The organism is Nocardia sp. NBC_01327 (genome assembly GCF_035958815.1).
Taxonomy (GTDB): Bacteria; Actinomycetota; Actinomycetes; order Mycobacteriales; family Mycobacteriaceae; genus Nocardia.
In genome coordinates, this window is the sequence record NZ_CP108383.1 from 6,944,745 (window position 1) to 7,406,117 (window position 461,373).

424 protein-coding genes, 3 rRNA genes, 1 other RNA gene and 1 riboswitch (2 of these 429 running past the window's edge) are annotated in these 461,373 nt (G+C 66.2%); of the genes, 187 read left to right on the forward strand and 241 right to left on the reverse strand.

Features of this window, described 5'->3' with window-relative positions; translation table 11 throughout:
* The 6 genes from OG326_RS32100 to OG326_RS32125 all read right to left on the reverse strand — a co-directional run.
* Positions 1-306: the 5' end (the start) of a histidinol-phosphate transaminase gene (locus OG326_RS32100; protein ID WP_327140870.1), read on the reverse strand. The gene continues 825 nt to the left of window position 1, outside the view; 306 of the gene's 1,131 nt are visible here — the first part of the coding sequence; the start codon lies at positions 304-306; its stop codon lies beyond the left edge, outside the window.
* Positions 303-1,640 carry a histidinol dehydrogenase gene (gene hisD, locus OG326_RS32105; RefSeq protein ID WP_327140871.1) on the reverse strand — a complete coding sequence of 446 codons (1,338 nt, stop codon included), beginning with the start codon at positions 1,638-1,640 and terminating at the stop codon, positions 303-305. The genes OG326_RS32100 and hisD overlap by 4 nt, the downstream gene beginning before the upstream one ends.
* A 160-nt stretch (positions 1,641-1,800) precedes the next feature.
* On the reverse strand, positions 1,801-2,589 hold the full coding sequence (gene yidC, locus OG326_RS32110; protein WP_327140872.1) for a membrane protein insertase YidC: 789 nt from the start codon (positions 2,587-2,589) through the stop codon (positions 1,801-1,803).
* Between the two features lie 87 nt (positions 2,590-2,676).
* Positions 2,677-2,988 (reverse strand): DUF6412 domain-containing protein, encoded by a 312-nt coding sequence (locus tag OG326_RS32115; RefSeq protein WP_327140873.1) that lies wholly within the window; start codon positions 2,986-2,988, stop codon positions 2,677-2,679.
* Between the two features lie 189 nt (positions 2,989-3,177).
* Positions 3,178-3,465 (reverse strand): putative quinol monooxygenase, encoded by a 288-nt coding sequence (locus OG326_RS32120; RefSeq protein WP_327140874.1) that lies wholly within the window; start codon positions 3,463-3,465, stop codon positions 3,178-3,180.
* A gap of 84 nt (positions 3,466-3,549) precedes the next feature.
* Positions 3,550-4,584, reverse strand: a complete 1,035-nt coding sequence (locus tag OG326_RS32125) for an aldo/keto reductase (RefSeq protein ID WP_327140875.1) — start codon at positions 4,582-4,584, stop codon at positions 3,550-3,552.
* A gap of 216 nt (positions 4,585-4,800) precedes the next feature.
* Here OG326_RS32125 and OG326_RS32130 point away from each other — a divergent pair, with 216 nt between their 5' ends.
* Together OG326_RS32130 and OG326_RS32135 are read left to right on the forward strand one after the other, a co-directional pair.
* Positions 4,801-6,270 (forward strand): alpha/beta hydrolase, encoded by a 1,470-nt coding sequence (locus OG326_RS32130; RefSeq protein WP_327140876.1) that lies wholly within the window; start codon positions 4,801-4,803, stop codon positions 6,268-6,270.
* Positions 6,271-6,353: 83 nt separating this feature from the next.
* Positions 6,354-7,202, forward strand: coding sequence for a helix-turn-helix transcriptional regulator (locus OG326_RS32135; RefSeq protein WP_327140877.1), 849 nt, complete (start codon positions 6,354-6,356; stop codon positions 7,200-7,202).
* A 40-nt stretch (positions 7,203-7,242) separates the two neighbouring features.
* Here the strand turns inward: OG326_RS32135 and OG326_RS32140 are convergent, their stop codons facing one another.
* The 3 genes from OG326_RS32140 to OG326_RS32150 all read right to left on the reverse strand — a co-directional run bounded on the left by OG326_RS32140 (position 7,243) and on the right by OG326_RS32150 (position 10,730).
* Positions 7,243-7,845, reverse strand: coding sequence for a maleylpyruvate isomerase family mycothiol-dependent enzyme (locus tag OG326_RS32140; protein ID WP_327140878.1), 603 nt, complete (start codon positions 7,843-7,845; stop codon positions 7,243-7,245).
* A 104-nt stretch (positions 7,846-7,949) separates the two neighbouring features.
* On the reverse strand, positions 7,950-9,542 hold the full coding sequence (locus tag OG326_RS32145) for a serine/threonine-protein kinase (RefSeq protein ID WP_327140879.1): 1,593 nt from the start codon (positions 9,540-9,542) through the stop codon (positions 7,950-7,952).
* Positions 9,543-9,812: 270 nt separating this feature from the next.
* Positions 9,813-10,730, reverse strand: coding sequence for an arylamine N-acetyltransferase family protein (locus OG326_RS32150; RefSeq protein ID WP_327140880.1), 918 nt, complete (start codon positions 10,728-10,730; stop codon positions 9,813-9,815).
* Positions 10,731-10,899: 169 nt separating this feature from the next.
* Between OG326_RS32150 and OG326_RS32155 the strand changes: the two genes are divergently transcribed.
* The gene (locus OG326_RS32155) at positions 10,900-13,389 is read left to right on the forward strand and encodes an ABC transporter permease (RefSeq protein WP_327140881.1); all 2,490 of its coding nucleotides are present in this window, start codon (positions 10,900-10,902) and stop codon (positions 13,387-13,389) included.
* Between the two features lie 9 nt (positions 13,390-13,398).
* On the opposite strand, the gene OG326_RS32160 is transcribed toward OG326_RS32155, so the two are convergent.
* Entirely contained in the window at positions 13,399-14,385 is a 987-nt protein-coding gene (locus OG326_RS32160; protein WP_327140882.1) for an alpha/beta hydrolase family protein, read from the reverse strand.
* 218 nt (positions 14,386-14,603) lie between these two features.
* On the opposite strand from OG326_RS32160, the gene OG326_RS32165 reads away from it, so the two are divergent.
* The 3 genes from OG326_RS32165 (at position 14,604) to OG326_RS32175 (ending at position 16,650) form a co-directional block, all read left to right on the forward strand.
* Positions 14,604-15,785 (forward strand): winged helix DNA-binding domain-containing protein, encoded by a 1,182-nt coding sequence (locus OG326_RS32165; RefSeq protein ID WP_327140883.1) that lies wholly within the window; start codon positions 14,604-14,606, stop codon positions 15,783-15,785.
* 146 nt (positions 15,786-15,931) lie between these two features.
* Complete coding sequence (locus OG326_RS32170) at positions 15,932-16,384, forward strand: tellurite resistance TerB family protein (protein WP_327140884.1); 453 nt, start codon at positions 15,932-15,934, stop codon at positions 16,382-16,384.
* A gap of 86 nt (positions 16,385-16,470) precedes the next feature.
* A complete protein-coding gene (locus tag OG326_RS32175; protein ID WP_297613829.1) occupies positions 16,471-16,650 on the forward strand; it encodes a hypothetical protein in 180 nt (59 codons plus the stop codon).
* Between the two features lie 46 nt (positions 16,651-16,696).
* Here the strand turns inward: OG326_RS32175 and nadC are convergent, their stop codons facing one another.
* Genes nadC through nadA form a run of 3 tightly spaced genes read right to left on the reverse strand, consistent with a single transcriptional unit; the run spans position 16,697 to position 20,275 of the window.
* The gene (gene nadC / locus OG326_RS32180) at positions 16,697-17,557 is read right to left on the reverse strand and encodes a carboxylating nicotinate-nucleotide diphosphorylase (protein ID WP_327140885.1); all 861 of its coding nucleotides are present in this window, start codon (positions 17,555-17,557) and stop codon (positions 16,697-16,699) included.
* The gene (locus OG326_RS32185; protein WP_327140886.1) at positions 17,554-19,209 is read right to left on the reverse strand and encodes an L-aspartate oxidase; all 1,656 of its coding nucleotides are present in this window, start codon (positions 19,207-19,209) and stop codon (positions 17,554-17,556) included. Before OG326_RS32185 ends, nadC begins: the two co-directional genes overlap by 4 nt.
* A gap of 28 nt (positions 19,210-19,237) precedes the next feature.
* Entirely contained in the window at positions 19,238-20,275 is a 1,038-nt protein-coding gene (nadA, locus tag OG326_RS32190) for a quinolinate synthase NadA (protein WP_327140887.1), read from the reverse strand.
* A gap of 76 nt (positions 20,276-20,351) precedes the next feature.
* Between nadA and OG326_RS32195 the strand changes: the two genes are divergently transcribed.
* Entirely contained in the window at positions 20,352-21,110 is a 759-nt protein-coding gene (locus tag OG326_RS32195; RefSeq protein ID WP_327140888.1) for an NUDIX hydrolase, read from the forward strand.
* A gap of 76 nt (positions 21,111-21,186) precedes the next feature.
* On the opposite strand, the gene OG326_RS32200 is transcribed toward OG326_RS32195, so the two are convergent.
* The 4 genes from OG326_RS32200 to bioB all read right to left on the reverse strand — a co-directional run bounded on the left by OG326_RS32200 (position 21,187) and on the right by bioB (position 23,497).
* The gene (locus tag OG326_RS32200; protein WP_327140889.1) at positions 21,187-21,363 is read right to left on the reverse strand and encodes a hypothetical protein; all 177 of its coding nucleotides are present in this window, start codon (positions 21,361-21,363) and stop codon (positions 21,187-21,189) included.
* 73 nt (positions 21,364-21,436) lie between these two features.
* Complete coding sequence (locus tag OG326_RS32205; RefSeq protein WP_327140890.1) at positions 21,437-22,150, reverse strand: DUF2567 domain-containing protein; 714 nt, start codon at positions 22,148-22,150, stop codon at positions 21,437-21,439.
* A complete protein-coding gene (gene bsaP, locus OG326_RS32210; protein ID WP_327140891.1) occupies positions 22,150-22,365 on the reverse strand; it encodes a biotin synthase auxiliary protein BsaP in 216 nt (71 codons plus the stop codon). The genes OG326_RS32205 and bsaP overlap by 1 nt, the downstream gene beginning before the upstream one ends.
* 94 nt (positions 22,366-22,459) lie before the next feature.
* Positions 22,460-23,497, reverse strand: a complete 1,038-nt coding sequence (gene bioB / locus OG326_RS32215; protein WP_327140892.1) for a biotin synthase BioB — start codon at positions 23,495-23,497, stop codon at positions 22,460-22,462.
* Between the two features lie 108 nt (positions 23,498-23,605).
* On the opposite strand from bioB, the gene OG326_RS32220 reads away from it, so the two are divergent.
* The 4 genes from OG326_RS32220 to OG326_RS32235 all read left to right on the forward strand — a co-directional run bounded on the left by OG326_RS32220 (position 23,606) and on the right by OG326_RS32235 (position 28,014).
* Positions 23,606-24,190 carry a TetR/AcrR family transcriptional regulator C-terminal domain-containing protein gene (locus OG326_RS32220; protein ID WP_327140893.1) on the forward strand — a complete coding sequence of 195 codons (585 nt, stop codon included), beginning with the start codon at positions 23,606-23,608 and terminating at the stop codon, positions 24,188-24,190.
* Positions 24,191-24,665: 475 nt separating this feature from the next.
* Positions 24,666-24,805: riboswitch (cobalamin riboswitch) on the forward strand.
* Positions 24,806-24,839: 34 nt separating this feature from the next.
* The gene (locus OG326_RS32225) at positions 24,840-25,871 is read left to right on the forward strand and encodes a FecCD family ABC transporter permease (RefSeq protein WP_327140894.1); all 1,032 of its coding nucleotides are present in this window, start codon (positions 24,840-24,842) and stop codon (positions 25,869-25,871) included.
* Between the two features lie 410 nt (positions 25,872-26,281).
* A complete protein-coding gene (locus OG326_RS32230) occupies positions 26,282-26,998 on the forward strand; it encodes an ABC transporter ATP-binding protein (RefSeq protein ID WP_327140895.1) in 717 nt (238 codons plus the stop codon).
* Positions 26,995-28,014, forward strand: coding sequence for an ABC transporter substrate-binding protein (locus tag OG326_RS32235; RefSeq protein ID WP_327140896.1), 1,020 nt, complete (start codon positions 26,995-26,997; stop codon positions 28,012-28,014). The genes OG326_RS32230 and OG326_RS32235 overlap by 4 nt, the downstream gene beginning before the upstream one ends.
* Before the next feature lie 26 nt (positions 28,015-28,040).
* Here OG326_RS32235 and OG326_RS32240 read toward each other — a convergent pair whose 3' ends face one another.
* The 6 genes from OG326_RS32240 to OG326_RS32265 all read right to left on the reverse strand — a co-directional run bounded on the left by OG326_RS32240 (position 28,041) and on the right by OG326_RS32265 (position 33,880).
* A complete protein-coding gene (locus tag OG326_RS32240; RefSeq protein WP_327140897.1) occupies positions 28,041-29,195 on the reverse strand; it encodes an alpha/beta hydrolase in 1,155 nt (384 codons plus the stop codon).
* Between the two features lie 56 nt (positions 29,196-29,251).
* Positions 29,252-29,725 (reverse strand): SRPBCC family protein, encoded by a 474-nt coding sequence (locus OG326_RS32245; RefSeq protein WP_327140898.1) that lies wholly within the window; start codon positions 29,723-29,725, stop codon positions 29,252-29,254.
* Between the two features lie 61 nt (positions 29,726-29,786).
* On the reverse strand, positions 29,787-31,064 hold the full coding sequence (locus OG326_RS32250; protein WP_327140899.1) for a sensor histidine kinase: 1,278 nt from the start codon (positions 31,062-31,064) through the stop codon (positions 29,787-29,789).
* Positions 31,061-31,735: a response regulator transcription factor gene (locus OG326_RS32255; RefSeq protein ID WP_327140900.1), complete on the reverse strand. Its 675-nt coding sequence runs from the start codon at positions 31,733-31,735 to the stop codon at positions 31,061-31,063. The genes OG326_RS32250 and OG326_RS32255 overlap by 4 nt, the downstream gene beginning before the upstream one ends.
* A gap of 304 nt (positions 31,736-32,039) precedes the next feature.
* Positions 32,040-32,729 carry a dethiobiotin synthase gene (gene bioD, locus OG326_RS32260; RefSeq protein WP_327140901.1) on the reverse strand — a complete coding sequence of 230 codons (690 nt, stop codon included), beginning with the start codon at positions 32,727-32,729 and terminating at the stop codon, positions 32,040-32,042.
* Positions 32,726-33,880, reverse strand: a complete 1,155-nt coding sequence (locus OG326_RS32265; RefSeq protein ID WP_327140902.1) for an 8-amino-7-oxononanoate synthase — start codon at positions 33,878-33,880, stop codon at positions 32,726-32,728. The genes bioD and OG326_RS32265 overlap by 4 nt, the downstream gene beginning before the upstream one ends.
* Positions 33,881-33,955: 75 nt before the next feature.
* Here OG326_RS32265 and OG326_RS32270 point away from each other — a divergent pair, with 75 nt between their 5' ends.
* Positions 33,956-34,267, forward strand: coding sequence for a hypothetical protein (locus OG326_RS32270; RefSeq protein WP_297613850.1), 312 nt, complete (start codon positions 33,956-33,958; stop codon positions 34,265-34,267).
* Between the two features lie 339 nt (positions 34,268-34,606).
* On the opposite strand, the gene OG326_RS32275 is transcribed toward OG326_RS32270, so the two are convergent.
* Positions 34,607-35,869 (reverse strand): adenosylmethionine--8-amino-7-oxononanoate transaminase, encoded by a 1,263-nt coding sequence (locus OG326_RS32275; protein ID WP_327140903.1) that lies wholly within the window; start codon positions 35,867-35,869, stop codon positions 34,607-34,609.
* A gap of 113 nt (positions 35,870-35,982) precedes the next feature.
* Between OG326_RS32275 and glgX the strand changes: the two genes are divergently transcribed.
* The 6 genes from glgX (at position 35,983) to OG326_RS32300 (ending at position 45,152) form a co-directional block, all read left to right on the forward strand.
* Positions 35,983-38,097 carry a glycogen debranching protein GlgX gene (gene glgX, locus OG326_RS32280; RefSeq protein ID WP_327140904.1) on the forward strand — a complete coding sequence of 705 codons (2,115 nt, stop codon included), beginning with the start codon at positions 35,983-35,985 and terminating at the stop codon, positions 38,095-38,097.
* A gap of 11 nt (positions 38,098-38,108) precedes the next feature.
* Positions 38,109-40,517 carry a malto-oligosyltrehalose synthase gene (gene treY, locus OG326_RS32285; RefSeq protein WP_327140905.1) on the forward strand — a complete coding sequence of 803 codons (2,409 nt, stop codon included), beginning with the start codon at positions 38,109-38,111 and terminating at the stop codon, positions 40,515-40,517.
* A gap of 73 nt (positions 40,518-40,590) precedes the next feature.
* Positions 40,591-40,884, forward strand: coding sequence for a transposase (locus OG326_RS43085; RefSeq protein WP_442790851.1), 294 nt, complete (start codon positions 40,591-40,593; stop codon positions 40,882-40,884).
* Positions 40,851-41,765, forward strand: a complete 915-nt coding sequence (locus tag OG326_RS32290) for an IS3 family transposase (protein ID WP_442791068.1) — start codon at positions 40,851-40,853, stop codon at positions 41,763-41,765. The genes OG326_RS43085 and OG326_RS32290 overlap by 34 nt, the downstream gene beginning before the upstream one ends.
* A 191-nt stretch (positions 41,766-41,956) precedes the next feature.
* Positions 41,957-43,128 (forward strand): IS3 family transposase gene (locus OG326_RS32295; RefSeq protein WP_442790852.1). Its coding sequence is split into 2 segments (ribosomal slippage): positions 41,957-42,209 and positions 42,209-43,128, totalling 1,173 coding nucleotides; the frame shifts between segments, so codons are not numbered across the junction.
* Between the two features lie 140 nt (positions 43,129-43,268).
* Positions 43,269-45,152: an HNH endonuclease signature motif containing protein gene (locus tag OG326_RS32300; protein ID WP_327140908.1), complete on the forward strand. Its 1,884-nt coding sequence runs from the start codon at positions 43,269-43,271 to the stop codon at positions 45,150-45,152.
* A 722-nt stretch (positions 45,153-45,874) separates the two neighbouring features.
* Here OG326_RS32300 and OG326_RS32305 read toward each other — a convergent pair.
* Positions 45,875-46,999 (reverse strand): DUF2235 domain-containing protein, encoded by a 1,125-nt coding sequence (locus OG326_RS32305; RefSeq protein ID WP_327140909.1) that lies wholly within the window; start codon positions 46,997-46,999, stop codon positions 45,875-45,877.
* A gap of 110 nt (positions 47,000-47,109) precedes the next feature.
* Here OG326_RS32305 and OG326_RS32310 point away from each other — a divergent pair, with 110 nt between their 5' ends.
* The gene (locus OG326_RS32310; protein ID WP_327140910.1) at positions 47,110-47,787 is read left to right on the forward strand and encodes a response regulator transcription factor; all 678 of its coding nucleotides are present in this window, start codon (positions 47,110-47,112) and stop codon (positions 47,785-47,787) included.
* 95 nt (positions 47,788-47,882) lie between these two features.
* Here OG326_RS32310 and ilvA read toward each other — a convergent pair whose 3' ends face one another.
* Both ilvA and OG326_RS32320 read right to left on the reverse strand, forming a co-directional pair.
* The gene (gene ilvA / locus OG326_RS32315; RefSeq protein WP_327140911.1) at positions 47,883-49,247 is read right to left on the reverse strand and encodes a threonine ammonia-lyase IlvA; all 1,365 of its coding nucleotides are present in this window, start codon (positions 49,245-49,247) and stop codon (positions 47,883-47,885) included.
* 73 nt (positions 49,248-49,320) lie between these two features.
* A complete protein-coding gene (locus tag OG326_RS32320) occupies positions 49,321-49,758 on the reverse strand; it encodes a nitroreductase family deazaflavin-dependent oxidoreductase (protein WP_327140912.1) in 438 nt (145 codons plus the stop codon).
* Positions 49,759-49,899: 141 nt separating this feature from the next.
* Here OG326_RS32320 and OG326_RS32325 point away from each other — a divergent pair, with 141 nt between their 5' ends.
* The 6 genes from OG326_RS32325 (at position 49,900) to OG326_RS32350 (ending at position 57,455) form a co-directional block, all read left to right on the forward strand.
* A complete protein-coding gene (locus tag OG326_RS32325) occupies positions 49,900-50,085 on the forward strand; it encodes a hypothetical protein (RefSeq protein ID WP_442790853.1) in 186 nt (61 codons plus the stop codon).
* A 64-nt stretch (positions 50,086-50,149) separates the two neighbouring features.
* Positions 50,150-50,782: an MspA family porin gene (locus OG326_RS32330; protein WP_327140914.1), complete on the forward strand. Its 633-nt coding sequence runs from the start codon at positions 50,150-50,152 to the stop codon at positions 50,780-50,782.
* Between the two features lie 29 nt (positions 50,783-50,811).
* Complete coding sequence (locus OG326_RS32335) at positions 50,812-52,746, forward strand: hypothetical protein (RefSeq protein ID WP_327140915.1); 1,935 nt, start codon at positions 50,812-50,814, stop codon at positions 52,744-52,746.
* Between the two features lie 7 nt (positions 52,747-52,753).
* On the forward strand, positions 52,754-54,259 hold the full coding sequence (locus OG326_RS32340; protein WP_327140916.1) for a hypothetical protein: 1,506 nt from the start codon (positions 52,754-52,756) through the stop codon (positions 54,257-54,259).
* Entirely contained in the window at positions 54,256-55,725 is a 1,470-nt protein-coding gene (locus OG326_RS32345; RefSeq protein WP_327140917.1) for a glycosyltransferase, read from the forward strand. Before OG326_RS32340 ends, OG326_RS32345 begins: the two co-directional genes overlap by 4 nt.
* Positions 55,726-55,763: 38 nt before the next feature.
* Complete coding sequence (locus OG326_RS32350; protein WP_442791069.1) at positions 55,764-57,455, forward strand: ArnT family glycosyltransferase; 1,692 nt, start codon at positions 55,764-55,766, stop codon at positions 57,453-57,455.
* A gap of 4 nt (positions 57,456-57,459) precedes the next feature.
* On the opposite strand, the gene OG326_RS32355 is transcribed toward OG326_RS32350, so the two are convergent.
* The 4 genes from OG326_RS32355 to OG326_RS32370 form a co-directional block, all read right to left on the reverse strand.
* Entirely contained in the window at positions 57,460-58,614 is a 1,155-nt protein-coding gene (locus OG326_RS32355; RefSeq protein ID WP_442790854.1) for a beta-mannosidase, read from the reverse strand.
* 112 nt (positions 58,615-58,726) lie between these two features.
* Entirely contained in the window at positions 58,727-62,266 is a 3,540-nt protein-coding gene (gene dnaE, locus OG326_RS32360; RefSeq protein WP_327140918.1) for a DNA polymerase III subunit alpha, read from the reverse strand.
* A gap of 76 nt (positions 62,267-62,342) precedes the next feature.
* Positions 62,343-63,233: a DMT family transporter gene (locus OG326_RS32365; RefSeq protein WP_327140919.1), complete on the reverse strand. Its 891-nt coding sequence runs from the start codon at positions 63,231-63,233 to the stop codon at positions 62,343-62,345.
* A gap of 25 nt (positions 63,234-63,258) precedes the next feature.
* Positions 63,259-64,509 (reverse strand): serine hydrolase domain-containing protein, encoded by a 1,251-nt coding sequence (locus tag OG326_RS32370; protein ID WP_327140920.1) that lies wholly within the window; start codon positions 64,507-64,509, stop codon positions 63,259-63,261.
* Between the two features lie 129 nt (positions 64,510-64,638).
* Here OG326_RS32370 and OG326_RS32375 point away from each other — a divergent pair, with 129 nt between their 5' ends.
* On the forward strand, positions 64,639-66,021 hold the full coding sequence (locus OG326_RS32375) for an alpha/beta hydrolase family protein (protein WP_327140921.1): 1,383 nt from the start codon (positions 64,639-64,641) through the stop codon (positions 66,019-66,021).
* Between the two features lie 39 nt (positions 66,022-66,060).
* A complete protein-coding gene (locus tag OG326_RS32380) occupies positions 66,061-66,678 on the forward strand; it encodes a class I SAM-dependent methyltransferase (RefSeq protein ID WP_327140922.1) in 618 nt (205 codons plus the stop codon).
* Between the two features lie 30 nt (positions 66,679-66,708).
* Here OG326_RS32380 and OG326_RS32385 read toward each other — a convergent pair whose 3' ends face one another.
* From OG326_RS32385 to OG326_RS32395, 3 genes are all read right to left on the reverse strand, one after another.
* The gene (locus OG326_RS32385) at positions 66,709-67,116 is read right to left on the reverse strand and encodes a VOC family protein (protein ID WP_442791070.1); all 408 of its coding nucleotides are present in this window, start codon (positions 67,114-67,116) and stop codon (positions 66,709-66,711) included.
* Positions 67,117-67,272: 156 nt separating this feature from the next.
* Positions 67,273-67,953 (reverse strand): response regulator, encoded by a 681-nt coding sequence (locus OG326_RS32390; RefSeq protein ID WP_327140923.1) that lies wholly within the window; start codon positions 67,951-67,953, stop codon positions 67,273-67,275.
* Complete coding sequence (locus tag OG326_RS32395) at positions 67,935-69,857, reverse strand: sensor histidine kinase (RefSeq protein ID WP_327140924.1); 1,923 nt, start codon at positions 69,855-69,857, stop codon at positions 67,935-67,937. The genes OG326_RS32390 and OG326_RS32395 overlap by 19 nt, the downstream gene beginning before the upstream one ends.
* 171 nt (positions 69,858-70,028) lie before the next feature.
* Here OG326_RS32395 and OG326_RS32400 point away from each other — a divergent pair, with 171 nt between their 5' ends.
* From OG326_RS32400 to OG326_RS32425, 6 genes are all read left to right on the forward strand, one after another.
* Positions 70,029-70,856 (forward strand): ABC transporter ATP-binding protein, encoded by an 828-nt coding sequence (locus OG326_RS32400; RefSeq protein WP_327140925.1) that lies wholly within the window; start codon positions 70,029-70,031, stop codon positions 70,854-70,856.
* On the forward strand, positions 70,846-71,727 hold the full coding sequence (locus tag OG326_RS32405; RefSeq protein WP_327140926.1) for an ABC transporter permease: 882 nt from the start codon (positions 70,846-70,848) through the stop codon (positions 71,725-71,727). The genes OG326_RS32400 and OG326_RS32405 overlap by 11 nt, the downstream gene beginning before the upstream one ends.
* Positions 71,728-71,729: 2 nt before the next feature.
* Positions 71,730-72,782, forward strand: coding sequence for an ABC transporter substrate-binding protein (locus OG326_RS32410; RefSeq protein ID WP_327140927.1), 1,053 nt, complete (start codon positions 71,730-71,732; stop codon positions 72,780-72,782).
* Between the two features lie 139 nt (positions 72,783-72,921).
* Entirely contained in the window at positions 72,922-73,878 is a 957-nt protein-coding gene (locus OG326_RS32415; RefSeq protein ID WP_327140928.1) for a glycoside hydrolase family 43 protein, read from the forward strand.
* Positions 73,879-73,888: 10 nt separating this feature from the next.
* Complete coding sequence (ligA, locus tag OG326_RS32420) at positions 73,889-75,880, forward strand: NAD-dependent DNA ligase LigA (RefSeq protein ID WP_327140929.1); 1,992 nt, start codon at positions 73,889-73,891, stop codon at positions 75,878-75,880.
* A 319-nt stretch (positions 75,881-76,199) separates the two neighbouring features.
* Positions 76,200-77,321, forward strand: coding sequence for a hypothetical protein (locus OG326_RS32425; RefSeq protein WP_327140930.1), 1,122 nt, complete (start codon positions 76,200-76,202; stop codon positions 77,319-77,321).
* Positions 77,322-77,644: 323 nt separating this feature from the next.
* On the opposite strand, the gene OG326_RS32430 is transcribed toward OG326_RS32425, so the two are convergent.
* Positions 77,645-77,788 (reverse strand): hypothetical protein, encoded by a 144-nt coding sequence (locus OG326_RS32430; protein ID WP_327140931.1) that lies wholly within the window; start codon positions 77,786-77,788, stop codon positions 77,645-77,647.
* A 140-nt stretch (positions 77,789-77,928) separates the two neighbouring features.
* A complete protein-coding gene (gene rarD, locus OG326_RS32435) occupies positions 77,929-78,828 on the reverse strand; it encodes an EamA family transporter RarD (protein ID WP_327146644.1) in 900 nt (299 codons plus the stop codon).
* A gap of 155 nt (positions 78,829-78,983) precedes the next feature.
* Here rarD and OG326_RS32440 point away from each other — a divergent pair, with 155 nt between their 5' ends.
* Complete coding sequence (locus OG326_RS32440; protein ID WP_327140932.1) at positions 78,984-81,419, forward strand: cation-translocating P-type ATPase; 2,436 nt, start codon at positions 78,984-78,986, stop codon at positions 81,417-81,419.
* A gap of 146 nt (positions 81,420-81,565) precedes the next feature.
* On the forward strand, positions 81,566-82,393 hold the full coding sequence (locus OG326_RS32445) for a PhzF family phenazine biosynthesis protein (RefSeq protein ID WP_327140933.1): 828 nt from the start codon (positions 81,566-81,568) through the stop codon (positions 82,391-82,393).
* A gap of 25 nt (positions 82,394-82,418) precedes the next feature.
* Here the strand turns inward: OG326_RS32445 and OG326_RS32450 are convergent, their stop codons facing one another.
* The 8 genes from OG326_RS32450 to lspA form a co-directional block, all read right to left on the reverse strand.
* Positions 82,419-83,330, reverse strand: coding sequence for an ADP-ribosylglycohydrolase family protein (locus OG326_RS32450; protein WP_327140934.1), 912 nt, complete (start codon positions 83,328-83,330; stop codon positions 82,419-82,421).
* A 116-nt stretch (positions 83,331-83,446) separates the two neighbouring features.
* A complete protein-coding gene (locus tag OG326_RS32455; RefSeq protein ID WP_327140935.1) occupies positions 83,447-83,818 on the reverse strand; it encodes a hypothetical protein in 372 nt (123 codons plus the stop codon).
* An 11-nt stretch (positions 83,819-83,829) separates the two neighbouring features.
* A complete protein-coding gene (locus OG326_RS32460; protein WP_327140936.1) occupies positions 83,830-84,252 on the reverse strand; it encodes a roadblock/LC7 domain-containing protein in 423 nt (140 codons plus the stop codon).
* Positions 84,253-84,399: 147 nt separating this feature from the next.
* Positions 84,400-85,260, reverse strand: coding sequence for a hypothetical protein (locus OG326_RS32465; RefSeq protein ID WP_327140937.1), 861 nt, complete (start codon positions 85,258-85,260; stop codon positions 84,400-84,402).
* Positions 85,250-85,642, reverse strand: a complete 393-nt coding sequence (locus tag OG326_RS32470) for a hypothetical protein (protein ID WP_327140938.1) — start codon at positions 85,640-85,642, stop codon at positions 85,250-85,252. The genes OG326_RS32465 and OG326_RS32470 overlap by 11 nt, the downstream gene beginning before the upstream one ends.
* A gap of 253 nt (positions 85,643-85,895) precedes the next feature.
* On the reverse strand, positions 85,896-86,639 hold the full coding sequence (locus tag OG326_RS32475; protein WP_327140939.1) for a hypothetical protein: 744 nt from the start codon (positions 86,637-86,639) through the stop codon (positions 85,896-85,898).
* Positions 86,640-86,927: 288 nt separating this feature from the next.
* Positions 86,928-87,851: an RluA family pseudouridine synthase gene (locus OG326_RS32480; RefSeq protein ID WP_327140940.1), complete on the reverse strand. Its 924-nt coding sequence runs from the start codon at positions 87,849-87,851 to the stop codon at positions 86,928-86,930.
* Positions 87,848-88,507 (reverse strand): signal peptidase II, encoded by a 660-nt coding sequence (lspA, locus tag OG326_RS32485; protein WP_327140941.1) that lies wholly within the window; start codon positions 88,505-88,507, stop codon positions 87,848-87,850. The genes OG326_RS32480 and lspA overlap by 4 nt, the downstream gene beginning before the upstream one ends.
* Positions 88,508-88,605: 98 nt before the next feature.
* Here lspA and OG326_RS32490 point away from each other — a divergent pair, with 98 nt between their 5' ends.
* The gene (locus tag OG326_RS32490; RefSeq protein ID WP_327140942.1) at positions 88,606-89,607 is read left to right on the forward strand and encodes a hypothetical protein; all 1,002 of its coding nucleotides are present in this window, start codon (positions 88,606-88,608) and stop codon (positions 89,605-89,607) included.
* 50 nt (positions 89,608-89,657) lie between these two features.
* Complete coding sequence (locus tag OG326_RS32495) at positions 89,658-90,392, forward strand: hypothetical protein (RefSeq protein WP_327140943.1); 735 nt, start codon at positions 89,658-89,660, stop codon at positions 90,390-90,392.
* A gap of 137 nt (positions 90,393-90,529) precedes the next feature.
* Here OG326_RS32495 and OG326_RS32500 read toward each other — a convergent pair whose 3' ends face one another.
* The 3 genes from OG326_RS32500 to OG326_RS32510 form a co-directional block, all read right to left on the reverse strand.
* Positions 90,530-93,823: an arabinosyltransferase domain-containing protein gene (locus OG326_RS32500; RefSeq protein ID WP_442791071.1), complete on the reverse strand. Its 3,294-nt coding sequence runs from the start codon at positions 93,821-93,823 to the stop codon at positions 90,530-90,532.
* 159 nt (positions 93,824-93,982) lie between these two features.
* The gene (locus OG326_RS32505; protein WP_327140945.1) at positions 93,983-94,483 is read right to left on the reverse strand and encodes a hypothetical protein; all 501 of its coding nucleotides are present in this window, start codon (positions 94,481-94,483) and stop codon (positions 93,983-93,985) included.
* Between the two features lie 202 nt (positions 94,484-94,685).
* Positions 94,686-96,014, reverse strand: coding sequence for a DNA polymerase IV (locus OG326_RS32510; protein WP_442791072.1), 1,329 nt, complete (start codon positions 96,012-96,014; stop codon positions 94,686-94,688).
* Between the two features lie 293 nt (positions 96,015-96,307).
* Here OG326_RS32510 and OG326_RS32515 point away from each other — a divergent pair, with 293 nt between their 5' ends.
* Together OG326_RS32515 and OG326_RS32520 are read left to right on the forward strand one after the other, a co-directional pair.
* On the forward strand, positions 96,308-97,186 hold the full coding sequence (locus tag OG326_RS32515) for a UTP--glucose-1-phosphate uridylyltransferase (RefSeq protein WP_327140947.1): 879 nt from the start codon (positions 96,308-96,310) through the stop codon (positions 97,184-97,186).
* 182 nt (positions 97,187-97,368) lie between these two features.
* Positions 97,369-98,409 (forward strand): alpha/beta hydrolase, encoded by a 1,041-nt coding sequence (locus OG326_RS32520; protein ID WP_327140948.1) that lies wholly within the window; start codon positions 97,369-97,371, stop codon positions 98,407-98,409.
* Between the two features lie 4 nt (positions 98,410-98,413).
* On the opposite strand, the gene OG326_RS32525 is transcribed toward OG326_RS32520, so the two are convergent.
* Positions 98,414-99,403, reverse strand: coding sequence for an SMP-30/gluconolactonase/LRE family protein (locus OG326_RS32525; protein WP_327140949.1), 990 nt, complete (start codon positions 99,401-99,403; stop codon positions 98,414-98,416).
* A gap of 118 nt (positions 99,404-99,521) precedes the next feature.
* Complete coding sequence (locus OG326_RS32530) at positions 99,522-99,965, reverse strand: MarR family winged helix-turn-helix transcriptional regulator (protein ID WP_327140950.1); 444 nt, start codon at positions 99,963-99,965, stop codon at positions 99,522-99,524.
* Positions 99,966-100,019: 54 nt separating this feature from the next.
* Here OG326_RS32530 and OG326_RS32535 point away from each other — a divergent pair, with 54 nt between their 5' ends.
* Entirely contained in the window at positions 100,020-101,057 is a 1,038-nt protein-coding gene (locus tag OG326_RS32535) for a hypothetical protein (protein WP_327140951.1), read from the forward strand.
* A 4-nt stretch (positions 101,058-101,061) separates the two neighbouring features.
* Here OG326_RS32535 and OG326_RS32540 read toward each other — a convergent pair whose 3' ends face one another.
* Positions 101,062-101,604 (reverse strand): TetR/AcrR family transcriptional regulator, encoded by a 543-nt coding sequence (locus OG326_RS32540; protein ID WP_327140952.1) that lies wholly within the window; start codon positions 101,602-101,604, stop codon positions 101,062-101,064.
* A gap of 73 nt (positions 101,605-101,677) precedes the next feature.
* Here OG326_RS32540 and OG326_RS32545 point away from each other — a divergent pair, with 73 nt between their 5' ends.
* A complete protein-coding gene (locus OG326_RS32545) occupies positions 101,678-102,091 on the forward strand; it encodes an organic hydroperoxide resistance protein (RefSeq protein WP_297621796.1) in 414 nt (137 codons plus the stop codon).
* Between the two features lie 6 nt (positions 102,092-102,097).
* Here OG326_RS32545 and OG326_RS32550 read toward each other — a convergent pair whose 3' ends face one another.
* Both OG326_RS32550 and OG326_RS32555 read right to left on the reverse strand, forming a co-directional pair.
* Positions 102,098-102,637, reverse strand: coding sequence for an NlpC/P60 family protein (locus OG326_RS32550; protein ID WP_327140953.1), 540 nt, complete (start codon positions 102,635-102,637; stop codon positions 102,098-102,100).
* A gap of 295 nt (positions 102,638-102,932) precedes the next feature.
* Positions 102,933-103,748, reverse strand: a complete 816-nt coding sequence (locus tag OG326_RS32555; RefSeq protein ID WP_327140954.1) for a carboxymuconolactone decarboxylase family protein — start codon at positions 103,746-103,748, stop codon at positions 102,933-102,935.
* 118 nt (positions 103,749-103,866) lie between these two features.
* Between OG326_RS32555 and OG326_RS32560 the strand changes: the two genes are divergently transcribed.
* Entirely contained in the window at positions 103,867-104,445 is a 579-nt protein-coding gene (locus OG326_RS32560) for a TetR/AcrR family transcriptional regulator (RefSeq protein WP_327140955.1), read from the forward strand.
* A 56-nt stretch (positions 104,446-104,501) separates the two neighbouring features.
* Here OG326_RS32560 and ileS read toward each other — a convergent pair whose 3' ends face one another.
* From ileS to OG326_RS32670, 22 genes are all read right to left on the reverse strand, one after another.
* Positions 104,502-107,657: an isoleucine--tRNA ligase gene (gene ileS / locus OG326_RS32565; RefSeq protein WP_327140956.1), complete on the reverse strand. Its 3,156-nt coding sequence runs from the start codon at positions 107,655-107,657 to the stop codon at positions 104,502-104,504.
* Positions 107,658-107,962: 305 nt separating this feature from the next.
* Positions 107,963-108,166, reverse strand: coding sequence for a hypothetical protein (locus OG326_RS32570; protein WP_327146645.1), 204 nt, complete (start codon positions 108,164-108,166; stop codon positions 107,963-107,965).
* An 87-nt stretch (positions 108,167-108,253) separates the two neighbouring features.
* Positions 108,254-109,072: a DivIVA-like cell division protein Wag31 gene (gene wag31, locus OG326_RS32575; protein ID WP_327140957.1), complete on the reverse strand. Its 819-nt coding sequence runs from the start codon at positions 109,070-109,072 to the stop codon at positions 108,254-108,256.
* 73 nt (positions 109,073-109,145) lie between these two features.
* Complete coding sequence (locus OG326_RS32580) at positions 109,146-109,448, reverse strand: YggT family protein (RefSeq protein ID WP_327140958.1); 303 nt, start codon at positions 109,446-109,448, stop codon at positions 109,146-109,148.
* Positions 109,449-109,744: 296 nt separating this feature from the next.
* On the reverse strand, positions 109,745-110,554 hold the full coding sequence (locus OG326_RS32585; protein WP_327140959.1) for a cell division protein SepF: 810 nt from the start codon (positions 110,552-110,554) through the stop codon (positions 109,745-109,747).
* 104 nt (positions 110,555-110,658) lie between these two features.
* A complete protein-coding gene (locus tag OG326_RS32590) occupies positions 110,659-111,453 on the reverse strand; it encodes a YggS family pyridoxal phosphate-dependent enzyme (RefSeq protein ID WP_327140960.1) in 795 nt (264 codons plus the stop codon).
* Positions 111,450-112,190, reverse strand: a complete 741-nt coding sequence (pgeF, locus tag OG326_RS32595; RefSeq protein WP_327140961.1) for a peptidoglycan editing factor PgeF — start codon at positions 112,188-112,190, stop codon at positions 111,450-111,452. Before pgeF ends, OG326_RS32590 begins: the two co-directional genes overlap by 4 nt.
* Positions 112,191-112,483: 293 nt before the next feature.
* Positions 112,484-113,758, reverse strand: coding sequence for a cell division protein FtsZ (gene ftsZ, locus OG326_RS32600; protein WP_327140962.1), 1,275 nt, complete (start codon positions 113,756-113,758; stop codon positions 112,484-112,486).
* A 321-nt stretch (positions 113,759-114,079) separates the two neighbouring features.
* On the reverse strand, positions 114,080-114,919 hold the full coding sequence (locus OG326_RS32605; protein WP_327140963.1) for a cell division protein FtsQ/DivIB: 840 nt from the start codon (positions 114,917-114,919) through the stop codon (positions 114,080-114,082).
* Positions 114,920-114,923: 4 nt separating this feature from the next.
* A complete protein-coding gene (murC, locus tag OG326_RS32610; RefSeq protein ID WP_327146646.1) occupies positions 114,924-116,369 on the reverse strand; it encodes a UDP-N-acetylmuramate--L-alanine ligase in 1,446 nt (481 codons plus the stop codon).
* Between the two features lie 70 nt (positions 116,370-116,439).
* Entirely contained in the window at positions 116,440-117,570 is a 1,131-nt protein-coding gene (murG, locus tag OG326_RS32615) for an undecaprenyldiphospho-muramoylpentapeptide beta-N-acetylglucosaminyltransferase (protein WP_327140964.1), read from the reverse strand.
* Positions 117,567-119,108 carry a putative lipid II flippase FtsW gene (gene ftsW / locus OG326_RS32620; RefSeq protein WP_327140965.1) on the reverse strand — a complete coding sequence of 514 codons (1,542 nt, stop codon included), beginning with the start codon at positions 119,106-119,108 and terminating at the stop codon, positions 117,567-117,569. Before ftsW ends, murG begins: the two co-directional genes overlap by 4 nt.
* Complete coding sequence (gene murD / locus OG326_RS32625; protein ID WP_327146647.1) at positions 119,105-120,547, reverse strand: UDP-N-acetylmuramoyl-L-alanine--D-glutamate ligase; 1,443 nt, start codon at positions 120,545-120,547, stop codon at positions 119,105-119,107. The genes ftsW and murD overlap by 4 nt, the downstream gene beginning before the upstream one ends.
* Before the next feature lie 46 nt (positions 120,548-120,593).
* A complete protein-coding gene (mraY, locus tag OG326_RS32630; protein ID WP_297610214.1) occupies positions 120,594-121,670 on the reverse strand; it encodes a phospho-N-acetylmuramoyl-pentapeptide-transferase in 1,077 nt (358 codons plus the stop codon).
* Positions 121,667-123,196 carry a UDP-N-acetylmuramoyl-tripeptide--D-alanyl-D-alanine ligase gene (locus tag OG326_RS32635; RefSeq protein ID WP_327140966.1) on the reverse strand — a complete coding sequence of 510 codons (1,530 nt, stop codon included), beginning with the start codon at positions 123,194-123,196 and terminating at the stop codon, positions 121,667-121,669. Before OG326_RS32635 ends, mraY begins: the two co-directional genes overlap by 4 nt.
* Entirely contained in the window at positions 123,193-124,812 is a 1,620-nt protein-coding gene (locus tag OG326_RS32640) for a UDP-N-acetylmuramoyl-L-alanyl-D-glutamate--2,6-diaminopimelate ligase (protein WP_327140967.1), read from the reverse strand. The genes OG326_RS32635 and OG326_RS32640 overlap by 4 nt, the downstream gene beginning before the upstream one ends.
* Positions 124,813-124,978: 166 nt before the next feature.
* Positions 124,979-126,781, reverse strand: coding sequence for a peptidoglycan D,D-transpeptidase FtsI family protein (locus tag OG326_RS32645; RefSeq protein WP_327146648.1), 1,803 nt, complete (start codon positions 126,779-126,781; stop codon positions 124,979-124,981).
* 131 nt (positions 126,782-126,912) lie between these two features.
* The gene (locus OG326_RS32650) at positions 126,913-127,575 is read right to left on the reverse strand and encodes a hypothetical protein (RefSeq protein WP_442790856.1); all 663 of its coding nucleotides are present in this window, start codon (positions 127,573-127,575) and stop codon (positions 126,913-126,915) included.
* A 124-nt stretch (positions 127,576-127,699) separates the two neighbouring features.
* Positions 127,700-128,680 carry a 16S rRNA (cytosine(1402)-N(4))-methyltransferase RsmH gene (gene rsmH, locus OG326_RS32655; RefSeq protein ID WP_327140968.1) on the reverse strand — a complete coding sequence of 327 codons (981 nt, stop codon included), beginning with the start codon at positions 128,678-128,680 and terminating at the stop codon, positions 127,700-127,702.
* A gap of 226 nt (positions 128,681-128,906) precedes the next feature.
* On the reverse strand, positions 128,907-129,338 hold the full coding sequence (mraZ, locus tag OG326_RS32660) for a division/cell wall cluster transcriptional repressor MraZ (protein WP_327140969.1): 432 nt from the start codon (positions 129,336-129,338) through the stop codon (positions 128,907-128,909).
* A gap of 436 nt (positions 129,339-129,774) precedes the next feature.
* Entirely contained in the window at positions 129,775-130,197 is a 423-nt protein-coding gene (locus OG326_RS32665; RefSeq protein WP_327140970.1) for a DUF3040 domain-containing protein, read from the reverse strand.
* A 125-nt stretch (positions 130,198-130,322) separates the two neighbouring features.
* Positions 130,323-130,763 carry an SAV_6107 family HEPN domain-containing protein gene (locus OG326_RS32670; protein WP_327140971.1) on the reverse strand — a complete coding sequence of 147 codons (441 nt, stop codon included), beginning with the start codon at positions 130,761-130,763 and terminating at the stop codon, positions 130,323-130,325.
* A gap of 187 nt (positions 130,764-130,950) precedes the next feature.
* Here OG326_RS32670 and OG326_RS32675 point away from each other — a divergent pair, with 187 nt between their 5' ends.
* The 6 genes from OG326_RS32675 to OG326_RS32700 all read left to right on the forward strand — a co-directional run bounded on the left by OG326_RS32675 (position 130,951) and on the right by OG326_RS32700 (position 136,138).
* Entirely contained in the window at positions 130,951-131,562 is a 612-nt protein-coding gene (locus tag OG326_RS32675) for a GNAT family N-acetyltransferase (RefSeq protein ID WP_327146650.1), read from the forward strand.
* Entirely contained in the window at positions 131,559-133,127 is a 1,569-nt protein-coding gene (locus tag OG326_RS32680) for a phytoene desaturase family protein (RefSeq protein ID WP_327140972.1), read from the forward strand. The genes OG326_RS32675 and OG326_RS32680 overlap by 4 nt, the downstream gene beginning before the upstream one ends.
* A complete protein-coding gene (locus tag OG326_RS32685) occupies positions 133,124-133,366 on the forward strand; it encodes a hypothetical protein (protein WP_327140973.1) in 243 nt (80 codons plus the stop codon). The genes OG326_RS32680 and OG326_RS32685 overlap by 4 nt, the downstream gene beginning before the upstream one ends.
* Complete coding sequence (locus tag OG326_RS32690; protein WP_327140974.1) at positions 133,363-134,199, forward strand: carotenoid biosynthesis protein; 837 nt, start codon at positions 133,363-133,365, stop codon at positions 134,197-134,199. Before OG326_RS32685 ends, OG326_RS32690 begins: the two co-directional genes overlap by 4 nt.
* Before the next feature lie 131 nt (positions 134,200-134,330).
* Positions 134,331-134,978 carry an LppM family (lipo)protein gene (locus OG326_RS32695; protein ID WP_327146651.1) on the forward strand — a complete coding sequence of 216 codons (648 nt, stop codon included), beginning with the start codon at positions 134,331-134,333 and terminating at the stop codon, positions 134,976-134,978.
* Positions 134,978-136,138 (forward strand): glycosyltransferase, encoded by a 1,161-nt coding sequence (locus tag OG326_RS32700; RefSeq protein WP_442791073.1) that lies wholly within the window; start codon positions 134,978-134,980, stop codon positions 136,136-136,138. Before OG326_RS32695 ends, OG326_RS32700 begins: the two co-directional genes overlap by 1 nt.
* Here the strand turns inward: OG326_RS32700 and OG326_RS32705 are convergent, their stop codons facing one another.
* Together OG326_RS32705 and OG326_RS32710 are read right to left on the reverse strand one after the other, a co-directional pair.
* Complete coding sequence (locus OG326_RS32705) at positions 136,139-136,963, reverse strand: hypothetical protein (RefSeq protein ID WP_327140976.1); 825 nt, start codon at positions 136,961-136,963, stop codon at positions 136,139-136,141.
* A 112-nt stretch (positions 136,964-137,075) separates the two neighbouring features.
* Complete coding sequence (locus OG326_RS32710; protein WP_327140977.1) at positions 137,076-138,074, reverse strand: methylenetetrahydrofolate reductase; 999 nt, start codon at positions 138,072-138,074, stop codon at positions 137,076-137,078.
* A 424-nt stretch (positions 138,075-138,498) separates the two neighbouring features.
* Between OG326_RS32710 and OG326_RS32715 the strand changes: the two genes are divergently transcribed.
* The 4 genes from OG326_RS32715 (at position 138,499) to OG326_RS32730 (ending at position 144,052) form a co-directional block, all read left to right on the forward strand.
* The gene (locus OG326_RS32715; RefSeq protein ID WP_442790857.1) at positions 138,499-139,635 is read left to right on the forward strand and encodes a polyprenyl synthetase family protein; all 1,137 of its coding nucleotides are present in this window, start codon (positions 138,499-138,501) and stop codon (positions 139,633-139,635) included.
* 198 nt (positions 139,636-139,833) lie between these two features.
* The gene (gene crtI / locus OG326_RS32720; protein ID WP_327140978.1) at positions 139,834-141,471 is read left to right on the forward strand and encodes a phytoene desaturase family protein; all 1,638 of its coding nucleotides are present in this window, start codon (positions 139,834-139,836) and stop codon (positions 141,469-141,471) included.
* A gap of 146 nt (positions 141,472-141,617) precedes the next feature.
* A complete protein-coding gene (locus tag OG326_RS32725) occupies positions 141,618-143,141 on the forward strand; it encodes an alpha-(1->6)-mannopyranosyltransferase A (protein WP_327146653.1) in 1,524 nt (507 codons plus the stop codon).
* Positions 143,138-144,052, forward strand: coding sequence for a phytoene/squalene synthase family protein (locus OG326_RS32730; RefSeq protein WP_327140979.1), 915 nt, complete (start codon positions 143,138-143,140; stop codon positions 144,050-144,052). The genes OG326_RS32725 and OG326_RS32730 overlap by 4 nt, the downstream gene beginning before the upstream one ends.
* Before the next feature lie 55 nt (positions 144,053-144,107).
* On the opposite strand, the gene OG326_RS32735 is transcribed toward OG326_RS32730, so the two are convergent.
* Complete coding sequence (locus tag OG326_RS32735; RefSeq protein ID WP_327140982.1) at positions 144,108-144,476, reverse strand: Rv2175c family DNA-binding protein; 369 nt, start codon at positions 144,474-144,476, stop codon at positions 144,108-144,110.
* Between the two features lie 104 nt (positions 144,477-144,580).
* On the opposite strand from OG326_RS32735, the gene pknB reads away from it, so the two are divergent.
* Positions 144,581-146,584 carry a Stk1 family PASTA domain-containing Ser/Thr kinase gene (gene pknB / locus OG326_RS32740; protein WP_327140983.1) on the forward strand — a complete coding sequence of 668 codons (2,004 nt, stop codon included), beginning with the start codon at positions 144,581-144,583 and terminating at the stop codon, positions 146,582-146,584.
* Positions 146,585-146,662: 78 nt separating this feature from the next.
* On the opposite strand, the gene OG326_RS32745 is transcribed toward pknB, so the two are convergent.
* Entirely contained in the window at positions 146,663-148,051 is a 1,389-nt protein-coding gene (locus tag OG326_RS32745; RefSeq protein ID WP_327140984.1) for a class II 3-deoxy-7-phosphoheptulonate synthase, read from the reverse strand.
* A 214-nt stretch (positions 148,052-148,265) separates the two neighbouring features.
* On the opposite strand from OG326_RS32745, the gene OG326_RS32750 reads away from it, so the two are divergent.
* The gene (locus tag OG326_RS32750) at positions 148,266-148,763 is read left to right on the forward strand and encodes a polyadenylate-specific 3'-exoribonuclease AS (RefSeq protein WP_327140985.1); all 498 of its coding nucleotides are present in this window, start codon (positions 148,266-148,268) and stop codon (positions 148,761-148,763) included.
* Between the two features lie 89 nt (positions 148,764-148,852).
* Here the strand turns inward: OG326_RS32750 and OG326_RS32755 are convergent, their stop codons facing one another.
* From OG326_RS32755 to OG326_RS32800, 10 genes are all read right to left on the reverse strand, one after another.
* Positions 148,853-149,578, reverse strand: a complete 726-nt coding sequence (locus OG326_RS32755) for a lysophospholipid acyltransferase family protein (RefSeq protein ID WP_327140986.1) — start codon at positions 149,576-149,578, stop codon at positions 148,853-148,855.
* 131 nt (positions 149,579-149,709) lie between these two features.
* A complete protein-coding gene (locus OG326_RS32760; protein ID WP_297609056.1) occupies positions 149,710-150,702 on the reverse strand; it encodes an ROK family protein in 993 nt (330 codons plus the stop codon).
* Entirely contained in the window at positions 150,699-151,727 is a 1,029-nt protein-coding gene (locus OG326_RS32765; RefSeq protein ID WP_327140987.1) for a hypothetical protein, read from the reverse strand. Before OG326_RS32765 ends, OG326_RS32760 begins: the two co-directional genes overlap by 4 nt.
* A complete protein-coding gene (locus OG326_RS32770) occupies positions 151,724-152,986 on the reverse strand; it encodes an ArsA family ATPase (RefSeq protein WP_327140989.1) in 1,263 nt (420 codons plus the stop codon). Before OG326_RS32770 ends, OG326_RS32765 begins: the two co-directional genes overlap by 4 nt.
* A 29-nt stretch (positions 152,987-153,015) precedes the next feature.
* A complete protein-coding gene (locus OG326_RS32775; RefSeq protein ID WP_327140990.1) occupies positions 153,016-153,453 on the reverse strand; it encodes an SRPBCC family protein in 438 nt (145 codons plus the stop codon).
* A gap of 71 nt (positions 153,454-153,524) precedes the next feature.
* Entirely contained in the window at positions 153,525-153,914 is a 390-nt protein-coding gene (locus OG326_RS32780) for a polyketide cyclase / dehydrase and lipid transport (protein WP_327140991.1), read from the reverse strand.
* Positions 153,915-154,160: 246 nt separating this feature from the next.
* Positions 154,161-155,324 carry a glycosyltransferase family 4 protein gene (locus OG326_RS32785; RefSeq protein WP_327140992.1) on the reverse strand — a complete coding sequence of 388 codons (1,164 nt, stop codon included), beginning with the start codon at positions 155,322-155,324 and terminating at the stop codon, positions 154,161-154,163.
* 78 nt (positions 155,325-155,402) lie between these two features.
* Positions 155,403-156,407, reverse strand: coding sequence for a hypothetical protein (locus OG326_RS32790; protein ID WP_327140993.1), 1,005 nt, complete (start codon positions 156,405-156,407; stop codon positions 155,403-155,405).
* 21 nt (positions 156,408-156,428) lie between these two features.
* Positions 156,429-157,508, reverse strand: a complete 1,080-nt coding sequence (locus OG326_RS32795) for an NlpC/P60 family protein (RefSeq protein ID WP_327140994.1) — start codon at positions 157,506-157,508, stop codon at positions 156,429-156,431.
* A 157-nt stretch (positions 157,509-157,665) separates the two neighbouring features.
* Positions 157,666-158,262 carry a C40 family peptidase gene (locus OG326_RS32800; protein ID WP_327140995.1) on the reverse strand — a complete coding sequence of 199 codons (597 nt, stop codon included), beginning with the start codon at positions 158,260-158,262 and terminating at the stop codon, positions 157,666-157,668.
* A gap of 579 nt (positions 158,263-158,841) precedes the next feature.
* On the opposite strand from OG326_RS32800, the gene OG326_RS32805 reads away from it, so the two are divergent.
* A complete protein-coding gene (locus OG326_RS32805; protein WP_442791074.1) occupies positions 158,842-160,710 on the forward strand; it encodes a DEDD exonuclease domain-containing protein in 1,869 nt (622 codons plus the stop codon).
* 417 nt (positions 160,711-161,127) lie between these two features.
* Here the strand turns inward: OG326_RS32805 and qcrB are convergent, their stop codons facing one another.
* The 4 genes from qcrB to ctaE all read right to left on the reverse strand — a co-directional run bounded on the left by qcrB (position 161,128) and on the right by ctaE (position 165,443).
* The gene (gene qcrB / locus OG326_RS32810) at positions 161,128-162,735 is read right to left on the reverse strand and encodes a cytochrome bc1 complex cytochrome b subunit (protein WP_327140997.1); all 1,608 of its coding nucleotides are present in this window, start codon (positions 162,733-162,735) and stop codon (positions 161,128-161,130) included.
* Positions 162,732-163,883 (reverse strand): cytochrome bc1 complex Rieske iron-sulfur subunit, encoded by a 1,152-nt coding sequence (gene qcrA / locus OG326_RS32815; RefSeq protein ID WP_327140998.1) that lies wholly within the window; start codon positions 163,881-163,883, stop codon positions 162,732-162,734. Before qcrA ends, qcrB begins: the two co-directional genes overlap by 4 nt.
* A complete protein-coding gene (gene qcrC, locus OG326_RS32820; protein WP_327140999.1) occupies positions 163,880-164,749 on the reverse strand; it encodes a cytochrome bc1 complex diheme cytochrome c subunit in 870 nt (289 codons plus the stop codon). The genes qcrA and qcrC overlap by 4 nt, the downstream gene beginning before the upstream one ends.
* Before the next feature lie 82 nt (positions 164,750-164,831).
* On the reverse strand, positions 164,832-165,443 hold the full coding sequence (ctaE, locus tag OG326_RS32825; RefSeq protein WP_327141000.1) for an aa3-type cytochrome oxidase subunit III: 612 nt from the start codon (positions 165,441-165,443) through the stop codon (positions 164,832-164,834).
* Between the two features lie 169 nt (positions 165,444-165,612).
* Between ctaE and OG326_RS32830 the strand changes: the two genes are divergently transcribed.
* The 3 genes from OG326_RS32830 (at position 165,613) to OG326_RS32840 (ending at position 167,801) form a co-directional block, all read left to right on the forward strand.
* The gene (locus tag OG326_RS32830; RefSeq protein ID WP_327146654.1) at positions 165,613-166,020 is read left to right on the forward strand and encodes a hypothetical protein; all 408 of its coding nucleotides are present in this window, start codon (positions 165,613-165,615) and stop codon (positions 166,018-166,020) included.
* 25 nt (positions 166,021-166,045) lie between these two features.
* Complete coding sequence (trpD, locus tag OG326_RS32835) at positions 166,046-167,101, forward strand: anthranilate phosphoribosyltransferase (RefSeq protein WP_327141001.1); 1,056 nt, start codon at positions 166,046-166,048, stop codon at positions 167,099-167,101.
* Positions 167,102-167,297: 196 nt separating this feature from the next.
* A complete protein-coding gene (locus OG326_RS32840; RefSeq protein ID WP_327141002.1) occupies positions 167,298-167,801 on the forward strand; it encodes a hypothetical protein in 504 nt (167 codons plus the stop codon).
* Positions 167,802-167,868: 67 nt separating this feature from the next.
* On the opposite strand, the gene OG326_RS32845 is transcribed toward OG326_RS32840, so the two are convergent.
* Together OG326_RS32845 and OG326_RS32850 are read right to left on the reverse strand one after the other, a co-directional pair.
* Positions 167,869-168,144, reverse strand: a complete 276-nt coding sequence (locus OG326_RS32845; protein ID WP_297609004.1) for an Lrp/AsnC family transcriptional regulator — start codon at positions 168,142-168,144, stop codon at positions 167,869-167,871.
* A 234-nt stretch (positions 168,145-168,378) separates the two neighbouring features.
* Positions 168,379-168,831 (reverse strand): MarR family winged helix-turn-helix transcriptional regulator, encoded by a 453-nt coding sequence (locus OG326_RS32850; RefSeq protein WP_327141004.1) that lies wholly within the window; start codon positions 168,829-168,831, stop codon positions 168,379-168,381.
* Positions 168,832-168,920: 89 nt separating this feature from the next.
* Here OG326_RS32850 and OG326_RS32855 point away from each other — a divergent pair, with 89 nt between their 5' ends.
* Both OG326_RS32855 and OG326_RS32860 read left to right on the forward strand, forming a co-directional pair.
* The gene (locus OG326_RS32855) at positions 168,921-169,769 is read left to right on the forward strand and encodes an NAD(P)H-binding protein (protein ID WP_327141005.1); all 849 of its coding nucleotides are present in this window, start codon (positions 168,921-168,923) and stop codon (positions 169,767-169,769) included.
* 145 nt (positions 169,770-169,914) lie between these two features.
* A complete protein-coding gene (locus tag OG326_RS32860) occupies positions 169,915-170,607 on the forward strand; it encodes a YdcF family protein (protein ID WP_327141006.1) in 693 nt (230 codons plus the stop codon).
* Positions 170,608-170,625: 18 nt separating this feature from the next.
* On the opposite strand, the gene OG326_RS32865 is transcribed toward OG326_RS32860, so the two are convergent.
* From OG326_RS32865 to OG326_RS32885, 5 genes are read right to left on the reverse strand one after another with little or no spacing between them, the layout of a single operon-like run.
* Positions 170,626-171,078, reverse strand: a complete 453-nt coding sequence (locus OG326_RS32865) for a MaoC family dehydratase (RefSeq protein ID WP_327141007.1) — start codon at positions 171,076-171,078, stop codon at positions 170,626-170,628.
* Positions 171,075-172,559, reverse strand: a complete 1,485-nt coding sequence (locus OG326_RS32870) for a long-chain-fatty-acid--CoA ligase (RefSeq protein ID WP_327141008.1) — start codon at positions 172,557-172,559, stop codon at positions 171,075-171,077. The genes OG326_RS32865 and OG326_RS32870 overlap by 4 nt, the downstream gene beginning before the upstream one ends.
* 29 nt (positions 172,560-172,588) lie before the next feature.
* Complete coding sequence (locus OG326_RS32875; protein ID WP_327141009.1) at positions 172,589-173,746, reverse strand: acyl-CoA dehydrogenase family protein; 1,158 nt, start codon at positions 173,744-173,746, stop codon at positions 172,589-172,591.
* A gap of 48 nt (positions 173,747-173,794) precedes the next feature.
* Positions 173,795-174,547, reverse strand: a complete 753-nt coding sequence (fabG, locus tag OG326_RS32880; protein WP_327141010.1) for a 3-oxoacyl-ACP reductase FabG — start codon at positions 174,545-174,547, stop codon at positions 173,795-173,797.
* Positions 174,548-174,579: 32 nt separating this feature from the next.
* Complete coding sequence (locus tag OG326_RS32885; protein WP_327141011.1) at positions 174,580-175,731, reverse strand: acyl-CoA dehydrogenase family protein; 1,152 nt, start codon at positions 175,729-175,731, stop codon at positions 174,580-174,582.
* Between the two features lie 128 nt (positions 175,732-175,859).
* Between OG326_RS32885 and OG326_RS32890 the strand changes: the two genes are divergently transcribed.
* A complete protein-coding gene (locus OG326_RS32890; protein ID WP_327141012.1) occupies positions 175,860-176,492 on the forward strand; it encodes a TetR/AcrR family transcriptional regulator in 633 nt (210 codons plus the stop codon).
* Positions 176,493-176,506: 14 nt separating this feature from the next.
* On the opposite strand, the gene OG326_RS32895 is transcribed toward OG326_RS32890, so the two are convergent.
* Positions 176,507-177,763, reverse strand: a complete 1,257-nt coding sequence (locus OG326_RS32895; RefSeq protein WP_327141013.1) for a PucR family transcriptional regulator — start codon at positions 177,761-177,763, stop codon at positions 176,507-176,509.
* A gap of 240 nt (positions 177,764-178,003) precedes the next feature.
* Between OG326_RS32895 and OG326_RS32900 the strand changes: the two genes are divergently transcribed.
* Both OG326_RS32900 and OG326_RS32905 read left to right on the forward strand, forming a co-directional pair.
* Positions 178,004-179,359, forward strand: a complete 1,356-nt coding sequence (locus tag OG326_RS32900) for a cytochrome P450 (RefSeq protein ID WP_327141015.1) — start codon at positions 178,004-178,006, stop codon at positions 179,357-179,359.
* Between the two features lie 18 nt (positions 179,360-179,377).
* Positions 179,378-180,784, forward strand: a complete 1,407-nt coding sequence (locus OG326_RS32905; RefSeq protein WP_327141016.1) for a wax ester/triacylglycerol synthase family O-acyltransferase — start codon at positions 179,378-179,380, stop codon at positions 180,782-180,784.
* A gap of 63 nt (positions 180,785-180,847) precedes the next feature.
* Here OG326_RS32905 and OG326_RS32910 read toward each other — a convergent pair whose 3' ends face one another.
* From OG326_RS32910 to OG326_RS32925, 4 genes are read right to left on the reverse strand one after another with little or no spacing between them, the layout of a single operon-like run.
* Complete coding sequence (locus tag OG326_RS32910) at positions 180,848-181,870, reverse strand: NAD-dependent epimerase/dehydratase family protein (RefSeq protein WP_327141017.1); 1,023 nt, start codon at positions 181,868-181,870, stop codon at positions 180,848-180,850.
* A complete protein-coding gene (locus tag OG326_RS32915) occupies positions 181,867-183,558 on the reverse strand; it encodes a fatty acid CoA ligase family protein (RefSeq protein ID WP_327141018.1) in 1,692 nt (563 codons plus the stop codon). Before OG326_RS32915 ends, OG326_RS32910 begins: the two co-directional genes overlap by 4 nt.
* On the reverse strand, positions 183,555-184,475 hold the full coding sequence (locus OG326_RS32920) for a hypothetical protein (RefSeq protein ID WP_327141019.1): 921 nt from the start codon (positions 184,473-184,475) through the stop codon (positions 183,555-183,557). The genes OG326_RS32915 and OG326_RS32920 overlap by 4 nt, the downstream gene beginning before the upstream one ends.
* Positions 184,472-185,512, reverse strand: a complete 1,041-nt coding sequence (locus OG326_RS32925; protein WP_327141020.1) for a 3-oxoacyl-ACP synthase III family protein — start codon at positions 185,510-185,512, stop codon at positions 184,472-184,474. The genes OG326_RS32920 and OG326_RS32925 overlap by 4 nt, the downstream gene beginning before the upstream one ends.
* A 401-nt stretch (positions 185,513-185,913) precedes the next feature.
* On the opposite strand from OG326_RS32925, the gene OG326_RS32930 reads away from it, so the two are divergent.
* The 3 genes from OG326_RS32930 to OG326_RS32940 are packed head-to-tail and all read left to right on the forward strand — an operon-like array spanning position 185,914 to position 191,200.
* Positions 185,914-187,476 carry a cytochrome P450 gene (locus tag OG326_RS32930; protein WP_327141021.1) on the forward strand — a complete coding sequence of 521 codons (1,563 nt, stop codon included), beginning with the start codon at positions 185,914-185,916 and terminating at the stop codon, positions 187,474-187,476.
* A gap of 2 nt (positions 187,477-187,478) precedes the next feature.
* On the forward strand, positions 187,479-189,668 hold the full coding sequence (locus tag OG326_RS32935; protein WP_327141022.1) for an MMPL family transporter: 2,190 nt from the start codon (positions 187,479-187,481) through the stop codon (positions 189,666-189,668).
* Positions 189,669-189,715: 47 nt separating this feature from the next.
* Positions 189,716-191,200 carry a flavin-containing monooxygenase gene (locus OG326_RS32940; protein WP_327141023.1) on the forward strand — a complete coding sequence of 495 codons (1,485 nt, stop codon included), beginning with the start codon at positions 189,716-189,718 and terminating at the stop codon, positions 191,198-191,200.
* Between the two features lie 7 nt (positions 191,201-191,207).
* On the opposite strand, the gene OG326_RS32945 is transcribed toward OG326_RS32940, so the two are convergent.
* Positions 191,208-192,521 carry a lipase family protein gene (locus OG326_RS32945; protein ID WP_327141024.1) on the reverse strand — a complete coding sequence of 438 codons (1,314 nt, stop codon included), beginning with the start codon at positions 192,519-192,521 and terminating at the stop codon, positions 191,208-191,210.
* Between the two features lie 202 nt (positions 192,522-192,723).
* Between OG326_RS32945 and OG326_RS32950 the strand changes: the two genes are divergently transcribed.
* Together OG326_RS32950 and OG326_RS32955 are read left to right on the forward strand one after the other, a co-directional pair.
* Positions 192,724-193,761 carry a peptidoglycan recognition protein family protein gene (locus OG326_RS32950; protein ID WP_327141025.1) on the forward strand — a complete coding sequence of 346 codons (1,038 nt, stop codon included), beginning with the start codon at positions 192,724-192,726 and terminating at the stop codon, positions 193,759-193,761.
* Positions 193,762-193,850: 89 nt separating this feature from the next.
* Positions 193,851-194,387 carry a hypothetical protein gene (locus OG326_RS32955; protein WP_327141026.1) on the forward strand — a complete coding sequence of 179 codons (537 nt, stop codon included), beginning with the start codon at positions 193,851-193,853 and terminating at the stop codon, positions 194,385-194,387.
* A gap of 73 nt (positions 194,388-194,460) precedes the next feature.
* On the opposite strand, the gene OG326_RS32960 is transcribed toward OG326_RS32955, so the two are convergent.
* From OG326_RS32960 to OG326_RS32975, 4 genes are all read right to left on the reverse strand, one after another.
* Entirely contained in the window at positions 194,461-194,916 is a 456-nt protein-coding gene (locus tag OG326_RS32960; RefSeq protein ID WP_327141027.1) for an SRPBCC family protein, read from the reverse strand.
* Positions 194,913-195,308 (reverse strand): nuclear transport factor 2 family protein, encoded by a 396-nt coding sequence (locus OG326_RS32965; protein ID WP_327141028.1) that lies wholly within the window; start codon positions 195,306-195,308, stop codon positions 194,913-194,915. Before OG326_RS32965 ends, OG326_RS32960 begins: the two co-directional genes overlap by 4 nt.
* 94 nt (positions 195,309-195,402) lie before the next feature.
* A complete protein-coding gene (locus OG326_RS32970; protein ID WP_327141029.1) occupies positions 195,403-198,228 on the reverse strand; it encodes an ATP-binding protein in 2,826 nt (941 codons plus the stop codon).
* A gap of 53 nt (positions 198,229-198,281) precedes the next feature.
* The gene (locus tag OG326_RS32975) at positions 198,282-199,175 is read right to left on the reverse strand and encodes an RNA polymerase sigma-70 factor (RefSeq protein WP_327141030.1); all 894 of its coding nucleotides are present in this window, start codon (positions 199,173-199,175) and stop codon (positions 198,282-198,284) included.
* 197 nt (positions 199,176-199,372) lie between these two features.
* Here OG326_RS32975 and OG326_RS32980 point away from each other — a divergent pair, with 197 nt between their 5' ends.
* Positions 199,373-199,750, forward strand: a complete 378-nt coding sequence (locus OG326_RS32980) for a DoxX family protein (RefSeq protein ID WP_327141031.1) — start codon at positions 199,373-199,375, stop codon at positions 199,748-199,750.
* Positions 199,751-199,762: 12 nt separating this feature from the next.
* On the opposite strand, the gene OG326_RS32985 is transcribed toward OG326_RS32980, so the two are convergent.
* A complete protein-coding gene (locus OG326_RS32985; RefSeq protein ID WP_327141032.1) occupies positions 199,763-200,479 on the reverse strand; it encodes a PP2C family protein-serine/threonine phosphatase in 717 nt (238 codons plus the stop codon).
* Between the two features lie 351 nt (positions 200,480-200,830).
* Here OG326_RS32985 and OG326_RS32990 point away from each other — a divergent pair, with 351 nt between their 5' ends.
* A complete protein-coding gene (locus OG326_RS32990; protein WP_327141033.1) occupies positions 200,831-201,061 on the forward strand; it encodes a hypothetical protein in 231 nt (76 codons plus the stop codon).
* Between the two features lie 554 nt (positions 201,062-201,615).
* Here OG326_RS32990 and OG326_RS32995 read toward each other — a convergent pair.
* Positions 201,616-202,089: a DUF7691 family protein gene (locus OG326_RS32995; protein WP_442791075.1), complete on the reverse strand. Its 474-nt coding sequence runs from the start codon at positions 202,087-202,089 to the stop codon at positions 201,616-201,618.
* A 49-nt stretch (positions 202,090-202,138) separates the two neighbouring features.
* On the opposite strand from OG326_RS32995, the gene OG326_RS33000 reads away from it, so the two are divergent.
* Positions 202,139-203,008, forward strand: a complete 870-nt coding sequence (locus OG326_RS33000) for a hypothetical protein (protein ID WP_327141035.1) — start codon at positions 202,139-202,141, stop codon at positions 203,006-203,008.
* Between the two features lie 294 nt (positions 203,009-203,302).
* Here OG326_RS33000 and OG326_RS33005 read toward each other — a convergent pair whose 3' ends face one another.
* From OG326_RS33005 to OG326_RS33015, 3 genes are all read right to left on the reverse strand, one after another.
* On the reverse strand, positions 203,303-203,716 hold the full coding sequence (locus OG326_RS33005) for a hypothetical protein (RefSeq protein WP_327141036.1): 414 nt from the start codon (positions 203,714-203,716) through the stop codon (positions 203,303-203,305).
* Positions 203,717-204,270: 554 nt separating this feature from the next.
* Positions 204,271-204,477 carry a hypothetical protein gene (locus tag OG326_RS33010; protein ID WP_327141037.1) on the reverse strand — a complete coding sequence of 69 codons (207 nt, stop codon included), beginning with the start codon at positions 204,475-204,477 and terminating at the stop codon, positions 204,271-204,273.
* Positions 204,478-204,863: 386 nt separating this feature from the next.
* The gene (locus OG326_RS33015; RefSeq protein WP_327141038.1) at positions 204,864-205,505 is read right to left on the reverse strand and encodes a DUF7919 family protein; all 642 of its coding nucleotides are present in this window, start codon (positions 205,503-205,505) and stop codon (positions 204,864-204,866) included.
* Positions 205,506-206,110: 605 nt separating this feature from the next.
* Between OG326_RS33015 and OG326_RS33020 the strand changes: the two genes are divergently transcribed.
* On the forward strand, positions 206,111-206,497 hold the full coding sequence (locus OG326_RS33020; protein ID WP_327141040.1) for a hypothetical protein: 387 nt from the start codon (positions 206,111-206,113) through the stop codon (positions 206,495-206,497).
* Between the two features lie 295 nt (positions 206,498-206,792).
* Here OG326_RS33020 and OG326_RS33025 read toward each other — a convergent pair whose 3' ends face one another.
* Positions 206,793-207,332, reverse strand: a complete 540-nt coding sequence (locus OG326_RS33025; RefSeq protein ID WP_327141041.1) for a TetR/AcrR family transcriptional regulator — start codon at positions 207,330-207,332, stop codon at positions 206,793-206,795.
* 167 nt (positions 207,333-207,499) lie between these two features.
* Here OG326_RS33025 and OG326_RS33030 point away from each other — a divergent pair, with 167 nt between their 5' ends.
* Positions 207,500-208,579: a Gfo/Idh/MocA family protein gene (locus OG326_RS33030; RefSeq protein WP_327141042.1), complete on the forward strand. Its 1,080-nt coding sequence runs from the start codon at positions 207,500-207,502 to the stop codon at positions 208,577-208,579.
* A gap of 125 nt (positions 208,580-208,704) precedes the next feature.
* Here OG326_RS33030 and OG326_RS33035 read toward each other — a convergent pair whose 3' ends face one another.
* Entirely contained in the window at positions 208,705-209,601 is an 897-nt protein-coding gene (locus OG326_RS33035; protein WP_327141043.1) for a LysR family transcriptional regulator, read from the reverse strand.
* A gap of 48 nt (positions 209,602-209,649) precedes the next feature.
* Between OG326_RS33035 and OG326_RS33040 the strand changes: the two genes are divergently transcribed.
* Complete coding sequence (locus OG326_RS33040) at positions 209,650-210,375, forward strand: SDR family oxidoreductase (RefSeq protein WP_327141044.1); 726 nt, start codon at positions 209,650-209,652, stop codon at positions 210,373-210,375.
* Positions 210,376-210,439: 64 nt separating this feature from the next.
* The gene (locus OG326_RS33045; RefSeq protein ID WP_327141045.1) at positions 210,440-211,363 is read left to right on the forward strand and encodes an NADP-dependent oxidoreductase; all 924 of its coding nucleotides are present in this window, start codon (positions 210,440-210,442) and stop codon (positions 211,361-211,363) included.
* Between the two features lie 153 nt (positions 211,364-211,516).
* Here OG326_RS33045 and OG326_RS33050 read toward each other — a convergent pair whose 3' ends face one another.
* Positions 211,517-211,720, reverse strand: coding sequence for a hypothetical protein (locus tag OG326_RS33050; protein WP_327141046.1), 204 nt, complete (start codon positions 211,718-211,720; stop codon positions 211,517-211,519).
* A gap of 94 nt (positions 211,721-211,814) precedes the next feature.
* Complete coding sequence (locus OG326_RS33055; protein ID WP_327141047.1) at positions 211,815-212,363, reverse strand: hypothetical protein; 549 nt, start codon at positions 212,361-212,363, stop codon at positions 211,815-211,817.
* Positions 212,364-212,813: 450 nt separating this feature from the next.
* Here OG326_RS33055 and OG326_RS33060 point away from each other — a divergent pair, with 450 nt between their 5' ends.
* Both OG326_RS33060 and OG326_RS33065 read left to right on the forward strand, forming a co-directional pair.
* A complete protein-coding gene (locus tag OG326_RS33060) occupies positions 212,814-213,317 on the forward strand; it encodes a hypothetical protein (RefSeq protein WP_327141048.1) in 504 nt (167 codons plus the stop codon).
* Positions 213,318-213,455: 138 nt separating this feature from the next.
* A complete protein-coding gene (locus tag OG326_RS33065; protein WP_327141049.1) occupies positions 213,456-214,106 on the forward strand; it encodes a TMEM175 family protein in 651 nt (216 codons plus the stop codon).
* A 156-nt stretch (positions 214,107-214,262) separates the two neighbouring features.
* Here the strand turns inward: OG326_RS33065 and OG326_RS33070 are convergent, their stop codons facing one another.
* Entirely contained in the window at positions 214,263-214,763 is a 501-nt protein-coding gene (locus tag OG326_RS33070) for a macro domain-containing protein (protein WP_327141050.1), read from the reverse strand.
* Between the two features lie 265 nt (positions 214,764-215,028).
* Here OG326_RS33070 and OG326_RS33075 point away from each other — a divergent pair, with 265 nt between their 5' ends.
* Positions 215,029-215,838: a hypothetical protein gene (locus OG326_RS33075; protein ID WP_327141051.1), complete on the forward strand. Its 810-nt coding sequence runs from the start codon at positions 215,029-215,031 to the stop codon at positions 215,836-215,838.
* A gap of 218 nt (positions 215,839-216,056) precedes the next feature.
* Here OG326_RS33075 and OG326_RS33080 read toward each other — a convergent pair whose 3' ends face one another.
* The 5 genes from OG326_RS33080 to OG326_RS33100 all read right to left on the reverse strand — a co-directional run bounded on the left by OG326_RS33080 (position 216,057) and on the right by OG326_RS33100 (position 220,561).
* A complete protein-coding gene (locus OG326_RS33080; protein ID WP_327141052.1) occupies positions 216,057-216,515 on the reverse strand; it encodes a hypothetical protein in 459 nt (152 codons plus the stop codon).
* Positions 216,516-216,528: 13 nt separating this feature from the next.
* Positions 216,529-217,536 (reverse strand): hypothetical protein, encoded by a 1,008-nt coding sequence (locus tag OG326_RS33085; RefSeq protein WP_327141053.1) that lies wholly within the window; start codon positions 217,534-217,536, stop codon positions 216,529-216,531.
* A 1,026-nt stretch (positions 217,537-218,562) separates the two neighbouring features.
* On the reverse strand, positions 218,563-218,976 hold the full coding sequence (locus OG326_RS33090) for a VOC family protein (protein ID WP_327141054.1): 414 nt from the start codon (positions 218,974-218,976) through the stop codon (positions 218,563-218,565).
* Positions 218,977-219,418: 442 nt separating this feature from the next.
* Entirely contained in the window at positions 219,419-219,925 is a 507-nt protein-coding gene (locus OG326_RS33095; RefSeq protein WP_327141055.1) for a GNAT family N-acetyltransferase, read from the reverse strand.
* Between the two features lie 219 nt (positions 219,926-220,144).
* Complete coding sequence (locus OG326_RS33100) at positions 220,145-220,561, reverse strand: winged helix-turn-helix transcriptional regulator (RefSeq protein WP_327141056.1); 417 nt, start codon at positions 220,559-220,561, stop codon at positions 220,145-220,147.
* Between the two features lie 97 nt (positions 220,562-220,658).
* Between OG326_RS33100 and OG326_RS33105 the strand changes: the two genes are divergently transcribed.
* Positions 220,659-221,585: an alpha/beta fold hydrolase gene (locus OG326_RS33105; RefSeq protein WP_327141057.1), complete on the forward strand. Its 927-nt coding sequence runs from the start codon at positions 220,659-220,661 to the stop codon at positions 221,583-221,585.
* Positions 221,586-222,247: 662 nt separating this feature from the next.
* Here the strand turns inward: OG326_RS33105 and OG326_RS33110 are convergent.
* Positions 222,248-223,477, reverse strand: coding sequence for a hypothetical protein (locus OG326_RS33110; protein ID WP_327141058.1), 1,230 nt, complete (start codon positions 223,475-223,477; stop codon positions 222,248-222,250).
* 351 nt (positions 223,478-223,828) lie between these two features.
* On the opposite strand from OG326_RS33110, the gene OG326_RS33115 reads away from it, so the two are divergent.
* From OG326_RS33115 to OG326_RS33125, 3 genes are all read left to right on the forward strand, one after another.
* Positions 223,829-224,125 (forward strand): DUF6412 domain-containing protein, encoded by a 297-nt coding sequence (locus tag OG326_RS33115; protein WP_327141059.1) that lies wholly within the window; start codon positions 223,829-223,831, stop codon positions 224,123-224,125.
* A gap of 124 nt (positions 224,126-224,249) precedes the next feature.
* Positions 224,250-224,549, forward strand: a complete 300-nt coding sequence (locus tag OG326_RS33120) for a hypothetical protein (RefSeq protein ID WP_327141060.1) — start codon at positions 224,250-224,252, stop codon at positions 224,547-224,549.
* Between the two features lie 635 nt (positions 224,550-225,184).
* A complete protein-coding gene (locus tag OG326_RS33125; protein WP_327141061.1) occupies positions 225,185-226,132 on the forward strand; it encodes a decaprenyl-phosphate phosphoribosyltransferase in 948 nt (315 codons plus the stop codon).
* A gap of 46 nt (positions 226,133-226,178) precedes the next feature.
* On the opposite strand, the gene OG326_RS33130 is transcribed toward OG326_RS33125, so the two are convergent.
* Positions 226,179-227,219: an epoxide hydrolase family protein gene (locus tag OG326_RS33130; RefSeq protein WP_327141062.1), complete on the reverse strand. Its 1,041-nt coding sequence runs from the start codon at positions 227,217-227,219 to the stop codon at positions 226,179-226,181.
* 38 nt (positions 227,220-227,257) lie between these two features.
* Here OG326_RS33130 and OG326_RS33135 point away from each other — a divergent pair, with 38 nt between their 5' ends.
* A complete protein-coding gene (locus OG326_RS33135; RefSeq protein WP_327141063.1) occupies positions 227,258-227,818 on the forward strand; it encodes a TetR/AcrR family transcriptional regulator in 561 nt (186 codons plus the stop codon).
* Positions 227,819-228,112: 294 nt separating this feature from the next.
* Here the strand turns inward: OG326_RS33135 and OG326_RS33140 are convergent, their stop codons facing one another.
* A complete protein-coding gene (locus OG326_RS33140) occupies positions 228,113-228,715 on the reverse strand; it encodes a TetR/AcrR family transcriptional regulator (RefSeq protein WP_327141064.1) in 603 nt (200 codons plus the stop codon).
* Between the two features lie 199 nt (positions 228,716-228,914).
* Between OG326_RS33140 and OG326_RS33145 the strand changes: the two genes are divergently transcribed.
* Positions 228,915-230,330 carry an FAD-binding oxidoreductase gene (locus tag OG326_RS33145; protein ID WP_327141065.1) on the forward strand — a complete coding sequence of 472 codons (1,416 nt, stop codon included), beginning with the start codon at positions 228,915-228,917 and terminating at the stop codon, positions 230,328-230,330.
* 239 nt (positions 230,331-230,569) lie between these two features.
* Positions 230,570-231,004 (forward strand): hypothetical protein, encoded by a 435-nt coding sequence (locus tag OG326_RS33150; RefSeq protein ID WP_327141066.1) that lies wholly within the window; start codon positions 230,570-230,572, stop codon positions 231,002-231,004.
* A 96-nt stretch (positions 231,005-231,100) separates the two neighbouring features.
* Here the strand turns inward: OG326_RS33150 and OG326_RS33155 are convergent, their stop codons facing one another.
* Together OG326_RS33155 and OG326_RS33160 are read right to left on the reverse strand one after the other, a co-directional pair.
* Positions 231,101-232,045 carry a DUF6301 family protein gene (locus OG326_RS33155; RefSeq protein ID WP_327141067.1) on the reverse strand — a complete coding sequence of 315 codons (945 nt, stop codon included), beginning with the start codon at positions 232,043-232,045 and terminating at the stop codon, positions 231,101-231,103.
* 396 nt (positions 232,046-232,441) lie between these two features.
* Positions 232,442-232,576 carry a hypothetical protein gene (locus OG326_RS33160; protein ID WP_327141068.1) on the reverse strand — a complete coding sequence of 45 codons (135 nt, stop codon included), beginning with the start codon at positions 232,574-232,576 and terminating at the stop codon, positions 232,442-232,444.
* A gap of 173 nt (positions 232,577-232,749) precedes the next feature.
* On the opposite strand from OG326_RS33160, the gene OG326_RS33165 reads away from it, so the two are divergent.
* Positions 232,750-233,103, forward strand: a complete 354-nt coding sequence (locus OG326_RS33165; RefSeq protein WP_327141069.1) for a hypothetical protein — start codon at positions 232,750-232,752, stop codon at positions 233,101-233,103.
* A 552-nt stretch (positions 233,104-233,655) separates the two neighbouring features.
* Here the strand turns inward: OG326_RS33165 and OG326_RS33170 are convergent.
* Entirely contained in the window at positions 233,656-233,859 is a 204-nt protein-coding gene (locus tag OG326_RS33170) for a hypothetical protein (protein ID WP_327141070.1), read from the reverse strand.
* Between the two features lie 97 nt (positions 233,860-233,956).
* Positions 233,957-234,556, reverse strand: a complete 600-nt coding sequence (locus tag OG326_RS33175; RefSeq protein WP_327141071.1) for a TetR/AcrR family transcriptional regulator — start codon at positions 234,554-234,556, stop codon at positions 233,957-233,959.
* A 79-nt stretch (positions 234,557-234,635) separates the two neighbouring features.
* Between OG326_RS33175 and OG326_RS33180 the strand changes: the two genes are divergently transcribed.
* Entirely contained in the window at positions 234,636-236,183 is a 1,548-nt protein-coding gene (locus OG326_RS33180; RefSeq protein WP_327141072.1) for an FAD-dependent oxidoreductase, read from the forward strand.
* A gap of 50 nt (positions 236,184-236,233) precedes the next feature.
* Positions 236,234-237,079: a TIGR03621 family F420-dependent LLM class oxidoreductase gene (locus OG326_RS33185; protein ID WP_327141073.1), complete on the forward strand. Its 846-nt coding sequence runs from the start codon at positions 236,234-236,236 to the stop codon at positions 237,077-237,079.
* 196 nt (positions 237,080-237,275) lie between these two features.
* On the opposite strand, the gene OG326_RS33190 is transcribed toward OG326_RS33185, so the two are convergent.
* From OG326_RS33190 to OG326_RS33200, 3 genes are all read right to left on the reverse strand, one after another.
* Positions 237,276-237,824 (reverse strand): hypothetical protein, encoded by a 549-nt coding sequence (locus OG326_RS33190; RefSeq protein ID WP_327141074.1) that lies wholly within the window; start codon positions 237,822-237,824, stop codon positions 237,276-237,278.
* A gap of 283 nt (positions 237,825-238,107) precedes the next feature.
* On the reverse strand, positions 238,108-238,509 hold the full coding sequence (locus tag OG326_RS33195; protein WP_327141075.1) for a hypothetical protein: 402 nt from the start codon (positions 238,507-238,509) through the stop codon (positions 238,108-238,110).
* A 374-nt stretch (positions 238,510-238,883) separates the two neighbouring features.
* The gene (locus tag OG326_RS33200) at positions 238,884-240,353 is read right to left on the reverse strand and encodes a TY-Chap domain-containing protein (RefSeq protein WP_327141076.1); all 1,470 of its coding nucleotides are present in this window, start codon (positions 240,351-240,353) and stop codon (positions 238,884-238,886) included.
* Between the two features lie 433 nt (positions 240,354-240,786).
* On the opposite strand from OG326_RS33200, the gene OG326_RS33205 reads away from it, so the two are divergent.
* Positions 240,787-241,839 (forward strand): DUF6630 family protein, encoded by a 1,053-nt coding sequence (locus tag OG326_RS33205; RefSeq protein ID WP_327141077.1) that lies wholly within the window; start codon positions 240,787-240,789, stop codon positions 241,837-241,839.
* Between the two features lie 55 nt (positions 241,840-241,894).
* On the opposite strand, the gene OG326_RS33210 is transcribed toward OG326_RS33205, so the two are convergent.
* A complete protein-coding gene (locus OG326_RS33210) occupies positions 241,895-242,668 on the reverse strand; it encodes a class I SAM-dependent methyltransferase (RefSeq protein WP_327141078.1) in 774 nt (257 codons plus the stop codon).
* 228 nt (positions 242,669-242,896) lie between these two features.
* On the opposite strand from OG326_RS33210, the gene OG326_RS33215 reads away from it, so the two are divergent.
* The 3 genes from OG326_RS33215 (at position 242,897) to OG326_RS33225 (ending at position 245,252) form a co-directional block, all read left to right on the forward strand.
* Entirely contained in the window at positions 242,897-243,382 is a 486-nt protein-coding gene (locus OG326_RS33215; protein WP_327141079.1) for a hypothetical protein, read from the forward strand.
* 88 nt (positions 243,383-243,470) lie between these two features.
* On the forward strand, positions 243,471-244,379 hold the full coding sequence (locus OG326_RS33220; protein WP_327141080.1) for a transglutaminase domain-containing protein: 909 nt from the start codon (positions 243,471-243,473) through the stop codon (positions 244,377-244,379).
* A gap of 402 nt (positions 244,380-244,781) precedes the next feature.
* On the forward strand, positions 244,782-245,252 hold the full coding sequence (locus OG326_RS33225; protein ID WP_327141081.1) for a hypothetical protein: 471 nt from the start codon (positions 244,782-244,784) through the stop codon (positions 245,250-245,252).
* Positions 245,253-245,412: 160 nt separating this feature from the next.
* Here OG326_RS33225 and OG326_RS33230 read toward each other — a convergent pair whose 3' ends face one another.
* Entirely contained in the window at positions 245,413-245,958 is a 546-nt protein-coding gene (locus OG326_RS33230; RefSeq protein ID WP_327141082.1) for a hypothetical protein, read from the reverse strand.
* 397 nt (positions 245,959-246,355) lie between these two features.
* Between OG326_RS33230 and OG326_RS33235 the strand changes: the two genes are divergently transcribed.
* On the forward strand, positions 246,356-247,348 hold the full coding sequence (locus OG326_RS33235) for a DUF6301 family protein (protein WP_327141083.1): 993 nt from the start codon (positions 246,356-246,358) through the stop codon (positions 247,346-247,348).
* Positions 247,349-248,391: 1,043 nt separating this feature from the next.
* On the forward strand, positions 248,392-248,955 hold the full coding sequence (locus OG326_RS33240; RefSeq protein WP_327141084.1) for a GNAT family N-acetyltransferase: 564 nt from the start codon (positions 248,392-248,394) through the stop codon (positions 248,953-248,955).
* A gap of 62 nt (positions 248,956-249,017) precedes the next feature.
* Here OG326_RS33240 and OG326_RS33245 read toward each other — a convergent pair whose 3' ends face one another.
* The 3 genes from OG326_RS33245 to OG326_RS33255 form a co-directional block, all read right to left on the reverse strand.
* Positions 249,018-249,191, reverse strand: coding sequence for a hypothetical protein (locus OG326_RS33245; RefSeq protein ID WP_327141085.1), 174 nt, complete (start codon positions 249,189-249,191; stop codon positions 249,018-249,020).
* A gap of 146 nt (positions 249,192-249,337) precedes the next feature.
* Positions 249,338-249,817: a hypothetical protein gene (locus OG326_RS33250; protein ID WP_327141086.1), complete on the reverse strand. Its 480-nt coding sequence runs from the start codon at positions 249,815-249,817 to the stop codon at positions 249,338-249,340.
* A 668-nt stretch (positions 249,818-250,485) separates the two neighbouring features.
* The gene (locus tag OG326_RS33255) at positions 250,486-251,010 is read right to left on the reverse strand and encodes a YbhB/YbcL family Raf kinase inhibitor-like protein (RefSeq protein ID WP_327141087.1); all 525 of its coding nucleotides are present in this window, start codon (positions 251,008-251,010) and stop codon (positions 250,486-250,488) included.
* Positions 251,011-251,109: 99 nt separating this feature from the next.
* Between OG326_RS33255 and OG326_RS33260 the strand changes: the two genes are divergently transcribed.
* The gene (locus OG326_RS33260; protein ID WP_327141088.1) at positions 251,110-251,520 is read left to right on the forward strand and encodes a MarR family winged helix-turn-helix transcriptional regulator; all 411 of its coding nucleotides are present in this window, start codon (positions 251,110-251,112) and stop codon (positions 251,518-251,520) included.
* Positions 251,521-251,567: 47 nt separating this feature from the next.
* On the opposite strand, the gene OG326_RS33265 is transcribed toward OG326_RS33260, so the two are convergent.
* The gene (locus OG326_RS33265) at positions 251,568-252,197 is read right to left on the reverse strand and encodes a glyoxalase (protein WP_327141089.1); all 630 of its coding nucleotides are present in this window, start codon (positions 252,195-252,197) and stop codon (positions 251,568-251,570) included.
* A gap of 704 nt (positions 252,198-252,901) precedes the next feature.
* On the opposite strand from OG326_RS33265, the gene OG326_RS33270 reads away from it, so the two are divergent.
* Together OG326_RS33270 and OG326_RS33275 are read left to right on the forward strand one after the other, a co-directional pair.
* Complete coding sequence (locus tag OG326_RS33270; RefSeq protein ID WP_327141090.1) at positions 252,902-253,789, forward strand: helix-turn-helix domain-containing protein; 888 nt, start codon at positions 252,902-252,904, stop codon at positions 253,787-253,789.
* Positions 253,786-253,995, forward strand: a complete 210-nt coding sequence (locus OG326_RS33275) for a DUF397 domain-containing protein (RefSeq protein WP_327141091.1) — start codon at positions 253,786-253,788, stop codon at positions 253,993-253,995. The genes OG326_RS33270 and OG326_RS33275 overlap by 4 nt, the downstream gene beginning before the upstream one ends.
* A 63-nt stretch (positions 253,996-254,058) precedes the next feature.
* Here OG326_RS33275 and OG326_RS33280 read toward each other — a convergent pair whose 3' ends face one another.
* The 6 genes from OG326_RS33280 to cysD form a co-directional block, all read right to left on the reverse strand.
* The gene (locus OG326_RS33280; protein ID WP_327141092.1) at positions 254,059-255,411 is read right to left on the reverse strand and encodes a TIGR03118 family protein; all 1,353 of its coding nucleotides are present in this window, start codon (positions 255,409-255,411) and stop codon (positions 254,059-254,061) included.
* A gap of 106 nt (positions 255,412-255,517) precedes the next feature.
* The gene (locus tag OG326_RS33285; protein WP_327141093.1) at positions 255,518-256,651 is read right to left on the reverse strand and encodes a sulfotransferase family protein; all 1,134 of its coding nucleotides are present in this window, start codon (positions 256,649-256,651) and stop codon (positions 255,518-255,520) included.
* 61 nt (positions 256,652-256,712) lie between these two features.
* A complete protein-coding gene (locus OG326_RS33290; protein WP_327141094.1) occupies positions 256,713-257,507 on the reverse strand; it encodes an SDR family oxidoreductase in 795 nt (264 codons plus the stop codon).
* On the reverse strand, positions 257,504-258,703 hold the full coding sequence (locus tag OG326_RS33295) for a hypothetical protein (RefSeq protein ID WP_327141095.1): 1,200 nt from the start codon (positions 258,701-258,703) through the stop codon (positions 257,504-257,506). Before OG326_RS33295 ends, OG326_RS33290 begins: the two co-directional genes overlap by 4 nt.
* 33 nt (positions 258,704-258,736) lie before the next feature.
* Positions 258,737-260,623: an adenylyl-sulfate kinase gene (gene cysC / locus OG326_RS33300; RefSeq protein WP_327141096.1), complete on the reverse strand. Its 1,887-nt coding sequence runs from the start codon at positions 260,621-260,623 to the stop codon at positions 258,737-258,739.
* On the reverse strand, positions 260,623-261,528 hold the full coding sequence (gene cysD, locus OG326_RS33305) for a sulfate adenylyltransferase subunit CysD (RefSeq protein ID WP_327146655.1): 906 nt from the start codon (positions 261,526-261,528) through the stop codon (positions 260,623-260,625). The genes cysC and cysD overlap by 1 nt, the downstream gene beginning before the upstream one ends.
* A gap of 218 nt (positions 261,529-261,746) precedes the next feature.
* Between cysD and OG326_RS33310 the strand changes: the two genes are divergently transcribed.
* Together OG326_RS33310 and OG326_RS33315 are read left to right on the forward strand one after the other, a co-directional pair.
* A complete protein-coding gene (locus OG326_RS33310) occupies positions 261,747-262,652 on the forward strand; it encodes a helix-turn-helix domain-containing protein (RefSeq protein ID WP_327141097.1) in 906 nt (301 codons plus the stop codon).
* Complete coding sequence (locus tag OG326_RS33315) at positions 262,649-263,239, forward strand: NUDIX hydrolase (RefSeq protein WP_327141098.1); 591 nt, start codon at positions 262,649-262,651, stop codon at positions 263,237-263,239. The genes OG326_RS33310 and OG326_RS33315 overlap by 4 nt, the downstream gene beginning before the upstream one ends.
* Before the next feature lies 1 nt (position 263,240).
* Here OG326_RS33315 and OG326_RS33320 read toward each other — a convergent pair whose 3' ends face one another.
* The gene (locus OG326_RS33320; RefSeq protein ID WP_327141099.1) at positions 263,241-263,681 is read right to left on the reverse strand and encodes an SRPBCC family protein; all 441 of its coding nucleotides are present in this window, start codon (positions 263,679-263,681) and stop codon (positions 263,241-263,243) included.
* A gap of 158 nt (positions 263,682-263,839) precedes the next feature.
* On the opposite strand from OG326_RS33320, the gene OG326_RS33325 reads away from it, so the two are divergent.
* A complete protein-coding gene (locus tag OG326_RS33325) occupies positions 263,840-264,361 on the forward strand; it encodes a L,D-transpeptidase (RefSeq protein WP_327141100.1) in 522 nt (173 codons plus the stop codon).
* A 93-nt stretch (positions 264,362-264,454) separates the two neighbouring features.
* Here OG326_RS33325 and OG326_RS33330 read toward each other — a convergent pair whose 3' ends face one another.
* Positions 264,455-265,201 (reverse strand): SDR family oxidoreductase, encoded by a 747-nt coding sequence (locus OG326_RS33330; RefSeq protein ID WP_327141101.1) that lies wholly within the window; start codon positions 265,199-265,201, stop codon positions 264,455-264,457.
* An 86-nt stretch (positions 265,202-265,287) separates the two neighbouring features.
* Here OG326_RS33330 and OG326_RS33335 point away from each other — a divergent pair, with 86 nt between their 5' ends.
* Together OG326_RS33335 and OG326_RS33340 are read left to right on the forward strand one after the other, a co-directional pair.
* Positions 265,288-266,121 carry a helix-turn-helix transcriptional regulator gene (locus OG326_RS33335; RefSeq protein ID WP_327141102.1) on the forward strand — a complete coding sequence of 278 codons (834 nt, stop codon included), beginning with the start codon at positions 265,288-265,290 and terminating at the stop codon, positions 266,119-266,121.
* Between the two features lie 265 nt (positions 266,122-266,386).
* Positions 266,387-266,869, forward strand: coding sequence for a hypothetical protein (locus tag OG326_RS33340; RefSeq protein WP_327141103.1), 483 nt, complete (start codon positions 266,387-266,389; stop codon positions 266,867-266,869).
* Between the two features lie 475 nt (positions 266,870-267,344).
* On the opposite strand, the gene OG326_RS33345 is transcribed toward OG326_RS33340, so the two are convergent.
* Positions 267,345-267,923: a TetR/AcrR family transcriptional regulator gene (locus OG326_RS33345; protein ID WP_327141104.1), complete on the reverse strand. Its 579-nt coding sequence runs from the start codon at positions 267,921-267,923 to the stop codon at positions 267,345-267,347.
* A gap of 106 nt (positions 267,924-268,029) precedes the next feature.
* On the opposite strand from OG326_RS33345, the gene OG326_RS33350 reads away from it, so the two are divergent.
* Positions 268,030-269,196 carry an FAD-dependent monooxygenase gene (locus OG326_RS33350; RefSeq protein ID WP_327141105.1) on the forward strand — a complete coding sequence of 389 codons (1,167 nt, stop codon included), beginning with the start codon at positions 268,030-268,032 and terminating at the stop codon, positions 269,194-269,196.
* 185 nt (positions 269,197-269,381) lie between these two features.
* On the opposite strand, the gene OG326_RS33355 is transcribed toward OG326_RS33350, so the two are convergent.
* Both OG326_RS33355 and OG326_RS33360 read right to left on the reverse strand, forming a co-directional pair.
* Positions 269,382-269,930 (reverse strand): NADAR family protein, encoded by a 549-nt coding sequence (locus tag OG326_RS33355; RefSeq protein ID WP_327141106.1) that lies wholly within the window; start codon positions 269,928-269,930, stop codon positions 269,382-269,384.
* Between the two features lie 191 nt (positions 269,931-270,121).
* On the reverse strand, positions 270,122-271,330 hold the full coding sequence (locus OG326_RS33360) for a hypothetical protein (protein WP_327141107.1): 1,209 nt from the start codon (positions 271,328-271,330) through the stop codon (positions 270,122-270,124).
* A 191-nt stretch (positions 271,331-271,521) separates the two neighbouring features.
* Between OG326_RS33360 and OG326_RS33365 the strand changes: the two genes are divergently transcribed.
* Positions 271,522-272,781 (forward strand): FAD-binding oxidoreductase, encoded by a 1,260-nt coding sequence (locus tag OG326_RS33365; RefSeq protein WP_327141108.1) that lies wholly within the window; start codon positions 271,522-271,524, stop codon positions 272,779-272,781.
* A 163-nt stretch (positions 272,782-272,944) separates the two neighbouring features.
* Entirely contained in the window at positions 272,945-273,748 is an 804-nt protein-coding gene (locus tag OG326_RS33370) for an SDR family NAD(P)-dependent oxidoreductase (RefSeq protein ID WP_327141109.1), read from the forward strand.
* A gap of 164 nt (positions 273,749-273,912) precedes the next feature.
* Here OG326_RS33370 and OG326_RS33375 read toward each other — a convergent pair whose 3' ends face one another.
* Positions 273,913-274,329 (reverse strand): cytochrome c oxidase subunit 4, encoded by a 417-nt coding sequence (locus OG326_RS33375; RefSeq protein WP_327141110.1) that lies wholly within the window; start codon positions 274,327-274,329, stop codon positions 273,913-273,915.
* A 13-nt stretch (positions 274,330-274,342) separates the two neighbouring features.
* A complete protein-coding gene (gene ctaC / locus OG326_RS33380; protein ID WP_327146656.1) occupies positions 274,343-275,335 on the reverse strand; it encodes an aa3-type cytochrome oxidase subunit II in 993 nt (330 codons plus the stop codon).
* A 554-nt stretch (positions 275,336-275,889) separates the two neighbouring features.
* Between ctaC and asnB the strand changes: the two genes are divergently transcribed.
* Together asnB and OG326_RS33390 are read left to right on the forward strand one after the other, a co-directional pair.
* A complete protein-coding gene (asnB, locus tag OG326_RS33385; protein WP_327141111.1) occupies positions 275,890-277,917 on the forward strand; it encodes an asparagine synthase (glutamine-hydrolyzing) in 2,028 nt (675 codons plus the stop codon).
* 511 nt (positions 277,918-278,428) lie between these two features.
* The gene (locus tag OG326_RS33390) at positions 278,429-279,556 is read left to right on the forward strand and encodes an SLC13 family permease (protein WP_327141112.1); all 1,128 of its coding nucleotides are present in this window, start codon (positions 278,429-278,431) and stop codon (positions 279,554-279,556) included.
* 138 nt (positions 279,557-279,694) lie between these two features.
* Here OG326_RS33390 and OG326_RS33395 read toward each other — a convergent pair whose 3' ends face one another.
* Positions 279,695-279,931, reverse strand: coding sequence for a hypothetical protein (locus tag OG326_RS33395; protein WP_327141113.1), 237 nt, complete (start codon positions 279,929-279,931; stop codon positions 279,695-279,697).
* 377 nt (positions 279,932-280,308) lie between these two features.
* Here OG326_RS33395 and OG326_RS33400 point away from each other — a divergent pair, with 377 nt between their 5' ends.
* Positions 280,309-281,208, forward strand: a complete 900-nt coding sequence (locus tag OG326_RS33400) for a DMT family transporter (RefSeq protein ID WP_327141114.1) — start codon at positions 280,309-280,311, stop codon at positions 281,206-281,208.
* Positions 281,209-281,272: 64 nt separating this feature from the next.
* Here OG326_RS33400 and OG326_RS33405 read toward each other — a convergent pair whose 3' ends face one another.
* Complete coding sequence (locus tag OG326_RS33405) at positions 281,273-281,872, reverse strand: TetR/AcrR family transcriptional regulator (protein ID WP_327141115.1); 600 nt, start codon at positions 281,870-281,872, stop codon at positions 281,273-281,275.
* A gap of 53 nt (positions 281,873-281,925) precedes the next feature.
* Here OG326_RS33405 and OG326_RS33410 point away from each other — a divergent pair, with 53 nt between their 5' ends.
* Positions 281,926-282,801 carry an alpha/beta fold hydrolase gene (locus OG326_RS33410; RefSeq protein WP_327141116.1) on the forward strand — a complete coding sequence of 292 codons (876 nt, stop codon included), beginning with the start codon at positions 281,926-281,928 and terminating at the stop codon, positions 282,799-282,801.
* Here OG326_RS33410 and OG326_RS33415 read toward each other — a convergent pair.
* From OG326_RS33415 to OG326_RS33425, 3 genes are read right to left on the reverse strand one after another with little or no spacing between them, the layout of a single operon-like run.
* Positions 282,775-283,167 (reverse strand): ankyrin repeat domain-containing protein, encoded by a 393-nt coding sequence (locus tag OG326_RS33415; protein ID WP_327141117.1) that lies wholly within the window; start codon positions 283,165-283,167, stop codon positions 282,775-282,777. The genes OG326_RS33410 and OG326_RS33415 overlap by 27 nt on opposite strands.
* A 29-nt stretch (positions 283,168-283,196) precedes the next feature.
* Positions 283,197-283,925: an IclR family transcriptional regulator gene (locus OG326_RS33420; protein ID WP_327141118.1), complete on the reverse strand. Its 729-nt coding sequence runs from the start codon at positions 283,923-283,925 to the stop codon at positions 283,197-283,199.
* A gap of 6 nt (positions 283,926-283,931) precedes the next feature.
* Positions 283,932-285,401: an APC family permease gene (locus OG326_RS33425; protein WP_327141119.1), complete on the reverse strand. Its 1,470-nt coding sequence runs from the start codon at positions 285,399-285,401 to the stop codon at positions 283,932-283,934.
* 251 nt (positions 285,402-285,652) lie between these two features.
* On the opposite strand from OG326_RS33425, the gene OG326_RS33430 reads away from it, so the two are divergent.
* From OG326_RS33430 to OG326_RS33440, 3 genes are read left to right on the forward strand one after another with little or no spacing between them, the layout of a single operon-like run.
* Positions 285,653-287,209 (forward strand): amidase, encoded by a 1,557-nt coding sequence (locus OG326_RS33430; protein WP_327141120.1) that lies wholly within the window; start codon positions 285,653-285,655, stop codon positions 287,207-287,209.
* 41 nt (positions 287,210-287,250) lie between these two features.
* The gene (locus OG326_RS33435) at positions 287,251-288,771 is read left to right on the forward strand and encodes an APC family permease (RefSeq protein ID WP_327141121.1); all 1,521 of its coding nucleotides are present in this window, start codon (positions 287,251-287,253) and stop codon (positions 288,769-288,771) included.
* A gap of 46 nt (positions 288,772-288,817) precedes the next feature.
* On the forward strand, positions 288,818-290,191 hold the full coding sequence (locus OG326_RS33440; protein ID WP_327141122.1) for an FAD-dependent oxidoreductase: 1,374 nt from the start codon (positions 288,818-288,820) through the stop codon (positions 290,189-290,191).
* 6 nt (positions 290,192-290,197) lie between these two features.
* Here OG326_RS33440 and OG326_RS33445 read toward each other — a convergent pair whose 3' ends face one another.
* From OG326_RS33445 to OG326_RS33465, 5 genes are all read right to left on the reverse strand, one after another.
* Positions 290,198-291,076 carry a hypothetical protein gene (locus tag OG326_RS33445; RefSeq protein ID WP_327141123.1) on the reverse strand — a complete coding sequence of 293 codons (879 nt, stop codon included), beginning with the start codon at positions 291,074-291,076 and terminating at the stop codon, positions 290,198-290,200.
* A 64-nt stretch (positions 291,077-291,140) separates the two neighbouring features.
* Entirely contained in the window at positions 291,141-291,935 is a 795-nt protein-coding gene (locus OG326_RS33450) for a bestrophin-like domain (protein ID WP_327141124.1), read from the reverse strand.
* Positions 291,936-292,012: 77 nt separating this feature from the next.
* Positions 292,013-292,759: an adenosylcobinamide-GDP ribazoletransferase gene (locus tag OG326_RS33455; protein ID WP_327141125.1), complete on the reverse strand. Its 747-nt coding sequence runs from the start codon at positions 292,757-292,759 to the stop codon at positions 292,013-292,015.
* A gap of 129 nt (positions 292,760-292,888) precedes the next feature.
* Positions 292,889-294,967 carry a nicotinate-nucleotide--dimethylbenzimidazole phosphoribosyltransferase gene (gene cobT, locus OG326_RS33460; RefSeq protein ID WP_327141126.1) on the reverse strand — a complete coding sequence of 693 codons (2,079 nt, stop codon included), beginning with the start codon at positions 294,965-294,967 and terminating at the stop codon, positions 292,889-292,891.
* Between the two features lie 62 nt (positions 294,968-295,029).
* The gene (locus OG326_RS33465) at positions 295,030-295,995 is read right to left on the reverse strand and encodes a helix-turn-helix domain-containing protein (RefSeq protein WP_327141127.1); all 966 of its coding nucleotides are present in this window, start codon (positions 295,993-295,995) and stop codon (positions 295,030-295,032) included.
* Positions 295,996-296,197: 202 nt separating this feature from the next.
* Between OG326_RS33465 and OG326_RS33470 the strand changes: the two genes are divergently transcribed.
* On the forward strand, positions 296,198-296,431 hold the full coding sequence (locus OG326_RS33470; protein WP_327141128.1) for a hypothetical protein: 234 nt from the start codon (positions 296,198-296,200) through the stop codon (positions 296,429-296,431).
* Between the two features lie 156 nt (positions 296,432-296,587).
* On the opposite strand, the gene OG326_RS33475 is transcribed toward OG326_RS33470, so the two are convergent.
* A complete protein-coding gene (locus OG326_RS33475; RefSeq protein ID WP_327146657.1) occupies positions 296,588-297,241 on the reverse strand; it encodes a DUF3043 domain-containing protein in 654 nt (217 codons plus the stop codon).
* A gap of 206 nt (positions 297,242-297,447) precedes the next feature.
* On the opposite strand from OG326_RS33475, the gene OG326_RS33480 reads away from it, so the two are divergent.
* The 3 genes from OG326_RS33480 (at position 297,448) to OG326_RS33490 (ending at position 300,217) form a co-directional block, all read left to right on the forward strand.
* Entirely contained in the window at positions 297,448-297,798 is a 351-nt protein-coding gene (locus OG326_RS33480) for a HesB/IscA family protein (protein WP_327141129.1), read from the forward strand.
* A gap of 201 nt (positions 297,799-297,999) precedes the next feature.
* A complete protein-coding gene (locus tag OG326_RS33485) occupies positions 298,000-298,971 on the forward strand; it encodes a carbohydrate kinase family protein (protein ID WP_327141130.1) in 972 nt (323 codons plus the stop codon).
* Between the two features lie 121 nt (positions 298,972-299,092).
* Positions 299,093-300,217 carry a homoserine O-acetyltransferase/O-succinyltransferase family protein gene (locus OG326_RS33490; RefSeq protein ID WP_327141131.1) on the forward strand — a complete coding sequence of 375 codons (1,125 nt, stop codon included), beginning with the start codon at positions 299,093-299,095 and terminating at the stop codon, positions 300,215-300,217.
* 154 nt (positions 300,218-300,371) lie between these two features.
* On the opposite strand, the gene OG326_RS33495 is transcribed toward OG326_RS33490, so the two are convergent.
* Positions 300,372-300,806, reverse strand: coding sequence for an SRPBCC family protein (locus tag OG326_RS33495; RefSeq protein ID WP_327141132.1), 435 nt, complete (start codon positions 300,804-300,806; stop codon positions 300,372-300,374).
* A gap of 230 nt (positions 300,807-301,036) precedes the next feature.
* Between OG326_RS33495 and OG326_RS33500 the strand changes: the two genes are divergently transcribed.
* Complete coding sequence (locus OG326_RS33500) at positions 301,037-301,750, forward strand: MBL fold metallo-hydrolase (protein ID WP_327146658.1); 714 nt, start codon at positions 301,037-301,039, stop codon at positions 301,748-301,750.
* A 23-nt stretch (positions 301,751-301,773) separates the two neighbouring features.
* On the opposite strand, the gene OG326_RS33505 is transcribed toward OG326_RS33500, so the two are convergent.
* Positions 301,774-302,127, reverse strand: coding sequence for a hypothetical protein (locus OG326_RS33505; RefSeq protein WP_327141133.1), 354 nt, complete (start codon positions 302,125-302,127; stop codon positions 301,774-301,776).
* Positions 302,128-302,465: 338 nt separating this feature from the next.
* On the reverse strand, positions 302,466-303,566 hold the full coding sequence (locus tag OG326_RS33510) for a branched-chain amino acid aminotransferase (protein WP_327141134.1): 1,101 nt from the start codon (positions 303,564-303,566) through the stop codon (positions 302,466-302,468).
* Positions 303,567-303,664: 98 nt separating this feature from the next.
* Here OG326_RS33510 and OG326_RS33515 point away from each other — a divergent pair, with 98 nt between their 5' ends.
* On the forward strand, positions 303,665-304,489 hold the full coding sequence (locus tag OG326_RS33515; protein ID WP_327141135.1) for a hypothetical protein: 825 nt from the start codon (positions 303,665-303,667) through the stop codon (positions 304,487-304,489).
* 294 nt (positions 304,490-304,783) lie between these two features.
* On the opposite strand, the gene gcvT is transcribed toward OG326_RS33515, so the two are convergent.
* Positions 304,784-305,884 carry a glycine cleavage system aminomethyltransferase GcvT gene (gcvT, locus tag OG326_RS33520; protein WP_327141136.1) on the reverse strand — a complete coding sequence of 367 codons (1,101 nt, stop codon included), beginning with the start codon at positions 305,882-305,884 and terminating at the stop codon, positions 304,784-304,786.
* Positions 305,885-306,065: 181 nt separating this feature from the next.
* Here gcvT and OG326_RS33525 point away from each other — a divergent pair, with 181 nt between their 5' ends.
* From OG326_RS33525 to OG326_RS33540, 4 genes are read left to right on the forward strand one after another with little or no spacing between them, the layout of a single operon-like run.
* Positions 306,066-306,416 carry a WXG100 family type VII secretion target gene (locus tag OG326_RS33525; protein WP_327141137.1) on the forward strand — a complete coding sequence of 117 codons (351 nt, stop codon included), beginning with the start codon at positions 306,066-306,068 and terminating at the stop codon, positions 306,414-306,416.
* Position 306,417: 1 nt separating this feature from the next.
* Positions 306,418-306,705 (forward strand): WXG100 family type VII secretion target, encoded by a 288-nt coding sequence (locus OG326_RS33530; protein WP_327141138.1) that lies wholly within the window; start codon positions 306,418-306,420, stop codon positions 306,703-306,705.
* Positions 306,702-308,177, forward strand: a complete 1,476-nt coding sequence (locus OG326_RS33535; protein WP_327141139.1) for an ADP-ribosyltransferase domain-containing protein — start codon at positions 306,702-306,704, stop codon at positions 308,175-308,177. Before OG326_RS33530 ends, OG326_RS33535 begins: the two co-directional genes overlap by 4 nt.
* A gap of 10 nt (positions 308,178-308,187) precedes the next feature.
* A complete protein-coding gene (locus OG326_RS33540; protein ID WP_327141140.1) occupies positions 308,188-308,406 on the forward strand; it encodes a hypothetical protein in 219 nt (72 codons plus the stop codon).
* Between the two features lie 63 nt (positions 308,407-308,469).
* Here the strand turns inward: OG326_RS33540 and OG326_RS33545 are convergent, their stop codons facing one another.
* Together OG326_RS33545 and OG326_RS33550 are read right to left on the reverse strand one after the other, a co-directional pair.
* Complete coding sequence (locus OG326_RS33545; protein ID WP_327141141.1) at positions 308,470-309,414, reverse strand: exonuclease domain-containing protein; 945 nt, start codon at positions 309,412-309,414, stop codon at positions 308,470-308,472.
* Positions 309,415-309,425: 11 nt separating this feature from the next.
* Positions 309,426-309,968 carry a hypothetical protein gene (locus tag OG326_RS33550; protein WP_327141142.1) on the reverse strand — a complete coding sequence of 181 codons (543 nt, stop codon included), beginning with the start codon at positions 309,966-309,968 and terminating at the stop codon, positions 309,426-309,428.
* Positions 309,969-310,272: 304 nt separating this feature from the next.
* On the opposite strand from OG326_RS33550, the gene OG326_RS33555 reads away from it, so the two are divergent.
* Together OG326_RS33555 and OG326_RS33560 are read left to right on the forward strand one after the other, a co-directional pair.
* Positions 310,273-311,687 (forward strand): IS3 family transposase gene (locus tag OG326_RS33555; RefSeq protein WP_327146491.1). Its coding sequence is split into 2 segments (ribosomal slippage): positions 310,273-310,639 and positions 310,639-311,687, totalling 1,416 coding nucleotides; the frame shifts between segments, so codons are not numbered across the junction.
* A gap of 659 nt (positions 311,688-312,346) precedes the next feature.
* Positions 312,347-313,012: a plasmid pRiA4b ORF-3 family protein gene (locus tag OG326_RS33560; protein ID WP_327146659.1), complete on the forward strand. Its 666-nt coding sequence runs from the start codon at positions 312,347-312,349 to the stop codon at positions 313,010-313,012.
* A gap of 237 nt (positions 313,013-313,249) precedes the next feature.
* Here the strand turns inward: OG326_RS33560 and OG326_RS33565 are convergent, their stop codons facing one another.
* The gene (locus OG326_RS33565) at positions 313,250-313,876 is read right to left on the reverse strand and encodes a hypothetical protein (protein WP_327141143.1); all 627 of its coding nucleotides are present in this window, start codon (positions 313,874-313,876) and stop codon (positions 313,250-313,252) included.
* 296 nt (positions 313,877-314,172) lie between these two features.
* Between OG326_RS33565 and OG326_RS33570 the strand changes: the two genes are divergently transcribed.
* From OG326_RS33570 to OG326_RS33580, 3 genes are all read left to right on the forward strand, one after another.
* Complete coding sequence (locus tag OG326_RS33570; RefSeq protein WP_327141144.1) at positions 314,173-315,105, forward strand: HNH endonuclease; 933 nt, start codon at positions 314,173-314,175, stop codon at positions 315,103-315,105.
* A gap of 136 nt (positions 315,106-315,241) precedes the next feature.
* Positions 315,242-315,721 carry an SHOCT domain-containing protein gene (locus OG326_RS33575; RefSeq protein ID WP_327141145.1) on the forward strand — a complete coding sequence of 160 codons (480 nt, stop codon included), beginning with the start codon at positions 315,242-315,244 and terminating at the stop codon, positions 315,719-315,721.
* 150 nt (positions 315,722-315,871) lie between these two features.
* Positions 315,872-316,225, forward strand: coding sequence for a nucleotide pyrophosphohydrolase (locus OG326_RS33580; protein WP_327141146.1), 354 nt, complete (start codon positions 315,872-315,874; stop codon positions 316,223-316,225).
* A gap of 24 nt (positions 316,226-316,249) precedes the next feature.
* Here OG326_RS33580 and OG326_RS33585 read toward each other — a convergent pair whose 3' ends face one another.
* Complete coding sequence (locus OG326_RS33585) at positions 316,250-317,887, reverse strand: DUF2075 domain-containing protein (protein ID WP_327141147.1); 1,638 nt, start codon at positions 317,885-317,887, stop codon at positions 316,250-316,252.
* A 69-nt stretch (positions 317,888-317,956) separates the two neighbouring features.
* Between OG326_RS33585 and OG326_RS33590 the strand changes: the two genes are divergently transcribed.
* Positions 317,957-318,280, forward strand: coding sequence for a transposase (locus OG326_RS33590; protein WP_327141148.1), 324 nt, complete (start codon positions 317,957-317,959; stop codon positions 318,278-318,280).
* Positions 318,280-319,179 (forward strand): IS3 family transposase, encoded by a 900-nt coding sequence (locus OG326_RS33595; protein ID WP_327141149.1) that lies wholly within the window; start codon positions 318,280-318,282, stop codon positions 319,177-319,179. The genes OG326_RS33590 and OG326_RS33595 overlap by 1 nt, the downstream gene beginning before the upstream one ends.
* Here OG326_RS33595 and OG326_RS33600 read toward each other — a convergent pair.
* Complete coding sequence (locus OG326_RS33600) at positions 319,137-319,463, reverse strand: hypothetical protein (RefSeq protein ID WP_327141150.1); 327 nt, start codon at positions 319,461-319,463, stop codon at positions 319,137-319,139. The two genes, OG326_RS33595 and OG326_RS33600, sit on opposite strands and share 43 nt — an antisense overlap.
* A gap of 294 nt (positions 319,464-319,757) precedes the next feature.
* Positions 319,758-321,401 (reverse strand): DNA/RNA helicase domain-containing protein, encoded by a 1,644-nt coding sequence (locus OG326_RS33605; RefSeq protein ID WP_327141151.1) that lies wholly within the window; start codon positions 321,399-321,401, stop codon positions 319,758-319,760.
* A gap of 91 nt (positions 321,402-321,492) precedes the next feature.
* On the opposite strand from OG326_RS33605, the gene OG326_RS33610 reads away from it, so the two are divergent.
* Both OG326_RS33610 and OG326_RS33615 read left to right on the forward strand, forming a co-directional pair.
* On the forward strand, positions 321,493-321,816 hold the full coding sequence (locus OG326_RS33610) for a transposase (RefSeq protein WP_327141148.1): 324 nt from the start codon (positions 321,493-321,495) through the stop codon (positions 321,814-321,816).
* Positions 321,816-322,715 carry an IS3 family transposase gene (locus tag OG326_RS33615; RefSeq protein WP_327141149.1) on the forward strand — a complete coding sequence of 300 codons (900 nt, stop codon included), beginning with the start codon at positions 321,816-321,818 and terminating at the stop codon, positions 322,713-322,715. Before OG326_RS33610 ends, OG326_RS33615 begins: the two co-directional genes overlap by 1 nt.
* A 28-nt stretch (positions 322,716-322,743) precedes the next feature.
* Here OG326_RS33615 and OG326_RS33620 read toward each other — a convergent pair whose 3' ends face one another.
* From OG326_RS33620 to OG326_RS33630, 3 genes are all read right to left on the reverse strand, one after another.
* Positions 322,744-322,956, reverse strand: a complete 213-nt coding sequence (locus OG326_RS33620; protein ID WP_327141152.1) for a hypothetical protein — start codon at positions 322,954-322,956, stop codon at positions 322,744-322,746.
* Between the two features lie 507 nt (positions 322,957-323,463).
* Positions 323,464-323,658, reverse strand: coding sequence for a DUF397 domain-containing protein (locus OG326_RS33625; RefSeq protein ID WP_327141153.1), 195 nt, complete (start codon positions 323,656-323,658; stop codon positions 323,464-323,466).
* The gene (locus OG326_RS33630) at positions 323,655-324,563 is read right to left on the reverse strand and encodes a DUF5753 domain-containing protein (protein WP_327141154.1); all 909 of its coding nucleotides are present in this window, start codon (positions 324,561-324,563) and stop codon (positions 323,655-323,657) included. Before OG326_RS33630 ends, OG326_RS33625 begins: the two co-directional genes overlap by 4 nt.
* 107 nt (positions 324,564-324,670) lie before the next feature.
* Here OG326_RS33630 and OG326_RS33635 point away from each other — a divergent pair, with 107 nt between their 5' ends.
* A complete protein-coding gene (locus OG326_RS33635) occupies positions 324,671-325,180 on the forward strand; it encodes a DUF4254 domain-containing protein (RefSeq protein WP_327141155.1) in 510 nt (169 codons plus the stop codon).
* A 448-nt stretch (positions 325,181-325,628) separates the two neighbouring features.
* Here the strand turns inward: OG326_RS33635 and OG326_RS33640 are convergent, their stop codons facing one another.
* The 8 genes from OG326_RS33640 to OG326_RS33675 form a co-directional block, all read right to left on the reverse strand.
* Positions 325,629-325,937 carry an immunity protein TriTu family protein gene (locus OG326_RS33640; RefSeq protein WP_327141156.1) on the reverse strand — a complete coding sequence of 103 codons (309 nt, stop codon included), beginning with the start codon at positions 325,935-325,937 and terminating at the stop codon, positions 325,629-325,631.
* Positions 325,934-331,600 carry a putative T7SS-secreted protein gene (locus OG326_RS33645; RefSeq protein WP_327141157.1) on the reverse strand — a complete coding sequence of 1,889 codons (5,667 nt, stop codon included), beginning with the start codon at positions 331,598-331,600 and terminating at the stop codon, positions 325,934-325,936. Before OG326_RS33645 ends, OG326_RS33640 begins: the two co-directional genes overlap by 4 nt.
* Entirely contained in the window at positions 331,600-332,244 is a 645-nt protein-coding gene (locus tag OG326_RS33650; RefSeq protein ID WP_327141158.1) for a hypothetical protein, read from the reverse strand. The genes OG326_RS33645 and OG326_RS33650 overlap by 1 nt, the downstream gene beginning before the upstream one ends.
* On the reverse strand, positions 332,241-332,615 hold the full coding sequence (locus tag OG326_RS33655) for a hypothetical protein (protein WP_327141159.1): 375 nt from the start codon (positions 332,613-332,615) through the stop codon (positions 332,241-332,243). The genes OG326_RS33650 and OG326_RS33655 overlap by 4 nt, the downstream gene beginning before the upstream one ends.
* A gap of 1,417 nt (positions 332,616-334,032) precedes the next feature.
* Positions 334,033-334,149, reverse strand: a 5S ribosomal RNA gene (gene rrf, locus OG326_RS33660).
* 195 nt (positions 334,150-334,344) lie between these two features.
* Positions 334,345-337,463, reverse strand: a 23S ribosomal RNA gene (locus OG326_RS33665).
* A 332-nt stretch (positions 337,464-337,795) separates the two neighbouring features.
* Positions 337,796-339,312: ribosomal RNA gene (locus OG326_RS33670) — 16S ribosomal RNA — on the reverse strand.
* The 16S, 23S and 5S rRNA genes sit together here, the layout of an rRNA operon.
* Positions 339,313-339,770: 458 nt before the next feature.
* Entirely contained in the window at positions 339,771-340,805 is a 1,035-nt protein-coding gene (locus OG326_RS33675; RefSeq protein WP_327141160.1) for a ParA family protein, read from the reverse strand.
* 183 nt (positions 340,806-340,988) lie between these two features.
* On the opposite strand from OG326_RS33675, the gene OG326_RS33680 reads away from it, so the two are divergent.
* Both OG326_RS33680 and OG326_RS33685 read left to right on the forward strand, forming a co-directional pair.
* Positions 340,989-342,329 (forward strand): IS1096 element passenger TnpR family protein, encoded by a 1,341-nt coding sequence (locus tag OG326_RS33680; RefSeq protein WP_327141161.1) that lies wholly within the window; start codon positions 340,989-340,991, stop codon positions 342,327-342,329.
* Positions 342,330-342,475: 146 nt separating this feature from the next.
* The gene (locus OG326_RS33685) at positions 342,476-343,897 is read left to right on the forward strand and encodes a sugar porter family MFS transporter (RefSeq protein ID WP_327141162.1); all 1,422 of its coding nucleotides are present in this window, start codon (positions 342,476-342,478) and stop codon (positions 343,895-343,897) included.
* A gap of 24 nt (positions 343,898-343,921) precedes the next feature.
* On the opposite strand, the gene OG326_RS33690 is transcribed toward OG326_RS33685, so the two are convergent.
* The 3 genes from OG326_RS33690 to OG326_RS33700 form a co-directional block, all read right to left on the reverse strand.
* Positions 343,922-344,791: an alpha/beta fold hydrolase gene (locus OG326_RS33690; RefSeq protein ID WP_327141163.1), complete on the reverse strand. Its 870-nt coding sequence runs from the start codon at positions 344,789-344,791 to the stop codon at positions 343,922-343,924.
* A gap of 81 nt (positions 344,792-344,872) precedes the next feature.
* On the reverse strand, positions 344,873-346,069 hold the full coding sequence (gene tuf, locus OG326_RS33695) for an elongation factor Tu (RefSeq protein WP_327141164.1): 1,197 nt from the start codon (positions 346,067-346,069) through the stop codon (positions 344,873-344,875).
* 160 nt (positions 346,070-346,229) lie between these two features.
* Positions 346,230-346,784: an RNA 2'-phosphotransferase gene (locus OG326_RS33700; RefSeq protein WP_327141165.1), complete on the reverse strand. Its 555-nt coding sequence runs from the start codon at positions 346,782-346,784 to the stop codon at positions 346,230-346,232.
* A gap of 194 nt (positions 346,785-346,978) precedes the next feature.
* Here OG326_RS33700 and OG326_RS33705 point away from each other — a divergent pair, with 194 nt between their 5' ends.
* Positions 346,979-348,484 (forward strand): leucyl aminopeptidase, encoded by a 1,506-nt coding sequence (locus tag OG326_RS33705; protein WP_327141166.1) that lies wholly within the window; start codon positions 346,979-346,981, stop codon positions 348,482-348,484.
* 86 nt (positions 348,485-348,570) lie between these two features.
* Here the strand turns inward: OG326_RS33705 and OG326_RS33710 are convergent, their stop codons facing one another.
* Positions 348,571-348,903 carry an oxidoreductase gene (locus OG326_RS33710; RefSeq protein WP_327141167.1) on the reverse strand — a complete coding sequence of 111 codons (333 nt, stop codon included), beginning with the start codon at positions 348,901-348,903 and terminating at the stop codon, positions 348,571-348,573.
* Positions 348,904-349,391: 488 nt separating this feature from the next.
* Between OG326_RS33710 and OG326_RS33715 the strand changes: the two genes are divergently transcribed.
* From OG326_RS33715 to OG326_RS33765, 11 genes are all read left to right on the forward strand, one after another.
* Positions 349,392-349,718: a WXG100 family type VII secretion target gene (locus OG326_RS33715; protein ID WP_327141168.1), complete on the forward strand. Its 327-nt coding sequence runs from the start codon at positions 349,392-349,394 to the stop codon at positions 349,716-349,718.
* 3 nt (positions 349,719-349,721) lie between these two features.
* Positions 349,722-350,009, forward strand: coding sequence for a WXG100 family type VII secretion target (locus tag OG326_RS33720; RefSeq protein WP_327141169.1), 288 nt, complete (start codon positions 349,722-349,724; stop codon positions 350,007-350,009).
* On the forward strand, positions 350,006-351,403 hold the full coding sequence (locus tag OG326_RS33725) for a toxin glutamine deamidase domain-containing protein (RefSeq protein WP_327141170.1): 1,398 nt from the start codon (positions 350,006-350,008) through the stop codon (positions 351,401-351,403). The genes OG326_RS33720 and OG326_RS33725 overlap by 4 nt, the downstream gene beginning before the upstream one ends.
* Positions 351,404-351,408: 5 nt before the next feature.
* Positions 351,409-351,648 carry a YrhB domain-containing protein gene (locus OG326_RS33730; RefSeq protein ID WP_327141171.1) on the forward strand — a complete coding sequence of 80 codons (240 nt, stop codon included), beginning with the start codon at positions 351,409-351,411 and terminating at the stop codon, positions 351,646-351,648.
* A 343-nt stretch (positions 351,649-351,991) separates the two neighbouring features.
* Entirely contained in the window at positions 351,992-353,767 is a 1,776-nt protein-coding gene (gene sucB / locus OG326_RS33735) for a 2-oxoglutarate dehydrogenase, E2 component, dihydrolipoamide succinyltransferase (RefSeq protein ID WP_327141172.1), read from the forward strand.
* Positions 353,768-353,776: 9 nt separating this feature from the next.
* Positions 353,777-354,673, forward strand: coding sequence for a TIGR01777 family oxidoreductase (locus tag OG326_RS33740; RefSeq protein WP_327141173.1), 897 nt, complete (start codon positions 353,777-353,779; stop codon positions 354,671-354,673).
* A gap of 102 nt (positions 354,674-354,775) precedes the next feature.
* Complete coding sequence (locus OG326_RS33745; protein WP_327146660.1) at positions 354,776-355,288, forward strand: GNAT family N-acetyltransferase; 513 nt, start codon at positions 354,776-354,778, stop codon at positions 355,286-355,288.
* Positions 355,285-356,046 carry a lipoyl(octanoyl) transferase LipB gene (gene lipB / locus OG326_RS33750; RefSeq protein WP_327141174.1) on the forward strand — a complete coding sequence of 254 codons (762 nt, stop codon included), beginning with the start codon at positions 355,285-355,287 and terminating at the stop codon, positions 356,044-356,046. The genes OG326_RS33745 and lipB overlap by 4 nt, the downstream gene beginning before the upstream one ends.
* A gap of 118 nt (positions 356,047-356,164) precedes the next feature.
* Positions 356,165-357,148 carry a lipoyl synthase gene (gene lipA, locus OG326_RS33755; protein ID WP_327146661.1) on the forward strand — a complete coding sequence of 328 codons (984 nt, stop codon included), beginning with the start codon at positions 356,165-356,167 and terminating at the stop codon, positions 357,146-357,148.
* A gap of 203 nt (positions 357,149-357,351) precedes the next feature.
* A complete protein-coding gene (locus OG326_RS33760) occupies positions 357,352-359,547 on the forward strand; it encodes an elongation factor G-like protein EF-G2 (protein ID WP_327141175.1) in 2,196 nt (731 codons plus the stop codon).
* 122 nt (positions 359,548-359,669) lie between these two features.
* Entirely contained in the window at positions 359,670-360,416 is a 747-nt protein-coding gene (locus tag OG326_RS33765; protein ID WP_327141176.1) for a DUF4191 domain-containing protein, read from the forward strand.
* Between the two features lie 298 nt (positions 360,417-360,714).
* Here OG326_RS33765 and OG326_RS33770 read toward each other — a convergent pair whose 3' ends face one another.
* From OG326_RS33770 to OG326_RS33790, 5 genes are all read right to left on the reverse strand, one after another.
* Positions 360,715-361,008, reverse strand: a complete 294-nt coding sequence (locus tag OG326_RS33770) for a DUF6510 family protein (RefSeq protein ID WP_327141177.1) — start codon at positions 361,006-361,008, stop codon at positions 360,715-360,717.
* Positions 361,009-361,010: 2 nt separating this feature from the next.
* Entirely contained in the window at positions 361,011-361,904 is an 894-nt protein-coding gene (locus tag OG326_RS33775) for an FAD-binding oxidoreductase (protein ID WP_327141178.1), read from the reverse strand.
* Entirely contained in the window at positions 361,904-362,503 is a 600-nt protein-coding gene (locus OG326_RS33780) for a sulfite oxidase-like oxidoreductase (RefSeq protein ID WP_327141179.1), read from the reverse strand. The genes OG326_RS33775 and OG326_RS33780 overlap by 1 nt, the downstream gene beginning before the upstream one ends.
* 156 nt (positions 362,504-362,659) lie before the next feature.
* On the reverse strand, positions 362,660-363,574 hold the full coding sequence (locus OG326_RS33785; protein ID WP_327141180.1) for an alpha/beta hydrolase: 915 nt from the start codon (positions 363,572-363,574) through the stop codon (positions 362,660-362,662).
* Positions 363,575-363,853: 279 nt separating this feature from the next.
* Positions 363,854-364,384, reverse strand: coding sequence for an RDD family protein (locus tag OG326_RS33790; protein ID WP_327141181.1), 531 nt, complete (start codon positions 364,382-364,384; stop codon positions 363,854-363,856).
* Positions 364,385-364,797: 413 nt separating this feature from the next.
* On the opposite strand from OG326_RS33790, the gene glnA reads away from it, so the two are divergent.
* Positions 364,798-366,234, forward strand: coding sequence for a type I glutamate--ammonia ligase (gene glnA, locus OG326_RS33795; RefSeq protein ID WP_327141182.1), 1,437 nt, complete (start codon positions 364,798-364,800; stop codon positions 366,232-366,234).
* Between the two features lie 134 nt (positions 366,235-366,368).
* Positions 366,369-368,798, forward strand: a complete 2,430-nt coding sequence (locus tag OG326_RS33800) for a hypothetical protein (protein ID WP_327141183.1) — start codon at positions 366,369-366,371, stop codon at positions 368,796-368,798.
* Between the two features lie 189 nt (positions 368,799-368,987).
* Here OG326_RS33800 and OG326_RS33805 read toward each other — a convergent pair whose 3' ends face one another.
* Positions 368,988-369,806, reverse strand: a complete 819-nt coding sequence (locus tag OG326_RS33805) for a hypothetical protein (protein WP_327141184.1) — start codon at positions 369,804-369,806, stop codon at positions 368,988-368,990.
* A 190-nt stretch (positions 369,807-369,996) separates the two neighbouring features.
* Here OG326_RS33805 and OG326_RS33810 point away from each other — a divergent pair, with 190 nt between their 5' ends.
* Positions 369,997-370,296: a hypothetical protein gene (locus OG326_RS33810; RefSeq protein ID WP_327141185.1), complete on the forward strand. Its 300-nt coding sequence runs from the start codon at positions 369,997-369,999 to the stop codon at positions 370,294-370,296.
* 48 nt (positions 370,297-370,344) lie between these two features.
* Positions 370,345-370,737, forward strand: a complete 393-nt coding sequence (locus tag OG326_RS33815; RefSeq protein ID WP_327141186.1) for a PPOX class F420-dependent oxidoreductase — start codon at positions 370,345-370,347, stop codon at positions 370,735-370,737.
* Between the two features lie 15 nt (positions 370,738-370,752).
* Here the strand turns inward: OG326_RS33815 and kstD are convergent, their stop codons facing one another.
* The 4 genes from kstD to OG326_RS33835 form a co-directional block, all read right to left on the reverse strand.
* Complete coding sequence (gene kstD / locus OG326_RS33820; RefSeq protein WP_327141187.1) at positions 370,753-372,429, reverse strand: 3-oxosteroid 1-dehydrogenase; 1,677 nt, start codon at positions 372,427-372,429, stop codon at positions 370,753-370,755.
* 34 nt (positions 372,430-372,463) lie between these two features.
* Positions 372,464-373,057, reverse strand: a complete 594-nt coding sequence (locus OG326_RS33825; protein WP_327141188.1) for a TetR/AcrR family transcriptional regulator — start codon at positions 373,055-373,057, stop codon at positions 372,464-372,466.
* 159 nt (positions 373,058-373,216) lie between these two features.
* Positions 373,217-373,684, reverse strand: coding sequence for a TY-Chap domain-containing protein (locus OG326_RS33830; protein ID WP_327141189.1), 468 nt, complete (start codon positions 373,682-373,684; stop codon positions 373,217-373,219).
* Between the two features lie 119 nt (positions 373,685-373,803).
* Positions 373,804-373,980: a hypothetical protein gene (locus tag OG326_RS33835; RefSeq protein ID WP_327141190.1), complete on the reverse strand. Its 177-nt coding sequence runs from the start codon at positions 373,978-373,980 to the stop codon at positions 373,804-373,806.
* A gap of 303 nt (positions 373,981-374,283) precedes the next feature.
* Here OG326_RS33835 and OG326_RS33840 point away from each other — a divergent pair, with 303 nt between their 5' ends.
* From OG326_RS33840 to OG326_RS33870, 7 genes are all read left to right on the forward strand, one after another.
* On the forward strand, positions 374,284-375,198 hold the full coding sequence (locus OG326_RS33840) for an oxygenase MpaB family protein (protein WP_327141191.1): 915 nt from the start codon (positions 374,284-374,286) through the stop codon (positions 375,196-375,198).
* Positions 375,199-375,332: 134 nt separating this feature from the next.
* Positions 375,333-376,979 (forward strand): CocE/NonD family hydrolase, encoded by a 1,647-nt coding sequence (locus OG326_RS33845; RefSeq protein WP_327141192.1) that lies wholly within the window; start codon positions 375,333-375,335, stop codon positions 376,977-376,979.
* 7 nt (positions 376,980-376,986) lie between these two features.
* Complete coding sequence (locus tag OG326_RS33850) at positions 376,987-378,363, forward strand: M20/M25/M40 family metallo-hydrolase (protein ID WP_327141193.1); 1,377 nt, start codon at positions 376,987-376,989, stop codon at positions 378,361-378,363.
* A gap of 156 nt (positions 378,364-378,519) precedes the next feature.
* Entirely contained in the window at positions 378,520-379,356 is an 837-nt protein-coding gene (locus tag OG326_RS33855) for an alpha/beta hydrolase (protein ID WP_327141194.1), read from the forward strand.
* A 56-nt stretch (positions 379,357-379,412) separates the two neighbouring features.
* The gene (locus OG326_RS33860) at positions 379,413-380,240 is read left to right on the forward strand and encodes a class I SAM-dependent methyltransferase (RefSeq protein ID WP_327141195.1); all 828 of its coding nucleotides are present in this window, start codon (positions 379,413-379,415) and stop codon (positions 380,238-380,240) included.
* On the forward strand, positions 380,237-380,569 hold the full coding sequence (locus OG326_RS33865) for a glyoxalase superfamily protein (RefSeq protein WP_327141196.1): 333 nt from the start codon (positions 380,237-380,239) through the stop codon (positions 380,567-380,569). The genes OG326_RS33860 and OG326_RS33865 overlap by 4 nt, the downstream gene beginning before the upstream one ends.
* Before the next feature lie 167 nt (positions 380,570-380,736).
* Positions 380,737-382,170: a hypothetical protein gene (locus OG326_RS33870; RefSeq protein WP_327141197.1), complete on the forward strand. Its 1,434-nt coding sequence runs from the start codon at positions 380,737-380,739 to the stop codon at positions 382,168-382,170.
* Between the two features lie 205 nt (positions 382,171-382,375).
* On the opposite strand, the gene OG326_RS33875 is transcribed toward OG326_RS33870, so the two are convergent.
* The 3 genes from OG326_RS33875 to OG326_RS33885 form a co-directional block, all read right to left on the reverse strand.
* Entirely contained in the window at positions 382,376-385,372 is a 2,997-nt protein-coding gene (locus OG326_RS33875; RefSeq protein WP_327141198.1) for a bifunctional [glutamine synthetase] adenylyltransferase/[glutamine synthetase]-adenylyl-L-tyrosine phosphorylase, read from the reverse strand.
* A gap of 243 nt (positions 385,373-385,615) precedes the next feature.
* Positions 385,616-386,956 carry a glutamine synthetase family protein gene (locus tag OG326_RS33880; RefSeq protein WP_327141199.1) on the reverse strand — a complete coding sequence of 447 codons (1,341 nt, stop codon included), beginning with the start codon at positions 386,954-386,956 and terminating at the stop codon, positions 385,616-385,618.
* A gap of 235 nt (positions 386,957-387,191) precedes the next feature.
* Entirely contained in the window at positions 387,192-388,712 is a 1,521-nt protein-coding gene (locus OG326_RS33885; RefSeq protein WP_442790859.1) for an alpha/beta hydrolase, read from the reverse strand.
* A 303-nt stretch (positions 388,713-389,015) separates the two neighbouring features.
* Between OG326_RS33885 and panB the strand changes: the two genes are divergently transcribed.
* The 4 genes from panB (at position 389,016) to OG326_RS33905 (ending at position 392,437) form a co-directional block, all read left to right on the forward strand.
* On the forward strand, positions 389,016-389,873 hold the full coding sequence (panB, locus tag OG326_RS33890) for a 3-methyl-2-oxobutanoate hydroxymethyltransferase (RefSeq protein WP_327141200.1): 858 nt from the start codon (positions 389,016-389,018) through the stop codon (positions 389,871-389,873).
* A 165-nt stretch (positions 389,874-390,038) separates the two neighbouring features.
* Complete coding sequence (locus OG326_RS33895) at positions 390,039-390,515, forward strand: hypothetical protein (RefSeq protein WP_327141201.1); 477 nt, start codon at positions 390,039-390,041, stop codon at positions 390,513-390,515.
* On the forward strand, positions 390,515-391,471 hold the full coding sequence (gene pip, locus OG326_RS33900) for a prolyl aminopeptidase (protein ID WP_327141202.1): 957 nt from the start codon (positions 390,515-390,517) through the stop codon (positions 391,469-391,471). The genes OG326_RS33895 and pip overlap by 1 nt, the downstream gene beginning before the upstream one ends.
* Complete coding sequence (locus OG326_RS33905) at positions 391,472-392,437, forward strand: CHAD domain-containing protein (protein WP_327141203.1); 966 nt, start codon at positions 391,472-391,474, stop codon at positions 392,435-392,437.
* Positions 392,438-392,447: 10 nt separating this feature from the next.
* Here the strand turns inward: OG326_RS33905 and OG326_RS33910 are convergent, their stop codons facing one another.
* The 5 genes from OG326_RS33910 to rnpB all read right to left on the reverse strand — a co-directional run bounded on the left by OG326_RS33910 (position 392,448) and on the right by rnpB (position 396,680).
* A complete protein-coding gene (locus OG326_RS33910) occupies positions 392,448-393,026 on the reverse strand; it encodes a Uma2 family endonuclease (RefSeq protein WP_327141204.1) in 579 nt (192 codons plus the stop codon).
* The gene (locus OG326_RS33915) at positions 393,023-394,495 is read right to left on the reverse strand and encodes an RNB domain-containing ribonuclease (RefSeq protein WP_327141205.1); all 1,473 of its coding nucleotides are present in this window, start codon (positions 394,493-394,495) and stop codon (positions 393,023-393,025) included. The genes OG326_RS33910 and OG326_RS33915 overlap by 4 nt, the downstream gene beginning before the upstream one ends.
* Positions 394,496-394,525: 30 nt before the next feature.
* Positions 394,526-394,858: a hypothetical protein gene (locus tag OG326_RS33920; protein WP_297619372.1), complete on the reverse strand. Its 333-nt coding sequence runs from the start codon at positions 394,856-394,858 to the stop codon at positions 394,526-394,528.
* A 419-nt stretch (positions 394,859-395,277) separates the two neighbouring features.
* The gene (locus OG326_RS33925; RefSeq protein WP_327141206.1) at positions 395,278-396,171 is read right to left on the reverse strand and encodes a slipin family protein; all 894 of its coding nucleotides are present in this window, start codon (positions 396,169-396,171) and stop codon (positions 395,278-395,280) included.
* An 84-nt stretch (positions 396,172-396,255) separates the two neighbouring features.
* Positions 396,256-396,680, reverse strand: an RNA gene (gene rnpB, locus OG326_RS33930) — RNase P RNA component class A.
* A 30-nt stretch (positions 396,681-396,710) separates the two neighbouring features.
* Between rnpB and OG326_RS33935 the strand changes: the two genes are divergently transcribed.
* Entirely contained in the window at positions 396,711-397,598 is an 888-nt protein-coding gene (locus OG326_RS33935; protein ID WP_327141207.1) for an alpha/beta hydrolase, read from the forward strand.
* An 83-nt stretch (positions 397,599-397,681) separates the two neighbouring features.
* On the opposite strand, the gene OG326_RS33940 is transcribed toward OG326_RS33935, so the two are convergent.
* Positions 397,682-399,127, reverse strand: a complete 1,446-nt coding sequence (locus tag OG326_RS33940) for a bifunctional RNase H/acid phosphatase (protein WP_442791076.1) — start codon at positions 399,125-399,127, stop codon at positions 397,682-397,684.
* Positions 399,128-399,575: 448 nt separating this feature from the next.
* Positions 399,576-400,313, reverse strand: a complete 738-nt coding sequence (locus tag OG326_RS33950; RefSeq protein ID WP_327141208.1) for a zinc ribbon domain-containing protein — start codon at positions 400,311-400,313, stop codon at positions 399,576-399,578.
* A 156-nt stretch (positions 400,314-400,469) separates the two neighbouring features.
* Between OG326_RS33950 and OG326_RS33955 the strand changes: the two genes are divergently transcribed.
* The gene (locus tag OG326_RS33955) at positions 400,470-400,913 is read left to right on the forward strand and encodes an OsmC family protein (RefSeq protein ID WP_327141209.1); all 444 of its coding nucleotides are present in this window, start codon (positions 400,470-400,472) and stop codon (positions 400,911-400,913) included.
* 103 nt (positions 400,914-401,016) lie between these two features.
* Here OG326_RS33955 and OG326_RS33960 read toward each other — a convergent pair whose 3' ends face one another.
* Positions 401,017-402,156 carry a Nif3-like dinuclear metal center hexameric protein gene (locus tag OG326_RS33960; RefSeq protein ID WP_327141210.1) on the reverse strand — a complete coding sequence of 380 codons (1,140 nt, stop codon included), beginning with the start codon at positions 402,154-402,156 and terminating at the stop codon, positions 401,017-401,019.
* 56 nt (positions 402,157-402,212) lie between these two features.
* The gene (cobC, locus tag OG326_RS33965; protein WP_327146664.1) at positions 402,213-403,262 is read right to left on the reverse strand and encodes an Rv2231c family pyridoxal phosphate-dependent protein CobC; all 1,050 of its coding nucleotides are present in this window, start codon (positions 403,260-403,262) and stop codon (positions 402,213-402,215) included.
* A 415-nt stretch (positions 403,263-403,677) separates the two neighbouring features.
* Between cobC and OG326_RS33970 the strand changes: the two genes are divergently transcribed.
* The 4 genes from OG326_RS33970 (at position 403,678) to sigJ (ending at position 407,423) form a co-directional block, all read left to right on the forward strand.
* Positions 403,678-404,169 carry a low molecular weight protein-tyrosine-phosphatase gene (locus tag OG326_RS33970; RefSeq protein WP_327141211.1) on the forward strand — a complete coding sequence of 164 codons (492 nt, stop codon included), beginning with the start codon at positions 403,678-403,680 and terminating at the stop codon, positions 404,167-404,169.
* Positions 404,170-404,186: 17 nt separating this feature from the next.
* The gene (locus OG326_RS33975) at positions 404,187-405,083 is read left to right on the forward strand and encodes an SURF1 family cytochrome oxidase biogenesis protein (RefSeq protein WP_442791077.1); all 897 of its coding nucleotides are present in this window, start codon (positions 404,187-404,189) and stop codon (positions 405,081-405,083) included.
* Between the two features lie 255 nt (positions 405,084-405,338).
* Positions 405,339-406,358, forward strand: a complete 1,020-nt coding sequence (locus OG326_RS33980; RefSeq protein ID WP_327141213.1) for a cobalamin biosynthesis protein — start codon at positions 405,339-405,341, stop codon at positions 406,356-406,358.
* Between the two features lie 114 nt (positions 406,359-406,472).
* A complete protein-coding gene (gene sigJ, locus OG326_RS33985) occupies positions 406,473-407,423 on the forward strand; it encodes an RNA polymerase sigma factor SigJ (RefSeq protein WP_327141214.1) in 951 nt (316 codons plus the stop codon).
* Between the two features lie 73 nt (positions 407,424-407,496).
* Here the strand turns inward: sigJ and ald are convergent, their stop codons facing one another.
* Positions 407,497-408,606: an alanine dehydrogenase gene (gene ald, locus OG326_RS33990; protein ID WP_327141215.1), complete on the reverse strand. Its 1,110-nt coding sequence runs from the start codon at positions 408,604-408,606 to the stop codon at positions 407,497-407,499.
* 173 nt (positions 408,607-408,779) lie between these two features.
* A complete protein-coding gene (locus OG326_RS33995) occupies positions 408,780-409,568 on the reverse strand; it encodes an MBL fold metallo-hydrolase (RefSeq protein ID WP_327141216.1) in 789 nt (262 codons plus the stop codon).
* Positions 409,569-409,639: 71 nt separating this feature from the next.
* Between OG326_RS33995 and OG326_RS34000 the strand changes: the two genes are divergently transcribed.
* The 4 genes from OG326_RS34000 to OG326_RS34015 all read left to right on the forward strand — a co-directional run bounded on the left by OG326_RS34000 (position 409,640) and on the right by OG326_RS34015 (position 412,331).
* Entirely contained in the window at positions 409,640-410,608 is a 969-nt protein-coding gene (locus OG326_RS34000) for a GlxA family transcriptional regulator (protein ID WP_327141217.1), read from the forward strand.
* Between the two features lie 154 nt (positions 410,609-410,762).
* Complete coding sequence (locus OG326_RS34005) at positions 410,763-411,278, forward strand: gamma carbonic anhydrase family protein (RefSeq protein WP_327141218.1); 516 nt, start codon at positions 410,763-410,765, stop codon at positions 411,276-411,278.
* A 142-nt stretch (positions 411,279-411,420) separates the two neighbouring features.
* On the forward strand, positions 411,421-411,594 hold the full coding sequence (locus tag OG326_RS34010) for a hypothetical protein (RefSeq protein WP_297619411.1): 174 nt from the start codon (positions 411,421-411,423) through the stop codon (positions 411,592-411,594).
* A 104-nt stretch (positions 411,595-411,698) separates the two neighbouring features.
* Complete coding sequence (locus OG326_RS34015; RefSeq protein ID WP_327141219.1) at positions 411,699-412,331, forward strand: TetR/AcrR family transcriptional regulator; 633 nt, start codon at positions 411,699-411,701, stop codon at positions 412,329-412,331.
* Between the two features lie 4 nt (positions 412,332-412,335).
* On the opposite strand, the gene OG326_RS34020 is transcribed toward OG326_RS34015, so the two are convergent.
* From OG326_RS34020 to OG326_RS34060, 9 genes are all read right to left on the reverse strand, one after another.
* Positions 412,336-413,238 carry an SGNH/GDSL hydrolase family protein gene (locus tag OG326_RS34020; protein ID WP_327141220.1) on the reverse strand — a complete coding sequence of 301 codons (903 nt, stop codon included), beginning with the start codon at positions 413,236-413,238 and terminating at the stop codon, positions 412,336-412,338.
* Positions 413,239-413,395: 157 nt separating this feature from the next.
* The gene (locus OG326_RS34025; protein ID WP_327141221.1) at positions 413,396-414,025 is read right to left on the reverse strand and encodes a DedA family protein; all 630 of its coding nucleotides are present in this window, start codon (positions 414,023-414,025) and stop codon (positions 413,396-413,398) included.
* A gap of 579 nt (positions 414,026-414,604) precedes the next feature.
* On the reverse strand, positions 414,605-416,050 hold the full coding sequence (gene gndA, locus OG326_RS34030) for an NADP-dependent phosphogluconate dehydrogenase (RefSeq protein ID WP_327141222.1): 1,446 nt from the start codon (positions 416,048-416,050) through the stop codon (positions 414,605-414,607).
* A gap of 158 nt (positions 416,051-416,208) precedes the next feature.
* Positions 416,209-417,516, reverse strand: a complete 1,308-nt coding sequence (locus tag OG326_RS34035; RefSeq protein ID WP_327141223.1) for a HAMP domain-containing sensor histidine kinase — start codon at positions 417,514-417,516, stop codon at positions 416,209-416,211.
* On the reverse strand, positions 417,513-418,232 hold the full coding sequence (locus OG326_RS34040; protein ID WP_442790860.1) for a response regulator transcription factor: 720 nt from the start codon (positions 418,230-418,232) through the stop codon (positions 417,513-417,515). Before OG326_RS34040 ends, OG326_RS34035 begins: the two co-directional genes overlap by 4 nt.
* Positions 418,233-418,245: 13 nt before the next feature.
* Positions 418,246-419,751: an alpha/beta fold hydrolase gene (locus OG326_RS34045; RefSeq protein WP_327141225.1), complete on the reverse strand. Its 1,506-nt coding sequence runs from the start codon at positions 419,749-419,751 to the stop codon at positions 418,246-418,248.
* A 151-nt stretch (positions 419,752-419,902) separates the two neighbouring features.
* The gene (locus tag OG326_RS34050; protein WP_327141226.1) at positions 419,903-420,262 is read right to left on the reverse strand and encodes a hypothetical protein; all 360 of its coding nucleotides are present in this window, start codon (positions 420,260-420,262) and stop codon (positions 419,903-419,905) included.
* Between the two features lie 313 nt (positions 420,263-420,575).
* Positions 420,576-421,064, reverse strand: coding sequence for a MarR family winged helix-turn-helix transcriptional regulator (locus OG326_RS34055; RefSeq protein WP_327141227.1), 489 nt, complete (start codon positions 421,062-421,064; stop codon positions 420,576-420,578).
* The gene (locus OG326_RS34060; protein WP_327141228.1) at positions 421,061-421,774 is read right to left on the reverse strand and encodes an SDR family oxidoreductase; all 714 of its coding nucleotides are present in this window, start codon (positions 421,772-421,774) and stop codon (positions 421,061-421,063) included. The genes OG326_RS34055 and OG326_RS34060 overlap by 4 nt, the downstream gene beginning before the upstream one ends.
* A 98-nt stretch (positions 421,775-421,872) precedes the next feature.
* Between OG326_RS34060 and OG326_RS34065 the strand changes: the two genes are divergently transcribed.
* Positions 421,873-422,880, forward strand: a complete 1,008-nt coding sequence (locus tag OG326_RS34065) for a PHP domain-containing protein (RefSeq protein WP_327141229.1) — start codon at positions 421,873-421,875, stop codon at positions 422,878-422,880.
* A gap of 196 nt (positions 422,881-423,076) precedes the next feature.
* A complete protein-coding gene (locus tag OG326_RS34070) occupies positions 423,077-423,874 on the forward strand; it encodes a HugZ family pyridoxamine 5'-phosphate oxidase (RefSeq protein WP_327141230.1) in 798 nt (265 codons plus the stop codon).
* 218 nt (positions 423,875-424,092) lie between these two features.
* Here OG326_RS34070 and OG326_RS34075 read toward each other — a convergent pair whose 3' ends face one another.
* Entirely contained in the window at positions 424,093-424,824 is a 732-nt protein-coding gene (locus OG326_RS34075) for a VIT1/CCC1 transporter family protein (protein ID WP_327141231.1), read from the reverse strand.
* 253 nt (positions 424,825-425,077) lie between these two features.
* On the opposite strand from OG326_RS34075, the gene OG326_RS34080 reads away from it, so the two are divergent.
* From OG326_RS34080 to OG326_RS34100, 5 genes are all read left to right on the forward strand, one after another.
* Positions 425,078-425,785 carry an MgtC/SapB family protein gene (locus tag OG326_RS34080; protein ID WP_327141232.1) on the forward strand — a complete coding sequence of 236 codons (708 nt, stop codon included), beginning with the start codon at positions 425,078-425,080 and terminating at the stop codon, positions 425,783-425,785.
* A gap of 43 nt (positions 425,786-425,828) precedes the next feature.
* The gene (locus tag OG326_RS34085; RefSeq protein ID WP_327141233.1) at positions 425,829-426,560 is read left to right on the forward strand and encodes a DUF7873 family protein; all 732 of its coding nucleotides are present in this window, start codon (positions 425,829-425,831) and stop codon (positions 426,558-426,560) included.
* Between the two features lie 605 nt (positions 426,561-427,165).
* The gene (locus OG326_RS34090) at positions 427,166-427,870 is read left to right on the forward strand and encodes a hypothetical protein (RefSeq protein ID WP_327141234.1); all 705 of its coding nucleotides are present in this window, start codon (positions 427,166-427,168) and stop codon (positions 427,868-427,870) included.
* Between the two features lie 103 nt (positions 427,871-427,973).
* Entirely contained in the window at positions 427,974-428,984 is a 1,011-nt protein-coding gene (locus OG326_RS34095) for an alpha/beta hydrolase (protein WP_327141235.1), read from the forward strand.
* A 312-nt stretch (positions 428,985-429,296) separates the two neighbouring features.
* Complete coding sequence (locus OG326_RS34100) at positions 429,297-430,175, forward strand: cutinase family protein (protein ID WP_327141236.1); 879 nt, start codon at positions 429,297-429,299, stop codon at positions 430,173-430,175.
* 69 nt (positions 430,176-430,244) lie between these two features.
* On the opposite strand, the gene OG326_RS34105 is transcribed toward OG326_RS34100, so the two are convergent.
* The 4 genes from OG326_RS34105 to OG326_RS34120 all read right to left on the reverse strand — a co-directional run bounded on the left by OG326_RS34105 (position 430,245) and on the right by OG326_RS34120 (position 435,083).
* Positions 430,245-431,066, reverse strand: a complete 822-nt coding sequence (locus OG326_RS34105; RefSeq protein WP_327141237.1) for a YceI family protein — start codon at positions 431,064-431,066, stop codon at positions 430,245-430,247.
* Positions 431,063-433,714 (reverse strand): MFS transporter, encoded by a 2,652-nt coding sequence (locus OG326_RS34110; RefSeq protein ID WP_327141238.1) that lies wholly within the window; start codon positions 433,712-433,714, stop codon positions 431,063-431,065. Before OG326_RS34110 ends, OG326_RS34105 begins: the two co-directional genes overlap by 4 nt.
* 11 nt (positions 433,715-433,725) lie before the next feature.
* Positions 433,726-434,217 (reverse strand): MarR family winged helix-turn-helix transcriptional regulator, encoded by a 492-nt coding sequence (locus OG326_RS34115; protein WP_327141239.1) that lies wholly within the window; start codon positions 434,215-434,217, stop codon positions 433,726-433,728.
* A gap of 122 nt (positions 434,218-434,339) precedes the next feature.
* The gene (locus OG326_RS34120) at positions 434,340-435,083 is read right to left on the reverse strand and encodes a helix-turn-helix domain-containing protein (RefSeq protein ID WP_327141240.1); all 744 of its coding nucleotides are present in this window, start codon (positions 435,081-435,083) and stop codon (positions 434,340-434,342) included.
* A gap of 65 nt (positions 435,084-435,148) precedes the next feature.
* Between OG326_RS34120 and OG326_RS34125 the strand changes: the two genes are divergently transcribed.
* Complete coding sequence (locus tag OG326_RS34125) at positions 435,149-436,111, forward strand: alpha/beta hydrolase (RefSeq protein ID WP_327141241.1); 963 nt, start codon at positions 435,149-435,151, stop codon at positions 436,109-436,111.
* 177 nt (positions 436,112-436,288) lie between these two features.
* On the forward strand, positions 436,289-436,774 hold the full coding sequence (locus tag OG326_RS34130; RefSeq protein ID WP_327141242.1) for an FAD-dependent oxidoreductase: 486 nt from the start codon (positions 436,289-436,291) through the stop codon (positions 436,772-436,774).
* A gap of 11 nt (positions 436,775-436,785) precedes the next feature.
* Here the strand turns inward: OG326_RS34130 and OG326_RS34135 are convergent, their stop codons facing one another.
* Complete coding sequence (locus tag OG326_RS34135; protein WP_327141243.1) at positions 436,786-437,400, reverse strand: TetR/AcrR family transcriptional regulator; 615 nt, start codon at positions 437,398-437,400, stop codon at positions 436,786-436,788.
* A gap of 241 nt (positions 437,401-437,641) precedes the next feature.
* Positions 437,642-438,088 carry a MarR family winged helix-turn-helix transcriptional regulator gene (locus OG326_RS34140; protein WP_327141244.1) on the reverse strand — a complete coding sequence of 149 codons (447 nt, stop codon included), beginning with the start codon at positions 438,086-438,088 and terminating at the stop codon, positions 437,642-437,644.
* A gap of 119 nt (positions 438,089-438,207) precedes the next feature.
* On the opposite strand from OG326_RS34140, the gene OG326_RS34145 reads away from it, so the two are divergent.
* From OG326_RS34145 to OG326_RS34160, 4 genes are all read left to right on the forward strand, one after another.
* Complete coding sequence (locus OG326_RS34145) at positions 438,208-439,110, forward strand: VOC family protein (RefSeq protein WP_327141245.1); 903 nt, start codon at positions 438,208-438,210, stop codon at positions 439,108-439,110.
* A 198-nt stretch (positions 439,111-439,308) separates the two neighbouring features.
* A complete protein-coding gene (locus tag OG326_RS34150; RefSeq protein ID WP_327141246.1) occupies positions 439,309-440,586 on the forward strand; it encodes a styrene monooxygenase/indole monooxygenase family protein in 1,278 nt (425 codons plus the stop codon).
* An 18-nt stretch (positions 440,587-440,604) separates the two neighbouring features.
* Positions 440,605-441,798 (forward strand): acyl-CoA dehydrogenase family protein, encoded by a 1,194-nt coding sequence (locus tag OG326_RS34155; protein ID WP_327141247.1) that lies wholly within the window; start codon positions 440,605-440,607, stop codon positions 441,796-441,798.
* Positions 441,799-441,836: 38 nt separating this feature from the next.
* A complete protein-coding gene (locus OG326_RS34160) occupies positions 441,837-442,670 on the forward strand; it encodes an acyl-CoA thioesterase domain-containing protein (protein ID WP_327141248.1) in 834 nt (277 codons plus the stop codon).
* On the opposite strand, the gene OG326_RS34165 is transcribed toward OG326_RS34160, so the two are convergent.
* Both OG326_RS34165 and OG326_RS34170 read right to left on the reverse strand, forming a co-directional pair.
* Entirely contained in the window at positions 442,671-444,146 is a 1,476-nt protein-coding gene (locus OG326_RS34165; protein ID WP_327146665.1) for a glyceraldehyde-3-phosphate dehydrogenase, read from the reverse strand. It lies immediately after the preceding gene.
* Positions 444,147-444,296: 150 nt separating this feature from the next.
* On the reverse strand, positions 444,297-444,893 hold the full coding sequence (locus tag OG326_RS34170) for a helix-turn-helix domain-containing protein (protein ID WP_327141249.1): 597 nt from the start codon (positions 444,891-444,893) through the stop codon (positions 444,297-444,299).
* A gap of 88 nt (positions 444,894-444,981) precedes the next feature.
* On the opposite strand from OG326_RS34170, the gene OG326_RS34175 reads away from it, so the two are divergent.
* Both OG326_RS34175 and OG326_RS34180 read left to right on the forward strand, forming a co-directional pair.
* Complete coding sequence (locus OG326_RS34175; protein WP_327141250.1) at positions 444,982-445,992, forward strand: NAD(P)/FAD-dependent oxidoreductase; 1,011 nt, start codon at positions 444,982-444,984, stop codon at positions 445,990-445,992.
* A 187-nt stretch (positions 445,993-446,179) separates the two neighbouring features.
* Complete coding sequence (locus tag OG326_RS34180; protein ID WP_327141251.1) at positions 446,180-447,712, forward strand: MFS transporter; 1,533 nt, start codon at positions 446,180-446,182, stop codon at positions 447,710-447,712.
* Positions 447,713-447,721: 9 nt separating this feature from the next.
* On the opposite strand, the gene OG326_RS34185 is transcribed toward OG326_RS34180, so the two are convergent.
* The 4 genes from OG326_RS34185 to OG326_RS34200 all read right to left on the reverse strand — a co-directional run bounded on the left by OG326_RS34185 (position 447,722) and on the right by OG326_RS34200 (position 451,295).
* Entirely contained in the window at positions 447,722-448,798 is a 1,077-nt protein-coding gene (locus OG326_RS34185) for a HoxN/HupN/NixA family nickel/cobalt transporter (RefSeq protein ID WP_442791078.1), read from the reverse strand.
* A gap of 260 nt (positions 448,799-449,058) precedes the next feature.
* Positions 449,059-449,307, reverse strand: coding sequence for a hypothetical protein (locus OG326_RS34190; RefSeq protein ID WP_327141253.1), 249 nt, complete (start codon positions 449,305-449,307; stop codon positions 449,059-449,061).
* Between the two features lie 69 nt (positions 449,308-449,376).
* A complete protein-coding gene (locus OG326_RS34195) occupies positions 449,377-450,414 on the reverse strand; it encodes a GlxA family transcriptional regulator (RefSeq protein ID WP_327141254.1) in 1,038 nt (345 codons plus the stop codon).
* Between the two features lie 2 nt (positions 450,415-450,416).
* A complete protein-coding gene (locus OG326_RS34200; RefSeq protein ID WP_327141255.1) occupies positions 450,417-451,295 on the reverse strand; it encodes an alpha/beta fold hydrolase in 879 nt (292 codons plus the stop codon).
* Positions 451,296-451,633: 338 nt separating this feature from the next.
* On the opposite strand from OG326_RS34200, the gene OG326_RS34205 reads away from it, so the two are divergent.
* The gene (locus tag OG326_RS34205) at positions 451,634-452,449 is read left to right on the forward strand and encodes a hypothetical protein (protein WP_327141256.1); all 816 of its coding nucleotides are present in this window, start codon (positions 451,634-451,636) and stop codon (positions 452,447-452,449) included.
* A gap of 1 nt (position 452,450) precedes the next feature.
* Here OG326_RS34205 and OG326_RS34210 read toward each other — a convergent pair whose 3' ends face one another.
* From OG326_RS34210 to OG326_RS34235, 6 genes are all read right to left on the reverse strand, one after another.
* Positions 452,451-454,181: a hypothetical protein gene (locus OG326_RS34210; protein WP_327141257.1), complete on the reverse strand. Its 1,731-nt coding sequence runs from the start codon at positions 454,179-454,181 to the stop codon at positions 452,451-452,453.
* 59 nt (positions 454,182-454,240) lie between these two features.
* Entirely contained in the window at positions 454,241-456,061 is a 1,821-nt protein-coding gene (locus tag OG326_RS34215; protein WP_327141258.1) for a hypothetical protein, read from the reverse strand.
* Entirely contained in the window at positions 456,058-457,866 is a 1,809-nt protein-coding gene (locus OG326_RS34220) for a hypothetical protein (RefSeq protein WP_327141259.1), read from the reverse strand. Before OG326_RS34220 ends, OG326_RS34215 begins: the two co-directional genes overlap by 4 nt.
* Before the next feature lie 60 nt (positions 457,867-457,926).
* Positions 457,927-459,546 carry an FAD-dependent monooxygenase gene (locus OG326_RS34225; protein ID WP_327141260.1) on the reverse strand — a complete coding sequence of 540 codons (1,620 nt, stop codon included), beginning with the start codon at positions 459,544-459,546 and terminating at the stop codon, positions 457,927-457,929.
* The gene (locus tag OG326_RS34230) at positions 459,543-460,805 is read right to left on the reverse strand and encodes a serine hydrolase domain-containing protein (protein WP_327141261.1); all 1,263 of its coding nucleotides are present in this window, start codon (positions 460,803-460,805) and stop codon (positions 459,543-459,545) included. Before OG326_RS34230 ends, OG326_RS34225 begins: the two co-directional genes overlap by 4 nt.
* A 183-nt stretch (positions 460,806-460,988) precedes the next feature.
* Positions 460,989-461,373: the final stretch of a lipid-transfer protein gene (locus OG326_RS34235; protein WP_327141262.1), read on the reverse strand. Its footprint extends 815 nt past the window's final position; the window shows 385 of its 1,200 coding nt (coding positions 816-1,200); its start codon lies off the right edge, out of view; the stop codon is at positions 460,989-460,991.

The following is a 461,373-nucleotide window of genomic DNA, read 5'->3' on the forward strand; positions in this document are numbered from 1 at the left end:
GGCGGCCCACACATTCGACACATCCAGCGCGATGCCGGTCTGCCGGGTCAGGTAGGCGGCCAGATCGGTGCGCAGCGCCACCGCATCGCGGTCCGGATAACGGTGCAGCTCGGCGGCGGCGACGCGCACGGATTCGGCGACATCGTCGATCAGCGCCTTACTCGGCGGGTGCGGGTTCTCATTGGTATTGAGCTGAACGGGCACCGTCAATTGCGGTGCGCCGTACGGACTCTTGCCGCGCAGATTGTCCCGCAGCGGCAGATCATCCAGGGAGACAGCGGATCCGGGCACGGTCACGGCACTCATGACAGTTCTCCGAAGCGCACCTGGACGGCCTGACCGTGCGCGGGCAGATCCTCGGCATTGGCCAGCGCGACCACATGTCCGGCGACGTCCTTCAACGCCGCCTCCGAGTAGTCCACGACGTGGATGCCGCGCAGGAAGGTCTGCACGCTCAAACCCGAAGAGTGCCGGGCACATCCGGCCGTCGGCAGCACGTGGTTGGAGCCCGCGCAGTAGTCGCCGAGGCTGACCGGCGACCAGGCGCCGACGAATACCGCTCCGGCGCTGCGTACCTGGGCAGCCACGGCGGGGGCGTCCACGGTCTGGATCTCCAGGTGCTCGGCCGCATAGGCGTTGACCACGCGCAGGCCCTGGGTGATGTCATCGACGAGCACGGTGCCGGACTGCTTGCCCGACAAGGCTTCCGCCACCCGCTCGTGGTGCTTGACCACGCTCATCTGCGCGGTCAGCGCGGCGTCCACCGCATCGGCCAGTTCCACACTGTCGGTGACGAGCACGCTCGCGGCCAGCACATCGTGCTCGGCCTGTGAAATCAGGTCCGCGGCAACATGGACCGGATCGGCGGTGCCGTCGGCCAGAATCGCGATCTCGGTGGGCCCGGCCTCGGCATCGATGCCGACCAGCCCGCGGCACAGCCGCTTGGCGGCGGTCACGTAGATATTGCCCGGTCCGGTGATCATGTCGACCGGATCCAGCTGTGCGCCATCGGTATCGGTGCCGCCGTAGGTCAGCAGCGCGACGGCCTGCGCACCGCCGACCGCCCACACCTCCTCGACGCCGAGCAGCTTGGCGGCCGCCAGAATCGTCGGGTGCGGCAGGCCGTCGAACTGCGCCTGCGGCGGGGAGGCCACCACCAGCGAATCGACGCCCGCGGTCTGCGCGGGAACCACATTCATGACCACGCTCGACGGGTAGACGGCATTGCCGCCCGGCACGTACAGGCCGACCCGCTCGACCGGCACCCAGCGTTCGGTGACGGTGCCGCCGGGCACCACCTGGGTGACCTTATCGGTGCGCCGCTGATCGGCATGCACCTTGCGGGTGCGCTCGATCGCGACTTCGAGGGCGGCGCGCACCGCGGGGTCGAGTTCTGCGAGCGCTCGGTCCAGCTCCGCGGCGGGCACGCGCACGGACGCGGGCTGCACACCGTCGAACTTCTGGCTGAACTCCAGCGCGGCCTCGACGCCCCGATCGCGGATGGCCTCCACGACCGGCCGCACATGATGCAGCACCGAGTCCACGTCGACGCCTCCACGCGGCAGTGCCGCGCGCAGTTCACCAGCAGTGGGAGTACGTCCGCGCAAATCGACGCGGGCGAGCTCGATGCGGCTTGTCATAGCGCTCTGCAATCCTTGTCTGTGCTGATCGTCAAAGGGGTGCACCGGGCAGCCGAAACTGCCCGCGACCAGGTACCAGACTATCGGGTCTATGCCATCGCTCCTCCGCCGCACCGCGCTGACCGGCAGGGCAGAGCAATCGGTGCGGCGGATTCAGCGGCTATTCGGTGCGCGTCGCGGGCAGTGCCGGGACGGCCTCCTCGGCATCGAACCGGCGGTAGACCAGGTGTTGCTGTACAAACGTCCAGGCATTCTGGGTGACGAAGTACAGCAGGATGGCCACCGGCCACAGGGCGCCGGTCACCAGTGTGCCGAGCGGGAACGCCCACATCGACAGGGTATTCATCACCCGCACCTGAGCCGTCTGCTCGGGAGCGGTCTCACGCTGGCGCGCCACCGAGAACCGGGCCGTGAAGTGGGTCGCGACCGTGGCGATGAGCAGCAGGGGAACCACCACCACGGCGACCGAACCGAACGCGCCGCCCGCATGGGACAGACTCGTCGACAGCGGCGCGCCGAACAGGCTCGCCGACAGGAACGACTGCACCTGCGCCGTCGAGAACACATAGTTGGCAACACCGGCGTGGAACGAATTCAGCACGTGGAACAGGCCGACGAACACCATGATCTGACCGATCATCGGCAGGAACCCGAGCAGCGGATTGAAGCCGTGCTGCTGCTGCAGCTTCCGCACCTCGACGGCCTGCTTCTCCTTGTCATCGGCGTGCTTGCGCTGAATCTCCTTCAGCTCCGGCCCGATCAGGGCCAGCTTGCGCTGGAATTGCAGCTGCGCCAGGAACGGGCGGATGAGCAGTGCCCGCAGCGTCATGACCAGGAAGATGATGGCCAGCACCCAGGCCGGACCACTGGGAATGCCGAGAATCGAAGCGAAGAGCGTGTGCCACAGCCACAGGACCGCGGACACGGGGTAGTAGATGAAATCGAGCATAAGAGTGGGACCTCACTGCGAGGCACCCGCGGAATGCCGCGGGTGGAGCGAATCGGGGCAGCGGAAGGTCTGATCGCGCGGGCACGATCAGGCCGCGAGGGCCCCCGGTGCGCGCGGGCGCGGACGCCCCGCGGCATCTGGATTGCTCTGTCGCAGAAAGGCTCCCCGGCGACGACGGCCCGCCGACTCCGGCGGACCCGCGCTCACCGTGACCCGCAGTCGCGGCCCGCGCGCCGCCAGCATGGTGGCGGTCAGCGCGACCAGCGCCGCCGCACCCAGCACCAGCAGCGAATTCGGCTCGGCCGAGGTCAAGAACAGCACAGCCCATGCGGCGACGACGAGCGTGCACACCAGCACCACCGTCGTCCGAATCCGCATCATGCGCTCGACACTACCCACCGATCCGCCTTTCAGCGCTGCCGAGCGAGGGATCTGTGACCCGATCACCACATCCGGGCAAGGGCATCGGCCGCGACGAAGGTACCCGCGAACAGGCGCTATCGAGCCCCTGCGGTCAGGTCCGGGCAGTCGGCTCGACATGCCTGTGCGACCGGACTCGGGGTCCGGCCGCATCGGCGAGGGGTCAGGTCATTCGGCGACGAGGCGGTTGATGGTGACGGGTTCGGCGAGGATCTCCTCGAAGACTCCGGCGAGGTGCACGAAGTGGGGGGCGAGGAAGTGCTCTTCGAGGGCTTCGGCGGACTTCCACTCTTCGACGAGGACCATGTGGGCGGCGTCATTGGGATCGACGAAGGGCTGGTAGACGTGGCAGCCGGATTCGTTCAGCGTCGGTTCGATCATGGCCTCCAGTGCGGTGCGGAGGCGATCCTCCTGGCCGGCCTTGACCCGGATTTCGGCGACAACATGCAGCGTCATGAGAGTTTCTCCTAGTGATTCGATCAATGTTCGGCGAGTGACCGAGGGTGCGGCCCGAAACAGACGGGCCGCGATACAGCTGGTTCAGGGGCGAGCGGGGCCGGAGCCCGCGCCGGTGACGGTGATGGCCGTGGCGATTTCTTCGAGGTCGGCCGGGCTCAGTTCGAGGGTGAGAGCGCCTGTCCAGCCGTCGATTTGGGCGATGGTGCGCGCGCCGACAATCGCGGCGGTCACCCCGGGCCAGGAATTGACCCAGGCGAGAGCCACTTCGGCGACAGAGACGCCGTGGCGGGCGGCAATGGGTCGCAGGGCGTCGACCAGTGCCAGGTTGGCGGGCAGTCCGGTGGTGAAATCGGCGCTGCCAGAACGCCAGTCGTCGGCGGCGAGCTCGCGGTCCGCGGTGAAGGCGCCCGTGAGCAGGCCGGACTGGAGCGGCGAGTAGACGATCACACCGGCGGAATGCGCCTGCGCCCAGGCAATTTCGGGAGCAGCGGTGCGGTTGACGGCCGAGAACGGCGGCTGGACGGCATCCACGTGGGCGATGGCTTCGGCGCGATCCAGTTCCGCCACCTCATGATTGGACAGGCCGATGGCGCGAACCTTGCCCTCCTTCTTGAGGTCGGCCATGACCTGCCAGTACTCCTCCAGCGGAGTGGGCGCCGCCAGGCTCGCTCCCTCGCCGCCGTAGACGAATACCGCACCGGTATCGGGCCAGTGCACCTGGTAGAGATCGATGTGCTCGACCCGCAGGCGGCGCAGCGACGCCTCCAGTTCCGCCCGAATGGTTTCCGGCCGCATAATGCGGCGCGGCGGTCCGGTGCGGTCGTCACCCTCCTCCCAGATGAGGCCGGTCTTGGTGAAAAGATACGGCCGGTCGGCCTCCGGAATATCGGCCAAGGCTTTGCCGACGAGCGTTTCGGCGTGGCCGAGTCCGTAAGCCGGGGCGGTGTCGAGCCAATTGAGACCGCGCTCGACCGCATGCCGCACGGCGGCAATGGATTCGGCGTCATCGGTGGCGCCCCACGAGTACTGCCATCCGGATCCGGCGATCACCCAGGTGCCGAAACCGAGCGGGGTGATATCGATCCCCGTATCGCCGAAGGGACGAGTCGTAGTCATTCGGATCTCCGTTCGAAACCATGTCGCGGCGAGCCGCGCCGCCGGATCGGTTCCGGCTGTGAGCACTACTTTCGTATGCCGCGAGCGCGGTAAACAGTGCGGCGCGAGCCTGGGCACGGCATGACCAGGCTGGGGTCGGCCGGTACCGCAGGGTGACCCGCGTGCAGCACCGGGGAGTGACGCGCAGCAGGGCTCGGCACTCCTAACGTCGGCGAGGTGAAGAGCAGCCCGCGCCTCGGAATCCTGTTGGCCCTCACCGCCCTTGCCACCCTCACGGCCTGCACCTCGGCGAATGCGCCGAGCACGGCGGGCCTGACATGGACGCACTGTCCGGGCAGCGGACTCGACCCCCGGCAGGAATGTACGAATATTCAGGTGCCCCTGGACTACGACCGGCCCGACGGTGACCGAATCACCCTGGCCGTCTCCCGCATTCGCAGTGCGCATCCGGAGACCCGGCACGGCGCACTACTGCTGGTTCCGGGCGGCCCCGGCAATACGGGCCTCGACAGGCCGACCCAGGTCGGCGCGAAACTCCCTGCCGCCGTGCGCGATACCTACGATCTGATCGGCTTCGACCCGCGCGGCATGGGCTCGAGCACTACGGCCGACTGCGGTATCGCACGCGAGGACCTGGTCACCGAACGCTTCCGCGGCTGGCCGGGCGGGGACGGCGATATCTCGGCGAATATCGCGGTGAGCCGGCGGATCGCGCAGGCGTGCACCGACAATGGCGGCGCGCTGGTGCGCAGCATCAGCACCCGCACCGAGGCGCGGGACATCGACAGCATTCGAGAAGCGCTGGGCGAGAACACCATCTCCGCCTGGGGCGAGTCCTACGGCACCTACGCCACCTCGGTCTACGCGACGCTGTTCCCGCAGCGCACCGATCGCCTCCTGCTCGACAGCAGCGATGATCCGAATCCGGATCGGGTCGAGCGCGGCTGGAACGCCAATTACGCAGTCGGCGTGGAGGATCGATTCCCCGACTTCGCGACGTGGGCGGCCGATCCGGGCAATCCCGACCGCACCGCCGAGACCCCCGACGCGGTACGCAGCCGATTCCTCACGCTCGCAGCAAGACTCGATCAGAGCCCGCTGCCCTGGCCGGGTTCGGAACTGGGGCAGCTGACCGGCAACGGTCTGCGGCAACGACTGCTCGACAGCCTCTACAGCGATCAGGCATTCCCGGCACTGGCCCGGCTGATCACGGCGGCCGAGACGTCCGCGCCCCTGCCGAATCCAGCGCCCCTCCCGCCGGAGCAGATCGTCCAGCAGCGCACCGCGGTCGCAGTCGCCACCATATGCAATGACTCCGCCTGGCCCACAGCGGTTTCCGACTACGCCGCCGCCGTCACCGCCGGCCGGAGCGCACACCCGCTGACCGCCGGTATGCCGGAAAACCTGTCCCCCTGCACCTTCTGGCAGTTGCCGGTCGCACCCCGGACCGTGGTCACCGCCGACGGCCCGTCGAACATTCTGATGATTCAGAACCTGCGCGATCCGGCCACGCCGTACAGCGGCGCACTGAACCTGCGTCATGCCCTCGGCGACCGCGCCCGACTGGTCACAGTCGACAGCGGCGGCCACGGCGTCTACCCCTCCCCGATCGGCTGCGCGAACAACGCCGTCGAACGTTTTCTCAGCGATGGCACCCGGCCTGATCAGGACCTGACCTGCCGATGACCTACCGCCGGTCGCGGGCGCAGACCCAGCCTGGTCACGGCAGGACCAGGAATACCCCGGCACATTCCCGCGATACTGGTCGCATGACTCTCGACCGGCGTGCCGAACTCGGCGAATTCCTGCGCTCCCGCCGCGCCCGGCTGCGGCCCGAAGAAGTCGGGTTGATCGATCACGGCGCCCGCCGCCGCGTCCCGGGCCTGCGGCGCGAGGAGCTGGCGCTGCTGGCCGGGGTGAGCGTCGATCATTACGTCCGGCTGGAACAGGGCCGCACCCTGCACTTCTCGGAGTCGGTCCTGGATGCGGTGGCCCGCGCGCTGCGCTTGAATCCGGTGGAGCGCGATCACCTCTACCGGCTGGCGCGGCCGTGGTCGGGTGAGGAGCCGCCCGCCGAACAGCAGGTGCGGCCGGGACTGCGGCGACTGCTCGACTCCGCGGGCGATATGCCCGCCTACGTCCTGGGCCGCGGCACCGCTGTCCTGGCCTGGAATCGGCAGGCGGCGGCGCTCATCACCGATTTCTCCGCATTGGCGCCGCGTGATCGCAATAAGGCCCGCATGGTCTTCCTCGACGAAGGCATGCGCGAGCTCTACGAGGACTGGCCCGGCAAAGCCGCCGATGTGGTGGCCTACCTGCGGCTGGATGCCGCCCGCAATCCGGGCGACGCCGAGATCGCCGACCTGATAGACGAACTGCACCAGGCGGATCCGGAGTTCCGCCGCCTGTGGGACAACCACGAACTCCGGGACAAGACCCACGGCCGGTACGTCTACCGGCATCCGGTCGTGGGCCGTGTCGAGCTCGACTTCGAAACCTTCCGGCTCCCCGACGATCCGGACCAGGCCCTGGTCGCCTACACGGTCGAGGCCGACTCCCCCAGCGCCACCGCACTGCGACTGCTCGCCGGGCTCGCCGCCGAATCCCAGCGCGTCTGATACGTCGAAAGCTCTGCGCTGCCGCGGTTTTCGCGCAGCCCTACGCCTCGACGCGGCTGCGCAGTTCGGGCACGCCGTCACCGTCGAGATCGTCGAGGGCGGCGGCGCGGCCGGCCATGGCCACAACGAGCGCTTCGCCGGGACCGCGCACCACCGGACCGGCGCCCCGCGACCAGTCGGCATCGGTGGCCTCCCAGCGCAAACCCTTCAGGAAACGTCCGGGCCGCACGAAGGGATCGGGATTGCTCAGCAGTACGACCAGGCGATCCGCCGCGACCTTGCGCTCACGGCCGAGCGGCCGGCGAATGTCATGCTGATGGATGAAGGTATCGGCGAACGCCAACTTCGGTGAGTAGCGGGAGAACCAGCCGCCCGGCTGCGCCAGCCGATCCACCAGTTCCGCGGTGGGCAGCGGCTGGAACCGCGCGACGAGGGCCCCGTTGAGCCGATCGACGGAGCGATTCCGCACGGCCGTCAGCAGATAGTCGGGCAGGGAAACGGTATCGGTCTGCAGGTGGCAGACGACATCACGCACCCGCCACCCGGCGCACAGCGACGCCGCCTCCCATTCCTCGGTGGTCAGCGAACGGAGCAGTTCGACCAGCTCCCCGCGCTCTTCTGTGAGCATCTGGCGCACGTTCATATCGGAAGGCTAACCGCGACACCGGTTCTGCGACAGCCCCCGATAACAACGCTGCGCCGCACCGGATTTCCGGTGCGGCGCAGCATGTCGAGTGTGCCGAAGGACTAGCGGGTATCGCTGTCGATCTTCAAAGTGCCACCGCCGATATCGATCACACGCAGCGTGAGCGATTTCGTCTGGCCGCCGGAGGTCAGGTTGGCCAGCGCGATATCCACCGAACCGTCGGCATTCGCACTGTCACTGCCCCGGGCTCCGGAGATGGAGGCGTAGCGGGTGACGCGATTGTCGTTCCAGTAGGACTGGAACGCCGTCTGGCCCCCGTAGACCTGCTGGGCCGCCGGGGTCAGCTTGCTCCACGCGTCGGCGAAGCTCATATTGACCAGCGAGTCATAGAACTTGTCTACCGTATCGGCGCCATTGAGCACCGATACCGTTCCGGCGCTCTTGGTTTGCCCGAGGGTTCCTGCCGTGCCCGCACCCGTGGTGGTGGAGGTGGACACCTTCGAGGCGCTGGTACTGCCCGAGGCCGTGCCCGGGCTGTCCGAACCGGACGAACTGATGATGCCGAAGACGACGGCAGCGACCACGACAACCGCCGCGACCACACCGGCCCACACCAGTTTCCCGCGACCGCCGGACTCCAGCTGCGGAGCCGGATTGGAACGCGTGGGCGGACCCGCCGACACCGGATGCCGCGGCGGCGGGGTCTCGAGCAATTGCGCCTGAGCCATGGCCCCGGTCGGGATATCGGCATTGGCGGCCGAGCGGCGATCCATCTGCCGGGTGTTGCCGCGCTGCGGCGCCGTCCGGGGTGCGCCGATCGGCTTGGCCGGTGACGGCGTATTTCCGTTCTGCCGGCGGGCCGCCATGACGCGGGTGGCCTCGGCTTCGGGTCCGAGCTCCGCGAAGTCCGCCATGATGTCGCGGACCTCGGTCATGCTCGGCCGGTCCTCCGGCTCGAAGCTGAGCAGCGAGAGCAGCAGATCACTGAGCGGGCCGGCATTGCGCGGCTCGCTGATCTGGCCGTTCGCCGCCGCGTACAGCAGTGCGAGCGGATTCGGATTGGTGCCGTAGGGCGGTTCGCCCTCGAGCGCGTGGAAGAGCGTGGCGCCCAGTGCGAAGACATCGGCGGCCGGGCTCGGCTCGGCGCCGCGCGCGACCTCGGGTGCGAGGTAGGCGGCGGTGCCGGAGATGAGTCCGGTGGCGGTGAGCGTGACATCGCCCTTGGCCTTGGAGATGCCGAAGTCGGTGATCTTCACCGCCCCGTTGTCGCCGAGCAGGATATTGCCGGGCTTCACATCGCGGTGCACGATGCCGACCCGGTGCGCGGCAATCAGAGCCGACGCGACCTGCTCACCGATGCGCGCGACCTGAGGCAGCGGCAGGGTGCCCTGCGAGGAGAGCACCACCGCCAGAGACTGCGACGGCAGGTACTCCATGACGAGGCATGGATCGCCCTCGTGCTCGGTAATGTCGAACACCACAATGGCATTGGGATGCTGAAAGCGTGCGGCATTGCGGGCCTCTCGGGCCGCGCGCTGACGCACGATGTCTTTGTCCGCCTCGGACAGACTGGGCTGGGTGATGATCTGCTTGATCGCCACCGAGCGTTCCAGCCGTTGGTCGACGGCTCGCCAGACGACGCCTGTGCCGCCGCTACCAATCCGTTCGACCAGGCGGTAATGCCCTGCGATCACTTGGCCGGTTTCGATGGCACTACTCCGAAATTCTCCGCGATGGTGACTGTGACGACGCGGTTGCCCGCGTGTTTCCCCGCATGAGTGTAGCGGTCCGCAGGCAGCACGCCGACGTCAGCGTGAGATATGAGCGAGATCTCGGTGAGATCTGGACCGCACTCAGGTGACGACCGTATGACAGGTCACGCAAACATGCAGCTCAGAGTACTTCCATGACGTGACAGCAAATTCTGCGCCGGCATGTCCGATCCCACCGCGTGGGAACGGATTTCAGTCCTTTCGTGTCGCCGCCACCTGATTTCGGGTCGATTCGGGCGGGTTTTTCGCCGCCGCCGGCCATTCGGCACGAGTGAGCAGCGCCGCATCGGCGTCGCCGAGTTCGATATCGAACACCTCGGCCAGCACCTTGGGAAGTTCGGCCGCCTCGAGCTCCCGGCGCTCGGCGGTGCCGTCCGGATACGTCGTCGTCCACGTGGTGCCGTCGATCTCGTGATGCGCCTCGGGCCGGAACCGTTGCAGGAACGGGCGCATGGTGAACGGTGATCGGGGTGAGGTGGAGACGAAGTGATTGCCGACCGCGAAGTCGGTCCGGTACTGCGGATTCGGGCTGAAGGTGTACCGATCGACCCAGCCGTCGCGACCGAACTGATGCAGGGTCCACAGCTGTCCCCCGAGTGCGTCCGCGCCCAGCTCGAGCCGGTAACGCCAAGCGCCGAGCGAGATTTCGCCCCGATCGGGCGCGAGCTCGACCGGTTCGAGCGGACCGGCGCCGAAACCCACATCGCAGAGCCAGACCCGGTCGTCATCGGCCGCGACGACACGCAGCAGCGCGTGCGTGGCGGGGCGTAATCCCGAGGCCCCCATGGTGACTCGCCCCGAGATACCGGTGAATTCGAATCCGATCCGCTCCAGCGCGGCGGCGAACAGCAGCACATTCTCGTAGCAGTAGCCGCCGCGCCGGCGCCGGATCAGCTTGTCCTGCAAGGCCTCCAGATCGAGCGGGATTCCGCGACCGAGAATGATCTCCAGATTCTCGAACGGAATGGTGGTGGTGTGCGCCCGCACCAGCCCGCGCAGGGTGGCCAGCGTGGGAGTGCGCGCGCCCGCGTATCCGATGCGATCCAGATACGCGTCCAGATCCAGCTCGTCGCCGCCCCATCGATAGGACGGGTCCACGGGTGCCGTCATCACTGCCTCCTGTCGGTCTGCTTCCCCTCGGGCAACCTCGGTCGGCGCGAACCTGTTCCCGGAAGCCGCGACCTGCCGCCGCACCGCGGACCGCCGGACGGGTTCGGCGTCTGGGACGGAGTCGCCGAATCGTCGGCGGGGTGGTCCACGGGCACCTAGCCTTGATTTCATGATCGCTCTGCTGGATCGGTTGCGGCTGCTCACAATTCGAGAGTTCGCCACCCACTGGGGGCGGACCGTGGCCTCGATATTCGTGATGGCGGTGTCGGCCGCGTTCCTGGTGGCGGTGATCGGTATTTCCGGATCGCTGACCGGATCGGTCGCGCGGCTCGCGACCGGACTGGCGGGCAATGCGAGCCTGGAGATCTCGGGGGTCAGTGATGCCGGATTCCCGCAGGCCGTGCGCAATGACGTGGCCGCCGTACCCGGAGTGGCCGCTGCCGTGCCCATGCTGCGCGCGAGCGTGGGGCCGCAGGACGATCAATTGCTGGTACTGGGGGTCGACGCCTCCAGCGCGGCCCTGGACAGCACCGTGAAGGACGCCGTCCAGGGTGACCGGCTGGGCTCGCTGCTGAGCGTGCCGAACGGGGTGCTTGCCGGTCCGTCCGCCGGATACGCGAAAGGTGATGTGGTGCACCTGGGTTCGGGGCAGGTCACCATTGCCTCGGTCCTCTCCGGTGCGCAGCAGCAGCGACTGAACAGCGGCCACTTCCTCATCGCCCCGCTGCCGCTGGCTCAGCGAATCACCGGGCGCACCGGGGAATTGGATTCGGTGCTCATCGTCGCCGCACCCGGCGCCGATGCGGCACAGCTGAATTCGGCCGTGACCGCGGCGGTGGCGGGACGGGCGCTGGTCGGGCCGCCGAGCCTGCGGGCGGCGCAGACCGGCAATGGCATGGTGATGCTGCAGTTCATTGCCGCCATGGGCGCGGGCATCGCCCTGGTGGTGTCGGCGTTCTTCATCTACAACACCATGAGCATGGCCCTGGCGGGCCGGCGGCCGGTCATCTCCATGCTGCGCGCGATCGGCGGGCGCAGACAGACGATTGTGCGGGATGTGCTGGTGGAGGCCGCGGCACTGGGTCTGCTCGGCGGCCTGATCGGTTCGGGGCTGGGCGTGCTGGCCGGGCGCTATGCGATCGGGCTGCTGCCGGGTGCGTTCACCCAGATGATGGAGGCGCGGCTGGAGTATCTGCTGCCCTGGTATGCCGTACCGGCGGCGATCACCGCCGCGGTACTGACCAATGTGGCGGCGACGGCGGTCGCGGCGCGGCAGGTCTATCGGGTGTCGCCGGTGGAGGCGCTCGCTCCGGTCGGGGCGTCACCGGCGGATGTGGTGTCCTCCCGACTGCGGGCCTTCGCGGCCGTCGCGGCCGTCGTACTGGGGGTGGCGATGATCCTCGTCATGCGTGCGCACCTCGGGCTCTTCGCCTCGGTAGCACTGGGTTTGGCGTTCGGCAGCGAGATCGCGCTGGCCTTCGCGCTCGCGGGGCCGATTGTCGCCGTCGCCGGTGCGGCTGCCCGGCGACTGGGTTCGGCGGGTGTGCTGGCCGGAGTGAATATCGATCGCGCACCACGGCGGGTATGGGCGACGCTCATGACGGTGGCGATTGCCGTCGGCATGACCATCACCATTACCGGCGCGAATACCGATGTGGTGCGGTCGGCCCGCGATACCTTCGCCTCGCTCGCCGACAATGACGTCTGGGTGAGCGTCACGCCGGAGGATGCGGTGCCGACACCGCTCCTGCCCGCGGATTTGGCCCGGCGGGTCGCGGCTGTGCCCGGGGTGACGCGAGTTACCGAGGGGCAGTTGGCATTCGCCTCCTTCGCCGGGACCAAGGCCCTGCTCTACGGCGTCGACCGGGGCAGCAATTACGCCATGTACCGATCGCTGGATGCCGATACCCAGCGTCGACTGCTGGCGGGAGAGGGTGTTGCGCTCTCCCGGGATCTAGCACGCGCACTGCATGTTTCGGCCGGCGACGAGTTGACGGTGCAGACGCCCAGCGGCGAGAAGCGCACGCGGGTGCTGGCATCGGTGTCGTACTTCTCCGCGCTCTCCGGCACCGCGTCCATCAGCCTGACCCTCGTGCGCGACTGGTTCCAGCGGCCGGGCGCCAGCACCCTGCAGATCGACGGGGCGCCCGGCACGGATCGCAATCGATTGGCCGCGGCCATCAGGGAGGTCACGCCACCCGATATGCACGTCTACACCGGCCCGGCCGCGCTCGACGGCATCAGCAAGGCCATGCGGCAGGGGCTGGTGCTCTCGCACATCATGCTGGTCATCGTCGCCGTCATCGCGGCCATGGCACTGCTCAATACCCTCACGCTGGCACTGCTGGAACGCCGCCGGGAACTGGGCATCCTGCGCGCGGTGGGGTCCAGTCGCCGTTTCGCCCTGCGCATGGTGCTGGCGGAGGCGGCGGGCATCGGCATTGCCGGGGCCGCCCTCGGCGTGCTCTTCGGACTCTCCGATCAATTTCTCTATTCGCGACTGGCCGCCGACATGATGGGCATCGACGTCACCTTCCGGCCCGGACCGCTCTTGATCGTATTCACCGCCGCCGCACTGGCTTTGAGCCTGCTGGGCTCCATACCTCCGGCCCTGCGCGCCGCCCGCCTGAATATCGTCGATGCGGTCAGCGCCGACTAGATCTCCGATTCAGGAGGCGCACTTGGTGTTCGGCGGCGCAGGCGGAGCGGTATTGACGCCGTGCGCGATATCGATCAGGTAGTCGCTCGCGCCCACGGGTTCGGTATCGAGCAGCAGTCGCTCGACCGCACAACCGGATTCGAAGAACACCGGTCCGAGGCCGTGCTCGCCGGGCACCACATTCCCGCCGAGATCGCGGCCGCTGGCAATGGTGTACATGGTGACCGGCTTTCCGGTGGCCATCAGCGCGGCGCGCATTTCCACACTCGAGCTGTACGGCACCAGCGGATCCGAGGTGCCGTGCAGCAGAATGGCGCGGCGCACCGCGATGCGCCCGGCCAGCAGCGAGGGTGAGCGCGCGGCGTACGCGGCCGCGCACGCCACCGGCGTACAGCCACCGGCATCGCGTTCGATCTCCGGCCGCAGACCGGGCCCGGCCAGGTCCGCCTCCAGCCAGGACACGAAATCGCTTGCCTGGCCGAAGGTGTCGACCCAGTAGTCGTAGGTGCCGGGCGGCGCGTAGGCGGCGGCGAGGCCGCTGGTCAATCCGCCCTGGCTCCAGCCCCACAGCACGGTGCGCCCGATGGTGGGATGCGCACCCCGATACCACTGGGTGGCGGCCACGGTGTCCTGCCATCCGGCCCATACGTTCCACTCGCCGGTCCGCCACTGGCTCGCAGCAGAGCGCTGGTCCATGGTCAGCAGCGGCGCCATGGTCTGCCGCACGATGGAACCCATGTACTCCGGGAAGTCGGCCGCGCTCCCGGCATGTCCGTGCACGGCAACGATCAGATCGCGCGGGTCGATATCGCCCGGCGTCTCCCGATACGGCTCGTATACCCGCCCGGTGGCCTGTTCGCCGTCGACCGTCAGCGTCACATCGTGCACGGCGACCCGCACATCGTCCGCCGTCTCGGCGGAAACCGCAGGCGCCGCAACGATCACGGCCGCGAGCACACCGAGGACTGCGCCGTAGCTCCGATACCGACCTCGCATCGCCGAATCATGACACGTCTCGGGTGCGGTTCCGGGTACCCGCGACGGGTGTCCGGCGGATCAGTCGGCAGCTGTGCTGTCGCCGAGCTTCCAGCTCCGGTCGAAGTACGGTTCGAGCGGGCCGTAGCAGCGTCACACGTTTCGGGTGGAGCGACCGCATGCCGGACATGCGCCGCGATCATGCGGCCGGTGTCGTACTCGGCGGCTAGGATTCGCCCATGCGTTCGATGGATGCGGCCGAGCGGCGCGCTCGCCTGGGAGTACGGCATCGGCTGGCGGCCGCGGTCCGCACCGATGATGTGAACGAGGTGGCGCGGTCGCTGGTCGTGCTGCATGCCACCGATCCGGCCACGGTCTATCTCTCGGTCGCCGCGCGGGGGCGGGCCTGCGAGCCGGGGCATGTGGAGAAGGCGCTGTACGAGGATCGGACGCTGCTGCGCATGCTGGCCATGCGGCGCACCATGTTCGTCGCACCCATCGAATTGGTGCCCGCGCTCCAGGCCTCGTGCGCGGATGCGCTGGCGCACAAGCAGCGCAAGACGTATGCGCGGTACCTCGAGCAGGCCGGCGTGGTCGAGGACGGAAAGGTGCTGCCCTGGCTCAGCGAGGTCGAGGCGGAAACACACAGCACGCTGCTGGCGCGCGGGAGCGCCACCGGCGCGCAGTTGGGCAGGGAGGTGCCCCGGCTGCGCACCCAGGTGAACACCGCGCCGGGCAAGTCGTACTCGAAGCCGACCAGTATCACCACCTGGGTGCTGGTGATTCTCGGTGCGGAGGGCCGGATCGTGCGCGGCCGGCCCAATGGGAGTTGGAGCAGCAGCCAATACACCTGGGCGCCCATCGAATCCTGGCTGCCGGAGGGGATTCCGGCGCTCCCGGCCGATGCGGCGCGCGTGGAGCTGGTGCGAAAGTGGCTGCGGGCCTTCGGACCCGCACCCGTGAGCGATATCAAGTGGTGGACGGGGTGGACGCTGGGCGAGGTCCGCAAAACTCTCGCGCAGCTCGATACCGCCGAGGTGGATCTGGGTGGTGAGACCGGCCTGGTGCTCGCCGATGATCTGGAGCCGACGCCCGCGCCCGCGCCGTGGGCCGCACTGCTCCCGGCGCTCGACCCGACTCCGATGGGCTGGCAGTCCCGCGAGTGGTATCTCGGCCCGCACGCACCCAGCCTGTTCGACACCAATGGCAATGTCGGGCCCACCGTGTGGTGGGACGGACGCATTGTGGGCGGCTGGGCGCAACGCCCCGACGGTGAAATCGTCTGGCGCCTACTGGAAGACGTCGGTTCCGATGCCCAGGCGCTGATCGAGGCCGAGGCCGCGCGCCTCACCGCCTTCTACGGTGAGGTGCGGCCCATCCCCCGCTTCCGCACACCACTCGAGCGCGAGCTCACGTCCTGACGGTTTCCGGTGGCGCTGCTACCCGGTCGCCGGAAACTTCCCAGCCGCTACCTGTCGATCGACTGTTAAGGTCGGATCGATACATCAGCACAGTCCGGGCACCGACGCGGGGTTTGCGAGTCCGGTAGATCATTTCGGAGTGTGTCATGGTTTTCCACAGCCGCTTGGAGCAGGCCCCGCAGTGGCGGCAGCAGCTGCTCGCACAGCGAAATGAATTGCGCGGCGGATCTTTCCGAGATGCCACCATGGGTATTTGCGCATTGATAGCGGCCGCGGACGGCGATATCGATCCGGCCGATCGCACCCGGGTCGCGCAGCTCATCGGCGCGGACACTGCGCTGCAGCACTTTCCCACCGACGAGTTGCGAAATCTGTTCGAGGACAACTGCACTCGCATCACCCTGGATCCGGCTTTCGGCCGCGCCTATGTGATGGCACAAATCGCCGAGGCCACCGGAAACGCCGTCGAAGCCCGTGCCGCAGTGCAATTGGGAATCATGATCGGCAAGGTCAGCGGCGAGCTCGACGCACAGGAGATCGCCGCCGTCCGGGATGCCTGCCGGGCCCTACGCCTGGACCCGCAGGAGTTCGGCTTGTAAAGCCTGCTGGATACCGCTGGACATTCGCCAGCCCGATACCGCACGCTTGCTGCGTTTGGATTCCCAGCGCGAGGAGTGCAATCTGCATGGCGATTCAAGGGTTCCTGAATATCTTCTTCGACACCGTTGCCCCGAACAGAGGCTGGCGGTACTGCGGGATGTGCGAGGGCCGAGGTGACTACGGGCTGGTGAACGGCTCGGTCAACTGGTGCTCGGTCTGCGGCGGTACCGGCTGGATCGCCGAGGCGCCCACCTTCCGCCGCTGAGCCGCCGCGAATATCGCTGAGCCGCCTCGGATCCCGCTGGTCCGCCTCACATATCCAGGCCCAGGTCCAGTACCCGGACCGAGTGGGTCAGCGCCCCGACCGAGAGGTAGTCCACGCCGGTCCCCGCGTAATTCGCCGCATCCTCCAGCGAAAGCCCGCCCGAGGATTCCAGTTTCGTCCGCGGCGACCGATCGTTGCGGCGCTGCACGGCGGCCTGGGTCGCCCACAGCGGGAAATTGTCCAGCAGCACCAGCTGCACGTCTTCGGCGAGCACCGCATCGAGCTGTTCGAGGTTGTCCACCTCGACCTCGCACTCGATATCCGGATTCAGCTCGCGGACCGCGCGCAGGGCATCGACCACCGATCCGGCCGCCGCCACGTGGTTGTCCTTGATGAGGGCCGCATCGCCCAGACCCATGCGGTGATTGACGCCGCCGCCGGTTCGCACCGCGTACTTCTGTAAAGCCCGCAGGCCGGGCAGGGTCTTACGACTGTCCCGAATGCGGCACTCGGTACCGGCGACCGCATCCACCCATGCCGAAGTGGCACTGGCGATTCCGGACAAATGGCACACCAGATTGAGCATGGTGCGTTCGGCGGTGAGCAGCCCGCGGGTCGGCGCGATCAGGCTGAGCACGGTATCGCCCGGCTGCACCCGGGTGCCGTCGGCGACCCGGTCGGTGATCTCGTACGCGCCCGCGCCGATCACCTCGTCGAGCACCAGCAGACCGACATCGAGTCCGGCCACGGTGCCGGACTGGCGGGACACCATGGCCGCCTTGGCCACCGCATCCGCGGGAACCGTTGCGGCCGTGGTGATATCGGGGCCGTAGCGCAGATCTTCGTCCAGCGCCCGGCGAATGAGCGCGAGTACTTCGTCGCGATCGAGTCCGGCGTCGAGAGTCATTGGTGCACTCCTTCTTTCATACGGTGCCACGACGGCGTGGTCTCGGAGCCGTCGGTGACCAATTGCGGACGACCGTCCTGGCCCAGGCGCACCGCCGTGCTGCGGCGGAGCTCCTCGCGCGGGTCCGGATAATCGGAACGGGTGTGGCAGCCCCGGCTTTCGGTGCGGGCGGAGGCGGTGAGCAGCAGCGTCCGTGCGGTGAGTGTGAGCGCGGAGTCTTCGAGATCCTGGATGATGGCGGCCGCCGAATTCCCCTGCACCGCTTCGCTGGTCTCGTCGGCCTCGCCGCCGGACAGCATGCCCATCAGCCGCAGGACCGCACCACGCAGGCCGTCACCGTCGCGGACGACCGCGGCATTCTCGGTCATCAACTCCTGCAGCAGCTTCCGATCCGCCCGAGGCAGCGCCGCGACGCCCGCGAAGTACGCTCCGGAGTCGATGCGCCCGGCCGCGCCCAGCCGTTCGGCCGCCGCCGCCCCGGCGCGTTCGCCGACCACGAGGCCCTCGAGCAGGCTGTTGGAGGCGAGCCGGTTGGCCCCGTGCAGGCCGGTGCGGGCCACCTCACCGGCGGCGTACAGGCCGGGAACGATGGTGCGCCCGTAGGTATCGGTGACCACGCCACCGCACTGGAAGTGGGCGGCGGGCGCGACCGGGATGAGATCGGCGCTCGGTTCGATACCCGCGGCCCGGCAGGACGCGGTGATGGTCGGGAACCGCTGCTCGAACCCGTCGAGCGCCCGGGCGTCGAGGTAGACGCGGTCGGTGCCCAGCGCACGCATGCGGGCCTCGATGGCGCGCGACACCACATCGCGCGGGGCGAGGTCGCCGCGCGGATGCACGCCCGCGGTCACCGAATCCCCTTGGGAATCCACCAGAACCGCGCCCTCACCGCGCACCGCCTCACTGATGAGCGGCCGCCGCCCCAGCCCACCCGGCGTGAAGAGCACGGTGGGATGGAACTGCAGGAACTCCAGATCCGAGACCACGGCCCCGGCCCGCAGCGCCAGCGCGATACCGTCGGCGGTGGCCCCCGGCGGATTGGTGCTGCACGCATACAACTGTCCGAGTCCGCCGGTCGCCAGCAGGACGGCGGGCGCATGTACGATCCCGAATCCCTTGTCGGATACGGCGATCACACCGCGCACCCCGTCGGGACCGGTCACGATCTCGACCGCGGCGGCCCCGAACAGCACCGGCAGTCCGGCCGTGTTCAAGGCCCGCTGCACCTCGGCGCCGGTGGCATCACCACCGGCGTGAATAATCCGCCGGGTGCTGTGGCCGCCTTCCCGGGTCCGCGAAACCTCGCCGTCCCGGCCGAGATCGAAGACCGCACCCAGATCGGTCAGCGCGGCGACCGCGTCCACGCCACCCTCGACAATGCAGCGCACCGCCTCCGGATCGCAGAGCCCGGCCCCGGCCACCACGGTGTCGTGCACATGGGATTCCACCGAATCCCCGTGCGGCGCAACCACGGCGATACCACCCTGCGCGTACTGCGTGGAGGTATCAGTGGCACCGCCCTTACTCAATGTCAGCACCCGCAGTCCTCGCAGCGAGGCGGTGCGGGCCGCGGTCAAACCCGCGACCCCGCCGCCGATCACCACGAGATCCGCTTCGGTCTCCCATGCGATGGAAATACTCACGGCTGTCACTCTTTCCGGCGAACGCCCGAGCCCGCGGCTATTCCCCGCCGCCGGGATTGCCGATTTCGATCATGCGCTGGACCGAATTGCGGGCCAGGGCAGCGGTTTCGAGATCGACGTGCACCTCGTCGCGGTTCTCCACCAGGCAGCGGAGCAGGGCGGCGGGGGTGATCATCTTCATGTACTGGCAGGAGGCGCGGTCATTGACGGCCTGGAAGTCGATGCCGGGGGCGGCCTTTCGCAGCTGGTGCAGCATGCCGACCTCGGTGGCCACCAGGACCTGCTTCGATTTGGCCGCCTTGGCGGCGTCGATCATGCCGCCGGTCGACAGGATGTGCACCCGGTCGGCCGGGAACTCACCCGCGCCCGCGAGGTAGAGCGCCGAAGTGGCGCAACCGCATTCGGGGTGCACGAAGAGTTCGGCATCCGGGTGGGTGCGGGCCTGCTCATTGAGCTCATCGCCGTTGATGCCGGCGTGCACATGGCATTCGCCCATCCAGATGTGCATATTCTCGCGGCCGGTGATGCGCTTGACGTGCGCGCCCAGGAACTGGTCCGGCAGGAACAGCACCTCGCGGTCCGGATCGATGGAGGCGACCACATCGACGGCATTGGACGAGGTGCAGCAGATATCGGTGAGCGCCTTCACCGCGGCGGTGGTGTTCACGTACGAGACCACCATGGCGTCGGGGTGCTCGTCCTTCCACTCCCGCAGCTGCTCGGCGGTGATGGAGTCGGCCAGCGAGCAGCCGGCCCGCTGGTCCGGAATCAGCACGGTCTTCTCGGGGCTCAGGATCTTCGCGGTCTCGGCCATGAAGTGCACACCGCAGAACACGATGGTGCCCTCGGTCGCCTCGGCGGCGATTCGGGACAGCGCGAGGGAGTCGCCGACATGGTCGGCAATGTCCTGGATCTCGGGGAGCTGATAGTTGTGCGCCAGGATCGTCGCGTTGCGCTCGCGCGCCAATCGCTTGATCTCCTGTGCCCACTCGGGAGTGGCGTCGACGCCGGTGAATCCCGCGGGCCCGTCCACAATGCGCTCGGTGAGCGTCATCGTCGCACCTACTGCAGCCATGGCTGGCTCCTTCTCTCATGCGCTCGGCCACATCGCCGATTCGCATACAACCGGTTTTCGACTTAGAATCGAAAACGTGGCCCATCGTAGCACTATCCACGAAACGCTCACCGCCGTGTTCCAGGTTCGTCGCTTTCCGGACACCATCAGTGCAGGTGAGCGTGTTTCGACTGCCGCAGGAGTCGATGCGGGGCGCTGTCCGCCCGGCCAGCGCACGGAATTGGCGGTACTGCTCTGGGAACGCGCCCTCGACCCCGCCAAGGGCACCTGGTCACTACCGGGCGGCAAGCTGCGCGACGGGGAGGATCTCGACGCCTCGGCCGCACGGCAATTGGCGGAGAAGGTCGATGTGCGGGAACTGACCCATCTGGAACAGGTCTGGGTCTTCAGCGATCCGAATCGGGTCCCCGGCGACCGGCGCATCGCCTCGGCGTATCTGGGGCTGGTGCCGCTCACCGCCGAACCGGTACTGCCGCCGGACACCCGGTGGCATCCGGTGTCGGCACTGCCGGACATGTCCTTCGACCACGGCGGCATTGTCGAACACGCGCGAAATCGACTGGCGGCGAAGATGTCCTATACGAATATCGCGTTCGCCCTGGCGCCGGAGCGGTTCACCATGTCGACACTGCGGGAAACCTATTGCGCGGCACTGGGATACGAGGTGGACACCACGAATCTGCAACGGGTGCTTACCCGCCGGGGTGTGATCACGCCGACGGGCGCGACAACCTCTCCCGGTCGCGCGGGCGGTCGACCGGCGGCGGTCTACCGTTTCGCCGAGTCCGAGATCCGGGTCACCGATGAATTCGCGGCACTGCGGCCGCCGAGCTGACCTGTCGCACCGCGTGCGGGCGCTGCCACTCCCCCAGCACTACGGCCGAGCCGAGAGGTCGCACAGATGCGTGGAGCTACCACTCCCGCTTGCGATGCTTGGCGGTGCGACGGTAGGTGCGCGCACTCGGAATCGGTTGTGCGGCATTGGATTGCCGTAGTGCGTGGCGCTGGCGCCAGGCGCTGAGATCCGGTCGTTCCGCCGGCGCTTCGGGAGCCTGCGGGGCACGATCGGCGTGCGAAGCGGCTTTCATGGCCGATCCCCCTGCGGTGTCGTGAACTCGATGCCTCAGGGTAGGGAGAATCGCGGGGAAGCTCCAGCGATTTTCACTGCGTGCGATCGGTCTCCGGGACGGAGTCGGAGGATTCGAACGGCACCACCGGATCACGCGGGCCGTAGGGCTGGGTGCCGCCGTAGGGCCCGTAGGTGATGTCGGAGCCGAACTGGCCGGGCGCGAAGGCGGGCGGCTGCGGCGGGTTCCCGCGGAACGGCAGATAGTGTCCGGTGCCCAGATCGTCGGTGGTGCTCAGCGCGGCCAGAATCAGCACGACCAGCCCTGCGACCAGGGGTTGGACCAGCAGGGCGGACCAGCCCTCGACCGTGGGCGCGAACTCCACGATGGTGTGCACGGCGGGATGCGGCGGCCGGGTATGCCGCTGCTGCGCCACGGCCTCGCCGACCCAGCGCATGACCGAGGACCCCAGCGCCGAACCGGCAAGCAGTCCGAGCAGCAGCACCGGTCCGCGGGCCCGGCGCCAGCGCCAGGCGGCGGCCGCGGTGAGCACCCCCGTCACCACTCCGATGAGCACGAAGACGGCGACCGCGTCGAAACGGTGGGTGCTCTCCCCCGTCAGCGCGGCGCCGCGGTCGGGATCGATCACCAGCAATTGTTCGGCGGGCGCCAGAAAACCCCAGATCACGCCCGCGAGCGCGCTCGCCGCCGCGATGGCGGCGAAGACCACCGCTGCCGCGCGGGCCTCGCGCATCAGAAATCCGACGCGCACTCCGGGCTGCTCGGCAGCGGTGAATGTGGTTGCCACTAGCGGTGTTCCAGGCTGCTGGAGTCGAGCACGCCGTGGCGCGAGCACTTGGCCCACCACCCGTCCGGGCTCACCTGCACGACCATGCGGCGGCCGCAGTTCTCACAGAACCGCGGCGGCTCCAAACCCAGGGCGGCAGCGGCGGGGACGGCGTCTTCCAGACCCGGCACCACCCGCTTGCCCGTGAAGGGGTTGTAGCGCTCCTCTATATCCACGACCACCTCAGTGCTCAGCTTCTGTGAAGTGCAGCCTCGACGAGCTGCGCCGGTACCTGTATGTACGGTACCGGCTTCCGATGGCCCGCTGCGCTCAGAAGGATTCGTTGAGCGCCTTGATCGGCATCTTGAGCTCGCCGAGCAGATCGATATCGGCCTCGGCGGGTCGGCCCAGGGTGGTCAGGTAATTGCCGACGATGACGGCATTGATGCCGCCGAGGATGCCCTGCTTGGCGCCGAGATCGCCGAGGGTGATCTCACGACCGCCCGCGAAGCGCAGGATGGTGCGCGGCAGGGCGAGGCGGAAGGCCGCGACGGCGCGCAGCGCGTCGGAGGCGGGCAGCACCTCGAGGTCGCCGAAGGGGGTGCCGGGGCGCGGGTTGAGGAAGTTCAGCGGGACCTCGTCCGGCTCCAATTCGGCGAGCTGGACGGCGAATTCGGCACGCTGCTCCAGGGATTCGCCCATGCCGAGGATGCCGCCGGAGCAGACCTCCATACCGGCCTCACGCACCATGCGCAGGGTGTCCCAGCGCTCCTCGTAGGAGTGCGTGGTGACCACGTTCGGGAAGTGCGACTTGGCGGTCTCGAGGTTGTGGTTGTAGCGGTGCACGCCCATGGCGGCGAGCTGATCGACCTGCTCCTGGTTGAGCATGCCGAGCGAGCAGGCGACCTGGATGTCGACTTCGTTGCGAATGGCCTCGACGCCCGCGGCGACCTGCGCCATGAGCCGGGCATCCGGGCCGCGCACGGCGGCGACGATGCAGAATTCGGTGGCGCCGGATTTGGCGGTCTGCTTGGCGGCCTCGACCAGGCTCGGGATATCGAGCCAGGCGGCGCGCACCGGCGACTGGAAAAGGCCGGACTGCGAACAGAAGTGGCAGTCCTCGGGGCAGCCGCCGGTCTTGAGGGAGATGATGCCCTCGACCTCGACCTCGGGGCCGCACCACTTCATGCGCACGTCGTGGGCGAGAGCGAGCAGCTCCTCGAGCCGATCGTCGCCGAGGCGCAATACCTCGAGGGTCTGCTCCTGATTGAGTGCGACGCCGCGCTCGAGCACCTGCTCGCGCGCGATCGTCAGAATGTCTTCCCCTGCCGCGCTTGCGGCTTCGGTCCTGACGGCTGCCTGGGTCATGCGCGCGAATCCCTTCATCCGGCCGGTGTGGCCGAGCAACTTGAACGGTGTTCAGGGTAGGCTAGCAGTCCGGAACGTGAGCCGGAACACGAAGGGGTCGGAATCTCAGTGCAACTGCACCGCACGGACGTGGTCGACGGGGCCATCGCCATCCTCGATCAGTACGGACTCGCCGATCTGACCATGCGGCGGCTCGCGAGTTCCCTGCATGTGCAGCCCGGCGCGCTGTACTGGCACTTCCCGAACAAGCAGGCGCTGCTCGGCGCCGTCGCCGACCGCGTGCTGGCGCCCATGGACGAACCTGTCGAATCCGGCGAATGGTCCGGCCAGATCACCGAATTGGCGCACCGCCTCCGCTCCTGCCTGCTCGCCTACCGCGACGGCGCCGAATTGGTCTCGGCCACATACGCTTCCAGGCTCACCACCAGCAAGGGCCGGGAACGCCTGGCAGGGGCGGCGATTCGCGCCGGCATGACCCGCGAGGAAGCCGACCTCGCCGCCTACACCCTGCTCTACTACGTCCTCGGCCAGACGGTTGACGAGCAATCCCGCATGCAAATGGACTCCGTAGGCGCCCTCGCCGAAGAATCCTCCCCCCTCTACGACAGCCCCGACGCCACCGCCCGCTTCGACTTCGGCCTGCAACTCTTCATCAGCGGCGTCCGCCACCTCCTCGGCACCCGAGTCCGCTGACCGGCTCCATCACCGCCCTCATACAGAACAGCTCTCACCAGAGCTGTTCGGCTGCGACAAATCCGGTGCTGTCGGTACATCCACGGACTGATCCGAATGGGCGCCAAACCAGCCCACCCAGAGCCAACCGCCTCACGGCGCATCGGAAAACACGTCTTCGGATCGAACAGCACGCGGCCGCACCGAACAACGCCAGCACTATCTGTTTGCCTCCGACATAGGCTGCGCCGCCGAAGAGAGCACCGCGGGGCAGCGCTGCTTCGTACCGAACAGCGCGCCTCTGGCCGAACAGCGCGCCTCTGGCCGAACAGCGCGCCTCTGGCCGAACAGCACGTCTCTGGCCGAACAGCACGTCTTTGGATCTCACAGCGCGTCTCTGGATCTCACAGCGTGTGCAAGCGTTGTGCGGCCAGAGATGTGTTGTCGACGGGGGCGCTCGTGGTTCGGGGGTGGCGATTGGGTAGCAAATCGGACTTATCGGGCGGCGGGGTAGGGTTCGGGGCTGTTGTTGTCGGCAGGTGTGGGAATCCGGTGTGAGTCCGGAGCGGTCGCGCCACTGTGAGTGTCCGGACCTGTTCGGATGCGAGTCAGACCTCCCCTGCCACGGAGTTCTCTGGAGAGGCCGCGGGTTGCCGATGGAGTTTCAGCGATGAGTCGTGCGCGGCTTTCGATCGCTCTGCCCCTGCTGGGGGTGCTGCTGGTGGTCGCCATGGTGATCGCGACCGGGTTCGGGGCCGAGAACATTCCGGTGTCTTCGGTCGTCGAGGTAGTGCGGCGGCGGATCGGTGGGCTCGCGCCCGAGGATCTGGGGCTGGACACGATTGTGTGGCAGTTGCGGGTGCCGCGGACGGTGCTCGCGGCCATTGTCGGTGCGGGGCTCGCGGTGGCGGGGGCGGCTATGCAGACACTTGTGCGCAACCCGCTGGCCGATCCGTATCTGCTGGGCGTCTCCTCCGGGGCCGGGGTCGGTGCGGCGGCGGTCATCACCTCGGGGATGTTCGCGGGAGCGGGGATGTGGGCGCTGTCGACCGGGGCGCTGGCGGGGGCGCTGGTCGCCGCCGCAGCGGTATTCCTGATCGCCATGGCGCAGGGCGGGCTAACTCCACTGCGATTGGTGCTCACCGGGACTGTGCTGGGCTCCGCCTTCGCGGCGCTCAGCAGTTATCTCATCTTCCGCAGCAGTGAGCCGGCCGCCGCACAATCGGTGCTGTTCTGGCTGCTGGGCAGTCTCTCAGGGGCGGATTGGACGCGAATCCTGTTGCCCGCCTGCGTGGTCGGAGCGAGCCTGCTGGCGCTGCTGATCGCCGCCAATTGGCTGGACGCGCTCAATCTGGGCGCGGATGCCGCCGCCTCGGTGGGAGTTCCCGTGCGCGAGCTGCGAATCGCGCTCTTCGTCCTGCTGGCGGTGCTCGTCGGCGTGCTGGTGGCCGTCTCCGGCGGCATCGGCTTCGTCGGCCTGGTGGTCCCCCACGCCGCGCGCCTGCTGGTCGGCCCCCGCCACCGCGCACTCCTCCCCGCCGCCGCCCTCTGCGGTGCGTTCTTCCTGGTGGTCGCGGACGCCGCCACCCGGGTCCTGGTGCGCCCCACCGAAATCCCGGTCGGCGTCCTCACGGGCCTGATCGGCGCACCGGCCTTCCTCATCCTCATGGGCCGTCGCCGTTACCGATTCGGTGCGGCATGACCGACAACGGCACTGGGTCGGAGCCGGTTTCGGAGGACATCACCGCGGCGGCGGGAGTCGACGACGCTGCCGCCACGAAAGGCCACGACGCCGCGGTAAAGGACGCTGCGGTAAAGGACGCCGCGGTAAAGGCAGGGGCGACAACTGGATCCCTGGCAGACAACGGCGATGCGGGAGCCGCACCCCGACATCCCGGCATGCCTGTGGCCGGGATCCACCGGGATCGGCTGAGCGGCAGCAGGTTTGGATCCCGGCCACAAGCGCGCCGGGATAACGGGGGGATGCTCGCAGGCAGGAGCACGCCAGCCGACGAAGGCACGCCAGCCGACGGAAGCACGCCAGCCGATGAGTATGCGTTGGTGGTGCGGGAGTTGGGGTGTGCGGCTGGGCGGCGGAATGTGTTGGAGGGGGTGGGGTTTGCGGTTCGAGCCGGGGAGACGGTGGGGATTGTCGGGCCCAATGGGAGTGGGAAGACGACGCTGTTGCGGACGCTTGCCGGGCTGGTGAAGCCGGTGCGGGGGCAGGTTGTGGTGGAGGGGCGGGAGCTGCACCGGCTTTCGGCCCGGGAGCGGGCTCGGCGGGTGGGGTTCGTGGCGCAGGATCAGTCGGCGTCGGAGGATTTGCTGGTCGGGGAATTGGTGGCGCTCGGGCGGACGCCGTATCTGCCGCCGTGGGGTGGGGGCGGTCCCGAGGAGCGGCAGACCATCGAAGATGCCTTGCGGAGTGTGGATTTGGCGGGGTTCGCGGGGCGGGCGGTGAGCAGGCTGTCCGGGGGTGAGCGGCAGCGGGTGCTGCTGGCGCGGGCGCTGGCGCAGGAGACGCCGCTGCTGCTGCTCGATGAGCCGACCAATCATCTCGACGTCACCCATCAGCTGCAATTGCTGGAATTGGCACGGGGATTGGATCGCACGGTGGTCACCAGCCTGCATGATCTGGCGCTGGCCGATCAGCACTGCGATCGGGTGCTGGTGCTGCACGAGGGCCGGGCGCATCCGCTCGAACCGCCCGATATCGCTTTGCGGACCGAGGTTCTCGACACCGTGTTCGGTGTGCATGCCATTCGGGTTCCGCATCCGGATACCGGTCGACCACATCTGCTGATCAGCGCGCGAAAGGCACAGTCGTGAAACAACTCTCCCGGATCGTCGCGGCCACGGCACTGGCGGGCGCGCTGGCGGCCTGCAGCACTCCGCACACCGCGACCGGCAATCTGACCGTCCGCAATTGCGGTGTGGACGCGGCATTCCCGTCGCCCGCGCAGCGCATGTTCGTCAATGACGGCAATCTGATCTCCACGGTGCTGGCACTGGGCGCACAGGATCAGGTGGTCGCGGTATCGAGTCTGAAGCGTGATGCCGATACGCTGCGCCGCCACTACGGCGATGCCGTGGACACGCTCAATTCCGTTGCGCCCGACTATCCGTCGCGCGAGACGGTGCTCGCGCAGCGGCCCGATGTCATGGTCGCCGGGTGGAACTACGGCTACTCCGAGGCCGCCAATCTCACCCCTGATTCCCTGCGCGCCGCCGGTGTCGCCCCCTATGTGCTCACCGAGAGCTGCCGCCGTCCCGACGGCGAACGCGGCATCACCGATGCCTGGACCGCCCTGCACACCGACCTCACCGATCTCGGCGCGATCACCGGCCGCACCGATCGCGCCACCGAACTCACCGCAGATCTCGATCGGCGCCTCACCGCCCTGCGCGCGGCGCCGCAACCGGAACACCGTCCCACCGTCTTCCTCTTCGACAGCGCCTCCGACACCGTCTTCTCCAGTGGCAAATACGGTGCGCCCCAGGCGATTCTGGATTCGGCCGGCGCTCGCAATGCCCTCGACGATGTTGCCGACACCTGGACCGCCGTCTCCTGGGAGCGTCTTGTCGCGGCCGATCCGGACGCCATCGTCTTCGTCGACTATCCCCCGCAGTCCTTCCAGCAGAAGGTGGATCTGCTGCGGTCCAAGCCCGGTATCCAAAATCTGCGGGCGGTCACGCAAGCCCGCTTCCTGAATCTGCCCTACGCCCTGTGGACCAGCGGACCGTTGAATATCGATGCCGCAGAACAGGTCCGGGCGCAGCTGGAACGCTGGAATCTCGTACCAGCCTCGGCCATCCGCCCGGCATCCGACGATACGGTGCGCTGAGATCGACCCGATCACTCAATGCCCGCTCAATGCCCGCTCAATGCCGCGGCAGTGAGCGATTCCCGCTGCACCAGCCGGATGAACGGCACCACCTGCTGCTCGATCAGCGCGTTGTACTCCTGCGGCCGCTGAATCGGATTGGCATGCTCGGTATTTCGGGTGAACGCCACCATCAGCGTGCCGTCCACCCCGCCGACCTGGTCGACGAGCACCCGATGGGAGTACTCCACATCCACGATCGGATCGCGCCAGCCCTCGTGCGGGCGAATATAGACAATGGCCGGGCGCGGTTTGCTCCCCGCGGGTTTCGCCAGCGCCCGCAGATCATCGATGGCGCCGCCCGCGACAATGGCCTTGAACTGCGCTTCGATCAGACCGTTGCTGGCGGCGTCGGTATTGAAGATCTTGTCGCGCAGCACCTGCGCCACCGCCGACCGGAACCGGTCCCAGCGAATGCCGTACTGCCCGCCCCCGGTGTAACTCTCGTGGCGCGCATAGGTTTCGACGATCAGGCGCAGTAGGCGGCTCTCGCGGGCGCCCGGAATCCAGCCCATCCAGCGTTCCATTTCTTCGCCCTGGTCACGGCTTTCCGGCCGCACGGCGTGCAGATCGACCGGCGTGCAATCGAGAATCACGCCGAGCACTCGCCGTGAGCTCCCGGTGTGCAGATGTTTGGCGACCTCGAGCGCGATCACTCCGCCCATGCTGTGCCCGACCAGCACCACATTGCGCATCCTGCCCGCCTCGGTGACCTTCACGATGAGGTCGGCGATGACCTTGGTATCGATACCGGCATTGTCGTAGCGCACCGCCCACACCGATCCGAGCGCGGTCAGCGAGGGCAGCGCTCGCGCGGTATCGGTGGCATCGAGCACGCCCAGCCCGACCAGATCGAAGACGGCGGTATCGGCGGACTGCGGGTTGGAAGGCCCGGCAATCGGCATGACGGCCGGTTCGGTGCGCGCCAGCCGGGCCCGCTCCGGAGCGACGTCGAGCATCATGTACTGGCCGAAGATTCCCAGCAGGAGCAGCGGAATCAAGCTCAGGCGAAGCAGTACCAAACGGCTGCGCCGCCGGTAGGTCCAGTCCTGCCCCAGTCTGGTTTCGTGCAGGCGGGCACGCCGCCGCCGATCGTCGTACTCGGCGGCCGTGGACGGGTAGGGATAGCCCGGCAACGCCATACCAATCCACCATAGGCACCCGAGGGCCGATCGCGCCGCCGGGCCGGGCAGCCGGTTCAGGCTTTCGGCGATCCCGCCTGTTCGGCGAGGGTGGCGAGCTTGGCGAGGGACATGCGGAAACCGAGCTCATTGTCCTGCGGGGACAGCCCGGGCGGCAGATTGTCGTGCCGGGCGATCACCCGGGTGCCGCCGGGCTCGGCGATGAGCGAGTAGGTGATGGTCATTTCGCCGCTCAGGCTCGGATTATCGGTCTCGAACTCGACGTTCTGCACGACCTCGGCATCGGATACCAGGCGCACGAAGGTGCCGTGGAAGGTATCGGTGTGCGCGGAGGTCTTACCGGCGGCGGTCGGCACGTCATAGGTGAGGGAGATGCGGAAGCGGCCGCCGACGCGCGGATCGAATTCGTGGATGCGGCTGGTCATTCCGTCGGGGACCATCCAGGTTCGTACCGAACGCGCATCCAGGAGCGCCCGGAAGACATTCGGGCGAGGCGCACTCACGAACCACTCGACGCGGGTGGAGTTCACGCGCGCCACCATACGCCGCAGGGGTGGCTTTCGAAGCGGGTTGAAAAGGAACACCGGCAGGTCAGAGCGGCGGTGGCGCGGGCAGTACAAGGGTCGCGAGAGTGCCGCCGTCCGGTGCGGATCCGATGGCCACCGAACCCGAATGCGCGCGAGCCACCCACTGCACGAGCGACAGTCCGATGCCGTGCCGCCCGCCCTCGCCGGTGGCGCCGCGCTCGAACGGATCGGCCAGCGCCGGATCCAATCCCGGACCGTGATCGCGCACGGTGACCGCGTGATCCTCCACGGTGATCTCCACCGGAGTTCCGCCGTGCACCAGCGCGTTGTCGATGAGATTGCGCACCGCCAGCGCCAGCAGATCCGGATCCGCCTGCACCACAGTCGGTTCGGTGCGCAGCTCGATACCGGGCACACCGATTTCGGCGACCACGCCCTCGACGAGTTGATCGAGCCGCAGCCGCTCCGCATCGAGCTCACTGAGCCCGGTTTCGGTGCGGGTGCGCGCCAGCAGCCCCGCGACCAGGCGGCCCATCCGATCGGTGAGGTCGCGAGCATCCGTCACCGCACGCCGGGTGTCGTCCGGATCACGCAGGGCCGCATCGAGATACAGCCGCAGGGTCGCCAGCGGCGTCCGCAATTCGTGCGAGGCGTCGGACAGGAACCGCTCCTGCTCATCGAGCATGCGCACCGCCGGGCGGGTGCTCACCGCGGACAGCAGATGCCCGGCCAGCGCCGCCAGCGCAATGAGCGCCAGCCCCCCGAGTTCGAGCGCCAGCACCAGGCGGCGATGATCGGCCAGGGATACGGACGGGTCGGCGCCCGCGAAAACGACTGCGCTGATGACGGATTCGTTATCCCACACCGGCGCCCCCGCCACCCGGGTGCGCTGCCCGGTGCTATCGGTCAGCGTGCTCAGCACGGTGTCCTCCGCCGCGGCCGCCACCGTCGCGGCTGCGGTCAGATCCTGCGGCAGCCCCGCACGCCGATGCCCGAACCGCTCGCGCCAGTGCCCGTCCGCATCCCGCACCAAGACCACGACGCTGTAGGTGCCCTGCGCGAGATCGTCCTGCTGCAGGGTTTCCAGATCGACGGAGCCGTCATCGTTCCACGCCACCACGCGCGCCAGTCCGGTGACTACCCGATCGACCCGGTCGTCCAGTGACCTGTCGCGCGAATGGGAATCGATGGAGGCCGCGACCGTGCCGAGCACCAGCAGACTGACCGCGGTGAGCGCCGTGAACAGCCCGGTCAACAGCCAGCGCATGCGGCGCAGCCGCGCGAGCGTGGTCGGACTCGTACTGCGGGTCCGGCGACGGGTGCGCGGGCGCGGAAGCTTCACGGGGGCGAGGCGATCGTGAAACCGACACCCCGGACCGTGTCGATGATCGGCGGATCGCCGAGCTTGCGGCGCAGCTGGGTCATCACCACATCGACCACATTGGACGCCGGTTCGGCCATTTCGTCCCAGCAGCATTCGATGAGTTCGGTGCGGGTGACCACCGATCCGGCGCGCGCCGCGAGCATTTCCAGGACGCCGAACTCCTTGGGCGTCAAGGTGAGCAGCACCCCGGCGCGATGCACGCGCCGGCGCGGCCGGTCCACCACCAGATCGCCGATCTCGGTGCGCGTGGACGCGGGCAATTCCTGGCGGCGGCACAGCGCCCGCACCCGCGCGGTGAGCTCATCCATGGCGAAGGGCTTGACCACATAGTCGTCGGCCCCGTTCGCGAACCCGTCGAGCCGATCGGCCAGCGCATCACGGGCGGTGAGCATGAGCACCGGCGTGCGGCGGCCCGACTCCCGCTGCGCGCGCACCAGATCCAGCCCGTCCCCGTCGGGCAGGCCCCGATCGACGACCAGGCAGTCGTAGCGATTCACCGCGATCTTGAGATCGGCCTCGGCGTAGTCCCGGGCCAGATCGACCGCGAACCCGGCGGCCCGCAGCCCGGCGGCGACCTCGTCGCCCAGGGGGAGATCGTCCTCGCACACCAGTACTCGCACTTGTCCCATTACATCACCGAACCGATCCAGGGCGGCTCAGGTGGCCACGATCTCCGGCAGCGGGCGCAGGGCGGCATCCCCGGAACCAAGGGTGGCAGCGGTGCGGCAACGATGAACCCGTGCGCTCCGAATCCCGCTCCGATACCTGCGGGAACGGCCCGAAGGTGGTGCGCCTCAGCACATGCCCCCGGCTCGCCCGTTCATCCATACCCGCACCATGTCAGCCGGTGCGTGAGGAAATCGTGAGCGTGCGGTGCCGGGCTATTCACGTGAGCGTGCAGTGCGGGCTATCCACATGAGCGTGCGGTGCGGGCTATTCGGCGGGGTGCAGGTGGCGCGCGATCCAAGCGGGGTCGAACCAGGTGGGGGCGGCTGCGGTGAAACGGGGGGCGGGCCAGGAACCGGTTCCGGCGGGAACACTGCCGACCAGGTCCATGCCGGTGACGGCAGGCAGATCGGTGCGGTTGCATTCGGCGGCCAGGTCCGGGGAGCCGGGCCAGGAGCCGATGACGATGCCCGCGCAGCGCACGCCCGCGGATTGCAGGGTGCGGGTGGTCAATTCGGTGTGGTTGAGGGTGCCGAGGCCCGCGGCGGCCACCACCAGGACGGGGGCGTCGAGCTTCTGGGCCAGGTCGAGCAGGGTGAATTCGCCGATGCGGACCAGGAGGCCGCCCGCGCCCTCGACCAGGGTGAGGTCGGCGTCGGCGCAGGATTCGATGGCCGCGGCGGTCTCGGCGAGCGAGAGCAGCGGGCGGCCGCAGCGGCGGGCGGCGGTATCCGGGGCCAGTGGATCCGGATAGCGGGCCAGTTCGACGGTGCGGGTGACGCCGCTGAGGCGGGTGATCTCGGCCAGGTCGCCGGGTTCGCCTGGCGCGACACCGGTTTGGGCGGGTTTCACCACGGCGACCTCGGCCCCGCCCGCACGAGCGGTGGCGGCCAGCGCGGCGGTGACAATGGTCTTGCCGACATCGGTGGAGGTGCCGGTGATGAAGAGCAGCGTCACTGCGAAACCGCCTCACGTGCACGCGCTTCGGCGAGCACCTCACTGAGAATCGTTGTGATGGTGGCAATCTCGGATTCGGTGAGATTGGCGCGCGCGGTCAGCCGCAGACGCGAGGTGCCCTCGGGGACCGACGGCGGGCGGAAGCAGCCGACCGTGAGACCGCGCGCCAGACATGCCTGCGAGGCGTCGTAGGCGATCTGCGCCTCGCCGAGCACCACCGAGACCACGGCCGAATCCGGTTCCGGCACACCGGCGATACGAGCCAGATCGGCGGCTCGGGCCAGTACGCGACCGGCCATTCCGGGATCACGGCGCAGCACGCGCAGCGCCGCGCGGGCCGCGCCGACCGCCGCCGGAGCCAGGCCGGTATCGAAGATGAAGGTCCGCGCCGAATCGATGAGGTGCGCCCGGACCCGGCCACTGGCCAGCACCGCACCGCCCTGGGCGGCAAGGGCTTTCGACAGGGTCGCGGTGATCACCAGATCGGGTTCACCGGCGAGGCCGACCTCGTGCACCAGCCCGCGGCCGCCGTCGCCGCGCACACCGATGCCGTGCGCCTCGTCCACGATCAGCACCGCACCATTGGCACGGGTCACCCGGTGCAATTCCGCGAGCGGCGCGAGATCGCCGTCGGCGCTGAAGACCGAATCGGTGAGCACCAGCGCGCGCTCCTCGGTGCGCTCGGCCAGCACCCGGTCCACGGCGGCGGGATCACGATGCGCCGCGATCTCCACCCGGGCCCGGGACAATCGGCAGGCATCGACCAGCGAGGCGTGGCTGCCCGCATCCGATACCACCAGCGTGCCCCGCCCGGCCAGTGCGGTGACCGCACCGAGATTGGCGGCGTATCCGGAGGCGAAGACCAAACCGGCTTCGGCGCCCACGAATTCGGCGAGTTCGGCCTCGAGCAGTTCGTGCTCGGCGGTGGTTCCGGTGACCAGGCGCGAACCGGTGGCCCCGGCGCCCCACTTGCAGACCGCGTCGATAGCCCCGTCGATGACCTCGGGATGGCGGACCAGCCCGAGATAGTCGTTGGAGGCCAGGTCGATGGTCCCGGTCTCCGGTGCACGCGGGCGTAGTTCCCGGCGCAGTCCGGCGTCGACGCGCTCGGCGGCCCGCTCGTCCAGCCAACTCAAAGGATCGGCACTCACAGCTCGGCAGCATACTTGAACACCGTTCAGGAGGCATAGCGCGGGCTATGCTGGGAGTCCTAAGGAGGCTGCGCGATGCCACGATGGGCAATAGTGGTCGAGCAGACGACCGGCTTCGGAGAGAGCAAGACCTGGTCCCCGAAGATCCTCACCGAGGTGGTGGGCACCCGCGAACAAGCCCTCGCGAAAGTTCCCGACCTCGTCTCGAAGTTCATCCCCGATCATCCGAAGTTGATCAGCCGCCGCACGATCCTGCGCGACGGCGACTCCTTCATGCTGATCGCCCGCGGCTGGTCCGACGACTGCCACTGCATTTTCCGCGTCTGGGAGGTCCTGTCGGACAGCGACAATCCCGATCGAGTCCGGGAGAAACGCGCCCGCAGCTGAGGCGCGCACCGAGTTACCGCCGGCTGGAGCACAAGGGCACAGCTCCGAAAACCGGCAACCTCATCCGGCGCTGAGTCATGCCTGTGCCGACCTGTGCAGGCACTGGACCAGGCCCGCGCTGAGCCATGCCGTTCAATTCGCGCGCTCGCACCCGTCTGCTCGTATCCGTCCGCTCGCATCCCTGGCTCGCACTGCGGCATCGGCCCGCGGCAGCGCACGACACCCGGCGAACAGCGAAACCCCGGCCGGGGCAGCGGCGTCCACCATCGGCTGCAACAGCTCGGCCAGGCGCACCCCCACACCGCGCGCCTCACACGCGGCGCTCAGACCGCCGCCTTCTCACACCGCAGCCGCCGCGACCATTGCCGCGGTGATGCGCTGTACGTCGTCGGTGGTGCTGATGAAGGGCGGCATGCAGTAGATGAGGTTGCGGAACGGGCGGAGCCAGACGCCGGATTCGACTGCCGCATGGGTGGCTTTACGCATATCTACGGGGTGGTCGAGTTCGATCACGCCGATGGCGCCGAAGATTCGGACATCTGCGACACCGGGCAGTGCGCGGGCCGGGGCCAGGCCGGTGCCGAGTTCGGATTCGATGCGGCGGACTTCCGAGTGCCAGTCGCGGGACAGGAGTAGCTCTACCGAGGCGACCGCGACCGCGCAGGCGAGCGGGTTGCCCATGAAGGTCGGCCCGTGCATGAGGCCGCCGTGCGAGCGGCTGATGGTCTCCGCGATCTCGGTGGTGCACAGTGCGGCGGCGAGGGTCATATAGCCGCCGGTGAGCGCCTTGCCGACACACATGACATCCGGCCGGACACCGGCGTGATCGGCGGCGAAAAGCGTTCCGGTGCGGCCGAATCCGGTGGCGATCTCATCGAAGACCAGCAGCACGCCATGCTCGTCGCAGAGGCGGCGCAGATCGGACAGATAGCGCGGATCGTGGAAGCGCATTCCGCCCGCGCCCTGCACCACGGGTTCGACGATGACGGCGGCCAATTCGCCCGCGTGCGTGGAGATCAACCGCTGCAGCTCCGAAACGTACTCGGGCTCATAGTCTCTGGGCGGTTCGGGCGCGAAGATCTGCTCGACCAGGACATCGGTCCAGAGGGCGTGCATGCCGCCCTCGGGATCGCAGACGCTCATGGGCGTGAAGGTGTCCCCGTGATACCCGCCGCGCCAGGTCAGCAGCCGGTGCTTCTCCGGGCGGCCCAGCGCGCGCTGGTACTGCAGGCACATCTTGATCGCGACCTCGACCGACACCGAGCCGGAGTCGCAGAGGAACACCTTCTCCAGTCCGGCCGGCGTGAGTTCGACCAGCAACTGCGTGAGCCGCGCCGCCGGTTCGTGGGTCAGCCCGCCGAACATGACATGACTCATGCGCCGCGACTGCGCGAGCAGTGCGGCATCGAGCACCGGGTGCTGATACCCGTGCACCGCGGCCCACCACGAACTCATCCCGTCGACGAGTTCGCGCCCGTCGGCCAGCGTGAGCCGGGTGCCCGCGGCGGAAGCGACCACCAGCGGCTCGGTGGTGGCCGGAAATCCGCCGTAGGGATGCCACACGTGGGCGGCGTCGATGGCGGTGATCTCTTCTGGCGTCACGGAATGTCCTTCATGAGCCGATGGCTTGAACGCCGTTCAAGTTACCAGTGGGCGGCCGGATCCGGCGGAGGGCACCTGATTCGGGGGCCGATCCGGACCGATAGGGTCTGGGCATGGCTCGCGCGACTACCGAAACGGCACCGCTCGGTGTCTGGCCGGGAACCGCCTATCCGCTCGGCGCCACCTATGACGGAGTCGGCACCAATTTTTCGGTGTTCTCCGAGGTCGCCAAGCGGGTCGAGCTGTGCCTGATCGGTGCGGGCACCGAAACGCGCATACCCCTCGACGAGGTCGACGGCTATGTCTGGCATGCGTACCTGCCGGGCATCGGGCCCGGGCAGCAGTACGGATTCCGCGTGCACGGACCCTTCGATCCGGCCCTCGGCCAGCGCTGCGATCCGAGCAAACTGCTGCTCGACCCCTACGGCAAGGCCTTCGAGGGCGATTTCGGGTCCGATGCCGGGCCCTACAACTACGGGCAGAACACCCTCGGGCACACCATGACCGGGGTGGTCATCAACCCGTTCTTCGACTGGGCCGACGACCGCGCGCCCAAGCGGCCGTATCACGAGACGGTCATCTACGAGACCCACGTCAAGGGCATGACCATCACTCACCCGGACGTGCCGCCGGAATTGCGCGGCACCTATGCGGGCATGGCGCATCCGGCGATCGTGGCGCATCTGAAGAGCCTGGGCATCACCGCCGTCGAGCTGATGCCCGTGCACCAGTTCCTGCACGATCGCATCCTGCTCGATCGTGGACTGCGAAACTACTGGGGCTACAACAGTTTCGGCTATTTCGCACCGCATCTCGAATATGCCGCGAGCAAGACTCCCGGCGCGGCGGTCACCGAATTCAAGGCCATGGTGCGGTCACTGCACGCGGCGGATATCGAGGTGATTCTCGATGTGGTCTACAACCATACGGCCGAGGGCAATGAATTCGGGCCGACGCTGTCGTTCCGCGGTATCGACAATGCCGCGTATTACCGTCTGGTGGACGATGATCCGCAGCATTACATGGACTACACCGGCACCGGCAACAGCCTGAACGTGCGGCATCCGCACACACTGCAGCTGATCATGGATTCGCTGCGATACTGGGTGCTGGAGATGCACGTGGACGGTTTCCGCTTCGATCTGGCCGCCACGCTGGCGCGCGAATTGCATGATGTGGACCGGCTTTCCACGTTCTTCGATCTGGTGCACCAGGATCCGGTGGTGAGTCAGGTCAAGCTGATCGCCGAACCGTGGGATGTCGGCGAGGGCGGTTATCAGGTCGGCAATTTCCCGGTGGCCTGGACGGAGTGGAACGGCAAATACCGTGACACCGTGCGCGATTACTGGCGCGGGCAGCCGGCGACGCTGGGCGAGTTCGCCTCTCGGCTCACCGGTTCGTCGGATCTGTACGAGGCCACCGGGCGCAGGCCGAGCGCGAGCATCAATTTCGTCACCGCGCACGACGGCTTCACCCTCGCGGATCTGGTGTCCTACAACGAGAAACACAATGCCGCCAATGGTGAGGGCGATCGCGACGGCGAAACCTACAATCGCTCGTGCAACTACGGCGTCGAAGGCCCCACCGACGATGCCGAGATCCGCGCGGTGCGCGCCCGCCAGCAACGCAATCTGCTCGCCACCCTGCTGCTGTCGCAGGGCACCCCGATGCTGCTGCACGGCGACGAGCTCGGCCGCACCCAGGGCGGCAACAACAATGCCTATTGTCAGGATTCACCGCTGTCGTGGATGGACTGGTCACTCATGCACACCAATAATGATCTCCTCGAATTCACCCGCCGCGCGGTCGCGGTGCGCACCGCGCATCCGGTGTTCCGGCGCAGGCGCTTCTTCGACGGAAGACCCGCGACCACCCACGACCATCCCGATGACATCGCCTGGTTCACCCCCGCCGGGGCGGAGATGACGGACGCGGACTGGGAGACCGGCTTCGGCCGCTCGCTCACGGTGTTCCTCAATGGCGACGGGATTCGCGAGCCCGGCCCGTACGGCGAACGCATCAGCGACGATTCGTTCCTACTGTGTTTCAACGCTCACGATGCGGCCATCGACTTCACCCTGCCGCCCACCGAACACGGAATCGCCTGGTCGATGGAGTTGGACTGCTCGACCCCGACCGGAAGACCGGCCGCCGACACCGCCCATTCCGCCTCCGCGACCCTGCCCGTCCCCGCACGCTGCCTACTCGTGCTCCGCCGTACGGCATGATCGATCACGCCATGACCAGCACGCCCGAACATCACACCGGCCCCATTGCCCGGCAGACACCCGTCCGCAGCACCTATCGGTTGCAGCTGCGTCCCGACGCGCTCACCTTCGCCGACGCCCGCACCATTGCGGAATACCTGCAGCAACTCGGTATTTCGCATCTGTACCTGTCGCCGGTCTTCACCGCGACGCGCGGTTCCACGCACGGCTACGACATCACCGACCCCACCACCGTGTCCGCGGCCCTCGGCGGCCCCGGCGGCTTCAAGGCGCTCTCCGACGAGGTGCGCAGCCGCGGTATGGGATTGATCGTCGATCTGGTGCCCAACCATGTCGGCGTCGCCGATCCGCGGCAGAACCCGTGGTGGTGGGATGTGCTGCAGAACGGCAAGGAGTCGAAGTACGCGCACTACTTCGATATCGACTGGAGTCCCGCCAATGGCGCGGGCGGACGGCTCGCACTGCCGGTGCTCGCCAACGAGAACGATCCGGCGGCGCTGTCGGTGGACCGCAGCGGCCTCGAACCCATGCTGGCGCTGCACGATATGCGCTTCCCGATCTCGCCCGGCACCGATGGCGAGAATGCGCTGCGGATCCATGACAAGCAGCACTATCGCCTGGTCAACTGGAAATCCGGACTGTGCGGCTACCGCCGCTACTTCACCGTCGGCGGACTGGCCGCGCTGCGGCAGGAGGATCCCGCGGTCTTCGAGGCCACGCATCGCGAGCTGACCGCATGGTGCGAGCACGATCTCATCGACGGTGTGCGCGTGGATCATCCGGATGGGTTATCGCATCCAGCCGACTACCTGGCGCGGCTGCGCAAGATCATCGGACCGCAGCGGTTGCTCCTGGTGGAGAAGGTGCTCGCGCGCAGCGAACCCCTCGACGCCGGACTGCCCATCGACGGGACCACCGGGTACGACGCGCTCTCCGATATCGGCAGCGTGCTCATCGATCCGGACGGCGAGAAGATCCTCACCGACCTGTCCCGCCAGTTCACCGGCCACGGCAGCGACCGCGCCTGGTTCAGCGAGAACGAACACCGGATCAAGCGGGCCGTCGCCGAAACCATGCTGGTTCCGGAGGTCCGCCGCCTGGTCGCCGCCATCAAACGCGATGCGCGCGCCGATGCCTTCGACACCATGGCGCTGACCAATGCCACCATCGAAGTGCTCTCGTACATGCCGGTGGCCCGCACGGACTACGCGCCGCTGGCCGGAACGATCGGGCCTGTCGTCGCCGAAGTGACAAGGCGCAACAGCGAACTCACCGCACCGCTGCAGGTGCTGGCGACCGCGCTGGCCATCGGCGGCGAGGCCGCCACGCGCTTCCATCAGGTCGGCGGAGCGATCACCGCGAAGGCCGTGGAGGACACCATGTTCTACCGCGCCGCGCGACTGATATCCCTGCAGGAGATGGGATCCGACCCGACCCGGTTCGGCAGTTCGGTCATAGAATTCCATCTGGCCAATGCCGAACGCGCCGCACGCTGGCCCGCCACCATGACCACGCTCTCCACCCACGACACCAAACGCGGTGAGGACACCCGGGCCCGGATCAGCATGCTGTCGCAGGTGCCGGATATCTGGGCGCGGTCGGTCGGCGCATGGAACGAGATCGCGCCCGGACCCGACGGTGCGACGACTCTCTTTCTCCTGCAGAACATCTACGGCATCTGGCCCGCCGACGGCCGGCCCGCCTCCGCGGTCCCCAAGTTCCGCGAACGGGTACATCAGTTCGCGGAGAAGGCTGTTCGCGAAGCCGGTACCCAATCCTCCTGGGAGGAACCGGATACCGAGTTCGAGAAGGCCGTGCACCGGTGGATCGACACCGTGATCGACGGGCCGATCGGCGTGGAATTGGGAGAGTTCGTCAACGATCTCGCCACACATGCCTGGACCGATGCGCTGGCGCAGAAGCTGCTGCAGCTGTGCGGTCCGGGAATTCCGGATATCTATCAGGGCTGCGAACTGTGGGAAGACTCGCTGGTCGATCCGGATAATCGGCGGCCGGTCGACTTCACCCACCGTTCGCTGCTGCTGCAATCGCTGACCGGGACACCGGATCTCGATGCGACCGGGGCTGTGAAGATGTGGATCGTGGCATACGCGCTGTGGTTGCGGCGCGAGCGGCCGGAATGCTTCGTCGGGGGAACCTACGCTCCCCTGTTCGCCAGCGGTGACCACGCCAAGCATCTGGTGTCGTACGCGCGCGGACGGAACGGCGAGACTCCCGAGGTGATCGTCGCCGTTACACGGCACAGCATTCGGCTGGACGAAGCCGGTGGATGGGGCGACACCGTCCTGGACCTGCCCCAGGGACATTGGACGGATCGGCTTACCGGACATACGTTCTCGGGACGGTCGCGGTTGGAGAAGTTGTTCGCCCGGCTGCCCGTAGCGCTTCTTGTTCGGTAGGGCGGAAGAGAGGTGCCTGAAGTTCTTCGGACAGTGGCCCAATCTAGAATTGGGTGACTGAACGGAGTGGCTTGTGGCGCAGAGGAAATCGCGGAAATTCAGCCCGGAGTTTCGAGAGGCGGCGGCTCGGGAAGTGTTGGTCGGGGGGCGGTCGTTCACCGATGTAGCGCGCGATTGCGGAGTCACCGAGCAGACGATCCGAAATTGGGTTCATGCGTGCCGGACCGAGAGCGGCGAGGCCGCCTCGGACCTGTCGACCGATGAACGTGTGCGGTTGCGGGCCTTGGAGGAGGAGAACCGGAAACTCCGGGAGGAGAACGAGTTCCTGGGAAAATCGGTGGCCTTCTTCGCGAAGAAGTACCTGTAGCGGCGAAATATGCGTTCGTTGCCTCCGAAGAAGGCCGCCACACGATCGTCGACATGTGCCGTTGGGCCGGGGTATCACAGTCGGGCTATTACGCGTGGCGTGGTCGGGAACCCTCGGCCACCGACCGCTGTCGAGATAGGTTGAAGACCGAGGTCCGGTCTTGTTTCAGCCATTCCGACGGCACCTACGGGTACCGGCGTATCCATGCGGCGCTGGCCCGCCGCAAAGTGCTGGCCGATCCGGGCACGGTCCGAAAAGTTATGCGTGAGCTGGGGTTGGTGGCCTGCCAGCCGCGCCCGTTCCGGCCTCCACCACCATTTGCGGCCGACTGTGCCGACCGGCCGGACCTGGTTCGGCGCGATTTCACCGCTACCGCGCCGGCAGTCAAACTCGTCGGCGACATCACCTACATCCGCACCCGCCAGGGCTGGCTGTATTTGGCGACCGTGCTCGATTGCTTCTCCAAGAAAGTCGTCGGGTATGCCATGGCCGAACACATGCAGACCGAACTGGTCGTGGAGGCGTTGACCATGGCGGCACGCAATCTCCCGATCCGCGCCGGAGAAACAATATTTCACAGCGACCGCGGTACCCAGTATCTGTCTGCCGAATTCCTCAGGGCCGTCCGTAAACTCGGCATCCGGCACTCCGTGGGGCGCACCGGAACCTGCTTCGACAACGCCTGGGCGGAATCGTTCAACGCCACTCTGAAGAACGAACGTGTCCACCGCACCCGATACCGGACCCGCGAACATGCTCGCCGCGATATCACCGCCTATATCGAATTGCGGTACAACCAGATTCGACTCCACTCCGCGATTGACTACCACACACCGAACGAAGTAGAGTCCGCCTGGTTCGAACGGAGCAGAACAGCCTGAGAGATCAAACCCTCACTGTCCGAGAACATTCCAGCCCCTCAGAAGAGATAAAGAACAAAAGATTAAAGACGCCTGGACGAGAAGAAAGAAACGACAAAAGCACAAAACAAGAAAAGAACAAAGCTGAGGCGCTGGAAGGTTCTCGGACAGTGGCCCCGAAGTAGAGTCGGGGTTCACCGAACGGAGTTATTGTGGCACGGAAGAATACGCGGTATTCGCCGGAGTTTCGTGAGGCGGCGGCCAGAGAAGTGGTCGAGCGGTCACGGACGGTGGCCGAGGTTGCGCGCGAGTTGGGGTTGATCGAGCAGACCTTGAACTACTGGGTGAAGAACTATCGGCAAACCCATGTGGTCGTGGAGCCGGAGTTGTCGATACCTGATAAGGCGCGGTTGGCCGAACTCGAGCGCCGGGTGCGAGAGTTGGAGGCGGAGAACGAGTTCCTGGGAAAATCGGCGGCCTTCTTCGCGAAGAGGTTCCGGTGACCGCGAAGTACGCGTTCATCGAATCCGAAGAAGGAAACTACCCGGTCTCCAGGATGTGCAGGTGGTCGAAAGTATCCAGGTCCGGCTATTATGACTGGAAGAGCAGATCGGTCTCGGTGACCACTGTTCGGCGCGAGATCCTTTCTGCTGAAGTTCAATTCGCGTTCGAACATTCCGACGGCACGTATGGGTATCGTCGCGTCCACGCTCAGCTCGCCCGGTGGGGCACCATCGCCGATCCGGAGACGGTGCGGTCGATCATGCGTGAGTTGGGTTTGGTGGCCTGCCAGCCGCGCCCGTTCCGGCCGGTCACGACCCTCGCCGGCGACGCAGGCGTGTTGCTGGACCTGGTACGGCGTGACTTCACCGCCGACCGGCCCGGCCTCAAGCTGGTCGGCGACATCACCTACGTTCGCATTGCGGAGGGCTGGCTCTATCTCGCGACTGTGCTGGATTGTTTTTCCAAGAAGGTAGTCGGCTACGCGATGGCCGAACACATGCGTGCCGAACTCGTCACAGACGCGTTGCGAATGGCCTGCCGCACAGTTAGTTTCGTGCCAGGGGTCACGGTATTCCATTCCGACCGCGGTACTCAATATCTGTCCGCGGCGTTCGCCGGTGTCGCGAAGGAATTGAACATTCTCCGGTCGGTGGGGCGGACCGGGGTCTGCTACGACAACGCCTGGGCCGAATCATTCAACGGGACCTTGAAGAATGAACGTGTCTACCGGACGCACTATCGGACCAGGGCAGCTGCCGAGGAAGACATCACTCGTTATATCGAGTTGCGGTACAACCAGATTCGGCTGCACTCAGCGATTGGCTACCGCACACCCAACGAGGTAGAGTCCGAATGGTCCGAACAGAACCAGGCAGCCTGACAGACCAAACCCTCACTGTCCGAATTCCTTCCGGCTCCTCAAAGCCGCGAAAGAGGCTGGTCGGTCCGCCAGTCTGAATATCCTTATATCACACCACAATTCACCTTTCCGTGCCCATCTCACGGCGGTAGAATAGTGGTATGAATCCAGGGGGAGAAACCGTGAACACCGAGAGTGCGCACGCACTGTCGGTAGCGGTCGGTCACCTCCTGAACGCGTCCCTGGTTCCGTTGCACGATGACGAATTCATCGCACTCATGCGGGAAGTCGAAACCTGCACCCGCAAACTCGAAGCAGTCAAAACCCGTTTCGTCGTGGAAACCACCAGTCGTGGCCTGGCCCAGCGGGGTGGGGTCGCGTCCCCGAAGGTGTTCCTGCGTCAAACCTTGGGTATCTCCCGCGCCGACGCCGCGTCCCGGGTCAGCGTCGCGGTGGAAACCGGTCCGCGCATCGTCTCCGGTGTGGAGCTGGAACCGACCCTGGCGCACGTGGCTGCCGCGCACCGTGAAGGGGTGATCGGTGTCGATCATGTGCGGCGGATCATGACGGTGATGAACCGGTTGCCCGGCAGTCTCGACATGGACGTTCGTGAGGCCACCGAGTTGCAGTTGACCGAGTTCGCGCCCACCGGGTACCCGGAAGGGTTGCCGGTGATGGGTGAAGTGTTGCTCGCGGGTTTGGATCCGGATGGCTCGTTGAGTTCCGATGCCGATCGTGAACGCATGCGCGGTCTCACCCTGGGTGCCGAGCGTGCGGATGGGATGTCTCCGTGGAACGGGGAGATCAACCGCAAGCTGCGCTCGGTCCTCGAGCCGGTGTTCGCGAAGCTGGCCCGCCCGGGTATGTGCAATCCGAAGGATCCGCAGAGCCCGTGGGTGTCCGAGCACAAGCTCGATGCCAAGGCGATGGCGGCGTGTGTCGAGCGTGATACCCGTACTCCGGCGCAGCGTAATCATGATGCGCTGCTGGCGTTCTTGCGCCCGGAGTTCGGTGGCCCGGCGAAGTTGGGTAGGCATCGTGGTCTGCCGGTGTCGGTGATCGTCACGATGAGCGTGACGGATCTGGAAGCCGACGCCGGTGTCGCCACGACCGCGTCCGGTGGGATCGTGTCGATCCCGGAAGCTTTGGAGTTGGCGGCGAAGTCGAACAAGTATCTGGCGGTGCTGAACCCGGTGGGGTTGCCGCTGTATCTGGGTCGCGGTACCCGCTCGGTGAACCTGGACCACACCCGCAACTCCTCGAGCATCGAGTGCGAGTCCCGTACGGCGGGCCTCGATTTCGGTGCTCACCCGGCCGGTTTCGAGCCCGGTTCGCAGACAGGTGATGCCGATCGCGAGTGCGGGTCGGCCGATCTCGGGCACCGTGCCCGGCCTACCGGCGACCAGGGCGTTCCGGGTGCGGCCGGTCCCGACCATGCCCCTGGCTCGTCGGGCACCGAATGTGACTGTCAGTCGGGAGGCTGTGGTACCGGTGCGTGCACTGCCAGCGCCGAGAACGGTGCGCGGGCAGCAGGTTCCGGCCACGACCTGCGTGCAGCTGGCACCGAGCGTGGTTCAGGATCGGCGAGCACCGGCCACGGCACACGGCCCGCGTGTCTGGTATTCGGGCCGCGGTCCTTCGGGACCGAGCGGGTACCTCGGTTGGCCAGTGCCGCACAACGACTGGCGCTCATCGCCTCGGAGAAGGGCTGCACGCGGCCCGGGTGTGACGCCCCGGCCACGATGTGCGCGGTGCATCACATCACCGAGTGGAGCAACGGTGGGCGCACCGATATCGACAACCTCACCCTCGCCTGCGATCACTGCCACGCCCAGGTCCACGACGGGCCCGGAGGATGGAAAACCGTGGTCATGGGACCGGAGTCAGAGTTTCCGGGGCGGACCGGGTGGATCGGGCCTGCGCACATCAACCCGACCGGGGTACCGCAGGTCAATCACCTGCACCATCCGCTGGAGTTGAAGGCTGCTGCGGTGGCGCGGATCCGGGCCCGTAACGAGCGGGAACTACAGCGCTACCGGCAGTAGGTTCCACACCCACCTGCTGACACCCGTTTGCCCCTGTTCCACCGCCGGGCTGGTCCCGGCGGTGCTACAGGTCGTTGCACGGGTGGGGGTTTCGGGGTCTTGGTTCTTGGGTCTGGGTGCTTCGGGTTCTTGGTCTTTCGGGTTCTGTCTTTTCGTCTTGTGTCTCCGAAACCGGACCACAGCCGGTCGACCCCGCCGGTACCGCAGGTACCTCGGTACTGCGGAAGGTAAGCCGGGTACCCCACCTGACGTCACCAGCACGGCCATCTCGGGCCCTGCCCGCACCCCGAGACCCACCACCGCCTCTCGACGCACACAACCCAGGTGCACCGGCCTCATCTCGGCCTCGAAACCCCCTGAAGCGGGCACCACACAACGCTTCTCCCCGACCGCACAGCAGGTGTCCGCACGGCACAGACCCGATAACCGTTGTGCCGCTGAGACACCCGCTGTTCCATCCCCCGGGACCGACGGTTTCTATGCCGAAACGGTCGGTGCACCTGGGTTTCTTGCCTCCTGGGAAGGGTTGGTCAGCAGGGGGTGCGGGCAAAGCCCGAGATGGCTGTGCTGGGCACGTTGGGAGAGGTACCCGGTTTACCTTCCGCAGTTGGGAGAGGTACCTGCGGTACCGGCGGGGTCGACCGGCTGTGGTTGCGTTCTCGAGACAGAACACAAAAGCCGAAGGCCGCTGGGGGTCGAGCGCTGAACGTCTCCACTGCTGTCTAGCAATAGTTCCCTTCCGTGGGTTCGATTAGGGCGGGAGAGGTTGGGCCGTTGTGGGATTCGGTCCAGCGGGTGAGGTTGGTGGGGGTGTAGTCGGCGGATTGGGCTGAGGAGGCTAGGTAGCTTGCTTGGTCGTAGGGCTCTAGTAGGCGGCGCCAGGAGTCCCAGTAGAAGCGGGGGCTGCGGGGGTTGTGGAGTAGGCGGAGGAAGTTCAGGATTCGGAAGCCTGGGCTGAGGGAATTGTGGAGGGTTTCGGGTGGGTCGGGGCAGCATTGCTGCAGGGTGGTGAGGCGGGTTCGGTCGAAGGCTAGGCCTTCGGCTTCGGCTTCGCGGATCATCCAGGCGAGGGTGATGTCGGAGAGGCCGCAGTCGGGGTAGCCGCCGCCGATATCGCTGTGCACGCCTTCGAACCACACCTGCTTGACTCTGTCTGTGCGGCGGTACTTTTCGTCGATCTCGACGGGGACTTCCCAGAGGCAGGGCTCGAATGCGCGGCGGCGTTCGTTGATGGCCAGGGCCTGGCGGGCGCAGTGCACGATGGAGGACAGGCGGACATCGTGGAAGCGGTGCCGGCGCGCGGTGATGCCGGGGATGCCCATGGCGCCGACGGTGTCGAAGACACCGAGGAAGTTGATGGTGACCGGATCGGGATAGCAATGGGCACTGCGGAATTCGGCCCATTCGGGCGGATCCGGATCATCGGGATGGGCCTTGCGGGTCTGGTAGATCTTCAGGGCGTCGGGGTATTTGCCATCGATCATGGCGGTGTAGGTGAGGATGCCCAGCCGGTTGATCATCCCGGCCAGGCTGCGGGCGGTGAACGCGCCGCGGCTGAAGCCGAAGATGTAGATCTCGTCACCGGGCTCCCAGTTCAGGGCCAGCTGCCAGTAGGCGGCGGAGAGGTTGGCCTCCAGACCGGTTCCGAAGGCGCCGCCCAGCAGGCGATCGGAGGCGAAGCCGCGGGCTCCGGGCCCGGAGACGTAGTAGACGCGCTGGCCGATATGGTTCCCGGCCGCGTCGGCGTCTGCCAGCGATACCGTCTGCGCGATCTTCACGATATTCGACACCGTGGTGGAAGACTCCGCCTTCCAGGTGCCGTCACAGCACACCACCAGTCTTTTCATGAACAGATTCTCCCGCCGCAACCGTTCGGTTTCCCGCGTAGTGGACTACTCGACTCGTCGTACGACTATCGCTCATGATTCGTTCACAATTGTCGTGACACCGTGGGCGAATGCCCGACGATCGGATGAACCCCCGCAGCGTATGGGTACTGGTCTGCGAGGACGACGACGAGTTGGGCGAACGGGTCGCCGCCGGTCTGCGGGCCGCCGGATTCATTGTCGATCTGACCCGGAATCTCGCCGACGCCGGCCGTAGTTGCGGCAACCGCCGCTACGACTGCCTGATCGTCGATCGGGGGCTGCCCGACGGGGACGGGCTGGATCTAATTCGGCGGCAACGGGAATCGGGGCTGCACATGCCCGCCCTGGTCATCACCGCGCGCGACAGCCCGGCCGATCGCACCGAGGGTTATGCCAGCGGCGCGGACGACTATCTGACCAAACCGTTCTCGCTCGGCGAGCTGGCCGGACGGGTACGGGCGCTGTGCGCACGGCATCTGCGACCACCCGCCCAGGTGCTGACCATCGGTGATCTGGTGGTGGATCGGCTGCGTCGGCGGGTGCAGCGCAACGGCGTGCTGCTCATTATGACGGCCCGGGAGTTCTGCGCGCTGGAACTGCTGGCGGCGCGGGCGGGAACCCAGGTCAGTCATGCCGAGCTCGCCGAATACTGCACCGAGACAACAACTGTCGCGACCATCGAGGACGTGGTGCACCGGCTGGATCGGAAGCTGGGCGAACCGCAGCTCATCTACGCCACGGGCGCGGGATTTCTGCTGCACATGTGAACCACACCGGCCCGCGGTCCCCTGTGGGGGTGGATCGCGTACGACCGTCCCGGGCAGGGCACTTCCCCGCTCTGCCCGGGATCGAGTCGCTCAGGTCAGGTCAGGTACCGGTAGGCCGGTGAACCCGGATCCAGGCGTTCGCCGCGGATCGGGGATTCGTCCATTCGCTTCTGCAGCGATTCCAGACCGTCCGGCGACCCCAGTTCGATGCCGACCAGCGCCGCCCCGGTCTCCCGGTTATTGCGCTTGACGTACTCGAAGAGGGTGATGTCGTCGTCGGGACCGAGGATCTCGTCGAGGAAGCGGCGCAGTGCGCCCGGCTCCTGCGGAAAGTCCACCAGGAAATAGTGTTTCAGGCCCTGATGCACCAGCGACCGCTCGATGACCTCGCCGTAGCGGGAGACATCGTTATTGCCGCCCGAGAGCAGGCACACCACGATCGCCCCGGGCGTGAGCTCGACCTCCCGCAGCGCCGCCACCGAGAGCGCGCCCGCCGGCTCGGCGACAATGCCCTCGTTCTGGTACAGCTCCAGCATGGCCGTGCAGATGGCACCCTCGTCGACGGTCATCATGCGGAAAGCGCCTGCGCCACTACCGGATTCGGTGGTGGTCAATAAAGGCAGCGAAGCGTGCGAACGTACCGCGCCACCCAGCCGCGATACCGCGGTGTAGGGCACCGCGCCGATGCGGCGCACGGCGGCACCGTCGACGAACGGGTCGATCTCGGGCAGGGTGACCGGTCCCCCGGCGACCAGGGCCGCCGTCATGGACGCGGCGCCCGCCGGCTCGACACCGAGAATCGCGGTGCGCGGCGAGCGTTCCCGCAGGTAGGTGCTGACACCGGCCAGGCAGCCACCGCCGCCCACCGGCACCACCACCAGGTCGGGGGCGCGATCGAGCTGATCCAGAATCTCGGCGGCAATGGTGCCCTGTCCGGCCGCGGTGCGCGGATCGTCGAAGGGCGGGACCATGGTCGCGCCGGTGCGCGCCACATCGTCGACGGCGGCCGCGGCGGCCGCATCGTAGGTATCGCCGGTGGCGATGAGCTCCACGAATTCACCGCCGTGCACGCGAATCCGGTCGCGCTTCTGCTTGGGAGTGGTGGTCGGAACGTAGATACGGCCCTTGATCCCCATGGCCTTGCACGCGAAAGCCACACCCTGCGCATGGTTTCCGGCGCTGGCGGCGACCACGCCCGCGGCGCGTTCGCCGGCGGTGAGCTGGACGATGAGGTTGTAGGCGCCGCGCAGCTTGTAGGAGCGCACAGCGGTGAGGTCTTCCCGCTTGAGGTAGACCTCGGCACCGGTCAGTTCCGACAGCCGCGCGATTCGCTGCAGCGGCGTCGGATCGATAATGCAAGAAATTCGCTTGGCGGCAGCATCGATTTCGTCCGCGCTCAATGGGGGCAGCGGACCTGGCGCTTTCTCTGCAACTACAAGCGGATCTGACACCCGACACATGCTACTGAGCCGGAAAACGCGACACTCCGCCGACCGGCAAAGCCAGTTCGGCGGAGTGCGCTCGGGAGTGTCGTCAGTTGCGGGGAGTGAGGACGAAAACCGGGATCTCGCGAGTGGTCTTCTTGGTGTAGTTGTCGTAGTCGGGCCACGCCTCGACCGCGCGCTCCCACCAGACCTTCTTCTCATCGCCGGTGACCTCGCGGGCGTCGTAGTCCTTGACCACATCGCGATCGCGCAGTTCGACGTGCGGGTCGGCCTTGACGTTCCAGTACCAGACGGGGTTCTTCGGGGCGCCGCCGAGCGAGGCCACAACGGCGTATTCACCATTGTGCTCGACACGCATGAGCGGGGTTTTACGGAGTTTGCCGGACTTGGCGCCAACGGTGGTCAGCACAATGACAGCTTTGCCTTCATGGCTGCTGGCCTTCGCGCCGTTGGATGCCTCGTACTCTTCGACCTGTGTGCGCGCCCAGTCCGTGGGGCTGGGTTCGTATTCTCCGGAAAGTGGCATGACCCAGCTAACACACCAGAATCTTGTTATGTTCCCGACAGCAGAGTTCGGTGGACCGAACTTTAGGTTGTCGTATACCCTGAACAGATGGCAGTTGTTCACCCAACACAGGGAGCGCGTACCCGGTCGCACGTGCCGACCGTGAGCATCGCGGGTACCGCCTGGCCGGTGTACAAGCTCGAGGCGCTCGCCGCCGGGCTGATCATTGCGCTGGTATTGCTGCTGATCACCGGATCCCCGCAGATCGCCGTGCTGGCGGCGGCGACCGTGGTGGCACTGCGCTGGATTGTGGCGGTCATGCGGCACAGCGCAGGCGGCGTTATCTGAATCGCGACCACTCGGTCCGTGTCATGCGGGCCAGTTATGCGATTCCTCTATTACCTTGATCATCATGCGGTCGAAACCGTTCGGAGTGCTCGTACTGTCCGTCGGAACCGCGCTGTGCGCTCTGCCGAGCGCCCATGCCGACATCACCGAACTGGCAGGGCACGAGCAGACCTACACCTCCACCTTCGGCACCTTCACCGTCGGAGACCGCTCGGAATTCATCAATCGGATCGCGCCGCTGAACGAAGTGGGCACCTCGCGTGAGGCGCTGGTCAGCAATATCGCCTACGGCAGGGTCAACGGTTTGGCCGGCGGTCAGCTCAAGACCGGATATCACGTCGGATGCGCGGTCACCCTGCTGAACGGCAATGCCGGGGCGATCCCCCAGGTCTATGTGCCCAGCGGCAATATCCCCCTTCCTCCGGGACCGGGCGCGCTGCCGTCGACAACGCTGATCGGGCCCAATATTCAGGTGCCGCTGAGCATCAACCTCGCTCCGGGCGAGGTCAAGGACGTTCCGGTCGCGGACAAGGACCTCATTCCGGGCAAGGAGGTCCAGATCATCATTCGGGACTTCCATATCGCGGTGAACCAGTGCACCGGACCCGTGGCGATTCGCCAGTACACCTATCTCTACGCCAAATCCGCCGAAGTCGACGACAGCGGCGCGGTCTTCGGCGACCCGACCTGGTTGTAAGGGCGACTCGATTCCCCAGGAGACCATTCATGAGTTCGCGTGCGGCAACCGCTGTATTCGCTCTGCTCACCGCCGCTGTCACCGTGACAGCGGCGCCAACGGTGTCCAGGGCCACACCTTCCGATCATCCGATTCCGCTGGCGAGCCTCGGCCTGGGCAAGACGCTGGAGTTTCCGGGGCGCGCGCACGAGGTCTCGCTCACGCTGCCGATCCTGCCGGGTCTCGCACCCGTCGCGATCATGGGGACGGTGCAGTTGCCGCCGAATGTGGCGCGGGCGAGCATCGATGCGCGCTCATCGGAGCATTTTCTCGATCGTGTCCCGCTGCCCGCGGATCCCCATGCGCCCGTGCGTATTTCGCTGCCCGGGGCCGATGTGGAGAACAATACGATCAGCCTCCGGCTGACCTCCTCGCTGGTTCCGGAGCCGGGCATCTGCATCGACGATTGGCTGGGGCAACCGGCGACGATGTCGGATGTCGTGGTGATCTACAACGGCGAGGAGGCGCAGCCCACGACGGTCGCGGAATTCCTGCCGCCGGCGTTGCAGCGCGTGACCATCTACGCACCCGCCACACCCTCGCAGGTCGAGAGCGCCGCGGTGCTGGCGCTCAGCACGGCGGTGACCGCGCGCTACACCCGGCAGCCGGTCGCCGTGGATATTCGCCGAATCGATTCGGGCACAGCGATTCCCGATCACACACCCGCGTTCCTGGAGCGCCAGATCGTGATCCGGGACGAGTCGAATGCGGGACTGCGGGTGACGGGCGGTCCGGCGCCGGTGCTGACGATCTCCGGCGATGAGAAGACGCTGCCGACCCAGATCCGGCTGCTCACCACCGATCTGGCCAAGGCGGCCCTGGCCCCCGACGCGACCGCGCTCGGATTGCCTGCCGCGCCCCAACTGGCTCCCGACAGCACCACACTGTCCGCGCTCGGCCAGAATCAGCTCAGCGCCACCGCGATCGGGTATGTGCGGGTGGACTTCGCCATCGATCAGACCCGGCTCGGCCGGCCCTCGCACAATGTGCGAGTTGCGCTGCGCGGCAATCACACTCCCCTGCCGAATACCTTGAACGGCCAGCTCGCCGTGACGGTGGGCGGCCGGCAGATCGCGGCCTGGCCGGTGCAGCCGTCGGGCGCCTTCAATCAGTTGATCACCCTCCCGGACGAGCTCCTCGGCCGGTTCACCACGGTATCGGTGACGCTGCAGCAGGCGGGCCTGACCAATGGCTGTGGTTTCGAACAGCCGGTCACGCTGACCATCGATCCCGACGGTGAGGTGCGCGGCGACCTCGCGACTCCGCCGCTGCCCGCGGGACTGGGCGCGGTGCCGCAGGCCCTGCTGCCGCGGGTGCAGGTCGGATTGCAGACCCCGGGCTTCGCCGATACCGTCCGGGCCGCACAGGTTCTCATCGCGGCGCAGCGGCTGACCGCGGTACCGCTGCGGCCGGAACTGGTGTCCTTCGACGATGCCGTGCGCGGCACCGTGCCCGCCGTGCTGGTGGCCGCGAACGGCGGTGTGCCGGACTCGATCACGCTGCCGCTGGATCGCCGCGGCGAGACGCTCACCGTCTACGGCGACGATGCCTACCTGAGGACGAAAATCGATCTGACGCCGCCGATTTCGTTCGGATCGCTGCAGGCCACGTGGACCGGTAAGCGCACCGTCGTGGTCGCGACCTCCACAGAGTCGCCCGAGCACCTCGATCGCCTGCTGAACTGGCTTGTCGCAGACCAGGATCGGTCGTTCCAGCTGACAGGTCCGGTGCTGCTGCAGGCGGGCGACCGGGATCCGGAGTTCTTCGATCCGGCCGGCAAGCTGGCGGCCGAGGCGGCAGCCGGTCGTTCCGGTGACTCCGGCACCCCGCTGGGACATAAGCTCGCGCTCGCGGGCGGCGTGATCCTGGCGGTGGGCGTGCTGGGCGGCATAGCAATTCTGGTGCAGCGCCGGCGTACTCGCTGATTCGCCGATGACGGCCACGATCGAATCACCGGCACCGCAGCGGCCCGTGCGGCGCACCGTGCCGTGGTTCACCCTGCTGCGGTTCGCCGTTGTCCTCGGCTGCACCGTGGTGGCGTTCTGGAGTCTGTGGTTCGAGCTGATCGAGGATCTGGAGCAGGGCTCGGATATCGGTTACGTGATCGCCCTGCCGGTGCTGGCGCTGTTCGCGGCCATCGGCATCGCCCTGCGCCATCATGATGAGCTGCCCATCTACGACCGGCAGTCCGACATCATCATCGGACTGCTCGGGCTCGGTTTCGCGGCGGTTCCCATGGGCCTGCTGGTGCTGCGCTACCGCTACGAGTACGAGGTGCTGCACCTGGATCTTGTTGCGGCGCCGATGTTCCTGATGAGCGTGAGCGTGCTCATGTTCGGGCTGCGGCCGGTATTCCGATTCTGGCCGGCCTGGTTGCTGATGCTCGCGGCCTTCCCGCCGTTCTATCGCGGGTGGGTGGTCGCACTGAACGGAAGCACACTCGCGAACGGCGCGGTCATCGTGGTGTTCGCCGCCATCGCCGCCGCCATCGGGGCGGGACGCACCCGCCGGCGTGCGCTCGCCGCCGCCGCCATCGCGCTCGCGGTGGGAATGGTCGCGCTGGTCGTGCTCGCCGTGTGGTTCCCGGACGCGACGGTGCTGGTCTATCAGCTCATTCCGCCCATCCTGGCCGTGTACGTCTCCACGACGATCATGTACTTGCACCATCGCGACTGGTCGACGGTGCGACCGCTGAACCGGCCGGTGCGACCGCTGACCGCGGCACAGTCACGCAGTGCGGCGGTGACGGCGGTCGTCGCGGCGGGATTGTTCGCCCTCATCCCGACGCCGTCGGAGTACAAGACCCCGAGCCCGCACATTCCGGGACTCGTCATTGCCGATACGCTCGCCGCTCCACCCGGCTGGCAGCTCCTCGACGAACGGCATTTCCCCTGGGTCACCAGATATTTCGGCCCGGACACCACCTGGACCCGGCAGAAGATACGGGCGGTGCGCGGAAACCCGGAGTGGGACAAGGAATCCCGACGCCGGCGGCTCGTGGTCGATATCGTGCGATCCGACAGCCCGCACAATGTCGACCGGTATCCGGAATTCACCATGTACCACCTGACGCAGCCGCGCGTCACCGCCGGTGTCCGAGTCGATCTGGGGCACGGGGTGTCCGCGCGGCTCAATACCGTGCTGGACGACCGGCGACTGCTGAGCTGGACCTGGTTGAGCTGGAACTGGCAGGGCACAGGTGGTGCGCAGCGAGTCAGCCTCATTGCCGCGGACAATCATCTGCCCGGTGCCGAATTCCCGGAGCCGGAACCGTGGGCGATCAGCAATCTGGACAATCTGCTACACCAGTTCCTGCGCGGCAATGCGGTGACCCTCGACCCCGAAAACAGCTCGGGCGATATCGAATACGACGTCAAGGACAGCGCCATGCTGACCGCGGTGGCCACCGAGATGGTGCGGATCGGAGCCGGGGGATGACGGGCGAACTGCCGGGCCTGGCCACCGAATCCGAGCGCACGCGGGCGCTGCACACGGCGGTGCACGGATTGCGCGAGAACGATCCGATGGCCTCCGCCTCGGTGGCTTTCCTGCCGTGGCAACGCAATACACTGCTGGCGGCGGCGCTGGTCGTCGTGGTGTGCGTGCTGCTCGCGCCGATGGCGACGGTGATCGTACTGGTCGCGGCCTGCACCCTGGGTTATCTGGCCGTCATCGTGGACCGGGTGCTGATCTTCACCCGGGGCATGGCCCGCGATGCCATTCTGACGGTGGACGACGAGCGGGCCCGCGCGCTCCCCGATGATCGGCTGCCGCCGTACACGATTCTGGTTCCGGCATACGGGGAACCCGAGGTGGTCGGTGATCTCATCGCGGCGCTGAACGGGATCGACTATCCGCGTGATCGATTGCAGGCGCTGCTGCTGCTGGAGGAGGACGACTCCCCCACCATCGAGGCCGCCCACCGTGCCGGAATCGGTTCCGCCGGAAGCGAACACATCACCATCGTGCTGGTACCGGCCGCCGATCCGCGCACCAAGCCCAAGGCGTGCAACTACGGACTGCACGCGGCGACCGGCGATATCGTCACCATCTACGACGCCGAGGATATTCCGGAACCACTGCAATTGCGCCGTGTCGTCGCGGCTTTCGGCGAGCTGCCGCGCTCGGTCGTGTGCATTCAGGCCAAGCTGGCCTTCCACAATGCCCGCCAGAATCTGCTGACCGCCTGGTTCACCATGGATTACGGGCTGTGGTTCGGGTTCCTGCTGCCGGGGCTCATGCGCAGCAGTTCGCCGATTCCCCTGGGCGGCACCTCGAATCACTTCCGGCGCAATGTGCTCATCGATATCGGTGCGTGGGATCCGTACAACGTGACCGAGGACGCCGATCTCGGCGTGCGCATCGCGGCGCGCGGATACTCCACCGCCGTCATCGATTCCACCACGCTGGAGGAGGCGAATCCGGATCCGATCAATTGGATCAGGCAGCGCTCACGCTGGTACAAGGGCTATCTGCAGAGCTGGCTGGTGCACGCCCGACGACCGGTGCAGCTGTGGCGCAAGATCGGTCCCGTCGGGTTCCTGCGGTTCACGCTCATTCTCGCGGGCACGCCGATTATCGCCTGCCTCAATCTGCTGTTCTGGTTCATTACGCTGACCTGGATTTTCGGCCAGCCCGGAATCATCGAGAAGGTGTTCCCGGCCGCCGTCTACTTCCCGGCGCTGCTGGTGCTCGTGCTCGGCAATGCCGCGACGGTGTACATGAATCTGGTCGCCTGCCGGGAGAACGATCGGCCCGATCTGCTGCTGGCCTGTCTGACCTCACCGGCGTACTGGCTGCTCATGGCGGTGGCCTCGACCAAGGGGTGCTGGCAGCTGGTACGCAATCCGTCGTACTGGGAGAAGACCTTCCACGGGCTCGGCACCACGAAGGAGGTCGAGTGAGCGCCGCCGGGGTCTCGATCAGCCCGGCCAGGTGGTCGGTGAACACCGCCAGGTTCTCGCTGAGCGCCGTCCGGGCGCCCCGGCTGATCTTCGCCGGATCCGCGCTGCTGTACCTGCTCACCGGCGCGTTCGTGACCGCCGGGCGCGGATATCTGATGGGTGATGCCCTGAGCCGGGTATCGGCCACGCAGTCGGCGCTGTTCAGCCGGGATCCGCACCTGTCGGCCATCGGCTTCGTCTTCACACCGCTCACCTCGCTGGCGCAGCTGCCCTTCGTGGCGTTCTCGCCGTGGTTTCCGGGGATCACCCGCTGGGGGCTGTCCGGGGTGCTGATGACGGCGCTGTTCATGGCGGGCGCGGTGGTGATGGTCTGGGGCATCGGCACCGATCGCGGTGCGCCGCAGTGGCTCTGCGTCCTCGTCACCGCGGTGTTCGCGCTCAATCCGATGGTGGTGTTCTACGGCGGCAATGGCATGAGCGAGGCGCTGTTCCTGTTCTGCCTGTGCTGGGCGGTGCGGCGGCTCATGCGCTGGGTCCGCACCGACGGTGTGCACGATCTGGTCGCCTGCGGTATCGCGCTCGGGCTCGGATATCTGACGCGGTACGACGCCTTGGCTCCGGCGGCCGCCGCCGCGGTGGTGGTGTTCGCGGTGAGCTACTACCGGCGGCGGCACGACGACTACCGATTCTCCGGTGCGGCAATGGATCTGACGCTGGTCATCGCGCCGGTGGTGCTGGCGTTCGTGGTGTGGGCGGCCACCAGCTGGCTGATCACCGGGGAGGCGTTTCAGCAGTTCACCTCGCAGTACGGCAATACCGCCATTCTCGCCCAGTCGGGTGCGGCGGCGCCGGAGCATCCCTTTGCGGCGCTGCAGTATTCGCTCGGGGCCATGCTGATTCTCTCCCCCGTACTGCCCCTGCTGCTGCCGGTGACGGCCGCGCTGGCGGTATGGCGGCGCGATCTGCAGGCGGCGGTGCCGATGCTGCTGTGCGGAGCGGTGCTGGCCTTCCAGATACTCAGTTACGCAACCGGTTCCACCTTCGCCTTCCTGCGGTTCTATGTGGCGGTCATTCCCCTGGCCGCAATGCTGGTGCTGCTCCTACCGCCCGCGCGCGGGTTCCCGCCGAGTCGCCGGCTCGGGCGGTACGCGGACAAGCCGGGTATCGCGGCGCCCACGGCACCGTCACGGTCGGCACGGGGCTCGGTCGGCGCGGCGGTGGCGGCAGCCGCACTGGTCGCCTCGCTCCCGGTCACCACATTGGGAATGAGTAACCAGCTCATGGCCGTTCAGGAGTACGCGCTCGGTGCGGTGCTCTTTCCGGATCCGGACAATGCCTCCGCCCGGTACGCCGACCAGGCCCGCATTGCCGCGACCTTCAGCACCGGCCGGAAGCTGGCGGACTATATCGACGCGCTGCATCTGCCACCCGGTTCGGTGGTGATGGATACCGTGTACGGCTTCGCGGTGCTGGTCGCCTCCGATCAGCCCGACCGCTACGTCATTCCGTCGGACCGCGATTTTGTGCGGGTGCTCAACCGTCCCGCCGAACGCAAGGTCACATACATTCTGGCGGTGCCCAATTCGGGGCGCGGAACCTCCGATGCGGTGAATCGGCGGTACCCCAGCATGTACGAGAACGGTGCGCAGATCGCGACGCTGGAGCTGGAGATCCCCAATGACGGTGCCGGATCGCCCGATTGGCGGCTCTACCGGGTGATCGGCAGCTGAGCGCTCAGCCGAGCGTGGTGGTATCGGCGACCAGTGACCACAGCGGGTCCTCGGGGCCGACATCGTAGGTGCACTGATCCTGGCGCGGGTCGGGGACGAACGCCCAGATGAGCGCGCCCGCGGTACCGGCCCGGCGCTGACCGGAGATGCGGCGGCCCATGATCTCGCGGCGATTGTCCAGGCTGTCGCAGGAACCGGCGTATTCGCCGATCTCGGCCACCAGCAGGGGTTTTCCGAGCTGACGGGCTTGGTCCAGGCGGCGCGCCAGACCATTGGCGGCGTCGCCGGGCAGCGGATTGCCGTCCTCGGTGTAGTCGTGGAACTCCACCGCGTCGATGAGCGGCGAGGCGCTCACCTGCGCGAAATTATCTCCGGCGATGCCGCACTGACTGCCGCCGACATATCCGGCGAAGATCAGGCGCCGCGGATCCTCTTCGCGCACCAGCTTTCCGGCCTGCTCCATGAAGGTGCGCAGTACGGTCGCGGCATCGCTGGGGCAGGTGCGGTGCCGCAGATCGCAACGGCTGCCGTCACAATTGCTCGGCTCGGGCTCGCCGACGAGTTCCCAGCCGGCCAGCGACGGCGAACCGCGCCAGTGGCCGACCGCCGTGCGCACCCAGTCGCGGAAGCTCATGATCGAGCGACCGGGGACGTGGTTCACCTTCGTCCAGCCGTCCACGTACCACTGGCGCTGTTTGAACATCTCGTCACCGCAGTCGCCGGTCTGTGCGGCCAGTACGGGCAGCACCATCCGGCCGTATTTCTCGGCCGCCGCGAAGACCGCGTCCGCGGGCTTGAAGTTGACCGCCTCGGTGTCCTTGTTCACGACGAAGGCTTGGAACAGCGAGAACCGGGTGAGGGAGTTCGCGGGCAGCTTCCGGAAGAAGGCGTCCAGATCGACTTCCGCACCACAGCCGAAATTCACCGCGTAATCGGTGGCCAGCTGGGGTGCGTTGAATCCGCCGGGCCACCACGGCTGCCCGTGCAGTCGCAGACCGGCCGGCCCGGCGGTGACGGCGGCCGGAGCGGACGGAGCGCCCATGACCACCTGCGGCAGCGAAGTCGTCGCGACCGAATGCGGGCCGCTGTGCGCACAGGCGGCGAGGAGAGCGGTGGCCGCCAGCGCGGCCAGGATACGCACGCGCGGCAAGGCCACCATGGACAATCCTCTCCGGTCCCGAACACGGTGGATCCCGGCCACGAACACGCCGGGATGACGAAGGGCGTCTATCGGCAAACCCTACCGCTGGGACCGGCGAACGTCGGGCAGGCTAGCCCGCGAGGCAGCCGGGGCCGAGCAACGCCTTGAGGTCGCCCATCAAGGCCGAGGACGGCGACACTCGCAGGTTGTCCGCGACCTTCAGGAGGGTGGTGCGCTCGCGGGAGCCGACGTGCCGGATGTGGACGTCGGCGGTGCCGGGATGGCTACTCAGGACCCGCTTGAGCGCGCCGATCTTGTCCGGGGTGCACAGCCGGGTCGGGATGATCACCGACATCGGCTTGTCCACGCCGATGGACGAAAGATCCGGCACGATAAGGTCGTTCGCGATCAGCGAGATGCGGTCGTCGCGCGCGGAGACGCGGGCCTTGACCAGGACGATGGCGTCCTCGGTGACATCCATGCCGTAGACCGAATAGGACTGCGGGAAGAACAGCACCTCGATACCACCGCTGAGGTCCTCGAGCTGCGCCGAGGCCCACGCCAGGCCGTTCTTGTTGACGCGGCGGGTGACGCTGGCGAAGATGCCGCCGATGGTGACCTGCTGGCCGTCCTTGACGTCACCTTCCAGAATGGTCGGGATCTGTGTATCCGACTGTGCCGCAAGCACATGCTCGACGCCGTTGAGCGGATGCCCGGAGACGTACAGGCCCAGCATTTCCCGCTCGAGGGCCAGCTTGTGCTTGGTCTCCCACTCCTCGTCGGGCACCTTCACATTGAAGACGCTCGCCATCGAGTCATCGTCGTCCAAGCCGCCGAAGAGGTCGAACTGGCCGATGGCCTCGGCCTTCTTGGTGGACATGACCGCGTCGATGGCATCGGAGTGGATCAGCAGCAGGCCCTTGCGCGGATGCCCGAGCGAGTCGAAAGCGCCTGCCTTGATGAGAGATTCGATGACCTTCTTGGAGCAGGCGGCGGCATCGACCTTGTTCAGGTAGTCGGAGAAATCGGTGAACTTCGACTTCTCCTTGCGCGCGGTGATGATCGAACCCACCACGGCCGCGCCCACATTGCGGACCGCGCCCATACCGAAGCGGATATCGCCGCCGACGGAAGCGAATTCGACCTCGGACTCGTTGACATCGGGCGGCAGCACCTGGATGCCGAGGCGGCGGCAGTCGGCCAGATAGATGGCGGCCTTGTCCTTGTCGTCACCGACGGAGGTGAGCAGACCGGCCATGTACTCGGCCGGATAGTTGGCCTTGAGGTACGCGGTCCAGAAGGAGACCAGGCCGTAGCCGGCGGCATGCGATTTATTGAACGCGTAACCGGCGAACGGAAGAATGGTGTCCCACAGCGCCTTGATGGCCGGCTTGGAGAAGCCATTGGCCAGCATGCCCGCTTCGAAGCCCTCGAATTCGGCCTCCAGGACCGAGGCCTTCTTCTTACCCATGGCGCGGCGCAGAATATCGGCTCGGCCGAGGGAGTACCCGGCGACCTTCTGCGCGATCTGCATGATCTGTTCCTGATAGACGATCAGGCCGTAGGTATCGCCCAGAATGACCTTCAGGGGCTCTTCGAGCTCCGGATGGATGGGCTTGACCTCTTGCCGCCCATTCTTACGGTCGGCGTAGTCGTTGTGGGCGTTCATGCCCATGGGGCCGGGGCGGTACAGCGCGAGCACGGCGACGATATCGTCGAAGCCGGTGGGCTGCATGCGGCGCAGCAGATCGCGCATGGCGCCGCCGTCGAGCTGGAAGACACCGAGAGTGTCACCGCGCGCGAGCAATTCGTAGGTCGGCGCATCTTCCAGCGGCAGCGTGTCCAGGTCGAGATCGATGCCGCGGTTGTTCTTCATATTGACCAGCGCGTCACCGATGACGGTGAGGTTGCGCAGGCCCAGGAAGTCCATCTTCAACAGGCCGATGGCCTCACACGACGGGTAATCCCAGCCGGTGATGATGGCGCCGTCCTGCGCGCGCTTCCAGACCGGGATCGCGTCGGTGAGCGGCTCGCTGGACATGATGACCGCGCAGGCGTGCACGCCGGCATTGCGGATCAGGCCCTCGAGGCCGCGGGCGGTCTCGTAGATCTTGTTGACATCCGGGTTGGTATTGATGAGCTCCCGGACCTCGGCGGCCTCTTTGTACCGCTCGTGCTCGGGATCCATGATGCCCGAGAGCGGAATGTCCTTGGCCATGATCGGCGGCGGCAGCGCCTTCGAAATCTGGTCCGCGATGGCGAAACCCGGCTGGCCGAACTGCACGCGGGCCGAATCCTTCAGCGCCGCTTTGGTTTTAATGGTACCGAAGGTGATGACCTGCGCGACCCGGTCGCTGCCCCACTTATCGGTGGCGTAGCGGACCATTTCACCGCGGCGGCGATCATCGAAGTCGATATCGATATCGGGCATGGATACGCGCTCGGGATTGAGGAAGCGCTCGAAGAGCAGCCCGTGCGGAATCGGGTCGATATTGGTGATGCCCATGGAGTAGGCGACCAGCGAACCGGCGGCCGAACCACGGCCCGGTCCGACGTGGATGCCGACCGAGCGGGCATAGGTGATGAGGTCGGCGACGATGAGGAAGTAGGCCGGGAAGCCCATTTCGATAATGACGTCGAGCTCGAAGTCGGCACGCGGAATGTACTCCGGCGGAATACCTCTCGGGAACCGGCGATCCAGGCCCTTCATGACCTCGTGCCGCAGCCAGCTGCCCTGGGTCTCGCCCTCGGGCACCGGGAAGATGGGCATGCGGTCGCGGTGCTCCCACACCTCGTCGTAGGACTGCACGCGCTCACCGATGAGGACCGTATTGTCGCAGGCCCCAGGGACTTCCGCGTCCCAGATGGCGCGCATCTCCGCGGCGGACTTGAGGTAGTAGCCGCTGCCGTCGAACTTGAACCGGGTGGGATCGGAGAGCGTCTTACCGGTCTGGATGCACAGCAGCGCTTCATGGTTGGCGGAGTCTGTTTCGTGCACGTAGTGGCAGTCGTTGGTGGCCAGCGGCGGGATGCCCAGCTCGCGGCCGACCATGAGCAGACCCTCGCGGACCCGGGTCTCGATGGACAGGCCGTGGTCCATGACCTCGAGGAAGAAGTTCTCCGGGCCGAAGATCTCCTGCCACTTCGCCGCAGCCTCCAGCGCCTCGCGCTCCTGGCCCAGGCGCAGACGCGTCTGCACCTCGCCGGAGGGGCAGCCGGTGGTGGCGATGATGCCCGCCGCGTGCTCGGCGATGATGTCGGCGTCCATACGCGCCCACTTGCCGAGCTGGCCCTCGATCGAGGCCAGCGAGGACAGTTTGAAGAGGTTCCGCAGACCGGTCGCGTTCTCCGCGACCATGGTCATATGGGTGTAGGCGCCCGAACCGGAGATGTCATCGCTCTTCTGCGACGGGTCGCCCCAGCGCACACGCTTGGTGTTGAAGCGGGACTCGGGCGCGATGTAGGCCTCGATGCCGATGATCGGCTTGATGCCCTGCTTCTTGGCGGAGTTGTAGAACTCCGAAGCGCCGTACATGTTTCCGTGGTCGGTCATGCCGACGGCGGTCATGTCCAGCCGTTGCGCCTCTTTGAACAGTGGCGTGATCTTCGCCGCGCCATCGAGCATCGAGTACTCGGTGTGGTTATGGAGGTGAACGAATGATCCCGACACGAAGACACATGTTAGGTCCTGGCACCGACAACAGCTTCCGCGGGCGGCGTGGCGACTTTGCGTGTCGTGGTGGAGTTCACTGCGAGCGCTGGGAAACCGGCTCCGGATCGAGGTTTTCGAGCGGGTCGCCCACTTGAGCGCGGGACAGTACCACGGCGGCGACACACATGGTGACCACGGCAATCAGGACAAACACCGTGCCGATCGGTCCGCTTCGCAGCCGCTCATCGAGCACGGTGATGCCGACGAAAGCCGCGACCAGCGGTTCGGCGACTGTAAAGGCGGGGAGGCAGGCCGCCAGCGAACCGGCCTGATAGCCGACCTGCTGGAGATAGACGCCGCAGAGTCCGGTGGCGATCAGCAGGTACAGCTCCCAGCTGGTGAGGGCGTGGCCGACGCTCCGCTCGAACAGCTGGGTCACGTACTCGGTCAGCGCCGCCGAGACGCCCACCAGGGTGCCGCCCGCCGCACCGAGCATAAGTGCGCGCAGCGCAGAGGTTTTCGCCATGCGGGAGACCACCAGCGCCGCCGCGACCAGCAGGAAGATCACCAGCAGCGGCAGCACCCAGCGGTGCAGCCGGGCATGGGTGAGGCCCGGGGTGGGATCGCCCACAATGAGGAAGACGGCCAGCGCCATCGACAGCGCCAGTGCCGTCAGCCACATGGCCGGGGTGGTCTTGCGGCCGCTGTAGCGCGCGGCCAGCGGCAGCGCGAAAACCAGGGCGCTCACCAGGATCGGCTGCACGATGAGCACCGACCCCATGGCCAGCGCCGCGACCTGGAAGGCGAATCCGCCTCCGTCGCCGATCATTCCGGCCCACCACCGCGGGCTGCGGATGAGCGAGCGCAGGAGGGCATCGCCGTCGGGCACTTCGGAGGCGGCCTGCTGCTGCGCCACGGCGGAGACCGCGAACAGCAGGGCCGCCACGAAGGCACAGATCACAGCACCGAGAGGTAGTCCAGACACGACCCCAGTCTGCCGCGCCCCCGGCTCAGGCCGCGCGGCGGCTCGGTACTGCGGTGGTGCGGCGTGTCGCGCGGGCGCCCCGGATCGCCAGCGGCAGCACCCAGGCCGAGGCGATCTGATCGGAGGTGAGGGCGGCCAGCGACAGCCGATTATGGACGAATCCGATGGAAAGTCCCTGCTGCGGGTCGGCCCAGCCGAAGGAACCGCCCAGGCCGATATGGCCGAAACCGGCGCGGGCGCCCGGCATCGGCAGCGAGTGGTAGCCCATATGCCAGAGCATGGGGAAATAGAAGAGCGCGTGATCGAGTCGGTAGGTCTCGATATGCCGCATGGTCTTGATGGTCTGCGGCGACAGGAAGCGGTGGCCGTTGCTCATACCGCCATTGGCCAGCGCGCCGTAGAGGGTGGCCAGACCGCTGGCGGTGCAGACGCCATTGCCCGCGGGGAGTTCGGTCTCCAGGATCGGCGGGTTGTCACCGTCGACGAACTCCTCGAGGCCCGGCAGGAACAGGGCGCGGGTCGCCGCGCCCAGCGCGCCGGGCAGACCGTAGGCCCGGCCCAGGAACAGGGAGACGTAGGTGGTGCCCACGGCGGCCAGGCGACTGCCCTGCAATTCGGCCGCGGTGGTGGCGGCTCCGGCCGGCGGGCGGCCCAGGTGGATGCCGTCGGTGCCGAGCGGTTCGGCGATCTCGGTGCGGAACAGCTCCGCCATGCCCCGGCCGGTGACGGCGCGGGCCAGACCGGCCAGCAGCCAGCCGAAGGTCAGGGCGTGATAGGTCGGAATGTTCAGCAGGTGATCGGGTTTCGCGGCGGCGAGGCGCTGCTCCATCAGGCGGTGGTCGAGAATATCGTCCAGGCCGCGGGCGATCTCCGGCAGGCCGGACAGGCCCGCGCGGTGGGACAGCAGCTGCCGCACCGTGATTCGCTCCTTGCCATTGGCCGCGAATTCGGGCCAGTAGGCGGCGACCGGGGTGTCGTAGTCGAGCAGACCGCGGTCGGCGAGACGGTGAATCACCGTGGCCGCAATGCCTTTGGTGGCGGAGAAGACCACGGCGCCGGTATCGGCGCCCCACGCGGTGGCGGGCGCGGCGTCACCGATCCAGGCATCGACCAGCGGCACGCCGTGCAGGTGCACCGAGAGCGCACCGCCGGCGCCCGGGTGACCGCCCATCATTCGCGCGAAAGTACGTACCAGGGGCCCGAATTCGGGGGTCGCGAACCCGCCCACACCGGTGGGTAGATCCGCGAGCGCCGGGGCGGTAGCGACATTGCTCACGGATCCAAGGTACGAGGCGCGCATCACCGAGGGCAATGGGATGACCACGAGAGTTACCGGCCAGGGTCCAGTGGTTATTTACGGTGTCGAATCGGTAATGCCGGTGTTACCCGCGCGTACGCTCGGAAGATGCGCGTACTGCGGTCGCTTTCGCTGGGCCTGTTCGTTGTGGTCGTGCTCGCGGTCGCGGGCTGCTCGAGTACCGCGCCGGCGCCGACGTACGTGACCGGAGATTGGCACGGAAATATCGAAGTGCCCGGTCAGCCGCTGGCGATCGGCGTCAACTTCACCACCGACGGCAAGGGCTCGATCGAGGTTCCGGCGCAGAACGTCTCGCACAAACAGCTGAGCGCGGTACGCAATGACGTGGATCAGGTCGAGTTCTCGATCCCGGAATTTCCCGGGCAGCCGGTGTTCAAGGGGAAGTACGACAAGGCCTCGGACAGTATCAAGGGCGACTTCACGCAGTCCGGGAAAACCTTGCCGCTGACGCTGACCCGGGGGCAGGTGGCCGGGTTGGCACGGCCGCAGGAGCCGAAGCCGCCGTGGCCGTACAAGTCCGAGGATGTCAGCTACCGCAGCGGGAGCATCACCATCGCGGGCACGCTGACCGAGCCGCAGACCGGCGGGCCGCATCCGGCGGTGCTGCTCATCACCGGCAGCGGGGCGCAGGATCGCAATGAGGAAATCCTGGGGCACAAGCCGTTCCTGCTGTGGGCGGACACCCTGACCCGGGCCGGATATGCGGTGCTGCGCACCGACGATCGCGGGGTCGGCGGCACCGGCGGGGATCTCGCCGCCTCCAGCTATCAGGATCTGACCGACGATATCGGCGCGGGTGTGGCATTCCTGCACGGGCGTTCGGATATCGACGGCACACGCATCGGTTTGCTGGGGCACAGCGAGGGCGGATATCTCGCGCCGCTGTATGCCTCGCGGCCCGACAGCGGTGTGGCCTTCGCGATTCTGCAGGCCGGACCGGCGGTGTCCGGTGCGGATGTGCTGCTGGAACAGAATCGGCTGATCCTGACCGCATCGGGCGCCTCGCCCGAAGCCGTGGCCGCGCAGGTCGGCTATATCTCGGGGCTGACCAGCATTATTCGCAATGGCGACCTGGGCGCCGCGAAAATCTATGCGCAGCAGCACAATGACAGCCTGCCCGCCGATCAGCGGGCTTCGGGCGAGACCATCGACACCCTGGTGACGCCGTATATGGCGGCGCTCATCAATTACGATCCGGCGCCGGCGCTTTCGGCGCTGCGCATTCCGGTGCTGGCCATGTACGGGACCAAGGATCTACAGGTTCCGGCGGGGCAGAGCGAGGGGCCGATGCGCAGTCTGCTGGGCGCCGATCCGGATGCCACCGTGCAGGTCTTCGACGGGCTCAATCACCTGATGCAGCCCGCGAATACGGGGCTGCCCAGCGAGTACGCCACCATCGAGACGACCATCGACCCGCAGGTGCTGAGTTATGTCACCGCGTGGCTGACCAAGCGTTTCCCGCCGCGGTAGTCGCTGGCGCACCCGGTAATTCATTGAAAGAGTGGTGACGTGGGAATCTACGAGAATCAGGTGCTGCCCCGGATCATCGATCTGTCCTGCGGCGCGAAGTTCCTGGATCCGGTGCGCAAACGCGTCTGCGCCGGGCTCAGCGGGCGCGTGGTCGAGATCGGCTTCGGATCCGGGCGCAATGTGCCGTTCTATCCCGCCGTGGTGAAGTCGGTGAGCGCGGTCGAACCGGTGGGACTGGGCTGGACAATGGCGAGCGAGCGGATCGCGGCGTCCGCCGTTCCGGTCGAGCGGGCGGGATTGGACGGGCAGGCATTGCCGTTCGAGGACAATAGTTTCGATTCGGCGCTGTCCACCTGGACACTGTGCACCATTCCCGATGTGCAGGCGGCCCTGTCCGAGATTCGCCGAGTACTGGCGCCGGGCGGGACATTTCATTTCGTCGAGCACGGGCTGGCGCCGGATCCCGGGGTGCAGGTGTGGCAGCGCCGGTTGAATCCGGTGCAGAAGACGCTGTTCGGCGGCTGTCATCTGGATCGCGATATTCGCGGGCTGATCGAGGACGCGGGCTTCGAGGTGCGCGCGGTCGATCGGTTCTATGAGAAGGGGACGCCGAAATTCATGGGTGCGCTGTCACTGGGCGTGGTCACTTCGGCGTGACAAGCGCACGCCCAGTGCAGCATCGGGCGTCTACCGCTGCGGCCAGCCACCGTACGGGACGGTGATCAGCTCCATATAGTGGCCGTTGGGATCCTGGAAGTAGATGCCGCGGCCACCGTCATTGTGGTTGATCTCGCCTTCGGCCCGGCCGTGCGGATCGGCCCAATAGGTGATCCGGTAGTCCATGATCTTCTTATAGGACGCATCGAATTCGTCCTCGGAGACCAGGAAGGCGTAGTGCGTGGGGTGTATGCCACCGGGGAGATCCGGCGGAACATTCGCGAAATCGAAGGTGACACCGTTCCCGACGTGCAGCGGTATGAACGGTCCCCACTCGGCCCCCACCTCCAATCCGAGGATCTCCGCCCAGAATTCGGCGGTCTCCCGATTGGCCTTGCATCCGACAATGGTGTGGTTGAACTGAATAGTTATGGGAATTCTCCTGTGTGAGTGACGATCCCGACCCTGGACCGGTGCAAGTCGGCCGACAGGAGCATCGCCACCCCTTCGACGCTAGCCACATATCCGCCGATTCGCCAATATCCTAGTGGCGGGGGTCACAGTGCCCGGCACGGCGATCACCGGCGGCGACGCTCAGCGGGTGGGTCCGGCGGAGTACTCCTGTTCGGGGCGGCCGGTGCTGCCGTAGCGCAATTGCATGCGCAGGCCGCCGGCGCCCACCAGCGCGGCGAGGTAGCGCTGGGCGGTGGCGCGGGAGATGCCGATGGCGAGGGCCACCTGGGCGGCGGACATGGGGGCGTCGGCGCGGCGAACAGCCTGCAGCACCAGATCTTTCGTGGGCGAGGCGAGCGCGGCGGGCTGCGCCGCCGCGCCGGTGGCGGTCGTCTGGCGCAGTGCCAGTAGGGCGGCGTCCACGTCCGCGGAGGCGATCTCCGGCGCCGACAGGATTCGCCGGTAGCGGGCGTATCCGGCCAGGCGGGCCGCCAGGGCGGCGTGATCGAAGGGCTTCACCAGGTAGCCGAGGGCGCCCGCGGACAGCGCGGCCCGGACGGTCTCGGATTCGATTGCGGCGGTGAGCATCATGGCGTCGAAGCGGATCTCGCGGACCAGATCGACCCCGGAGCCGTCGGGGAGATAGACATCGACCAGCGCCAGATCGAAGGTCGTCGCGGCAATGGCCGCGCGTGCGGCGGCGAGCGTATTCGCGACCGTGCCGACGGTGAAACCCGGTAGCGCCGAGACGATTCCGGCATGCAGATTGGCCACCCGGAAGTCGTCGTCGACCACCAGCACATTCAGCTCTCCAGCGCCCACGCGGGCTCTCCCTCTGTCAGCACACCCGGCAACCGGGCAATGAATTCCGCTCCCCGCAAAGCCTTCTCGGGCGCCAAGTCCCGATCCGCCGCACCGCCCGGATCGCCCAGCAGGACATCACCGCCGCGCGCCCTCGCCACCTGCCGCGACAATGCCAGTCCCACCCCGCGCCCGCCCGGCACACCCTCCCCGGCACGGGTCGAAACCCCTTCCGCGAACACCGAATCCACCAGTTCGGCCGCCACCCCGCCCCCACTGTCGGCGACCGCGATATGCAGCGTCTCCCCCTCCTGCACCAACTCCAGCTCCACCACAGCGGGGGCAGCATCGCCGCCAGTAGCGGACTCAAACCCACCGCGCGCGGGCTCGGCATCTCCGCCCACAGCGGGCTCAGCATCACGACGTGCAGCGGGCTCGGCATCACGGTGTGCAGCGGGCTCGGCATCACGGTGTGCAGCGGGCTCGGCATTACCGGGTGCAACGGGCTCTACGCTCGCGGCAATCGTGGGGTTCGCGCCCCCGGCGGCGACATGCTCGGCCGCGCCGAGGCGGGCGGCTTCGATGGCGTTGTCGAGGAGGTTGCCGAGGACGGTCGTGACATCCACGGGGGCTGCGAGATTCGCGTGTACCCAGGTGTTGGGGCCGAGGCGGAGGCGGACGCCCTGTTCGCGGGCGTGGGCGGCCTTGGCGGCGAGGAAGGCTTGCAGGTAGGGGTCGGTCACGGCATCGATGCCGGGCAGGACGGCGCCGAGGGGGCCGGAGCCCAGGAGCTCGGCGAGCAGGTGGGAGGCCTCGTCGGGACGGCCGGTGTGCAGCAGTCCGTTCAGCAGGTGCAGGCGATTGGCGAATTCGTGGCGCTGGGCGCGCAGTACGGCGCTCAGCGAGCGGACCGCATCCAGTTGGCGGGTCAGGGATTCCACGTCGGTGCGGTCGCGGACGCTCAGTACCGCACCGAGGGGGCGGCCGTCGCGGAGCACGCTGCGGGCGGTCACCACCACGATGCGCTCGCCCACCGCCGCCTGCACCAGCCGGCCGTCGGCGGCGCGGAACGCCTCCAGCACACGCGGAGTCAGTCCGAGGTCGTCGATATCGCGGCCGGGGGCGGCCTCGATGCCGAGCAGCCGGCGGGCTTCGTCATTGATGACGGTGACGCGCCAGGCGGTATCGGCGGCGACCACGCCCTCGCCGATGCCGTGCAGGACGGCATCCTGTTCGCGTACCAGTTCCGCCAATTCAGCGGGTTCCAGACCCAATGTCAGACCATGCCAGCGACGTGCCAGCAATACCGATCCGGCAATGCCCGCACACAGCGCCCCGGCGATCAGCAGCCCGGATCGGCGGAGGTCGCGCAGCAGCTGTTCGCGCACCGCCGCGGTCGAGATGCCGACACTGACCTCACCGACCACGCGGCCGGTACCGGGTTGCAGCACCGGCACTTTGGCGCGCACCGATTCGCCGAGGGTGCCGTGTTCGCGAATGACCACCTCGCCGCCCGCCAGCGCTTTGGAAGGGTCGGTGCTGACCATTTCGCCGAGCCGGGCACGCTCCGGATGCGCCAGGCGCAGACCCGCGTCATCGGTGATGACCACGAACAATGCACTGGTGCGCAGCCGGGCGTCCGCGGCGATGCGCTGCAGCGGGCCGTCGGCGAGATCGCTCCGCAGCCGCGGCCCGGGTTGCAGCGAGAAGTCGGCGTAGTGCTCGACCTCGGCGCGCACATCGGGTTCGGAGGCGACGGTGCGGGCGATCGCGAGGGCGCGCTCACCGTATTCGCCGGACAATCGCTGATTGCCGATATAGGCGAACACGCCGAAGGCCAGGCCGACGGTCACACCGACCACCGCGACCTGCAACAGCACGATCTGGGTCCGGAGGCGAACCGAGCGGGGGCCGAGCGAGAACACGGGCCACAGTGTAGAGAACGGCCCGCAAACGCCTGAGCAGAATGCGCAAAACGGGCGAATCGCCGCTTGTGCGGGTAGCGCGCACAACCACATGGGGTGTGACCGCCGCCACGTAGCTTCTCTCCAATGCCGCAGCACACACCTCGAGCGGCACGAAAGCAGGAGCAAGCGATGACCCCACCGCCCCTCGACCGCGGCGAGCCATTGATCGAACTGAGAGGCGCGACCAAGCGCTTTCCGGGCGCCAACGGCGGCATTCACACCGCGGTGCGCGATCTGAACTTCACGGTCGCCCCCGGCGAGTTCGTCGCCGTGGTCGGACCGACCGGCTGCGGCAAATCGACCACCCTCTCCCTGGTCTCCGGACTCGAACCCGCCTCGGCCGGACGCACCCTGGTGCGCGGCGCGGATGTGCGCGGCATTCCGGACGGCGTCGGCTACATGTTCCAGCAGGACGCCGTGCTGCCGTGGAAGAGCGTGCTCGACAATGTCGCTCTGGGACCGCACTTCCGGGGCGTGCCGAAGAAGCAGGCGCGGGCGCGGGCCGCCGAATGGGTGCGCACGGTCGGCCTCGGCGGGTTCGAGGGTTACTACCCGTATCAGCTCTCCGGCGGTATGCGCAAACGGGTTTCGCTGGCGCAGACGCTGGTCAACAACCCCGAGATCATCCTCATGGACGAGCCGTTCAGCGCGCTCGATGTGCAGACCCGGCAGCTCATGCAGGACGAGCTGCTGCGGGTGTGGTCCGGGACCGATGCGGCGGTCATCTTCGTAACTCACGATCTGGAAGAGGCGATTTCGCTCGCCGATCGGGTGGTCGTCATGACGGCCTCCCCCGCCACCGTGTGCGGCGACTTCGCGGTCACTCTCGAACGGCCGCGCAATGTCGAGGAGGTTCGTCTCACCGAGGAATTCCGCGACCTCTACAAGGAAATCTGGGAAACGCTGCGCGATGAGGTCGAGGCAGCTCGTAGTAAGGGAGCCTCCCGTGTCGCTTGATGTCGTATCGCACACCGCCACCTTCACACCGGAATTCGAGACCGAGGCGCAGATTCTCGCGCGGGTCCGCACACAGGCGCGCAGGGAGAAGATCCGCACCTGGGGGCTTCGGGTGCTGCTGATCGCGCTGTGGCTGGGTTCATGGGAGTTGACCGCTTCGCTGTGGATCGATCCGTTCTTCTACTCCAAGCCCTCGCTCATCTGGGATCGGCTCTACGAATGGTTCACCGACGGAACACAATTCGGGTCCATCTGGCTTCAGCTTTTCACCACCGTGCAGGAGGCGGTGCTCGGCTTCGTCATCGGCACCGTAGCCGGTGTGGTGCTGGGTGTACTGCTGGGTCGTAGCCGATACTGGGCCGAGGTGCTCGCGCCGTTCATCAAGGCGCTCAATGCCGTTCCGCGCATTGTGCTGGCATCGCTGTTCATCATCTGGTTCGGGCTGGGGCTCAGTTCCAAGGTGGCGACCGTCGTGGTGCTGGTGTTCTTCGCGGTGTTCTTCAATGCCTTCACCGGCGCGCGTGAGGTGGACGGCAATGTCATCAACAATGCGCGCATCCTGGGCGCGTCCAAGCGTCAGGTGCTGACCTCCATCGTGCTGCCGAGCGCCACCACCTGGATTCTGTCCAGCCTGCACACGGCCTTCGGTTTCGCGCTCATCGGTGCGGTGGTCGGTGAATACGCCGGCGCCAGCAAGGGTTTGGGCCTGCTCATCTCCAATGCGCAGGGCACCTTCGACGCGGCCGGGATCTATGCGGGCATGATCGTCATCACCGTGGTGGCGCTGGTGGCCGAATGGCTGATCGGGCTGGCCGAGAACCGGCTGCTGAAATGGCGTCCGTCGCAGGCTGCTTCGGGTCACGGGGTGTGAGCATGAGACATCGCAGAACCCTCGCGCTCGTACTGCTCGCCGTCGCCTCGCTCCTGCTGGTGACCGGCTGTCGCGACTCCCGGTCCATTCCCGTCGCGAACGGGCGGCCGCAGCTGACGATTATGGTCGGCGGGCTGGAGAAGGTGATCTACCTGCCCGCCATGCTCACTCAGAAGCTGGGCAATTTCGAACGCAATGACATCGATGTGCAGCTGCTGGGCGAACAGTCCGGTGCGACGGCCGAAACCGCGCTGCTCACCGGCGATGTGCAGGCCGTGGTCGGTTTCTACGACCACACCATCGATCTGCAGGCCAAGGATCAATGCCTGCGGACGGTCGTGCAATTCGCCGATGTGCCCGGCGAAGTGGAGTTGGTCTCCACCTCGGATGCGGCAACCATCCGCTCCCCCAAGGACTTCCGGGGCCGCAATCTCGGCGTCACCTCACTGGGGTCGTCCACCGATTTCCTCACCCAGGCCCTGGCCGGACAGGAAGGGCTGGGCACCTCCGACTACACCCGAGTGAAAGTCGGTGCGGGACAGACCTTCATCGCCGGAATGAATCACAATGGCATCGATGCGGGCATGACCACCGATCCGACCGTCGCCAAGATGGTCAGCTCGGGCGATGCCCGGGTACTCGTCGATATGCGCAATGAAGAGGGCACCCGCGCAGCCCTGGGCGGCCTGTATCCCGCTGCCTCCCTGTACATGCGGTGCGAGACCGTGGACAGCCACCCGGAGATCGTGCAGAAGCTGGTCACCTCGTTCGTGCAGACCCTGCAGTGGATCAAAACCCACACCCCCGAGGAGATCGCGGCGAAAATGCCCTCGCAGTACGCGGGCGGCGACCCGAAGCTCTACGTCCAATCTGTGCGCGATTCCATCAGCATGTTCAACGGCGACGGACTCATGAAACAGGAAGGCGCCGAGAATGTCCTGCGCATCCTGGGCCGGTACTCGCGCAATGTGCAGCCGGTACGCGACCGCATCGACCTGAACGCGACCTATACGAATCAGTTCGTCGAACAGGCCCTGAAGCCCCGAACCCAGTAATCCTCGGCTCGCCGACGACGCCCCGCCGGCATTCCGCATTCGATGAGGGGATGCGGAATGCCGTGCGTGACATCACCGACCGGTACACCGATCGGTGTGTCGGCTACTTTGCGGCGAATGAGCAGGGATAATTCGGCGGATGGCGGTAAGTCGAAGATTTGTGCTGGCTCTGGCCGGGAGTGCGCCGCTGTTGGGGCTGGCTGCCGGGCGGGCGATGGGCGATCCGGGGCTGACGCAGCCGGGGCGGGCAACTGTGCGGTACACGATGACGGCGTTCACCAATGCCAGTGAATCCGATCTGTATGTGTACGAATCCACCGATGCGACCAACTTTCAGCTGCTGCGGGGATCCGCGTACCAGCCGCCGAGCGGACTGCTGCGGGATCCGAGCCTGATCCTGCATACCGACGGGCGCTACTACCTCACCTATACGACGGGGTGGGAGGGGCAGACCATCGGATTCGCGCGCAGTGATGATCGGGTCACCTGGACGCACCTGGACGAGTATCAGGTCGATGTGCCGGGCGTGACCTCGACGTGGGCGCCGGAATGGTTCGTCGACTCGAATGGTGAAGTCAATGTGCTGGTCTCGCTGTCGGACGGGGTTCGCTTCACTCCGCATCTGATGACCGCCACCGATCCCGGGCTGCGATCGTGGACGCCGCTGACCCCGATGGTGGGACTCGGGCCGAAGTCCGATACCGGATACGGCTATATCGATACGACCGTGGTGCTGCATCGTGGGCAGTACTACGCCTTCACCAAGGACGAGCAGACCAAGTTCGTCGAACTCGCCGTTTCGGATCAGCTGCGCGGGCGGTATTCCTTTGTGCAGACCGGGGATTGGGCCGGGTGGGGATCACCGCGGGAGGGCCAGTGCGTCATACCGCTGCCCGGTGGCGGGTGGCGGATCTACTTCGACGCCTATGACGACGGCGAGTATCTCTACAGCGACAGCCACGACAATTTCCGCACCTGGACGCCGACCGCCGAACTTCCCGGGCTCTCGGGCACGGTCCGGCATTTCACGGTGCTGCCCGAACACAGCCGACCGGCAGCAGCGTCAGTCCACACGGGTGTCAGTGGGTATCGGTAGCGTCGGTGCTGTGGAAACTGGGGAACACATCCAAGAGCTCGCGGACCGCATCGTGGCGCTGCGCGACGGCTACTACCAGGGCGCGCCGCTGGTCGCGGACGCCGAGTACGACGCGATCGAGGACGAGCTACGCGGTCTGATCGAGGCGCACCCGGAGCTCGCACCGGATCCTAATCCGCTGGAGCAGGTCGGCGCGCCCGCGGTGCTGCACGCCCCGATCCGGCACTCGCGCCCGATGCTGTCGCTCGAGAAGTCGACCAAGCCGGAGCAGGTCGCGGCGTTCTTCGGCCGCTTCCCCGGCCAGTCGGTGGTGGTGATGCCGAAGCTCGACGGCCTGTCCCTGGCCCTGGTCTACGAGGACGGGCGGCTGGTGCGCGCCATCACCCGGGGTGACGGCACCACCGGTGACGATGTGACCATGCTGGTGCGCGCCCTGGTGGACGGCGTCCCCGAGCGGATCGACGTCCCGGGGCGGGTGGAGGTGCGCGGCGAGGCGGTCATGCTGCGTTCGACCTTCGTCGCCTACAACACGGCGCATCCGGACAAGCCGCTGATCAATCCGCGCAATGCCGCGGCGGGCACGCTGCGGGCCAAGGATCCGGCCACGGTCTCCGAGCGGCGGCTGCAATTCTTCGGCTTCGATCTCGATACCTCGGACGGCGGTGCGGCGGTCGATCTCGGCGAGGGTCTGCGGGCGCTGGGGGTCGCGGGCGCGCAGATGCGGCTGTGCGCCGATGCCGAGCAGGCGCAGGCGGCGATCACCGCGATCGAGCAGGGTCGCAATGATCTGGACTACGACCTCGACGGCGCGGTGCTGCGGCTGGCCGATCGAGATGCCTACGCGGCGGCCGGAATTCGGTCGAACTCCCCGCGTGGCGCGCTGGCGTTCAAATTCGCCGCCGAGGAGAAGACCACGCTGCTGGCCGATGTGGTCTGGGATGTCGGCAAGACGGGCAAGATCGTCCCGGTCGCCTGGCTGGAGCCGGTGTTCGTGGGCGGCACCACGGTCACGAAGGCGACACTGGCCAATCAGGAGGTGATCCGCGCCCGCGATGTCCGGGTCGGTGACACCGTGCTGGTGCGCCGCGCGGGCGATGTGATCCCGTTCGTCGCGGGTGTGCTGGATGCCTCCAAGCGCACCGGCGAGGAGCGCGAGATCGTGCCGCCCACCGTCTGCCCCTCCTGCGGGCAGCCGGTCACCGAGCAGGGCAATAGCCGAGAACTGTTCTGCACCAACGTCTCCTGCCCCGCGCAGACGGTGCGCAGGCTGATCCACTGGGCCTCGCGCGCGGCGGCGGATATCGATGCCATCGGCGGGGTGTGGATCGAGCGCCTGGCCGAGGCGGGGATTCTGGAGAACCCGTCGGACTTCTACACGCTGACCAAGGACCGCCTGCTCGAATTCGACCGCATGGGCGAGGTCTCGGCCACGCGCATGATCGATTCGATCGATGCCAGCCGCGAGGTCGGCCTGCGCCGCGCGCTGATCGGCCTGGCGATCCCGATGGCCTCCGACGGCACCGCCGCCCGCCTGGCCCGCGCCGGATTCGGCTCCCTCGAGGAGGTCGCCGACGCCGGCGAGGAAAAGCTGGTGGCCGTGGAGGATATCGGCCCGAAGGTCGCCGCCTCCCTGGTCGCCCACCTCACCCGCCTGCGCCCGGAACTCGAGCGCCTGCGCGAGGCGGGCGTCTCCCTGGACGTGCGCGAGGAGGATCTCCCCCCGGTCATCGCGGCCGGCGCACCCCTGGAGGGCAAGTCGGTGGTGATCACCGGCGCCATCAGCGACCCCCGCTCCGGCGAAAAGGTGGCCCGCCCGACCTTCCAGCGCCTGTGCGAAAAGGCCGGCGCCACAGCAGCATCCTCGGTCTCGGCGAACACCGACCTGCTCATCACCGGCGCGGGAGTCGGCGAAAGCAAACTGACCAAAGCCGAAAAGCTCGGCGTAACAGTCGTCGACCAGGGCGAGATCTGGACCCTCCTGATCGCCGCCAACATCATCTAGACCTGGCAGCCTCGAGGCTCCCCCGCACCGACCGGGCTCTGATGGTGGCTTTCTCGGCGTGTCGCCACGATCAGAGCCCGGTCGAGGCCAATTCACCGGTGCGCGAGGGGGATTCGGGTAGAGGGGCGTTCGAGGTGGGGCGGATTTGTTCTTGTTGATGTGAAAACTCCTTCTGCGCAGGGTATTCAGGGTGCGCAGCTGGGGGGCGAGGGGTGGGGGCGGTTCTCTCAAGGTGCGGGGTGGGGTGGGGAGGTACGTTCGGGGGATGGGGAGTTCGAACGGCGTGGGGCGCCGATCAGGTGGGGTTCGGCGGTTTTTCGTGATCTTGGCTGGGGTGGTGGTGGCGGGGCTGGTTGTGGGGTTGTTGCCGAGGTGGTGGTGTGGGCGGGAGGCCGAGGGGTGGTTCGAGGGGGATTCGGGGCGGGTGCGGGGGCTTGCCGAGGAAATGGTGGCGTTCGAGGCGGAGGACGATCGTAAGAGGGCCACGGGGGCGGGGGCGGAATTCGACGGGATGTGGGGGTTGCTCGCGCATCAGATGACGGCGCTGGGGCTGGCGCAGGTGTGTTTGGCGCATCCGGAGTGGCGGGACCGGTACGCGCCCATCGTGACTCGGGCGGCGGCGAAGAGTCTGCTGCCGGAGATGCGCGCCGAATTCACCGCGGCTTGGCACGGCGAGGACGGGTCGGCCGATCTGAGTAATCCGCGTGCGCACGCTTATCTCTCGTATCCCGCGCTCGCGCTCGGGATGGCCCGGCTGGTCGATCCGGCCTTTCCGCCCGGCCTGGCAGCACAGCAGGACGCGATCGTCGCCGCCTTCGAGCGGCAGTTGCTCGCCTCGCCGACCGGATTGCTGGAAACCCTTCCCGGAGAGGCTTATCCGACCGATGTGGCCGCCGTCGCCGCGGCGATAGCGGTGCACGGACGCTCGACCGGCATCGATCACTCGGCGGTGCTCGCGCACTGGGCGCAGCAGGTGCGCGCGGTACAGATCGATCCGGGCACGGGGCTGGTGGTGCAGCGCATGGGCACCGACGCGCACGCACACGACGCACCACGCGCCTCGGGAACCGGACTCGCGGCCTACTTCGCCGGATTCGCGGACCGGGCGCTCGCCGGCGAGCTGGCGACCGGATTGTTCCACCAGGAGCGCGGCATCCTCGGCTTCAGCGCGATCCACGAGTACGGCGGCGGCCACAACGGCGCCGGAGATATCGACAGCGGCCCCGTAATCCTCGGAATATCCGTCTCCGCCACCAGCTTCGCACTCGCCCCGGCCCGCGCCTTCGGCCACCGCGACCTCTTCACCCGCCTGTTCCGCACCGCCGACCTCGTCGGCCTGCCCCTGCGCAGCGGAGCCCGGCTGCGGTTCGCCACCGGCGGGGTGATCGGAAACGCGCTACTGCTCGCCTTTCTCACATCGGGACCGGAGCTGGCGCGATGAAACGACCTGACACCGCGCAACTGCTCGCCGGATGGCGGCTGATGCGCATACCGGTGGTACTGGTCGTGCTGTACCTGGTCCTGCGTGCGATCTTGGCGGCATTGTCGGAGCGACACGGGTTCGGTTCGCCCGGCGGCATGGGCCCGGGCTACCTGGCCGTCGCCGGTGCGGTGGTAGCGCTGCGCGTGCTGCTGCTGATCATCCTGCCCGCCGTTATCGCCTATCGCACTGCGGCACGGTCGAGCGCATGCTGCACCGAATCGAGCACGGAGGTCTACGACGGCCGGGCGCGGACTCGAAGTTGTCGGACCACAGTGGATTCACTACTTGATCGACTTCATGGCCAGTTGGAGGGTGGCCAGGACGCCTACTGCGACTACGAGGGGGTAGTGGCCCGCGGATCTGGCGTAGTCGTAGGTCGAGGCGATGACGAGGATCGCCAGGATCAGGAACAGAAAGTGTTTCACCGGTCGCTCCCTTGGCTGGACTCAAGGGTACGAGGGGCTGATTCTCCTGTGCCACAGCTGAACTCGGCGAAGGGCAGTGCGACGCCGACGGAGAGGCAGGGGTTGGGCGGCGACCGTCGATCCCGGCCCTTTCGGCGGGCCTAAGCGCCCGGCTTCGGGCGAGAGCGGCGGAGGGCGTCGAGGGTGAAGATGGCCAGGGCGAGCCAGATCAGGGCGAAGCCTGCCCAGCGGGAGGCGGGCATGGGTTCGTGGACAACCGCCACGCCCCAGGTGAGCTGGAGGGCGGGGGTGAGGTATTGCAGGATTCCCATGGTGGACAGGGGGACTCGGGGGGCCGCGAGGGCGAAGAAGAGCAGCGGGACGAGGGTTACCGGGCCGGTGATCATGAGCAGGGCGGAGTGCGCGGGGGTGGAGCCGAAGGTGGCGTGACCGGTCAGAGCCAGGACGACTACCGCGATGGCCGCGAAGGGGGCGGCGGAGATGCCTTCGGCGGCCAGGCCGGGGAGGGCGTCGAGGCGGATGACCTTTTTGATCAGGCCGTAAGTCGCGAAGGAGCACGCCAGGATGAGGGCGATCCACGGTGGGCGGCCGTAGTCGATAGTGAGGACGATGACGGCGGTGGCGCCCAAAGCCAGTGCGAGCCACTGCACTCGGCGCAGTCGCTCGCGAAAGATGAGGACGCCGAACGCGACTGTCACCAGCGGGTTGATGAAGTAGCCCAGGGCGCACTGCACCACCTGCTCGGACATGACGCCGTAGACGTAGACGCCCCAGTTGATCGACAGCGCCAGCGAGGCCGCCGCGGCCAGCCGCCAGGTGCGGGCGTCGATACCGCGCAATTCGCGGATCCTGCCGGTCACCAGCAGCAGCGCCAGCGAGACGACCAGGGTCCAGAGAATTCGCTCGGCCAGCACCTCGGCCGGGGTGGCGAAGGTCAGCAGTCCGAAGAAGGCCGGGAACATGCCCCAGACGAAGAAGGCGCTCGCACCGAATGCCACACCCACCTCCCGGCCGGAGCGCCGCCCGGTTCGCGAAGTCACGGTGGCGGCGGGTGAGTCTGACACCGTTCAACGTTAGCCCGCGCAACGACCAGGCGACTATCGGATATTGGCCTTATAACTCACCCTCTCCGACGCGCGCGGTGCCCACCTGGGAAAACCGGGCTACCGGATAGCAAACATCTAGGCTGTGAACCATGTCGATCACCGCGCAGGATGAGAAACCCGCGACCGGACTCACCTCGGCAGAGGTCGAGCAGCGTCGCCGCGACGGACTCACCAATGATGTGCCGGAGCGGGCCAGCCGTTCGGTGCGAGACATCGTCAAGGCCAATATCTTCACGCGCATCAACGCCCTGCTCGGCGTGCTGTTCGTTCTGGTGATCGCCACCGGATCGCTCATCGACGGCATGTTCGGCCTGCTGATCATCGCCAACAGCGGGATCGGCATCATTCAGGAGCTGCGCGCCAAGAAGACGCTCGACGAACTCGCGATCGTCGGACAGGCGCAGCCGGTGGTGCGCCGCGAGGGCAGAACGCAGGCGGTCGCCCCGCAGGAGATCGTGCTCGACGACATTATCGAGCTCGGACCCGGCGATCAGATCGTGGTGGACGGCGAGGCGGTGGAGTGCGAGCTGCTCGAGGTCGACGAGTCGCTGCTCACCGGCGAGGCCGACCCCATCGACAAAACTGTTGGCGCACAGATCATGTCGGGCAGCTTCGTGGTCTCCGGCAGCGGCGCGTACCGGGCCACCAAGGTCGGCAAGGACGCCTATGCCGCCAAGCTCGCCGATGAGGCCAGCAAGTTCACCCTGGTGAAATCCGAACTGCGCAGCGGTATCGACACCATTCTGCGAGTCATCACCTACCTGCTGATTCCGGCGGGACTGCTGTCCATCTACAACCAGCTGGTCTCCAGCAAGGAGTCCTGGCGGCCCGCCGTCAACGGCATGGTGGCGGCGCTGGTGCCCATGGTGCCCGAGGGCCTGGTGCTGATGACCTCCATCGCCTTCGCGGTCGGCGTGGTCCGGCTCGGGCGGCGGCAGTGCCTGGTGCAGGAGCTGCCCGCCATCGAGGGACTGGCCCGGGTGGATGTGGTGTGCGCCGACAAGACCGGCACGCTCACCGAAAACGGTATGCGGCTGAGCGAGATTCGCGCCGTCGGTGACGAATCCGCCGACCGCGAAGCGGAATTGAAGCAGGTCCTGGCAGCCCTGGCGGGCGGCGATCCGCGGCCGAATGCCAGCGTCGCGGCCATTGCCGAGGCGCTGCCGGACACCCCGGGCTGGAAGCAGACCGGGCTCGCACCGTTCTCCTCCGCCAAGAAGTGGAGCGGCGCGTCCTACGGCGAGCACGGCAACTGGCTGCTCGGCGCGCCCGATGTCCTGCTGGACCCGGAATCCGAAACCGCCGCTGTCGCACAGGAAATCGGCGCGAAAGGCCTGCGGGTGCTGCTGCTGGCCAGCAGTGACCGGCCGGTGGACGCCGCCGATGCGCCCGGTGAGGTGACGCCCGCGGCACTGGTGGTGCTGGAGCAGCGGGTACGTCCCGATGCCAAGGAAACCATCGAGTACTTCGAATCCCAGCATGTCGCCACCAAGGTCATCTCCGGTGACAATGCCGTCTCCGTCGGCGCGGTGGCCGCGTCTCTCGGGCTGGCCGGCGGTGACGATGCCGTGGATGCCCGCACGCTGCCCACCGATCAGAACGAGCTCGCCGATGTGCTGGAGAGCAAGACCGTCTTCGGCCGCGTGCGCCCGGATCAGAAGCGCGCCATGGTCTCCGCTCTGCAATCGCGCGGGCACACCGTCGCCATGACCGGTGACGGCGTGAACGATGTGCTCGCGCTCAAGGATGCCGATATCGGCGTCGCCATGGGCTCGGGCAGCCCGGCCACCCGTTCGGTGGCGCAGATCGTGCTGCTGGACAACAGGTTCGCGACCCTGCCGTATGTGGTCGGCGAGGGCCGGCGGGTGATCGGCAATATCGAGCGGGTCTCCAATCTGTTCCTGACCAAGACCGTGTACTCGGTGGTGCTGGCCTTCCTGGTCGGCATCGCGGGCATCGGCTCGCAGATCTTCCACTACAAGGCGATCGGATATCCGTTCCTGCCACGGCATGTGACGATCGCGGCCTGGTTCACCATCGGCATTCCGGCGTTCATCCTGTCGCTGGCGCCGAACAATGAACGCGCGCGCACCGGATTCGTCGGGCGCGTCATGCGATTGGCGATTCCGTCCGGTCTGGTGATCGGCGTGATGACCTTCATCTCGTACCTGATCGCCTACAAGGGACCGGATGCCGGAGACACCGCGAAGGTGCAGGCGGGCACCACCGCGCTCATCACCCTGCTGATCATCGCGGTGTGGGTGCTGGCCATTGTGGCGCGGCCGTGGAACTGGTGGAAGCTGCTGCTGGTCGCGGGTTCCGTTGCCGGCTACCTGATTCTGTTCGCGGTGCCGTTCACACGGCACTTCTTCAAGCTCGATCCGAGCAATATCGCGCTCACCACCTCGGCCGTCGTCTGCGGTGCGATCGGTGTGGTATTGGTGGAGGTGGCGTGGTGGCTCAGCGCCAAGTTCTACGGCGGTGAGGCGCATCTGCTGCCCACCCCCTCCCGCGAAAACGACTGATCTCAGCGGTATTCCGCACTTCGGCGGCGGCGCACCCCTCCGGTGCGCCGCCGCCGCTGTCAAATCCAAACTGGTCGCATGGTTTGGCTCGCCGGTGAACTGCCTTGTCCCGGACGTTCTTTGACCGAAGGGGTACCTTGGCCCCCATGGAGGTCCTGCTGCACCAGATCGACGCGTTCGCCGACGCACCGTTCTCGGGCAATCCGGCGGCCGTGATGCCGCTGCTGTCATGGCTGCCGGATGAGCTGCTGCAACACCTGGCCGAGGAGAACAATCTCGCCGAGACCGCCTTCTACACCTCCGCGCTACCGCCGGACGCCGGTGCGCCGCCGGACAACTCGCCCGCCTTCCATCTGCGCTGGTTCACCCCGGCCACCGAGGTGGCGCTGTGCGGGCATGCCACCCTCGCCGCCGCCGCGCAGATTCTGGACGATATGCATCCGGGCGCGGATCGTGTGCACTTCTTCACCCGCAGTGGCTGGTTGCGCGTCGACCGGGATCGCGATGATCTGGTGCTGGATCTGCCGACCGTCGCCTCGGTGGAGATCGATGTGCACGGCGAGGTATCGCGCGCACTCGCCGCGGCCCTGGGTGTGCGGCCGCTGCGCGCCTTCGAGGGAACCGATGTGGTGCTGGTGCTCACCTCGGAAGCGGAAGTGCGAGAAGTACATCCGAACTTCTCGGCCTTCCCGAAGCTCAATAGAGCCGCCATCGTCACCGCGACGGGTGACGAGGTCGACTTCGTCTCCCGCGTCTTCGCGCCGGGTGTGGGCATTCCCGAGGACCCCGTAACCGGTTCCGCCCATGCGCAACTGACACCGCTGTGGAGTCGTGAGCTCGGGCGCAATGCTATGTCGGCCCGGCAGCTGTCCGCACGGGGCGGTGCGCTCAGATGCACCCTGGCGGGCAGCCGCGTCCGGCTGGCCGGACGCTGCCGCCGCTATCTCGACGGTGTAGTTCGCCTGCCCGACTGAGGGTTTCAGCGAATCACAGTGCCTCTCAGCGAGTGACGATGCGCTCGGTGAGAGCCATCAGATCATCGGCCCGGTATCCGGGATACCCGTGCAGCATGGTCCGCCACTGCTCCGGAACGGCCGAGGCGCCCCAGCGCGCGCCCAGCAGCCCGCCGGCGATGGCGGCCGTGGTATCGGTATCACCGCCGGCGCGCACCGCCAGTTCCAGTGCGGCGGGCAGGGAATCGGTGTGGGTGATGGCCCACCAGGCCGTCTGCAGGGCGTGCACCACCCAGCCGTTCTTGGGGAAGTCCTCGGGCGTACCAGTTTCGGCCTTGTCCAGCAGCGGTCCCCAGAATCCGGCGTCCACCATCGAAAGTGATTGCCGCACACCGTCATAGTTGCCGTAGAGGACCGCGTGCCGGATGGCGAGGGTCCACAGTTTGCAGGCCTGCATGGCCTGCATGTCGTAATGGGTCAGGGAGCTGACCACCGCCGCGGCCTTACCGCAGTGCGCCTCGTCGTCGAGATAGGCCAGCGCCACCGGGGCGGTGCGCATGAGCGACCCGTTACCGGCCTTGAGGCCACCGAGTTCGTGCGCGTGGATCTGCATCTGGCGGCCGGTCGGGCTGCGCCACTGCAGCACCTGACCGGTCTGCGCGCCGACATCGGCGGGCTTGGAATCCCACCAGGTGATGAATTCGGCGGCAACCGCATCGAGTCCGGGCTCCTCGTGCAGGTTCACCGATTCGGCCGCCGCACGCGCCACCGCGACGGCCATGGAGGTGTCATCGGTCCACTCCCCCGGCGCCCAGTCGAAGGCCCCGCCGCCCTTCATCTCGATCACGACATTCGGACCGGGCCGGGTGAACTCGTAGCCCGCGCCGAGCGCATCGCCCGCCGCCGTGCCCAGCAGCACCCCCGCCGCTCGATCCGCCTGCTCCGCCGTCAGTTCCATCCGAGCTCAGCCCCTCTCGATCCGCACGCCTGAAGACCATCCTCCACGACGTTACGACAGCGCGTAGGAGCCTGCCGCTGGCCCCCGGTGTGTCCGGAGGCCGCCGGCCGCGCTGGTTAGACCTCCAGCTCCTCCTCGATGCCCTTGAGGCGGTGCCGGGCCATGGCGAGATTGGCGCGGCCGCGATCGAGGGCGAGATAGAGGAACAGGCCCTTCGATTTGCGACCGGTCATGGGGCGGATGATGTGGTACTGGCTGGAGAGCGTGATGAGGATGTCCTCGACCTCCTCATTGAGGCCCAGCTGCTCGATGGTGCGCATCTTGGCGCGCACCACCTCGGTATTGCCCGCGGCGGCGACCTGCAGATCCAAGGCCTTGGAGCTGCCGAGCATGCCGAGCGCCATACCGCTGTTGTAGTCGACCACGGCGGCGCCGAGCGCACCGTCGACAACCATCATGTCCTTCAGCGCAATATCCATGTTGGACATGGCCGTTCCTTTCAATCGGTGTTCTTCTTCGGGGCTTTCCTGGCCTCGTCGGCCAGGGCCGTCAATTGGTCCGCGATGGCGCGCGCCACCGGACGCGACTCCAGGTGCAGGCGGCCCACATTCACCTCCGGGCCCGCCAGCACCGTCAGCGAGGCCGTCCACCCGGCCGCGTAGATCACCACGTATCCGCCGGAGCCGTGCACCACGACCTCGTGGAAGCCGCCGCCGTGCGCCGTGGTTGCCAGCCGGTGCGACAGCGACAGTTGTGACGCGGTGAGCGCGGCCATGCCACTGGGCTCTATGTGCGCCGGTAGATCGTGCGCGATCAGCAGCCCGTCGGTGGATGCGATCAGCGCGCCGGTCAGTCGGGGGACGCTGTCCCGCAACGATTTCAGCTGCGCCAGTAGCATCGTGTTCGGTTCCGGTCCGGACATCGCCACCTTTGTCGACCTTCTTCCCATCAGTTCGCCGAGCCGCTTCTTTCGCGCGCTCACACCAGCTCCTCCAAGGCCGCCTCCCACTTCGTCCGCCGAGCCGTCTCTTTCGAGAAAACGGCCTTCGTGAAATCGGCTTTCGCACGTTCACGCCAGCTCCTCCAGTGCCGTCCGGACCCGGACGAGCACTTCACGGTCGATGGGTTTCCAGCGGTCCGGGGCGGATGTCATGGCAGCCGAACGCACCCGGCGGCGCGGCAGCGGCGCCGGGGGAAGTACCACCCGGCGCTCGGTCTGCACCTCGGTGGACGGCTGAGATTGCGCTAGCTGCCCCTGCGGCGGCTGGATCTGCAGGCGGACAGGCCGTTCGGGTGGGGCCTGCGGTGCGGCGGGGGCTTCGATGAGCCCGGCCGCGGTGAGTTCGCGTACCGCCGTGAGACAGCCGAAAGTGGTGCGGCCCAACTCACGTGCGATACCGGTGATGCTGCGCTGCGCATCGGCGGCGGCCAGCACCTCGGCCTGACCGCCGGTGAGCACCACGCGCTGCCGCCGGATCCGGCGGGCCGGGATCACCGGCGCGCGGTCGATGAGCGTGATGGGCCACGGGCCCGCCTGCGGATCGCCGCGGCGGGCGCACTCGTCCACCAGGGCGCGCGGGGCGATCCGGCAGACGGGGGCCAGCCAGTGCGCCGGGGCGGGCCGGAATTCGAGGACCTCGGGTGCGGACAGCAGGAAGTAGGCGGCATCGAAAACGGCGATCGCGGCGAGGGTTTCGAGTTGGGGGCAGGCCAGCAGCGGACTCGGGTCACCGGCGGCGGCGAGCCGCCACTGTTCGGCGGTCGCCACACCCGCCTCGACCACCAGCAGATCGAGTCCAGTAGTCCGGTGGCAATCGGCGCAGGCGATGGCGCCTTCGGTGAAGTGAAACGCGCCATCCCCTGCGCGCAGTACTCCGGTCGAGCCTTCGTCTTCCAATCTCCGCAATTCACTTGCGACTTCAGCGTTCATGCCCGCCCTCGCCCAATTCTGCGAGTATTCCCCGCAGTCGGAATCGGGCCATACCGAGATTGCCGGTCTCATCATCGAAGAGCACGTGCACGAACAGCCGGCCCTCGAAGTCGCCCTTGATCAAATTCAGCAGGTGGTACCCGCCGGTCCCGCAGACGATGATCTCGGAGATGTCATCGTCCTCGCGGCCACTGGCCAGCGCCGGGCATCCGAGCACCGCGCGCACCACATCGGTGCTAGCTGCGGCGTCTTCATGTTGGTCGAGTGGATCCTGCCGTCCCGCACCGGCAATCGCCAAGCCGCTCGCACCGTCCACCAGCGTCACACTGCGCGCACCGGGGATATCCATGATGCGCTGCAGGCAGCCGTCAATACCGATCACCGCGCCACCGCTTTATCTAATAAGCCTTTACGAATTCAAGACGCTACACACGCCCGCGACCCGGCGTACAGCGAATGCGCGAGAATTCAGACGGCACACAGCATTTCCCCCGGCTACCGGCCAATAATACCTTTCGGTATTCAATACCTTTTGGTACAAACAACTTTCGGAATGCAATACTCACCGGCAAAAGATAGCCAGAATGGTCATCTCAGCAAACATGATGCGGGCCGATAGCCGAGACCCCGCGGACTCAGTTGTCCGGCACCGGACCGTCATCCGGGCCGAAGTCGGCGAGGTCCTGCTGCTCGGGCAGCAGCGGGGACAGCGCGAAGACGCCGGCGGACGCATCGGCGGGCAGGGCCTCGATCGCCCGAACTCCGGGCAGGGCGGCCAGGTTTCGCAGCTGCGGCAGGGTGGCCTGCGCCACGAGGCCGACCAGGCAGGGGCAATCGGCGGACAGCCGCGCGTACGTCACCCGCCGAACACGCTCGGCCCGATCGCTATCGGCGCTCATGGCCCACACCGTGCCCGCCGCCGCGCGCTGCGAGGCCACGGCGACCGGACCGCCCGCCGGTAGCGGGATCTGCACGATCGGCGTCGCCACCCGATCGATCGGCACATGGTAGAGCGCCTCGGAAACGCGCAGCTCCCCGGCGAATTCGGGAATGCGATCGGCGCCGATGCCCGCGGTGAAGGAGAGCAACGCCCAATGCGCATCGGTATCGCTGCCCGCCAGCGTATTTCGCGCACGCGCCAGGTACTCGGCAACGGGCTCACTGTTCTCCGGGCCGAGGCGATCGGAGGAAATGATCGCGGGGCGGGGCGGAATCGCCCAGCCGAGCAGCACAATCAAGATCACGAAAGCCGCTGCGGCAAGCCCGATTCCGAGCCGCCGCCGAGTGGTGTCGCGCGTCGAAATGGCTTCGCACGTCGGAATGGAGCCAGCCGCACCCTCCACCTCGCGCTTCGGTGCGGCGTCCGGTCCGTTGTCCACCTCGGTGGCCGACCCAGGGTCCGTTGCGGAGTCCGGCCCGGGCACAGCCCCAGCGACCGGCCCGAGCGCAGGTTCCGACCCCGGATCCGTTGCGGAGTCCGGCCCGGGCGCAGCCCCAGCGACCGGCCCGGGCACAGGTTCCGACCCCGGATCCGCTGCGGAGTCCAGCCCGGGCGCAGCCCCAGCGTCCGGCCCGTGCGCAGGTTCCGGCCCGCGGTCCGCGGCACTGTCCTGCACGCGCTCCTCCTCGAACGGCGGGCGATGCCGCACTGTATTGCCGCCGGCGAGCTAGGCGCGCAGGACTTCCAGGGCGTGGGCGAGGTCGGCGGGGTATTCGCTGGTGATCTCGATCCAGCGGCCGTCGGCGGGGTGGTTGAAGCCGAGTTGTTTGGCGTGCAGCCACTGACGTTCCAGGCCCAGGCGTTCGGCGATGCGCGGGTCGGCGCCGTAGGTGAGGTCACCGCAGCAGGGGTGGCGGACGGCGGAGAAGTGCACGCGAATCTGGTGTGTGCGACCGGTTTCCAGATGGACGTCCAGCAGGCTCGCGGACTGGAAGGCCTCGATGGTGTCGTAGTGCGTGACGCTCGGGCGGCCGTCCGCGGTGACCGCGAACTTCCAGGCATTGCCGCGGGCCCGGCCGATCGGGGCGTCGATGGTGCCGCTGCTCGGATCCGGATGTCCCTGCACCAGAGCGTGATAGCGCTTGTCCACGGTGCGCTCCTTGAAGGCGCGCTTGAGCACCGTGTACGCGCGCTCGGACTGCGCGACCACCATGACCCCGGAGGTGCCGACATCCAGGCGGTGCACAATGCCCTGGCGCTCGTGCGCGCCGGAGGTGGAGATGCGGTAGCCCATGGCGACGAGCCCGCCGACCACGGTCGGGCCGGTCCAGCCGACGCCGGTGTGCGCGGCCACGCCGACCGGCTTGTCCACGGCCACGATGTCGTCATCGGCGTAGAGGATCTTCATCCCGTCGACGGGAGTCGCCTCGATGGCGAGTTCCCGCTTGGGCTCGGGGAATTCGACCTCGAGCCAGGAGCCCGCGTTCAGCCGGTCGGATTTGCCTGCCGCCACCCCGTCGAGCTGTACCGAGCCGTCCTCGGTCATGGCGACCACCGCCGTGCGCGACAGGCCGAGCAGCCGGGACAGTCCGGAATCGACTCGCATTCCGTCCAGTCCGTCCGGCACCGGCATACTGCGGGTTTCCCTCATACGCTCTTCTCCTCCGCATTGTCGTCCGCCATGTGCCGGTGCATGCGCGTCCCGTCCGGTTCGAAACCGAACACGGTCAGCGCCACCAGCAGGACCGCGCCGCAGACGATCGCCGAATCGGCGACATTGAACACCGGCCACCAGCCGACCGCCACAAAATCCACCACATGCCCCTGCAGCGGCCCCGGCGCCCGGAACAACCGGTCGATCAGATTGCCCAGCGCACCGCCGAGCACCAGACCCAGGCCGACGGCCCACGGCAGCGAGCGCATGGTGCGGCCGATCCGGACCACGCCGATCACCACCGCGGCGGCCACCAGCGTGAGCAACCAGGTCATACCGGTCGCCATCGAGAATGCGGCGCCCGGATTGCGCACCAGCGCGAAGCGCACCGACTGGCCGATCAGATAGACCGGATCGCCCGGGGTCAGCTTCGCGACCACGATCGTCTTGGTCAGCAGATCCAGGCCGAGCGCCACCACGGCGACAAGCAGCAGGATGCGCAGACGCAGCGGTCGCGCGGACGTCTCCGGCTCGGCTGAGGGGTCCGGATCAGCGGCGGAAGCCGGCTCCGGCGGGGCGCCGACGGGTGCGCTGTCGGCGGGCGACTCGTCTGGTTCCTCAATGCCGGATTCGCGCGGCCGGTCGGTACTCACGGGTCACATCATTCCCTATGACTATCCAGCGCCCGATGGCCGGACGGCGCGGCCGCTTCCCAAGCTGATTATCAGGAAGTGGTCGTAACCTGTTCGACGTGACGGTGTTGTCTTCATCCCCCAGCTCGGCGAACGCCACCGCACCCTGTTCCGGCTCACCCGGCCGGCCTCGACCGGGACTGCGCAGCACCCGATCCGGTGTCCTGCTGCTAGTGCTCGCGGTGACGCTTTCCGCCTTCGGAGTCGGCTGCAGCGACCACACCGAGGGCGCCGCCGAATCCGACAGTGCGGAACCGCTCGGCATCGGCAAAGAGGTCACCATGCCCATCGCGGCGGTGACCACCACCATTGTCGATCCGGGCGCCGAACCGCGCTCCGCACTGCGGCCCGCGCTCGAACAGGGCACCACCCAGCAGGTGACGCTGCGCACCGACCACCACATCGAACAGCAGATCAATGCGCAGGCGGTGCGTGATTTCTCCCCGCCCGCCGTGACCATTCCGCTCACCGCGCAGGCGGGCAGCGACGGTGTGGAGCTGACTCTCGGCACCGTCACCTCGCCCGATCCGGCGCTGGCCAAGGCCCTGCTGCCCGCGGACGGCTCGCACGCCGGCTTCGATATCAGCGATGTGGGTGCGATCACCGCGCTGCGGATGGCGCCCAAGCCCGCCACCTCCGATGCCGCCCGCGCGGCGCTGGAGCAGGCGTTCTATCAGGCGGTGTACCAGTCCATCGCGTTCCCGGACGATCCGGTCGGGGTGGGCGCGGTGTGGACGGTGCGCCAGCAGGTTTCCGGCAGCGTGCCGCTCGAGCAGGTGACCACCGCGACGCTCACCCGCCGCGACGGCAATCTGCTCACCATCGAGCTCGATGTGGTGCAGACCCCGGAGACCACCGTGTGGCGGCTGCCCAATCAGGCCGGGCAGCTGGAGATCGTGGACTACCTCATGCACGGCACCGGGACCATCGATGTGGATCTCGGTCTGCCGCTGCCCGTTTCGGGGCAGGTCGAAGTCGGCGGCAATCAGACCTACCGCGATCCCAGCAGTTCGGTGACGCTGAGCCAGACGCTGCGCACCCAGGTGCAGTGGGGTTCCTGACCCGCGTGGCGGCGCCGACCACCGCACGGCCTGCCGGGCATGATGGCGCGGTGACCGCATCCACCACCACACCCCGGCGGCGGCGCGGGCGGACCGCGCTCGTGCTGCTGCTGAGTACCGCTGCCGTATCCGCCTGTGGTTCCCACGATTCCGCCGCGCCCGCACTGCCGACGCTGGGGCCGACCGTGCAGCCCAAGGCCACGGTCGCCCCGGCGATACCCGATGTGATCACGCTGCGCGCCCAGCTGCTCGATGTGCCGCAGCTGCCCAGCGGGTACTCCTCGCTCGGTGATCCGGCGCCGGGCAGCACCACCGGCGCGGGTGCGCGCACCACACCCGCACAGTGCGCGAAAGTGCTGGCGCCCATTGCCGAACAGGCGCCGAACGCCGTCACCCGGGCGGCCGCGCAGTACGGCGGACCGGACTTCGACAGCATCGATATCGATTCCGCGGCCTATGCGAACGACGGAGCGGCGCAGGCGTTCTCGGCGGCGCAGACGCTGCTGCGGCAGTGCGAAACGTATTCCAGCACCGATACCGACGGGTCGAAGGTGCAATTCCAGGTCGGCGGACTGGATCAGCCGACCGCCGGGGACGGATCGTTCGGGTTCCGGGTGCACACCACCAGCCAGGGGCTCACGCTGTACACGGCGGTGAGCATCACCGTGGTGGGTTCCACCGTCGTGCAGCTGGCCATGTCCAGCACGAAAGAGCCTGATCCGCAACAGCTCAGCGCGCTGACCGACGCGCAGGTGCACAAGCTGCGCGGCGACGCCGGGCCGTAGCCTCGATGACGGACGCGCCCGCCGCGAGCCGTCCACAGACGACCGCGCCTCCCTCGGCCGGATATGACCGCGCACCGCCGTCCGGATATGACTGCGCCCCCGCCTCGAATTCGAAGCGGGGGCGTGGTGTTTCCGGACTACTGCCAGCCGGTCACATTGATCGGACCGGGACTCGACAGGGCCGAGTGCGTCTCCGGGGTGACCCTCGGGAGCGCGCGGATGGCGGTGTCGTCGATGCGCGAGAACTGTTGCAGCTCACCCCAATCCCGGCGCCAGTCCTGGTTCAGGTAGGTCGCGAGGGTGTGCGGGCGCAGCAGCATGGAGCTCCAGCCCAGCGGACCGCCGCCCTCATGGCTCTCCCAGGCGTTCGTATCCTTCGCGCCGCCGCGATCGGGCAGGATCCGGTAGCCCGGCACCTCGGCGATGCCGACCTTGTGATCGAACGGGCGCTGGCACGGGAATTGCAGGCCGACAGCCCAATCCAGCAGCACCGGCTGCGTGGAGCCGATCAGATCCTGCAGGATGCGGGTCTGCGGGACGCGCGGCGGGGTCAGGGCGACCCACTGCTTCGGATCACGGTCGCGATCGGTGGCGACCAGGCGGACCACGGTGGCATCGGCCGGGATATCGGTGAACGGCACCCGCAGATTGCGCCAGGTCGGCGACGGGCCGATATCGATCGGCGTGACCCGGCCCTGCGGCTGCGCCTCGCCCGCGGGATCGGCTGTACCGTATTCGATTTCGACGGACTGGCCGGGGGTGACGATGCCGTCCTTGTCGACGGAGCGAATGCGGCCGGCGGCGGCGATGGAGATGATGCCGCCGCGGTGGGCGGTATCGGGGAGCCGGTACCAGCCGGTGGTGAGGGAGGCGATGGATTCGGTGGTCCCGCTGGAACCCAGCACCGGCACCCGGGCGGGGTCCAGGCCGAACGGCAGTGCGGCCGTGGTGGTTCCGGTTTCTCCGGCGGTGGACTTATTGTTCAGCGCCGTGGTGATGGCACTGGTGTCGACCTCGTCGTCGGCGGTCATATCGCCGGCGACACCGGTGGGGGTGAAACCCTTGGCGTCGGCAGAGAAGGTGCTGAAGGCGTCACCGGTCAGCGGCGCTAGCAGGCCCGCGTTCGGATCGGTTTCCACCAGGACATCGCGGGCCAGACCGCACGGTTCACCCATTGCCGCAGCCACATTCGAGCGGGCCAGGGAGAACGCCGGGCCCTGCGCGGCCGCGGCCTTGGCGAACGAGGCGACCTCGAACAGCACCATGAACGCGGCGACCACGGTCAGGGGCGGGATGGAGGTCAGTCGCCAGGCCTGCCGGGAAATGCGGTGCGGGGCGGTCGCCGGATCGGGCGCGCGCACATGCCACCAGCCGGCCAGCGCGAGCAGCGCCAGCGCGGCGAGCAGGAAGACCTTGTTCAGGCCGATACCGGCGATCACCACCGGCTTGTCGTTCCACGGAATGCCGTAGTTGGAGACGTACCACCAGCCGTTGATGCTGGAGAAGGTGATGGCCAGCGCGAAGGCGACAACAGAGGCGAAGAGCGCGCGATTGCGGGGCGAGCGCATGACCTTCGGGCCCAGCGCCACCGCCGCCAGCACCGCGACCACACCGGCCAGTCCGGCGTAGATGCCGTTGTGGTGCGTCCACTTGGTCGGCGTGGTCATCATCAGCAGGATCACGCCGACGGTGCTGCCGAGCACGCGTCGTGCCGGACCGGAGGCCACGGTGGGAATCCGGCCGCCCTTGCGCAGCAACACCAGTGCGACGGCCGCGATGCCCAGCCAGAGCATGAACATGCCGAAGCGGCGGGCCACCGAACCGTCGATGGTGTCCATGAACAGGTACTGGTAGCGCAGGTATTCGTCCGGCCACTTCACATCCGGGCCGACGATGGAGTGCACGCGCTGCATCTGGAGCATGGACGAGAGCGGCTGCACGCCGAACATGGCGACCAGCACCACGGTTCCGGCGGCGACCAGCGGCGCCGACAGGGTGAGGTACGCGAGGAAGCGGGCGCGCACCACGGTGAGCACCCCGGCGTTCGCGGCGGTCGGCTTGCTCAGCGCGGCGGCCCGGGTATCGAGCACCCGCCACACCGGGCGGATACCGGCCAGCAGCGGTGCGAAACAGATCACGCCCGACGGGCCGACCGTACAGGCGAAAGCGCCGATGGCGATGGCGACACCGTAGGGCAGCAGACGCCGGGTCGCGATCGAGCGCTCCACCGAGACCCAGGTCAGCAGGACGGCCAGGCCCACCATGGCCTCGGGGCGCAGGCCGTTGTTGTACGGCATCCAGACCGCCAGGAAGCCCAGCGCACCCGTCCACACCGCGACCCGATTGCGGCTGATGCGCGCACCCAGGCGGGGAATGACCTCTTTGCTGATCGCCAGCCAGCAGACGAATCCGGCCAGCAGGGCGGGTAGTCGGACGAACGGGCTCGCGACGCTGATCTCGGCCAGACGGCCGATCAGGTCGTAATACGGTGTGCCGACCGGGTTCTCGGGGACGCCGAAGTAGGCGAAGTAGTTGGCCATATAGCCGGCGCCTATGGAGGTGCGGGCCATGCCGAACTGGTAGCCGTCATCGGAGGTGGTGGAACCGATGAAATGCCACAGCACCAGGGTGCCCAGCACCGTGGCGTCCACGGCGGTGAAGCTCCACCAGCGCTGCGGCAGGAAGCGCCGGGCGCGGCGGCCGTCGCGGCGGTCCAGGCGGTAGAGGGCGAACAGTGCGAGCAGCGTGCCCAGCACCGCCGTCCACATGGCCAGGCGCTTCACCAGGGTCGGGTGCGCGGAGAAGCGACTGTCGACCTGGGCGGTGACCGTGGTGCCGTCCGGTGCGGTCAGATCGCTGAAAATGCCGACCAGCTGCGGGCGGTAGTCACCGGTGAGAGTGACCGGGGTCACGCTGGAGCCGGTGAGAGCCAGTGTGGCCTTGGCCATTTCGGTGTGCACGGTGAGCGCGCAGCCGGGCGGGAGCTCATCCACCGGGACGCTCAGCAGGGACTGATTGTGCAGTACCGCTTCGAGTTTGCTGGGCGTGGTCGTTCCGTCGGCAGCGGTGGTGACCGCGGTCACTCGCGCGACAAAACCGTATCGCTCCAGATTGGGGGCGCCGTTGGGACCGGTCGCGATCAAGGTCCCGCCGTGCGAACCGAGCTGCGCCACAGCCGAACACGGAATGGTGGCGTCGAAAGTCAAGGGCGCGTACGAGACCAGCGGAGCCTCCACGCTGCGCGCCGAATCACCTTGTGGCCAAGAGAGTGTCGCGGCATCCACCCGCACCGGCAACAGCGGCACCGCCACCGCGCACACCACTGCGATCAGACCTGCGATCAGGGCAAGCGGCCGTTCCCATCCCCCGGGTCTGCCTCGCACGGTTTCGGGTCCAGCTCGTCCGGCGGAATCCTGCCCCGCCTTCTCCATCACGTCGGTCACGATCGCCGATCCTAAGCGGCGCTCCGCACCTTCCGCGCCACGGTCACCGAACCACTCAAATCGCCCAGGTCACGGCGAGGGTCCCGGGGCCCGCACACGCGAACGGGCCCGGCACTCCAGTGGAGCGCCGGGCCCGTTCGGGAAGATTTAGGTGCAGGCCGGGGAGGTCTGGTTCGCGAGCGACAGCGTGTTGCAGATCCACTCCTTCTGGACCTTCCACTTGCCGTCTTCGGCCACGAAGGGCACAACCATCTGCTGCGGCGCGCCGCCATTGATCGACGCCTGGGCGTCGGCGGTGATGGTGCCGTTGCCGAGGTCGGTCACATTGGTGACCGTGATGGTGGCGTTGTTCTGCTTGTAGGCGTCGGCCAGCCGGTTCGGGAGGCTCGGGTCCGCCTGCACGCCCTGCATCATGTCCAGCTTCTCGGAATCCGGGATGGACGGATCGAGGGCCTTCTGCAGCTGGGTGTTGAGGTCCGCCGCGGTCGGGGCCGGCGGGAAGTTCTGGGCGGCCGAGGTGCTCGCGGCGCTGGTGGTGTGGGTGACCTTGGTGCCCGGCTTGTCACCGCTGCCACACGCCGACAGCCCGAGTACGGTAACGACGGCCAGTGCGGCGACCGTGATGCGTCCAGTCTTCTGAAGCTTCAACTGCTCGTCCTTTGCGTTCGAGTAGGTCCGTTCGACAACGTGACAGCTACACCCGACCGGCGACGCTGCACGACGACACAGAGGCTACCAACGACATCCGCGAGAAGCCGCCTCCGAACACGCTGCGAAGGCACTTTCAGTCCGAATCCTCATAATCGCCGCATTCGTCCCTTACTTCCGGACCGAAAAGCCTTGGCGGGCCTCAGCGCAGACTCTCGAGCGGATCGGCGCGGGTCAGCGCGGTATCGGTAGCCGCGAAGGTACGCGCCGGACCCGTTCCGGTGGAGCGGGTCTCGAATCGGACCGTCACCACCCCGTGCCCGGCGCCCTGCACCCAGCCGTGCCCGAATTCGGTGTGCGCCACATCCAAGCCGGGATACCAGCTCGCGGTGCCGTAGGAGCGGGCGGCGGGCGGCACCACCGGATCCGGCGCGACGGCCAGTCCGAGCGTGGGCTCCTCGGACACCGATTCGGCAATGGGGTCGACGGCCTGGTCCAGCTCCGGGAACAGCGATTCCTGCCGAATCTCCGACAGTCCGGCGAAACCCACACCCACCAGGCGGATGGACCCCAATTCCGCCGGATCGATGGCCGAGCGCTGCGCGGCCGCGGTGAGCGTGGCCAGCTCCTCGGTGGCATAGGGCAGCGTGGAGGAGCGGGTCACAATGCTCATATCGGCCCTTTTCAGCTTGAGCACCACCGTGCGGGCCGCGCGGCCGTCCGCGATGAGGCGCCGGTGCGCGGACACCGCCATGGCCTCGATCGCCGGGCGGAGCTGAGCCAGCGTGACGATATCGGTCTCGTAGGTGGTCTCGGCGCTGATCTGTTTGGCCTCCGCGCGCTCGGCGACGGGCCGATCGTCGATGCCGCGCGCCAGCCGATGCAGCGCAATGCCCACGGCGCTACCGAGAATCGAGGCCGCCTCGGTCTCGGGCAGCGCCGCGAATGCCCCGACTGTCTCGATTCCCATTGAGCGCAAACGACTTTCGGCGACCGGGCCGATGCCCCAGAGCCGCCGCACGGGCAGCGCGGCGAGAAACTGCAGCTGCTCGGCGGGCGAGACCACCCGCACCCCATCGGGTTTCGCCATATCGGAGGCGATCTTGGCGAGCTGCTTCCCGCTGCCCGCACCCACCGAGGCCACCAGACCGGTGCGTTCGCGCACCAGGGCGCGCAACTGCTCGCAGAATTCGAGCACCTCGGCGGAGGTGGCCCCGGCCAATTCGGCGGGCTCGCCGAACGCCTCGTCGAACGAGAGCGTCTCCAGCACCGGAATACGTGAGCGCAACGCCTCGAACACCTGCCCGCTGAGTTCGGCGTAGACGACACCGCGCGGGGGCACCACCACCCCGTTCGCACCCACCAGCCGGCGGGCCTGATGCATGGGCATGGCCGAGCGCGCCCCGAACACGCGCGCTTCATAACTCGCGCCCGCCACCACCCCGCGGCCGCCCATTCCGCCGACGAGCACCGGCCGTCCACGCAGAGTCGGCCTGGTCAGCTGTTCGACCGAGGCGTAGAACGCGTCCATATCGATGTGCAGCACCCAGCGCCGGCCCCGGCGGGCATCGGCATTCGCCCGGTCATCGGCCCGGTTTGCCACTGGCACAGCCGGACGCTGACCGTTGACTGGGAGGCTGCTGCCGGTCTGCTGCGAATTCGGCTCCCCCGCCGAGCGCCCCGAATCGACCCCGCGCACCCCCGACGGCCCACTGTGACCAGGCACAATTCGCTCGTCTGCGGAATAGGCAGCGGTGTTCACGATCCGGAATCTACGCGTCACTACCGACAGGCCGGGACATCGCCGTGTGTGATGATCGGACCATGACGATTCGCAAGGCCGTGATTCCCGCCGCCGGCATCGGTTCCCGCCTGCTGCCACTGACCAAAGCGATTCCGAAGGAGATGCTCCCGGTCGGCGACAAGCCGGTCATCGAGCACACCGTCCGCGAACTGGTGGCCTCCGGCATCACCGATATCACGATCGTGGTGAGCAGCGGAAAGTCCTTGATCCAGGACCACTTCCGGCCCAACCCGCAGCTGGTGGCGCAATTGCGCGCCGACGGCAAGGCCGCCTACGCCGATGTGGTCGAGGAGGTCGGCGAGCTGAGCCGCCGCGGCCACATCACCTATCTGGACCAGCACGGCCCCTACGGCAACGGCACCCCCGTGCTGAATGCCGCCCGCACCCTCGGCGACGAACCGATGCTGGTGCTGTGGCCCGACGATGTTTTCGTCGCCGCCGTGCCGCGCGCACAGCAGCTGATCAACGCCTATGAGAAGACCGGCGCCCCGGTGCTGGCGCTCATGCCCATGGACCCGTCCGATTCGCAGCGCTACGGCGTCCCGGTGGTCGAGGAGACCGCGGGCGACGGGCTCATGCGCATCAGCGGATTGAAGGAGAAGCCGAAGCCCGCGGATGCGCCGTCGAGTTTCGCCGCCGTCGGCGGCTATGTGGTGACGCCGGGCATCATCGCGGAACTGCGCTCGCAGGTGGACAACTGGTACACCCACCGCACCGGCGAGGTGTACCTGACCGATGCCATCAATATCTTCGCCGCCTCGAACCCGGTGTACGGCCAGGTGATTCAGGGGCACTGGTACGACACCGGCAACCCGGCGGACTACCTGGTGGCCCAGTTCGCCTCGGCGCTGGCGCATCCCGAGTACGGCCCGCTGCTGCGCCAGCTCGTCGCGGAGTAGGCCTCACCAGCGAAAAGTCACAAATGCGTCAAACAGGCTCCAGCACGCCACCACCTTTTTCGTCAAAACCCGAAACATAGGGGCAACATTTGGCGATCATCCGTGCGGGAGATACTGGCTAGTACGGGAGTTCGGTTTTGCTTTGCGACAGTGCCATTTTTCACCGATGTGGCACACGGGCGATGGCGCTCGCAGCCACGGCCACCCTCTTCATCGGTTCACTCACCACCCTGGCGGCCACGGGGACGGCGCTCGCAGCGCCACCCGACCCCATCACCAGCACCGCAACCCTCGCCGGCACACCGGTTTCCGATGACGGATCGAAGATCTCCGCCTTCGAGGTGCGCGATAAGCACAATCTCACCCTGCACGTGCACTCCGCGGCCATGAAGGACGATGTCACCGTGGACGTACAGCGCCCGGCCGACGCCTCGGTGGCCCGGCCGGTGCTGTATCTGCTCAACGGCGCGGGCGGCGGTGAGGATACGGCCACCTGGAAGCGCAATACCAATGCCACGCAGTTCTTCTCCGATAAGAACGTGAACGTGGTCATGCCCATCGGCGGCGCCTTCAGCTACTACACCGACTGGCGCGCAGTCGATCCCAAACTGGGTCTCAATATGTGGAAGACGTTCCTCACCGAGGAGCTGCCCCCGCTCATCGACGGCGCCTTGAACACCAATGGATTACGCGCCATCGTGGGCATGTCCATGTCGGGCACCTCGGTCCTGCAGTTGCCGATCGCCAAGCCGGGGCTGTACAAAGCGGTCGCCGCGTACAGCGGCTGCGCACAGATCAGTGATCCGATCGGGCGCAATTTCGCCCAGCTGGTGGTCTCCATCGGCGGCGGCAATCCGGTCAATATGTATGGGCCGGTGGATGATCCGGAGTGGGCCGAGAACGACCCGTATCTGCACGCCGACGCACTGCGCGGCCTCGATCTCTACATCTCCAACGGCAGCGGGCTGCCCGGGCGGCACGACAATGTCGCCGATACCCGCAGTCTGGGCCCGGCCGACGGCGGGATCATGCAGCAGTTGCTGGTCGGCGGCATTCTGGAGGCGGCCAGCGACTGGTGCGCCCGGAATCTGCAGACCAAGTTGGCGCAGTTGAACATTCCCGCCACCTTCGATATCAATCAGGCGGGCACCCATTCGTGGGGTTACTGGGAGGACGCGCTGCGCGCCTCGTGGCCGGTGCTGGCCAAGGGCCTGCAGCTGTAATCCGCTACGGCAGTGGGACTATCACCACGCGATCGTCCCGCAGGGCGGGGATCCAGAGATTGCGCCCGGCCGGATCGACCGCGAAATCGGCCGGGCCGTGCAGACTCTCGGGCAGGTTCACGGCGGTGACCTCGACGCCGTCCGGCCGGTAGATCGTCATCCGGCCGGGCTGATCACCCTGGCCGGACACCCAATCGGAGACGATCAGATTTCCGCCGGGCAGTACCGAGACCCCGTCGAGCACCCCCTGCACGGCGCCGATCCGCTGCGGCGTGACCGGATGCTGTGTCAGATCTATCCGCCAGAGATCGCCGCCGGTGAAGGACACACCCTCACCGACCACGTAGGCGAACCGGCCCGTCCGGTCGAGCGTGATGCCGGTGGCGCCCGGAATTCCGGTGGCCACCGGATCGAACGTCCCGGTGGCCAGGTCGAGCCGGTACACCGCACCGCGCAGCGTATCGGTGATCAGCAGCGTGTGCGGATCCCGCAGCGCCAGATCGTCGAACAGCGCGGGTGCGTTGTCGCCGAGCCGGGCTTCGAAGACCTGAGCGTGACTGTCGGTATCGAAGCCGACCACCCGATCGACATCGGTGACGAAGACCCGATTGTCGGTGTACGCCAGCCCTTTCGGTGCGTTCAGCGGTGGATCGCCGGGGCGGGGCATGGCATGGCGGGCCGTCACCGTGCCCACCGAGTTCAGTTCGGTGAGATAGCCGTCGCCGTCCTGGGCGGGCTCCCGGGCGGCCCCGATATTGGAGATGAACCACCGGTCGCCCGCGAACAGCACGCTCTCGGGAGAGGAGAAGCCCTCGAGGGAACCGGGTTTCGGGGCGGCGCCGGGCGCGTGCGCCGCGGCGGGGCCCGCGGTTCTGATGGTGCCGCCGTCCCAGGTGCCGCATCCGGTGGCGGCCACCAGCAGTAGGACGCCGACGCAGGTCGCTACTATCGCGCGACCGCTCTCGACTGCGAAACCGTTCGACCTCTGGGGCATGGCGCCCACCCTCCGACGGGAGATCCCGCCGACTCGCGGGACCGGTTCAGTGTATCCAGCAACCGGCGCGCGACTGACCGAAATCGATTGAACTCCAGCCTGTTTCAGTACACGTCAACTACTGGTCGGCGGCGTTGTACCGGACCAAATAGTCCGCCATGCGAGCAATGTCCGCATCATCCCAGTCGCGCAGACGATCCGCGAAGGCCTCGGCCCGGCGGCGCGCGGCATCGCCAGCAACCTGCCGGCCCGCCGCGGTCGCCCGCAGCACATGGTTGCGCCGATTGGCCGGATCCACCTCCCGGGTGAGATAGCCGAGATGTTCCAGGGCCGCCACCTGGCGGCTCACCGTGGACTTGTCGAGGTGGAAGTGCCCGGCCAGATCGCTGGCCAGACAGCCGTCACGTTCGATGACCAGATCCAGAATGCTCGACGCCACCAGCGACAGCTCCGGATGCAGTTCGGCGGCCCGGCCGCGCGCGCGGCGCGAGAAGGCGGTGAGCTCGCGCTGTATGACCTCGATCGCGTCCGCACGACCCGGGAATGCCGATTCACTCTTCATAGTTGTATAGTACAACCTAGATAGTTGCATTTACCAACCATTTGGAGAGAGATCATGATCTCGGCCCAGATCCGGCATATCGCCACCCACCTGCTGACCCCGCTGCTCATGTGCCTGGGCATGGGGCTGGCCTATCTGGGCGCCTTCCACCAGCCCGCGCCCAACCATCTGGCGATTGCGGTGGTCGGCGATTCGGCGCAGGTCAAGGTGCTGGCGCAGACGCTCAAGGACACCGGCGGCAACGCACTCGACGTGATCACCCTGCCCAGCCGCGATGCCGCCGTCACCCAGCTGCGCAATCGCGATCTCGCGGGCGCCTACGTCCCCGACGCCCAGCATCCCGAGGCGCTGGTCGCCAAGGCCGGATCCGACACCACGGCCATGGCCGCCGAGGCGGTCTTCGGACAGGTCGCCGCCGAACAGGGCGCGGTGATGACCACCACCGATATCACCACCGCCGCCTCCGGCGATCCCACCGGGCAGGGCATCTTCTTCCTGCTGGTAGCACTGAGCATCGGCTCCTACGGCAGTGTGGCGGCCATCGGCGCGGCCGGCGCGGGCATGTCCATGTGGGCCAAAGGCCTTATCGGACTGGTCACTTCGCTGCTGGTCAGCCTCATCGGCCTGGCGCTCGCGGGCCCGGTCTTCCATATCGTCGACCATGACAATGCCGCCGTCTGGGCCATGTCCTGGCTCTACTCCGCGGGCATTCTGGCGGTGGGCATCGGCGCGCACACCTTCCTGAAGCGCTGGACCACACTCGCCATGATGGTGCTGTTCGTCATGCTCAACTTCACCAGTTCCGGCGGCGTGTACACCCCGTGGCTGCAGAACGATTTCTTCGGCGCCCTGCACTCCTTCTGGAACGGCGCGGGATTCGTCGAGGGCGCGCGCAGCCTGCTCTACTTCGACAGCGCGGGCTTCGGTCCCCGGCTCACCAGCCTGTTCGCCTGGTTCGGCGCGGGTCTGCTGGTCATGGTCGCCGCCGCCGTCGCCGAGAAGCGCCGGGCAGCGAGCGCACCCCGGCACGCGGCGGTCGCCGAACCGGCCGCCGAGGCCGAGGAGGAAATGGAGGAGACGGTCGGCGTCTGAGCGGTCAGGGGTGGGTCACCAACTGCGCCAGCGCAATTCGAATCCCCGCCTGTACCGTCTCGTCATCGCCCAGTCCCCCGCTGAGGGCGACACCATCCCGAGTCAGCAGTAGTGCGCGCGCCGCCCGGTCCGGATCATCGTGACCGGCGGCGCGCAGCCGTATGGCCATGAGTTCGCGGAACCAGCCGCGATAATCGTCGACGACCTTGCGCACCGCATGCTCGGGGTTCGGAAACTCCACGGCCGCATTGAGAAACGGGCAGCCTCGGAAGCCGGGACCACAGCTGAGCTCGCCGAGCCGTTCGAAAATGGTGACGATACCCTCGGCGCCCGCGCCGGGCACCGACTCCAAAACGTCGCGCTGCCGGTCGTATTCGCGCACCAGATAGGCCACGACCAGGTCTTCCTTGGTCTTGAAGTGGCGGTAGAAGGTGGCCTTGGCAATGCCGGCCTCCGCGATGATCCGGTCGATGCCCACGGTGTGAATGCCCTCGGCATAGAACAGCCGAGTGGCCGTATCGAGGAGTCGTTCACGGGCTTCGCTCATATCCTTGACTCTAGCAGACAGATCTGTCTACTCTTGATCGGGAAGCACAGACAAGTCTGTCTAGGAGGACGCAATGCCCGCTCTTTACACCGCAGTAGCCACCTCGGTCGGCCGCGACGGCCGTTCGCTCAGCGATGACGGCGTGCTCGACCTGAAGCTCGCCCGGCCGAAGGCCATGGGCGGCGTCGGCGACGGCACCAATCCCGAGCAGCTCTTCGCCGCCGGTTACTCCGCCTGCTTCGCCAGCGCGCTCCAGGTGGTCGCCAAGCGCAAGAACATCGAGGCCAGCGAGGCCGCGGTCACCGCCGAGGTCACCCTGAACACCCAGGAGGGCGGCGGTTTCGGGCTCTCGGTCGTGCTGCGCGTCGAACTCCCCGAGCACCTGCAGAACGAGCAGGGCCGTGAGCTCGTCGAGGCCGCACACCAGGTGTGCCCGTACTCCAATGCCACCCGGGGCAATATCCCGGTGGAACTGGTTGTGGAGTAACAGGATTCAGTAGAACCGGCGGATGGTGTAGATGTCGAACTGCGCCAGCGGGGTCAGGCCGACCGGCACGCCCCAGTCGTAGGCATTGAGCACATTGCCGCCGCCGGCATAGATGCCCACATGCGAGGCATCGTCGTTCAGAATGATCACATCGCCGGGCTGCAGCGCGCCGAAGGGGACCTCCAGGCCCACTTCGGCCTGCTGCCAGGTGGTGCGCGGCATATCGATGCCGACACTGCGGAAGGCCCACTGCACCAGGCCGGAGCAATCCCAGGCATCCGGGCCGACCCCGCCCCACAGGTAGGGCTTGCCGGTCTGGGTCTGCGCCAGACTCAGCGCGATCATGGCACGGGGGCTGGCCATGGGCATTTGCGCGGAGCCGCTGGCACTTCCGGAGGCGGAGCCGCTCGCGCTGCCGGAGGCCGAACCCGAGGCCGCGGACCCGGTATCGGCGTGGACGGTTCCCGCCCAGAGCGCTCCCGCCAGCAGCAAAGCCGCCGCTGTTGTCAGAGACGACGCGAACCGTCGTCGCAGCCTTCGTGTCATGCACTCGCCCTTCAGCTCAACGGCGCTGACCGGGTGTGGACACATAGCTCTAGCAACCATTCCGCATTCAGAACGATCACCAGGGAGACTGCACAAAAGCTCCGTAGCCGGTACTACATGTCGTGACGTTCAGCGCTTTTCGTCTGGAACTAGCGAAACAACTCGAAATGGCCGTAAAGCTATACGTTATCTCTACAGTTGCTGTTCTATCCCATTCGAAACACGCTTCACAAGGGGTTCGCCACGGGCGAGTCGCGAGACCCACGTCACTCCGCCCTGCTACGAGGGCCCGGAATCAGTGCTCGTCGCGAGCCGCGAAAACCTCCCGGGCGGCGGTGACGGCATTGAGCGCGGCCGGAAATCCGCCGTAGCCCGCCATCTGGGTGATGACCTCCACGGCCTCCTCGCGGGTGCCGCCGACATTCAGCAGCCCGTGCAGGTGCACCCGCAGCTGCGGAGCGGCATTGCCCATGACGGTGCAGGCCGCGACGGTCGCGAGTTCGCGGGTCTTCAGATCCAGCCCACGGCGCGAATAGACATCGGCGAAGGCGAATTCGACCAGGTAGCGGGCCAGGTCGGGGGCGATGTCCGACAGCGTTTCGAAGATGTGATCGGCGGCGTCGCCGTCGACCTCGGCGAGTTTCGCCAGTCCGCGCTCATAGCGCTGCCGCGTGGTCTCGTCGGGGCGAATCTCGCTGTCGCCCAGCGGACTTCCGGCCTCGGGGCGATCGGCGAAGGCAGCGCGGGCGACGGTCAGCCCGTTCAGCGTCGCCGGGAAGCCGGCGTACAGGCCGATATGAACGATGGTCTCCACCACCTCGGCCGGGGTGACGCCGACGGTGAGTGCGCCGTCGATGTGGAAGCGCAGCTGCGGGGCGGCCGTGCCCAGTGCGGTCAGGGCGGCGATATTGATGATCTGCCGCTGCGGCAGGGTCAGACCCGGGCGCGAGTAGATATCGCCGTAGCCGAATTCGACGACATAGCGGCCCAGATCGGGGGCGATATCGGCGAGGCTGTTCACCACTGCCCGGCCGTTCGGGCCGCCGACCTGATCCAGCACCGCGAGGCCACGGTCGTAGCGGATGTCGGAGGTCTCGGGAGAGGCGTTCATGCGAGGCTTCTTTCAGGCGGCGGTGGCGAGACGGTCCGTCTCGTCTCAGTACGCTAGGCGGCCGCTACACCCCTGTCAAGACGAGACGTACCGTCTCGTTGTGCGCTACGCTGGGCGCGTGACTCCACCGAATCCGGAACTCCGCAATCCGCGCTCACACCGGGCGATCCTGGATTCGACCTTCGAACTGGCCGTCAGCAAGGGCTACGGCAAGCTCACCGTCGAGGCCATCGCCACTGCGGCCGGGGTGGGCAAGCAGACCATCTACCGGTGGTGGCCGTCCAAGGGCGCCATCGCGCTGGACGCGATCAACGAGCGCATGGGCCACCTCACCGACTTCCCCGATACCGGGGATATCGAGGCGGATCTGCGCAGTCAGACCACCGCGCTGGCCGGACTGCTCAGCAGCGATATCGGCATCGTCTACCGCGGGGTCATCGCCGAGGCGCAGAGCGATCCGCACCTGGCGGCCAATGTGCGCGACGCGATCGTCGGGCCGCGGTCGAAGCTGTGCCGGGACCGGCTCGAAAGAGCCGTCACCGCAGGACAACTGCGCGGTGACATCCCCACGCGCGCCATGGTGCAGCTGCTGTACGGGCCGCTGTACTACCGGTTCCTGCTCGGCACCGACGACGTCCAGGACGCACCGGAGCTGGTGGGCTACATCCTGGCCGGACTGCGGACGCACGACAGCTGAGATGACGAAGGGGCGAGGCCGCTGTGGCCCCGCCCCTTCGCGTTCGGATCGGTCGGTCAGGCCTTGGTCACGGAAACCTTGACGCCGCCGACGATTTCGGCGGCGTCCGCGCCCGCATCCCCGAAAGTCAGGGTGGTGGCGAGGATTTCACCGGCGATCAGCTCGCGGTGGGTCTGCGCCCACTCCTGACGGTCGGCCGGAACGTCGAGGACCACGGTGATGCGGTCGGAGACATCCAGGCCATTGGACTTGCGGGTCTCCTGCAGATCGCGGATGAGGTCGCGGGCCCAGCCCTCGGCCTCCAGCTCCTCGGTGACCACCGAATTGAGCACCACCAGACCGGCATTGCCGGGCAGGGCGGCGGTGGATTCGGGTTCGGCGGCGACCAGGCGCTGGGTGTACTCCTCCGGCAGCAGCGTGATGCCGGCGGCGGTGACGGTGCCGTCGGCGGCCTCGCTCCACTCCCCCGCCTTGACCGCCTTGATGACCGCCTGCACCTGCTTGCCGATGCGCGGACCGGCGGCACGGGCGTTCACCACGAGTTCGAAGCGGCCGTGCGCGGCCACATCGGTGGTGAGGTCGACCTTCTTGACGTTCACCTCATCGGCGATCAGCTCGGCGAAGGGGCGCAGGCGTTCGGCGTCCTCGGCGGCGACCGTCAGCTCCGAAAGCGGCAGGCGCACACGCAGATTCTGCGCCTTGCGCTGGCCGAGCACCGTCGAGCAGACCGTACGCACCTCGTCCATGGCCGAGACCAGCTCGGGATCGGCGGGCAGATCGCTCGCACTCGGCCAATCGGTCAGGTGCACCGAACGCTCACCGGTGAGGCCACGCCAGATGACCTCGGTGAGCAGCGGCAGCAGCGGAGCGGCCAGACGCGTGGCGACCTCCAGCACGGTGTGCAGGGTGTCGATGGCGTCGCGGTCCTCCTCCCAGAAGCGCGAACGCGACCGGCGCACATACCAATTCGTCAGCGCATCGGCGAAGGAGCGGAATTCCTCTGCCGCGGTCGAGATGTCGTAGACCTCGAACGCATCGGTCATGACATCGCGGGTGTGCGCCAGCTTGGCCAGGATGTAGCGATCGAGCACATTCGCCGAATCCGTGCGCCACACACCGGGAGTCGAGGCGTACAGCTGCAGGAAGGTCCACGCGTTCCACAGCGGCCGCAGCGCATGGCTGACACCCTCGCGGATACCCCGCTCGGTGACGATGAGATTGCCGCCGCGCAGGATCGGCGAGGCCATCAGGAACCAGCGCATGGCATCGGCGCCGTCGCGGTCGAAGACCTCGTTGACGTCCGGATAGTTGCCCTTGGACTTGGACATCTTCAGGCCGTCGTCGCCGAGCACGATGCCGTGCGCCACTACCGATTTGACCGCCGGGCGATCGAAGAGCGCGGTCGAGAGCACGTGCAGGTTGTAGAACCAGCCCTTGGTCTGACCGTTGTACTCGACGACGAAATCGCCGGGGCTGTGCGCGGCTGCCGCGGCGGTGCCCTCGAACCACTCCTTGTTCTCGAACGGGTAGTGCACCTGCGCGTACGGCATGGAACCGGATTCGAACCAGCAGTCGAGCACCTCGGGCACCCGCCGCATCATCGACTTCCCGGTCGGGTCATCGGGATTCGGGCGGACCAGCTCATCGATGTTCGGCCGGTGCAGATCGGCCGGGCGCGCACCGAAGTCGCGCTCGAGCGCATCCAGCGAACCGTACACATCGACGCGCGGGTACTCCGGATCGTCCGACATCCACACCGGGATCGGCGCGCCCCAGTAGCGATTACGGCTGATGTTCCAGTCGCGCGCGTTCTCCAGCCACTTGCCGAACTGGCCGTCGCGCAGGTGCTCGGGAGTCCAGCTGATCTCCTTGTTGAGCTCGAGCATGCGGTCGCGGAACTTGGTGACCGCCACGAACCAGGACGGCACCGCCATATAGATCAGCGGCTGACCGGAGCGCCAGCTGTGCGGGTAGGAGTGCTCGATGGTCTCGTGCCGCAACAGCTTTCCGGCGGCCTTGAGGTCCTTGATGATGACCGGGTTGGCGTCGAAGACCATGAGGCCCTGGTACGGCGGCACCATGGAGGTGAACTTGCCGCCCGCATCGAGGGGCTGCACGATCTGGATGCCGTTGGCGGTGGCGACATCCATATCCTCCTCACCGAAGGCCGGCGCGAGATGCACGATGCCGGTGCCGGAGTCGGTGGTGACGTAGTCGGCATTGAGCACGCGGTGCGCGTTCGGATGACCGGCGAAGAAGTCGAACGGCGGGTGGTAGTGCAGATCCGCCAGCGCCGCGCCGGAGTGCTCGGACAGCACCTCGGGCTCCTCGCCGAATTCGCGGGTGTAGTGCGAGACCCGTTCGGCGGCAAGCAGGTACCGCTTCCCGTCCTGCGCGCGCAGGTGCACGTAGGTGACGTCCGGATGCACGGCGATGGCGAGGTTGGACGGCAGCGTCCACGGCGTGGTGGTCCAGATCAGCGCGTTCGCGCCGTCCAGCACGTGCAGCGGGTGCTCCGCGGGCACCGACAGCAGCATGTCGACGGTGACCGCCGGGTCCTGGCGCATGCGATACGAATCATCGAGGCGCGCCTCCTGATTCGACAGCGGCGTCTGCTCGTACCAGCTGTAGGGCAGCACCCGGAAGCCCTGATAGATCAAACCCTTGTCGTGCAAGGACTTGAACGCCCACATGACCGATTCCATGAAGTCGAGGTCGAGGGTTTTGTAGTCGTTGTCGAAGTCGACCCAACGTGCCTGACGCGTCACATAGGAGCGCCACTCGTTCGTGTAGCGAAGAACCGAAGTTTTGCACGCGGCATTGAATTCCGCGAGACCCATGGCATCGATCTGTGATTTGTCCGTGATACCGAGCTGCTTCTCCGCTTCGATTTCCGCGGGCAAACCATGAGTGTCCCAGCCGAAACGCCGTTCGACCTTCTTCCCGCGCATGGTCTGAAAGCGCGGGATCAAATCCTTGACATATCCGGTCAGCAGATGACCGTAATGCGGCAACCCATTGGCGAAGGGCGGACCGTCGTAGAAGACGAATTCCTCTGCATCGGAACGATTCTCGATGCTGGCCCGGAAGGTGTCATCGGCGGCCCAGTAGTCCAGCACGCGCTGCTCGAGCTCGGGGAAGGACACCTGACCCGAGGAAGCGCCCAGGTCGGCGCGGGGGTAGGCGTTGGGTGTGGGATTCTCGCCGGACATCTCGGCGTCAGCTCCTCCGTGCCAGTGGGCCTGCGTGCAGACCCCGGTGGGCACGGGGGCGACGCCGGCGCTGGTGCGCCGATACCGCGGTACCACCCCGCTTGCCCGGCTGCTGCCCGATATCGCGGCAGGGCCGAACCACTCATTGCGAGCTGTGACGGGCTCACCCGTTCGGTTCTACTGAGCGCGAACGCCGTTCTTCCGAAGACTCCCCGGTGATGGCCGGATCGACGCCGTGAAACTACTTCGAGTCTAACCGGGTCGGTCCAGCGGATATTTCTGGGCTCGACCACCGGCTCTGCCCGTCAATGCCGGGCGTGGCGCCCACCGGGCCGCGATTGCGCGTCGTCGGGATCCTCACGGAAGGAAAGCGCGCTGACCAGCAGCAGCACCGCACCGAGCACGCACACGATAATGCAGGCCCACGCCCAGACCACCGAACCGGTGGTCAGTGCGGTCACCAGCAGGCCGAAACCGACGGCTGCCAGGGCCAATGTCATCACGAGCATGGTCACCACCCCCTCGTATGGAAACGGTGGCGGCGCCGCACAACCCGATCGACGGGTAGCGCAGCACCAGTGGCCGTGCCGACGACTCTACTTGCCGCCCTTGAGGAGTGCTCCGTTGCCGGAGGCGTTGTCGCTGAACTCGCCACCATCGACCGGGACCGCGGAACCACGGTTCTCGAGCTCCTCCAGCTGCGATTCCAGGTAGGACTTCAGGCGCACACGGTATTCGCGCTCGAAGGTCTTGAGCTGCTCGATCCGGCTCTCCAGCACGCTGCGCTGCTGCGTGATGGTGGCCATGATCTCGGTGTGCTTGCGCTCGGCATCGGCCTGCAGGGCGTCGGCCTTCTCCTTGGCCTGGCGCAGCTGGCTGTCCGAACGGGTCTGCGCGTCCGAGAGCATGGCTTCAGCCTTCTGACGGGCGTCGGCGACCATGGCCTCGGAACGGGTGCGGGCATCGCCGACCAGTCGCTCCGAATTCGCTCTGGCATTGGCGAGCAGCTGCTCTGCCTCGGTCTTCGCGTCCGAGGTGAGGCGATCGGCCATCTCCTGTGCGAGCGAGAGCACCTTGGCTGCCTGCAGATTCGCGTCCGCACTGGGCGCGACCGGCGGGGCTACCGGCGCGGCGACCGGCATGGGGGCGGGCGGCGGCGGAGCGGCCTTGACCGGCTCGGGCACGACCGGCGCCTTCACGGCATTGACCGGACCGCGATTCTTCTTGGCGTCAGCCAATTCCGCGTCCAACTCAGCAACACGCTGGCGAAGGTCCGCGTTCTCCTCGATGAGGCGTGAGAGCTCCTGCTCGATCAGGTCGAGGAAGGCATCAACTTCATCCTCGTTGTAGCCGCGCTTCCCGATCGGTGGTTTGCTGAACGCGACGTTGTGCACATCGGCAGGGGTCAGCGGCATGGAACGATCCCTTCACGCTTCGTTGGAGATCTAGCGGTAGATCTGGCAAGCATTACTTCTTCCGGCCATTCTGTCACACCTGAGCTAACGACTGCCCCTGCTGGCCCGTGATCGTCATCAAGATGAAGACGATGAAAAGCAGGACCATTATCGACAGATCGAGCCTAATTCCCCCAAGATTCACTGGGGGTATCAAACGCCTCAGGAGTTTCACCGGAGGGTCTGTGATCGTGAAGATCGCCTCGAGGACGATCACGACGAACCCGGTGGGCCGCCAGTCCCGCGCGAAACTGCGAATGAACTCGACGATGACTCGGCTGATCAGCAGGAGCCAGAAGAGGAACAGCAGGAGGTTCAACACCTGGAACAGGGCCACGACGTTCACTCTGCCTCAGAAACGGTGACGCGCAAAATAGGAACACCGGTCGGACCGGTCACAGTGTGGTTGTGGCGCAAGTGCGGCGAGCACCCTGATTCCGGTCGCGCCACCCGGCCCCCGAGAGTCAAGCCCCGTGAATATCAGGGCGACACAGCTCAACTCACATGTACGCGGGCCGCCCGGAGTGGGACCGGGTGGAGCAGCAGAGCGACGCGGAGGAGCAAGCGGTAGGACCGGGTCATCAAGGCCGCGAACCGCCACGAGGGGGCGGAGGCGGGTCGAACAGGAGCTACTTACTTCTGGTTGTAGTAGCCGTTTTCGGCCAGCTTGCGGCGCTCCTCGGCGGAAACATCCACGTCGGCGGGGGAAAGCAGGAAGACCTTGGTGGCGACCTTGTCGAAGGAGCCACGCAGCGCGAAGGCCAGACCGGCCGCGAAATCCACCAGGCGGCGGGCATCGCTGTTGCTCATCTCCACCAGATCCATGATCACCGGGGTCCCGTCGCGGAAACGCTCGCCGATGATGGCGGCTTCGGCGTAGGTGCGCGGGCGCAATGTGGTGATCTTGGACAAGGGGCCTCCGTCATTGAAGATCGCGGACGGACGCGGCGGCTGCTGTTCCAGCCGGCGCTCTTCCATTCGCAGCTCTTCCATGCGCCGCTCGGCCTCCGGGTCCACGGCGAGGGCGCCGCGGGTGGTGCCGCGCACCATGGACGCACCGCCGCCGCCACCCATGGATCCGCCCATGGACCGGGTGCGGCTGGACGGGGCGGTGTCGATGCGGGTGGGGCGGCGCGGCGCCTCGTAGCGGTCGCGGTCGCGGTCGTCCGCGTATTCGTCGGAGTACTCGTCACGGCGCGAGGTGGCGCTGTAGGCGGGCTTGTACGGCGCCTTGTAGGGCGGCGGCTCCGAGGCGTACCCGGGCTCGTCGTCGTAGCGCTCGTGCTCGTACCGGTCGTAATCGCGCTCGGTGTAAGGCCGGGGCCGGCGCGGGGCACGTTCGTCGGTGGCGCCGCGGGGACCGCGGTCCTCGACGTAGTCGTCTTCGTAGTCCTCGAGCGGAACCATGCCGAAGTACGCCTTGAACTTGTGCAGCGTGCTCATCTGGTCGACCTTCCTTCGGCCCCGGTTGGCCTGGGGTGTTGTCCTGCTCAGTCCTCGTCCGACACCAAGCATATGTTTCATATGTGACTGATGAGGTTTCTTTGCTACGCCGAGGTTATCGGTCGAGCGCCCATCAAAGCGGTACCGACACGCACGCAGGTGGATCCGTGGCGGATTGCAGCCTCCAAATCACTTGACATGCCCGCCGACAGCTCGCTGGCCTGGGGATGTGCCGACAAAAGTGAAGCGTGCATACGGGCGAGTCGCTCGAACGCGTCGTCCGGATCGGCGTCCAGCGGCGGGATCGCCATCAGGCCTGCCAGCTGCAGTGATGCCGATTTTTCGAGCTGATCGGCGAGGTCGAGCATGGCAGTGTCCGAGACACCTCCGCGGGTGGGGTCGGCATCCAGGCTGACCTGAATCAGCACGCGCAGCGGGGCACTGCGCTCCCCCGTTTCCAGGGCCGCGCGGACCCCGGCGTCAAGGGTGGTGACCAAGCGGTCGCTATCGACCGAATAGACCGTATTTGCCCAGGTGGCAACGGATTTCGCCTTGTTCCGCTGCAGTCTGCCGATGAATTCCCAGCGCACTTGCGACAGATGGCGCAGTTGCGCCACCTTGTCCGAAGCCTCTTGTTCGCGCGATTCACCGAACTCGCGCAGTCCCAGACCATAGAGGATCTCGATATCCGAGGCCGGGTGAAACTTGGTGACCGGGAGCAGCCGCACGGTGTCGCGGGCACGTCCGCAGGCCTCGCACGCTGCATCGATGCGTGTATTCAGCGCGGCGAGCGCCGCCGACAATTGCGCGACCCGATCAGGTGCGGATGTGAGTCCGGCCGCACCCGCGGCGACGGCGGACCCCGCAGAATTGCTTGCCGCGCCCAGGTTTTCGGTCATTCTTCGATTCCCTCCGATGACATCCAAATCACACCGGCGAGTCGTCCCGTCGGCGCGCCGCGCCGGTGGCTGAACAGTGCTTTGTCCTCGATGGTGCAGCGCGGGTCCATGGCGACACCGCTCACGCCCGCCTCCAGCAATTGCCGCCGGAGCCCGGCACGCAGATCCAGGCCGGGGGTGCCCCGGACAGTTGTGGTGGCGCTGCCGGGCAGATGCTTCTCCACATCGGCGCGCATGGCCGCGGGCACCTCGTACTGGCGACCGCTTGCGGCCGGACCCAGGAAGGCGCCGATCCGTTCCACGCGCGCGCCCACCGACACCATCGCCTCGAGCACCTTCGGCACGATCCCGATGCGCGCGCCGATACGCCCCGCGTGCACGGCGGCGATCACCCCCGCCTCGTCATCGGACAGCAGCACCGGCACACAGTCGGCGCTCAGTGTCACCAGCGCCAGATCGCGCCGAGTCGTCACCAGCGCATCCGTGGCAGGCACCGCCTCCGGGCGCGGCCCGTCCACGATCTCGACAGTGCGGGAGTGGATCTGTTCCATCCAGACGAGGTTCTCCGGCGGCAGCCCGAGACTCTTCGCGAGCCGAACCCGATTGCGCCGCACCGCCTCCGGATCGTCCCCCACATGATCACCGAGATTGAACGAGTCGTACGGCGCCTGTGAGAACCCGCCCGCCCTCGACGTCACCACCCGCCTGGTCCGAAAAGTCTGCGCAGTCGAAGTCATGAACCCCAGGGTAGTAGCCACCAACAGGCAACCAGCCCGCCTCCCCGAACCTTCAGCGCCCGGCCGGGTGCCGTTCGGAATCATGCACGCGTGGCGCCGGTTATGTGCGACACCGATTTTGGGGGTACCCCGGGAGTTACCCAGATCTCACGAGATCAGTAGTTGCGTCACTGACGATGTGGGTGCAATCACCGGAGAAGGCTCGAACGTGCCCCGGTTCGGGAGCCCGCACAGCCGAAAGCCCGCAACGCGGAGTCGCGTTGCGGGCTTTCGATGGCAGTCGCGGAGGGTATCTACCTGCGCATGAAGGAGGGGACGTCGACGTCATCGTCGTCGGCATCCGGGGGCTGGATGTGGGTGCGGTTGTTGTGCGCGACCGTGGGATCGACCGAGGGGCGCGGGGATTCGTAGGAGGGGGCGGGGCCGCGGCCCGAGGAGGGCGGGGTCTGGGCGACGGGGACCGGGGCCGGCTCCTGGCGCACCGGGGCCGCCGGTTCGGGGGCGCGCGCGCTGGTGAATTCGCTGGCGCGAGTCACCTCTCCCGCGGAGGCACGGGCCGTGCCGAAGGAGGAAGAGGTGGTGCCGGTGCGACCTACCGCGGGCTCGATGCGGCGGGCGGGGCCGCTACCGTCAAAACCCGCGGCGATCACCGTCACTCGTACCTCGTCGCCGAGGGAGTCGTCGATGACCGTTCCGAAAATAATATTGGCCTCGATGTGCGCGGCCTCCTGCACCAGCGAGGCGGCCTCGTTGATCTCGAACAGTCCGAGATCGGAGCCGCCCGCGATCGAGAGCAGCACACCGTGCGCGCCGTCCATGGATGCCTCGAGCAGTGGCGAATTGATCGCCGACTCGGCGGCCTTCACCGAGCGGCCCTCACCGCGGGCCGAGCCGATGCCCATGAGGGCACTGCCCGCACCGGACATGACGGACTTGACGTCCGCGAAGTCGACATTGATCAGACCCGGGGTGGTGATCAGATCGGTAATGCCCTGAACACCGTTGAGCAGCACCTCATCCGCCGAGCGGAAGGCGTCCATGAGGCTCACCGCCGCATCGCCCAGCTGCAGCAGCCGGTCGTTGGGGATGACGATGAGGGTGTCGCAGGATTCGCGCAGCGCCTGGATGCCCGCCTCGGCCTGATTGCTGCGGCGCTTGCCCTCGAACGAGAAGGGCCGCGTCACAACGCCGATGGTGAGCGCGCCCAGCTTGCGGGCGATCCCGGCCACGACGGGTGCGCCACCGGTTCCGGTGCCACCACCTTCACCGGCGGTGACGAAGACCATGTCGGCGCCCTTGAGCACCTCTTCGATCTCGTCCTTGTGGTCCTCGGCGGCCTTGCGGCCGACCTCGGGATCGGCGCCGGCGCCCAGACCGCGGGTGAGTTCGCGGCCGACATCGAGTTTGACGTCCGCATCACTCATCAGCAGCGCCTGCGCGTCGGTGTTGACCGCGATGAACTCGACTCCCTTGAGTCCCTGTTCGATCATCCGGTTGACGGCATTCACGCCGCCGCCGCCGATACCGACGACCTTGATCACCGCAAGGTAGTTGTGCGGGGGCGTCATGGGCTCTCGCCTTCCTTAGATCCAAAAAGCTTGTCGTCTAACAGATGCTCGCCGTACGCCGGGCCGGTGATCTCGGGTTGATAAACCCTCAACCATAGCTTTAGCCTTATGTCAAGTATCCGACTGGGCCGAAACGGTATTCGCAGCCACCGCAATACGTGCGCAGGCGCGCCGAAACGAGGATCAGAATCTTGTGTGATCCACCTCGTTCGACCCACCAGGCATCGTATCTTGGACGGTTGCCCTCCGGAGCCAGGATGGGCTCCGACGGTGACACTCCGGCAAGCCACCCGAAAATTCCGGCGGCCCAATGGGTGTCGCTCACTTTACCGTGGCCAGATTCGGACTCGAAACATCGAACACGTTGCCGGGCTGGGTGAGCAGCGGGACGGCCACCGCCGCCTTCCGCTGCGAATCGCCCGCCCCTCCCCACAGCACGGTACGCCCATCCCGCAACTGGAGAGCAATATCCGAAACCGAGCGGGCCACAACCTGTCCCACGCCGAGGCTCGGCGGGACGGCGGACATGACCTCCACTGCCGCCTTGGTCACCGGATCGTTACCGCCCGGATGGTCGGTCACCAGTTTGGGCGCGGTGTCCGGAGGCGGTTCGATCGCGAATTCCACACTGTCGGAATCGAGCAGGTGCGGTCCGTCCGGAGCGTCGAAGAACAGCACGGGAACCCGCTCGACCACGGTCACCTGCACGCTGGACGGGAATTCGCGCTGCACCCGCACGCTGCGCACCTTGGGCAGCTGCGCCACCCGCTGGGCCATGGCGGTGGTGTCGAGCCGCATCATGGACAACCCGTCGGGCACCTGGAGTGCGTCCAGCACTTGGGCTTCCGGCACCGCGTGCAGACCGTCGATCTTGACCGAGCGCACCGAGAAGATCGGTGAGAACCAGGCCGTGAGGGCCAGTGCGATCAGCAGGACGACACCCGCCGCCGCGCCGATGCGGACCCGCCGGGACTGCCAGGCCTGCCGCAGCCGGGAATCACCGTCGTGGCCGGCGAACCGGCTGCCGCGGGTCCGGCCGCGCCGCAGTCGAGCGCGCCGGGCAGCGGCCCGCGCGGCCGAATCATCGTCGGCTGGAGCGTTATCGGAGCGGTCGTCGCCGGTCCGATCGGTGACGCTGCCCTCTCCCCCACCCGAACGCATACGCTCACCGCCCGTGCGAGGGTCGTGCGCGCAGCCCGTCGAGAATCTGGCCGCCCAGCATGGTCACATCGCCCGCGCCCATGGTGATCACCACATCGCCGGGCCGCGCGAGGGCTGCCACCTGGCGGCCCACCCGCGACATATCCGGCTGGTAGTGCACGGGTTTGGTGACGGCATTGGCCACCAGCGCACCGTTCACCCCGGGTAGCGGCTCTTCCCGCGCACCGTACACATCGAGCACCACGACCTCGTCCGCGAGCGACAGCGCGGTGCCGAACTCGGTCGCGAAAGTGGCGGTGCGGCTGTACAAGTGCGGCTGGAAGACCACGATGACCCGGCCCGGGCGCGAGCGGGCGCCGTCGCGGGCCTCCTGCGCCACCAGCTCCGCGGCGGCGCTCAGCACCGCGCGCACCTCGGTCGGATGGTGGGCGTAGTCGTCGAAGACGCGCACGCCGTTCTCCCGGCCCGTGAGCTGGAAGCGCCGGTGCACACCGCCGAAACCCTCCAGGCCCTGGATGATTTCGCCCATATCGGCGCCGGCGGCGCGGGCGGCCAGCAGCGCGCCCAGCGCGTTCAGCGCCATATGGCGACCGGGCACCGAGAGCCGCAGGGTGCGGGCGGCCGGTTCGTCGGAGAGCTGGAAGACCGCGACACCGCCGATATCGCGCGGCTCCCAGGACAGCAGCTGTGCGCCGATGGTCAGTCCGGGGGCGGTGAAATCGCCCGAGCCGTAACCGATCACCTCGATACCGCGCGGATTGTCGCCGAGCCGCGCGAGGGTGCGCTGGGCCAGGCCGAGCGAACCCGCGTCGTCGAGGCAGACGATCAGCTGGCCGCCGGGCTGCAGGCGGTCCGCGAAATCGTCGAAGACCTGGGTGTAGGCCTCATCGGTGCCGAAGTAGTCCAGGTGGTCGGATTCGATATTGGTGACCACCGCGACATCCGGTGCGTACTGCAGCAGCGAGGCGTCGCTCTCATCGGCCTCGGCCACGAAGATGCCGCCGGTGCCGTGGTGGGCATTGGTGCCCGATTCGTTCAGTTCGCCGCCGACCGCGAAGGACGGGTCCGCGCCGGTGTGCTGCAGCGCCACCACCAGCATGGACGTGGTGGAGGTCTTACCGTGGGTGCCGGAGACCAGCAGGGTCTTGTGGCCCTGCATGAGCTCGGCCAGCACCGCCGGGCGCAGCAGCACCGGCAGACCGCGCCGATGTGCTTCCACCAGTTCGGGATTGGTCTTGGGAATGGCGGCGTAGGTGGTCACCACGGCGGTCGGGCCGCCGGGCAGCAGGTCCAGGGCTCCGGCGTCGTGGCCGATGCGCACCTGGGCGCCGCGGGCCCGCAGCGCGAGCACGCCCCGGCTCTCCTTGGCGTCCGAACCGGACACCATGCCGCCGCGCGAGAGCAGGATCCGCGCGATGCCGGACATCCCGGCGCCGCCGATGCCGATCATGTGCACCCGCTGCAGCAGTTCGGGTAGGTCCGTCTCCTGTTCGACGATCACGTTTCGGTTGTCCGCTGCTTCACTCACGACCTGCCACCTCCCACACAATGCGCGCAACCTCGTCCGCGGCGTCCCGATGCCCGGCGCCGGCCGCCGCGCGGCCCATGGCCGTCAGCCGATCGGAATCCAGCAGCAGCGGTATCACCTCGTCGATCACGTATTTCGGAGTCAGCTCCGCGTCCGCCACGATTCTGCCACCGCCCGCGGCGACCACCGGCCGCGCATTGAGTTCCTGCTCCCCATTGCCGTGCGGCAGCGGCACATAGAAGGCGGGCAGGCCGACCGCGGACACCTCGGCGACCGTCATGGCGCCGGAGCGGCAGACGACGGCGTCGGCGGCCGCGTAGGCCAGGGCCATCTGCGACAGGTACGGCACCGCAACGTATTTCGCGGGTTCGTGCAGTCCGGCGAGGGTCAGGGTGTTCTTGGGGCCGTGCGCGTGCAGCACCGAGATACCGGCGGCGGTCAGCTGCGGCGCGGCGGCCGAGACCGCCTCGTTCAGGCTGCGCGCACCCTGTGAACCGCCGAATACCAGCAGCACCGGTCCGTCGGCGGGCAGCCCGAAGTGCGTGCGCGCCTCGGCCCGCAGCGCCGCCCGGTTCAGCAGGGTGATGGCCGAGCGCACCGGAATGCCCACCACCTCGGCATCGGCGCGACCGCGCGAGCGCACACCCGAGTTCGGCGCCGCCGCCAGCACTCTCGCCGCCACCCGGGCGCCGATCTTATTGGCGATCCCGGCCATGACATTGGCCTCGTGCACCACCACCGGAACCTTGCGGCGACGCGTGATCCCGCGTCCGGCGGCCAGATACGCGGGCAGCGCCACATACCCGCCGAAGCCGACGATCACATCCGCCTGCACCGTGTCGATGACCTCGCGGGTGCGGCGCACCGAGGCCAGTACCCGGCCGGGCAGTCGCAGCAGATCGGCGGTGGGCTTGCGCGGCAGGGGAACCGGCGGAATCAACTCCAGCGGATAACCGCGCTCGGGGACCAGCTCGGTCTCCAGGCCGCGGTGGGTGCCCAGCGCCGTCACCCGGATGGCCGGATCCCGTCGCCGCAGCGCGTCGGCCACCGCCAGTGCGGGTTCGATATGCCCTGCGGTGCCACCGCCCGCCACGATCACCGAGAGCGGCCGCTCCACTGTCACCTCGAATGTCCCCTGTCCCTATCGTGTTTCGTCGGATAGCTGGGCTCCCAGGCCCGTGTGCTGCGCCACGATTCGGTGGAGCGGCTGGTGCGCCTGGCGGTATCGGAATCTACGGACCGCCGCGCCGCCGCATCACCGCCACCCCGGCCGCGGCCGCTCGGAGGCAGAGCGCGGCGCTGCGGGGCGGCCTTGACGCCCGCCTTGGGCTTGGGTTTCGGTTTGGGCTTCTTGCGCGCCCGGGCGGCCTGCGCCCGTGCGGGCGAATACATTTCGGGCACCGGCAACCGCAGCAGCCGGCTGAAGCGCCCGTCCTGTCCGGCCTGCAGCGCCGCCACCGCCTCCGGTTCGTGCCGGGCGGCATTGGCGATGATGCCGAACATGAGCAGTGTGATGGCCAGTGAGGAACCACCCGCCGAGACCAGCGGCAGCTGCAGACCGGTCACCGGCAGCAGGCCCACCACATAGCCGACATTGATGAACGCCTGCCCGGTGATCCAGGTGGTGGCCGAACCGGTCAGCAGCCGGATGAACGGGTCCGCCGATCGGGTCGCGATGCGCAGACCGGCGTACACGAACAGCGCGAAAAGGCCCAGCACCAAGGCACATCCGAGGAATCCGAGCTCCTCGCCGATGATCGCGAAGATGAAGTCGTTGTGCGCGTTGGGCAGATAGCTCCACTTGGCGCGGGACTGGCCGAGGCCGCGGCCCCAGATACCGCCGTCCGCAAGGGAGTACTTGGCCTGGCGGGCCTGATAGCCGATGCCCTGCGGATCACTGCCGGGGCTGAAGAACGCGCGCATGCGGTCCGAGCGGTAACCCGCCGACAGCGCCAGCACGCCGGCGGCCACACCGCCCGACACCGCGATGGTGACGAACATGCGCAGCGGCAGCCCGCCGAACCACAGCAGCGAGGTGAGCACGATGCCCAGCGCGATGGTGGTGGACAGGTTCGGCTCCAGCACGACCAGGAAACACACCAGCAGGCCCGCGGGGACCAGCGGCATGAGCAGGTCCTTGTATCCGGCCTTCTCGGTCTGCCGTGAGGCCAGCAGATGCGAACCCCACACCACCAGTGTCACCTTGGCGATCTCGGACGGCTGCACCGAGACCACGCCGAGGTCGAACCAGCGCTGCGAACCCTGCACCTTGGTGCCGATGCCGGGAATCAGCACCAGCACCAGCAGCAGCACCGACAGCGCGAAGACCGGGAACGACAGCCGCCGCATCACCCGCATCGGAATCCGCAGCGCGATATAGAACAGCACCGCGCCGAACGCCGCCATCGCCACCTGCAGCATGAACAGCGAATACGCGGACTTACCGTCGGCATAGGACTCCACGCTGGAGGCGGAGAGCACCATGACGAGGCCGAGCAGGGTGAGCAGTATCGCGATCGCGACCACCAGGTGGAACGAGGCGAGCGGGCGGGCCAGCCAGGCCACGAACCACGCGGCCCGAGGTGCGTCCTTGGCCTGCCGCGGCGCCTCTTTCGCGACCGACCGCGATGCTTCCTTCGCGGCCCGCCGCGGTGCCGTCATTCCGTTCTCCCGATGTCCTTTTCGTCCAGGGCCTGCACCGCTGCCGCGAAACTTCGCCCACGATGCGTGTAGTCGGCGAACATATCCAGAGAAGCCGCCGCCGGAGCCAGCAGCACGGTGTCGCCGCGGGTGGCATACCCTGCGGCCACGCGAACCGCGCGGGCCATCACCGCTTCGGGTTCGACTTCGGCGAAGGGGTCACCCATCCCTGCATCGTCCCCCGAATTCAGCTCCACCACGGGGACATCCGGGGCGTGTCGCGCCAGTGCGGCGGCGATCACCGCGGCGTCCGCGCCGAAAACCACGGCGGCGACAAGCAGTTCACGCACCTCTTCGACGAGGTCCTCGACGCTGGCGCCCTTGAGCTGACCGCCCGCCACCCAGATCACCGACTGGTGCGCCATGATCGAGGAGCGCGCGGCATGCGGGTTGGTGGCCTTGGAATCGTCGACGAATTCGACACCGCACAGTTCCCGCACGAAGGCGGCGCGATGCGGGCCCACCTTGTGCTCCTGCAGGCCCTCCTTCACGAACTGCGGAGCCACATCGATGGATCGGGTGAGCGCGGCCGCCGCGAGCGCGTCGGCCACACCGGCCGGGCCCTGCGGGCTGATATCGCCCACCTCGGCCAGGATGGCGGCCTTGGTGAAGGCGCGATCGAGGAGTTTGCCGTCCACCACACCGAGTTCACCGTCGGCGGGAACACCGATGCGGAAGCCGACGGTGCGGCGCGCCTTGGACTTTCGCGCCAGCGCGGCGGCGACCTGATCATCCAGGCCGACCACGCCGACCCGTCCGGTGAGCGCGCGCGCCTTGGCCGCCGCGTAGGCGTCCAGGCCGCCGTGCCAATCCAGGTGATCCTCGGCCACATTCAGCACCACACCGGCCTCGGGTCGCACCGACGGCGCCCAGTGCAGTTGGAACGAGGACAGTTCCACCGCGAGCACCTGCGGACCGGGACTGCGCCGCAGCGCATCCAGAATGGGCAGGCCGATATTGCCGCACGCCACACTGGGAATGCCCGCGGCGCGCAGAATCGAATGCGTCATCTGCGTGGTGGTGGTCTTGCCGTTGGTGCCGGTCACCACCAGCCACTTGCGCACCGGGCCGTAGATGCGGGCCTGATCGACCCACCAGGCGAACTCGACATCGCCCCACACCGGAATGCCCTCGGTGACAGCCGAAGCCAGCACCGGGGAATCCGGCCGCCAGCCCGGGCTGGTGATCACCAGCGCGAACCGCTGCAGCGCATCGGGTTCCAGGAGATCGGCGGACGTGGCTGTCGCCACACCGAGTTCGGCGGCCTCGGCCAGCGCCTTGGCGCCGCCGTCGGTGACGACCGGCCGGGCGCCGATGTCCTGGAGCGGCTCGACCAGCGAGCGCCCCGACACCCCCCAGCCGGCGACGAGAACGTCACGACCACGCAGGAATTCGAGCATGGGGCCCGGCGAGCGCAGGACCCTCGGAGAATGTTCGACCATCAGTTCACCCGACCGCAGAGAGGTAATCGCTGTAGAACAGGCCCAGACCGATCGCCGACGCCATGCCGGCCAGCAACCAGAACCGTATGATCACCGTCGTTTCCGCCCACCCGCTCAATTCGAAGTGGTGATGGAACGGCGCCATCTTGAACAATCGGTTCCGCGTGGTGCGGAACACCGCCACCTGCAGGATCACCGAGGCCGCCTCGGCGACGAAGAGCGCGCCGATGACGATCATCAGCAGTTCGGTGCGGGTGGTGATGGACAGGCCCGCGAGCAGACCGCCCAGCGCCAGCGAACCGGTATCACCCATGAAGATCTTGGCGGGCGCGGCATTCCACCACAGGAACCCGATGCAGGCCGCACCACCGGCGGCACACACCAGGGCTAGATCCAGTGGGTCACGCACGTTGTAGCAGCCCGCCTCCGGATGGGTGGAGCAGGCATTGCGCCACTGCCAGAAGGTGATGATCATGTACGCGCCCAGCACCAGGCTGATGGAACCGGCCGCGAGACCGTCCAGGCCGTCGGTCAGGTTCACCGCATTGGACCAGGCCACCACGATCAGCGAGACGAACGCCAGGAAGATCACCACGCCCATGGACACCGTGGTGATGTCGCGGGTGTAGGACAGGTGCCGGCTGGCGGGCGTCAAACCGTTGGCGCCCTTGAACTGCAGCGCCAGCACACCGAAGATGATCGCCGAGGCCAGCTGGCCGATGTACTTGCCCGCGGCGGTGAGGCCGAGGTTGCGCTGCTTGCGCAGTTTGATCATGTCGTCCAGGAAGCCGACCGCGCCGAGCGCGGTCGCCAGGCCCATGACGAGCAGACCGGACGCGGACGGTCCGGGTTCGCCGTAGCTCATCGAGATCAGGTGCGAGCCCAGGTAACCGGCCCACATGCCGATGATGATGGCGACGCCGCCCATGGTGGGGGTGCCGCGCTTGGCCTTGTGGCTCTCCGGGCCGTCGACCCGGATCTCCTGGCCGAAGCCCTGTTTGGCGAACCAGCTGATCACCGCGGGCGTCAGCAGAATGGAGACGGCGAGGGCGATGGCCGCCGACAGCAGAATCTGGGTCATTGCGCGGCCTCCTGCTGTGTCTGCGAAGGCTGCTCCGCGGCGGCGAGCAGATGCTCTGCCACCGTCCAGAGCCCCACCGACTTCGAGGCCTTCACCAGCACCACATCACCCGATTCGAGTTCGGCATCGAGGATTTCGATGGCGGTCTCGAGATCGGGAACCAGGATCGACTCCGCACCCCACGAACCTTCCATCACCGCTCCCTGATGCATGCCGTGCGAGGGCCGCCCGGTGCCGACCACTATGAGCCGGTCCACGTCCAACCGCACCACGAGCCGGCCGATGCGGTCGTGCTCGATCACCGAATCATCGCCCAGCTCGCCCATTTCGCCGAGCACGGCCCAGCTGCGGCGGCGGCCGACCTCGCGGCCCTGCCCGTCGGCGCCGGCCGAGCGCGCCATGGTGACGAGCGCCTTGAGGGCCGCGCGCACCGAATCCGGGTTGGCGTTGTAGGAGTCGTTGATGACGGTCACGCCGTCGGGCCGGGTGCGCACATCCATGCGGCGGACCGAGGCCGCGTTCGCACCTTCGAGCGCGCGGGCCACGGTCGCCAGATCGGCGCCGTGATTGAGCGCCACCGCGGCGGCCGAAAGGGCATTGCCGACCTGATGCTCACCGTGCACCGCGAGCCGCACCGGAACGCTGTCGCCGTTGTGGTGCAACGTGAATCGCGCCCGCGCCTGCTCGTCCATGGTGACGTCGGTGGCGCGCACATCGGCATTCGAATTCGCGCCGACGGTCACCACCCGGGCCTGCGTGCGCCCGGCCATCGCGGCGACCAGGCGGTCGTCGAGGTTCAGCACCGCCAGGCCGGAGGCCGGAAGCGCTTCCACGAGTTCGCCTTTGGTCTGGGCGATGACTTCCTGGCTGCCGAATTCGCCGAGGTGCGCGGTGCCGATATTGAGCACCACACCGACATTCGGCGGGGCGATCTCGGTGAGCGCCTTGATATGTCCGGGTCCGCGCGCGGAGAGCTCGAGGACCAGGAAGCGGGTGTTCGCGTCGGCGCGCAGAGCCGTCCAGGGATGGCCGAGTTCGTTGTTGAAGGAACCGGGGGGCGCCACGACCTCGCCCAGCGGGGCCAGCACCGCCGCGAGCAGATCCTTGGTGGAGGTCTTGCCGGAGGAGCCGGTCACACCCACCACGGTGAGGTTGCCGGTGGCCGCCAGCCGGTCCACGCTCGCGCGGGCCAGCTTGGCGAGGGCCTCGAGTACGGCGGCGCCGGAACCGTCGGTGTCGTACGCCAGCGCGATGGCACGGCTGGCGTGCGGCTGGGGCGCGACCACAATGGCCGGAACTCCCACCGGTCGCGCGGCCAGTACGGCGACCGCACCCGCGGCCACCGCCCGGGCCGCAAAGTCGTGTCCGTCGGTGTGCTCTCCCGGCAGCGCCAGGAACAGATCACCGGAAGAGATTCGGCGCGAATCGAATTCGGCCGCTCCGGTGACCGATACGTCGGGGTCGGGGATATCGTGCAGCGTTCCGCCCACGATCTCCGCGATCTCCCGCAAAGTCATCTCGATCATGAATGCGTCAGGTCCCTCGTCCTTCGCGACAAGGCCGCCGCGAGCACCTCGCGGTCGTCGAACGGATACTTCACTCCCGAAATCTCCTGCCCTGTCTCATGTCCCTTGCCCGCGATCAGCACCACGTCGCCGGGGTTCGCCCAGTCGACGGCGGCGGCGATGGCGTCGGCCCGGTCCCCGACCTCCCGGACCTGTCCGCGTTCACCCGGCGGAACCTCATCGGCTCCCGCGCGGACAGCGGCGCGGATGGCCGCCGGATCCTCACTGCGTGGATTGTCGTCGGTAATGATCAGCAGATCGGCGCCGCGCGCCCCGGCCGCACCCATGAGCGGGCGCTTGCCGGCGTCGCGATCACCGCCGGCCCCGACCACCACCGCCAGTCGGCCCCCGTCCTGCTCGGCGAGCAGCGCACGCAGTGTCGCCACCACCGATTCGATGGCCGCGGGCTTGTGCGCGTAGTCGACCACGGCCAGGAAATCCTGGCCGCGTTCCACCCGCTGCATACGCCCGGGCACATCCACCTCGCCCAAAGCCGCTGCGGCACTGGCCACATCGGCGCCCGCCGCCGCGCACACCGCGAGCGCGAGCAGGCCGTTGGCGATGTTGTACGCGCCCGGAAGTCGCAGGCGCACCTCCAGATTCACACCGGGACCGGTGGCCTCGAACTGCTGTGAGGCCGCCGCCTGGGTGGCCGCACCGGCGATCCAGTCCGCGCCCACGCCGGGGCGGGTGGTCACGGTCACGATCTGCGGCTGCCCGTTCGCCATGGCCGCGACGGTGACATCGCCCGCCAGCCGGGTGCCCCATTCGTCATCGATGCAGAGCACCGCGGTGGCGGCGGGCACCACGGCCGAATCAGCGGGAACGAACAGGCGGCGCTTGGCCGCGTAGTAGTCCTCGAAATCGGCGTGGAAATCCAGGTGGTCCTGCGAAAGATTGGTGAACGCCCCGACCGCGAACCGCACCCCGTCCACCCGGCCCAGCGCGAGCGCATGGCTGGAGACCTCCATGACCACCGCCTGTACACCCTGCTCCACCATGACGGCGAACATGGCATGCAGCTGCGGGGCCTCGGGGGTGGTGAGCGCCGACGGCACCCGGACGCCGCCGATGCGGGTCTCGATGGTGCCGAGCAGCGCGGTCCGGAAACCGGCGGCCGCGAGACCCGCCTCCACCAGATACGCGGTGGTGGTTTTGCCCGAGGTGCCGGTGATGCCGATGATGCGCAGCGTGCGCGAGGGATCACCGTAGAGCGCCGAGGACAGCGCGCCGAGCACCGAACGCGGCGCCTCGTGCACGAGCACCGGAACATCGATCGCGCCGATGAGCTCCGCGCCCGCCGGATCGGTGAAGATGGCGACCGCGCCGCGCTCCACCGCCGCCCGGGCGAACCGAGCGCCGTGCGCATGCGTACCGGCCAGACCCGCGAACAGATCACCCGGCAGCACCGCATTCGAGCGCTGCTCGATACCGGTCAGCTGGACCTGCGACTCGGCGCCGGTGAGCATTCCGGCCGAACCTGCCGAGCGCGCGCCCGTCAATTCCGCCACCGTGCGCAGGGTGGTCACCGGCGGTGCGGCGGGCCGAATTACCTGCGGGCTGGACTGCGCGGGCACGAAGCTCCTCTCCGGGATGTGGTCATAGTGAAATCCGACGGTGGGACTCGGATCGACGAGTCAGGTTACCTGTGTTCGAAAGCCGCGCGATCGGCACGGCGCAGTTCGGTCACCCGCCCGTGCACGCGCCGGGAGCGGTCTGCGTCACTGCCATCGTCTACCTGCTCTAACTCGCCTGCAGAATCAGTGGTTTGGCCGGTGGTGACGGCGGCACCCGATCACGCTGCAGGGCCCAGGACGCAATGCTGTGGAACAGCGGCGCGGCCGATCCGCCGCCGCTGCCGTCGGAGCTGCGGACGGGTGCGTCCAGCATCATCCCGATCACATAGCGCGGGTTGTCCGCGGGCGCCATACCGGCGAAGGTGATCCAGTAGCGGTCGTTCGAATAGCAGTGGCACTTCTGGTCGATCTGCTGCGCGGTACCGGTCTTGCCCGCCACCTGATACCCCTCGATGGCCGCCTGGGTTCCGGTGCCGGTCTGGTTGCCGCCCTGCGGATCCTTCTGCACGATCGCCTCGAACATCTGCCGCAGCGTCTGCGCCGTCTGCGGGCTGACCACCTTGACGCTGTCGGGCTGATCCTCTTCGGTGCGGGTGCCGTCCGGCGCGATCTTGGCCTTCACAATGCGCGGCGGAATCCGCACGCCGTCATTGGCGATGGCCTGGTACATCGAGGTCATCTGCAGGGTCGTCATCGAAAGTCCCTGGCCGATGGGCAGGTTCGCGAAGGTCGCGCCCGACCACTGATCCCGCGCGGGCAGCACGCCGGCGCTCTCACCGGGCAGGCCCACACCGGTGCGCTGGCCGATGCCGAACTTCTTGACCATGTCGTACCAGCGGTCCTCGCCGACCCGCTGCGCCAGCATGAGCGTGCCCACATTCGAGGACTTACCGAAGATTCCGGTGGTGGTGTACGGCGCGACGCCGTGCACCCAGGCGTCGTTCACGGTGACACCGCCGAGGCTGATGCTGCCCGGAACCTGATGCACCTCATCGGGAGTGGTGAGACCGTATTCGATGGCGGCGGCCGCGGTGACGATCTTGTTGACCGAACCCGGCTCGTACACCGACTGCACCGAGGGATTGCCCAGATCGGACTGCGACCAATACTGCGGGCCCAGTGCGGGATTGAAGGTGGCGTCATTGGCCATGGCCAGCACCTGGCCGGTGTGCGCGTCCAGCACGACCGCCGAGGCGGACTGCGCGCCCGACATATCCTTGGCCTGCTGCACCTGCTGCTGCACGTAGTACTGCAGATCCGAATCCAGGGTCAGCTCAACGCCGTAACCGTTCACGGCGGGCAGCCGGTCACGCCAGCTGCCGGGGATCACCGCGCCGTCGGAACCGCGGTCATAGGTCATGGAACCGTCCGAGCCCGCGAGGATCGCATCCATCGCCGACTCCAGGCCGATCTGCCCGTGCCCGTCCCAGCCGGTCGCGCCGATCATATTGGCGGCCAGCGAACCGCCCGGATACTCGCGCATGTCCTGGCGCTCGGTGCCGACCTCGGGGAACTGCAGACTGATATCGGCCGCCACCTGCGGGTCCACATTGCGCACCAGATAGGAGAACGGATCATCGCTGCGCAGCTTGGTCAGCAGATCCTTCTCCGGCGCGTCATTGCCCAGCTTCTGGTGAATGTATTTGGCAATGGCCTGCAGTCGGTCATCCGGATCCGGCGCCGACGGGTTCTTGGTATGCGCATCGGACAGCTCTTTGCGCACCTTCACGGGCTGGAACGTGAGCGCCTTCGCGGCAATGGTGAAGGCCAGCGATTTGCCGTAGCGGTCGGTGATCGGACCGCGGGTCGCGGGATCGGGCAGCTTCACCGTGCGCTGACTGGCCGCCTCCGCCGACAGGGTCGGCGCGGACCAGCTCTGAATCCACAGCAGTTGGGCGGCGGCCACCAGCAGCGCCAGCAGCATGACGAAACGGCCCACCCCGAACCGGAAGCGCGTCGAGGCGTCCATTCCGGGAGCGGCACGCGGCCGGGACGTGCGCCCCGGCCCGGAACCCGCACGGCCGGAGGCGGTTCGGCTCCGGCCGGTGGCCGCACGTCCCCGGCCGGAGTCACGACCGCCGCGTACCGCGCGGGAAAAACTCATCGAGGCGTTCCGTTCGGCGCGGCCTGCAGTGCAGGTGACTGCGGCGCCTGCGCCGTCGTCGGCGCGGTAGTGGTGGTGGGCGGATTGGGCGTCGTGGTGACCGGTACCAGCCGCTCACCCTGCGCCTGCACCAGCTTCGGCGGCTGCGCCACCGGCACCTGCGGCGTGGTGTTCAGCGGCGGGGCCGGGGAGCCCTGTGCGGGAATCGGATTGCCGATCACCGTCACCGAACCGTCCGGGGCCACCAGCAGGCGGGCCGGATCCTTGGCCGGGATCATGCCCAATTCCGCTGCGCGCGCGGCCAGTTCGGGCGCCGAATCGGCCGACTCGACCTCACGCTGCAGCGCCGCCCGCTCATCCGAGAGCTGCTGATTGACACGCCGGGCGTCACCGAGCTGGTAGCTGTCCTCGGTGGAACGGGTGGTCAGCAGCAGCGTGACGGCCAGACCGCAGCCCAGCAGCGCGATAATGGTGGCCACGAACGACATCCGGCCGCGCGGTACGGATTCGCCCGTGCGCCGCAGCAATTGCGGCAGCTCGGTGCGCTCGCGACTGCGACGGCGCGCGTAAGCGCGTTGCGCCGCACCCGATTTCACCTGCTCCGCCGCCTGCGCCCGCCGAGCCCCCCGGCCCGTCGCCTGCGCCCTGATCGTCGTCATAGGGCGGCCCCTTCGCACGCCGGGCGCACGTGTGACCTCCGAGCCTGAAACTTCGCTGTATATATGCGGGCGTGCGCGGAGCCCTCCGTGGTTACGCTCCGCTGCCGCCTCCGGGCTTGACCGCTCACGCCTGCTCCTCCCCAACGATCCGTTCGGCTGCCCGCATGCGCACCGGAGTGGCCCGCGGATTGTCTTCGATCTCCTGCTCGGTCGCCTTCTCCGCACCGCGGGTCAGGATCTTGAATTCCGGTCCCATGCCGGGCAATTCCACGGGCAGGTCCAGCGGGGTCTTCGAAGCGGCACGCTTCGCCAACTCCGACTTGACCACCCGGTCCTCGAGAGATTGATAGCTCATGAACACGATCCGGCCGCCGGGCGCCAGCGCGTCCAGCGCGGCCGGCACCGCCGCCTCGAGGGATTCGAGCTCCCGATTCACCTCCACCCGCAGCGCCTGGAAGGTGCGCTTGGCCGGATGCCCACCGGTACGGCGGGCCGCGGCCGGGATGGCGTCGTAGAGCAGCTCCACCAGCTGCGCGCTGGTGACGAAGGGGGTTTTCTGCCTGCGGCGCAACACTTCCGAGGCGATCTTGCCCGCGAAGCGCTCCTCGCCGTAGACCTTCAGCACCCGGGCCAGATCGCCGTGCCCATAGGTATTGAGCACATCGGCGGCCGTGGGGCCGGTGCTGGAGTCCATCCGCATATCGAGCGGGGCGTCGATGGAGTAGGCGAAGCCGCGTTCGGCCTCGTCGAGCTGCATGGAGGAGACACCGAGGTCCATCAGAATCGCCTGCACACTGCCGCGGGGCGGCAGACCGGCCTGCTCGAGTGCGGCGGCGATGCCGTCATACGTGGTGTGTACCAGCGTGATCCGGTTTTCGTAGGGGCGTAGTCGCTCCCCCGCCAGCTTCAGGGCCTCGGTATCGCGATCCAACCCGACCAGGCGAATATTCGGGTAGGTACGCAAGAAGTGTTCGGCATGGCCACCGAGTCCGAGTGTGCAGTCGAGATAGACGGCCCCGTCGGAACCCAGTGCGGGACCGAGGATTTCGTCTGCGCGATCGAGGAGAACCGGGACATGGCGGGGACCGTCACTGCCTGGGTGCACCTTCGACCTCCCGGACCTCACATTTCGTCGCACGGCCACTGACGGGTCGCTTGCGATCGGACTCTGCACTGACAGTGAACTCTGCACTGAACGGTCGTATCTGCACTGATCAGTGGGTGGCCAATGCCCCAGGGTCTCTGACCGAAGCACGGCACCTGGCGTTGGGGAAGTACGTCAGGGTCCGCGTCGGGCAGAGGCCGCAGGGCACTCGCCTCGCTGTGGGCGCTTAGAAGATCTCGCCCAGCGACTCGTCTCCAGCCTGCGAGTAATCCTCCTCATGCTCGGCGAGGTAGGAATCCCACGCCGCCTTGTCCCATATTTCGAGGAAGTCGACCGAGCCGATCACCACGCAGTCCTTGGAAAGGTTTGCGTAGCGGCGATGCTCAGCCGACAACACGATGCGGCCCTGCGCGTCCGGACGCTGTTCGTCCGAGGAGGCAGCCAGGGCACGGACGAATGCGCGAGCCTGCGGATTGCTTCGAGACGCGGACGCCGCCCGCCGCGCAAGCGCGGTGAACTCGTCCTTCGGATATACGGCAAGGCTGTGGTCTTGACCCTTCGTGACCATCAACCCTCCCGCCAGCTCGTCCCGGAACTTCGCAGGCAACGTGAGTCGCCCTTTGTCGTCCAGTCGAGGGGTATAGGTACCGAGGAACAAGCCGCGACACCTCCTACCGAATCACCCTTCGACTGTTCGGTCTCCTGTAGTGCGCGCTCCACATTACCCCACTTTCCCCCACTTTCAATCGAAAGCGGCGGTGATCTCAGTCCCCGCTTGGCGAACTTCGCAGGTCACACCAGCTATCACCGTGGTGGGGAACTTTCGCCCCAGTTCCCCCGACACGCACGGCTCGCGGCGGAGGGCACCCGACAACAGTTAGCAAACACGCAGATAGCGCCCATTTCCGACGAAAGTGGGCGGGTGTGGGGGAACCGTGTGGGTGATGGTGGGGAGGGCCGGCGGGGCATGGACACGCCGCAGAACTTCCACGAGAAACGCCGTGACGCCACACCTCAAGTCGGTGTGGCGCCACGGCGTGTCGCGCTTGTTTCAGTTAGCCGATACAGCTGTCCGCCGGAGCGGAGCAGACCGATCAGTTGTCCTGCTCGAACCGGCGGCGGAACCGGTCCTCCATACGAGATGAGAACCCGCCCGACTTCTTCTGTCGACCCCGGCCGCCGGGGTTGGCGCCCGCCGCGGGATGCGCTTCACTGCCACGGCCGCCCTGGGAGGTCATCCCACGGCCACCGGACAGCAACAGCACACCTGCGCCGAACATGACAATGAATCCGATCAAGCTGATGATCGGGAAGTCGCCCAGCTTTATGGGCGCGGCGATGCCTGCCACGAGCAGAAACAGACCGAGGACGAACAAAGCCGCCGACTGTAATCTGCGCCGGCCGGTGGCGGAACGCAGGCGTCCGCCCCGAACCGTCGAGGCGAACTTGGGGTCCTCAGCGTAGAGCGCGCTCTCGATTTGTTCGAGCATGCGCTGCTCGTGCTCGGAGAGTGGCACGGTACCTCCCCCGGCACTAGGTGGTGGCGGTCGCCTCCGGGTAAGCGACAGATAGCCGACGTTGGCGGCTGTCTGCCATTAATAATACGAGTTCGATCAGAGAGCTACCACCTACTCGCCGATACTCAGGCCAGCATTCCGTCAACCCACCCCGTTCCGGGACGCAATCGTGACGCTGCGGCCAGCAGATCTTCGACGTCATGCAGGAATGCGCCTACCCGCGAAGAGAACTCGTCGGCGCGTTGATCATCGATCGGCCGGGGCAGACCGGCCTCCAGTGCGGCCCGGGTTTCGGACTGGCCGGTGAAGTAGTCGGCCCACATCACGAATTCGGGGGCGGCGGCCTGCATCAGCACCCAGGCGTTGCGAGAACGCGCACGTGGCGCGCGGTCCGCGCCGGTCAGGGCGAGCACGGCGCCGGCGCCGCGCAAGGCCGCCAGATAGGCCGTGCGGAACCGCTCGGGCGGGTCCTGCTCCCCCGCCGCCTGCATGAGCAGACCGTCGGCGCGCCGCAGGAGTTCACCGGCACGCCCCGGATGGGCCGGACGTTGGTTGCTACCGGACATCGGGTACCTCCCCACTCGCATACCCGGACCACCGTCAAGATCGAACAGGTATTCGAAGGTTTCAATTAAGTTGAATATAAAGACAGCCACCGACAAGTTCCGACGCTCGACCGTGAAAGCAACGCGGGACGGGATCGGCGCTATCGTCGGACCCACCGCCCGCGCTAACGAGAGCTGCGCCTGCCCGATGACCGCCGTCACCCCCAACACCACGCCCGCGCCCGTCGTCGTCGATCTCTCGGCGGCGACCATGCGCGCCCGGCTGCACGACGCCCTCGCGGTGTACGTCGCGGCCATGGACTACCCGCGCGGCACCGAACACCAGCGCGCACCCATGTGGGCCGAGCACACCACCCGGCCCGGCTGGCAGTCCGTGGCCGCGGTCCTACCCGATGACGACGGGCGGCTCGACCTGCGCACCGCGCCCATCGTCGCCATCGCCTACGGGTATCACGGTGCGCCGCACCAGTGGTGGCATCAGCAGGTGTACAGCGGTATGCGGCGCACCGGCTGGCCGGAACACGCTGCGCGCGAACTGCTCTCCGATTACTTCGAATTGACCGAACTGCATGTGCATCCCGCCGCGCAGGGGCGCGGCATCGGCGAGATCCTGCTCACCCGGCTGCTGCAGAATCGGCCCGAGCGCAGTGTGCTGCTGTCCACACCGGAGGTCGACGCCGAGTCCAATCGCGCCTGGCGGCTCTACCGCCGGCAGGGATTCGGTGATGTGGTGCGGCATTTCATCTTCTCCGGCGACACCCGCAAGTTCGCGGTGCTGGGGCGGCGGCTGCCGCTGTGACGGTCGTGATCATCGGATCCGGTCACAATGCGCTGGTCGCGGCCTGTTATCTGGCGCGGGACGGGCATGCGGTCGAGGTGCTGGAACGCGATACCGTGCTCGGCGGGGCGGTGTCGACGGTGGAGCGGTTTCCGGGACATCAGGTCGATCGCGGGTCCTCGGCGCACATCATGATCCGGCACACGGGGATCATCGAGGAGCTCGAGCTGGAACGCTTCGGGCTGCGGTATATCGACTGTGATCCCTGGGCTTTCGCGCCCGCGCCGCCCGGCGCCGACGTGCCGCCGATCGTTTTCCACCGTGATGTGGAACGCACCTGCGAGTCCATCGCCGCGGCCTGCGGCGCCCGTGATGCCGCCGCGTATCGGAGGTTCGTGCAGGTGTGGGGGCCGCGGACCGCGCGCGTCATGCGGTCGTTCGCCGGGGCGCCGACGCCCGGGCGATTGCTGCGGTCGTTCTGGGGGCTCGACGCACAGGGCGGCGGGAGCGCGCTCTCGCGAGAGTTCCTGCAGAGCGGAGACGCGCTGCTGGACAGCTACTTCGACAGTGAGCGGCTGAAGGCGGCGCTGGCCTGGTGGGGTGCGCAATCCGGGCCGCCCATGTCCGAGCCCGGGTCCGCGCCCATGGTCGGGTTCGCGGCGCTCATGCATACGCTGCCGCCCGGCCGGGCCGTCGGCGGCAGCGGCGCGCTGGCCACGGCGCTGGTGGCGCGGCTGCGGGCGGACGGTGGTGTGGTCAGTCCCGGCGACGCGGCCACCTCGCTGACCCGGTCCGGGCAGGGCTGGCGGGTCGGTACGGCGAGTGGGCGAGAACTGCACGCGGACACCGTGATCGCGGGCTCGCACATTCTCACCACACTGGATCTGCTCGCGCAGGGCGGGTTCGACGCGGACACCCTGGAGGATTGGCGCCGCCGCATCCGGGTCGGGCCCGGCATCGGCATGGTCGTGCGCGCCGCCACCACCGCGCTGCCGGAGTATCCCGGTGCCAAGGCCGCCGAATCCGCCACGGGGCTGCAACTTCTCGTCACCGATCGCGCTCAGCTGCGCCGCGCGCACGGGGCCGCGCTCGCCGGTGATCTTCCGCCGCGGCCTGTGGTGCTGGCCATGAGCTTCAGCGCCCTGGACCCGAGCATCGCCCCGCCCGGCGAACATCAGCTTTCGCTGTGGGCGCAGTGGCATCCGTACCGGCTCGCCGACGGCAGCTCCTGGACCGAGCACGCCGATCGTGAGGGCGATCGCATCATCGCCGAAGTCGACGCGCACGCACCGGGTTTCGCCGCCACCGTCCGCGACCGCTTCGTCCAGACCCCCGCCGATCTGGAACGCGAGATGGGCCTGCTCGGCGGCAATGTCATGCATATAGAAATGTCCCTCGACCAGATGTTCCTCTGGCGCCCCCTCCCCGAACTCTCGAATCACCGCGTCCCCGGCGCCCCCGGCCTCTACCTCACCGGCGCCTCCACCCATCCCGGCGGCGGCGTCTCCGGGGCCAGCGGCCGCAGCGTCGCCCACCTCGTCCACCGCGACCTCCGCCGCCCCCGCCTCCGACTCCCCCGCCGATGAGCAGCGATCCAGCACTCGCGAAACGACCCACCGCACCGGCGTGGAAACCCCCCACTCGCCCCGCGCCGAAAACCCCGGTGACACCGGGATCCACCTCGACGGCAATGGCATTCATCGTTCGAGCGGGGACGACCCCCGTCGAATCGGCGGCCATGACCCGCGTCATCCCGGCGCGCCTGTGGCCGGGATCCACCGCCGATTCCCAGCGGCTGCATGCCGGAACGGCGAAATCGGAATGACCGAGACTGTGAATCCGGTGCTGGGCACGCACAAGCGGGGTGCGCAGCGGGCGTTGATTATCAGCGCGACACCTGCGGTGTTGTTGGTGCTGGTGCAGATCGCCTATCCGCTGACACACGGGGTGGCGCGGGATCGGGTGACGGTGGCCGTTGTGCTGTTGTCCGCCGCCACGGCGCTGGTGCATGCGGGGTTGACCCGTGGGGTGCGGTGGGCGGCCGGGCTGTTGGTGATTGTTTCGGGGATCGGGCTGGTAGCCGAGATCGTGGGGACCACCACGGGTGTGCCGTTCGGGTGCTACGAGTACGCGGATGGGCGGCTGGGGGCGGCAGTGGCGGGGGTGCCGCTGGTGGTGCCGCTGGCGTGGACCGGTGGGGTGTATCCGGTGTGGGTGGCGGTGCGGCTGGTGAGTTCGCGTGCGGGGGTGCGGGTTTCGCTGACCGCGCTGGGGGTTGTCGGGTGGGATCTGTTTCTGGATCCGCAGATGGTGGCCGATGGACAGTGGCGGTGGAGTTCGGGGCTTCCGGGACTGCCGGGGCTGGGGCAGATTCCGTATACGAATTATCTGGGGTGGTTCGCGGTGGCACTGGTGATGGCGGGGCTGCTGGAACTGTGGGATCGGACAGCGCCGGACAGCGGTGCGGCGCGGGTGGTCCCGGTGGCGGTATTCCTGTGGACCTGGCTCGGTTCGACACTGGCGCACGCGGTGTTCCTGGGGTTGCCGGTGTCGGCGGCGTACGGGTTCGCGGGGCTCGGTGTGGTGGGATTTCCGCTGGTTCGGGGGCTCAGGGCCCGTCGAATCACACTGCGGCCCCTGGGCCATGGCACGATGTGACCGTGCCGAGTCCGATCACCCCCACAGCAGACGACACGCTCGAGTCCGCGGCACCGCCGCCGTCGCCGGTCCGGCGATCGCGTCGGTGGGTGCGCGTATCGGCAGTCCTGATCTTCGCGGCCCTGGCCGTCATGCTGACCGGATGCCTGCGCGTGCAGGTGTCGATGGGCGTCTCCTCCAACGACCGGGTGTCCGGCCGCATTGTGGCCGCCGCCGTCCCGCAGAACGACAAGGACAAGGGCCCGCAGCTCAAGGCCCCCGACGCGCTCGCCTCCAAGGTGCGGGTGGACCCGTACTCGCAGGACGGATATGTCGGCAGCCAGGTCTATTTCGACGATCTCACCTTCGGTGAGGTGCAGCAGCTCGGCGGGCTCTCCGACCAGACCCAGGGCATGTTCAATCTGCAGTTCAACCGGGTCGGCGATCTTGTCACCCTCACCGGGCGGGTGGATCTGAAGAGTCTGCCGCCGCAGGGCTCCGATGTGCAGTTGACCGTCGCCTTCCCCGCGCGCATCGCCACCACCAACGGCACGCGCGAGAGCGACTCCGAGGTGAGCTGGAAGCTGCCCGCCGGTGATGTCACCTCGCTGCACGCCGAAGTCGGCTACGCGGACCCGAATACGCGCTCCTTCGCGGGCTGGGCCGGGATCGTCGGCGGTCTCACCCTCGCGGTGGCGGCCGTGGTGGCCGTGCTCGCGTACATGACCCGCAATCCCGATCCGCCGGCGTATGTGCGCGCGGCACGCTGGATTCGCAACAGCCGCAATACCCGCGTGTGATCCCCCACTCCGGGGAGTTCGCGGTCCGAGCCGGAACCGCGATCGCCGGACTGGGTGCGGTGACCGCGCTGCTCAATCGAATCACACTGCGGCAGTTGCACGGTGGGGGTACGACGGTGACCGAGGCGGTCACCGTCTGCGTCCCCGCCCGCGACGAGGCCGATCGACTGCCCGGATTGATTGCGGATCTTCGTGCGCAGCAGGGCATTCCACACCTGAGGGTGCTCATCCTCGACGACGATTCCACCGATGACACCTATGGTGCAGCGCTCAAGGCCGTAGGTACGGACGAGCGATTCACGGTGCAGCGCAATGACATAGCGCCCGCTCCCGGCTGGACCGGGAAGAATGCCGCCTGTGCGCGCCTGGCCGAGCTCGCGACCGTCGAGGGCGCGCCCGGTGCGCTGGTTTTCCTCGACGCGGATGTGCGGTTGACCCCGGGGGCGCTGGGCGCGGCGGTCGTCGAATTGCGGCGGGCACAGGCGAGTTCGCTGTGCGCATGGCCGCGACAGCGCGCGGAGACCACGGCCGAGCGCCTGGTGCAGCCGCTGCTGTGCTGGTCCTGGGCCAGCACCCTGCCGCTGGTCCTCGGCAATCGGAGTCTGCGGCCGTCGACGGCGGTGGCGTGTGGGCAGTTCCTGGTCTTCGACGCCGCCGACTATCGCGCGCTCGGCGGGCATGCGGTGGTCGCGGACCGGATCACCGAGGATCTGGCCATCACTCGGGCCCTGCGACGGTCTGGGCGGCGCACCGTGCTGGTCGCCGGTGGGCGGCTCGCCGAGACCCGGATGTACCGGGACGCAAGGGAACTCGAACAGGGCTACAGCCGGTGGCTCTGGACCGCCTACGGCGGGCCCGCGGGCAGCCTCGCCGTCGCGGGCTTCCTGGCACTGGGCTACTGGGTGCCGCCCCTCGCGGCGCTGGCGGGACGGGGACGGACGCGCCGACTGGGGCTGCTGGGCTACACCGCCGCCGTCACCGGCCGCCTGCTGGCCCGTTCGACGGAGAGCGGCGGCGGTCTCACACGTGCGGATGCCCTTGCGGCCCTGGCACATCCGGCCGCCATAGCCGCCTATCTGCGACTGTCGGCGAAGTCACATCTCGCCCATCACAGCGGCGCCCTGTCCTGGAAAGACCGGGCCCTCACCGGCATTCGCTGATCAGGGAACGGGTGTGACACCCACGGTCGGGAAGAAGAAGCAGGACCGGCTGCCATTGTTCACCACACCGAACACGGCGGCCAGCACGGTGCCGGAGCCGGTGTTCACCGGGACCGCGCGCACGCCCCCCGTCGGGAGCGAGCCCGCGAAGAAGTCGTGCACCGCCTGCGCCACCATGGGCCGCAGCTCGCCCGGAACCTGCGGCGGGATCATGGCATTGAGCACATCCGACAGCGAGCCCATGGGCGTGAAACCGCCGTGGCCGGTGGTGAGATTGAGCCAGGCCACCTGCATGCCCGAGGTGTCCGTGCCGTCCTGGTTCAGGCCGTAGGGGACGAAGGCGAACATGGTCTGGCCCGCCTTGACGGCCGAAAGATCCAGTCCCGGAATGGAGAACGCGAGCTTCGGCCAGGGACCGGGGATGGCGCCGGCAATGGCGGGGGCGAGTCCAAGGGTGGTGCCGCCCACGCAGAACGGCGCCGCGGTCGGGTACATGAAGGGCTCGACGCCCAATTGCTGTAGCCCGTCCAGGGTTTGGCTGTAGGCGGCGAACCAGTCCGAGGGTGCGGCAGCCTGTCCGGCGCGGGCGAGGGCGGAGACGACCGCGGCCGTGGCGTGCGGGTCGAGGCCGTTGGCCATGGCGGCCGCGGCGCCCTTGGCCAGCGCGACATTCATGGCGTTCGCCGGTGCGTTCCCGTCGGCGGTCGCGGCTGCCGGAGGATTGCCGGGGAGGTCGGGGGCGGCGTGGGCCGGGCCTGCCGCGGCCAGCACCGCGCAGGCGCCGACTGCGCCTGCCATGCGTACGAGGTTGTGCAACACGGGCATGAGCGTCTCCTCAACATCGCGGTCGAGGTCGCACATTACTCCGCTGACCAGCACATTCCGGACATTTAACCCGGCAAGCCGGACCTGGCTCGCGGGCCCGGCCGACCGTGGATCAGGCGTGTGCCGGAGCCGCGGAGACGGTGTAGCCGAGGTTCGCCAGCACTTCGCTGGTGGTCTTGGCGAAGTTCAGGGTGATGAAGTGCAGGCAGGGCGCGCCCTCGTCGATGAGGCGCTGGGCCATCTCGGTGGCGATCTCGATACCGGCGGCGCGCACGGCGGCGCGGTTCTCCTCCGGACCGTCACCGGCGGCCAGGTGCAGCCGCCGCAGCACCGATTCGGGCAGTTCGCGGCCCGAGAGTTCGACGGCGCGCTCCACCGTGCGCAGTGAGGTGATGGGCATGAGCTCCGGAATGATCGGCTTGGCGCCGGCGACCGGATCGATCCGGGCCACGCGATCGCGCAGCCGGAGGTAGTGCTCCGGATCGAAGAACATCTGGGTGATCGAATACTCCGCGCCCGCACGCAGTTTCGCCACCAGATGCGCGGTGTCCTGATCCAGATCGGTGGAGCGCGGATGGCCCTGCGGGAACGAGGCCACACCCACGTGGAAGTCGCCGAGATCGCGCACCATGCGCACCAGCTCCTCGGCGTACTCGACGCCCTCGGGATGCTGGATCCAGTCACCGAGCGGATCGCCCGGCGGATCACCGCGCAGCACCAGCAGATTGCGAATACCCGCATCCGCGTAGGCGCCCACGATCGAACGCAATTCGGCAATGCTGTGATCCACGGCGGTCAGATGCGCCACCGTCAGCAGCGTCGTCTCCTGCGCCAGCTGACCGGTCACCCGCACCGTGCGATCGCGGGTGGACCCGCCCGCACCGTAGGTCATGGAGACGAACGCCGGATGCAGCCGCTCGAACTCCCGGGCCGCCCGCCACAGCCGCGCCTCGGCCATCGCATCCCGCGGCGGATTGAACTCCACCGAGAACGGCACCGACCCGTCCGGACGCGGCCCGAGCTGCTGAACTATGGAGCGAGTTCCGGACACATGCGGTGTGCGGGAAACTCGGCCAGGGGTCGAATATCCCCGTACATTGTCGAAACTCACGCCCCCAGTTTAAGGGCACAACCCCCACCACCTCCCCGGACCCGACCCACCCCGCCGCGCCGGGCGTCCTATTCCCCGCTCTGCCACGGAAAATACGACAAGCGAAAACCCGAATGGCCGCAGCGCTACGGCCCACTCGAGTCTCCCGACGCAATAACTGATTTCGCGACCTTCGGGATAACTCGTCTGGCAGCGCCGAACCCGTCCCCCGCCCGATCTCGCCACGGGTGCACGGCCCGTCGGGCACCCCGCTTGCCCGCCGGATTCCAGAGAGGCGGCACAGCGCACGGCCGGTCAGGCAGCCTGCCGCCCGCCACAGTTCCGGAGAGGCGGCACAGGCTAGAGTCGTTGCCGAACCCCTGGCCCCGCGTTTGATCGTGGTTTCGCGGCGCCGGCTGTTCCCGCGAACGCGTCGCGCCCGAGAGTGCGGCACACACCTCAGGAGGATCCCCTGTCCGCCGGACCCGGTACCCCGACGCGCCACCCGGTCGGCGCGGGATCAATCGTCGCCGCTGTCGAGGAGCGACTCGCTCACTTCTTCGTCACGCGCCGCGAGTACATCGCGCCGCTGGGGCCGGTGGTCATCGACGCCGCGCGGGCGCTCGAGGATTTTGTGCTGCGGGGCGGTAAGCGCACCCGGCCCGCCTTCGCCTGGACCGGCTGGCTCGGCGCGGGGCACAGTGCCGACGATCCGGAGGCCGATGCGGTGCTGACCGCCTGTGCGGCACTGGAATTGGTGCAGGCGGCGGCGCTCATCCATGACGACATCATCGACTCCTCGCGGACGCGGCGCGGATTCCCCACGGTGCATGTGGATTACGAGACCCGGCACCGTGATGGACAGTGGGCGGGCGATTCCGCGCACTACGGGGCGAGCATTGCCACCCTCATCGGCGATCTCGCGCTGGCCTGGGCCGATGATATGACCCGCGATGCGGGACTCGACCCGGCGGCGCTGCACCGGTTCGGACCGGTGTGGGCGGCCATGCGCACCGAGGTGCTCGGCGGGCAGATGCTCGATATCCACGGCGAGGCCGGCGGTGACGAATCCGTCGAGGCGGCGCTGCGGATCAATCGCTTCAAAACCGCGGCGTACACCATCGAGCGCCCGCTGCACCTGGGCGCGGCGCTCGCCGACGCCGATCCGGAACTGATTGCCGCCTACCGCGAATTCGGCACCGATATCGGCATCGCCTTCCAGCTGCGCGACGATCTGCTGGGCGTGTTCGGCGACCCGGCGGTCACCGGCAAACCCTCCGGCGACGACCTGCGCGAGGGTAAGCGCACCGTCCTCATCGCCGAGGCACTGCACCGCGCCGACCAGACCGATCCGGCCGCCGCGGCACTGATCCGCAGCAGCCTCGGCACGGACGTCACGCCGGACGAGGTCACCGAATTGCGCCGCATCCTCACCGATCTCGGTGCGGTGGACGCGGTCGAACAGCGTATCGCCGGCCTCACCGATCAGGCCCTCGCGGCGCTGGACGCCAGCACGGCCACCGCGGACGCCAAGCGCCAACTGCGCGCCATGGCACTCGCAGCCACCGCACGGTCTTACTGACCACATGGCGGGATGCGATCTGAGCACGGGATCGACAGTGCCGCTCGACATCTCGCCGCGACCAGTGCCATTCGCCATCTCGCCGCGTTTTTCGCCCAGACGCACTGTTCTTCCCGGCCAAAAGCATGCCGGGACGACGAGGAGCGGTCACGACGAGAAGACAACGGGGCGCTGTACCGACCAGGAAGTTGTTGTGGCATGAAAACGGTTGCGGGGCAGACCGATCAGGTTGTGGTTGTGGGCGCGGGGCTGTCCGGGCTGGCGGCGGCGCTGCATCTGGTGGGGGCCGGGCGGCGGGTGACGGTGCTGGAGCGGGCCGATCATCCGGGTGGGCGGGTCGGGTTGTACCGCGGGGACGATTACGAGATCGATTCCGGGGCAACGATTCTGACCATGCCGGAGTTGATCGACGAGGCATTGGGCGCGGTCGGGCATACGCGCGCATCGGTGGGGCTGGAGATTCTCGCGATGGCTCCGGCCTATCGGGCGCGGTTCGCCGACGGGTCCGTCGTCGGGGTGTACTCGGATCCGGACGAGATGACCGCCGAGGTCACCCGGGTGCGGGATGCGGCTGCGGGACAACGGTATCGGCGACTGCGCGGGTGGTTGCAGGGCGTCTACGACTCCGAGTTCGGGCAGTTCATGGACACCAACTTCGATTCACCGCTCGATATGGTGCGGTATCCGCAGAAGCGCACCGCGCTCGTGAAACTGGTGCGGCTGGGCGGTTTCGGGCGGCTCGGGCCTCGGGTGCGCACGCTCATGGGCGATGAGCGACTGGCACGGCTGTTCAGCTTCCAGGCGCTCTTCGCGGGCACGGCCCCGGATCAGGCGCTGGCCGTGTACGGCGCGATTCCGTATATGGACACCTGCCTGGGCGTGTACTACCCGGTCGGCGGCATGCGCGCCATCGCCGACGCCCTCGCGCGCGCCTTCACCGCGGCGGGCGGCACCCTCGAATTGCGTACCGAGGTCACCGGAATCGACTACCGCGGCCGCCGCGCCACCGGTGTGCGCACCGCCGACGGCCGTACCCTGCCCTGCGATGCCGTGGTGGTCACCGCCGATATCGGCAGCCTGCAGCGCTTCGGCCTGCGCCGCCGCCGCGGCCTGCGCGCCTCCCCCTCCGCCGTGGTCGCACACGGCACGGTTCCGGCCGAGATCGCCGCGACCTGGCCGGTGCAGGCGCACCACACCATCGAGTTCGGCGAGGAGTGGGACCGCACCTTCACCGAGATCGCGGCGCGGCCGGGGTGGCGGGGTGGGAGCAGACACGGCAGCGGCACGCTGATGAGCGATCCGTCACTGCTGCTCACCCGCCCCGCGCTCACCGACCCGGGCCTCTACATCGACCGCGCACAGCAGCACATCGACGCCGCCGGGCACCTCACCGGCACCGTCCGCCACGAACCGCTGTCGCTGCTGGCCCCCTGCCCCAACCTCGATGCCGCACCGCTCGATTGGGACCGGCTCGGCCCGTTCTACCTGCGCGAACTCCTGCAGGTCCTGGAAGATCGCGGCTACCACGGCATTTCGGAGCACTTCCGCATCGACCACCTGGACACGCCGCGAACATGGGAGAGCCGGGGCATGCTCGCGGGCACCCCGTTCTCGGCCGCGCACCTGTTCCGGCAGACCGGTCCCTTCCGCACCCGGAACCTGGTGCGCGACCGGGATAATGTGGTTCTCGCGGGTTCCGGTACCGTGCCTGGCGTAGGCGTACCCACGGTGCTGCTGTCCGGGAAACTGGCCGCGACACGCATCACAGGTGATCTGCGACATGCCCGGGCCGGAAGCCCACCCGCCGGGGCGGTAGCAGTGCCACACAAGCACTAGACTGACCGGCGTCCTGACTCCAATGCGGCGGGCGCCGCCGACCTTTCCGGGGGGAACGACCACCGATGCCAACCCCCGATATGGACGTCACCACGACTCTCGACCCGCTCCCCATCGTTTCCGCCGACGCAGTGGCACACCGCCACATGCGCAATGCCGGCGATTTCGCGCGCAGCCCCGAGGGCAAGGCCGCACTGCTCGGCTTCTTCGGTGCGCTCATGATCACCTTCGGCGGTTTCGGCGCGGGCAGTGTGCGCCGCAACGATCCGCTGCTGGAGACCGCGCATCTGTCCTGGCTGCGCTTCGGCCACGGCTACGCGCTCTCGACGGTGTTCGTGTGGATCGGCGTGCTGGCCATGATCACCGCGTGGGTTCGGCTGGGACGGGCCACCATCGGCACCGTCCCCCATGCCTCGGTGACGCTGAACGAACTGCGCGCCATTGTCGGCATCTGGATCTTCCCGCTGCTGTTCGCGGTGCCGATGTTCTCCCGCGACGCCTATTCGTATCTGGCGCAGGGCGCGCTGCTGCGCGACGGATTCAACCCGTACCAGGTCGGGCCGGTGGTGAATCCCGGTGTGCTGCTGGACAATGTGAGCCCGGTGTGGACCACCACCACCGCGCCGTACGGGCCGATCTTCCTGCTGCTGGCGCGCGGCATCACCTCCATCACCGGAGACAATGTGGTGGCCGGGACCATCGCGCTGCGACTGGTCATGCTGCCGGGGCTGGCGCTGATGATGTGGTCGGTACCGCATCTCACCAAACATCTGGGCGGTAAGCCCACCACCGCGCTGTGGCTGGCGGTGCTCAATCCGCTGGTGCTGATTCATCTCATCGGCGGCGTGCACAACGAGATGCTCATGGTCGGGCTCATGGCCGCCGGTATCGCCCTGGTGCTCGAACACCATCACGTGGGCGGGATCGTGGTCGTCGCCATCGGCGTGGGCGTGAAAGCGACAGCGGGCATAGCCCTGCCATTCCTGGTGTGGATCTGGATGATTCACGAACGCGAACGACGCGCCGCCCAGGGCGAGGCCGAACTGCCGCATCCCGCGGTCATGTTCGCCAAGATCGCCGGGCTCGGCGTGGCGGTGTTCTGCGCCGTATTCGTGGCGGCGTCGGCACTGGCCAATGTGGGCATCGGCTGGCTGACCGCGCTGTCCGGCTCGAAGAAGATCATCAACTGGCTGTCGCTGCCGACGATCATGGCGCACATGGTCACCTGGGTGACGCCGCTGCGCATGGAATCGGTGCTGTCGGTGACCCGCATGATGTGCGCCGGTGCGCTGGTCGTGGTGCTGGCGTGGACCTGGTGGCGCTTCCGGAACACCGAACGCGAAGCGGTCCTGGGCATTCTGATCGCCTTCGTGGCGATCGTGATCCTGTCCCCCGCCGCGCTGCCCTGGTACTACTCGTGGCCGCTGGCCCTGGCCGCCGGATTCGCGCTGTCCACCACCACCTTGCAGTGGCTGGTGGGGCTGTGCACCTGGCTCATGCTGGTATTCCAGCCGGACGGGTCCATCGGGCTCTACAACTTCTGGCATGTCGCGCTGGCCACCTTCGCCGCCGTGGTCGCGGCGGTGTCGCTGCGGACCGTCGATCCGCTCAAGCTCAGCGCGCACGTGCCGCAGCCGGCGAGTATCGGCGCGCCGCCCACCCCGGCATGAGTTCGGTGGAACTCGCACTCGCCTACCGGGACTGCCGCCGCATTGCCGCCGAGCACGGGCGCACGTACTTCCTCGCCACCCGGCTGCTGGAGTCCGAGCGAAGACCGGCCGTGCACGCGCTGTACGCGTTCGCGCGCATGGTGGACGACATCGTCGACGACAGCGCCGCGGTGACGCGCGCCGAATATTCGGCGGCGCACCTGGATCGGATCGAGCACGAACTGCGCGGGCGGCTCGCGCAGGCGCCCGCGCAGTCCCTTGCGATCGACGAGGACCGCGTCCTGCTCGCCGTCTCCGACACCATCCGGCGGTATGACATTGCGGCCGAACACTTCTGGGTGTTCCTGGACTCCATGCGCATGGACATCCCCAGCAGCCCGCAGTACCGCGACCGGTACCCCACCATGGACGCCCTGCGCGCCTACATGCGCGGCAGCGCCGCCGCCATCGGCCTGCAACTGCTGCCGGTGCTGGGCACCGTCGTCCCGATCGCCGAGGCCGAACCCGCCGCCGCGGCACTCGGAGAAGCCTTCCAGCTCACCAATTTCCTGCGCGATATCGCCGAAGACCTCGACCGCGGCCGCCGCTACCTGCCCGCCGACGAACTCGCCGCCTTCGGCGTCACCGACGACCTCCTGCAGCACTGCCGCAAAACCGGCCGCACCGACCAGCGCGTACGCCGCGCCCTGGCCCACCTGATCGCCGTCAACCGCGACATCTACCGCACCGCGGTCCCCGGCATCGACCTACTGACCCCCCGCGTGCGCCCCGCCATCCGCACCGCCGCCACCCTCTACAGCGGCATCCTCGACGAAATCGAACGCACCGACTACGCCGTCTTCACCCGCCGCGCCGCAGTCCCCCGCCACCGCCGACTACGCGTCGCCGCAAGGGAATTCGCCCTCGCCTAGGCAGTGCTCTCAACCGTGCCCGGTGCTGAGCGCCGGGCACGGCCGTTATTCAGAATCAAAACGGATCTGCGGCCGCTCGCCGGATTACTTCGCGGGCGAGGTCGCCGTGCAGGGCGTCGATGGGACGGCCGGGGAGGGAATCGTCCTCGGTGTAGATCCACTCGAGGATTTCCTCGTTGGTGTAGCGGCTGTCGCGCATGACCGTGATCAGGGGGGTGACATGTTTGGCGATCGCGCCGGTGGAGTCGAAGAACTCCTCGGGTATGCCGATCACACCGTCGCGGCGGACCGCGATGAGCTGGTGCTCACGCAGCAGTGCGTGCACCCGGGTCACGGCCATCCCCATCAGCTCGGCCACATCGGGCAGAGCGAGCAGGGTCACCGAATCGGGCAGGACATCATCGCTGTAGGGAATGGCACTCACGCCCGTAACGGTAGTCGGTCGGGTCGCTACGGACGCATCACACCCCGACCCGACTACCATCGGGTGAGCCGCACAGGGCGGATCGGAAGTCGGAAGGGTTGCTGTTGATCGGCCAGATGCTGGAAGGGCGCTACCGCATCGACGCGCCGATCGCGCGCGGCGGCATGTCCATGGTCTTCCGGGGAGTGGACACTCGCCTGGATCGACCGGTCGCCATCAAGGTGATGGACCCCAAGTTCGCCCATGATCCGCAGTTCCTCCAGCGTTTCGAACTGGAGGCCCGCGCGGTCGCCAAGCTCAAGCATCCGGGTCTGGTCGCCGTGTACGACCAGGGTGTGGACGGGGATCACCCCTTCCTCATCATGGAGCTCGTCGAGGGCGGCACGCTGCGCGAGCTACTACGCGAACGCGGACCCATGCCCCCGCACGCGGTCCGCGCGGTTGCCGAACCGGTGCTGGCCGCCGTCGGCGTCGCGCACGCGGCCGGGCTGGTGCACCGCGATATCAAACCGGAGAACGTGCTCATCTCCGACTCCGGAGAGGTCAAGATCGCCGATTTCGGCCTGGTGCGCGCCGTGGCCTCGGCGAATATCACCTCGGCCAGCGTGATTCTCGGTACCGCGGCCTATCTGTCCCCCGAACAGGTCACCAGCGGCAGCGCCGACGCGCGCAGCGATGTGTACTCCGCGGGCATCCTCATCTTCGAGATGCTCACCGGGCGCACCCCGTTCAACGGCGACACCTCCATTTCGATCGCACTGCAGCGGGTCGAGAAGGATGTGCCCAGCCCCAGCCGGCTCATCGGCGGCGTCCCACCGGAATTCGATGAACTGGTCGCACACGCCACCGCGCGCGAACCGTCGCACCGATTCGCGAACGCCACCGAGATGGCGGGCGAATTGCGGCGCATCGCACGGGAACTGCAGCTGCCGGACTACCGCGTGCCCGCGCCGACCGAATCCGCCGAACATGTGAGCGCCCGCTACAAGGTCGCGCCCGCAACACCCCCGCCCCCCCGGCAGGCGCCCGCGCGGCACACACCCGCCGCACACGCCGCGACCGAGGCGACCACCTGGATTCCCGCCGATCCGCCCACGCAGCACATGGGGCAGCAGCATCAGCAGCACACCCGGGTCATGACCGCCGCGCGCGAACTGCCGCCCGAGTACGCCCCACCCCCGGGACCGCCGGGCAGAGAACGCACTCCGCGGTCGGATCTCATCGAGAACCGCGGCAAATCCCGGCGCACCGTCTTCATCTGGCTCGGCATCGTCATCACCCTCGCGCTCCTGCTCGGCATCGGCGGCTGGTGGCTGGGGGTGGGCAGATACTCGGCGGTGCCGTCGATCGCCGGGCTCGACAGCCAGCGGGCGGTCACCACACTGCAGGATGCCGGATTCAAGACCGAGACCAGACAGAAAGCGTCCGACATCATTCCGGTCGGCAATGTGGTCGGCACCGATCCGGCCGCCGGAACGAAGGTCGTCAAAGGCTCGACGGTCGCGGTGCTGGTCTCGAGCGGTAAACCGAAAGTCCCGGAAATCACTGCGGGACAGGACGTCGCCAGTGTCGAGAAGGCGATCAGAGACGCCGGGCTGGTCCCGGTCGAATCCGGGGACGTGGGCAGTACCGCCCCCAAAGGCACTGTCGCCAAAGTGGATCCGGCCCCCGGCACCGTCCTGCCCGCCGGGGGCAGCGTGAAGGTGTACCGCAGCAAGGGCGTCGTCTCGGCGAAGGTCCCCGACGTGAGCGGTAAGACCGAGGACGAGGCCAAGGCGGTACTGCAGAAGGCCGGAATTACCGTGCAGGACACCAGATCCGAGTACAACGGGAAGGTCAAGGCCGGGCAGGTGATCGGCACCGACCCGGCCGCCGGCTCCACCGTCGACTCCGGCACCGTCACCCTGATCGTGAACAATGCGGTCGAAGTACCGAATCTGCTCGGCTCCAGCGTCGCCAGCGCCCGCAGCAAACTCCAAGCCCTGGGCTTGCAGGTCACGGTGCGTCAGCTGGCCAATAACGACGGTTCGATCGTCATCTCCCAATCCACCGCTCCCGGCGGGAATGTGGAATCAGGATCCACCATTACGATCGTCGCACTGCCTTAGCAATCTTGAAGCGAATAGCGCCGAAAGAGATGGGCCCGGAACTGCTTTCGCAGTCCGGGCCCCTCGCGTCCGGTAGGTTCAGCGCAGCATCTCGGCGACGAGGAACGCCAGCTCGAGCGATTGCTGAGTATTCAGTCGCGGATCGCACGCGGTCTCGTACCGGTTCTCCAGATCCAGATCCGAGATGTCCTGTGCGCCACCGAGACATTCGGTGACGTTCTCACCGGTGAGCTCGATGTGCAGACCACCCGGATGGGTGCCGAGCGCGTGGTGCACCTCGAAGAAGCCCTGCACCTCATCGACGATGCGGTCGAAGTGCCGGGTCTTGTAGCCGTTCGAGGTCTCGTGCGTATTGCCGTGCATGGGATCGCACTGCCAGATCACCTGATGTCCGGTGGCCTGCACCTTCTCGATGATCGCGGGCAGCACATCGCGCACCTTGTTATTGCCCATGCGCGCGACCAGGGTCAGGCGGCCCGGCTCATTGTTCGGATCCAGGCGCTCCACGTACTCCACCGCCAGCTCGGGGCTGGTGGTCGGGCCGATCTTCAATCCGATGGGATTGGCCAGCAGTTCGGCGAAGGCGATATGCGCGCCGTCGAGCTGACGGGTGCGCTCACCGATCCACAGGAAGTGCGCGGACAGGTCGTAGAGCAGCGGTTCCCCCGTGGTGGGGTGCTCGCTCAGGCGCAGCATGGCGCGCTCGTAATCGAGCACCAGCGCCTCGTGCGAGGCGTAGAGCCGGGCGGTCGACAGGTTCGGGTCGTTGACGCGGCAGGCCTTCATGAACGACAGCGCGCGGTCGATCTCGGTGGCCACGGTGTTGTAGCGGGCCCCGGCCGGGGACTGTGCGACGAACTCCCGATTCCACTCGTGCAGATTGTGCAGATCGGCGGTGCCCGCCGAGGTGAGCGCGCGCACCAGGTTCATGGCCGCCGACGCATTGGCGTACGCCCGCACCAGGCGGGACGGATCGTGTTCCCGCACGGCCGGATCCGCGACCAGCGAGTTCACCATGTCACCGCGGTAGGAGACGAGGCCCAGCGCATCGGTGTCGGAGGAACGCGGCTTGGCGTACTGGCCCGCGATGCGCGCCACCTTCACCACCGGCAGGCTCGCCCCGTAGGTGAGCACCACGGCCATCTGCAGCAGGGTGCGGATATTGCCGCGAATATGCGGCTCGGTGTTGTCGGCGAAGGTCTCCGCGCAGTCGCCGCCCTGCATGAGGAAGGCCTCACCGCGGGCCACCTCGGCCAGGCGTAGCTTCAGCTCCTCGACCTCGGCGGGCACGCAGATGGGCGGCACGCTCTCGAGCACGGTGCGCATCTTGGCGGCCTGCTCGGGGTCCCACGAGGGCTGCTGCAGGGCGGTGCGGGACAGTGCGTCGTCGAGGCGTCGACGCAGCTCTGCGGGCAACGGCGGAAGTTCCGGCAAGCGATCGATCGGTACGTCGACGGTCCAGTTCACTCGTTCAGAATACGGACCGGTACAAACCGTGTGGACTACACCCAGGGATGGAATCGCCGACACCGCGTGAACCCGATCTCACCCCGGCCCTCCGGCCGCGGCCGGACACGCGGAACATAGGCTGGACGCCCGGAGGATCCACCCGGATCGTCCCCCGACCACCGACGTCGACGGCACAGGCCCGTGGCGGCGCACCGAGGAGAGACCGATCTCGTTGAGATATTTTTACGATTCGGAATTCATCGAGGACGGTTCGACCATCGATCTCGTCTCCATCGCGGTGGTGTGCGAGGACGGCCGCGAATACTACGCGGTCTCAACGGAATTCGATGCCGGCAAGGCCGGCCCGTTCGTGCGCCGCAATGTGCTGCCGAAGCTGCCGCCGCCCGCCTCCCCGCTGTGGCGCAGCCGCGAGAAGATCCGCGAGGACCTCTACCGCTTCTTCCTCCCCCGCCCCGGCATCGAACCGGAGCTGTGGGCCTGGGTCGGCGCCTACGACCATGTGGCCCTGTGCCAGCTGTGGGGTTCGATGGTCGATCTGCCCAATGCCCTGCCCCGCTACACCAATGAGCTTCGGCAGCACTGGGTTCAGCACGGCAGCCCGGCGCTGCCGCCGATTCCCAAGGATGCGCACGACGCGCTCGCGGACGCCCGGCACAATCTGGCGAAGTTCGAGGCCATCGAATCGCATCGGCGCATGCACGCCTCCTGATCACGGGCAGAGCCTCCTGATCACGGGCGGAAACGACTCGGGCCCCGAGAGACAGTGTCTCTCGGGGCCCGTGTTCCGGCTGAGGTGTCTCAGCCCGCCATGGTCTGGGGAATGCGATCGGCCTCGGGGCGCGCGTCCGCGGGGGCGCGCTTCTTGAGGCTCGAAGCGTAGACGTCCACGTACTCCTGATCGCCCATCCGCATGAGCTCGTACATGATCTCGTCGGTGACGGCACGCTCGACGAAGCGGTTGCCGCCCATGCCCTCGTAGCGCGAGAAGTCGATGGGCTTACCGAATTTCACGGTGACCTTGCGCGGGCGCCAGCGGAACGGTCCGGGCGGGCAGACCCCGTCGGTGCCGATCAGCGCGACCGGGATGACCGGAACACCGGTCTCCAGCGCGAGGCGGGCGACACCGGTCTTGCCCTTGTACAGGCGGCCGTCCGGGGAGCGCGTGCCCTCCGGGTACAGCCCGACCAGACGGCCCTCGTTCAGCAGCTTGCGCGCGGAGTCGAGCGCGCCCTCGGCGGCGGTCGCACTGGAACGATCGATGGGGTACTGGCCGGCGCCGGAGAAGAAGAACTTCTGCAGGCGGCCCTTCAGGCCCGGGGTGGTGAAGTACTCGGCCTTGGCCAGGTACGTAATGCGACGCGGACTCGCCAGGGGGGTGAACAGCCAATCGGTGAACGAGAGGTGGTTACCGGCCAGAATTGCGGCGCCATCGGGTGGGATATTCTCCACGCCCTCGACCTTGGGCCGGTTGACGAGAGAGATAAAAGGCCCCACCAAGACGAACTTCAGCAGCCAGTAGAACATTGCGTCCTTTCCCCTGTTTCGATACCCGGGACCGGCCTCGTTGCGGGCACCACACTCACCAAGCCACCCTACCGCTGAGACCTGGTAGTGACCAACCGCACCCCGCCCGATGTGTCCGGTTCATCCAGGATTTACGTCGCAGGAACCGCATCTCGCGACGCTTCGAGCGCGGCCCGCGCCAATTCCGCCGCGCCGATCATGCCCGCCGCCTCACCCAATTGGGCGGTCCGGATCCGCGCCAGCCGCCGATGCCGGGCGCCGGTGATGGAGGCCGCGTAATGCTCCCGGGCCGCATCGAGGAACAGCGGCGCCGAACTGCTCACGCCACCGGCCACCACGATCAGATCCGGATCGAACAGATCGCTGACAAAGGCCAGACCGAGCCCGAGCCAGCGCGCGAAATCGGCCATCACCTCCTGCGCGAGGGGATCGCCGTCCTGCGCCGCGCCCGCCACCCGGCGACCGGTGAGCGAACCCGGATCGCGGCCCGCCTCCCGTGCCAGCACCGTGGAGCGCCCCGGATCGGTCGCCAGCATCTCCAGCGCGGTATCCACCAGAGCCGTTCCGCTGCAGTACCTTTCCCAGCAGCCGCGCTTTCCGCAGGCACAGGCCCGGCCATTGGGCACCACCGTCAGATGGCCCAGTTCCGGTGCGACGCCGTAACTGCCGCGATAGAGCTGACCACCGGTCAGCAGTGCCGCACCGATGCCGGTGCCGATGGCCACCAGCACCACATTGCGCCCGCCGGCCGCCGCACCGAACCGGTACTCGGCCCACAGCGCGGCATTGGCATCGTGCTCGAGAATCACCGGCAGGCCCAGCCGATCGGTGAGCCGCTGCGCCACCGGCGCGTCCTCCCACGGCAGATGCGGGGCGAACCGCACCGTCGCGCGATCCTCGTCGACGAATCCGGCCACGGCCAGACCCACCGCGCCGATGGCGTGCCTGCCGCACAATTCGCGCACCACCCGCGCCAGGCCGTCCTCCAGGGACCGCGCCGACTGCGGTGTGGACGCGGTCACCGTATCGAGGACCTCGCCCGCACCGTCGACCACCGACGCGCGAATATTGGTGCCGCCCACATCGATTCCGACAGTCAACGGCACCTGTGCACCGCCCCTCATGCCTTGATGGTCACATTGATCGGCACATACCCGGCTCGTGTCGCCCCCCGTCCGCTGCGGGCGGCCTGATCGCCGCCGTCAGCGCCCGGTGGGCCACCGGCCCGCGTCGAAGCCTTGTCGCCCGGCCGCCGCGCAGTGCCCGGACCGCGGCCGAGTGGATCGGCCGCCTCCGGACCAGATGCGGTGCCATGCACCTGCGCACCGGATTCGTCGTCAGTGCCGGGAGTTCCACCGGAACGACTGCTCGCGGGCGGCGCGCCACGACCGCTCGCACCCTGCACACCGGCGCCGGCGCGGACATCCGCGCCGTACTGGGCACCGGCCCGACCACGCGCATCGGCACTGCGCTGGGCGCCCGCCTCCGCGCCGGGAGCAGCACTGTCCGCAGCACCGCTGTGCCGGGTTTCGCCGGTATCCGCAGCGGCCGGTTCGCCCGCGGTACGGGCGCGGCGCTCGGCGGCGACACCCGCGGCGCCCGCGGCGAAACGGGCGATCAACCCGGCGAGCGCGACGCTCGGGCGAGTATGTCCGCCCGGTGCATCCGGACCGGGCGCATCGGACTTCGCCGCGGGATCGCCGGAATCACTCCGGGAGAAGTCCTCGGGCGCATCCGGGCCGCCGGACGAATCGCCCTGCCTGCCACGGGCATCGGAGTAATCGCCGTGGCCGAACGAATCATGAAGCCAGGCTTGGTATTCCGGCGATTCCGGATCCAGATCCGGCGGCAGCACCGGTTCCACGGGCACACCGGCGAGCGCCTCGCGCAGCACGGTCACAATGGCGGTGCCGTGATCGGCGATGGCCGCGACCACATCGTGGTGCTCACCGCGCACCACCGCAGCGGCGGCGCATACCGGGCACCAGGCGCAGCTGGACCACTGGGTCCGGCCGTCTGCGGCGGTCCGCCGCAGGACCGGTTCGACCCGCTCGAGCACGGCTTCGGCCAGCAGCCGCAGTTCCTCGGCGAATTCGCTGAAACTATCGTCCGGATGGCCGGCGCGCGGATGATCGTGCGGGGCGGTCATTTCGGCCAGACCTGCGGGTCGGGCCGGAATCGGATCACCAATTGGTCGCCGTCGAGTTCGGCGGCATCGACCGTGCACCGCCGCAATACCGGCGCCAGTCGCAATCGGCGCCTGACCCCGTCCGCTCCCACGATCAAATCGTCCTCCACTCGTCCCAGCTGCAGGGTCGACGGATCGACCACGGGTAGATGCATACGCATGGCGAACACCGAATGCACGCCCGCGCCCGCCTCGAGCCGCACCACGGGCCCGGCTGAGACAGACAGCACACCATCCACATCTGTGCCAAGCATAGGGACAGGACCCGATCCGACCCAGTTACCACTCGCATCGACCGCGTAGGACAGCGCGGTCAATGAGCTCAGGCCCACCGGTTCGGCCCCGGCATGCGCCACGACCTGCACCTGGACCCCGCCCATGCGCTCACGCAGGTCGGCCACCACATCTGTTTGCTCACCACGGCGGTTGAAGTACCACTGCACGGCGGGATGAATCGGACCGCCGTAATCGGGCGGCGGAACCTCGGGGAGGACCTTGTTGACGAGTACCGCGTCCAGGCGCAGGCCGAGCAGCGCCGCCGCCGAACGGACTCGGGCGGATTCGGCCACGGCGACCTGCTCGGCCGCGGTGACCAGGCGCGCACCGGTGCGGGCGCGATCGGCGATGAGGTCGCGGGCGGCGGTGACAGAGGCGACGATCTGCTCGACGGTCACCGCGAGGACCGCACGGCGCAGATCGCCGCCCACCGCGGTCAGGGTGCGGGAATGCACAGGCCAGACCCGCTCGAGATAACCGAGCAATGTGTCTGGGGCAGTGAGGATGCGGAGCATATCGGCCGACGGCGGGCAGTCGAGAATGATCACATCCCACCGCTCGGTCTTGGCGAATTCGGTGATCTCCAGCAGGGCCAGCAGTTCCTGGACACCGGGCAGACCGGTCAGCTCGGCGGGATCGAGCGCGCTCAGATCGACGCCGTGATCGTGCCCGGCGCCGGAGAGCAGCAGCAGTACCGTGCGGAAGCGATCCTCCAGCAGCGCAAGGGAATCCACCTCGATCACATCGAGGCCCGGCTGCACCGCCGCCACCCCGGGCACACTGCCGGGCTGATGCTGGAATCGGAATCCCAGTGCGTCACCGAGGGAATGCGCCTGATCGAGCGAAGCCAGCAGCACCCGCTGCCCGGACCGCGCATAGGACAGCGCGGTCGCGCACGCCAGCGTCGTCTTGCCTACCCCACCCTTGCCGACGAACAGTTCCACACGGGTGGGTCGTTCGGACCTGCTCGCGGTCAGCCTTCGACCCGTTTCTTGAGTTCTTTCAAGGCGGTATCGGTGATGACCTTCTCCGCCTTGCGTTTGAACATGCCGATCATCGGGATGTTCAGATCGACCGTCAGCTCGTACACCACCTCGGTGGTGCCGTCGGGCTGCGCGATCAGCTCATAGGTGCCGTCCTGCGCCTTCTGCAGTTCACCGCTGGCCAGGGTCCAGCTGACCGCGCGGCCGTCGGGACGCCAGGTGTAGGACAGCGTGTAGGTGTCCTTGACAACGCCGGCATCGAGGACGAAGCGCGCGGTGCGGGCCCGGCCGTCGGGGTATTTGTCGAGCACCTCGACCGAGCGGGCCGCGGCGACCCATTCCGGATACGACTCCAGATCGGCGATGACGGCCATTACGCGATCCGAGGGGGCGTCGATCACGATCGACCGTTGAGTTCGATCGGCCATGGGTGACAACGCTTCCTTTCGAAGGGCTGAATACGTCTACTGCGAGAGGTCTACTGCGGAGCGAACGATGTCTAGTGCGCGGCGGCGGGCGCGACCCCGGCCTTGCGACCGGCTTCCAAGCGGGCCTTGACCTCGAAGGACATCTTCTTTCCGGCGACCCGGTGGGTGCGATTGACGGCCAGCAGATCACGCGCCGACAGGCCTTCGACGCTGCGCGGCTCGGCATGCATGAAGTAGTGCAGGATGACGCCGTCCAGCATGGGCTCCAGCCAGACCTCCATGGTGCCGGTCGCCGCGCCGCTCACCGTCCAGCGAATCCCCTTGTCGCCCCGGTCTTCCCGCACCTGCAACTGCAGGTCCGGCCACCAGCGGCGCCAGCGGGCACGATCTGCCAGCACCTCGCCCACGGCCACGCCGGGCGCGGCGACGAAGGTCTGGTCGGCAACCTGGATACTGCTCACGCGCTGAGCCTAACCCAGAGGATGCGCGCGACCGCTTTCGGCGGGGAGTACCGGCGCCATGCCCGTGCGGCATGGTCGTGGCCGGAATCCGGGCGGCGACCGTAGATCTCCGGACGCGAGCACGCCGGGACGACGGGCCGGCTGCGCCAGGACGACGCGGGTGACGAGGTTGGACAACGGTGCGACAGGGGTTCGGACAACGGTGCGACCAGGGCTCGGACAGCGGGGTGGGGCGACGGGGGCGACTCAGTTCAGGCCGGCGGCGGGCATCGAATGCACTGGTGGATCCAGCAATTCGCGTAGGCGGGCGCCCATTCGATCCCAGCGCCACTGCTGCTGCACCCAGGCGCGCCCGGCCGCGCCCATGCGGGCGGCGGCTTCGGGATCGGACAGGATCTCGACAATGGCGTCGGCGATGGAGTCGGTGGAGCGGCCGTCGACCACCCGGCCGGTCTCGCCCTCGCGCACCGTCTCCGGCGCACCGCCGGAATTGCCCGCGACCACCGGCACGCCGGTGGCGGAGGCCTCCAGGAACACGATGCCGAGGCCCTCCACATCCAGACCGAGACCGCGGGTGCGGCACGGCATGGCGAAGACATCGGCAATGGTGTGGTGCGCGGCCAGTTCCGCGGCGGGAACCCGGCCGGTGAACACCACATCGCCGGAGACGCCCAGGCCTTCGGCGAGGGCGTGCAGCTTCTCCTCGTAGGGGCCGCCGCCCGCGATGACCAGCACCGCACCGTCGATGCGATCGCGAATGTTCTTCATGGCCACGATGAGTGCGTCCTGCCCCTTGCGCGGAACCAGCCGCGACAGGCACAGAATGGTGGGCCGCTCGCCCAGGCCGTAGCGGGCGCGCAATTCGGCGCGGGCGGCCGGATCGGGCTTGAACACCTCGGAGTCGACGGCGGGCGGCAGATATTCGAGTGCGGCCCGCGGGCCGAACGCCGCGGAGAACCGGCGGCGGGTGTACTTGCTGACATAGGTGATGACATCGGTGTTCTCGCCGATGGCCCGCAGCGCCTGCCGCGCGCCGGGCAGCATGGACCAGCCGACCTCGTGCCCGTGTGTGGAAGCCACAATCCGCTCGGCGCCGGCCCGGCGCAGTACCGGTGACATGAGCGCCAGCGGCGCCGCCGCCCCGAACCACACCCGATCGCACTGTTCATCACGCATCAGCTTGGCCGCGCGACGGGCCACCAGGGGGGTGGGCAGCATCAGCGTGGTGGGATGGCGCACCACCTGAAAAGGCTGATCCGCATCGAACTTCCAGTGACTGTCGCCCTTCCAGCGGGGGGCGTAGACCACCAGTTCATCGGGGGGCAGCTGCATGGCCAGCGCATGCACGTAGGACTGGATACCTCCCGGTCGTGGCGGGAAATCATTGGTAACCAGCAGCGTTCGCCCCATGCCCTCAACCTACTGCACCGGCGCGCGGCGCTCCCCCCAGCCCGAAACCTCGCACCCCCGACGCATGCGCGCGAGAAATCACGCGCCTTCGGTGGTCCGCGTGGTGATCCAGGAGTGCCAGCGTGCGAGGAAATCCGGGTAGGCGGTGGCCAGCGTGCCCTGGACGATCGCCGCCACGGCGGCATGATCCTTCGGCCCGCTCGCCAATTGCCGGTAGAGCGAGAGCAATTGGGGCTCACCGTACTGATCGGCAATGAAAGCGCAGGCGGACCAGGCCTGTTCGTAGGCCACGGCCGCATCGGCGCTGGTGGGTGCGAAGATCGCATCCGAGGGCAGATCGGCGGGGATATTGCCGGAGCGGGCGCGCGCGGTCAGCGTGGGCGCGATCTCGGCGACGGGAGTGTGCATCCCGCGATGCGCGGAGTATTCGGCGAATCCCTCGAGCATCCACAGCGGGGAACCGTCGATCGTCACCGCGCGGGTGGCCACATGCGTGAGCTCGTGCCGCAGCACCGAGCGCAGCCCGTCGGCCCCGAGCCGGGCGGCGGCCTCCGGGCCGAAAACCACGCGCTGACCGGTGGGCGCGGTACCCGGGCGGAAGACATCGGACACCGTGGAGGCGGCAACGGAGGCCGGTACGTCGCCGACGGCATGCGTGAGCGCCGCGAATTCGGCTGGGCTGGAAGCGACTACGACAACCGGGGCCTGTGACCAGTCCGAACCCCACAGCGAGCTGACCGCGGCCGTCGCCGCGGCGAGTTCACCGGAGAGCACATCCATATCGCCGCTGTGCGCCGGATGACCGAGCACCACCGCGACCTTGCCGGACCCGGTTGTCACCGGTGCGGCGATCACGCTGCCGTAGGAGTCCATGATCCGCTTCACCCCCGGCACCTGCGGATCCGACGCCACCAGGGTGTCGGCGCCCGGAACCACCGCGCGCAGCGTGGGGAGCACCGAATTGGGCAGCATGAGCAGCGCGCCGCAGGCGGCGGTCAATCCGGTCACCATCACCAGGGTCAGGCAGAACTGGAAACGGCGCTTGGCCGACAGCCAGCCGCGAACCTGCCGCAGTGCGCTCATAACCACCTCGGGGTGAGTGTGTCAGAACCGGCGCGCCGAATGGAATGGCGATGATGCCATCGGCGCCACCGCTACCGGGACACCGAATGTGGAGGCGTGCAGCATCAGGCCGTTGCCCGCGTAGATGCCGACATGCGAGATATCAGAGTAGAAGAAGACGACATCGCCGGGCTGCAGGTCCTTCTCGTCGACGGGCGTGCCGTACGTGGACTGCTGCTGGCTGGTGCGCGGGACATCCTTGCCGACCTGATGGAACGCCCACTGCACGAGTCCGGAGCAGTCGAACTGCTCGGGACCGGTTGCGCCCCAGACATAAGGAAAGCCGATGCGGGTGAGCCCGGCGGCGAGCGCACTGGTGCCGCTGCCGGGAACGAGCCCGCGCAGCAGGCTGTCCCGATCGAATCCGGGCGGGAACGCGGATCCGGCGAGCGCGGAGCGATCACTGGCCGAGAGCTGACCCCAGGCGGCGATGACGCTGGCCATGGAACCTTGCAGCGACGCCCGCTTCGACTCCAGGTCGGTGCGTACCGCATCGGCCTGGGCGCTGGCGGCGCGCGCGATATCGGCGGCGCCGCGGGCGGCGGTCTCGGCGACCTTGGCCGCATCGCTGACCTTCTGGAATTGGCCCAGTTGATCATTCGTGCGCGCGCCGACCAGATCCACGATGGACATCTGGTCCAGAAGCTGCTGCGGTGAACTGCTGACGAGCATGGCCGTGAGCCGGTTGGTGCGGCTGCCGAGCAGGGCCGAACTGGCAGCACGGTCGATCACCGGCTGATAGCTCTGGATCTCGATACGCGCGGCGTTCAGTGCGCCCTCGGCGATATCGGCCTTGGCATCGGCGTCATTGGCGGCCGCGACCTTGGCGTCGAGATCGGACTGTGCGTTGAGCGCCTGCTGATTGAGCTGTTCGGACTGATGCGACAGGTCGATCAGGCGCTGCACCGCTTCCCCGGCTGATGCCGGTGCAGCGACCGGATCGGCCGTCGCGGGTCCTATGCCGCAGGTACAGACCAGGAGTGCGCCCGCCGTGAGCGTCGCACCCACCAGTTGCTTCGTTCTGAGAATCGTCGTGCCCTGATTCCACTGCTGCACTGCCACCGTCGGCCGTTTCCCGTTCTCTTACCCCGAGCTGGAAAGGAAGGTCTCGATAAGGTTACGAAACGGCGACCGCTCGTGTCCAGCAGGCCACGAATTCATTACGGTCGCCGTCTCGCGCGCAGGTCGGTGACCTGCGGTTGTATCGCTCAGATCCGTTTCAGATTCGTCGGGCGCCCGCGAACGGCATCGAGGAGATCGGCGCGACCTTGACGGGCTGGCCGGCGGTGGAGGCGTGCACGACATTGCCGTCGCCGACGTAGATGCCGGAGTGGCTGCCGCCGTAGAAGGACACCACGTCGCCGGGCTGCAGGTCGTCCTCCGAGATCGGGGCGCCGGTGTTGAGCTGCTCGTAGCTGGTGCGCGGCACATCGATGCCGGCCTGCGCGTACGACCACTGCACCAGACCGGAGCAGTCGAAGGCGTTCGGGCCGGCGGCGCCGTACACGTACGGATCGCCCAGGCGGCTCATAGCGGCGTCCACGACCTGCTGACGCGGGCTGGCCTGCGGGCCGGCGGGAGCGGGCGCGCCCGGCATCACGACGCCGGGGATGGGCGGCAGCTGCACCGGGATGGACTCCGGGACGCCGGGAATGCCGGCGGGGAGCTGAATCTGGTCCGGCACCTCGAAGTTGCCGATACCGGGGATGGACACCGGCTGGGCCGATGCGGGAGTGGCGGGCAGCAGCAGCGCACTCAGCGTGGCAGCGCCGACGGCACCGGCCGTGAGGGCCCGCTTGACGGTCTTGGTCGCCATGGTGAGGTACTTCCAATCTGCCCCGCGACGCCGCACCGGTTTGGTGGGTCGGACTCCGCGAGGTCTCAGGAAGATTACGAGCCGATAACGGTGCTTTGTAAAGTCCGGCCCAACGGCGGATGGCTCGAAATTGTTACGCGGCAGCATTTCGCTGCGACGAATGTCACAGCAATCACGAAACGATAACAGCGCCGCTTTTGCCGGGAGCGTCCGGATAGCTACCGGCCAGTAGGAAGCAGCCGGGAACAGCCCCCTCTTCCAGGGGCGATTCGATATAACACCAGTTCAGAGGCATCTTGTCCGACCAGGCCCTGACCGGCGGACTTGCATTTGGCCACAAGGCGACACCTGCTTCGGCAGCACGCCCGGGATGGCGACCCGAGATGATCTTGTCCGTCGTCCGAATTGATCCACTTTATGAATCAATGTGACCCTGACCACATTTTGACATATTCGTGCAATTCGGAGATTTCATCTCGAGAATCTCGATCAGATCTCGGTCCATTCTTCCTCGAATCGCGGCGCTACCGGTTGCGCGACACGCCACCGATTCGCCCGGCGGCCCGGGAGTGGCCCAACCTGTCGGACCCACGCTCTACGCTGCGGATCGTGTCCGGACAGCTGGCCTTCGATGAGCTCGAAACACCGCTCTATGACACGACGTTCGTGGTGGTCGATCTGGAAACCACCGGGACCAGCCCCGAGGGTGATGCGATCACCGAGATCGGGGCGGTGAAGATTCGCGGTGGGGAGGTCCTGGGCGAGTTCGCCACGCTGGTGAACCCCGGCTACGCGATTCCGCCGCAGATCGTGCAGATCACCGGGATCACCACCGCGATGGTGGTGGATGCGCCGCGTATCGAGTCGGTGCTGCCCGGATTCCTGGAGTTCGCGCGCGGGACTGTCCTGGTCGCGCACAATGCCCGTTTCGATACCGGGTTCCTGCGGGCGGCGGCGGCCCGCAGTGACATCCCCTGGCCCGCGTTCCAGGTGCTGTGCACGGTGCAGCTGGCCCGGCGGGTGCTCGGGCGTGACGAAGCGCCCTCCGTGCGGCTGTCGCTGCTCGCGGAACTGCTCGGGGCGCAGACCCGGCCGACCCACCGCGCCCTGGACGATGCACGCGCCACGGTGGATGTGCTGCACGCGCTCATCGCCCGCGTCGGCAATCAGGGCGTGCACAGTCTCACCGAGCTGCTCGACTATCTGCCGGAGGTGACGCGCCGCCAGCGCTCCAAACGGACACTCGCCACGGATCTTCCGGACACCCCCGGTGTCTATCTGTTCCGCGGCCCGTCGGATGAAGTCCTCTATATAGGAACCGCGGTGAATCTTCGCCGCCGCGTCCGCAACTACTTCACCGGTTCCGACACCCGTCCGCGGATGCGCGAGATGGTCCAATTGGCCACGCGCGTCGACCATGTCGAGTGCGCGCACGGGCTGGAGGCCGGTGTGCGCGAGCTCCGCCTGCTGCTCGCGCACACCCCGCCCTACAACCGCCGGTCCAAATTCCCGCAGCGCGCGTGGTGGCTCACCCTGACCGAGGAGCCCTTCCCCCGCTTCGCCGTCTCCCGCACCCCTACGCGGGACGCCCTGGGCCCGTTCACCTCTCGCGCCGACGCGGTCGAGGTCGGTGTCACGGTCGCGGAGAATTCCGGCCTGCGCACCTGTACCACCCGCATCCCGCGCTCGGGCCACCACGATTGCCCGCCCGCCGTCGTCGGCGGCTGCCCCGCGACCGCCGAAAACAGACCCCTATATATAGAGGAGTACGCGCAAGCCCCAGAGGCGGTCCGCGCACTCTTCTCCGGGCACAGCGACGCCATCCTCCGCGCGATCGAATCCAAGATCGAAACCCACTCCGCCGCAGAACATTTCGAAGCCGCCGCCCGCCTCCGCGACCGCACGGTCACCGTGGTCCGAGCCCTCCGCCGCACCCAGCGCCTCTCCGCCCTCACCCGCATCCCCGAACTGATCGCCGCCCACCCCGACGGCGCCGGCGGCTGGCAATTCGCCGTCATCCGCCACGGCCGCCTGGCCTCCGCCGGCAACGCCCCCCGCGGCGTCTCCCCCATGCTCACCGTCGACCACCTCGCCGCGGCCGCCGAAACCGTCCTCCCGCCCCGCCTGAATCCCCCACCCCGAACCCCCACCCCCACTCCAACTCCCAGCCCCCCACGGACCGCCCATCCGGACGCCGACGCGACCACCATGCCGGCCGACTCCGCCGAGCCCGTCTATCCCCCACTGCACGGTGCTCTCCCCGAGGAGGTCGGCCTCCTCGTCCGCTGGCTCGAACAACCCGGCACCCGCATAGTCCGCACCACCGACGGCTACCACGAGCCCCGCCTCGGCGCAGGCGCCTGGCTCACCTGGATGGAGCGCGCCGAAGCCGCCGCATGCCTCGCGACTACCGAAGCACGATCGCCAGATACACCTCACCGAGAGTGACGGCATAAGCAGCCAGGAAGCACCGGCCGGCCAACTCGAACCCACCCGCGCGGCCCGTGTGCACGTCCCATCAACCGCAGCAGCGGAATGATCACGTCCTGGCCATCGGTGTCCAGCCGGGCGAGCAACGCCGCGACGAGCAGCGCGTCGGCAGCCGCCAAGCACGGCCAAATTACCGGCGGCGCAAGATTATCCGGCGACGACAAGCGGCACCAGCAGCACAGGAAACGAGCGCAGCCTCCGCATCCGGATACGTCAGTCCTGCCGCCCATCGCGAGAATAGGTCGGCCGGGTCTCCGAATACCGCGGCATACCAGGCGCTTCGGCCGAGCGGCCACGCCGCGTTTCATTGCCCCGGGAACGAGGAAGGCCCCGAGTCGAATTCGACTCGGGGCCTTCCCTTTACAGCGGTTTGTCTCAGTGGCTGTCGTGCACGCCGCTGTCGACGTTCTCCTGATGGCTCGCGAGGGCCTTGAGCATCTCGTGCTCTTCCTTGTGCGCGTTCGCGACATTGTCCAGCTGCTGCTGGTGCGGGTCGGCGAACAGGAAGGAGCCGGTGCCGGGCTTGCCGGCGGAGCCGAGCTTGACCATCTTCTTGGGCACCGTGGCGCCCTGGTACTCCAGCGGGATGGCGTGGCCGTGCGAATCGACCGGTCCGAGCGGCTGGTGCACCTCGATGTACTCACCGTGCGGTAGGCGCTTGATGACACCGGTTTCGATGCCGTGCTCGAGCACGTCGCGATCGCTGCGCTGCAGGCCGAGGCACAGGCGGTAGGCCGCGAAGTACGCCAGCGGCGGGGCCACCAGCAGGCCGATGCGGAAGATCCACGTCGTCGCGTTCAGCGAGATGTTGAACTTCAGCGCGATGATGTCATTGACACACGCCAGGGTCAGCACCAGGTAGAAGGCGATGGACATGGCGCCGATGGCGGTGCGGACCGGCACATCGCGCGGACGCTGCAGCAGGTTGTGGCGCACGGTGTCGCCGGTGAGCCGCTTCTCGATCCACGGGTACATGACCAGGACGGTGAAGACCAGGCCCATGATCAGCGCGACCCAGAATGCGGCCGGCACGGTGTGGCCCCAGAAGTACAGCTCCCACGGCGGCATGAGACGCGCCATGCCGTCGGTCCACATCATGTAGAAGTCCGGCTGCGAACCCGCGGAGACCTGAGACGGGTTGTAGGGACCCAGGTTCCAGATCGGGTTGATCTGGAAGATGCCCGCCATGATGGCGACGATGCCTAGGGTGAAGGCGAAGAACGCACCCTGGTCCGCGGCGAACACCGGCACGATGCGCGCGCCGACGACATTGGTTTCCTTGCGGCCCGGCCCGGGGAACTGCGTGTGCTTCTGGTACCAGACCAGCGCGACGTGCGCCGCGATGAGCGCCAGCAGAATGCCCGGAATCAGCAGCACGTGCGCGATGTACAGGCGCGGGATGATGATGTCGCCCGGGAAGTCGCCGCCGAAGATCAGCCAGTGCATCCAGGTGCCGATGACCGGAACACCCATGGTGATGCCACCGAACGCCGCACGCAGACCGGTTCCGGAGAGCAGGTCGTCGGGAAGCGAGTAGCCGAAGAAGCCTTCGAACATGGCCAGGATGAGCAGCAGCGAGCCGATGACCCAGTTGGCCTCACGCGGCTTGCGGAAAGCGCCGGTGAAGAAGATGCGGAACAGGTGGATGATGATCGACGCCGCGAACAGCAGCGCCGCCCAGTGGTGCACCTGGCGCACGAACAGACCGCCGCGCACCTCGAAGGAGATGTTCAGCGCGGTCTCGTAGGCCCGCGACATGGAGACACCGCGCAGCGGCTGGTAAGAGCCGTTGTAGACGGTCTCGCTCATGGACGGGTCGAAGTACAGCGTCAGGTAGATACCCGACAGCAGCAGGATGATGAAGGCGTACAGCGCGATCTCACCGAGCAGGAACGACCAGTGGGTCGGGAAGACCTTGTTGATCGATCGCTTTACGAACGCGGCAGCGTGGTACCGCTCGTCGAGTTCATCAACTTGGCTCATGAACGACGCTCCCAGTAGGCCGGTCCGAGGGGCTCGATGAAGTCGTGCGCGGCGACCAGGTAGCCCTCGGAGTTGACGGTGATCGCCAGCTGCGGCAGCGCGCGGGCGGCGGGACCGAAGATCGGCTTACCCCATTCGACCGCAGAGAACTGCGACTGGTGGCAGGGGCACAGGATCTTGTTGTCCTGCTGCTCGAAAAGCGAGGTGGGGCAACCGAGGTGGGTGCAGATCTTCGAGTAGGCCCAGTAGTCGCCGTAGTTGAAGCTCTCCTGGCCCTTGCGCTTGATGGCGGTCTCGGAGTCCTTGGTGCGCAGGCGAATCAGCATGACCGCATTGCGGATGCCACGCAGCGACTGCAGCGTCTCCTCCTCGTCGCCACGCCATTCTTCCTTCCAGGGGAAGACGGTTTCCATGGCGCCGGCATCGAGATCTTCCGGCTTCACCAGCACGATGTCGCTGGGGCGGCCGGTGTCGCGACGCAGGTAGACGGTCTGGCCCGGGTAGTCCGGGGTCCAGCCGGAGACCCACAGCGGCGACTTGTCGCCCTTGGCCCACGGGTTCTTGATCATGCCGCCGGCGAAGACGAACAGCGCGCCGATGCCGAGCAGGCCCGCGCCCGCACCCGCGGTGCGGGTGATGAGCTTGCGGCGGCCGAGCGTGGAGGTCTCCACCGCATCGGACAGCTGCGCGCCCAGGGTGCGGCGGTTGACCTCGGAGGAGCGGCCGTCGTGGCGGTCCTGGATCGAGATCTCGGCCGGGATGAACTTCTTGCGGATGAGTACCACGGCGACACCGATGGCCAGCACCGAGATGCCCAGGGTGAGGCCGTACAGCGGGGTGGTCAGCGTGTAGGCGGCATTGCCGTCTTCGCCGCGGCCCTTGTACTGCCAGGGCCAGAAGAGGAATACGCCGATGAGCGCGGCCGCCGCGATGCCGGAGATGGCGAACCACAGCGCCACCTGGCGCTCGGCGCGCTTCTCGGCGCGGGTGCCGGGGACGGGCCAGCGCGGTGCGCGGTAGGCCACGTCGACGCCGTCGAGCTTGGTACCGAGTTCGACGAGCTCGTCGCGCGACATCGCGTCGAGCTGCTCATCCGTCGGTTCCCCGGTGGGGTTGTCCCCCATGCTGTTTCGCTCCTGTTCGCTCATGATCGGGATCCGATCCACATCGCCGATCCGACCAGCGCCACGATGCCGACGATCCACATGACCAGACCCTCGGTCGCGGGACCGAAGCCGCCGAGGCCGTATCCGGCCTCCGACGGGGTCCGCATGCGATCGGTGATGTACCCGACGATGTCCTTCTTCTCCTCCGGCGTCAGCTGCCGGTCGGAGAACTTGGGCATGTTCTGCGGGCCGGTGAGCATGGCCAGGTAGATCTGCTGATTGGTCGCCTTGTCCAGCGGCGGCGCGAACTTACCGGAGGACAGCGCGCCGCCCTTGCCGGTGAAGTTGTGGCAGGAGGCGCAGTTCATGCGGAAGAGCTCGCCACCGCGGCCGAGATCGGCTCCGGCGGTGAGGGAATCCTGTGCGACCTCGCCGTTGGCGTCGCGCACCACGGTCGGACCGCCGCCATTGGCCTGGATGTAGGCGCCGAGGGCGTCGGTCTGGTGTGCGTCGAACTTCTCGGGCTTGCGCACGATCTGCGCTTCGTTGCGGGCCGCGGGCATACGTCCGGAGGAGACCTGGAAGTACACCGCTGCTTCGCCGACGCCGATCAGGGCGGGGCCGCGATCCTGGACACCCTGCAGATTGGCACCGTGGCAGGTGACGCAGGAGGTGTCGTAGATCTGCTTGCCCTCGCGGATCAGCGCGGACTGGTCTTCGTTCGCCGTGGCGACCTGAGCCGTCGGCGTCAGGGCCGATGCCGCGAAGCCGGCTCCGACGAGGCCCATCAGAAGAACCAGACCGCCGGCGATACGCCGGCGCAAGCGGCGCTGCTTACGCGTCTTGGTGGCCTCGCCCGAACCCGATGCGAGGCTCGGATCTGGCGCTGACGGGGGAGATGAACTCATCTGTGTCCCTTTGGAGTAGACGGAACCGACTTGTACAGAAGTTTCTTGCCTACGGCGGGCGTTGCCGTGGAGCTCAACCGCGCTAGCGGATGAAGTAGATCGTGGCGAAGAGGCCGATCCAGACGATGTCGACGAAGTGCCAGTAGTACGAGACAACGATCGCTGCCGTGGCCTGCGCCGGGGTGAACTTACTCAGCGAGGTACGGATCAGCAGGAAGACGAAGGCGATGAGACCGCCGATGACGTGCAGGCCGTGGAAGCCGGTCGTGATGTAGAAGACCGAGCCGTACACGGTGCTGGAGATGGTGGTGCCTTCACGAACCAGGTTGGTGTACTCGTAACCCTGGCCGGCGACGAACATCGCGCCCATGATCAGGGTGACGGTGTACCAGCGGCGCAGGCCGAACACGTCGCCGCGCTCAGCCGCGAAGACGCCCATCTGGCAGGTGAAGGACGAGGCGACCAGGACGGCGGTCACCGGCACGGCGAGCTTGAGGTTCAGCTCGGTCGGCTCCATCGGCCATTTGCCGTGTGCCTGCGCGCGGGCGACAAAGTACATAGCGAACAGGCCGGCGAAGAACATCAACTCGCTCGACAGCCAGATGATGGTACCGACGCTGACCATGTTGGGCCGGTTCAGCGAATGCACTCGCTGGGTAATGGCCGATCCTGGGGTCCCTACTGCGGTCGTCACGCCGGTAAGTATGACTTGTCGTAGTACGACAGGAGTAGCGGGGTACGAAACTTCGTCGTACGTGTCGGAAACCGCAGGGCGAGCGACCCTCTCGACAGGGGCTCGGCGTGTCATGGAGCAGCCTAGATTGTGCAGGTAAGAGGAAGCTGAGCCACTTTTGGAAGGCGATATGAACGCGAAGTCACGGTGGCTGCGGCGCTTTCGGCGCGCCGGGCCCGCACATCTCGATACCGGGCGCGGCGACCTGGTGGTGGTGGCGTCGAGTTTCGATGACGCGGAAGCATGTTCGGCTGTTTTGGGCCGCGCGGAGAACTGGACCGCCGACCAACCTGCGGTTTTACGGCACCACCTGCGGGTTCCCGCGCAGCAGCGGAATGCGGTGCAAATCATTGCCGAGCAGGAAGGCTATGAAACCGTTTCGCAGGCCGATGCCGAGACGCTGATCCTGCAGCGCGTCCGGGTCATCGATGCCATGCACTGCGCCCAGGACCACTCCCGCATGGTCGCGCTCGCGCACCGCCACGACGGCGTGGCGCTGGGCTGGGATGCCCTGCAGCCACCGGGAGAAAAGAAATAGCCCCCGCGCACTAGGCTTGGCAGCCATGAGCGCGCGCAGCTGGCGAGAAATCCTCGGCATCCTCACCGACGGCAATGATCTCTCCGCCGAGGAGGCCACCTGGGCGCTGAACGAGATCTTCACCGATAGCGCCACCTCCGCGCAGATCGCCGCCTTCGGCGTGGCCCTGAAGATGAAGGGCCCCACCTCCGCCGAGCTGGGCGGCCTGGCCGCGGGCATGCTCGCGCATGCGCGCCGGGTGCCGTTCGAGGGCACGGCGGTCGATATCGTCGGCACCGGCGGCGACCGCTCCGGCACGGTGAATATCTCCACCATGTCCTCGATCGTGGTGGCGGCCACCGGAATTCCCGTGGTGAAGCACGGCAATCGCGCGGCCTCGTCCAAGAGCGGCGGCGCGGATGTGCTGGAGGCGCTGGGCGTCAAGATCGCGCTGGGTCCGGCGTCGGTGGCGGCCTCGGTGCGCGAGGCCGGTATCGGCTTCTGCTTCGCGCCGGTCTTCCATCCGGCGCTGCGCTACGCCAGTCAGGCGCGCGGTGAGATCGGCATTCCGACGGTCTTCAATATCCTGGGCCCGCTGACCAATCCGGCACAGCCGACGGCCGGTCTCATCGGCTGCGCCTTCGCGGATCTGCTGCCGGTCATCGCGGGCGTGTTCGCCGATCGCGGCGCCTCGGCGCTGGTGGTGCGCGGCAATGACGGGCTGGACGAGATCACCACGGCCGATACCACCGATGTGTGGGTCGTCGCGGGCGGTCAGCGCTACGAAACCACCATCGACCCAACAAAACTCGGCATCGAGCGGGTCGACCCGGCCGCCCTCAAGGGTGGCGACGCGACCATGAACGCGGTGATCGCCCGCAATATGTTCGCCGGTGATCTCGGCCCGGTTCGTGATGCGGTGCTGGTGAATTCGGCCGCCGCGGTGGTCGCCTACGAGCTCACCGCGGCGAATGCCGAGGACGATCTGCACGCCCGGCTGGCCGTTGCGCTGGAGCGGGTTTCCGCAGCTGTCGACAGCGGTGCCGCGGCGGCGCTGCTCGATCGCTGGGTGGCCGTGACCAACGAGCTCGGTTCCGACTGATCACCGCCGGACGAATCGGCCGCCTTCGGCCCGTTCGTCCGAAAAAAGACCGAATTGTCGCTTTTCACGCGAGTTCGCAGGCGCCAAAGGTGTGTTGTTTGCTGGTGATACACCAGCGGCGGCGTTACAGTTTCGGCGTTGAGCAGGCGGTTCTCCGCTAGGGTGCGGGCGATCGCCGGACGGACCCAGTGAGGATGTGCGGCATGAAGCGGTACGGATATGCGATATCCGGGCTCGCGGCTGCGGTGCTCGTGACGGCCGCGCCGAGGAACACAGCCCCGGCGAGAGCGCCGAAAAGCCTGCCCTGCTCCTCGACCCCCACGCCCTGATGGCGGGCCCCGCGCATGCGCTTGGAGTCCGGCAGAAGCACGGAATCTCTTGGCGCCGAGGCATTCTCGCGGTCACGGTGGCCGCGCTCGGCGGCGCCCTCCTCGGCGGTGTGCCGGTGAGCGCCGCGCATCCGGTCACGCCGATCGCCCACACCTCGGCACAGGGCATACTGACCGTGGACGACCGCGATTACGGCGACCTCACCGGATGCCTCACCGTCCGCAAGGTGCCCCGCCGACTAGCGGTCACCAACAACACCGACCAAGCGGTCCGCGTCTATCTGCTGCCTGGTTGCCGAGGCGGCGTCACCCGCGTCATCGAGCCCGGCCGCCACGCCTCCCCCCTCGGCGCGGCAGTCCTCGCCAACTGACCGCACGCCTCGGAGGAACTCTCCGGGCGCATCGTTCAGACGAGATTGCCGGGCACGCTACCGGCCGCTATTCGCCGATGGAGAAGCCCTGCTCCACATCCGCGCGCGAGTAGGACTTGAAGGCGATGTGCGTGGTGGTGCGCTCGACCCCGGCCGTCTTGTTGATCCGCCCGGTCACCACCTCCGCGATCTGCTCATGGTCGCGCACCCGCACCACCGCGATCAGATCCACATCCCCGGCGCACGAGTACACCTCGGCAACCCCGTCGATATCGGCCAGTTCCTGCGCGGTCTCCGGAATCCGATCGGACTCGGCAAAGATCAGCACGATCGCGGTAATCATGCGCCCAACTCTAGGTGATCACCCCCGAATCCCCCCGACCCCCGACCGCACACCCCCGCATCAGCACCCCACAGCGCCACTGAGCACTGTCCAGCAGAGACACGCGCTGTTCGGTGCCCAGCACCCGCAGTCGCGTGCCAAACCATCGCCTGCGCCGACCGCACAGCCCGTCTCGATGCCACACAGCGCCGACAGGGGCTGCGCGGCACGACATGCACTGTTCGGTGCGGGCGGTCAGTCCGGCAGAGAAGCGTGGTCGACGGGGGTGCCGAGGAGGTCGGCGGCGGTGTGGTGGATTTTGGCGAGGGCGGACATGAGGTGTTTGCGTTCGGCGGGGGTGAGGGCGGCGGTGACTTTGTCCTCCAGGGCTTTTCGGTCGGCTTCGACGGGTTTCTGGAGGTCGCGGCCCTTATCGGTGAGCCAGAGGCGGACGAGGCGGTTGTCGCGGTCGTCGGGGCGGCGGACGAGCAGGCCGGCGGCGGTCATGCGGGTGGCGGCTTTGACGACGGTCGGGGTGCTGACGTTCAGCGCGGCGGCCATCTCCCCCGGTGTGCGCCCGTCCTGCTCCCAGAGTGCGGCCAGCAGGTGGTTCTGCCCGAGGTGCAGCCCGAGGCGGCGCATATCGCGATCGGCCAAGGCGCGCAGGACTTTCGAGGTGCTGCCATGGAGATCGAGGAAGTCGGACATCAGGCCTCCGGGGTCGGCGGACAACTATTGACCATCGATCGTTAGCCGTCTAGCGTTATTCGATAGACGGCTAACGACTTGGAGCGTTCATGATACTTCTGACAGGTGCGACCGGAAACATCGGCCGCGAACTCACCCGCCAACTAGCCACCGCCGGAGTCGAATACCGAATCCTGGTGCGCGATCCGGCCCGCGCGAGCGACCTTCCGGCACAGGCGCAGCGATACGTCGGCGATCTCGACGATCCGGCCGCCCTCACCACCGCCCTCGACGGCGTCACCGCCCTGTTCCTGCTGGTCCCCGGAGTGGGCATCGACCACACCCGCCACGCGGTGAAGTCCGCACGGGAAGCGGGCGTCGGCCGCATCGTGCTGCTGTCCTCGTTCCACGCCGCCGGCGATCCCGTCCCCGCCATGGGCCGCTGGCATCGCGAACGCGAGCAACTGGTGCAGGCCGGCGGCATTCCGGCCACCATCCTGCGACCGGGCAGCCTGATGAGCAATGCCCTCGAATGGGCCCCCGCGGTCCGCACGGGCGCACCGATTCTCGACCCCTCCGGTCCGGGCCGCTTCGCCCCCGTCGACCCGGCCGATATCGCCGCTGTGGCCGCCCGCATCCTGACCGAACCGCAGCACCGGCCCGCCACCCACGCCCTGACCGGCGCCGAATCCCTCACCTGCGCAGAGCAGGTCGCGATCCTGGCGCGAATCCTCGGCCGCACACTCGAGATTCGCGACGCCGGCACCCCGGAGGAGGCCGTCCGGGCGCGCTTCCCGAACGGCGCCCCGCCCGCCCTCGCCGCCGCGATCGTGCAGTCGTTCACCCAAATGCGCTCCGACACAGTCGGACTGCGCACCGATACCGTCACCGAACTACTCGGCCGCCCGCCCCGCACCTTCGCGCAGTGGTGCGAGGCACACCGCGACGCCTTCGCCTGACCGGACAACCCGGGTCGTCCCAGGTCACGGCCGTGCGGATCTTGATTTCGCCGAATCGTGTACCGGACAGTCATTTTCGGGTGATCATGGATCGAAACTGTGAACCGACTAGTAGCTGCTAGCGTGGCTAACCAGGGGGTTTCCGATGTTCGATCTGCTACCGGCCGTTCCGGTTCTGCGCCACCTCTCCCGAAATACCGCGCGCCTCGCCGTGCGCACCCTGCTCGCGGGCGCCGCGGTCGTCGCGGTGGCCGCCGCCACTGCCACCGCGCACGCCGAACCTGCCGCCGCACCGGCGGATCCAGCGGCATCCATCTCGCAGGGCGCACTGTCCGTCCTGCATTCGGTCACCACGATGATGCCCGGCGTGGACCTCCCGGGCCTCGACCTGCCCGCCATGTTCAGTCCGGCCACCGCCATCGTGGTGCTCGGATACGGTCTGCTGCCGGATGGTTCGATGCGCCCGGAGCTGGTGAACCGCCTCTACGCCGGGTACGTATCGGCATTGCTGTCCCCCGACGCCCCGGTGATCGTCACCGGCGGCAATCCGCAGAACGGCGTCACCGAGGCACAGGCCATGGCGGACTGGCTGACGCAGCGCGGCATCACCCCGCAGCGCATTCACAGTGAGACCCATGCGAATTCGACCGTGCAGAACGCGGCGTTCTCGGCCCAGCTCATGGAGGCGATCGGCGCACACGCCGCCATTCTGATCACCTCGGCCGACCATATCGCCCGGGCCCTCAGCAACTTCCGGTCCGCGGGCATCGCGGTGGTCGCGACCATGACCCCGGACGACTCACCCCTGTCCGCCCAGCCGTTCGGGATAGGCAAATAGCTTCGAGCGTCGATGCCGTCACGCCAGGTAGCGGGCAATGCTTTCCGCTACGCAGGCGGGTTTGGGCTCGCCCTCGATCTCGATGGTGACCGTGCGTTCGCCCTGAACGCCGCCCGGTATATCGGTGATGGAGTTCAGGGTGAAGCGCCCGCGGATGCGGCTGCCCACCGGGACCGGGGTGATGAAGCGAACCTTGTTGAGCCCGTAGTTGATTGCCATGCGCACGAAGCTGGCCTGCATGACCTGCGCGCTCATGGGGACCACCAGCGACAGCGTCAGGAACCCGTGGGCGATGGTGCGCCCGTAGGGTCCGGCGGCGGCCCGTTCCGGATCGACGTGGATCCACTGGTGGTCGCCGGTGGCCTCGGCGAACCGGTCGATGCGCTCCTGGTCGATGAGAATCCAGTCACTGACACCGATTTCGGTCCCGACCGCCGCACGCAATTCGTCGAACGAAGTGAAGTCGATCATGCGAACCGCTCCTTGAGTTCTCGCTTCAAAATCTTATGGGTGGGTCCGAGGGGTAGTTCGGACAGGAATTCGACCCGCCGCGGGTACTTGTAGCGCGCCACATGCTCGCGAGCGAACTCGATGATCTCCTCGGCGGTGACGGGCTCCGCAGGCACCACCACCGCCAGGATCTCCTCGCCGTAATTGTCGTCCGGCACCCCGATCACCGCGACCTGCGCGATCTTGGGATGCCGCAGCAGCGCGGCCTCGACCTCGGTCGGGTAGACGTTGAATCCGCCGCGAATGATCATTTCCTTGATGCGGTCCACAATGCGCAGGTAGTCGCCCTCATCCTTGAAGCCGAGGTCACCGGTGCGGAACCAGCCGTCCACCACGGCTTCCGCCGTCGCTTCGGGCCGCCCGGTGTACCCGCTGAACACATTGTGCCCGCGCACCACGACCTCGCCGACGCTCCCGGTCGGCAGCAGTTCGATGCGATCGTGCACGGCCGGGTCGGCGATCTCGACATCCACACCCCACACCGCATGCCCCACGGTGCCGGCGACCGGTCCGAGCAGTGGCTGATTGACGGTGGCGGTCGGCGAGGTCTCCGAAAGCCCGTAACCCTCCAGCACCTGCGCACCGAACACCCGCTCGAAGTCCTCGAGCACCGAGGGCGGCATGGCCGCACCGCCGCTGATGCACAGCCGCAGCGTCGGCAGTCGTTCCGCCTCGCGCGCGGCTTCCAGCAGGCCGACGTACATGGTCGGCACACCGTGGAAGGTATTGATGTTCTCGGCGTTCATGAGCCGAATCGCCTCGGCCGCCTCGAATCTCGGCAGCAGCACCAGCGTCGCGCCCAGCCGCCAGTGCGAATTCATGGACACCGTCTGCCCGAACACATGGAACAGCGGGAGCGCGCCGAGGGCGATGTCCTCGCGCTTGACCTCATTGGCGTCGAAGGCGTTCACCGTGGCGCACATGACCATATTGAGGTGGCTGAGCTCCGCGCCCTTCGGCCGACCGGTGGTCCCACTGGTGTAGAACACCACCGCGATATCGAGCGGACTGCGCGAGACGAATGTCGGAATCGCTTCGGCGGCCAGCTCTTTCGGATTCACGCAGGGAATCCCCGCGCGCTCGGCGGCCGCCTTGCCCACCGCAGCCACCATGTCGTGACAGATGAGCAATGACGCTCCGCTGTCCCGCAGCACATATTCGGCCTCGTCCGCGGTGAGCAGCAGATGCACCGGCACCACCGTCGCCCCCGCCGCCAGAATGGCGTAGTAGGCACGCGGGAAGTCGGCGGTATTGGGCCCCATGAGCGCGACGCGATCCCCCGGCCGCACACCGAGTTCGATGAGCGCCGCGGCCTGTTCGCGGGCCTGCCGCCACAGGTCGGCGAAGGTGATCCGTTGTGCGCCTTCGATGAGGGCGAGGTGGTCGGGCCGCCGCCGCGCCGGTTCGGCGAGAATGCTGGCCAGGGAGAGCGTCGCGTTCATAGGGACCTCTTGCTGTTCGTAGCGTTGGCCTACAGGCCCATATCCTTGGCGATGATCATCTTCATGACTTCGCTGGTGCCGCCGTAGATCCGGTTGACGCGGTTGTCCGCGTAGAGCCGCGCGATCGGGTACTCGTTGATGAATCCGTAGCCGCCGTGCAGCTGCAGGCAGCGGTCGATAACCCGGGCCGCGACCTCGGTGCAGAACAGCTTGGCGGAGGCGGCATCCGCCGGTGTCAGCGTCCCGGCGTCGAGCGCCTCGAGCCCGCGATCCACCACGGCTTCGGCGGCATCGACTTCGGCCTGGCAGGCGGCCAGCTCGAATTTGGTGTTCTGGAAGCTGGCGACCGGCTGCCCGAACACATTGCGCTGCTGCGTGTATTCCTTGGCGAACTGCACCGCCGCCCGCGCCTGCGCGTACGCGCCGACGGCAATGGACAGCCGCTCCTGCGGCAGGTTGAGCCCGAGGTAGGAGAACCCCTTGTTCTCCTCGCCGAGCAGATCCGCCACCGGCACTTCGACATTCGTGAAGCTGAGTTCGGCGGTGTCGGAGACCTTCAGGCCCAGCTTGTCGAGCTTGCGCCCGACGGTGTAGCCCGGCGACTTGGTGTCCACCATGAACAGCGAGATCCCGTGGCGGCGATCCTCCGCACGAGGCGCGTCGGTGCGCGCGCAGACGATCACCCGGTCGGCAAGCACACCGCCGGTGATGAAGGTCTTGGACCCGTTCAGCACATAGTGCGTGCCGTCCTCGGAAAGCTTTGCGGTGGTGCGCATTCCGGCCAGATCCGAACCGGTGCCGGGCTCGGTCATGGCGATGGCGAACATGGTCTCGCCGCTCACGAAGCCCGGCAGCAGGCGTTCCTTCTGCTCCTGTGTGGCCAGCATCTTCAGATACGGCAGGCACAGACCCACATGCACGCTGGAGCCGCCGAAGGACACCGCGGCGCGCGCGGCCTCCTCGATGATGACGGCCTGGAACTTGAACGATTCGATGCCCGCGCCACCGAATTCCTCGGGCACCTCGATGCCGAAGATGCCGAGTTCGGCCAGCTTGTAATAGAACTCGCGCGGCACGATGCCGGCGTCGAACCATTCGTCGTAGACGGGCGCGACCTCGGATTCGATGAAGGCGCGCACCGTCTTGCGGAAGGATTCATGGTCGGCGTCGAAAACTGTTCTCTGCATTGCACTTTCTCTCTTCGAATCACGATCCGGGGCAGCCCCGGGAGCTGCCTAGAGCTTGCGGCCACCGTCGACGTAGATGGTCTGCCCGGTGACGAAGGAGGCGTCCTCGGAGACGAGGAACGAGACCACATTGGCGATATCCGCGGGCTGCCCGACACGGCGCAGCGGCGTGATCGCGGCGGCCTGGGTCCGGAACTCCTCCGGATCGACGCCGACCCGCGCCGCGGTGGCATCGGTCATATCGGTGACGATGAACCCGGGCGCAACGGCATTCACATTGATGCCGTACGGGCCGAGTTCGATGGCGAGCGTGCGGGTGAAGCCCTGGATGCCCATCTTGGCGGCCGAGTAGTTGGCCTGCCCGCGGCTGCCGAGCGCGGACACGCTGGAGGTGTTCACGATCTTGCCCGACTTCTGCTTGACCATGTACCGCTGCGCGGCCCGGCTGCACAGGAACGCCCCGCGCAGATGCACCGACATCACGGTGTCCCAGTCCTCGACGGACATCTTGAACAGCAGGTTGTCCCGCAGCACCCCGGCATTGTTGACCAGCACGTCGACCGAACCCAGCTCAGCCACAACACGTTCGAACGCGGCGTCGACCGAGGCCTCCTCGGTCACATTGCAGGCCACCGCGATTGCCTTGCCGCCGTCGGCGACGATCGCGTCGACCGCCGTCTTACAGGCGGTTTCGTCGAGGTCGGCAATGACGACGGTGAATCCGTCGGCGGCCAGCCGGGCCGCGGTGGCGGCGCCGATTCCGCGGGCGGCGCCGGTCACGAAGGCAACCTTCGAGGTCATGTGAATCTCCTTGTCCGAGAATGTGATCAGGATCAGACGATGGCGTTCACGCCGGTGAGGGCGCGGCCGATGAGCAGCTTCTGAATCTGGCTGGTGCCCTCGTACAGCGTGAGCACGCGCGCATCACGCAGGTACTTGGCGACCGGGTACTCGTCGATATAGCCGTAGCCGCCGAAGACCTGAATGGCATTGTTGGCGGCCTTGACCGCGGCCTCGCTGGCGAACAGCTTGGCCACCGACGCTTCGGTGCCGAACGGCTTACCGCGCTCCACCAGGTCGGCCACCCGCCAGGCGAGCAGCCGCGCCGCCTCGACCTCGACGGCGATATAGGCGAGCAGCTCCTGCACCAGCTGATACGAGGCGATGGGCTTGCCGAACTGCTCGCGCTCCCGAGCGTATTTCACCGAGGCTTCCAGGCAGCCGCGCGCGACGCCGACACAGCCGGCGGCAACACCCATGCGCCCCTTGTCGAGCGCGCCCATGGCGATCTTGAAGCCCTGGCCCTCGTCGCCGAGCCGGGCCGAATCGGGCACCCGCACCTGCTCCAGCACCAGTTCGGCGGTGGCCTGTCCGCGCAGGCCCAGCTTGCCCTTGATCTCAGTACGGGTGAATCCCGGCGCATCGGTCGGTACCAGGAAGGCGGTGACGCCCCGGGGCCCCGGCCCGCCGGTCCGCGCGAAGAAGATCGCGACATCGGCCCAGGTGCCATTGGTGATGAACATCTTGGTGCCCGACAGCAGCCAATCATCGCCGTCCCGCACGGCTGTGGAGATCAGGCTGCCCGCATCCGATCCGGTACCGGGCTCGGTGAGCGCGAAGCACCCCAGCGCCTCCCCGGAACACAAGCGCGGCAACCATTCTCGCCGCTGCGCCTCGGTCCCGTAGGTCTTGATCGATTTGCCGACCAGCCCGAGCGATACCGAGACGATGCCGCGCACCGAACTGTCCCCGCGCCCGAGTTCCTCGAGCAGCAGGCAGTAATCGAGTGCGGTGCCGCCGGATCCGCCGTACTCCTCGGGAATCTCGATGCCGAGAAATCCCATGGCGCCGAGCTTGCCGACAATGGCCAGGTCCACCGATTCGGCGCGATCCCAGGCGGCGGCGTACGGGACGACCTCTTTGTCCACCCAGGCGCGGGCGACCTCGCGCAGTTCGCGCTGCGATTCGTCGAGCTCGAAGTCCATCGGTCATAGCTCCTAACCGAACGTTGTTAGGTTAATGACCCCGAAGTTATCCTAACGGTGTTCGGTTTTTCAAGGATCAAGTGATAACTTCGAGGTCAGCGGGGTGATCAATCAGGGAGGTGAGTCGAATGGCGCGACCGAAGGTGCCACTGCTGAGCCGGGACCGCATTCGTGACGCCGCCCTGACCCTCATCGACCGCGACGGCCTGGCCGAGCTGTCCATGCGCAAACTCGCCGCCGAACTGGGCGTGCAGGCCGCCTCCCTCTACGGCCACTACCCCACCAAGGACGATGTGCTGGACGAGATCGCCGGCGGCATCATGGCCCGCGTCGACACCTCCGCCTTCGAACACGGCGACTGGCAGCACGGCCTCATGTCCTGGGCCCGCTCCTACCGCCAGGAGTTGGTCGCGCACCCCAACTTCGTCCCCTACCTCGCCGCGGGTCCCGGTAAGCGCGCGGAGAATCTCCGTCACGCCGACGCCGTCCACGGCGGCCTGGTGGGCGCGGGCTGGCCCCCGCGCGATGCCACCATGATCGGCGCCGCCACCCGCTACCTGGTCATGGGCGCGACCATCGGCTCCTTCTCCCAGGGTTTCGTGGACGACGTGCAGGTCTACCGCGATCGCTACCCCCACCTGGAACAGGCCCATCTACTGCGCGCCCGGGCCGACGAAATCGACTCCGAGAGTTTCGAATTGGCCTTGACCGCCTTCGTCGACGGACTCACCGCCCGCTTCCCGGCCCGCACGCCGGAATAGGCGGCTCGCGGCGGTCAGACGCCTTCGCCGAGTTCCGGCGGTTCCGGAGCGGGGTAGAGGCTGTGGATGGTGAGAGCGGCTGCGAGCAAACGGGAATCGTGCGGATCGCTCGGGTCGAGGCCGGTCAGTTCGGCCACCCGGCGCAGGCGGTAGCTGAAGGTATTGGGGTGCACGTGCACCACCGCGGCGGCGGCCTTGCGGTCGGAGCCGTGCCGGATATGGGCGTCCAGGGTGTCGAACAGGTGGGCGTGCCCCAGGATCGGGGCAATGCGTTCGGCCAGTCGGTCCCGGGCGGGCCCGGGGCGGGTGAGCTGATATTCGAGCAGTAGGTCGTCGAGACGGTAGACGCCGGTGCGGCGGCCCAGCAGGCGGGCGAGTTCGGCGAGATCGGTGGTCTGCTGTGCCGCCCTGGGCAGATCGGCGCGGGTGCTGCCCGGGCATTCGGCAATGAAGACATCGACTCCGAACTGTTCGGCGAGGCTGGTCGCCAGGCGCTCGAAGGGAGCCACCCCGATCACGGAGGTGGGACGGGATCGGCTGGGCAGCAGGATGATTCCGTCCGAGCCGTCGAAGGTGTTGAGAGCCGTCGTGCCGATGAGCGAGTACAGGGTCTGCTGGAACTGCCGGATCCGGCGGCGGGTGACCATGGCGTCGGCCACCATGATCAGCGGGCCCGGACGCAGATGCAGGGTGAGGACGTCATAGCGGTCCTCCAGCGCGATATCGGCCCGGGCGGCCAGCTCATCGACGGGTGCGCCGCGCAGCAGGGCCGCGCACAAGGCCCGGCGCGCTTCACGTTCCACGGTGTAGATGGACTGCTCCACGCCGGAGTGAACCTCCGAGATGATGATCGTGATGTGCATGAGCGCCTCGAGGATCCCCTGGCCGACCGCGGCGACGTCGGGCATCTCGTACGGTGCGGCGGTTCGGGCGATCTCGCCCCAGAGGTAGCTGGTGCCGCTGAACAATCCGGTCATGAGCTGGCGCAGCGGAATCCGGTCCTCGGCGTGCCGCTCCACCACCGGCGTGACGTACTGCGCGACCTCCTCGGCCGTGACCATGCGCCCGTCCTCGACGGCACGGATGAACGCCATCGCACCCCCCAGCAGACTGGGCATGACATCGGCGAAATGATCCTCGGGCAGATCCTCCAGGCCGGGAACCGCCGCCAGCGCGGCGTCGAACATGCCCGCGGCGATCTCGGGGAGCCGCGGCGACAGTCGGTCGAAGATGGGCGAGGAATCACCCGAGCGGGCAGCGAGGGCGAACATCTGCCGATTGTTACCGAGAACAGACTCGAGCACCACCGATTGTGTTCGAGATACCAATGCACATGCCCGTGCCTATCTCGCCACGTCGATTTCCGATTTTCCAAGGGGTGCAGTATCTTTCGGTCACATTCCCGAAACATTACTCTCGCGAGACCATATCGGGCAGCCGCGATTGTCACCGAATACAAAGCGATACTTCATCTTTCGCGGTCCACGCCATTCGCGGTTAAGCTCCGATTCGTGCCCCTATCGACATCTCGAATGCTGTCCGTGGACGATCTGCCGGGGCCCAAAGGATGGCCGCTGCTGGGCAATCTGCCGCAGCTGACACCCGCCCGGCTGCACCGCCAATTCGATTCCTGGTGTGACGAATACGGGTTGATGTACCGGGTCCGGATGGCCGGCCAGCGGATCGTGGTGGTGAGCGATCCCGAGCTCAATCGCGAGATCCTGCGCAACCGTCCGGGCGGCTTCCGGCGGCAGTCGTCCATCGAGTCGGTCATGGACGAGATGGGGTCCAACGGACTGTTCTCCCTGGAGGGCGAGGCCTGGCGCCGCCGCCGCAAGCTGGCCATGCCCGCCTTCAATGCCACCCACCTGCGCGGCTTCCAGCCCAGCCTGGAGGCCATTACCGAACGCCTGCGGCAACGCTGGGAAGACCGCTCGCCCGATGATGTGCGCGCCGAATTGACCCGCTACACAGTCGATGTCACCGCCAAGCTGACCTTCGACTACGACATCAACACCCTCGAGCAGTCCGGCGATGTGATCCAGCGCCATCTGGAGTTGATCTTCCCCATCCTGAATCGGCGACTCGGCATGCCGTTCCCGTACTGGCGCTATGTCAAGCTGCCCGACGACCGGGCCCTGGACCGGGCGCTGGCGGCGCTGCGGCAGGATCTGACCGCGGTCATCGCCCGCGCCCGCACGAATCTCCCCGAGCAGCCCACGAATTTCATCGAGGCCCTGCTGCTGGCGCAGGACGGCGGCGAGTTCACCGATGCGGAGCTGTTCGCCGAGGCCCTCACGATTCTCATCGCGGGCCAGGACACCACCAGCAATGCCATGGCCTGGCTGCTCTACCACCTGGCCGGGAATCCCGCGGCGCAGCAGCGCATTCGGGAGGAGGTCGCTCAGATTCCCTCGGTCCTGGATCGGCAGCCGTATCTGGAGGCGGTCGCGGCGGAATCCATGCGACTGCAGCCCACCACTCCCCTGCTCGCCATGGAGGCGATCGAGGACACCACGATCGACGGAGTGTCGGTCCCGGCCGGAACCTGGGTGATCGTCAATGTCCGGCATGCCGGGTTGCAAGCGCAGAACTTCAGCGCACCACTGACTTTCGATCCCGACCGCTGGCTGCGTGAGGGCCCGGGCAATCACCGGCCCGATACCGCCCTGCCCTTCGGCTCCGGTCCCCGGTTCTGCCCGGGGCGCGGGCTGGCCATGCTCGAGATCAAGAGCGTCACCAGCATGGTGTGCCGCAATTTCGACCTCAGCCTGCCGCCGGATGCCGAACCGCCCAGTGACCGTTTCCATTTCGCCGTCATCCCGACCGGCATGCGAGTGAACGTCACTCCCCGCACCGTCCCCTGACCACGAAAGAGGCCTCGCATGGCGATCAAGCGGCTCTCCGCGACCGACGGCATCTGGCTGTCCCTGGAATCCCCCGAAATGCCGATGCATATCGGATTCCTGCTCGAATTCACCGTCCCGGACGGCGACGCGGCCCTGTTCGTGCGGCGCTGGCGCGCACAGGTTGTCGCGCCGATGGCCGTCCCGCCGCCGTGGAATCTGGTGCCGGTCGGCGGTCCGCTGACCCGGCTGGTGGCCCTCATGCGGGAAACCGCCGAGGTCGATCCGGCCGACCACATTCGCACCTGGCAGCTCACTCGCCCCGGCGACCGCCGGGAACTCACCGATCTGGCCGCGCGTATCCACCGCGAGCAATTGAATATGACCCGGCCGCCGTGGGAGATTCATCTGGTCGAGGGCCTGGCGGCGGACCGCTTCGCCCTCATTCTCAAGGTGCATCACAGCCTGTTCGACGGCGCCACGATCATGCGGCTGTTCACCGACACCTTCTCGGCGGATCCGGCCGATCGCGATACACCGCACCTGTTCAGCATCGGACGCGTGAATCCGGCTGCGCCGGAGCGGGTTCCGGGCACGGGACGGGTCCGGGCACTGCTCGCGACGCTGCGGGGCCTGCTCGATCTGCTGCGCGGCATCGGTGCGGCGGCCCGCGACGCCGTGCGCCGTGCCCGGGGCAAGACCACGGCCCAGCGGGCCTACCGGCAACCGGCATCGATCTTCGACGGCCCGATCACCGGCCGCCGCGATCTCTCGCTGCGCCGCTACGAGCTCGGCCGATTCAAACGGCTGGCCAGGGCGGCGGACTGCACGATCAACGACATCGTGCTGTACCTGGTCGGCACGGCACTGCGCACCTATCTCACCGCAAACGCGGAACTGCCGGACCGCCCCCTCACCGCGGGTGTCCCGGTGGACCTGCGCGAGGGTGATGACGATCGAGTCGGCACCCGCGCGGGCATGATGTTCACCGCCCTCGCCACCGATATCGCCGACCCGGCGGAACGCCTCGCCGCGGTCCGCGCGTCCATCCGCGAGGCGAAGCAGGAAATGGCGGCCATGCCGCCGAATACCGTGATCGGCTACGGCCTGGCCGTCACCCTGCCGTGGATCATGGGTCTCACCTGGGGCCGCACCGATACCCCGGCCTCCCATCCGATGGGCATCTCCAATGTGCCCGGACCGCGGAATCCGCTGTACTGGAACGGCGCCCGACTCGAGTCGCTCTACCCGATCTCGCTGCTGATGCACGGCAACCCGTTCAATGTCACCTGCCTCGGCTACCTCGACGCACTGCATTTCGGCGTATTGGGCGCCGCCGACAAGCTGCCCCCGATGGAATACCTGACGGGCGCTCTGGATGCCGCCCTCGACGAACTGACCGGACTGCTGCTGCCCGAGGAGTACACCCTGCCGTCGGCGGGATGAGCCGAAAGCAGAGCGCTCCCGGTCCTTTCCGGACCGGGAGCGCTCTGCGTTTCAGCTGAAGTGTCAGGACGGGAGTGCGGAAAGGCCGCCGATGGATTTCGCCCAGTCCACGTAGCGATCCATGCCCTCGCGCAGGGAAACCGTGGGGGCATAGCCGAAATCGCTGCGGGCGGCGGTGGTGTCGTAGGTGTTCGACACCGTGAGGGCGGCGACGGTCCAGCTGGACAGCGGCGGGGCGATGCGCGATTGCAGGCCCGGGATCTTCCAGATGGTGTCGAAGACCGCAATAACGGTGTCCAGCACCGGTTTCGGAATCGTCCGGGTGGGCGGCGCCAGATCGAAGGCGGTCGCCAGGTCGCGGGCGAAGCCCCACAGATCGACGTCTTCGGCATCGGCCAGGAAGTACGGCTTACCTGCCACGGCATCGGACCGGGAGGCCTGGACACAGGCGCGGGCGGCGTGCTCGCAGTAGGTCATAGAGATCAGCACCGGCTTACCGCCCGACAGATCCGGCAGGCGTCCCGAGGCGATCTTGTTGAGCAGCAACGTCATCCAGCCACCCGAGCGCGGACCCCAGATCATGCGGGGACGCAGCGCGCAGGTGGTGAAGTCCGGTCCGTTTGCCGCCAGCACCTCGCGCTCGGCAATCGCCTTGGTCTCGACGTAGTAGCTCTTGGGATTGCGCACATACGGTTCGGACTCGTCGACGCCGAAACGGTCGCGATCGTATTCGGTGGCCACGCTGGGACTGCTGACGAAGACGAAGCGCCCCGCGCCGCCGGTGCGGGCGGCATCCATCAGACGCCGGGTGCCCACGACATTGGCCTCCCAGAACTGGTCACGATGACCGGTCTCGGCCACCCGCCCGGCACTGTGATGCACCACGTCCACCCCCTTGCAGGCCGCGGCGAGCGACTCGGCATCGCCGAGATCACCGTGCACGATCTCGACGTCGGGCAGCGATCGCAGGTAGCCGAGATCGCCGGTGGGCCTGGCGAGTACGCGCACCTCGTCGCCCGCCTCGAGAGCCTGGTCGACAATGTGGCTGCCGAGGAATCCGGTGGCGCCGGTGACGAGAACTTTCATCGCGGGGTTCCTTCACTGTCGTAGCCGAGCCGCGCGCCGGCCCAACCGGCGAGCTCCTCCCGGCCGATCTTGGCGTTGTGCCGGATGTCGACCGGAAATCCGCTGTGCCGCAGGAAGGTCCGAATCGGCGCGGTGACGGCGCGAGATTCGGCCAGGCGCAACAGTTCCCGTTCGATGCGCGGGGATTCGGCGGGGTCGACGCCTGCGCGCAGTTCGTAGCAGAGCACCGGCACCTGCGCATCCGCCCGGCCGACACCGACCAGCGCGCTGCGGTGCACATCAGGGTGTGCGGTAAAGATCTGCTCGCACTGCACCGTGAACAGGTCCCCGGCGCTGGTGCGCACCCGCTGGGAGATGCGGCCGCAGAACCACAGCCGGCCCTGATCGTCCTGCCGGGCGAGGTCACCGATGCGATGCCAGCGACGGACCGTGCCGTCCGGAAGCCGCTCCTCGATCTTGGCGCGCGCATCGGCGGCCGGATTGCGGTGGTAGGCGGCGCTGACCTGCGCTCCGGTCGCGGCGATCTCGCCGATTTCGCCGGGCTCGACCTCCAGATCTTCGGTCCAGAAAGGGATTTCGGCATCGGTGATGCGAATGATCCGCACCCGGGTGTCGCTCTCCGATTCCGGCAGTGGCCTGCCCACGCACGTGCCCGCCCCATCGCGGGTCCGGTCCTGCAGCCCTTCGAGCTCCGACCACTCCAGCGTGGTGAGCGGAAGCGCCTCGGTCGCCCCGTATGTGGTGAAGACCTGCGCCTGCGGACCGAGCGCACGTCGCACATCTGCCAGCGAGTCCAGATTCGCGGGCGCACCCATGGAAATGACCGTGGTCAGACTGGACAATTCGATTCCCGTCCGCCGCAGATACGCGCCGAGCGGGGCGAGCAGCGCGGGCGATGCGGTCAGATCGGTGACCTGGAAGCGACGCGCCACCTCGGCGAGCAGTGCGGGATCGGCCTGCGACACCCGCACCGGATCCACCGGGCCGAGCACCACGTGCGCACCCTGCAGCAGATCGAAGAGCCCGAACAGCGGAACGGTCGCCAGTGAGACGAAACCGTCTGCGCGCCCGTGTAAGTCGGCGACCACCCGCAGTGAGGCGGCGAAGCCCGCGCGGGTGAACTCCACCCCCTTGGCCGGGCCCGTACTGCCGGTGGTGAACGCGATCATCAGCAGATCCCCAGGCGCATGCGCGACCGTGACCGGCTCACCATTGCGCTTCGCGAGCTGCCCCAGCGTGTAACCGCCCCAGTAGGAGCGCCGCCCCGCGGTGACATGCACCCGCACCGTGCGGAAGGTGCGCCGCGCGGCGATCCGGATGAGGTGCGCGAGCGGAATGCCGATGAACGCCTCCGCGCCGACACTGCGGAAACAGTGCAGCATGCGTTGCACGCCCATGCCCGGATCCACCACCACCGGCACCGCGCCGACCCTGAACAGTGCGAAGATCACCGCGAACAGATCCGGCTCCGGCCGGACCATCACAATCGTCTTGACGCCCTTGCCGATTCCGATATCGGTGAATGCCCGCGCATAGGCGTCGATCCGCTCGCCGAGCTCGCGAAAGGTCAGCGCCTCGAAGTCCGCTCCGTCCGCCGCGCCGGTCCGATGGCTGACGGCAGGCAATTCCGCGTACTTCTCGAGCTGCCGCGCCAACTGCACGTCCGGATCATCGAGTACCGCGCTCACACGGCCCCTTCCACCCGATAGCTCACGCATCCGGCCATCGGCCCCGAACCCGCCGTGAGGAATACCAGTTCGGCGCCCGGCGACAGTGCGCCCTGCTCCTGCAGCTGGTGGTACGCGATGGCAAGGCCGGAGCTGCCGGCATCTCGGTCGCCGGTCATCGCCTGGTAGCCGGCGGCGAATCCGAACTCCTCGGCCAGGCCGCTCGCGAACTCGGGCACCGGATTATTGGTGACCAGAGTGGCGCTGCCCGTGACGATTTCGGGCTGTTCGGCCAGATAGTCGCGCAGGGTCGCCGCCGCGGTCGCGACGATCACGGTGTCGTAATCGTCCGCGACGTCGACCGTAATCGTCCGCTGCCCGGCACTTCCCATGGCTTTCAGGTCCAGATATCCGGCAATGCCCGGATCGGCGCCCGCGCTCCGGCCGCGTGCGGGGGAAATCCGGAGCGGGCCGAAACCCGACTCCCGATCCACACCCTTGCTCAGCAACCAGGCCGCGCCGGCGGTCGCGTACCGAAAGTCGTTCGGCTCGTGAGCGATTCCGCCCGGATGGGCGTCACTGCTGACGATCAGGATTCGCCCGGCGGTGCCGTTGGCCAGCAGCGCGGTCGCCGCGTGCACGGCATTGAGCACCCCGCACGCGCCATTGCGCAGGTCGAACGAGAAGGTGGAGCGGCCCGATCCGGCCTCGTAGTCGAGGTGCATATCCAGCCCGAGCTGGATGAGCGCGGAGTTGGCGGGTTCGACAACATTGCCGTCGCGGTAGACGCCGACGTTCACCAGCACGTCGATATCGCCGGGTGCGATTCCGGCCCGCTCCAGGCATTCCCGGCCCGCGAGGACGGCATGCTCGATCGATCCCGTGGTCGCGGGGGCGGCACTGATCGCGGATTGTTCGATGATTACGGACATATTCATCCCACCAGAGAATCGATAGTGGCGGACATGACACCGAAGATCATTCCGGAGGCGGTCGGCACCAGGCAGACTTTGGAACCCTTCGGAATCTCGCCGCGCGAAATATAGTCGTACAGCGCGAGGAAATGCGTGCTCGCACCGGTATTCGCGTATTTGTGCACGGTCGCGAGCCGCGGCGGCATTTCCGCTTCGTGGATCTTACTCCCGGATTCGGCGAGTTTCTCGGTGAAGGCCACACCGAGCTGATGGAAGACGATGAAATCGAACTTCTCGTCGGCGAATGTGCTGCCGCGCTTGACGAGCCGATCACGGTGCAGTTTCGCCCAGGTTTCACGGCGCGGCGCGGCCTGCATGGTCATATTGTCGGTCAGCATGATCATGTTCTCGGAGGCGTCGCTGGGTTTGGCGATGCACAGCGGCGAGAATTCGGCGCTGGTGATCATGTCCACGTAGTGGATTCGATCGTGCTCGTCCTCGGCGCGGTCCACGATCACCGCGACGGCCGCGTCGGCCAGGGTGAGCGCCGGGAACTGCAGATCGCGGATGCCCTTCGCCTCGGCGAGCGCACCCTCGGTGACCGGGGAGATGATCTCCGCCGTCACCACCATGCCGGTGCGCACCAGTCCGGCGCGAATCATGTTTTCCAGCAGGTAGATCGCCGTCATGGTGCCGCCGCAGGCATTGACCACGTCGTAGCCCATGGCATTGTCGGCCCCGATCCGGCGGGCGATCTCGTGCGCGGCGGCGGGTTCGAACACCATGTGGAACCCGTCGTGCACCGTGGTGCCGGCGCTGATGATCACATCCAGATCGGCGGCCTCGTACCGCGAGCGCGCCAGACAGTCCTGTGCCGCGAGCGCGCCGAGCGAGAGGCTGTCCTCGCCGGCCGAGCGATCGACCATGCGGCGGGTCCGAATTCCGGTGATCCGTTCGACGTCGAATTGACCGCCGCTCGACATTCGAGTCAGTAGTTCATCCGTGGTGTATTCGCGCTGGGGCAGAGCGGCTCCCAGCGCACCGAGGCGTGCGGCACTCATCGTGACTCCCGATGGCTATCGGATGGAGGGAACCGGCGACTGGGCGGTCCCGCTGAATCGAACGAGGCAAACATTGGCTCTGTTCGGATTCCACGGACCGTATGAGCACGATCTTACGGTGTCAAGACAATTCGCACCCGAGAGCGACAGAGGTCACCCGAAGGCGCAGTCATATCCGATGCCACTGCTCCCGAGATACCAATCGGCACAGCGCTTTTTGGTTCCGGAGACAAGTGTGATCGCCCGGTTGCGACAGTGCGGAAGTCCTGGTTACGCTGACCGAAACCGGCACCCCCGCAATCGATTCGCTGGCGTTCTCTCGAAACTCGGGCCCTCGCCCGCAATTACCCGATTCCGCGCGCCGTCGCGCGATCCGGCCGCCAGATTTGGAGCATTTCGCGATGACATCCACCGCCACCCGCACGCCGACCGCGAGCCGCGTACCGCCCACCGCCCCCGGCGCCCTCCCCCTGCTCGGCCACTGGCCGCGTTTCGGCCGCCGTCCCTACCGCTTCATGTCCACGCTGCCGGAGGTGGGACAGGTTGTGCGCGTGCGCATTCCGGGTTACGACACGTATGTCGTCACCGATCCCGAGCTGGCCCGCGAGGCGTTCGTGACGCTCTCCGACCAGGGGCACATGATCGAACGCGCCGAGGCGCTGCTGGGCGAGGGCGTCACCGTCCTGCAGGGCCGGCGGCACAAGCGCGAACGCCGCATGATCGCACCGGCTTTCGCCAAGGCGCGGATCGCCCGGTACGCAACGGTCATGACGCGTCTCGGGGCCGAACGCGCCGCATCCTGGCACGCGGGTGAGACCCTCGCCGTCAACGAGCAGATGCACGATCTCGCACTGCGGACCGTCGCGGCGGCCCTGTTCACCGGTGAAATCGGTTCCGAGACAGCCGAAGACATCCACCGACTGCTACCCCCGGTCATGACCCTGCTCTCGCGCCGGGTCACCCGCCCAGCCTGGATCGACCGAATGCCACTGCCCGGCAACCGCCGCTTCGACCGGCTGGTCCTCGAGATGAAGGCCGCCACCGGCGGCATCATCGCCGCCTACCGCGCCGAACTGGCCGCCGATCCCGACCTCGATCACGGCGACCTCCTCGGCACCCTGCTCAAGGCCCGCGACGAAGCCGGAGACGCCCTCACCGACTCGCAAGTGCACGACGAACTCATCAACTTCCTCGTCGGCGGCACCGAGGCCATCGGCGCCACCCTGGCCTGGGTCTTCTACGAACTCGGCCAGAATCCCGAGGTCGAGGCAGCCCTGCACGCCGAAGTAGACGCCCTCCTGCGAGTGAGAGGCGAGATCCCCTCGCACGCACCAGAAGACACCGGGTTGCCTGGACGCGGGAATACCACGCCGGCCGGCCACGGAGACACCACGCCATCCGCGCAAGGGGACACTGCGCCCGCCAGGTACGGAGACACCGCGGTGCCCATGCAGGGAGACACCACGCCGCGCACTCGCACTGCGGGAGAAGGCACGCCCACGAACGTTCGGCCTGCCGAATTCGGCGATCTGGGGGCGCTGGATGTGACCAAGCGCATTGTGCTCGAGACGCTGCGCAAGTATTCGCCGTGGCTGACCGTGCGGCACGTGCCCACCGCCTACACCCTGGGCGGTGTCGAGATCCCCGGCGGCAGCATGCTTTTCGTCTGCCCGGTGGCCATGCACCGCGATCCCGCGCTGTACCCCGATCCCGAGCGTTTCGATCCGGACCGGTGGCTGCCGGAGTCGATGGCGTCTATGACGAAGGGCGCGCACATTCCCTTCGGCATGGGCGCCCGGCAGTGTCCCGGAAATGTGTTCTCGCTCACCGAGATCGCGCTGCAGGTGGCCACGATCAGCGCGCGCTGGCGACTGCGGCCGGTGCCGGGTGTCGCGGTGCGGGAGACCGTGATCGGTGCGCTGGTGCATCCGAAGCGGCTGCCCATGCGGGTGGAGGCGCGCTGACCGTGGTCGCCTTCGCACTACGCCGGTACCGGGCGGTCCTGATCGTCGCGGCCGTCCTCGCGGTGCTCGCCGGACTGGCGGGCACCACACTGTTCGACAAACTCCAGGGCGGCGGATACTTCGACCCGAGTTCGCAGTCCACCGCCGCCGCCGACGCGCTGCGCGATCACTTCGGACAGGGCACGCCGAATCTGGTGCTGCTCGTGGACACCGGAAAACTCGTCGACGATCCCGAATCCGTGCGTGCCGCAGCGGCACTCGTGCAGCGCCTGCAGGCCGAAGCGGACGTGACCGGAGTGATGTCCTACTGGACGTCGGGACACCTGCCCGCACTGCGCGACAAGAGCGGACGGCAGGGCCTCGTCGTCGCCACGATTCTTGGCGACGAAATGGGCATCGACCACCGGATCGCCGAGCTCGCACCGCAATTCGCCGGGACACACGACGGCATCGAGGTCCGAGTCGGCGGCTACGCCATGATGATGCACGAGACCGTGCAGCAGGGGCAGCGCGATGTGGTCGCGGGCGAGGCGGTGGCCTTTCCACTGACCCTCATCGCACTGCTGGTCGTATTCGGCACGGTGGTGGGCGCGGCACTGCCCCTCATCACCGGCACCGTGACGACCATGCTCACCGTGGGCGTGCTGTGGCTGCTGGCCGAGTTCACCGAATTATCCTCCACGGCAACCAATGTCGCCTCGCTGCTCGGCCTAGGTCTGGCGATCGACTACAGCCTGCTCATCGTCAGCAGATATCGCGAGGAGCTGGGCACCGCACCCGATCCGCGCACGGCCCTGATCGCGACCATGACCTCGGCGGGCCGCACCGTAGCCTTCTCGGCACTGACGGTCGCCGTCGCACTGTCCTCCATGCTCATGTTCCCGCTGCTGGCGGTGCGATCGATCGGGTACGCCGGAATCGCCGTGGCGCTGACCGCCGCCGTGGTCTCACTGACCGTGCTCCCTGCCATCCTGCTGGTCGCCGGCGATCGGATCGACCGCTTCCGTGTCTTCCGGAAGCGGCAGTCCGCCACTACCTCCCGCGAACTCGACGAGGGTTTCTGGCACCGCCTCGCCACCATGGTCATGCGGCGGCCGATTCCGGTCGCCACCGTCACGGTCCTGCTGCTGCTCGCACTCGGACTGCCCTTCCTGCGCTTCCACCCCGGCTTCCCCGACTACCGCTCCATGCCCGGCGGCTCATCCTCGCGACAGGTCGCCGAGACGGTGCAGCGCGACTTCGACGCCGCCGAACTCTCGGGACTGTTCGTCGTACTCCCGGACAGCAAAACCGGGCTCACCGACTACGCGACCGCGCTGTCGCTGCTCGACGACGTCGCGCGCGTCGACACCGCGACCGGCAGCTACACGCGGGGCGCGCTGGTCATACCTCCCACCGCCGAACATCACCGATTCGAAACCGACACTGCTGCTTATCTTTCGGTGATACCCACCGCCGCCGATCCGGGAACCGTGGACGCCGTCATCCGCGCCGTCCGCGCCACCCCGTCGCCATCGCGGGCCCTGGTGGGCGGCGTGGACGCGGCCAATCTGGACGCCATCCACGCCCTCACCACCCGGGTGCCGCTCGCCCTCGCCTACGTCCTGATCGCCATGGCGGTGCTGCTGTTCCTGCTGACCGGCAGCGTTCTTGTCCCGGTGCTGGCGCTGATCCTGAGTGCGCTGAGCCTGACCGCCACCTTCGGCGCACTCGTCTGGATCTTCCAGGAGGGCAGGCTGTCCGGGCTGCTCGGCTTCACCGTCACCGGCGATCTGTCGGCCGTGGTGCCGGTCATGCTCTTCGCCGTCGCCTTCGGGCTGGCCATGGACTATCAGGTCTTCCTGCTGGCCCGCATTCGCGAGGAGTACGAGAACACCGGCGACGCAACGGCATCGGTGGCGATCGGGCTGGAGCGCATCGGCCGCATCGTGACGGCCGCCGCCATCCTCATCTCCATCGTGTTCCTGGGCTTCCTGGCCTCCGACATCACCTTCATGAAGGCCTTCGGCATCGGGCTGCCGCTGGCGGTGCTGGCCGACGCCACCCTGGTGCGCGGCTTCCTGCTCCCGGCGGCGCTGCGACTGGGCGGGCGCTGGACCTGGTGGGCTCCGCGGCCGCTGCGCCGCCTGCACGATCGCTTCGGTCTCCGCGAAAGCAGCGCGCCGCCCGCCGAAGTCGCGGTGGTGTCCTGAAATGCCCGGGCCGTCAACACTTTCCGTCCACGAACCGAGGTGCCCGCATGTCTGACTCCCAGTCCGGTCCCGACCGCTACGACGTCGCCATTATCGGCACCGGATTCAGCGGTCTGGCAGTGGCGATCAATCTCCGCCGCCTCGGCATGGACAACTTCGTCCTGCTGGAGCGGGCCGACGCCGTGGGTGGCACCTGGCGGGACAATGTGTATCCCGGCTGCGCGGTCGACGTGCCGTCCGTGCTGTATTCGTATTCCTTCGCGCCGAATCCGGACTGGACGCGCCTGTACGCCACCCAGCCCGAACTGCGCGCCTACACCGAATCGGTGGTCGACCGGTTCGACCTGCGACAGCGGATTCAGCTGAAAAGTGAAGTGGCCGAGGCGGATTTCGACGAGGACGCCGCGGAGTGGGTGATCCGGCTGACCGACGATCGGATCGTGCGCGCCCGGGCCGTTGTCATGGGCTATTTCTCGCTGCACGCCGCGGCCATCCCCGATATCCCCGGACGGTCCGGCTTCACCGGCCCGCAAATGCATTCCAGCACCTGGGATCCCGGCTTCGACCCCGCCGGCAAACGCATTGCCGTGGTGGGCGCGGGCGCCAGCGCCGTGCAGATCGTGCCCGCCCTGGCGCGCACCGCCGGCCGGGTCATCTCCTTCCAGCGCACCGCCGCGTGGGTGCTCCCGCGCGGCGACCGTGCCATTCCCCCGGCTGTGCGGACCCTGCTGCGCCGAATCCCGCCCCTGCGACTCGCCGCCCGCGCCTTCGTCTTCAGCTTCCTCGAGGCACTGCACTTCGCGGAATTCCATCCCCGGCTGGTGCGGCTCTACGCGCGAGTCTGCCTGGCCGCCTTGAATCGCCAGGTCCCCGATCCCGAGGTGCGCCGAAAACTGGTTCCCGACTACAGCTTCGGTTGCAAGCGCCCCATGGTTTCCGACGAGTACTACGCCGCCTTCGCGCGGCCCGAGGTCGGCCTCAGCACCGAGAAGATCGTCGAGATCACCCCCACCGGGCTGCGCACCGCCGACGGCCTGCACCACGAGGTCGATGCGATCGTGTGGGCCACGGGCTTCCACGTCCAGGACTCCATCGCCCACTTCCCCGACTTCCGCACCGAAACCACCTCCACGCGAAAGAAATTCACGCAGGACGGTTTCACCGCCTATCGGGGCATAGCCTTCGCGGGCCTGCCCAACCTCTTCGCCGTCACCGGCCCCAATACCGCCCTACCCCACACGTCCCAATTCCTGGCCATCGAACCCACCGCCGGGCTCATCGCCCGCACCATCGCCGATATGCACCACCGAGCCGTCACCCGCTACACCCCGACCGCGGCGGCCGAACAAGCCTGGGTGGCCCGGGCACGCCGACTCCTCAGCACCCGCATCTGGTCGACCGGTAACTGCACCAGCTACTTCGTCGACCAGACCGGCACCAATACCCTCACCTATCCCGGCGGCACCTGGACCCTGCGCCGCGACCGCCGCCAACTCCGTCTCGAGGACTGGCAGCAGGCGGGCGGCCGCTAGCTCGCTGTCAGAGTTCCGGCGTAAGCGGATTTCCCGGCGCGATGGCGCCGCAGCTGGTCGGCGCCGGCGCTCCCGCGAATCGGTCGTTGAGCCAGCCGAGCGCCACCGGCGACCACGGGGCCATGGAGGGCACATGGCTGAGCAGGTCGTACTGCTGGTACTGGATGGACGGATTTCCGGTCTCGCAGTACTGATTCGCGAGGGCACGGACATCACCGGCGACCATGACACCGTCACCGTGGCCGATGCCGGGCTTGCTGCCGTCGCTGCCCTCCAGCTCGCCATTGGCGCCCTGGCCGATGAACATGGGGATCGTCGGCGTGGGCGCGAGCCCGAGGTCGATCTTGCGTACCGCCTCCACGAACGGCGGCACGCTATTGGGGTCGGCGTATTCCGGCTTCGCCATCTGCTGCCAGGTCAATCCGGGGTACTGGAACAGCACATTGGCGATCGAGGCGTTCGAGAGGCGGGAAACCACCTGTGCGCCATAGCCGCTCAGGTAGGGCGTGAAGTCGATGTCGTAGGAGCGGGCGATGCCGATGATCGCCATGGCCGCCACACCCGACCAGCCGATACTGCCGCTGATGTAGGACAGGTTGCGGGCGGGATTGACCAGCACGCCGCCCTCGGCGGCGCCGACCAGGTTGGCGTCGACATCCGGGGCGTAGCTGGGGGCCAGTGCCGCGGCCCAGTTGGTGGCGATCGCGCCGCCCGAATACCCGATCATGCCGATCCGGGCATCCGCGTTCAGGCCCGTGGCCGAGGAATGAGTCGCCGCGCGGATGGAATCCAGGGTGTTCATGCCGTATTCGGGTCCGGCGGCGAAATCGGCCTGCTCGCCCTCGGTGTCGTCGACGATGACGGTGTAGCCCTGCGCGAGCAGCGGGGCGATCAGCACGCCTTCGGAGGCATTGACCATGCCGCCGAAGGTCACGTCACCGGCGACGGCCCGCGAGGGACTGTCCGCGGGGTTCAGGGAGTCGTAGAAGGATTGGTAGGCAACCGCTTTGGCGGGGTCGCTGCCGGGCGGGACCAGTACCGAGGTGACCCCGACGGCCGGGCGCTGCTGCGCGTCGGTCGTGCGGTACAGCAGCTGCACCGCCGTGACCGGCAGCGGCAGGCCGCTGACATGGTAGGGCAGTATCCTGGTGTCGAGCACCGTGCCCGGCTCGATCGACGACAGCGGCGTCGCGCCGTGGTACTCGTAGAACGCATCGGGTCCGGCGTTCGCCTGCGGTGCGAACTCCACCGTCGAACCGGCCGCCAGCGCCAAGACCGCAGCAGCCGTCACAACGGGAACACGTCCCAGTATTTTTCTCAACTCCGAGAATCCTCTCAACCGCGGGCGCCAAAAAAGCACTGGTCATAGACCGCAGCTCTAACCAGACCCCACAGTCCGGTTACCCACCGGTAGTCTGAACGCGTTCCCCTTTCTTCGTCAAGATCAGCCCCTCTGCCGGTGCCGGTTCCGGACTGGTCCGTCGACTTTCGTAGGATTCATAGGATGAAAGCCGAGGATCGAAGTGACGCAGCACAATCGACTACGCCGCCGCACCCTGTTCACCGGCGCGGCGGCGGTGGCCGCGACAGGATGGCTCGGGGCCCGGCCCCTCGCCGATGCCGCCCCCTCCGAGGGAACCGACTGCCACGGTGGGCTTTTCACCGCCGTCCGGCAGCCCGATCCGGCCGGAAGTCCGGCCTCGGTGCGATTCCGTGTGGCGGGCGCCTGGGGTGATCCGGTCCCGGTGCATCGAACCGCGCACGGCCGCGATGATCGCCCCGGCACGCTCTCTGAGATCATCCCCGTCCCGGCGGGCGCCGACAGACTCGATGTCATCTCCGAAAACGCCTTGGTTCCCAGCATTTTCGCGCCGGTGACCGCCCAGCCGTTCCGCACGGCCGTATCCACCTCGTACGCCTGGGGTTTCCCGGCGGTCACCCGCTCGGGCTGGGGAGCAGATGAATCCCTCATGACCTGGGGCGAGCCGGAATACGCACCCGCACAGGTGATCACGGTCCACCACACCCAGATCCCCACCGGACGGGAATACGACGACTACCGCGACGCGGTCACCGGCGTCTACCGCTTCCACGCCCTCCCCGATCCCGACGGCCAAGGCTGGGGAGACCTCGGCTACCACCTGATGATCGACCCCAACGGCGTGATCTACTCGGCCCGCCACACCGGTGCCGACGACTCCCCCATCTTCAAACCGGGCTCCGACCTGCGCCCCGGCGCCGAAATCATCACCGCCGGCCACGTCCGCGGCGCGAATTCCGGCAATATCGGCATCTGCCTGATCGGCGACTTCACCAGCGCCCTCCCCAGCAAACCCGCCCTGCACAGCCTCGACACCGTCCTGACCCGCCTCTGCTCCGCCCTCTCCCTCAACCCCTTCGCCCAGGTCGGCTACACCAACCCCACCACCGGCCTGACCACCACCGTCCCCACCGTCTCCGGCCACCGCGACTGGCAATCGGTCTGCGGCGAAACCACCTGCCCCGGCGACTTCCTGCACACCATCCTCCCGCTCCTCACCGCCCTCTCCCAACTCGGCTGATTGCCCACGGGGACAAAGGAACTCCGGCTACCCTCGGTCAGTTCGATTTTTCGGGAGGGGAAATCATGCATCGCTCGACGCTGTTCACGATGTCACTGCTGACAATCACCGGAGCCGCCCTGATCGCGACGCCACACGCGTCCGCCACCGAGGTGAGCACCGCGACCTGCTTCGTCGCGGGAAGCGAAATGGCACTCGCCCCGGGAATCAGTCTGATTCCGTCACAACAACACATCCGCGACCGAGGCATGTCCATCACCTGCACCGGCCAACTCGGCGACCGCCAACTCGACCCCAGCAGGTCCGGGATATGGGACGTCGACGTCACCACCGGCACCCGCCCCGGACCCGGCGGAACCGGAACCTGCCTCACCGACGCCGGCGACGGCCACATCACCGTCCACCTCCCCACCACAGACGGCGGAATCCTCGAACTAGACGGACCCGCCACCTACACAGCCGCCGGCCCCGGAACAGCCCTACAAGGCAACCTCGGCCAGTACCACTTCCGCTCACTCGCCCTCTCGGTCCCCGACCTGAGCCACCCCGAAGGAAACTGCTTCACCGCCCCCCTCCAACACTGGCTGACCGCAGGCCCCCTCATGCTCTTCGACACCGCCGAGTAGCTCAGCGCGGCAGGGCTTTTCGTAGAAACCTGCGACGGGGCTTGCGGGAGCGCGAAGTCCAGCCCGATATGCCTTATGCCGACGCCGGCGTGGTCTTTTCGATCATGGCGCGCAGTGCGGCGATGTCGTTGTCGAGGTTGCGCTGGAGCATGTGGGCCAGGAGTCGGCCGATCGGGCGCTGGATGCCGTGCGGGGTGACACGCAGTTCGAGGCGGAGTAGGCAGCGGTCGGGGGTCAGGGGGGTCAGTGTGCGGGCGCCTTGGGCGTCGGCGCCGGAGACTGTGCGCCAGGTCATTCGGGTACCGGGCTCGACGGTGACAACCTCGCCGGCGTTGTGCCAGGTGCGGCCGGCGAAGCGGAGTTGTTCGGCGGTTCGGGCGCCGGGGGTGACTATGCCGGGCGGGTCGGCGGTCATGGCGATGACGCCGCTGCGCCAGGCAACATCATTGGCGTAGTCGGCGAGCAGGGTCCAGACGATCGGGGCGGGCCGGTCGACGATGGTCTCGGCGGCCAGTTCGTAGGCGGTCACAGCCCGGCCTCCAGAGCTGCCAGCATTGCCGGGGTATCGATGTAGGCGCTGTAGCCGACAACGCGCCCCTCGCTCAACTTCCAGACGTGTACCTCGGGGATATCGAAGGCGATCCCGCCCGATCTGGTCGTACCGGTCGTGCGCCCGACCTGCACCACGTCCGCACCGGCCGTGAACAGGTGTTCGCGGCTCACTTTGCTGTCGATGGCGCCGAGCAGGGTCGTGAAGAATTCGACCGCGCCCTGATGGCCGTAATAACGCCCGCCCCAGGGTAATTCGGCGGCCTGCTCGATTCTGATATCGGGGTCGAACAGCCGTGGGATCACGGTGAAGTCCTGTGTGTCGAAGGCTTGGTAGACCTGCGCGATGACGTCGAGATTGGGATGCGGCATGGCGACGCTCCTGAGGGCGATATCGATGGGCATCGGGCCCGAGCAGCCGGTCGGCGGCTCCGGCCGACTATCCCGCCGCGGCGTTTCAATTCCGCTACAGCGGTCGGCCCGCAGCCTCGGCGATCATCGCGACCATGGCTGTCCAGCTCAGATCCGGTTCCGCTGCGGCGGGTGCGGCGGACAGCAGTCGATCCATCCGCTCGATCACCGCGGGATGCGCGAACTGTGCATAGCGGCGCGGGTCCGCGCCGACACGTTCGGAGTGGTGCACCGCCGCCGCCCGCAGCGCGATCGCCTGCTCCGGCAATCCGCGCACCATCAGGGCGTAGGCGGCGGCATACGCGGCGCCCAGCGCATCGGAGGTGTTCGATTGCTGCGCGAACACGGTCAGCGCCCGGTCGATGGCCGCGAGCGCCTCGCCGGCAGCGGCGATATCGTCCGGATCCGACAGGATCGACAGGGCGAGCACCACATCAGCCATGCCCTCGCACCACAGGTGACCGCAGTCGGCGCTGAGCTCCCGAGCCGCGCGCAACCAGGAAATCGCCTGCGCCGGTTGACCTTCCATCAGCAACGCCAGGCCCTGCCCGAATTGCGCGCAGCCGCGGATCCAGTCGGGAGCGGGACGGCGCTCGACCTCTGCGATGACAGCGTCCACCGCCGCCCGAGTCGGGATCGGGTCACCGAGCGCCGTGAGCGCCAAGGCCCGGTACATCAGCGCGTGCAGCCACAGCTCACGCTCGACCGCACCCCCGAGCAGACCCATCGCGGATTCGGCGCGGGCCAGCGCCTCGCGGGGATCACCGGCATGAAACGACACGATCGACAGAGCGAGCAGCCCGTGCGCTCGCTCTGCAGACGTGGCATCGGCCGCGAGGTCGAGCGCCGTCCGGATGAGATTGCGCCCGTCCACCAGAACACCCAGCGTTCCCCAGGCGAATTGCAGCGACGCGGTCGTGCGCAGGGCGTGCACCGGATGGCACGCCAGATCGTAGGTGATGCCCGCCCGGATATTCGGAAGTTCCACCGCCAGCACACGATAGGCCGCCCCGGCACGATGTCCGGTCAGCAGCGCCGCCTGCTCGCCCGCGAGCGCCCGGACCCATTCCGCATGCGCGGCACGCGTCGCCTCCGGGTCGGGATCGATATCGCGGCAATACCGCCGGATGGTTTCCAGCAGCCGATACCGCAGCACACCGGAAGGCGTGCGATCGGTGGTGATCACCGACCGGTCGAGCAGCGACGCCAGGCTCGCGAGCACGCTGGCATCGGTGGCGCCGGACTGCACGGCTTCGGCAGCCTCCCAGCCGAATCCGCCTTCGAACGGCCACAGCCGCAACAGCATCGCCCGATCGGCCGCACCCAGATGGTCGATGCTCCAGCCGATGGCCGCCTGCAGGCTGGCATGCCGCGACAGTGATCCGCGCGGCGTGGGGCCGAGCACGTCGAGCCGGTCCCGAATGTGCGCGGCGACCCCGGCCAAACCGAACGCGCGCTCCCGGGCGGCGGCCAATTCGATCGCCAACGGCAATCCGTCGACGCTCGCGCAGATATCCCGTGCGGCGGCGAGGTCGTCATCGGTCGGCTGCCAGCCCGGGCGAGCGGCCCGCACCCGGTCGATCAGCAACTGCACCGCGGCACCGTCGGCGCCGTCCGAGTCGACCGTCTGGAGCGGTTCGATGGTCAGCACATGTTCGCCGTCGATACCCAGCGGTTGCCGGCTGGTCGCGAGTATCCGCAGCTCAGGGCAGCCCGCGAGGAGTGTCACGGCAAGTTCGGCAATCGGCTCGATCAGATGTTCACAATTGTCGAGCACCAGCAATCCCGGCTGCATGGTGAGCGCCCGCCGCACCAGGGTCAGCGGATCTCCGGTGATATGGACCAGACCGAGCGCGGTCGCGACCGCCGTCACCACCGCACCGCCGTCGTGGACATCGCCCAGCCGCACCAGCCACCGATCGGTCGTATTCGCCTCCGCCGCACAGTATTCGACCGCCAATCGAGTCTTTCCGACTCCGGCGGGCCCCACCAGGCCGACCATGCGCCGCTCGGCCAGCAGTTCGGCCAGCAATCCCAGCTCCTCGCGGCGGCCGATGAAGACCGACAGCGGCCGCCCGACCGGCCGAAGTGTCGAGGCCGACTGCGAAACCGAGTGCGGGCGTTCGGATTCCACCAGCAACAAATTCGGATCATGGTCGAGCATCCGCTGCTCCAGACCGCGCAGCGCGGGCCCCGGCTCCACACCGAGCTCCTCGATCAGCAGCTCGCGCACCCGGCGCAGCTCGGCCAGCGCATGGGCTTGCCGACCACTGCGATACAGCCCCAGCGCCAGCAGTTCCCACCGCCGCTCCCGAAACGGCGCCGCGGTCACCGCCTCACTGAGATCGGCCACCGCCGTCGCGGTGTCACCGCACGCCAGCCGCGCCGCCTGCAATTCCTCGACCGCGACCTCCCGGAGCTCCACGAGCCGGATCCGCTCGGCCGCCGATCCGGCCGCCTGATCCAGCTCCGGCCACGGATCACCCCGCCACAGGGCCAGCGCCTGCCCCAGCAGCCGCGCGGCCCGCGCGGCATCACCGGACGCGAGCAGGCGCACCCCGTCGGTGATCAGCTCGGCGAACTGCTGGTGATCGACCCACTCCGGCGGCACCGCCAGCAGATACCCGGAGTTGCCACGCTGCAGATGCTCTCGGGCCCCGAGCGCCGAACGCAGTCGCGAGGCCATGACCCGCAGCGTCCCGACCGTATGCCGCGGATGGTCCGCACCCCACACCCACTCCGACAGCACCGCATCGGAGACCGGCGTACCCACCGCCATCGACAGGGCCGCCAGAAAGCGCCGCGGCGCCGGCCCGCCCAGATCCACGGCGCAGCCGTCCAGTTCGACCTCGATCGGGCCGAGCACCCGAACCACCAACACCCCGAAAGCCTAACCGGGATGAGCCCGGACCTCGGACGATAGGGGTCGCGGGCTCAGCGGCTCAGGGTGATCTCCTGTTCCATACGGGACAATTTCGCGGGATTGCGGACGGAGTACAGGCCGGTGATCAAGCCGTCGTCGATGCGCAGCGCCACCACGGTGTCGAGTTCGCCGTTGAGCCGGAGAATCAGGGCCGGGTAGCCATTGACCTGGGTCGGCTCGAACACTGCCTCGGCCGCGAACCTGCTCCACCCGGCGGATAGAAGGCGGACCACATTGCTCGCGCCCACAACGGGCTTCGGCAGGGCCTGTTTGACACCGCCGCCGTCACCCATGGCGACAACATCCGGCGCGAGCAGATCGAGAAGGCTTTGCAGATCGCCTGTTTCGACCGCTCGCTGGAACGCGTCGAGCACACCGCGGGTCTCGGCCTGCGAGACCACCCCGCGCGGCCGGCGTGCGGCGACGTGCGCCCTGGCGCGGTGGGCGATCTGGCGGACCGCGGCCGGGGTCTTGTCGACGGCCTCGGCGATCTCGTCGTAGTCCAGATCGAAAACCTCGCGCAGCACGAACACCGCCCGCTCGGTCGGGGCGAGCGTCTCCAGCACCAGAAGCATTGCCATCGAGACGCTTTCGGCCAGTTCCACATCATCCGCCACATCGGGCGCGGTCAACAGCGGTTCGGGCAGCCACTGACCGACATACGACTCCCTGCGGCGGCCGAGCGTCCGCAGCCGGGTGAGCGCCTGCCGGGTGGTGATCCGCACCAGATACGCCCGCCGATCCTGCACGATGGCGAGATCGACGCCCGCCCACCGCAGCCACGTCTCCTGCAGGACGTCCTCGGCGTCGGCGGCCGAGCCGAGCATCTCGTAGGCCACGGTGAACAGCAGATTGCGGTGCGCGACAAATGCTTCGGTCGCCGGGTCCGGCCGCTCCTCGCTCACGACCGCGCTCCAGACACCCGGAATGTGCTGCCCATGAGTGGCTCCTGTCCTCGATCTCGACCGCGTCCCCCATCAGACGCCGGTCCCTCACATTCTGTGACAGCAGCCCTGTGTGACGGTCGTCACCCCGCCGAGCTGTCACAGGATTCCGGCCACCGGCATCTCATGGACAACCCGATCACGTACAAGGAGCACCAATGAACGTCACCCTGTGGATCGTCGCCGGAGTACTCGCCGCCGCCTCCCTGTTCGGCGGCATCAGCAAAACCTTCATCCCCAAGGAAAAACTCGCCGCGGCCCCCGGCGGCGGCTGGACCGCAACCGCTACGGTCCCGTTCGTCAAATCCCTTGGGATCCTGGAACTCCTGGCGGCGCTCGGCCTGATCCTCCCCGCCGCTCTCGACATCGCCCCGATCATGGTCCCGATCACCGCCACCTGCTGGATCCTGCTGATGGTCGGCGCGGCAATCACCCACCTGCGCCACAACGAACCCAAGTTCATCGCCGTGAATCTCGTCTACCTAGCCCTGGCGGTCGTCATCGCGTGGGGCCGCTTCGGCCCGTACGCCTTCTGACCTGTACCGATCTCAGTCGACGCGAATCACGATGGCGGTGGCGTTATCGCTGCCGCCTGCCCGATGGCACGCGCCCAGCAGTTCACCGACCACAGACTGCGGCGGCGCATCGCGACCGAGATAGGCCCGCAGATCGTTGTAGCCGATCTGATCGGATACGCCATCGGTACACATCAGATACCGGTCGCCCGGCCGCATCGTCACACCGAGCACGTCCGGCTCCGGTGCGCCCCCATGCCCGATATACCGGGTCAACTGATATCGCGCCGAGGCAGCCTCCGGCGAATCGAACGGATACCAGCCGTGCACAGCCCCCAGCCAAGCCATCGTGTGATCAGTCGTCAACAGTTCGAGCAACCCGTCCCGCAATCGGTACACCCGAGAGTCGCCGATCTGCACGATCCAGAACCCCTGCGGCGCACCGACTATCGCAGTCAGCGTGCACCCGGCCAAAGTCCGCAGTTCATGCCCGATCGGAATCACCCGATCCTGAGCAGCCGCCACGGCCGCACGCAGCAGATCCGGCCCGGGATCCGCCGCGCTCACCACGTGGCCGACAAAAGTCTCCACCGCCGTCCGCCCCGCCGCCGCGCTACCGGCCCCATCCCCCATCCCATCGGCCACCACCGCCAGCAGCGGTCGCTCGCGGACGTAGGTGACATCGAAGTTCGCCGAATAGCGTTTGCCCACATCGCTACCCACCGCAACGTCGATCGAGTGACTGCGCACCCGCAGATTCTGGCATACGGCTCAGCCGGACCACCCCCGACCCGAACCCCGCTGCAGTTCGGCATTCTCGGGCATCGAATGCGCAGATTTACGTTTCCTTTTCACATTTCAGCGAATTCAATACGAAAGCCCTACGGGATAGTGCTATTCGGAAGAAAAAGTCATCCCATCGCATGATGAATGGCTTTACTTAACGCGTGGAATGGGCTTACTGTGATATTGCTGTGAGCGACAGTCCGATCCGCGGACAACGCTCCGCCGATTCCCTCGGCACCTGGCCGAAATGGCCTGTGACGCAGCAGATCAGGAACCCACGGGCCACTTTGTTGTGCCCAGAACAGGAGATACTCGGTGAACGGGAAGATTCTCGACTGCGCGGCCGTCGGCGCAGTCGTCGTTACCTTCTTCGCTGTCGCGATCTTCCACCCCGGAGTCGCAAACCTGCTCGTAGGCTGGTTCGGCGCAGTAGCCCTCGGCTACTACAGCGTATACATCCGCCACGACCCCACCCTCGTAAACGCAACCCGCGGCGGCGAACACACCCTCAACCATTCGACAACCCTGCGCCCCGCCTGGCGCTGACCGCCGTCCGGACCAACACCCCGCGAACGGCCGAGCCGCTAATTCGGTGTCAGAGACACGCAGTTACTCCCGGACTCCGCAGACAGCGACGCACGCAGATCCTTCAAAAAACAGTAAATCTGCAACGGCAAACCCGAACTACCGCTACCGGCGATCACACTGCTATCCGCAGTCGGGTTCGCCGGCGCGGCCGACGCCGGCACACTGGCAAGCGCGGGAACGAAAACCATTGCACCAGTGAACATCACGACACCAAGACGACTTCGCATACAGAAATCCTTTCGACCCACAGAGCGGAACCGCCCCGCGGGCCGAACATATCCAGCCGCACCTCCCCCGGCCAGCCCCCGGAAACGGTGCCACCGAGACAAGGGGGCACCGAGGTCGATGCAAGCGCACCAATCCATTTCCGCTGCCATGCAACCGAGCGCATGTAGATCCGGTCGCCAGCATATGCGTGCGTTCAGCTGGCACCAGATGGATGCCGCTGGTCGATCTTCCGAGGCGCTACGGTGCCCCGATCCGCTCCACCAACCCGGCGTTCGGGAAGAACCTCAGTAGAAGAACCAGATGAGATCTCGGCGCTTATTCAGGCACGCGTGTGCCCAGTCGGACAGTTGGGTAACGGTTTCGAGCACGTCGGGATCCACGTCTACCGACAGTGCCGGCTCCATCTCATCCCGTAGACCGGCCATCGCATCGAAGTCGATGCATCCGGCAGTCGGGTAGGGGAATGCTTGGGGCAGCGGTAAGTCCACTCCGAATGCGAAGTACTCACTCGGTTCACAGCACACGCCGACAGCGCCGAGCGTTGCCTCGACTTCGGCAAGCCACTCGGAACTCATGTCATAGTCGTTATCCAGCCCCGTCCCGTAGTGCTCACACATCGCCTTGAAGACGTAGACGTGTATCGCGGCGTCGTTGGAAAGGCGAGGAACCTCATCCAAGTAGCTGGATTCCAGGATCATCTTCGTCAGCGCTTGCCGAGCGGGAACGCGTTGCCCCCATTCTCTGGCCTCGACGTCCAGATAGTCGAGTTCGTCCGCGAGTCAATGCCAGCTGGTAAGAACATGGTCGATGACAATTCGGAACACCGTCCTCAGTGGGTCAACCACCGCGGCGGCACAAGCTCTGGAGAACATGCCCCGGGACGACCGTTGGTGGACGTTCGAACGGTACCTTTGTGATTTGTTCGCCCAGAATCATCCCTGGGCCGAAGCTGATGGACACCTCCACGATCCTCGCCTGCGTCTACGAGTCGCCCATGCGCGTGTGCTACGCGAAGAAGACATGGCAGGACAGGATCTTTCGGAGGAGCGACCCTCTGCCTGCGCGCCTGAGGAAGCCGAATACTGGTTGGTTCCAATGCGACTGCAGTCCTGGGAAGCGAGGAACTGGGATATCAAACATCTCTGGCGCTACTACGAGCAGGGCGCCGGCGTCGGCCGGGTCCCGGACTTCCCTTCCGAGGGTCTGGCGCTCCCAATGCTTGTGCTCCCCAAAGAACACCGGAGTCGGCCTGTCTATCCCTCGGCCTTCGGCTCGATGGAAATACAGCGCACGATGATCGATCACATCACCGTCGTCCGCGGGACAGCAGAGGAAGCCATTGCCCACCAGCTCACGATCAACGACTGGGAACAACCGGAAGTGCCTGCACAGGCAGCGACGGTCGATTTCTCCGACGCCTACCCCGCACTGCTCAGCGTCTTGGGCGGCGATGGTGCCTTCGGTCGAGCTTCTGAATCCGAAGGGCGCCTGAGACTTTGGCGGCTCCTCTACTCGATGGCAGGATCGACAGATCTCGACGACATCAATGACTTCGTTGCTCGGGTCCGTTGTATGACCTGGCGTGACCTGAGCGACGACATCTGGTACATACACCTAGCCATCGAAGACCCGACCCAGCGCACCACCTGGATACTGGACGGTCAAGACTTCGACTGACGCGACAGCGTGACGACAGTTGAACCGTACTGGGAACTTCATCCTCAACTCGGCTACTTAGACACTTGATGCAGGGCCGGGTCCAGGCACCTAAACTCGTACGATCAGGCCTGACCAGAGCACCACCTGCCTGCGGATCCATCGGTCGTAGATATCCCAAATTCCGCAATTCAGTGCGTTCGGCCGACCTCGGATGGCCACCGCCGGTTGATCTTCCGATGCACTGCGCTGACCGGTTCAGTCAGCGCGAACAGCGGCATGACCAGACATTCAAGCGGGTGCGCAGCGGTCCGATCAGCTGATGGGGTTAGAGCTCGGATCATCGGTTCTGGAGAGGAAACCGGTTACCGAAAACTTGAATTCCGTGCGTCGGGTCCGCGGCAACGGGACCTCTGAGAGCTTGCCGTCGTAGATCATCCACAGGCCGAAGCAGCTGTCGTCCTGGTCTCGGACGAGTACCTGTACCGAGAACGGATCTGGCCAATTCAGCGACTCCAGGTACCCCAAAAGCCCTGTCCAGTTGTGGCGGTAGAACTGGATGACCCACATGTAGCAGTCACTCGATCCGTGGTGACGGCCTTCGAACACGGAGTCATCGACCGGAGTGAAGCATTGATGCCACTCGCGTCCGTCGTCGGGCACGGTCAAGTGCTGCATCACTTTCTCGGCGTCTCGGGCGAGAACGATCACTTCAGCGAATCTGCTCATCCCAGAGAGTCTCTGCCATGATCACTCAGTTGGTGAAAACCGTACGAAACTCGGCAGAATGGTGCGTTCTGCCGGCCGCGGCCTTGGCAGTCCGAACAGCCTTGAAAGCGGCGGTACAGCGCGTCCAACGGGGCGCGCGACGTCGTTTCTCGCCGGATCCGTCGGGTTGCCCGCGGTTGGTGAGCCGGCGGCCGTTCTCGCGGTCGATGCCTTCACTGCCGTCCGGCTCCAGCCGAGACCGCGGAGTGCCTGGCCTATGGAACACGCCCCAGTGGTTGCTGCGCTGTCTGACGACCGGCTCCCAGACACAGCCTGGCGATCCCATGGGCTTCCCCGGTCTCTGCTGACCCCACCTGCCCGAGGAGATGATCGGCACGCACCCGACAATACGGCTGCCGCTGTCGATGGGATCCGCGCAGCGGGCATACGCGCCGACTTCGGCTATGGTGTGCCCGCTGCCCGTGCCGAGCTCGCAGCCATCGGCGGCGGGCTCGGCATGACGGATACCCATCGTCGACATCGGCCCAGGTGCCGCACTTACACCCGGGCGTGGCTCAGGATTCGACTATCAGGTCCGCGGCTTCTGTCAGGACCTTCTTGTAGAGGCCGTCGAGTTCCTCGTACCGGGTGGTCGCCGCTTCGAGATCGGCTTGCAATTCGCCGACTTGCCGTTCGAGACCCGCTACCTTGACGTCCAATTCGCGGTTCTTGTTCTGCTCCTCGATCAGCGCATGTTTGAGGTCGTCTTCGTGGTCGCTCATCGGCTCTCCCGCCTATCTCGGGTCGGTCCGCCCGACCCAGCGGCAACTCTAGAACGTCGCGGACTATCAGGAGATCTGTTGCACCACAGTCACATCGGATCGCAAGTCGACGGCCTCCCCCGCCTGTGATTATGCGGACTGAGCATCGATCGATTGCCACGCAGGTCGCCTCCTCGGCGGCCCCGCCACCTGAGCCTGCGCGTTCGGTCAGCAAGGAGAGTCCGACCGCAGTCTGCATGGTCCACTCGATGTTTCGGCGGCGCCGGCGCGGGCCGGCTCGGGGGACCTCGGACAGCCACCACCCAGTTGATCTTCCGCCACTTGATCTTCCACCGCCCGGGCTGGCAGGTTCGGTCAGCGCGGTATGCGGTGCGGGCCTCAGGCGGTCATGGCCGGTGGCGCTCTCTGAGCCAGTATCGAATACTGTCGGGAAACTCCTCGACCGGGGTTCCAGCGGCGAACTCGTAGGGCATCAACCGGTGCAGCGATCGGGCGATATCGTCCGCCGCGCAATCGAGAAGCATTTCGTCGGTGGCCGCGAACCTCAGCGCAGCCCATGTGCGCGGGTCCGGCCAGTTCGGTAGGTCGGTGATGGCCCAGCAGCGGAAGTCCAGGTCCGCCAACGGGTCCCGCAGAACCGTCACGAGCCGGTCCGCGCGCCAGTCCCAGTCCAGGCGCCGGTCGGCATCCAGGCAGTCCAGGAACTCCCGGGGCGGTTTGTACCCGTGTTCGCCGACGTAGTGCAGGATCATCATCGGTGCCGAATACACAGTCCCGCGCCGAGCGTAGTAGTGGAATTCACCATTTCCTTCGAATACCGTTGAGCCGAGGCAGAACTCGCAATCGTGGGTGCCGAGCATGATGCTCGACAGGTGCCGAGAAGCGGACTGGAGCGCGTTCAGATCCTGAGCGGACAGTGGCCGCTCCGCAGCACCCGGTACGCCATATTCCGGGCCGAGCCAGCCGATTGTCCGCATCGGGATCGGGCAAGGGTAGTACTCGTATGGTTCGAGATCGTTGTATTCCATGCCTGTTCCAGAATGCGTGCCCGGCAGGGTGCTCGCCCGGGCGACCGTATCGATCAACGACAGACGTCGCCACCGGCACCGTACTCAACTCGGGTAAATCGTGACTCCTGCTGGGAGAGGGCGGCCCAGGATCTGTTCGAGCAAGGCTGCCTTCCGGTCTCGTCGCCGGAGGCAGGAGGTTGAGACGGGAGGTCAACTCCGTGACCTGCACAACCCGCTCGTGCATCGCTTTGAACTCGGCACCGAGAACCCGTTCCCCCTGGGCAAGGAGCTCGGCTTCGTGGATCAGCATGAGGTTGTCGCTCGCCATCCCGCATACTTGCGCATCCGACCGACGAAAGACTCGGTCATCGGCAGTAGCGTGCGTTGGGAGGCACTGGCGGCCAACCAGTTTGGACGGACGACCAACGTCCGGGTCACGGCATGAGCGGACGTCAGCGGATCGCGCCGTCGTCCCCGTACAGCCGATCGGTGCGGGCGGCACGCCGTCGAGCATCGAATCGCGTTCGAAATATTGGCGTGTCGCATTCGGGGAGTGCCGACACTGGTGGGCATGCGCCGTTCGCGGCGCGCACATACGTCTGTTCACAGGGAGATGATCGGCAATGTTCAAATCTCGGCAGTTGACGTTCGTCGCCACCGCACTCGCGGCATCGGCCGCGGCGCTGCTGTGCAGCGCACCGCAGGCCTCTGCCTATGTCACCAGCGTGACCGTAACCTCCAGCGGCGGAGGCAAGTACGGCACTGGCTGCTCCTACAAGGTCACCGTCACGGGCAGCGCGAACGAATACATCTGGCTCTACGACAGCGCCACCTCCACCTTCGACCCTCAGCAGTTCGCCCTCGACGCCACCGGCACGGCCACCTCGACGTGGACCCCGTCGTCCACGGGCACCCACTACGTTCAGGCTTGGTCCTACAACGGATCTCAGTGGGCGACAATCGAAGTCGGCACCGGCACCAACCTCGGCAGCGCTTGCCTCGTCAGCTGATCCCGGGGCGTGCTCGTGGCCCGGGTGACGGGTAGGGCCCGCACTGTCGCCCGTGGCCCCCGCAATCTCGCCGAAGGTTTCCATTGCGAACCCGACCTCGAGCCTGTGGAGATCGCCTACTGGCGGTAGCAGTCGAGGACGGTTCGGTGGCGCGGTCTGCGGCACTAGTGAGGTCGGCCAGCTCATGAACAGCGTGTGCACCAACATCAAGAATTCGACGCTGATGTAGTTCGGGGGCTTCGCGGACGATTGTCAGCGCGAGGCCCCATGCGCGACCTTCAGCATGTCAGCGTGTTCAGCAGGCCGAGCCGTCGTCCAAGAGGGCGCGGAGCGCAGAGTCGCCGATCTGCCGCAACGCATCACGGCTGCGCCCGGCGGCAGCCTGGACGGCGAGGCCGTCGGAGATGGTGTGGACAAGTGCGGCCAGGGCGGCAGGATCATGCCGGGACGGTAGGTCGGTCGCTTGCTCGAGCCGTCTGCGCAGTGCTGCCTCACCGGCTTGACGCACCTTCACGGCGTCCTGGCGTGGGGCATGCGCATCGGGCGCCAGGGCTTGAACGGTTTTGACGCACAGGCAACCTCGCGGCGTGTTCTCACCTGCGGTCAGGTCGATGGCGCCGCGGATCAGTCGCTCGACGACCTCGCGACCGGTGGGCGCGTCCAGCGCTGCGGTTGCGTAGGCGCCGGGGCCGTCGAGGTAGCGGGCGAGGACTGTGGAAAACAGCTCCTCCTTGTTGCCGAAGGCCGCGTAGAGACTCGGCTTGTTGATGCCCATCGCGATCGTCAGTTCCGTCAGCGATGTGCCCTCATAGCCGTTGTGCCAGAACACTTCCAACGCACAGTCTAGAGCGGTGTCAGTGTCGAACGAGCGTGGGCGTCCGCCTGGCATGCCATCCTCCTCACCGCCTCCGAGTTCTTTACCTATCGGTACATTACCCTTGCGCACAGGTCTCGAACCTCCTAATTTCATACCGAAAGGTACAGAATTAAGGAGTGGTATCCATGATCCGAGTCGGAGTGGTCGGGGCCGGCGGCTGGGCGAACAGCTCGCACCTGCCCGCACTGACCGCGCTCGAGGAATTCGACGTGACCTCGGTCGCGACCACCAACCAGGACAGTGCAACTCGGGCGGCCGCCGCGCACGGCGTTCCACGCGCCTTCACCGACGCAGGCGAGCTCGCCGCGCACCCCGAGGTCGACCTGGTCGTCGTATCGGTCAAAGCCTCCGGGCACGCCGCCGTGATCAGAGCGGCGCTCGACGCAGGGAAACATGTTGTGTCCGAATGGCCGCTGGGCATCAACGCCGACGAAGCGGCCGAGCTGACCGCGGCTGCCACCGCCGCGGGTGTCGTGCACGCGGTCGTCCTGCAGGGACACCACTCCCCGAGCGCCCGCTTCACCGCAGACCTGCTTGCCGGCGGCCGAATCGGCACGCTCGAATCGGTCACTCTGATAGCCGACGGCGCGCCCTGGGGCGGGAGTCGAATCCCGCCCAGCCTTGTGTTCGGCCTCGACTACGCCGAGGGGACCAATATCCTGACCATCATGGCCGGTCATTTCCTGGCCACCCTCGAACGGGTCACTGGTCCCTTGATCGAACTCACGGCACGGTTGCCCCGCACGCACGATCACGTACTCATCGATGGAACCGATCGGACGGCACCCAACACGACACCCAGCCATGTACTGCTGCACGGACTGCTCGCCTGTGGCGCAACCGCTTCCGTTGCCATACACGGTGGCAACAGGCCCGCCCGGGAGGGATTCCAGCTCGAGCTCATCGGCAGTGACGGTGTATTGACCGCGACCCCGGCCGAGCCCGGGACCTTCATTCATTGGGGCAGCTGGGACATCCGAATCGACAACGAATCCCTAGCCGTACCCGACACCTACCGCACCGTCCCGGCCAACGTCAGGTCCGGTCCACCCGCCAATATCGCGGCCCTCTACCAGGAGGTCGCCCGAGCCATAACCGAAGAGCGGCAACCACATCCCAGCTTCGAAACCGCCCTGCGCCACCACCGGCTCCTCGCGGCCATCGAACAGTCCGCCGCCGACGGAGCCACCCACCGCCTCTCGTAGCCGACCCGATTCCAGAGGCTATCTCGCCCGTAATCGGGGCTCGACGTTCGTCGCCGACGAACTCGGGTTTCTCTGTCAGAACTGCGAGTCGGCCGCGAAGACCCGGGTCGCGGCATTGTTATCGGCTAGAGCCGCATCGCCGTACGAACCACGTCGGCGACGGCTTGGGATCTGCTGTGTGGCGGCCAGGCGATGACAGTTGTGACGGCCGGCGCGTCCGGCACCGGCACAATGGCGTGATCCTCGCGTAGCTGGGCTCGCAGCGACTCGGGCATGAGCGCGCAGGCCCGGCCCAGCGTGATCAGCTGCGTCAATTGGGTATGGTCGCGAACCTGCGGCCCAGGGCCGTCGGGATAACTCCCATCCCGTCGAGGCCAGCGTGGCAGCGGCAGGTCCGTCAGGGCGTTGACCTCCGCCATCGACATGTGGGGCCGGTTGGCGAGAGGGTGCCCCGCGGGCAGAACCACGACCTGCTGTTCGGTGTGCAGGTCCTCGGTGTCGAATCCGGCCGTCGTGTCATAGGGCCGGTGGAGCAGGGCAATATCGGCAATCCCATTGCGTAGCAGACCTTCTGGTTCGCCGGGCCCGCAGAGCATCACCTCGACCGCGACTGCGGAGGGCTCGGCGGCGTAGGCGTCCAGCAGCTTCGACAACAGTTCTCTGGACGCTCCCGCCTTCGTGGCCAGCACCACGCCGGGCCGGTCGGCGGCGGCACGGCGGGTGCGGCGCTCGGCGGCTTCGACCGCCTCGAGGGCGAACTGGGCCTCCCGCAGCAGCACCGACCCCGCCTCGGTCAAAGTGATTGCGCGAGAAGCGCGATGCAGCAGCACGACTCCGAGCCGCCGTTCCAGCTGCTGAATCGCCCGCGACAGCGGTGGTTGCGCCATGGAGAGCCGCTGTGCCGCCCGCCCGAAGTGCAACTCCTCGGCGACGGCGACGAAATATCGCAACTCCCGCGTCTCCACCAGGTCATGGTAACCGGCGATGACCACGACCAATACCCGTGCGGTATCGCCGCCCACCCAATCGGTCTTGGACGCCGCACCCGAGTCCGCAACATGATCAAGGGCATGAGTGAACAGACGATCGCACTGGTGACCGGCGCGAACAAGGGAATCGGATACGAGATCGCGGCGGGCCTGGGCGCCCTCGGCTGGCGGATCGGTGTGGGTGCGAGGGATCAAGAACGCCGCGAGACCGCGGTGGAGAAGTTGCGCGCCGCCGGGATCGATGCGTTCGGCGTGCCGCTGGACGTGACCGACGACGCGAGTGTGGCCGCGGCGGCCGAGCTGATCGCCGACCATGCCGGAGGGCTCGATGTTCTGATCAACAATGCCGCGATCGGCGGCGGTATGCCGCAGACACCGACCACGGTCGATCCCGCGACCGTGCGAAACGTCGTGGAAACCAACGTGATCGGAGTCATCCGGGTCACCAACGCGATGCTGCCGATGCTGCGCGCCTCGGCCGCACCGCGAATCGTCAATATGTCCAGCAGCGTCGGCTCGCTCGCCCTGCAAACCACACCCGGATTCGACATGGGCCCGGTCCCCGCCGCCTACCTGGCCTCGAAAACCTTCCTCAACGCCCTCACCATCCAGTACGTCAAGGAACTCGGCGATACCAACATCTTGATCAACTCCGGCTGCCCCGGTTTCACCGCCACCGACCTCAACGGTTTCAGCGGCGTCCGCACACCGCAACAGGGTGCGGCCATCGCGATTCACCTCGCGACCCTGCCCGACGACGGCCCGAACGGCGGATTCTTCGACGACGCCGGCGCAGTGCCCTGGTGACAGGCAGATGCGAACCGTTCCCGAAGTCGGCCACGCATCGCGCGGCGAAAGGCGAAGCAAGACAATGACAAAAGCAGTCAGGTACGACGAATTCGGCGGAATCGACGTCCTGCGGATCGAGGAGGTCGACCGCCCCGCGCCCGGGGAAGGGCAGGTCCTCGTGCAGGTGCGAGCGGCAGGCATCAACCCCGGTGAGGCGGCATTACGCAAGGGCGCGATGACGGACATCTTTCCCTCGACCTTTCCCTCCGGGCAGGGCAGCGATCTCGCCGGAGTAGTCGCCGAGATCGGCCCCGGAGCCGGCCGCTTCTCCCCCGGCGACGAGGTGCTCGGATTCTCCGAAAAGCGCGCCTCCCACGCCGAACTGGTCCTCGTCGAGGTCGACAACCTCACCCCCAAACCGAAGAACGTCCCGTGGGAGGTGGCGGGCGGCCTGTACATAGCGGGCGTAACCGCCTGGGGGGCAGTGCATTCCGTACAGCTAGAAAAGGACGAGACCGTCGTCGTCTCCGCAGCAGCCGGAGGAGTCGGCTCGCTCGCCGTTCAGCTCGCCCGCCGCGCCGGAGCCACGGTCATCGGCCTGGCGAGCGAACGCAACCACGAGTGGCTGCAAAGCCACGGCGTCATCCCCGTCGCCTACGGTGACGGCGTCACGGCCCGGATCAAGACCGCCGCCCCAGGCAACATCCACGCCTTCATCGACACCTACGGCAACGGCTACGTCGACCTCGCCCTCAACCTCGGCGTCGCAATCGACCGAATCGACACCACCATCGATTTCCCCGCAGCCGCAAAACACGGAGTCAAAACCGAACCCGGACCCAACGGCAGGCCGGGCGCCGAGGTCCTCACCGAACTGGCCACCCTGATCGCAGAGGGACACCTAGAAGTCCCCATCGCCAACATCTACCCCCTGACACACGTCCGCCAGGCCTACACCGAACTCGAACGCCGACACACCCACGGCAAAATCGTCCTCGTGCCCTAACCCGCACCAGCGCAATGCATTCCGCTCCCCGCTGCACTACTCAGCCGCAGGACTCACTGTCGCGATCAGCGCGGTATGAGGCGCGAGCGTACGCAGCTGAGTACAGCCCAAACTTGTTCTGGCCGTGGATCCCTGACCACCTCGGCGCGAGTATCAGCGGTACAGATTCATCAGACACTGATAGCCGAGTTCGGTCCACACCAGATCATCCCCGCCGGCCGCCGCAAGCCCCTCCTCGATCAGAAACCGGTGATCGGGATTCCCCCAATCGGCCACTACCCTGACTCGACCGGCGTACAGAATCTCCAGCAGGTCGATAGCACCGCGATGCGCCGCGGCCCATTCATATTTGTCCATACGCTCCATCCAACCTCGCCGATTAGGCTCCGGTCCTCCGTCGCCCCTTACTACCGACCGATGACATCACCTGACTCGAATGTTCGTTCTGCTGCTACTCGGCTTCGTATTCGGCGGGCACCGACGCGATCGCGACCAGCCGGTCAAGAACGGTAATAACGTCCAGCTTGCCCAAGTGCGCGAAAGCGACACGAAGCCACCGCACTTCGGTACGGGTCGTTTTCGGCGACTCCCACGACAACACCGCGGCAAGGTTGCCCGGAAGCCCGAGTTCCGCAGCCGTCAGCTCAGGAGCAGAAGGGTCGTACTCGACATGGAAGATGTAGCGCTCGTCCGTATCTTGCCGGACTCGGGTTCGCAGCCGTATCTCTACCAGGCGGCCCGCTACACGTCCCCGCAACTGGACCAGTGCCCGCGTAACCTTGACCGTCTCGAGCTGGGGAAAGCGGATGATCAGGGCGTCGTGCCGTGCGGAGACTGCGGCCGCGCGCCGAATCTGCCACGGACCAGCTGCTTTGACTCGTTCGATGCACGAGAAGCAAAGCCAGCCCGTAGTGGTTCCCCTCGCTGTCCAGTTCTCCGGCCACGGATGGCTGGTCCAGACCGTCTCACGGCATATCCCGCATCGCATCTCGGTGAGCACTCCGGCACGATACGACCGCGACTGTTCGAACCGCAGCTCGATTCTGCGCAGCCACCGCATTCAGCAGGTACGCCGTCCTGCAATATGGTGCGCTCGACTGGCCCCGGATCGACATGTTTCTGCTGGTCAGGGCGCATCGCCATCGCGATGAGGGCGAACCGTTCAGTGAGGAACTATTCGTCCGAGCTCTCATTGGCCGGATCCGGGAAATCTCCGGTGGCACTGCGCCGTGAGTTGGTGATCCGAAGTGCCACCGGGCTGCTTCGAGCCGAGCGATCAGCGGCGGAATGGTGCGCGAGCAGTATGACGCGCCAACCCGTTCCCGATCTCCATCCTGGCCGACTCCCCTTGCCCCACTACGACTTCGGGGCGTCCGCTCGACGCTGACCCCCCGAAATCAGGGGCAGCGCTTCACATCTGAAATGTCAGCGCTTCGCATATGATCCCGCCATGATCAACTCATCCCGGGTCGCTGCCACCGGGCTACTCTGCACACCGGCACTCGCCTTGTCACTGTTGCTGGCACCGGCCGCCCATGCCACCATCGACTCCTTCGCCGTCGGGTGCGGCACCCCCTTGGTGCCCTGCCAGGTGTCGATCACGACCAGTGGGGCCGACCGGCTCAGCCCGGTGACCTTGTCGGTCAACGGCACCACCATCGGCCAGGGCACCCCGTCGGGAAGTTCGGATGGGCTCAACGGGTTTGCGGAGGTCACCTGGACCCCGCCCGCCGTCGGTGCGTACACGGTCACGGTCACCCAGGGCACCTCCACGCGCTCGGTCAAGGTGAGCATCTGCCCGCCGAATCCGTCGAGCTATCCGAACCTCTCCCTGTCGCCGGGTTCCGCGGTCGCGACCGTGTGCAACATCATCGGGAGCTCCTTGAACTCCGGCTCCACATCAGGCTCGGCCTCGATCCTGCTTCCGCTCTTCAGTGGATCCGCGGGTCTGTGACCGACGCCGGCTCACCACAGCCAATCGTTCTGGGTAGCCTGCGGTTTCGGCCGATCGTCACCGTCTGATACCGCTGCGGTGCGTGGCCTCCGGCGCGGCTGAACTCGCAGAACAGGTCTTTCTCGTAAAGTCCTGACCATGGCCGATGTGTCGATCGAGGAAGTCCCCGTTCGGCCGCTGAACGCTTCCCGAGTAGAAGCGTTCAGCGATGGTGTCATGGCAATCGCCATCACCCTGCTGGTAATCGATATCCGACTGCCGGAAAACCAGGACGACCTGCTGAAGCAGCTGCTGAGTCTCTGGCCGAGTTACCTGGCCTACTTGATATCGTTCGCCACCATCGGGGTGATATGGCTGTCCCACCACGCTTTCTTCGCCCGCATCCGGCAGGTGAATGGTCTGCTCCAGGTCGGGAATTTGCTGGTGCTGCTCTGCGTGGCCTTCCTGCCGTTTCCCACCACGGTATTGGCACACCATCTCGAGGACGGCGGCCGGAACGCCGGCATTGCCACCGCCTTCTATTTCCTTACCGCCGCGGTTCAAGCAGGCGCATGGATCGTCATGTGGATCGCTGTGCGTCGCAAACCGGCACTCCTGAAGCCGGGCCTTCCGCCGGACCTCGTCCGCACCGAGACTCGTCAGGCAGCAATCGGATTCGTGGCGCTCGCAGTGATCGCGGCGATAGGGCTCGTTGTGCCCACCGCCGCACTGATCCTCTACCTGCTCGCGGTGGTGGGTTACGCCTTACCGGCAGTAGCTTTGCCGCGTCGCATGCGCGGGGCGGCCTGATCCCCTTAGCGGATTAGGCCCATTGCAAGGCATTCAGCAGATCACTGCGTTTGCCTGGAACCAGATGCCAACCACCGGTTGCTCTTCCGAGGTGCCGCGCGGACCGTTCCGAACAGCACGGAATACGGCAGTACAGGCCGTTCCTTAGAACCGGGATCAATCCAGGTCGTACACAAGGACACTGACACCGCGGCTGGACAAGCGTGCGTGGATGAGCGGTTCGATCCGGTCCCAGGTTCCACCTGCCAGGCCGCACCCGATCCGTGGCATGTGCACCGAAGCATTCGATGCAGCCGCAAACTCGGCGAGTCTCTCCAGGGCTTGATCGACCGCCTCATATCGGATCGGCGGTCCGCCGGCACTCGATCGAATGCCGTGCTGGCCGATCATATTGGCCACGTGGAAATCCGCCGAGACTCGGACGAACTGCACTGCGCCCAAAGCGAAGTCGTTGGACTCACGCTGCCTGTACCAGTCCCGATAGGCACGCTCGGGTTCCGGCCATCGAGCTGACACGGCGACAACGAAACCTTTACCCCAGCGGCCGAGATCGTTGCAGAGATGCGCGATGATCGCGGATCCGCCGATACTCGGCGTGGTCGCGTCCCCCGACTGATAGCTGATCTTTGTTCTGTCCATGGTGTCCTCCCGCGCCAAACATAGACGCGGATACCGACATCAACCGCTGACCGATCTGACCAGCGCGATCTGGGAGCCGATACCGCGCGACTGCCCCTATTCGCCCGTGACCGTCGAGTTGTTCTCGGAGTATGTCGGCATCGCCGGAACTCCTGGACTTCGACCATGTCGGCATGCCGGAGGCAGGCACCCAGATTCCAGCTATTGAGTAGGTTGCCTGCACTGAATAGTGTTTGGGTACCGCTGGTAGGTTCGACGCGGATTGCGCCCATGGGGAGGGACTATGACCGGCGAACCTGTGACGACACTGTATGACTTCCAATTGTCGATGCTTCACGCGATGTGTCAGAGCGCCCCGGCGCAGGCTGCGGAACTGCTCGATCGGATCGGAGCGACTCACGCCGACACCTCGATCGCGGAGGCGCGGTGGTGGTTCGGTAACGCCACGAACAACTTCACGACTCTCACCGAATACGTCTCCGCTTGGGGTGCACCGGATTCGGAAAGCATCGAACGCGACGGCGACCGGGAGACTCGGTCGGCACGGTGGGATCTGCCGTTCTGGCCCGGCATGCAGTTCGAGTTCACAGCGATAGGTCGTTATCCTCGCTTGTTCCACCGACTGCTTCGACAGCCGGGAGTTCCTGTGCCACAGTTGGACTCAATCGTGGACTTGGCTCCATGGTCCTGCACTGAAGAGGAATTTCTGAACTCCGGCCTGGGCCCGTTCGATGACGACATCGACCTCGGCTCAACCGGGCATCGATTCGACTTCGAGGCCGTCGACCCAGATTCCGGGCGCTGGCGTCCCTATCGAGCGTTGTTCGACTGGGGCCTGCTGCAATCGGTGGAGCCGGTGCTGGTGCGGCTCAGCAAACCGAATCCCGCACCGGTAGCCGACGAAACACCGATCGACGAACTCATCCTGACCGGGCAAGCGGGCCGGGCTATTCTACGAATTCATACCGAGATCGAGGGGAATGGCGACGCGGCGATCGCGGAGTACCGGCACCGCTATGCGCGCTTGGCGCGCGAGCGCCCGAACGACTTCACCCTTGGCGAGGCAGCAGATCGGTTATCGCGAAGGCGGTGACGGACATGACGATCAGCCTGCGTACGTGGACTGGGAGTTTCACGAGGTGCCGTCGGCCGAGGTCGCGGTCCCGCGAGAACATGTAGCTCGGCCACTGCGTGTGTTCCACCGGCGCCAGAATGCCACGGCCAGTACATCTTCCGTGCGGTGCCACGCTGGCAGGTTCGGTCAGCGTGGCATGCGCAAGGGTGTGTACCGACCAGACACGGTGGGTGCAGTCAGACCTGTAGTTCGGCGAGGACTGGGTTGGCCGCGAGCCGCGGGTACTCCTTGCAGAGTTCGGTCAAGACGGCGTCTCGAAAGGTCATCCATGCGTCCCTGAGCTCGGCGATGTCGCAGACCGCCTCGACGACCGCCTCGACTGTTGCGTACTCGCAGGAGATCCGGACCTTGCCGGCCTCGGGCGTGAACGCGATCAGGTCGTCGTTCTCGGTGAACCCAAGCCAGCAACGCTCACCCCGCTCCAGATAGGCCGACACCCTCTGTATCGACCATAGGAAGTCGAACACCGGAGTCCACGACCACGGTGGGGCCAGCTCGACTCCGTCGACCACGAAAGTCAGGTCCGACAGGAAGTAGTACCAGCACAGATCAACTCGGCTCACGGTCGCAAGGTCGACCCCCTCCTGATGTTCCCGGCCGTGCTCCACGTATATGCCGGACCGCAGATACTCCATCCTCACCATCGGATCACCCGCACTCGAGCTGGTAGCGGTACCAGTGACGAGGATTGCCCTCTTCGTACATCCAGAGGTTGGCGTCGCGCCCGACCCTTCCCCGCGCCCAGCCTGTGGGTTCCCGGCCACCGGGCAGAAGCAGTGTCTGCCTGCCGGTTTCGGTGATCTCGCCGTCCTGTCTGCGCGCTTGACGGATCTGCCACACGATCGCCTCACCGTGTCGGTGGTGGTCCAGGAAAGCGAATGTGGATCCTGACACCGCCAAGCCGTGACATCGAGTGACCGGATTCGGGGTGATCGATCGAACTGCGCGCGCATCGATCTCGACCAGCGGGAACCCGACGTAAGGACAGGCATGGACCAACAACCGACCGACATTCAACGCGTAGCAATCACACCAGAAGACCTCACTGCCGGTGTCATTGAATGCGAACCAGGGATCGCTGCAGGGGTTGTCCCAGCGGGCTAGGCCGGGCATGTCGATGCATGACCACGTCCCATCCGGGCTGTGGAATTGATAGGTAGCTTCGTCGAAGTAGCTGATCCAGATTCTGCCGCCGGGGTCGGTCAGCAGTTGCTCGATACCGTCCCCAGCGTAGAAGGCGCCCACAGGGTTTCCCACGCTGTCGAAGGCTCGGACGTTGCGAGGCAACGTAATGTCGTTCGCCGGAGTCGACTGTTCGTAGGCCTGTCCATATTCCGGGCGTGGAATACGTGCCGCACCCAGGATGACACCCTCGCCGAAGATATCGATCTGAGAGAACCATTGATCCAGGCCGTGCAGCGGAATCTCGTGAATATCGGCCCCGTCGCAGAGGACGGCGGTCGCGTCGAAACGCGGTATCGGTGGACTCCAGGGCCCGGGGCGTTTCCACGGCAGGCCCGAGGCTGCCTCTTGTGCGGGATCGACAAGCAAAGCGAGTAATCGGCCGCGATGGTCGATTGTGGAAGCAAGAAGATCGAATCGTGCGTAACGCTCCGGCAGGGTTGCGTGAAGCGCGAGATTGCGGTTACAGGCCATGGGCCTTTCCGGTTGTCATGCACGCGATCATGCCACAACACAACAACCTCAGTGCACCTCGACATCCGAACGACAGCCGGTATCGCACTGCGCTCGGCTGACAGTCGGCCCGCTCGGATGACCACGGCCCCTTGATCTTCGGATGCCTGCGGTCGTTCCGAACAGCGCGGCATGCGGTATAGAAGGATGTTCTCCGCACCCGAGTTGGTGCTGCGAAGTGCTGGGCCAACTCGGCGAATCTGCCTGCCAGGTATAGCGACTCATGTTTTCAGCACCAAAGCCGGGAGCAGTCGTAGAGTCTTGTCGCGCCTGTCAGGTGCTGCGCAGCCGAATTCTCCGCGTGCCGTCCAGATTCCGGTCGACGATGAACTGAGCGCTAGTGCCGACGATAGGTGGCGTTCCTGAACAGAACAGGCCGGACCAGAGCCTTTCACCGCCGTGGCCAACCACCTGAGCAGGTGCGCGGGACGCGGCAGAATGGCGTGGTGCGCTTTCACGGCAGTCTTCCGTTCCGCGGTCAGCTCATCTGGCTCACACCGGACCAAGGCGGCCGCTCGTCGGGGCCACCACCGACACCAGCCGATCAGGACTATGCCGCAACAGCATTCGTGCCACCCGACGGCATGGAAAACGGGTGGGCATCGTTCGTCCTGCGGGTGGACGATCGTACCGCCTGGCGCTCACCCTCTACTGGAGGATGGTTGGCCATCGACAACCCGGCCGCTCCCACAGTCCGTGTCGGCACCGTTCTCATCATCACTGAAGGCCCACGCCAAGTCGGCTACTTCCACGTGACCGAAGTCCTCGACTCAGGCCCAACACGCAACCTGTAGTCGTCACACAATCGGAGTGTGCGTGCATCCGAACTCGGATGGCAACCACCAGTTGATCTTCCGCCGTAGGGCCCATCCCCTTCACGATGTCGAGAACCGCGCGCCGCGCGGCAGTGCAGGATGTTTGAAAGTGGCCGGGCGGCCTGCTGCCGTGCCGTTCGGCAAGACCTGGGGCGGCACACGTCTCCCGAGACTATTTCGGGGTAACCAGCTCCAGCGCGATATTGTCCGGGTCCCGGAACTCCAAGATATAGCTGAGGCCGATATCTTTGATTTCTTCGTGCACTACACCGCAGGCATCGAGATGCGCGGCAGCGGATTTCAGTTCAGCAAGTGATCCGACCGGAAACGCGAGATGGTCCAGCCCCACACGATTCTCGTCGAAGCGATCAGTCCCCGCTGGCCGCAGCCCGATCATTCCGTGTTCCATCCGGTAGATCACCCCGCCATAGAGGAAGCTCAGGCGCTCCCGCGTCTCCGCATCCGCATCGGCCGGAACCTCCAGCGCCACAGGCCACCCGAAAACCTTCTCATAGAAGGCCCGCGACCGTTCGATATCGCACACCGTGAGGCGGAGATGAGCAATGGAGCCCACAGAAATCGACATGCGACCGATGCTCGCATACCGCCGTCCTACCCGCCGGTTCGCAACGCATCACTACTCGCGCGGGCTTGATCGACGGTTGGGCAAGCAAATGCACTGAAATCGGAAATAGCGTGTGTCGCCAAGGCTGAGATGATCTCGGCTCGTGCTCTTCGGACGTGGCCAGTGACCGCTGGGACCGCACGTCTCGCGGCGCATGCGGGCTTTGGGAACGACTGTGGCGCAATCAAATCCACGTCGAATAGGACGACAGTTCGCTGGCGTCATTGAGTAGTCTGGGCGCGATCACCCGGGTCTGCGGTTCGATATCTGCTCCATGACCGATCTCTCCCTCGCGGATTCCTCGGCACAGACTCTCACCTCGGCCGAGAGCCCGCTCGGAGGGATCATTCTCGCCCTCAGTTCGTGAGATAACCTCTGTGCGTTGATCTTCGAGGTGGCCGGTTCAGTCAGCGCGACATGCGGCATCACGTGCGTCAGGTATCTGGTTCATGCTCATCGACCTCAGCATGCGGCGTTCGCCGGCATCGTCAGGCGAGCGGCCCGCGTCGGCGAATCCGTGGCGTCGATACAGCTTGATCGCGGCCTGGTTATCGACCTTGACCGATAAGCCGACCGCTCGGCCGCCTGCCCAGTCCAGGACCGCGCTGACTGCCGCATCTGCGACACCCCGGCCGCGGGCGAACGGTGCGACCCACATCGATATCAGCTCTACCGTGCCTTCCTCGTCAACGTAGGCGCCGACCATTCCTGCCGGAATCCCACGCCACCAGACGATCACATTGAACGGAACATCGGTCAGCCGCGCACGCCACCGCCCTTCGGTATCGCCGGGGCCGGTCCATTCGGCAAGTGTCGAGCCGAACGCCGCCGGCGCATCCGACAGCGCCTCCTGGCGGAGCCGACGCCACATCTGCCAGTCATCGGGTCGAAGTTCCCGCACCTCGATCACGCCGCTCCCTCGCTTTGCCATATCCGCACATGTCGCGGAATTCGACAATATCCAGCACACGAACAGTGCGACCAACGAATATCGCGGTGAATCGACACCGGACATCGGCAGTAGCATGCTTTCAACCGGCGCCAGATCTGTTCTGCCCGTGGATCTTCCACATACTCGCACTGGCCTGTGGGGAACGCGCGGGTCGCGGCATGAGCGTGTGCTGGGAAGCTATTCGCCAGCGGTTTGGTCGGCTTGTGCGTCATTGACGGCGTTGGCGCGGTCGATCTCGCGCATGTGATCCTCGGCCCAGGTGCGCAGTGCCGCCAGTGGAACCTCCAGGGACAACCCCAGTTCGGTGAGCCGGTAGTGCACGCGCGGTGGCACTGTCGGCTCCACGCGACGGGTGACCAGACCGTCGCGGACCAGGCTGTGCAGGGTCACCGACAGCATCTTCTGGGACACGCCGGGCATTCGCCGCCGCAGCTCGGCGAACCGCACCTCATCGGGGGCGGCCTGCGCGAGGACCTTGACCGCCATCGACGTCCATTTTGTGCCGATACGGTCCAGCAACTGGCGGGTCGGGCATTCGCAATCGAACAGATCACCGCGGTCCGGCGTCGTCGCGTGCGCTGATCGAGTAGTCACCTGGACCTCACCACCTGTCGTCAACGTGCCTTCTTGGCAGCGTAACCGAGGTTACCTACCGTTTGTTGGTAACTAATGGTAACCACCTGGAGGTCCAATGGCCGACACGCCACAGCCCCGCATCGCCGCTATCGAGCTGCGCCAGATCGAGACCAACGGCATCCGCGCCAACGTCGCCATCGCCGGCTCCGGCCCCGCAGTCGTTCTACTGCATGGCTTTCCGCACACCTGGCGACTGTGGAGCGAGATCATCGACCCGCTGTCCGGGCACTACCGGGTGATCGCCCCGGACCTACGCGGGTTCGGCGACACCACCCGCGCGTCGGACGGCTACGACGCCGGCACGCTGGCCACCGATATCGCCGGGATCCTCGATGCCCTCGGCGAACCCACCGCGGCCGTGGTCGCGATCGATGCCGGCACCCCGGTCGCGGTCCTGCTCGCCCTGCGCCACCCCGACCGGGTACGACGACTGGTGGTCATGGAAGCACTGCTGGGCCTACTCCCCGGCGCCGAGGACTTCCTCGCCTCGGGTCCGCCGTGGTGGTTCGGATTCCACGCCGTCCCGGGTCTCGCCGAGACGGTCCTACTCGGCCACGAGGCGCGGTATATCGAATGGTTTCTCACCACTGGCACCCGCGGTCGGGGCGTGCGGACAGATATCCACGACGCGTTCGTCCAGGCCTACACCGGAGCGGACGCCCTACGCTGCGCCTTCTCCTACTACCGCGCACTGCCGACCAGCGCCCACCAGATCGATCACGCCGTGGCGGCCAACCGGCTCACCACACCCACCCTGGCAATCGGCGCTCACCCGGTCGGCGAAACGCTAGAGCGGCAGCTGCGACCTATTGCCGATAACCTTGTAGGACAAGTCATTCCGGATTGCGGTCACATCATCCCGCTGGACCGCCCGCAGGAACTGCTCAACCTCATGATGCCCTTCCTCGCCGAGGGACCCACTGTTCGGTCTGCCGATCGAATTCAATTGGACGTCCCGGTTGCCGAACACCCTCGCCCGTGACGTCAGATGTCGCTGGTGCCAACAGATCTCCGCTGTGCTGCGATCTTCGTGTCCTGCCGAGCTGTCGGTGAGCATCGATAAAGCACCCGTGTACAAGATCGAAAGGCGCACTATGAAATTGGCTCTTGTCGGAACACTCGTCTCCCTCGCCGCTCACACGTTTCGGAGCGGATCTAGTCGAGGATGCGGGTGAGCAGTGCGGTGAGTTCGTCGCGCTCGGCAGGCGACAGGTCGGCCAGGATGTCGTGTTGAACCCCAGTGAGGGTCGTATCCAGTTCTTCGAGCCGCCGTCGCCCGGCTGCGGTGAGAGTGATCAGGTTGCGGCAACCACAACGCCGAATAAGCTCGGGCCGTTGATCTTCGGGCGAGCCGCGTGGCCGGCTCGGTCAGCGCGCCACGCGGCTACTTAGAGAATGGCAATGAGCGTGTACTGGAACGGCCCGAATTCACTTCGGGCCGTTGATCTCCTGTTTGGCGACGGAAGGCGCGGGTCGCGATAGTAGCGACGTGCTAGTCAGGCACCCTGAAGCGTGGCGGCGTAATAGCTCGTGTTCGTGTTCTCGACGTTGGTGCGGAAGGCACCGAGATCGAAAACCCAGGCGCGATCATGACCATGGTCCCTGGTATCCCGACATAGCCGAGCCTTTCAATCGACCACTCGACTAGCCTCTCCGTTCCGCTGCGTAATCCGGAAAGCGCTCGCGCAACGCCGTGTCGAATGCTGTGGCGCGCTCGAACGAATCAGAGTTGTACTCGCCGCGCTTCAAGTACCACTCGACAAGTTCCGCCGCCTGCTCGAAATGACCGTGCGCCACGAAGAATCCGACAGTGGCGCGGAACTTTACCGGGTGGAAAATTTTGCTTATCCAATTCGGTCGTTTCGCATGGACGGCAAGTTTCTCGACGCTGTCGCGCTCGGCGAACCACACAGCCATCGGACCGTCGAGATACTTCGAAACCCATTGCACCCCAAGCTCAATGTCGTCGACTCCGCGCATGCAGTAGGTGTCCCAGTAGGCGGGATGTGGGGACCGATCGAAGGGTGACGTCTCGATCTGTCCGGGGTCGGCTGATGCCCAACCCTCGGCCAAGGCCTCCTCAGGTAGCCCCGCGTTGAGCTCGGCTGCTGATGCCGACCGGATCGACACTCCACCGCCGACTACGATGCCCCCGTATCGGCCACGTTCCAGGGTTATCTCCACCGCGGTCGTCAGCCCAGGAAGCGTGCTCTCCGCGGAGTAGACGTCGACGATATAACCTTTTTTGCGATCGTCAGCTGGATATTCCAGGCGAAAACCTCTAGCAGCCAAGGCTTCCGTCAACGCGGCCGGAAACGTCGCCGCGAGGTGCGCTTCACCGGTCGATTCGAGGATCTCGAAGTGCTCCAATCCTGAACTCTGCGCACCGTTACCGCAGACGTAGCCCGTCAGGTGCTCAGCCAGATTCAGGATCGGGTTGAAGTAGTCGATGGTGTCGTCCGGGTCCCAGCCCTCGTCCGCCATGGCTTGCGTCCGAACGTATTGCAATCCCGCGACGACATCCGCAGGCACATCACCGACAAGCGTGGGCGAATCTTCCTCATAGGGTGAAGTCACGCTCCAGACCTTTCGGCCGTGCCGCCACACCGCGACTTCGCTGTGGCCGACCCCGTCGATCTCTCCGGCGGCAATAACTTCACAATCACGTGACAAAGTTGCTAAATCCCAAGTGCCCTCGGGACTTTCCTCGGACGAGCTCTCCACCACCAGAAAAGAACCGTCCGCGAATGCGGCCCCGGCCAGCGGCACCTGCGGCCAATCCGTGCGAATCCCACTCGGCTGTACGTCCAGCGCGTCATACACCGCTTCCGGCGTCAACCCGCGGAACAACAACCAATTCGAAGTAAACCCCATCGCAAACTCCCCAAACTCTCCATCGAACGTAAAGCACGTTACCGTGCCGCACCGACACACTGGGCCGAGCGACGTGATCCGGCCGGAACCGGATGTTCGCACGCCATAACCGGCCACCGCGAGTGGCTCGAGCTCTTGGAAGACACGCCCTAGTGGACTCCATTCGGCGCGTTCGGCCGGCACCAGACCTCTGCTGTCCGTTGATCTTCCACACACTCGCGCTGGTCGGATCGAAACGCGCGAGTCGCGGCGGATGAGTGCGTTCAGCGGGCCAGCCAGAGACTGCGAGGGCGTCCCCTGGAGCAGCATCACACTGTCGAGCGACTCTGCGGATTCTGTAGCATTTGTTGTGTGCCCATAGATTTCAGCGACCAGGCTCTGGTCCTGAAGTTCCTCACTGCCTCGATTCTGCTGTTCATGCTGCCGGTCACAGTCGGGAGCGCGGCCCATGCGATGGCTGCGGCCGTTGTCGTAGTAGTGGTGGCGATCGCGGCCGCGCTGATCAGTCGTTCGACACGATCCACGGGCTACTCGCGGATCAAAGAACGTGACGACGCCCTGACAACAACCTCGTACAGGCACAGCGACCCCGACGCCGCCGGGCAGGTGCGAGCGCGCGCTCCAGGTCTGAGTATCGCGGCGGCGTAGACCTTCTCCGACTGCCCCTCTGAGGGATCGGCGCCGGCCGCACTCGCTTCCGTACCTGCTGTCCTGCAACGACTCTGACAAGTGTCGGTATACCTGCCGTGGTGCACGTCCCTGAGGTGTCTCAATGGTTCTGTCGATCATGTCTGATTTGGTGCGATCTCCGCAGTGGGTTCGCACTGCACTGTCTCGTGCCACTGGATTCTTTTCCTTCGCCTATTTCTCGGCCGCGCAGGCGATTTCGTCCGTAAGCCTGTGGGCTGGCGCGTTGTTACTAGTAGTGATCCCAATCGCTGAGATCGCCGTCGGCCTGGATGTGATCTCGATGGCTGCACTCATCGCGCCCGGATGGGGTGTGCTGATCGTGATCGTGATGGCGGGGTCTTACACGTACCGCCGACGACGGTCCCGCAGGTCAACCGAGTAACGAGACGTCCGCAGATGCTGCTAGCGGGACATCTCGATCACGGTGTGCACGTTGGCATGGGTGCGGTCGCAACCGGTTCGCAGCGCTCAGTCGGTAGCCACAGGATGTCAGCGATGATCCGGCCTGCCGAGCTCGCCGTTGCAGTGCTCGTTCGGCAGGCGCGCTACGCATTCGTCGGGAATGATCTCGAACATGACAGATCCGACTCCTGAGCAGGCGCTGCCCGAACCTCTAGACACCGGAGCTCGGGCGCAACGCCATCCCCGGTGTGAGTTGTGCGGCGGCCAGCAGGTCGGAAACCTCGGTGTGGGCGGTCAGGTGGGAATACACCCGAATGGTCGCGTGCAATGGGGGCCGCCGCTGTCGAATTTGCACGCAGTGCTGTGCCTACAGTGCGGATATACCAAGCTGTTTGCCGCGCAGCTCTCAAAGGTCCAGAGCGAAGCCAAGAATCACCCCGAGCGATTCACGTGGTGATACATCTGAGCGAGAAAGATTGACCCGAGACATACGAGCGGGTCTCTGCGAGTATGTCGGCGGAGGTGTTGCGGTCGTCACAACCGTGGTGCCGTCGAAGCAAAGTGCCAGCCGCTGAGAGAGATTCGTCCGCCGCCACAGGAAGCAGTCACGTTGTGATGAGCGAAGAGCCGACCACCATCGAACTCGACGAGGCCGTCCTCACCGGACCGCCCAAGACCCTGGCCGGCGGCCTGACCAAGGCTGTGCGGCCACGTCAATGGGTGAAGAACGTTCTGGTATTGGCGGCGCCGCTGGCCGCGGGGACGATTCCGGGCACCGACACCTTGGCCATCTCCGACCTCACCCGCGACCTGCACATCGGCATCGCGTTCGTGGTGTTCTGCCTGGCAGCCTCGGGCATCTACCTGGTCAACGACTCCCTCGACATCGAGGCCGACCGGGCTCATCCGACCAAACGCTTCCGGCCGATCGCCGCTGGTGTGGTTCCGGTGAATCTCGCCTATGCGCTGTCGGTGGTGCTGTTGATCGGCTCGATCCTCCTGTCGTTCGTGGCGACGTGGCAGCTGGCCGTGGTGATGGCGGCCTACGTCGGAATCCAGCTCGCATACTGCTTCGCGCTCAAGCATCAGGCGGTACTCGACATCTGCATCGTGTCGTCGGGGTTCCTCCTGCGCGCGGTCGCCGGTGGTGCGGCGGCCGATATTGTTCTGTCGCAATGGTTTCTGCTCATCGCGGCCTTCGGCTCGCTGTTCATGGCCGCGGGCAAGCGCTACGCCGAGTTGAAGATCGCCCTCGACACCGGAGCCAAGATCCGCAAGTCGCTGCAGTACTACACACCCACCTATCTGCGTTTCGTCTGGACGCTGTCAGGTACGGCGGTCGTAGTCTTCTACGGGCTGTGGGCGTTCGAGGCTGATCACAAGGACAACCCGTGGTTCGCAATCTCGATGATTCCCTTCACGATCTGCATCCTGCGATATGCGGTCGACGTCGATGGGGCTCAGGCCGGTGAACCCGAAGAGATCGTGCTGGGTGACCGCACTCTGCAGGTATTGGCCCTCGCGTGTGCCGCAGCAATCGGCGTGGCCGTCTACCTCACCTGAGCAGACCACCCGGCCGCACTGCGCGCCAATGGGTTTCGGCGGAGTTTCACTCGCCCAGCTGGACCGCTCGACGTAGGTCGGCCGCGTACGCCTCGGGCTGTTCCCACGCTGCGAAGTGGCCGCCCGCAGGGTGTTCCACGTAATCGCAGATGTTCAGGAACGCCTCGGCGTAGCTTCGAGGCTCCGGTTTGATATCGCGCGGGAAGACGGAAAGCACTGTCGGCGTGTCGATCCGGCCGGGGAGAGTGGCCGGTTCGACGTAGTTGGCGAACGAGGTGCCGATCGCGCCGGTGGCCCAGTAGGCGGTGACCCAGGTGAGCAGTTCATCCTCGGTGAAAGCCGAAGCGTCGGACCAGGACTCCAGTTTCTCGACGATCCAGGCCGCGAGGCCCGCGGGTGAGTCGCCGAGCGCGACGGCGAGAGTGTTCGGCCGCGTCGACTGTTCGGCGATATATCCACCCTCCGACCGGAACCAGTGCGCCCCCCGGTCGAGGTAGGCCACCGCGTCGGGCGCGAGCACCGCGCGATCCGCCGTGAGCGCCCGAAGTGGGGCGATGTTCGTGAGGTGCAGGGCGGCAACCCGGTCCGGGTGTTGTGCCGCAAGAATTTCCGCGACGGTGCCACCTACGTCGCCGCCGGACAGCGTATAGCGTGCGTAACCGAGCTCGGCCAGTGCGTCCGCGACGATCTCGGCGATCCGGTTGACCGACATGCCTGAACCTTCGAGCGGGGCCGCGAACGGGAAGCCCGGCAGCGCGGGAACCACCACGTTCATGTCCGCGAGCAACGGCAGGACGCGCTCGAACCGCAGCACCGAGTCGGGCCAGCCGTGCAGTAGTACGACGACCGGGGCACCGGGTGACACGGACCGCCGGTGGATCACCCGGAGCTCAGCATCGCCCGCTTGCACTGTTACCCACGGCAACTCAGCGATGCGGCGCTCGTGCACGCTCCAGTCGTATCCGTTTGCCCAGCGTTCGAGCAGTTCGTCGAGGCGAGTTCCGGTGATGCCCCGCGTCTCGTCGGCACTCCACGGCGTCGTGACACGTCGCGTCCGCCGGAGTCGTTCCCGTAGGTCATCGATCATGTGTATCAGCGTACACATCAATGTGTATGCTTGTACACATGACTTTGCGAAACGCGGCAGCCACCAAACAGCGCATCCTGGAGCATGCGCAACGCCAGTTCGCGCAGAACGGATACGCGGCGACCACGGTCAAGGGGGTTGCCGATGCGGCCGGCGTCTCCCCCAATCTCATCACCCGCTACTTCGGCGGCAAGGAGGGCGTCTTCTTGGCGGCGACGCGGGTGGAGATCCCGGTCTCGAATTCCTTCGACGGCGACCGTTCCGAGCTGGGTTCGCGCCTCGCGGCGAGCATCGTCGAGCGCTGGTTCGGTGCGCCCGAAGAGGATCCACTGCTCGTGCTGCAACGCGCGTCCGGCGAACGCCCCGAAGCGGCGGAGGCGCTCGCCGCGTTCCTCGATACCAACTCGCTGGAGCCGCTGTACCGCTACCTGCGCGACGGCGGCCTGGACGACGCCGACGCCCGCGCGCGAGCCGCGGCGATCGACGCCTTCGTGCTGGGCGTATCGACTCGTCGACGGGTTCTGCGTTCAGAACTCGGCGACCCTGCTGAACTCCAGGCCTGGCTGAGCGCCACCATCCAACGCCTCACCGACGGGTGATCCGAGACACCCGGTCGTCGCACCGAAGCCGATCGGCACATACCGCGCGACGCTCCGGCTCGATCGGCATTCCGCAGTGAACCTGGCGGCAGCGGAGATGCGGTGCGTGCGCATCGGCCTGATGGCGCGTTCCGCAGCGTCGAATCGTAACGGCCAGTTACTCTTTCGCCGCGGCGCGCTGTCCGGTTGGGTCAGCGCGACCAGCGGCAAGATAGTGCGTTTGCCCTGAATGGATCGAATTCCATCTGCGATAGGCGCCTAGGGAATGTCAGCGCCGGTCGACTGCCACCTCTCTCACGACGGTGCGACAAAGGTGGCGATGAACATGGCGGTGAGCTGTTCCGTCAGTCGTTTGTTCGACCAACGTCGTTGGTGAGCGAGACGGTCGAGCAGGTCGAGCGACATGAGCGCCCACAGCAGGTCGGTCGCGGCGTCAACGGACAGGTGCGGGGCGAGTTTCCCCTCCCCCGCCAGCCGTTCCACGACGCGGCGGCTGCCCTTGAGCCAATTCCCCTGGGTGGTCCGCCACAACGCCGCCGCATCCAGGTCGGTGTGCTGGGCCTGCTCCAGAGCGCGTAGCACCGCCAGGATTCGCAGGTGTGATCGCACCAGGTGCGCGGCCCATTCACGCAGACCCGACACGGCGTCGGGGGTGTCCCACACGGCCTGCAGCGATTCCGCGAGGTCGTCGGTCTCACCGAGGCTGCGATAGAGAGCCATGACGAGATCGGTCCGCGTTGCGAAATGCAGGTAGACGGCTCGTCGAGTGACGCCCGCGCGCTCGGCGACGGCCGCCATTGTCAACGCGGGCATGCCGTCGTTCTCGATGATGTCGCGGGTTGCCGCCAACAGGGCGCCGACCGTGCGGCGGCCTCTGGCGTTCTGCGGGTCGGTCACGTCCGCCTCCGAATGTTCGTGCGATATGGAGTGAGCACGTGCAGGATGTGCACGCCGTGTGTAGTTTAGTTTCTACACATAGCGTGTAGTTTATGGAGGTAGTCATGTCAGCTGCGGTTTCCCCGGCTGCCCGCCGTCGGACTCGGACCAGGTCCTTGACGTTGGCCGCTGCCAGCGGAAAGTTTGGGGCGGTGGGGAATTGAGCAAGGGAATCAGTCGCCGAACGTTCATCGGCGCGGCAGGTGTGGGCGTCGTCGGCGCGTCGGCCTGGGCGATCGGCGATCTTGTCACGACACATGCGTCGACAGCGGTCAGCGATGATCTGCACGCGATCGTGCGAGGCCAGGTGTCGCTGCCGGAAGACCCGGGGTTCGCGGGGGCGAGCCGGCCGTGGAGTACCGCCATCACGCAGCAGGTACGCGCGGTGGTGGAGCTCGCCGACGCCGAGGATGCCACCGCGCTGGTGCGCTACGCCCGCCGCGCCGGACTGACACTGTCGGTCCAACCCAACGGTCACGGCGCCAGCAACGACCTCAACGGCGTAATCCTCGTGCGCACAAGCAAACTCGACACAGTCCAGGTAGACCCCGCCGCGCGCACCGCACGCGTCGGCGCTGGCGTGCCATGGGGTCGCGTACTCGCCGAAGCCGGACCACACGGATTGACCGGGCTGGCGGGCAGTTCAGCGGTGGTCAACGTGACCGGGTTCTGTCTCGGCGGTGGATTGAGCTGGTTCGGGCGCAAACATGGGTGGGCTGCCGATAGCGTCACCGCTTTCGACATTGTCGACCCCGACGGTCACCCCGACCGGATCACCGCCACCTCCGACCCGGACCTGTTCTGGGCAATGCGCGGCGGCGGTGGCGATTTCGCCCTCGTCACCGCGGTCGAGTTCGATCTGCACCCGGCACCAGCGGTTTTCGGCGGGACAATGGTGTGGCCGGGGACCGTCGCGCCCGCGGTCATGGCGGCCTTCCGGGACGTGACCGCGAACGCGCCCGATGAATTGACGGTGTGGTTTCAGCAGTTTCAGCCTCCGGGATCGCCCACTCCGCTCACCAGCGTCATGGTCGCTTATCTGGGCGACGAGGCCAGCGGGCGGGCATTGCTGTCACGGTTCGACTCGATTCCGGGCACGATCCAAGACACCCGCCGCATGGTGGCGATCGCCGACCTCGGCGGAATCGCTTCCGAGCCAATCGATCCCAGTCCGGAAATGTTTGTTTCGGAGCTACTGAGCGGTATCGACGACCGCACCGCCGACGCGCTGCTACAGCCGATAACACCGTTGCTCGCGATGGAGATCCGGCACCTCGGCGGCGCGTTTTCCGGACCGTCCGACAGCGCAGCCGGGCAGCTGACGGCTGCCTACTGCCTCATCGCAATCGGAATGGTCACCACGCCGGAATCCAAAGCGGCGATCCAGGCCCGGCGACAGCAGTACCGCGATGCTCTGCGCCCGGTCTTGGCCGACCGGTCGCCGTTCACATTTCTCACTCCGGGAGACACCGCGGCACGCGCTTTCCCGCCCGCCACATTGACCCGCTTACGCGCAATCAAACACAGTCGCGACCCCCACACGGTCATCCGCGCCAACTACCCCGTTCTGGCCTGATTGCCCCGCGTCAGGGAATATGACGTCGGCGCTTTCGAACTCGCATGCACGGTGTCCAAACACTCTGGAATCGGCTACTTAAGACACTAGTGTCAGGACCTGATCCCGGCCGGGATCAGGTCCATGTGCGTGCGTCGAGAAGCCGTGCAGACCAAGAGATCTGGACGAATACCCAACGCTCGGGTCTCGGCATTTGCGGATGGTTGGCGTCCGACCGGTTCCCGATCTAGGTTCGGCCTATGGACACCGTGATCGAGTCTGCTCCCTACGCGAAGGACTGCATCCAGTGTGGAGCACCGGCCGATGCGACCGTGGTCGAGGTTCTCACGGGTGGAAGACATCAGTGGGACCTGCACGGAACCTGCCCGAACTGCGGAAATGAGTGGTACGAGTGTGATTTCGAGCCACCGCCGGCGAGCGTTCGCGCGGCGATTCTGGCGGCCAACGGCGCCAGTGTGCTTGATCTCGGGGCCGGAAGTGCCACGCCAGCCGCGGTGATGCGCGTACTACGCCAGGTCCGGCCGCTCTCCCTGTCGCAAGCGCGGGCCATGGCCGATGAGCTTCTGCGCATTGGACTTCGAGGGACTCTGGTAGAGATGGAGTCTCTTGCGCGCCCGCTTCGCGCGGCCGGTGCTGTCGTGAGTATTCGGCCGAGCAGCGCAGATGACCTTTGAGCCCACCGCGTTATCGACGCTACCGCCCGGCCACATGACCGCTTCGAACCGAACGATCAGCGGCACGACAGTGCGTTCTTCTCGAGGCGTTGTCCGCTAATAGATCAATTCCAACTGGAGTTGAGACGGGCTCTCGATGTTGAAATAATCTCGTAGCGCCACGCCAATTTTTTCGACAACGGCGCATATGTCGTCGTAGCGTGCCGGCCAATCGATCTGGAGCCGCCAGAAGTTTCCGTGCCGATTCTCGATCCTTTGCCAACCGGAACTTGCCAGGCCTGCTGCTATTTCAGGACGATTCAGGTGTCTTCCGTCAGCGGACGGATCTGCGTCGATGTTGCAGCGCAATTCGAAGCCATCCGCTGACTGACCGTCGGCCTCTCGATGCCAGTACGCAATTTGTAGGAATCTCAGGTTGCTGCTGCTCACATTGATCACGGCTTCCGAAGGTAGATCAACCAATGTCTTCGAAAGAGTCGCAGAGAAACTCGACCAGCTCGTGCCGGGATCCAGTATTTCCAACTCGGGACCGTCATGGTCATCCTCGTCGAGCTGGTCGATCCACTCCCGATACGCTGGGTTCTCGAACTTCAACACCAAAAACTCGCGTAGCGACAGCAATGTCGCGACAACTGCTGGAAATTCCCAACTCACACAAGGCATTTCACCGGGCCTGTAAGACGAGGGCGGCCCCAGCGTAAACGACGATAGTTTGTGACTCAGCTCCGCGAATGCATCGATCACTATGTGCGGTAACGCCGGATCATCATCGTCGACCGTATCGGTAACGCATGCGAGCAGGTACTCAACGGTTTCCCCGGGAATAAGGGGGTGGTCTAGCTCACCTTCGTATACCGAAAATCGAGCCGTGGGATCGTCGATACTCAGGTTCGTGACGAAGCGACCGAACACGTCCCATTGTTCGCTCGCATGCCAGCCGACGGCCGCGCAGAATCTTGCGACATCCTCCAAAGTCCATCGCCAATCGAAACGCGCTCCGAGTCGCGCGATTTCGATGGCACCACGTGTGTCGACATGCATGCTCGGATGCTACTTCCCGTGACATGCGATTCCTCAGGGTGCTTCCTGCGATCCCACGAGCGAGCGGGGGCTATGCCTCGACTGCGAGGACTCCAAAGGATCGAGCCGCCACGCGGCCGCTCCGACCCGCATCCAGGCCCAGAACGAACTCATTGAAACCACCAGTCGGCCATGTCCTTCGCCTCGGACCTCGACAGCGTCGCCGTCGACGACGAACCACACTTGCTCTGATCGCAGAGTAATCGGCAAATCAGTGTGTTTGTCCGACGGAGATGATCTCGGCGCGTTGATCTTCCAGCCCTACCGCTTATCCGCTTCGAACCGTGCACCCTGCGGCAGAAGTCGGCAGTAGGGTGCGGAGAATGACGGCGGAGCAGTTCCCGCGCCAGTGACGGGTTATGGCTCTAGGTCCAGGATTGCTATGTGGTCGGGCTGCGCGATGGCAAGCCGGGTGCCGTCGGGGTGCGCGGTGGCGACTGGTGTGGGGATGTGGGTGACCCCGTAGCTGCGGTCCTTGGTTCCGGCGTCCACGCCGCCTCGTCAGCACCACCGCTGCGGCGAGACCGAAGAACGCCGGGAACTCCAACCAGGGCCAGCGCACCGACAGCAGCATCAGGCAGCCCACCGCACTGTATGCCACCCCTATCGCTCACCGAGTGGCGCGGGATCGCTCATTGAGCCGGCCAAAGCCAATCTCCCTCAGCATGACCGGTGAACACGAGCACCACCTGTTCGGCACAACGATTCAATACGTCACGCCCGAACGTGACCCGGTTGACTTCGATCTATCGGTGATGCGCGAAGAACGACCACGTGTCACGGTAGAAGTCTCAATCGCGGTCGACTGCTGGTGCGATCACGAGCACTCGACGCATGGGATTCGTGCCCAATCCTGGCTGGCCGGGAACGCTGAATCATTCACTGAGGCCTTCGAGTCCGCAGCAGATGTCCTCGCGAGCTGGACCAGCGGCAGTCACGCTGCGGCGGTCTACCGCTCTGCGGCATGCCTGCCACCGCCGCCGGATCGATTTCACCTCAACTCGCACGATCAGGCCTGACCAGAGCACCACCCGCCAGCGGATTCATCGGTCGTAGATATCCCAAATTCGGTAGTTGAGGACGTTCCGTCGGCCTCAGATGGACACTGCCAGTTGATCTTCCGCCACACCGCCCTGGCCGATTCAGCCAGCGCAATACGCGGCATTACCAGATATTCGCGCCGACGGCTGGACAGATCAGACAAACCATTCAACAGACTGGCTGTCTAGAACCGTTGCCTGCCAACCAGCCATGGGCCTGTCGGTCAGACACCACTGGTCGAAGACACCCCATGGCGACTGGTCAGCGCCGCACCACAGCCAGCGAGACACGGTCACCTCGGTCCGCGCCCAGTCTCGGTGCCCGAGCTGGCTTGGGCCACAAGGAATTCCGGCAACGTCGAACCCCATTCGCTGTCGGGGATGTAGTCCGACCCGGCGCAGTGCCTCCGCGCTGATCTCGATCTCGAACCCAAACGGCGGCAACGCTGGTCCGCCGTGGTCTCCCGGCAAACGGTTCACACTGAATTCGCTCGTATCGAACGGCATCCAATCGATGCCGCGTCGCTGCAGTCAACCGGCCAGAAATCGACGTGGGGCCAGCTTCGGATGGTTCATGTAGTTGCCGACGGTGATCCACGGCAGGTCATAGGGAAATGCCTGTGGATGCGCATCCTGGACCTGGGCACCGTCATCGCGCCGACGAATGCTTCTCATCATGGTCACCAGTTCACCACGCTGAGCGCATTTGGAGGAAACGCAATTCGGCACGGCCACTTGATCTTCCGCCACTGCGCCGGCCGGTTCGAACAGCGCGGCATGCGGCTAGTGAGAGCCTCGAATGTCGGCCACGCCTCGAATGCTCCTCGGCGGCTTATGGTGTGGGTCGGATCAAGGGGAGGAAGATGCTGTCGATGATGTCTTCGATGTCTGCGTCCGGCATGGGTTGCAGCGTCATGAAGACATGGTGGCGGAGTAGGTCCGCGGGGAGGGTTCGCAGCCTGGGGGTGAGTTTGGCGGGGTCGATCTCGCCGCGTTCGATGGCCGCCGCCAGGATGTCGTCGAGGACCGCCTTCTGGCCACGGAGCGAGATTTCGCGGAGGTCGGCGAGGGTCTCGCCGGTTTCCTGGTAGTAGCCGCCGAGTTGGACGCCCATCACCGTGGCGAGATCGATGCGGGAGTTATTGACCTCACCCAGCAATGCGATGAGATCCCCGCGCAGGGTTCCGGTTTGTGGCGTCGCGATCGGTCGCCGAGCACTCGCATGCGTGATGGTGGCGTGCAGCAGTTCGCGGCGACTGCTCCAGCGGCGCGCGAGCACCGGGCGGCTGGTGCCCGCCCGGCCGGCGACAGCTTCGAGGGTGAATCCGGCGTATCCGTGCTCGCGCAGTACGGCCCAGGCGGCGTCGAGCAGCGCTTCCTCCAGGACCGCGCCGCGGCGGCGTTGGAGTGATTGAGGGTTACTAGGATGCACTTGCGCATCTTATCAGCCGGGGCTACTCTCGGCTCAACAAGATGCGGATCCGCATCTAAAGATGCTCGTGGAGGAAGTTGTGAACACACACGACGCGATCATGACCGAAGTGCTCGTCATCGGCGCCGGCCCGGTGGGACTCACGCTGGCGTGCGATCTCGCCCGCCGTGGCGTCGCCTGCCATCTCATCGAGCGGGATGCGGCTGCCAGTCGTGCGTCCAAGGCCAAGGGGATTCAGTCGCGGTCCCTGGAGGTGCTCGACGATCTCGGCGCCGTCGACCATGTCGTGCGGTACGGCGTCGCGAATCTGCCTGTGCGCTTTCACGATCCGTCCGGCGGCGTCGCGGATCGGCCGCCGGTCACGGTCCCGGCCAGGGCCGACTTCCGCACCCCCTACCTCGACATGCTCTGGATCGGGCAGTTCGATGTGGAGCACGCGCTGCGCGAGCGGCTCCACGAACTCGGCGGTGCGGTGGAGTACGGCGCGGAAGCCATTGGTCTGGTGCAGGATTCGGACCGAGTCTCGGTGACCGTGCGGACCGCGGCGGGCGAGCGCACAATCTGCGCGCGCTATGCCGTGGGCACCGATGGCGGCAAGAGCACGATCCGCCGTCTGATCGGTCTCCCGCTGGAGGGCGAGACCCGCGAGTACGAGCGCTGGTACCTCGGTGATGTCACCGTCGACGGCCTGCCCCGCGACCGCATCCACGTCTGGACCTCCAGCGCCGGAATGCTCGTCCTCACGCCGCTCCCCCACAGCGATATCTGGCAGCTCCAGAACCGTATCCCGGACGATGCGGAACCGGCCGAGCCGTCCCTCGAGCTCTACCAGCAACTGCTCGACGACCGGAACGCCGGTATCACGCTGACCCGCGCGACCTGGTTGTCGATCTATCGCGTGAATGTGCGCATGGTGTCCGACTATCGTCGCGGTCGGGTGCTGCTCGCCGGCGATGCCGCGCATGTGCATTCGCCCGCCGGCGGACAGGGCATGAACACCGGCATTCAGGACGCCTACAACCTCGGCTGGAAGTTGGGCGCGGTCATCGCGGGTGCGCCCGACGAATTGCTGGAAAGCTATGCCGCGGAACGCATCCCCGTAGCCCGGACGGTACTGGAACTGAGCACCGAGCGGCTGGACCGCGTGGTCGACGGCGCGAATGGCGATATGGGTGAAGTGGCCGCCGCGATGGCCGAGCTCGCCGACGCCGAGCTGACCACGGGCCTCGGCATCCGCTACGGCGACGAGTCGGCCTCACGCGCTGCGGGCCACCCGATCGCCGGCGACCGGGCGCCGAACATTACCGGTCTGCGCGGTCCCGGCGGCGCTGTCGACCTGTTCGACCTCACCCGTGGTCCGCAGTGGACCCTCCTGGCCTTCGATATCGACGGCAGCTCAATGACTCTCGTCGACAGCATCGAATCGGCCGATCTGCGCGCGTACCGGATCACCACCACCCCCGGCGACGGAATGTTCGACGGCGACGGCGAATTCGAGCGCGTCTACACCCCCGAGCCGGGCGAACTGATTCTCATTCGCCCGGACGGCTACCTCGCCGCGCGCGGGACCGGGGCGGAAGACGCCCTGTCCGAACAACTACAGCCGCTGCATTCACCGCTGGGCTGACAACAGCGACCGACGCGACCCGTAGATCATCCGCATCGCAAAGGATTGCAATGAGTACCAAGGATATTCGGTTCGGCGTCAACCTGAGTTCGACCGGGGGCCGTGAGGCGTGGCAGAGGACCGCGCGGCATGCCGAGGAGCTGGGGTACGACGTTCTACTTGCCCCCGACCATCTCGGCAGGCTCACACCGCTCCCCGCGCTGGTATCCGTCGCGGCGGTCACCAGCCGCGCGAAGTTGGGCACGTTCGTTCTCAATACCGGTTTCTACCGGCCCGCGCTGCTGGCCCGAGATGTCGCCGGATTGCACGAACTCACCGACGGGCGTTTCGAACTCGGTCTCGGCGCGGGGTATGTCGCCGAGGAGTTCGAGGCTGCCGGGCTGCAGTTCCCGAGCGCACGCCAGCGGGTCGAGCAGCTCGAGCAAACGGTGAGCGAGGTCAGCAAGGCACTGAGCGAGGCCGGGCACCGGGTGCCGGTGATGATCGCCGGTCAGGGCGACCGGCTGCTCACCGTGGCGGCGCGACATGCCGACATCATCAATATCTCCCTCAGCACGAGCGCCACCCCCGAACAACCCGATCCACTCGCCGGGCGGATCGAGCTCATCCGCCGCGTGGCCGGCGATCGTATCGCCGATATCGAACTGTCCCTTGTCCTGCCGATGGTCCATATCGGCGGGGTCGACGACATCGATCTGTCCCTGCTCCGACGAATCCACCCCGGCCTGTCCGATGAGGAAATCCTGTGCCTGCCCGGCGTCGTCCACGGCGCCGCCACCGATATCGCGAACACGCTGCGCCACTACCGCGACACCTATGGCATCACCTACTTCGTCACCATGGGCATCGGGGAAAATCTGACCTCACTCGGCCGCGTCATCAGCGAATTCCGCTGATAGACAATGTCACTCGATGGATTGCTCCGCACCGAATCCGCCCGGATCGGTGCGGGGTCCGTCGGTCATCGCAACGACCGCACGGGGTTCTTCCAGCCACACCGGCCGCCGCACTCGACCCGGTTGTGATCGAATTCTGCGGTGATGTGCCACGCACGAGCCGGATGCCCGCGGATCGGGCACTTACCGAAGTAGTTCAGAAGCCCTTCCGTTCAGATCTTGTGATGACCAGGCCAGGGTTTCGCCTGTGTAGCTCATCGGCGATGTCGTCCAGTGATGTTGGGCGTAGCCAGCGCTCCGAGAGGGTAAGCGGGTATCCGATCCAGAACTTGCCCAGCGGGCCGTAAATCCATCTGGGCCAAGCACTTTCGGTGAGCTTCGGCTTTGGCTCGACTAGTTCGACGGATAGATGCCTCCTCGAATGGGACGTGATCAGATGGATGCGAGATATCCCCGCCCACGGGATTCGGCCGAATGGGCTCAGCGTCATCCCCTGATCGTCGACTGTCACATCGGGTGAGCGACGGATGAAGTGGTGCAGTCCGAGGAGAACAGAAAGAACTCCCGAACCAATCGCACACACCACGGGGAACGTCGGCGCCCGATTGCTGCTGGTGGTCGTCGTCACGAATAGCAACCAGCCGACCGCAATCGCTACCAGACCCCACACCACCATCTCTGCCCAACGTACCCACGAAGATCGAAAGATCGTTGGCGATATCGGCACTTCCCGAGGCAGGTCCACGATCATGGACTGTAGCGGTCGTCGTTCGGGCAAGCCGAGGTCAGCATGAACATCGGGTCAGGTAGCGGAGCCTGCCCGGATGCACTCGGCATGTGCGTGCGCTGGGAAGCGCTGTCGGCCAACCAGTTTGAGCGGCCGACAAACGCGCGGGTCGCGGCTGTAGCGGATGTCGGGTTGCCCGCGAGAAGGGCCGTCAATCGTTGGTTATCAGCGACCGCGGTTCAGTGCCAGTCTGCGACCGGTGCACCAACCTCCGAGGCACACCTCGGTTCGCCGGCCCGATCTACAGATGCTCGGATGATCCTGGCACGACCGGCTCCGGTGGTGTGCGATGGCTGACTTTCAGGAGACGCACGAACGGGCGTTTGCGCCGAGTCACAACAATCGCCCATCCGATCCAGATCGCGATGAACACCGGCAGCACCTCGACGAGCGTCATATGCGCGAGCACGGCGAGGTATCCCAGGAGCGGACCCACGACCAGGGCTCCGAGGGTACCGATCACACCCAGCCGAATCCGTACGCGTTTCAACATCGGTGCGGCGTAAGCCCTCACGATCCGGTCGGTCTCGGGATCGGTGGCGGGCTCACCCCGCAGCAGCGCGGCCCGGGTTGGGGCGTCCAGATCGTGCCAGTCGTTCACAGCCTGGTTCACACCGCGCGGTTGTCTCTCAGATTCGTACACGTCGCGGAGTGTTTCACATTGATCTTGATCGGGATCCTACGGAGGTCAGAGCCGCAACCGTTGGTTCGCCGAACGACAAATGCGCCGCGCCCGCGAGCCCCAACGGCCACGCACAGTGGCACTCCGCCAGCCGGCCACTGGACCTCGGTCCGCACTGATCCGACCGAGACCGATCCCGAATTCATCTCCTACACCCACCTATTCGTCACACGAATTCTGAGTTCCTCACAGGCAGAGGCTGTTTCACCCCTTATCGTCTACCGGCGGCATACGATGTTCGGCACTATTTTGTGTCCAGCTGGCCTGGACAACCCACCGCCACTTGATGTTTCGATTCCCTGCGCTGGCCGCTTCCAATCACGCGGGATGCGGCATTACAAGTTCGCCAAGAAACTCTTCGCACGACCGTTTTCGACGATGTAGGCGCCACTCGTGATGGGGGCGTTGCCGTAGGAATCGTCTTCATAGGTGGCCCGGACAAGGTGCTGGAAAAGCATGATCTGTTGCGGCTCGAGGTCGAAAGGAACTGCCATCAGGCAGGTTCGACGCGGGACGGCGACCAAGAGTTTGTCCGTACCCAAAGCCTGATGGGCAAGGAGCATGTGCTGCGGGTCGAGTACCTTCTCGGCCGAGAAGTCCTCACCGGAGGACGTGGCGATCGGAAGGCTGTGGAGTTCCGACACCTCCCAGTCGTATTCCAGGGCAGCAAGATTCGCCATCGCTTCGGCTAGCAGCGCATCGCTGTCGACGTCGTCGCCGAAACCCTCCACCTGGTAGCCGGAGTCGGTGTCGACGGCAAGCACGATGATCGGGACGGTGCCCGCCGTGGTGGCCCAATGGGTAATCCGGTGGCGTTGTTCCCAGTCGGCGGGCTTCAGCAGCGGGTACCACGGGCCGTCCGGCGTCTCCGACCCGGCGGCGCAGGCGGGCGGATACGTCGCGACCTGACAGTCCCAGTCTTCGTCGATATTCATGCGCACGTACTGAACCTGAATTCGGCCCGCCGCCACGCCTTCCCGCACGTCGGGCCGTCGTGCGGCAAGATCGGGATCAGCCTCGACTATGGCGAACAGTTGCCCGTATTCCATCTCGGCGGCATCCACCTGCAACGACGGATAGTCCGCCATCGACTCGATGTCGAGATACACATCGATCACCACCAGCAAATCGGGTTCGGCGAGGGCGATGATGTCGGCGGTCCGATCACGCACCGGCCAGGTCTTGTCACCGCCGGACAGAACCTGATACCCCTGGTGGGTGCAGTAGCGCAGGGCTGCGTCCATACGTGCTTCGTGCGTCTGCCTCGCGAACGTGACCTTGGCGGCGATGTCTGCGCGGCGCGCCTGGAGAAACTCGCTGATTCGCTGCGGCCCTTGCTCGTTCAAATCTTCGCGACTGAGCAAGCCCGCCAGTCCGCCGGTGTCGAGCTCTTCATCTGTACCGTCGACCCAGCCCACGGCTGCGGTTTCGACGGCGAGCCCCAACCCGAATTCGCTGCGGAGCACCGCCGTCACTGCGTTCACCAGGCTGTTGTATGCATCGTGTCGGATCGGCCACGACAAGAGCTGGGCCCAGGTCTCGGGGTGATCAGCCGTGGGGGCCGTCCATCCGTTCGCCCGGAGGAAGTCGCAGCCCTGGGGAGAAAATTGACGCGAGCCGCTGACCAGTTCACATCGCAAACCGTCATGACTCCAGCCGAACCGGGCATACCGAATGTTGTTGCCGTCCAACGCCACCCGTCCGGAGGCCGGCAGCGTAAAGAGCAGCCACGTCAGTTCCTCGGCGAACCACTGCCACGACTCTGCGGCCACACTCGGCCACATCTCCTGCGCGTCGCGCGCCATGCTCCGCTGACCCCGCCACCCGTCGCCAATCCCCATGCCACGCTCCAAACCACTAATGCGAACACCGAAATCTACATGATCATTAGCCCGGCACCGTCCGCGAGCCCGACCCCCGGTTCGCGGATCGATATGGACCGCGACGCCGAACTCCGGCCGCGGATTGACGACTGTCACAGAAGCTTTCGAACCGGCAAGGCGTTGCACCACCGCCACTCCCAGGCAAACCAGCCCCGAGCAGCACCACATGCGCGCATATGACAAACCCCCGACGGAACGGACCTTCCGTACCTGGCAGTAGGGACAAATACGGTGACAAATTCGTTCAATCGCCCGTCTCGTACCGCGATTTCACTCGCAGGCATAGAGCGCTCATCGGCAGTAACGTGCGTTCGACCGGCACCAGATGGCTACTGCTGGTTGATCTTTCGATTGTTTGCGGGTCGAGATCGATTGGGCTCGGCAGGAACTGGCACCGGAGTGTGTCGGCCCCAGCCTCTATGGTTCGCCCATGGCAGACCTACCAAACAAATCGGTCCTCGTCCGCACGTGGTTCGGTGACGACCGCGCGTGGGGTTCTCTGGTCCGAGAGGTCCTCACGCCTGGAAAGGAGGGATCCCTCGCCTATACGACCCTGGTCAACGACCCGGAGTGTGAAGGCCTGAGCCCAGAAGCGCTGAAGGCGAAGCATCTGGGCGGGGCGATCGTGTCCTTCCTCGCCGACGAGATCACCCTCACCGACCCCGAGCATCCCATCCTGGCGGTCTGGGTCCTGCCACCCCAGGACTACGACCGAGGCGACCACAAGCCGTTCCGGGTCGTGCCCGCCGAGCTGTCGAGCGTGGACACCAACATCAACGACGCGAACCTGGACTGGGAGGACTTCGCGAACAGGGTTGACACAAACGGTATCTACCGCGGCTACGCGGATGTAAGGGAATCGGATTTCGAGTTCAGCGTGCGGTCCATCATGGCGCAACGACTGGCACATCTCATCCCAGGTGCCGCTGAATGGGTTAGCCGCGCCGAATCTCTGGACGGGATCGCGGGTATGGCGGTCATCTCGCCCGACCAGGATCCTCAATCTGTCCGCGAGCAGTTGGCATCGCTGAACTCCTATCCCACGGCGCTGCCCTGGGATTGGGTCGGCGCCCTCGACGCCGACCATGCCGACGACCAGCGAGTCGGCTACATCAAAGCGTTCCTCGAAGAGATCGGTGAGCACGCCCTTGCCCTCGGTACCGTCCTGGCGTCGCTGGCTTCCGGCGAAGACTACTACCTGGCCTTCGTGACGCCGCCGCAGTTCGAAGAGCTCTCGCGGCTTTTCACCGCACACGGAATGAGTGCTGAAAGCGTGCGGCGTGGCTATCCGGAACAGAGCGCCCTGATCAGCGCCTGGGCCAGAGGCGGCGGCCGCAGGGTCAGAACAGAGCCCGAAGCGGTGATCACGGCGGCCAAGCGCGCCGAGGCACCCGAGGAGACCCGTTGATCTTCCACGCGGTTGCGATGACCGCCTGAGCCCGCAGGCATGACCGGATGCTCGCTCAACGTCTGGTTGCGATAAAGACTTCAAGACTCACCGGTTCGAAAAGTCGCCCGTCAGCCGCGAGAGGAGTCAGTGCGTGAGTGATCTCCCGTTCGAAGGCGTCGCGGTCGCTCAACAGTCGCCGCAGTGGCATCGAGGTGGAATACAGGTAGCCGATGGCCTGCGCCACCGTCCACTCCCGCTGGAATTCGTATACTCGTCGATCGACCTTCGGGAAGGCCGAACGACGCAGTATCTCCTCGTGTGGAAGGTAGTCGTCAGAGAACCTCGGTCGTCGCTGCTCATTTGTTGGCACGAAACGGTTTTGGATCTCTTCGATCCTCTGCTGCCAGTCCGTGACCGGACGCACGAGACAACTGTCGTTGGCGATCACCAGGCCACCGGCCTCCTTGACGAGCTTGTCGAGAACGGCGAGTACCTGCTCGCGCTCCATCCAATGGAACGAACGGCCCATGGTGACTACCTCAAATCGCCCCAGGTCGGTAGGCAGCTTCGCTGAACTACCTTCTACCCAGATCGCGTTCGTGACGCCGGCTGAGGCTGCGTATGCTGCGGCCTCGATCAACATCTCCGACTCAGGGTCCACACCGACTGCCTCGCCCGCGCTCATGGCCAGGGGCACGGTTAATTGGCCAGTGCCACAACCTAAATCGAGTATGCGGCCACTGCCGTCGAGGTCGAAGGTGCGGATGATCTCATCGACGAACTCCCGCGGGTAGCCCGGCCTGTACCGCGCATAATGCCACGCAGTACCCCTGAAAAGATCGCCCACCAGAACCCCTCCCAGTCGGTAGTCAATCTAACCGGATGCCCGCACCACGGCGCCCGGGAAACCGCAATCGCACGATATTCGGCAGTATGGTGCATCCGGCCGGCCTCGGATCAGCACGGCCAGTTGATCTTCCGCGTACCGCGCTGGCCGGTTCGGTCAGCGCGGCACGCGGCAAAATAGTGCGTTCGTGGAGCGTGTCTCCGATCTTCGAACTAGGAGGCACCGACGATGAGCATGTCCATCCACTGGCAGCTGGAACACTTCGGATGGGCGAATGTTCGCGTGTCCGACGAGAACATCGAGGCAACCGCGGTCGCTTCCTACGTCACTGGCGCTCCGCAATACCTTCTGCGAGCAGTCACCGACATCGTGCGTGGCCTTCCCGAGGCCCGCGCCGAGTTCGAGGCCGAGCCGACCGTCTACCGGTGGCTGTTTCGTCGCCAGGGCAACGAGATCGACATCCGGCTGCTCGAAGTGGCCAACTACGATCTGCCCGACTCGTCAGGAATCCAACTGTGGCGCAGCCGTCAAAACGTCTGGGCGCTCGCCGCATCGGTGTGCATCTGCTTCCGCGACGTCCTGCGGGACTACGGTTTCCGCGGATACCTGGACCAATGGGGCCATCCCTTCCCCCGGACCGAGCTCGAAGCTCTGATCAGCGTGACCCGTCAGCTGGCGCAGCCCCCTGCCGATCCCGAACAACACTCGCACTGACGCCGCCATCGCTACGTATTCCCCTGTCCTGCATGCCCAGCCCACCCGTTCTGGTGACACCACACTCAGCCCCTCAGATCAGCGCGGTATGCGCCATGATAGTGCGTCGAGGGAACAGGGGGCGGCCTCGATATGGCGACGTTTTCAGTTGGAATGCTTAGGCTTTCGAAGCATGAAGGAGTTGCTGGACTATGTCACCGCGAGCTTGCTGACGAACTTGGACGGTATCGACCCGATTGTGTTCGGATCGGTCCCCACCGAGGTGGTCGAGATCTGTCGGCTGGCATCGACCCTGGTCATCCAGCCACACGAGGCGCAGGTTCTGGGGTTGTCCGCGGAGCGATTCGGCGAGAACCAGATTCGGCACGCCGATCGTCTTATCGCGGCGCTGCTGGAGTTGGACCCTGCCCCACTCGACGTCGCCCGCGACCGGTCTCGTCGAGTCATCGGAACGTGCCGTCATTTCGCCGTGATCAGCTGCGCGCTACTGCGCCATCGCGGCTTTGCTTCCCGAGTGCGGTGTGGCTTCGCCACCTACTTCCAGCCTGGTCAAGGGGTCGACCACTGGATCACCGAGTACCGAGACAAGACTCATGGTCGCTGGGTTCGCATCGATTCCGAGATCTTGGGGCAAGGCATCCTGGAGCATCCGGAGGATCTCGACGCTGGTGAATTCCTCAGTGGCGGCGAGGCCTGGGTCGCGTTCCGAGACGGTCACCTCGACGCCGCGACATTCGGCGTCTACGGAACGGAGAATTGGGGACCGGCCGAGATCAGGGGCAATGCGATCAAAGACCTTGCCGCGCTGAACAAGTTCGAGATGCTTCCCTGGGATGAGTGGGGTCGAATGACGGCGTCCTACAACGGCGAAACCGGCCCCGACTACGACGACCTGATCGACACGATCGCAGCGACGTGTATCCGGGACGACACCGCCGAGATCATGGATCTCTACGCGCTGGAGGAGTTGAGGGTGCCCGCAGAGCTGCTTCCATGATCATCAAGTCCTCTCGTCTGGCGGCCGGTTCAACGCACGCAACTCGGTATTATGGGTCATCGCCCGCAGCCGAATGACGCTCTACCCGTTGATTTTCGGCGGGCCCGCGCGGCCTCTTCGGGACGCGCGGGTCGCGGCACTATCGGATACTTCACTCACCCAACGCGTGCTCTATTCAGCAGGGGCTACGCCAGCCGCCCGATCTGGCCGGGGATGGGCTGGTCACCACTGGGGCGCGGGTGGATGCGCCTGATCACAATCTATCGGTTTCGCGTTGCCTCGGAGGGGGCATGTGACCACGATAGAGGCGAGATTCGTTACCGCACTGCCTGTTTCACCGCGTCGGCACTGTGGACGGATGGACCAGTCGAGCGGGCTGGTCGAGTAGGGAGGACGAGGACGATGATGTCCGACGCAAACGCTCGCACCACCCGGAGCCTCATTCATTTTGCAGCGCCCTTTGCTGTGCTGTACGGATCAATCTGGATCACCGACCCCGAGATAGGCAAGTTGACCCTCCTCCTTCCATACAGCATCTTGTGGCTCCTCTGGTTCCCCGGGCTGCCTGCGGTTTTGATTGCCAGCGGAGCGGAATTGGCTGAGCGCGTATCGATCAGCAGGGGCTGGGGTGCGAGATATCAAGCCAGGTCACGGATGGTGTTGTTGTCCCTGTTGGGAGGATTCGCCGGTTTGCTCGTCGTGACCGTACTCGGGGAGGTCTACGCGGCGATATGTCACGAGCGCGATCTGTGGATGACCGTACTTTCCTGGCGGTTTGTCATCTATCTGCCGTGTCCGCTAGCGGCGGCACTCGTCGCAGCGACGTTACCGATACCTTCGGGTGCGACATCGCTCGTGGATACCGTCCTCTAGCGGATGACCGGACCGGGGATTGACGCACTGCGGCACTAGCACCGCCCTGCCATCGGCATTACCGCGGACCCGGAAGCGCTGTCGGCCAACCCGTCTGGACGGCCGACTAACGCCCGGGTCGCGGCATGACCGTGAGTTTGCACAGAATCGTTCTCACACGCTAAGGCTGGTTGGATCTCGCGGCGTCGTAGCCAGTAAACCGTTTCCGCATTGCGTCGTCGAACGCACATGCGTACTCGAGGGAGTCCCACCGGTGGAATTGGTCTCGCTGCAGATACCACCGCATCAACGCCGCGGCATCCTCTACTCGTCCGTCCAGCACGCACAGCACGACGGTCCCACGTAGCAGCGTCGGGTCCGGATTCGTTTCCCACGGCGCGATTGTCGGCTCACGTGCCGACTGCAGCAGAGCGGGGAAGGTGGATCGTTTGGCGAACCACTCACGCACAGGACCGCGGACGAAGCTCATGTACTGCGCTACCGCCACGTCGAGCCCGGCATCGAAATCAATCGACATCACCAGCGGCTTCGGCGAAACGTCCAACAAATCGAAGCGTCCACGATTGATGTCGCCGTAACTCAGGCCATCACCGGGCATGTCGCGCAGGACCTCCTCGACGGCCGGTGATCCGATCCTCGCAGTACCTTCCAGACGAAGGCCGCCGTCACGGTGTCGCTCGATGTGAGCATCGACGGTCGAGGTCATCCTGGGGATGACCCCCGTCGTCGGAGCGAAGTAGATCTCCGTCCACAAAAGCCTTCCAGTCGCGGGCCACCTCTGGGGTAGTGCACAGATCGCATAGCCTTCTGGCTCCATCGCCTCGGTTAGTCGGGCGATGATCTGTTTCGTCCATCGAGCCTGGTTCCGCGCACCCACAACTACTCCACTCGCCCCGATAACACCCTGCGTCGAACCTGCTGAGTCTTACTCGCCGCCACCGACAGGCCGAGTCGAGAACACAACCCTGCGGTGTCAAGACGATCGAGGTCGCGGCCCGTACCGAACGCCCGGGTCGCGGCATGACAGTGCGTTCAAGGGCGGGGTACGTTGAATCGAGCCCGTGAGACCGACGGTGTCCACCCACGGAAAGTAGTATCGCCACATGCACGCTGACATCGACGGTGGTGTCCGAGTCATAACCCTCGCAGCGGGTTTTGAGTGGTCTTGGACAAAGAAAGATGTCAAGAGCTTTTGCAAGCGTGCAAGCTGGGACATTCAGTCGCGTGATGAGTACGGCGCCATCCTTCGCACGACGCTTGGCGTGAATCCTTCCATCTCGCATGTGACATATGATCCGGCTTTCCTGAAGCGACATGGCAAGAGTCAGCAACAAATTCTCCAAGTCTCCGTCTACGTGACCGATCTATTGGATCCGGACATGCCAGACATCGATATTTTTCTTGTAGATAAATTCGCAGAGCTATCGGCGCTGATCGATATCGAACTTGGAGAGCCCACAAGGCGTAGCCCGGGCTATCAACCCGAGATCGCTTGGTATCTACCGCATGCAGCAATCGTCTTGGCGGCTGGCAGCCGATTTCTTCAAATAGACGTTGTGAACCCCACGTACCAAGCATGGTGGGATCGCCAGGACGACGACGGGGACGACGATCTGGATGAACTTCTTGAACCAGACGAGAGCGGAGATGAAGTTGAGAATGGGCCACTCAGTGGCCCATTGGAATGGAATGACTATATTTCCGCGCTGGCTGCTACCTTGTGGTTGATGCCGGAGGATGGACGACTTGAGCTAGTTATCGCGAGTGGAGTAGTCCGGTTCACTCTCGTTGACTATCAATTGAGTTGTGAGATAGTTCTCAATGAAAATGCTATGATTATCACACATGAGGCGCAGTCGATTATTTCTCCAAACCTATGGGATGCATCCAATGATGGTAGCGTCATTATTTGGAAGTATAAATTGACCTGGCCCAGCGCTTTTGAGAAATACGAGCTCGCCGCAGCGGGGGTCGTGGAGATTATTCACAAGGTCTGTCGGGTTGACCATACATCCGACATAGTCGTCGAAGCGTGGAACCCCTCAGGTGATGCGCCTGACATATCACGGCTGGGTGTCGTCGAATACTTCGATTGATTTGTTTCGATTCTTGGAACTAACGGCCAGAAATCGGTATCCGCCTATCAGGCGCGGCTCGCACCATTCGGGCAGGCCGCGAGCGAATCTGTACCAGTCCAACGACTCCGAGCTGACTCAGTCGCACGACGTTATCCCATGGCAGCTTGGTCGGCTTCGGCCGAACCGCGACCGGCTTCGACCCGCACACCCCATCCTTCGGGCAAGCTGCGTCCAGATCCGCCGAACAGAGAACCCGCCGCCGCGGAGGTCCGGCTGAATCGACAAGAACGTGCTCAACTCGGCAATGTAGTGCGTTGTAAGCCGAGGCTGAGTGCAACGCGAGCCGTGGAGCACGTTGGTTGGATAGCTGAGCCGCTGGGCGTGACTCTTCGAGGGACCTGCGGCTCATCGCCCGAAAGCGAGGTCTGGCAGCGTCTTTCGGATGGGCTGACAATGGTGGAGCGTTGGCGGCGAACGAAGGAGCGTGCTGATGTTGCGGAACACGGGTATCTGCGCGGATGCGCCGGTTGAGCTTTCCGCTCGCGAAATGTCGCAGGCGCGTGCTGCGGCGAGAGGAGCCGCGAAGGCGGCACGCAGACCGTTCTCGAGGGCACGTGGGCAATATCGGCGCTACCGGCAGGCCACCGGGGCGGCCTATCTCGACTGGCCGCGTTGGCGTGCGGCGTATCTTCTCGCGTATCACGGCGGTATCGGTATCGGCCCGCTCGGCGGAGGCCGCAAGGACAGTGTTGCGGGGTGGGGATCTGGAAATGCGTGGGGCGGCATGCCTTCCGGGGGAGAAAGCTCCGGAACCTGGTGATCGGCAACGAATTCCGGACCAGCCGCGATCAGGGTCTGAATGAGGTTCCCAGTTCATGTTTCGGGGCGGTTCTGCATGGCAATCCATGGAGCTCGAGTCGGCAGCTTACTTGGCGGCATAGGCCTGACTCTGGCGATGACTCCGCGGTCTCAGATGAGCACGGCCAGTTGATTTTTCGCCGCACCGCGCTGGCCGGTTCGCTCAGCGCGACATGCGGCAGTTCCGTCAGTAGGGAGGCCGCATGAGCCAGTTGCCGACGTTGTCGGTGGACAGGATTGCAGCGGAGCGAGTTCTGCTGCGCAAGGCACAGAACACCGATCGGGACAGGCTCATCGAGTTACGCACCGACCCGCAGGTCGGAGCCTATATCGGTGGGCCGCTTCCACGGCAGCGTGTCGAGCAGTACCTCGACGAGATCGGCGGCGCAGCCAACGCGACGGCCACGCCCGGCACATTCATCATCGCCGACAAGGCCACCGACGACCTTCTCGGGACATTCGAACTCAAACGGCGACCAGCCGACTGGCCAGGACACGTCACCGATACCGGTGAAGAACTGGAACTGGGTTACCTGATGCGCCCCGACGCCTGGGGAGCCGGACTGGCGTGCGAGGCCGCCACTGCGGTGTTATGCGTTGCGGCGGAGGAGCTTCAGGATCAGCCGGTTCTTATCTCGACACAGACAGCCAATGAGCGCTCGCTCAGACTCGCGATCCGTCTGGGCTTCCAGCCGGTCGGCACGTTTGAATGGTTCGACGCCGAGCAGACCCTGTGCCTGGCCAACCTCCACTCGTTCAAGGCGTGATCAGTCGATAGCTCCAGCTCATCGGATTTCTGCTGGACGGTTCGGTCAGCGCACTACGGCGGCTAGCCGCCGTAGTTTCGAGTGAAATCCTGACCCGGATCGACATTGGGCACCGTGTAATCCGACGAGCTCCCCTCGACGCGAGTCTGCTCGACGGAAGGTACGGGTTCGGGAGGCAGCGTGCGCCACTTGGCGCGCGGATCAGCGTCCTGCTCGTGGTCATCGCTCGTCGACATGATGTCTCCTCCGACTCGTGTCACCGCCCGCCTGGTGACCAATTGTCCTGCTGCCATGGGATTTCCGACACGGGCCTCGGTGTCCAGGTTACCGATTAGCCGGTCGACGCAAGTGCGACCTCCGTCCACCGTCCCCGACCGGTCGGTCAGAGTTGCGTGTGACCGGAGCCGCTGAGGATGATCAGCGGCATCAACAGAGCGCCGAGGATATCGTTTCCGGTGCACTGGGCCGAGGCGCTGGAGCTGCCGGTCGGCTGGTTGCCGCAGTTCTGCACCGCCATGGACTTGGTCGACGAGCCCTGGGTGGCGGTGAGACTGTAGACGCCTTCGGGAAGCTTCGAGTGGTAGACGTACTGGATGATCCCGGTGCCGGCGGTGGATCCGGCTTGCGGGGTGAAGGTGCCGACGTTCTGCCCGTCCAAGGTGACCGTGACCTGCGCCAGGGCGTCCGCGCCGCTGGTGGCCACGAAGATCGTGCAGGTATTGCCTGCCCCTTCACATCCGCCGATGCCGGTGTCGACCTGTGTCAGATTCACATTGTCGACCGTGGCCGACGCCGATGCCGCCGCGACGACCGGTATCGCCATCATGGCCACCGTGACGGCCGCCCAACTCATTTGCCTCATCTGTACTTCCCGTCGGAGTAGTCGTTGCCGGCACCTGAGTGCCGCTCCGAGGTAACCACGTAGTGAGGCCCCGCACGCACAAATTGAAAATCCCGTACTTCAATTCGGCGTCCCGCTGGAAAGTCCACTCTCCGAACAACACCCACACCGCGGGTCATCTTGATCGAACCGGCCGCTAGCCGGCACGTCGATTCATTCGAGCCCCATACCCTCACTTCGGCGGTTCAGCGGGTTCGACCAGCCGAGATTATCTCTGCGAGTTGATCTTCGGGCGTGCCGCGTGGCCGGGTCGGTCAGCGCGGTCCGCGGCAGTGGCGGATGTCCGCCTTCCGCGCTCGGTCCCGGTGAACTTCTCGTGCAGGTCGCGCATGGATTTACGGAAACCCGCCTGTGAGGGCCATGGATTGCAGGGAAAGTTCACTTCGGACCGATGAGCGGATATCACGTCGATGAGGACGAAGATTCCAATGTCGCGCAGGATATCTTGGATCCGAACCTTCATCGGCGGCTGGGAACCGATGATCGTAGTTTCGGGTCTGTGCTGCACCGTCGTCACCTGTCGCTCGGTGGTGAAGCATCCCACCAGTGTGAGCGACTACCTGACCTGACCATAGCCAGGAAACCGGTTCGCCAGCTGGACAGTTCGCCGCTTGCCTGCGCCGGGGTGGTCAGGCAGGTGCGTCGCTTGTTCCGACGATGACCGCTCGGCCGAGAGTGTGCGGGATCATCACGATGTTGAGCATCGCAAGGCTGGCGGCGGGTGGCAATTCCAAATGATCGACCGAAAGTGCTGTCGCGCAGACGAATAGGCGGTGGGTGCCGGTGCCGGGCGGCGGCCGGACCCCGGAGTATGCCGCTTGCCCCAGATCATTCGTCAGGGTGAGGGCGCCGGCGGGCAGGTTACTGCCACCGCTCGCCCCGGCGTCGGCTTTGATGCTTCCTGCGGCGGCGGGCACGTCCTTGATCGCCCAATGCCAGAGTCCGCCGGGGATGGGTGCATCGGCGTCGAAGGCGGTGATGACCAGGCTTCGGGTGCCGTCGGGTAAGCCCGACCAGGCCAGTGCGGGAGATCGGTTGGCACCGGCCTCGGTGTTGTAGCAGGACGCCGGGAGGGCTCCGCCGTTCTCGAAATCATCACTGCGCAAGTCGAATTCGATGGCGGGCAAGGCCAATGCGTACGGGTTGTAGTTCATGATCGGGTCCTCCTGGAGCGATATGTACAGCATTGCTGTATATATCGGAAAGTACAGCGAAGCTGTATAGTTTGTCCAGTGAAGGATCCCGAGTACTCCGTGGCCGACGCCGAGCAACTTCGTGTCGCCGTCGGGAAATTCGTGCGCCGCGCCAGAAGCGTCGACACGATGCCGGCGGGGCAGGCCACCGTGCTCGGTCATCTGCGCAGGGATGGACCGCTGGCGATCGTGGCCCTGGCGGACCGGGAGCGTGTCCGCCACCAGACGATGGCTCGGACGGTGCGGCTGCTGGCGGACCAGGGATTGGTGGACGTCGCGGCCGATACCAGCGACAAGAGGCGTGTCATCGTGACACTGTCGAGCGAGGGCAGCGCCCGACTCGACGATGAACGAACGAGTCGAGCGGCATGGATCGCGCGGGTCGCGCAGCGGGAACTGACCGATCGGGAGCGGGCAGTCCTCAAAAGCCTTCCCGCAGTTCTCGAGAAACTCCTCACCGGCGGCATGTGAGGCGTACACCCGCTCACGCAGCGGCTGACGGAGCCTGATCGCCCCGCTCAGGCCGTTGCCTCCCACACGTACCCGTCCGGATCGGCGAACGAACCGATACCGCTGTTCATGACCAGGCCGTGCGAACCACCGCCTTCCAAGGAGACTCCCGCTTCCTTGGCGGCGGCCTTACGCGGGTACAAGGCCAAGGTGACCGGCGAGCCGGGCTGTGCGAACTCGGCGTACTTGCCGCCGAAGCTCTTCGACGGCGTCAAACCGCGATCGGCGTAGAACTGCTTGCTGCCCTTCACATCCGAGACGCCCATCAGCAGCACCAGGTCGTCGATTTCGCGGGTGAAGGGGCCGACGTCCTTCTTGTTCGAGGTGGCGATCTTCCAGATCGTCCCCTCCGGCGCCTGCACCACCGCGCTGTAACCCCACATGCTCTTCTTCGCAGGCTTGAGGACGGTGAATCCGGCCTCGATCGCGGTGCCGACGAGGCTGTCGACAGTGGAGGGCTGGGACACCACCAGCGACAGAATGAATCCGCGGAAGCCGGTCGTCGGGGCCGAGGAGGTCCGGAAGCCGAGCCGTTCACCCAGTCCGAACGCGGCGTCGTAGGTGGCGGCAGCGGCCTGGGGATCGGCGACCTCGAGGTGAATGTTGATGTCGGTGCTGGTGTTTGCGTTGATTTCCATGCTCATAACGCTAGATTCGGGCCGCCGCGGTCACATCCGTGCCGACCACCGAACCCACCACTGAGACTCAGTCGGTGGTTCGCCAGATGTTCCACGTAGTGGAGGGGGCCTGGCTTCCTTCCAGGCGGGCGACGAGTTTCGTAAAATAGGATTTTGCCGGGCAGCCGTCACCGCATTCCCGATGCCGCTCCCATCCGCGCTGGGCGGCTTCGAGATTCATTACCGGATAGTCCGGAACCTCATGGCTCACAGGAGTGTTCATGGCAACCGGCTCGAGCGAATCGTCGGGGCGATGCATCCGCCGAATGCGGGGACAAGCTTTCCGGATTCGATCAACAGCCGCTTCGCCTGCGATTTCACGCGACAGACCGTGACAGGACATTCCTTGTGCTGCTGCATGATTGACTGCGCGCGAGCCTCGGTGAGCGACTCCCGGGGAACAGCGCTGTGGTCGATGGGTGGAAGGCCAAACATTTCGGTCACCTCTCCAATAGGTTCGATGGGCTAACGAAGGTTTCCTACCCCCAATAACCAAGTCCACCAGGGGATATGACGAGTAGACTCTCGATCACTGATTTTTGGAATCTCAAATCCCCCATATCTACCTCGGAGATGCGGAGATTCCAGCACGGAACACCGCGAGCCGGGTGTTCCCACGACGGGGCCTTCCAAAATTCAACGCATCCGATAGTGAGGCGAACGAGATGGTTACCGGATCTACCCTCGCGCGAAGGGCTTTGGGCCGGGAATTGAAGAAGCTTCGAGACGCGAAGGGGATGAAGCAGTCCGAGGGCGGCAGGATTATCGGCGTTTCTCCGCAGACGATCGGACGCATGGAGGACGGGCTACCCACCAAGGTGTCGGACCTGTACATCAACGCCCTGTGCGATGGGTACGGGGCGAACGACGAACAGCGGACTGCCTTGCTGGAGCTAGCTCTGGAAGTCCGCACTATGGCGAAATCCGGGGGCGGCTGGTGGCGCGCATACGCCGACGAGCTCAACGTCGGTTTCGACCACTACATAGGACTGGAAGAGGCGGCCCGAAAACTCGTAATCTGGCGGGGCAGCGTGGTCCCGGGGGTACTTCAGACTCCCGAGTACCGCCGTGCGATCGCGTGGACCGAATCACCTGCACTGACGCCTGAGCAGGTAGAAAGACGCGTTCAGATGGCCATGCAGCGTCAGAAACGGTTACTCGACCCCGATTTCACCGTTGAGGTCGTCCTGTCGGAGTTCGTTCTTCGCGACCAGATCGGTGGACCTAGAGTGGTCGCCGACCAGCTCCGCAAGCTTGCTGAGATCGCCCAACTGCCCAACGTCACCATCCGCACAGTGCCGTTCGACAGCTCCGGACACCTCGGTTCACTGGTGGGACCCTTTGCGCTGCTGGAATTTCCGAAGCTTCCCGCCACAGGCCTGATAGAACCGCCGGTGATCTTTGTCGAGGGATTCGCCGGAGACCTCTATCTGGAGCGAGAGCCCGAATTGCGGCGATATCGCGACGCTTTCACCGAGATCAGCCGGGTAGCGTTGGACGAGGACACAACAAGGCAGCTCATACTGTCGATAGCCAAGGAGCATGGCCAGTGACTACCGATCTATCTGGAGCCCAGTGGTTCAAATCAAGCCGTAGCAGCAGCTCAGGCGGGGATTGCGTCGAGGCCGCGCATCTGGGCGGCGGCCAGGTCGGGGTGCGGGACTCGAAGGATCCAGGCGGACCGGCTCTCGTGTTCGCCCCGAACCAATGGGACACCTTCAATGCCGCCGTTCAGGCGGGCAAGTTCGACCAGGCGTAGCCCCCGGCTGCAAATGCCGAGGCCCCGAGCAGAATTCGACTCGGGGCCTTCGTCATACAGCTTCTACTTCAGGCGCAGGCTGCCGAACAATCCGTCGGTCTCGTCCTTCGGGCCGGCGGTGAAGTACAGGGCGTCGGCGTCGCCGAGGCTTTCGCCATTGCCGAAGAGCAGGCCCCAGAGGCCGTCGATGGCGATGGGCTTGCCGTCGGCGTCGCGGGCGTAGTCCTGGAACTTGCCGGTGGAATCGTCGAAGGCGAGCAGGCGGCCGGCGCCGCCGAAGTTGCCTACCAGCAGCTTTCCGGAGAGCGGGCCGAAGCCCTGGGGAGCGAGGGCCACGCCCCAGGGGGCGTTGAAACGGCCGCCGTCATCGAGGGTGCGGACCAGCTTGCCGCTGGCGTCGAACTCGGCGACCTTGCCCTTTTCGGGCTTGCCCTTGGCGGAGACTTCCTGATCCTTGTCGAGCTTGTTCTCTTCGCCCTTGTAGATCTTGGTGGCGTCCTTCTCGTCGGCCTGCGTGATCGCGTAGGTGACGAAGATGCGGTTGCCGATGGTGGCGACATTGAACGGCGCGGGATCGCAGATCTTGACCTTCTTGCCCTTGTTCGCGTCGGCCGGATCGACGGCGTCACCGGTGGCGAAGGGATTGGCGAAACCGGTGGTGGACACCAGCTTCCAGTCCTTGTCGAAGGTGCGGACCTGCGGGTCGGAGCCGAAGTCGGCGGCGATCAGCTTGCTGCCGTCGGGGCTCAGGGAAATGCCCTTGAAGCTCATTCCCTGTGCGGTGCCGTCGAATTCGAGCACGGCCGGACCGTCGTGCCGCACGACCGCGCCGGGCGTGGCGCCCTGTTCGGTCCAGCCGGAGATCTTGCCGGAGTCGGTGGCGAAAATGAAACGCGCCGAGCCGGTGAGCTTTTCATCCTTGCCGTCATAGCTGACCGGCTGATCGTGCACGGCGAAGATATCGGAGGTGATGGGCGCCGGATTGAAGATGACGCCGGTCGTCTTGCCCTCACTGTCGTCGTCATCGCCGACCACGGCATCCGCGCCGGGCACGGTGACGACCTTCAGCGGATCCTGGAACATCTTCTGGTACTTGGGATCCTGCGATTTGGTGACATCACCGACGAACTGGAAGGACTTGCCGCCCGCGCCGACCCAGAAGTGCCCGCCCGCGCCCTTGGGACGATCGGCAATGCCCCAGGCATTCACCATATCGGGGTAGGTGAACTGCGCCTTGTAGGAATCCTTGTTCGCAGCCAGATTGATCTGCGAATAATGGTTTCCGTCAAGCGACTTCACATCGGTGGCGTCCGGCTCCGATTTCGAGCAGGCCGCAGCGAGCAATAGCGCCGCGCCGACCGCGGTAATGCGCATCAGGTTCTTGCGCACCGGGGCGGCGTTCCAGCGTCCGTTCAATTCCCTCGTCCTTCCAGTCCAGACCGCGTGACCCCACGGTTAGGCGACGCTAACCATAGACGATTTAGGTGACGCTAACCATATCTGGAAGGACTTCGGGTATTCCTCAGACGTCGAATGCGGCCCTGACCCGGTCTTCGGTCAGACCGTAATCGGCCAGCGAGTACCGGTGCACCGGCTTGCGGTCACCGCTCTTGCTCTCCTCGTCGAGCGAACCCATCGAGGCGCGCGCCGGATCGGAGAACTCCAGCCCGAAGGCGGTATAGATCTTCTCGACCGTCCCCATCGGATCGGCCCGCAGCTCGTCGAATTCGATATCGATGAACTGCTCCGGGTTGTAGCGCGCCCGCGCGGCGGTGAATTCGCGCAGCCCGCGCGACCACAGTTCCAGCTGCGTCTCACCGATCTTGTCGCCGACGAAGGTGGTGGACCAGCCCGCCGCCGCCTGATCGGAAAGGCTGCACGAGGATCCGACGATCGTCACCGGATCACGATGGGTCTGGATGATGAGCGCATCCGGGTACACCGCCATGAGCGCATCCAGCGCGAACAGGTGGCTCGGATTCTTGAGCACCCAGCGCCGGCTGTCACCGAGCCCGATGAGCTGCAGATTCTTCTTGTGCCGCGTGTAGGAGTCGGTCCAGTCCTGCTTGCGCAGCCACTGCGAGTACGTCGGCAGATACGCCAGCGACTCGTAGGCGATGGATTTGAGCGTCTGCCGCAGCAGCTGCCAGCACTCCTCCACGTCGGCGGCGCTCATGTAGTGCACGCCCATGAATTCCGGATTCTCGATGCGGTGCTGCGCGAATCCGGCGTCGATGCGCTGGTAGATGGGATTGTCGGCCCAGGTGTCGCGCGGCGGCCGCGGCTGCGGGAAGTCCGCCAGCCACATCTCCAGCGCCTGATGGCCGGGGTCGGCGGCCAGCAGCCGATGCAGTGCGGTGGTGCCGGTGCGCGGCAGCCCGGTCACGAAAATCGGCCTGGTGACCGAGGTTTCGGCATACCCGGGGTTGGCCTTCCAGGAGGCCTCGCTCAGTGCCCGGGCGACGAGTGCCCCGCGCAGGAAGTACCGGCTCATCTTCGAGCCGAGCTCGGTGAGCCCGGCATCGCGCTGGTACGACTCCAGCAGGACGCTCAGGCCCTCCAGGTAGTCGTCCGAGCCGAAATCTTCGAGGCCGCAGACCCGGGTGGCCGAGGCGTGCAGATCCTCGACGGTGCCGACGGAGGTGCGTGCGCTCATAGGTAGAACTCCTTCTGGAGCCGGGAGCCCCTGTCGCACAGAGACTCCCGGTCGTTCGTAATCAGACGTGGTACTCGCCGCAGTTGACGTCGAGGGTCTGGCCGGTGATGGCATTGGCCCACGGCGAGGCCAGGAAGACGACGGCCTGGGCGATCTCGTCGGGCAGCGGCAGCCGCTTGAGATCGGACTTGGAAGCGGTCTGCTGGTACACCTGCTCCTGCGTGATCCCGTACTTCTTGGCGATCTCGCCGAAGTACCACTTCAACTGCTCGGTCCAAATGTAGCCGGGAGCAACGGTATTGACGCGAATACCCTTCTCCCCCAGTTCGGTCGACAGGGTCTGCGACAGGGCAAGCAGCGCCGACTTGGCGACCTTGTAACTGCCGTAGCGCGGCTCGGAGTGCCGCAGCACCGCCGAATTGATCATGACGACATTGCCCTTGGTCTCGGTGAGGACCTCGGTGAACGCCTGCGTCATGCGCAGCCCGCCGAGCACCGTGAGTTCGATGCTGTCGCGAATCTGCTGGAAGTCGGTGCGCGCCAGCGGCTTCATGGACGGTACCGAAAACGCGTTGTTCACCAGCACATCAACCTTGCCGAAGGTCTCCACGCTGCGCGCGAGCAGGTTCTGCACCTGCTCGTCGTCGGTGATATCGGTAGGCACGCAGAGCGTCTCACCGCCCTCGGCCTCGATCTCGGCCGCGACCTCCTTCAGCTTGGATTCGGTACGCGCTGCGAGCACGACCTTCGCGCCCGCCGCCGCGGCCTCCAGGCAGATGGACCGGCCCAGGCCCGGTCCGACGCCGCTCATGACGACAACCTTGTCGTTGAGCAGTCCCGTTTTGAGCCTGGTCATCCCAGCATCCTCCCTGCGAAAGCCCGCTGACGAGTGGCGATTCGATCACGCCAGCCCGCCTCGTCGATCTGATTGTGTGCGAAGTGCGGCAGCCGTTCGGCCACCTTGTCGAAGGGCACCAGTTCGATGGTGGGCCCCTGCTCCGGGGTAATGGGTGCGGACACCCGCTGCCAGCGGAACTGCAGAATGCCGAGCTTGCGCCCGGTGGTCTCGATCCAGTTGGCGATCCCCGGATTGCGCGCGGAGACCACCATGCGGATCAGGCCATCCGGATCGACCTGTGCCTGAGCATGATTGAGGCTGGTCTGGTGGTTGGAGTAGTCCAGCGAGATGTACCAGCGGCTGCCGAGCTGGAAACCCTGGTACGGCGCATCGGATTTCGGCACGGTGATGATGAGCGCCTGATCGTCCTCGAGCTCGAAGTGACCCACCGAGGAGTACTGCGTGCTCAAACCGCCTGGCGTGAGCCGGGGTTCGGTCAGGGTGTTGACCGGCAGGTTGAGATAGAACCACTTGGGGAAGTTGAACCAGGTGTTCACCCGGGTCAGCAGCATGCGGCCCGCCGCGCGGTACCGCTTGCGCAGGGCCGTCACATCGGCTTCGACCGGCGCGGTGCCGATGGTGTCGACCCGCTCGATCCGAATACTGCCCTTGCGCTCATTCGCCCAGTCGCTGTACACCTCTCGCACCGCGAGCATGGACGCGCCCTCGCCGAGCACGAAGTAGTTCGGCCCCGGATTCTCCTTGGGCGGACCGAACCGCAGCTGATAGCTGCCGTCCGCGGCGATCTCGAGCCGCCGGTCGTCGAAGGCATCGTCACCATTGGGCACATCGGTGGCGGTGTAATCACCCTTGAGCACCTGGAAGCTCAGGTCGGCCGTATTTCCCCGCACACCGGTGAGCAGGTATTCGCCGTCCGGCTCGACGGTGGCGTGGTAGTACAGCGTGTCCGGATTATCCAGGCCCATCTTGGTGTACGGCCCGGTGGAGGTCACGAAGTACGGGTGCGATTTGCCGTGCGCCCGCGAAAGCTGCAGCACCGCGGCAATACTGCCCTGCAGATAGTCGTAGCCCTCGGCGAGATCGTGCTCGTCGCGAATGAATTCCGCTCCGGCAATGAGCTTTTCGGCCTCCGCGACCGCAGCCAGGAAAGGCTCGGTCAGCGGCAGTTCGGCCTGGTCGTTGGTGGGTTCCATCAGGAGTCAGCACTTCCTTCTGAGAGACAGGGCTTAGGAGATAAAGCCGAGTTCGGTGCGGATGCGGAGGGCAACGTCGGCAGGGGTGCCCTGATCAGGGGTAATGGTGAGCTCGGCGTACTCGGGCCGCTCATACGGCGAGGAGATACCGGTGAACTCGGGCAGCTCCCCCGAACGGGCGCGCTTGTACAGGCCCTTGGGATCGCGCAGTTCGCACTCCTCGAGCGGAGTGTCCACGAAGATCTCATGGAACGGCAAATGCTTGCCCGCGTGCAGCTTTCGCGCATCCCGCCGCTGTTCCCGGAACGGGCTGATGAGCGAGACGATGGCGATCGTGCCCGCATCGGCGAACAGCGCGGCGGTTTCGGAGACACGGCGGATGTTCTCCCGGCGGTCCTCATCGGTGAACCCGAGATTGCTGGTGAGCCCATGCCGCAGGTTGTCGCCGTCGAGCAGATAGGCCGGTCGTCCGGAGGCGATCAGCTGGCGCTCCAATTCCACTGCGATAGACGACTTTCCGGAGCCGGACAGCCCGGTCAGCCAGATCGTCGCGCCTTCGCTGAGCCGCTGGGTGCGCTCCACCGCGGAGTTGTGCCACACCACATTCGCCCGCGGCCGCCGCCCCGTGGCGCGATGTCCGCGATCACTGGTGGCCTCGGTGAGGCCGGGCGTCCGGGCGGTGATCATGCCCGCCGCCACAGTCTGATTCGTGGTCTCGTCGACCAGAATGAAACTGCCGGTGGCGCGATTGTCGCGGTACGGGTCGAACATGATCGGCTGCCGGGTGTGCAGGGTGACGCGCCCGATGTCATTGAGCGCCAGCTGATCCGCCTCCGTCTGCCGGTGCAGGGTGTTCACATCGAGCCGGTAGTCCAGCTCGGTGACCCGCACCTTCGAGTTCTGGGTGGCGGTGCGAATGCTGTAGTCATTGCCCGCCCGCAGCTGCGCGGTATCGGAGAACCAGCACACCATGGCATCGATCTCACGATCCTGATGCGGCTGGTTGCCGGGCCGGGCGAGCATATCCCCACGGCCGATATCGATTTCGTCGTCGAGGGTGAGCGAGACCGCCATACCGGCGAAGGCCTCGTCGATCTTGCTGCCGCCCGGTCCCCAGATCTCCGTCACGTGACTGGTGCGGCCCGACGGCAGCGCCACGACCTCGTCGCCGGGCTTGAAGATGCCGCCCGCGATGGTGCCCGCGTAACTGCGCTGGCTCTCGCCGTGCGGGCGGATCACGTACTGCACAGGCAGTCTCGTATCGATGAGGTTGCGGTCGGAGGCGATGTGCACCTCTTCCAGATGCCGCAGCAGTGTCGGCCCCGGATACCACGGTGTGTGCTCGGACATATCGACCACATTGTCGCCGTGCAGCGCCGAGAGCGGAAGGAAACTGAGGTCGCCGACATCGAGCTTGGTCGCGAAATCCGCGAATTCCGAACGGATTTCCTCGAAGCGCTGCTCGGACCAGTCGACCAGGTCCATCTTGTTCACACACAGCACCAGGTGCCCGACGCCCAGCAGTGAGGACAGGAAGGCGTGCCGGCGCGTCTGCTCGGAGACGCCCTTGCGGGCATCGACCAGAATGAGCGCCAGATCCGCGGTGGACGCGCCCGTCACCATGTTCCGGGTGTACTGCACATGCCCCGGGGTGTCCGCGATGATGAATTTCCTGCGCGGCGTGGTGAAGTAGCGATACGCGACATCGATGGTGATGCCCTGCTCCCGCTCGGCGCGCAGTCCGTCGGTGACCAGCGCCAGATCCGGCTGACCGCTGCCGCGGGCCAGGCTGACCCGTTCGAGCGCGTCGAGCTGATCGGTGAACAGCGATTTGGAGTCGAACAGCAGGCGCCCGATGAGGGTCGACTTGCCGTCGTCGACACTGCCCGCCGTGGCGAGCCGTAAAAGGTTGCGGCGCATCAGAAGTAGCCCTCTCGCTTGCGATCTTCCATGCCGGAGTCGGAGATTCGGTCGTCGGCGCGGGTGGCGCCGCGCTCGGTGAGCCGGGTGACCGCGGTTTCGGCGATCACGTCGGTGGCGTTCGCCGCCTCGGATTCGACGCAGCCGGTGCAGTCGGCATCGCCCAGGGTGCGGAAGCGCACGGTGGTCTCGAAGACCTTCTCACCCGGTTGTGCGGTCAGGAACCTGTTGTCGGCCAACAGCATTCCATCGCGCTCGATCACCTTGCGGCGGTGCGCGTAGTACAGCGACGGCAGCGCCACCTCGGCGCGATCGATGTACTCCCAGATATCGAGCTCGGTCCAGTTCGAGAGCGGGAAGACGCGAATATGCTCGCCCTTGCGGTGTGCGCCGTTGTAGAGGCTCCACACCTCGGGGCGCTGCGCCCGCGGATCCCAGGCGCCGAACTCGTCGCGGAAGCTGAACACCCGCTCCTTGGCCCGCGCCTTCTCCTCATCGCGCCGGGCGCCGCCGAAGACCGCGTCGAAGCGCTCCTCGCGAATGCTGCGCAGCAGCGTGGCGGTCTGCAGCCGATTGCGGGTCTCCCCCGCGACCTCGGTGACCCGGCCGGCGTCGATATCGTCCTGCACCCGGCCCACCAGCAGCTGCGCGCCCAGGCGCTCGGCCGTCTGGTCCCGGAAGTTGATGACCTCGTCGAAATTGCGCCCCGTATCGATGTGCATGAGCGGAAAGGGCAGCGGTGCGGGCCAGAACGCCCGCCGCGCCAGTTCCAGCATGACCGCCGAGTCCTTACCGCCGGAGAACAGCAGCACCGGCCGTTCGAAGGTGGCGGCAACCTCTCGAATAATGTGCACCGATTCCGCCTCCAGGGCGTCCAAGTGCGACAACTCGTATCCCGCGCGCATTCGCTTCACTCACTCGCCGCGTCTTCCGGCAACGTGCCCGTCCGGGTGGTGTCCGCTCCGGGCTTGCGTTGTCGAATATTCGACGCTATTGTTCGATTATGTGACACCGACGATAGGTCGCTAGCCTGTGACGGTCAATACCCCGCACCGAATTGGTACGTCACATCCGGGCGTCCACCCGCCGGAAGCCGCCGCACGCACGAGCAGCAGAGGTCACCGTGTCTGAAATCAGCTCCGCCACCGCGCTGTCGGAAAACACGCTCACCAGCGAATCGAATGCGGTCTCCCCGCCCACCCGGCGCGTGGTGCAGACCATCGAGCTGCTGTCCCGGCATCCGGCCGAACATCTCTCGCTCGCGCGCATCATTCGCGGCACCGGCATGTCCCGCGCCACCGCGCACGCCGTACTGACCCAGCTCACCGCCGACGGCTGGACCATTCGCGATGAGGACGGCAATTACTGCCTGGGCCTGGGTCTGATGACGGTCGCCCGGCGCGCCGAGGCCGCCTTCCCCATTCGCCGCCTGGCCGCGGACGCCATGCGCGAACTGGCGCAGACGCAACAGGTCCCGGCCTTCCTGGCCGAGCGCGAGCAGAATTCGATCCTCATCACCGAGATGATCGGCACCCCGTCGGTGCATTGGATGCGGGCCGGTCGTCGTATGCCCTTCGCGCCGCCGGTCTGCCGCGAATTCATCGCCTGGGCTCCCGAATCCGCCCGCCGGCAGTGGCTGGCCGGCGCCGAGCCCGCGCACCGGCCGCGGCTCAATGCGGTCCTCGATGCCATTCGCACGCGCGGCTATTCCGTCGAGCGGCTCGCCGACGATTCCACGCCCATGCTGGAAGCCCTTGCGGCACTGCCGCATTCGCCTGTCACCGATCCGCTGCGGCATCGGCTCAGCGCCATGATCACCGAGCTCATCACCATCGACTATCTGCCCGACGAGCTCGGCGAAGACAATGCCGTCGTTTCGGTCTCGGCCCCCGTCTTCTCCCCCGACGGCACCGTGGTCGCCTCGATCGTCGCGTGCCCCGACACCCACCTGCCCGCGGCCCGGCTGCGCGAGCTCGCCGCCGCGACCGTCACCGCCGCCGCCACTGTCGGAACCGCACTGCGCCGATGACAACACCGCCCGGCGCCGATGACAGCGCGGCGGGACTCGGGCAGGATCACGGGATGGACGTCCTCACCTCCCGCGAGATCTACTCCAACCAGTGGATAACAGTCCGCGAGGACATCATCCGCCGCCCCGACGGGGAGCAGGCCATCTACGCCCTGATCGAGAAGTCCGATTTCGCGATCATCGTGCCGCAGGACGGCGACCGCTTCCACCTGGTCGAGCAGTTCAGACATCCACTGCGCCAACGGTGCTGGGAATTTCCGGGCGGCTCCGTCGCCGACAAGAGCCTCGACCCGGCCGAGGTGGCGCGGCAGGAACTGCGCGAGGAGACGGGCCTGCGCGCCGAGCGGCTGACCTACCTCGGCAGGGTGGCGCCCGCGCCCGCCACCAGCACCCACTACGGCCATATCTACCTGGCGACGGGGTTGACGGAGGGGCCGCACGAGCGCGAACCCTCCGAACAGGACATGCGGGCGGCGTGGTTCTCCCGGGCCGAGCTGGAATCGATGATCACCGAGGGCGTGGTCGCCGACGCGCAGACGGTCGCCGCCTACGGGCTGCTGCTACTGCACGAGCGCGATAACCGCTGAGCTACTCCGCCGCGCCCGCGTATTTGATGAGTCCGGCGACGACGTCGGGGAAGTCCGCGGTGATCTGGGCGCCGATCTCCGGGCCTGCGGCGTCGGCGGCGGGGCCGGTGATCTCGGTCCGGTAGGTCACCATGGTGCGGCCGGGGGCGAGCAGCTGCAGGCGGTGATCGGTGCGGATCTCGAAGCCCTCGCCGGTGAAGACGTCCGCCCAGAGGCGGCCCTCGATGATCTCCACGAATCGCAGTTCGACGGTGTCGCCGTCCGGTGAGGTCATCCGGAAGGTCGTCCCGACGGCGAAAGGCCCGTCCAGCTCGAAGCTTTCGATTCCCGGATTCCATTCCGGCCACCGGTCCGGATCGGACCAACTGCGCCACAGCGCCTCCGGATCGACATCGGTCTCGGCGCTGTATTCGTACTCCCACATGAAGCGTGAGTCTTCCACTTCCCGGCTGTACACGCCGGTTCTCAACGGTGGCAATACGGCCGAATCGCCGTTTCTGCCCCCTAGGATGCAGTGATAGTTCCTATGCATGACCAAGAAGGTGGTCCCCACCACCGGCGCGCACTGCTGCGCCCCTGGATGAGCGAGGTTGGAACGTCATGAGTGGCAATCATTTCCGTAATCGCACGGCCTGTACCGCGGTACTCACCGGCATGGCGGCGGTGTCCCTCGTTATGGCGGGCGCCGCCCAGGCCGATCCACTATGGCCCGGCGGGCCCGATGTCCCCGGCGTGCCGTCCATCATTCAGCCGCCGGCGCCCGCGCCGGTCACGGCCCCCTGCACGTCCGAAGGGGCCCGAGTCTGCATGAGCCTCTCCGACAATGAGGCCTGGCTCATGGAGAACGGCAAGGTCACCTACGGCCCCACACCCATCTCGCACGGACGGCCCGGGTTCGAAACCCCTCCCGGCGTCTTCCACGTGGCCTCCAAGAAGGAATACCACTGGAGCACCATGCACAATGCCGAGATGAAGTGGGCCGTGTTCTTCAACGGTGATATCGCCACCCATATCGGCCCGATCGAAGAGAAGTCGCACGGCTGCATCCGCATGACTCCGGAGGGCGCCGAAACCCTCTACCGCTGGGTCAACCCGGGCGATGTGATCGAAGTCGTCCGCTAGCTCCGCACCACGCACGGATAGCTCCGCACCACGCACAGACGAGCGCCCCGCCGAGAACTTCGGCGGGGCGCTCGCTTGCGGTGAGACCTGCAATCACCAAGGGAGCGGACCGTATTCGACGTCGCCGACCATGTAGTGACCCCAGAGCTGGCCGGACGGGCCGTCCGCGGGCAGGGTGGCGAGGTACACCGATGGCTCGGCCCCCTGAGTCGGGGTGCGAAAGCCGGTATTGCCGTTCAAGTCCGTGGCCGTGTAACCGGGATTGGCGGCATTCACCTTGATTGGAGTGTCCCACAGCTCCTTGGCGTACATGGCCGTGATCATGTTGAGGGCGGTCTTCGAAGACGGGTAGGGGATGGCAGCCATCGGCCACATGGGGCTTTCGGGGTCGGTCATCAGTGCGATGGAGCCGACTTCGCTCGAGACATTGACGATTCGGGCGGCCGGGGCGCGGCGCAGCAGCGGCAGGACGGCATTGGTCACCGCGACCACGCCGAAGACGTTGGTCTCATAGACCTTCCGCAAGGTGGCGAGGGTGGTGGACGAGGGCTTGTTGTCACCGTCGACGAATCCCCCGATGCCCGCATTGTTGATCAGGATGTCGAGGCTGCCGAACTCGGCGTCGATCCAGGCGGCGGCGCGAGCGATGGAGTCCTCGTCGGTCACGTCGAGCTGGACGAAATGCGCCTGTGCGCCTTCGGCTTTCAGCGTGTCGGCGGCGCCCTGGCCGAGATCCTTGTCGCGGGCCGCGACGAGGACGGTGATGCCGCGGGCGGCGAGTTGGCGGGCGGTTTCGTAGCCGATGCCTTTGTTGGCTCCGGTGATAAGCGCTGTGGTCATGTCACTCAGCATCGCGCTCGAAATCGGGGTTTGGGAGGACCAGGTTGTACCACCCACCCGGGGTGGAAGTAGCCGACACTGGAGGAATGGCGGATCGAAGCGAACTGGCGGATTTCCTGCGCACCAGGCGGAATCGTTTGCGGCCCAGTGATGTCGGGCTGCCGGACGGAATCAACCGGCGAGCAGCGGGATTGCGGCGGCAGGAGGTCGCGCAGCTGGCCGGGATATCGGTCGACTACTACATCCGGATGGAGCAGGCGCGCGGGGCGAAACCGTCACGGCAGGTGCTGACCGCGCTGGCGCGGGCGCTGATCCTCACGGTGGACGAGCGTGATTACCTCTTTCGCATGGGCGGGGAGAATCCGCCGACCGTCGCCGGACCGAATCGCACTGTCCCACAGTCGGTTCGAATCATCCTGGATACGCTCGCCACGCCCGCATACGTCGTCGACGCCAGCTACGAGATCCTCGCCTGGAACGAGCCGGCCATCCCCTTCATCGGCGATCTCGACGCCCATCCCGACCATGAACGCAATATGGTGCGCTGGATGTTCATTCAGGCCGGCGACCACCCGCAGTGGTCGGACGAGTCGATCCTGCACTTCGCCCGTTCCACCGTCGCCGATCTGCGCGCCGCCTACGCCCGCTATCCCGGCAACCCCGTACTGGCCCGCCTGATCACCGAATTACTCGGCACCGCACCACGTTTCGCCGAAATGTGGAACTCGCACGACGTCGAGGTCCGCCGCGGCCACAACAAACGCATCGACCACCCCGCACTGGGCCTGCTCGAGTTCGAATGCCAGGTGCTGCACATCTCCGACACCGACCAGCGGATGATCGTGTACTGCGCCACGCCCGGCACCCCCACCGATGCCGCATTCCGCGCCTTGGCCGCCGCCCGCTCAACGACCGCCTGACCCCCACCGATCCATCCGTCACCAGGCCCGCACACGAACTCCGCCCTGCGCTGAGCCAACTGCCCACCGCCGCTGGGTCGAGTCCCACCTAAGCCGAGCATGTTGCGACCGATCACCCCTCGGATTCGAGTTCACGCTGCAGCCGGATGCGCCTGGTCCTACAGCGCGCTGTAACCGGGAGTCCTATCTCTTACCGACAGCCGCGCCACACCGCACTTCACCGAAGTCGTCACGGGCGCAGGATTTCTCGCTGACGGGTGCATCCATGATCAAATCTCTCACACTGCTCGCCTCGCTCGCGGTCGCCGCGAGCAGCTTCGGCCTCACCGCCGCCGACACCGGTACGGAAGGCGGCCCCGCCTGTCTCTGGGCCGGTGCCGCCTACCCGCAGGGCGCGGACCTGAGCGCGGGCGGCTCCCACTACACCTGCGGATCACAGGGCTCCACGCCCTACTGGACCCGTGGGCAAGCGGCGGCTTTCAGCACCGCGCCCAACCCCGGCGCGGACACCAATCCGTCGGGCAGATTCAGCGCGGGCGCACGCCAACCCGGCACCGAATACGAGGACACCTGCGTCGGAGACCAATTCATCCCGGGCCCCGACGACGTCTACCAAGCGGTCCAGACCAGCGGCGGCCTGCTGTGGAAATCCGCGGGCCCGATCTCGCAATGGGCGTTCGACCCCGGCGCGGTACACCCGCAGACCACTCGATCCTCCGGCCTCTGCATCGACGGCGTCCTGACCTGATCCACCAGAATCCGTTGCGCCCCAGCAATGACGCTGGGCAGTGGATGACCGACGACGTTCATCCCCCGCACCGACAGGTACCCGCGACAGCGGGCCGTGAAGCCACCGGCCGCCCTCGTCACCCCGACGTCCGGCGGCCGCAATCGAACGAGACATGTTGCAGTACTATGGGTGTGAATCCTGGCCGCACGCGGGATGACACAGGTGATGCCACCCGGACCTCGGTCGCGACAGGGGTATGGCCGAGCCGGCCGAATGGGGTCGAGCGAGGCGAGCCGTGCCAGGGAGCTGGATGGGCGGCCGAGAGCGGACCGGGCCGGGCGGGCCTACCCGACCACGCAGGACATAGCCAGACCAAGCCGGGCGGGCCTACCCGACCACGCAGGGCATAGCCAGACCAAGCCGGGCGGTTCCCGGTCAGGCGGGGCGGTTCCGGGTCAGACGGGGCGGTTCCCGGTCAGGCGGGGGTTCGAGATCAGGCGACGGGGTTCGAGATCAGGTAGCGCTGGATGGTCGGGCCGATTTCGGCGATCAGTTGGTCGGGGGTCAGGGCTACCACGGGGGGAATGCGGAGGACGTAGCGGCAGAGGGCTATGCCCAGCATCTGGGTGACGATGAGGGCGGCTCGCCGGGGGGCGTCGGCGGGGTCGCCGACGGTGAGGACCGAGGGCATGACCTGTTCGGCGAAGATTTGGCGGACGCGGTCGGTGACCGTGTCGTCGGTGACGGCGGAGCGCATCAGGGTCAGGATGATGTCGTTGCCGGGCGCCTGCTCCCAGAGTTCGAGGAAGCGGCGCACCATCAGTTCGCCGAGCGAATCCGGCTGTGCGGCACTGAGATCGGGCAGGTCCAGGCGAATATCCACGGCGGCGGCGAACAGGCCGTCCTTATTGCCGTAGTAGCGCATGACCATGGACGGGTCGATTCCGGCGTCGGCCGCGATGGCGCGAATGGTCGCCTTCCGGAACCCGTCCTCGGCGAATCTCCGGCGCGCGGCCTCGAGGATCGCGGCGCGGGTGGCGTCGGATCGGCGCGGGGTGCTCTCGACTGTCATGCCAACGACTGTAGGCCAACAACTGTTGACACGCCCGCGCCGGGGCCCTAATGTCTAAGTCAACAGATGTTGGCCAACACATGTTGGCAAAGCTCGAGGAGTCGACATGAACACCATTCCCGCCACCACCACCGTCGCCATCGTCGGCGCGGGCCCGGCCGGTCTGACCGCAGGCATCGCTCTCGCCGACGCGGGCATCGAGGTGGTACTGCTCGACCGCCTGGCCGAAGGCGCGAACACCTCCCGGGCCGTCGTTGTCCACGCTCGCACACTGGAAGTGCTGGCGGACTACGGAATTGCCGATCAGCTCATCGAACACGGCATCCAGACCCCGAACTTCGTCATGCGGGACGGCGAGCACGTGCTGGCCCGGGTCTCGTTCTCCAAGCTCCCCACCCCGTACCCCTACGCCCTGATGATCGGGCAGGAATCCACCGAGGCCATCCTGCTGGCCCGGCTGGAGAAGGCGGGCGGGCAGGTGCACCGCCCCTACGAGGTCACCGGCCTCACCCAGGACGGCAGCGGCGTCACACTCGAATACACCGGCCCGGAGGGCACGGGCACGCTGCGCGCGGACTACGTGATCGGCGCCGACGGCATGCACAGCAAGGTCCGCGAGGCAGCCGGTATCGGCTTCACCGGTTCCACCTATCAGGAATCCTTCGTCCTGGCCGATATCCACATGACCTGGCCCGACCCGCGCGACGAGGTCTCGCTGAGCCTGTCCCCCGAGGGCGTCACCGTCGTCGCGGCCCTGCCGGATGCAACCGACACCCGCTACCGCGTCGTCGCGACCATTGCCGAGGCCCCCGAAAAGCCGAGCCTCGAGGATGTGCAGGCGATCCTGGACCAGCGCCGCCCCGATTCGAACGTGAAAGTCCATGACGTGCTGTGGAGCTCACGCTTCCGCGTCCACCACCGCCTGGCCGACCACTACCGCGCCGACCGCATCTTCCTCGCCGGCGACGCCGCCCACGTGCACAGCCCCGCCGGCGGCCAGGGCATGAACACCGGAATCCAAGACGCCGCCCTCCTCGGCACCCTCCTGGCCCGCACCCTCCACGGCGCCCCCGACCTTCTCGACACCTACGAAACAACCCGCCGCCCGGTAGCAGCCGGCGTAGTCAAGTTCACCGACCGCATGACCCGCATGGCCACCCTGCGCCCCCGACCCGCCCGCCTGATCCGAAACCTCCTCATCACCACCGCAACCCGCCTCCCCGCAGTCCGCAACACCCTCGCCTACCAACTCTCCGAACTCGCCACCCGCTGACCCCACCCCCACCAAAATCTCCGCCCCCAGCCACGGCCGGGGGCGGATGTCGTTATCCCGCAACAGCACCGGGAGTCGACTGAACAGCCGATCACCAGGAACTGACGGCGGTATCGCCCGAGAACCGCCCGCCACCATTTCCTGGTGATCTTGAAAGCCGGCTTGGGTCGATGTGCCGGGGGTGGTCAGCTCACGGAGACGAGGGCGTCTCGGGCTTCCATGAGGGCGAAGCCGAGGAGGTTTTCGCCGCGCCACTGGGAGGGGTCGGCGGCGGCTGGGTTTTCGGCGCCCAGGCCGATGCCCCAGATGGTGTCGCGGGGGGCGGCTTCCACGAGGATTTTGTCGCGGGTGGCGAGGAGGAAGTCGCGGAGGGTGTCGTGCTGGCCGAATTTGGCGATGCTGCCGCGCATGACGATATCGAAGCGGTGGGCTACCCAGGTGTTCTGGTCGAAGCCGCGGACCTCGCGGCCGAGCCGTTTGGCGTCGGCGGGGGTGGCGCTGGCCAGCACCCGGTCGCGGACCTCCTCGTCACCGAAGAGGCGGGCCTTCTCGCCCATCATGAAATGCTCTGCGCTGCGGTAGGTCTGGCCGTCGACGGTGAATTCCACCGGCCACCACTGGCTCAGAACCCACTTGCCCACCTCGTACCCCGGTGTGCGCGTATGCCCCCAGAAATAGAGGAATTCCGGTGCTGCCCCCGCCGCCATTTCGGCGGTCAATTGTGCCCTGTCCACAAATCCCGACCCTAGTGGACCGCCATGACAGCCTCCGACCCAATATTCGCCACACCGCCGGACCCGCCGCCGAAATCAGGATCAACCGGACGATCCCCACGAGACTTCGCACCCCAACACACCATCGGGTCCCCAGCCTGTGTGGATCCCGGCCAAAAGCCTGCCGGGATGACGGGGTATCTCGAACAGGCTCAGTAGCCGGGCAGGGCGCGCAGGCAGGCCATGACCTCGGCTGACGGGTGGTCCTTCACTCGATAACGGGGCGGGTCGTATCCGTCGACCGGCGTCAGATCGATATGCGCCACAACGTCTTCCCACGCGACCCGGACGACCTCGCCCCCACTGGTCACCATGCAGACGAAGTGTGCTCGCGGCAGCAGGGTGGGAACACCGTCGGTCCAGGGCGTCATGGTGTGCGAAGTCCCATCGGGCGCACGCACATGCATGAGTTCGCTGACCGCTTCCTCCCGAAACCGGTCGGCCCGTAGATGTTCGGTCTGGGTGCGATAGGTACTGGAGGCCAGCCCCACCTCGAGCCTCCGCAGCGCATGCCAGGCCGGATGCTCATCGGGCAGTCGCAGCGGCACCAACTCCCCCTCCTCGTCCACCGTGTACGGCAGCGGCGAGAGCGGGCGCAAGGCCTCGCCGTATTTCTCCTCCGCCATTTCCAGGAAGATCGGCAGCTGCTCCTCCGCCGCCCCGAGCACCACGAACATGCCTAGGTGCCCGGGTAGCAATACCATCGGGCGCACACCCGTCCGCGCCCGCACACCGGCCAGCCACCCACCGAGCAGCGGCAGTGATCCGACATAACTCTCGCCGTCGTCATCGGCGAATTCGAGAACCCTGATCCCCGTGCAGGGTTCGAATGCCTCCAGCGTATTCATCGCCAGCCCGGCCATATTCATATGCGCGGACCGGAAGACACGATCGGCGTCCACACCCCAGCGCTGCAGATCGACCGTGGTGACAAAATGCACCGTGCGCGGATTGTCGATCACGATCATCTCGATCAGATACGGCAGCGCCGGCCGCCACACCATTACCTGACGGCTGTCGAAACCCTCGAAATCCAGGTGAATACGCCCGGATCCACGCAGCACCGGACGTAGTCGACCCACCACCGAATCCCAGGTGTCCGGCTCACCCTCGGACAGAAACGCCTGCAGCAGATCGGCGACCCGGCGGCGGCGCTCCTGATCCGGTTGCCCCTGGCACCGTTCGAACAGCGTGTGCAGCACTATCTTCCCGTGCCCGGTATCCCGGAATCGGAATGCGACCTCGAACGCCTCGATATCGAATTCCGCCGAATCGATCCCTTCGTACTGCTGGACCTGCGCAAGCACCTTGTTGCCGAACCGATTTCGCTCCAACCTCATATCCCCGCCCGAAGAACTCATGGCGCGGACTATACGTATATCCACCGACAGTTCGGGCCGCTTCCAGCCTCGCGGCCCACCCCCGCGAATTCACAGCGAACTGAGCCGGTGTAACCGGAAACATGCTGTTCACACCGTGTCTCACCCCCGCTCACCGGGACGGCGGTCCAACTGCGAGCACAACCGGCGCGACTATGGTTAGCTGTAGCGCCATGAGCACGTCCCTCTCCACCCTCCCGGCAGAATTCCTCCCCCGCGATACCGCGGATGTGGTTCGCACCGTGCGGGATTCGCGCACGGCAACGAAACCGCTGATCATCCGCGGCGGAGAGCGCCCGGACGAGGAACTCTCCCTTCCGGAGCAGGGCAGCGTGCTGTCCATGCGCAGGATGAACCGCGTTCAGGTCGTCGACGCGGACGCCCGCACCGTACGGGTGCAGGCGGGGGCGCGGCTGTCCGATATCGACCGCACCCTCGGCGCACACGGCCTGGGCCTGCCCATCGTCGGCGATCATCGGGATATCACCGCGGGCGGTTTCGCGGCGGTCGGCGGGCTCAGCGCCGCCTCACACCGCTTCGGCATGTTCAGCGACAATGTGGTGGAACTCGAATACGTCGATCAGGACGGACGTTTCGGCACCTGCGGCCGCAACCATCACACCGAGCGCTTCCGCCGAATTCTGGGCGGCGGCGGCCGCACCGGCATCATCACCGCGCTCACGCTCGAGGTGACCGATGTGGACAAGGACCGCACCTGGCTCACCACCGACGCGCATCGCTTCCTGGACTTCGACACCTTCGTCGAGCAGTCCTACAAGGAGATCCAGTCCCCCGGCGGCGCCATGCTGCAGGTGGGCCGCTGGGTGGACACCGCCCCGCTGAAGGTCGCGCGCCCGGTCGGCACCGGCTCCGTGCAGCTCGGCACCGTCCGCTTCGGCCAGTGGTCCTCGCTGCACCCCACCGCACCCAATCTGTCGCTGCGGGCCCGCCGCGAGGTCGGCGCCCGCGCCCGGAAGTCATTGGGCGCCATTGCCGCCTCGGCCGGCGGCCGCGCCGGTATGCCGGTCCGCAATGCCGCCGCCGGTGCGCTCATGTTCGCTCCGAAGGTGCTGACACTGCGCGATGCGGAGTACCTGGCCGATACCGTCATCAGTTCCTCGGAACGCGGAGCGGCCTACCGCATCTCGGTCTTCGCGCCCATGTCCACCTATCCGCGGGTCTTCCACCGCCTGCACGATCTGTTCTCCGGCCATCGCGAGAGCACCGGCTGCTTTACCGTCATCTCGGCCCTCACCTATGGCGTGCGGTCCACCTACCTGCACGAACTCGATGACGAGGACCACGGTTTCATTACCTTCACCTGCCGCCTGCGCCCGGCCGCGCTGCCCTCGGAACTGTTGCGGGACATCGTTTCCTCGATCGACGAGATCTGCCTCGCCGAACGCGCACGGCGTTATGACCCGACCGATTAGAATGTGTTCCGCCGCACCGCCAGCAACCGGTTAGCAGCCGGTTCGGCGGTGCGGACGGTATCGGTACTGTCGGCGGGGCACCGGTACATGGTTCAGCTCAGTAGTCCGTGTCACCCCACGAGGGACGGCGCGGATCTCCACGTGACTGAAGGTTGCCTGTCCCATGGTCGAATTCCGTGCTGCCCGCCGCCCCCGTCCCGCCGTGAATACCATTGCGGGTAAACGCATTGTCATCACCGATGCCTGCTCCGATATCGGCCGGGCCACCGCCCGATTACTCGCCTCCCACGGCGCAGAGGTCCTCCTCGTCGCGCGCCGCGGGAGCCAACTCGTCGAAGACTGCGCCGCCATCATCGAATCCGGCGGGCGCGCCCACTGGAACCGCTGCGATATCTCCGCTCTCGGCGATGTCGATCAGCTCGTCGAATGGCTGCTCACCGAATTCGACAGCATCGATGTTCTTGTCAACAATGCCGCCCGTCCCTCGCGCCGTCCCGTCCTGGAATCCCTGGACCGCTTCCGCGATTACCAGCGCACCATGGCCGTCAACTATTTCGGACCGCTGCGGCTCACCCTCGGTCTACTACCCGCCATGCTGGCGGGCGGCTCGGGCCATGTGGTGAATGTCGGCCCCTGGAGCCCGACCACCGGCGCCGCACCGAATTTCGGGGCCTATGCCAGTTCCCAGGCCGCCTGGACCACCTTCGGCCAATGCGCCGACGCCGAATTGGCCCCGCGCGGTATCCATGTCACCGCGGTGCACTATCCGGCCTTCCGCATGGACGCCGCCGCACCGACGTACTACACCCAGCAGCCGATCCTGAACCCCGCGCAGGCGGCCGGTTGGATCGAGACGGCAATTCGCACCCGCCCCAATCAGATTCAGCCCCGCTTCCCCCGCGCCCTGCTCGGCCTCGCCGGCATGGCACCGCGCACCAGCCGCCTGAAGTACGCGCTCGGCATCTGAGGACCAGCTCCATCCGATGAGGGGAGGCGGGGTGCCCGGCAAACGGCCACCCCGCCTTTCGGATACAGCACCCCGTCATCCCGGCATCCACGGCCGACCGCACACAGCAAAGCGCCCCACCGGAATCCGGTGGGGCGCTTCACGAATGACTCAGTACGTGTGGCTCAGTGCTTCTCAGGTCCGATGTGGTACTCGAACACCAGCCCGCCGGCGGAGAACAGGATGCAGACCACGCCGACCGCGATCAGCCAGTACTGGAAGAACGCGAAGCCGAGGGCGGCAACGGAACCCGAGGCGGCCAGCAGGATGGGCCAGAACGAACCGGGCGAGAAGAAGCCCAGGTCGCCGGCGCCGTCCGCGATCTCCGCCTCTTCGAAGTCTTCCGGACGCAGGTCCAGTCGACGGGCGACGAAGCGGAAATAGGTACCGACGATGATCGCCAGACCGGCCGTCAGCACGATGGCGGTGGTACCGGCCCATTCGACGCCGGTACGCGACTGGCTGGTGAAGTAGCCGTATACGACGCCCACGATCGCGAAGAAGACCGCGAGCAGTTCGAAGATGCGAGCTTCGACCTTCATATCAGTTCATCCCTCACTTGACTTCGGAGGCAAGTTCATTGCCACGCGCATCGCGCTTGGTATTGAACGGCTGGGTGGTGACTGCCAACGGTGCCTCGCCGATACTCTGCAGCGCTGCGGCATTGGTCTGACCAGCCTTGCGCGCATCCATGTACTTCGTGAAGTTCTCCGGCGTCACGGCGCGAACCTCGAAGTTCATCATCGAGTGGAACGTGCCGCACATCTCGGCGCAACGGCCGACGAACGCGCCGGTCTTCTCGATCTTGGTGATCTGGAAGATATTGTCCGAGTGGTTCTGCTTCGGGTTCGGCATGACGTCGCGCTTGAACAGGAACTCCGGCACCCAGAAGGAGTGGATGACGTCCGCGGCGGCCAGCTGGAACTCGATGTTCTTACCGGTGGGCAGCACCAGGATCGGAATCTCGTTCGAGGTGCCGACGGTCTCGACCGTGTCGTAGTTCAGGTACGAGATGTCATTGGCCGGCAGGCCATTGTTCGGTCCGGGCTGCGGGTGGCCGTCGGCCGTCCGCTCCTTGTACTCGTCCTGGATCTGCTGGTTCACATCCTGACGGGCGTGATCCACACCGTCGAGCTGGTAACCGCCCGGGCCCTTGAAGTCGACCTTCTGGTACCCGAACTTCCAGTTCCACTGGAAGGCCGTCACATCGACGGTGACATCCGGATCCGGAACCCGCTCGGCCACGTAGTTCTGCACCACCACGGTGAAGTAGAACAGCACCGCGATGATCACGAACGGAGCGGCCGTGTAGCTCAGCTCGAGCGGCACGTTGTAACCGGTCTGCCGCGGGAACTCCGGGGAGTCCGCCTTCTTGCGGTGGAATGCGATCGTCCAGAACGTCAGACCCCAGACCAGTACGCCCATCACCAGTGCGGCGATGACCGACCACGTCCACAGCTCACGCATTCGGGTGGCCTGCGGCGTGACGCCCGAGGGCCAACCGAATCGCAGCCACGGGTTGTCGATCGAGCAGCCGGAGACGAGCATCGCGGTGATGCCCAAGGACACCGCCAGCCCGGCCCGTCGAAGGATGCGGCCCCGTCGACCCTGGGCGGGTCGTGCCCCTATCGCTTCGCTCGCCTTGTGCGCCACGCTCAACGCCTTCCTGGTCGTCTATTCGACTGGCACCGCCCGGGCTCCCTTCCGCCGGGCGATACAACTACAGCACGCTGGGAACTCTGGAACCGGCCCCACGCAACGCACGACCGGCCCCGGGAGTTCCCGAGTACTACGCAGCGTAGACCAAACGGGGCACCGCATTGTGGTGGGGTCCGCTTCGACACTCCGGAAGCTGTGTCTAACTTGCCCTTCGCTGCGCTACGGGCTGTTTCGCGGCCCTGCAAGCTCGGGCTTCCCTCCTCCGCTCCTCCGCTTCGCTCCCCCGCTCCGTCAGTCCAGACCGAGCCGGGCCGCGAAACCCGGGGCGTATCCGCAGGAGCGCGAGCGGGGCGAGTGCGGCATACTCTGGCAGTAAGTTTCGTGTCCTGTACGGCGCGATGGTGTGCACAATCCTTGACTCCGGAAACGAGGTTCTGCCCGCAGTGTGTGGACTGCTCGGATTTCTGACGGCTCAGACGGCGACCACCCCGGACGGGCGGACGGTCGAGACCACGGCGGCGCAGGTTTATGAAGCGCTGCACTGCCAAAGGCACCGCGGACCCGATGAGAAGGGCACCTGGAACGACGATCGCATGATCTTCGGCTTCAACCGCCTGTCGATCATCGATATCGAGCATTCGCATCAGCCGCTGCGCTGGGGCCCGCCGGAGAACCGGCAGCGCTACGCGCTCACCTTCAACGGCGAGATCTACAACTATCTCGAATTGCGGGAAGAGCTGAAGGCCGAGCACGGCGCGGAGTTCGGCGACGAGCCGATGTTCCTGACCGAGGGCGACTCCGAGGCCATCGCGGCCGCGTTCCACTACTGGGGCGCCGAGGCCTGCAAGCGGCTGCGCGGCATGTTCGCCTTCGCCATCTGGGATACCGAGCAGGACCGGCTGTTCATCGCTCGCGACCCGTTCGGCATCAAGCCGCTGTTCCTGGCGACCGGGCCGGGGGGCACGGCCTTCGCCAGCGAGAAGAAGAGCCTGCTGGAACTGCTTCCGGCACTGGAACTCTCCGACGATCTGGACCCGCGCGCGCTGGAGCACTACACCGTGCTGCAGTACGTGCCGGAGCCGGAGACGCTGCACAAGAACATCCGGCGGCTCGAATCCGGTTGCTACGCCTGGATTCGCCCCGGTGTGGCGCCGAGCTTCACGCGCTACTTCGATCCGAAGTTCCGCGTGGTGCCCTTCGCCAAGGACGGTGAGGTGACGGCGCATACGCCCACCACCAATCCGCGCCCGGCTACGCAACGCCCCAACACCCCCGCCAATCGCTATCGGGAAATCGCCGAGGCGCTGGAGGATTCGGTCGCCAAGCATATGCGCGCCGATGTGACCGTCGGCTCGTTCCTGTCCGGCGGCATCGACTCGACCGCGATTGCGGCGCTTGCCATTCGGCACAATCCGAACCTGCTGACCTTCACCTCCGCCTTCGAACGCCAGGGGTATTCGGAGGCCGATGTCGCCGCCGAGACCGCGGAGGCCATCGGTGCGAAGCATTTCATTCGCATGGTCAGCCCGGAGGATTTCGCGGGCGCGATTCCCGAAATCGTCTGGTACCTGGACGAACCCGTGGCCGATCCGGCGCTGGTTCCGCTGTACTTCGTGGCCAAGGAAGCGCGTAAGCACGTCAAGGTGGTGCTGTCGGGCGAGGGCGCGGACGAGCTGTTCGGCGGCTACACCATCTACCGGGAACCGTTGTCGCTCAAGCCGTTCGAGTACCTGCCCAAGGGTGTGCGCAAGCTCGCGGGCAAGCTGTCGGATCGTATTCCGGAGGGCACCCGCGGTAAGAGCCTGCTGCACCGCGGCTCGCTGAAGCTCGAGGATCGCTACTACGGCAATGCCCGCAGCTTCAATGACGCCCAATTGCGTTCGGTGCTGCGCGACTTCCGGCCCGAATGGACGCATCAGGACGTCACCGGTCCCATTTACGGCGTGCAGGACCGCGGTATGGATCCGGTGGCCCGCATGCAGCATCTGGACCTGTTCACCTGGCTGCGCGGCGATATTCTGGTCAAGGCCGACAAGATGACCATGGCCAACTCGCTCGAGCTGCGTGTCCCCTTCCTCGACAACGAGGTCTTCAAGGTCGCTGAGAAGATCCCGTTCGAGCAGAAGATCACCAAGGACACCACCAAGTACGCGCTGCGCCAGGCCCTCGACGGCATTGTCCCGCCGCACGTCCTGCACCGCGCCAAGCTGGGTTTCCCGGTCCCCCTGCGCCATTGGCTGCGCGGCCCCGAACTCTTCGACTGGGCCCGCGAGCAGATCACCGAATCGGGCACCGATCACCTGCTCGACAAGGCCGCCGTCATGACAATGCTGGAGGCGCACCGCGCAGGCCCGATCGACCACTCCCGCCGACTGTGGACCCTGCTGATCTTCATGGTCTGGCACGGCATTTTCGTCGAACACCGCATCAAGCCCGATATCCAGGAGCCGGTCTACCCGGTCAACCTCTGAGCGACGCAGTAGGCGGTGGCCGCACATTCCCGGGTGTGCGGCCACCGCCATGTCGCGGGGAGATCATCGCGAGAACGACATCGCCCTCACGACCGCAGGCACGATCAGCGCCACCAGCACGCGGCCATGCAGCCGCCCGTCATCGCGGGGCGAGCGTCATCGCGAGAACGACATCGCCCTCACGACCGCAGGCACGATCAGCGCCACCAGCACGCGGCCATGCAGCCGCCCGTCATCGCGGGGCGAGCGTCATCGCGAGAACGACATCGCCCTCACGACCGCAGGCACGATCAGCGCCACCAGCACGCGGCCATGCAGCCGCCCGTCTTCTCGTGGCGAGTGTCATCCGTTCGATCGCGAGTCATGACCGGACACGCAGCGACTCGCAGCCACGAACGACATTCCGGCGCGTTCTGCCCAGCCGCCTCAGCACTGCGATCAATGCGCGACGTAGCGTGATCATGATGCGCGAATTCCTGGCCGGCGGCGCTGACTTCGCAGGCGGACGACTATGTGGGTGATCCTGGCCGGGCTGGGCGCGCTCGCCGTTGTCACCGGGTGGCTGCCGTCGGAGGTCGCGTATGACATTGGCGTCACTCGGGCCGCACCGATTCTGGGGTTTCTGGTCGCGGTGACGGTGCTGGCCGAACTGGCGGATATCGCAGGGGTTTTCGATATCGCGGCGGTCTGGTGTGCGCGGTTGGCGCGCGGTTCCACGCTGCTGCTGTTCGGGTTGACGGCGGTGCTGGCCACGGTCACGACCATCTGCATGAGTCTGGACACGACCGCCGTGCTGCTCACCCCGGTGGTGCTCGCGCTGACGCGCCGGCTGGGGCTGGCGCCGCTGCCCTTCGCGTTTCTGGTCGTATGGCTGGCCAATACCGCCAGTCTGCTGCTGCCGGTTTCCAATCTCACCAACCTGCTGGCCTTGCAGCATGCCAACACCTCCACGCGGGCATTCGCCGCGCACATGGTGATCCCGCAACTGGTGGCGGTCACCCTGACGGTGGTCTATCTCGGCATCGTGTTCCGTCGCCACCTCTCCGGCAGCTATGCGGCCCCCGAACCGGTAGCCCCGGCCGATCGCCTGACCTGCGTCGCCTGCGCTCTCGCCTGCGGCGGTTTCGCCGTCGCCATCATGGCCGGCGTACCCCCGTGGCTGGCCGCGACGGCAGCCGCTGCCGCGACACTGGCGGTCTTCGCGCTGCGCGGCCGCAAGCACCTGAGCTGGACCCTGCTCCCCTGGCGCCTGATCCTCACCACCGAGGGCCTGTTCCTCACCGTCACGGCCGTGGTCCACCACGGTCTCGGCGACCTGCTGGTCCGCTGGTCCGGCGGCTCCGGCGCCCGCACCACCGCGGTGGCTGCCGCCGCCTCGAATCTCATCAACAATCTCCCCGCCTACCTGGCAATGGAAACCGCTGTCCCCCAGGGCAATCCGAACGGCATCTACCCGGTCCTGCTGGGCACCAATATCGGCCCCCTCGTCACCGTGTGGGGCTCCATGGCCACCCTGCTGTGGGCCCAGCGCTGCCGCGCCCGCGGAGTACCCATCAGCGCAAGGACTTTCGCCACCGTCGGCATCATCGGCATGCCGATAGTCCTGCTGGGCACGTGGTTCGCCCTCCCCGCCCGCTAGCGGGGAAGCGCCCGCAGCCGGTGCGCAGCTGCCTGCGGCGTGCGGTGAACCGCAGCGTCGCACGGGACTCGGCATGTTGCTGATACGACTACATGCGGGAAGCCCGTGCGACGGCGGCGTGGAGCTATCTGCCGATGATCAGCATCCGGCCGGGGGCATCGTCGCCGCCGACCCGGTGAAGCAACCGGGCTGGAGCTGCCGGAGCAGCGAGACCAGGAGGTTGATGCCGGTGCTGCCGGTGCTACTGCCGCTGTCGGCGTCCGAAGGTGCGGCGACCGGCACGGCAGCCGGCGCGGCGAAGGCCAGGGGCGAGCCCGCGGAAACGGCAGCGGCGACGGCGATCCCGACGAGGGTGGTGCGAACAGTGCGATTCACGATGAGATATCTACTTTCGAACAGCGGCGGACGACTGTACGTCCTATGGAGCCCCGATCAATGTACATAGCTGTTCGCCAATGAGAGGCGTAACCGGTATCCCCAATACTGGGAAGCTCCGCCCAGCAGCGGGACGGCCGAGCCCGCAGCGCACGCCCGGCCGAAATCCGGTGATGTTAGGGTCGCCGGGAACGTGAACGCGTCTAGGGTTCCGCGAGCAGGCCGTCAGAAGTACCCACAATCAGGCCTGTGAGGACTGGTCCGAGCGACGCCACGATGGGGCTCACCGGAGCTGCGTCGTCATATGAAGGGACAAAAGCCTGGAGTACTCCTATTCACCTGCCCGCACGACGGGCCGATGACAGAGAGTACTGCCGATGGATGTTCTGTTCGCTTCGTCGCAAACCTTTGTGGCGCTGGGTGATTCGCACCGGATACCGCCCACGGTTCTCATCGTGACCTTGGTGGCGGCGTGTGCGCACGCGATCTGGAATGCGATCGCGCACTGGGTCCCCGACAAGCTGGTGTCGATCACGCTCGTGAACGCGGGCGGCGCCCTGTGCGCAATTCCCCTGGTGCTCATGGCCGCTCCCCCGGACCCGCGCTGCTGGGTATACCTGGGCGCCTCGGTCGGACTGCACATCGTCTACAACGCGATGCTGATGATGTCCTACCGACTGGGCGATCTGAGTCAGACCTATCCGCTGGCGCGTGGCACCTCGCCACTGGTGGTCACCCTGATCGCGGCCGTGATCTTCAGCGAGACCCCGCGCAACGGCCAACTCGCGGGCATTCTGCTCATCTCGATCGGCTTGGCCTGCTTGGTGTTCTGGGGACATCGCACCAATCCCAGCCGCCCGTCGGCCATTGCCGCCGCCGTCGTGACCGGCACGATGATCGCCGCGTACACGACGGTCGACGGCATCGGCGTTCGCGAATCCTCCAGCACCTTCGGCTATATCGGCTGGCTGATGCTCCTGGAAGGTCTGGCCGTCCCGTTCTACGCGGTGGCCACCCGCCGCGGCCGCCTGTGGCCGGATATCCGCCCCGTCTGGAAAATCGGCCTGACCGGCGGCGTCCTGAGCTTTCTCGCCTACGGCCTGATCCTCTGGGCGCAGACCCGCGGCGCACTGGCGGATATTGCGGCACTGCGGGAATCGAGCATTATCGTCGGCGCGCTGATCGGAACGCTGATCTTCGGCGAACGGTTCGGCTCGGCCCGCATTGTGGCCACGCTCGCGGTGGTGGCGGGCATCGGAACGCTGTATCTGGCATGAGCAATTCCAGGCCGTGCGCCGGGGGCACGAGTAGGTCAGGCGGCGCACAGCGGCAACAAATAAGTCAGGCGGTGCGCGCGGCAGCAAGGAGTTGGTCGAGGCGGGCGGACATGGCTCGACCGGCGGAGCGCAGCGGGTCGGTGGAGCGGAGGGTGCGGCTCAGAATGAACGCGCCCTCCAGGGCGGAAAGGACGGCCAGAATCATCTCGCGGGCGTCGGCGGGCGAAAGGCCGCGGCGCACAAGGTAATCGGAGCCCTGGTCGATCCAGGAGGTGATGACCTCGGCGGCGACGGCGCGCAATTCCGGCTCACTGTCGGCGATTTCGCCGGCGACGGTCCCGACCGGGCACATATTGATCCAGCCGGATTGCTCGATGGTTTCCGCGGCGGCCTCGAAGGCGGCGGGGACGGCCTCGCGCAGATCGTCGTACGGGTCCATGAGCATCGGCAGCAGCTGGATGTAGGCCGCGCCCGAGGTGCGCAGGGCCTCGGCGGCGATCTGCTGTTTGCCCTGCGGGAAGTGGTGATACAGCGATCCCATCGGCGCATCCGCGGCCACGGTGATCTGTTTGACGGTGATGGCGCTGTACCCGTGCCCGCGCATGAGCTCCCCGACCGCCGTCACCAGGCGCTGGCGGGTGGTGGTTGACATCTTCTCGGCCATGGTTCCAGACTAGAGCAAACGCACTAGAGCAAACGCTCGAATGGAGTGGGAATATGACCACAGTCGATCTCCCCGCAGGCCGGATGCACTATGTCGAGCGCGGCGAGGGCCCGCCGGTGGTGCTGCTGCACGGGCTGCTGATGAATCACACGCTGTGGGACGAGGTGCTCCAGTTGCTGCCGGAGGGATTCCGGTACGTGCTGCCGGACCTGCCGTTCGGGGGGCATCCGATACCGCTGAACGACGGCGCGGACCTGAGCATGCGCGGCATGAATCAGCTCCTCGCCGATTTCCTCACGGCCCTGGATCTGCGCGAGGTGACGCTGGTGCACTCGGATTGGGGCGGTGGACTGTTCCTCACCGCCTACGGCCTCGACGAGCGGGTCGGCAGGCTGATCGTGCTGCCCTGCGAGGCGTTCGGCAACTTCCCGCCCGGCCTGCCCGGCAAGACGGCCACCGTCGCCGCCCATATGCCCGGCGGAGTTCTGTTGGCGCTCAAACAGTTCCGTATCTCGTGGCTGCGCAGCTCGCCGCTCATGTTCGGCTGGATGGCACGCCGCCCGCTCCCGGACGCACTGGTCGACGGCTGGACCGAATCAGGCCTGCGCGATAAACGAATTCGCCGAGATCTCCTGGCATACGCCAGATCACACTTCACCAAGCCCGAGCTCATCGCGAATACCGAAGCGCTGCGGAACTTCTCGGGCGAGGCGCTGATCCTGTGGTCCTCGGCGGGCAAGGTCATGCCCCGCGACCACGGCCGCCGCCTCGCCGAACTCCTTCCGAACGGCCGGCTGGTGGAGATCGACGACGCCTACGTCCTGTCGATGCTCGACCAGCCCGAGGCGGTGGCAGCGGAAATGTCGGCCTTCCTCACCGGAAAACCGATCGAGATATCCAGCTCAGGGCTTGATGAACTGAGCCAGTAGCTCGGTCTGCCCGAACGTGGCGGCCGTTTCGCGGGCCGAGGGGTTGCCGGCATCCGGATCCGCACCGGCCGCCACGAGAGCACGCATCACCCCCGGCACGCCCTTGAAAACAGCACCGGACAGCGGCGTCTGATCGGCGCCATTGGTCATATTGGGGTCCGCACCGTGCGCCAGCAGGGTGACCACGGCCGCCTCGTGGCCGTAGTACGCCGCGAGCATGAGCAAATTGTCGCCACGAGCATTGGTCAGGTTCACCGGAACCCCGGCCTCGATATAGGCGCCCAGCTTCTCGGCATCACCCTCACGTGCGAGTTCGAAGATCTGCGCAGCCAATTCGAGAACTTTGTCCTCGTCGTCAGTACTCACGGCTCCACTACTACCAGGTTCCTGCGAACTCAGTAGAGCAGTGGCCCCAACTCCTTGGCACAGCTGCGCGCCTGAGCGTCATGACCGAGCAGCGCCCCGACCCGGCTGCTCGGGCCGGAAATGCACAGCGCACCCTCGACGGTGCCGGTTTCGTTGTAGATGGGATAGGCGAGACAGGCGAGACCCGCGACGAGTTCATTGACCGCCTGGGCGAATCCGGCTTCCCGAACCATGCGGATCTCCTCCGCCAGCACCCCGTGGTCGATATGCGTATGAGTGGTGACGCGCACCGGTTCGGGAACCATGGCCCGCCACTGGGTTCGGCTGGCGAGCAGCAGCTTCCCGGCCGCCGAGGCGTGCGGATAGCGCACGAGTTCGCGTTCGCCCAGCACGGGATGATCGGGGTCTTCGCTGATCACCTGAACGGTATCGGGCCGGAAATTCATCAGGTGCACGGCGAAACGGGTCGATTCGCGGAACTCGGTCAGGCACTGCCGTGCCGCACCGGTGACCACCGAGGTCTTCATGGCCTCGGCCAGGCCGCGCAGCCGCACGCCGAGCCCGAAGCCGCGCAGATCCGCGGTGCGCACCAGAAATTCGTCGGCGACCAGCGCATTGATCAGCCGGTACGCGGTGGCGGGCGCCATGCCGAGCCGATCGGCGATCTCCTTGGCAGTCACCCCGACCCCGCAGTCCGCGACGACCTCGATAATGGCCAGTGAGCTGGTGACGGTATTCGCGCGCCGAGAGTCCTTCATATGCCGCTACCGGAACGTCTCGGTCTGCAGCAGATCGGCGCGCTGCGGTTCGTCGAAGATACCGACCCCGCGCAGCCGCTCCGGCGCGAAGATCCGCAGGCCGAGGGTGAACAGCACGGACGCGACCATGACGGCCGCATAGCTGAGCAGCAATTCGGTGTTATTGCTCTGATTCGAGAAACATGCCGCGACCACCAGCAGTGCCAGCAGCACGGCGGTGACCGTGCCGAGCACCGTGATCACCCGGCTCGATTCCCGAATCCGGTGCAGCAGTGCGGGACCGGCGAGACAGGCGGGCAGATAACTGCCCAGATAGCCCAGAGCGCTCAAGGTCAGGAACGATCGAATGCCGTCCTGCGGCGCCATTCCCGCCAGCAGTGCCACCACTGCGCACGAGGTGACCACAAGCATGCTGAGCACGATCGCATGGGCGGGCGTATGGAATCGCGGGTGCGCACGCCCGACCACCGCGGGTGCGATGCCTTCGCGTCCCATGGTGAACAGCACTCGCACCAGGGCATTCATCGAAGCGAGCGTGCAGGCGAAGAACGACGCGGCAATGCCGAGGTCGACCACCCCCGCCAAGAACGCCGAATTGTCCCGCAGCAGCAGGTCGGTCACCGGAGTCATGCTCTGCGACACCGTCACCGATCCGTCGGACAGTGCGACCGCCTGGCCGCACACCGCCACCAGATAGATCGCCCCCGCGGCGACCGGCGTCCAGACCAGTGTTCTGGGCACCGAGCGGAACGGCCGATAGGACTCGGAGGAAAGCGTTGTGGCGCTTTCGAATCCGACGAACGCGCTGATGGCCAGGACGGCGCTGATGGCCAGCGTGCCGGGATCGACGGGTGCGACAAAATCATGCGGAATCCGCGGCGTCTGATTGTCCCTGGTCATCAGATAGACCATCAGGGCCAAAACCCCTGCCACCGACACACATTCGATGAGCAGACTGGTCCCGGCGGAGACCCTGATGCCGCGCGCCATCAGGAGCAGGGCGACCGTCGCCGCGACCAGAACGATGAGCACGATGGCGAAGGTGCTGCCGGAGCCGGCCATACCCGCCGCGCCCGCGACCTGATCGAGGTAGGTGCCGACCGCGAACAGGCTCGATACGCTCACCGCGCCGTAGCCGACGATCGCGGACCAGCCCACCGGAATCGCGACACTCGGGCCGAGACCCTTGGCGACATAGGTGTACAGCCCGCCGGTGACCGCGAGCCGCTGCGCCATCGGCCGGATCACGAGCGCGACGCAGACGGCCAGCACCGCCGCGGCCAGGAAGACGAGCACACTCGCACCACCGCCGACCGCGCTGATCACGAACGGCGGTGTGACAGCGGCAGTTCCGGAGGGCGCGATGGCCGCGACCGATTGTGCGAACACCGGCAGGAACGGAAGTTTCCGCCGCACCAATCCGCGGATGGATGAACGCCGCACCACCAGTGGCGGGCTCGGCGTGCGCAAATGCATCACAGAACCCTTTCTCCTGATATGCGGTGGAGGCACAGCGTGCTCGATTCGTATGTCGAGCAGGTTAATTCCGGTAACGCCCGCTTATCGCGGCCCGAGAAAATTCCGCCGCCATTTCTCTCACTTCCGGTCACCACTACACGAATCAACCGGTAACAGAGCACAACTAGCGTTCCGGCACATCGAGCTGAACACAGCACGAATCGCTCGAATTGTGGCGCTCGCCATAGGAATGGAAGGACGGAATTTCCGTGGCACTCAGTGAGGCCCGCCGCGACGGCGAATTCGATCGCCGCACCGCCCTGGGACTGGCCGCGAAGGCGGCCATCGCATTCACCGCATTCGCCGGTGGCACGACCGCACTGCGGCCGGTCCGCGCGGCGGCCGACGCCGGTGACGAGGCGGAGCTGGCCTTCGCCCCGGCCACCGACCTGGCGGCGCGCGTGGCCTCGAAGCAGGTCTCGGCCACCGACCTGGCCTCCCTGTTCCTGGGTCGTATCGACCGGCTCGGCCCCACTCTCAATGCCTTCACCACCGTCATGCACGAGCAGGCCCTGAGCCAGGCCGCCGATCTGGACGCGAAGCAGGTCCGCGGTGAGCGGCTCGGCCCGCTGCACGGCGTACCCGTCGTGATCAAGGACGAAGACCATGTCGAAGGCATTGTCACCACCTACGGCGGCGCGGCCTTCTCCGTCCCGGCAGCGCAGGACAGCGCGGTGGTGGCCCGGCTGCGGGCCGCCGGTGCGGTGATCCTCGGCAAGACCACCATGCCGGAGTTCGGCATCTGGGCCTTCACCGAATCCGAGGTGCACGGCATCACCCGCAATCCGTGGGACACCACCCGCTCCACCGCCGGTTCGTCAGGCGGCACCGCCGCGGCCGTGGCGGCGGGCCTGGCCCCGATGGGTGTGGGCGGTGACGGCGGCGGGTCCATCCGGCTGCCGTCCTCGTGGTGCGGATTGTTCGGTCTCAAACCGCAATTGGGGCGGGTCAGCTCCGCGCCGAACCGGGAATTGTGGAACAACCTCGGGGTCATCGGCTGTCTGTCCCGTTCGGTCGGCGATTCGGCGCTGTTCTACGACATCACGCAGGGACCGACACCCGGGGTCGACACCTACATCGCCGCACCGCTCGCGGGCAGCTTCGTACAGGCGGCCGCCACGCCGCCGGGACCGCTGCGCATTGCGATCTCGACCAAGCCGACCAGCATTACCGGCACCGTGGATGCCGAGACAGCAAATGCACTGCATGCCCTGGGCGCCGTCCTGGAGTCTCTCGGACACCACGTCTTCGTGGGTGAACCGGACTATCCCGACATCACGGCGGCCTTCGAACCCATCTGGCTGGTCTCCCCAGCCGCCGAATCGCGCCGGGCCGATCATCCCGAACTGCTGGAACTGCGGACCAAGGAACTCGCGCTCTACGCAATGCCTTTCGACAATCCGGCCGCCCGTGAAATGGCCGCGAATGCCACCACGGACGTCATCAATCGCGTCATGCCGTTTTTCGATACCGCCGATGTCCTCATCACCCCCACTACACCCGGACCCGCCTGGGAGGCCGGGCAACTCACGGGAATGGATTTCCACGGCGCCGCACTCAAATCCCTGCCCGCGGCGAGCTGGACCAATATCTGGAATGTCTGCGGTAATCCGGCCGCCGCCATTCCCACCGGATTCTCCGCCTCCGGGCTACCGCTCTCGGCACAGCTGATCGGGCCGCCCGATAGCGAGCTGCGACTCATATCGCTGGCCGCGCAGATCGAACAGGCACAACCGTGGTCGGGTCGCCGGCCGCGCGTCAGCTGAACCGCACCGAACACGAAAACGTCACGCAGAGAGATGAGTTCATGACACAGCAAATAGAGGCCGCATCGGTAGCGGCGGTCGCACCCGAATCAGGCACACCGCCTGTCCATCGCCTCAAGGCCAATGCCATCGGCCTGCTGGGCGTGGTCTTCATGGCCATTGCCACGGCCGCGCCGATCACCGCCATGACGGGCAATGTGCCGTTCATGATCTCCTCGGGAACCGGAACCGGCACTCCCGCGGCATTTCTCATTGCCATGGTGGTGCTGGCCGTCTTCTCGGTCGGCTTCACCACCATGTCCAAGCACATCACCGCCACCGGTGCGTTCTACGGATTCATCTCCTACGGTCTGGGCCGCCGGGCCGGACTGGCCGCCGGAGCGCTCGCGGCCTTCGCGTACATGGTGTTCGAACCATCACTGGTCGGCATCTTCGCCAGCTTCGGAACCAATACCGTGACAGCACAATTCGGCGTGCACGTGCCGTGGTGGGTGTTCGCCATCATCATGCTGGGCATCAATTCCATCGGCACCTGGTTCGGCGTCGCGGTGGCGGAAAAGCTGCTGGTGGTCCTGCTCGCCACCGAGCTGACCGTGCTCGCCGTCATGGCGGTGGCCGTGGCGGTGCACGGCGGCGGACCGCACGGGTTCTCCTTCGCGCCGCTCAACCCGGTCAATGCCTTCGCCGGACCCTCCGCGGGACTGGGCCTGTTCTTCGCCTTCTGGTCCTGGGTCGGCTTCGAATCGACCGCCATGTACGGCGAGGAATCCAAGAACCCCAAGAAGATCATCCCCAAGGCCACCATGATCGCCGTGCTCGGCGTGGGCGTCTTCTACGTCCTGGTCTCCTGGATGGCCATGTCCGGCAACGGGATCGGCGAATCGGCGACGCTGGCGGGCTCGGACAATCCGATGGATGTGTTCTTCCACCCGACCGAAACCTATGTCGGCCACTGGGCCGTGATCGCCATGCAGTGGCTGATGATGACCGGATCGCTGGCCTGCGGTATGGCCTTCCACAATTGCGCGGCCCGCTACCTGTACGCCCTCGGCCGTGAAGGCGCGATTCCCGGACTGCAGCGCACCATCGGGCGCACCCATCCCCGGCACGGCTCCCCGCATATCGCAGGTCTGGTGCAGACCGTCTTCGCGGCGCTGCTGGTGCTGGCCTTCGGCATCGCAGGCAAGGATCCCTACTCCGGTACCTACACCCTGCTGGCGATCCTCGGCACCATGGCGATTCTGGTGGTGCAGGCGACCTGCTCGTTCGCGGTGCTGATCTACTTCCGCAACAACCATCCCGAGACCCGGCACTGGTTCCGCACGCTGGTCGCCCCTCTCACCGGTGGCATCGCCATGCTCGCCGTGGTTGGGCTGCTGGTGGTGAACATGGGCGCGGCCGCCGGCTCCGAATCCGGATCGCTGGTGCTGCACGCGACACCGTGGCTGGTCGGGGTGATCGCCATCGGCGGCTTCGCCTACGCGCAGTACCTCAAGCAGCGCCATCCCGACCGCTACACGCTGCTGGGTCGCACCGTGCTCGAGGAGACACACGAAAGGTAGTGCCCGGTACGGCGCATCGATCGCGATGCGCCGTACCGTCGTGTCTATGAGTGAGCGCCTGGTGATCATCGGTGGGGATGCGACGGGAATGTCGGCGGCTTCGCAGGCGCGCCGGATGAAGACTGCGCAGGAGCTCGAGATCATCGTCTTCGAGCGCGGGCATTTCACCTCGTTCTCGGCCTGCGGCATCCCGTACTGGGTGGGCGGGGATGTGCAGGAACGCGATGAACTGATCGCCCGCACACCCGAGGAGCATCGTGCCCGCGAGATCGATCTGCGCATGCGGACCGAGGTGCTGGAGATCGATGTGCCGGGCCGCCGGGTGCGGGCCCGGGATCTCGAGGCGGGCACCGAAACCTGGACCGAATACGACAAACTCGTCATTGCCACCGGTGCGACGCCGATTCGCCCGCCGATTCCGGGGATCGACGCGCCGGGTGTGCACGGCGTCCAGACCCTCGATGACGGGCAAGCACTCATCTCGACGCTCGAATCCACCGCGGGGCGGCGCGCGGTGGTGGTCGGCGCGGGCTATATCGGGGTCGAGATGGCCGAGGCGCTGATCAATCGCGGCTACGACGTCACCATGATCAATCGCGGTACCCAGCCCATGGCCACGCTGGATCCCGATATGGGCGCACTGATTCGTAAGGCCATGGACGGCATGGGGATTCGAGTGCTCTGCGATGCCGAGCTCACCGCCGTGCTCACCGACGACACCGGCCGGGTCCGCGCCGTCACCACCGCCGATGCCGAATTCCCCGCCGATGTGGTGGTACTCGGCATCGGCGTGCGGCCCGCCACCGAACTGGCCCGCGCCGCCGGACTGCCGCTGGGCCAGCACGACGGACTGCTCACCGACCTCGCCATGCGGGTGCGCGGGTACGAGAACATCTGGGCGGGCGGCGATTGCGTGGAGGTGCTCGATCTGGTCTCCGGCACCGAACGGCATATCGCCCTGGGCACCCATGCGAATAAGCACGGGCAGATCATCGGCGCGAATATCGGCGGCGGCTACGGCACCTTCCCCGGCGTCGTCGGCACCGCGGTCAGCAAGGTCTGCGATCTCGAGGTGGCCCGAACCGGATTGCGGGAGAAGGACGCCCGCGCGTCCGGACTGCAATTCGTGACCGTCACCATCGAATCCACCAGCCGCTCCGGCTATTTCCCCGGCACGGCGTCCATGACCGTGAAGATGATCGCCGAACGGCGCACCGGCCGCCTGCTGGGCGTACAGCTCGTCGGCCGCGAAGGCGCCGCCAAACGCATCGACATCGCCGCCGTGGCCCTCACCGCCCGGATGACGGTCGAGCAGATGATCGCCCTCGACCTCGGCTACGCCCCGCCGTTCTCCCCGGTCTGGGATCCCATCCTGGTCGCCGCCCGCAAGGCCGCCCTCGCCGTCGAGCGGGGGCGGTGACCGGCCTCAGATGCGGCGGCTCTTGCTGGTCTTGGCGCGGGCGGCGCCGAGGATGGTGAGGATCATGACGGTCATGATCTCCATGGTGTTGAAGTTGGCGGACAGCGGTGTCGGGGCGGCGGCCACCGGAACCTGATGCGGCGGTGGTGGTTTGATCACCACCGGGGCGGGCGGCGCCGGCTGCACCGGTGCCGGGGGCACGGGCTCGGGCGGAATGACGGGTGCGGCCGCCGGAACCACGACGGGCGGGGACGGAAACCCCAGCGGGGTGCTGGGAGCCAGCTCGGGGACGGGCAGGAGCAGCATGCAGGTCAGCAGTGCGCTGCCGGTGACGGCGCTGCCGAACATGACACTGCCCGCACCCGAGGAACCCGTGCCGACCAGGCCGCTGGAGCCGAGAATGAATCCGGGGCCGACCAGACCGGAGCCGAGACCGCTGCCGGTCAACAGGCCCAAACCGATTGCGGCACTGCCGACTACGGCGCTGCCCGCACAGGCGGGCAGGACGCTTCCGGGTTGCAGGCCCAGAGTCTCCCCCAGTGTGCCCGCGGCGGGGGTCACCGCGATCGGGGCCGGGGGCGGAGCCGGAGGTGCGATTTCTATGCTCTCCGGTGTGGCGGTCACGGCACGACCGGGGTGCGACCCGTGCGCCGGGTTCATGCCCAGCGAGCTGCCCGAGGACGCGCCGCCACCACCGCCACTCCCGGAGTAACCACTCCCGGTCCCGAGTCCGAGCGAGCTGCCGGTGGGCCCGTCGACGGCCTGCGGCTGCGAAGACGCACTGCCACTGGCGATCTCGCCGATGACATCGGGCAGGCTCGGATCAGCGCCCGCCACACCCGGGTGCACACCAAATACCGCCGCGGCGATCTCGACCGCGGTCACCGCGGCGAATCCCCGTCCGGCTCTTCGTGTTCGGTTTACGTCAACCATGTGCGACTACCTTCTCTCAGCGCGGAAGCCCGCTCGACGACGCGCCGGAGGCAGTGATGTGCTGGAAACGGGACAGGGCCAGCTCGAAGGCGTCCTTGGACACCGTGTTCCCGCCCGCGAACGGCCGGTCGAGCTGGTAGACGGCCACGATCACCGCACCGATCACCATTCCGAACAGTCCGGTCATGATCACGCTGCGCCTGGTGACCACCACACCGGAGAGCACGGTGCCGATCAGCAGCATGACGGTGCCGAACCAGAGCGCCACGTAAAGGAAAGTGGGCAAATGGTATTCGGCGTCGATGCCGCGGTCGTACCTGGCTTCAGCGGCCGCGTCCAGTGCCGCATCCGCCTTGCTCTGCAGGTCCTTCACATCCGGGTCGGTGGACTGCACCCCGGATACCGCCGCGCGGATACTGTCGAAGGTGTCCTGGGTGGGCTGACTGAGCTTCGAGTCATTGGCCATGACCTTCCACTCCTGCCCCACGACCTCTTCGGTGTAAGCGCGTGTGAGGGACTGGATCTGCGAGCGACTGGGCTCGGGCAGAGTATTGGCGGCCTCGTAGACGGTGGTGAGCGCCTTGCCCTCGGCGATGGTGTGCGCATGCGTATCGTCGTACTGCTGCCACAGGATCACCACGATGAAGGCCACGATGGCCGCGAAGAACATATTGACCAGATCGAGCACCATATTGCCGGCGGCCTTGTCATCACCGTGCCGCCACGATTTCGGGCGTATGCGATCGCCGACTACAAAAACGACCACCGCCACGACGGCGAAAAGGACGAGGACACCCAGTTGCAACGCCATACGTGACTCCGTCTCCAGACCCGGGCAACTCCGATTCATCTGGTATTCGGGGCCACAGGCCGGTCGGATTTGTGTGTTCAGCCGCCAAAAGTGAGGATTGCGGCCGTTATGGCGACCGTGAATTCCAGTGCGGCCCCGAGCACATCACCATTGAGCCCGCCGAATCGCCGCACACAATGCCGCACCAGCAGCACCGATACGCCGAGTGCGGCAATAACACCGACCGGTCCGTCCCACCAATTTCCGGTGCTGAATACCGCTGCCGCTACGGCGATCCCGGCCCACAACACACCGATGAGCACCGACTGCGTCCCCGCCACCAGCGCCCCGAACCCCGCCCCCGGCGCCGCCTCGATCCCCCGCCGACAGGCCAGCACCACCGCGACCCGCCCCGAAACCACGGCTAGCACCAGCGCCGCCCACCGCCCCGACTCGGCCAGCGCCGCAAACGAAACCACCTGAATCCCGATCACAAAAATCAGCGCCGCCACCCCGAACGGCCCCGCCCCACCACTCTTCATAACCTCCCGCGCCCGCTCCGGCGCCCCATAACTCCCCAACCCATCCATGGTGTCGGCAAGCCCATCGATATGCATCCCCCGCGTCCCCAACCCCAATCCCGCCACCGCCACAAAACCGGCCAGCAGCCACGAACCCCCCGCCGCGCCTACTCCCCAAACAACTCCCGCCGCAGCCACTCCAAGCAGCAACCCCACCACCGGAGCCCACCCGATAGCCCGCCCCGCAGCCTCCCGATCCACCTCATCCGGCCCCCGCACCGGCAACACGGTCAACCACGAAACCGCCAACCGCAACCCCTTCATGCGCTCACCCCACGCACCGAGATATTCACGTTGTCGGGCAACTTCGATACGGACGGTGACGGGGTCGAATGTGCCAGCGATACAGAGGGTCCGGCCGGGCGGTGTCGCCCGGCCGTCATGGCTGCGGCGTCAGGCACCGGCGGGTTCTGCCGCGTCGGCGGTGCTGACGCCGGCGTCGGCGAAGGTCGCCATTTCGGAGAGGGTGGCGATGGCGGCGCGGAGGATGGGGAGGGCGGTGACCGCGCCGGAGCCTTCGCCGAGGCGCATATTCATTTCGACGAGCGGCTCGAGTTCGAGGCGCTTGAGGGCGATGGTGTGGGACGGTTCGCTGGAGCGGTGCCCGGCGATCCACCATTCGCGCGCGCCGACGGCCAGCTGATCGGCGACCAGGGCGGCAGCGGTGACCACGACGCCGTCGAGGATCACCGGGGTGCGGCGGGCGGCGGCTCGGGCCAGGAAGCCCGCCATCGCGGCCAGGTCTGCTCCGGAAGCGGTGCGCAGCAGGGCAACCGGGTCCTTGATCACCGGGCGCGCGCGCCACATGGCATCGCGGATCGCGGCGGTCTTGCGAATCCAGCCGGCATCGTCGACACCGGTGCCACGGCCGACGGCGACCACCGGCTCGGTATCGGTGAGCGCGGCGATCAGCACCGTCGCCGGGGTGGTATTGCCGATTCCCATATCTCCGGCAATGAGAAGGTCTGCGCCGGAATCGATTTCCTCATCGGCAATGGCCGCGCCGGCGGCGAGGGCGGTCTGCACCTCGGCGTCGGTCAGCGCGTCCTCGCGATCGATGGATCCGCTGGAGCGCCGCACCTTGTGCCGTGAAATCTCCGGAGCCGTATCCCCGTCCACCGCAATGTCTTCCACGCGCACCGTGGCATCGGCCAAGCGCGCCAGCACATTCACCGCGGCCCCGCCGCTGAGGAAATTCCCCACCATCTGCGCGGTGACCTCACTGGGATACGCCGACACCCCGTGCCGCGCCACCCCGTGATCGCCCGCGAACACCACAATCCGAGCCCGCTCGAACTGCTTCGGCGGACATACGCCCTGGCACGCCGCAACCCAGTTGGCCAGCTGCTCCAACCGCCCCAGCGCCCCCGCGGGCTTGGTCAACTGCAACTGCCGAGCCTCGGCGGCGGCCCGCACCACCGGATCGGGACCGTTGACCGGACCGAACGCAATCCGCGCGGGCTTGGAAAGATTCGCAGCACCCGACTGCCCGGCCGCGCGCGCCGCGGTACTGCCCGCAGCGGGGGCCACGGGTGCACCGGTCGAGCCGACAGCCGTTGCGGCCGCAGCGGTCGAGTCGGCAACGCCGCCATCCGCCGAATCAGCTGCAGCACCGCCCATGGTGGCGGCACCCTCCGTAACTGTGTCCGGCGCGGTGGCCGGAGCCGCCGACCCGGCTGCGGCGGCCTCAGCCACTCCGCCTACCGCGACGCCGGCGGCAGCCGAAGCGACCGAAGTCGAAGCGGCCTGCGCGACAGAGGGATCAGCCGTCGCCGCGATGTCGGTAGGCACCTGGTTCGAGACCGGCTGTGTGGCAGACGATTCCGCCGCGGTGCCGACAGCAGCGCCACCCGCTACCTGCGAGTCGACAACCGCGCCGCCACCGAGACCCGAGGTCGCGAGGGCGGCGGCCGACGCGATCGCACGGTCGGGCTTGACCTGGATGGCCTGGCCCGCGACCACGAGGTACACCTCATCGCAGAGCTGAGCCAGCCGCTGGTTGAGCGTGCCGAGCTCGTCACGGAAGAGCCGTCCGGAGCGTGTGGCGGGAATGACACCGAACCCCACCTCCGGGCTGACAATGATCAACCGCTCCGGGTAGGTCGCGACGATATCGACAAGCGCGTCCATATCGGATGCGACGGTGCCGCGCGGGGACTCCCAGGCATCGTGGGCGTCGATGCGCGCCGTCAGCCAGGTACCGAGGTCGTCCACCAGGGTGACCGAGGCCAGTTCGGCCAGCGCCTCGAGCAGATCGTGCTCCACGATGGTCCAGTTCCCTGGCCGCCGAACCCGGTGCGCCGCAATACGTTCCGCGAAATCCGCATCGCCGGGATCCGGCACCGCGGTAGCGATATACCGCACCGCCTCCGAGACGACCAACTGTTCAGCAAAGGCCGACTTACCGGACCGGGCTCCACCGAGCACCAGCGTCCGAAGCGGTCGATCGGTTGATTGAGCACTGTGCGACACGTCAGCACGGTATCAACAGCACGCACTCCCCGGCCGACTAGGCACGACTGTCCGCCGATTCCCTACGAGACGCGGGCGCCGAATCTGCGGCGGTATTCGACCGGGGCGATGCCGACCATCCGCTGGAAGTGGTGGCGCAGCAGGGCCCCGGAGCCGAATCCGCAGCGGTTCGCGAGGGATTCCAGATCCAGGTCGGTGTCTTCGAGGAGTTGTTTGGCGAGCAGAATCCGCTGCCCGGTCAGCCATTTCACCGGGGTGGTGCCGGTTTCGTCGGCAAAGCGGCGGGCGAAGGTGCGGGTGGACATATTGGTGCGGGCCGAGAGCGATTCGACGGTGTGCGGCAGGTCGAGATGCTCATCCATCCAGTGCAGCGTCTCGCTGAGGCTGTCGATACTGCATTCGACCACCGGACGCTCGATGAACTGCCGCTGTCCGCCGTCCCGCTGCGGCGGCACCACCATGCGCCGCGCAATGGCATTGGCCACCGAACTGCCCAGCTCCCGCCGCACCAGATGCAGACAGGCGTCGATCCCGGCGGCGGTGCCGGCACTGGTGATCAGATTGCCCTCGTCCACGAACAGCACATCTGGATCGACGGTGGCCAGCGGAAACCGTTGCGCCAGTTGATCCACATGCCGCCAATGCGTGGTGCACCGCCGCCCGTCGAGCAGTCCGGCCTCCCCCGCCAAGAACGCCCCCGAGCAGACCGTCAGGACGGTCGCACCGCGCTGCGAGGCGGTACGGACCGCGTCCACCACGCGCGTATCGAGCAATAGCCGCTCATGGAACGGAAAGGCCGGAATCGCCACCAGATCCGCGTCCAGCAGTTCGTCCAAAGCGAACTGCGGCGTCACCTGAATACCCGGTGAGCTGGTGTTCAGCGGCTTCCCCGGCTCTGCCCCGCAGACCTTGAAGTCGAATCCGGGCAGCCCGTCGCCCGTCCGATCCAGCCCGAAAACCTCACAGACCACGCCGAATTCGAACATGGCGAGCCGCTCGTTGAGTACGACCGCGACCTTCGAAAGCATGACCTCACCCTACCTGGCTGGATCTTTGCGGACAATGTCAGAGCCGCCACTGTTGGCAGTAACTGCACTAGGGAAAACTTACTGCCATGCAAGCCCTCACCGCAATCGCCGCAGCCGGATCCGCAATGACGGTCCTCGGCTATCTCACCTACGGCGCCATGGCCTGGGACACCACCGATTCAGACGACAGCGAGGCATGCAAATGACCACTCTCACCTCCGCGACCGGGCACATCTCCCGCGGCGCGACCACCGAGCCCAAGGCAGCAGCCATGTTCACCCGACTCTTCACCCTCCTGGCCGCGGCCGGGCGAGCCGTCCCGTTCCATCGCGAATCCGATTGGGAGATGGTCGGATCCACCGGCATCACCGATCGCGACTACCAGCGTTCGGCGCTGGAACTGCGCGCCATCGCCGGTGTCCGCGAGCATGGCTGAGACGCCACGCGATGCTCACCGGTCTCAGCGGTCAAAGATCGCCACTGAGCGGCACTATTTGCAGCGAAGCAGCGGTTTGTGACCGCTCAGGCCGACCCCGCCAACGACTGAGGCCGCCCCTCAAGGGCGGCCTCAGTCATTACGTTCGAACCGATCTCAGATGCTGTCGCCCGCAGTGACCCGCGGCTTCGGCGCCCGCATCCGCCGAATCTGCGACGCGCGCACAAAGGCGTACCAGCCCAGCGAGAACTTCGAATCCGTCGAATCCGGGAACCGCTCCAGCACCCGCTTGTTCACGATGCGCCCCAGAATCACACCTTCGATGATCATGAACAGCATCATCACCAGCATGGCGAGCGTGACGATCGCCTGCAGCGCCGGCGACAGGATCATGCTCAGGATCAACACGAGCGCAAGGGGCATGAACAAACCCAGCAGATTGCGGCGCGCATCGACGATATCGCGCACATACCCCTTCACCGGACCCTTGTCGCGCGGCAGCAGGAACTGCTCCTCGCCGGCGAGCATGCGGGCGCGCCGATCCTGCACGGTGGCCTTGCGCTCGGCCGAGTCCACCTTGCGCTCCGCCCGGGTACCGCGCAGCGACTTACGCCGGGCGCGGGCCTCCTTCGAGGTCAGGGGCGCCGGTGCGACCGGCCCGCGACGGCGGGCCTCGGCCTCGCGCCGCTTGGGCGTGGGCCGCCCTTTGGCGGCGGTGGGTGACCGGTCCGCGACCGTCGCCGCGGCACCGGCATCGACGGCAGAGGTGTCGGAGGTGGGGTTGGAATCGCCACGGCGCAGGAACTTCACGCCGACCAGGCTATTCGATGGCGTGTCCACAGGAAGAACCTGGTCCGTCCATTTTGCCGGCAGAGTGGCAGCCGCGCCGCTCAATCCCTGCACTGCCGCCGGATTGCCCGCCGCGTAAGATTGGGAATAGTCGCCAGCCAAGTGGCGTTGAAGGCCACGTGCCGTGCGCCTCTCACGGGGTGAAAACAGGTCCATTAGGAGAGTTCATGACTGTGCAGAACGAGACCACCACTCATGGTGCGACTCTGACGGACGCCGCCGCCCTCAAGGCGAAGGCGCTGCTGGATCAGGAGGGCCGCGACGACCTGGCGCTGCGGATCGCTGTACAGCCGGGTGGTTGTGCCGGCCTGCGCTACCAGCTCTTCTTCGACGATCGCTCGCTCGACGGTGACCTGGTTGTCGAGTTCGGCGGCGTCAAGCTCGCCGTCGACCGCATGAGCGCCCCCTACATCCAGGGCGCCTCGATCGATTTCGTCGACACCATCGAGAAGCAGGGCTTCACCATCGACAACCCCAACGCCACCGGCTCCTGCGCCTGCGGCGACAGCTTCAACTGAGCTAGCCTCACCAGCGCGGAACGTCCTCCGGGAAGTTCCGCGCTGCACTATGTCCGGGGTAGTGGCTCCGAGAGTTGGAGCAACCCGTCTCGGACAGTGTATTTTTAGGTGCGGACCCTTCGGTCCGTCCTCCCACCGGCCCCGCGACTGCCGTCCCGCATGCAGGTGTGCGCAGCGCACGTCACCAAAGGATCGACGCCCGTGACCATCGCCGTGTCCGCCTCCATCGCGACCGACCACCTCATGCGCTTCCCGGGAAAATTCTCCGATGTCCTGCTGGCGGACAAGCTCGAGCACGTTTCCCTCAGCTTCCTCGTCGACGATCTGGTCATCCGCCGCGGCGGCGTGGCCGGCAATATCGCCTACGCCATGGGCCTGCTCGGCCAGACCCCGCTGCTCGTCGGCGCGGTAGGCCCCGACTTCGCCGAATACCGGCAGTGGCTCGAATCCCATGGCGTGGACTGCTCCGCCGTCCGCATCTCCACCGAGGCGCACACCGCGCGTTTCGTCTGCACCACCGACGAGACCATGGCGCAGATCGCGTCCTTCTACCCCGGCGCCATGAGCGAGGCCCGCGAAATCTCCATCGGCGCACTGGCTTCCGATCGTGAGCTGGCGCTGGTGCTCGTGGGCGCCAATGATCCCGATGCCATGGTGCTGCACACCGAGCAGTGCCGCGAAGCCGGAATCCCGTTCGCCGCAGACCCTTCGCAGCAGCTGGCCCGCCTGGACGGCGAGCAGGCACTGTCGCTGATCGACGGCGCCGCGTACCTGTTCACCAATGAGTACGAGTGGAGCCTGCTGCTGCAGAAGACCGGGCTCACCGAGGCCGAAATCGCTGAGCGCGTGGGCATTCGGGTCACCACCCTCGGCTCCAAGGGCGCGAAGATCGTCGACCGCGACGGCACCGAGTTGCATGTCGACGTGGTGCCGGACAATGCCAAGGTCGATCCGACCGGTGTCGGCGACGGCTTCCGCGCGGGCTTCCTCACCGGGCATTCGGCGGGCCTGTCGCTGGAGCGTTCGGCCCAACTCGGTTCGCTCATCGCCGTTCTCATCCTGGAGACCACCGGTACCCAGGAGTGGACCCTCGACCACGACGTCGCTCTCAAGCGTCTGCGCGAAGCCTACGGCCCCGAAGCCGCTTCCGAGATCGAGTCGATTCTCCGCTGAAACCTGCTGGACTCTTTCGTACCGCACGCTGATCTCGGGATCGGCGTGCGGTTTCTTTTGCGCTGATCCCCGGTCGTTCGCGACCGGCTATGTATGACAGCTCGTTTCGAAGGACCTGATGATGGTGGTACGGGTCGGCATTGTGGATCTCATTTCGACCCGGCCGGACAGCATGACGCGAAGAGTGTTCCTGGAAGCGGTGCACGGGGGCGCCGGCCAATTGACCGGTGACGAGTACCGGGTCGAGACAACCGTTTTCGGCATCGATCCGAGGGGATCCGTCGACGACGTCGATTGGCCCGCACTGACCGCGATGGATGCCCTGATCGTCAGCGGCAGCGAACCCACCGGAACCGCGATCAGCGCCGAACCGTGCCTGACGATCATCTCCCGCATTCTCACCGAATGCGCGGCCGCGACCTCGGTGCTGTTCTCCTGCCAATCAGCCCACGCCGCACTGCATTTGCTCCACGGCATCGACCGCCACCGCCTCCCCCGCCGACAGCACGGCGTCTTCGCGCACACGATTCCGCTCGAAGTCGCTGCTGCTGGCAGAAACCGGCGGGCTGACCTCGTAGCGGATGCCAACGCGTTCACCGCAGGTCTCTCACGCACCGCGGTTCTTCCCGACAGTCCGGGTCTAGCGGGCGCCCCGGGTCCAGCGCGTCTCGCAGACGATGCAGGTTTCGCGCTGACCTCAGATCTCGCGGCCGCCGCAGGCCCCTCCGACGATCCAGGTCTTGCGGGTGATGCAGACCGTTCACTGACCACCGGCCTCGCGGGCGCGGTGCCGTTCCCCCACTCCCGCTGGAACGCAATGACTTCCGCCGACCTCCGCGCAGCAGGCGTCCCCCTGCTCCTGGATTCCGCCGAAGCCGAATGGCACCTGGCCACCTCCCCCGACGGCCTGCACCACATCTTCGTCCAGGGCCACCCCGAGTACCTCTGCGACACCATGGCCCGCGAATACCGCCGCGACCTCCGCCGCTGGATCGCCGACCCCTCCCTCCCCTTCCCCGACATCCCCCAGAACTACTTCCCCACCGAAACCCACCGCCAACTCCTCGACCACGCCGCCCAGGTCCGCACCCACCGAGACCCTGCCCTCCTGGACGAATTACCGCTCCCCGCAACCTTCGACGACGTGGCACACAGCTGGGCACCCCACGCGCAGCAGTTCTTCGCCAACTGGATTCACGCCATCCACGCCCGCTGCACGACCGGCGCTCTGGTGCCCGCTTTCTGAACTTGCCCGCACGATGACGCCATCACCCCTCCCCGGTACGCCATTCACCCCTCGTAACGAGCTCCTCTGGGATCGATGAACCCAACGTCACGATCTTGCTGGACACAGGCGGTGGCCGATTCGAACCATGCACTCTGCGGCCGTCAGCGCGTGTTCAGGCGACGAGGTCGGCTCGGCGGGCCGCTTCCAGTTCGAGCGCAGACCACGTCTTGAAGAAGTCCCGGCGGATCCGCTTACCGAAATACAGCCTGAACAGCACGGCGAACGGGCCTATGACTCGCACGGTCTTGTGGCAACGAATTTGCCCCTGACCGAGATCTTCGAATCTGTTCTCGCCGACCAGTTTTCCGCCCGGCACCCGGCTCTGCGAACCCCATCGGCACAGCGGCTCGACCGTCGTGATCAACCAGTTGACGCCGGGTCCGCCGCGCGGCTTGGACCATCCGGTGGTCCCCGGCGCGAAGGCGCCGTCCAGCCGGGCCGTCTGCTCGTGCGGATCCCACACTGGACGCCCTTCCACGTCCGTGGCGGTCGCCCACACGACCGCCAGATCCCCGCGAATGACCGTCTCGGCCGAAATCTCGTACATCACAAGAACTCCTATCATGTTGTCGCGACAACACTAACTGTTGTTGCGACAACATGCAATCTCCAACCTGCACTGGACACGCGAATCCCGTGACCTCCGGCCGCATGCGAGTGCGGAACGACTCGGGGCACGGCAGGAGGAACCGTTCCGGTGGGACTGCCGACGGCACACCCTGATCCGGAGCAGGTCCGGGTGCCACGATGAGACGCCGAGGCAATAAGCTGCTCACCATGGGCTCGGACCGTTTGTATTTTCGTCAGCTGCTCGCGGGGCGCGACTGGGCCGTCGGTGACCCGATCGCCACGCAGATGCGGAACTTCGCCTACCTGATCGGGGATCGGGAGAGCGGGGAGTGCGTGGTCGTTGACCCCGCGTACGCCGCCTCGGATCTGGTGGATATCGCCGAGGGCGACGGGATGCGGCTGACCGGCGTGCTGGCCACGCACCACCATCCGGATCATGTCGGCGGCACCATGCTCGGGTTCACCCTGAGCGGTGTCAAGGAGCTGCTCGAAAAGACCGATGTGGCAGTGCACGTCAATAACGAAGAGCTGCCGTGGGTCGCGAATGTCACCGGCATCGCGCCCAGCGAGCTGACCGGACACGCGCACGGCGACAAGGTAAAGGTCGGCGGCTTCGAGATCGAACTGCTGCACACCCCCGGACATACGCCGGGCAGCCAGTGCTTCCTGTTCGAGGACAGGCTGATCGCAGGCGACACCTTGTTCGTCGACGGCTGCGGCCGCACCGATTTCCCCGGCGGCAACTCCGACGATATGTTCCGCAGCCTGCGCTCTCTCGCTGCGCTGCAAGGCAATCCAGTCGTCTACCCCGGCCACTGGTACTCGGAAGAGCCCAGCGCAGACCTGTCCACGATCGTGCAGAAGAACTACGTCATGCGCCCGCAGACGCTCGATGAGTGGCAGATGTTCATGCCGGGCTGATCACGCCCACAGCTCGTCGCCGATCACGCCCACAGCTCGTTCTCCTCTGCGTCATAGAGGAGATAGCGCCCTACGGTCAGATCGGCGAGGAAGCATAGGACTGCGGTCGCAGAACTGTCGACGGCTTTTGACCGCGTCCACCGCCGGTCGTAGCGGTCGGCAGGCAACACTCGCACGATGTTTCCCGCAGCCTCGATATCGACTTTCGCATGCCGATAGATGGCCGGTAGCCGTGCGTTCCACACCTGCAATCCCCCCACGACAAGTCGTTGCAGCTGTGCATCAACCGGAATCCCCTGCTGCGTAAACACATACGCGGCCACATCCCCCGGCGATGCCACAGCTCCCGCTGGTAACACCACAAATTCGTAGCTCACCACTCAACGGTAGCGCCGGCCACCGACAACTTTGCTCGCGCTTTCAACAGGAAAGTGCCTGCTCCAAACCCGTTCGGAGCAGGCACTTTTCAGTCTTTTCGGGCACTCAGGCGTTCCGTATCGACCAACTCGAAGAAGCCGCGGCCCACCGCTGTGGCGGGCTGCCGGTCAACCGGTCGACGTAGGCCTTGTTGATGTCCTCGTACACCGTTCGGCCTTCGGCCGAGAGCGGCCCCCGGGGCCCGCACCGAGATCGCCGCAGTCGCCTCGATACTCGTAGAGCAGCGCATCGCGGGTGGCGGCCGGCCCGTGCAGTACCGGGATGCGAATGGCCGTACTCAGGCCATGGTGCGCAGCCAGCCGTGGCTATCGGCGAAAGTGCCGCGCTGAATTCCAGTGAGGGTGTCCCGCAGCGCCATGGTGACCTCACCGGGTTCGCCTCCGCCGATGGTGAATTCGCGATCGGCGGACTTCACCCAGCCGACCGGCGTGATGACCGCGGCGGTGCCGCAGGCGAAAACCTCGGAGATCTCACCGGATTCGGCGCCCTTGCGCCACTCCTCCACTGAGATCTTGCGCTCCTCGACCTTGTAACCGGAGTCGGCGGCCAGCGTCAGCAGCGAGTCGCGGGTGATGCCGGGCAGCAGCGAACCGGACAGCTCCGGTGTCACCAGCCGTGCCTCCGAGCCGGTGCCGAAGACGAAGAAGAGGTTGTTGGTGCCCATCTCCTCGACATACCTGCGCTCGATCGCGTCCAGCCACACGACCTGATCGCAGCCCTCTTCCGAGGCCTGCTTCTGCGCCAGCAACGAGGACGCGTAATTGCCCGCGACCTTCGCCTCACCGGTGCCGCCGGGAGCGGCACGCACGTATTCGGTGGACAGCCACACCTTCACCGGCTTCACACCGCGCGGGAAATACGCGCCGGCCGGGGAGCCGAGCAGCAAGTACTTGTAGGCGCTGGCAGGCTTCACGCCCAGTCCGGCCTCGGTGGCGAACATGAACGGCCGCAGGTACAGCGACTCCTCGCCGCCAGCGGGCGGGACCCACTCGGAATCGACCTCGAGCAGCTGCCGCACGGATTCGATGAACAGGTCTTCGGGCAGCTCGGCCATGGCCATACGCGCGGCCGACCGCTGGAAGCGCGCCGCATTGGCATCAACACGGAAGGTGGCGATGCTGCCATCGGCCTGCCGGTACGCCTTGAGACCCTCGAAGATGGCCTGTCCGTAGTGGAACACCATGGTCGCCGGGTCCATGGACAGCGGACCGTACGGCTTGACCTCCGCATTGGTCCACTGCCCGTCGACATAGTCGATAGACACCATGTGGTCGGTGAAGAATCGCCCGAAACCGGGCGCCGCGAGAATCTCCTGTCGCCGCTCCGCCGGGGTCGGGGCGGGATGCGGGGTACGGGTGAATTGCGCGGCAACTGTCATGTGTTGGAGTCTAAAACCTCGGGTGCGGAATGGAGCGATCCGGCCTCCCAGCATTGTGCCGACCGGGCAATCTGGGGTGCCACCGATAGGGTGAGGCCGTGTATCCGCAGTCTCCGCCAGCCCCCCGCTCGAACCGGCCCTGGGTGCTGGCATTGATCATCGTGACGGCCTTGGCGGCCATCACCGTGCTCGTCGTGGCGGCGATGCAACCGGGACGAGTGGTGGCCGGAAACGCCCTTCCCGCAGACCAATACGGGCCGCAGGACACTGCGACGCATACGCCGTCCACTACTACGACGACGACCGCTGCGAAGGCAGTGATCCCCGCGGTGACACCCGGCTGGCAGACCGCATACTCCGTATCCCGCAATGCGGCGTACGACGCGCCCGCGGACTGGAAGGTGCCGACTCCGACGACCATCGTGGGGTTCGAGGGCAGTGGGCTGCGGGCGGTCATGAGTGGGGCATCGACGTTCAACGAGAAGGCATGCGGTGATTACGGTCCGCGAGCGATTGCCGGTGTGACCGGGTCGAAGATCGCCGATCTGGCCGGGGCTGCGCGGGATGTGGCGGATACCTGGTCGAAGGCGGCTACCGCTGACAATGGGGATTCGAATCCGCAGATCACACTGAGTTCGGCCGAGACTCTCACGATTCAGGGGCGGGCGGCGGCGCATGTGACGGCGACGATCACCAATCAGGGTGCGGTGGATTGCAAACACACACCGTCGGGGGTGGTTCATGCGATCGCGCTTACTGACAATGTGGGGCAGGCCGTGGTCATGGTCATCTACGCAGACCAGGGCGTTTCCGACGCCGCCACCGCGGACACGATGCGGCAGATGTACACCACGGTCCGGCCCGCGAACCTCGCTCATGCCGACTGCGTTCAGGACCAAACGGTCGTCGGCACCTGGTGCTGAGTCCCGGAGCCCGGCATCTCGAGCATTAGCCCCGTGATCATCCCCGGCACGGACCCCCGACATCCGCAGCGTGAGCTCCCCCCTTCCCCGGCATCGACCCCCAATGTCCCAAGCATGAGATCCGCCATCCCGGCTCGCCGTTGGCTGGGGATCCATATGCGTCAGGCGTTGGACCGGAATCCATACGGACGGCCTTGTAGGTAACGAGCTTCCGGCCTGAGCGGTCAAACTTCGAGGCAAGGCGGCAATTTTTGCCGTTCACTGCCAGTCTTTGACTGCTCAGGCCGATTCCCTTTACGCCGTGTGGGATTCGACGAACGGCGGCTTGACGACTTCACACTTCAGGCGACGCCCACGCACGTCGACCTCGACCTCATCACCCGGCTGGATTCCAGCGGCGGTGTCGAGCAGCGCGAGCGCAATGCCCACCTTGAGCGTGGGAGAGAAAGTGCCGGAGGTGGTTTCACCGACCTGCTCGTCACCGCGCATCACCGTCTGCCCCTGCCGCAGCACGCCACGATCAACAGCCTTGAGCCCCAGCAGAACTCGCCGCGGACCGGCAGCCTTCTCCTGTTCCAGCGCAGCTTTGCCCCAGAACTCCGGCTTCTTCCACCCGACAGCCCAGCCCGTGCGCGCCTGCAACGGCGAGATATCAACGGACAGTTCATGTCCATGCAGCGGATACCCCATCTCTGTGCGCAATGTATCGCGCGCCCCGAGCCCGGCAGCCTGGCCACCCGCGGCCTCGACCTCGGCCACCAACGCCCGGAATACCGCCTCCGCGTCATCCCATCGCGGCAGCAGCTCGTACCCCTGCTCGCCGGTGTACCCCGTCCGGCACACCCGCACCGGCCGCCCGTCCCACTCGGCGTCTTCGTACGCCATGTACTCCATGTCGGTAGGCAACCCGAGCTTGGTCAGCACCTCGGCGGCCTTAGGTCCCTGCACCGCGAGCACCGCATACTCCCGATGCTGGTCAGTCACAGTGATCCCCGCAGGCGCAACCTTCTGCAGCTCCGCCACCACCGCAGCGGTATTCGCGGCATTGGGCACGAGGAAGATCTCGTCATCACTCACGTAGTAGGCGATCAGATCGTCGATCACGCCGCCCTCGGGCGTGCAGCACAGCGTGTACTGCGCCTTCCCGGGGCGAATCCGATTGAGATCGTTCGTCAGCGCCGAGTTCACAAACTCCGCAGCCCCCGGCCCCTTGACCGTGGCCTTCCCAAGGTGGCTGACATCGAACAGCCCCACCGTCGTCCTGACCGCAGTGTGCTCCCCCACGGTCCCCGCATACGAAACCGGCATCTCCCACCCCCCGAACGGCGCGAAGGTAGCGCCCAACTCGACGTGGACGGCATGAATAGGCCCCTGCAGCAGCTTCTCGTCGGTCACCCGAAGCAGCTTATCGGTCGGCCTGTTTGCGTGCGATTCGCCCGAACCAGAACACCTCAGCGCTCGAGCGGAACCGGAGCAGCACGGTCAGCGTCGTAACTGATGGTGGCCGACTGTCGCGCGGTTGACCTGCGTTAGAGTCTGCTGAAAGTTTGCGGTGAGGGGGATTATGACGTCACAAGTGAATTCTGCCGACCTCCCGGCAGCGGGCACATTCGCGGCCGATCCTCAGGCGCTATTGAACGTGGCCGACTGGCTGGATCGGTCCGCTCAGGACATCGCGGATGCGGTCGATGCGCACATGCGTGCTGTCGGCGAGTTCCTCGGCGGCGACTGGCTGGGCCAGGCTGCGGAGTCGCATCGGGATCCGTGGTCGGAGTGGCACGACGGTACTCGCCGCATTGTCGGCTCGTTTCACACCGATTCCGGACTCCTCCGACAGGCATCGACCGAGTACGACCACATCGACCAGGCCCGGGCTACAGCGGTCGAGCAAGCCGGCGCGAGCCTCGACCTTCCGCCCGTGGTGTGACGTGGCCGACTTCAGAGTTGACCTCGACGGCCTGCAGCAGCTGATCGACGGCGCCGCGAAACTCGAAACGACAATCGAGGACGCTGTATCCACCATCGAGAAGCAAGTCGACGAACTCCATGTCAACTGGGACGGTGCAGCCGCGATAGCGCACAAAGGTGCGCACGATGAGCGCATAGCCGCCATCAACGAGATGCGTCAGGCACTGGGAGCACTCCGCGACAAACTGAACACCGCCCGTACTGCATACGGCGCGGTGGGCCCGATCAATCTCGGGATGTGGCCGTGAGCCCGACAGCAACAGTTCCGGTCATTCTCTGCCGCGCCGACGAATACCACTCTGCAGGTGAGGTATTCGGCGGGATCGTCACCGAAGCAGTGTCTGTCCACGAAGGACTGATCGGCGTCCTCAGCGCCAATGCGGGCATGGCGGGAAGCGACAGCGTCGGAGGAAAATGGGCTGCTTCGTATGACGAAGCCGCAGGTCTGGCGATGTCCACCTCAGCGCGATTGACGACCGCGTCCGGACAAACCCGCGACCTCATCTCAGTTGGCCTGCACAATCTTCAGACAGGTGAGTCGGCCGCCAATTTCAACAGCGTTCACCCGCCGGCCGCACCTCAGATGTTGCCCGTGCCCTGCCTGGTCGAAACACCGGCATCGGCGGCCGGCGACGGGATCCCTGAACCATTCGGCTGGTCGATCATCAAAGATCTCGTAGGCGCGGCCTGGCCGAACGGACACCAGGATGAACTTCATACCGCCGAGGCGGCCTGGAACACCGCCGCCTCCGACTTCCGCACTCTGGCAATAGGAGTTCCGGAGGCGGTCGGCTTCCTCTCGAACCAGCAATCGGACGAGATCCCGGCCGCGATCGACGCCTGCACACAACGACAGAACGATCTCAACAGCCTTGCGGACGCCTGCCAGAGCCTCGGTCAAGCCTGCGGCGAGTATGCCCACCATCTCGACGAGGCACACCACCAGATCCTTGACGAGCTGAAGGAATTCGCGGCCGAAGCGGTAGTAGGCGAGCTCGCGTTCGCCGCCCTCGCTCCATTCACCGCGGGAATTTCCGAGTGGGTCGGCAATACGGCCCTTGGTGCGCGTGTCGCTATGAAAGCCCGTCGTGTGGCTGCGATTATCGCGAACCTCGCGACCAAGGCCGCCGAAATCGTCTCCCGCACAGTCAAACCGCTATCGAACGCTCTCAAGCCACTGCTCGAGAGAATCAGCACATGGGTCGACGCGGCCCGTACGAAGCTCGCAACAATAGGTCAGGGAACAGGAACGGTCCTACCAGCCACACTCACCCAAGCCGACGAGGACGCGATCGCGGCGTACACCAACCCATATACTGGCCTATACGAAGAACTCAACAGCGCATTACGGGCGGGCAGCGTGGACGCAACACAGAAAGCGCAGATCAAAGCGGTCGAAGAGGCACTCGCAAAGCTCCCGGATCACAACGGCGTAGTCTTCCGCGGCACCGACCTCCCACCGAACGTCCTTGCCAAATACGAGAAGGGAACAGTGGTCACCGAGGACGCCTTCACCAGCACGTCAGCCTCCGCTGATGAGGCATTTCCCGGAGACACGCAGTTCACGATCCTCTCGAAGTACGGCAAGGACGTCAGCCTCCACTCGGATGTTCCTTCCGAGCAGGAGGTGCTGTTTCCTCCAGGTACCCAATTCGATGTGGTCAGCAAGGTGTTCGACTCGAAGTCCGGCACGACATTCATTCGCTTGATTCAACGATAGGCGGGAAGCCATGAGCGAAAAAATTGCAGGAAAGACGTTTTCCACCAGGGAGGAACTCGGTCTCGAACCTCTCAGCGAGGAGGAACTCTCCGCAGCTGATCGTATGTTCGCAGAGGCCGAGGCCCGCCAGGCCGCCGTGCCTTCGGAGAAGAGGGTCGTTGCCCCTCGCAAGTTCTGGGATGACACCAGTGGAACTGAATTCGAGCAACGTCCCGAAGAAGACGAGTGATTCGGACGACCGTTTAGCGACCCGAGGCGTATCCCCCTGACTTACAAACGAATTCCAATCCTCTCAGGGCGCTACAGGTATCCGTTCGAGGTACTCGAGTAGCCGCTGTTCGTCCACGACTTCTATCTGCTGGCCCCGCATCTGCAGTTCAGCGACTCGACGAGCTTTGGAAGTGGTGAACACGGAAGCATCCCGGCCCGCGAAACGGTCACCGATCACCAGACAGGTGGTGCGCTTGGTGACGTTCTTGGCAGGTGTCGCGCCGTACGCCGCGATTGCGTCCCATGCCTGCTGGCGGGTCATCGAGGTGAGATCGCCTGTGAACACGACGATCTGGCCAAAGAATGGGTGGCTCGGGTCGGTGCCGGAGATATCGGGCATGACCAATTCTTCACGCGAGAACACAGATCGGCGAGGTCGACTGAACTGCGGCGCCGGCCGGAACGGCGAGTCGAACCTCAGCCGTTCGAGCACTGTCATCTGCTCGAGCTCGGACAGCGAATCCACTCCAGCCCTCGCCGCGAGCGCCAGCACGATATCGGCGGCCGCCCTTGCGTCGGCTGCGGCATCGTGGTGTGCGATCAACGAGATGTCCAGTGCCCCAGCGACATCTGGGAGTCGGTAACCGTCGAGGTCAAGATGCTTGCGCGACATCGCCAGGCTGCAGCTGAATTCCCACCTCGGAGCTTCGATTCCGCTGTGGCGGCAGGCTTCTCGGATAGCGCCGCTGTCGAATCCGGCGTTGTGTGCAACCAGAGGAAGGTCTCCCACCACCTGGTGCACCTCGGGCCACCGCTGCGCGAAGGTCGGCTGGTCCGCGACCATCGCCGGCCGGATGCCGTGCACGCGAATGTTGTGCGGCGAGAAGAAGTCCACGGCGGTCGGTGGACGGCACAGCCATGAATACGTCTCTTCGCGAATACTGTCACGAACGATCGTCACACCAACCGCGCAGATGCTGCCCCGGGAGGAGTTCGCTGTCTCGACGTCAATTGCGGCGAACGACAATCCCGCCACTGTCACCGCACCACGAGCGGCAACGGACGAGCAGTCTTACCGCCCTGTTCGACCAGAAACGGCCGCGCTGCCCGCAGCGCCTCGAACTCCGCCCACCGATCAGCGAGATCCGCGATTCCATGCGCCAAACACAATGCCGGACGGACGGTTTCATCAATCTCGCGCAGTGGCGGAGCAGCTTCCCTCGGATGCACAAGAGCGGGCCACTGCGGCCGAATCAGCTTGTTGGACAGCGCTTCTTGATGCTCGGTAAACCGCTCGTCCACCACCACAACCTCGGCCAGAACCGCATCCACAGTCGCATCCAAGTCGACAACACCCGTCTCCGCCGTGCCCGCAACCACATCACCGCCACACCAGATCGCGCAACACCCAGCCGTAATCGTCGAGATCACATCCTCCTGGTCGAGTCCAACCACCCAAGCGCCCGTTAGCCGCGAAAGCCCCATCCCCCGACCAACATTCACATGCCAAACAACCAACCGGTCGCCCACTTTATCGAGCACGGCAACGAGGGACAACACAGTCTGGTTCGTGATGCTCATAACGCTCCGAGTCCGCTGCTGACAGTCTGCATCGGCCACCGTAAACCATGGGAGTGACAAACCAAACCATCTCGGCCCCAACACCTCCGAGCCGCCAGGAAGGGCCTCGGCACCCGCTTCAGTCACGCCCTTCGATCAGCGCCCTCCACAGGGCATCGAGTTCATCGGTGAACTGGCGATTCCCTGCGTGTCAGGGTGAGGTGAGTCCACCGGCTCGGAGCCAATCGGAGATGCAGGGCGAGAGACGGATCGCTATTTCATGACCAGGACAAGAGCCGCGGTCGCCGAAGGCCACAATGGGCGGATGGGTTCTCCAGGGCCGCGTGGTGACGAGCCGAAGCGGCGGCGTGCGTTCAGCGCAGCGGACAAGTTGGCGTATCTGCAGGCCTACGAGCAGGCGATCGAACACGGCGACGGTGGCGGGTATCTGCGCCGAGAAGGGCTGTATTCCTCGCAGATCAGCGAGTGGCGCAAGCAGCGCGACGCGGGGGTCCTCTCCGGTAAGAAACCGGGTGAGAAGGTCGGTAAACTGACCGCTGAGCAAGCCGAAATCGCACGTCTGACAGCGGAATTAGCGCGTGCCAACAAACGTCTCGTCACTACCGAGGCCGCCCTGGACATCATGGGAAAAGCACACGCTCTCTTGGAATCTCTCTCCGAGAGAGCGGATTCCGACGAGCAGCGCAGAAGGCGTTGACCACCGCGTACATGTCGTTGACCGATGCCGGAGCCGGTACTCGGCGTGCGGCGGTATTGACGGGACTGGTGCGTTCCACCGCGAACCGCCGCCGTAAGGCCGCCGCGGCACCGAGTTCGGGTGTACCGCAACCGGTTTCAGATCCGGTGAACAAGCTCTCCGAGTTCGAGCGACGCGCGATCCTGGAGAAACTGGGCAGTGCCGGGTTCGTCGATCTGGCGCCGTTGCAGGTCTTCGCCCAGCTCCTGGACGAGGGCACCTACCTGTGTTCGGTGTCCACGATGTATCGGGTGTTAGGGGAAAACAAGCAGGTCAAGGAGCGGCGCCGGTTGGCGCGGCATCCGGCCAAGGTGTGTCCGGAGTTGGTCGCCACCGCACCGAGGCAGGTGTATTCGTGGGACATCACCAAGCTCGCCGGCCCGGTCAAGGGACAGTATTTCGATGCCTACGTGATGATCGACATCTACTCCCGTTACATCGTCGGGGTCCATGTTCACAATCATGAATCCGGTGTTCTGGCAACGGAATTGATGAAAGAGATCTTCGGGGTCCACGGGATTCCGCAGGTAGTGCACGCCGATCGGGGCACGTCGATGACGTCCAAATCGGTCGCCGCTCTGCTCGCCGATCTCGAGGTCACCCGCTCGCATTCACGGCCACGGGTATCCAATGACAACCCCTTTTCGGAGGCGCTGTTCAAGACTCTGAAATACGGTCCAGAGTTCCCCGAACGTTTCCGATCACTCACCGAGGCACGACAATTCATGGATTCCTTCGCCGGGTGGTACAACCACCAACACCGCCACACCGGCATCGGTTTACACACCCCCGCCGACGTTCACTACGGGCTGGCCACCGACAAGGCCGCCGCCCGCCAAGCCGTGCTCGCCCAGGCCCGCGCCCGCCACCCACACCGCTTCGGCACCACCACGGCACCGAAGATCCTTGACCTACCCGAGACCGTCTGGATCAACCGACCAGCCGACGACGCCACCCAGGAGGCCGACACGACAGCCGCTTAACACCCGTTGGACTCATCCACCTTGAAAAATTCCGATTCACCGCTCGCTGCTCCTCGAAGTCCGGCCGTGGGATGTAGAAATCAGAAAGATTTCGCCCACCCGCATACAGTTGCCGGACAAGTCTCGCAGCTTCCTCCACAACCTCCGAGTCGTCCGCGTCGGGGTGTTCCAGAACGCGCGCGATGGACAGGAACCTGGACCGCCAGTTGAAAGCGGTGCGGTTCTGTCCTTCTCGCTCCAGGATGTCAAGAATCTTGGCTACCGCCACGCCAGCGTCCAGTCGACGGATCTTCACCTCACAACTCCCATCTTGAATCCTCATGGCAGCGGTACAACCACTGAGTTCCCCTACGTTTGAACCAAGCATGGAAGCCAACGATCAGCGAATAACCTAGTAGCCGGATCGAGACAGGGCAGTTATCTCGATCGAACTCGGCGTGGCTACTCGAGGTCCGTATGGCTGTAGTACCTGTCCTCGCCTTCCAACGCACGAACCGCCGCCAGCCCAATTGCACTGCGGCTCAATAGTTCCGATCGGTGGGTTTGCTGCCCGCAAACAATCAGAAGGACGCCGTATTCACCTTCCAGCACACCGATCCGGCCTCCATAGAAACGATGAACATCGGCGCAACATCAACTAGTGTCGGGCTGTGGCCAACATGCAGCCGCCTTCGCCCACCCGCCGTGGACCGCGCCGCAAGCGACCGGTCACCTTCCGCTTGCACGCGACAGTCGTGGGCACCGAGCCGCCGCTGTACCGCTTGCTGGCTGTCTCCTCCGAACTGTTCCTCAACGACCTCAATGAGGTCCTCGGCGCATCCTTCGGCTGGGTCAACCGCGCCTCCCACGAATTCCGTTGTGGCGCAGCCGTCGACGACCCCACCGCGGACCGCTACATCTGCCCCGAAGCAGTCGCCGACCGCGACCCCGCCGTCCCCGAGGAGCAGGTCCGCCTGGACGAACTCCTCAACGACCTCGGCGACACCCTGTATTACATCTACGATTTCGCCGACCCCTGGGTGCACCACATCTACGTCGAAGAGATCCTGCCCCGCACCACGAAAATGCCCCGAGCGCGCTGCATGGGCGGTCAGCGCGACTGCCCCGCAGACGTCGCGGGCGGGATAGCCCGATACGAATACTTGTCTCGCAGAGCAGATTGGGATGACGAAGGGGAATCCTTCCAGTATGTCCGCCCGGAAGACATCATCACCGAATCCGAATCCGAGTACGCAGAGCCCAGCCCGTTCGTCATCGAAGAGATCAACTGGGCCCTGGCCAACACCTTCGGCTACGGGCGGGAGCAGAAGTCGGTCGGTCCATGACGACGCCTTGGGCCATGCAAACCATGGAATCGGAAAGTACATCGCCGCCAGTTATAACTACGCTTAGTACAGACAAGTATTCTAAGCGCAGAGTTGGTTGACCTTGTTCGAACCGTGCCTAGCCTTTCTCCGCGGGAGTGGAGGCTGCTAGGCGAATCAGCGAGATTCCGCCGGGATGAGTCCCGCTGTGCTGTTTCATCTTTCAGATAGGTCGATGCACGAGCACCGAGGATTCACTCATATTGCTTCCCATGAGGGCGATTCAAGTAGATCCTCGTGGAACCCGAACCACTCGAGTCGCCCACCTTCGACCAGCCGGACTTCACCCCACTCGACAGAATGCAAGCCCTTCACCGAGCTGCGGATGGCCACCAGGACGAGACTGCCGTTCGTAACTGCCGGATCGGTTTCCACCGCGCGCAAAGTTGCCAGGAAGCTCCGTTCCTCATCACTCAATTCCGGGTCCGGCAGTCCAAGGTCGAGCATTCCCTGGACTGGGCGGGGCTGGAGATCGGTCAACTCGATCCGGGCCTCGGAGGTCGCAAACAAGGTTGTCTGTATGCGCCCGTCGGGTCTACTCGAGAATCTCCACGGGAACAGGGCTACGCCGTTGACCACGGGAACACGGTAGGTCGCATGACCTGGGCGGACCAGCGGAACCCCGAGTACGTTTCCGAACCTCTCGAAGCGCTCGGCAATACCGTCATAGAACTGCCCGTAGACCCGCATAGATCGATGGTCGGATGTCTCCTGTGCGCGCTGCGAGGCCACGTGCTCCTCCTCGACCGAACGACGGATCTCCCGCCGAATCCACGGGCCGTGTTCCCCGAAAGTTTCTATCGCCCAACGGTGTCCGTCGTCCATTGCCGTCTCCCTCAACCGCGTTGAGACAGTGCAATCGTAATACAGCTCGGAGCCATCCCCTCTGACAAACTGTGCCGAATTGCATTCCTACACAAGTCAATTCGGTTGCCACGGGGATGCCGCACCCATGGCGAGCCGGTTACTTAGCGGTGGGTCAAGCATTGAGGCCAACGCCCCTCACGACGGCGAGCCGGGCAGATCGCGGGCGACGATCCGCAAGAACCTCACACCCTTCGAACTGGCGATCGGTCTGGAGAACCTGCACATCGCGCCGATCTCGCTGCAAGACTTGGGATATGACGATCGAGGCTCGGGATCGGAAAATCCTGTGGGGACGCTCCCACAACCTATGCGCGATCTGCAGGCTACCTCTGGTCCTAGATGCAACGGCGACCGATCGCGAGTCTGTTGTTGGCGACGAGGCGCACATCGTGGCCCAGTCGAGCGGTGGCCCGCGAGCGGGGCTGATTCCCGCAGGGGAGCTGGATAAATACGACAACTTGATCCTCTTGTGCAAGGTCCATCACAAGCAGGTAGACGACCAGCCCATGTTCTTCAACGCTGAGCATCTACGGCAACTAAAGGCAGCACATGAGCGCTGGGCGGCAGAGAAGTTCGATGTGCTCGCCACAGGCGACGTCCGGCACGGGTCCAACAGCAGAGTCGAAGTAGCAGTCGAAATCGCCGGCCCGGACGCGGCAACGATCGGTTGGGATTCGCAGCAGTCTCTGCGCGGCAATCCCGCCGGCCAGTACATGACCTTTGAAGGCCGCCAAGGGATTTACTGGATGTTGGTCGGGATCCTACTGCTCATGGCCGTTCTGGCGACCGCCGGGACGATAGCGGGCACCTGGGCATGGCGCATCGCATTCGTCGGCTTTATCGCTATCGATACCCCTTTGATCATCGGATATTGGCGTCTGGCGATGCAGCCCATTCGGCTTGAGGTTGGTGCTGTCGGCGTGCAGACCTTCTTCCCGAAGGGCTCTGCCTGGATGCCTTGGGATCTGATCGACCGTATCGATGTCATCCGCGTCGACGGAAATCTCGGCGTCACGGCGTGGAGCAGACATGCAGACGACTTTCCCACTTCCACCGAGGCAGGTACCGGGGCACACTACGTTCCTTCGCTGGGTGCGGTCACCTTGTGCCCGCTCGGCCCACTTCGGGCGGGTCGGCGCGATGTACTCCGCGCGCTACGTTTTTACGGCCGGAATCGTTGCGCTTAGCAAAGGCCGGGCCGATAGAATTAGAACCCAGACTCTATGTCCGGCAGAGGCTTTCCGCATTCGACACAGGCGCTTCTGACAATCCAAGACATGCCGCCTCTCGGCTGCCTAATGTTATCAGCACAGGATCGACTCTATGAAGGGACGTGTTGGCATGGTAGACAAGCCGACCTCGCACGGCTTGGGCTTCGGGAACGGTAGCTTGATCGAGCATCCTGACGGGACTGTCGAGTATCGACAGACAGGAAAGTTACTCACCGCGTTCAGGGTTCGGGTGCGAGACGTGACAGGTTTCTCTGTTCGGAAGGCGACGCGCGACGACAAAAAGCGGCTGAAGGCGACGGCTCTGCAGCAGGTGCTGACTGTGCAGGGATCAGGAACCACGCTTGCCGAAGTAGCGATCAACCATGGCACCGCTGAGAAGATCGAAACCTGGTTTCGCTCGCATGGAGACTTCGGCGACGGTGCACCGTCGCAAGCAGCATCTGTCCAGGGCTCACCGTTCGCGGTGCCGAACTCCGTTGCGGACGAACTCCTAAAGCTCGCTCAGCTCAGAGACACTGGAATTCTCACAGCTGATGAGTTCGAAGCCCAGAAGTCGAAGCTGCTCGCCTGAGTCACGCGAGCAGCTATAGACGATCCGCCCCCTCTCGATACCTTCGTGAGGGGGTGTCTAGGGTTCCGACGGTCTCCGGACGGGTTGGTCATTCCTCGGTCTTCTCGCATCTGTGCTGAGCGCAGACACCCCTCCTGGTAGACAGTGCCCATGACCATCGATGAACTGCGAGCCATGGTGACGGAGTTCTCCCAACGCAGGGATTGGGAACGATTCCATACACCAAAGAACCTGGTGATGGCTCTGACCGGAGAGGTCGGCGAGCTGGCGGAGATCTTTCAATGGCTGACGCCGGAGCAGAGCGAGGCGCTTTGCGACGATGAGCAGGGGCGGGTCAAAGTTGAGCATGAAGTCGCTGATGTACTGATCTACCTGTTGCGGATCGCCGCCGTGCTGGATATCGATCTCGCCGCGGCTGTTCAGGCGAAGCTGAAGGTGAACGAGCAGCGGTACCCGGTCGACCTTGCGCGGGGGCGCGCGGTGAAGTACTCCGAACTCGGGTAGCCGCACTACCCGAGTCAGATGGTCCTATCGGGTCATCTTCTCCAGGAACTCTTGGGTTTCCGGGTCGGTCGAAAACACGCAGGTGCCTTCCATACCCCGCGTGAGGAGCACCTTGTAGGTGTTGCGGATGAGGGCGCCGAAGTGCGCCTCCTCCGCCTTCTTGACGGCCGGGTCGTGGGAGTATTCGCGGCGCGCTACCCAGCGATCACCCCGCCGAACGAAGTCCGGCCCGAAAATGACTCCGGACCAGCCGTATTCGAAACCCTGTGCGGTGTAGATACAGCCGACCTGTCCGAACCCTCGATCGTCGGATGCCCAGTAGTAGGACTCGGGCGCATTGGGAACTCGTTTGCCTGGCTTGGCATTCCAGGGGCGCTTCCAGTCCCCGATGTTCACGTCATCTACGAGATGCTTCGCATCGGCGGGGCCAACCGGGTCGTTCCAGGTCCAGCAGTACCCGGCGGCCAATCGCGCTGTGCCGCTGTGCTGTTCACGCTGGTTCAGCAGCCATGCCTCCATCGCAGACGGGTTCGCAGCGGCGGTGACATGAAAGTCGTCATCGGTGCCGGCGCTCAAGCGGGTCCAACTGACTGGAGGCAGCGGGTCCAGTCCGAGTAGACGCCGCACCCATTCATCGAAGGCATCCGAACCGCCACAACGGAATTGGCCATCCAACCGGACTACGTCCACCTTGCATCCCGCTGCGGTCGCGGCGGCGGTGATCTCGGCGAGCGAGCCCATCTCCCCCGGTCGCACGATCTGGTTCTCGTCGAGAAGGAACACCGGCACCCATGCGACGTCGATCAGCTCGTCGACCTGCCGACCGGCCAGCGCGCGCTTATCCTTTCCGGTCCAACGATTTACGCTGTTCTCTCGAATGCGATGAGCCTCGTCGCAGATCAGCACGTCGAGTTCCCGCGGCTCCGCTCCGACATAGTTGTTGAAGTACTTGAACATCGTCTTGACACGGGTATTGCGGCTGCCGGCGACCTTGCGCATAGTGTTCGTGAACGCACTGGATCCGGTGGCGTGGTGAACTTTTCGCCCCTGCCTTGACAGTTCGCCGAGCAGACTGAGGGCGATTACGCTCTTGCCCGAGCCCGGGCCGCCGAGAACCACAACGACGGTTTGCGTGCGCTGCGCACGTGCGGTCGCGACGGCTTGCTCGACCAGTTGATAGGCAACGCGTTGCTCATCGAGCAGGATGAACTGCTCACGATCCTGAATCTCCTTGGCCGCCAACTGCAACAGCGGCTTGCTCGGCCCATGAGTGAACCGCAAGAATCGGTCGGCTGACTCACGCGCCGAATCTCGCCCACCCTCAACATCAAGCACTGAGCGCAGGTGCTCGACCAGCTCGGACTTGAAGTCTTCGGTGAACATGCGACCGAAACGGTCGGGCCGGTATTGCATGAGCGAAGGAATATCGGTGGATGTCGCATTGTGCAGATAGGCGATACCGTGCACAGCCTGCGGCAGATCTGCCAGTGCCGGTGTCGAGTCGACGAGATACTGGCAGTACGCACGCACCTGCGCGACCGGATGCAGCACGGGATCTGAATAGGAGGCAATCGAAACAATATCGGCGGCAATAAGTTCCGCCTTCGACCACTGCTTCAGCTCAACCAGCACATAGCTGACCTCTCCGGTCCGCGGGTGCACGCTGAGGCTCCCCCCGATCGGTGGACACCTGATTAGCAGGACGACAAGTCCTGTTGAAAGGATGTCCCTATGCCTCCTCGCAAGCGTCGGTCGTTCACGACCGAGTACAAAGTCGAGGCCGCGCACCGGGTAATCGACACCGGGCGCACGATCGCCGAAGTCGCCCGCGAGCTCGGAGTGGGTGAGCCAGTGCTGGGCGGCTGGGTCAAAGACGAACGCCGCCGCCTGGCGGCCGCCGAGGTCCATGGCGAGGCGCCGTTGAGCCCTGCTGAGCGAGCCGAGTTGCTCGCTTTGCGCAGGCGAGTCTCGGAGCAGGACAAGGACATTGCGTTCCTGAAAAAAGCTTCGGCGTACTTCGCGGCGATGCAGCAGAACCGGCCCGGTTCGAGCTGATGGCCGCGGAGTGCGCCGCCCCGCAGATCACCGGCGCTCGGACCGATATCACCCGCATGGCACGCCTGTTGAGCGTATCGACCTCGGGTTTCTATGCCTGGTGCCAACGCGCGGCGGCCACCGTCCTGACTGATCGGCAGCAACGCCGCGCTGATCTGACGGTGAAAATCCAAGTCGTTCACACCGATTCCGACGGCACCTATGGTGCGCCGCGCATCACCGCTGAGCTGCGTGAGCAGGGTGATCGGGTGTCGGAGAAGACGGTCGCGGCGATCATGGCCGAGATCGGATTGGCCGGGATCAGCCCGCGCACCTTCAAAATCCGCACCACCATCACCGATCCCGCCGCGTCGTTCCCGCCGGATCTGGTGGATCGCGACTTCGACCGGGGCCGCCTCGATGCGGTGTGGACCTCGGATATCACGTATCTGACCTGCGGTGAAGGCGACATGTACTTGTGCGCGATCCGCGATGAGCACTCCAGAAAGGTGCTCGGCTGGACAGTGGCCGAGCACATGCGCACCGAAATGGTCACCGACGCTGTCGAATTGGCTGTCGCCACTCGCGGCGGTTCGTGTGCGGGCACGATTCTTCACTCGGACAGGGGCGCCCAATACACGGCGGGCGCCATGGCCGCCGTTTGCTCGCGTCACGGGCTGCGCAGGTCGATGGGTGCGACCGGAATATGCTGGGACAACGCCGGCGCGGAGAGCCTGTGGTCGACGTTCAAGCACGAGTACTACTACCGGCACACTTTCACCACGAAGTCGGAACTCGTTGCTGCAGTTGACAAATGGATGAATCGGTACAACACTCGGCGACGCCATTCCGCGATCGGAATGCTCAGCCCCGACCGCTATGAGCGGTCACTCCACGCGGCCGATTCCTCGGCCGCATAGAACCCCCGTCCACCATTTGGGGGGAACCTCACGCCACACAGGATGACGTCCACACGCTTCGGGCTGTGCGGCAGCTTATGCTCGAGCAGCACCTCGATGTCGCCGAGGCCCGAGTCGACCAGCTCGTTCAGCAGCGGCGGCAGACTGCGCATCCAGGAACGCACCTCGCCGGCCCCCGCCTGATGCTCCCACTGATGCCGAGCCTGCTCGCTCAACAGCTGATGCAGGCGGCCGGCCTGCGCTTCTATCAGCAGATAGCGAGCACTTCCACGAATCAGAGCCACGTTGCCTTCCCCACCTGGGCGCGCGAAATCGACGTGCGGGTAGAGGCAGCGACGAAGTGTCCTTCGGTGCCCGGCGGGCCGCACAGTTCAGATTAGCGAAAGGCGCCGACCGCACAGGCAATGGCCACGGTCGGCCACCCGACTACGGGAAAGCGCTGGTCACCCAGCGAATCAGCTTGCACACCATCCATATTCGGCGACATAGGAAGATCGCTACCCTGCCATCCGCTTCAAGCAATCGGTGGTGGCATCGCGGGTATTCGTCGGCCGCGTTCGCTGGATCAGGCGCTCAGATCAAGCATTCGGACATTTTGGAAGACCGAGATCGGCGAACAACTCTCGTGTACGCGAATCGGTCGAGTAGAGCACAGTCCCCCGCATCGAACGGGTCAGCAGCACACCGTAGGCATTTCGCAATGCGCGGTGAAGATCATCGTCCGACCGGATCTTGGCAGCAGGGCTGAGAACGTGCTGGCGTTCCAAAACCCACTGACTCCCATCCCAGGTCAAGTCCGGACCCATAATGACTCCGCCCCAGTGATACTCCAGACCCTGAGCAGTGTGGACACAACCGATCTGATCGAAGCCCCCTGCCTGAGTGGCCCAGAACAGGCGATCCGGAACACCAGGCGCCACCGACTTGTCCGGGCCGTTCCACGGGCGGCCCCACCGCTTGGTCGGCTTGACTTCGGGAACGGTCCCGGTGCGGTCTTCCCAAGGCCAACAGAGGCCGGCGGTCATACGAGCCGTCACCTCAGGGGTCTGCTTCGAGCTGAGAAAGCGCTCCATTCGGTCCGGAATATCGCTGTAGTACAGCTCGAAAGGCTCGTTTCCGTCCTTTGGTTCCCAGCGGACAGGGTTTCCTGCCAGTAGCCGGGCAACCCAGGTGTCGTAGGTGGTACTTCCCAGGGATCGCACCACCCGATCGAGGTTGAACCGCACCACCTCGGCACCCATCTCCATGGCCGCTTCTTCAATCTCCACGGGCGTCCAGACCTCCTCCTTGAAGAGGCGCTGGTCACCGTCGACAAAGAAGACCGGGACCCTGGCCTTGTTCACGATGACAGCGACTGAGGAATCGCCATCGTGCATGCCGAACGATCCACGACGAGGGCGTTCATAGAGGCGGTGCGCTTCATCGCAGACAATCAGCTCGAACGCATCATCATCGGCTTCGATGAGTTTCGACAGCGTTGTGAACCTGTTCTTCGTTCCCCGCGGTGCGGCTTCTTTGAACGTCTCACGCGACGCCACGCCGCCCGAAACATACCGGGCATCGAGACCACTACCGATTGCCTCACCCAACAGCAGGGTCGCGATCAGCGACTTGCCGGTTCCTGCCCGGCCACTGATGACGAACACCTGTTTCGGGGGACGGTCGCCGCCCTGAATGTCCTTCAGCCGCGCGAGAATTCGATCGTATGCGGCGAGCTGATGCTCGACCAGTGTGAATCGAGAGTGTCCGCGTATGACTTCGCCCAGCACGCTCTGCAATGACGGTGTACGGCGCCGGCGCTCCAGCAAAGCCTCCGCCGCATCGGCACCGGAGACTTTGTCGAAATTCTGAGCGAGAAAGGCCTGTAGCTTGCCCGGCGTCCGCTCGGTGAAGGTCTGCACGTTGCCTCTGGGGCGGACATTGCAGATCCACTGATACTGCTGTTCACGAAGGTTGTGCAGGTAGGCCGCACCGACCAGGTTCACATAGCGATCGTCGAACAGACTGTGCCGAGTCTGCATCGCGATCATGTTGTCGTATACCTGGACAGCAGGGTGTTTCTTGTTCTTCTGGTAGGCATCGAAGTAGACGTACGCAATGTCGCCTTCCTTCTTGCCCTGCGGGCGTCCGACCTTGCTCCACTGCTTCAGCTCGATCACCGCGTAGCTGAAGGTATTACGGGTCGGATGAACCCCGGCCAGTACGACATCGATGGGCGCCATCGCCTGGTCGACCCGGTACTCGATTGAGGCTCCCCCCGATCGGTGGACACCTGATTAGCAGGACGACAAGTCCTGTTGAAAGGATGTCCCTATGCCTCCTCGCAAGCGTCGGTCGTTCACGACCGAGTACAAAGTCGAGGCCGCGCACCGGGTAATCGACACCGGGCGCACGATCGCCGAAGTCGCCCGCGAGCTCGGAGTGGGTGAGCCAGTGCTGGGCGGCTGGGTCAAAGACGAACGCCGCCGCCTGGCGGCCGCCGAGGTCCATGGCGAGGCGCCGTTGAGCCCTGCTGAGCGAGCCGAGTTGCTCGCTTTGCGCAGGCGAGTCTCGGAGCAGGACAAGGACATTGCGTTCCTGAAAAAAGCTTCGGCGTACTTCGCGGCGATGCAGCAGAACCGGCCCGGTTCGAGCTGATGGCCGCGGAGTGCGCCGCCCCGCAGATCACCGGCGCTCGGACCGATATCACCCGCATGGCACGCCTGTTGAGCGTATCGACCTCGGGTTTCTATGCCTGGTGCCAACGCGCGGCGGCCACCGTCCTGACTGATCGGCAGCAACGCCGCGCTGATCTGACGGTGAAAATCCAAGTCGTTCACACCGATTCCGACGGCACCTATGGTGCGCCGCGCATCACCGCTGAGCTGCGTGAGCAGGGTGATCGGGTGTCGGAGAAGACGGTCGCGGCGATCATGGCCGAGATCGGATTGGCCGGGATCAGCCCGCGCACCTTCAAAATCCGCACCACCATCACCGATCCCGCCGCGTCGTTCCCGCCGGATCTGGTGGATCGCGACTTCGACCGGGGCCGCCTCGATGCGGTGTGGACCTCGGATATCACGTATCTGACCTGCGGTGAAGGCGACATGTACTTGTGCGCGATCCGCGATGAGCACTCCAGAAAGGTGCTCGGCTGGACAGTGGCCGAGCACATGCGCACCGAAATGGTCACCGACGCTGTCGAATTGGCTGTCGCCACTCGCGGCGGTTCGTGTGCGGGCACGATTCTTCACTCGGACAGGGGCGCCCAATACACGGCGGGCGCCATGGCCGCCGTTTGCTCGCGTCACGGGCTGCGCAGGTCGATGGGTGCGACCGGAATATGCTGGGACAACGCCGGCGCGGAGAGCCTGTGGTCGACGTTCAAGCACGAGTACTACTACCGGCACACTTTCACCACGAAGTCGGAACTCGTTGCTGCAGTTGACAAATGGATGAATCGGTACAACACTCGGCGACGCCATTCCGCGATCGGAATGCTCAGCCCCGACCGCTATGAGCGGTCACTCCACGCGGCCGATTCCTCGGCCGCATAGAACCCCCGTCCACCATTTGGGGGGAACCTCAGATGAACATCCACACCTGCCCGAGCCCCATTGAGTCCAGGATGGTGGCCAATTCGTACACGCTTGTGCGCCAAGCCTCGACTTCACCGGGGCCCGGATCGTGCTGATGAGCCTCCTTGAACCTGTCGGAGAGCTTGACGAGGAGCTGACTCCAATCCTTCAGCAACACACTGGCAGGCCAATACGCCTCCAACGCTGCATGTTCAGACATCAGTGCCCCGAATCTCTGCCAGATCGGGCAGCGATGTATCGAAACACCAACGCGTCTGACTAGATTCAGTTTCGAAACCTAGTCGATCCGGTCGCCTTCGAGATCGCCTGCAGGCGTTGATCTTCGACTCAACGCAGCGATCGATCCCACAGACATCACGGACTGCGCTCGACCACCGTGTTCCACCACGAACGGAACTTCCCCTTACAACAGCCACTTTGCAATCCCCACTCGGGCACGAGAAATCACGTGCGGGTGGGGGCAACGACGAAGCGGCGCTTCGGTGCCCGGCGGACCGCCAAGGAAGAGAGTAGCCGAGTCGCGGTGTCCTGCTGGTTCAGGAAGATAACGACCCTATTGCTGATCCATTGCTGGCAGAATTCCGTATCTGGGCACCCGCCTCTGAGCTGAAAGAAGCGGACCGAAGGGGACGAGTCCGGAAGCGACACGCAGGGAGAAGTAGGCAGGGACGGCTCTGATCCAGCAGCGATTGCCTGCCAGAGCGATTCAGTCTTGCCAGATCCCACTGCGGAGGAAGCTATCCCACTCAGTAGGGGAGAACATTAGCGCAGGTCCTCCAGGGCTCTTGGAGTCACGAACCCCCACCGTTCCAGTCGACAGATGGGCGATCTCAACGCAATCCGCATTGGGCTGGCTATAGGTGCTCTTGAACCACTGGGCACCGGACAGGTCTACGGTCACGTCCCGGACTCCTTCACCATCTGCTGCACCAACTGCTTGGTGTCATCCGCGGTCAACGCTACCCGCTGGATGTCCGTAATCGCCCGACGGTGGCGGTCGATCATGTCTGCTCGCTCCAGGTACAACCCACCTTCGTAGCCCTCCACGTAGACCACGGGCGGCTCCACGAGATGGCTTGCGAGAGGCGGGAATTCCAGCAAAGTGAAGGACTGTACGAGTAGGCTCAAATGACTTCCGGCGTTCATCGGAACGATCCGAATCGACAGGTTCGGCCGAGTGTCGATGAGTTCAAGAATGTGGTCCATCTGCTCGACCATGACGAACGAGCCACCGGGCGTATGTCGAAGCACACTCTCGGACAGCAGGATGTCCACGCGAAAGTTCGGATCCGCCAGTCGAACCTGTCGGTGCGCAGCAAGTTCCAGTCTCCGGTCCATGTCGGCTGCGGACAGGCTCGGGTCTCCGATGTAACTCACGGCCCGCCGGTAGCTGGCCGTCTGCAGCAATCCCGGCAAAAGCACGACTTGATGAGTGGTCAGGTGCGTCGCGACAGCCTCCAAACCCAGGTAGTGGTCGAAGTGCGGTGCGTACTGGTCTGTGTACGCCTGCCACCAACCTTTGGTCGTGCCAGCCAGTTTCGCCGCGTGCGCCTGATCCTTCACCTCCTGCCACAGCCTGAGGACTTCCTCCCGCCCCTCACTCGGATCCGAGACCTCGTAGAAGTCGAGCAGGTCCCTTATTTGTGACGAGCAGATCTTCACTTTCTGCCCATCCTCCATTCGGCCGATGCTCTGCGGCGATAGCTCGATGTGCAGACCGGCTGCAAGTTGACTCTTTTTCGACTGAACTCGGTAGCCGCGCAGCCTGCGACCGAGAGCCCTTCGGGGAAGCGATGATCCGGCCATTTCGTTAGCCTCGCTATCTGGGAATCTCCGTTCTGGAATGCCCCTGACTGGAATGCTCGCCGTCTTCCGCACATGCCCAGCTGGACATTCCAATTCTATTGCCGCAGGTGTCTACTGAAGTCACGAACGCGAAATGCCGAGGGGAGCAACGAATAACAAACCATCTGCCGTCGAAGGACCTGCTCCTGGAGGCCTGCGCGGGCACTGTCGCTCTACCGCATCCGCTTCTACTGGCCGCGTATGAACTGGCCAGCCTTCACGAAGCCCGGCACGCCGCGGATCCGGAGGCGCTGGCCGAAATCGACTGCACCCGCGCCAGATTGATACACGACATCGACTGCTGGACCGCACAGGAACTGCCACGCCCGTATGCCGCCGCAGCGCTTCACACCGAAACGGTCGGTATGGTCATCGACCGAATCGCCCAATTCTCAGTCGACGCCTATACAGCGCTGAGCAGCCCAGCCTCCGAGTGCCGGCTGCACTACGCATGGAAGCGCCTCGCAGAACTGTCCCTCGCCTACGCGGACCTCTCCCACGACCTGACCGCGCGCACCCGCCGCATCCCCGACTACACCACTCCCCACCCGGAAGACCTTCAGCACCAGCAGATTTGAGACCCCTTAGCGAAAGAGGTGCACGATGACCACAGCATGGCTGCCCTTCCTCATCGGTATGACCACCGGGAGCGTCCTAGCCTGGTTCCTGAGCACGATTCCCGTCCATAGCCGCACTCCATCCACCGAAGGAAGGACCGTGGCCGCTATCGCCTCCCGAATCGAACTTGAAGAAGCAACGGTCGCCGGTCACGCGTGCGCACGACCGTACACACCCGGCATCGGCGAGTGGACTTGCTTCAATGAACTCACCCATCCACGGCTCGGCAGAGATTTGAATCAGACTTGACGTTCCAAGGGGTACGACCTGGGCAGGACCGGTTGTCGTTGCACGACAACGTAACTGGGATAATGCCGACTCAGCGAGCGATACTCTGAGATTCATTTCGATTGATAGGCCGCGTCGGATCCGCCGCTGCAAGACGCGATATCTTCTCTAGATGCAGAATCATGCGAACCATGAGACCAGGGCATTGAGCGCTTCGTTTAGATCAGTTTCGGATGCAATACTCCTATGCTGAGCAGTGACCTCACCTGACGGGATATCAGCAAGTTCCAGTTCACATTCACCGGTATCCCACAGAATGATTCGCCCCATCTTTGTCTCATCCTCAAGATCGAACCAGGCGCTCTCCTTCGTCCGTCCATCATAAGGAGATTTGCTGACAGTAAGCTTGATACCGCGGTCAGCCAACGATCGACTGTGATTGATCAGCCAGCTCTGTGCATCACCGAGAATACTGTCATATTCATTCACTTCTTCGGTCCCCTCCAATCACTGATATTCGATGCAGGAGGGAACTCCAATGGTGGCGATCCCTTCCGCTCAGCCAATCGGCTGTGCATCGAGTCCGGTCCTGGTATCTGCGCCCAGCCGGGCTCGCCAGCAGGTCTGAGCGAACTCGTGGGAACATCGAATTCTGTGTAGCCCGTGCCCACTGCAGCCTGACGCCCATACGCCGCCGGGTCAGGCGGCGATGCGACATATGTGGTACCGCCCGCTCCTCCCTGAACTGTGCCTGTACCAACCATATTCTCGTATTCGTCCTGGCTCATCCAACGACCGACACGAGTGAAATCATCACTTCCAGGATCGCTGCCGGCATCGCCGGGAGGACACGGAGTCAAACCGAGCGGATCCGTCCACGCAGTCGGGTTGTGGGGATAGCTTGAGGGGTTGGGTGCCGCAGCCAAGCCAAGTGGGTCCTGGGTCAGGAACCGTCCAGTGGCTGGGTCGTATGTGCGATGGTGGTTGTAGTGAAGGCCCGTTTCCGGATCGTGGATCTGGCCGGGGAATCGCAAAGGGGTGTCGGCGCTGCCATGCCATGAAGTAGCACCCCACAATTTGGTTTCTGCGGTGGCCACAGTTTCGGCGGTGTTGGGATCGACGAGGTCGACGGGTGTGCCCACTAAATCGGTGATGATGGCGTAAAAAACGTGGTCAACGACGTCTTGATGAGTGGTCTGGGTGATCGGGGTATACGACTGCGGCTGGTAGTGCCAGCGCGTGATCGACTCGATTGTCCGTTGCTCGACCAGGTGGGTGCCGTCCCAGGCGTAGTCGGTACGGTCCAGGACTGTTCCGTCTGCGGCTAGCTGTTGCTTGGTAGTTCGCCGGCCGAACGCGTCATAGGTGTAGAGCCACAGCTGCTGGTCTGGAGTCTGAACGCCGATGAGTTGGTCGAAGGCGTCGTAGCGGTAGTGCCAAATCCTGGGCTTGCGAGAGTCTCGGGCAACTGTCTTGCGAATCAGACGACCTGCAGTGTCATAGTGGTAGCGAGACCGACCGTGGCGAACAAGCAGGTTGCCGCGATATTCTCGCCGATCGCTGGTCTCCGACGCGAAGGCACCCACCCCGATCAGATCGGGTGCTGTTGTGTCTGAACGTAACTCGGCGCTGGGCGAAAAAGCACCGGCACTGGTGTTGATGATGTTGCTGAGCGGGTCGTACGCGTAAGCCTCGGCAATGGCTCCATCTCGCGCAATGGTCTCAACGCGGCCCACCGCATCCAACGTGTAATCCCGCTGTTCGACCGGCATACCCGGACGGGTGAGCACGTGGCTAGTGAGATACCCGTCATTACGGTAGTCGTAGCTGTCATGTCGGATCACTCGTGACTCAGGCCGAGGCTCGGAGTCGAGGTTCAGCGACGAGGCGGGGAAGGCCGTGATGTCCTGGGCAGTAATACGACCAATAGCGGACAAGTTCCGATTGATGGCGACTTCGTCTATACGCCAGCCAGTCTGACGGCCTGAGACGTCGTAGGCGAACGAGATGTTGTGGCCATCCACAGACATACTGCTAACACGATTCGCCCGATTCCACTGCCACGTCGTAACCGCGTCGCTTGGCATCCGGCGGCGGACTCGGCGACCACCCGCATCGTATTCATTCTGCATCACCGACGCCTCGTCAAGTCGCTGCGACGCAAGCTGCCCGGTGGGTGTGTAGGTGAACTCGAGTGTGTGATTCGGTTCGTCACAAGTACCTGAGATAGCAGTCAGTACACGACCGGCCGAGTCATGTTGGTAACGACGCCATTCGCCGCTATCCGCCGCTATTTCGGTTACGCGACCGAGCACATCGTGCGTGTACCAGCGGCTGACACCGGTCGCCGGTGTGACGGTAGCGACGCGTCCGGCCGAGTCGTGGGCATAGCGGGTTATGGCGCCGCTGTAGTCCGATTCGCGGACTAACCGTCCTGCTTGGTCGTATTCGTATCGCCAGTTCTGGCCGGTCGGGTTGGTAACGCCGACCGGGCGGCGTTCGCTATCCCACGTGTAACGGGTAACCGAGCCGTTGGGATCGGTGCAGGATTCCAGCAAGTCGAAGGCACCATAGGTGTAGCGAGTGACGCCGCCGACCGGGTCGATGTGGGTGAGTAGGTTACCCTCACCGTCCCACGTCCATGACTCATGGTTACCTTCAGCGTCAGTGCGCCCCAGCAACTTTCCGCTCGGCGCCCACTCGAAACAAGTAGCCGCCCCAAGCGGATCAGTAACCCGAAATGGCCGACCGAAGCTGTCCCGCTCAATGCGGGTGACCTCACCGTTCGGATCGGCTATCGCAACCGGCAGGCCAGCTGCGTCAATCTCGAAGGTCCTCCGCGATCCCTGCGGTCCGAGAATCGTTGCCACAGAACCGTTGACGTGGTAGCCGTACTCAGTGCGCCCGCCAATTGGGTCGATTGCGGCAGTCAGATTGCCAGAATGGTCCCACTCCTGCCGCCGCACGCTGCCATCGACGTCAGTGATTGAGATCGGACGGTTGCGGCCCAAATACTCCACGGCTATCTGCGCGCTGTCCGGGCGGATGATCTCCGCGACATCGCCCTCGGCGGTGTATCGATACTGGGTCGTAGCGCCATCAGGCGCAACGACCTGCAACGGTTTGCGTCCAGCGTTGTAGTCGATATGCGTTCTGCCACCGGCTGGGTCGACCAAGTCACGGAGCCGAAGGTCGCGATCGAAGCCATGGGTTGTGACTCCACCGAGAGAGTCGGTGATTCTGGTGAAACTACCGGTGCCGTCGGGAAAAAGAAGATACTCGAAGTCGCAGTTGAGAATCCCAGCTGTCCCACGCTGGGTGACCACGCGACCGGCCCCGTCGTAAAAGTTGAGCATCGAGGTTTCGTTGGAATCGGTCCAGGACACCATCCGGCCGTGCTCGTCGTAGTCGTAGCGAGTGGTGGCACCGACCGCGTCGGCCACCGCGGTCAGGTTCCCATCCTGGTATTCGAATTCGCGTACCCGCGTTCGGACTTCGCGACCCTCGTCGGCGACGCCGACAACGGTCAGCGCGGTGACCCGCCCGCCAGCGGTGTCGATCTCAACTCGATAGCCGCCTGAATGGGTTACCGCCACCGGAGCGCCGTCGCTGTCGTAATGGAAGCGGATGCGGTTGCAGTGCCGGTCGGTGATTGCGCTCACCGCAAAATTGCCGAGTTGAGCATCCAATCCGTTCAGACCGGGCTCAGGTGCGAAGTGCCAGAGCAACTCTCGGTCCGGATCCCACGCCTGGTACCCGCCGGTCTCGGTGCGCGTCAGCGTCCAGCGTTGCCCACCGGTCACCGGTTCCACCGCCGCGCCGACCTCGGCGTGCGGATAGGCGAGCATGATTCCGTCCTCGCCGAGCAGCGTCACTCCCTCGCGTTCTACAACAACACGCATGTCGAGGGTGGCCGACCACGAAGGGCCGAACCAGCGTCCGAATCGATAGTTCGACCGATGCCGGCGCTTCAGCACCAACGTCAAGACGCCCGGCAGGGTGATATCGGTTTGCGGGAGAAGGAATTCACCGGTCGCGATATCGACCGGGTCGGGTGACTCTTCAATCTCGTGCGGGGCGCGATCAACCTCTGCGCCTGCGTCTTCCGCCGTCCGGACAGCTCCGTGGTCGGAGCTTGTCAGCTCGTTGAACGTCGGATTCGGCTGCCCTGGTTCATGATCCGCAGGATGACCTCCACCACTATCGTGAGGTTGGTCGGAACTATGTGCATCTGATGAAGAATCGTGTGGGGCGTCCTTATCAGGCGCGGCATGGTCCGGCGGATGCTCATCCTGGTGTGGCGCATTAGGTTCGCGGTCACGGGGTTGCAGCGAGCCAGAGGCGGGATCGGGTGTTCCCGGCTCCCGATGAGTGGACTGCGAGGCGTCAGGGTCTACATGTCGCCCCTCGGCGTTCGGTCGGTCCGACGTCAACGCTGCGGGCCGCTCATGATTCGGCGCTCCGGCATCGGCGTCGGGGCGAGTACCCAGCCCTTCGTGAGGCGTGCCCCCGCCGGAACTTGGTACCTGGGAACCGTCGACCGGACCAGGATCAGCCGCTGGCCGAGGCCGCACTTCAGGCTGTTCCAGAACAGGTCCCGGTGACGATTCCGGCGCAACCTCACCTACCCGAGGCTCTCCAGCAGGATGCGGTTGCGCGGCAGGCTGTTCCACCTGCGAAGCCGGCGAGGCCGAGTCCGGAGCTACCTCGTTCTGACGCGCATCCGCGACTGGATTGGCTTGCAGTGCAGCACCGTCCGGGTGCGGGGCAGCGGCCGGGCCGCCGCCCTCTGGTGCGGCAGCACCTGGAGCGGCACCGTCGGGATGCGGCAGGCCTGCCTTCGGAGCCTCTGCATCAGGAGCATCCGGTTTCGTCGCGTTCGGCCTGGTCTCCGATGGGGCTCCCGATTCATTGGGAGTTCCGACGCGGTCCGGTTTCGGTTCGGTCCGCGCGGGAGCCACTGGGGCGTCTCCGCGCGGTAGAGCGCGGCCGGGGGCTGCGCTGGGGACGTCTTCGAGCACGCTGGTGGTGGCCTTGGTGACCTTGGTGGCGTTGCTGAGCTCGTCTAGGGCATCGACGCCGATCTTGGCGGAACCGCCGCCGCCGGTCGCGACGGTGAGTACGACGTTGCCGGTGATCGCGCCGGCCGCTTCGAAGGGGTTCTGGCGGGCGTCCGAGAGCATGGCGCCGACTGTTGCGCCTGGGTCTGCGGCGGCCACGACCATTCCGGTGCCCAGGTCGGACATGCTCGAGATGTATTGGGCCGGGTGCGAGATGTTGTAGGGGTCAAGGACATCGACTGAGCGGGCGAACTGGGCGATCGAGGTGAAGCTTGTCAGGACTCCGGCGTAGAAGCTGTTTTTGCCGTTTTCGTAGACGCCGTTCAGGTCTTCGAAGTTGTCGGTCCAGCGGGCGGTGAAGGGGGGTTCGGTGGGGGCTTCCTGGGTTTGGGATTGGAGGCCGCTCACTACGGTGCCGGCGATGCTGTCGCGTTGGGAGCGGGCGTTTTTCAGGATGTCGCGGGCGGCGTCTCGCATCGGCGACCAGGTGTCGACGAGGGTGGTTTTCTTTTTGTCCTTGTTCGACAAGGCGTTCCAGGAGTCCTTTTGAGACTTCTCCTCCTTGTCGGCGGCCTCCCACTTGTCGATCGCCTCTTGCGCCTTCGCCTGGCCGGTGATGACTGCCCAGTACCAACTGTCAAGGTGCGCTGCGGCTTTGGAGAAGGCGTCGCCCGCGGTCCACCACAGCTTGGGCTGTTTGTCGAAGGCGCTGTGGAATGCGGTGGCGCCCTTGCCGGTCCAGTCCGCTACGTCGATGGTGCGCAACGCATTTCCGGTGGATTCGATCGAGGTCGACATGGTGCGGAGTTTGTCGGCGACGTCGTGGATCTTCGACGGCTCACCGCGGATGAGTTCCGTTTTGTCCTTGGTTTGGCCGAGTTGCCGCTCGAGGACCTCGCCGCCCTGGTGGTCGGCGATCTGGTCGCCCAGGTCCTGGATGGCGGACGCGACCGAATCCGCGCCGACGTCGCGGGCCAGGTCCGCGACCTCGTAGGTGCCGCAGTCGATGATCGAGCCGGCCTTGGTTTCGACCTCGTCAATGCCGTTCTCGATCGCATCGCCGATCTTGTCGACGAAATCGCCGAGCCCCACTAGTGTTGTCCCCCTTCAACACCCGGGGTTGCCGGATCGGGGTGCAGGATCTGGGCTGCTCGTGCGGCGGCGCCGGTGTTCCACCCCGCTCCCCCGTCATTGCCGAGCGGATTCTTGAACAATTGGTCGTTCGCCAGGGCCTGCGGGGCGACCGCCTTGACCGCTTGCGCATCGGTGCCGACGTGGCTGAGCATGTCCTGGAACGACTTGTCGCTGTAGTCGGGGTGGGCCAGCGCGTTGAACTCGTTGTCGGAGAAGGTCTCGCTCCACGACCGGCTGTCGATCTGGTCCTTCGACAGGTGCGGGTCGCTGAACAGGTCGCTGTAGGCCTCTTTCAGTGCGTTCTCGCTCTGCTGATCCATCATGTGATAGCGGCCGGCCGCCAATCCGACTGCCTCGGCCATATTGTTCGCCGATTGCACCAGGGAACGCACACCCCATGACCAGCGGTCGCAGAAGGTTTCGAACGTCGATTGCACCGACGCCTTGCCCGCCTCCAGGGGTGACAACGCCAGTAACGAGAAGCCCCGGCCCAGTGCGCCGGTTTCTTTGATGCCCAGGCCGGACAGCTCGCCGATGATCGCGTTGATGCCTGCCTCGGCCTGTTTCAGTACGGCCGGTTCGACCTTCAGTTCGTCGCTCACGAACCCACCCCTACTTCGTCGACCTCGGCGGGGAGCTGCGGCGGGAAGGCCACCGGCGCGGCGCCCGCGCAATCGACCGATATGCCGGTCGGCTCGGGGCGTGAGGCGGCGTAGTCGATCAAACGGCAGCCGAGCAAGGTCTGGTACTTGTACTCGTGATCGGCCGCTACCCCTCGGGCGACCATGTAGCGAGCGTATTCCTCCATGCTGGTGAAGGCGCAGATCCAATCGATCTCGCGCACCCGCGAGGTGAAGACCCGGTCGGTGTCGACCAGGGGTACGAGTACCGCGGCCTGCTCGAAGGCGCGGCGCAGCAACTCCGGCTGTCCGAAACCGGCGTAGAATGCCGCGATCTCGGACCGCAACCCCATCAGGCCATCATTAGCGCTAGTCAAGACAACACCCCCTGCAGACAGTTCCCCCCACGAACAGCAGCACATTGCACCCTACACAATGCGACGGGGTGGACGGAGCGGCCTATCAACCGGCCAGGCGTCGACACGCTGCTGTGAGCCGTCATGTGATCGAAGTCATGGGATGACCGGTTGCCGGTCGCGACCAGACTCCTGATACAGCGTTGGAAACAGGGCGTACACAAATCTCCAGAGCGGATTGCCTGCCGGTAACCAGCTGTTCGTCTACCGGTCGCCACATTTGCCACATTAATTCCATTTGGTACCACATCTGCCAAACTGGCTCATCTGCAATGGAATTCATCTGCACATTGCCAACTGATAGCTACACGCTACCGGCGCTGTCTGATTGCCAGCGCAGCCGACTTCGCGCTGCCGCATCGGGTCTTCGGTCCTATCGTCAGCCGTACTCACACGACGACAGGTCGTGAGTGATCTCCGGCGGAAGGCGCTCACAATGTTGGTTTCGAGGACTGCGGGTATCGCATTGGCGTGCTCGGTGGCGGCGGTTGGTGCGGGTTCGATGCCTGCGCAGGTGGTTACGACTGCGAGCGAGCTGACTCAGGTCGGAACGGCGATCGAGCCGGTGAGCACCGCGTCTACGGATGCGAAAGTCGTTGGGGGAGCTAGAGATAACGCTGTCTCGGCGATCGGGTTGCTGTTCCCGACTCTCGCGAGTCCGGGCGAGGCTCGGCTGATACCGGGCAGCCCGATTCAGCCGGTTGCGCTTGTCGGAACCGGGAGTGCGGCAGCGGGTATCGGGTTGGCCGGGTTGCTTGTCACCGGGAGTGCGGCGCTCGGAACCGGGAGTGTTGCCGTCGCGCCGTGGGCCGCGGGGGCGGGGACCGGGAGTGCGGCTCTCGGGGCGGGTAGTGCTGCTGCGGCTCCCGTTGGTGATTTGCTCGGGGCGGCCGCGTTGGCGTTGGGGACCGGTAGCGCGGCGGCGGGGGCTTCCGGGAGCGCTGCGTCCGGTGGGCTCGGAACGCCGTTGGCCGTATTGGGAACTGGGAGTGCGGCTCTCGGGACCGGCAGTGCGGGGCTGGCCGCGGCGGGTACCGGTGTTGCGCCGTTCGCTGCGCTCGCGGGGACGGGTAGTGCTGCGCTCGGAGCGGGGAGTGCTGCTGTGGCTCCGGCCGGCGCGGCTACCGGGACCGGGCTCGCTACCTTGATCGCTACCGGGAGTGCTGCGCTGGGTAGCGGGAGTGCCGCTTCTCCAGTAGCGGCCGAGAATTCCAGTGACTCTTCGGAATACGAGCCGCTCGGACTTGGGCCCGCGAACTGAATTGTCCCGATACGACAAACCCCCGCAGCGAATGCTGCAGGGGTACAACGAAAAAGACCCCCAGCCAGTGGCTGGGGGTCTTCTCGAATGATGTTCCGGCGGTGTCCTACTCTCCCACACCCTGTCGAGTGCAGTACCATCGGCGCAGGTGGCCTTAGCTTCCGGGTTCGGAATGGGACCGGGCGTTTCCCCACCGCTATAGCCGCCGTAACTCTATGAAACTGTCACATCCCATGTGCCAGAGAAAGATTCGAGGGCCTTGCCCTCGAACACCCAGTAAGGGTGGTCGAGGCAAAAGCCTCGGATATCTTCCTCCGGGGGTTCAAGAGCTCGAGGCCCCTGAAACACCGCCACACAGAATTGTGTGTTGTTTCAGATACCGCACAGTGGACGCGTAGCTTCTTTGTTGGTAAGTCCTCGGCCTATTAGTACAGGTCACCTGCACCCGTTACCGGGCTTCCAGTTCCTGCCTATCAACCCAATGGTCTGTTGGGGGCCTTAACCTATCAAGTAGGTGAGAAACCTCATCTTGGAACAGGCTTCCCGCTTAGATGCTTTCAGCGGTTATCCCTTCCGAACGTAGCAAACCAGCCGTGCCCTTGGCAGGACAACTGGCACACCAGAGGTTCGTCCGTCCCGGTCCTCTCGTACTAGGGACAGCCTTCCTCAAGTTTCTGACGCGCGCGGCGGATAGAGACCGAACTGTCTCACGACGTTCTAAACCCAGCTCGCGTGCCGCTTTAATGGGCGAACAGCCCAACCCTTGGGACCTACTCCAGCCCCAGGATGCGACGAGCCGACATCGAGGTGCCAAACCATCCCGTCGATATGGACTCTTGGGGAAGATCAGCCTGTTATCCCCGGGGTACCTTTTATCCGTTGAGCGACACCGCTTCCACTTGCCGGTGCCGGATCACTAGTCCCGACTTTCGTCCCTGCTCGACCTGTCGGTCTCACAGTCAAGCTCCCTTGTGCACTTGCACTCGACACCTGATTGCCAACCAGGCTGAGGGAACCTTTGGGCGCCTCCGTTACATTTTGGGAGGCAACCGCCCCAGTTAAACTACCCACCAGGCACTGTCCCTGAACCAGATCATGGTCCGAGGTTAGAAGTCCAATACGATCAGAGTGGTATTTCAACGATGACTCCACGAACACTGGCGTGCCCGCTTCACAGTCTCCCACCTATCCTACACAAACCGTACCGAACACCAATACCAAGCTATAGTGAAGGTCCCGGGGTCTTTTCGTCCTGCCGCGCGTAACGAGCATCTTTACTCGTAATGCAATTTCGCCGAGTCTGTGGTTGAGACAGCTGAGAAGTCGTTACGCCATTCGTGCAGGTCGGAACTTACCCGACAAGGAATTTCGCTACCTTAGGATGGTTATAGTTACCACCGCCGTTTACCGGGGCTTAAATTCTCAGCTTCGCACCGAAGTGCTAACCGGTCCTCTTAACCTTCCGGCACCGGGCAGGCGTCAGTCCGTATACATCGTCTTACGACTTCGCACGGACCTGTGTTTTTAGTAAACAGTCGCTTCTCACTGGTCTCTGCGACCTCACCCAGCTCGGGAAGCAAGTTCCGTCACCAGACAAGGCCCTCCTTCTCCCGAAGTTACGGAGGTATTTTGCCGAGTTCCTTAACCACAGTTATCTCGATCGCCTTAGTATTCTCTACCTGACCACCTGTGTCGGTTTGGGGTACGGGCCATGTACCAGCTCGCTAGAGGCTTTTCTCGGCAGCATAGGATCACTGAATTCGCCTCAATCGGCTACGCATCACCTCTCAGGCTTCATGAGACACGGATTTGCCTATGTCTCGCCCTACAGGCTTACACCCGGACAACCATTACCGGGCCCAGCTACCTTCCTGCGTCACCCCATCGCTTGACTACTACAACCGGGGTCCCATGCAGCCACGTTCCCCCTCGCCCGAAGGCTCGGTAAGACCGCTTTTGGATGGTTAGCACAACTGATTCGCCATTGGGCGCGGATACACGGGTACGGGAATATCAACCCGTTGTCCATCGACTACGCCTGTCGGCCTCGCCTTAGGTCCCGACTCACCCTGGGCGGATTAACCTGGCCCAGGAACCCTTGGTCATTCGGCGGACGAGTTTCTCACTCGTCTTTCGCTACTCATGCCTGCATTCTCACTCGCATGGCCTCCACGGCTGGATCACTCCGCCGCTTCCCTGGCCATACGACGCTCCCCTACCCATCCAGACTCCTGGCCCGAAGGCGGGATAATGTCTGAATGCCGCGGCTTCGGCGGTGTACTTGAGCCCCGCTACATTGTCGGCGCAGGATCACTTGACCAGTGAGCTATTACGCACTCTTTCAAGGGTGGCTGCTTCTAAGCCAACCTCCTGGTTGTCTTCGCGACCCCACATCCTTTTCCACTTAGTACACGCTTAGGGGCCTTAGCCGGCGATCTGGGCTGTTTCCCTCTCGACTACGAAGCTTATCCCCCGCAGTCTCACTGCCACGCTCTCACACACCGGCATTCGGAGTTTGGCTGACTTCGGTAAGCTTGTGGGCCCCCTAGGCCATCCAGTAGCTCTACCTCCGGTGTGAAACACGTGACGCTGCACCTAAATGCATTTCGGGGAGAACCAGCTATCACGGAGTTTGATTGGCCTTTCACCCCTACCCACAACTCATCCCCTCAGTTTTCAACCTAAGTGGGTTCGGGCCTCCACGACGTCTTACCGTCGCTTCACCCTGGCCATGGGTAGATCACTCCGCTTCGGGTCCATAGTGTGCGACTAAAGGGCGCCCTATTCGGACTCGCTTTCGCTACGGCTACCCCACACGGGTTAACCTCGCCACACACCGATGACTCGCAGGCTCATTCTTCAAAAGGCACGCCATCACCCCACGAACAAGTTCGAAGGCTCTGACGGATTGTAAGCGCACGGTTTCAGGTACTATTTCACTCCCCTCCCGGGGTACTTTTCACCTTTCCCTCACGGTACTAGTCCGCTATCGGTCACCAGGTAGTATTCAGGCTTATCGGGTGGTCCCGACAGATTCACAGCAGATTTCACGGGCCCGCTGCTACTCGGGTGTCTCTCACACAAGCCGTTGAGTTTTCGCTTACCGGACTCTCACCGTCTATGGTTGGCCGTCCCAGACCAATTCAGCTAACACAACGGTTTCTGACTTGTGCCCACCACGGCAGTGGTGAGAAGAGAGATCCCACAACCCCAAGAACGCAACGCCTGCCGGCTATCACACGCTCCTGGTTTAGCCTCTTCCGCTTTCGCTCGCCACTACTCACGGAATCACTGTTGTTTTCTCTTCCTGTGGGTACTGAGATGTTTCACTTCCCCACGTTCCCTCCACACGCCCTATATATTCAGGCGCGGGTAACACGACATCACTCGTGCTGGGTTTCCCCATTCGGACATCCTCGGATCTCAGCTCGGTTGACAGCTCCCCGAGGCTTATCGCAGCCTCCTACGTCCTTCATCGGCTCCTGGTGCCAAGGCATCCACCGTACGCTCTTACACACTTACTAACAAAGATGCTCGCGTCCACTGTGCAGTTCTCAAACAACACACAAAGCCTATTCTGTACTCAGCACCGGACCAGAGGAAAACCTCTGCGGTATGACTGAAGAACCAGCCTTGTCGTTATCTTGCCTGGAAAGAAAGACTTACGTCTGTTCTTTCAGGACCCAACAGTGTGTCGATATATTCACCACGATTTCGGACTGAGCCGAAACCATGTGCGATGAAGCTTGTCAGTGTTCCACCCATGAGCGTCCGCGGTCCCACGATTGGGGACACAAACGGTCTCTGCCACAACGTCATTCACCTGTGTGAAGAGTCGTGGAGATGTGCTCCTTAGAAAGGAGGTGATCCAGCCGCACCTTCCGGTACGGCTACCTTGTTACGACTTCGTCCCAATCGCCAATCCCACCTTCGACGGCTCCCTCCACAAGGGTTAGGCCACCGGCTTCGGGTGTTACCGACTTTCATGACGTGACGGGCGGTGTGTACAAGGCCCGGGAACGTATTCACCGCAGCGTTGCTGATCTGCGATTACTAGCGACTCCAACTTCACGGGGTCGAGTTGCAGACCCCGATCCGAACTGAGACCGGCTTTAAGGGATTCGCTCCACCTCGCGGTATCGCAGCCCTCTGTACCGGCCATTGTAGCATGTGTGAAGCCCTGGACATAAGGGGCATGATGACTTGACGTCGTCCCCACCTTCCTCCGAGTTGACCCCGGCAGTCTCTCACGAGTCCCCGCCATTACGCGCTGGCAACATAAGATAAGGGTTGCGCTCGTTGCGGGACTTAACCCAACATCTCACGACACGAGCTGACGACAGCCATGCACCACCTGTACACCGACCACAAGGGGGGCCGTATCTCTACGGCTTTCCGGTGTATGTCAAACCCAGGTAAGGTTCTTCGCGTTGCATCGAATTAATCCACATGCTCCGCCGCTTGTGCGGGCCCCCGTCAATTCCTTTGAGTTTTAGCCTTGCGGCCGTACTCCCCAGGCGGGGTACTTAATGCGTTAGCTACGGCACGGATCCCGTGGAAGGAAACCCACACCTAGTACCCACCGTTTACGGCATGGACTACCAGGGTATCTAATCCTGTTTGCTACCCATGCTTTCGCTTCTCAGCGTCAGTTACTTCCCAGAGACCCGCCTTCGCCACCGGTGTTCCTCCTGATATCTGCGCATTTCACCGCTACACCAGGAATTCCAGTCTCCCCTGAAGTACTCTAGTCTGCCCGTATCCCCTGCAAGCTTAAGGTTGAGCCCCAAGTTTTCACAGAAGACGTGACAGACCGCCTACAAGCTCTTTACGCCCAGTAATTCCGGACAACGCTCGCACCCTACGTATTACCGCGGCTGCTGGCACGTAGTTGGCCGGTGCTTCTTCTACAGGTACCGTCACTCGCGCTTCGTCCCTGTCAAAAGGGGTTTACAACCCGAAGGCCGTCATCCCCCACGCGGCGTCGCTGCATCAGGCTTTCGCCCATTGTGCAATATTCCCCACTGCTGCCTCCCGTAGGAGTCTGGGCCGTGTCTCAGTCCCAGTGTGGCCGGTCACCCTCTCAGGTCGGCTACCCGTCGTCGCCTTGGTGGGCCGTTACCCCACCAACAAGCTGATAGGCCGCGGGCCCATCTCGCACCGATAAATCTTTCCACCCTCGAACATGCATCCGAAAGTCATATCCGGTATTAGACCCAGTTTCCCAGGCTTATCCCAGAGTGCGAGGCAGATCACCCACGTGTTACTCACCCGTTCGCCGCTCGTGTACCCCGAAGGGCCTTACCGCTCGACTTGCATGTGTTAAGCACGCCGCTAGCGTTCGTCCTGAGCCAGGATCAAACTCTCCGTTGAAGACTCTCAACTCCACCCTCACGGATGCAATCGGAAGAATTAACCAGAGTCCGAAAACCATGGCAAACAAAACGCCAGCAAAAAAGTATTTGCTGACTAAATGTCCGACCTCTCAACCGGGGGGTATGAGAAGCCGGAACCAATAATAATATTGGCACTGACATTCATCGACACACTATTGAGTTCTCAAAGAACAGGCGCACAAAACAATTCCCGAGTCGGTGACTCAGGAATCCGTTGAGGCTGTTTCTGTAGCTTAGCTCATCCTGTCCGGCAGAACCAAATCCGCCGATCAAGTGGAGCTGATGGCCAGGCGCTCCTCGTACAACCTCGTTATCCCTTGCCGCGCTTAGCCTTTCGGCTCTGCGTCTCGGCCCGGGTCGGTGTCCGTGTCGCTCTGACTCGAACTAAGTTACGGACGGCAGCGAACGAAGTCAAATCGCCTGCAAAAGGGCTGGTCACCGCCCCCAGGCCAGTTTTATGCGGGTTGTGGCGAGGAAGTCGGCGGTCAATTCGCGCAGCGCCAGGAACTGACCGCCGGAACCGTACTTCTGGCGGAGCGTGCCGAAGTCGGTGAACTCGGCGGCGGCGGCGATCTGATTGGACTCCGGGATCCTCGTCGGGAAAAGACGCGGCAGGGTGCGGTTCTCGCGCAGGTCCTCGAGGATGCGGCGGTGGATCGCGGAGGAGCGCCGGTACTTGGTGATCACCACACCGAGCTCCTCTATAGGAGTGGACCAGCGAGTGGAGAGGTGACGGATGTGTGATTGCACCGGCGGGATGCCGTAGGTGGACATCACGTCCGGGATGGTGGGGATCAGGTAGCCGTCGGAGATCCGCAGGCCGTTCTGGGTGATGATGCCGAGATTGGGCGGGCAGTCGATGAGCACGAAGTCGTAGCCGGCCAGGACCGCGGTCAGCGCATCGGCCAGGACCCTGGTCGGGTCGATTCCCGCGAGGCGCGTCATATCATCTTGCAGGGCAATGAGTTTCGGCGAGGACGGCAGTAGGTCCACCGAGGTGACCATCTGCATCGGGGAAACCCCGTGCTGGATGAGCGCCGAGACATCCTGCAAACGCTTTCGGTTCAGCGCGGCGGTGAACACCGCGGTGAGGGTCTGATCCTCCGAATCCAGTTCCGCCGCACGAGTTTCCCCGACCATCATGGTGGTCAGATTTCGCTGCGGGTCGAGATCGATGAGCAGGACTCGTTTGCCGAACTCGGCGGACAGTATTTCGGCGAGAGCGGCGGTGGTGGTCGTTTTTCCGACGCCGCCCTTGAGGTTGAAGGTGGCAACCACATAGGGGCGAACTCGGCCGGCGACCGGGTTCGGTTCCCAGACGCGTTGGGGGCGATCGAATTGCAGAGCCCTGGTGTTCTTGCCGGGTAACTCCCAGCCGAAACCGTTCTGGGGCGCAGCGATATCCGTCGAACGTGCCCGCCCGCCGGGCACCACATCACCACGCAACTCCACCAACTCAGCACCCTTCATCACCGTGACCGTCACGACAGTCGGCCCGAGCCTAGTTACTCGGGCCCTCGTGAGGGGCGCGACACGGAAAGCTGTGAATCGGCGGTTACCGAACTTCGCGACACGGCCGATAACGCGCCGAGGGGCCGAGTTCGTCGCGGCGAAGCACGGTTTCGAGGGCAGAGCAGCGAATACACTTGCCGAGTGCAGAGAGATGAGGCGCTCCGCAATGGCATTCCGGATCGCGATGAGGCGCTCCGCAAAGCCCTGGAAAGCATCGAAGCGGCCTTCGGTCCCCGGCGGGAGCCCACGAAGCGGCCCCCGCCGAAGGAGCCTCGGCGCCCACGCCGCAGCAGCACGCATACCTACCGGGTGATGGTCGAGTCGGTGAAGCCGAACGGGCGCATTTGGCGGCGGCTGGAGGTTGCCTCGGATCTGTATCTCGATGAACTGCAGGATCTGCTGGAAACCGCCCTGGGGTGGGAATACCAGCAGCGGAAGCACTTCGGCTCGGCGGCGGTCTACAAGGATTACGACACCCAGCATTACCTGTGCTCATGGGAAATCGAGCGGGGATGGCGGGGTGTACCGCTGGATCGGGTGCGGCTCGATGAGCTGCTGGTCGAGGCCGGGGATGAGCTGTTTCATCGCAACGGGCCTCGGAAGGAATGGCAGCGGGTGGTGCGGGTCGAGGCCGTGCGCGAGTTTCACGCCGACTCCCCGCGCGCGGTATGTCTCGAAGGCCCCAAAGGTGTGGATGTCGAAGCTGTCAATCTGGAGTTGAGCACCTTCGGGCAGGGTGCGGCCGATGAGGCGCCCATCAATCCCGAGGGTTTGCCCGAAGCGCTGGTGCGGATGCTGGGCGGTCCGCCGGGAAGGTCACTGCGGCGATTGCGGCATTTGACGGGGCAGGCCATGGTGAATCAACCGGTCACGATCGATCCCGTGGGGGCGGCCGATGCGATGCGGCCCTATTTGCGGTTGCTTGCGCATATCGGCGCCGATGGGACTCCGCTGACCGACACGAGGACGCTTCCACCACAGGTTCTTTCACCCCTGCTGGCCGAACTTCAATTGAATGCGCGATGGCTGCACGAACGCGGTGAGCCGGTACCGGTCGACGAATTGCGAGGGACCGCAGCCTATTTCGGTTTGACGGAGGAGAGCGGCGACCGTGTGCGACTGACCGAAACCGGTATTCGACTGCTCGCGGATCCGGTGGCGCTGTGGTGGTATATCGCAGATCATCTGCCACGGTCACCGCGTGATGAAATGACTGTGCTGCAGGTGCTGGCACTGGCGACAGATACCGGCGATCCGATCCGCGCGACCATGGGAATCTACAACGACCTGTACCAGTGGCCCGGGCCGGACCCCGAGGAAGCGCCGGTAATCAGCTCGATGCACGATTCGTGGCGGGTTTTCCAATGTCTGCGGATGACACCGCGAAATCACCACTCGTACTATCGAATCCAGCATTCTTCGACGCGCAAATTCGCGCGAGCGGTGTTGCAGCGGTGGCCGCGCAGCACCGACTCCGATTAGAGCGGCGGGGCGTGGCCCGTTGACAAGCAACTCCTCAGCAACAATCGTCGATGTTTGAGATCGTCGACAGGCGGAATGCTCGAGCTGATCAGGCCGCGCGGTTGGCTCGGGCCTACTGAGCCTCGGGCCGGGACAGAGGAGTCTGCGTGAATTCACCGGTGGGTGCGCACAGGTCGACGGGATCGGGGGCGGACAGCCTCGGGTACGTCATCTTCATTACCGCGGCAGCCGCCATGGGCGGATTCCTGTTCGGGTACGACAGTTCGGTCATCAACGGGGCTGTCGAAGCCATCCGCGACCGGTACGACATCGGGTCGGCGACGCTGGCGCAGGTGGTGGCCATCGCACTGATCGGCTGTGCGATCGGTGCGGCCATCGCGGGGCGGATCGCGGATCGGATCGGGCGCATCTGGGTTATGCGGATGGCCGCGGCGCTGTTCACCGTCAGTGCGATCGGATCGGCGCTGCCGTTCGCGCTGTGGGATCTGGCCATGTGGCGGGTGCTGGGCGGCATCGGGATCGGCATGGCCTCGGTGATCGGGCCGGCCTATATCGCCGAGGTGTCGCCGCCGGCGTATCGCGGGCGGCTCGCCTCGTTCCAGCAGGCGGCGATCGTGCTCGGCATCGCGATTTCGCAGTTGGTCAATTTCGCGATTCTGAAGATGGCGGACGGCAACCAGCGCGGACACATCGGGGGGCTCGAGGCTTGGCAGTGGATGCTCGGGGTGATGGTCATACCGGCGACGCTGTACGGGCTGTTCTCCTTTGCCATTCCGGAGTCGCCGCGGTATCTGATCTCGATCGGCCGGATCGATCGGGCCAAGAAGGTGCTCGAGGAGGTCGAGGGCGACAACCCCGACCTGGATGCGCGGGTCTCGGAGATCCAGCAGGCGATGCACCGTGAGCACAAGGCCTCGTTCCGGGATCTGCTCGGGTCGAAATTCGGCTTCCTGCCGGTGGTCTGGATCGGTATCGGGCTGTCGATGTTCCAGCAGCTGGTCGGCATCAATGTGGTGTTCTACTACTCCGCCACGCTGTGGCAGTCGGTCGGGATCAATCCTTCGAGTTCGTTCTTCTACTCCTTCACCACCTCCATCATCAATATCGTCGGCACTGTCATCGCCATGGTGCTGGTGGACCGGATCGGCCGGAAACCGCTGGCGCTGATCGGATCCAGCGGTATGGCGATATCGCTGGCCCTGGAGGCCTGGGCGTTCTCGGCCAAGCACGGATCCGGCGACAATGTGGCGCTGCCACACCTACAGGGCGTTGTCGCGCTGGTCTCGGCGCATGTGTTCGTACTGTTCTTCGCCATGTCCTGGGGTGTGGTGGTGTGGGTGCTGCTGGGCGAGATGTTCCCCAACCGGCTGCGCGCCGCCGCACTCGGAGTCGCGGCGTCCGCGCAGTGGATCGCCAACTGGGCCATCACGGCCAGTTTCCCGAGCCTGGCCGACTGGAACCTGTCCGGCACCTACGTCATCTACGCCGCCTTCGCCGTGCTCTCGATTCCCTTCGTGCTCAAGTGGGTTCCCGAAACCAAGGGCAAAACCCTGGAGGAGATGGGCTGAGCCGCATAACGCCGGGGCGGTGAGTTAGTTGTCCAGGACCTGGTGCAGCTTGGCGGCGAAGCCGTCGGGGTCGCCCTGCTGGCCGAATTCGCCGCCGAGGAATCCGGCGTGGTTGCTCGGGAAGACGGCGGGGGCGGCGCCGAGTTTCGCGGCGATGGCTTGTGCGCTGCGGCAGGCCAATTCGCCTTCGGACTCGATGCCGGTGGCGATGACTACGCGGGTGGAGGCGGTGCGGAGGGCGTCGAAGTCGACTTCGTAGTGGGTGCAGGTGATGATGTTCTGGCCGAGCAGGGGGTCGCCGCGGGTGCCGTCGTCTTCGGTGGGCAGGCCGAACATGGCGGGGTCCATGGGCTGGTCGACGAACGCGGCGGGGATCTCGCCCTTCATGGAGACCAGGGCGATGAATTTGGCCATGGCGGGGCCGAAGCCGTCGCGCTCGTAGGTCTCGTGGATGTTCGTGGTCGCGGCGAGGGCCTGTTCGGCGTCGGCGCCGTAGCGGACGGCCGGCGGCTCGTGCGCCACCACGGTGAGGATCTGCTCCGGGTGCTTCGTCACCAGGGCGAGCGCGTTGACCGCGCCGCCGCTGCTGCCGAACAGGTCCACGGGGCCGCCGCCGAGCGCGTCGATGACCCGGTGCAGGTCATCGGCGTGCTGCTCGGGAGTGGACTCGCTGGCGGGGTCGTCCTTGGTGCTGCGGGCGGTGCCGCGCGGGTCGTAGGTCACGACCGTACGGTCCGAGAAGCGTTCGGCCAGGCTGACGAAGCCGCTGGCATCCATCGGCGAGCCGATGATCAGCAGTGTCGGCTTATCGCCGGTGCCGCTCTCGGCCTGCCGGACGTCGTAAGTAATGACAGCGCCGGGGGCTTCCAGGGTGTAGGTCTTCATCTCGGACATCGGTGGCTCCTTGCTAGGTCGGTTGCTGGGTAGACGAACCGCGCCGGCAAAAATCATCGGTCTCCGCAGAGCGTACGGCCGCTACTTGATGATCTTGGTGATCTGACCCGCCCCCACCGTGCGGCCGCCCTCGCGGATGGCGAACTTCAGCCCCACCTCCATGGCGATCGGCTGGATCAGGACGACGCTCATCAGGACGTTGTCGCCCGGCAGGACCATTTCGACCTCCTTCGGCAACGTCACCATTCCGGTCACATCCGTTGTGCGGAAATAGAATTGGGGGCGGTAGTTGACGAAGAACGGGGTGTGGCGGCCGCCCTCCTCCTTGGACAGGATGTAGGCCTGGCCCTCGAATTCGGTGTGCGGGGTGACGGTGCCCGGCTTGATGACGCACTGGCCGCGTTCGACGTCCTCGCGCTTGATACCGCGCAGCAGCAGGCCCACGTTCTCACCGGCCTGGCCCTCGTCCAACAGTTTTCGGAACATCTCGATGCCGGTGACGATGGTTTTGGTGGTCTTCGGGCGGATGCCGACGATCTCCACCTCGGCATTGACCTTCAGGACCCCGCGTTCGATGCGGCCGGTGACCACCGTGCCGCGGCCGGTAATGGTGAAGACGTCCTCGATCGGCATCAGGAAAGGCTTCTCGACATCACGGGTCGGAGTGTCGATCCAGTCGTCGACGGCATTGAGGAGTTCGGTTATGCCGGAACCCCATTCGCCGGTGGGGTCTTCCAGCGCCTTGAACGCGGAGATACGGATCACGGGGGTGTTGTCGCCGTCGAAGTCGTACTCGCTGAGCAGGTCGCTGACCTCCATCTCGACCAGCTCCAAGATCTCCTCATCATCGACCATATCGCACTTGTTCAGTGCCACAACCATTTTGGGGACGCCGACCTGGCGGGCCAGGATGACATGCTCCTTGGTCTGCGGCATGGGGCCGTCGGTGGCGGCGACCACCAGGATCGCGCCGTCCATCTGCGCCGCACCGGTGATCATGTTCTTGATGTAGTCGGCGTGCCCGGGGCAGTCGACGTGCGCGTAATGGCGGCGCTCGGTCTGATACTCCACGTGCGCAATGGAAATGGTGATGCCGCGCTGGCGCTCCTCCGGAGCCTTGTCGATCGCCTCGAACGGGGTGAAGGGATTCAAATCCGGATATTTGCTGTGCAGCACTTTGGTTATCGCCGCGGTAAGGGTGGTTTTACCGTGATCGATATGACCGATGGTGCCGACATTGACATGCGGCTTGGTTCGCTGGAATTTCGCCTTCGCCACTGGAATCCTCCTGCGCGCTACGATCCGAAGCGGGCGGCAGGGGCTCGGAGTGGACACCGCCTGGCGGGCCCGACGACAGTGTCTTCCCAGCGTAGGGGGCGGATGCGGCGCAATGTCGGGGAAATGCGGGAATACGACGTCCAGCGGAGTTGACGGAAGATCAACTGGGAGTGCGTAGTTCGAGATACTCGGGGGCGACCGCGTCGGTGAGCCAGACGCCGTTTCCGGTGACGTAGAAGATGTGGCCGTCCCGGCACATGGCGGCTGTGTCGACGATGAATACCGCGGGGCGGCCGTGCCTGCTGCCGACATTCGTCGCGGTATCCAGGTCCGCCGACAGATGCACGGCATGACGATTCATCGGCAGCAAGCCCTCGGCCAGGATTACCGGGACCGTTCGCTCACCGGTGCCGTGATAGAGCACGGCAGGCGGATCGGCGGGCTCGTAACCGAGATCGACCGGAATCGAATGTCCTTGGCGCGCACGGATCATGATGCCGGTGTCGTCGAATTCGAAGCGCTTCTTATTGTTCTGCTCCACCACTGTCTCGAGGTGCGCGCGGGTGAAACGGTGACCACGGGCGGCCGAGAGTCGCAGCAGGTCGTCTACGCGCACCCAGCCGGCCGAATCCGGGTCCAGGCCGATGGCTTCCGGGCGATGCCGCAGCCAGCTCGACAGGCGTTTGGACAGGCGGACGATTTCCTTGTCATTCATACCCGGCACACAGTCCCGCATCCGCGGGTGCGGCGCAAGCGAAATTCCGGAGTGTTCCCGGCCACGATCACGCTGAGCGGAAGCACATGCCTCTGCGGGCATACGTCATTCGACCGGCAGGGACCTCGCGGCAGCGCTCGAACAGGGGGCGCGCCGGACAGGTGGCCGCTCGGCGCTCCCAGTAATCTGGGCGCATGACAGCTGTTGCAGATCGTTCGCTCGGACCGGAATTGGCACGTACCGAGAGCATCGGCGAGGCCGATGTGCTGGTCGTCGGACTCACCTCCTCCGATGATGGGCCTGCGATCGCCCCGGCGGATGCCTTCGAGGATGTGCTCGACGCCGATACGCGGGAGACGCTGCTGGCCGCACTGCGCGCAGTCGGCGCGAAGGGTAAGCCGGAGGAACTGACCCGGATTCCCGCACCGGCGGGACTCGGCGTGGACAGCGTGCTCGCCGTCGGGCTGGGCGCGGCGGACAAGATCGATGCCGAACAGATCCGCAAGTCGGCGGGCGTGGCGGGGCGGGCGCTGACCGGCGTCGGCACCGCGGTCACCATTCTGTCGGGGCTGGACCTCGGGGCGGCCGCGGAGGGGTTCTACCTCGGCGCGTACCAGTTCAGTGAGTTCAAATCCGGCAAGTCCGCGCCGAAGCCCGGCGACCAGCCGGTGCAGCGGGTCGAATTCCTCGTTCCCGATGCGGGATTCGGCGAGGAGGCCTTCTTCCGGGCCCAGGCGGTGGCCGAAGCCATTGCCACCGCACGGGATTTCGTGAACACTCCCCCGAGCCACCTGTACCCGGCCGAATTCGCCGACCGGGCAGCGGAATTGGCCAAGGCAGCCGGGCTGCTGGTCGAGGTCATCGACGAGAAGGGGCTTGCCGCTGACGGATACGGCGGCATTCTCGGCGTCGGCAAGGGGTCCTCGCGGCCGCCGCGGCTGATTCGCATCACCTATGCCGGTGGCGACACCAAGGTCGGGCTGATCGGCAAGGGTATTACGTTCGATACCGGCGGCATCTCCATCAAGCCTGCTCAGGGTATGGAGAACATGACCTCCGATATGGGCGGCGCGGCTGCGGTCATCGCCACCACGCTGCTGGCGGCGCGGTTGAGCCTGCCGATCACGGTCACCGCGACCGTGCCGATGGCGGAAAACATGCCCTCGTCCACCGCGCAGCGGCCGGGCGATGTGCTCACGCAGTACGGCGGGACGACCGTCGAGGTCATCAATACCGATGCGGAGGGGCGGCTGATTCTGGCCGACGCGATTGTCCGTGCGGGAGAAGATGATCCGGACTACATCATCGATGTCGCGACGCTGACCGGTGCGCAGATGGTCGCTCTCGGCACCCGGACGCCCGGTGTGATGGGCACCGACGAATTCCGGGATCGGGTTGCGCGCATCTCGCAGGCGGTCGGCGAAAACGGCTGGGCCATGCCGCTTCCCGCGGAGCTGCGGGCGGATATCAACTCCAGGGTTGCCGATCTGGCGAATGTCGCGCCGCATCGGTGGGGTGGAATGCTTTCGGCGGCACTGTTCTTGAAGGAATTCGTGCCGGAGGGTGTGCAGTGGGCGCACCTGGATGTGGCGGGGCCGGCGTACAACACCGGTGGGCCGTTCGGGTACATCGGTAAGGGTGGGACGGGTGTGCCGGTGCGCACGCTGATTTCGACTCTCGAGGACATCGCGGCCGAGTAGGCGCGATCCGGCCTGAGCGGTCAAAGACTCGCTTGGAGCGTCAAATATTGACGGCCCAGGGGAGTTTTCGACCGCTCAGGCCGGTTTCAGTAACCCTCGCGCGCCCGCCGCTGCAGAATCCGGAGCCGGGCGTCGTGGTCGCGCATGCGCTGGGGGTAGCCGACCTTGCGCACGTCGTAGACGGGGATGCCCAGGGTGGTGGAGAGCTTCTGTGCGCCGCGTTCGCCGACGACTCGGCGGGTCCATTCGCCGTCGAATGCCACCAGCACGACTGTCACATCGGTGACCGTGGTGCGTGGTTCGACGAAAGCCTCGACGCCGCGGTGCGTTCGCGTCCATTCCGCGAGATGGGCCGCGTCGGCCGGGTCCGCGCCTCGGTTCGAGGCGACGCTGCGGCCGAGAAAATCCAGGAAACTCATGTCGTAACCTCCTCCCCGGAGGTCGACTTCACACCGCCGGTACCTCGATAGTGCCAGCTCTTCGGGGGTAGGGGCGGGTCTCTCGGCAATTCCGAAGGGATACCTCAGCTACTCCTCAGGAGCGGCTCAGGAGATGGCGTGTGCGAGGGGCTGTGAGCGGGCAGCGACGGCCGAGCCGCGGATGCGCTGCTGGTGCGAGGGGATTGGAGGACGGTTCCTCCGGACCGATGCAAGCCAGCCTCGGGCGCTGTCGGGGGCCGCGCCGATTCCGGCCGAAACGCTCGGGTTCTTCCGGACCGGGCAGCAGTTTGCCGGGAGCTACTCGCGGTGCTACCTCGCGGTGACCATTTCCATAAATGGTCATTCGCGACATTTGGTGCAATTCACGGCAATTGAGCGGCCGAATCCCGCATATCTACAAACCCCCTATTCACAATTGCGGAATGGCAGTTGCCGATTTGTCGCCGGTACCCGCTAATCTCATCGTCGTGGGCACTGGGGTGGAGGTGTATGCCGTCGAATTGCGCAGTGCGGCTGACTGGCTCGATGGCGCGGCGCGGGATCTGGGTGAGCGCATCGACTCGCATATGCGTGCGGTGCGCGGGTTCGTCGGCGCCGAATGGACCGGTGCGGCGGCGGGTTCGCACGAAGAGCCTTGGACGGATTGGGAGGACGGGGCTCGGCGCACCATCGCGTCCTTCCGCGCGGATGCGGGGATGCTGCGGCAGGCGGCCAATGAGTACGAGCTGGATGACCGGTCCCGCGCCGATGCGACCGATGCCGCCGGGTCGAGCCTCGATCTGCCCGGAGTGTGAGCGGTGGTCGACTATCGGGTGGATCTTGTTGGGCTGCAACAGCTGATCGATGCGACCGCCAAGCTGGAGACCGCGATCGAACAGCAGGTGACGGCGATCGAGGAACGTGTGGACGCGCTGCACGTGAGCTGGTCGGGCGAGGCGGCGAGCGGGCATCGGCGGGCGCACGACCAGCGGATAACCGGAGTCGCCGAAATGCGCACGGCGCTGCGGGAGTTGCGCGCCAAGCTCGGAATCGCGCGGGATGCCTATGCGAAGGTCAGCGAGACCAATCACGGGATGTGGCCGTGAGCGCCCCGGCTGTTCCACTGATCCTGTGCCGATCCGGCGAATATCATTCCGCCGCAGCGGTATTCGGCACGCTCGCACAGGATGCGGCCACCACTCACATCGGGCTGCTCGCCGTGCTCGATTCCGGTGCGGGTATGGCGGGCAGCGATAGCATCGGGCAATCGTGGGCGTCCTCCTATGACGAGGCGGCCGGCTTGGCGCTGTCGGCATCGGAGCGTCTTATCACCGCGTCCTCGACCACTGCCGACCTCATCACGACCGGTGCCCACAACCACGAAACCGGTGAAGCCACAGCGAATTTCGGCAAATCCGCTCCCCCGCCCGCACCCGCGGCGTGGCCGGTCCCGTGTGTGGTCACCCAAGCCGCGTCGGCCGCAGGCGATGGCATCCCCGAACCGTTCGGCTGGTCGCTCATCAAAGATCTGGTCGGCGCCGCGTGGCCCAACGGCCACCAGGACGAACTGCGCGCCGCTCAGACGGCATGGTTCACCACCGCCGCCGACCTGCGCACCCTCGCCCTGCGCATCCCCGAAGCCCTCACCCTCCTCGGCAATCAGCAATCCACCGAGATACCCACCGCCCTCACCACCTGCACCGAACGCCAATCAGACCTCAACTCCCTCGCCGACATCACCCAAACCCTCGGCAACGCCTGCGGCGAGTACGCCAAGCACCTCGACGACGCCCACCACCAAATCCTCGACGAACTCAAAGAATTCGCCCTCGAATCCCTCATCGGCGAGGGCCTCTTCGCCGCCGCCACCCCCTTCACCGCCGGCCTCTCCGAATACCTCGGCAACGCCGCCCTCGCCGCCCGCCTCGCCGCCAAAGCCCGCCGCGTAGCCACGATCATCACCGAACTCGCCACCCGCGCAGCCGCAATCACCACCAAAACCCTCGCGCCCCTCCTCGAGCACCTCCGCCCGCTGGTGGCGAAGATCGGGAAGTGGATCGATGACGCCAGGGTGACACTCGTCGGCGCACCGGCAACCGGCAGCGCCGCACCGGCCGACGAAATCCTCGCGGCTGTGCGAACAGTGAATCCTGGCAACGGAACCGTGAATTGCGTGAACTGTGTGGTCACCACCGACCGGGTCCTCGATGGGCTGGAGGTCTCGGCACCGCTCCACGGACCTGCGCCGATCGCGGTGCTGGAGAAGTATTTCGGTGCGAGATTCGCCGCGACAACCGGGCGCCCCGAGATCGAGCAGCTGCTGACCGACGCCGGTGACGGCGCGCGCGGCGTGGTGTTCGCCTCGAACGGTCCCGGGCAGGTAGGTCATGTCTTCAATGTCATCAACGAACAAGGCACCGTCCGATTCCTCGACGGTCAGAGTGGCGGCGAAGCAGTATTCGACGGCTTCAAGAACTTCTACGTGATGAGGTACAGATGACGAATATGAGCACAGCCAGGAAATCCGCGGAGCAGAAGCTGGCCGAACTCGCGGCAGCCAACCAATTGGGCGAAGTTCGAATCGTGGAGGACGCGATCGTCGAAACCGAAACCGATTGGTACTTCCCGTACGACGCCGTCGCATTCATCGAACGTGGCGATATCTCTGCTGCACTCGCGGGAAACATCCCCATCCGAGTGACGAAGAGCGACGGCCAGATCAGTCTCTCCCCGCCGCCCAGGTAAACATGTTCACTCCGCAATGGATTGCGGCGAGCAGGCCTGCCGCTTCAGCGAACGTCGAGCGAACTCGGGGTGCGACACGCGTGGGGCTTGTGATGCAGGCCTCGTGGTGTGGGTTGGTCGGGGTTGTGGGGGGTTTTGTCGGGTTGGTGGTTCCGGTGAACGGCCGCCCTGTGACACGCCGCACGCGATCGAGTGCAAGGATGGGGAACCGGAACAACAACCTACGGGTCTCCGGGGCTGCCGAAGGGTTGGCGGCCGCACGGGCTTTCGTCGCGACCAGCGGCGGACGCCCGCCGGGGGACGAACTGTTTAACCCGACGAGCAGTTAGAGGAGTCAAAGCACATGGCCTTCTCCGTCCAGATGCCGGCTCTTGGTGAGAGTGTCACCGAGGGCACTGTGACCAGGTGGCTGAAGCAGGAAGGCGACACGGTCGAGGTCGACGAGCCGCTGCTCGAAGTCTCCACCGACAAGGTCGACACCGAGATCCCGTCTCCCACCGCGGGCGTGCTGGTCAAGATCAGCGCCCAGGAAGACGATGTGGTCGAGGTCGGTGGCGAACTCGGCGTGATCGGCGACGCCGGCGAGGCTCCGGCCCCCGCCGCCGCCCCAGCTCCTGCCGAAGCCCCTGCCCCGGCACCCGCACCTGAGCCCGCCCCGGCCCCGCAGCCCGAGGCCGCCGCACCGGCACCCGCCGCTGCCGCGCCCGCTCCGGCCGCCGCCTCCGGCAACTCGGCCTCCGGCACCTCGGTGAAGATGCCCGAGCTCGGAGAGTCCGTCACCGAGGGCACCGTCACCCGCTGGCTGAAGCAGGTCGGCGATTCGGTCGCGGTCGACGAGCCGCTGCTCGAGGTCTCCACCGACAAGGTCGATACCGAGATCCCGTCGCCCGTCGCCGGCACCCTGCTGGAAATCACCGCGCAGGAAGACGACGTCGTGAACGTCGGCGGCCAGCTCGGTGTAATCGGCAGTGGCGCACCGGCTGCCGCTCCGGCGCCTGCCCCGGCCCCCGCACCCGCCCCGGCACCGGCCCCCGCGCCTGCCCCGGCTCCCGCGGCCGCCGCTCCGGCACCTGCCCCGGCTCCGGCCCCCGCGCCCGCCCCGGCACCGGCTCCCAAGCCTGCTCCGGTTCCGGCCGCGGCCACCCCGGCCGACGAGCCCTCCACCAATGGCGGCGGCCCCTACGTGACCCCGCTGGTCCGTAAGCTCGCCACCGAAAACGGCGTCGACCTGGGCACCCTCCAGGGTTCCGGCGTCGGCGGCCGCATCCGCAAGCAGGATGTGCTGGCTGCCGCGGAAGCCAAGAAGGCGCCGGCTCCGGCCGCCGCCCCGGCTCCCGCTGCCGCCGCTGCTCCGGCCGCGCCCGCCGCCACCGCGGCCGCGCGTCCGAACCTGGCACACCTGCCGGGCACTGTGCAGAAGGCCAGCCGCATCCGGCAGATCACCGCCACCAAGACCCGGGAATCGCTGCAGACCACCGCGCAGCTCACCCAGGTCCACGAGGTCGATCTGACCAAGGTCGTGGCATTGCGCGGAAAGGCCAAGGAGGCCTTCAAGGCTCGCGAGGGCGTGAACATCACGTTCCTGCCGTTCTTCGCGAAGGCGGCGATCGAGGCGCTCGGGGTGCACCCGAACGTCAACGCCTCCTACAACGAGGACACCAAGGAGATCACCTACCACTCGGTGGTCAACCTCGGCATCGCCGTGGATACCGAGCAGGGGCTGCTGTCCCCGGTCATCCACAATGCGAACGATCTGTCGCTGGCCGGGCTGGCGCGTGCCATCGCCGATATCGCCAACCGCGCGCGCAATGGTGGCCTGAAGCCGGACGAGCTGTCCGGTGGCACCTTCACCGTCACGAATATCGGTTCGCAGGGCGCGCTGTTCGACACCCCGATCCTGGTTCCGCCGCAGGCGGCCATGCTCGGAACCGGCGCAATTGTCAAGCGCCCCATGGTGATCACCGACAGTGGCAGCGAGTTCATCGGCATCCGCTCGATGGCCTACCTGCCGCTGACCTACGATCACCGGCTCATCGACGGCGCCGACGCGGGCCGCTTCCTCACCACCATCCGGCACCGGTTGGAAGAGGCGGCCTTCGAGGGCGACCTCGGCCTGTAAGTACTCGGTATGAAGGTCGTGGTCGCCGGGTCGTCCGGGTTGATCGGGACGGCGCTCGTCGCGGCACTGCGCCGCGACGGGCATGACGTCACCCGTTTGGTGCGCCGTCCCGCCAACGCACGCGATGAATTCCGCTGGGACCCGGCCCGTGCCGATCTGGACGAACGCGCGCTGCGCGGTGCCGACGCCGTAGTGAATCTCTGCGGCGCCGGTATCGGGCGGCGGCGCTGGAACGGCAGCTACAAACAGGAGCTGCGCGACAGCCGCATCGTCCCGACCGATGTCCTGGCCTCCGCGGCCGCCGCCGCGGGAGTGCCGACGCTGGTGAACGCCAGCGGTGTGCACTACTACGGCGGCGACAGCGGCGACCGCATCGTCACCGAAACCTCGCCTGCCGGAACAGGATTCCTGGCCGGGCTGTGCCGGGACTGGGAAGCCGCCGCACAACCGGCCGCCGAGGCCGGAGTTCGCACCATTCTGCTGCGCAGCGCCGTCGTGCTGGCGCGGCACGGCGGCATGCTCGGAATGCTCTATCCCCTCTACTTTCTGGGCCTCGGCGGCAGGCTCGGCAGCGGACGGCAATACGTCCCGTGGATCTCGCTCGACGATGAGATCGGCGCAATTCTGTTCGCCCTCACCGAGGATTCGCTCTCGGGCCCGGTGAATATGGTCGGCCCGGCGCCGGTCACCAATGCGGAATTCACCCGCGCGCTGGGACGCGCCCTGCATCGGCCGACTCCCCTGATGGTGCCCGCCTTCGCGCTCCGCATGACCGTGGGCGAATTCGCCGATGAGGGAATCCTGCACGGCCCCAGAGCCATTCCCACCGCTCTGGAAGAGGCCGGGTACTCCTTTCAGCACCCCACCATCGGCGCGGCCCTGGCCGCGACCGTCGGCCGCTCCTGATTCCACGACACCCGGTGTGACGGGCGCGATACAGGTCACAGGGCGTTCGCCGATAGCGTGTGACCGGTGAGCAATGAACCTCCCCTGCTCGCGCCCGCCGAGCTGCTGGTGCGGGATGCGCGCGAGAGCGATCTGCCGGAGATCCTGGCGATCCACAACACTGCCATCGCCGAGACCACGGCCATCTGGGATACCGAACTCGCCGATCTGGCCGAGCGGCAGGCCTGGTTCGCGGCCCGGGCCGCGGCCGGATGTCCGGTGCTGGTGGCCGAGATCGACGGCGCGGTCGCGGGATATGCCAGTTACGGGCAGTTCCGGCCGAAGTCGGGTTACCGGTTCTCCGTGGAGAATTCGGTGTATGTGTCCGAGCGGTTCCATCGGCGCGGAGTGGCCAAGGCGCTCATGGCCGAGCTGCTGGTGCGGGCGCGCGAGGGCGGGGTGCACACCATGATCGCGGCGATCGAATCCTCCAACACCATCTCCGTCACCCTGCACGAGAAGTTCGGGTTCCAGGTGGTCGGACAACTGCCCGAAGTGGGGCACAAGTTCGGGCGCTGGATGGATCTGACGCTGATGCAGCTGACGCTCCCCGATGGCGTAGCGTCGCAGCGGTGAGTGATAGCAAGACGGCCGCCACCCCGGCACACCGGGGGGCATCGGCCCGGCTCGACGACACACCCCTGCTCGTCGAAGATCTGGGCCTCATCGATTACAACGACGCCTTGGAAGTACAGCGCGGCATCGCCCGCGAGCGGGCGGAGGGCATCGGCCACGATCGGCTGCTGCTGCTGGAGCATCCCTTCGTCTTCACCGCGGGCCGCCGCACCGAAGCCGCGGATCTGCCGATGGACGGCAGCCCGGTGATCGAGGTGGATCGCGGCGGGAAGATCACCTGGCACGGTCCGGGGCAACTCGTCGGCTACCCGATCATCCGGCTCGCCGAGCCCGTGGATGTGGTCGCGTACGTGCGCCGCCTGGAGGAGGCGCTGATCACCGTCTGCGCCGGGCTCGGACTGGACACCGGACGCGTGGACGGTCGTTCGGGCGTCTGGCTGCCCGCCACCGAATTCCTGCCCGAGCGCAAGGTCGCGGCCATCGGTGTGCGCGTGCAGCGCGGCGTCGCCATGCACGGCATCTCGCTGAACTGCAATTCGACCCTCGACGGCTTCCAGGCCATCGTGCCGTGCGGCATCCGCGATGCCGGCGTCACCACGCTGACCCGCGAACTGGGTCGCGAAGTGACCGTCGAGCAGGTGCGCCCGCTCGTTGCCGATGCCATCACCCGGGCGCTCAACGGCGAACTGCCCGTCACCGACCACAGCTTCGCGCGCCCGGCCCCCGTTGCCGCACCGGTGCCCGCCAAAGCCGAATGATCACGAGCGTAGGGTGAACTGAGTGACCTCCGTCGATACCCCGACATCGAATACCCCTGAACCCACTGGGGCCCGGCCGAACACCGCGGAAACCGCGTCCGCTCCCGCCGGTCGGAAACTGCTCCGCATCGAGGCTCGCAACTCCGAGACCCCGATCGAGCGCAAGCCCAAGTGGATTCGCACCAAAGCCACCATGGGCCCGGAGTACACCGAGCTCAAAGGGCTGGTGAAACGCGAAGGGCTGCACACGGTCTGCGAGGAAGCGGGCTGTCCCAACATCTTCGAATGCTGGGAGGACCGCGAGGCCACCTTCCTCATCGGCGGTGAACAGTGCACGCGGCGCTGCGACTTCTGCCAGATCGACACCGGCAAGCCCGCGGCGCTGGATCGCGACGAACCGCGCCGGGTAGCCGAGAGTGTGCAGGCCATGGGTCTGCGGTACTCCACCATCACCGGCGTCGCCCGCGACGATCTGGACGACGGCGGCGCCTGGCTGTACGCGGAAACTGTGCGCGCCATCAAGCAGCTGAACCCGCACACCGGCGTGGAACTGCTCATCCCGGATTTCAATGCGGTTCCCGAGCAGCTGGCCGAGGTGTTCTCGACCCGCCCGGAGGTGCTCGCGCACAATCTGGAGACGGTGCCGCGCATCTTCAAGAGCATTCGCCCGGCGTTCAAATACGACCGTTCGCTGTCGGTGCTGACCGCCGCCCGCGAGGCCGGACTGGTCACCAAGTCGAACCTCATCCTCGGTATGGGCGAGACGCCCGAGGAGGTCACCCAGGCCATGCGCGATCTGCACGAGGCCGGGTGCGACATCCTCACCATCACCCAGTACCTGCGGCCCTCCCCGCGGCATCATCCGGTCGATCGCTGGGTGAAGCCGGAGGAGTTCGTCGAGCACTCCGATATGGCCAATGAGATCGGCTTCGCCGGTGTGATGGCCGGGCCGCTGGTCCGCTCCTCGTACCGCGCGGGTCGCCTCTACGCGCAGGCCATGAAGCATCACGGTCGCGAAATCGCCCCGGAGATGGCACATCTCGCCGAGGGCGGCGCGGCATCGCAGGAAGCGACCAGCGTTCTCGCGCGATTCGGTTCCTAGTAGCCCTACATCGTCGGCAGCAGGCCGGAACTCACTTCAGTGGGTTCCGGCCTTGTCGTATCCCGCCGACAACCCTGCTGTTTCTCGCGAAAGAACACGCCGGTGAAATGGCGGTGAACGTCTAATAGGTCGATTCGTGGACGGGAGCACCTCGCCGGTGGGAAGCTCGAAGTACCGCACGAATCGACCCCGGAGCGAGCCATATGGTCGAGCGAACGACGACGTCGGTAGGCGCCAACGGCAAGACGATCACGGCCGAGCGGCCGGAGGACATACGCAATGTGGTGCTCGTCGGCCACAGCGGGTCCGGGAAAACCACGCTGGTGGAGGCCCTCGCGCTGGCCACCGGGGCGGTGCCCCGGGCCGGGCGGGTGGAGGACGGCACCTCGGTCTCGGACTATGACGATATCGAGCAGCGACAACATCGTTCGGTGCAATTATCGGTGATACCGATGGGCTGGGACGGTACGAAGGTCAACCTATTGGACACCCCCGGCTACGCCGATTTCGTCGGGGAACTCAGGGCCGGTCTGCGGGCAGCGGATGCGGCCCTTTTTGTGCTCTCGGCCGCGGCGGGGGTGGAGGGGATCAGCGGGCCGACGCTCGCCCTGTGGGAGGAATGCGCGAGCGTCGGCATGCCGCGCGCCATCGTGCTCACCCATTTGGACACGGCGCGAGCCGATTTCGAGGAAATGACCGACACCTGCCGGGAGATTCTCGGCGGTGGGCGGGCGGAAAGCATGCTGCCGCTGCATCTTCCGGTGTACGGGCCGAAGAGTGCGGACGGACATCGGCCGGTCATCGGGCTGATCGATCTGCTATCGCAGCACGTTTACGACTACTCCGCGGGCGAGCACACCGAAACCCCTGCCTCCGAGGAGCAATTGCCGCTCATGGCGGATGCGCGCGACCGGCTCATCGAGGGGATCATCGCCGAGAGCGAGGACGAGACCCTGATGGATCGGTACATCGGCGGTGAGGAGATCGACCTCGCCACGCTGGTGGAGGATCTCGAAAAGGCGGTCGCGCGTGGCAGTTTCCATCCGGTGCTGATCGCCGCGCCGCCGCCGGAGGGTGCGCGGCAGGGGCTGGGCACGGTGGAGATTCTGGATCTGATCACGCGCGGATTCCCCACGCCCGCAGAGCATCCCGTTGCCGCGAGCAGCGCGGGGAGGTCCGAGCAGCTGGTCTGCGATCCCAAGGCGCCGCTGGCGGCGGAGGTCATCCGCACCGCCTCCGATCCGTACGTGGGCCGAATGTCGCTGGTACGAGTGTTCTCCGGGACACTGCGCGCCGATGACACCGTGCACGTGTGGGGGCATCGGACCGGCGGTGTGGATATCGAGCACGACTCGGATGAGCGCATCGGCGCGGTGTCCGCGCCGTTCGGTAAACAGCAGCGGCCACTGGGGCAGGCGATTGCCGGTGACATCGTGTGCGTCACCAAACTCACCCGTGCCGAGACCGGAGATACCCTGTCCGCCAAGGACACTCCGCTGCTGATCGAGCCGTGGTCGATGCCGGATCCGCTGCTGCCCGTGGCCGTCGAAGCGCACAGCAAGGCCGATGAGGACAAACTCTCGCTCGGGCTGGGCCGACTGGTCGCCGAGGATCCGACGGTGCGGTTGGAGCAGAATCCCGATACTCATCAACTGGTGCTGTGGTGCCTGGGCGAAGCGCATCGCGATGTCGCGCTCGAGCGGCTGCGTGCCCGGTTCGGCGTGCAGGTCGATGTGATCGATCACCGGGTGGCGCTGCGCGAGACCTTCGCCGGGACGGCGAGCGGGCGCGGGCGGCATGTGAAGCAGTCCGGTGGTCATGGTCAGTTCGCCATCTGCGAGATCGAGGTGGCGCCGCTGCCGGGTGGTTCCGGTATCGAATTCGTGGACAAGGTGGTCGGCGGGGTTGTGCCGCGCCAGTTCATTCCGTCGGTGGAGAAGGGTGTCCGGGCGCAGGCCGCGCGGGGCGTGGTGGCCGGATATCCGCTCGTGGATGTGCGTGTCACCTTGTTCGAGGGCAAGGCGCACTCCGTCGATTCCTCCGATGCCGCGTTCCAGATGGCCGGAGGCCTGGCGCTGCGTGAAGCCGCCGCGGCGGCTCGGCTCAGCCTGCTGGAGCCTATAGCCGAAGTGCGCGTGGTGGTCTCGGACGACTATGTGGGGCCCATTCTCGTCGACCTCTCCGGCCGCCGCGGCCGGGTGCTCGGCACCGAACCGGTGGGGCTGGGCCGCACCGCGATCCGCGCCGAGGTCCCGGAACTCGAACTGAGTCGCTACGCCGTGGACCTGCGCTCCCTCGCGCACGGCGCGGCGACCTTCACCCGCACCTACACCCGCCATGAAGCGATGCCCAGCCAGCTGGCGGACACGATTCGCGAGAAGACCAAGAGCGCCGGATAGGTCACCAGTTCTGAGTCAATATCGACCATAATTGGGGCATTGACGCGGGCTGGGGGAACACACGCGAACGTCCGATTGATCCCGTCGCGAACCAATCGGTACCGGGCCACTATCCTGATGCCATGGCAGCAGGTAAGGGCGGCAACACCCCGTCGAAGGAAGCGAAGGCCGCGGCGAAGGCGGCGCGCAAGCAGGCGTCGAAGGAGCGCCGCCAGCAACTCTGGCAGGCATTCCAGATGCAGCGCAAGGAAGACAAGCTGCTGCTGCCGCTGATGATCGGCGCGCTGGTCGGCGTGACAGTGGTGTTCCTGGTGATCGGCTTCATATTCGGCCTGCAGTGGTTCCTGCTGCCGATCGGTCTGCTGCTGGGTGCGCTGGCCGCATTCATCCTCTTCGGACGGCGCGTGCAGAAGAGCGTGTACGCCAAGGCCGAGGGGCAGGCGGGCGCCGCGGCATGGGTGCTCGACAATCTGCAGGGCAAGTGGCGTGTCACCCCGGGTGTCGCCGCCACCACCCAGATGGATGCCGTACACCGCGTGGTCGGACTGCCGGGCGTGGTGCTGGTCGCCGAGGGTTCCCCGCAGCGTGTGAAGTCGCTGCTGGCGCAGGAGAAGAAGAAGGTCTCCCGCCTGGTCGGCGACACCCCGATCTACGACATCGTCGTCGGCAACGAGGGCGATCAGGTGCCGATCAAGGATCTGCAGCGCTACCTCACCAAGCTGCCGCGCAATATCGACGCCAAGCGCATGGACCTCATCGAGGGCCGCCTCTCCGCGCTCGCCACCCGCGGCGGCCCGGCGCTCCCCAAGGGCCCGCTGCCCGCCGGCGCGAAAATGCGCGGCGTCCAGCGCAGCATGCGCCGCCGCTGAATCACCCGTTCCTCCCCGAGGCCCGCGTCCACACCGGACGCGGGCCTCGCGCTTTTCGGGCGAAATCCGCACGTCGGCCCGACCGTTGATGCGGTCCACAGTCCCCGCAGGACGCGCCGTCCGGCGGGTCGAGTGATCCATCTTCGGATGAGCGACATGCCCTTTCGCACCTCGCCCCTCACTAGACAGGTGACCACCAGGAACTGGTGGCGGCATCGTCCGAGAGACGCCCGCCACCAGTTCCTGGTGATCATGAAAGGCGCTCGGGCGAGTCCGCCGACCGGAGCGGCCGGGCGGGCTAGGCCTCGGGCATGGGGAGGCATATCGCGGCGCCGTCGCCCAGGTCGAGCCAGCGGCCGGAGGGGGTGGTGGTGATGCGGAGTACCACCGCAGTGCAATGGGGGCAGCGGGCTACCGTGCCGGGGCAGCAGAAGTAGACGAGGGCACGGGCGAGGGGTTCGACGACTCCGCATGTGCCGCAGCGGCATCCGCAGGCGGTGAGATCGGCGGCGAAGATCTCCGAGAGAACTCCGGCGAGGGCATTGCCGTCCAGGTAGAACGCTTCGGAGGTGCCGGTCACGTCATTTGTCATGGCTACTTCCCTGTCGGTCCGAAGCGTTCGGTCCTGATCATGGCCGGGTCGTGACCGGCGGATACCAGTGCGGTGGCGGCGAATTCGACAAAAGGAGTCGGACCGCAGACATAGCAGGTGACGTCGGGTGCGGGCGGCAAGGCATGGACCGCGATTTCCGCGGCGGTGAGCCGAGCTGCCGGGCGGGGAAAAGCTACGGGCGCACTCCGGCTGTAGGCGAGGAATACGCCGACGTCGCCCTCGGATCCGCCGGGCACAATGAGGTCACCCGGGCGAACGGACAGGTCACCACGGGATCCGGTACTTCCGTCACGAAGTCCGATCCGTCTGCCGCCAGGTCCGGGCACTCCGTCGCGAGTCTCGGTGAGGTCGTCGCGGGGCCCGGCGGGCTCGTCGGATGCGCCAGCGAATTCGCCGGGTGGGGCGAGGAGTTCGTCGCGGTAGTAGAGGTCTTCTGGGGCACGAAGGGTGTAGATGAGACGGAAGGGTTTGGCGGCCATGGTGTTTCGGCGGGCGCGGAGCATGGCGGCGAGGGGCACTATGCCGGAGCCGCCTGCCACCAGGACGGCCGCTCCCCCGCTGTCGGGATTCCAGACGAACCAGCCGCCGACCGGGCCGCGGATCTCGATGAGCGCGCCGACCGGCAGTGCGTCGACCAGATAGCCGGAGACTTCACCGTCGGGGACGCGCTGGACAGTGAGTTGGACGGTGTCTCCGTCGGCGGGAGCGGCGAGTGAGTAGCTGCGTTCGGCCTGGTACCCGTCGGGCGCGGTGAGGCGGACGTCCACATGCTGGCCGGGCAGGTGGCCGGGCCAGCCGGGCACCCGCAGGGTCAGGGTGCGCGCCGAGGGTGTCTCGAATCGAGCGGCCAGGAGTTCCGCGGGCTGCCAGCGCATCAGTCGCCCTGGTACCGCTGCTCACGCCACGGGTCACCGTAGCTGTGGTAGCCGGCGCTCTCCCAGAATCCGGGCTCGTCGTAGTCCAGGAGCCGAATTTCCTTGACCCACTTCGCTGATTTCCAGAAGTACAGGTGCGGGACGAGCAATCGCGCGGGGCCGCCGTGCTCCGGATCCAGGTCCTGACCGCCGAAGGTGTGCACGATCCACGCCTTACCGCCGGTGAGATCTTCCAGCGGGAGGTTGGTGGTGTAGCCGCCGTAGCTGCTCACCAGCGCGAATTCCGCTTGGGTTTCGACGGTTTCGAGCAGGTCGTCCAGCGAGACACCCTGCCAGTTGGTGTCGAGTTTGGACCACCTTGTCACGCAATGAATGTCGACGTGCGGGCGTTCCTGCGCCAGTGACATGAATTGCGGCCAGCTCCAACTGTATTGGCGGCCGGTCTCATTGGTGATGCTGAATTGCCAGCGGGTCAGGTCGACGCGCGGGGTGGGTCCGGCAGACAGCACCGGGAAATCCTCGGTCAGATACTGCCCCGGCGGGGTTCGATCGCTCTGCGGCCGGGGACGGCCTTGGAAGCCTGGCGAGAAGATACTCATGCGATCCCTTCCGGCGGAACGGCAGGTGTCACAGCGTGGACAGCGGCCTTGCGGCACTTGGGGACAGATTACGCCGCGCACATCCGGGGAAACCGGCGTTTCGGACACCGAGAAGTAGGGAGCGCCGCGAGGCCCGCCCGAGGTACCGAACCGGTCTCAGCCGACGTGACGGCCGAGGAATCGGACCACATCGGGAGTGACCGTGGACCAGTACTCATCGGTGTGCGCGCCCGGGGTCACCAGCGCGACCTCGAGGCGAGCCCGGCTCATGAACTGCCGGCAGCCGTCGATGAATCGGTCTCGATCCCCGACCCACACACCGGTCGGGGCCGGACCCAGCTTCGCAATATTCTGCAGCGGATCGAGGGCGGCCCATTCGGCCGCGGTGGCGAACGCATTGCGTTTGCTCATCTCGTTCCAGGAGGTGATGAGGCCCGGCGACATGGTGGCAATCGCCTTCGCCGGACGCCCGCGTTCGGCCCGGCGGCGCGAGTACAGCAGCGCGCCGAAGCCGCCCATGGAGGTGCCGGTGCAGGCGAACGGCTCACCGTTCGCACCCGCGAGTCCGCGCGCGGCCAGCCAGCGCGGGGCTTCGTCGAGCAGCATGGTCATCGGGTCGTCACCGGAAAAGTGCTGATGCCAATAGTTGTCGCCGCCGTCGATGGCCATGAATCCGAAGGGCTGCACCAGCCGCGTCGAGACGGCCGCGGTGAGCACGTCACCGAGCCTGCCGACCGCAGCATTGCGGGCATTGCCGTGCAAACCGTGCAGCAGCAGCGACATCGGCAGACCGTCGGTGGGCACACCCGGCGGCAGGATGGTGACCACATCCACCTCACGCCCGCGCGCGGTTGAGTACACCCGATCGGTTCTGACCACCGGTTCGACGCCGAGTACGGTCCGCTCGATCGGGCCGCCGTACATCGCGCGCTGGTCACCGTCGGCGTCGGGAGCCGCGTTCACGCCCGCGCTCACCGCCGCTCCGGCCGCGACCAGACCCAGCAGACCCGTGGATGCCAGTACCGACCGCCGGCTGAATTTCCGCGCGGCAGCCCGGTAGCCCTCATCCATGGATCCTCCATCAGCACATCAACAGCTATCCGCCGGGACGCACATTCGCATGCTCAGCCCCGCCAGACCGCCTGCGACCATACCGATCGAAAGCAACACGCGGTGAACTACGAGCTACATCTGCGAAGACGCCAGGACAGCAATCACATGATGGAACCGGACATATGAGGAAAGCGTGAGGATTCGAATCTGCTCGCGCCGAAAAGATGCTCGAGTCACATAGCACGCGACCGAGCCGAAGGCGATCGACAGCGATCACCCGGAAATACCGGGCAACCCTCAGCGAGTGTGGGTCAGGGCGGTCCCGGTGGCCCGGTCGTGCATGCCGCGGCCGTCGGAATCGGTGAAGAGCGCGGGGACGACGAAGACCAGAATGGCCTGGCGGGCCAGCGCGCGGATGAAACCGACCGGCCCATCCGTATCGACCCGACTCACCCGGATCTTCATGAAGTACTGACCGGGCGTGAACCCGAACAGCGTCACCGCGACCACGCCGAGCACGAACCACACCAGCAGCGTCGGCGTGGACAGCGAACCCATCACCACCACGAAATGCGGCGGCGGGGCCTCACCCGCGGGCAGCTTCATCTTGGCGATGAGCTGATCGGCATTCGGCCGCACCAGAATCGCCGCGAGACCGATCGAGATGAACCAGTCGAACAGCAGCGCGCCGATGCGGCGCGTCATCGGCGCGAGCGCGCCCGCACCGGATTTCGGCAGGCCCAGTTCCTTGCCCTGGTAGTCGCCAGCAGGGTCGTCACCGGGATCGGCGTTCGGTCCGGACAGCCAAGAGCCGGTGATGCGTGCCATGTCTCCACCTTATTCGCCGCCGGCCTACCGCTTCGCACAGCCCTCGCCGCACAAGATTGCGACGGCGCGCGATCGGTGCGAAGCTACCCGGACAATTTGTCCGATGGATTGCGCAGCGCGGTGAGGATTCTCACGGCGCACGGTCACGACTCGGTAAGACCTCTATATTTTCGCAGTCTTAACAACGCCGCACCCGAGGTCGGTGGCAGGATATCGGTGCTGGTCGAACGCCGCTCGGCGGGCGAAGCCGATGTTTCCGACATGTCGGGACACCGACGAACCCCCGGCCAGCTGTACGTGTAACACTGGCGAAACACAGCCTTGATTGCGGGGAAACACCGCGTCCATACCGTCTGGTCGCGACGAACCCATGCAGTAGAACTGGCTGGGAACCGATCCGTAAGGAGTACTAAGTGGCGTTCAGCACGGCCGACGAGGTCATCAAGTACATCAAGGAGGAGGAGGTCGAATACGTCGATATTCGTTTCACCGACCTCCCCGGTGTGCAGCAGCACTTCTCGATCCCGGCGAAGGCTTTCACGGCCGACCTGGCTGAAGAAGGCCTCGCGTTCGACGGCTCGTCCGTCCGCGGCTTCCAGTCGATCGACGAGTCGGACATGCTGCTGCTGCCCGATTTCAGCACCGCTCAGCTGGACCCGTTCCGCGCCGCGAAGACGCTGAACCTGAACCACTTCGTGCACGACCCGTTCACCCGCGAGGCGTACTCCCGCGACCCCCGCAACGTTGCCCGCAAGGCCGAGCAGTACCTGGCCTCCACCGGCATCGCGGACACCTGCTTCTTCGGTGCCGAGGCGGAGTTCTACATCTTCGACTCGATCCGCTACGACTCGAAGATGAACGGGTCCTTCTACGAGATCGATTCGATCTCCGGTTCCTGGAACACCGGCAAGGAGCGCAACGCCGACGGGTCCCCGAACCTCGGTTACAAGGTGCGCAACAAGGGTGGTTACTTCCCGGTTGCCCCGTACGACCACTACGTCGACCTGCGCGACAAGATCTCGACGAACCTGCAGAACGCGGGCTTCATCCTCGAGCGCGGCCACCACGAGGTCGGCACCGCCGGTCAGGCCGAGATCAACTACAAGTTCAACACGCTGCTGGGCGCTGCCGATGATCTGCAGCTGTTCAAGTACATCGTGAAGAACACCGCGTGGCAGGAAGGCAAGTCTGTCACCTTCATGCCGAAGCCCCTCTTCGGTGACAACGGCTCGGGCATGCACGCCCACCAGTCGCTGTGGAAGGACGGCAAGCCGCTGTTCCACGACGAGGCCGGTTACGCGGGCCTGTCGGATCTGGCGCGTCACTACATCGGCGGCATCCTGCACCACGCCCCGTCGCTGCTGGCGTTCACCAACCCGACCGTCAACTCCTACCACCGTCTGGTGCCGGGCTACGAGGCCCCCATCAACCTGGTGTACTCGCAGCGCAACCGCTCGGCCGCGATCCGCATCCCGATCACCGGTGCGAACCCGAAGGCCAAGCGCATCGAGTTCCGCGCGCCCGACTCCTCGGGTAACCCGTACCTGGCCTTCGCCGCCATGATGATGGCCGGCCTGGACGGCATCAAGAAGAAGATCGAGCCCCAGGCTCCGGTCGACAAGGACCTCTACGAGCTGCCGCCCGAGGAGGCCAAGAACATCCCGCAGGCCCCCACCTCGCTGGCGTCGGTCATCGACCGCCTCGAGGACGACCACGACTACCTCACCGAGGGTGGCGTGTTCACCACCGACCTGATCGAGACCTGGATCGACATCAAGCGCACCCAGGAAATCGCCCCGGTCAACCTGCGCCCGCACCCGTACGAGTTCGAGCTCTACTACGACGTCTAAATCGTCTGAGCTGCACGCGTTCTCGTGAAGCCCCATCCGCTACGGCGTGTGGGGCTTCGCCCGTTCCCGGGGGAGTTGTCGGAGGGCCGGTGCATGATCGGATCGATACAGCGGGCGGGAACGAAAGAGTAGAGATGACAACGACTTCGACGGAATCGACGGACATCGAGGATGTTTGGTCGGTGCCGAAGAACTGGTGGGCCACGGCCGAGGCCTTTCGGGGGCTCAATGCACTGCAGCCGCGGCCGGTCGATCCCGATGCGACAGCACAACTCGTCAGGATGCTGGACGGCCGACGCGGCATCATCGCGGACGTCCTGGAACACACCGGGGCGGCGGGTCTCGGTGACCTTGCGGATGCGGCGCGGGAGTACGCGGACAATCCCTCTGGTGACGTCTCTCCGCTCGGGGCGGCCGCTGTCTGGGTGATCGTGCACTACGAATCCCGTGGCTGCTGCCGATCGACCTCCGACCACTGGCGTCATGAGGAAATGATCACGGGCGTTTTCATCGACAGTTGGATCGCGGAGCACGGTCTCGAGTTCGCTTCCGTGGCAGCGGTTTTCCGGTCCGGGATGCTGACTCGCGATGTCGACCTCGGTTCGGGCACTAGGGCAAGGGCACTGCAGCTGCTCAACACGCACGACGGTGGGGTCGGGGGGCGTGGCGATGTCGCGGAACAGTTGCGGCCGCGGCTGGCAGCGGCATCCGAAGTCGACTATCGCGCAGTGGTGGCGCGATTTTCGCAGCTGCGGGCCGACCCGGGAACGGATTGGGCCCGGCTCACGACGTCCTATCTGCTTCCGGACCAACAGGATTGGGTCGACGCCGATCTCGCCCTGGCGGGCCTCGGAAATGCCGCGGCGGCAGCGCGATTGCTCAGCGCGCTGACGACGGCAGAGCAGTACACCCGGTTCATGGCGGCCGTCATGCAGGTGTACATCCATGACGATCACATATTCAATATGCTGACGCAGATCGGACCCAGCAGTGCGACCGCGGTCGTGGACCGGCTCACCGCTACCCGGCGCAGGTCGAAAGAGGACTTTCGATCCATGGCGGCCGTTCTGCTCGAACTACCCTGCGACAGCGCATTCCAAGGACTGCTCGATCACATCGGCAACAAGGACGTCGCGAAGGCGCTGACACAGGCCACGATTCGATACCCCCGGAGAGCAATGCGCCTGCTCTCCCGCAACGCTGCCACGACCGGATCTCCCGCGGTCGTGCGCCGGTTCAAACTGCACGCGCTCGCGCATCCCGAACTGCTCTTCGAGCCGGGGTGCGCCGACGCGGCCGCGTTGCCACTGATCGAGCCTGCAGGCCGTCGGCCGGACGCTGCCGCGTCCGATCTGCCGGTCGTTCTCACTGCGCCGCCGTGGGCACAGGCGCGGACAAAGAAGCCGCCGGTGTTGATCACTCCGGCGCCGGCCCGTCCACTTCGTCTGCGCTGGGACCTTGGTGAACAGCAGCAGTGGGCCGTTACGTGGGTTTCCTCCTATTCCTACCGATTCGATCGAAAGCGGACGTGGGGTCTGCTGATCGATGAGGCACGCGAAGCAGGACGGTTGGCATTTCTCCTGGCATTGTCTCCGAACCAAGACATCGTGCAGGCACTGCGGCTGGAGCAGCCGGGCAGGCACCGGGCGACGGGGAGCGACCCGGAGGCACCGATGCGCCGTCTGGTCGGCACATACGGTGCCGACGCGCTGGACTTCGCCGTCAGTGCCGCTGTAGCGAATCCGGTAGCGCTGGCAGGCGCTCTCGCTCCGATCGACGGCACCCGGATTACGGTGGAGATGATGCGCTGGTTGTCTCGAAAGCAGGTGCGGCCGACAGCTGTTGCCTGGTTTGACCGGCATTCGGCCACGGCGGCAGTGGATCTCGTCCAGGCAGCGCTGACCGACCAGGGCAGGGATCGCGCTGCGGCCCGCAGCGCACTCCAACTACTGGCCGAACGTGGTCACAAAGCGGCGATCGATGCGGCCGTATCCGGATTGAGCAAACAGGCCCGAGACTCGATTTCCTTCGTCCTGCAGGCGGATCCGCTACCCGCGAAGGTGCCGGCACTACCCCGCTGGATCGTTCCCGCAGTGCTTCCACAGCTGTGCCTGCGGGACAGCGTGACAGCCCTTCCTGACGCCTCCGTCGCTCACTTCGTGACAATGCTGACCATATCCGGACCCGACGGCAACTACGCCGGAGTGCCCGTGACCGCCGATCTGGTCGATCGGAAGTCCTTGGCGGACTTCGTATGGGCACTGTTCGATACCTGTCGTCTGGAGCACTTTCCCGCCAGCACCAGCTGGGTCTTCCACGCGCTGGGCCTCTTCGGCGATGACGACACGGTGATGCGACTGGCACCCCTGGTGAGCGTATGGATCGACGATGCCGCATCAGCACGAGCAGTAGCAGGGTTGAACACCATCGCAGCCATCGGAGGCGATACGGCGGTACTGGCTCTGCGCGGAATCGCGCGTAACAAGCGGCGCAGCGCAATAGGACCGAAAGCTGCCGCAATCGCCGACCAGGTCGCCGCGGCCTCGGTATACCCGCCACATTGATAGCCGAGTACCACGGCATCTGCGTGATCGGAACCGGCTGGGCTACAAACTTTCCCCCGGAGCCCCACAGCTCTCACACAATCCCAGGACGGAACCCGAGCTGTACTTCGCCGTCTAAATCGTTTGAGCTACAAGCGTTCTCGTGAAGCCCCAGCTGCCTCGGCGGCTGGGGCTTCGCCCGTTCCGGGGTTATGCGCAGGGCTGGGTGCCGGCGGCTGCTACCGGTAGCCACATTTCACCGGCGTAGCCGGGCAGCACGATGCCGTCGGGGAAGGCGGCTGTGGCGCCGGTGTCGTATTGGCCGGTCAGGTGGTGGTAGCCGGTGGTTGTGGGGGTCCATTTCATGGTGATGGTGCTACCGGTGATCGTGGTGGTGCCGAAGTTCGTTCCGTTGTCGGCTACCCAGGCATTGCGGGCGGCGGTTCCGCCGCTGAGGCTCGGCAGCAGGGCCGAGCCCGACGAGGCTGCCTGGGAGGCCGGGATGTTCGACATGGTCACGGTGAGTGGGCATCCCACCTCGGGGGTCCCGTGGACTGTCGTGCAGTTCGACTGGGAGACATCGCCGCAGGCCTTGGGCTCGGTACTGCCGCCGCCGCCGACCTGGACGGTCGCATTGCCGAGGTCGGTGTAGGGCGGCTGGCTCGCGTCGCTGTTGCCGTACCCGAAGCCCAGCACGTGGGTGCCCGGCGTCAGCGGAGTCCACTGGATGGTCCAGGTGTACGACAAACCGACGCAGGGGGTGCCCGCCGGAACGCTGGAGGTGATGGTGCCGGTCGGCCGGATGGTCACGCCGCCGGAGGTGTCCGACAGTCCCCCACCCTGGCATCCTGATATCGGGACAACGACGTTGTAGGTCTGTCCGACCTGAAAGTTGCTGCCCTGCACGGTCATTCCCGTGCCCGCAACGTCGGCGTGGGCCGCCGCGCCGGTAAGCATGGTCAGGGTGGAGGCTGCGGCGGTGATACCTGCCGCGGCGAGGGTGCGAGCTGATGTCCGGGTACGCATCATGCGGTCATTCTCGATTCGGTAACACTCACTGAAGCGGGGGTGTTTCAGTTTGCGAATCGCACTGTCCACTGATCGACAGGCCGTCGCATGCCCTCATTTTTGGGGGCTCAGAGCAATCTGAAGCTGAACCAGTTCACATCAATTTGTGAACTACAGTGTTCGCAAACATGCCTGTGAGCGAGAGAGCGATATGACAAATTTTGCCAAGATGTCCGCCGCAATGGTGATCGCGTCCATCGGGATCGCCTGTGCGACAACAACTGTGAATGCCGCCCCGGTTGCCCTCGATCCGGCCCCGGCGGCTCAGGACGTGGCGACGACGCCGATCGCGACCACCGGGTCCGCGCTGACCGACATCCTCACCGCCCCGATCCTGTTCCCACTCGGCTTCATCGCCTTTGCGCTGTGTGCCGCGTCCGCGGATCCGGACCACTGCCCGGCGTACCTGCTGTACGGCGCGGCCGCCACCGCGTCAGGCGTGCACAACTAGCACCCACCCCGCCGATTCCTTTGCCGCGGAGCCAGGGTCTACCTGTTCATGACACCGCAACTCGAAACCCTGGCTCGCGACCTGATCGACGGTCCGCACTCCGCCATCCTCTCTACCAGCGACAGCGAAGGGCGGCCGCAGTCGTCGGTGATCTTCGTGATCTACGACGACGACAGCATCGTGTTCAGCACGATCAAGGGCCGCCTGAAAACCCGCAATATGAACCGGAATCCGTGGGTCAGCCTGCTCATTCTGAGTAAGACCAGCAGTCAGTACGTGAACATTCGCGGCAAGGTCGACATCACGGAGGATCGGGAGAATTTTCACGACGTGGTCTACGGCCGGTATATGGACGGCGCCACTCCCCCGCCCGAACCCGAGGCCGAACGCCTGATCGTCCGCATCACCCCGGACCGGATCTACGCCTTCCCGCCCGCGTAGATCCGGTGCCGGACATCAGGACCCGGCGGCGTCCAGGGCGGCCAGATAACCGAAGACCAGGCCGGGGCCGATAGTCCCGCCGGGGCCCGGATAGGTGTGGCCCATGACGGGAGCGCTGGCGTTTCCGGCGGCGTAGAGGCCCTCGATGATCGAGCCTTCCTCGCGCAGGACGCGGGCGGCGGTGTCGGTGACGAGGCCGCCCTTGGTGCCTAGGTCGCCGGGGACCAGTTTGGCGGCGTAGTACGGACCCTGTTCCAGGGCACCGAGATTCGGGTTCGGCTGGTGGCGAGGATCGCCGTAGTACCGGTCGTAGGCGCTTTCGCCGCGCCCGAAATCTTCGTCCTTGCCGGTGTGGGCGAAGGTGTTGAAGCGCGTGATCGTGGCTTGAAGGTTGTCGGCGGGGACATCGATCTGCGCGGCCAGGTCCGCGAGCGAGTTCGCCCGGGCGAGGATGCCGGCCTTGAACCAGCGGCCGGGCAGCGGCTGGCGGGGCGGCAGGCCCGCGAAGAGATACCTGTTGCGGTAGCGCTGGTCGAAAATCAGCCAGGCGGGCAGGTTTTCGGCGGGCCCGGCGCCCTGTCCGTTCTCGCCGCCGTACATGTGGTGGGTCGCCTCGACGTACGGGAGGGATTCGTTCATGAAGCGCTCGGCGCGGTCGTTGACGATGAGGCTGCCGGGCAGATTGCGTTCGGCGAGGCAGAACCAGGGCTGACGGGGTAGCGGGATGGACGGCCCCCACCAGGCGTCATCCATGAATTGCACTGCCGCGCCCGCTGATTGCCCCGCGCGGATACCGTCTCCGGTATTCGATGCGGCGCCGACGGTCCAGTCGGTGGTGATCGGGTCGCGCTGATACTGCTTGCGCATGGCCTCGTTCTTCTCGAACCCGCCGGCGGCGATCACGACGCCGCGCCCGGCGGTGAGCACCTGCTCGATACCGTTGCGCCGCACCACAACACCGGTGACCCGGCCGTCCTGAACCTGAAGATCGAGCAGCGGAGTATCGAGCCACAGCGGCACCCGCGCCTCGAGCAGACCGGCGCGCAGCATGGCGCTCAGCGCCTGACCGCGCGCGAGCAGATGCTGCCGCAGCACCTGCGCCTTCGCCCAGCGCGCACCGATGCGCAGTACGCGCAGCGGCGCGCGCGGATTGCGCAGTCCCAGGTGGAACTGCCGGAAGTCGGCCTGGGTGGCGACGAAGTTCTTCGCCGCGGCCACGTAGTCGGGTTCGAGTGTGGCCAGTTCCGCGCCGAGTCCCTTGGCGTCGAACGGTTTCGGCTCGACGGACCGGCCGTGCGCCCGGCCGCCGGGGGCCTCCGGGTAGTAGTCGGAGTAGCCGGGCACCCATTGCAGATCCAAGGCCGAATGCGCCGTGAGGAAGTCGAGGGCTTCGGGCCCGCGATCGATATAGGTGTCGATCCGCCCGGCATCGCCGTATTCACCGACAATGCTGATGAGGTAGGTGCGGGCGGCCTCGATATCGTCGGCCGGAGCCTGCCGCCGGAGCACCGAGTTGCCGGGGATCCACACTCCCCCGCCGGACCGGGCGGTGGATCCGCCCCAGTGCCCGGACTTTTCGATGATCACGGTGGACAGCCCGTGGTGTGCGGCGGTGAGGGCGGCTGCCATGCCCGCCGCACCGGATCCGACGACGATCAGGTCGAAGGTGTCGGCATTATCGTTGTGCTGCATATTCTTCGAATCCTTTACAAAAAGCGGTGCGGCGTCAGCTGCCGGCGCGCCAGCGGTCGTCGAGCACGGCGCTGAGCGCCCCTTCGACGCACAACAGCAGCGACGCCGCCCGATTACTCGGGTTGCGCAGCCACTGCAGGTAGCCGAATTCCGCCGCCGCGAGCATCAGATGCACGAGCAGGCCGGGATTGCTGTCCACGTCCGGATCACGTGACATGCGTTGCGCGACAAGCTCGACCAGCCGGGTGCGATGCTCCGGGGTGATCAGCGCGACGCGGTCGAGCAGATGCGGCGCCGTCCGGAAGGCGGCCCGCCACTGTTCGAGATCGGCCGCGGACAGCGTGGTGGACCGGGTTTGAATGGCCTGTGCGAGCGCCACATCCGCGGCCTCGTCACCGGGACGCTCCTCGAGCAGCGTGGCAATGCCCGCGCCGCCCTCGCGCACCGGGTCCAGCAGCAGATCCTCCTTGCTGCGCACATGCCGGAAATAGGTGCTCGGCGAGATACCCGCGGCGGCGGCGATCTGCTCGGTGGTCACCTCGTCGAATCCCTTGTCTGCGAACAGCTCGAAGGCTGCCCGCTGGATCTCGGATCGAATCTGACGTCGTTGCCGCTCACGTAGTGACATCGGCCTGCCTCCTACTGCTGCGCGGACACAGGAGAGCTTGTCCTCGTGTACCAGCCGCGCAGTGACAGTATCTGCGTATGTGACAGTTACTGTCAAGAAGATGGCTACTGTCATCACTAAGGACACAGCGATAGCCCTACTTCCCAAGGTCGAGAGGGTCTAGCCGAGTCCCCGGCGGGCGATCGCGCCCAGGGGGCTGAGGTCGAGGTCGCCGGAGGCCTCGGTCCAGCCGGTGGCGCGCAGTTCGTTCGGCGAGCTGATGCCGAGCGCGTCGTGCAGGCCGATGGCCGCGGAGCGGGCGAGTTCCATGAGGCGGCTGGGCGGAATGGGCCAGAGCAGGGAGCGGCGCCAGTTCTCGATCTCGTGCCGCACCACCGGGGCGGACCAGCCGAGTTCGCGCAGCCGCTGGGCCGCCGCCTCCGGAATCGGTTCTGCCAGATAGTAATTGCCGGTGAGCTCGGCGGAAAGTTTGATGTCGAACTGCTGGAACTGAACGTATCGGTTACCGGCCGCCGTTATGACGAGCGTGGCGCGAGAAGGTAATTCCTGCAGACATCGCGCCAGTGCCTGCACAAACGCGTCCCAGTCGGAAGTTACTAATGCCTCGTCTTGCCCCCGGGTGCCCATCGAGGCCGATCATACGCCGTCGAATCTTTCCGGTCACCGAATAATTCTGGCGCACTTGCGCTTCGGCGGGAGTCGCGGCCCCGTCGACCGAAAACGGCCGCGACCCCCAGCTGACAGGCCTACCGGCGGTGGTTCACCGCGCCGAGGACGGCAACCGGAGTGCAACCGACGAGCCGGGCGGTGCGTTCATCCGCCGTGAAACTATGGCGTGCAACGAATTCCCGAACCTGAACGCGCATCGTCTCGAACACCGACACCGACGGCGTGATCGGCAGCACCGACGAAACTGCGCTCATTGCACTCCTCCTCGCGAATTTCCTTCTCCTGTCAGGCCATTGTTCCAAGCAAAAGCCCAGGTGGCCGTAAATACCCCGTGAATATCTCCGCACGAGGGCGGGGATTCGCGCATAGATATCCCGAGCTCCGCCGTCCAGAATTCTCCTGGGTTATCGATTTCGGCGGTATCGGAGCGACTCCGCCGCGGCCACTGCGCCTGTGACGGTTGCCACCCGGCCGATAAGGTGAGACGATTCGACCATAACTCTCTCATCCTGTCGGGCTGTGGCGCCCGGACAGGACAGTGATCAAAGGAGATCACCATGACCGCCGCCGTCGCGCCGATCGATCATGCGTCCAGAGCAGCCCGCCCCGAGCGCCGCCCGTTCGACCCGGACACCCGCATCTGGGCGGACACCGGTCTCATCACCTTCTCCCTGACCGCCGGCTCGGCCTTCCTGCTGCAGACCATGGAACCGACCATTGCCGCGGTCGTGGACGAGCACTCCACCTTCCGCACCGATCCGCTGGGCCGCGCCTTCCGCAGCATCGCCTCGGTCATGATGTGGATCTACGGCGGTGACGAAGCCCTCGCCGAGGCCGACCGGCTGCGCGTCATGCACGCGAGCCTCAACACCACCGATGCGCACGGGGTGAAGCATCAGGCGCTGTCCTCCGGACCGTGGGCGTGGGTGCTGCACACCGCGATCCACGCGTTCACCGAGGGCAATCGGTACTTCTCCACCGAGAAGCTCACCGAGGCCGACAAGGAGTCGTACTACCAGGAGGTGGTGCAGCTCATGCGCAATTTCTCGGTGGCGCCCAAGGAGATTCCCGCGACCTACGCCGAATGGGAGCCGTGGTTCCAGGACCAGGTCGAAAACCACCTCGTGGCAACCACTGTCGCCGAGGACTACCTGCGGGTCATTCGAAAGATCGCGCCGCCCAAGCAGATTCCGCCGCCGCTGCGGCCGGTCTGGCGGGCCGCGACCAGCCCGATCGGGAAGCTGCAGTACTTCTTCACCGTCGGCACCACCCCCGAGATCATTCGCGAGAAACTCGGCCTCACCTGGACCGAGAGCGATGAGCGCACCCTGCGCGCCCTCGGCTGGGTCATCGGCCGGACCGTCCCCGTCTTGCCGGAGCGCATTCGCTACTTCCCCATCGCCTATGAGGCGCGCCGGCTCGAGCGTGACCGCGCTCGCCTGCGCAAGATCATCGATCTGCGCCCGATGTAAACGGCACATCGCCCTGTCCGCCCGGCGCGGAGGCACTCCGCCGCGAGCATGCCGGGCGGACGGGGCCGCGCCTGCACCCCGTTTCCTGGGGCTGGTTTGCGGCGGCGATTCGCACCAAGGTCACTATGGTGATCATGCGGATGGTGTTGTGGCGGGCCCTGGTCGGCGTGCTGCTGGTGGCGGGGGTTGTGGCTTTACCGGCTCGGGCCGGGGCGGATCCGGCGTTCCAGTGGCGGCAGGAGTACATCACCGCGCCGGATGGGACGCGGCTGCACGCGGATGTGCTGCGGCCGGTGGGGATCGCCGATGATGTGAAGACCCCGGTGATCATGACGGTCAGTCCGTATCGGGCACATCTGGCGTATCTCAGCGAGCCTCGGCTCAAGGGCGGGCCGTCCATCGTGGATCTCGATGTGGGGATGTTCCTGGGTGCGGGGTACACGTATGTGATCGTCGATCTGCGCGGGTTCGGCGGATCGAACGGGTGCCCGGATTTCGGCGGGCCGGGCGAACGGTCCGATGTGAAGACGGCCGTCGAGTGGGCGGCGGGGCAGTCCTGGTCCACCGGCAAGGTCGGGCTGGTGGGCACCTCGTACGAGGCGTGGACCGGATTGATGGGTCTGGCGGAGAAGCCTGCGGGGCTGGCGGCGGTGGCGGCGTTCGAGCCGGTGGTCGATCCGAACGCGTACCTGTACATGCAGGGGATCGCGTGGAAGTTCTCCGGAAAGCCGGTCACCGAAACCGGTGTGCGGCCATCGGATCTCGCGGGGTTCGAGCATCTGCTCATCGCCTCTACGCCGGGGCGGCCCGATGATTCACCCGAGTACCAGGCGAATGCGGTGAGCATCGACCCCGCGTGTTACGCGAATTACGTCAAGGAAATCACCGATCACGATGACTCCTCGGCGTTCTGGCAGGACCGGGATCTGGTGGCGAAGCTGCGCGGGAACACCATTCCGCTGTTCCTCGGGCAGGGGTTCATCGACTACAACACCAAGGCGGATCGGGTCTTCCAGCTGTGGAACGGTCTCGGGCCGGGTGAACACAAGGCGTGGTTCGGGCAGTGGGGGCACCGAACGTGCGAAACACAGTGCGGTACCCCGCAATTCACCTCCGAACTGCTCGGATTCTTCGATCACCTGGTGGCGGGCAAGGATGCGCCGGCGCCCGGGCCGCGGATCACCGTCGGCCAGTTCGACGGTAAGTACCGTTCGGAGACGGCGTGGCCGCCCGCCGACAGCCGACCGGTGCCCGTCGATCTGCGCACCGGGGTCTACACCGACCGGGGTCTGGTACCCGGGGCGGATCGCGAAATCTGGTCTGTCAGTCAGCCTTTGGCGCAGGATCAGCATCTCTCTGGAATCACCACGGCGGCCCTGACACTGGATGCGCCGCCGCAGACCACGGTGGCGCTGGAGATGTACGACATCGCTCCGGACGGGCTGGCCACCGTCATCACGCGCGGTATCGCACCGGCGACGGCCGATACGCAACTGCGCCTGCTGGCGCAGGATTGGCCGCTCAGCGCCGGGCATCGCATCGGGTTCCGGATCACCGATGTGGTCGACGATATTTGGGCGCATCCACCGGCATTCGCGAAGGTCACGGTGAACTCGGCCCGGGTGCAGCTGCCGCTGCTCACCGGAATTCGGACCCCCGACCTGCCCGGCGGCGTCTCCGACGGCATCCCGAAGTGGCATAACGAGAAGTCCGTCCCGCTGCCCGCCGATCTGCTGAACAATGCGACGGTGACCGTCGACTTCCCGCCCCGGACAGGCTAGGCGACCGATGACCCGCACCGTATCCGCCGCCGCACCCACCGTGGACGACGCCACCGCCGAACGGCTGGCCGCCGCCCTGCGCTGCGCCACCGTCTCCCGCGAGGACCGCACCGAGACCGATCCGGCCGAATTCGACCGTCTCACCACCCATCTCGAACACTGCTTCCCCCTCGTCCACACCCATCTCGAATGCGAAACCTTCGGCCACAGCCGCCTCTACCGCTGGGCCGGGGCCTCCGCCGGCACGGGCAGTGCCGAGCAGGTGAGCGCAATTCTGCTGGCGCATATGGATGTGGTGCCGGTGGATGACGAGTCGGGGTGGACGCATCCGCCGTTCGCGGGGGTGGTCGATGACGAATTCATCTGGGGGCGTGGGGCTATCGATGACAAGAGCCGGGTGATGGCGATACTCGAAGCGGTCGAGGGCGCATTGGAGGCGGGGGTACGGCCCAGGGGCACGGTGTATTTGGCGTTCGGGCATGACGAAGAGGTGTTCGGCGAGGGCGGGGCCGGGCGGATGTCGGCGCGGCTGCGAGATGCGGGAGTCCGTGCCGAACTGCTGATCGACGAGGGTGGTGTGATCACCACGGGTGTGGCGGCCGGAGTGGCGCAGCCGGTGGCCACGATCATGGTGGGCGAGAAGGGTTTCGCGACGGTGCGGCTGTCGGTCAGCGCGGTGGGCGGGCATTCGTCCATGCCGGGACGGCAGACGGCGGTCGGACAGCTGGCGCGGGCGGTGGCGCGGATTCAGGATCATCCGTTTCCGCTGCGATTGACGCCCGTGACGCTCGACATGCTGGCGCGCCTGCGGAGTGTCGTCTCGGAGCCGCGGCGCACACTGCTCGGCGCGGTGGGCTGGGCCGGGCCCGCGGTCGCGCGGGTGCTGGCGGCGCAGCCGACCACCGAGGCGCTGGTGCGCACCACCACGGCGCCGACGATGATCCGCGGCGGCGTCAAACCCAATGTGCTGCCGCAGCGCGCCGAGGCCTACGTGAATTTCCGTATCCTGCCCGGTGATTCGGTCGCCGATGTGCTGACCCACTGCCGTCGTGTGGTCCGCGACAAGCACATCTCCATCGAGCTGTCCGGCACCGCCTCCGAACCCTCTCCCGATCCCGCCGCCGGCCCCGCCTTCGAACTCATCGCCGACCTGACGCGCGAGGTGGTGCCGGGTGTCGCGGTCACCGTCGGCATCGTCCCCGGCGCGACCGACGCCCGCTACTACGACGATCTCGCCGCCACCCGCTGCAATTTCGCGCCCATCATCCTCACCGCCGCCGATCTGGCGCGCATTCACGGCACCGACGAGCGCATCTCCCGCGCCAACTACGCCCGCCTGATCACCTTCAACCGCCTCCTCATCGACCACCTCGCCCAGTCCTGACCGCCGCGTTGCTCGCCTCGTCCGATGTAAGGGGCGACGGGAGGGGTGGTGGTGCGCGAGAATAGCCCGGCCGGTACGCGACAATTCGGGCTGAGCATCGTGCGGTACCGAGGCCCGCCAGCGTGACGACACCTATCCCATCGAGAGGGAGCGACGATGACCCGAAACGAGACCGGCGAATTCCAGGGCACTGGCGGACGGGTGTTCTGGCAGGCCTGGCTGCCGGAGGGCGATCCGCGGGCCGTGGCCGTGATCGTGCACGGGTATGCCGAGCATTCGGGGCGCTATGCCCATGTGGCGAAGCGGCTGAACGATGCCGGGATCGCGGCGTACGCGCTGGACCACATCGGGCACGGCCGGTCCGCCGGCGGGAACGCGAATATCGAATCGCTCGACGGGGCCGCCGACAATGTGCGGACGCTGCTGGACCTGGCCTCCGGGGAACACCCGGGGCTGCCGCGCTTCGTCATCGGGCACAGCATGGGCGGGCTCACCACCGCCTACCTGGCGACCCGCGCGCCCCTGGACGTGACCGGCGTCGTGCTCTCGGGTCCGGCGATCGTGATCCCCGCAGGCAATGTGGTGCAGCGGACCCTCGCACCGTTCGTCTCCCGCTTCCTGCCGAATCTGCCCGTGCTGAAACTGGATTCGTCGCTGGTGAGCCGCGATCCGGAGGTGGTGCGGGCCTACGACTCCGATCCGCTGGTCCATCACGGCGGGGTCCCCGCCCGCACCGGCGGTGAGATGCTGCGCGCCGGCACCTTTGTGCTGTCGCATCTCGATCAGCTGACCGCCCCGCTGCTCGTGCAGCACGGCGCCGCCGACGGTCTGGCCTCCCCTACGGGCGCCGATCTGCTCGAACGGGATGCCGCGTCGAAGGACAAGACGGTCATCCGCTACCCCGGCCTGTTCCACGAGATCTACAACGAGCCCGAGCAGGACAAGGTGCTCACCGACCTGGTGAACTGGCTCGACGCGCACATTCCGGCCTAGCCACGCGGAGAAAATAGCCGACGGTCACGGGGCAACCCGTGGCACAGTCGGTTGACGTGACCGACTATCGCACACTCAACCGCGACAATTGGGATGACCGTGCGCCGTTGCACGCCGCCTCCGCGGACTACGGACTGAACCGATTCCGCACCGATACCAGCTTCCTCAGCGATGTCGTCCGCTTCGACCTGCCACGCCTCGGGGACATTCGCGGACTGCGCGGGGTGCACCTGCAGTGCCATATCGGCACCGACACACTCTCGCTGGCCCGGCTCGGCGCGGATATGACCGGCCTCGACTTCTCCCCCGCCTCGCTGGCGGAGGCCCGCGCGCTGGCCGAGAGCAACAGCACCGCAATCGAATACGTCGAAGCCGATGTCTACGATGCCGCGGAGGTGCTGGGCGCCGGGCAATTCGATCTGGTCTTCACCGGTATCGGCGCGCTGTGCTGGCTGCCCGATATCCGGCGCTGGGCCGATACCGTCGCCGAGCTGCTGCGACCCGGCGGGCGGCTGTTCCTGCGCGAGGGGCATCCGGTGCTGTGGTCGATCGACGAGTCCCGGCCCGACCATCTGACCATCGGGTATCCGTATTTCGAAACCCCCGAACCGATGGTCTTCGCCGAAGCCGGCACCTACGTCGAGACGACCGGCGAGATCACCAGCACTGTCACCCACGAGTGGAATCATGGGCTCGGTCAGATCGTGGGAGCGCTGCTGACCGCCGGACTGACCCTCACCGAACTGGTCGAACACGACAGCGTGCCCTGGGAGGCGCTGCCCGGCCGCATGTTTCGCGATGAGGGCGGCGAATGGCGGCTCACCCAGCATCCCGAACGCCTACCGCTGTCCTATACCTTGCAAGCCCGTAAGGAACCCCGATGAACGAAGAACTCATTCCCATCCTGCGCGTGGCCGATGCCGCCGCCGCGGTCCGCTGGTACGAGCGCCTCGGCTTCGTCAAGGAGTCGGAGCATCGCTTCGAACCCCACCTGCCCGCCTTCGTCGGCATCGCCCGCGGGCCCGTCCGCATCTTCCTGTCCGAACACCTCGGCGACGCCCGGCCCGACACTCTCGTGTACCTGCGCGTCCGCAATGTGGACGAGGTGGCAAAGGAATTCGGCGTCACGCCCGAGGAAGCCCCCTGGGGTCGCGAAATCGAACTCCGCGACCCCGACAGCAACCGCCTCCGCATCGGCACCCCTCCCTGGTAACCCCGGAGCCCACTGCGCTCCAAGATCACCAGGAAGCTGTGGCGGCATTTCGCGGGTAACCGCCGCCACCAGTTCCTGGTCGATGCCATGAGTCGCCGCGCCCGACGACCACGGGAACCGGGTGTGCGCCTGGCGCGTCCAAGTGAGTAAGCGAGGGGAGGACTCCGGTGGATCCGAATATGCTGCGCCGCAGTGCGCAACAGGCCCAGCAGGGGGCGCGGGACGAGGGGCTGCGGATTTCGCAGGGTGGGGTCGATCCGGACTACATCCAGCAGTTGGAGGATTTCGCCGGGTTCTCCCATACGGAGATCTATGAGCGCGTGCAGGCGATGGATCCCGGTGCGATGCATGCGCATGCCGGGGTGTGGGTGGGGATCGCGGACAATCTCTCGGGAGCGGTGAACGGCCTGTACACCACGGTGCAGGGCGCGCTGGCGGACGGAATGCGGGGGCATACGGCCGCGGCCGCCGATACGGCGGCAAGGGAATTCGTGCGATGGGCACTGGACGTGACCGAGATCGCGCACAGCACCGGGCATCGCATCCTGGCGGCCGCATACGGCGCCGAGGCCGTGCGCAGAAGCGTTCCCCCACCGCCGATTCCCCCGCAGTCCAACAGCTCCGATCGGCTCGCGCCCTACATCGCACTGATGACCGGCCTCCCCGCACCCGGTGACGCGCACCAGTACGAGGCGGCCTGCAAAGAGCAGCACCAACTGGCTCTGGCGGCGCTCGAAGCCAATTACGTCCCGACGTATCCGCCTGCGGGGTCGGGTGTCCCGGCCTTCGGAGCGGGCGGAGCAGTGGGTGGGGAGACGGTCTCCGAGGCCGCCCCGGTCGCGAACGTGAGTTCACTACGACACGACTCCCCGCGCTCGAACTACGCCGTAGCGCCGGTCAGCCAGAACTCCGCGCGCCATGACGGCACGGTCAGCTCCGACAGCAACGAAAACCCCGATACCGCAGCGAACTCCGCAGACTCAACGCTCGCCGGCAACCCGAACCAGCAGTCCGGTCAGCAGTCAGGCGGCCGTACCGGCGACACGAATAACACTGGAGCACAGTCCGTTCAGGACCAGAAGCCCCAGCCGGCCTATTCGGACCCGGATTCCCCGATCCGCGATACCGACCTCTCCACCAAACCCGCGAATATCGATGACCGCGCCCTGTCCCCACTCACACACATCGTTCCGAACAGACCAGGATCACCGGGCTACCCCGGCGGCTCCCCCACCCCGGGCTACCCCGGCGGCTCCCCCACCCCGGGCGGCCCCGGCGCCAGCTACCCAGCCCCACCCACCTCCGGAACTCCCTCCACACCAGCACTTTCCAGCACACTCACCCGACCACCAGGACCACAGCCGGCCGGAATCTCCGGCATGTACCCACCCGCAGGCCGCGGCGCCTCCGACGCCGACAGCACCCACCGCACCCCCGAATGGCTGATCCGAAACCGCGAACAGGAACTCCTCGGCGCCCCACCCCCAACCGTCCCCGCCGTCCTAGGAGCCGACTTCCCCGCAGCCCGAACAGATCTCACCCACACCGACGCCCCACCTGAACTACCGATCCTCCGCCGAGTCGACACACCTCCGACCTGAACCGCACAGCCCGCCTGAGCATCGAACAATGCGTAGACGAGCTGTGCAAGCAGGGACGCAAGCTGTGCGATCGGGACGCAAGCTGTGCGATCAGGACGCAAGCTGTGCGATCAGGACGCAAGCTGTGCGATCAGGACGCAAGCTGTGCGATGTCTGACGACACTGCCCGATGTGCGAAACCACACTCGGTGGCAGGCGGAGCGGGTCAGCCGCCGAAGACCCTCTCCACCACTGTTTTCGCGCGACGGGTGACACGCATGTAGTGGTCGAGGAATTCGCTGCCGTCGTCATTGGGCCAGCCGGCCACGCGGGCTACGGCCGATAGTAGGAGGCCCGGGCCGGGGAGTTGGTCGGCGGGTTTGCCGCGGACCAGGACCAGGGCGTTGCGGGCCTTGGTGGCGGTGAGCCAGGCGTCGCGCAGGAGTGCCACATCGGCGGCGTCGATGAGTTCCGCGGCTTCGATGACGTCCAGGGATTCGAGGGTGGAGGTGTTGTGCAGGGCGGGGACCTCGTGGGCGTGCTGCAGCTGCAGGAGCTGCACCGTCCATTCGATATCGGCGAGGCCGCCGCGGCCGAGTTTGGTGTGGGTGGCCGGGTTCGCGCCGCGCGGCAGCCGTTCGGCGTCGACACGCGCCTTGATGCGGCGGATTTCGCGCACGCCCTCGGGCGACATGCCCCCGGCCGGATAGCGCACCGGGTCGACGGTGTGCAGGAAGCGCACACCCAGCTCCGGATCACCGGCCACCTGGCGAGCCCGCAGCAGCGCCTGGACCTCCCAGGACTGCGCCCACTGCTGGTAGTAGGCGGCATAGGCCGCCAGCGTGCGCACCAGCGCGCCATTGCGACCCTCCGGCCGCAGTCCGGCATCGACCTGCAGCGGCGGATCGGTGCTGGGCGCACCCAGCAGCCGCTGCACCTGCTCGGCGACGCCGATGGCCCATTTCACGGCGACGGTCTCGTCCACACCGGGCCGCGGATCGCAGACGAACAGCACATCGGCGTCCGAGCCGTAGCCCAGTTCCTTGCCGCCGAGCCGGCCCATACCGATGACCGCGAAGTCGGCGGGCTGCGGTCCGCTGGCCCGAATCACCGCCTGCAGTGCGGCTTCCAGCGTCGCGATCCACACCGAGGACAGCGCCTTGCACACCTGCTGCACATCGAGCATGCCCAGCACATCCGCGGAGGCGACGCGCGCCAGTTCGTGCCTGCGCAGCGAGCGCGCGGTCGCCACCGCACGCCGGGGTTCGTCGTAACGACTTGCGCCCGAAAGGATTCCGCGCGCGACATCACCGACATCCGGGGCCAGCAGCAGCGGCCCGTTCGGTCCGTCGGCGTACATGCGAATGGTCTCGGGCGCATTGATGAGCAGGTCCGGCAGATACGCCGAGGAGCCGAGCACGATCATCAAACGCTGTGCGATGGCCCCTTCGTCGCGAAGCTCACGCAGGAACCAGATCTCATTGTCCAGGCCCTCGGACACCCGCCGGTAGGCGAGCAGTCCGGCATCGGGATTCGGTGTCTCGCCGAGCCATTCGAGCAGGGTCGGCAGCAGCAGCGCCTGAATCCGCCCCTTGCGCCCGACCTCACCGGTGAGCGCCTTCAGATGCCCCAGCGCATTCTCCGGCGCGGCATAACCCAGTGCCGCCAACTGCCGCACGGCCGCCGCCGGACTCAACCGCAGCGAGTCGGCGTCCAGGCGCGCCACCGATTCCAGCAGCGGGCGATAGAAGAGTTTGGCGTGCAATCGCCGCACCCGCACCGCATTGCGCCGGATCTCGCTGCTGAGCACGCCGACCGCATCCTGCCGGCCGTCGGGCCGCATATGCGCGGCCCGGGCCAGCCAGCGCATGCCCTCCTCGTCATCGGGGGCGGGCAGGGTGTGGGTGCGCTTGAGCCGCTGCAGCTGCAGCCGGTGTTCGAGCAGGCGCAGGAATTCGTAGGAGGCGGTCAGATTGGCGGAATCGTCCCGGCCGATATAGCCCCGCGCCGCCAGCGCCGCCAGCGATTCGACGGTGCCCTGAGTGTGCAGGGTCTCGTCCGCCTTGCCGTGCACCAATTGCAGCAGCTGCACCGCGAATTCGACGTCTCGCAGGCTGCCGTGCCCGAGTTTGAGCTCTCGCTCCCGCATATCGGCGGGCACCAGATCTTCGACGCGGCGGCGCATGGCCTGCACATCGGCGACGAAGTCGGGGCGCTCGGACGCCGCCCACACCATGGGCATGAGCGCGGCCTGATACTGCCGCCCCAATTCCAGATCGCCTGTGGCGGGCCGCATTTTGAGCAGCGCCTGGAATTCCCAGGTCCGCGCCCAGCGCTTGTAGTAGGCGATATGCGATTCGAGGGTGCGCACCAGCGCACCCGCCTTGCCCTCGGGCCGCAGTCCGGCATCGACCTCGAAGAAGGCGGCCCCGCCCACACTCATCGTTTCGGCGGCCAGGCGGGTGGCGGTGGTGTCGGCGGGCTCGGCGACGAAGATGACATCCACGTCGGAGACGTAATTCAGTTCCCGCGCACCGCATTTGCCCATGGCGATGACGGCCAGCCGCACCGGCACCTCACGATCGACGCACACCCGCGCCACGGCCACCGAGAGCGCGGCGGTCAGTGCGGCATCGGCGAGATCGGTGAGATGCCAGCCCACCTGCTGGTACGGCAATACCGGTTCGTTCTCGACGGTGGCGGCCAGATCGATGGCGGCCAGCAGCATGAGCTGATCGCGATACCGCTTGCGCAGCAGGGCAACTGCCTCCGGGCCCGCGATACCGGCGCGGAACAGCATGGGCCCGGCATCGGCGCCCGTCTCCGGCTGCGCGTGCACCGCCTCGAGGAGCTCGGTGAGCACCTCCTCGCGCGAGGGCAACTCGGGCCGCCGCAGCAATCGCCAGGCGACCGGATCGGCCACCAGATGATCGGCGAACGCACTCGACGACCCGATCAGCGCGAACAGCCGCCCGCGCAGCGCGGTCTCCGCGCGCAATGCGGAATCCAGCTCACCCCAATCGCTTCCGAGCTGCTCCCGCAAACGCATGAGCGTCGTCAGCGCCAGATCGGCATCGGGCGAGCGCGACAGCGCCCACAGCAGTGGAACACTCTCGACGTTGTCCCACGCCAATTCTCGAAGTGAATCGGCAGCCGACGGCTCGAGCAAACCGAGCCGTCCGACACCCGGGACAGCGGAACGAGCAGTCGGTGGCCGGACCATTCCATCAAATTACATGTCACGTTCCACCGGCGTATCGGCGAACCCGCCGATAACGGACATCGTGGCCGAGCCGACGCCGATGCGACGACCACCCGAAGTCATGGTGGCGGACGAAGACCCGCTCACCACCCCGGCACGACCAGCTCGTCATCCCGGCATGCTTGTGGCCGGGATCTCCGATGATGGGTGGATCCCGGCCAAATGCACGCCGGGATTACGGGGCTCACGCCGGAATGGCGAGGCCTACAGCCCGAGGTATTCCTTCAGCTCGTACGGCGTCACCTGGTTGCGGTAGCCCGCCCACTCGCGGCGCTTGTTGCGCAGGAAGAAGTCGAAGACGTGCTCGCCGAGGGTTTCGGCGACCAGTTCGGACTTCTCCATGTTCTTGAGCGCCTCGTCGAGGCTGGCGGGCAGCTCGCGGAAGCCCATGGCGCGGCGCTCGGCGGCGGTCAGCGACCACACGTCGTCCTCCGCCTCCGGGGGCAGCGTGTAGCCCTTCTCGATACCGCGCAGACCGGCGGCCAGGATCACCGCGAAGGCCAGGTACGGGTTGCAGGCGCTGTCGGGGCTGCGGACCTCGACACGGCGCGAGGACGACTTGTTCGGCGTGTACATCGGAACACGAACGAGCGCCGAGCGATTCGACCGTCCCCAGGAGGCGGCGGTCGGGGCCTCGCCACCGTGGATGAGCCGCTTGTAGGAGTTCACCCACTGGTTGGTCACCGCGCTGATCTCGTGCGCATGCTCGAGAATGCCCGCGATGAACGCGCGTGCGGTCTCCGACAGGTTGATCGGGTCATCGGGATCGTGGAAGGCGTTCTGCTCGCCCTCGAACAGGCTCATATGCGTGTGCATGGCCGAACCCGGGTGCTCGGCGAAGGGCTTGGGCATGAAGGTGGCCCGCACGCCCTCGTCGATCGCCACCTCCTTGATCAGGTAGCGGAAGGTCATCACGTTGTCGGCCATGGACAGCGCATCCGCGTACCGCAGGTCGATCTCTTGCTGGCCGGGCGCGCCCTCGTGATGGCTGAACTCGACGGAGATGCCCATCGACTCCAGCGCGTCGATGGCGTGCCTGCGGAAGTTCGGCGCCTCGTCGTGCACGGTCTGGTCGAAGAAACCGCCCTGATCGACCGGCGTCGGCATAGAGCCGTCCATCGGGCCGTTCTTGAGCAGGAAGAATTCGATCTCCGGGTGCACATAGCAGCTGAAGCCCAGGTCAGCGGCCTTGTTCAGCTGCCGGCGCAGCACGTGCCGCGGATCCGCCCAGGACGGTGAACCGTCCGGCATGGCGATATCGCAGAACATGCGCGCGGAATGCTGATGCCCCTTGGAGGTGGACCACGGCAGGATCTGGAAGGTCGACGGGTCCGGTCGTGCCACCATGTCCGCCTCGGATACCCGGGCAAACCCCTCGATGGCCGAACCGTCGAAGCCGATGCCCTCCTCGAAGGCGCCCTCGAGCTCGGCGGGCGCGATGGCCACCGACTTGAGATAGCCCAGGACATCGGTGAACCAGAGGCGCACGAAACGAATATCGCGCTCTTCGAGCGTGCGGAGGACGAATTCCTTCTGACGGTCCATGACCGCGAGCGTAAGCACCCGGAGTTAAATCCGTGTTACATGAATGACTCCAACTCTCGGAGACTCCCAGGAACTGCGCCCCCGGACCCCAGGGAAACGCCACTCACGAACCCTGGAAATAGCCCGAAAACGCCACTCGCAAACCCCGGAAACAGCCCCCGAGCCCTCGGCGAGCCGTCGATTCCGGCTGCCGAGTGCGTTCGGGGGACCTCGTTTCGAGTCTTCGAAAAGCCGTTCAGCAGGTGAGACCCTGGGCGGGCACCGTCAAGTTCACGAGATAGGCGATGACCGGGTCGTCGACGCATTGCACACCGGACAGCGACACCGTGTGGCGCGTGCCCTTGTAAGTGATGAGCGCCGCGCCCAACTCGTTGGCCAGATTCACACCGGCCTGGTACGGCGTGGCGGGATCCTCGGTGGTGGAGATCACCACGGTTTTGGGCAGGTTGGGGATCGAAAGCCGGTGCGGGGTACTCGTACTGGGCACCGGCCAGATGGCGCACAGCTCCAGCGGGGCCGCGGTGCTGCCGTGGCCGTCGTCCAGGAACGGGGCGACGCGGCGGTAGTCGGCATCCTGCTGCGCGGCGACGGCCCGGTCGGTGATCGGCGGATCATCCACGCAGCGAATCGCATTGAAGGCATCGGAACTGTTGTCGTAGCTGCCGTCGTCGTGCCGGCCGTCGTACATATCGGCCAGGGCCAGCAGCGTGTCGCCGTGTCCGGCGGCCAGTTCGCGCAGGCCCTTGGTCAGCGCGCCCCAGAGCCGGTTGGAGTACAGGGTCTGCTGCACACCGGTAATGGCATCGCCGTAGTGCAGGCCGCGCGGGTCGTCGGTGGGAACGGGCTTGTCCCACAGCGGACTCACCAGCGCCCGGAAGCGGGCGGTGGACTGCGCCGGGTCATTGCCGAGCGGGCAGTCCGCCTTGGTCGCGCAGTCGGCGGCATAGGAGTCGAAGGCCTTCTGGAAGCTGGCGGCCTGGGCCACCGATTCCTTCACCGGATCCTGTTCCGGGTCGAGTGCGCCATCGAGCACCAGGGCGCGGACATGGTCCGGGAACTTCTCGGCATAGGCGTAACCGAGGCGGGTGCCGTAGGAGTAGCCGAGGTAGGTGAGCTTGGCATCGCCGAGCGCCGCCCGGATGACGTCCATGTCCTGCACGACTTCCCGGGTGCCGACGTGCGCCAGGAAATCCTTGCCGGTGCGCTGCACGCACTTGTCGGCGAACTGCTTGTTCTCGGCCTCCGCGGCAGCGATGCCCGCGGGCGAATTGTCCTTGTTGGGTTCGGCGCGCTCGGCATCGTTCTCCGCGGCGGTCATGCATTTGATCGACGGCTGGGAAGCCCCGATCCCCCGCGGATCGAAACCGATGCGATCGAAGCTGTCGGCCAGCGCGGTGGTGTCGGCGATATTCACGATCGACATGCCGGGCACACCCGGTCCGCCCGGATTGAACATCAGCGAACCGATCTTCTTGCCGGTGGCCTTGATTCGCGAGACCGCGATCTTGGCGGTGGCGCCGTCCGGATTGGCGTAGTCGACCGGAACCGTCACGCGGGTGCACTCCGCGTTCTTGGGCATGTCCTCATCCCCGAACTCCGCACAGCTCCCCCACTGCACCGCCTGGTTGTAGTACTGCCCCATGCCCGCCGGGGCCGTCGCCACCGGCTTCCCGTCAACCACCGTGGAACACGCGGTCGCAGTCATTGCCAAAGCCGTCGCTATCAGCACGACCCGCCCGGTTCGCTTCAACGCCATGCCCCGATCGTGCCATGCAGGGTCTTTGGCCTCCGCTTCGCTCCGGCGGGTCGTGGCCCTGTTACCCGGTTCTTCCCTCGCTGCGCTCGCCGCTGCGCGGCATTGCTCCGCTCAGTCCAGAACCGGGCGGGCCACGACCTTCGCGGTGGACGTAGTTTGGGCACGTTCACTTCGAAGGTGGTCGCGGCCGGCGAGTGTGAGGAATTGCATCGAGGCGACAGGCGCGCGCGGTGGCAGACTTGGAGCCGTCAGCTAAGCCCGGGGACCCGCAAGGGCCTCGAGGAAACGACGAAAGGGACGATGATGTCCGTATCAGACGCGGAAACACCCGCCTACGGCTCAGCACCTGCACCGCACACTCCCGCCAAGCGGAAGACGCGAGTGCATCACCTGCAGGAACTCAAGGCCTCCGGTGAGCGCTGGTCCATGCTCACCGCCTACGACTACTCCACTGCCCGGCTGTTCGAAGAGGCCGGAATTCCGGTGCTGCTGGTCGGCGATTCGGCCGCCAATGTGGTGTACGGCTACGACACCACGGTCGCCATCTCCATCGATGAATTGATTCCACTGGTGCGCGGCGTGGTGCGCGGCGCGCCGCACGCCCTGGTCGTGGCGGATCTGCCGTTCGGCACCTACGAGTCCTCGCCCGAGCAGGCGCTGGCCACGGCCGTCCGCTTCATGAAGGAGGGCGGCGCGCACGCGGTGAAGCTGGAGGGCGGCGAGCGCATGGCCGACACCATTGCCAAGATCACCGCGGCCGGTATTCCGGTGATGGCGCATATCGGCTTCACTCCGCAGAGTGTCAATACGCTCGGCGGGTTCCGGGTGCAGGGGCGCGGCGACGGCGCGGAGCAGCTTGTCGCCGATGCCATCTCGGTCCAGGAGGCCGGGGCCTTCTCGGTCGTCATGGAGATGGTGCCCGCGGATCTGGCCGGACAGGTCACCCGCAAGCTGACCATTCCCACCGTCGGCATCGGCGCCGGCGCGGAATGCGATGCGCAGGTGCTGGTGTGGCAGGACATGGTCGGGTACACCAGCGGCAAGACCGCCAAGTTCGTCAAGCAGTTCGGTAATGTGGGTGGCGAATTGCGCAGTGCCGCAGCCACTTACGCGGATGAGGTGCGTCGCGGGGTCTTCCCCGGCCCGGAGCACAGCTACTGATCTGCGCCATGAGGTGCGCCCCTGTGAACCATAACGGGGGCGTGCCACAATCCGGTCGATAGCCGATCGCTATCGGCCCGGATTTCCCTACGGTCTTCACAGACCACCATCACAGTTTGGTGGCAGACTCGGAAACAACGAGCTCGAACGACCAAAGGGAACTTTATGTCGCAACGCCGCCTGACCAGCACTCGCCTAGTTCGGCGCGCGCCGCTTTTCGTGACCACGGCGGCGGTCCTCGCATTGACCGCCGCCTGTGGTGGCAGCACGACCAGCGGATCGTCGCAGCCGCAGGGCTCTTCCGCACCGCTCACCACCAAATCGGGCGCGCCGACCACCAGCTCATCCACCACCCAGGCGCAGGGGGAGCAGGTCACCGTCTCCGATGACGCGGCAAAGCAGCTGTGCGACATGCTGCGTCCGCAGCTGTCGGACTGGCGGGTGCAGGGGCCGACGCTGGGCAAGATCTCGCTGAATGCGTCCGTGCACGAGTGGGCGCTGCGCAATGGCGGCATCAATCTCAAGGTGCTCGGCGACAAGGAGGTGCTCGACCGGGTCACCACCAAGAGCTGCTCCGATGTTCGCGATCAGGCGATCTCGGCGCTCGAGATCCCGAATCTGGCTGCGGGGCTGGTGGGCTGATGCGCAGTCTGTACCCGCCGATCGAGCCGTACGAGCAGGGAATGCTCGATGTCGGTGACGGTCAGCAGCTGTACTGGGAGGTCAGCGGGAACCCGGACGGGAAGCCGGTGGTGTTCCTGCACGGCGGGCCCGGGGGCGGCACCGCGCCGTTCCATCGGCAGTTCTTCGATCCGGCCGCGTATCGCATCGTGCTGTTCGATCAGCGCGGGTGCGGGCAGTCCACACCGCATATCGCGGACGGGGCGAGCCTGGAGTCCAACACCACCTGGAATCTGGTGGCCGATATCGAGGCGCTGCGCACGCATCTCGGGGTCGAGCGCTGGCAGGTGTTCGGCGGGTCCTGGGGTTCGACGCTGGCGCTGACGTATGCGCAGACCCACCCGGATCGGGTGACCGAGCTGGTGCTGCGCGGGATATTCCTGTTGCGCCGCAAGGAAATCGATTGGTACTACAATGGCGCTGCGGGGTACGTCTACCCCGATGAGTGGGAGAAGTTCCTGGCGCCGGTGCCCGAGTCCGATCGCGGCGACGATCTGGTCGAGGTCTATCACCGGCTGCTGCACTCCCCTGACGAGAAGATCGCCACCGACGCCGCCGTCGCCTGGTCCACCTGGGAGGGCGCCACGAGTTCCCTACTGCCCCAACCGGATCGTGTCGCCGAGACCGCCGATCCGCGGTTCGCGCTGGCCTTCGCACGCATCGAGAACCACTACTTCCACCACCGTGGTTTCCTCGACGAGGGGCAGCTCCTGCGCGATATCGACCGCATCGCGCATATTCCCGGTGTGATCGTGCAGGGCCGTCATGACGTCGTATGCCCGGCGGTCAGCGCCTGGGATCTGCATCGGGCCTGGGCGAATTCGGAATTGCACCTGGTACCCGACGCCGGTCACGCCGCCGCCGAACCCGGCATCACGCACCATCTGGTCGAGGCCACCGATAAATATAGGACGTAAATGAACACCACAGCCGGTCCCGCCCTGGTCGACGCCCTCGCCGCCGACGTGGACCGGCTGCGGGTGGCCGAACCCGAAGTCCGCCAGGACCTTCCGGACTCGGTCCACCAGATGCGCGTGGCCACCCGCCGCCTGCGCAGCCTGCTGCGCTCCTACCGCCCCGCCTTCGCCCGCCGCCCCGTCACCGAGCTCAGCGACGAATTGCGCTGGCTGGCAGGACTACTCGGCGTGGCCCGCGACGCCGAGGTCCGCGCCGACCAGTTCGAAGCGCTGCTCGGCGAGAACGGCGCACTCTTCGACGACGGGTCCGCACCGACCGGCAAGAAGTCGGCGCCCGCGGCCGGCCGCAGGAAGGCTGCTTCCTCGAACGGTAGTAAGAAGTCAGCACCGGCGGCCGAGAAGCCCGCTGCTGGAAGTACTTTCGGCGCACAACTGGTGGCCGAGCAACGCGACAAGTATGCCGAGGCGCACAAGGCCGCAGTGGAGGCCTTCGATACCCCCCGCTACCGCACCCTGCTGGACAATCTGTCGGCGCTACTCGCCGATCCCCCGCTGCGCGGCAAGGCGAGCAAACCCGCCGCCGACCTCTTCACCGATGTGTTGCACCACGACTTCCGCAAGCTCCGCGACCTGGTCCGCACCGAACCGGAAGCCACGGGCGACGAACATATCGAGCACCTGCACGATATCCGCAAGGCCGCCAAGCGATTACGCTACGCCTCCGAAGCCGCGACCGCCGTCCTCGGCGACCCCGCCGCCGACCTGGGCCGCAAGGCCAAGAAGCTGCAGACCGTCCTCGGCGACCACCGCGACGCCGTCGAAGGCCTGGAAACCCTCCACACCCACGCCTCCGCCTCCGAAGAACCCGGCTACCAACGCCTCCGCGCCGCCGAAGAAGCCGCCGCCGCCAAAGCCCTCGAGCAATACCCCGCCACCACAGAATTCCTGGACCACCACGCCCTGTAGAGCACGGTCGTCAGAGGCTATCGATCTTGCGGAGGTCGATGTCGATGTCGAACGGCACGGTCAATCGCAACTGATCGTGATGGATGCCTGCGAGTGCATAGCAGTTGGTCGCGGGATCGAGCTCGTACACGTACACGACGGGGCGACCGTCCACGTTCTCCACTCGCCAGAAATGCGGTATGCCCGCTTTGGCGTAGAGCTGCGGTTTGCGTTCCCGATCGCGGGTGCGCGACTCCGGCGAGACGACTTCTACCGCCAGCACGACGTCCTCGGCCTGGTACGTCGTCAGTTCGGGCCCGCCGACTCGGTCCGCGTGTATGGCGATGACATCCGGCTCGGGGCGCTGATTGCTGTCGAGGGTGACTGTCATCTCGCGACGGATACGAATCGCCGCCGGGGCCAACTGGCGCAATGCACCGTCCAGCAGAGTGATCGCCAATACGTGGAACTGCGCCTGCGGGCTCACGAAGACGAGACTCCCGTCGATCAATTCGGTGTGCGGAGGCAGGTCGGGCAGGCGATCTAGATCCTCGGCGACGAATCCCCCAGTCGGTGGACGCAGCCACTGCGGAAACGGCTCGACGGTCATGGCTCCGAGTATGTCACCGAAGGCGCAGGTAAGGCAGGGAAGGCGAAGGTTACCGTGCGGGTGGTGGGGTCGGCGGTGGTGAGGCGGACGGTGACGTGTTGGCCTTCGGGTGGGGTGCCGGTGCATTTGGCGAGGACGGGTGGGTCGGCTACGAAGATTTCGGCGGTGCGGTTGCCGTTGGTTTCGCGCAGGACTACGGCGTCGAAGTCGGTGCCGAGGCGCGGGGCCAGGAGGGTGGCTTCGGTGAGGTCTATGCAGGCGCGTTCGAGTTTGCCTGCGATGGCGTCACTGCGGCGCATGGAGTCGACGACCGGGACCAGGCCGTCGCGGACCCAGTGCGGGACTTCGGTTCCGGCGCAGTGGGCGAGGCAGATCTCGGTGGCGTAGCGGTCGGGCAGTCGGCGCAGGGGTGCGGTGACGTGTGCGTAGGCTGCCCCGATTCCACTGTGCTGCAGGGTGTCCGGGGGCTGATGGTCGAGCAGGGTGTAGGAGGCGCCGCGCAGCAGGCTGGTGGCCTCGGACATGAGGACCAGGGCGGCGGGGGTATTGGGGTCCAGGCTCGCCAGCATGCGGCCGACGGATTCGGCGGCGGGCCACGCGACTCCGACCGCGGCGGCGGTGCGGCGCATGGATTCGACGGTGGCGGCGGCGGGCGGCGGCATGGTGCGCAGCAGGCCGAGGCGATCGGTTCCCTGGTATTCCAGCATGATTCGCGCGGCGCACATGCCGGTGAGCAGTGAGACCTGCTCGTTCCAGTCGTCGGCGGCGGTGCGCGGTTCGATGACCAGCTGCCAGTGATTGCGGCCGTCGGCCTCGGAGCCGTCGCGGATCACGCTCTGGGCGGGCAGCCGCAGCGAGATCGCGCCGCGCCGCATGCCGGCCTCGATGCGCAGGCGGCCGAATTCGGGGAGCGCGGCAATCGAGGGGTGCAGTCGACCGGCCTCGGCATCACCCTGCACGCCGGCGTAGTCCAGGCGGGCCCGGGAGCGCACCAGGGCGCGCGTCACCGAATACCGCTGGGGCTCGGCATTTTCATCGCATTCGATGGTCCACAGCGCCGCCGGGCGATCCTGATCCGGCAGCAGGCTGGCCCGCCCCTCGGACAGGACGAGCGGGTGCAGCGGCACGGTGCCGTCGGGGAGGTAGAAGGTCTGGCCGCGAGCCAGGGATGCGCGTGCCAGCGGCCCGTCGGGAGTGACGAAGGCGGCGACATCGGCGATCGCGTAGTAGAGCAGAAACCCGGTCGGAGTGCGCTGCAGGGCCAGCGCCTGGTCCAGATCCATCGAGCCGGGCGGGTCGATGGTCACCAGCGGGATATCCCGGCGATCGACCCGGGCGCCCGCGAACGCGTCGAGAGCGCTGCGGGCTTCCGAAACGGCCTCGGACGGATAGTCCGAGGCCAATCCGAATTCGGTTCGGACGGCGCCGAAGTCAACCGGCGCCGACACGATCCGCTGATGCAATTCCACTGCGGTGGGTGGGTTTAGTTCAGCCCGGACCTACTGCAGGGCCAGCATCGTGCCGTTCAACTGATCGAACGGACCGTAGACAGTGAAGACCACGCGGCCGTTGGGGTACTCCGTCGACAATGCGGCGGCGGAATCCAGCGACTCACCGAAAGACGCGGCCGACGGATGCGGCAGGCCCGCAATCGCCTGCCCGATGTGGGAACTCGCGACCCAGGCGGTATCCGCCGGGGAGAGATCCACCTGCACCCCGCCCGGAAGCGGAGTCACCACGAGAGCCGAAGCGGCACCGGAGCCAAGCACAACCGAGACGGAGGCGGCAGCGGCGAGAATCGCACCGGCTGCCAGTTTGCGAGCAATTCGCATATAGACGAGACCTGCTTTCCGACGTTTGTTGAACACCCTTTGCTCCGCTGCATGGCCGCAACGGAACATTCCAACGCGCACACTTTATGACGTCGATCACGTCTGGTGCCAGTCCCGGGTCAATCACCCAGTCGACACGCCGAGCCGCGCCGATACACGCCATGCGACGCGCTGTCATTGTTGTCCAACTCGGCGGTTTTCGCACCCGTACGGCAAAGCGGTGTAGCTCACGCCGCTCTGCCGCGCCGGACAGCAGCTATCTCCTGCGTGCCTGGTGGTTATCGCCCGCCGGTCCGGCGGCTACTCGCTGCGTAATCCGGTCGGGTACTTGGTGGACAGCAGTTTGAACAGGTAGGCGATCACGAACAGCACGATTACCGCCAACGGCTGGATCAGTACGGACATGGTCTTGCTCCTCATCATTTTTCTTCGATCGCACCGGGGCCGGCCGCCCGCGGTTGCGACGCTTTTTCATTCCCATCGGCTATCGCCGATTGGTGCGATCTGACAACTTCCGCAGCCGAGTCCGCAGCCGCCGCACGCTCATTGGCCTTGGTGCTGCTCTCCAGGAAGCGCAGTAGCTCGACCGGGAACGGCAGCACCAGCGTCGAATTCTTTTCCGCCGCAACCTGAACAACCGTTTCCAGCAGGCGTAGTTGCAGTGCGCCCGGGGCCTCGGCCATCTTGGTGGCGGCATCGGTCAGCATCTGCGACGCCTGCAGTTCGCCCTCGGCGGAGATAATGCGGGCGCGGCGTTCACGCTCGGCTTCGGCCTGCCGGGACATGGAGCGTTTCATCGAATCCGGCAGTGCCACATCCTTGATCTCGACCCGATCGATGTGCACACCCCAGCCCAGCGCCGGATTGTCGATCATGATCTCCAGGCCCTTATTGAGCTCTTCCCGATTGGACAGCAGATCATCCAGATCGCTCTTGCCGATGACAGAGCGCAACGACGTCTGCGCCACCTGCCCGATGGCGAACAGATAGTTCTGCACCTCGATAATCGCGCGCAGCGGATCGACGACCCGGAAGTAGACGACCGCGTCCACCCGCACGGTCACGTTGTCACGGGTAATGCCGTCCTGCGCGGGCACCGGCATGGTGATGACCTGCGTGGAGATCTTGCGCATGCGATCCACGCCCGGAATCAGCATGCGCATACCCGGTTCTCGCACCGCGCGTACCCGGCCCAGCCGGAAGACGACGCCTTTCTCGTATTGGGCGATCACCCGAACCCCCGAGGCGAGCACCAGCCCCGACACCACGAACAGAATTGCGATCACTGCGATCAGCACAGACAGAATGTCCATTGCGCGCCAATTTCCCACCGTGCCACGGGTATCCGGCCGCAGCCCACCACCATCATGGCACCGCGCGATCATGACCGAAAGGGGCGGACGAGTCGGTCTGTAAGCCGGATCCTGTCCCCGGTGCGAGCACCGGGTGGCGACCATCCATCTGGACACACCGTTGCCGGGTGCCTCGAGCAGTCAACCCGCAGGCTCGGGCGAGCAGCCCTCAGGCACCTGCGCAGCCGCACTCTCGCGAGTGCGACCTTCGACCTTGCTCCGGGCGGGGTTTACCTAGCCGCACCGGTCACCCGGCACGCTGGTGCGCTCTTACCGCACCGTTTCACCCTTACCGGCATTGCGCTCTCGCGAGCACGCCGCCGGCGGTTTATTTTCTGTGGCACTGTCCCGCGGGTCACCCCGGGTTGCCGTTAACAACCGCCCTGCTCTGTGGAGTCCGGACTTTCCTCGGCGACGGGCGGCGGCATTCGCATGCCCGTTCCCATCACCGCGGCCGCCCGACCGACTCGTCCGCGCGCACCAGGGTACGGTAACGGGTCATGAAGCGTGTCGAGGTGGGGTTCCCTTCTGGTGGGGAACAGTGCGCGGGGTGGCTGTATATGCCGGATGGGCCGATGCGGCCGCGACCGCTGGTTGTAATGGGACACGGGCTCGGGGCGGATCGCGAAATGGGACTCGATCGGTATGCGCGGCGCTTCGCCGCGGCCGGAATCGCGGTGCTGGCCTTTGATTATCGGCATTTCGGGGCGAGCGGGGGTGAACCGCGGCAGGTCATCAATATCGGCAAGCAGCGGGCCGACTGGCATGCCGCAATCGCCTACGCGCGCACGATTCGCGGTATCGATGCCACGCGAATCGCGCTGTGGGGCAGTTCGTTCGGTGGCGGGCACGCGCTGTCCGTAGCGCCGGACGACCACTACCTGGCCGCCGTGGTCGCGCAGTGCCCGTTCACCAGCGGCTGGGCTTCCGCCATGGCGAAGGGCCCGATCAGCCTGGTGAAGACCGGGACGCTCGCCCTCACGGATCTGATCGTGAGCCCGATCATCCGCCGGCCGATCTCAGCGCGGCTGGCAGGCAAGCGGCATTCGTCGGCCCTGATGAGTGCCGCCGATGTCCCTGAGGGGTTCGGCCGCCTGGCCGAGGAGAGCACCCACTACCGGCCGAAAGTACCTGCCCGAGTTGGTATGTCGACCCTGTTCGACGCCCCGGCCCGGCACACCAAAGACATCAAGGCCCCGGTCTTCTACGCGATCTGCGATAACGACAGCGTCGCCCCCGCCGGTCCCACCCTCCGCGCCGCCGAACGCACCAAGCACGCAGTCGTCAAGCAGTACCCGATCGGCCACTTCGACATCTACTTCGACGACTGGTTCGAAAAAGCCGTCTACGACCAGACGGAATTCCTCACCGCCGTGCTCCGCCCGTAGATCTCATCGAGAGGGCTCTGGTGGTGGCACGCTGCGGCGTGTCGCCACCACCAGAGCCCCCTCGGCGAAAAGGCGGTGGGGGCCTAGAGGTATGAGGTGTCGTTGGCGAGGCGGACTGAGGAGCCGCCGTCGGAGTAGAACTCGGCGATTGAGAGGGATGCCAGGTCCAGGTGTAGGCGGTACAGGATTTCCGGGCCTACGCCCAGGGCCAGTTGCAGCAGCATCTTGATCGGCGTGACGTGGCTGACGACAAGGACATTCGCGCCCGGGTAGAGGGAGACGAGGTCTCGGCGGACGGCTTCGATGCGTTCGCGTACCTGGTCGAAGCTCTCACCGCCGGGCGGGGGCACCGACGGGTCGCCCAGCCAGCGGGCGTGCAGTTCCGGATCCTGCTGGGCTGCCTCGGGGAAGGTAAGTCCTTCCCACGCACCGAAATCCGTCTCGATCAGGCCGTCGAGGACGCGGACCGGAAGGCCGAGCGCCCGCCCGGCCGCCTCAGCGGTCTCCCGTGCCCGGCCCAGTGGCGAGGACACGATCGCGGCGATATTCCCCTTGTTCGCAAGCATTTTCGCGGCCGCGGCCGCCTGTGCGCGCCCCAACTCCGTCAGCGGCGGATTACCCCGGCCCGAATAGCGCCGTTCCACCGACAGTTCCGTCTGCCCATGCCGCAGCAGCAACAAACGCGTCGGCTTCCCCATCGCCCCGGTCCAGCCAGGCGCCGAATCCTTAGCGCCTGATGCCGATCCCGCGCCGGCCGACAATCCAGCATCGGACGAGGCTGCGGCTGATGATCCCGCGTTGGCCGAGGTTGCAGCCGACGATCCCCCATCGGCCGAGGTTGCAGCCGATGATCTCGCGTCGGCGGAGGTTGCGGCCGATGATCTCGCGTCGGCGGAGAGTGCGGCCGATGATCCCGCGTCGGCGGAGAGTGCGGCCGATGATCCCGCGTCGGCGGAGAGTGCGGCCGATGATCCCGCGTCGGCGGAGAGTGCGGCCGATGATCCCGCGGCCGCTCGAGCGGGACTCGAGGCGGTGTCGATCGGTGACGAGAATGCCTCCGCGCGTGCCGATTCCACGGCGAGGTCGGCCGGTGACAGCAGTGCCGTGCGCACCTCGTCGACGGTGGGCGCGTCGTCCATGGCTTCATTGGCGAGGCGGTCGGCGTGTGAATTCTCCGCGCGCGGAATCCAGGCGAAGCTCACCCGGTCGAATCCGGCGACGAGTCGGCGCGCGCGATCGGCCAGCGGAATCATGGACGGGTGCTTGACCTTCCAGCGCCCGGACAGCTGCTCCACCACCAGCTTGGAGTCCATCCGCACCGAAACCTCACGCGCCCCCAACTCGGCGGCGGCCTCCAGCCCGGCGATCAACCCCCGATACTCGGCAACATTATTGGTAGCGACCCCGAGAAATTCCTTCCGCTCGGCCAGCACCTGCTGCCGATCGGCATCCCACACCACCGCGCCGTACCCGGCCGGCCCCGGATTCCCCCGCGACCCGCCATCGGCCTCGATGATCACCTTGTCCACCACCGCTACACACCCTCCATAGGTCTGGAAGTCGCTACCGCAACCACGACACCACCGCCGAGCCGCATGCCCGAATCGATCGCCGCACCCTGCACTGTCCCACGCCGCCCACCCGGCACGAGCCGAGCACCGCTGCGGACGGTTCCGCGCTCTCTGCGAGCGACCATAGTCGGCAACGACCACCGCCCCGGATTGCAGGTCGGCCGGCAGCTCCGGCAGGTGGCTCGAGTCGCGCCGCGAGGACCTCGGCGCACCCGTCCCACAGTCGGACACGTGACCGCCATGCCGCACAGCTCCCGCCGGTGCTCGAGTCCTGAATCGAGCACCTCGGCGCCTTCGACCATGCGGCGCACCGAACCGGCTCAGCTGATCGCCGAGGCGGGTTATGTCCGGGTGCGGCGGAGTCCGGACGGAGACCTGGCGGCAGGTTGGCGGTGGCCTTCGTCGATCAGAGGCCGGAGTGCTTGGTGCGCACCAGGATTGCGTTGCATTCGGGGCAGCGGACGACCACGTTGGGGGCGGTCTGGGTGATGCGGGAGATTTCGCCGCGGTCGATTTCGATGCGGCAGGCGCCGCAGCGGCGGGCCTGCAGGAGGGCGGCGCCGATGCCGGTGGAGGCGCGCTGCTTCTCGTAGGCGGCGATCAGGTCGGCGGGGAAGGACGTGGACAGCGCGTCGCGGTCGGAATTGCAGCGCTGCTGGGCCACGGCCAGATCGGCCACGGCGTCGTCGCGGCGGCGCTGGGCGTCGATCAGATCGGTTTCGGCCTGGTCGAGGTTGGCGCCGGCGTGCGCGTGATCGGCGGCGGCGGCCTCGCGGCGCTCCATCACATCGATCTCGTCGTCCTCGAGCACCTTGCGGCGGCGCTCCAGGCTGGTGAGCTCGTGCTGCAGCTCCGAAAGCTGCTTGGCGCCCACCGAACCGGAGGTCAGCATGGTGCGGTCGCGATCCTCACGCTTGCGGACGGCGTCGATCTCGCCCTCCAGCTTGCGGATATCGCGGTCCAGATCGTCGATGAGGATCTGCACCTTCACGGCCGCGTCCTTGCGGGATGTCCGCTCGGTCTCCAGCCGCTGCACCTCCTGCTCCTCGGGCAGCACCTTGCGGCGATGCTCGATCCGGGTCAGCTCGGCGTCGACAGCGGCGAGGTCGAGCAGCTTGGACTGGATCGAAGGTTCGGCATTCAACGCGGAGTGTCTCCTGGACGCTATGGACGGTTCAAGACTGCCAGCGTACCCGCCCGAACAGGCCCGATCGGCCAACCCCGCATCTAGCTGGACATTCGATCGTGAAGGCCGGAAATCCCCGGGCGCGTGACGGGGGAAATATGGCAGGGTCGGTGCATGGGAGAGCACACATATGAGGTCGACGTCACGTGGTCGGGCGCGACCACCGGCTACCGCTCCTACTCACGCGACCATGAGGTGAATGCACCCGGTCGCCCGCCGATTCCCGGGACCGCCGATCCGAAATTCCGCGGCGACAAGAGCCGGTGGAATCCGGAACAGCTGCTGGTCGCGGCGCTGTCGGAGTGTCACATGCTCTGGTATCTGCATCTGTGCGCCGAGGCCGGGGTGGTGGTGACCGAGTATCGCGACAGCGCGATCGGGACCATGGACGACGAGCGATTCCAGCGCGTCACCCTGCGCCCTGCCATCACGGTGACCGAGCCCGGCATGCTCGAGACTGCCGAGCGATTGCATGCGGACGCGCACAAGAAATGCTTCATCGCCAATTCGGTGAATTTCCCGGTGGGGCACGAGCCGACGATTGTCGCCGGGGCGTGAAATCCGGCCTGAGCGGTCAATTTTCGCGGCAGGGCGTCAAATATTGACGGTCTGCGGCGGTTTTCGACCGCTCAGGCCGGTCACACTCACGCTCAGGCCGGTGTCACTCAGCAGCGCCGATACTCCAGGGATCCGTCCGCACGCCCGACACCCGCGTCTCCACCCCCGGCAATGCCGCGCGCACGACTCCCTCAGCCTGTGTGCACCAAGGGAATTCGGTGGCCCAGTGGGCGGCGTCGATCAGTGCGGGCCCACCGGCACGCAGATGTTCATCGGCCGGGTGGTGGCGCAGGTCCGAGGTGACATACGCGTCAACGCCGAGCCTGGCGACGGTGTCCAGGAACGAATCACCCGCGCCGCCGCACACCGCCACCGTGCGAATGATCCGGTCGGGATCACCCGCGGCCCGCACACCCCAGGTGGTCGCGGGCAACCCGGCTCGCACGCGAGCGGTGAACTCGCGCAACGTCTCCGGCTCCGCGAGTTCGCCCACCCGCCCGATCCCCAAGGTGGACGGCAGCTTCGCGCGCTCGGTCACGTCGTAGGCCGGTTCCTCGTACGGGTGGGAGGCGCGCAGGGCCGCCAGCACCGCCGCCCGCCGGGCGGGCGGCGCGACCACCTCGAGGCGGTAGCCCTCGGAACTGTGCAGTTCGCTGACCGCTCCGAGGGTCGGATTCGCGCCCTCCATGGGACGGAACTGACCGATGCCCTCCGCACGCCAGGCGCTGTCCCGATAATTCCCGGTCGCGCCCGCACCCGCGGCGAAGAGGGCGTCCAGCACCGCCTCGGCATGGGAAGTCGGCACCATCACCACCCAGGTATCCAGGGCGGCAAGAGGTTTCGGCTCCAGTGGCCCGGTCACCGTCACTCCGATGGCGGCCGCGAGTGCGTCCGAGACTCCCGGATCCGCGGAGTCCGCATTGGTGTGCGCGGTGAACAGCGCGCACCCGGAGCGGATGAGCCGGTGCAGCAGTGCGCCTTTCGGGGTGCTCGCCGCCACCGTATCCACCCCGCGCAGCAGCAGCGGATGGTGCACGACCAATGCCTGTGCGCCCCAGGCGATCGCCTCGTCCACCACCGCGGCGGTGGCGTCCACGGCGAACAGGACGCGCCCGACCGAATCGGCCGGATCACCGCTGACCAGTCCCACCGAATCCCACGATTCGGCGAGCCGCGGCGGATATGCCGCATCCAATGCCGCCATGACATCGGAAAGTCGTACCGTCCGCGAGCTCGCCGTCACCACAACCGAACCTCCTCCGAGACCCATTCACCAATGTCACCCGCAGTGCGGGTGATTCACAGACCGACTTCCCGGATAGCCGCGACCAGCCGATCGACGTCCTCGGCCGGGCGTACCGCCACGCGCAGGAATCCCGTTTCCAATCCGGGGAACGTATCACCGCGGCGGACCGCAATTCCCTTGTCGGCAAGCTTCTTTCGCAACAGTTCGGCATCGGGGACCCGGATCAGCAGGAAAGGCCCGTGCGCCGGTTCGTGCACGTCGATACCGAGTTCGCGTAGTCGCGGGATCATAGCGCGACGATGCAGGACGATCGCCTCGGCCCGACGCCGCGATTCGGCGACCGCCGCGGGCGTGCCGGTGGCGGTGATCGCCTCCAATTGCAGTGTGCCCAAAGGCCAGTGCGGGCGGCCATGATTCAACCGCGCCAGGAGCGCCGGGTCGCCGAGCAGGTATCCGCACCGCAATCCCGCCAGCGCCCAGGTCTTGGTGAGGCTGCGCAGCACCAGCACATCGGAAGATGATTCTCCCGCAAGGGATTCCGGCTCACCCGGCACGGCATCGGCGAAAGCCTCGTCCACCACCACAATTCGCCCCGGTCGCCGCAACGCCCGCAGGCTCGCCGCCGAATGCAACACCGAGGTCGGATTGGTCGGATTGCCCACCACCACCAGATCCGCCGCCTCCGGCACCTGCGCCGAACCCAGCGTGTACGGCGCCTCGAGCACCACTCGCGCCACCGGAACCCCGGCCTCGCGCAGCGCCAGTTCCGGCTCCGTGAACGAAGGATGGATCACCGCGGCAAGTTTCGACCCCAGTCGAGGCAGCAGCGCAAAACCCTCCGCCGCACCCGCCAGCAGCAGCACCTCCTCGGCCCGCCGCCCGTGCCGCGCCGCGACCACCTCCCGCGCGGCCCGCTCCTCCCCCGCATCCGGATACCGCCCCAGCTCCCCGAGCCGCCCCGCCAGTCGTTCCCGCAACCACTCCGGCGGCGCACTCCCCTGCACATTCACCGCGAAGTCGACCATCCCGGCATACGCCTCGACATCCCCGTGATGCCGCAGCTTCAAGTAGTCGACAGAACTCTCGTCATGACCCGGCCCCACCGTCGGTTCGCTCCCAAGTGCGCCGCCCACCACGGGCGCTGTATTCGCAGTGACGATCCGGTCGCTGCTTTCGGGAGAGTTCGATGTTCGCCCAAAGGCAGAGACCGTCTCGCCGCCCACCACAGAGGCCGCGGCGACGATCGGGGCGCTCGCAGCGCCGTCCGATTTGTCCCTAGGGCTGGATGCCGACTCGCCGCCCACGGCATCGGCGGACTCACGGCGAGCACCGGTGTCCGCCGCACCGGTCTCGGCGATGGCGGGGGTCATGTCCGCGGAGATCGGGGCGGTGCCGGCGGCGAGACCGGTCGCGCGGGCCGGGGCACGGCTCGCGGCGGGGTCTGGGTCGCGGCTTTCCGCCGTGTTCTGCGGCACAGCGAACACCCTACGTGGCCGGGCTCGGGGGTCACCGGACAGAATGGCTGTCGTGGGCGAGCTGCATGTGACATTCATCTGCACGGGCAATATCTGCCGTTCTCCGATGGCCGAGAAGATCTTCGCGGCGCATCTCGAGCGGGCGGGTCTGGCCGATCGTGTGCGGGTGAGCAGCGCCGGGACCGGGAGCTGGCATGTCGGCGACGAGGCGGATCGGCGCACGACCGCCGAATTGCGGGCGCACGGATATCCGGCCGGGCATGCCGCGGCGGTGATCGGCGACGATCATCTGGACGCGGATCTGCTGGTCGCGCTGGATTCCGGGCATGAGCGGGCGCTGGCGCACCTGGGTGTGCCCTCGGAGCGAAGGCGACTGCTGCGCAGCTTCGATCCGGACGCCGACGGGCCGGACGTGCCCGATCCCTACTACGGCGACCAGTCCGATTTCGTGCTGGTCCGCGAACAGATCGAGGCGGCGATGCCGGGACTGCTGGAATGGGTACACGCACAGCTCGGTGCGGGCGATCGCGCATGAGCTCGAAAACCGCACTGCTGCGCCGCTTCACCTTCCTGCTGCGACCGAGCTGGCTGATCCTCGCCGCCGTGGTCGCCGGTTTCGCGTACCTGTGCTTCACGGTGCTCGCGCCGTGGCAGCTGGGGAAGAACACCACCACCTCCGCGCGTAATCAGCGCATTGCCGATTCGGTGCATGCCGAGCCCATCGATGTGGGCACACTGCTCAGCGGGTCCACCAAGGACACCGAATGGCGGCGGGTCACCGCCAGCGGCAGCTATGTCCCCGAATCGACTCTGCTGGTGCGCCTGCAGCATCTCGGCTCCGCGCCCGCGTTCTCGGTGCTCTCGGCCTTCAAACTGGACGATGGCCGCACCGTCCTCATCGACCGTGGTCTGCTGGCCGCCGTCAATGGCTCCGGCACCCCGCGGGTGCCCGACGCGCCCGCCGGACCGCAGCATCTGGAAGCGCGCGTCCGGGCCTCCGAAGGCATCATCGATTCCAAGCCCCCCATGACCGGAGACGGCTACCGCCAGGTCTATTCGATCGACACCCAGCAGGAATCGACCGTCCTCGGCATCCCCCTGACCCCCCTCCCGACCAACGCCCGCGGCGGCTACCTCCAGCTCGACGAACACCAGCCCGGCGCCTTCACCCCCGTAGACCTCCCCCAGCTGGACGCCGGCCCCTACCTCTCCTACGGCCTCCAATGGCTGGCCTTCGGCATCATGGCTCCGCTGGGCCTCGGCTACTTCGTCTTCGCCGAAATCCGCGCCCGCCGCCGCGAACGCGCCGAAGCCGCCCCCGCCGACCAACCAATCCCCACTGGCGACCCCACCACCCCCACACCCGAAACCCCCACCCCACCTCCCGCCCCCAAACCCCCGACCAACGAAGCTCGCCTGGCCAGCCGCTACGGCGACACCCGCCGCTGACGCAGCCCAGCGCGCAGCACGCCCACCGATCGCCGGGCACACAGCTCCACGCAGCGAAACAGCCTCTGTCTCAACCACACACACCTCACAGAGGTTGTACCGCCCAGCCATGCATTGTTCCGCCGCATACCGGCGCTACCGGTCCTCCAAGAGCCGGTCGTAGCGGAATCCAGCGACTTCTGGCTGTTAGGGGCGTTTCCGGTGATCCGTGAGGGCGGTGGAATCGGACGGGCGTGGGGTGGATAACCTCGCCGAGTGCGTACGGGGACTGTTGTCGCGGCCGGGTTGGTAGTGGGAGCTGCCATGGATCGGGTGCTCGGAGATCCGCGGCGGGGGCATCCGGTGGCCGGGTTCGGTTCGGCGGCACAGGCTTTGGAGAAGGTGACGTACCGGGATGGGCGCGGGGCCGGGGTGATGCACGAGGTTTTGCTGGTCGGGGCGGTCACGGGGCTGGGAATCGGGGCTCGGCGGGCGGTCCGCGGGCCGCGGCGGGCCGGGCGCGATCGGTCTCACACGGCGGGGATGGCCCTCGGCGGCGCGAATGCCGGGAGGGGTGGCGCTGGGCGGGCGGTGGGCGAGATTCTGCTGACGGCGGCGGCTACCTGGACTGTGCTCGGTGGGACCACGCTGGCGCGGACGGGGCGGGAGATGGCGGATCGGCTGGAAGCGGGGGACATCGCGGGGGCGCGGGAGTTGCTGCCTTCGCTGTGCGGGCGGGATCCGGAGTTTCTCGATGCGGATGGGCTGGCTCGGGCCGCGCTCGAGTCGATTGCGGAGAACACCTCGGATGCGACTGTGGCGCCGCTGTTCTGGGGTGCGGTGGCGGGGGCGCCGGGGCTGCTGGCTTATCGGGCGATCAATACGCTCGATGCGATGGTCGGGTATCGCAATGAGCGGTACGGGCGGTTCGGGTGGGCCGCGGCTCGCACGGATGATGTGGCCAATCTGGGGCCCGCGCGGGTGGCGGGCGTGGTCACCACGGTGCTCGCGCCGGTGGTCGGGGGCAGGCCCGCCGAGGCGTGGCGGGCGTGGCGGCGCGATGGCGGTAAGCATCCCAGCCCGAATGCCGGTGTGGCGGAAGCCTCTATGGCCGGTGCGCTCGGGGTGCAGCTCGGCGGGCTCACGCAGTACCGGCACGGGATCGAAATGCGTCCCACGCTCGGTGACGGTCCGGCCCCTCGGGTGCGCGATCTGCGCCGCGCGGTCCGGCTCTCCGAGGCCGTGCAGCTGGCCACCGTGCTGGCAGCCGCCGCAGTTGCGTTCAGCCGTCGCTGAATCCGGCCCGGCGCTCGCGAGGCAACGCGGCAATGTCACAGTGGGTGCGTCTGTGTCGTCGGTTGGGTGAGTGATCGTCCGGACGGGCGAGTGAAAACGAACGGTGAGGCGACAATGAGCAGCGACGAACGGCCCAGTGCACCCGGTCAGGACGAATTGGCGCGCCGATTCGAGGAGCATCGCGGATATCTGCGCCGGGTCGCCTACAGCACGCTCGGCAGTCTCAGCGATGCCGACGATGTGGTGCAGGACGCGTGGCTGCGGCTGCAGCGCTACTACGAGACCAGCCCGGACGGCGCCGAGATCGAGAATCTGCGCGCCTGGCTGACCACCGTCACCGGGCGTCTGGCGCTGGACCATCTGGGTTCCGCGCGCGCCCGGCGGGAGCAGTACGTCGGTGAATGGCTGCCCGAACCCGAGATCACCAATTGGGACGATCCGGCCGACCGCGTCACCCAGGACGAGCGCGTCACCACGGCGCTGCTCGTGGTGCTGGAATCGCTCTCCCCCGCCGAACGCACCGCATTCGTCCTGCAGGATGTCTTCGGCATGACCGGCCCGGAGGTGGCCGAGGTGGTGGGCCGCACCCCGGCGGCGGTGCGCCAGCTGGCTTCTCGCGCGCGCAAGCATGTGGAGTCGGGCACCCCGCGCTTCCCGGCCGATCCGGCCGAGCACGAGCAGGTGGTGTCGGCCTTCTCGGTGGCCTGGCGCTCGGGCGATCTGAGCGCCCTGCTGGGCGTGCTCGATTCGAACGTCACCTTCACCTCCGACGGCGGCGGCAAGGTGCAGGCCTTCCTGCATCCGCTGCACGGTTCGGGTTCGGTCGCGGAGACGCTGGTGAGCTTCCAGCAGTTCATGACGAAAACCGGTGGGGCATGGGGCCGTTCGGTGCTCGTCAACGGCCGTCCGGGCCTGGTGGTATTCGACGGCAAATTCCTGGGCGTCCTCTCGTTCACCATCGACAACGGCCGCATCACCAATATCGATGTGGTGCGCAATCCCGATAAGCTGCACAATCTTCCGACCGAGGCCGACGCCGACTGGACGCTGGGCGACCACAGCTGATCCACGCAGCAGCGGGCCCGCGACCGAGTTCGATCCGGTGGCGGGCCCGCTGTTCGTCCGATGGGCTACGCCCTCAGTGCGCTGCCCGGCCGACGGGGTGCAGACCGTGGGCCGCCGCGACCTCCGGCGAATACAGCTGCCCGGCATCGGCCGTAAGTCCCTGCGCCAGACCGGGATCGCCATCGCATGCGGCGCGCCAGCCCAGATCGGCAATGGCGCGGGCATACGGGAGCGTGGCATTGGTGAGCGCGACCGTGGCGGTGTGCGGCACCGCTCCCGGCATATTGGCGACGCAGTAGAACAGCGAATCCACCACGCGGAAGGTGGGTTTCGCATGCGTGGTCGGATGTGAGCTCTGGAAGCACCCACCCTGGTCGATGGCGATATCCACCAGCACGGAACCCGGGCGCATGCGGGCGACCAGGGTATCGGGCACCAGCTTCGGCGCACGCGCACCCGGCACCAGTACCGAGCCGATCACCAGATCCGCTGCCAGCACCGCCTTCTCGACCTCGGCGGCATTGGATCCGATGGTGGTGACGCGCCCGCCGAACTGCACGTCCAGCGCGCGCAGTCGCGGAATATTGGTGTCCAGCACGGTGACTCGCGCACCCATGCCCACCGCGACCCCGGCGGCATTGCTGCCCGCCACCCCGCCCCCGAGCACCACCACATCGGCGGGCCGCACACCGGGCACCCCGCCCAGCAGGACGCCTTCCCCGCCCTGCGGTGACATCAGTTGATATGCGCCGACCTGGGTGCCCAGCTTTCCGGCGACCTCGCTCATCGGCGCGAGCAGCGGCAGCGAACCATCCACCGCCCGCACGGTCTCGTAGGCGATGGCGGTGATTCCGGAGTGCAGAATCGCCTCGGTGCACTCGCGCGAGGCGGCCAGATGCAGGAAGGTGAACAGCACCTGCCCGGACCGCATGCGCGAATATTCCTGGGCGATGGGCTCTTTCACCTTCAGGACCAGCTCGGCCGCACCCCACACCTCATCGGGGGTGGCCAGCATTCGCGCCCCGGCGCCGACATAGTCGGCATCCACGAATCCGGAGCCGAGGCCGGCACCCGCCTCGATCACCACCTCATGTCCCTGCCGCACCAACTCCCCGGCCCCGGCAGGGGTCAGCGCGACCCGAGATTCCTGTTCCTTGACCTCCCGTGGCACACCGATTCGCATACCCGTCATGGTGTCCCACGCACCCGGCCGCCGCCATCACCGCCACGGCTCGACTTCTGCCGTGCAACCGGAGCAGCGTCAGCTGGAATTCACCGAATCCCCAGAAGAACTGCCGGTGTGGATCCCGGCCGAAGCATCCCGGGACTACGGAGGATCCCGGTGTCACGCGACGGCTATCGGGCGGCTACCGCGAGGATTTCACCTGCGACCGGGATGACCAATTGGGCGGCGCGCCCCGCGTAGGCGAAATTGCGGGCGAGGTAGTCGAGGGTTTCGGAGAAGTGGCCCCAGCCTTCGCCGTGGACCGGGACGATCACGGCGTCGCCGAGGGCGGCGGCGGCGCGGACAGCGCTGCGGCCGTTCAGGGTCACGTCGCTGTCGCCGAAGCGGTCGACATTCGCGGCGCCGACGAAGAGCAGGGCGATATCGATGCGGCCGATGCGCTGCGCGATCTGCTCGACGAGATCGACGGAGGCATTGTCGCCGGAGACATAGATGGTCGGCAGCTCGGCGGCCTGCAGCACAAAGCCGGTGACCACGCCCGAGAGCGCTTCCGCACCCTCGGGGCCGTGCAGCGCGGGCACGCCGGTGACCGTCACGTCACCGATGGTCACCGATTCCCAGTTCCGCAGTCCCTGAACGCCTTCCATGCGCCCGGCGGCATCGGGAGTGGACAGCACCCGCTCGACGGTGGTCAGGAATTCGCGGCCGGCGGGGTCGAGATTGTCGGAGTGCTGATCGTGCGAGAGCAGCACCACATCGACCGGGCCGACCTGATCGGCGGGGATGGCGGGGCCGGTCAGCTTGTGCAGGACGAGGGGGCCGGAGGGGTAGTCGCCCGGCTCGTCGAACGTGGGATCGGTCAGCCAGGTGAGGTTGCCATAGCGGAAGCGCACGGTGGGGCCGCCGATGTGCAGGAGGTCGACGGTGGTGGAAGCGGTGCGGTCGATCGTGTTCGTCATGACACGAAGTCTGCCCGTCCCCGGCACCCGCCAACAGTGGCCCGAAGGCCGCGTATCGATATAATCGGGCCATGCGTTCGGTGGCCGTTCTCGCGTTCGATCAGATCAGTCCCTTCCACCTCTCCGTGCCGAGCCTGGTGTTCGGCCAGGTCGGCACGAGCGGTGAGAAGGATGCGCCCTATCGCGTCGACATCTGCGCCGAGCAGGCCGGAATCCTCTCCACGCCAGCGGGATTCGAGATTGTCGTACGACACGGCCTGGATGTGCTGGAACACGCGGACACGGTGGTCATCCCGAGCTGGAAACGGCATCAGCCGCTCAGCGAGCCGGCCCGCGCGGCACTGCATCGGGCGCACGAGCGCGGAAGCCGCATTGTCGGACTGTGCCTGGGCGCGTGGGCCATCGCCGACAGCGGTCTCGCCGACGGCCGCGAGATCACCACGCACTGGTCCGCCGCGGCCGAGCTGGCGCGCGCGTTCCCGGCCGTGCGGGTGCGCGCCGACACCCTCTGGTCCGACCACGGCGATCTGGTCACCTCCGCCGGTGTCGCGGCCGCACTGGACTGCTGCCTGCATCTCGTGCGCAGCGATCTCGGCAGCCGCACCGCCACCGAATTGGCCCGCACCCTGGTACTGGCCCCGCATCGCGGCGGTTCGCAGGCCCAGTACATTCCCGTCGCCGTTCCCGAGGCTCTGGACAACGACCCCATCGAGCACGCAATGGTGTGGGCGCGTACCCATCTCGGCGATCCGATCGACCTGGATACCTGGGCCCGCACCGCCCTCATGTCGCGCCGCACCTTCACCCGCCGCTTCCGCGACCGCACCGGTTCCAGCCCGCAGCAGTGGCTACTGCATCAGCGCATCGACCGCGCCCGCCTGCTGCTGGAATCCACCGACGACACCATGGACCGCATTGCCGCCGACTCGGGGCTCGGCACCGCCGTCAACCTCCGCCAGCACTTCCACCGGCAGCTCGGCACCAGCCCCGCAACCCACCGCGCACTGTTCCGCCTCTCCGGAACTTCAGCGGGCGGCTGAGTACCCAACCGGCCATGCACCCGTACCGGCGGTTAGGTGCTGGGGGAGTTCTGGGGGTACCCCGGGAGTTACCCCGACGCTCACGAGATCAGTCGTCGCCTTCGCGACGCGGGGCGGTGCCGCAGCGGGCGACGCGGACGATAGGTTCTCGAGCATGAAGATTCAGTTGGGTGAGCATGCTCCGGAGATTGACGAGAGTGCGTGGATTGCGCCGAATGCCACGGTGATCGGGCGGGTGCGGCTGGGGGCGGAGGTGAGTGTCTGGTACTCGGCGGTGCTGCGCGGGGATCTCGAGGACATCACCGTCGGACAGGGCAGCAATATTCAGGACGGGTCCGTGCTGCATGCCGATCCCGGATTTCCGTGCACCGTGGGTGCGGGGGTTTCGGTGGGGCACAATGCGATTCTGCACGGGTGCACCATCGGCGACGATGTGCTCGTCGGCATGGGGGCGACGGTGCTCAATGGCGCGGTGATCGGTGCGGGCAGTTTGATCGCCGCGAATGCGCTGATTCCCGAGGGCGCGCAGATTCCGCCGGGGTCACTGGTGGCGGGGGTGCCGGGCAAGGTACGGCGCGAGCTGGGCGAAGCCGAGTTGGATCGCATTCGGCTGAATGCCGCAGTGTACCTGCACAACACGAGCCTGCACCGTAACGGTCAAGAGGTGTGACTCGAGAGGGTGTGTGAGAGTTCCCACACTGAACAAGCGACCATATGGTCCGCTGTTAGCATTCGGCATAGCGTTCCCGGCGGCCCGGGCTGTGCCGCCGCCTGCCGGGCGCGTGCTCGTGGCTAGCAGGAGGTTTCATACGGTGTCGTACGAGCAGAACGGTATGCACCGGCAGCGGATCAGCGTGGCCGATATTGCGGACCAGCCGGGGGGCATCGAGGCGCTGCAGCGCCGAGTACACGAATTACGTTCCAATGGAATCGATTTCGCGGCCAATGCCATAGAACGCGAGATGGCCGCACTCAACGTCCACTGAGTGGACACCAGTCGACCGCCGACATCGGGACACGCACGCGCGATGCGATAATGACGCGTTCCCACCGCAGCGTCGCGGATGTCAACCGATCGACTGGAGACTCGATGCCGTCCGTGCCCGCCATCCTGCAACGCATTCTGGAGAAGCCCCGGGCCGAAGGCGAACAGCTCCTGGAGAGCGCGCTGTCGGCCTTCCTCGACTTCGGGATCAAGCGAACCAGCATGGGAGAGATCGCACGTCGCGCCGGCATCAGCCCCGCCACGCTCTACCGCCGCTTCGAATCCAAGAACGATCTGGTCGAGGCCGTGAGCGTGCGGGAGGCGCAGCAGTTCATCGCCGAGATCGACCAGCGGGTGCGGCAGGTCTCGCACAACGGCCAGGCCGGTGAGGATCAGCTGGTCGAGATCTTCGTCGCCTTCATCACCAATCTGGCGAACAATAAACTGCTGCAACGACTCCTGCGCACCGAACCCGATGTGATCCTGCCCCGCCTCACCACCGAGGCCGGACCGGTGCTCGCGGTCGGCCGCACCTACCTCGCCGAAAAGCTGCGCGGGCTACAGGAATCCGGAGGCGTGGGCGATTTCGACGCCGACCTGGTGGCGGAAGTCCTTGCGCGACTGGGGCAGTCCCTGGCCCTCACGCCGGACGGGCTCATCCCGCTCGGCGACGAGCAGGCCGCCCGCGAATTCGCCCGGCGCACCATCCTTCCCATGATCGGCGTACAGCCCGTGTGATCGCCTACTGCCCGTACCTGGCGTAGAGGGCGCTCGCGACCACCGAATCACCCTTGGCCGAGGGATGGAACGGGAGGCCGCCGGGATCGGCGCGGAAGTCACCGAAACCGTTGAGCCAGGGCTGATCCGAGCACAGGCCGTGACCGGCGGTCGGGGTGCGGGTATCGAGGAAGTCGATGCCGAGCAGGCCCGCGGCCTCGCGCTGCGCCTGGTCGATGCGGTCCAGGAATTCGATGAGAGCCCGGCCGCGCGGCTGGATGTAGGGGGCGACGCCGAGCACGCTGATGCAGAGGGTGTCCTGTCCCGAGGGGAACAGCTCCGGGTAGCCGACCAGCACGATGCGCGCATTGGGCGCGTAGTACTTGATGTAGGTCACCGCATTGCTGATGCGCTGCGCGTAGAGCGCACCCGAAACGCCGTGGTAGTCCGTCATTCGGTCCTGATCCACCGCGTCCGGCCCGCAACCGTCGACCAGATCGAAGACGCATTTCTGCAGTGACGACCAGAGGGTCACATCGTTCGAACCCCAGTGGTCATTGAGCCCGAACTGCAGTGTCACCAGTTTGGTGCGCGGCCCGAACGCGCCGGCCTTGTCGGCCGCCTTCGTCTCGAGGCCGAGCGTGTACCCCGGTGGAGTGTCGATGGAGGCGCCGGGACAGGACCCGTCCAGCAGCTCGGAGCCCCGCATGAGGCCCGCGAGCTGGGTGGGCCAGGAGGTGTCGCCGTGTACGCATTCGGCGTTCTCGGAGAAGAAGTCCCACTTGTTCGCACTGTAGGAATCACCCAGCACCACTACATCTTTGCCGCCGGTCGGGGCATCCGCTCCCGCCGCTCCGGCCCCGCTCACCGATGCGGCAATCGCCAGGGCGGCCGCACACATCCACCGGCCACTGTTCCCGAATTGCATGAGATCCTCGAATCATGAACTGAAGTGTTCGTCATTCACTCCAGCGCGAGTGTACAAACCCGCACAGCTCCCCCAGCCCGGTTCCGGGAATCCCTCCCGCCCCCAATTACCGGGGCAGCCCCTCGATCCTGCCGGGGCCGCGGCGTTGCCCGGGTCCTCACTCCAGATCGGAGTTCACAGCTTTGCCGGCCCGGCGATGCTGCCGCCATTTCCAATACACGAGGCCGAGTATCACCAGCACCGGAATGATGATCGCCAGATCGGAGTCGATCTGCTTCATGATTACCGTGAATGATTGACCCACCAGATAACCCGCCAGCACCATCGCCGAACCCCAGATGATCGCACCCGCGAAACTGGCCACCAGAAATCGCTGATACGACATCATCGACATGCCTACCAACTGCGGCAGCATGGTCCGGAAGAAGGCGCTGAACCGGCCGAAAACAATCGCCCAGCCACCGCGCCGCTGCAGAAAGTTCCCGGCCTTGTCGAGATTCGCGCGATACCTGTCGAAGATCGCCCACTCCAGAACGCGCGCGCCGTAAATCTTGCCGACCGCGAATCCGACACTCGCCCCGACTACCGCGGATACCGCTACCAGCGCCAGCGTCGTAGCCAGATTCAAATGCCCTTGACTGGCCGCGACTCCCGCGAGAATCGCGGCGGTATCCCCGGGCACCAGCAGCCCGAAAACCATCGCCTCCTCGGCGAATACCAGCAGTGCGACGACCAGATACGTCCACACCGGGGAGAAACTCAAAATTCGCTGTACCAGCGAGTCCATACGGACGACGCTAACCGCCCGGGCCTCGGAATCAGCGAAGAAACTCACACCCCGCACCCACCGGCGAGAAAACGGCGGGGCAAAAAACAGTGGCGTCCGAATCGGCCGACATGCTGAACCCCCTACGGCCGCACGACGAGTCCGATTCGGACGCCACTACCGATTCAATCCGCACACAGGTCGACCGAACCCGGAAGTAATCCGGTCAACCGCGATGATCAGAATGAATCGGAGACATTCCCCGCCGCGGCGCCGGCAACGCCGGCAGAGCCTGCGGCTGCGGCGCTGCCCGCGCAGAGACCAAGAAAGAGAGCTGCTAGAAGACCCATCCCGACGACCTTTCGAACCATCCATTCCCAATGAAGCAATTCGAAAACTACTGCAGCCCACGCACTTTGCCGAGCCCTGGAGCGGCATTCCCGGCAGACTCCATGACGATCCCCAGAAACCTCTCAGGCAGCCCTGAGCTGGCCCTGTGCTATACCCCCAACAGAAAAAGGGCGGAGCCTGCCGGATCGGCACAGGCTCCGCCCTTCTCGGCGGGATTCGTGAACTTATACGGTGAACAGCAGCTGTGAACTACCCCGCGGAAATCTCACTGCGATCGCCGCTCCACAGCGTGTGGTACTTGCCGTCCGCATCGATGCGCTCATAGGTGTGCGCACCGAAGAAGTCGCGCTGACCCTGGGTGAGAGCTGCAGGGAGCCGCTCGGCACGCAGGGCGTCGTAGTAGGACAGCGAGGAGGCGAACGCGGGCACCGGAATTCCGAGCAGGGTGGCCGTGGCCACCACCCGGCGCCAGCTGTCGATGGCCGTCTCGATGGCCTCGCGGAAGTACGGCGCCAGAATCAGGCTCGGCAGCGCCGGGTTCTCGTCGTAGGCCTCCTTGATGCGGTTCAGGAAGCGAGCCCGGATGATGCAGCCGCCGCGCCAGATGGTCGCCAGATCGCCGGGGTGCAGATTCCAGTTGTATTCGGCGCTGCCCGCCTCGATCTGGTCGAAGCCCTGTGCGTAGGCGACGATCTTGGACGCGTACAGCGCCTGCCGAATCGCCTCGGTGAATTCCGCTATGTCGGTGGGCTTTTCGGCCAGCTGACCGGAGGCCAGGCCGACCGCGGCCTTGCGCTGGGCCCGCGAACCGGACAGGGCGCGCGCGAACACGGCCTCGGCGATACCGGTCACCGGCACCCCGAGATCGAGGGCCGACTTGACGGTCCAGCGGCCGGTGCCCTTCTGCTCGGCGGCATCGACGATGACGTCCACGAGCGGCTTACCGGTCTTGGCGTCGACCTGATTGAGCACCTCGGCGGTGATCTCGACGAGGTAGCTCTCGAGATCGCCGGAGTTCCAGTCGGTGAACACATCCGCGATCTGCTTGGCGTCGAAGCCGAGCGCATCGCGGAACAGGTTGTAGGCCTCACCGATCAGCTGCATATCGGCGTACTCGATGCCGTTGTGCACCATCTTGACGAAGTGGCCGGAGCCGTCCGGGCCGATATGGGTGCAGCAGGGGGTGCCGTCGACCTGTGCCGCAATGGATTCCAGCATCGGGCCCAGGGACTCGTAGGACTCCTTGGGGCCGCCCGGCATGATGGCGGGCCCGTTGAGCGCGCCCTCCTCACCACCGGAGATGCCCGCACCCACGAAGTTCAGCCCGCGCGCGGCCATGGCGGCCTCACGCCGGATGGTGTCGGTGTACAGCGCATTGCCGCCGTCGATGATGATGTCGCCGGGCTCCATGGCCGCGGCCAGTTCCTCGATGACGGCATCGGTGGGGTCGCCGGCCTTGACCATGATCAGCACGCGGCGCGGCTTCTCGAGCGCGGCCACGAACTCCTCGACGGTCTCGGTGCGGATGAAGTCACCGTCGCCGCCGTGCGCTTCGAGCAGCGCGTCGGTCTTGCCGATGCTGCGGTTGTGCAGCGCGACCGTGTAGCCGTGCCGTGCGAAATTGCGGGCGATATTGCTACCCATGACCGCCAGGCCGGTGACGCCGATCTGGGCACGCGCTGTAGAGGTCGCCATGAAACAGCCTCTCTCCGTTCGACAGATGTAGTTGCGAGGCCGCACGAACCCGGTCCGGCGGCAGCATCGGGGAAGACGCGGGTCTTCACAATGCCTGGACCTTTTCTACCGCACGCGGCAATCTCCACCCAGTGCGGATGCGGCCCGCACCTGCCTCGTCAGGGCTCGCCGGGCAGCTCGAACCCCACTTCCGCGCCGCCGCCGGGGCGATCGGCGGCGAAGACCGTGCCGGAGTGGGCGGTGATGATGTCGTGCACGATGGCCAGGCCCAGACCCGATCCCGGGGTGGCCCGGGTGCGGTCGGCGCGGTAGAAGCGGTCGAAGACGGCGCGCTGTGCGGTCGGGTCGATGCCCGGGCCGTGGTCGAGCACCGCGAGCCGGGCGCCGGTGAGGTGAATATCGATCCCGGTGTCGAGTGGGCTGTATTTGGTGGCATTGTCCAGCAGATTGTCGATGCAGCGGGCCACCGCCTGCGGGCGGGCGGTCACCGGCGCCGGGTCCTCGACGTGCAGGGTGATGGTGCGGCCGGTGCGGCGGCGGAATCGGCGCGCACAGTCCTCGGCGATCTCGGGCAGGTCCAGCGCCGCCGGGGTTTCCGCGGTGTGCTGATCGGTGGCGAGCTCCACGAGTTCGCCGACCAGGGCATCGAGCGCCTTGGCCTCCTGCACGAGGGTGGTCAGCACCTGGGCCTCGTCCGCGGGGCCGAGCTTGCCGCGGGCGCGCTGCAGGAGTTCAGCGCTGCCGCGCACCGAGGTCAGTGGTGTCCGCAGTTCGTGACCGGCGTCCTCGACGAGCCGGTGCTGCTGGGCGCGGGAGAAACGCAGGGCGGCGAGCATCGCGTGGAAGCTACGGGTCAATTCGCCGACCTCGTCGCGGCCCGCCTCCGGCAACACGGTGGCCAGATCACGGGTGGTGGTGATCCGCCGCGCCGCATCGGCCAGCCGGCGCATGGGGCGCAGAATCCGGCCGATGGCCAGCCAGCTGATCAAGGCCGCCACGACGACCGCGGCGAGGGTGATCCACGCTGTGCGCCACAGGAATTCATTGTCGATGCGGTCGACCTCGGCATAGTTCTGGCCGACCATCAGCGCACCGCCGCCGGGGCGGGCCTTGGTGAGCACACCGTGCGGGACATCGGCCACGTCGACATCGGTTTCGGCGCTGCCCGCACCCGCGCGGGCGACTGCGCGGTCGGAGTCGTTCACCGGCAACAGGTTTCGGCCCGGCGTCAGGGGTTTCACGGTGCCGTCCGGGAGTAGCAGCTGCTCGGTCATATCCGGTCGCGCCGGGATCGGGGCCCCGGCGTCCAGGAGCGCCAGCACCATATCGGCGCGATCGGCCAGGCCGCGATCGACCTGATCGGCGATCAGCGGGGAGACACTGCGGTAGGCGGTCGCCACGGTGATCAGGATCGCGGCGACGGTGGCCGCGACCGCGACCGCGGTGAGCCGCGCGCGCAGCTTCATGCCGACCGGATGGTGTAGCCGACATTGCGGACGGTGTGGATCAGGCGCGGTGCGCCGCCCTCCTCGGTCTTGCGGCGCAGATAGCCGATATAGACGTCGAGGGACCGTGATTCGGTATCGAAGTCGTAGCCCCAGATGTGTTCGTAGATCTGGCCTCTGGAGAGCACCACGCGCTGATTGCGGAGCAGTAGCTCCAGGACGTCGAATTCGGTGCGGGTCAATTCGAGCGGGGTGGCGCCGCGGTGCACCTCCCTGGTCGCCGGATCCAGGGTCAGATCGGCGACGGCGAGGATGTCCGCACCGGTGTCGTCCGGTGCGCTGCGCCGCAGCAGCGCCCGGAGCCGAGCCAGCAGTTCCTCGGTGTCGAACGGTTTGGGCAGGTAATCGTCAGCTCCGGCATCGAGACCCGCGACCCGATCACCGACCTGCTGCCGCGCGGTGAGCACCAGAATCGGCAGGCGGTCACCGCGGCGGCGCAGCGCCCGGCACAGGGACAGACCGTCCAGGCGCGGCATGACCACATCCACCACCGCCAGATCCGGGCGCTCGAGCGCCAGCAGGTCGAGCGCCTCCTGACCGTCGCCGGCCAGCCGCACCCGATAGCCCTCGAAGCGCAGCAATTGGTCGAGAGTACTGCGCACATTCGGATCGTCCTCGACCACGAGCACTGTTGCTGAAGTCACCGGCCCAGTCTGGCTGGCGGCGGTTGCGGTCATGGTGCTGGCCCTGTCAGTTCGTGACCGGAGCCACGACGATCGGCGGGATCGTGGCTACGCAGTCCGTCGGCCCGGCGGTACCGGTGCGGACGAAGTGCGCCACGATGCCGACCACGCAGCCGCTGGGTTCCAGATCCGGTACATGCCCGGTATTGGGGACCGAAACGAACGTCGAATGCGCGAATTTCGCAGCGGCCAGTTTGCCGTTGGCATCGGGGGTGATCGCATCCAGATCACCCGAGAGCACCAGCACCGGGACGTCTGGCATGGCGGTACGCACCTGATCGGGACGCTGCAGGCCCTTGATGCCGGGCCAGCGGATGCACGCGTCGCCGCCGTCACGCTGCGCGGCCATGAAACCCTGCGCACTGAATGCGCCGAACCCGCCCGAGGCCTTCGCCAAGGCCTCGCCGAACTGCTGTTCACGCTGCGGCAGCGGCGCTTCGGGCGACCACAGCGGCGCATAATCGTTGCAGGCCACCGTGATATACAGCCCGATATTCTCATAGGCCGGTTCGTCGGTGGTGCGGCGGACGAACTCGATCAATCCGGCGTCGTCACCGCGTACCGCCGAATGCAGTGCGGCGGGCAGCATTCCGAGTGGAGTCAGGGTTTCCGGGTCGGCGCCCACATTGCTGGTCGCGGCCTCGAACACCAGGCTGCCGAACTTGGCTTCGGTGAGCAGAATCGGCCCCTTGCCCGCCACGGTGATCGGCTTGTCCCGCAGCCGCGTCGCGACGATGCGCAGATCATCGACGGCCGTATTGCCGTCGCAGACGTGGCTGCGTTCGCATATACGCTGCAGGGCAAGCGATACCGCTTCGGCGTTGGGGCGCTGCAACTGATCGCTGTCGTTCGGATAGGCGCCCGACAGCACGATCGACTGCACATGATCGGGATGCCGCTGCGCATAGATGGGGAGCAGGTAGGTCCCATACGAGATGCCGTACGGAATCACCTTGTCGATACCGAGTTTCGCGCGCACCGCGTCGAAATCGTCCACCGTCGCCGCCGAGGTGTATCCCGCCGCCTTCTCCCCCAGCTGCTGTCCGCAGCGGGCCACCGCCTGCAACTGCGCCTCCCGCGTATCCAGCTGGTAAGCGTCCTGTCCCACACCACAATCCAGCGCATCCGACACCCCCGTCCCGCGAGGGTCGATCAGCAGCACGTCATAGTCATCCAGCAGCGCCTGCGACAACGTCGCCGCCTCGGCGGCATGCCAGATCATCGGCACCCCCGGTCCACCGGGATTCGGCAGGACCGTGCCCGCCGCCTCCCCGTCGGCCCGGCTGTGCTTGATCCGCGTATACCCCACCTGCACGGTCCCCAGCTCCGCCCGCCCCTGCACCAGCGGCCGCTCCACCACACCGCAATCCACCCCGTGCCCCGCCACGGTCGGGCACCAACTCGGCGCGGCGCCGCCCCGATCCTCCGTTCCCCCACCGCATCCCGTAATCAGCCCGCCGAGCACAGCCGCTGCCAGCCCGAACCCCAATATCGACCGCACACCAGCGCGCATATCCCTCACTCCTCCGCACGTGACGACCCGGTTGTCTCCGAGCCACCACGGCATCGTGCGCGGTCGATATCAAAGCCGTGTCAGACAAACGGCAAAGGCGTGTAAGAATCCGCTGCGCAAGCGAAATCTCTTGCACAGCAATATGAATGAACTATCTGAACGCCGCGAGGACGAGGGCGCCGAGCAGCGTCAGGCCGAACGCGGCCACCACCGCAAGCGCCAATGGACGCAACAGTCCCGGCCCCACGGCCCGCGCGATGAAATACCCCGCAGCGCCACCGAGCAGCGCCAGCACCACACCCTCACCCATGACCAGGTAGAACACCGAGGCCAGCGCCGCGTTCAGGGCATCACCGGCGCCACGCGCATTGTCGCCGAACGGGATCGGAAACCGATACACGATCCCCACCAGCGCCGCCGCGATCGGAGCCGTCAGCACCGCGGCGATCCCACCCCACGCCGCCACCGCCCACAGCACCAGCCCACCCGTCCGATTCTCCTCGAATCCCATGCGCGCCTTCCCGATTCCAGGTAGTCCGAGATGACTCAACTGGCACCCGCAATTGCCGAGCGAGGGGGTTCGGCGCGCACGTGCGCACATATCCCGCGCAGACCGGACAGGATCGGCGACTCGACCGCACCCCCGCGGCGCAACGCACGCCGTCGCGGCTGTACAGCGTCGAGCACGTCGTCCTCCGCCTCACGGTCCACGGGACCATCTTGCCGGAACCGCAAGATTTCGTACCAGATCACGGTGTGTCGCAAAGCGGCCCGCGACCCTGATCGACAGCGACGACCGGGCGTTGATGACGACCGGGAGTTGATCAGGAGTCCAGCGACGGCAGCGGGGACGACTTCGAATCTTCGGGTGCGGCGGCATCGGCGCGGAGGAGACGCTCGAGGAGTTCGGTGAGCTGTCCGAGGTCCTCGGGCGAGAGGTCGCGGACCGCCGGGGGCGGGCGCAGCAGGATGGTGTCGGCGGTCGCGATCGCATTGTGCCCGGCAGACGTGAGCGTGACCAGTTTGCGGCGTCTGTCATCGGGGTGCGGCCGGCGTTCGACGAGACCGTGCGCCTCCAATTTGTCGACGATCAGGGTTGCGTAGGGCGCGTCGACGCCATTGGCTTCCGCGAGTTCGCGGAGGGTGGCCGGACCTTCGCGGAGCTGGAAGAGGATTTTGCCGCGGCCGCCGCCCAGCCGGAATCCGAGCGCCTCGGCGAGTTCGCCGCGGCGATTGTGCGCCTCGACGAATCGGTGCATCAGAGCCCACGCCTGTTGGACGGGATCGGCCGGGGGTTTCGCGGAGTCGGTCACCACGCCACCGTCCGGCCGAGGAAGTCGACGTACCGCAGACCGGGTACCCCGCGCAGGGAGTCGATCGTCTTGACGATATTCGGGATGCTCTCGTCGATGCTGTACCGCGCGTCCGGGCCGCCCAGTTCGGTGCGCACCCAGCCGGGAGCCATGAGAACCAGCGTGCGCTCGCCGCCCTGCCGTGCCGCGTAGCTGCGCATAAAGGTATTGAGCGCGGCCTTGCTGCCGCGGTACACCTCGTGCCCGCCGCGCTCGTTGCCGGACACGCTGCCCTGGCCCGAGGACATAGCGCCGATCGTGCCCGCGGGCTCGACAAGATCCTGCAGCGCCTCGATGACGCGCAGCGGGCCGAGCGCATTGGTGACCATCACCCGGGTGAACTCCTCGGTCGAGGTCTCCGCGACCGTGCCCTCCGGCTCGTTGGTGACGCCGGCGTTCACGAACAGCAGGTCGAACCTACGGTCCGCCAGCCGGTCGTGCAGCGCCTCGATCTGCGCGGGCTCGGTGATGTCGACGGTGTCGATCTCGATGCGCCCGGCGGAGTTTTCGGCCAGATCGTGCAGCGGGGTCCGGCTCGCGCCGCGCACGGTGGCCACGACCTGCCAGCCGTTGTTCGACCACTCCTGCGCGAGTGCGAGGCCCAGGCCGCGAGAAGCGCCGATCAGGAGCACTCGTTTGCCCAGATCAGGGTTTGAATTAGTTGTAGTCATAGCAATCATTGTATGTTCTACAAGTAAATCCGTAAAGCTCGGCGACTCAGAGCGGGATCAAGGCCCGCTCTCCAGCGATCGCCGGGCACACTGGAGGTATGGACCCCGTGGTCGCCCTGCGCCGGATCGCGTACTACAAGGACCGAGCGCGCGAGGACTCGCGACGTGTGATGGCCTACCGCAATGCCGCCGATATCGTCGAGCGGCTCGACGATGCGCAGCGGGAGGCGCTGGGGAGGTCGAACGGCTGGCAGTCGCTGCCGGGAATCGGCCCGAAGACGGCCGCCGTGATCGCGCAGGCGTGGTCCGGGCGCGAGCCCGATGCGCTGGTCGAATTGCGGGGCGCGGCAAAGGATCTGGGTGGCGGAGAGTTGCGGGCCGCGCTCCGGGGCGATCTGCACCTGCACTCGAACTGGTCGGACGGCTCAGCGTCCATCACCGAAATGATGTCCGCCGCACAGGAATTGGGGCACGAGTACTGTGCGCTCACCGACCACTCGCCCCGATTGACCGTCGCCAATGGGCTGTCGCCGGACCGGCTGCGTCAGCAACTCGACGTCATCGACGAACTGCGCGAACAGTTCGCGCCGATGCGCATTCTCACCGGCATCGAGGTCGACATTCTCGACGACGGGTCGCTCGATCAGGAACCCGAACTGCTCGAACGACTCGATATCGTGGTGGCCAGCGTGCATTCCAAGCTCAAGATGGACGCCGCCGCGATGACCAGGCGGATGGTGCGTGCGGTCTCGGGCGGGCAGGCCGACATCCTCGGGCACTGCACCGGCCGGCTCGTCGAGGGCAATCGGGGCACCCGGCCGCAGTCGCAGTTCGATGCCGAGCAGGTGTTCACGGCCTGTCGCGACTACGGCACCGCCGTCGAGATCAATTCCCGGCCGGAACGCCGCGATCCGCCGACCCGGCTGCTGCGGCTGGCCCTCGAAATCGGGTGCGACTTCTCCATCGACACCGATGCGCACGCGCCCGGCCAGCTCGACTTCCTCGGTTACGGTGCGCAGCGCGCGCTGGAGTGCGGCGTCCCCGCCGAGCGGATCATCAACACCTGGCCCGTGGACAAACTGCTGACCTGGGCAGCATCCGAATGAGGCCGATACCCGGGACAGCACCTGCCCCGGGGCGAGCAATTACGTGGCGAGGGGGTCACGGCCGCGTGCTGTGCGGTGCGCCGCCGTCCGAGAAGGCCGGGGACCGGCCCGACGCCGGCATCAGATCGCGCGCTGCCTCGGCTGCGGCGAGTCACGGCGGGCCGGGCCGGCGCGTTCGGCGCGTAGCCTGTGAGGCGTGCCTCTCGATCACGGTGACCCGGGCGATGCCCCGTCCACTCCCCCGCCGCTGACAGCCGTCGTCAATGCCGATCGGCCGGCTCCGGCCGAGGAAGCCAGAACCGTTGTGGCGGCGACGAATACCGCGACGCTGGCGAGTCTCACGGCCGACGGTGCGCCCTGGGCCTCCTTCGTCACCTACGGACTGCTCGACGGTCAGCCGGTGCTGTGCGTCTCGCGGATGGCCGAGCACGGTCGTAATCTCGCCGCCGATCCCCGGGCGAGCCTGTCGATCGTGAGCCCGGATCTGCCGTCCGATCCGCTGGCCGGTTCGCGAGTCACCCTGGCGGGCAAGGTCGAACAACCGCAGGGCGATGAGGCGGTCGCGGCCCGCGAAGCGCATCTGGCCGCCGTGCCCGCCGCCAAGTACTACATCGACTTCAGCGATTTCACGCTGTGGGTCATGCGCGTGGAGCGGGTCCGCTGGGTCGGCGGCTACGGCCGCATGGATTCCGCTACCGCGGAACAGTATTCCGCCGCAGCACCCGACACGGTCGTGTCCGCGGCGGCCCGCGCCATCACGCACCTCAATGATGACCACGCCGACGCCCTGCTCGCCATGGCCCAGGCGCGCGGCGGCTACCCGGACGCCACCGCCGCCGTCTGCGAACGCGCCGACCGCTACGGCCTCGACCTGCGTGTCACCACCCCGCGCGGCATCGCCGTCACCCGCATCGGCTACGTGGCACCCCTCGATTCGGTCGCCGAACTCCGGGCCGCCACAGTCGAATTGACCCGGTTGTCGCGCGCGGAGTAGCAACGATCAACAGCCTGCGCGCGGATCGAAGCCATCGACCCGGCCCGCGCGAGTCGGCGGTTCAGTCCATATCGGTCCGCACTCCGCCAGCAGCCGACCTACGCAGTCAGCGACCCGGGCCACACCGGTCTGGTCGAGGCCGTCCTGTGGCCGACCCGTCCAGATCGGCGAACCGCGGCGGCATCCACCTGCTTTCGCGATCCCCGGAAGTCGGCTCGCTACACCGCAATCCCCACGAGGTGGCCGATGCAGTAGGTCGCCGCCATGGCGAGTGCGCCGCCGACCGCAATGCGGACGGTCGACGGGAGGGGCGCCGCGCCGCCGAGGCGGGCGCTGATATTGCCGGTCAGGATGAGCGCGATCATGACCGCGGCGAAGGTGACGGGTAGTCGGTCGGCGGCGGGCGGGAGCAGAATCGCCAGCAGGGGCAGGAGCGCTCCGAGGGTGAAGGACACCGCCGAGGACAGCGCCGCATGCCAGGGATTGGTGAGATCGTCCGGGTCGATGCCGAGTTCGGCCTCGGCATGCGCCGCGAAGGCATCGTGCGCGGTGAGTTCCTCCGCGACGGTCTGCGCGGTGGCCGCGGTGAGCCCCTTCGCGCGGTAGATGGCCGCGAGTTCGGCGAGCTCGGCTTCGGGCTCCTCCGTGAGTTCGCGACATTCGGTGGCGAGCAGCGCGCGCTCGCTATCACGCTGCGTGCTGACCGAGACGTATTCGCCCAGCGCCATCGAGACCGCACCGGCGGCCAGCCCCGCGATTCCCGCGGTGAGAATCGGCCCGCGCGCGGAGGTGGCGGCCGCGACGCCGATCACAATGCCCGCGACCGACACAATGCCGTCGTTCGCGCCGAGCACCCCCGCACGCAGCCAGTTCAGCCGGGACGCCAGGCTGCCCGTATGCGGCTCGGACTCATGCGGCGCAGGCGGGTGTTCGGCGAGTTCTTCACTCATAGCGGTGACCGTAACGGAATCCGCAGCAGCTTTCCAGCAATGAGAGCCTCACCAAAGTGAGGTAATGCGTTGCATACCAAGGTATTTCAACCCTAACCCGCGACCCGTCAAGGGTACCGCCGCGGGCTCTCCACCGGCCGCGCGGGTTTGCCGAGTGTTCATCCAGCAACCACGAGTTCCTCGAGTGCGCCCTCTATCCTGCCGGTTAACCGGCAACCGGAGGTATGCCGCCGAAACCTCTGGGAGTGCGCCGATGACAACGTGGGAGATGTTGCTCCGACTCGGAGCCGGAGTCGGCCTGGGCGCGCTCATCGGCGTCGAGCGCCAATACCGCGCGCGCATGGCGGGGCTGCGCACCAATGCCCTGGTCGCCGCCGGCGCGACCCTGTTCGTCCTGCTGTCCGCGCACGGATTCAGCGGCGGTTCCGCCGATCCCACCCGCGTGGCGGCCCAAATCGTCTCGGGCATCGGCTTTCTCGGCGCGGGCGTGATCATTCGCGACGGGATGAATGTGCGCGGCCTCAATACCGCCGCCACCCTGTGGTGCGCGGCCGCGGTCGGCGCCCTCGCCGGATCCGGCATGTACGTCACCGCCGTGGCCGGAACACTCGCGGTCGTCGTGGCCAATATCGCGCTGCGCGCGGTCGGCCACGCGGTCGACAAGCGCCCGGAGTCCGGGGAAGAACAGTCGGTCGCCTATGCCTTCGCCGCCGTCACCGACGACGATAACGAGGCTCATGTGCGCGCACTGCTCGTGCAGGCGTTGACCCGCACCGACTTCCGGCTGGTCTCGGTGGCCAGTGAGAACACCGGCACCCCCGGCCGCGTCGAGGTCCGCGCCGAACTGATCGGCGAACGGCGCGACGACCGCCAGATGGAATCGGCCGTCAGCCGCCTCAGCATGGAACCGTCGGTGACCAGCGTCGGCTGGAAGACCGGCGCACCAGCCGAAGCGGTCTGAAAACCACTGGGCGGGTGGGCGCTTTCGCCGATACAGTGCCGGGATGACACGTTTGAATCAGATTGTCGCCGTGGAGAAAGGGATCAAATCCCGGACCTTTTCCGAACTCACCGAGGCCCATCACCAGCTGGCCAAGAACCCGCTGCTGAGCGGTATCGCGCGCACCTACCGTCCGAAAGATGAAGAGGGCGAGCAATTGCCGCCCGAGTCGACGCGCGTACAGGTGAAGTCCGAGGGAGTGCTGGAGGCCACGGCGGAGATCCTGACCAAACTGTTCGATGTGATGGCCACCAAGGATTGGGCCAATTGCGCGGCGAAAGCCGATGTGGTGGTGGACGGCCGGACCCTCGTAAAGGACGCGCCCGTCACCTATCTGCTGTTCCTGGAGAAGCAGCTGGTCGACCTGCACACCTTCGTCCGCAAGCTCCCCGTCCTGGACGCCTCCGAATCGTGGGAGTACGACGCCTCCGCGGACTGCTACGCGACCGAACCGGTGCAGACGGTGCGCACCAAGAAGATTCCGCGCAACCACGTGAAAGCCGAAGCGACGGAGAAGCATCCGGCGCAGGTCGAGGTGTATCACGAGGATGTGGTGGTCGGTTACTGGCGGACCATCAAGTTCTCCGGCGCGCTGCCGGCCAAGCGGGTGAACGATCTGACCGAGCGCGTCGAAAAGCTGCAGCACGCAGTCAAGTTCGCGCGCGAGGAGGCCAACAACGCCGAGATCACCCAGCAGAAGCCGGGTGCGGAGATCTTCGGATATCTGTTTGGCTGACCGGCCCCGCACCGGCTAATGTCGGTGTTGCGCAATGAGCGCAAGCTGAATCAGAAGTTCAATGTGACAGGCACAGCGGACAAGTGGAGGTTCGAACCCTCCCCCCGCCACTCGCGGCGGGGTAGCCCAATCGGCAGAGGCACCGCGCCTTCAATCTCACATTATCGCTCCAGAATCAGCATTCGCCGCCCAATGCCGAATCGAGAGAACGGATTGTCAACGTGGAGGTTGCGGGTTCAACTCCCGCCGGCTCAGCCACCAATGGGCCGTAGCTCAATCGCAGAGCACCGCGTTCATCAGACTGAGTCCGTTCTTAAACGTGTCGGCATGTTGCAAATGGGCGGACACCGAGGCCCCGGGGCAGGCTAGTCCCCGGGGCTTCCCCATGTCCGCACCGCCGTGATCAATCCCGTGGTGATCCAGCCCTTTTCGAGGCGCGTCCAACTTGTGACATAACAACATTTCACTAGTTTTCCGATTCCCTAGACAAGCGTCCAGTAGGTGCCGTTTACTCATACGCCAGATGACCTGTCACCGCTGAGCGGGACAGGTCATCGATCGATGAGGAATCGGTTCCGGAAGCCCTGGGACCACCGGAAGGAATCATGCGTCAAACTTCACGATTGGTCGCGGGCATCGCGGCGTCCACCCTGACCGTCGCGGCCGCGGGTACCGCCCTGAGCACCGGTGTCGCGACTGCCGATACGTCGACCTGCTCGGTGACCAGTCACGCCACCAAGAACGACATCAGCACGGTCGGCATCACGATGACCTACGACAAGACCGTCAACTCCGGTTCCGTCGGCGTCGGCACGACCGTCACCTACACGGACGTCATCGGCACCACCGGTATCGGCAACCCGTACGTGAACACCATCACCGACTACCCGCCGGCCGGTTTCGCGGCGCCCATCTCGGCGAGCATCACCGCCTACCACCTGGTCGGCGGCCAGACCACCGAGAACGTCACGCCCGAGCCGAACGCGGGCGGCTGGAAGGTCACCAGCACCGGCTGGTTCGTCAATTCCGGCAACCCGGTCACCCTGACCACCACCTACGCGGTGCCCTCCAGCGTGACCGCGGGCCAGATGATCACCAGCGGTGGCATCGGCGTCGCGGGCACGGTCGGCGTCAGCAACAACCTGCCGAACCTGACCGCATGCTTCACCGCGCGCAATGCCAATGCCGGCGAATCACTGCTGGGCAGCCTGGGCAATAACGGCCTCGGCTCCTCCGACGGCCAGCTCAGCTCGACCGGTTCGGTCGGCGACATCCTCACCGGTGTGCTGAAGAACCTGATCGGGAGCTGATCTCTCCGACTGTGGCCGGCAACGCTTTTCGCCGGCCACAGTCAGGGGTGGGCGGACCCGCCCGGAATTCCGTCACCATCGAATATTTTCCGAGGACCATTTCTTGCTCGCGCGTAAACATGCGGTACTGCTCGCCGCCTCCGCTGTCGCCCTCTCCGTGCTGTCCGGCGCGCCGGGTTCCGTGGCTGTCGCCCACGCCGAACCGACCGTGTCGCATCTGGACCACATAGACCGCGCCGGGCAACGGCAGCAAACCTTTTACGTGTATTCGGCCGCGATGGATCGCGTGATCCCGCTGCAAGTTCTGACGCCTTTCGATACCAGCGCACCGCGCCCCACCCTCTATCTGCTGAACGGTGCGGGCGGCGGCGAGGATATCGCGAGCTGGTACAACCAGACCGATATCGTGCAGTTCTTCGCCGATAAGAACGTGAACGTCATTACTCCTGCCGCAGGGGCCTTTTCGTACTACACCGATTGGCAGCGCGACGACCCCAAACTCGGCCGCAACCAGTGGGAGACCTTCCTGACCCGCGAGCTGCCGCCGATCGTCGATGCGGCCCTGGGCGCCTCGGGCGTCAATGCGATTGCCGGGGTCTCGATGTCGGCCACCTCGGTGCTGGATCTGGCCGGTGCCGCACCGGACCTGTACCGCGCCGTCGGCGCGTACAGCGGCTGCGCCTCCACCTCCGATCAGCAGGGCCGGACCTATATCCAGCTGGTGATGGCCCGCGCGGGCGCCGACCCCAAGAACATGTGGGGCGGCGACGGCGATCCCGCCTGGCGCGAGCACGACGCACTCCTGAATGCGGATCGCCTGCGCGGCAAGGCAATCTACCTCTCCAGCTCCAGCGGCCTGCCCGGTCCGGCCGAAGCCATCGTGCCCCCGTTCACGGTCGGCCAGGCCGCGACAAAAGTGAATCAGATACTGCTCGGCGGCCTGATCGAAGCGGCGACCAATTCCTGCACCCACCAACTCGCCGACCGCCTGAACGCGCTGAATATCCCCGCCCAGGTCGAATTCCGCTCCGCCGGAACCCATACGTGGCACTACTGGGAGGACGATCTCCACAAGTCGTGGCCCCTGTTCGCCCAAGCCCTCGGCACGACGTAGATCCGGCGGTAGACGACCGGCATTCCGAGCGGCATGGCGGTTCGCAGACACGCGGTGTGAGGTGCGGAAATGCGGGGGTCTGCGGACTTGCGGGCGAAGCGCCGACAGGACTGGGCAATTTCTTGGTATGTTCGGCGCGGTTCTCCTCCGCTTGCCGGATATTGGCTAGAACTCGGGCAGCAGCTCTGTGCGGGGGTGTGACCGCGAGTTGCTGAACTGCCAACCCAGGTACGGTCTGAGCAAGGAGTGTGGGCCTTGTCATTTCGAACAACCCAGTCTTTCAGAACAGTATGCGCTGCCGCCGCATCGACCGTGGCCGTCGCGGCAGGTTTGCTATCGACGGCCGGCGCACCGTTGGCTGTCGCGGCGCCGGGTAATTGCCCGGACCTCAATGTGATCGCTGTGCCGGGCACCTGGGAAACCTCCCGCGACAATCCGCATCCCGGCATGCTGTCCCAGGTCACTCGCGGACTCCCCGGCAATGTGCGCACCGACTACGTCAGCTACGCGGCCACCGCCCTGCCCTGGGAGGGGGAGGTCTACGGCCGTTCGAAGCGGGAGGCCGTCGCCAATGCCCGCGGCATGATCGCGGATATGGCGGCCCGGTGCAGCGCAACGCGTTTCGCACTGGTCGGCTACAGCCAGGGTGCGGACGCGGCCGGTGATCTGGCGGCGGAGATCGGTTCGGGACACGGTGTGGTGCCGCCGGAGCGAGTGGCGGCGGTCGGGCTGCTCTCGGATCCGCGGCGCGGACCCACCGATGCGCTGATCGGCCCGCCGGTGCCCGGCGCCGGTGCGGGCGGGGCGCGGATCGGCGGCTTCGGGTTCCTGAGCCAGAATGTGCGAACCTTCTGCGCGGCGGGCGATTTGTACTGTTCAGTGCCCACCGATGATCTGGCTGGACGCTTCGCCGGATTCCTCACCCAGCTGTCCGCACCCGATCCGCTGCAGATCGGCAACTACGTGCTGACCGTCCAGTCGATTCTCGGCGAGGCGCTGCTGCCGGGCGGATCGGCCATCCTGTCGGCCTCCCCCGACGATCCCGCCGGTGAACAGTGGACCCGCCAGGTGCAGGATTTCCTCTCCTCCGGCGTTCACCAGTCCTACCCGCGCTACACGGTGGACGGCAATGGCGAGACGGCGACCGCGTGGCTGCACAACTGGCTCGCGGACGTGGCCGAGCACCCCTGAGAGATCCGACGAAGGCGGGGCCTGTCACCGATCCCGGTGGCAGGCCCCGCTTTTCGTGACAACGAGCGGCTAGAACGCCGGCAGTCGATCTCCTTGCACCAGCTCGATGTCGAGCTCTACCTTCACGGTGGTACCCACCGCGGCAATGCCCGCCCGGACCACGGCGTTGTAGTCGATGGCGAAATCGTCGCGGTACAGCAGAGTTTCGGCATGGAATGCCGCGCGCACACCGCCCCACGGATCGGGACCGTGACCGCCGTAGGTGACCGCGAGATCCACCGGGCGGGTATGACCGTGCAGGGTCAGGTCACCCGGCATCACCCAGGTGTCGGCGCCGGTGCGGCGAAAACGCTTGCCGGTGAACGTGATCACCGGAAACCGCTCGACATCCAGGAACTCCGCCGAGCGCAGGTGATCGTCCCGCATACCGATACCGGTGTCCACGGTCGCCGCCTTGATCTCGGCGTATCCCGCTGACTGCTCGAAGGTTTCGGCGATATCGAGCCGCCCGCCGACCTCCGCGAAGCGCGCCTTGATGCCCGCGATTCCGAGATGGCGCGCGGTGACGATGACCGTCGAATGCATGGGATCGATCGTCCACGGCCCCGGCGGCGGCACCGTCACCGCATTCGCCTCCGGCGCCAGCATGATCTCGCCCAGTGTGCCCGTGCCCGCCGCCGAGATGCGGGCGAGCTGGGCCACCGGCTGGTGCCCCGGCGCGGTGATCACCGCGGTGTGCATGCCCGGGGGCAGCGGATCGGTCTCCGCCGCCCCGGTCGCACCGGCCACCGCACGGGCGAGCTGCTGCCCGGTCAGATCGGTGACGGTCAGCACCGCACCGGATACCGGCCAACCCTCCGCGCTGCGAATCTGTGCGGTCAGCCCACTCATGACAACTCCGTGGACCGTTCGGCAGCGGATTGCTCGGAACCGTGGCCGAGCTGCGCATCGGCGTCATAACCGAGTTCGACATCATGGTCGATCTCGCCGCCGGTCAGGCGCACCCGGCTGCTCACCGGCGGATATCCGCGCGCGACGACGGTGTATCCACCCTCGACCAGATCGGGCACCGTGTACCGGCCCTGCTCGTCGGTGCGGGCGGTGCCGATCGCAGTGCCCTCGTCGTCGAGCACCGTGACCGAGGCGTCCGGCACCGGCCGGCCCTGTGCCCACACCTTGCCGGTCAGCATGGCCATGGCGGTCAGTTCGAGGTCGTAGCGCAGCAGACCGCTGTCGGGCACGACCAGGGCGGCGGCGGTCGGCCGCATATGCTCGGCCGCCGCGACCAGCGTGTAGGCGCCCGACACCACGCCGAGGCAGACATAGCCGCCGTCGGGTCCGGTGACGGTCGCGCCGACCACTTCGCCGCGCGGATCGGTCAGCGTGATCGTGGCTCCCGGCAATGGTTCTCCGCGACCGGCCGTGCGGACGGTGCCGGACAATTCGCCCGAACCCTGCAGGACCAGATCCCGATGCTGCGGGCGGCTGTCGACCGTGATGTTCACCGCGGCCGGCAGATGCCCGCCCGCCGAGACGATCAGCACATAGCTGCCGGTCGCGGGCGGCTCGATGACATAGGCGCCGCCGCTGTCGCCGGTGGTGCGTGAAACCTGTTGCCCGCGTTGGTCGATCAACGTGACCGCGGCATTGGGCACGGGGCGGCCGTCCTCGCGCTGCACCCGGCCGTCGATGGAACGACCACCGGTGGAGGCAGTGACGACCGGCAGGGTCGCCGTCGCGGAACCAGCCGAAACATGCTGTGCGCCATAACCATTGGTCGCGGCGATCGGCGCGACAGCGGCACTGCCGTTGACCTGCGCACCGGCGTCGTAACCCTCGGCGGTATGCCGTCCCGCGGCCGCGAGCACCGGTTCGGGCTGCGAGATCGCCTGGGCGGCGCCCTCCCAGACCTGCTCCTCGGACCACTCCGCCTCGGCGGCCTGCTCGGGATCTGCGGGCACGGGCGCGGCCGGCGCGGAATCCTGCAACGGAATCTCCTTCATGAACAGCAGCACCACGCAGGCCAGCAATGCCACACCGGCCGCGACCCAGAACACGCCGTGCATGGCATTGGTGAAGCCGATCAGAATCGGATCACGCACCTGCGCCGGAAGCGCCGCGATGCCCGCGGTATTGGACTGCACGCTGCTGAGCTTGGACGCGTCGAATCCGGGCGGCAGATGCCCGCCGAAGGCGTCGACGATCTTATTGGGCAGCAGATTGAACAGAATCGTCAGGAAGACCGCGACACCCAGCGTGCCGCCGACCTGACGGAAGAACGTCGCCGATGCGGTCGACACACCCATATCCGAACGCGGACCGGCATTCTGCACGGCGATGATCAGCGTCTGCATGCAGCCACCGAGGCCGAGGCCGACAATGCCGCTGAAGAGCAGCGGCTGCCACAGCGCGCTGTCGTAGTGCACCGTCGCGTACAGCGCCGCGCCGCAGGCGATGATGAACGTGCCCGCCACCGGCAGGATCTTGTAGCGGCCGGTGCGCTTGGTGACCTGACCGGAGGTCAGTGAGCCGATCATGATGCCCGCCACCAGCGGCAGCATCAGCAGACCCGCCTTGGTCGGCGAGAATCCACGCACCACCTGCAGGTACAGCGGGACCATGGTGATCGCGCCGAACATGGCGATACCGACGATGAAGCCGCCGACGATGCAGACGGTGAAGGTCGAATTCTTGAACAGGCGCAAGGGAATCAGCGCCGCGTCCTTCATCACGTGCTCGATCCAGACGAACAACGCCAGGCCGATGACACCGATGACGTAGCAGAGAATCGCCCGGCCCGAACCCCAGCCCCAGCCGCGGCCCTGTTCGGCGACGATCAGCAGCGGCACCACGCAGATGGTCAGCGCCACCGCGCCGCCCCAGTCGACCTTCAACTGGCGGCGCTGCTGCGGCAGATTGAGCACCTTGGCGACAACGATCAGCGCGATGATGCCGACCGGCACGTTCACCAGGAAGACCCAGCGCCAGCCCTCGATGCCACCGAGGTGGTCGAAGCCGGACAGCCAGCCGCCCAGCACCGGGCCGAGTACGGTGGCGATACCGAAGACCATCATGAAATAGCCCTGGTACCGGGACCTTTCACGCGGCGGGACGATATCGCCGATGATGGTCATGGCCAGCGACATCAGACCACCGGCGCCCAGACCCTGGAACGCGCGGAATCCGGCCAGCTCGTACATGGAGGTGGCGAAGGTGCACGCCGCCGAGCCGATGACGAACAGCGCGATCGCGGTGAGAAAGAACTGCTTCCGCCCGTAGATATCGGCGAGCTTGCCGTACAGCGGGGTGCTGATGGTGGCGGTGATCAGATACGCCGTCGTCGCCCAGGCCTGCTGATCGAAGCCGTGCAGACTATTGGCGATCTTGACGATCGCCACGCTCACGATGTTCTGGTCCAGCGCGGCCAGGAACATCCCCAGCAGCAGACCGGACAGGATGGTGAGGATCTGCCGGTGCGACAGTTTCGGCGGGGCTGCCGCCTGCACGTCCGGCGACGCCTCGAGAGTCGCAGATGTCATGTTTCGAAGCCCTATTTCGGATCGGTTGTCGTGGTAGTTCTTTCGATGTCGCTCACGAGTCGCTCGAGCAGTTGGGTCAGCGTCGAACGGTCGGTCGCGGACCAGTCCGCCAGGAACCCGGCGAGCCAGACATTGCGCAATCGGCGGTTCTCCGCGAAGACACGCTCCCCCTCCTCCGTGGCCTTCAGCACGCACGCGCGGCCGTCGATCGGATCGGCCCGGCGTTCGACCAGACCGTGGCCGACCAGGGTTCTGGTCTGCCGGCTGATCGTCGAGATCTCGGCGTGCAAGGACTCGGCCAGTTTCCCGGTACGTTGCGGCCCGTCGTGGACCAGGCAGAACAGCACCGCATAGGCGAGTTGCTCCAGCCCGTCGGGGCCGCTCTTGATCACCCGGTGCTTGGTTCTGCCGATGGCCCGCATGAGCCGAACCAGCTGTGCGCCCAGGAGATCGGCGCCCTGGAGTTCGGTCGTAGCACTGGGATCACTGGCAACATTCGCCATGATCGGCCCTTCTCTTTACCACTTATTTACTTAGCGAATACAACTACTTGCCTTCGCCAACTATACACAAAACAGAGGCTCGGCTGAAGGGGTGCCGGGGATTCGCTACGGACTCGTGCACATCATCGGATATCAAGCGTTACTCGCGAATTGAGCACCGCGGTCAGCGAAAGGCCGAAGGTGCGCCGGAAGGTCTCGCTCAGGTGGGACGGGGAGGCGAATCCGGCATCGGCGGCGCAGCGGGTGAGGTCGTGACCGGCTTCCACGCCCACGAAAACCATCCGCACCCGAGCCCACTGCCGGTAGCGGCGGAAGGTGGTGCCGGTATGCGCGGCGAACATTCGCAGGAAGTAGTACTCCGACAGGCCCGCGGCGGCGGCCGCATCCTCCGCGCGCGGGTGTGCGGCGGGATCCGCGCGAATCTCGCGCACAATGGTTTCGATGCGAGGATCTATGGGGCGCAATGGTTTCGGGTCCGAGATCAGGCGTTCCAGACTTGTGACGCCTGCGCGCGCGGCGGCGATGAGTGCGGCCTCCTCCCCCGCATCGATCGCACAGGGCCCGAGGGTCCCGGACAGGGCGCAGCCGGTCACCGCACTGCCGGGTTCGGCGAAGAGCAGGGCGATCCGGCCCTGCGAGACAATCCGGTGCCGCACCCGAGCGGGTACGAAAACACTGCTGGTGACCAAGGTTCCGTACTCGGCGGTGTCCACGGTGAACGGTCCGTCCAATGCCAATCCCAGGCAGGCGATCGCCGTATCGTGCATGCCGACGCCCAGATCCGGACCGAGATACCCGACATGGCGGGGCCGCATCCACAGCACGGGCGCCACACCGCAGGTTTGTGAAAGCGCGGCGACGGTCATAGCGACCAGGCTAATCGTGCCCGGCGCGGCCGGTGCGAGCAGCAATGACAGGGAGCTGAGCGGATATGACAACCCAGGGAGACACAGCGAAGCCGAGCCGGCAGACGAGAGCGGTCACCGCACTGCTGCGGGCCTCGGGCGGGCGCAAGCTGCTCGGCGATCCGGCACTGGTGCACGCCGCGCTGGAAAAGCGTGACCGGAAGGTCGCGGAGGTTCGGCCCCCGGCATTCCTGAACAAAGCCGCGACCGTCAGCCGGGACGACCTCGACGGCTGGCCGGTGTACCGGATCACGCCGACCACCGGCCCTGCCGACGTCACCGTCGTCTTCCTGCACGGCGGCGGCTTCTTCCGCGAAATCGTGCGCCCGCATTGGAGTTTCGCGCGGGATCTCGCCGCCGCCGTACCCGCGGAGTGCGTGGTGCCCATCTATCCGCTTGTCCCCCATGGCCAGGCCGCCGATATGGTCGCCACCACCGCCGCGATCCTCGCCCGCACGATCGAGCGGCGGGGAACGGGAAAGACTGTGGTGATGGGCAATTCGGCCGGCGGCGGACTGGCATTGGCGGCCACGCAGGTCCTGCTCGAGCAGGGCGGGCCGCAACCCGACCGCATCGTGCTGATCTCCCCCTGGCTCGACGTCACCATGACCGACCCCACGCTGCCGGCCCTCGAAAAGGACGATCCCTTCCATCAAATCGCCGGTCTGCGCGAAGTCGGCCGCCTCTACGCCGGTGATCTGGACCCCCGAGACCCTCGCGTCAGCCCCCTCCGCGGCCGGATCGAAGGTCTCCCGCCCCTGACCGTCTTCTGCGGCACCCGCGAAATGACCGTGGCCGATACCCGGACCCTGGCCCGGCGTGCCGCAGCCGCCGGCACCCCGATCGACTATCACGAGGGCCCGGCGCTCCCCCACAACTACGCCCTCATGCCCTCGCCCGAAGGCCGCGCGGCCCGCACGATCATCTTCGAGGCCTGCCGCGCACCGCAGCAGGTATCGGCCACCGACCCGCACAGCGCGCAGCGCTAACGGTCCGCGACCCGAGTCGCCAATCCGGCCGGAATCGCACTCTTCTCTCGACGCTCCTTCCGAACAGCGTGTGGCACACCGCGTTCGCGAATCGCGAGAGATATCGCACGCGATTACGGCGACGGCGAAGTCCGCGACATCCTGTCGGTCGATATCTCCGACTGGGATGCGCCCGGCATGCTGTACGGCAAGCCCGCCAAACAGTGCAGTCCCGACGAAATCGCCAGGGAGACGTGGGCTCAGATCATGAAGACGCAGTCCGGGCGATTGCTGCTGCCGGACGCACTGCATGACAGCGATCTGCATTCCTGGTTTCTGGATCCGGGCATCCACTGGGACCCGGCCGCAGGCGTCAACTCCAATGACGATCCGCTGCTTGTGAATACGGCCGGATCGTGGGACAACCGCCCGACCGGCGCCACCGGAATCCCGAATCTCTTTCTGGCCGGGGACTATCTGCGCACCAATGTCGATCTGGCCACCATGGAGGGGGCCAATGAGGGTGGGCGGATGGCGGCCAATGCGGTGCTCGACGCCGCGGGTTCTCCGGCCCCGCGCGCGGCGCTGTTCCCGCACGTTTCCCTTGCCGAGTTCGACGGAGCGCGCGCCCTGGATCGGGACCGCTGGTTCGCCGGTCAGCCGAACCTGTTCGACCTGCCGTGAATCCGATCCGCTTATGCGCGCTCGTTCTCGGAGGAGTGTGAAAGCCCGTGCAGCACAAGCGGAACAATGGCGGCACGCACGAACTCGCGCGCCTGCCGCGCATCCGAGAAATCCGAGCCGCCCACCGGAGTGAGCAGCAGCGAGTGCGCGAACCGAGCGAGCAATTCTGCCACCGGCCGCGGATCGTATCGGCCGATCACCCCCCGCTGCTGCGCCGCCTCGAGCGCCCCCGCAATGTAATCGATCCCGAGCCCGACGCCGACTTCCCCACGCACCGTGTAGAACTCGAGAATCTCCTCCGGCGCAACCTCGAGCAGCTGCTTCACCAGCGGATGATTACGCGTCTGCTCGATGACATAGAGCACCGTCTCCTCGATCTGAGCCGGCACCCCCTTGGTCGCCGCCCCGATCTCCGAAACCCCTTGCAGCACACGCTGATTCTCCCGAACCAGCACCGCATCCACCAGCTTTTCCTTACTACTGAACCGCCGATAGATGGTCATCCGATTGACCCCGGCCCGCCGCGCGATGTCATCCAAACTGCTCCGCCGAATCCCCACCTGAAGAATCCGCCCCAACGCGGCATCAAGGATCTTCTCGCCGGTCTCATCACGCGCGGAATCCATGCGGCAATGCTACGTGACCTGCCACAACGCGCAGGCCACCCCACCGCACCCACCAGCGCCGATCGACCGCCTCCGCCCCGGAGTCGGCGCCTGCTCATGTCACGCGGCCACGCCCGCACCCTATTTCGAATTGCGCGAAACGGGAACGTGTTCTAGGTTTTTGGTGAAGCCACGGGGGTTGAGCTAGGGGGCATCAGTCAATGGCAAGCAGATCCAGGCATCGAGACAACCAGCCGTAACGCTACGACGTCAGCGATTCGTACAGCGTGTTGAGGTTGTGGCCGAAGGCTTTTCGCTCGGGGAGGGCGAGACAGGCGAAGGTTTCGGCTTCCACTTCATCGAGAGCCAGATCGGCGATGGCGAGGATCCGAGTCCCGGATGGCGTCAACGACACGATCTGCCTGCGCCGATCGGCGGGGTCGCGATTGCGCTCGATATACCCCGCCTCGGCCAAACCATCGAGGTAGGCCACGATGTCGCCGGTGTCGAGGTCGATGCGGGCTGCCAGTTCCTTCTGATGACAGGGCCCCAGCTCGTTCAGGGTGCTCAAAATCGCGTGCTGATTGGGTAAGAGGCCGATCGTCGACAGCTCGTTGACGTAACGCTGCCGTACCCGCAGCGCCGACCGAACCAGCAGGAAGCCCATACGGCTGCTCAATGGCGTGTTGGAGTACTCCGCGTGTCCCATGGGGCAATGATACGTGATCGAAACATTTGCCAATAACTGGACTTGCCAATCATTGGAACAAGTGTCTATTGTCGATGTGGAGCCGCACCTGCGGCGCTCTGCGGATCGGGAGATCGCCTATGATTCAAGAACTTTCGTACGTGGGGTTCGCCTCGCCTCGCTTCGAGGAATGGCGGACCTACGGTCCCGACCTGCTCGGCGCGATGCTGAAGAGCGACGGACCCGATGGCGCCATCCGGCTGGCGGTGGATGACATCAACTACCGCATCGCCATCCACCCGGCCGAGGAGAACGAATTCCGCTACGCCGGATGGGGTTTGGCGAATGAAACCGATCTACACGCCTACGTCGGGCAGCTCTCCGACCGCGGTGTCGTGGTGCGGTGGGCCGAGGAGGAGTTGTGCAAGGAGCGTGAGGTCGCCGAGCTGGCCTGGTTCCAGGACCCGTGGGGTCTGCGGCACGAGTTGAGTTGGGGAAAGACCGCGACTCCCAACTCTTTTCAGCCCGGCCGAGTGATGCGCGGCGGATTCGTCACCCGCGACCAGGGACTCGGGCACGTCGTTTTCCAGGTGCCCAGCCTGATGGAAGCGAATCGCTTCTATGCCGACATCCTCGGATTCCGCCTGTCGGACCGCATCATCACCGACTATTTCAATGTCCGCTTCTATCACATCAACGGCCGTCACCACTCGCTCGCACTATCCGAGCTACCAGGCCATGTCGGGTTCAACCACCTGATGCTGGAGTACGAGAACATGGACGATCTCGGCCGAGCGATCGATCTGCTGAAGCGCAACGACACCGAGATCATGCAAACTCTCGGCCGGCACACCAACGACCTGATGACCTCGATCTACATCACCAGCCCTTCGGGGTTGCAAGTGGAACTCGGTCACGGCGGCCTCGTCGTCGACGACCTCAGCTGGGTCGCCCGCACCTACAACAAGGCCAGCTATTGGGGCCACCGCTATTCCGAGACCGCACAGTCCCGCCCAGCGGGAATCATCAACCCGATCAACTGATTCGGGCACAATTGGTAACCGCCACGGCGGCGGAGGCCAGGGCGCCCGGGGGGCGATCACAGAATTCACACTCCATGCGGGTGTGAATGAAACATCGGGGGGACAGGGGGGCTTCAATGCCGAAATCTCACTGCACCTTGATTGAAGGCGAAACACTATGTCGCCGAACAGTTATGGTATCCAGAACGGGGATGAGACATGAAGCAGGTCGGGGATGTCCGAGGTAAGGTCACCATTGTTGGCGCAGGCCAGGCGGGGTTAGCGCTGGGAATCGGCCTGATTCGGTTCGGTTTCGACGTAACGATCGTATCCGATCGAACGGCTGATGAGATAAGAGACGGTCGGGTTACGTCCAGTCAGTGCATGTTCGATCTCGCTCAGGGATTCGAAAGAGCGTTGGGTATCAATTTTTGGGACGACGAGTGCCCGTTGATCGAAGGGCTGAGGATTTCAGCGTTTCTGCCACAGTTTCCGGAAAATCCGGCGAACACGTGGTCGGCAGCACTCGGCGGTCCGGCTCGCTCCGTCGACCAGCGCCTGAAGATGCCGCGTTGGATGGAGGAATTCGAGCGTATCGGCGGAACTCTGAAAATTGAGTCAGCGACTGTCGACTCGCTCGAAGAATACGCGGAGACAAGCGATCTGGTTGTCGTCGCGGCCGGCAAGGGTGCGATTGCCGGCTTGTTCGAAACAGATACGGCTCGTTCGCCGTACCGTGAGCCACAGCGGTCCATCGCCATGTTCTACGTTGACGGGTTGGCCAAACCGTCCGGACGGTCGATGGTCGAGTTCAGTATCATTCCCGAGATCGGCGAATACCTCACCTACCCTGCATTGACGGCGCAGGGGCCGTGCGACATCATGCTGTTCGAGAGCATCCCGGGTCGAGCGTGGGATGTCTGGTCGCCGACAGACAGTAACGATGAACTGCTGTCTCGAGCCAAAGGCTTGCTGGCAGAGTACCTTCCGCGCGAATTGCGGCGCGCCCAGGAAATCGCCCTGATCGACGACAATGCGGCGCTGATCGGCCGGCTGACACCCACCGTGCGCAAGCCTGTCGCGACTCTGCCGTCCGGTGCCGCGGTGCTCGGTATGGCCGACGTTGTCGTACTGAACGATCCCATCACCGCTCAGGGCTCCAATAATGCGAGTAAGTGCGCGGATATCTATCTCCAGAAGATCATCCGGCATTCCGGCGACTACAACCGTGCCTTCATGTCCGACGCTTTCGGTGAGTATTGGAAGACCGCCGGACCCGCGACCGCGTTCACCAACCAGTTCCTCAGCAGTCCTTCGCCACGGCACGCACGCGATCTACAGATGGCGGCAGCACAATACCCGGAGATCGCCACCCGTTTTGCCCACTGCATGAATGACCCTCGCGATACGGTCGACTGGATTCTCGACCGCGATGGGGCCTACCGCTATACAAGCGAAGTGGCCAACCGGTACATGAACTTCCCCATGGCCAGCTGAGACGCAAGGGATTTCGGGATGTTCAACACCGTAATTACTGAAATGGCACCATTCGATGCTCTCGACCGTGCCCGTGCGCTACGCGAGAATCTAACCGGCCGAGCACACGAAGTAGAGCTCAACCGGCACCTCCCTGACGATGTATTCGAGATGTTCAGAGAATCCGGTCTCATGAGAATCTCACAACCCCGCAAGTGGGGCGGATCGCAGCTTCCACTGACAACTCATCTCGACGTCATCACTGAAATCGGCACGGCATGCGGTTCATCGGCTTGGACACTGGGCGTCTATATAAGCCATAACTGGAACCTCTCCCTTTTCGATCCGATGGCGCAGCAAGAGGTTTGGGGTGAGAACCCTGACGCGGTTGCCTGTACGTCAGCTGTCGGTGGGCCTCCTGCCGAGCGGGTGACCGACGGTGCCATCATCCGGGCTGGAAGATGGACGTTCCTGTCGGGCGTATGGCATGCCGATTGGATCATCGTCAACTCTTTGCTTGCCCCCGAACACGATCCTCGCGCTGCGGGCCAACTCTTTTCTCTGCTGATCCCCCGTGGCGAGTATCGAATCATCGACGACTGGAACACCATCGGTTTGTCAGGCACAGGGACGTGCAGCGTCGACCTCGAGAACGTATTCGTTCCGGCCCACAGAATCCTGCCGTTCGCAGCGCAACAGAACGGCACAACTGTGGGTGGTGTCCAGCACGAGGATCCGGTGTACCGCGCACCACTGGACTCCATCTGGCCGGCCTACCTGGCGGCGCCTGCGATCGGAGCGGCGCGGGGCGCCGTCCAAGCGTGGCTCGACAGGACTGGCAAACGGAAACACGCGTACACACAGGCTCCTGCCGCAGGCGAGTTTCACAAGCAATTCCGGCTCGGCGAGGCTGAGGCTCGCATCGACGCCGCGGATTACCTACTCCGCCGAGCGATGGAGTCGGCTGTCGATGCCGCTGCGTCCCATCAGGGCATTGCCGAAGTGCGTTCGCGCAATCGGCGGGATTTTGCGATGGCCGTTCGGATGTGTGTCGAGGCCGTCGAGTCGATCTTCCTCAGCTCCGGTGCTTCGTCGTTGGCGCGGACCAGTCCGATCCAACGACATTGGCGCGACGTGCATGCCGTGGCTCAGCACGCGATGTTCGACTACGAGCGGAGCGTGTCCGCATGGGGTCGGCGCCGCCTGGGCGTTGACGACGGACTTACTTTCTGAACTTCGGCGGTGAATGTGAATTGAAGGAGTTATCGAACATGAAGAGACCGGCTTTCTTCGAGCAGTTCGGTCCCGATGAGTTTGCACCCACCAAGGTGGCGACGAGCCCATGGAGCAAACATGCTGTCAACGGCCCTGCTGTCTGTGGACTACTGGCGCGCGAACTGGAACGTCAGCACAGCGCGGCAGGATTTCAACCTGCGCGCTTGACGATCGATCTGTTCAAACCGGCACCGAATGCCATGCTGCAGGTGTCGACGACCGAGGTGCGGGTTGGAAACCGCATCAGAGTCGCCGACGCCGTGCTTCTGGCCGGCGGTGTTCCTTACGCTCGGGCGAGCGCCGTCTTCCTCAAGCGGTCGAATCAGCCTGAAGGCACTGTGTGGCAGCGCGATACGACACCATCCACACCACCGGAACATCTCGCCGCGGAGCTGGAAGATCATGGTGTGCCGCTCTTCGGCAGCGATGTACACCCCACCGGCTGGTCCATGGATATGGCAGAGCATCAGGGGTCGAGCCGAAAGCGTATGTGGTCCCGCACGATCTCGATCGTGGAAGGCGAGGAACCCTCGCCCTTCGCGGTGGCAGCGATCGTCGGTGAAGCCACAAGCCTGGTCACGAATTGGGGCAGCGAGGGGATCGGCTTCATCAATGCGGACCTCACACTGACCCTCGCCCGAATGCCTCGAGGCACCGAGATGGGGATCGAGTCCGACAACCACATCAGTGCTGAGGGTGTAGCGGCCTGTTCGGCCGTTCTTTACGACCGGGAAGGCCCATTGGGCACCTGCGTGGTCACCGCGTTGTCGAACGCTGCCCGGCAGATCGACCTCGCCCAGCCTCTGGATCTGGCTAGTCGTCGAGGCTGATCAGGCACGACTGCCACTTGTGGCATCGGCGCGCTCCGGCGCACCCAGTTGCGGGTATGTCGGGTATTCGATGCCCGAGATGTACTGCACTGTTCGGACGACCTGGCAGGAATAGCCGAATTCGTTGTCGTACCAGAGGTAGAGGATTGCGGTGTCGCCGTCGACGATGGTGGCGTTGGCGTCGACGATCGATGCTGCGCGGGATCCGATGAAATCGCTGGAGACCACGTCGGTGGCGGCGGTGTAGTCGAGGTTGCGGCTCAATGGACCTGCCAGGGAGACCTGGCGCAGGTAGTCGAGTACTTCGGTTTTGGTGACTTCGCGGTCGAGTTGCAGGTTCAGGATCGCGACCGAAACATCGGGGGTGGGAACACGAATCGAGTTGCCGGTGATCTTGGCCTTGAAGTCCGGCATCGCCTTCGCGACCGCGGAGGCGGCGCCGGTTTCGGTCAGGACGAGGTTGAACGGCGCGGAGCGGCCGCGGCGGTCGGCGGGGTGGTAGTTGTCCAGCAGGTTCTGGTCATTGGTGAAGGAATGGACCGTCTCGACGTGGCCGCGGACGATGCCGTATTCGTCATCCATCGCCTTGAGGGGCGGCACGATCGCATTGGTCGTGCAGGAGGCGCACGAGACGATCTGCTCGGACAGATCCAGTCCGAGATGGTTGACGCCGTGCACGATATTCGGGACGTCGCCCTTACCGGGCGCGGTGAGAAGGACTTTCGCGATACCGGGGCGCAGGTGCTGCTCCAGGCCCGCACGGTCGCGCCACTTGCCGGTGTTGTCGATCAGGATGGCATTGCCGATGCCGAATTCGGTGTAGTCGATGGTCGCCGGATCATCGCTGTAGATGAACTTGATGACATTGCCGTTCGCGATGATCGCGTTATTGGCGGCGTCGACCTTGATCGTTCCGTTGAACTGCCCGTGCACCGAATCCCGGCGCAGCAGCGATGCGCGCTTGGCCAGATCGTCGGCGCCGCCCTTGCGTACCACCACGGCCCGCAGGTTCAGCCCATTGCCGGATCCGGTCTTCTCGATGAGCAGGCGGGTGACCAGACGGCCGATCCGCCCGAAGCCGTACAGCACCACATCGCGGGGACCCTGCGACTGCGCCTTATTGCCATCGGTGACATCGGCCAGCACCGCGGCGGTGAATTCCGGAATCGACAGTCCGCGATCATCGGCGCGATAGGCCATGACCAGGCGGCCGAGATCGATTTTGCACGGACCCAGATCCAGCCCGCTGAGCACCTGAAGAATCGGCAGGGTCTCGTCGATCGACAGTTCCTCACCCTCGATCTGCCGCGCGAAACGGTGCGTCCGCAGAATGCTGATCACCGATTTGTTCACCAGCGACCGGCTGTGCAGCAGGATCGTCACCCCCTTCTCGCGATACAGCCTTCCGATGATCGGAATCATCGCCTCCGCCGAGGCTTCGTGAGCGTTCCAGCGGTCAAGATGGTCGTTAGTCAACACACGTCCTCGGGGTTTCCTAGATCTGTTCGACAGTTCGATGCTATCCAGCGGCGCGATGTCACCGAGCCCCACTACCCCGCTGTGAGGTCGAACAACTGCGGCTGCGCACGATCGGCGGCGAATTGCCTTGGGAGGCACCGCCTATCGTCACTGTGACGGGTACGTCACATTTCCGGCATCGTCGCCGCGCTGGTGCCCGCGGCGGGCGTCGCGGTCGAAGATGCCCAGAAACTCGCACGGTCGTCCGCCTTCGGCGCCGATGGCGTGCGGCAGCATGGTCGGGAATTCCGCCGACTGATTGGTCTCGATCCGGAAGCGGCGGTTGCCCAGCAGCAGAATCGCGGTACCGGAGAGCACAACGAGCCACTCCCGACCGGTATGCGCGCGCAGACGCGAGGGGCTGTCGGGCGGGGGATTCGTCATGCGCTGACGTACGACGGTCATACCGGGTTCCGCCTTGATGGGCCAGCGCATCTGCCCGTGGGCGCTGTCGACCATCGGATTGGAGACAACATCGTCCGTGGCGGTCTCGACCAACTGATCGAGCGAGGTGTCCAGCGCGCGGGCCAGGGTGACGAGCTGGTCCAGGGCCAGGCGGCGCTGACCGGTCTCGATCCGGCTGAGCGTGGACTGGCTGAGGTGGGCACGCTCGGCCAATTCCTCCAGCGACCAGCCCTGAGCCACGCGCAGGGCGCGGATGCGTTTGCGCACGAGGCTGTCCAACTCACCATCGTCTTGCGTCATAGGCAAGATCCTATGCCTTGACAGCAAGACGGAGTTAGCGTCGGTCGTGTTCGCCCCTATGTCCGGGGCGGTGACGGAAGGGGACGATATGCCTGCGACAACCACCTCACCCGCGGCCGGCGAGTTACGAGACGAGACCATTGACGCCGTGGTGATCGGCGGCGGCGCCGCCGGACTGAACGGCGCGCTGATGCTGGCCCGGTCCCGCCGCTCGGTGGTCGTGATCGACAGCGGAACGCCGCGCAATGCGCCCGCCGAGGGTGTGCACGGGCTGCTCGGACTGGACGGCACTCCCCCGGCCGACCTGCTGGCACGGGGACGTGAAGAAGTCCGCCGCTACGGCGGTGCGGTAGAAACCGGCGAAGTTGTTGCGGCCGTGGCTGATCCGTCCGCCGACGGGGATTCGCGCTTCATCGTCACCCTGGCGAACGGCGCGGTCCTGCACGCGCGCCGACTCCTGATCGCCACCGGTCTGCGGGACGTGCTGCCCGATATTCCCGGTCTCGCGGAGCACTGGGGACACAGCGTCGTGCACTGCCCCTACTGCCACGGCTGGGAAGTGCGCGACGAGCCCATCGGCGTGGTGGCCGTCGGCCCGGCTTCCGTCCACCACGCACTGCTGTTCCGCCAATTGACCGGCGACCTCGTCTATTTCACCCACGGCACGCAGCTCGACGACAACACCCGGGCGCGCTTCGCCGCCAGGAACATTCGTATTGTCGATACTCCCGTCGACCGGGTCGTGGCGGCCGAGGGCGGCGGAATCGCGGGTGTGCGGCTCACGGATGGACAGGTCGTGCCCCGGCGCGTGCTCGCCGTCGCGACCACAATGCGGGCGCGCACCGAGGGGCTGGAGGGTCTGGGTCTGCCGATGGAGGATCTGCCCGGCGGGATGGGACGTCATTTTGTCACGGGAATGGCCGGGACCACGGCGATTGCGGGCGTGTGGGTCGCCGGTAATGCCACCGATCCGACCGCCCAGGTCGGTGCGTCCGCGGCCGCCGGTGCCCTGGCCGGCGCGCATATGAATGCCGACTTGGCTGTTGCCGACACCGATGCGGCGCTCGCCGCCGCACTGCACCTGGTGACCGGCGTCTGACCGCCGCTCACCGGCCGCACCATGCACGTGAGCTAGAAATCACCGAATTATACTCCGGCGCTGCAGATTTCACTGTTGCGCCGATATCTGCATGCCTTGTCGAGAGGAACACATGAGTACAAAACCGCCGGGGGCGACCGGTGAAGACATCGCACTCGATCATGGAATACCCACTGATACAGCACTTTTGGCGAACAGCACCCCCGGCGAGGGTGTTCCCGATGCGCGCCGGCGGCGCATGATCCTGATCGCCGTATGTATCGCCTTGATGGCCGTGATCGCCTCGGTGTCCGGGCTCAATGTCGCCCAGCTCGAACTCTCCGCGGCCTTCGACGCCTCACAGAGCACGGTGCTGTGGATCATCAATATCTACACGCTCAGCCTGGCCGCCCTGCTGTTGCCGCTCGGCGCGATCGGCGACCGTTTCGGCCGCAAGCGGATGCTGCTCATCGGCCTCGTCATCTTCGGCATCGCCAGTGCGGCAGCAGGTTTCGCGCAATCGTCCGAGATAATGCTCACCGCCCGGGTATTCAGTGGCGTGGGTGCGGCGATGATCATGCCCATCACGCTGGCCGTCATCACCTCGACATTCCCCGAGGCGGAACGCGGACGGGCGATCGGGGTGTGGACCGGCGTGGCCGGCGGTGGCGGCATCCTGGGAATGTTCCTCTCGGCCGCCCTGGTCGATATCGCGAGCTGGCGGTGGCTGTTCGTGCTGCCCGTCGCACTCGTTGTGGTCGCTCTCGTCATGACGATGCGATCGGTCCCCGACTCGCGCGAAACATCAAGGCACGCTTTCGATATCGTCGGCGCGCTGACCTCCGTCGTCGCGGTGGCCGGGCTCATCTTCGCCCTTCAGGAGGGACCCGAACGGGGCTGGGCGGCCCCGGCGACCCTGTTCGGCCTAATCATCGGCGCCCTCGCCACCCTCGGATTCGCGATCTGGGAACTGCGCCGTCGTGATGCCGCGCTCCTGGACGTGCGCCTGTTCGGTGAGCGTTCGCTGGCCGGCGGCTCGATCACGCTCCTGGTGGTCTTCGGAGTCCAGGCCGGGATCTTCGTGGTCCTGTTCCCGTTCTTCCAGGCGGTCCTCGGCTGGTCGGGGCTGCGGTCCACCCTGGCGCTGATGCCCATGGCCGTCCTGATGATGATCGCCTCCGGCCTGGCCCCGAAGCTGGCCGCGCGCACCGGACCCCGGGCGACCATGGCCACCGGCATTCTCGTGGCGGGCGCGGGCCTGGTGCTCATGGCGGCCCTCGTCTCCGTCGACGGCGGCTACCTGTCCGTGCTGCCCGGCATGCTGGCCATGGGCTTCGGCATGGGCCTGTCGATGACACCGTCCACCGAGGCCATCACCAGCACCCTGCCCCAGGAACGCCAGGGCGTCGCCTCCGCACTCAACGACGTCACCCGCGAATTCGGCACCGCTCTCGGCGTCGCGCTGCTCGGAGCCCTGCTGTCCTCCGGTTACCGCAACGCCATCGATCCCCGGCTCATCGACATCCCCCGGGCACCCGGCGCGGCGCGTGAAGGCATCGCCAACGCTCTCGAGGCCGCGAATCAGGCAGGCCCCCAGGCACAGTCACTGATCCGCGCGGCTCAGGAATCGTTCGTCACCGGTTGGCAGCACGCCATGTGGGCGGGAGTGTCCATCATGACCGCTCTCTTGCTCTACATCCTCACCCGAGGACCCCGCCGCACCTCGTCGGCTCATCCCTAGTCACAGCCTTCACTCCACAGGTGCTGGCGCCCAGCGCTGTTCGACCTTGGCGATGCGCCAGTAGGCCACGGCCGCGATCCAGGCCAGAACGAACAGGGCGACAATGGCGAATCCGACATTGTTGAGATCGATCCCGGCGATCGCGTCGGTGACGGGGTTGCTGAAGCCCGCATCGTCGTGCAGGACGGTGATGAGTTCGATGGAGCCGACGAGCAGGGCGACCGCGATCGACAGGCCGGTAATTGTCAGGTTGTAGTAGATCTTGCGGATCGGGTTGGCGAAGGCCCAGTCGTAGGCCACGTTCATGAACAGTCCGTCGATGGTGTCCATCAGGCTCATGCCCGAGGCGAACAGCAGCGGCAGCACCAGAATCGCGTACCACGGCAGACCGGCGGCGGCGCCCGAACCGGCGAGGGCGAGCAGCGCGACCTCGGTGGCGGTATCGAAGCCGAGACCGAACAGCACGCCGACGGGGTACATCTGGAACGGCCGCTTCACCGCCCGCATGATCGGACCGAGCAGCCGCGCCAGGAATCCGCGCGCCTGCAGCGCGGCCTCGAGTTCCGCGTGATCGAATTCGCCCTGGCGGGTCTTCCGGTAGACCCGCCAGATCCCCACCAGGGCAACAATATTGACCAGCCCGATCAGATAAAGGAACGATCCGGACGCCAGGGTCGACACGATTCCCAGATTCTTGCGGGTGGGCGAATCGTCCTCGACAAGCGTGCCGACCACGCGCGCGCCCGCCACGACCAGGCCCGCCATGACGAACACGATGGTCGAATGCCCCATGGCGAACCAGAACCCGACCGACTTGGGCCGCTGACCGTCGCCCATCATCTTGCGGGTGGTGTTGTCGATCGCGGCGATATGGTCGGCGTCGAAGGCATGCCGCAGCCCGAAGGTGTAGGCGGTCAACCCCAGACCGACACCGAAGACCTGCGTCCCGATCTGATAGCTGTGCGGTGCGATCGCCCCGAACAGCAGCCCGAACGCCACCGCGTGCATGACGGCGACCACCCCGAGCAGCACCCCCGCCTCGATCCAGTCCCGGCGCGTCCAGTCGTGCAGGACATGACGCAGCATTCGCCCACGGGCAGCGGGGGTGCCGGATTCCGGCGTGGGCTCGATAGCCATGTGTCGCTGAAGCCTTCCAGGGCAGCCGCGCCCCCGAACGTAGGGACGTGAGAAGGCGAGGTCTGGCTACCAGCCGAAACTGGACACAGTGGCGCGACCGCACCGGATTCACACCGGTTTCCCGTCCTCATCACGAAATTCAACCGGACTATACCGACCGACCGAAACCCGCCCGAAGGCATGGACGACTACCCCGAGCCCCGCCCGCCCTAATCCGAAGTCACCGCCAACTGCCCGAACCGATTGACCGCCGCATGGTGATGCCCATCCGGGCTGGTGAGCACAACCTCAGTCGGATTCGTCAGCGCGATACAGCAGTAATTCCCCCGATCCTGCTGCACGCTGATAGACAACAGCCTCTTGTTATTAGCCTGCTGCCACCCCTCCATACTGTCGTACAGCCCCCGCATAGAGGGATTCTCGAAGTAGACCAAATTCTGCTTGTTCATATCCGACATGACGCTGCTCTCCATTCCAGCCACGGGGGCCGACCGCAAACCCACTGTATCCATCGTAGAACGCATCGATTACTGCTGTGCCGCAAAGTGTTTCGAACTCTCGGTGCCGGTGGAGAAGTGGCGGCGGTAGCGCTCGGGGGTGGTGGAGAGGCGGCGGGTGAAGAGGCGGTGGAGGGTTTCGGCGTGGCGGTAGCCGACTGTGCGGGCTATGGCGGTGATGGTCAGGTCGGTGGATTCGAGGAGGCGGCGGGCGGCTTCTATGCGGAGGTCTTCTACGAATGCTGCTGGGGTGGCGCCGGTTTCGGCGCGGAAGGCGCGGGCGAAGTGGCGTTCGCTCATGCCGGCGCGGTCGGCCAGGGTGGCGACCGCCAGGTCGTCGGACAGGTGGTCGGGGAGCCACTGCTGGACGGCGCGGATGGCGGGGGTGCGGGCGGGCTGGGCACGCATCTGGGCGCTGAATTGGGCCTGGCCGCCGGAGCGGCGGGTGAAGACGACGAAGGCGCGGGCGATCTCCTGCGCCTTCTCGCGGCCGTGATCGTCCTCGACGAGAGCCAGGGCCAGGTCGATGCCCGCGGCGACGCCGGCGGAGGTCCAGCGGTTGCGATCGTGGACGAAGATGCGGTCGGGTTCGACGGTGACGCGCGGATAGGTGCGGGCCAGTCGCTCCGTGGCGCCCCAGTGGGTGGTGGCCCGGTAGCCGTCGAGCAGCCCGGCGGCGGCGAGTAGCAGCGCACCCGAGCACACCGAGGTCACGCGGCGGGATTTGCGGGCCAGGGCGGGCAATTCGCGGACCACCTCCGCCGACACCGGCCCGGTGATCCAGCCGCCGACGACCATGAGGGTATCGATCTCCTCGGCGGAGGCGGCAAGAATACGCAGCGAATGCTCGACCGCAATGGTCAAACCACCGTCCGCCGTGATCGGCCGCCCCTCCGGTGAAGCCGTGACGAGCCGGTACGCCTCCTCCTCGGCGAGCGCGTTGACAAACCCGAAAACATCCATCGGCCCGGCCAATTCGACCAGTTGCATCCCCTGGTAGGCGACAAAAACAATGGTGCGCGGCGCGGGCATGCCGCCATCATCGCAGCCGGGCCGAATGTCCGCCATGGTCAGTGCTTGACTGTGACGGCCGCCCGGTCACGCACCGCGTGCTGTTCGAGGAACGGGATCACCACCGCGGCAATCCGATCCGGGAATTGAGCGTGCGGATAGTGCCCGCCGTTGTCGACCATCACGACCCGGCCCACACCGTCGGGCATGGCGGCCACGATCGCATTCGCCTCGGCCTCGGGATCGGCCCAATCCGGCTCCCCCGAACCCATGATCACCAGTGCGGGACAGCGGACCTCCGCCAGCCGGGCCTGCGCATCCGCGGGGGTGGTCTGCTGGGTTTTCATGAATTCCGCCCAGCGCCCGGGCTGCCGCAGAATGTTCTCGAGTCCGGCGAGGTATTCGTCGAAGTCGGCGGGCTTGGTGGGATAGGCGACGTCCAGATACCGCCGCCACCAGGTCAGCGAATTCAGCATTGCGGTGAGCGCGAGGCGGACCATGCCGCGGCGATACCGGCGGCGGGTGAAAAGCGCTCCGATAGACACACTCTGGGTAAGGGTGAACGGTTCGATCTCGACGATCGCGGTCACCAACTCCGGAGCCTGCGCCGCGGCGATCGTCGCCGAGCCACCCGACAGCGAATGCCCGAGTATCACCGCCGGACCGCCGAAGTGCCGGATCACACCCAGCAGATCCTCCGCCACATCGGTACGGCTGATGGCGGCCTTCCCGGTCACCGACGGCCAGTCGAGACTGGACTCCCCGTGCCCGCGCATATCCACATTGACCACCCGGTAGCCCGCGGCGACCAGCGGCCCGACGAGGTGGCGGAAATCGTGCCGCACGGTGCCCATACCGTGCGAGAGCACCACCAGCGGCCCGTCTCCCGCCACATCGCAGGCGAGCCGTCCGTGCTCGAGCGTCACATACTCGGTCATTGTCGTTTCCTTCCAGCGGAATCATCCGGTGGCCGCTGCTGCGACCTGCTGAAAGTGAACGCCGGAAACCCGATTCGGCCGATACCGAAGGCTGGAACGGTCAGTCGCACGGCCGATTTCGTCAGGCACTGACCGAGGTCGCCACGAAACCGGCAATCTCCCAGCAGGACCCGCGCACGCCGGAATTCCCGACAACTCGGACGCGTACCAGATTATGCCGACCCACGGCGCCGGCCATGCGCAATACTGTGCCGCAGTGCGCCGGCTCCCGGCCGGTGGACGCGATGCGAAAGGAGTCCGAGTTGGCAATCCTTGGTGCACTTTTGGTGATTGTGAGTATGTTCGCTTTCGTAGTCGGGTTCATCGCACTGTTTCAGGGTCATATAAAAACGTTCCGCATCAATGATAAGAAGGCAGCGGTCGCGCTCCTGGTAGTCGCTTCGCTGATGTTCATCGGCGCGGTGATCATGCTGCCCTCCAGCCGATCGCCCTCCACCGCTTCGACAACCGCGGATGCTCAGCAGACAACGAGCCCGGACACCGTGCCCGCATCGAGTCAGACAACCTCCGACCCGGCGACCTCGATCTCCCCTCCGGCGCCGAATGCGGTTCGCGGAATTCTGAGCCCGGTCGACTATTGGCGGCAGACCTTCGCCCCCGACACCTCGAATGACTGTGTGGCAGAGGGCGAGAACCAGCTGAACTCGCAGGACGCCTGGCGATTGCCGGGAGCCGCTCTCGCCTGCGCCCAGGATCCGATCGCCCCGATCGCGAACGCGTGGAACGGGTCGATAGTCAACGCCGACCTCTACTTCAACCCGCATCAGGATGCCGCGGGAGCGCTGGCGGCCGCCACCGCACTCCTGCCCGCCGATATTCAGCAGATCGGCGCCTACGACGGCGTCGATACCAGCGGCGCGTATCCGAACGGCTCGTGCCATACGGTCGTCTACCACTCCGACGCGGCCGCCGCCGCAGTCCGCCAGACCCAGCCGACGTGGACCGATCCCGACAAGGTCTCGATCACCCTGTACACCGGAAACACCACTCCGGCAGACGGTTCCGACAGCACCTACGCGCCGGCCGATATCCACCTCGCCATGGTGGGCATCGGCGGCGAGAACCGCGGCGCGGACGGCACCGTGCACTGCTGAGTCAGCAACCGGCACGCGGGGCCACCGCCAGCGGGTGACCGCTGTCGGCGGCGTCCTGCGGCCGATTCGGGCCCTCCGGGCGACCCCACCAATTACCCTGCGCGGCCAGCGACATACCGGAAACGTCGATCTGCGAATCGCCCGCGGCGAAGCAGTTCATCCCGGCACTACCCAGCGATCCGCCGCCGAAATCGAGTGCGGCACTGCCGATCGTCCCGTCCCGATTGCTTGCCCGAACCAGCGCCTGTTGCGCGGCAGCAACGGTGGTTCGCGCGACGGTCCCCTGAAGTACCGCCGTATCACCGACATTGGCGATATTGATGCCATTGGCGGCGGCGGAGGTGATGGAGGTGTCGTGGATATCGAAGGTCAGTGCCGCAGTGGAGGGTTCAGGGCCTTGGGGAGTGAACGCGATCAGGCCGATGCCGTCGGCGCTGCAATTCGCGAAGTCGGAGTTCGCGACACTCAGGTGAGTTCGGCCGGCGCGACCGAAATTTGTTGTGACCAGGCATGTTCCGAGGTTCGCCGGGACGATCGGATTGAGCGCGGCACCCGGGAACAATGAGTTGCGCACTCCGACATGATCCAGACTCAGAGACTGGCGGGCGCCGCCGGTGCTGAGGTTGTAATTCTCGATGACGTCACCGGTGACCGTATCGAAATCGCTGTCGCTGACCGTGACTTCGCTGTCGGGCGTACCACTGGTGGTGACGTATTCCAGCCCGTTGGCCGAGAAATGCCCGCCGCCATTGCGGAATCGATTGCCGGTGACGGTGACTCGCAGACGAGACTGCCCGAGCGGGTTGATGAACACCCCCTCGCTGTCGGCGAGAAGGTTGAGCGGTGACGTCGCCGGGGAGGCGATATCGGTTTGTGAATTGCCGTCGAGCGCCGCGGTCAGATCCGCCGAATCCGCGGCCTGTATGCCGATCGCGAGCACCGACAGCTTCGCCAGCCCAAGGTTGATGTCGCGCAGCGCATTCCCGCTCACCTGCGCGGTCACCCTGCTCGTCCCGGTGGCGCGCACGTCGATGCCGTCGCCGCAGGCGGTGTCGTGGACGGTGTTGTTCTCGATCCGCACCGCACCCTGCGCCGTCGAGAAGTCGGTCATGATGGCCGCCCAGCCATTGTTCAGCGTGATGAAATCGGGCAGCGGCGGCGCCGTCACCCCGACCGCGATCGACGGCGGCAGCGTGAACGGTCCGATCAGGAAGCCGTCCGCACAATGCTGATTCGTGGCGGCCACATCATTACCGGCGATCACCGAATCGACGGCGTCCGCACCGTAGATACCGCCGCGCAGCGCACCGGTGATGACAAGATTGCGCACCTCGCTGCCCCGGGCCAGTTCGACCGCATCACCGTTCCCGGCGGTGGTGGTATTGGTCAGCCGAGGTAGGGCGGCCCCGGGCGCGCTACCCTGCACCGAGGGACCACCGCCGATGAGCTTCTGCCCGGGTTTCAAGACGATCCCGCCATCGAGCGGCGGCACATTCGCCGCCGCCGGCAGCACCAGAATGGTGTCATCCGCACCCGCGGCGGCCGATACCGCGGCCAGCGAGTCGAACGGGGCGTCCATACTGCCGACGCCGCCCGCGGCCGCACCCGCCTCGACATACCAGGTAGTTGTAGTGTCCTGCGCCACCGCAGGTTCCATCGATATCGCGCCACACGCCGAGACGGTGACCGCAACGACCGACGCGGCGCGCAGGACGCGACTCCTGGTGTGCATCAATTACTCCATCGAGGATGAGGGTGAAGAGTCCGGGCTGTACGGCGGCGCACCATAATTCAGCTTGCAGGCTGGGTCATGAACGCGGCGATATACGAGCTCGCGGGCTCCGGGAGACCGTTGTTCTGCTTCTCGGCCGCGGTGACGACGTCGTAATGCCGGTATCCCGGAATGTATTTCGCGTTGTACGGGAGCAGACCGCCGAACCCGGCATTCTGGACCGGAGAGTCCCCCGACAGAAGCGTCAGATTCCGGCGTCCGGCGGGAGTGCTCTGCCAGCGGTCACCGTGCAGCAGGAAGTTCAGGATGCCGCCGGAGCGGTACTGCAGGTTGGCGAGATCACCGTCCCGGCCCAGGCCGAGGGCGAAGACCATATCGGTGATCAGCCGGAACGAGGTGTACTCCTCGAAGTAGCTCGCCGGCTGCCATCCGGGATTCATCGCGTGCGCGAATTGCCGGACGTCGGTGACCTCGTGATCGCGGTCGGTCGGCGGACCCTGACCGATGCCGGGCGCATCGATGCCGGAGGGCCAGACCTGATCGTAATTGCGCCACCCGCACAGCTGATCGTGGGAGGCGGGCGTGTAGTTCTGCCCGTAGCCGACCCGCAACGGGATGACGAACAGCGTCGGACCCAGAATCGGCACGGACGCAAGGCCGTTCGGAATGGGATAGGTCTTTCCGGCCACCGGGCAGTCGTAGAAACCGAGACCGGCCTGAAGGACGTACTCGGCCGAGTTCTGATCGAAATCCATTGCCAGAGCGGCGGTATTCGTCAGCCGGAAGTCGCTCGGCAGATTGGCTCCGGTGAACAGGTCCAGATAGTCCTTGCCGTAGAACGCACGCATCCACGGCTCGGTGCGCAGATCACGCGGAATCAGGGTCTTCAGATCGCTTTCCGCATCCGGCTGCTGATCGGCGGCCATCGCGGCCACCTCGTAGGCGTGCAGCACCTCCGAGGCCGACAGCACCGGGAACTGCGCGACCGAAAGCCCGTCCTGCAGTAACGCATTGATCATGTTCTTCACCGCTCCGCCGGCGGCGGAGGCGAATTGGTCGAGCAGACCGGTGCCGGACAGCCCGGCCGGATCGGTCATGGCGAAACCGTCCTCCGGAATGATCCCGCCGCCGCACAGATTGAATCCGGCGTAGTCGGCGGCGGCCGGATCACCCGCGAAGTTCCAGGCCATCATCGGCCCGGTCAGGAAGGCGCCCAAAGAGTGCCCGCCACAGAACATCTTGGTCCGCTGTCCCGAATCGGGCAGCAGATGTTCGATGACAGCCCGCCAGTCATCGAGCACCAGTGAGAGCCCGTACTCGCCGAGAAACGCCAGATCCTGTGGCGTCTGATAGCGGTAGGTCTGCCCGTTCACCGGCTTGTCGTGGAAGTAGTAGTCGGCGGCGACCCGGTAGTCGCCCGCCTCCTGCGCGGCCTGCCAGCCGGTGCGGTCCTCGGCACAGCTGCTGCGCCGGACCAGCGCGATGTATTCGACGTGCTTGCCCTGGGCGGCGGCCTTGCGCACCACCTGCGGTCCCTGAATATCGAGATTCGCTGCGCTGGAGAAGGTTCCGGGCTGCATGGTCAGCACCGCATCGGCGTCCGAGGTGGCCGCCGGTCCCGTCGCGGACCGGTATCGCACATAGGAGATCCAGTCACAGGCCTCCGGATGAGCCATGGTGGAGAACGGGCTCGGATAGTGCAGGCGGACATATGTGGCCTGCACATCGTCGCCGAGACCGGGATCGCCGGTGATCGGCGTGACAATCTCCTGATCGGGAACCCCGAGCCGAGCGGGCTCGGCCGAGGCGAGCGGCACCACCGCTGCGGCGATTCCGGCAAGTGCTGCGACGAACAGACTTCCGGTCCGGCGCGCGATCATCCGAGGCTCCCGACGAACTGCGCCAGCTGCTGACCGCTGTAGTCCGGCTGACCGTCGTTCTGAATCGCCGCGGCGCCGATCGTATCGATGTGGTCATAGCCGGGCAGCGTCACCACACGGGCCGAAGCCGGTGGCGGGAACAGGGTTCCGGCGCTGGCCTGCACCGGGCTGTCGCCCGCGAAGGCCACGAAATTCGGTTTGGTGCGGCTCATACCGTGATATTTCAAACCGGCCATCTCACCACTGCGCGCGCCACCGTAGCCCGCGCCGATATCGACGACCAGCCGCAGCGGAAAGTAGGTCTCCCAGTAGGCATTCGGCGACCCGGTCGCCAATTGCCGTGCGGCATCGCGAATGTCGGCGACCTCGTGCCCGGGGCTGGTGAAGGGCACGCCGCGCACATCGTCGTAGTTCCGCCAGGTGTACAGCGCCGTCCGATCGGTCGGCGCGACCCGGGTCTGATTTCCGGCGCTGATCCGCAGATAGCTGCCCAGCAGCGGCAATTGGGTGAGCTCGCCCGGATTCGGGAAACTCTTGTCCTGCACCGGCCCACCGGCCAGCGCGCCCACCCCCTGCTGGAACAGCGCGAAATTCGTCGAGTTGTTGTCGATCAGCACGCCGAGCAGGGCGGTATTGGTGAAGCGGTAGTCGCGGATGGATCCGCTGCCGTCGGCCCCATTGGTCGTGAACGCCGCCCAGGTCGGCGCGAAGAGGTAGTTCAGCGTCGCATCGATATCGAAATCGTGGGGCAGGTGCGCCAATAGCTGACTCTCACCGTCCGGATCGAGATGCGCCGCCAATCCGGCCAGCCGCAGCAGCAGGAAGGCCTTGGTGCCCAGCATCGGCGCCGGGCCGAAGATGCGAGGCATCACCCCCGCGCGAAATCCCGCCTGCACCACGCCATCCGTGGGCCCGACAATGGCATCGGTGAGGGCGTGCAGCACCGGGGTGTTCTGGATCGCCACCGGATCCGAGGAGATCATCGAATCCTGGGCGGCGAAGGCGGCGCACTGGTCCGCACCTGATGCGCCGTCGAAATCCCAGTCCGAGAAGAATCCGGTGACCAGCCCGCCGAGCGAGATGCCGGTGCAGACGAACTTCTGCTGGCGGCGCGCCTGATCGGGAATCTCGTGCAGCATGATCTCGTACTGATCGCGCACGACCCGCTCCAGGCCCATGAAGTCCAGCACCGGCAGATCAGCGGAGGTCTTGAACCCCGGAAAGGTGTGCCCGTCAATCGGTTTGCCGTTGAAGTAGTAGTCGGCGGCATCGAGATAATTGCCGGTCTGCAATGCGTAATCGAAGCCCGCCATTTCATCCAGGCAGGCACTGCGGCGCGCCAGCGCCCAGAATTCGATCTTCTGCCCCGTCGACCGCGCCGACTGCACGGTATTGAACGCGACACTGTCGGAATTGGCTGCGCCACCGCCCAATCCCTGCTGCTGGATGACAACGTGGTCGGCATCCGCGGAGTTCTCCGGACCGTCCGCGGACCGATACCGCAGGAAACCCACCCGGTCACAGGCGGCCGGATGCGCCGGCGCGTCGGCGGGCAGCGGCAGCGCGAAACTGACGTACGACACCACAATTCCATTGCGCGCCGACAGCTGCTGCTCCTGCCGATCCGACGCCGCGCTCTCCGGGGCCGCGGCCGCCGGACCCACGCTGGTGAAGGTCGTCGCAACAAGGGTGGCAAGCGCGAGCACGCCGATCCAGCGCCGCCGCACGGCGGCGCGGTTCATCGAAAGAACAACGGTGTTCATGCGGATGAACGATTCCAGTGCGGCCCGGCCACCGGTAGCCACAAAACGACAGGAACCAGCAGGTTCGATTGGCAATATGCACAGAACCGCGGGTGCGGTCGTTCAGCGGAACGTCGATTTCAGGTATTCGACAACCTCGGATTCGTGGGCCGCGCGCTGCGCGAATCCGAGATAGCCGTCGGGCCGAATGACGAACACCGAGCGGTCCCGCGCCCGATAGGCACGGGCGAAATCGCCCGCGCTATCGCGGATGAGCGGCAGAATCGTCTCGGCGACATCGGCTTTCGGATCGGCGAGGAGATATGCGTCGAGATGACCGTGTGCGGCGGCGACCGCGACCTCGGCGAGCCGCTCCACTTCGCGCAGTACGGGCCCGGTGGTGGTGTCGTCCGCGTAGAGCAGGATCGTGTGATCGATCCGCCCGAGGAGCGAGAACAAACGCAGGTCGAAGGTGACGGCGTCACGGGTGAGGCCACGGGCATCGGGCGCGCGGGTTCCTGCCCGGGGCCGCAACTGCCCCGCATCGGCCCCCGCGACGATCGGGCTGTCCCCGTAATCGATCAGCAGCTGGGCTTCGCGCCGGATCACATAGTCCGGATCCGCCGAATCCGCGCCGATGCCCTCCCGGGCGCTGCGCACGGTGCGGCCGACCACCTCTTCGCCGACGGGTCTGCGTTCGGCGTCATAACTGGCGGTCAGGCCCGGGGCCGCGACGCCTGCCACGGCGAGCGCGAGCTTCCACGCGAGATTGTGCGCATCCTGGATCCCGGTATTCATGCCCTGCGCACCGGTCGGCGGATGAATGTGCGCGGCATCGCCGGCGACGAAAACCGCACCGCGACTGTAGGAATCGACGATGCGGTGACTGACCCGGAACACCGACGACCACCGCAGCTGCGATGCGCGCGCCGGTTCGGGGGCGAGCCTGTCCAGCACGGCTTGCAGATGCGCCAGTTTCGGCTGCGGCCCGGATTCGAAGCCGTGCTCGATGGCGTCGCTGCTCGCCGCCGGAGCGCTCGCGAGTTCCGGGGGCACCAGCATCGAGACGCGGTACCGGCGCCTGCCCGGCAGCGGAATGCACACCAGCAGATCGTCGGTGACGCCGTCGGTCTGATGTGTCGAACGCACGCCGTACCCGTGCGGCAGCGACCAGTCCAGTTCGACATCGCCGAGCATGTACTGCTCGGCGAACGCCGCGCCCTCGAAGGTCAGGCCGAGTCCCTTGCGGACCGTGCTGTGGGCGCCGTCGCAGCCGACCAGATAGCGGGCCCGGACCGTTTCTTCGCCGTCGGCGCGCGACAGCACCGCGCGGACGCCGTCCTCGTCCTGCTCGAATCCGGTCACTCGGGCGCCACGTTCGATCGTCGTCCCCAGTGCGGTCAGCCGTTCCCGCAGGATCCGCTCGGTCGCGTATTGGGGCAGCCCGACGAATTCGAACGGCACGTCCGGAGGCAGCGCCAGGTCGAACCGCCCGGTCTCCGCGCCATTGACGTAGAGAATTTGACCGCGCAACTGAATCGCCGCGTCCAGCACCTGGCGCAGCACACCCATTCCCTCGAATATCTCGAGCGTACGGGGTTGAATACCAACGGCTTTCGCATACTGCGGGGACTGGAGCAGCGGATCCACAATGCGGCACGCAACTCCGCGGCGGCGCAATTCGATCGCGGTGGTGAGGCCGATCGGACCGGCTCCCGCGATGAGTACCTCGGTGTCGGTCATCGGCCCGTGGTGGTCGGCACGCTGCTGGCCCCCGCACCGTGCTGGGCGGGGTCGCCGGGCAGGGCATCGGCGCCGTAGAAGACCGGCATCATGCCTTTGAGCAGCGTCACGGCCGACCCCTCGCCCGACGGCACCGTCGCGAGGTTCGTGGCGACCACAATCGTGAGATCCGAGTCGGGGTCATTGGTCATGACGGTCATGTACCCGGGGATCTGCCCGTCGTGTCCGATGAGATGCGTACCGAATCGGACAATGCCGAGACCGTATCCGGCGACCTCGGGCTGGGCCGGATCGATCGGCTGGATGCTGTCCATCCGCACCTGCTGCATCTTCGCGTCCAGCAGGCCGCCGTGGACGAGCGCCTTGACGTAGGTGGCCATGTCATCGACCGTCGAGATCACGCCGCCGGCGGTCCACGTCCACGACGGGCTCGCATCGGTCGCATCGGCGGGTTTCAGCGTGCCCGCGACGGCGGCGGCCTGTTCGGCGGGCGGCAGGGCGAAGGTGTCGATGGTGGAGACATTGGTGCCGAACGCATAACCCCGCGGATGCGGATCGGGTATCGAGGAATCCGTCGCCGCGGGCAGCGAGGTGTGCTTCAGCCCGAGCGGGTCGAAGATGCGCTGCTGGAAGTTCTTCGCGGCCGACATGTTCGTGATCTTCTCGATGACCAGGCCGAGCAGGATGTAGTTGGTATTGCAGTAGTCGAATTTCTGCCCCGGCGGAAAGCTGACCGGGTGCGAGAACGCGATCGCCAGTAACTCCTGTGGCGTCCAGACCTTGTTCGGGTCGCTGTCGAGCGAAGCGTTGAATTGCCGATCGGCCGTGTAACTGTAGAGCCCGCTGCGCATTTCGGCGAGCTGGGCAATGGTGATCCGATCCCCATTCGGCACATCAGGCAAGTACTTGGCAATCGGGTCGTCGAGGGCGAGTTTGCCCTCCTGCGCCAGTTGCAGAACGACCGTCGACGTCATGGTCTTGGTATTGCTGGCGATGCGGAAGTAGTCGTCCGCCTGTATGGGCTCGGTCGTGCCGATGGCCCGGGTGCCGAACGTTCCGGTCCAGTCGCCCTGCTTCGGTGATTTGACGACCACCACGGCGCCGGGAATGACGTTGTCCCTCATCAGCTTGGTGATGATCGGGGTGATACTCGCGACGTACGCGGGCTCGGCCCCTGCCGAGGTGCTCGTGGCGCTGCCACCGGAATCCGACGACGTACCGCAGCCCGCGGCGATGAACAGACCCGCGGTCGCGACCAATATTGCGATACTCGTCCGGTGTCCCATAACGCTCCGTCCGGGTGGGAACGTGGTCATGTAGCGCACAGCAACTCTAACTCCGCACCATGTGGCTTCGGGTAGGAATCAGCCAGCTAATCCGGTGACGGTGAAATGGAACGAGCACCCGGGCATATGCCCGGGTGCTCGTTATACAGAGCTTGTTCAGCGCGTGGCGATAATCGCCGATCCATGACCGAAAAGGCCCTGGTTCACCGCAATACCCGCGCGGGCGCCCTCTACCTGGCGGCCGTCGGCCTGGCCGCGCAACTGCCAGGTGAGCTCGCAGATCTGAGCGATGGCCTGCGCCGGGATCGCCTCACCGAAACAGGCCAGCCCGCCGCTGGGGTTCACCGGCACCCGTCCGCCCAATGTTGTTGCGCCGCTGCGCAGCAACTCTTCGGCGCCACCTGTTTCACAGAGCCCGATGTCCTCGTACCAGTCCAGTTCCAGTGCGGTGGACAGGTCGTAGACCTCCGCGAAGGACAGGTCCGAGGGCCCGATCCCGGCTTCCTCGTACGCGGCGTGCGCGATGGCGGAGCGGAACGTA

Excerpts from the sequence above, each read along its gene's own strand:
- hisD (WP_327140871.1), bottom strand. The coding sequence starts at position 1,640 with ATGACAAGCCGCATCGAGCTCGCCCGCGTCGATTTGCGCGGACGTACT.
- yidC (WP_327140872.1), bottom strand. The coding sequence starts at position 2,589 with ATGCTCGATTTCATCTACTACCCCGTGTCCGCGGTCCTGTGGCTGTGG.
- OG326_RS32120 (WP_327140874.1), bottom strand. The coding sequence starts at position 3,465 with ATGACGCTGCATGTTGTCGCCGAAATCCGGGTCAAGGCCGGCCAGGAG.
- OG326_RS32125 (WP_327140875.1), bottom strand. The coding sequence starts at position 4,584 with ATGACTACGACTCGTCCCTTCGGCGATACGGGGATCGATATCACCCCG.
- OG326_RS32135 (WP_327140877.1), top strand. The coding sequence starts at position 6,354 with ATGACTCTCGACCGGCGTGCCGAACTCGGCGAATTCCTGCGCTCCCGC.
- OG326_RS32140 (WP_327140878.1), bottom strand. The coding sequence starts at position 7,845 with ATGAACGTGCGCCAGATGCTCACAGAAGAGCGCGGGGAGCTGGTCGAA.
- OG326_RS32150 (WP_327140880.1), bottom strand. The coding sequence starts at position 10,730 with ATGACGGCACCCGTGGACCCGTCCTATCGATGGGGCGGCGACGAGCTG.
- OG326_RS32155 (WP_327140881.1), top strand. The coding sequence starts at position 10,900 with ATGATCGCTCTGCTGGATCGGTTGCGGCTGCTCACAATTCGAGAGTTC.
- OG326_RS32160 (WP_327140882.1), bottom strand. The coding sequence starts at position 14,385 with ATGCGAGGTCGGTATCGGAGCTACGGCGCAGTCCTCGGTGTGCTCGCG.
- OG326_RS32165 (WP_327140883.1), top strand. The coding sequence starts at position 14,604 with ATGCGTTCGATGGATGCGGCCGAGCGGCGCGCTCGCCTGGGAGTACGG.
- OG326_RS32170 (WP_327140884.1), top strand. The coding sequence starts at position 15,932 with ATGGTTTTCCACAGCCGCTTGGAGCAGGCCCCGCAGTGGCGGCAGCAG.
- OG326_RS32175 (WP_297613829.1), top strand. The coding sequence starts at position 16,471 with ATGGCGATTCAAGGGTTCCTGAATATCTTCTTCGACACCGTTGCCCCG.
- nadC (WP_327140885.1), bottom strand. The coding sequence starts at position 17,557 with ATGACTCTCGACGCCGGACTCGATCGCGACGAAGTACTCGCGCTCATT.
- nadA (WP_327140887.1), bottom strand. The coding sequence starts at position 20,275 with ATGGCTGCAGTAGGTGCGACGATGACGCTCACCGAGCGCATTGTGGAC.
- OG326_RS32200 (WP_327140889.1), bottom strand. The coding sequence starts at position 21,363 with ATGAAAGCCGCTTCGCACGCCGATCGTGCCCCGCAGGCTCCCGAAGCG.
- bioB (WP_327140892.1), bottom strand. The coding sequence starts at position 23,497 with ATGACCCAGGCAGCCGTCAGGACCGAAGCCGCAAGCGCGGCAGGGGAA.
- OG326_RS32225 (WP_327140894.1), top strand. The coding sequence starts at position 24,840 with ATGAGTCGTGCGCGGCTTTCGATCGCTCTGCCCCTGCTGGGGGTGCTG.
- OG326_RS32240 (WP_327140897.1), bottom strand. The coding sequence starts at position 29,195 with ATGGCGTTGCCGGGCTATCCCTACCCGTCCACGGCCGCCGAGTACGAC.
- OG326_RS32255 (WP_327140900.1), bottom strand. The coding sequence starts at position 31,735 with ATGGGACAAGTGCGAGTACTGGTGTGCGAGGACGATCTCCCCCTGGGC.
- OG326_RS32270 (WP_297613850.1), top strand. The coding sequence starts at position 33,956 with ATGCCACGATGGGCAATAGTGGTCGAGCAGACGACCGGCTTCGGAGAG.
- glgX (WP_327140904.1), top strand. The coding sequence starts at position 35,983 with ATGGCTCGCGCGACTACCGAAACGGCACCGCTCGGTGTCTGGCCGGGA.
- treY (WP_327140905.1), top strand. The coding sequence starts at position 38,109 with ATGACCAGCACGCCCGAACATCACACCGGCCCCATTGCCCGGCAGACA.
- OG326_RS32300 (WP_327140908.1), top strand. The coding sequence starts at position 43,269 with ATGAATCCAGGGGGAGAAACCGTGAACACCGAGAGTGCGCACGCACTG.
- OG326_RS32305 (WP_327140909.1), bottom strand. The coding sequence starts at position 46,999 with ATGAAAAGACTGGTGGTGTGCTGTGACGGCACCTGGAAGGCGGAGTCT.
- OG326_RS32310 (WP_327140910.1), top strand. The coding sequence starts at position 47,110 with ATGCCCGACGATCGGATGAACCCCCGCAGCGTATGGGTACTGGTCTGC.
- ilvA (WP_327140911.1), bottom strand. The coding sequence starts at position 49,247 with ATGTGTCGGGTGTCAGATCCGCTTGTAGTTGCAGAGAAAGCGCCAGGT.
- OG326_RS32320 (WP_327140912.1), bottom strand. The coding sequence starts at position 49,758 with ATGCCACTTTCCGGAGAATACGAACCCAGCCCCACGGACTGGGCGCGC.
- OG326_RS32330 (WP_327140914.1), top strand. The coding sequence starts at position 50,150 with ATGCGGTCGAAACCGTTCGGAGTGCTCGTACTGTCCGTCGGAACCGCG.
- OG326_RS32335 (WP_327140915.1), top strand. The coding sequence starts at position 50,812 with ATGAGTTCGCGTGCGGCAACCGCTGTATTCGCTCTGCTCACCGCCGCT.
- OG326_RS32340 (WP_327140916.1), top strand. The coding sequence starts at position 52,754 with ATGACGGCCACGATCGAATCACCGGCACCGCAGCGGCCCGTGCGGCGC.
- OG326_RS32345 (WP_327140917.1), top strand. The coding sequence starts at position 54,256 with ATGACGGGCGAACTGCCGGGCCTGGCCACCGAATCCGAGCGCACGCGG.
- OG326_RS32355 (WP_442790854.1), bottom strand. The coding sequence starts at position 58,614 with ATGGTGGCCTTGCCGCGCGTGCGTATCCTGGCCGCGCTGGCGGCCACC.
- OG326_RS32375 (WP_327140921.1), top strand. The coding sequence starts at position 64,639 with ATGCGCGTACTGCGGTCGCTTTCGCTGGGCCTGTTCGTTGTGGTCGTG.
- OG326_RS32400 (WP_327140925.1), top strand. The coding sequence starts at position 70,029 with ATGACCCCACCGCCCCTCGACCGCGGCGAGCCATTGATCGAACTGAGA.
- OG326_RS32410 (WP_327140927.1), top strand. The coding sequence starts at position 71,730 with ATGAGACATCGCAGAACCCTCGCGCTCGTACTGCTCGCCGTCGCCTCG.
- OG326_RS32415 (WP_327140928.1), top strand. The coding sequence starts at position 72,922 with ATGGCGGTAAGTCGAAGATTTGTGCTGGCTCTGGCCGGGAGTGCGCCG.
- OG326_RS32440 (WP_327140932.1), top strand. The coding sequence starts at position 78,984 with ATGTCGATCACCGCGCAGGATGAGAAACCCGCGACCGGACTCACCTCG.
- OG326_RS32445 (WP_327140933.1), top strand. The coding sequence starts at position 81,566 with ATGGAGGTCCTGCTGCACCAGATCGACGCGTTCGCCGACGCACCGTTC.
- OG326_RS32450 (WP_327140934.1), bottom strand. The coding sequence starts at position 83,330 with ATGGAACTGACGGCGGAGCAGGCGGATCGAGCGGCGGGGGTGCTGCTG.
- OG326_RS32455 (WP_327140935.1), bottom strand. The coding sequence starts at position 83,818 with ATGTCCAACATGGATATTGCGCTGAAGGACATGATGGTTGTCGACGGT.
- OG326_RS32460 (WP_327140936.1), bottom strand. The coding sequence starts at position 84,252 with ATGTCCGGACCGGAACCGAACACGATGCTACTGGCGCAGCTGAAATCG.
- OG326_RS32465 (WP_327140937.1), bottom strand. The coding sequence starts at position 85,260 with ATGAACGCTGAAGTCGCAAGTGAATTGCGGAGATTGGAAGACGAAGGC.
- OG326_RS32480 (WP_327140940.1), bottom strand. The coding sequence starts at position 87,851 with ATGAGGGAAACCCGCAGTATGCCGGTGCCGGACGGACTGGACGGAATG.
- OG326_RS32500 (WP_442791071.1), bottom strand. The coding sequence starts at position 93,823 with ATGGAGAAGGCGGGGCAGGATTCCGCCGGACGAGCTGGACCCGAAACC.
- OG326_RS32510 (WP_442791072.1), bottom strand. The coding sequence starts at position 96,014 with ATGGACGCGTTCTACGCCTCGGTCGAACAGCTGACCAGGCCGACTCTG.
- OG326_RS32515 (WP_327140947.1), top strand. The coding sequence starts at position 96,308 with ATGACGATTCGCAAGGCCGTGATTCCCGCCGCCGGCATCGGTTCCCGC.
- OG326_RS32520 (WP_327140948.1), top strand. The coding sequence starts at position 97,369 with ATGGCGCTCGCAGCCACGGCCACCCTCTTCATCGGTTCACTCACCACC.
- OG326_RS32525 (WP_327140949.1), bottom strand. The coding sequence starts at position 99,403 with ATGCCCCAGAGGTCGAACGGTTTCGCAGTCGAGAGCGGTCGCGCGATA.
- OG326_RS32530 (WP_327140950.1), bottom strand. The coding sequence starts at position 99,965 with ATGAAGAGTGAATCGGCATTCCCGGGTCGTGCGGACGCGATCGAGGTC.
- OG326_RS32535 (WP_327140951.1), top strand. The coding sequence starts at position 100,020 with ATGATCTCGGCCCAGATCCGGCATATCGCCACCCACCTGCTGACCCCG.
- OG326_RS32540 (WP_327140952.1), bottom strand. The coding sequence starts at position 101,604 with ATGAGCGAAGCCCGTGAACGACTCCTCGATACGGCCACTCGGCTGTTC.
- OG326_RS32545 (WP_297621796.1), top strand. The coding sequence starts at position 101,678 with ATGCCCGCTCTTTACACCGCAGTAGCCACCTCGGTCGGCCGCGACGGC.
- OG326_RS32550 (WP_327140953.1), bottom strand. The coding sequence starts at position 102,637 with ATGACACGAAGGCTGCGACGACGGTTCGCGTCGTCTCTGACAACAGCG.
- OG326_RS32555 (WP_327140954.1), bottom strand. The coding sequence starts at position 103,748 with ATGAACGCCTCTCCCGAGACCTCCGACATCCGCTACGACCGTGGCCTC.
- ileS (WP_327140956.1), bottom strand. The coding sequence starts at position 107,657 with ATGTCCGGCGAGAATCCCACACCCAACGCCTACCCCCGCGCCGACCTG.
- OG326_RS32570 (WP_327146645.1), bottom strand. The coding sequence starts at position 108,166 with ATGCTCGTGATGACATTGGCCCTGGCAGCCGTCGGTTTCGGCCTGCTG.
- wag31 (WP_327140957.1), bottom strand. The coding sequence starts at position 109,072 with ATGCCGCTGACCCCTGCCGATGTGCACAACGTCGCGTTCAGCAAACCA.
- OG326_RS32585 (WP_327140959.1), bottom strand. The coding sequence starts at position 110,554 with ATGAGCACGCTGCACAAGTTCAAGGCGTACTTCGGCATGGTTCCGCTC.
- OG326_RS32590 (WP_327140960.1), bottom strand. The coding sequence starts at position 111,453 with ATGACCGAAAACCTGGGCGCGGCAAGCAATTCTGCGGGGTCCGCCGTC.
- pgeF (WP_327140961.1), bottom strand. The coding sequence starts at position 112,190 with ATGACTTCGACTGCGCAGACTTTTCGGACCAGGCGGGTGGTGACGTCG.
- ftsZ (WP_327140962.1), bottom strand. The coding sequence starts at position 113,758 with ATGACGCCCCCGCACAACTACCTTGCGGTGATCAAGGTCGTCGGTATC.
- OG326_RS32605 (WP_327140963.1), bottom strand. The coding sequence starts at position 114,919 with ATGCGTTCGGGTGGGGGAGAGGGCAGCGTCACCGATCGGACCGGCGAC.
- murC (WP_327146646.1), bottom strand. The coding sequence starts at position 116,369 with ATGATCGGCATCGGCGGCGCCGGGATGTCCGGCATCGCGCGGATCCTG.
- ftsW (WP_327140965.1), bottom strand. The coding sequence starts at position 119,108 with ATGACGGCACCGCGGCGGGCCGCGAAGGAAGCATCGCGGTCGGTCGCG.
- murD (WP_327146647.1), bottom strand. The coding sequence starts at position 120,547 with ATGCTCGAATTCCTGCGTGGTCGTGACGTTCTCGTCGCCGGCTGGGGG.
- mraY (WP_297610214.1), bottom strand. The coding sequence starts at position 121,670 with ATGACCCAGATTCTGCTGTCGGCGGCCATCGCCCTCGCCGTCTCCATT.
- OG326_RS32635 (WP_327140966.1), bottom strand. The coding sequence starts at position 123,196 with ATGATCGAGATGACTTTGCGGGAGATCGCGGAGATCGTGGGCGGAACG.
- OG326_RS32645 (WP_327146648.1), bottom strand. The coding sequence starts at position 126,781 with ATGGACGCCTCGACGCGCTTCCGGTTCGGGGTGGGCCGTTTCGTCATG.
- OG326_RS32650 (WP_442790856.1), bottom strand. The coding sequence starts at position 127,575 with ATGACGACGATCAGGGCGCAGGCGACGGGCCGGGGGGCTCGGCGGGCG.
- OG326_RS32670 (WP_327140971.1), bottom strand. The coding sequence starts at position 130,763 with ATGTCCGGTAGCAACCAACGTCCGGCCCATCCGGGGCGTGCCGGTGAA.
- OG326_RS32675 (WP_327146650.1), top strand. The coding sequence starts at position 130,951 with ATGACCGCCGTCACCCCCAACACCACGCCCGCGCCCGTCGTCGTCGAT.
- OG326_RS32685 (WP_327140973.1), top strand. The coding sequence starts at position 133,124 with ATGAGCAGCGATCCAGCACTCGCGAAACGACCCACCGCACCGGCGTGG.
- OG326_RS32690 (WP_327140974.1), top strand. The coding sequence starts at position 133,363 with ATGACCGAGACTGTGAATCCGGTGCTGGGCACGCACAAGCGGGGTGCG.
- OG326_RS32695 (WP_327146651.1), top strand. The coding sequence starts at position 134,331 with ATGCTGACCGGATGCCTGCGCGTGCAGGTGTCGATGGGCGTCTCCTCC.
- OG326_RS32705 (WP_327140976.1), bottom strand. The coding sequence starts at position 136,963 with ATGCCCGTGTTGCACAACCTCGTACGCATGGCAGGCGCAGTCGGCGCC.
- crtI (WP_327140978.1), top strand. The coding sequence starts at position 139,834 with ATGAAAACGGTTGCGGGGCAGACCGATCAGGTTGTGGTTGTGGGCGCG.
- OG326_RS32725 (WP_327146653.1), top strand. The coding sequence starts at position 141,618 with ATGCGCAATGCCGGCGATTTCGCGCGCAGCCCCGAGGGCAAGGCCGCA.
- OG326_RS32730 (WP_327140979.1), top strand. The coding sequence starts at position 143,138 with ATGAGTTCGGTGGAACTCGCACTCGCCTACCGGGACTGCCGCCGCATT.
- OG326_RS32755 (WP_327140986.1), bottom strand. The coding sequence starts at position 149,578 with ATGTTCTACTGGCTGCTGAAGTTCGTCTTGGTGGGGCCTTTTATCTCT.
- OG326_RS32760 (WP_297609056.1), bottom strand. The coding sequence starts at position 150,702 with ATGAGGGGCGGTGCACAGGTGCCGTTGACTGTCGGAATCGATGTGGGC.
- OG326_RS32765 (WP_327140987.1), bottom strand. The coding sequence starts at position 151,727 with ATGACCGCCCCGCACGATCATCCGCGCGCCGGCCATCCGGACGATAGT.
- OG326_RS32775 (WP_327140990.1), bottom strand. The coding sequence starts at position 153,453 with ATGGCCGATCGAACTCAACGGTCGATCGTGATCGACGCCCCCTCGGAT.
- OG326_RS32785 (WP_327140992.1), bottom strand. The coding sequence starts at position 155,324 with ATGGGGCGAACGCTGCTGGTTACCAATGATTTCCCGCCACGACCGGGA.
- OG326_RS32790 (WP_327140993.1), bottom strand. The coding sequence starts at position 156,407 with ATGAGCGCACTGCGGCAGGTTCGCGGCTGGCTGTCGGCCAAGCGCCGT.
- OG326_RS32800 (WP_327140995.1), bottom strand. The coding sequence starts at position 158,262 with ATGGCGACCAAGACCGTCAAGCGGGCCCTCACGGCCGGTGCCGTCGGC.
- qcrB (WP_327140997.1), bottom strand. The coding sequence starts at position 162,735 with ATGAGCCAAGTTGATGAACTCGACGAGCGGTACCACGCTGCCGCGTTC.
- qcrA (WP_327140998.1), bottom strand. The coding sequence starts at position 163,883 with ATGAGCGAACAGGAGCGAAACAGCATGGGGGACAACCCCACCGGGGAA.
- qcrC (WP_327140999.1), bottom strand. The coding sequence starts at position 164,749 with ATGAGTTCATCTCCCCCGTCAGCGCCAGATCCGAGCCTCGCATCGGGT.
- OG326_RS32830 (WP_327146654.1), top strand. The coding sequence starts at position 165,613 with ATGAACGCGAAGTCACGGTGGCTGCGGCGCTTTCGGCGCGCCGGGCCC.
- trpD (WP_327141001.1), top strand. The coding sequence starts at position 166,046 with ATGAGCGCGCGCAGCTGGCGAGAAATCCTCGGCATCCTCACCGACGGC.
- OG326_RS32845 (WP_297609004.1), bottom strand. The coding sequence starts at position 168,144 with ATGATTACCGCGATCGTGCTGATCTTTGCCGAGTCCGATCGGATTCCG.
- OG326_RS32850 (WP_327141004.1), bottom strand. The coding sequence starts at position 168,831 with ATGTCCGACTTCCTCGATCTCCATGGCAGCACCTCGAAAGTCCTGCGC.
- OG326_RS32855 (WP_327141005.1), top strand. The coding sequence starts at position 168,921 with ATGATACTTCTGACAGGTGCGACCGGAAACATCGGCCGCGAACTCACC.
- OG326_RS32860 (WP_327141006.1), top strand. The coding sequence starts at position 169,915 with ATGTTCGATCTGCTACCGGCCGTTCCGGTTCTGCGCCACCTCTCCCGA.
- OG326_RS32865 (WP_327141007.1), bottom strand. The coding sequence starts at position 171,078 with ATGATCGACTTCACTTCGTTCGACGAATTGCGTGCGGCGGTCGGGACC.
- OG326_RS32870 (WP_327141008.1), bottom strand. The coding sequence starts at position 172,559 with ATGAACGCGACGCTCTCCCTGGCCAGCATTCTCGCCGAACCGGCGCGG.
- OG326_RS32875 (WP_327141009.1), bottom strand. The coding sequence starts at position 173,746 with ATGCAGAGAACAGTTTTCGACGCCGACCATGAATCCTTCCGCAAGACG.
- fabG (WP_327141010.1), bottom strand. The coding sequence starts at position 174,547 with ATGACCTCGAAGGTTGCCTTCGTGACCGGCGCCGCCCGCGGAATCGGC.
- OG326_RS32885 (WP_327141011.1), bottom strand. The coding sequence starts at position 175,731 with ATGGACTTCGAGCTCGACGAATCGCAGCGCGAACTGCGCGAGGTCGCC.
- OG326_RS32890 (WP_327141012.1), top strand. The coding sequence starts at position 175,860 with ATGGCGCGACCGAAGGTGCCACTGCTGAGCCGGGACCGCATTCGTGAC.
- OG326_RS32895 (WP_327141013.1), bottom strand. The coding sequence starts at position 177,763 with ATGTTCGCCCTCGCTGCCCGCTCGGGTGATTCCTCGCCCATCTTCGAC.
- OG326_RS32905 (WP_327141016.1), top strand. The coding sequence starts at position 179,378 with ATGGCGATCAAGCGGCTCTCCGCGACCGACGGCATCTGGCTGTCCCTG.
- OG326_RS32910 (WP_327141017.1), bottom strand. The coding sequence starts at position 181,870 with ATGAAAGTTCTCGTCACCGGCGCCACCGGATTCCTCGGCAGCCACATT.
- OG326_RS32920 (WP_327141019.1), bottom strand. The coding sequence starts at position 184,475 with ATGAATATGTCCGTAATCATCGAACAATCCGCGATCAGTGCCGCCCCC.
- OG326_RS32925 (WP_327141020.1), bottom strand. The coding sequence starts at position 185,512 with ATGAGTGCCGCACGCCTCGGTGCGCTGGGAGCCGCTCTGCCCCAGCGC.
- OG326_RS32930 (WP_327141021.1), top strand. The coding sequence starts at position 185,914 with ATGACATCCACCGCCACCCGCACGCCGACCGCGAGCCGCGTACCGCCC.
- OG326_RS32940 (WP_327141023.1), top strand. The coding sequence starts at position 189,716 with ATGTCTGACTCCCAGTCCGGTCCCGACCGCTACGACGTCGCCATTATC.
- OG326_RS32955 (WP_327141026.1), top strand. The coding sequence starts at position 193,851 with ATGTCACTGCTGACAATCACCGGAGCCGCCCTGATCGCGACGCCACAC.
- OG326_RS32965 (WP_327141028.1), bottom strand. The coding sequence starts at position 195,308 with ATGCCGCATCCCAATCTCGACGTCATCGCGCAGGTCTACCAAGCCTTC.
- OG326_RS32980 (WP_327141031.1), top strand. The coding sequence starts at position 199,373 with ATGAACGTCACCCTGTGGATCGTCGCCGGAGTACTCGCCGCCGCCTCC.
- OG326_RS33000 (WP_327141035.1), top strand. The coding sequence starts at position 202,139 with ATGACAATTCGGAACACCGTCCTCAGTGGGTCAACCACCGCGGCGGCA.
- OG326_RS33005 (WP_327141036.1), bottom strand. The coding sequence starts at position 203,716 with ATGAGCAGATTCGCTGAAGTGATCGTTCTCGCCCGAGACGCCGAGAAA.
- OG326_RS33010 (WP_327141037.1), bottom strand. The coding sequence starts at position 204,477 with ATGAGCGACCACGAAGACGACCTCAAACATGCGCTGATCGAGGAGCAG.
- OG326_RS33015 (WP_327141038.1), bottom strand. The coding sequence starts at position 205,505 with ATGGAATACAACGATCTCGAACCATACGAGTACTACCCTTGCCCGATC.
- OG326_RS33020 (WP_327141040.1), top strand. The coding sequence starts at position 206,111 with ATGTTCAAATCTCGGCAGTTGACGTTCGTCGCCACCGCACTCGCGGCA.
- OG326_RS33030 (WP_327141042.1), top strand. The coding sequence starts at position 207,500 with ATGATCCGAGTCGGAGTGGTCGGGGCCGGCGGCTGGGCGAACAGCTCG.
- OG326_RS33040 (WP_327141044.1), top strand. The coding sequence starts at position 209,650 with ATGAGTGAACAGACGATCGCACTGGTGACCGGCGCGAACAAGGGAATC.
- OG326_RS33045 (WP_327141045.1), top strand. The coding sequence starts at position 210,440 with ATGACAAAAGCAGTCAGGTACGACGAATTCGGCGGAATCGACGTCCTG.
- OG326_RS33050 (WP_327141046.1), bottom strand. The coding sequence starts at position 211,720 with ATGGACAAATATGAATGGGCCGCGGCGCATCGCGGTGCTATCGACCTG.
- OG326_RS33060 (WP_327141048.1), top strand. The coding sequence starts at position 212,814 with ATGATCAACTCATCCCGGGTCGCTGCCACCGGGCTACTCTGCACACCG.
- OG326_RS33065 (WP_327141049.1), top strand. The coding sequence starts at position 213,456 with ATGGCCGATGTGTCGATCGAGGAAGTCCCCGTTCGGCCGCTGAACGCT.
- OG326_RS33075 (WP_327141051.1), top strand. The coding sequence starts at position 215,029 with ATGACCGGCGAACCTGTGACGACACTGTATGACTTCCAATTGTCGATG.
- OG326_RS33080 (WP_327141052.1), bottom strand. The coding sequence starts at position 216,515 with ATGGAGTATCTGCGGTCCGGCATATACGTGGAGCACGGCCGGGAACAT.
- OG326_RS33085 (WP_327141053.1), bottom strand. The coding sequence starts at position 217,536 with ATGGCCTGTAACCGCAATCTCGCGCTTCACGCAACCCTGCCGGAGCGT.
- OG326_RS33090 (WP_327141054.1), bottom strand. The coding sequence starts at position 218,976 with ATGTCGATTTCTGTGGGCTCCATTGCTCATCTCCGCCTCACGGTGTGC.
- OG326_RS33105 (WP_327141057.1), top strand. The coding sequence starts at position 220,659 with ATGGCCGACACGCCACAGCCCCGCATCGCCGCTATCGAGCTGCGCCAG.
- OG326_RS33110 (WP_327141058.1), bottom strand. The coding sequence starts at position 223,477 with ATGGGGTTTACTTCGAATTGGTTGTTGTTCCGCGGGTTGACGCCGGAA.
- OG326_RS33120 (WP_327141060.1), top strand. The coding sequence starts at position 224,250 with ATGGTTCTGTCGATCATGTCTGATTTGGTGCGATCTCCGCAGTGGGTT.
- OG326_RS33125 (WP_327141061.1), top strand. The coding sequence starts at position 225,185 with ATGAGCGAAGAGCCGACCACCATCGAACTCGACGAGGCCGTCCTCACC.
- OG326_RS33130 (WP_327141062.1), bottom strand. The coding sequence starts at position 227,219 with ATGATCGATGACCTACGGGAACGACTCCGGCGGACGCGACGTGTCACG.
- OG326_RS33135 (WP_327141063.1), top strand. The coding sequence starts at position 227,258 with ATGACTTTGCGAAACGCGGCAGCCACCAAACAGCGCATCCTGGAGCAT.
- OG326_RS33150 (WP_327141066.1), top strand. The coding sequence starts at position 230,570 with ATGGACACCGTGATCGAGTCTGCTCCCTACGCGAAGGACTGCATCCAG.
- OG326_RS33155 (WP_327141067.1), bottom strand. The coding sequence starts at position 232,045 with ATGCATGTCGACACACGTGGTGCCATCGAAATCGCGCGACTCGGAGCG.
- OG326_RS33165 (WP_327141069.1), top strand. The coding sequence starts at position 232,750 with ATGACCGGTGAACACGAGCACCACCTGTTCGGCACAACGATTCAATAC.
- OG326_RS33185 (WP_327141073.1), top strand. The coding sequence starts at position 236,234 with ATGAGTACCAAGGATATTCGGTTCGGCGTCAACCTGAGTTCGACCGGG.
- OG326_RS33200 (WP_327141076.1), bottom strand. The coding sequence starts at position 240,353 with ATGGCGCGCGACGCGCAGGAGATGTGGCCGAGTGTGGCCGCAGAGTCG.
- OG326_RS33215 (WP_327141079.1), top strand. The coding sequence starts at position 242,897 with ATGAGCATGTCCATCCACTGGCAGCTGGAACACTTCGGATGGGCGAAT.
- OG326_RS33220 (WP_327141080.1), top strand. The coding sequence starts at position 243,471 with ATGCGCCATGATAGTGCGTCGAGGGAACAGGGGGCGGCCTCGATATGG.
- OG326_RS33225 (WP_327141081.1), top strand. The coding sequence starts at position 244,782 with ATGATGTCCGACGCAAACGCTCGCACCACCCGGAGCCTCATTCATTTT.
- OG326_RS33230 (WP_327141082.1), bottom strand. The coding sequence starts at position 245,958 with ATGACCTCGACCGTCGATGCTCACATCGAGCGACACCGTGACGGCGGC.
- OG326_RS33235 (WP_327141083.1), top strand. The coding sequence starts at position 246,356 with ATGCACGCTGACATCGACGGTGGTGTCCGAGTCATAACCCTCGCAGCG.
- OG326_RS33240 (WP_327141084.1), top strand. The coding sequence starts at position 248,392 with ATGAGCCAGTTGCCGACGTTGTCGGTGGACAGGATTGCAGCGGAGCGA.
- OG326_RS33245 (WP_327141085.1), bottom strand. The coding sequence starts at position 249,191 with ATGTCGACGAGCGATGACCACGAGCAGGACGCTGATCCGCGCGCCAAG.
- OG326_RS33250 (WP_327141086.1), bottom strand. The coding sequence starts at position 249,817 with ATGAGGCAAATGAGTTGGGCGGCCGTCACGGTGGCCATGATGGCGATA.
- OG326_RS33255 (WP_327141087.1), bottom strand. The coding sequence starts at position 251,010 with ATGAACTACAACCCGTACGCATTGGCCTTGCCCGCCATCGAATTCGAC.
- OG326_RS33265 (WP_327141089.1), bottom strand. The coding sequence starts at position 252,197 with ATGGAAATCAACGCAAACACCAGCACCGACATCAACATTCACCTCGAG.
- OG326_RS33270 (WP_327141090.1), top strand. The coding sequence starts at position 252,902 with ATGGTTACCGGATCTACCCTCGCGCGAAGGGCTTTGGGCCGGGAATTG.
- OG326_RS33285 (WP_327141093.1), bottom strand. The coding sequence starts at position 256,651 with ATGAGCGCACGCACCTCCGTCGGCACCGTCGAGGATCTGCACGCCTCG.
- OG326_RS33290 (WP_327141094.1), bottom strand. The coding sequence starts at position 257,507 with ATGACCAGGCTCAAAACGGGACTGCTCAACGACAAGGTTGTCGTCATG.
- OG326_RS33295 (WP_327141095.1), bottom strand. The coding sequence starts at position 258,703 with ATGGAACCCACCAACGACCAGGCCGAACTGCCGCTGACCGAGCCTTTC.
- cysC (WP_327141096.1), bottom strand. The coding sequence starts at position 260,623 with ATGCGCCGCAACCTTTTACGGCTCGCCACGGCGGGCAGTGTCGACGAC.
- cysD (WP_327146655.1), bottom strand. The coding sequence starts at position 261,528 with ATGCGCGCGGGATACGAGTTGTCGCACTTGGACGCCCTGGAGGCGGAA.
- OG326_RS33315 (WP_327141098.1), top strand. The coding sequence starts at position 262,649 with ATGACAACACCGCCCGGCGCCGATGACAGCGCGGCGGGACTCGGGCAG.
- OG326_RS33325 (WP_327141100.1), top strand. The coding sequence starts at position 263,840 with ATGAGTGGCAATCATTTCCGTAATCGCACGGCCTGTACCGCGGTACTC.
- OG326_RS33330 (WP_327141101.1), bottom strand. The coding sequence starts at position 265,201 with ATGACCACAGCGCTTATCACCGGAGCCAACAAAGGCATCGGCTACGAA.
- OG326_RS33335 (WP_327141102.1), top strand. The coding sequence starts at position 265,288 with ATGGCGGATCGAAGCGAACTGGCGGATTTCCTGCGCACCAGGCGGAAT.
- OG326_RS33340 (WP_327141103.1), top strand. The coding sequence starts at position 266,387 with ATGATCAAATCTCTCACACTGCTCGCCTCGCTCGCGGTCGCCGCGAGC.
- OG326_RS33345 (WP_327141104.1), bottom strand. The coding sequence starts at position 267,923 with ATGACAGTCGAGAGCACCCCGCGCCGATCCGACGCCACCCGCGCCGCG.
- OG326_RS33350 (WP_327141105.1), top strand. The coding sequence starts at position 268,030 with ATGAACACCATTCCCGCCACCACCACCGTCGCCATCGTCGGCGCGGGC.
- OG326_RS33360 (WP_327141107.1), bottom strand. The coding sequence starts at position 271,330 with ATGAGTTCTTCGGGCGGGGATATGAGGTTGGAGCGAAATCGGTTCGGC.
- OG326_RS33365 (WP_327141108.1), top strand. The coding sequence starts at position 271,522 with ATGAGCACGTCCCTCTCCACCCTCCCGGCAGAATTCCTCCCCCGCGAT.
- OG326_RS33370 (WP_327141109.1), top strand. The coding sequence starts at position 272,945 with ATGGTCGAATTCCGTGCTGCCCGCCGCCCCCGTCCCGCCGTGAATACC.
- OG326_RS33375 (WP_327141110.1), bottom strand. The coding sequence starts at position 274,329 with ATGAAGGTCGAAGCTCGCATCTTCGAACTGCTCGCGGTCTTCTTCGCG.
- ctaC (WP_327146656.1), bottom strand. The coding sequence starts at position 275,335 with ATGCTCGTCTCCGGCTGCTCGATCGACAACCCGTGGCTGCGATTCGGT.
- OG326_RS33390 (WP_327141112.1), top strand. The coding sequence starts at position 278,429 with ATGTGGGTGATCCTGGCCGGGCTGGGCGCGCTCGCCGTTGTCACCGGG.
- OG326_RS33400 (WP_327141114.1), top strand. The coding sequence starts at position 280,309 with ATGGATGTTCTGTTCGCTTCGTCGCAAACCTTTGTGGCGCTGGGTGAT.
- OG326_RS33405 (WP_327141115.1), bottom strand. The coding sequence starts at position 281,872 with ATGGCCGAGAAGATGTCAACCACCACCCGCCAGCGCCTGGTGACGGCG.
- OG326_RS33410 (WP_327141116.1), top strand. The coding sequence starts at position 281,926 with ATGACCACAGTCGATCTCCCCGCAGGCCGGATGCACTATGTCGAGCGC.
- OG326_RS33420 (WP_327141118.1), bottom strand. The coding sequence starts at position 283,925 with ATGAAGGACTCTCGGCGCGCGAATACCGTCACCAGCTCACTGGCCATT.
- OG326_RS33425 (WP_327141119.1), bottom strand. The coding sequence starts at position 285,401 with ATGCATTTGCGCACGCCGAGCCCGCCACTGGTGGTGCGGCGTTCATCC.
- OG326_RS33435 (WP_327141121.1), top strand. The coding sequence starts at position 287,251 with ATGACACAGCAAATAGAGGCCGCATCGGTAGCGGCGGTCGCACCCGAA.
- OG326_RS33440 (WP_327141122.1), top strand. The coding sequence starts at position 288,818 with ATGAGTGAGCGCCTGGTGATCATCGGTGGGGATGCGACGGGAATGTCG.
- OG326_RS33450 (WP_327141124.1), bottom strand. The coding sequence starts at position 291,935 with ATGGCGTTGCAACTGGGTGTCCTCGTCCTTTTCGCCGTCGTGGCGGTG.
- OG326_RS33455 (WP_327141125.1), bottom strand. The coding sequence starts at position 292,759 with ATGAAGGGGTTGCGGTTGGCGGTTTCGTGGTTGACCGTGTTGCCGGTG.
- OG326_RS33465 (WP_327141127.1), bottom strand. The coding sequence starts at position 295,995 with ATGCTTTCGAAGGTCGCGGTCGTACTCAACGAGCGGCTCGCCATGTTC.
- OG326_RS33470 (WP_327141128.1), top strand. The coding sequence starts at position 296,198 with ATGACCACTCTCACCTCCGCGACCGGGCACATCTCCCGCGGCGCGACC.
- OG326_RS33480 (WP_327141129.1), top strand. The coding sequence starts at position 297,448 with ATGACTGTGCAGAACGAGACCACCACTCATGGTGCGACTCTGACGGAC.
- OG326_RS33490 (WP_327141131.1), top strand. The coding sequence starts at position 299,093 with ATGGTGGTACGGGTCGGCATTGTGGATCTCATTTCGACCCGGCCGGAC.
- OG326_RS33495 (WP_327141132.1), bottom strand. The coding sequence starts at position 300,806 with ATGTACGAGATTTCGGCCGAGACGGTCATTCGCGGGGATCTGGCGGTC.
- OG326_RS33500 (WP_327146658.1), top strand. The coding sequence starts at position 301,037 with ATGGGCTCGGACCGTTTGTATTTTCGTCAGCTGCTCGCGGGGCGCGAC.
- OG326_RS33510 (WP_327141134.1), bottom strand. The coding sequence starts at position 303,566 with ATGACAGTTGCCGCGCAATTCACCCGTACCCCGCATCCCGCCCCGACC.
- OG326_RS33540 (WP_327141140.1), top strand. The coding sequence starts at position 308,188 with ATGAGCGAAAAAATTGCAGGAAAGACGTTTTCCACCAGGGAGGAACTC.
- OG326_RS33550 (WP_327141142.1), bottom strand. The coding sequence starts at position 309,968 with ATGAGCATCACGAACCAGACTGTGTTGTCCCTCGTTGCCGTGCTCGAT.
- OG326_RS33560 (WP_327146659.1), top strand. The coding sequence starts at position 312,347 with ATGCAGCCGCCTTCGCCCACCCGCCGTGGACCGCGCCGCAAGCGACCG.
- OG326_RS33565 (WP_327141143.1), bottom strand. The coding sequence starts at position 313,876 with ATGGACGACGGACACCGTTGGGCGATAGAAACTTTCGGGGAACACGGC.
- OG326_RS33570 (WP_327141144.1), top strand. The coding sequence starts at position 314,173 with ATGACGATCGAGGCTCGGGATCGGAAAATCCTGTGGGGACGCTCCCAC.
- OG326_RS33575 (WP_327141145.1), top strand. The coding sequence starts at position 315,242 with ATGAAGGGACGTGTTGGCATGGTAGACAAGCCGACCTCGCACGGCTTG.
- OG326_RS33580 (WP_327141146.1), top strand. The coding sequence starts at position 315,872 with ATGACCATCGATGAACTGCGAGCCATGGTGACGGAGTTCTCCCAACGC.
- OG326_RS33590 (WP_327141148.1), top strand. The coding sequence starts at position 317,957 with ATGCCTCCTCGCAAGCGTCGGTCGTTCACGACCGAGTACAAAGTCGAG.
- OG326_RS33595 (WP_327141149.1), top strand. The coding sequence starts at position 318,280 with ATGGCCGCGGAGTGCGCCGCCCCGCAGATCACCGGCGCTCGGACCGAT.
- OG326_RS33605 (WP_327141151.1), bottom strand. The coding sequence starts at position 321,401 with ATGGCGCCCATCGATGTCGTACTGGCCGGGGTTCATCCGACCCGTAAT.
- OG326_RS33610 (WP_327141148.1), top strand. The coding sequence starts at position 321,493 with ATGCCTCCTCGCAAGCGTCGGTCGTTCACGACCGAGTACAAAGTCGAG.
- OG326_RS33615 (WP_327141149.1), top strand. The coding sequence starts at position 321,816 with ATGGCCGCGGAGTGCGCCGCCCCGCAGATCACCGGCGCTCGGACCGAT.
- OG326_RS33620 (WP_327141152.1), bottom strand. The coding sequence starts at position 322,956 with ATGTCTGAACATGCAGCGTTGGAGGCGTATTGGCCTGCCAGTGTGTTG.
- OG326_RS33630 (WP_327141154.1), bottom strand. The coding sequence starts at position 324,563 with ATGGCCGGATCATCGCTTCCCCGAAGGGCTCTCGGTCGCAGGCTGCGC.
- OG326_RS33655 (WP_327141159.1), bottom strand. The coding sequence starts at position 332,615 with ATGGGGTTGCGGTCCGAGATCGCGGCATTCTACGCCGGTTTCGGACAG.
- OG326_RS33675 (WP_327141160.1), bottom strand. The coding sequence starts at position 340,805 with ATGAAGGGTGCTGAGTTGGTGGAGTTGCGTGGTGATGTGGTGCCCGGC.
- OG326_RS33690 (WP_327141163.1), bottom strand. The coding sequence starts at position 344,791 with ATGTCCGAGATGAAGACCTACACCCTGGAAGCCCCCGGCGCTGTCATT.
- OG326_RS33700 (WP_327141165.1), bottom strand. The coding sequence starts at position 346,784 with ATGAATGACAAGGAAATCGTCCGCCTGTCCAAACGCCTGTCGAGCTGG.
- OG326_RS33705 (WP_327141166.1), top strand. The coding sequence starts at position 346,979 with ATGACAGCTGTTGCAGATCGTTCGCTCGGACCGGAATTGGCACGTACC.
- OG326_RS33710 (WP_327141167.1), bottom strand. The coding sequence starts at position 348,903 with ATGAGTTTCCTGGATTTTCTCGGCCGCAGCGTCGCCTCGAACCGAGGC.
- OG326_RS33730 (WP_327141171.1), top strand. The coding sequence starts at position 351,409 with ATGAGCACAGCCAGGAAATCCGCGGAGCAGAAGCTGGCCGAACTCGCG.
- sucB (WP_327141172.1), top strand. The coding sequence starts at position 351,992 with ATGGCCTTCTCCGTCCAGATGCCGGCTCTTGGTGAGAGTGTCACCGAG.
- OG326_RS33740 (WP_327141173.1), top strand. The coding sequence starts at position 353,777 with ATGAAGGTCGTGGTCGCCGGGTCGTCCGGGTTGATCGGGACGGCGCTC.
- OG326_RS33760 (WP_327141175.1), top strand. The coding sequence starts at position 357,352 with ATGGTCGAGCGAACGACGACGTCGGTAGGCGCCAACGGCAAGACGATC.
- OG326_RS33765 (WP_327141176.1), top strand. The coding sequence starts at position 359,670 with ATGGCAGCAGGTAAGGGCGGCAACACCCCGTCGAAGGAAGCGAAGGCC.
- OG326_RS33770 (WP_327141177.1), bottom strand. The coding sequence starts at position 361,008 with ATGACAAATGACGTGACCGGCACCTCCGAAGCGTTCTACCTGGACGGC.
- OG326_RS33775 (WP_327141178.1), bottom strand. The coding sequence starts at position 361,904 with ATGCGCTGGCAGCCCGCGGAACTCCTGGCCGCTCGATTCGAGACACCC.
- OG326_RS33780 (WP_327141179.1), bottom strand. The coding sequence starts at position 362,503 with ATGAGTATCTTCTCGCCAGGCTTCCAAGGCCGTCCCCGGCCGCAGAGC.
- OG326_RS33785 (WP_327141180.1), bottom strand. The coding sequence starts at position 363,574 with ATGGATGAGGGCTACCGGGCTGCCGCGCGGAAATTCAGCCGGCGGTCG.
- OG326_RS33790 (WP_327141181.1), bottom strand. The coding sequence starts at position 364,384 with ATGGCACGCATCACCGGCTCTTGGCTGTCCGGACCGAACGCCGATCCC.
- OG326_RS33800 (WP_327141183.1), top strand. The coding sequence starts at position 366,369 with ATGACAACGACTTCGACGGAATCGACGGACATCGAGGATGTTTGGTCG.
- OG326_RS33805 (WP_327141184.1), bottom strand. The coding sequence starts at position 369,806 with ATGATGCGTACCCGGACATCAGCTCGCACCCTCGCCGCGGCAGGTATC.
- OG326_RS33810 (WP_327141185.1), top strand. The coding sequence starts at position 369,997 with ATGACAAATTTTGCCAAGATGTCCGCCGCAATGGTGATCGCGTCCATC.
- OG326_RS33815 (WP_327141186.1), top strand. The coding sequence starts at position 370,345 with ATGACACCGCAACTCGAAACCCTGGCTCGCGACCTGATCGACGGTCCG.
- kstD (WP_327141187.1), bottom strand. The coding sequence starts at position 372,429 with ATGCAGCACAACGATAATGCCGACACCTTCGACCTGATCGTCGTCGGA.
- OG326_RS33825 (WP_327141188.1), bottom strand. The coding sequence starts at position 373,057 with ATGTCACTACGTGAGCGGCAACGACGTCAGATTCGATCCGAGATCCAG.
- OG326_RS33830 (WP_327141189.1), bottom strand. The coding sequence starts at position 373,684 with ATGGGCACCCGGGGGCAAGACGAGGCATTAGTAACTTCCGACTGGGAC.
- OG326_RS33835 (WP_327141190.1), bottom strand. The coding sequence starts at position 373,980 with ATGAGCGCAGTTTCGTCGGTGCTGCCGATCACGCCGTCGGTGTCGGTG.
- OG326_RS33840 (WP_327141191.1), top strand. The coding sequence starts at position 374,284 with ATGACCGCCGCCGTCGCGCCGATCGATCATGCGTCCAGAGCAGCCCGC.
- OG326_RS33845 (WP_327141192.1), top strand. The coding sequence starts at position 375,333 with ATGCGGATGGTGTTGTGGCGGGCCCTGGTCGGCGTGCTGCTGGTGGCG.
- OG326_RS33850 (WP_327141193.1), top strand. The coding sequence starts at position 376,987 with ATGACCCGCACCGTATCCGCCGCCGCACCCACCGTGGACGACGCCACC.
- OG326_RS33855 (WP_327141194.1), top strand. The coding sequence starts at position 378,520 with ATGACCCGAAACGAGACCGGCGAATTCCAGGGCACTGGCGGACGGGTG.
- OG326_RS33865 (WP_327141196.1), top strand. The coding sequence starts at position 380,237 with ATGAACGAAGAACTCATTCCCATCCTGCGCGTGGCCGATGCCGCCGCC.
- OG326_RS33875 (WP_327141198.1), bottom strand. The coding sequence starts at position 385,372 with ATGGTCCGGCCACCGACTGCTCGTTCCGCTGTCCCGGGTGTCGGACGG.
- OG326_RS33880 (WP_327141199.1), bottom strand. The coding sequence starts at position 386,956 with ATGGACCGTCAGAAGGAATTCGTCCTCCGCACGCTCGAAGAGCGCGAT.
- OG326_RS33885 (WP_442790859.1), bottom strand. The coding sequence starts at position 388,712 with ATGGCGTTGAAGCGAACCGGGCGGGTCGTGCTGATAGCGACGGCTTTG.
- panB (WP_327141200.1), top strand. The coding sequence starts at position 389,016 with ATGTCCGTATCAGACGCGGAAACACCCGCCTACGGCTCAGCACCTGCA.
- OG326_RS33895 (WP_327141201.1), top strand. The coding sequence starts at position 390,039 with ATGTCGCAACGCCGCCTGACCAGCACTCGCCTAGTTCGGCGCGCGCCG.
- pip (WP_327141202.1), top strand. The coding sequence starts at position 390,515 with ATGCGCAGTCTGTACCCGCCGATCGAGCCGTACGAGCAGGGAATGCTC.
- OG326_RS33905 (WP_327141203.1), top strand. The coding sequence starts at position 391,472 with ATGAACACCACAGCCGGTCCCGCCCTGGTCGACGCCCTCGCCGCCGAC.
- OG326_RS33910 (WP_327141204.1), bottom strand. The coding sequence starts at position 393,026 with ATGACCGTCGAGCCGTTTCCGCAGTGGCTGCGTCCACCGACTGGGGGA.
- OG326_RS33920 (WP_297619372.1), bottom strand. The coding sequence starts at position 394,858 with ATGCGAATTGCTCGCAAACTGGCAGCCGGTGCGATTCTCGCCGCTGCC.
- OG326_RS33925 (WP_327141206.1), bottom strand. The coding sequence starts at position 396,171 with ATGGACATTCTGTCTGTGCTGATCGCAGTGATCGCAATTCTGTTCGTG.
- OG326_RS33935 (WP_327141207.1), top strand. The coding sequence starts at position 396,711 with ATGAAGCGTGTCGAGGTGGGGTTCCCTTCTGGTGGGGAACAGTGCGCG.
- OG326_RS33955 (WP_327141209.1), top strand. The coding sequence starts at position 400,470 with ATGGGAGAGCACACATATGAGGTCGACGTCACGTGGTCGGGCGCGACC.
- OG326_RS33970 (WP_327141211.1), top strand. The coding sequence starts at position 403,678 with ATGGCTGTCGTGGGCGAGCTGCATGTGACATTCATCTGCACGGGCAAT.
- sigJ (WP_327141214.1), top strand. The coding sequence starts at position 406,473 with ATGAGCAGCGACGAACGGCCCAGTGCACCCGGTCAGGACGAATTGGCG.
- ald (WP_327141215.1), bottom strand. The coding sequence starts at position 408,606 with ATGCGAATCGGTGTGCCACGGGAGGTCAAGGAACAGGAATCTCGGGTC.
- OG326_RS33995 (WP_327141216.1), bottom strand. The coding sequence starts at position 409,568 with ATGACGAACACGATCGACCGCACCGCTTCCACCACCGTCGACCTCCTG.
- OG326_RS34000 (WP_327141217.1), top strand. The coding sequence starts at position 409,640 with ATGCGTTCGGTGGCCGTTCTCGCGTTCGATCAGATCAGTCCCTTCCAC.
- OG326_RS34005 (WP_327141218.1), top strand. The coding sequence starts at position 410,763 with ATGAAGATTCAGTTGGGTGAGCATGCTCCGGAGATTGACGAGAGTGCG.
- OG326_RS34015 (WP_327141219.1), top strand. The coding sequence starts at position 411,699 with ATGCCGTCCGTGCCCGCCATCCTGCAACGCATTCTGGAGAAGCCCCGG.
- OG326_RS34020 (WP_327141220.1), bottom strand. The coding sequence starts at position 413,238 with ATGCAATTCGGGAACAGTGGCCGGTGGATGTGTGCGGCCGCCCTGGCG.
- OG326_RS34025 (WP_327141221.1), bottom strand. The coding sequence starts at position 414,025 with ATGGACTCGCTGGTACAGCGAATTTTGAGTTTCTCCCCGGTGTGGACG.
- gndA (WP_327141222.1), bottom strand. The coding sequence starts at position 416,050 with ATGGCGACCTCTACAGCGCGTGCCCAGATCGGCGTCACCGGCCTGGCG.
- OG326_RS34035 (WP_327141223.1), bottom strand. The coding sequence starts at position 417,516 with ATGAAGCTGCGCGCGCGGCTCACCGCGGTCGCGGTCGCGGCCACCGTC.
- OG326_RS34040 (WP_442790860.1), bottom strand. The coding sequence starts at position 418,232 with ATGACCGCAACCGCCGCCAGCCAGACTGGGCCGGTGACTTCAGCAACA.
- OG326_RS34045 (WP_327141225.1), bottom strand. The coding sequence starts at position 419,751 with ATGCGCGCTGGTGTGCGGTCGATATTGGGGTTCGGGCTGGCAGCGGCT.
- OG326_RS34050 (WP_327141226.1), bottom strand. The coding sequence starts at position 420,262 with ATGGGATTCGAGGAGAATCGGACGGGTGGGCTGGTGCTGTGGGCGGTG.
- OG326_RS34060 (WP_327141228.1), bottom strand. The coding sequence starts at position 421,774 with ATGACTACAACTAATTCAAACCCTGATCTGGGCAAACGAGTGCTCCTG.
- OG326_RS34065 (WP_327141229.1), top strand. The coding sequence starts at position 421,873 with ATGGACCCCGTGGTCGCCCTGCGCCGGATCGCGTACTACAAGGACCGA.
- OG326_RS34075 (WP_327141231.1), bottom strand. The coding sequence starts at position 424,824 with ATGAGTGAAGAACTCGCCGAACACCCGCCTGCGCCGCATGAGTCCGAG.
- OG326_RS34080 (WP_327141232.1), top strand. The coding sequence starts at position 425,078 with ATGACAACGTGGGAGATGTTGCTCCGACTCGGAGCCGGAGTCGGCCTG.
- OG326_RS34085 (WP_327141233.1), top strand. The coding sequence starts at position 425,829 with ATGACACGTTTGAATCAGATTGTCGCCGTGGAGAAAGGGATCAAATCC.
- OG326_RS34090 (WP_327141234.1), top strand. The coding sequence starts at position 427,166 with ATGCGTCAAACTTCACGATTGGTCGCGGGCATCGCGGCGTCCACCCTG.
- OG326_RS34105 (WP_327141237.1), bottom strand. The coding sequence starts at position 431,066 with ATGAGTGGGCTGACCGCACAGATTCGCAGCGCGGAGGGTTGGCCGGTA.
- OG326_RS34110 (WP_327141238.1), bottom strand. The coding sequence starts at position 433,714 with ATGACATCTGCGACTCTCGAGGCGTCGCCGGACGTGCAGGCGGCAGCC.
- OG326_RS34115 (WP_327141239.1), bottom strand. The coding sequence starts at position 434,217 with ATGGCGAATGTTGCCAGTGATCCCAGTGCTACGACCGAACTCCAGGGC.
- OG326_RS34120 (WP_327141240.1), bottom strand. The coding sequence starts at position 435,083 with ATGACCGTCGCCGCGCTTTCACAAACCTGCGGTGTGGCGCCCGTGCTG.
- OG326_RS34125 (WP_327141241.1), top strand. The coding sequence starts at position 435,149 with ATGACAACCCAGGGAGACACAGCGAAGCCGAGCCGGCAGACGAGAGCG.
- OG326_RS34130 (WP_327141242.1), top strand. The coding sequence starts at position 436,289 with ATGCTGTACGGCAAGCCCGCCAAACAGTGCAGTCCCGACGAAATCGCC.
- OG326_RS34135 (WP_327141243.1), bottom strand. The coding sequence starts at position 437,400 with ATGGATTCCGCGCGTGATGAGACCGGCGAGAAGATCCTTGATGCCGCG.
- OG326_RS34140 (WP_327141244.1), bottom strand. The coding sequence starts at position 438,088 with ATGGGACACGCGGAGTACTCCAACACGCCATTGAGCAGCCGTATGGGC.
- OG326_RS34145 (WP_327141245.1), top strand. The coding sequence starts at position 438,208 with ATGATTCAAGAACTTTCGTACGTGGGGTTCGCCTCGCCTCGCTTCGAG.
- OG326_RS34150 (WP_327141246.1), top strand. The coding sequence starts at position 439,309 with ATGAAGCAGGTCGGGGATGTCCGAGGTAAGGTCACCATTGTTGGCGCA.
- OG326_RS34155 (WP_327141247.1), top strand. The coding sequence starts at position 440,605 with ATGTTCAACACCGTAATTACTGAAATGGCACCATTCGATGCTCTCGAC.
- OG326_RS34160 (WP_327141248.1), top strand. The coding sequence starts at position 441,837 with ATGAAGAGACCGGCTTTCTTCGAGCAGTTCGGTCCCGATGAGTTTGCA.
- OG326_RS34170 (WP_327141249.1), bottom strand. The coding sequence starts at position 444,893 with ATGACGCAAGACGATGGTGAGTTGGACAGCCTCGTGCGCAAACGCATC.
- OG326_RS34175 (WP_327141250.1), top strand. The coding sequence starts at position 444,982 with ATGCCTGCGACAACCACCTCACCCGCGGCCGGCGAGTTACGAGACGAG.
- OG326_RS34185 (WP_442791078.1), bottom strand. The coding sequence starts at position 448,798 with ATGCTGCGTCATGTCCTGCACGACTGGACGCGCCGGGACTGGATCGAG.
- OG326_RS34190 (WP_327141253.1), bottom strand. The coding sequence starts at position 449,307 with ATGTCGGATATGAACAAGCAGAATTTGGTCTACTTCGAGAATCCCTCT.
- OG326_RS34195 (WP_327141254.1), bottom strand. The coding sequence starts at position 450,414 with ATGGCGGACATTCGGCCCGGCTGCGATGATGGCGGCATGCCCGCGCCG.
- OG326_RS34200 (WP_327141255.1), bottom strand. The coding sequence starts at position 451,295 with ATGACCGAGTATGTGACGCTCGAGCACGGACGGCTCGCCTGCGATGTG.
- OG326_RS34205 (WP_327141256.1), top strand. The coding sequence starts at position 451,634 with ATGTTCGCTTTCGTAGTCGGGTTCATCGCACTGTTTCAGGGTCATATA.
- OG326_RS34210 (WP_327141257.1), bottom strand. The coding sequence starts at position 454,181 with ATGCACACCAGGAGTCGCGTCCTGCGCGCCGCGTCGGTCGTTGCGGTC.
- OG326_RS34215 (WP_327141258.1), bottom strand. The coding sequence starts at position 456,061 with ATGATCGCGCGCCGGACCGGAAGTCTGTTCGTCGCAGCACTTGCCGGA.
- OG326_RS34225 (WP_327141260.1), bottom strand. The coding sequence starts at position 459,546 with ATGACCGACACCGAGGTACTCATCGCGGGAGCCGGTCCGATCGGCCTC.